At 45.9% G+C, this 461,373-nt stretch carries 445 protein-coding genes, 3 tRNA genes and 4 pseudogenes (2 of these 452 only partly in view); 389 read left to right on the forward strand and 63 right to left on the reverse strand.

What is annotated here, in order from left to right:
- The 12 genes from carB to AC3WU2_RS01795 all read left to right on the forward strand — a co-directional run.
- On the forward strand, window positions 1-1,905 hold the 3' portion of the coding sequence (carB, locus tag AC3WU2_RS01740; protein ID WP_492450734.1) for a carbamoyl-phosphate synthase large subunit. Its footprint begins 1,317 nt before the window's first position; 1,905 of the gene's 3,222 nt are visible here — the last part of the coding sequence; its start codon lies off the left edge, out of view; it ends in the stop codon at window positions 1,903-1,905.
- Between the two features lie 67 nt (window positions 1,906-1,972).
- Window positions 1,973-2,701 (forward strand): orotidine-5'-phosphate decarboxylase, encoded by a 729-nt coding sequence (gene pyrF / locus AC3WU2_RS01745; protein ID WP_492450735.1) that lies wholly within the window; start codon window positions 1,973-1,975, stop codon window positions 2,699-2,701.
- 2 nt (window positions 2,702-2,703) lie between these two features.
- A complete protein-coding gene (gene pyrE / locus AC3WU2_RS01750) occupies window positions 2,704-3,345 on the forward strand; it encodes an orotate phosphoribosyltransferase (RefSeq protein ID WP_492450738.1) in 642 nt (213 codons plus the stop codon).
- Window positions 3,346-3,603: 258 nt separating this feature from the next.
- On the forward strand, window positions 3,604-4,401 hold the full coding sequence (locus tag AC3WU2_RS01755; RefSeq protein WP_492450740.1) for an ABC transporter ATP-binding protein: 798 nt from the start codon (window positions 3,604-3,606) through the stop codon (window positions 4,399-4,401).
- Entirely contained in the window at window positions 4,367-5,449 is a 1,083-nt protein-coding gene (locus tag AC3WU2_RS01760; RefSeq protein ID WP_492450743.1) for an efflux RND transporter periplasmic adaptor subunit, read from the forward strand. Before AC3WU2_RS01755 ends, AC3WU2_RS01760 begins: the two co-directional genes overlap by 35 nt.
- Window positions 5,449-8,289, forward strand: coding sequence for an ABC transporter permease (locus AC3WU2_RS01765; protein WP_492450745.1), 2,841 nt, complete (start codon window positions 5,449-5,451; stop codon window positions 8,287-8,289). The genes AC3WU2_RS01760 and AC3WU2_RS01765 overlap by 1 nt, the downstream gene beginning before the upstream one ends.
- A 3-nt stretch (window positions 8,290-8,292) precedes the next feature.
- Window positions 8,293-9,177: an ABC transporter ATP-binding protein gene (locus AC3WU2_RS01770; protein WP_492450747.1), complete on the forward strand. Its 885-nt coding sequence runs from the start codon at window positions 8,293-8,295 to the stop codon at window positions 9,175-9,177.
- Window positions 9,178-9,183: 6 nt separating this feature from the next.
- On the forward strand, window positions 9,184-10,674 hold the full coding sequence (locus AC3WU2_RS01775; protein WP_492450750.1) for an ABC transporter substrate-binding protein: 1,491 nt from the start codon (window positions 9,184-9,186) through the stop codon (window positions 10,672-10,674).
- A gap of 108 nt (window positions 10,675-10,782) precedes the next feature.
- A complete protein-coding gene (locus AC3WU2_RS01780; protein WP_018756644.1) occupies window positions 10,783-10,947 on the forward strand; it encodes a hypothetical protein in 165 nt (54 codons plus the stop codon).
- Between the two features lie 87 nt (window positions 10,948-11,034).
- Window positions 11,035-11,111: transfer RNA gene (locus AC3WU2_RS01785), tRNA-Met, on the forward strand.
- Window positions 11,112-11,137: 26 nt separating this feature from the next.
- A tRNA-Ile gene (locus AC3WU2_RS01790) sits at window positions 11,138-11,214 on the forward strand.
- Between the two features lie 101 nt (window positions 11,215-11,315).
- A tRNA-Val gene (locus AC3WU2_RS01795) sits at window positions 11,316-11,388 on the forward strand.
- A 158-nt stretch (window positions 11,389-11,546) separates the two neighbouring features.
- Here AC3WU2_RS01795 and AC3WU2_RS01800 read toward each other — a convergent pair.
- On the reverse strand, window positions 11,547-11,948 hold the full coding sequence (locus AC3WU2_RS01800; RefSeq protein ID WP_379342717.1) for a PH domain-containing protein: 402 nt from the start codon (window positions 11,946-11,948) through the stop codon (window positions 11,547-11,549).
- Between the two features lie 392 nt (window positions 11,949-12,340).
- Between AC3WU2_RS01800 and AC3WU2_RS01805 the strand changes: the two genes are divergently transcribed.
- The 6 genes from AC3WU2_RS01805 to AC3WU2_RS01830 all read left to right on the forward strand — a co-directional run bounded on the left by AC3WU2_RS01805 (window position 12,341) and on the right by AC3WU2_RS01830 (window position 21,600).
- The gene (locus AC3WU2_RS01805) at window positions 12,341-14,092 is read left to right on the forward strand and encodes a sensor histidine kinase (RefSeq protein ID WP_492450754.1); all 1,752 of its coding nucleotides are present in this window, start codon (window positions 12,341-12,343) and stop codon (window positions 14,090-14,092) included.
- Window positions 14,085-15,770 (forward strand): response regulator transcription factor, encoded by a 1,686-nt coding sequence (locus AC3WU2_RS01810; RefSeq protein ID WP_492450757.1) that lies wholly within the window; start codon window positions 14,085-14,087, stop codon window positions 15,768-15,770. Before AC3WU2_RS01805 ends, AC3WU2_RS01810 begins: the two co-directional genes overlap by 8 nt.
- Before the next feature lie 84 nt (window positions 15,771-15,854).
- Window positions 15,855-17,537: an extracellular solute-binding protein gene (locus tag AC3WU2_RS01815; RefSeq protein ID WP_492450759.1), complete on the forward strand. Its 1,683-nt coding sequence runs from the start codon at window positions 15,855-15,857 to the stop codon at window positions 17,535-17,537.
- Between the two features lie 79 nt (window positions 17,538-17,616).
- Window positions 17,617-18,528 carry an ABC transporter permease gene (locus tag AC3WU2_RS01820; protein WP_492450762.1) on the forward strand — a complete coding sequence of 304 codons (912 nt, stop codon included), beginning with the start codon at window positions 17,617-17,619 and terminating at the stop codon, window positions 18,526-18,528.
- A gap of 12 nt (window positions 18,529-18,540) precedes the next feature.
- Window positions 18,541-19,425, forward strand: coding sequence for a carbohydrate ABC transporter permease (locus tag AC3WU2_RS01825; RefSeq protein WP_492450764.1), 885 nt, complete (start codon window positions 18,541-18,543; stop codon window positions 19,423-19,425).
- A 102-nt stretch (window positions 19,426-19,527) separates the two neighbouring features.
- Window positions 19,528-21,600 (forward strand): DUF5054 domain-containing protein, encoded by a 2,073-nt coding sequence (locus tag AC3WU2_RS01830; RefSeq protein WP_492450767.1) that lies wholly within the window; start codon window positions 19,528-19,530, stop codon window positions 21,598-21,600.
- A 289-nt stretch (window positions 21,601-21,889) separates the two neighbouring features.
- On the opposite strand, the gene yjcZ is transcribed toward AC3WU2_RS01830, so the two are convergent.
- Window positions 21,890-22,003 (reverse strand): sporulation protein YjcZ, encoded by a 114-nt coding sequence (gene yjcZ, locus AC3WU2_RS01835; protein ID WP_018756641.1) that lies wholly within the window; start codon window positions 22,001-22,003, stop codon window positions 21,890-21,892.
- A 209-nt stretch (window positions 22,004-22,212) separates the two neighbouring features.
- Here yjcZ and AC3WU2_RS01840 point away from each other — a divergent pair, with 209 nt between their 5' ends.
- The 4 genes from AC3WU2_RS01840 to AC3WU2_RS01855 all read left to right on the forward strand — a co-directional run bounded on the left by AC3WU2_RS01840 (window position 22,213) and on the right by AC3WU2_RS01855 (window position 25,078).
- Window positions 22,213-22,953, forward strand: a complete 741-nt coding sequence (locus AC3WU2_RS01840) for an MBL fold metallo-hydrolase (RefSeq protein WP_492450770.1) — start codon at window positions 22,213-22,215, stop codon at window positions 22,951-22,953.
- 461 nt (window positions 22,954-23,414) lie between these two features.
- The gene (locus tag AC3WU2_RS01845; RefSeq protein WP_492450773.1) at window positions 23,415-24,152 is read left to right on the forward strand and encodes an SDR family NAD(P)-dependent oxidoreductase; all 738 of its coding nucleotides are present in this window, start codon (window positions 23,415-23,417) and stop codon (window positions 24,150-24,152) included.
- Between the two features lie 64 nt (window positions 24,153-24,216).
- Window positions 24,217-24,774, forward strand: coding sequence for a phosphoesterase (locus AC3WU2_RS01850; RefSeq protein ID WP_492450776.1), 558 nt, complete (start codon window positions 24,217-24,219; stop codon window positions 24,772-24,774).
- A gap of 49 nt (window positions 24,775-24,823) precedes the next feature.
- The gene (locus AC3WU2_RS01855) at window positions 24,824-25,078 is read left to right on the forward strand and encodes a hypothetical protein (RefSeq protein WP_018756637.1); all 255 of its coding nucleotides are present in this window, start codon (window positions 24,824-24,826) and stop codon (window positions 25,076-25,078) included.
- Window positions 25,079-25,095: 17 nt separating this feature from the next.
- Here AC3WU2_RS01855 and AC3WU2_RS01860 read toward each other — a convergent pair whose 3' ends face one another.
- Together AC3WU2_RS01860 and AC3WU2_RS01865 are read right to left on the reverse strand one after the other, a co-directional pair.
- Entirely contained in the window at window positions 25,096-25,269 is a 174-nt protein-coding gene (locus AC3WU2_RS01860) for a hypothetical protein (RefSeq protein ID WP_018756636.1), read from the reverse strand.
- 145 nt (window positions 25,270-25,414) lie between these two features.
- Window positions 25,415-26,305, reverse strand: a complete 891-nt coding sequence (locus AC3WU2_RS01865; RefSeq protein WP_018756635.1) for a LysR family transcriptional regulator — start codon at window positions 26,303-26,305, stop codon at window positions 25,415-25,417.
- A 110-nt stretch (window positions 26,306-26,415) separates the two neighbouring features.
- Here AC3WU2_RS01865 and AC3WU2_RS01870 point away from each other — a divergent pair, with 110 nt between their 5' ends.
- Both AC3WU2_RS01870 and AC3WU2_RS01875 read left to right on the forward strand, forming a co-directional pair.
- On the forward strand, window positions 26,416-26,790 hold the full coding sequence (locus AC3WU2_RS01870) for a CidA/LrgA family protein (protein WP_018756634.1): 375 nt from the start codon (window positions 26,416-26,418) through the stop codon (window positions 26,788-26,790).
- Window positions 26,784-27,461: an LrgB family protein gene (locus AC3WU2_RS01875; RefSeq protein ID WP_492450780.1), complete on the forward strand. Its 678-nt coding sequence runs from the start codon at window positions 26,784-26,786 to the stop codon at window positions 27,459-27,461. The genes AC3WU2_RS01870 and AC3WU2_RS01875 overlap by 7 nt, the downstream gene beginning before the upstream one ends.
- A 110-nt stretch (window positions 27,462-27,571) precedes the next feature.
- Here the strand turns inward: AC3WU2_RS01875 and AC3WU2_RS01880 are convergent, their stop codons facing one another.
- Complete coding sequence (locus AC3WU2_RS01880) at window positions 27,572-27,916, reverse strand: hypothetical protein (RefSeq protein WP_492450782.1); 345 nt, start codon at window positions 27,914-27,916, stop codon at window positions 27,572-27,574.
- Between the two features lie 92 nt (window positions 27,917-28,008).
- A complete protein-coding gene (locus AC3WU2_RS01885) occupies window positions 28,009-28,347 on the reverse strand; it encodes a L,D-transpeptidase (RefSeq protein ID WP_492450784.1) in 339 nt (112 codons plus the stop codon).
- Window positions 28,348-28,525: 178 nt separating this feature from the next.
- On the opposite strand from AC3WU2_RS01885, the gene AC3WU2_RS01890 reads away from it, so the two are divergent.
- Window positions 28,526-28,630 carry a sporulation protein YjcZ gene (locus tag AC3WU2_RS01890; RefSeq protein ID WP_156826095.1) on the forward strand — a complete coding sequence of 35 codons (105 nt, stop codon included), beginning with the start codon at window positions 28,526-28,528 and terminating at the stop codon, window positions 28,628-28,630.
- Between the two features lie 88 nt (window positions 28,631-28,718).
- Here AC3WU2_RS01890 and AC3WU2_RS01895 read toward each other — a convergent pair whose 3' ends face one another.
- Together AC3WU2_RS01895 and AC3WU2_RS01900 are read right to left on the reverse strand one after the other, a co-directional pair.
- Window positions 28,719-29,165, reverse strand: coding sequence for a hypothetical protein (locus AC3WU2_RS01895; protein ID WP_018756630.1), 447 nt, complete (start codon window positions 29,163-29,165; stop codon window positions 28,719-28,721).
- Window positions 29,166-29,178: 13 nt separating this feature from the next.
- Entirely contained in the window at window positions 29,179-29,901 is a 723-nt protein-coding gene (locus tag AC3WU2_RS01900) for a uracil-DNA glycosylase (protein WP_492450787.1), read from the reverse strand.
- Between the two features lie 112 nt (window positions 29,902-30,013).
- Here AC3WU2_RS01900 and AC3WU2_RS01905 point away from each other — a divergent pair, with 112 nt between their 5' ends.
- From AC3WU2_RS01905 to AC3WU2_RS01930, 6 genes are all read left to right on the forward strand, one after another.
- On the forward strand, window positions 30,014-30,169 hold the full coding sequence (locus AC3WU2_RS01905; RefSeq protein ID WP_018756628.1) for a hypothetical protein: 156 nt from the start codon (window positions 30,014-30,016) through the stop codon (window positions 30,167-30,169).
- A gap of 254 nt (window positions 30,170-30,423) precedes the next feature.
- Window positions 30,424-30,867 (forward strand): GNAT family N-acetyltransferase, encoded by a 444-nt coding sequence (locus tag AC3WU2_RS01910; protein ID WP_492450789.1) that lies wholly within the window; start codon window positions 30,424-30,426, stop codon window positions 30,865-30,867.
- Window positions 30,868-30,921: 54 nt separating this feature from the next.
- Window positions 30,922-31,161, forward strand: coding sequence for a DUF3892 domain-containing protein (locus tag AC3WU2_RS01915; RefSeq protein WP_018756625.1), 240 nt, complete (start codon window positions 30,922-30,924; stop codon window positions 31,159-31,161).
- A gap of 178 nt (window positions 31,162-31,339) precedes the next feature.
- Window positions 31,340-31,552, forward strand: coding sequence for a hypothetical protein (locus AC3WU2_RS01920; protein WP_492450792.1), 213 nt, complete (start codon window positions 31,340-31,342; stop codon window positions 31,550-31,552).
- Between the two features lie 151 nt (window positions 31,553-31,703).
- Entirely contained in the window at window positions 31,704-32,261 is a 558-nt protein-coding gene (locus AC3WU2_RS01925) for a stalk domain-containing protein (RefSeq protein ID WP_026263887.1), read from the forward strand.
- A 104-nt stretch (window positions 32,262-32,365) separates the two neighbouring features.
- Window positions 32,366-32,683: a DUF1292 domain-containing protein gene (locus AC3WU2_RS01930; RefSeq protein ID WP_018756622.1), complete on the forward strand. Its 318-nt coding sequence runs from the start codon at window positions 32,366-32,368 to the stop codon at window positions 32,681-32,683.
- A gap of 156 nt (window positions 32,684-32,839) precedes the next feature.
- On the opposite strand, the gene AC3WU2_RS01935 is transcribed toward AC3WU2_RS01930, so the two are convergent.
- Window positions 32,840-33,259, reverse strand: coding sequence for a DUF1885 family protein (locus tag AC3WU2_RS01935; RefSeq protein WP_492450795.1), 420 nt, complete (start codon window positions 33,257-33,259; stop codon window positions 32,840-32,842).
- Window positions 33,260-33,482: 223 nt separating this feature from the next.
- On the opposite strand from AC3WU2_RS01935, the gene AC3WU2_RS01940 reads away from it, so the two are divergent.
- The 14 genes from AC3WU2_RS01940 (at window position 33,483) to AC3WU2_RS02005 (ending at window position 49,698) form a co-directional block, all read left to right on the forward strand.
- Complete coding sequence (locus AC3WU2_RS01940) at window positions 33,483-33,773, forward strand: DUF3055 domain-containing protein (protein WP_018756620.1); 291 nt, start codon at window positions 33,483-33,485, stop codon at window positions 33,771-33,773.
- Window positions 33,774-33,908: 135 nt separating this feature from the next.
- A complete protein-coding gene (thpR, locus tag AC3WU2_RS01945; RefSeq protein WP_492450797.1) occupies window positions 33,909-34,487 on the forward strand; it encodes an RNA 2',3'-cyclic phosphodiesterase in 579 nt (192 codons plus the stop codon).
- Between the two features lie 225 nt (window positions 34,488-34,712).
- Window positions 34,713-36,431 (forward strand): cache domain-containing sensor histidine kinase, encoded by a 1,719-nt coding sequence (locus AC3WU2_RS01950; protein WP_492450799.1) that lies wholly within the window; start codon window positions 34,713-34,715, stop codon window positions 36,429-36,431.
- Between the two features lie 112 nt (window positions 36,432-36,543).
- Window positions 36,544-37,881, forward strand: coding sequence for an ABC transporter substrate-binding protein (locus tag AC3WU2_RS01955; RefSeq protein WP_492450801.1), 1,338 nt, complete (start codon window positions 36,544-36,546; stop codon window positions 37,879-37,881).
- A gap of 109 nt (window positions 37,882-37,990) precedes the next feature.
- Complete coding sequence (locus AC3WU2_RS01960) at window positions 37,991-38,875, forward strand: carbohydrate ABC transporter permease (protein WP_492450803.1); 885 nt, start codon at window positions 37,991-37,993, stop codon at window positions 38,873-38,875.
- Between the two features lie 13 nt (window positions 38,876-38,888).
- Entirely contained in the window at window positions 38,889-39,716 is an 828-nt protein-coding gene (locus tag AC3WU2_RS01965; RefSeq protein ID WP_492450805.1) for a carbohydrate ABC transporter permease, read from the forward strand.
- 34 nt (window positions 39,717-39,750) lie between these two features.
- The gene (locus tag AC3WU2_RS01970; RefSeq protein WP_492450807.1) at window positions 39,751-40,935 is read left to right on the forward strand and encodes a response regulator transcription factor; all 1,185 of its coding nucleotides are present in this window, start codon (window positions 39,751-39,753) and stop codon (window positions 40,933-40,935) included.
- An 18-nt stretch (window positions 40,936-40,953) separates the two neighbouring features.
- Window positions 40,954-44,088, forward strand: coding sequence for a beta-galactosidase subunit alpha (gene ebgA, locus AC3WU2_RS01975; protein ID WP_492452151.1), 3,135 nt, complete (start codon window positions 40,954-40,956; stop codon window positions 44,086-44,088).
- A complete protein-coding gene (locus tag AC3WU2_RS01980) occupies window positions 44,081-44,863 on the forward strand; it encodes an SDR family NAD(P)-dependent oxidoreductase (protein ID WP_018756612.1) in 783 nt (260 codons plus the stop codon). Before ebgA ends, AC3WU2_RS01980 begins: the two co-directional genes overlap by 8 nt.
- 23 nt (window positions 44,864-44,886) lie before the next feature.
- The gene (gene gcvPA, locus AC3WU2_RS01985; RefSeq protein WP_018756611.1) at window positions 44,887-46,305 is read left to right on the forward strand and encodes an aminomethyl-transferring glycine dehydrogenase subunit GcvPA; all 1,419 of its coding nucleotides are present in this window, start codon (window positions 44,887-44,889) and stop codon (window positions 46,303-46,305) included.
- On the forward strand, window positions 46,302-47,864 hold the full coding sequence (gcvPB, locus tag AC3WU2_RS01990) for an aminomethyl-transferring glycine dehydrogenase subunit GcvPB (RefSeq protein WP_492450810.1): 1,563 nt from the start codon (window positions 46,302-46,304) through the stop codon (window positions 47,862-47,864). The genes gcvPA and gcvPB overlap by 4 nt, the downstream gene beginning before the upstream one ends.
- Window positions 47,865-48,027: 163 nt before the next feature.
- Window positions 48,028-48,894 (forward strand): SPFH domain-containing protein, encoded by an 867-nt coding sequence (locus AC3WU2_RS01995; protein ID WP_492450812.1) that lies wholly within the window; start codon window positions 48,028-48,030, stop codon window positions 48,892-48,894.
- A gap of 17 nt (window positions 48,895-48,911) precedes the next feature.
- Entirely contained in the window at window positions 48,912-49,106 is a 195-nt protein-coding gene (locus tag AC3WU2_RS02000; protein WP_018756608.1) for a type II toxin-antitoxin system antitoxin, read from the forward strand.
- Window positions 49,096-49,698 (forward strand): hypothetical protein, encoded by a 603-nt coding sequence (locus AC3WU2_RS02005; RefSeq protein ID WP_492450814.1) that lies wholly within the window; start codon window positions 49,096-49,098, stop codon window positions 49,696-49,698. The genes AC3WU2_RS02000 and AC3WU2_RS02005 overlap by 11 nt, the downstream gene beginning before the upstream one ends.
- A gap of 86 nt (window positions 49,699-49,784) precedes the next feature.
- Here AC3WU2_RS02005 and AC3WU2_RS02010 read toward each other — a convergent pair whose 3' ends face one another.
- A complete protein-coding gene (locus tag AC3WU2_RS02010) occupies window positions 49,785-51,260 on the reverse strand; it encodes an aminotransferase class I/II-fold pyridoxal phosphate-dependent enzyme (RefSeq protein WP_492450816.1) in 1,476 nt (491 codons plus the stop codon).
- Between the two features lie 206 nt (window positions 51,261-51,466).
- On the opposite strand from AC3WU2_RS02010, the gene AC3WU2_RS02015 reads away from it, so the two are divergent.
- Entirely contained in the window at window positions 51,467-52,732 is a 1,266-nt protein-coding gene (locus AC3WU2_RS02015; RefSeq protein ID WP_492452153.1) for an MFS transporter, read from the forward strand.
- Between the two features lie 71 nt (window positions 52,733-52,803).
- Here AC3WU2_RS02015 and AC3WU2_RS02020 read toward each other — a convergent pair whose 3' ends face one another.
- The 3 genes from AC3WU2_RS02020 to AC3WU2_RS02030 are packed head-to-tail and all read right to left on the reverse strand — an operon-like array spanning window position 52,804 to window position 55,278.
- Window positions 52,804-53,445 carry a DUF1054 domain-containing protein gene (locus tag AC3WU2_RS02020; RefSeq protein WP_492450818.1) on the reverse strand — a complete coding sequence of 214 codons (642 nt, stop codon included), beginning with the start codon at window positions 53,443-53,445 and terminating at the stop codon, window positions 52,804-52,806.
- A gap of 16 nt (window positions 53,446-53,461) precedes the next feature.
- A complete protein-coding gene (locus tag AC3WU2_RS02025; RefSeq protein WP_379342802.1) occupies window positions 53,462-54,109 on the reverse strand; it encodes a response regulator transcription factor in 648 nt (215 codons plus the stop codon).
- Window positions 54,106-55,278, reverse strand: coding sequence for a sensor histidine kinase (locus tag AC3WU2_RS02030; protein ID WP_492450821.1), 1,173 nt, complete (start codon window positions 55,276-55,278; stop codon window positions 54,106-54,108). Before AC3WU2_RS02030 ends, AC3WU2_RS02025 begins: the two co-directional genes overlap by 4 nt.
- 178 nt (window positions 55,279-55,456) lie before the next feature.
- On the opposite strand from AC3WU2_RS02030, the gene AC3WU2_RS02035 reads away from it, so the two are divergent.
- The 5 genes from AC3WU2_RS02035 to gnd all read left to right on the forward strand — a co-directional run bounded on the left by AC3WU2_RS02035 (window position 55,457) and on the right by gnd (window position 61,083).
- Entirely contained in the window at window positions 55,457-56,392 is a 936-nt protein-coding gene (locus AC3WU2_RS02035) for an ABC transporter ATP-binding protein (protein WP_492450823.1), read from the forward strand.
- Between the two features lie 16 nt (window positions 56,393-56,408).
- Complete coding sequence (locus tag AC3WU2_RS02040) at window positions 56,409-57,581, forward strand: ABC transporter permease (protein WP_492450825.1); 1,173 nt, start codon at window positions 56,409-56,411, stop codon at window positions 57,579-57,581.
- Window positions 57,574-58,734, forward strand: coding sequence for an ABC transporter permease (locus tag AC3WU2_RS02045; RefSeq protein WP_492450826.1), 1,161 nt, complete (start codon window positions 57,574-57,576; stop codon window positions 58,732-58,734). Before AC3WU2_RS02040 ends, AC3WU2_RS02045 begins: the two co-directional genes overlap by 8 nt.
- 192 nt (window positions 58,735-58,926) lie before the next feature.
- Complete coding sequence (locus AC3WU2_RS02050; protein ID WP_026263883.1) at window positions 58,927-59,523, forward strand: YkzI domain-containing protein; 597 nt, start codon at window positions 58,927-58,929, stop codon at window positions 59,521-59,523.
- Between the two features lie 150 nt (window positions 59,524-59,673).
- On the forward strand, window positions 59,674-61,083 hold the full coding sequence (gene gnd / locus AC3WU2_RS02055; RefSeq protein ID WP_018756597.1) for an NADP-dependent phosphogluconate dehydrogenase: 1,410 nt from the start codon (window positions 59,674-59,676) through the stop codon (window positions 61,081-61,083).
- On the opposite strand, the gene AC3WU2_RS02060 is transcribed toward gnd, so the two are convergent.
- Window positions 61,067-61,399 carry a hypothetical protein gene (locus tag AC3WU2_RS02060; RefSeq protein WP_379342816.1) on the reverse strand — a complete coding sequence of 111 codons (333 nt, stop codon included), beginning with the start codon at window positions 61,397-61,399 and terminating at the stop codon, window positions 61,067-61,069. The two genes, gnd and AC3WU2_RS02060, sit on opposite strands and share 17 nt — an antisense overlap.
- Window positions 61,400-61,659: 260 nt before the next feature.
- Here AC3WU2_RS02060 and AC3WU2_RS02065 point away from each other — a divergent pair, with 260 nt between their 5' ends.
- Window positions 61,660-62,172: a shikimate kinase gene (locus tag AC3WU2_RS02065; RefSeq protein WP_492450829.1), complete on the forward strand. Its 513-nt coding sequence runs from the start codon at window positions 61,660-61,662 to the stop codon at window positions 62,170-62,172.
- Between the two features lie 12 nt (window positions 62,173-62,184).
- Here AC3WU2_RS02065 and AC3WU2_RS02070 read toward each other — a convergent pair whose 3' ends face one another.
- Window positions 62,185-62,484, reverse strand: coding sequence for a rhodanese-like domain-containing protein (locus tag AC3WU2_RS02070; RefSeq protein WP_379342820.1), 300 nt, complete (start codon window positions 62,482-62,484; stop codon window positions 62,185-62,187).
- 73 nt (window positions 62,485-62,557) lie between these two features.
- Here AC3WU2_RS02070 and aroA point away from each other — a divergent pair, with 73 nt between their 5' ends.
- The 4 genes from aroA to ptsP all read left to right on the forward strand — a co-directional run bounded on the left by aroA (window position 62,558) and on the right by ptsP (window position 68,133).
- Window positions 62,558-63,847: a 3-phosphoshikimate 1-carboxyvinyltransferase gene (gene aroA / locus AC3WU2_RS02075; protein ID WP_492450831.1), complete on the forward strand. Its 1,290-nt coding sequence runs from the start codon at window positions 62,558-62,560 to the stop codon at window positions 63,845-63,847.
- Window positions 63,848-64,054: 207 nt separating this feature from the next.
- The gene (locus AC3WU2_RS02080; protein ID WP_492450833.1) at window positions 64,055-64,486 is read left to right on the forward strand and encodes a CoA-binding protein; all 432 of its coding nucleotides are present in this window, start codon (window positions 64,055-64,057) and stop codon (window positions 64,484-64,486) included.
- A gap of 39 nt (window positions 64,487-64,525) precedes the next feature.
- The gene (locus AC3WU2_RS02085; protein WP_492450835.1) at window positions 64,526-66,412 is read left to right on the forward strand and encodes a glucose PTS transporter subunit IIA; all 1,887 of its coding nucleotides are present in this window, start codon (window positions 64,526-64,528) and stop codon (window positions 66,410-66,412) included.
- Window positions 66,409-68,133: a phosphoenolpyruvate--protein phosphotransferase gene (gene ptsP / locus AC3WU2_RS02090; RefSeq protein ID WP_492450837.1), complete on the forward strand. Its 1,725-nt coding sequence runs from the start codon at window positions 66,409-66,411 to the stop codon at window positions 68,131-68,133. Before AC3WU2_RS02085 ends, ptsP begins: the two co-directional genes overlap by 4 nt.
- A gap of 106 nt (window positions 68,134-68,239) precedes the next feature.
- On the opposite strand, the gene AC3WU2_RS02095 is transcribed toward ptsP, so the two are convergent.
- On the reverse strand, window positions 68,240-68,764 hold the full coding sequence (locus AC3WU2_RS02095) for a type 1 glutamine amidotransferase domain-containing protein (RefSeq protein WP_492450839.1): 525 nt from the start codon (window positions 68,762-68,764) through the stop codon (window positions 68,240-68,242).
- Between the two features lie 277 nt (window positions 68,765-69,041).
- On the opposite strand from AC3WU2_RS02095, the gene AC3WU2_RS02100 reads away from it, so the two are divergent.
- The 3 genes from AC3WU2_RS02100 to AC3WU2_RS02110 all read left to right on the forward strand — a co-directional run bounded on the left by AC3WU2_RS02100 (window position 69,042) and on the right by AC3WU2_RS02110 (window position 71,293).
- Entirely contained in the window at window positions 69,042-69,452 is a 411-nt protein-coding gene (locus AC3WU2_RS02100) for a hypothetical protein (protein WP_492450841.1), read from the forward strand.
- 100 nt (window positions 69,453-69,552) lie between these two features.
- The gene (gene ccpA / locus AC3WU2_RS02105; protein WP_492450843.1) at window positions 69,553-70,563 is read left to right on the forward strand and encodes a catabolite control protein A; all 1,011 of its coding nucleotides are present in this window, start codon (window positions 69,553-69,555) and stop codon (window positions 70,561-70,563) included.
- A 28-nt stretch (window positions 70,564-70,591) separates the two neighbouring features.
- Window positions 70,592-71,293: a 5'-methylthioadenosine/adenosylhomocysteine nucleosidase gene (locus AC3WU2_RS02110; protein ID WP_492450845.1), complete on the forward strand. Its 702-nt coding sequence runs from the start codon at window positions 70,592-70,594 to the stop codon at window positions 71,291-71,293.
- A 26-nt stretch (window positions 71,294-71,319) separates the two neighbouring features.
- Here the strand turns inward: AC3WU2_RS02110 and AC3WU2_RS02115 are convergent, their stop codons facing one another.
- Window positions 71,320-72,498, reverse strand: a complete 1,179-nt coding sequence (locus AC3WU2_RS02115) for an acetoin utilization protein AcuC (RefSeq protein WP_492450847.1) — start codon at window positions 72,496-72,498, stop codon at window positions 71,320-71,322.
- A 37-nt stretch (window positions 72,499-72,535) separates the two neighbouring features.
- Window positions 72,536-73,168 (reverse strand): GNAT family N-acetyltransferase, encoded by a 633-nt coding sequence (locus AC3WU2_RS02120; protein ID WP_492450849.1) that lies wholly within the window; start codon window positions 73,166-73,168, stop codon window positions 72,536-72,538.
- 294 nt (window positions 73,169-73,462) lie between these two features.
- Here AC3WU2_RS02120 and acsA point away from each other — a divergent pair, with 294 nt between their 5' ends.
- The 4 genes from acsA to AC3WU2_RS02140 all read left to right on the forward strand — a co-directional run bounded on the left by acsA (window position 73,463) and on the right by AC3WU2_RS02140 (window position 78,847).
- Entirely contained in the window at window positions 73,463-75,187 is a 1,725-nt protein-coding gene (gene acsA / locus AC3WU2_RS02125) for an acetate--CoA ligase (RefSeq protein ID WP_492450850.1), read from the forward strand.
- Window positions 75,188-75,424: 237 nt separating this feature from the next.
- Complete coding sequence (locus tag AC3WU2_RS02130; protein ID WP_492450852.1) at window positions 75,425-76,828, forward strand: ABC transporter substrate-binding protein; 1,404 nt, start codon at window positions 75,425-75,427, stop codon at window positions 76,826-76,828.
- Between the two features lie 131 nt (window positions 76,829-76,959).
- Window positions 76,960-77,853 carry a carbohydrate ABC transporter permease gene (locus tag AC3WU2_RS02135; protein WP_026263881.1) on the forward strand — a complete coding sequence of 298 codons (894 nt, stop codon included), beginning with the start codon at window positions 76,960-76,962 and terminating at the stop codon, window positions 77,851-77,853.
- 145 nt (window positions 77,854-77,998) lie between these two features.
- Window positions 77,999-78,847 (forward strand): carbohydrate ABC transporter permease, encoded by an 849-nt coding sequence (locus AC3WU2_RS02140; protein ID WP_379342846.1) that lies wholly within the window; start codon window positions 77,999-78,001, stop codon window positions 78,845-78,847.
- 44 nt (window positions 78,848-78,891) lie between these two features.
- On the opposite strand, the gene AC3WU2_RS02145 is transcribed toward AC3WU2_RS02140, so the two are convergent.
- Window positions 78,892-79,758, reverse strand: coding sequence for a MerR family transcriptional regulator (locus tag AC3WU2_RS02145; RefSeq protein ID WP_492450855.1), 867 nt, complete (start codon window positions 79,756-79,758; stop codon window positions 78,892-78,894).
- Between the two features lie 101 nt (window positions 79,759-79,859).
- Between AC3WU2_RS02145 and AC3WU2_RS02150 the strand changes: the two genes are divergently transcribed.
- Window positions 79,860-80,510, forward strand: coding sequence for a GNAT family N-acetyltransferase (locus tag AC3WU2_RS02150; protein ID WP_492450857.1), 651 nt, complete (start codon window positions 79,860-79,862; stop codon window positions 80,508-80,510).
- 138 nt (window positions 80,511-80,648) lie between these two features.
- Window positions 80,649-81,521, forward strand: coding sequence for an alpha/beta hydrolase family protein (locus tag AC3WU2_RS02155; protein ID WP_492450859.1), 873 nt, complete (start codon window positions 80,649-80,651; stop codon window positions 81,519-81,521).
- Between the two features lie 56 nt (window positions 81,522-81,577).
- Here AC3WU2_RS02155 and AC3WU2_RS02160 read toward each other — a convergent pair whose 3' ends face one another.
- Window positions 81,578-82,879 (reverse strand): hemolysin family protein, encoded by a 1,302-nt coding sequence (locus AC3WU2_RS02160; RefSeq protein WP_492450862.1) that lies wholly within the window; start codon window positions 82,877-82,879, stop codon window positions 81,578-81,580.
- 255 nt (window positions 82,880-83,134) lie between these two features.
- On the opposite strand from AC3WU2_RS02160, the gene AC3WU2_RS02165 reads away from it, so the two are divergent.
- A complete protein-coding gene (locus AC3WU2_RS02165) occupies window positions 83,135-83,917 on the forward strand; it encodes a DUF1836 domain-containing protein (RefSeq protein WP_492450864.1) in 783 nt (260 codons plus the stop codon).
- A gap of 48 nt (window positions 83,918-83,965) precedes the next feature.
- On the opposite strand, the gene AC3WU2_RS02170 is transcribed toward AC3WU2_RS02165, so the two are convergent.
- Together AC3WU2_RS02170 and rpsD are read right to left on the reverse strand one after the other, a co-directional pair.
- Entirely contained in the window at window positions 83,966-87,112 is a 3,147-nt protein-coding gene (locus AC3WU2_RS02170) for a transglycosylase domain-containing protein (protein ID WP_492450867.1), read from the reverse strand.
- A 150-nt stretch (window positions 87,113-87,262) separates the two neighbouring features.
- Window positions 87,263-87,865 (reverse strand): 30S ribosomal protein S4, encoded by a 603-nt coding sequence (gene rpsD / locus AC3WU2_RS02175; RefSeq protein ID WP_018756571.1) that lies wholly within the window; start codon window positions 87,863-87,865, stop codon window positions 87,263-87,265.
- A 365-nt stretch (window positions 87,866-88,230) separates the two neighbouring features.
- Here rpsD and AC3WU2_RS02180 point away from each other — a divergent pair, with 365 nt between their 5' ends.
- The 5 genes from AC3WU2_RS02180 to AC3WU2_RS02200 all read left to right on the forward strand — a co-directional run bounded on the left by AC3WU2_RS02180 (window position 88,231) and on the right by AC3WU2_RS02200 (window position 93,045).
- Entirely contained in the window at window positions 88,231-90,195 is a 1,965-nt protein-coding gene (locus tag AC3WU2_RS02180) for a sensor domain-containing diguanylate cyclase (RefSeq protein ID WP_492450870.1), read from the forward strand.
- 126 nt (window positions 90,196-90,321) lie between these two features.
- Window positions 90,322-91,077, forward strand: a complete 756-nt coding sequence (locus tag AC3WU2_RS02185) for a hypothetical protein (protein WP_492450872.1) — start codon at window positions 90,322-90,324, stop codon at window positions 91,075-91,077.
- A 96-nt stretch (window positions 91,078-91,173) separates the two neighbouring features.
- Entirely contained in the window at window positions 91,174-92,289 is a 1,116-nt protein-coding gene (locus AC3WU2_RS02190) for an aminopeptidase (protein WP_492450874.1), read from the forward strand.
- 89 nt (window positions 92,290-92,378) lie between these two features.
- Entirely contained in the window at window positions 92,379-92,618 is a 240-nt protein-coding gene (locus AC3WU2_RS02195) for an HPr family phosphocarrier protein (RefSeq protein WP_314584242.1), read from the forward strand.
- Window positions 92,619-92,757: 139 nt separating this feature from the next.
- Window positions 92,758-93,045 carry an Fpa/YlaN family protein gene (locus AC3WU2_RS02200; protein WP_018756566.1) on the forward strand — a complete coding sequence of 96 codons (288 nt, stop codon included), beginning with the start codon at window positions 92,758-92,760 and terminating at the stop codon, window positions 93,043-93,045.
- 45 nt (window positions 93,046-93,090) lie between these two features.
- Here the strand turns inward: AC3WU2_RS02200 and cax are convergent, their stop codons facing one another.
- Window positions 93,091-94,152 (reverse strand): calcium/proton exchanger, encoded by a 1,062-nt coding sequence (gene cax, locus AC3WU2_RS02205; protein WP_492450878.1) that lies wholly within the window; start codon window positions 94,150-94,152, stop codon window positions 93,091-93,093.
- 144 nt (window positions 94,153-94,296) lie between these two features.
- Here cax and AC3WU2_RS02210 point away from each other — a divergent pair, with 144 nt between their 5' ends.
- Entirely contained in the window at window positions 94,297-94,686 is a 390-nt protein-coding gene (locus AC3WU2_RS02210) for an Asp23/Gls24 family envelope stress response protein (RefSeq protein WP_026263877.1), read from the forward strand.
- A gap of 129 nt (window positions 94,687-94,815) precedes the next feature.
- On the opposite strand, the gene ftsW is transcribed toward AC3WU2_RS02210, so the two are convergent.
- Both ftsW and AC3WU2_RS02220 read right to left on the reverse strand, forming a co-directional pair.
- Window positions 94,816-96,012 carry a putative lipid II flippase FtsW gene (gene ftsW, locus AC3WU2_RS02215; protein ID WP_018756563.1) on the reverse strand — a complete coding sequence of 399 codons (1,197 nt, stop codon included), beginning with the start codon at window positions 96,010-96,012 and terminating at the stop codon, window positions 94,816-94,818.
- A gap of 12 nt (window positions 96,013-96,024) precedes the next feature.
- Window positions 96,025-96,372, reverse strand: coding sequence for a YugN family protein (locus AC3WU2_RS02220; protein ID WP_018756562.1), 348 nt, complete (start codon window positions 96,370-96,372; stop codon window positions 96,025-96,027).
- A gap of 224 nt (window positions 96,373-96,596) precedes the next feature.
- Here AC3WU2_RS02220 and AC3WU2_RS02225 point away from each other — a divergent pair, with 224 nt between their 5' ends.
- The 9 genes from AC3WU2_RS02225 to AC3WU2_RS02265 all read left to right on the forward strand — a co-directional run bounded on the left by AC3WU2_RS02225 (window position 96,597) and on the right by AC3WU2_RS02265 (window position 105,434).
- Window positions 96,597-97,778, forward strand: coding sequence for an amidohydrolase (locus AC3WU2_RS02225; RefSeq protein ID WP_492450883.1), 1,182 nt, complete (start codon window positions 96,597-96,599; stop codon window positions 97,776-97,778).
- Between the two features lie 133 nt (window positions 97,779-97,911).
- Window positions 97,912-99,612 (forward strand): DNA repair helicase XPB, encoded by a 1,701-nt coding sequence (locus AC3WU2_RS02230; protein WP_492450885.1) that lies wholly within the window; start codon window positions 97,912-97,914, stop codon window positions 99,610-99,612.
- Window positions 99,609-101,609, forward strand: a complete 2,001-nt coding sequence (locus AC3WU2_RS02235; protein WP_492450887.1) for a helicase-associated domain-containing protein — start codon at window positions 99,609-99,611, stop codon at window positions 101,607-101,609. Before AC3WU2_RS02230 ends, AC3WU2_RS02235 begins: the two co-directional genes overlap by 4 nt.
- 76 nt (window positions 101,610-101,685) lie before the next feature.
- Window positions 101,686-102,129, forward strand: coding sequence for a YlbF/YmcA family competence regulator (locus AC3WU2_RS02240; protein WP_018756558.1), 444 nt, complete (start codon window positions 101,686-101,688; stop codon window positions 102,127-102,129).
- 24 nt (window positions 102,130-102,153) lie between these two features.
- Entirely contained in the window at window positions 102,154-102,417 is a 264-nt protein-coding gene (locus AC3WU2_RS02245) for a YlbG family protein (RefSeq protein ID WP_018756557.1), read from the forward strand.
- Window positions 102,418-102,530: 113 nt separating this feature from the next.
- Entirely contained in the window at window positions 102,531-102,968 is a 438-nt protein-coding gene (locus AC3WU2_RS02250; RefSeq protein ID WP_018756556.1) for a hypothetical protein, read from the forward strand.
- Between the two features lie 127 nt (window positions 102,969-103,095).
- Window positions 103,096-104,001 carry a selenium metabolism-associated LysR family transcriptional regulator gene (locus AC3WU2_RS02255; RefSeq protein WP_026263876.1) on the forward strand — a complete coding sequence of 302 codons (906 nt, stop codon included), beginning with the start codon at window positions 103,096-103,098 and terminating at the stop codon, window positions 103,999-104,001.
- A gap of 90 nt (window positions 104,002-104,091) precedes the next feature.
- Entirely contained in the window at window positions 104,092-104,940 is an 849-nt protein-coding gene (locus tag AC3WU2_RS02260; protein ID WP_492452156.1) for a PHP domain-containing protein, read from the forward strand.
- A 53-nt stretch (window positions 104,941-104,993) separates the two neighbouring features.
- The gene (locus AC3WU2_RS02265) at window positions 104,994-105,434 is read left to right on the forward strand and encodes a DUF2500 domain-containing protein (RefSeq protein ID WP_018756553.1); all 441 of its coding nucleotides are present in this window, start codon (window positions 104,994-104,996) and stop codon (window positions 105,432-105,434) included.
- Window positions 105,435-105,503: 69 nt separating this feature from the next.
- Here AC3WU2_RS02265 and AC3WU2_RS02270 read toward each other — a convergent pair whose 3' ends face one another.
- A complete protein-coding gene (locus AC3WU2_RS02270; RefSeq protein WP_492450893.1) occupies window positions 105,504-107,282 on the reverse strand; it encodes an Rqc2 family fibronectin-binding protein in 1,779 nt (592 codons plus the stop codon).
- 219 nt (window positions 107,283-107,501) lie between these two features.
- Here AC3WU2_RS02270 and AC3WU2_RS02275 point away from each other — a divergent pair, with 219 nt between their 5' ends.
- From AC3WU2_RS02275 to rsmB, 12 genes are all read left to right on the forward strand, one after another.
- Complete coding sequence (locus AC3WU2_RS02275; protein WP_492450895.1) at window positions 107,502-110,300, forward strand: calcium-translocating P-type ATPase, SERCA-type; 2,799 nt, start codon at window positions 107,502-107,504, stop codon at window positions 110,298-110,300.
- Window positions 110,301-110,370: 70 nt separating this feature from the next.
- A complete protein-coding gene (gene dapF / locus AC3WU2_RS02280) occupies window positions 110,371-111,207 on the forward strand; it encodes a diaminopimelate epimerase (RefSeq protein WP_492450897.1) in 837 nt (278 codons plus the stop codon).
- Between the two features lie 208 nt (window positions 111,208-111,415).
- On the forward strand, window positions 111,416-113,290 hold the full coding sequence (locus tag AC3WU2_RS02285) for a bifunctional homocysteine S-methyltransferase/methylenetetrahydrofolate reductase (RefSeq protein ID WP_492450899.1): 1,875 nt from the start codon (window positions 111,416-111,418) through the stop codon (window positions 113,288-113,290).
- Window positions 113,291-113,374: 84 nt separating this feature from the next.
- On the forward strand, window positions 113,375-114,259 hold the full coding sequence (locus AC3WU2_RS02290; RefSeq protein ID WP_492450901.1) for a YicC/YloC family endoribonuclease: 885 nt from the start codon (window positions 113,375-113,377) through the stop codon (window positions 114,257-114,259).
- Window positions 114,260-114,286: 27 nt separating this feature from the next.
- On the forward strand, window positions 114,287-114,547 hold the full coding sequence (gene remA / locus AC3WU2_RS02295) for an extracellular matrix/biofilm regulator RemA (RefSeq protein ID WP_005548256.1): 261 nt from the start codon (window positions 114,287-114,289) through the stop codon (window positions 114,545-114,547).
- A gap of 13 nt (window positions 114,548-114,560) precedes the next feature.
- The gene (gene gmk, locus AC3WU2_RS02300; RefSeq protein WP_492450903.1) at window positions 114,561-115,136 is read left to right on the forward strand and encodes a guanylate kinase; all 576 of its coding nucleotides are present in this window, start codon (window positions 114,561-114,563) and stop codon (window positions 115,134-115,136) included.
- 50 nt (window positions 115,137-115,186) lie between these two features.
- On the forward strand, window positions 115,187-115,396 hold the full coding sequence (gene rpoZ / locus AC3WU2_RS02305; protein ID WP_018756546.1) for a DNA-directed RNA polymerase subunit omega: 210 nt from the start codon (window positions 115,187-115,189) through the stop codon (window positions 115,394-115,396).
- 248 nt (window positions 115,397-115,644) lie between these two features.
- Window positions 115,645-116,880, forward strand: a complete 1,236-nt coding sequence (gene coaBC, locus AC3WU2_RS02310; RefSeq protein ID WP_492450906.1) for a bifunctional phosphopantothenoylcysteine decarboxylase/phosphopantothenate--cysteine ligase CoaBC — start codon at window positions 115,645-115,647, stop codon at window positions 116,878-116,880.
- Window positions 116,877-119,396 carry a primosomal protein N' gene (priA, locus tag AC3WU2_RS02315; protein WP_492450908.1) on the forward strand — a complete coding sequence of 840 codons (2,520 nt, stop codon included), beginning with the start codon at window positions 116,877-116,879 and terminating at the stop codon, window positions 119,394-119,396. Before coaBC ends, priA begins: the two co-directional genes overlap by 4 nt.
- A 39-nt stretch (window positions 119,397-119,435) precedes the next feature.
- Entirely contained in the window at window positions 119,436-119,918 is a 483-nt protein-coding gene (gene def, locus AC3WU2_RS02320) for a peptide deformylase (RefSeq protein WP_314584160.1), read from the forward strand.
- On the forward strand, window positions 119,919-120,848 hold the full coding sequence (gene fmt / locus AC3WU2_RS02325; RefSeq protein WP_492450910.1) for a methionyl-tRNA formyltransferase: 930 nt from the start codon (window positions 119,919-119,921) through the stop codon (window positions 120,846-120,848).
- Window positions 120,845-122,224, forward strand: a complete 1,380-nt coding sequence (gene rsmB / locus AC3WU2_RS02330; protein ID WP_492450912.1) for a 16S rRNA (cytosine(967)-C(5))-methyltransferase RsmB — start codon at window positions 120,845-120,847, stop codon at window positions 122,222-122,224. The genes fmt and rsmB overlap by 4 nt, the downstream gene beginning before the upstream one ends.
- Window positions 122,225-122,300: 76 nt before the next feature.
- Here rsmB and gerQ read toward each other — a convergent pair whose 3' ends face one another.
- Window positions 122,301-122,666: a spore coat protein GerQ gene (gene gerQ / locus AC3WU2_RS02335; RefSeq protein ID WP_314585022.1), complete on the reverse strand. Its 366-nt coding sequence runs from the start codon at window positions 122,664-122,666 to the stop codon at window positions 122,301-122,303.
- 238 nt (window positions 122,667-122,904) lie between these two features.
- On the reverse strand, window positions 122,905-123,336 hold the full coding sequence (locus AC3WU2_RS02340; protein ID WP_492452159.1) for a cell wall hydrolase: 432 nt from the start codon (window positions 123,334-123,336) through the stop codon (window positions 122,905-122,907).
- Between the two features lie 187 nt (window positions 123,337-123,523).
- Here AC3WU2_RS02340 and rlmN point away from each other — a divergent pair, with 187 nt between their 5' ends.
- The 7 genes from rlmN to spoVM all read left to right on the forward strand — a co-directional run bounded on the left by rlmN (window position 123,524) and on the right by spoVM (window position 129,634).
- Window positions 123,524-124,567 carry a dual-specificity RNA methyltransferase RlmN gene (gene rlmN, locus AC3WU2_RS02345; protein WP_492450914.1) on the forward strand — a complete coding sequence of 348 codons (1,044 nt, stop codon included), beginning with the start codon at window positions 123,524-123,526 and terminating at the stop codon, window positions 124,565-124,567.
- A gap of 13 nt (window positions 124,568-124,580) precedes the next feature.
- Complete coding sequence (locus AC3WU2_RS02350) at window positions 124,581-125,354, forward strand: Stp1/IreP family PP2C-type Ser/Thr phosphatase (RefSeq protein WP_492450916.1); 774 nt, start codon at window positions 124,581-124,583, stop codon at window positions 125,352-125,354.
- The gene (pknB, locus tag AC3WU2_RS02355) at window positions 125,351-127,516 is read left to right on the forward strand and encodes a Stk1 family PASTA domain-containing Ser/Thr kinase (RefSeq protein WP_492450918.1); all 2,166 of its coding nucleotides are present in this window, start codon (window positions 125,351-125,353) and stop codon (window positions 127,514-127,516) included. Before AC3WU2_RS02350 ends, pknB begins: the two co-directional genes overlap by 4 nt.
- A 53-nt stretch (window positions 127,517-127,569) precedes the next feature.
- Window positions 127,570-128,502, forward strand: a complete 933-nt coding sequence (rsgA, locus tag AC3WU2_RS02360) for a ribosome small subunit-dependent GTPase A (RefSeq protein WP_492450920.1) — start codon at window positions 127,570-127,572, stop codon at window positions 128,500-128,502.
- A 3-nt stretch (window positions 128,503-128,505) separates the two neighbouring features.
- Entirely contained in the window at window positions 128,506-129,168 is a 663-nt protein-coding gene (gene rpe, locus AC3WU2_RS02365) for a ribulose-phosphate 3-epimerase (protein WP_018756534.1), read from the forward strand.
- A gap of 12 nt (window positions 129,169-129,180) precedes the next feature.
- A complete protein-coding gene (locus AC3WU2_RS02370; RefSeq protein WP_018756533.1) occupies window positions 129,181-129,438 on the forward strand; it encodes a hypothetical protein in 258 nt (85 codons plus the stop codon).
- Window positions 129,439-129,553: 115 nt separating this feature from the next.
- Window positions 129,554-129,634 carry a stage V sporulation protein SpoVM gene (gene spoVM, locus AC3WU2_RS02375; protein WP_018751565.1) on the forward strand — a complete coding sequence of 27 codons (81 nt, stop codon included), beginning with the start codon at window positions 129,554-129,556 and terminating at the stop codon, window positions 129,632-129,634.
- 158 nt (window positions 129,635-129,792) lie between these two features.
- Here spoVM and rpmB read toward each other — a convergent pair whose 3' ends face one another.
- Window positions 129,793-129,981 carry a 50S ribosomal protein L28 gene (gene rpmB, locus AC3WU2_RS02380; RefSeq protein WP_018756532.1) on the reverse strand — a complete coding sequence of 63 codons (189 nt, stop codon included), beginning with the start codon at window positions 129,979-129,981 and terminating at the stop codon, window positions 129,793-129,795.
- A gap of 169 nt (window positions 129,982-130,150) precedes the next feature.
- Here rpmB and AC3WU2_RS02385 point away from each other — a divergent pair, with 169 nt between their 5' ends.
- From AC3WU2_RS02385 to AC3WU2_RS02415, 7 genes are all read left to right on the forward strand, one after another.
- Window positions 130,151-130,510 (forward strand): Asp23/Gls24 family envelope stress response protein, encoded by a 360-nt coding sequence (locus AC3WU2_RS02385; protein ID WP_314584144.1) that lies wholly within the window; start codon window positions 130,151-130,153, stop codon window positions 130,508-130,510.
- Window positions 130,511-130,525: 15 nt separating this feature from the next.
- Complete coding sequence (locus tag AC3WU2_RS02390) at window positions 130,526-132,268, forward strand: DAK2 domain-containing protein (protein ID WP_492450924.1); 1,743 nt, start codon at window positions 130,526-130,528, stop codon at window positions 132,266-132,268.
- Between the two features lie 58 nt (window positions 132,269-132,326).
- Window positions 132,327-133,202, forward strand: a complete 876-nt coding sequence (locus AC3WU2_RS02395) for a DegV family protein (protein WP_492450926.1) — start codon at window positions 132,327-132,329, stop codon at window positions 133,200-133,202.
- 2 nt (window positions 133,203-133,204) lie between these two features.
- Complete coding sequence (recG, locus tag AC3WU2_RS02400) at window positions 133,205-135,262, forward strand: ATP-dependent DNA helicase RecG (RefSeq protein WP_018756528.1); 2,058 nt, start codon at window positions 133,205-133,207, stop codon at window positions 135,260-135,262.
- Window positions 135,263-135,332: 70 nt separating this feature from the next.
- On the forward strand, window positions 135,333-135,620 hold the full coding sequence (locus AC3WU2_RS02405) for a stage VI sporulation protein F (protein WP_314584138.1): 288 nt from the start codon (window positions 135,333-135,335) through the stop codon (window positions 135,618-135,620).
- 163 nt (window positions 135,621-135,783) lie between these two features.
- Window positions 135,784-136,773, forward strand: coding sequence for an acrylyl-CoA reductase family protein (locus AC3WU2_RS02410; RefSeq protein ID WP_492450929.1), 990 nt, complete (start codon window positions 135,784-135,786; stop codon window positions 136,771-136,773).
- A 160-nt stretch (window positions 136,774-136,933) separates the two neighbouring features.
- Window positions 136,934-137,134: a hypothetical protein gene (locus tag AC3WU2_RS02415; RefSeq protein ID WP_492450931.1), complete on the forward strand. Its 201-nt coding sequence runs from the start codon at window positions 136,934-136,936 to the stop codon at window positions 137,132-137,134.
- 186 nt (window positions 137,135-137,320) lie between these two features.
- Here the strand turns inward: AC3WU2_RS02415 and nhaC are convergent, their stop codons facing one another.
- Window positions 137,321-138,697 carry a Na+/H+ antiporter NhaC gene (gene nhaC, locus AC3WU2_RS02420; RefSeq protein WP_492450933.1) on the reverse strand — a complete coding sequence of 459 codons (1,377 nt, stop codon included), beginning with the start codon at window positions 138,695-138,697 and terminating at the stop codon, window positions 137,321-137,323.
- Window positions 138,698-138,986: 289 nt separating this feature from the next.
- Between nhaC and AC3WU2_RS02425 the strand changes: the two genes are divergently transcribed.
- The gene (locus AC3WU2_RS02425; RefSeq protein WP_492450935.1) at window positions 138,987-140,255 is read left to right on the forward strand and encodes a DNA polymerase IV; all 1,269 of its coding nucleotides are present in this window, start codon (window positions 138,987-138,989) and stop codon (window positions 140,253-140,255) included.
- Window positions 140,252-140,734 (forward strand): YhjD family protein, encoded by a 483-nt coding sequence (locus tag AC3WU2_RS02430; protein WP_492450937.1) that lies wholly within the window; start codon window positions 140,252-140,254, stop codon window positions 140,732-140,734. Before AC3WU2_RS02425 ends, AC3WU2_RS02430 begins: the two co-directional genes overlap by 4 nt.
- Window positions 140,735-140,882: 148 nt before the next feature.
- Here AC3WU2_RS02430 and AC3WU2_RS02435 read toward each other — a convergent pair whose 3' ends face one another.
- The 6 genes from AC3WU2_RS02435 to AC3WU2_RS02460 form a co-directional block, all read right to left on the reverse strand.
- Entirely contained in the window at window positions 140,883-141,380 is a 498-nt protein-coding gene (locus AC3WU2_RS02435; RefSeq protein ID WP_018756520.1) for a hypothetical protein, read from the reverse strand.
- Window positions 141,381-141,598: 218 nt separating this feature from the next.
- The gene (locus tag AC3WU2_RS02440; protein ID WP_018756518.1) at window positions 141,599-141,835 is read right to left on the reverse strand and encodes a spore germination protein; all 237 of its coding nucleotides are present in this window, start codon (window positions 141,833-141,835) and stop codon (window positions 141,599-141,601) included.
- A gap of 96 nt (window positions 141,836-141,931) precedes the next feature.
- The gene (locus AC3WU2_RS02445; RefSeq protein ID WP_492450940.1) at window positions 141,932-142,297 is read right to left on the reverse strand and encodes a spore germination protein GerPE; all 366 of its coding nucleotides are present in this window, start codon (window positions 142,295-142,297) and stop codon (window positions 141,932-141,934) included.
- 4 nt (window positions 142,298-142,301) lie between these two features.
- Window positions 142,302-142,478, reverse strand: a complete 177-nt coding sequence (locus AC3WU2_RS02450) for a spore germination protein GerPD (protein ID WP_083927166.1) — start codon at window positions 142,476-142,478, stop codon at window positions 142,302-142,304.
- Window positions 142,459-143,091, reverse strand: coding sequence for a spore germination protein GerPC (gerPC, locus tag AC3WU2_RS02455; RefSeq protein ID WP_492450941.1), 633 nt, complete (start codon window positions 143,089-143,091; stop codon window positions 142,459-142,461). The genes AC3WU2_RS02450 and gerPC overlap by 20 nt, the downstream gene beginning before the upstream one ends.
- Window positions 143,092-143,116: 25 nt before the next feature.
- Window positions 143,117-143,314 carry a spore germination protein GerPB gene (locus tag AC3WU2_RS02460; protein ID WP_492450943.1) on the reverse strand — a complete coding sequence of 66 codons (198 nt, stop codon included), beginning with the start codon at window positions 143,312-143,314 and terminating at the stop codon, window positions 143,117-143,119.
- A 143-nt stretch (window positions 143,315-143,457) separates the two neighbouring features.
- On the opposite strand from AC3WU2_RS02460, the gene AC3WU2_RS02465 reads away from it, so the two are divergent.
- Window positions 143,458-143,901: an Hsp20/alpha crystallin family protein gene (locus tag AC3WU2_RS02465; protein ID WP_492450945.1), complete on the forward strand. Its 444-nt coding sequence runs from the start codon at window positions 143,458-143,460 to the stop codon at window positions 143,899-143,901.
- Between the two features lie 320 nt (window positions 143,902-144,221).
- Here AC3WU2_RS02465 and AC3WU2_RS02470 read toward each other — a convergent pair whose 3' ends face one another.
- The gene (locus AC3WU2_RS02470; RefSeq protein WP_018756514.1) at window positions 144,222-144,791 is read right to left on the reverse strand and encodes a helix-turn-helix domain-containing protein; all 570 of its coding nucleotides are present in this window, start codon (window positions 144,789-144,791) and stop codon (window positions 144,222-144,224) included.
- Between the two features lie 191 nt (window positions 144,792-144,982).
- On the opposite strand from AC3WU2_RS02470, the gene tdh reads away from it, so the two are divergent.
- From tdh to AC3WU2_RS02520, 10 genes and pseudogenes are all read left to right on the forward strand, one after another.
- Window positions 144,983-146,038, forward strand: coding sequence for an L-threonine 3-dehydrogenase (gene tdh / locus AC3WU2_RS02475; RefSeq protein ID WP_492450948.1), 1,056 nt, complete (start codon window positions 144,983-144,985; stop codon window positions 146,036-146,038).
- A gap of 39 nt (window positions 146,039-146,077) precedes the next feature.
- A complete protein-coding gene (locus tag AC3WU2_RS02480; RefSeq protein WP_492450951.1) occupies window positions 146,078-147,256 on the forward strand; it encodes a glycine C-acetyltransferase in 1,179 nt (392 codons plus the stop codon).
- A 91-nt stretch (window positions 147,257-147,347) separates the two neighbouring features.
- Window positions 147,348-148,106: an AAA family ATPase gene (locus tag AC3WU2_RS02485; RefSeq protein ID WP_492450953.1), complete on the forward strand. Its 759-nt coding sequence runs from the start codon at window positions 147,348-147,350 to the stop codon at window positions 148,104-148,106.
- A 57-nt stretch (window positions 148,107-148,163) separates the two neighbouring features.
- Entirely contained in the window at window positions 148,164-148,667 is a 504-nt protein-coding gene (locus AC3WU2_RS02490) for a GNAT family N-acetyltransferase (protein WP_492450955.1), read from the forward strand.
- 187 nt (window positions 148,668-148,854) lie between these two features.
- Window positions 148,855-148,986: a DUF4269 domain-containing protein gene (locus AC3WU2_RS02495; RefSeq protein WP_492450957.1), complete on the forward strand. Its 132-nt coding sequence runs from the start codon at window positions 148,855-148,857 to the stop codon at window positions 148,984-148,986.
- Between the two features lie 243 nt (window positions 148,987-149,229).
- On the forward strand, window positions 149,230-150,483 hold the full coding sequence (locus AC3WU2_RS02500; protein WP_492450959.1) for an MDR family MFS transporter: 1,254 nt from the start codon (window positions 149,230-149,232) through the stop codon (window positions 150,481-150,483).
- 346 nt (window positions 150,484-150,829) lie between these two features.
- Entirely contained in the window at window positions 150,830-151,522 is a 693-nt protein-coding gene (locus tag AC3WU2_RS02505; RefSeq protein WP_492450961.1) for an HAD family hydrolase, read from the forward strand.
- Window positions 151,523-151,675: 153 nt separating this feature from the next.
- A complete protein-coding gene (locus AC3WU2_RS02510) occupies window positions 151,676-152,161 on the forward strand; it encodes a DnaJ family domain-containing protein (protein ID WP_492450963.1) in 486 nt (161 codons plus the stop codon).
- Between the two features lie 391 nt (window positions 152,162-152,552).
- Window positions 152,553-153,713: pseudogene (locus AC3WU2_RS02515) on the forward strand (family 8 glycosyl hydrolase); the annotation flags it as partial.
- A gap of 42 nt (window positions 153,714-153,755) precedes the next feature.
- A complete protein-coding gene (locus AC3WU2_RS02520) occupies window positions 153,756-154,964 on the forward strand; it encodes a CBM96 family carbohydrate-binding protein (RefSeq protein WP_492452161.1) in 1,209 nt (402 codons plus the stop codon).
- A 71-nt stretch (window positions 154,965-155,035) separates the two neighbouring features.
- Here AC3WU2_RS02520 and AC3WU2_RS02525 read toward each other — a convergent pair whose 3' ends face one another.
- Genes AC3WU2_RS02525 through AC3WU2_RS02535 form a run of 3 tightly spaced genes read right to left on the reverse strand, consistent with a single transcriptional unit; the run spans window position 155,036 to window position 157,610 of the window.
- Entirely contained in the window at window positions 155,036-155,818 is a 783-nt protein-coding gene (locus tag AC3WU2_RS02525) for an ABC transporter permease (protein WP_492450965.1), read from the reverse strand.
- A gap of 5 nt (window positions 155,819-155,823) precedes the next feature.
- Window positions 155,824-156,630 (reverse strand): ABC transporter permease, encoded by an 807-nt coding sequence (locus AC3WU2_RS02530; RefSeq protein WP_492450968.1) that lies wholly within the window; start codon window positions 156,628-156,630, stop codon window positions 155,824-155,826.
- Window positions 156,627-157,610 carry an ABC transporter ATP-binding protein gene (locus AC3WU2_RS02535; RefSeq protein ID WP_492450970.1) on the reverse strand — a complete coding sequence of 328 codons (984 nt, stop codon included), beginning with the start codon at window positions 157,608-157,610 and terminating at the stop codon, window positions 156,627-156,629. Before AC3WU2_RS02535 ends, AC3WU2_RS02530 begins: the two co-directional genes overlap by 4 nt.
- Window positions 157,611-157,848: 238 nt before the next feature.
- On the opposite strand from AC3WU2_RS02535, the gene AC3WU2_RS02540 reads away from it, so the two are divergent.
- A complete protein-coding gene (locus tag AC3WU2_RS02540; protein WP_492450972.1) occupies window positions 157,849-158,661 on the forward strand; it encodes a class I SAM-dependent methyltransferase in 813 nt (270 codons plus the stop codon).
- Window positions 158,662-158,926: 265 nt separating this feature from the next.
- Here the strand turns inward: AC3WU2_RS02540 and AC3WU2_RS02545 are convergent, their stop codons facing one another.
- The gene (locus AC3WU2_RS02545; RefSeq protein ID WP_492450974.1) at window positions 158,927-159,682 is read right to left on the reverse strand and encodes a hypothetical protein; all 756 of its coding nucleotides are present in this window, start codon (window positions 159,680-159,682) and stop codon (window positions 158,927-158,929) included.
- Window positions 159,683-159,791: 109 nt separating this feature from the next.
- On the opposite strand from AC3WU2_RS02545, the gene AC3WU2_RS02550 reads away from it, so the two are divergent.
- The 17 genes from AC3WU2_RS02550 to AC3WU2_RS02630 all read left to right on the forward strand — a co-directional run bounded on the left by AC3WU2_RS02550 (window position 159,792) and on the right by AC3WU2_RS02630 (window position 173,255).
- Window positions 159,792-160,721 carry a GNAT family N-acetyltransferase gene (locus AC3WU2_RS02550; protein ID WP_492450976.1) on the forward strand — a complete coding sequence of 310 codons (930 nt, stop codon included), beginning with the start codon at window positions 159,792-159,794 and terminating at the stop codon, window positions 160,719-160,721.
- An 18-nt stretch (window positions 160,722-160,739) separates the two neighbouring features.
- The gene (locus tag AC3WU2_RS02555) at window positions 160,740-161,435 is read left to right on the forward strand and encodes an SDR family oxidoreductase (RefSeq protein WP_492450978.1); all 696 of its coding nucleotides are present in this window, start codon (window positions 160,740-160,742) and stop codon (window positions 161,433-161,435) included.
- Between the two features lie 31 nt (window positions 161,436-161,466).
- Window positions 161,467-161,904, forward strand: coding sequence for a GNAT family N-acetyltransferase (locus tag AC3WU2_RS02560; RefSeq protein ID WP_492450980.1), 438 nt, complete (start codon window positions 161,467-161,469; stop codon window positions 161,902-161,904).
- A gap of 24 nt (window positions 161,905-161,928) precedes the next feature.
- Window positions 161,929-163,269 carry a GNAT family N-acetyltransferase gene (locus AC3WU2_RS02565; protein WP_492450982.1) on the forward strand — a complete coding sequence of 447 codons (1,341 nt, stop codon included), beginning with the start codon at window positions 161,929-161,931 and terminating at the stop codon, window positions 163,267-163,269.
- Between the two features lie 165 nt (window positions 163,270-163,434).
- Window positions 163,435-163,974 carry a GNAT family N-acetyltransferase gene (locus AC3WU2_RS02570; protein WP_492450984.1) on the forward strand — a complete coding sequence of 180 codons (540 nt, stop codon included), beginning with the start codon at window positions 163,435-163,437 and terminating at the stop codon, window positions 163,972-163,974.
- Between the two features lie 182 nt (window positions 163,975-164,156).
- Entirely contained in the window at window positions 164,157-164,612 is a 456-nt protein-coding gene (locus tag AC3WU2_RS02575) for a GNAT family N-acetyltransferase (protein WP_492450986.1), read from the forward strand.
- Window positions 164,613-164,879: 267 nt separating this feature from the next.
- Window positions 164,880-165,776, forward strand: a complete 897-nt coding sequence (locus tag AC3WU2_RS02580; RefSeq protein ID WP_492450988.1) for an RCC1 domain-containing protein — start codon at window positions 164,880-164,882, stop codon at window positions 165,774-165,776.
- 100 nt (window positions 165,777-165,876) lie between these two features.
- A complete protein-coding gene (locus tag AC3WU2_RS02585) occupies window positions 165,877-166,377 on the forward strand; it encodes a DEAD/DEAH box helicase family protein (RefSeq protein ID WP_492450990.1) in 501 nt (166 codons plus the stop codon).
- A gap of 130 nt (window positions 166,378-166,507) precedes the next feature.
- Window positions 166,508-166,948, forward strand: a complete 441-nt coding sequence (locus tag AC3WU2_RS02590; RefSeq protein WP_492450992.1) for a hypothetical protein — start codon at window positions 166,508-166,510, stop codon at window positions 166,946-166,948.
- Window positions 166,949-167,142: 194 nt separating this feature from the next.
- Window positions 167,143-167,988, forward strand: a complete 846-nt coding sequence (locus tag AC3WU2_RS02595; protein ID WP_492452163.1) for a serine hydrolase domain-containing protein — start codon at window positions 167,143-167,145, stop codon at window positions 167,986-167,988.
- 256 nt (window positions 167,989-168,244) lie between these two features.
- Window positions 168,245-168,820: a GNAT family N-acetyltransferase gene (locus AC3WU2_RS02600; protein ID WP_492450994.1), complete on the forward strand. Its 576-nt coding sequence runs from the start codon at window positions 168,245-168,247 to the stop codon at window positions 168,818-168,820.
- 82 nt (window positions 168,821-168,902) lie between these two features.
- Window positions 168,903-169,931 (forward strand): serine hydrolase domain-containing protein, encoded by a 1,029-nt coding sequence (locus tag AC3WU2_RS02605; protein ID WP_492450996.1) that lies wholly within the window; start codon window positions 168,903-168,905, stop codon window positions 169,929-169,931.
- Between the two features lie 191 nt (window positions 169,932-170,122).
- Window positions 170,123-170,725: a hypothetical protein gene (locus AC3WU2_RS02610; protein WP_492450998.1), complete on the forward strand. Its 603-nt coding sequence runs from the start codon at window positions 170,123-170,125 to the stop codon at window positions 170,723-170,725.
- Between the two features lie 134 nt (window positions 170,726-170,859).
- Window positions 170,860-171,297: a hypothetical protein gene (locus tag AC3WU2_RS02615; RefSeq protein WP_492451000.1), complete on the forward strand. Its 438-nt coding sequence runs from the start codon at window positions 170,860-170,862 to the stop codon at window positions 171,295-171,297.
- Window positions 171,298-171,342: 45 nt separating this feature from the next.
- A complete protein-coding gene (locus tag AC3WU2_RS02620) occupies window positions 171,343-171,837 on the forward strand; it encodes a DinB family protein (RefSeq protein WP_492451002.1) in 495 nt (164 codons plus the stop codon).
- A 17-nt stretch (window positions 171,838-171,854) separates the two neighbouring features.
- Window positions 171,855-172,673: a GNAT family N-acetyltransferase gene (locus tag AC3WU2_RS02625; RefSeq protein WP_492451004.1), complete on the forward strand. Its 819-nt coding sequence runs from the start codon at window positions 171,855-171,857 to the stop codon at window positions 172,671-172,673.
- A gap of 60 nt (window positions 172,674-172,733) precedes the next feature.
- Window positions 172,734-173,255: a DUF3221 domain-containing protein gene (locus tag AC3WU2_RS02630; RefSeq protein ID WP_492451006.1), complete on the forward strand. Its 522-nt coding sequence runs from the start codon at window positions 172,734-172,736 to the stop codon at window positions 173,253-173,255.
- 34 nt (window positions 173,256-173,289) lie between these two features.
- Here AC3WU2_RS02630 and AC3WU2_RS02635 read toward each other — a convergent pair whose 3' ends face one another.
- Window positions 173,290-173,973 (reverse strand): CAP domain-containing protein, encoded by a 684-nt coding sequence (locus tag AC3WU2_RS02635; protein WP_492451008.1) that lies wholly within the window; start codon window positions 173,971-173,973, stop codon window positions 173,290-173,292.
- Between the two features lie 160 nt (window positions 173,974-174,133).
- Complete coding sequence (locus AC3WU2_RS02640; RefSeq protein ID WP_018756485.1) at window positions 174,134-174,511, reverse strand: YhjD family protein; 378 nt, start codon at window positions 174,509-174,511, stop codon at window positions 174,134-174,136.
- 187 nt (window positions 174,512-174,698) lie between these two features.
- Between AC3WU2_RS02640 and AC3WU2_RS02645 the strand changes: the two genes are divergently transcribed.
- On the forward strand, window positions 174,699-175,199 hold the full coding sequence (locus AC3WU2_RS02645) for a Crp/Fnr family transcriptional regulator (RefSeq protein WP_492451011.1): 501 nt from the start codon (window positions 174,699-174,701) through the stop codon (window positions 175,197-175,199).
- A gap of 83 nt (window positions 175,200-175,282) precedes the next feature.
- Here the strand turns inward: AC3WU2_RS02645 and hmpA are convergent, their stop codons facing one another.
- On the reverse strand, window positions 175,283-176,506 hold the full coding sequence (gene hmpA / locus AC3WU2_RS02650; protein WP_492451013.1) for an NO-inducible flavohemoprotein: 1,224 nt from the start codon (window positions 176,504-176,506) through the stop codon (window positions 175,283-175,285).
- A gap of 445 nt (window positions 176,507-176,951) precedes the next feature.
- Here hmpA and AC3WU2_RS02655 point away from each other — a divergent pair, with 445 nt between their 5' ends.
- Entirely contained in the window at window positions 176,952-177,590 is a 639-nt protein-coding gene (locus tag AC3WU2_RS02655) for a YitT family protein (RefSeq protein ID WP_018756482.1), read from the forward strand.
- Between the two features lie 133 nt (window positions 177,591-177,723).
- Here the strand turns inward: AC3WU2_RS02655 and AC3WU2_RS02660 are convergent, their stop codons facing one another.
- Window positions 177,724-179,334 (reverse strand): extracellular solute-binding protein, encoded by a 1,611-nt coding sequence (locus AC3WU2_RS02660; RefSeq protein ID WP_492451015.1) that lies wholly within the window; start codon window positions 179,332-179,334, stop codon window positions 177,724-177,726.
- A gap of 155 nt (window positions 179,335-179,489) precedes the next feature.
- Between AC3WU2_RS02660 and AC3WU2_RS02665 the strand changes: the two genes are divergently transcribed.
- From AC3WU2_RS02665 to AC3WU2_RS02715, 11 genes are all read left to right on the forward strand, one after another.
- The gene (locus AC3WU2_RS02665; RefSeq protein WP_492451017.1) at window positions 179,490-181,295 is read left to right on the forward strand and encodes a sensor histidine kinase; all 1,806 of its coding nucleotides are present in this window, start codon (window positions 179,490-179,492) and stop codon (window positions 181,293-181,295) included.
- Window positions 181,282-182,712: a response regulator transcription factor gene (locus AC3WU2_RS02670; protein WP_492451019.1), complete on the forward strand. Its 1,431-nt coding sequence runs from the start codon at window positions 181,282-181,284 to the stop codon at window positions 182,710-182,712. The genes AC3WU2_RS02665 and AC3WU2_RS02670 overlap by 14 nt, the downstream gene beginning before the upstream one ends.
- Window positions 182,713-182,962: 250 nt before the next feature.
- A complete protein-coding gene (locus tag AC3WU2_RS02675; RefSeq protein WP_492451021.1) occupies window positions 182,963-184,309 on the forward strand; it encodes an ABC transporter substrate-binding protein in 1,347 nt (448 codons plus the stop codon).
- 86 nt (window positions 184,310-184,395) lie between these two features.
- Window positions 184,396-187,317 (forward strand): extracellular solute-binding protein, encoded by a 2,922-nt coding sequence (locus AC3WU2_RS02680; RefSeq protein ID WP_492451023.1) that lies wholly within the window; start codon window positions 184,396-184,398, stop codon window positions 187,315-187,317.
- 17 nt (window positions 187,318-187,334) lie between these two features.
- Complete coding sequence (locus tag AC3WU2_RS02685) at window positions 187,335-188,315, forward strand: carbohydrate ABC transporter permease (RefSeq protein WP_018756470.1); 981 nt, start codon at window positions 187,335-187,337, stop codon at window positions 188,313-188,315.
- Between the two features lie 5 nt (window positions 188,316-188,320).
- Window positions 188,321-189,202 carry a carbohydrate ABC transporter permease gene (locus AC3WU2_RS02690; protein WP_018756469.1) on the forward strand — a complete coding sequence of 294 codons (882 nt, stop codon included), beginning with the start codon at window positions 188,321-188,323 and terminating at the stop codon, window positions 189,200-189,202.
- A 21-nt stretch (window positions 189,203-189,223) separates the two neighbouring features.
- On the forward strand, window positions 189,224-191,311 hold the full coding sequence (locus tag AC3WU2_RS02695; protein WP_492451026.1) for a YIP1 family protein: 2,088 nt from the start codon (window positions 189,224-189,226) through the stop codon (window positions 191,309-191,311).
- 12 nt (window positions 191,312-191,323) lie between these two features.
- Window positions 191,324-193,879 (forward strand): DUF5696 domain-containing protein, encoded by a 2,556-nt coding sequence (locus tag AC3WU2_RS02700; protein ID WP_492451028.1) that lies wholly within the window; start codon window positions 191,324-191,326, stop codon window positions 193,877-193,879.
- Window positions 193,876-194,763, forward strand: coding sequence for a carbohydrate ABC transporter permease (locus AC3WU2_RS02705; RefSeq protein WP_492451030.1), 888 nt, complete (start codon window positions 193,876-193,878; stop codon window positions 194,761-194,763). The genes AC3WU2_RS02700 and AC3WU2_RS02705 overlap by 4 nt, the downstream gene beginning before the upstream one ends.
- A gap of 41 nt (window positions 194,764-194,804) precedes the next feature.
- Window positions 194,805-195,752 carry a carbohydrate ABC transporter permease gene (locus AC3WU2_RS02710; RefSeq protein WP_492451032.1) on the forward strand — a complete coding sequence of 316 codons (948 nt, stop codon included), beginning with the start codon at window positions 194,805-194,807 and terminating at the stop codon, window positions 195,750-195,752.
- Between the two features lie 115 nt (window positions 195,753-195,867).
- Window positions 195,868-196,827: an NAD(P)/FAD-dependent oxidoreductase gene (locus AC3WU2_RS02715; RefSeq protein ID WP_492451034.1), complete on the forward strand. Its 960-nt coding sequence runs from the start codon at window positions 195,868-195,870 to the stop codon at window positions 196,825-196,827.
- 36 nt (window positions 196,828-196,863) lie between these two features.
- Here AC3WU2_RS02715 and AC3WU2_RS02720 read toward each other — a convergent pair whose 3' ends face one another.
- On the reverse strand, window positions 196,864-198,111 hold the full coding sequence (locus AC3WU2_RS02720) for an AraC family transcriptional regulator (protein WP_492451036.1): 1,248 nt from the start codon (window positions 198,109-198,111) through the stop codon (window positions 196,864-196,866).
- 152 nt (window positions 198,112-198,263) lie between these two features.
- Here AC3WU2_RS02720 and AC3WU2_RS02725 point away from each other — a divergent pair, with 152 nt between their 5' ends.
- The 29 genes and pseudogenes from AC3WU2_RS02725 to murG all read left to right on the forward strand — a co-directional run bounded on the left by AC3WU2_RS02725 (window position 198,264) and on the right by murG (window position 221,661).
- Window positions 198,264-199,667, forward strand: coding sequence for a glycoside-pentoside-hexuronide (GPH):cation symporter (locus tag AC3WU2_RS02725; protein ID WP_492451038.1), 1,404 nt, complete (start codon window positions 198,264-198,266; stop codon window positions 199,665-199,667).
- Window positions 199,668-199,824: 157 nt separating this feature from the next.
- Window positions 199,825-200,151: a hypothetical protein gene (locus AC3WU2_RS02730; protein WP_492451041.1), complete on the forward strand. Its 327-nt coding sequence runs from the start codon at window positions 199,825-199,827 to the stop codon at window positions 200,149-200,151.
- A 20-nt stretch (window positions 200,152-200,171) separates the two neighbouring features.
- Complete coding sequence (locus AC3WU2_RS02735) at window positions 200,172-201,077, forward strand: sugar phosphate isomerase/epimerase (RefSeq protein WP_492451043.1); 906 nt, start codon at window positions 200,172-200,174, stop codon at window positions 201,075-201,077.
- A gap of 12 nt (window positions 201,078-201,089) precedes the next feature.
- Window positions 201,090-201,584, forward strand: coding sequence for a GNAT family N-acetyltransferase (locus AC3WU2_RS02740; RefSeq protein ID WP_492451045.1), 495 nt, complete (start codon window positions 201,090-201,092; stop codon window positions 201,582-201,584).
- A 20-nt stretch (window positions 201,585-201,604) separates the two neighbouring features.
- The gene (locus AC3WU2_RS02745; protein ID WP_492451047.1) at window positions 201,605-202,531 is read left to right on the forward strand and encodes an aminoglycoside phosphotransferase family protein; all 927 of its coding nucleotides are present in this window, start codon (window positions 201,605-201,607) and stop codon (window positions 202,529-202,531) included.
- 36 nt (window positions 202,532-202,567) lie between these two features.
- Complete coding sequence (locus tag AC3WU2_RS02750) at window positions 202,568-203,548, forward strand: GNAT family N-acetyltransferase (protein WP_492451050.1); 981 nt, start codon at window positions 202,568-202,570, stop codon at window positions 203,546-203,548.
- 12 nt (window positions 203,549-203,560) lie between these two features.
- Window positions 203,561-203,759 (forward strand): annotated as a pseudogene (locus AC3WU2_RS02755) (hypothetical protein); the annotation flags it as partial.
- Between the two features lie 233 nt (window positions 203,760-203,992).
- Complete coding sequence (locus tag AC3WU2_RS02760) at window positions 203,993-204,577, forward strand: TetR/AcrR family transcriptional regulator (RefSeq protein WP_492451052.1); 585 nt, start codon at window positions 203,993-203,995, stop codon at window positions 204,575-204,577.
- Between the two features lie 118 nt (window positions 204,578-204,695).
- Window positions 204,696-205,280: a permease gene (locus AC3WU2_RS02765; RefSeq protein ID WP_492451055.1), complete on the forward strand. Its 585-nt coding sequence runs from the start codon at window positions 204,696-204,698 to the stop codon at window positions 205,278-205,280.
- Window positions 205,281-205,462: 182 nt separating this feature from the next.
- Window positions 205,463-205,660 carry a DUF4177 domain-containing protein gene (locus AC3WU2_RS02770; protein WP_040674937.1) on the forward strand — a complete coding sequence of 66 codons (198 nt, stop codon included), beginning with the start codon at window positions 205,463-205,465 and terminating at the stop codon, window positions 205,658-205,660.
- 143 nt (window positions 205,661-205,803) lie between these two features.
- Window positions 205,804-206,688: an SMP-30/gluconolactonase/LRE family protein gene (locus AC3WU2_RS02775; RefSeq protein ID WP_492451058.1), complete on the forward strand. Its 885-nt coding sequence runs from the start codon at window positions 205,804-205,806 to the stop codon at window positions 206,686-206,688.
- Between the two features lie 321 nt (window positions 206,689-207,009).
- Window positions 207,010-207,669 (forward strand): type A chloramphenicol O-acetyltransferase, encoded by a 660-nt coding sequence (gene catA, locus AC3WU2_RS02780; RefSeq protein WP_492451060.1) that lies wholly within the window; start codon window positions 207,010-207,012, stop codon window positions 207,667-207,669.
- 90 nt (window positions 207,670-207,759) lie between these two features.
- Window positions 207,760-208,581 (forward strand): VanW family protein, encoded by an 822-nt coding sequence (locus AC3WU2_RS02785; protein WP_492451063.1) that lies wholly within the window; start codon window positions 207,760-207,762, stop codon window positions 208,579-208,581.
- Between the two features lie 175 nt (window positions 208,582-208,756).
- Window positions 208,757-209,017: a hypothetical protein gene (locus AC3WU2_RS02790; protein WP_492451065.1), complete on the forward strand. Its 261-nt coding sequence runs from the start codon at window positions 208,757-208,759 to the stop codon at window positions 209,015-209,017.
- Between the two features lie 374 nt (window positions 209,018-209,391).
- Complete coding sequence (locus AC3WU2_RS02795) at window positions 209,392-209,742, forward strand: hypothetical protein (protein WP_492451068.1); 351 nt, start codon at window positions 209,392-209,394, stop codon at window positions 209,740-209,742.
- Window positions 209,743-210,158: 416 nt separating this feature from the next.
- Window positions 210,159-211,148: pseudogene (locus AC3WU2_RS02800) on the forward strand (serine hydrolase domain-containing protein).
- Window positions 211,149-211,228: 80 nt separating this feature from the next.
- A complete protein-coding gene (locus tag AC3WU2_RS02805) occupies window positions 211,229-213,307 on the forward strand; it encodes a class I SAM-dependent methyltransferase (protein ID WP_492451070.1) in 2,079 nt (692 codons plus the stop codon).
- 90 nt (window positions 213,308-213,397) lie between these two features.
- Complete coding sequence (thyX, locus tag AC3WU2_RS02810) at window positions 213,398-214,111, forward strand: FAD-dependent thymidylate synthase (protein WP_492452165.1); 714 nt, start codon at window positions 213,398-213,400, stop codon at window positions 214,109-214,111.
- Window positions 214,112-214,129: 18 nt separating this feature from the next.
- Entirely contained in the window at window positions 214,130-215,011 is an 882-nt protein-coding gene (locus tag AC3WU2_RS02815; RefSeq protein ID WP_492451073.1) for a class I SAM-dependent methyltransferase, read from the forward strand.
- Window positions 215,008-215,535 (forward strand): GNAT family N-acetyltransferase, encoded by a 528-nt coding sequence (locus AC3WU2_RS02820; RefSeq protein ID WP_492451075.1) that lies wholly within the window; start codon window positions 215,008-215,010, stop codon window positions 215,533-215,535. Before AC3WU2_RS02815 ends, AC3WU2_RS02820 begins: the two co-directional genes overlap by 4 nt.
- Before the next feature lie 145 nt (window positions 215,536-215,680).
- Window positions 215,681-216,265: a GNAT family N-acetyltransferase gene (locus tag AC3WU2_RS02825; protein WP_492451077.1), complete on the forward strand. Its 585-nt coding sequence runs from the start codon at window positions 215,681-215,683 to the stop codon at window positions 216,263-216,265.
- Window positions 216,258-216,713, forward strand: coding sequence for a GNAT family N-acetyltransferase (locus AC3WU2_RS02830; RefSeq protein ID WP_492451080.1), 456 nt, complete (start codon window positions 216,258-216,260; stop codon window positions 216,711-216,713). Before AC3WU2_RS02825 ends, AC3WU2_RS02830 begins: the two co-directional genes overlap by 8 nt.
- Window positions 216,710-217,096 carry a hypothetical protein gene (locus AC3WU2_RS02835; protein ID WP_492451082.1) on the forward strand — a complete coding sequence of 129 codons (387 nt, stop codon included), beginning with the start codon at window positions 216,710-216,712 and terminating at the stop codon, window positions 217,094-217,096. Before AC3WU2_RS02830 ends, AC3WU2_RS02835 begins: the two co-directional genes overlap by 4 nt.
- 20 nt (window positions 217,097-217,116) lie before the next feature.
- Window positions 217,117-217,524 (forward strand): prephenate dehydratase domain-containing protein, encoded by a 408-nt coding sequence (locus tag AC3WU2_RS02840; protein ID WP_492451084.1) that lies wholly within the window; start codon window positions 217,117-217,119, stop codon window positions 217,522-217,524.
- Entirely contained in the window at window positions 217,482-217,940 is a 459-nt protein-coding gene (locus AC3WU2_RS02845) for a prephenate dehydratase (RefSeq protein WP_492451086.1), read from the forward strand. Before AC3WU2_RS02840 ends, AC3WU2_RS02845 begins: the two co-directional genes overlap by 43 nt.
- Window positions 217,941-218,248: 308 nt before the next feature.
- Window positions 218,249-218,803: a hypothetical protein gene (locus AC3WU2_RS02850; protein ID WP_492451088.1), complete on the forward strand. Its 555-nt coding sequence runs from the start codon at window positions 218,249-218,251 to the stop codon at window positions 218,801-218,803.
- 68 nt (window positions 218,804-218,871) lie between these two features.
- Window positions 218,872-219,846: a S66 family peptidase gene (locus AC3WU2_RS02855; RefSeq protein ID WP_492451090.1), complete on the forward strand. Its 975-nt coding sequence runs from the start codon at window positions 218,872-218,874 to the stop codon at window positions 219,844-219,846.
- A gap of 74 nt (window positions 219,847-219,920) precedes the next feature.
- Window positions 219,921-220,427, forward strand: a complete 507-nt coding sequence (locus tag AC3WU2_RS02860; protein ID WP_492451092.1) for a DinB family protein — start codon at window positions 219,921-219,923, stop codon at window positions 220,425-220,427.
- Window positions 220,428-220,587: 160 nt separating this feature from the next.
- Complete coding sequence (gene murG / locus AC3WU2_RS02865) at window positions 220,588-221,661, forward strand: undecaprenyldiphospho-muramoylpentapeptide beta-N-acetylglucosaminyltransferase (RefSeq protein ID WP_492451094.1); 1,074 nt, start codon at window positions 220,588-220,590, stop codon at window positions 221,659-221,661.
- Between the two features lie 69 nt (window positions 221,662-221,730).
- On the opposite strand, the gene AC3WU2_RS02870 is transcribed toward murG, so the two are convergent.
- Window positions 221,731-221,982, reverse strand: coding sequence for a hypothetical protein (locus AC3WU2_RS02870; RefSeq protein WP_492451096.1), 252 nt, complete (start codon window positions 221,980-221,982; stop codon window positions 221,731-221,733).
- A gap of 108 nt (window positions 221,983-222,090) precedes the next feature.
- Between AC3WU2_RS02870 and AC3WU2_RS02875 the strand changes: the two genes are divergently transcribed.
- From AC3WU2_RS02875 to coaD, 6 genes are all read left to right on the forward strand, one after another.
- Window positions 222,091-222,933: an aminoglycoside phosphotransferase family protein gene (locus tag AC3WU2_RS02875; protein WP_492451099.1), complete on the forward strand. Its 843-nt coding sequence runs from the start codon at window positions 222,091-222,093 to the stop codon at window positions 222,931-222,933.
- Window positions 222,930-223,460, forward strand: a complete 531-nt coding sequence (locus tag AC3WU2_RS02880; protein WP_492451101.1) for an MmcQ/YjbR family DNA-binding protein — start codon at window positions 222,930-222,932, stop codon at window positions 223,458-223,460. The genes AC3WU2_RS02875 and AC3WU2_RS02880 overlap by 4 nt, the downstream gene beginning before the upstream one ends.
- Window positions 223,461-223,639: 179 nt before the next feature.
- Window positions 223,640-224,590 carry a 3'-5' exoribonuclease YhaM family protein gene (locus tag AC3WU2_RS02885; RefSeq protein ID WP_314586060.1) on the forward strand — a complete coding sequence of 317 codons (951 nt, stop codon included), beginning with the start codon at window positions 223,640-223,642 and terminating at the stop codon, window positions 224,588-224,590.
- Between the two features lie 95 nt (window positions 224,591-224,685).
- Window positions 224,686-224,919, forward strand: a complete 234-nt coding sequence (locus tag AC3WU2_RS02890; protein ID WP_018757756.1) for a hypothetical protein — start codon at window positions 224,686-224,688, stop codon at window positions 224,917-224,919.
- Window positions 224,920-225,283: 364 nt separating this feature from the next.
- Window positions 225,284-225,850: a 16S rRNA (guanine(966)-N(2))-methyltransferase RsmD gene (gene rsmD, locus AC3WU2_RS02895; protein WP_492451105.1), complete on the forward strand. Its 567-nt coding sequence runs from the start codon at window positions 225,284-225,286 to the stop codon at window positions 225,848-225,850.
- A complete protein-coding gene (gene coaD, locus AC3WU2_RS02900) occupies window positions 225,847-226,353 on the forward strand; it encodes a pantetheine-phosphate adenylyltransferase (protein WP_492451107.1) in 507 nt (168 codons plus the stop codon). The genes rsmD and coaD overlap by 4 nt, the downstream gene beginning before the upstream one ends.
- A 15-nt stretch (window positions 226,354-226,368) precedes the next feature.
- Here the strand turns inward: coaD and AC3WU2_RS02905 are convergent, their stop codons facing one another.
- The gene (locus tag AC3WU2_RS02905) at window positions 226,369-227,673 is read right to left on the reverse strand and encodes a nucleoside recognition domain-containing protein (protein ID WP_492451109.1); all 1,305 of its coding nucleotides are present in this window, start codon (window positions 227,671-227,673) and stop codon (window positions 226,369-226,371) included.
- Window positions 227,674-227,945: 272 nt separating this feature from the next.
- On the opposite strand from AC3WU2_RS02905, the gene AC3WU2_RS02910 reads away from it, so the two are divergent.
- Window positions 227,946-228,989, forward strand: coding sequence for a YlbL family protein (locus tag AC3WU2_RS02910; protein WP_492451111.1), 1,044 nt, complete (start codon window positions 227,946-227,948; stop codon window positions 228,987-228,989).
- 29 nt (window positions 228,990-229,018) lie between these two features.
- Here the strand turns inward: AC3WU2_RS02910 and AC3WU2_RS02915 are convergent, their stop codons facing one another.
- Entirely contained in the window at window positions 229,019-230,314 is a 1,296-nt protein-coding gene (locus AC3WU2_RS02915) for a nucleotidyltransferase (RefSeq protein ID WP_492451113.1), read from the reverse strand.
- A gap of 179 nt (window positions 230,315-230,493) precedes the next feature.
- Between AC3WU2_RS02915 and AC3WU2_RS02920 the strand changes: the two genes are divergently transcribed.
- The 19 genes and pseudogenes from AC3WU2_RS02920 to trmD all read left to right on the forward strand — a co-directional run bounded on the left by AC3WU2_RS02920 (window position 230,494) and on the right by trmD (window position 247,484).
- Window positions 230,494-231,006, forward strand: a complete 513-nt coding sequence (locus AC3WU2_RS02920) for a YceD family protein (RefSeq protein WP_492451115.1) — start codon at window positions 230,494-230,496, stop codon at window positions 231,004-231,006.
- Between the two features lie 65 nt (window positions 231,007-231,071).
- Entirely contained in the window at window positions 231,072-231,245 is a 174-nt protein-coding gene (gene rpmF / locus AC3WU2_RS02925; RefSeq protein ID WP_026263995.1) for a 50S ribosomal protein L32, read from the forward strand.
- A gap of 183 nt (window positions 231,246-231,428) precedes the next feature.
- Window positions 231,429-232,002 (forward strand): annotated as a pseudogene (fapR, locus tag AC3WU2_RS02930) (transcription factor FapR).
- Window positions 231,986-232,972 (forward strand): phosphate acyltransferase PlsX, encoded by a 987-nt coding sequence (plsX, locus tag AC3WU2_RS02935; RefSeq protein ID WP_492451117.1) that lies wholly within the window; start codon window positions 231,986-231,988, stop codon window positions 232,970-232,972. The pseudogene fapR and the gene plsX overlap by 17 nt, the downstream one beginning before the upstream one ends.
- Before the next feature lie 11 nt (window positions 232,973-232,983).
- On the forward strand, window positions 232,984-233,970 hold the full coding sequence (locus AC3WU2_RS02940) for a beta-ketoacyl-ACP synthase III (RefSeq protein ID WP_492451119.1): 987 nt from the start codon (window positions 232,984-232,986) through the stop codon (window positions 233,968-233,970).
- A gap of 45 nt (window positions 233,971-234,015) precedes the next feature.
- The gene (gene fabD, locus AC3WU2_RS02945; protein WP_492451121.1) at window positions 234,016-234,945 is read left to right on the forward strand and encodes an ACP S-malonyltransferase; all 930 of its coding nucleotides are present in this window, start codon (window positions 234,016-234,018) and stop codon (window positions 234,943-234,945) included.
- Window positions 234,946-235,008: 63 nt separating this feature from the next.
- Complete coding sequence (fabG, locus tag AC3WU2_RS02950; RefSeq protein WP_492451123.1) at window positions 235,009-235,758, forward strand: 3-oxoacyl-[acyl-carrier-protein] reductase; 750 nt, start codon at window positions 235,009-235,011, stop codon at window positions 235,756-235,758.
- A 106-nt stretch (window positions 235,759-235,864) separates the two neighbouring features.
- Window positions 235,865-236,098, forward strand: a complete 234-nt coding sequence (locus AC3WU2_RS02955; RefSeq protein WP_018757770.1) for an acyl carrier protein — start codon at window positions 235,865-235,867, stop codon at window positions 236,096-236,098.
- A 133-nt stretch (window positions 236,099-236,231) separates the two neighbouring features.
- Window positions 236,232-237,470 carry a beta-ketoacyl-ACP synthase II gene (gene fabF, locus AC3WU2_RS02960; RefSeq protein ID WP_492451126.1) on the forward strand — a complete coding sequence of 413 codons (1,239 nt, stop codon included), beginning with the start codon at window positions 236,232-236,234 and terminating at the stop codon, window positions 237,468-237,470.
- 12 nt (window positions 237,471-237,482) lie between these two features.
- Window positions 237,483-238,181 (forward strand): ribonuclease III, encoded by a 699-nt coding sequence (rnc, locus tag AC3WU2_RS02965; RefSeq protein WP_379343129.1) that lies wholly within the window; start codon window positions 237,483-237,485, stop codon window positions 238,179-238,181.
- 131 nt (window positions 238,182-238,312) lie between these two features.
- Window positions 238,313-241,882 (forward strand): chromosome segregation protein SMC, encoded by a 3,570-nt coding sequence (smc, locus tag AC3WU2_RS02970; protein WP_492451129.1) that lies wholly within the window; start codon window positions 238,313-238,315, stop codon window positions 241,880-241,882.
- A gap of 52 nt (window positions 241,883-241,934) precedes the next feature.
- A complete protein-coding gene (gene ftsY / locus AC3WU2_RS02975) occupies window positions 241,935-242,948 on the forward strand; it encodes a signal recognition particle-docking protein FtsY (RefSeq protein WP_492451132.1) in 1,014 nt (337 codons plus the stop codon).
- A 69-nt stretch (window positions 242,949-243,017) separates the two neighbouring features.
- Window positions 243,018-243,665 carry a PAQR family membrane homeostasis protein TrhA gene (trhA, locus tag AC3WU2_RS02980; RefSeq protein ID WP_018757775.1) on the forward strand — a complete coding sequence of 216 codons (648 nt, stop codon included), beginning with the start codon at window positions 243,018-243,020 and terminating at the stop codon, window positions 243,663-243,665.
- Between the two features lie 113 nt (window positions 243,666-243,778).
- Window positions 243,779-244,132 carry a YlxM family DNA-binding protein gene (gene ylxM / locus AC3WU2_RS02985; protein ID WP_026263997.1) on the forward strand — a complete coding sequence of 118 codons (354 nt, stop codon included), beginning with the start codon at window positions 243,779-243,781 and terminating at the stop codon, window positions 244,130-244,132.
- A gap of 26 nt (window positions 244,133-244,158) precedes the next feature.
- The gene (ffh, locus tag AC3WU2_RS02990; protein WP_018757777.1) at window positions 244,159-245,538 is read left to right on the forward strand and encodes a signal recognition particle protein; all 1,380 of its coding nucleotides are present in this window, start codon (window positions 244,159-244,161) and stop codon (window positions 245,536-245,538) included.
- Window positions 245,539-245,582: 44 nt separating this feature from the next.
- Window positions 245,583-245,855: a 30S ribosomal protein S16 gene (rpsP, locus tag AC3WU2_RS02995; RefSeq protein ID WP_018757778.1), complete on the forward strand. Its 273-nt coding sequence runs from the start codon at window positions 245,583-245,585 to the stop codon at window positions 245,853-245,855.
- Window positions 245,856-245,878: 23 nt separating this feature from the next.
- Window positions 245,879-246,109 carry a KH domain-containing protein gene (locus AC3WU2_RS03000; RefSeq protein WP_018757779.1) on the forward strand — a complete coding sequence of 77 codons (231 nt, stop codon included), beginning with the start codon at window positions 245,879-245,881 and terminating at the stop codon, window positions 246,107-246,109.
- A 117-nt stretch (window positions 246,110-246,226) separates the two neighbouring features.
- Window positions 246,227-246,745: a ribosome maturation factor RimM gene (gene rimM, locus AC3WU2_RS03005; protein ID WP_492451140.1), complete on the forward strand. Its 519-nt coding sequence runs from the start codon at window positions 246,227-246,229 to the stop codon at window positions 246,743-246,745.
- Between the two features lies 1 nt (window position 246,746).
- Window positions 246,747-247,484 carry a tRNA (guanosine(37)-N1)-methyltransferase TrmD gene (gene trmD / locus AC3WU2_RS03010; protein WP_492451142.1) on the forward strand — a complete coding sequence of 246 codons (738 nt, stop codon included), beginning with the start codon at window positions 246,747-246,749 and terminating at the stop codon, window positions 247,482-247,484.
- A 171-nt stretch (window positions 247,485-247,655) separates the two neighbouring features.
- On the opposite strand, the gene AC3WU2_RS03015 is transcribed toward trmD, so the two are convergent.
- From AC3WU2_RS03015 to AC3WU2_RS03030, 4 genes are all read right to left on the reverse strand, one after another.
- Window positions 247,656-249,539 carry an Ig-like domain-containing protein gene (locus AC3WU2_RS03015; protein WP_492451145.1) on the reverse strand — a complete coding sequence of 628 codons (1,884 nt, stop codon included), beginning with the start codon at window positions 249,537-249,539 and terminating at the stop codon, window positions 247,656-247,658.
- Between the two features lie 13 nt (window positions 249,540-249,552).
- A complete protein-coding gene (locus AC3WU2_RS03020; RefSeq protein WP_492451147.1) occupies window positions 249,553-251,667 on the reverse strand; it encodes a hypothetical protein in 2,115 nt (704 codons plus the stop codon).
- A gap of 35 nt (window positions 251,668-251,702) precedes the next feature.
- The gene (locus tag AC3WU2_RS03025) at window positions 251,703-252,086 is read right to left on the reverse strand and encodes a RidA family protein (RefSeq protein WP_492451149.1); all 384 of its coding nucleotides are present in this window, start codon (window positions 252,084-252,086) and stop codon (window positions 251,703-251,705) included.
- A 114-nt stretch (window positions 252,087-252,200) separates the two neighbouring features.
- Window positions 252,201-253,571 carry an extracellular solute-binding protein gene (locus tag AC3WU2_RS03030; protein ID WP_492451152.1) on the reverse strand — a complete coding sequence of 457 codons (1,371 nt, stop codon included), beginning with the start codon at window positions 253,569-253,571 and terminating at the stop codon, window positions 252,201-252,203.
- Between the two features lie 367 nt (window positions 253,572-253,938).
- Here AC3WU2_RS03030 and AC3WU2_RS03035 point away from each other — a divergent pair, with 367 nt between their 5' ends.
- From AC3WU2_RS03035 to AC3WU2_RS03155, 25 genes are all read left to right on the forward strand, one after another.
- A complete protein-coding gene (locus AC3WU2_RS03035) occupies window positions 253,939-255,066 on the forward strand; it encodes an ABC transporter ATP-binding protein (protein WP_492451154.1) in 1,128 nt (375 codons plus the stop codon).
- Window positions 255,066-258,065, forward strand: coding sequence for an extracellular solute-binding protein (locus tag AC3WU2_RS03040; protein WP_492451157.1), 3,000 nt, complete (start codon window positions 255,066-255,068; stop codon window positions 258,063-258,065). Before AC3WU2_RS03035 ends, AC3WU2_RS03040 begins: the two co-directional genes overlap by 1 nt.
- Window positions 258,062-259,060: a carbohydrate ABC transporter permease gene (locus AC3WU2_RS03045; protein ID WP_492451158.1), complete on the forward strand. Its 999-nt coding sequence runs from the start codon at window positions 258,062-258,064 to the stop codon at window positions 259,058-259,060. The genes AC3WU2_RS03040 and AC3WU2_RS03045 overlap by 4 nt, the downstream gene beginning before the upstream one ends.
- Entirely contained in the window at window positions 259,061-259,918 is an 858-nt protein-coding gene (locus tag AC3WU2_RS03050; RefSeq protein WP_492451161.1) for a carbohydrate ABC transporter permease, read from the forward strand. It abuts the gene before it with no gap.
- 18 nt (window positions 259,919-259,936) lie between these two features.
- Window positions 259,937-261,964, forward strand: a complete 2,028-nt coding sequence (locus AC3WU2_RS03055; protein WP_492451164.1) for a YIP1 family protein — start codon at window positions 259,937-259,939, stop codon at window positions 261,962-261,964.
- Window positions 261,957-264,230: a DUF5696 domain-containing protein gene (locus AC3WU2_RS03060; protein ID WP_492451166.1), complete on the forward strand. Its 2,274-nt coding sequence runs from the start codon at window positions 261,957-261,959 to the stop codon at window positions 264,228-264,230. The genes AC3WU2_RS03055 and AC3WU2_RS03060 overlap by 8 nt, the downstream gene beginning before the upstream one ends.
- A 1-nt stretch (window position 264,231) precedes the next feature.
- Complete coding sequence (locus tag AC3WU2_RS03065) at window positions 264,232-265,128, forward strand: carbohydrate ABC transporter permease (RefSeq protein ID WP_492451169.1); 897 nt, start codon at window positions 264,232-264,234, stop codon at window positions 265,126-265,128.
- On the forward strand, window positions 265,125-266,108 hold the full coding sequence (locus AC3WU2_RS03070) for a carbohydrate ABC transporter permease (protein ID WP_492451172.1): 984 nt from the start codon (window positions 265,125-265,127) through the stop codon (window positions 266,106-266,108). Before AC3WU2_RS03065 ends, AC3WU2_RS03070 begins: the two co-directional genes overlap by 4 nt.
- 33 nt (window positions 266,109-266,141) lie before the next feature.
- Complete coding sequence (locus tag AC3WU2_RS03075) at window positions 266,142-266,912, forward strand: IclR family transcriptional regulator (RefSeq protein ID WP_492451175.1); 771 nt, start codon at window positions 266,142-266,144, stop codon at window positions 266,910-266,912.
- Window positions 266,913-266,953: 41 nt separating this feature from the next.
- The gene (locus AC3WU2_RS03080) at window positions 266,954-268,408 is read left to right on the forward strand and encodes a M81 family metallopeptidase (protein WP_492451177.1); all 1,455 of its coding nucleotides are present in this window, start codon (window positions 266,954-266,956) and stop codon (window positions 268,406-268,408) included.
- A 28-nt stretch (window positions 268,409-268,436) separates the two neighbouring features.
- Window positions 268,437-269,750: an aspartate aminotransferase family protein gene (locus AC3WU2_RS03085; protein WP_492451179.1), complete on the forward strand. Its 1,314-nt coding sequence runs from the start codon at window positions 268,437-268,439 to the stop codon at window positions 269,748-269,750.
- A gap of 13 nt (window positions 269,751-269,763) precedes the next feature.
- On the forward strand, window positions 269,764-270,393 hold the full coding sequence (locus tag AC3WU2_RS03090) for a carbohydrate-binding family 9-like protein (protein WP_492451181.1): 630 nt from the start codon (window positions 269,764-269,766) through the stop codon (window positions 270,391-270,393).
- 102 nt (window positions 270,394-270,495) lie between these two features.
- Window positions 270,496-271,266 (forward strand): IclR family transcriptional regulator, encoded by a 771-nt coding sequence (locus AC3WU2_RS03095; protein WP_492451184.1) that lies wholly within the window; start codon window positions 270,496-270,498, stop codon window positions 271,264-271,266.
- 170 nt (window positions 271,267-271,436) lie between these two features.
- Window positions 271,437-273,704, forward strand: a complete 2,268-nt coding sequence (locus tag AC3WU2_RS03100) for an NHL repeat-containing protein (RefSeq protein ID WP_492451186.1) — start codon at window positions 271,437-271,439, stop codon at window positions 273,702-273,704.
- An 18-nt stretch (window positions 273,705-273,722) separates the two neighbouring features.
- Window positions 273,723-276,020, forward strand: coding sequence for an FAD-dependent oxidoreductase (locus AC3WU2_RS03105; RefSeq protein ID WP_492451188.1), 2,298 nt, complete (start codon window positions 273,723-273,725; stop codon window positions 276,018-276,020).
- A 22-nt stretch (window positions 276,021-276,042) separates the two neighbouring features.
- Window positions 276,043-276,795: an SDR family NAD(P)-dependent oxidoreductase gene (locus AC3WU2_RS03110; protein ID WP_492451190.1), complete on the forward strand. Its 753-nt coding sequence runs from the start codon at window positions 276,043-276,045 to the stop codon at window positions 276,793-276,795.
- Window positions 276,792-277,574 carry a creatininase family protein gene (locus AC3WU2_RS03115; RefSeq protein ID WP_492451192.1) on the forward strand — a complete coding sequence of 261 codons (783 nt, stop codon included), beginning with the start codon at window positions 276,792-276,794 and terminating at the stop codon, window positions 277,572-277,574. Before AC3WU2_RS03110 ends, AC3WU2_RS03115 begins: the two co-directional genes overlap by 4 nt.
- The gene (locus AC3WU2_RS03120; protein WP_492451194.1) at window positions 277,571-278,719 is read left to right on the forward strand and encodes a hypothetical protein; all 1,149 of its coding nucleotides are present in this window, start codon (window positions 277,571-277,573) and stop codon (window positions 278,717-278,719) included. The genes AC3WU2_RS03115 and AC3WU2_RS03120 overlap by 4 nt, the downstream gene beginning before the upstream one ends.
- Window positions 278,720-278,855: 136 nt before the next feature.
- Complete coding sequence (locus tag AC3WU2_RS03125; RefSeq protein ID WP_492452167.1) at window positions 278,856-279,719, forward strand: methyl-accepting chemotaxis protein; 864 nt, start codon at window positions 278,856-278,858, stop codon at window positions 279,717-279,719.
- Between the two features lie 268 nt (window positions 279,720-279,987).
- On the forward strand, window positions 279,988-280,260 hold the full coding sequence (locus AC3WU2_RS03130; protein WP_492451196.1) for a hypothetical protein: 273 nt from the start codon (window positions 279,988-279,990) through the stop codon (window positions 280,258-280,260).
- Window positions 280,226-280,480: a chemotaxis protein CheW gene (locus AC3WU2_RS03135; protein ID WP_492451198.1), complete on the forward strand. Its 255-nt coding sequence runs from the start codon at window positions 280,226-280,228 to the stop codon at window positions 280,478-280,480. The genes AC3WU2_RS03130 and AC3WU2_RS03135 overlap by 35 nt, the downstream gene beginning before the upstream one ends.
- Complete coding sequence (locus AC3WU2_RS03140; RefSeq protein WP_492452169.1) at window positions 280,377-280,649, forward strand: chemotaxis protein CheW; 273 nt, start codon at window positions 280,377-280,379, stop codon at window positions 280,647-280,649. Before AC3WU2_RS03135 ends, AC3WU2_RS03140 begins: the two co-directional genes overlap by 104 nt.
- A 39-nt stretch (window positions 280,650-280,688) precedes the next feature.
- A complete protein-coding gene (locus AC3WU2_RS03145) occupies window positions 280,689-283,241 on the forward strand; it encodes a chemotaxis protein CheW (RefSeq protein ID WP_492451200.1) in 2,553 nt (850 codons plus the stop codon).
- Between the two features lie 29 nt (window positions 283,242-283,270).
- Window positions 283,271-284,890 carry a methyl-accepting chemotaxis protein gene (locus tag AC3WU2_RS03150; protein WP_492451202.1) on the forward strand — a complete coding sequence of 540 codons (1,620 nt, stop codon included), beginning with the start codon at window positions 283,271-283,273 and terminating at the stop codon, window positions 284,888-284,890.
- A 282-nt stretch (window positions 284,891-285,172) separates the two neighbouring features.
- A complete protein-coding gene (locus AC3WU2_RS03155) occupies window positions 285,173-285,880 on the forward strand; it encodes a response regulator transcription factor (protein ID WP_314586100.1) in 708 nt (235 codons plus the stop codon).
- Window positions 285,881-285,906: 26 nt separating this feature from the next.
- Here the strand turns inward: AC3WU2_RS03155 and AC3WU2_RS03160 are convergent, their stop codons facing one another.
- A complete protein-coding gene (locus AC3WU2_RS03160; protein ID WP_492451205.1) occupies window positions 285,907-289,368 on the reverse strand; it encodes a response regulator in 3,462 nt (1,153 codons plus the stop codon).
- A 175-nt stretch (window positions 289,369-289,543) separates the two neighbouring features.
- Between AC3WU2_RS03160 and AC3WU2_RS03165 the strand changes: the two genes are divergently transcribed.
- The 4 genes from AC3WU2_RS03165 (at window position 289,544) to ylqF (ending at window position 291,943) form a co-directional block, all read left to right on the forward strand.
- The gene (locus AC3WU2_RS03165; protein WP_492451207.1) at window positions 289,544-289,834 is read left to right on the forward strand and encodes a hypothetical protein; all 291 of its coding nucleotides are present in this window, start codon (window positions 289,544-289,546) and stop codon (window positions 289,832-289,834) included.
- A gap of 135 nt (window positions 289,835-289,969) precedes the next feature.
- Window positions 289,970-290,311 (forward strand): 50S ribosomal protein L19, encoded by a 342-nt coding sequence (rplS, locus tag AC3WU2_RS03170; protein WP_018757812.1) that lies wholly within the window; start codon window positions 289,970-289,972, stop codon window positions 290,309-290,311.
- 97 nt (window positions 290,312-290,408) lie between these two features.
- Window positions 290,409-291,035 carry a signal peptidase I gene (lepB, locus tag AC3WU2_RS03175; protein ID WP_018757813.1) on the forward strand — a complete coding sequence of 209 codons (627 nt, stop codon included), beginning with the start codon at window positions 290,409-290,411 and terminating at the stop codon, window positions 291,033-291,035.
- A 32-nt stretch (window positions 291,036-291,067) separates the two neighbouring features.
- Window positions 291,068-291,943, forward strand: coding sequence for a ribosome biogenesis GTPase YlqF (gene ylqF / locus AC3WU2_RS03180; protein ID WP_018757814.1), 876 nt, complete (start codon window positions 291,068-291,070; stop codon window positions 291,941-291,943).
- 117 nt (window positions 291,944-292,060) lie between these two features.
- On the opposite strand, the gene AC3WU2_RS03185 is transcribed toward ylqF, so the two are convergent.
- Window positions 292,061-292,594: a hypothetical protein gene (locus AC3WU2_RS03185; protein ID WP_492451211.1), complete on the reverse strand. Its 534-nt coding sequence runs from the start codon at window positions 292,592-292,594 to the stop codon at window positions 292,061-292,063.
- 138 nt (window positions 292,595-292,732) lie between these two features.
- On the opposite strand from AC3WU2_RS03185, the gene AC3WU2_RS03190 reads away from it, so the two are divergent.
- The 7 genes from AC3WU2_RS03190 (at window position 292,733) to AC3WU2_RS03220 (ending at window position 299,014) form a co-directional block, all read left to right on the forward strand.
- A complete protein-coding gene (locus tag AC3WU2_RS03190) occupies window positions 292,733-293,338 on the forward strand; it encodes a TetR/AcrR family transcriptional regulator (RefSeq protein ID WP_492451213.1) in 606 nt (201 codons plus the stop codon).
- 156 nt (window positions 293,339-293,494) lie between these two features.
- Window positions 293,495-294,127 (forward strand): ribonuclease HII, encoded by a 633-nt coding sequence (gene rnhB, locus AC3WU2_RS03195; protein ID WP_492451215.1) that lies wholly within the window; start codon window positions 293,495-293,497, stop codon window positions 294,125-294,127.
- Between the two features lie 110 nt (window positions 294,128-294,237).
- Window positions 294,238-296,244, forward strand: a complete 2,007-nt coding sequence (locus AC3WU2_RS03200) for a TP0910 N-terminal domain-containing protein (protein ID WP_492451217.1) — start codon at window positions 294,238-294,240, stop codon at window positions 296,242-296,244.
- The gene (locus AC3WU2_RS03205) at window positions 296,241-296,558 is read left to right on the forward strand and encodes an EscU/YscU/HrcU family type III secretion system export apparatus switch protein (protein WP_492451219.1); all 318 of its coding nucleotides are present in this window, start codon (window positions 296,241-296,243) and stop codon (window positions 296,556-296,558) included. Before AC3WU2_RS03200 ends, AC3WU2_RS03205 begins: the two co-directional genes overlap by 4 nt.
- Window positions 296,555-296,911, forward strand: coding sequence for a YraN family protein (locus tag AC3WU2_RS03210; RefSeq protein WP_018757820.1), 357 nt, complete (start codon window positions 296,555-296,557; stop codon window positions 296,909-296,911). The genes AC3WU2_RS03205 and AC3WU2_RS03210 overlap by 4 nt, the downstream gene beginning before the upstream one ends.
- A 27-nt stretch (window positions 296,912-296,938) precedes the next feature.
- Window positions 296,939-297,604, forward strand: a complete 666-nt coding sequence (locus AC3WU2_RS03215) for a carboxylesterase family protein (protein WP_314586118.1) — start codon at window positions 296,939-296,941, stop codon at window positions 297,602-297,604.
- Between the two features lie 144 nt (window positions 297,605-297,748).
- On the forward strand, window positions 297,749-299,014 hold the full coding sequence (locus AC3WU2_RS03220) for a stalk domain-containing protein (RefSeq protein WP_492451222.1): 1,266 nt from the start codon (window positions 297,749-297,751) through the stop codon (window positions 299,012-299,014).
- Between the two features lie 88 nt (window positions 299,015-299,102).
- Here AC3WU2_RS03220 and AC3WU2_RS03225 read toward each other — a convergent pair whose 3' ends face one another.
- The 4 genes from AC3WU2_RS03225 to AC3WU2_RS03240 form a co-directional block, all read right to left on the reverse strand.
- Window positions 299,103-299,279 carry a YjfB family protein gene (locus tag AC3WU2_RS03225; RefSeq protein WP_492451224.1) on the reverse strand — a complete coding sequence of 59 codons (177 nt, stop codon included), beginning with the start codon at window positions 299,277-299,279 and terminating at the stop codon, window positions 299,103-299,105.
- A gap of 102 nt (window positions 299,280-299,381) precedes the next feature.
- On the reverse strand, window positions 299,382-300,953 hold the full coding sequence (locus AC3WU2_RS03230; RefSeq protein ID WP_492451226.1) for a YifB family Mg chelatase-like AAA ATPase: 1,572 nt from the start codon (window positions 300,951-300,953) through the stop codon (window positions 299,382-299,384).
- Between the two features lie 656 nt (window positions 300,954-301,609).
- Window positions 301,610-301,735 carry a hypothetical protein gene (locus tag AC3WU2_RS03235; protein WP_018757826.1) on the reverse strand — a complete coding sequence of 42 codons (126 nt, stop codon included), beginning with the start codon at window positions 301,733-301,735 and terminating at the stop codon, window positions 301,610-301,612.
- A 45-nt stretch (window positions 301,736-301,780) separates the two neighbouring features.
- Window positions 301,781-302,188 carry a hypothetical protein gene (locus tag AC3WU2_RS03240; protein ID WP_492451228.1) on the reverse strand — a complete coding sequence of 136 codons (408 nt, stop codon included), beginning with the start codon at window positions 302,186-302,188 and terminating at the stop codon, window positions 301,781-301,783.
- 1,237 nt (window positions 302,189-303,425) lie between these two features.
- Between AC3WU2_RS03240 and sucC the strand changes: the two genes are divergently transcribed.
- From sucC to AC3WU2_RS03865, 125 genes are all read left to right on the forward strand, one after another.
- Window positions 303,426-304,592, forward strand: coding sequence for an ADP-forming succinate--CoA ligase subunit beta (gene sucC / locus AC3WU2_RS03245; protein WP_018757829.1), 1,167 nt, complete (start codon window positions 303,426-303,428; stop codon window positions 304,590-304,592).
- A gap of 24 nt (window positions 304,593-304,616) precedes the next feature.
- Complete coding sequence (sucD, locus tag AC3WU2_RS03250; RefSeq protein WP_492451231.1) at window positions 304,617-305,546, forward strand: succinate--CoA ligase subunit alpha; 930 nt, start codon at window positions 304,617-304,619, stop codon at window positions 305,544-305,546.
- Window positions 305,547-305,699: 153 nt separating this feature from the next.
- Complete coding sequence (dprA, locus tag AC3WU2_RS03255; RefSeq protein ID WP_492451233.1) at window positions 305,700-306,797, forward strand: DNA-processing protein DprA; 1,098 nt, start codon at window positions 305,700-305,702, stop codon at window positions 306,795-306,797.
- A 52-nt stretch (window positions 306,798-306,849) separates the two neighbouring features.
- A complete protein-coding gene (topA, locus tag AC3WU2_RS03260) occupies window positions 306,850-308,949 on the forward strand; it encodes a type I DNA topoisomerase (RefSeq protein ID WP_492451235.1) in 2,100 nt (699 codons plus the stop codon).
- A gap of 349 nt (window positions 308,950-309,298) precedes the next feature.
- A complete protein-coding gene (gene trmFO, locus AC3WU2_RS03265; protein WP_492451237.1) occupies window positions 309,299-310,627 on the forward strand; it encodes an FADH(2)-oxidizing methylenetetrahydrofolate--tRNA-(uracil(54)-C(5))-methyltransferase TrmFO in 1,329 nt (442 codons plus the stop codon).
- A 159-nt stretch (window positions 310,628-310,786) separates the two neighbouring features.
- Complete coding sequence (gene hslV, locus AC3WU2_RS03270; protein ID WP_018757834.1) at window positions 310,787-311,329, forward strand: ATP-dependent protease subunit HslV; 543 nt, start codon at window positions 310,787-310,789, stop codon at window positions 311,327-311,329.
- A 23-nt stretch (window positions 311,330-311,352) separates the two neighbouring features.
- Window positions 311,353-312,753, forward strand: a complete 1,401-nt coding sequence (gene hslU, locus AC3WU2_RS03275; RefSeq protein ID WP_492451239.1) for an ATP-dependent protease ATPase subunit HslU — start codon at window positions 311,353-311,355, stop codon at window positions 312,751-312,753.
- A gap of 29 nt (window positions 312,754-312,782) precedes the next feature.
- Window positions 312,783-313,550 carry a GTP-sensing pleiotropic transcriptional regulator CodY gene (gene codY, locus AC3WU2_RS03280; protein ID WP_492451241.1) on the forward strand — a complete coding sequence of 256 codons (768 nt, stop codon included), beginning with the start codon at window positions 312,783-312,785 and terminating at the stop codon, window positions 313,548-313,550.
- Between the two features lie 250 nt (window positions 313,551-313,800).
- Complete coding sequence (gene flgB, locus AC3WU2_RS03285) at window positions 313,801-314,211, forward strand: flagellar basal body rod protein FlgB (protein WP_026264003.1); 411 nt, start codon at window positions 313,801-313,803, stop codon at window positions 314,209-314,211.
- Window positions 314,212-314,216: 5 nt separating this feature from the next.
- Window positions 314,217-314,669: a flagellar basal body rod protein FlgC gene (gene flgC, locus AC3WU2_RS03290; protein WP_026264004.1), complete on the forward strand. Its 453-nt coding sequence runs from the start codon at window positions 314,217-314,219 to the stop codon at window positions 314,667-314,669.
- A 29-nt stretch (window positions 314,670-314,698) separates the two neighbouring features.
- Entirely contained in the window at window positions 314,699-315,001 is a 303-nt protein-coding gene (gene fliE, locus AC3WU2_RS03295; protein ID WP_018757839.1) for a flagellar hook-basal body complex protein FliE, read from the forward strand.
- A gap of 42 nt (window positions 315,002-315,043) precedes the next feature.
- The gene (gene fliF, locus AC3WU2_RS03300) at window positions 315,044-316,630 is read left to right on the forward strand and encodes a flagellar basal-body MS-ring/collar protein FliF (RefSeq protein ID WP_492451244.1); all 1,587 of its coding nucleotides are present in this window, start codon (window positions 315,044-315,046) and stop codon (window positions 316,628-316,630) included.
- 5 nt (window positions 316,631-316,635) lie between these two features.
- Window positions 316,636-317,661: a flagellar motor switch protein FliG gene (gene fliG / locus AC3WU2_RS03305; protein WP_018757841.1), complete on the forward strand. Its 1,026-nt coding sequence runs from the start codon at window positions 316,636-316,638 to the stop codon at window positions 317,659-317,661.
- Window positions 317,654-318,493 (forward strand): FliH/SctL family protein, encoded by an 840-nt coding sequence (locus AC3WU2_RS03310; protein ID WP_492451247.1) that lies wholly within the window; start codon window positions 317,654-317,656, stop codon window positions 318,491-318,493. Before fliG ends, AC3WU2_RS03310 begins: the two co-directional genes overlap by 8 nt.
- Window positions 318,480-319,799, forward strand: a complete 1,320-nt coding sequence (gene fliI, locus AC3WU2_RS03315) for a flagellar protein export ATPase FliI (protein WP_492451249.1) — start codon at window positions 318,480-318,482, stop codon at window positions 319,797-319,799. The genes AC3WU2_RS03310 and fliI overlap by 14 nt, the downstream gene beginning before the upstream one ends.
- Window positions 319,800-319,844: 45 nt before the next feature.
- Window positions 319,845-320,291 carry a flagellar export protein FliJ gene (gene fliJ, locus AC3WU2_RS03320; RefSeq protein ID WP_018757844.1) on the forward strand — a complete coding sequence of 149 codons (447 nt, stop codon included), beginning with the start codon at window positions 319,845-319,847 and terminating at the stop codon, window positions 320,289-320,291.
- 60 nt (window positions 320,292-320,351) lie between these two features.
- The gene (locus AC3WU2_RS03325) at window positions 320,352-321,281 is read left to right on the forward strand and encodes a MotE family protein (RefSeq protein ID WP_492451252.1); all 930 of its coding nucleotides are present in this window, start codon (window positions 320,352-320,354) and stop codon (window positions 321,279-321,281) included.
- A 29-nt stretch (window positions 321,282-321,310) separates the two neighbouring features.
- On the forward strand, window positions 321,311-322,741 hold the full coding sequence (locus AC3WU2_RS03330; protein WP_492451255.1) for a flagellar hook-length control protein FliK: 1,431 nt from the start codon (window positions 321,311-321,313) through the stop codon (window positions 322,739-322,741).
- Between the two features lie 20 nt (window positions 322,742-322,761).
- On the forward strand, window positions 322,762-323,349 hold the full coding sequence (locus AC3WU2_RS03335) for a flagellar hook capping FlgD N-terminal domain-containing protein (RefSeq protein ID WP_492451257.1): 588 nt from the start codon (window positions 322,762-322,764) through the stop codon (window positions 323,347-323,349).
- The gene (locus AC3WU2_RS03340; protein WP_492451260.1) at window positions 323,346-323,726 is read left to right on the forward strand and encodes a TIGR02530 family flagellar biosynthesis protein; all 381 of its coding nucleotides are present in this window, start codon (window positions 323,346-323,348) and stop codon (window positions 323,724-323,726) included. Before AC3WU2_RS03335 ends, AC3WU2_RS03340 begins: the two co-directional genes overlap by 4 nt.
- A gap of 105 nt (window positions 323,727-323,831) precedes the next feature.
- Window positions 323,832-324,638: a flagellar hook-basal body complex protein gene (locus tag AC3WU2_RS03345; protein ID WP_425413955.1), complete on the forward strand. Its 807-nt coding sequence runs from the start codon at window positions 323,832-323,834 to the stop codon at window positions 324,636-324,638.
- Window positions 324,639-324,697: 59 nt separating this feature from the next.
- Window positions 324,698-324,922, forward strand: a complete 225-nt coding sequence (locus AC3WU2_RS03350) for a flagellar FlbD family protein (protein WP_018757850.1) — start codon at window positions 324,698-324,700, stop codon at window positions 324,920-324,922.
- Window positions 324,919-325,389, forward strand: a complete 471-nt coding sequence (locus tag AC3WU2_RS03355) for a flagellar basal body-associated FliL family protein (RefSeq protein ID WP_492451263.1) — start codon at window positions 324,919-324,921, stop codon at window positions 325,387-325,389. The genes AC3WU2_RS03350 and AC3WU2_RS03355 overlap by 4 nt, the downstream gene beginning before the upstream one ends.
- Window positions 325,390-325,433: 44 nt before the next feature.
- Window positions 325,434-326,432: a flagellar motor switch protein FliM gene (gene fliM, locus AC3WU2_RS03360; RefSeq protein ID WP_492451266.1), complete on the forward strand. Its 999-nt coding sequence runs from the start codon at window positions 325,434-325,436 to the stop codon at window positions 326,430-326,432.
- Complete coding sequence (gene fliY / locus AC3WU2_RS03365) at window positions 326,422-327,699, forward strand: flagellar motor switch phosphatase FliY (RefSeq protein WP_492451268.1); 1,278 nt, start codon at window positions 326,422-326,424, stop codon at window positions 327,697-327,699. The genes fliM and fliY overlap by 11 nt, the downstream gene beginning before the upstream one ends.
- A gap of 22 nt (window positions 327,700-327,721) precedes the next feature.
- On the forward strand, window positions 327,722-328,087 hold the full coding sequence (locus AC3WU2_RS03370; protein ID WP_492451270.1) for a response regulator: 366 nt from the start codon (window positions 327,722-327,724) through the stop codon (window positions 328,085-328,087).
- Between the two features lie 5 nt (window positions 328,088-328,092).
- Window positions 328,093-328,644 (forward strand): flagellar biosynthetic protein FliO, encoded by a 552-nt coding sequence (locus AC3WU2_RS03375; protein WP_492451272.1) that lies wholly within the window; start codon window positions 328,093-328,095, stop codon window positions 328,642-328,644.
- Window positions 328,641-329,399 (forward strand): flagellar type III secretion system pore protein FliP, encoded by a 759-nt coding sequence (fliP, locus tag AC3WU2_RS03380; RefSeq protein WP_018757856.1) that lies wholly within the window; start codon window positions 328,641-328,643, stop codon window positions 329,397-329,399. Before AC3WU2_RS03375 ends, fliP begins: the two co-directional genes overlap by 4 nt.
- Before the next feature lie 30 nt (window positions 329,400-329,429).
- A complete protein-coding gene (gene fliQ / locus AC3WU2_RS03385) occupies window positions 329,430-329,699 on the forward strand; it encodes a flagellar biosynthesis protein FliQ (RefSeq protein ID WP_018757857.1) in 270 nt (89 codons plus the stop codon).
- Between the two features lie 10 nt (window positions 329,700-329,709).
- Window positions 329,710-330,504 (forward strand): flagellar biosynthetic protein FliR, encoded by a 795-nt coding sequence (gene fliR / locus AC3WU2_RS03390; RefSeq protein ID WP_492451274.1) that lies wholly within the window; start codon window positions 329,710-329,712, stop codon window positions 330,502-330,504.
- 17 nt (window positions 330,505-330,521) lie between these two features.
- Complete coding sequence (gene flhB, locus AC3WU2_RS03395) at window positions 330,522-331,616, forward strand: flagellar biosynthesis protein FlhB (RefSeq protein WP_492451276.1); 1,095 nt, start codon at window positions 330,522-330,524, stop codon at window positions 331,614-331,616.
- Window positions 331,617-331,634: 18 nt separating this feature from the next.
- Window positions 331,635-333,668: a flagellar biosynthesis protein FlhA gene (gene flhA / locus AC3WU2_RS03400; RefSeq protein WP_018757860.1), complete on the forward strand. Its 2,034-nt coding sequence runs from the start codon at window positions 331,635-331,637 to the stop codon at window positions 333,666-333,668.
- The gene (gene flhF, locus AC3WU2_RS03405) at window positions 333,665-335,008 is read left to right on the forward strand and encodes a flagellar biosynthesis GTPase FlhF (protein ID WP_492451278.1); all 1,344 of its coding nucleotides are present in this window, start codon (window positions 333,665-333,667) and stop codon (window positions 335,006-335,008) included. The genes flhA and flhF overlap by 4 nt, the downstream gene beginning before the upstream one ends.
- Window positions 335,001-335,882, forward strand: a complete 882-nt coding sequence (locus AC3WU2_RS03410) for a MinD/ParA family protein (protein ID WP_492451280.1) — start codon at window positions 335,001-335,003, stop codon at window positions 335,880-335,882. The genes flhF and AC3WU2_RS03410 overlap by 8 nt, the downstream gene beginning before the upstream one ends.
- 24 nt (window positions 335,883-335,906) lie before the next feature.
- Window positions 335,907-337,241, forward strand: coding sequence for a protein-glutamate methylesterase/protein-glutamine glutaminase (locus tag AC3WU2_RS03415; RefSeq protein ID WP_492451282.1), 1,335 nt, complete (start codon window positions 335,907-335,909; stop codon window positions 337,239-337,241).
- A gap of 35 nt (window positions 337,242-337,276) precedes the next feature.
- Window positions 337,277-339,376, forward strand: coding sequence for a chemotaxis protein CheW (locus AC3WU2_RS03420; RefSeq protein ID WP_492451284.1), 2,100 nt, complete (start codon window positions 337,277-337,279; stop codon window positions 339,374-339,376).
- 28 nt (window positions 339,377-339,404) lie between these two features.
- A complete protein-coding gene (locus AC3WU2_RS03425; RefSeq protein WP_018757865.1) occupies window positions 339,405-339,866 on the forward strand; it encodes a chemotaxis protein CheW in 462 nt (153 codons plus the stop codon).
- A 3-nt stretch (window positions 339,867-339,869) separates the two neighbouring features.
- Window positions 339,870-340,490 (forward strand): chemotaxis protein CheC, encoded by a 621-nt coding sequence (locus tag AC3WU2_RS03430; protein ID WP_018757866.1) that lies wholly within the window; start codon window positions 339,870-339,872, stop codon window positions 340,488-340,490.
- A complete protein-coding gene (locus AC3WU2_RS03435; protein ID WP_018757867.1) occupies window positions 340,487-340,984 on the forward strand; it encodes a chemotaxis protein CheD in 498 nt (165 codons plus the stop codon). Before AC3WU2_RS03430 ends, AC3WU2_RS03435 begins: the two co-directional genes overlap by 4 nt.
- 2 nt (window positions 340,985-340,986) lie before the next feature.
- On the forward strand, window positions 340,987-341,403 hold the full coding sequence (locus tag AC3WU2_RS03440) for a hypothetical protein (protein WP_492451287.1): 417 nt from the start codon (window positions 340,987-340,989) through the stop codon (window positions 341,401-341,403).
- A 16-nt stretch (window positions 341,404-341,419) separates the two neighbouring features.
- A complete protein-coding gene (locus tag AC3WU2_RS03445; protein WP_492451289.1) occupies window positions 341,420-342,205 on the forward strand; it encodes a FliA/WhiG family RNA polymerase sigma factor in 786 nt (261 codons plus the stop codon).
- Window positions 342,206-342,233: 28 nt separating this feature from the next.
- Entirely contained in the window at window positions 342,234-343,640 is a 1,407-nt protein-coding gene (locus AC3WU2_RS03450; RefSeq protein ID WP_492451291.1) for a flagellar assembly protein A, read from the forward strand.
- 53 nt (window positions 343,641-343,693) lie between these two features.
- Entirely contained in the window at window positions 343,694-344,014 is a 321-nt protein-coding gene (locus tag AC3WU2_RS03455; protein ID WP_492451293.1) for a hypothetical protein, read from the forward strand.
- A 24-nt stretch (window positions 344,015-344,038) separates the two neighbouring features.
- Window positions 344,039-344,605: a hypothetical protein gene (locus AC3WU2_RS03460; protein ID WP_492451295.1), complete on the forward strand. Its 567-nt coding sequence runs from the start codon at window positions 344,039-344,041 to the stop codon at window positions 344,603-344,605.
- Entirely contained in the window at window positions 344,598-345,140 is a 543-nt protein-coding gene (locus AC3WU2_RS03465; protein ID WP_492451297.1) for a hypothetical protein, read from the forward strand. The genes AC3WU2_RS03460 and AC3WU2_RS03465 overlap by 8 nt, the downstream gene beginning before the upstream one ends.
- 182 nt (window positions 345,141-345,322) lie before the next feature.
- The gene (gene rpsB, locus AC3WU2_RS03470; RefSeq protein WP_018757874.1) at window positions 345,323-346,021 is read left to right on the forward strand and encodes a 30S ribosomal protein S2; all 699 of its coding nucleotides are present in this window, start codon (window positions 345,323-345,325) and stop codon (window positions 346,019-346,021) included.
- 121 nt (window positions 346,022-346,142) lie between these two features.
- Window positions 346,143-346,793 (forward strand): translation elongation factor Ts, encoded by a 651-nt coding sequence (gene tsf / locus AC3WU2_RS03475; RefSeq protein WP_492451299.1) that lies wholly within the window; start codon window positions 346,143-346,145, stop codon window positions 346,791-346,793.
- Between the two features lie 151 nt (window positions 346,794-346,944).
- Entirely contained in the window at window positions 346,945-347,673 is a 729-nt protein-coding gene (gene pyrH, locus AC3WU2_RS03480; RefSeq protein ID WP_018757876.1) for a UMP kinase, read from the forward strand.
- Window positions 347,673-348,227, forward strand: coding sequence for a ribosome recycling factor (gene frr / locus AC3WU2_RS03485; protein ID WP_018757877.1), 555 nt, complete (start codon window positions 347,673-347,675; stop codon window positions 348,225-348,227). The genes pyrH and frr overlap by 1 nt, the downstream gene beginning before the upstream one ends.
- Before the next feature lie 90 nt (window positions 348,228-348,317).
- Window positions 348,318-349,088, forward strand: coding sequence for an undecaprenyl pyrophosphate synthase (gene uppS / locus AC3WU2_RS03490; protein ID WP_492451302.1), 771 nt, complete (start codon window positions 348,318-348,320; stop codon window positions 349,086-349,088).
- A 20-nt stretch (window positions 349,089-349,108) separates the two neighbouring features.
- On the forward strand, window positions 349,109-349,903 hold the full coding sequence (locus AC3WU2_RS03495) for a phosphatidate cytidylyltransferase (protein WP_492451304.1): 795 nt from the start codon (window positions 349,109-349,111) through the stop codon (window positions 349,901-349,903).
- Window positions 349,904-349,918: 15 nt separating this feature from the next.
- Window positions 349,919-351,073 (forward strand): 1-deoxy-D-xylulose-5-phosphate reductoisomerase, encoded by a 1,155-nt coding sequence (locus AC3WU2_RS03500; protein ID WP_492451306.1) that lies wholly within the window; start codon window positions 349,919-349,921, stop codon window positions 351,071-351,073.
- A 105-nt stretch (window positions 351,074-351,178) separates the two neighbouring features.
- Window positions 351,179-352,453, forward strand: coding sequence for an RIP metalloprotease RseP (gene rseP, locus AC3WU2_RS03505; protein ID WP_492451308.1), 1,275 nt, complete (start codon window positions 351,179-351,181; stop codon window positions 352,451-352,453).
- A 75-nt stretch (window positions 352,454-352,528) separates the two neighbouring features.
- A complete protein-coding gene (gene proS / locus AC3WU2_RS03510; protein ID WP_492451310.1) occupies window positions 352,529-353,977 on the forward strand; it encodes a proline--tRNA ligase in 1,449 nt (482 codons plus the stop codon).
- Window positions 353,978-354,073: 96 nt separating this feature from the next.
- Entirely contained in the window at window positions 354,074-358,390 is a 4,317-nt protein-coding gene (locus AC3WU2_RS03515) for a PolC-type DNA polymerase III (protein ID WP_492451312.1), read from the forward strand.
- 195 nt (window positions 358,391-358,585) lie between these two features.
- Window positions 358,586-359,059: a ribosome maturation factor RimP gene (rimP, locus tag AC3WU2_RS03520; protein ID WP_492451314.1), complete on the forward strand. Its 474-nt coding sequence runs from the start codon at window positions 358,586-358,588 to the stop codon at window positions 359,057-359,059.
- A 51-nt stretch (window positions 359,060-359,110) separates the two neighbouring features.
- Entirely contained in the window at window positions 359,111-360,205 is a 1,095-nt protein-coding gene (gene nusA / locus AC3WU2_RS03525) for a transcription termination factor NusA (protein WP_018757885.1), read from the forward strand.
- 28 nt (window positions 360,206-360,233) lie between these two features.
- Window positions 360,234-360,548, forward strand: coding sequence for an RNase P modulator RnpM (gene rnpM, locus AC3WU2_RS03530; protein WP_018757886.1), 315 nt, complete (start codon window positions 360,234-360,236; stop codon window positions 360,546-360,548).
- Entirely contained in the window at window positions 360,541-360,864 is a 324-nt protein-coding gene (locus tag AC3WU2_RS03535; RefSeq protein ID WP_314586193.1) for a L7Ae/L30e/S12e/Gadd45 family ribosomal protein, read from the forward strand. The genes rnpM and AC3WU2_RS03535 overlap by 8 nt, the downstream gene beginning before the upstream one ends.
- A gap of 61 nt (window positions 360,865-360,925) precedes the next feature.
- Entirely contained in the window at window positions 360,926-363,523 is a 2,598-nt protein-coding gene (gene infB, locus AC3WU2_RS03540; protein ID WP_492452172.1) for a translation initiation factor IF-2, read from the forward strand.
- Between the two features lie 15 nt (window positions 363,524-363,538).
- A complete protein-coding gene (gene rbfA / locus AC3WU2_RS03545; protein ID WP_018757889.1) occupies window positions 363,539-363,886 on the forward strand; it encodes a 30S ribosome-binding factor RbfA in 348 nt (115 codons plus the stop codon).
- 4 nt (window positions 363,887-363,890) lie between these two features.
- The gene (locus AC3WU2_RS03550; protein WP_492452174.1) at window positions 363,891-364,886 is read left to right on the forward strand and encodes a DHH family phosphoesterase; all 996 of its coding nucleotides are present in this window, start codon (window positions 363,891-363,893) and stop codon (window positions 364,884-364,886) included.
- Window positions 364,883-365,797 (forward strand): tRNA pseudouridine(55) synthase TruB, encoded by a 915-nt coding sequence (truB, locus tag AC3WU2_RS03555; RefSeq protein WP_492451318.1) that lies wholly within the window; start codon window positions 364,883-364,885, stop codon window positions 365,795-365,797. Before AC3WU2_RS03550 ends, truB begins: the two co-directional genes overlap by 4 nt.
- Window positions 365,798-365,850: 53 nt before the next feature.
- Window positions 365,851-366,795 carry a bifunctional riboflavin kinase/FAD synthetase gene (locus tag AC3WU2_RS03560; RefSeq protein ID WP_492451320.1) on the forward strand — a complete coding sequence of 315 codons (945 nt, stop codon included), beginning with the start codon at window positions 365,851-365,853 and terminating at the stop codon, window positions 366,793-366,795.
- A gap of 140 nt (window positions 366,796-366,935) precedes the next feature.
- Window positions 366,936-367,205, forward strand: coding sequence for a 30S ribosomal protein S15 (gene rpsO / locus AC3WU2_RS03565; protein ID WP_018757893.1), 270 nt, complete (start codon window positions 366,936-366,938; stop codon window positions 367,203-367,205).
- Between the two features lie 136 nt (window positions 367,206-367,341).
- Window positions 367,342-369,444 carry a polyribonucleotide nucleotidyltransferase gene (gene pnp, locus AC3WU2_RS03570; protein WP_492451322.1) on the forward strand — a complete coding sequence of 701 codons (2,103 nt, stop codon included), beginning with the start codon at window positions 367,342-367,344 and terminating at the stop codon, window positions 369,442-369,444.
- A 119-nt stretch (window positions 369,445-369,563) separates the two neighbouring features.
- Window positions 369,564-370,556, forward strand: a complete 993-nt coding sequence (locus AC3WU2_RS03575; protein ID WP_492451324.1) for a polysaccharide deacetylase family protein — start codon at window positions 369,564-369,566, stop codon at window positions 370,554-370,556.
- Between the two features lie 258 nt (window positions 370,557-370,814).
- A complete protein-coding gene (locus AC3WU2_RS03580; RefSeq protein WP_492451326.1) occupies window positions 370,815-372,065 on the forward strand; it encodes a M16 family metallopeptidase in 1,251 nt (416 codons plus the stop codon).
- 6 nt (window positions 372,066-372,071) lie between these two features.
- Window positions 372,072-372,551: a dUTP diphosphatase gene (gene dut / locus AC3WU2_RS03585; RefSeq protein WP_492451328.1), complete on the forward strand. Its 480-nt coding sequence runs from the start codon at window positions 372,072-372,074 to the stop codon at window positions 372,549-372,551.
- A 183-nt stretch (window positions 372,552-372,734) separates the two neighbouring features.
- Window positions 372,735-373,634, forward strand: a complete 900-nt coding sequence (gene dpsA / locus AC3WU2_RS03590; RefSeq protein ID WP_492452176.1) for a dipicolinate synthase subunit DpsA — start codon at window positions 372,735-372,737, stop codon at window positions 373,632-373,634.
- Window positions 373,631-374,227: a dipicolinate synthase subunit B gene (locus AC3WU2_RS03595; protein WP_492451330.1), complete on the forward strand. Its 597-nt coding sequence runs from the start codon at window positions 373,631-373,633 to the stop codon at window positions 374,225-374,227. The genes dpsA and AC3WU2_RS03595 overlap by 4 nt, the downstream gene beginning before the upstream one ends.
- Window positions 374,228-374,292: 65 nt before the next feature.
- Entirely contained in the window at window positions 374,293-375,330 is a 1,038-nt protein-coding gene (locus AC3WU2_RS03600; RefSeq protein ID WP_018757900.1) for an aspartate-semialdehyde dehydrogenase, read from the forward strand.
- A gap of 51 nt (window positions 375,331-375,381) precedes the next feature.
- Window positions 375,382-376,599 carry an aspartate kinase gene (gene dapG, locus AC3WU2_RS03605; protein WP_314586208.1) on the forward strand — a complete coding sequence of 406 codons (1,218 nt, stop codon included), beginning with the start codon at window positions 375,382-375,384 and terminating at the stop codon, window positions 376,597-376,599.
- Between the two features lie 53 nt (window positions 376,600-376,652).
- Window positions 376,653-377,519 (forward strand): 4-hydroxy-tetrahydrodipicolinate synthase, encoded by an 867-nt coding sequence (gene dapA / locus AC3WU2_RS03610; protein WP_492451333.1) that lies wholly within the window; start codon window positions 376,653-376,655, stop codon window positions 377,517-377,519.
- 318 nt (window positions 377,520-377,837) lie between these two features.
- Window positions 377,838-379,514, forward strand: coding sequence for a ribonuclease J (locus AC3WU2_RS03615; RefSeq protein ID WP_314586211.1), 1,677 nt, complete (start codon window positions 377,838-377,840; stop codon window positions 379,512-379,514).
- 176 nt (window positions 379,515-379,690) lie between these two features.
- Window positions 379,691-380,461, forward strand: coding sequence for a ClpP family protease (locus tag AC3WU2_RS03620; protein ID WP_492451335.1), 771 nt, complete (start codon window positions 379,691-379,693; stop codon window positions 380,459-380,461).
- A 14-nt stretch (window positions 380,462-380,475) separates the two neighbouring features.
- Window positions 380,476-380,706: a YlzJ-like family protein gene (locus tag AC3WU2_RS03625; RefSeq protein ID WP_492452178.1), complete on the forward strand. Its 231-nt coding sequence runs from the start codon at window positions 380,476-380,478 to the stop codon at window positions 380,704-380,706.
- A 58-nt stretch (window positions 380,707-380,764) separates the two neighbouring features.
- A complete protein-coding gene (locus tag AC3WU2_RS03630; RefSeq protein WP_492451337.1) occupies window positions 380,765-383,464 on the forward strand; it encodes an FtsK/SpoIIIE family DNA translocase in 2,700 nt (899 codons plus the stop codon).
- 89 nt (window positions 383,465-383,553) lie between these two features.
- Window positions 383,554-384,309 carry a spore cortex-lytic enzyme gene (sleB, locus tag AC3WU2_RS03635; RefSeq protein ID WP_492451339.1) on the forward strand — a complete coding sequence of 252 codons (756 nt, stop codon included), beginning with the start codon at window positions 383,554-383,556 and terminating at the stop codon, window positions 384,307-384,309.
- A 121-nt stretch (window positions 384,310-384,430) separates the two neighbouring features.
- Complete coding sequence (gene yfmF / locus AC3WU2_RS03640) at window positions 384,431-385,711, forward strand: EF-P 5-aminopentanol modification-associated protein YfmF (RefSeq protein WP_492451341.1); 1,281 nt, start codon at window positions 384,431-384,433, stop codon at window positions 385,709-385,711.
- 3 nt (window positions 385,712-385,714) lie between these two features.
- The gene (yfmH, locus tag AC3WU2_RS03645) at window positions 385,715-387,004 is read left to right on the forward strand and encodes an EF-P 5-aminopentanol modification-associated protein YfmH (protein WP_492451343.1); all 1,290 of its coding nucleotides are present in this window, start codon (window positions 385,715-385,717) and stop codon (window positions 387,002-387,004) included.
- Between the two features lie 32 nt (window positions 387,005-387,036).
- Window positions 387,037-387,783 carry an elongation factor P 5-aminopentanone reductase gene (ymfI, locus tag AC3WU2_RS03650; protein WP_492451345.1) on the forward strand — a complete coding sequence of 249 codons (747 nt, stop codon included), beginning with the start codon at window positions 387,037-387,039 and terminating at the stop codon, window positions 387,781-387,783.
- A 70-nt stretch (window positions 387,784-387,853) separates the two neighbouring features.
- On the forward strand, window positions 387,854-388,102 hold the full coding sequence (locus tag AC3WU2_RS03655; protein ID WP_314586222.1) for a DUF3243 domain-containing protein: 249 nt from the start codon (window positions 387,854-387,856) through the stop codon (window positions 388,100-388,102).
- Between the two features lie 210 nt (window positions 388,103-388,312).
- The gene (locus tag AC3WU2_RS03660) at window positions 388,313-389,077 is read left to right on the forward strand and encodes a DUF3388 domain-containing protein (RefSeq protein WP_026264013.1); all 765 of its coding nucleotides are present in this window, start codon (window positions 388,313-388,315) and stop codon (window positions 389,075-389,077) included.
- A gap of 67 nt (window positions 389,078-389,144) precedes the next feature.
- Window positions 389,145-390,071 (forward strand): helix-turn-helix domain-containing protein, encoded by a 927-nt coding sequence (locus AC3WU2_RS03665; RefSeq protein ID WP_018757913.1) that lies wholly within the window; start codon window positions 389,145-389,147, stop codon window positions 390,069-390,071.
- Window positions 390,072-390,285: 214 nt separating this feature from the next.
- Window positions 390,286-390,777: a YajQ family cyclic di-GMP-binding protein gene (locus AC3WU2_RS03670; RefSeq protein WP_492451349.1), complete on the forward strand. Its 492-nt coding sequence runs from the start codon at window positions 390,286-390,288 to the stop codon at window positions 390,775-390,777.
- A 137-nt stretch (window positions 390,778-390,914) separates the two neighbouring features.
- Window positions 390,915-392,243, forward strand: coding sequence for a 30S ribosomal protein S12 methylthiotransferase RimO (rimO, locus tag AC3WU2_RS03675; protein ID WP_492451351.1), 1,329 nt, complete (start codon window positions 390,915-390,917; stop codon window positions 392,241-392,243).
- Window positions 392,240-392,830 (forward strand): CDP-diacylglycerol--glycerol-3-phosphate 3-phosphatidyltransferase, encoded by a 591-nt coding sequence (gene pgsA, locus AC3WU2_RS03680; RefSeq protein ID WP_018757916.1) that lies wholly within the window; start codon window positions 392,240-392,242, stop codon window positions 392,828-392,830. The genes rimO and pgsA overlap by 4 nt, the downstream gene beginning before the upstream one ends.
- A 58-nt stretch (window positions 392,831-392,888) precedes the next feature.
- A complete protein-coding gene (locus tag AC3WU2_RS03685; RefSeq protein WP_492451354.1) occupies window positions 392,889-394,136 on the forward strand; it encodes a competence/damage-inducible protein A in 1,248 nt (415 codons plus the stop codon).
- Between the two features lie 247 nt (window positions 394,137-394,383).
- On the forward strand, window positions 394,384-395,430 hold the full coding sequence (gene recA, locus AC3WU2_RS03690; protein ID WP_379343354.1) for a recombinase RecA: 1,047 nt from the start codon (window positions 394,384-394,386) through the stop codon (window positions 395,428-395,430).
- Between the two features lie 91 nt (window positions 395,431-395,521).
- The gene (locus AC3WU2_RS03695; RefSeq protein ID WP_492451356.1) at window positions 395,522-396,271 is read left to right on the forward strand and encodes a regulatory protein RecX; all 750 of its coding nucleotides are present in this window, start codon (window positions 395,522-395,524) and stop codon (window positions 396,269-396,271) included.
- Window positions 396,272-396,636: 365 nt separating this feature from the next.
- Window positions 396,637-398,178, forward strand: a complete 1,542-nt coding sequence (gene rny / locus AC3WU2_RS03700; protein ID WP_018757920.1) for a ribonuclease Y — start codon at window positions 396,637-396,639, stop codon at window positions 398,176-398,178.
- An 80-nt stretch (window positions 398,179-398,258) separates the two neighbouring features.
- Window positions 398,259-399,050 (forward strand): TIGR00282 family metallophosphoesterase, encoded by a 792-nt coding sequence (locus AC3WU2_RS03705; protein ID WP_492452180.1) that lies wholly within the window; start codon window positions 398,259-398,261, stop codon window positions 399,048-399,050.
- Window positions 399,051-399,167: 117 nt separating this feature from the next.
- Window positions 399,168-399,428, forward strand: a complete 261-nt coding sequence (locus AC3WU2_RS03710) for a stage V sporulation protein S (protein WP_006286829.1) — start codon at window positions 399,168-399,170, stop codon at window positions 399,426-399,428.
- Between the two features lie 108 nt (window positions 399,429-399,536).
- Window positions 399,537-400,481 carry a dipeptidase gene (locus tag AC3WU2_RS03715; protein ID WP_492451358.1) on the forward strand — a complete coding sequence of 315 codons (945 nt, stop codon included), beginning with the start codon at window positions 399,537-399,539 and terminating at the stop codon, window positions 400,479-400,481.
- 207 nt (window positions 400,482-400,688) lie between these two features.
- Window positions 400,689-402,422, forward strand: coding sequence for a 2-oxoacid:acceptor oxidoreductase subunit alpha (locus tag AC3WU2_RS03720; protein WP_018757923.1), 1,734 nt, complete (start codon window positions 400,689-400,691; stop codon window positions 402,420-402,422).
- A 2-nt stretch (window positions 402,423-402,424) separates the two neighbouring features.
- A complete protein-coding gene (locus AC3WU2_RS03725) occupies window positions 402,425-403,291 on the forward strand; it encodes a 2-oxoacid:ferredoxin oxidoreductase subunit beta (protein ID WP_379343362.1) in 867 nt (288 codons plus the stop codon).
- 122 nt (window positions 403,292-403,413) lie between these two features.
- On the forward strand, window positions 403,414-403,986 hold the full coding sequence (gene pduL, locus AC3WU2_RS03730) for a phosphate propanoyltransferase (protein ID WP_018757925.1): 573 nt from the start codon (window positions 403,414-403,416) through the stop codon (window positions 403,984-403,986).
- A 256-nt stretch (window positions 403,987-404,242) separates the two neighbouring features.
- On the forward strand, window positions 404,243-404,845 hold the full coding sequence (locus tag AC3WU2_RS03735) for an undecaprenyl-diphosphatase (RefSeq protein WP_492451361.1): 603 nt from the start codon (window positions 404,243-404,245) through the stop codon (window positions 404,843-404,845).
- Between the two features lie 27 nt (window positions 404,846-404,872).
- Window positions 404,873-405,550, forward strand: coding sequence for a response regulator transcription factor (locus tag AC3WU2_RS03740; protein WP_018757927.1), 678 nt, complete (start codon window positions 404,873-404,875; stop codon window positions 405,548-405,550).
- Complete coding sequence (locus AC3WU2_RS03745) at window positions 405,547-406,962, forward strand: HAMP domain-containing sensor histidine kinase (protein ID WP_492451363.1); 1,416 nt, start codon at window positions 405,547-405,549, stop codon at window positions 406,960-406,962. Before AC3WU2_RS03740 ends, AC3WU2_RS03745 begins: the two co-directional genes overlap by 4 nt.
- A gap of 154 nt (window positions 406,963-407,116) precedes the next feature.
- Window positions 407,117-408,673, forward strand: a complete 1,557-nt coding sequence (miaB, locus tag AC3WU2_RS03750) for a tRNA (N6-isopentenyl adenosine(37)-C2)-methylthiotransferase MiaB (protein ID WP_492451365.1) — start codon at window positions 407,117-407,119, stop codon at window positions 408,671-408,673.
- Between the two features lie 46 nt (window positions 408,674-408,719).
- On the forward strand, window positions 408,720-409,178 hold the full coding sequence (locus AC3WU2_RS03755) for a YlbF/YmcA family competence regulator (protein ID WP_018757930.1): 459 nt from the start codon (window positions 408,720-408,722) through the stop codon (window positions 409,176-409,178).
- Window positions 409,179-409,469: 291 nt separating this feature from the next.
- Complete coding sequence (locus AC3WU2_RS03760; RefSeq protein WP_492451368.1) at window positions 409,470-410,528, forward strand: ABC transporter ATP-binding protein; 1,059 nt, start codon at window positions 409,470-409,472, stop codon at window positions 410,526-410,528.
- Window positions 410,529-410,539: 11 nt separating this feature from the next.
- Window positions 410,540-412,258 carry a putative 2-aminoethylphosphonate ABC transporter permease subunit gene (locus tag AC3WU2_RS03765; RefSeq protein ID WP_492451370.1) on the forward strand — a complete coding sequence of 573 codons (1,719 nt, stop codon included), beginning with the start codon at window positions 410,540-410,542 and terminating at the stop codon, window positions 412,256-412,258.
- Between the two features lie 167 nt (window positions 412,259-412,425).
- The gene (locus AC3WU2_RS03770; RefSeq protein WP_492451372.1) at window positions 412,426-412,863 is read left to right on the forward strand and encodes an NfeD family protein; all 438 of its coding nucleotides are present in this window, start codon (window positions 412,426-412,428) and stop codon (window positions 412,861-412,863) included.
- A gap of 1 nt (window position 412,864) precedes the next feature.
- Window positions 412,865-413,797 carry an SPFH domain-containing protein gene (locus tag AC3WU2_RS03775; RefSeq protein ID WP_492451374.1) on the forward strand — a complete coding sequence of 311 codons (933 nt, stop codon included), beginning with the start codon at window positions 412,865-412,867 and terminating at the stop codon, window positions 413,795-413,797.
- Window positions 413,798-413,941: 144 nt separating this feature from the next.
- Window positions 413,942-414,712 carry an NUDIX domain-containing protein gene (locus AC3WU2_RS03780; RefSeq protein WP_492451376.1) on the forward strand — a complete coding sequence of 257 codons (771 nt, stop codon included), beginning with the start codon at window positions 413,942-413,944 and terminating at the stop codon, window positions 414,710-414,712.
- A gap of 21 nt (window positions 414,713-414,733) precedes the next feature.
- On the forward strand, window positions 414,734-415,267 hold the full coding sequence (locus tag AC3WU2_RS03785) for a cysteine hydrolase family protein (protein WP_492451378.1): 534 nt from the start codon (window positions 414,734-414,736) through the stop codon (window positions 415,265-415,267).
- Window positions 415,268-415,295: 28 nt separating this feature from the next.
- Window positions 415,296-416,747, forward strand: a complete 1,452-nt coding sequence (locus AC3WU2_RS03790; RefSeq protein WP_492451380.1) for a nicotinate phosphoribosyltransferase — start codon at window positions 415,296-415,298, stop codon at window positions 416,745-416,747.
- Between the two features lie 329 nt (window positions 416,748-417,076).
- The gene (locus AC3WU2_RS03795) at window positions 417,077-421,315 is read left to right on the forward strand and encodes a glycosyl hydrolase family 95 catalytic domain-containing protein (protein WP_492451382.1); all 4,239 of its coding nucleotides are present in this window, start codon (window positions 417,077-417,079) and stop codon (window positions 421,313-421,315) included.
- Window positions 421,316-421,451: 136 nt separating this feature from the next.
- Window positions 421,452-422,123, forward strand: a complete 672-nt coding sequence (locus AC3WU2_RS03800; RefSeq protein ID WP_492451384.1) for an Rcat domain-containing protein — start codon at window positions 421,452-421,454, stop codon at window positions 422,121-422,123.
- On the forward strand, window positions 422,120-422,620 hold the full coding sequence (locus tag AC3WU2_RS03805; RefSeq protein WP_492451386.1) for a GNAT family N-acetyltransferase: 501 nt from the start codon (window positions 422,120-422,122) through the stop codon (window positions 422,618-422,620). The genes AC3WU2_RS03800 and AC3WU2_RS03805 overlap by 4 nt, the downstream gene beginning before the upstream one ends.
- A 134-nt stretch (window positions 422,621-422,754) precedes the next feature.
- Complete coding sequence (locus AC3WU2_RS03810; RefSeq protein WP_492451388.1) at window positions 422,755-423,369, forward strand: copper resistance CopC family protein; 615 nt, start codon at window positions 422,755-422,757, stop codon at window positions 423,367-423,369.
- Window positions 423,370-423,566: 197 nt separating this feature from the next.
- The gene (locus tag AC3WU2_RS03815) at window positions 423,567-423,722 is read left to right on the forward strand and encodes a hypothetical protein (RefSeq protein WP_018757942.1); all 156 of its coding nucleotides are present in this window, start codon (window positions 423,567-423,569) and stop codon (window positions 423,720-423,722) included.
- Window positions 423,723-423,863: 141 nt separating this feature from the next.
- A complete protein-coding gene (gene abc-f / locus AC3WU2_RS03820; protein ID WP_492451390.1) occupies window positions 423,864-425,774 on the forward strand; it encodes a ribosomal protection-like ABC-F family protein in 1,911 nt (636 codons plus the stop codon).
- Between the two features lie 17 nt (window positions 425,775-425,791).
- Window positions 425,792-427,534: an ABC transporter ATP-binding protein gene (locus tag AC3WU2_RS03825; RefSeq protein WP_492451392.1), complete on the forward strand. Its 1,743-nt coding sequence runs from the start codon at window positions 425,792-425,794 to the stop codon at window positions 427,532-427,534.
- 12 nt (window positions 427,535-427,546) lie between these two features.
- Entirely contained in the window at window positions 427,547-429,616 is a 2,070-nt protein-coding gene (locus AC3WU2_RS03830) for an ABC transporter ATP-binding protein (protein ID WP_492451394.1), read from the forward strand.
- A gap of 164 nt (window positions 429,617-429,780) precedes the next feature.
- Window positions 429,781-430,560 (forward strand): MBL fold metallo-hydrolase, encoded by a 780-nt coding sequence (locus AC3WU2_RS03835; RefSeq protein ID WP_492451396.1) that lies wholly within the window; start codon window positions 429,781-429,783, stop codon window positions 430,558-430,560.
- 144 nt (window positions 430,561-430,704) lie between these two features.
- Window positions 430,705-432,186, forward strand: a complete 1,482-nt coding sequence (locus tag AC3WU2_RS03840) for an FTR1 family iron permease (RefSeq protein WP_492451398.1) — start codon at window positions 430,705-430,707, stop codon at window positions 432,184-432,186.
- Between the two features lie 20 nt (window positions 432,187-432,206).
- Complete coding sequence (locus AC3WU2_RS03845) at window positions 432,207-433,442, forward strand: EfeM/EfeO family lipoprotein (protein WP_492451401.1); 1,236 nt, start codon at window positions 432,207-432,209, stop codon at window positions 433,440-433,442.
- Window positions 433,443-433,454: 12 nt separating this feature from the next.
- Entirely contained in the window at window positions 433,455-434,732 is a 1,278-nt protein-coding gene (gene efeB, locus AC3WU2_RS03850; protein ID WP_492451403.1) for an iron uptake transporter deferrochelatase/peroxidase subunit, read from the forward strand.
- Window positions 434,733-435,083: 351 nt separating this feature from the next.
- The gene (gene abc-f, locus AC3WU2_RS03855; protein ID WP_492451406.1) at window positions 435,084-436,934 is read left to right on the forward strand and encodes a ribosomal protection-like ABC-F family protein; all 1,851 of its coding nucleotides are present in this window, start codon (window positions 435,084-435,086) and stop codon (window positions 436,932-436,934) included.
- Between the two features lie 96 nt (window positions 436,935-437,030).
- A complete protein-coding gene (locus AC3WU2_RS03860; protein ID WP_314586266.1) occupies window positions 437,031-437,213 on the forward strand; it encodes a hypothetical protein in 183 nt (60 codons plus the stop codon).
- Window positions 437,214-437,358: 145 nt separating this feature from the next.
- Window positions 437,359-437,805 carry a GNAT family N-acetyltransferase gene (locus AC3WU2_RS03865; RefSeq protein WP_379343417.1) on the forward strand — a complete coding sequence of 149 codons (447 nt, stop codon included), beginning with the start codon at window positions 437,359-437,361 and terminating at the stop codon, window positions 437,803-437,805.
- Between the two features lie 13 nt (window positions 437,806-437,818).
- Here AC3WU2_RS03865 and AC3WU2_RS03870 read toward each other — a convergent pair whose 3' ends face one another.
- The gene (locus tag AC3WU2_RS03870; RefSeq protein WP_492452182.1) at window positions 437,819-438,223 is read right to left on the reverse strand and encodes a thiol-disulfide oxidoreductase DCC family protein; all 405 of its coding nucleotides are present in this window, start codon (window positions 438,221-438,223) and stop codon (window positions 437,819-437,821) included.
- Between the two features lie 121 nt (window positions 438,224-438,344).
- On the opposite strand from AC3WU2_RS03870, the gene hisC reads away from it, so the two are divergent.
- Window positions 438,345-439,403, forward strand: coding sequence for a histidinol-phosphate transaminase (gene hisC / locus AC3WU2_RS03875; RefSeq protein WP_492451410.1), 1,059 nt, complete (start codon window positions 438,345-438,347; stop codon window positions 439,401-439,403).
- On the opposite strand, the gene AC3WU2_RS03880 is transcribed toward hisC, so the two are convergent.
- Both AC3WU2_RS03880 and AC3WU2_RS03885 read right to left on the reverse strand, forming a co-directional pair.
- Window positions 439,400-439,720, reverse strand: a complete 321-nt coding sequence (locus AC3WU2_RS03880) for a thioredoxin family protein (RefSeq protein ID WP_492451412.1) — start codon at window positions 439,718-439,720, stop codon at window positions 439,400-439,402. The genes hisC and AC3WU2_RS03880 overlap by 4 nt on opposite strands.
- The gene (locus tag AC3WU2_RS03885; protein WP_492451414.1) at window positions 439,692-440,093 is read right to left on the reverse strand and encodes a MerR family transcriptional regulator; all 402 of its coding nucleotides are present in this window, start codon (window positions 440,091-440,093) and stop codon (window positions 439,692-439,694) included. Before AC3WU2_RS03885 ends, AC3WU2_RS03880 begins: the two co-directional genes overlap by 29 nt.
- A gap of 198 nt (window positions 440,094-440,291) precedes the next feature.
- Between AC3WU2_RS03885 and AC3WU2_RS03890 the strand changes: the two genes are divergently transcribed.
- The 20 genes from AC3WU2_RS03890 (at window position 440,292) to AC3WU2_RS03985 (ending at window position 458,224) form a co-directional block, all read left to right on the forward strand.
- The gene (locus AC3WU2_RS03890) at window positions 440,292-440,597 is read left to right on the forward strand and encodes a hypothetical protein (protein WP_018757957.1); all 306 of its coding nucleotides are present in this window, start codon (window positions 440,292-440,294) and stop codon (window positions 440,595-440,597) included.
- A gap of 168 nt (window positions 440,598-440,765) precedes the next feature.
- Complete coding sequence (locus AC3WU2_RS03895) at window positions 440,766-442,217, forward strand: NAD-dependent malic enzyme (RefSeq protein WP_492451416.1); 1,452 nt, start codon at window positions 440,766-440,768, stop codon at window positions 442,215-442,217.
- Between the two features lie 22 nt (window positions 442,218-442,239).
- Window positions 442,240-442,872, forward strand: coding sequence for an SGNH/GDSL hydrolase family protein (locus tag AC3WU2_RS03900; protein WP_492451418.1), 633 nt, complete (start codon window positions 442,240-442,242; stop codon window positions 442,870-442,872).
- Window positions 442,873-442,976: 104 nt separating this feature from the next.
- On the forward strand, window positions 442,977-443,720 hold the full coding sequence (locus tag AC3WU2_RS03905) for an alpha/beta fold hydrolase (RefSeq protein WP_492451420.1): 744 nt from the start codon (window positions 442,977-442,979) through the stop codon (window positions 443,718-443,720).
- Between the two features lie 31 nt (window positions 443,721-443,751).
- Window positions 443,752-444,900, forward strand: coding sequence for an acyltransferase (locus tag AC3WU2_RS03910; RefSeq protein ID WP_492451422.1), 1,149 nt, complete (start codon window positions 443,752-443,754; stop codon window positions 444,898-444,900).
- A 149-nt stretch (window positions 444,901-445,049) separates the two neighbouring features.
- Window positions 445,050-445,595: a cob(I)yrinic acid a,c-diamide adenosyltransferase gene (gene cobO / locus AC3WU2_RS03915; protein WP_018757962.1), complete on the forward strand. Its 546-nt coding sequence runs from the start codon at window positions 445,050-445,052 to the stop codon at window positions 445,593-445,595.
- A gap of 149 nt (window positions 445,596-445,744) precedes the next feature.
- The gene (locus AC3WU2_RS03920; protein WP_492451425.1) at window positions 445,745-446,404 is read left to right on the forward strand and encodes a Yip1 family protein; all 660 of its coding nucleotides are present in this window, start codon (window positions 445,745-445,747) and stop codon (window positions 446,402-446,404) included.
- 1 nt (window position 446,405) lies between these two features.
- Window positions 446,406-448,028, forward strand: a complete 1,623-nt coding sequence (locus AC3WU2_RS03925; protein WP_492451427.1) for a sensor histidine kinase — start codon at window positions 446,406-446,408, stop codon at window positions 448,026-448,028.
- 17 nt (window positions 448,029-448,045) lie between these two features.
- Window positions 448,046-448,708 (forward strand): response regulator, encoded by a 663-nt coding sequence (locus AC3WU2_RS03930; RefSeq protein ID WP_492451430.1) that lies wholly within the window; start codon window positions 448,046-448,048, stop codon window positions 448,706-448,708.
- Between the two features lie 164 nt (window positions 448,709-448,872).
- Window positions 448,873-449,499 carry an FMN-dependent NADH-azoreductase gene (locus tag AC3WU2_RS03935; protein ID WP_492451432.1) on the forward strand — a complete coding sequence of 209 codons (627 nt, stop codon included), beginning with the start codon at window positions 448,873-448,875 and terminating at the stop codon, window positions 449,497-449,499.
- 33 nt (window positions 449,500-449,532) lie between these two features.
- On the forward strand, window positions 449,533-450,465 hold the full coding sequence (gene trxB / locus AC3WU2_RS03940) for a thioredoxin-disulfide reductase (RefSeq protein ID WP_314586290.1): 933 nt from the start codon (window positions 449,533-449,535) through the stop codon (window positions 450,463-450,465).
- Between the two features lie 70 nt (window positions 450,466-450,535).
- Window positions 450,536-450,772 carry a glutaredoxin family protein gene (locus AC3WU2_RS03945; protein ID WP_018757968.1) on the forward strand — a complete coding sequence of 79 codons (237 nt, stop codon included), beginning with the start codon at window positions 450,536-450,538 and terminating at the stop codon, window positions 450,770-450,772.
- A 155-nt stretch (window positions 450,773-450,927) separates the two neighbouring features.
- A complete protein-coding gene (locus AC3WU2_RS03950; RefSeq protein ID WP_492451435.1) occupies window positions 450,928-451,602 on the forward strand; it encodes an SOS response-associated peptidase in 675 nt (224 codons plus the stop codon).
- 22 nt (window positions 451,603-451,624) lie between these two features.
- Entirely contained in the window at window positions 451,625-453,028 is a 1,404-nt protein-coding gene (locus AC3WU2_RS03955; RefSeq protein WP_492451437.1) for a spore germination protein, read from the forward strand.
- Entirely contained in the window at window positions 453,021-454,154 is a 1,134-nt protein-coding gene (locus AC3WU2_RS03960) for a GerAB/ArcD/ProY family transporter (RefSeq protein ID WP_492451440.1), read from the forward strand. The genes AC3WU2_RS03955 and AC3WU2_RS03960 overlap by 8 nt, the downstream gene beginning before the upstream one ends.
- Window positions 454,151-455,272 (forward strand): Ger(x)C family spore germination protein, encoded by a 1,122-nt coding sequence (locus tag AC3WU2_RS03965; protein WP_492451442.1) that lies wholly within the window; start codon window positions 454,151-454,153, stop codon window positions 455,270-455,272. Before AC3WU2_RS03960 ends, AC3WU2_RS03965 begins: the two co-directional genes overlap by 4 nt.
- 121 nt (window positions 455,273-455,393) lie before the next feature.
- A complete protein-coding gene (locus AC3WU2_RS03970; RefSeq protein ID WP_492451444.1) occupies window positions 455,394-456,278 on the forward strand; it encodes a DUF72 domain-containing protein in 885 nt (294 codons plus the stop codon).
- A 91-nt stretch (window positions 456,279-456,369) separates the two neighbouring features.
- The gene (locus AC3WU2_RS03975) at window positions 456,370-456,768 is read left to right on the forward strand and encodes an acyl-CoA thioesterase (protein WP_492451446.1); all 399 of its coding nucleotides are present in this window, start codon (window positions 456,370-456,372) and stop codon (window positions 456,766-456,768) included.
- A gap of 43 nt (window positions 456,769-456,811) precedes the next feature.
- On the forward strand, window positions 456,812-457,267 hold the full coding sequence (locus AC3WU2_RS03980; RefSeq protein ID WP_492451448.1) for a GNAT family N-acetyltransferase: 456 nt from the start codon (window positions 456,812-456,814) through the stop codon (window positions 457,265-457,267).
- 129 nt (window positions 457,268-457,396) lie between these two features.
- Window positions 457,397-458,224 carry a serine/threonine-protein kinase gene (locus tag AC3WU2_RS03985; RefSeq protein ID WP_492451450.1) on the forward strand — a complete coding sequence of 276 codons (828 nt, stop codon included), beginning with the start codon at window positions 457,397-457,399 and terminating at the stop codon, window positions 458,222-458,224.
- Between the two features lie 3 nt (window positions 458,225-458,227).
- On the opposite strand, the gene AC3WU2_RS03990 is transcribed toward AC3WU2_RS03985, so the two are convergent.
- Window positions 458,228-459,127 carry a multicopper oxidase family protein gene (locus tag AC3WU2_RS03990; RefSeq protein ID WP_492451452.1) on the reverse strand — a complete coding sequence of 300 codons (900 nt, stop codon included), beginning with the start codon at window positions 459,125-459,127 and terminating at the stop codon, window positions 458,228-458,230.
- A 541-nt stretch (window positions 459,128-459,668) separates the two neighbouring features.
- Here AC3WU2_RS03990 and AC3WU2_RS03995 point away from each other — a divergent pair.
- A protein-coding gene (locus AC3WU2_RS03995) for a discoidin domain-containing protein (protein WP_492451454.1) crosses the window boundary here: on the forward strand, window positions 459,669-461,373 show its beginning. It continues 3,434 nt past the right edge of the window; 1,705 of the gene's 5,139 nt are visible here — the first part of the coding sequence; its start codon is at window positions 459,669-459,671; its stop codon lies off the right edge, out of view.

Below are 461,373 nucleotides of genomic sequence, written 5' to 3' on the forward strand. Positions count from 1 at the left end.
CGCAGAGGCTACACGCTGCAGCAAATCCAAGACTTAACAAAAATCGACTGGTGGTTCCTTGATAAAATCGAAGGTATTGTGAAGTTCGAAGCGTTGATCGCACAAGAGACGAACCTCAGCTACGAGACTTTGTATGAAGCGAAACGCAAAGGCTTAACAGACCGTTCGATCGCAGAGATCAGACGCAACGCGAACCCTGAGCTGTCGATGACGCAAGAAGCAGATGTACGCAGCTTCCGTCTTGAGCACAACTTGAAGCCTGTATACAAAATGGTTGATACGTGCGCAGCAGAGTTCGAAGCGACAACACCTTACTACTATTCAACGTATGAGACAGAGAACGAAGTGATCGAGACGCCAAAAGAGAAGATCGTCGTACTTGGATCAGGTCCAATCCGGATTGGTCAAGGGATTGAGTTTGACTACTCGACAGTACATGCGGTATGGGCGATCCAAAGTGCAGGTTACGAAGCTGTCATCATCAATAATAACCCAGAGACCGTATCGACAGACTTTAATACATCTGACCGACTCTACTTCGAGCCGTTGTTCTTCGAAGATGTGATGAACGTAATCGAGCAAGAGAAACCGATTGGCGTTATCGTACAATTCGGTGGCCAGACGGCAATCAACTTGGCAGCACCGCTATCGAAAGCTGGCGTGCGCATCCTAGGAACAAGCTTAGAGAGCATTGATGAGGCGGAAGACCGTAAGAAATTTGAAGCCCTTCTGTCCCGCTTAAATATTGCACAACCACAAGGCAGCACAGTTACTTCGGTAGACGAAGCTGTAACCATCGCGCAAGGTCTTGGTTACCCGGTACTCGTACGTCCATCTTACGTCCTTGGCGGCCGTGCGATGGAAATCGTATACTCCGATGAAGAATTGCTCGGCTATATGGAGCAAGCGGTGAAGATCAACCCAGACCATCCGGTCTTGATCGACCGCTATATGTTAGGTAAAGAAGTGGAAGTTGACGCCATCTGTGACGGCGAGACGGTATTGATTCCGGGGATTATGGAGCACATCGAACGCGCAGGGGTTCACTCCGGTGACTCGATTGCGGTGTATCCACCACAACATTTAGCGCCACACTTGAAACAACAAGTGATTGATATTACAATCAAGATTGCCAAAGAGCTGAAAACGATCGGATTGGTCAACATCCAGTTCGTCATCTTCAAAGATCAAGTGTATGTGATCGAGGTGAACCCGCGCTCATCCCGTACGGTACCGTTCCTAAGCAAAGTAACGAGCATCCCAATGGCGAATCTCGCAACGAAGGCGATTCTCGGAACGAAGCTTGCGGATCTTGGTTACGTCGATGGATTATGGCCGGAAGATGACTATGTATCGGTAAAAGTGCCGGTATTCTCCTTCGCGAAATTGCGCCGTGTTGAACCAACCCTTGGACCGGAAATGAAGTCGACAGGGGAAGTTATGGGCCGCGATGTGAATTATGCAAAAGCATTGTACAAAGGTCTTGTGGGATCTGGCATGCGTATCCCACCAACAGGTGCGATCATCGCAACGGTAGCGGATAAGGATAAAGATGAAGCGGTTGAGATTCTACGCGGCTTCTACAATATGGGCTACAAAATCATTGCAACAGGCGGAACGGCAGCAGCGCTTGAAAATGCTGGTATGATCGTAACGAACGTGAACAAGCTAAGCGAAGGCACACCGAACATCCTGGATATGATTCGTAATGGACAGGCGCACTTTGTTGTCAATACATTGACGAAAGGGAAGACCCCTGAACGTGATGGATTCCGGATTCGCCGCGAAGCGGTTGAGAACGGTGTGGTATGTATGACATCGCTAGATACGGTTAGCGCATTGCTAGAGATGCTCGAGTCAATCAATTTCTCAACTCGCAGCATGCCAGCATTCCACGGTCAATAAGATCAGCCTTGATCAGCAGTTCGAAGATGAATGATCGAAATAAAAACAAGGAGGAGAGCCGTAAACGATGAGTCATCGAGATGAAGTAGCAGGTCGCATTATGGTCGCGCTCGATTATCCGAAAGCGTCAGAGGCGCGTGAGCTATTACAACAATTACAGGGTATTCCTTGTTATATGAAGGTGGGCATGCAGCTCTATTATGCTGAAGGCCCTGCATTCGTGCGCGAGCTGAAGGAACTAGGCTACAAAGTATTCCTAGATTTGAAATTGCACGATATTCCGAACACGGTAAAGAGCGGTGCGAACAGTATTACGAAGCTTGGCGTGGACATGATTAATGTCCACGCAGCAGGCGGCGTAGAGATGATGGCTGCGGCTATGCAAGGTGTGAATGAAGCATTAGAAGAGAACCCTGCATTAGACAAGCCTATCGTCATCGCTGTGACACAGCTTACTAGTACAAGCCAAGACATGCTGAACAACGAGATAGGCATCGCGGGATCGGTCGCAGATTCCGTTGTTAGTTATGCCAAATTCACGAAGCAAGCGGGCCTTGACGGAGTCGTGGCTTCACCGCTAGAAGTGGAAATGATCAAGGAAGCTTGCGGCAGCGACTTCAAGACGATTACCCCTGGCATTCGTCCTGCGGGCAGTGCGCTTGGTGATCAGACGCGTGTCATGACACCGAAGCAAGCTTTTGAACAAGGGACAGATTTTGTTGTTATCGGTCGTCCGATTACGACCGCTGCGAACCCTAGAGAAGCGATTGAGAACATTATTGAGGAGCTGATTTGAACGTGATTACTTTGGAACAAATCCCTGCACAAATTGCGAAGCATCTATTAACAATTGAGGCGGTGGCTTTGCGGCCGAATCAGCCGTTCACGTGGACTTCAGGTATCAAATCGCCAATCTACTGCGACAATCGCTTGACGATGTCCTTCCCGGAAATCCGCGAGACGATTGCCGAAGGATTCGCAGCCATCATTCGTGCGAAGTATCCGGATGCAGAAGTCATTGCAGGAACTGCAACAGCTGGTATTCCGCATGCTGCATGGGTAGCACAGAAGTTGAACCTGCCGATGGCATACATTCGTGACAAAGCCAAAGGTCACGGCAAAGAGAACTTGATCGAAGGTGTGATCAAGCCAGGTCAGAAGGTTGTAGTGATCGAGGACTTGATCTCTACCGGCGGAAGTTCGCTCAAAGCAGCGGTTGCTGTGAAGGAAGCAGGTGCAACGCCGCTTGGCGTCCTCGCGATTTTCAGCTATCAATTAGATAAAGCGACAACAGCTTTTGAAGAAGCTGGGATTCCACTTCAGACATTGTCCAACTATACGGCACTCATGGATGTGGCGGTAGAGCTTGGCTATGTACAAGCGGAAGATCTAGCGACATTAAAAGCATGGCGTGAAGATCCGACTTCGTTCGGTAAATAAGATTCGACTTTTAAATGAAGAGCCAAATGACTATGTAGCTTATAGTTATTTTGGCTCTTTTTGTCGTTGTTACCGATCACGGACGTGCTCTGCGACGTTTTTTTCACTTTCTACTTTATGGAAAAAACATTAAACTTTTGTCTATAATTATGAAAATAAGTTAATTGATTTGTAACTTTTTGCTAGGTCATATCGTTTATAATTCAGGAGTAATCCATCCTTGGGTCAATAATAGTCAAAGGGGGAGCGGGCAATATTATGGCTTGGTTCCGAAAACGATCTGTAGACACACCGGACATAACAACGGACACCGCATCAGAATACATAGAAAATGTAGAAGAAATAGTAGAACGATCTGAGGAACCGCCTGCTAGATTGCTAGATACGGAGCCTATTCTCGTCGTGAATCAAGTGGAACGCTTTTTTCCTGTAGGGAATCAGCAATTGCATGTCCTGAAAGGCATCCAAATGGAGGTGCTACCAGGACAACTCGTCATGCTTAAAGGAAGATCGGGTTCGGGGAAAACAACGCTGTTGAACATTCTAGGAGGGCTTGACCAGCCTTCATCGGGCGAAGTTTTTTTCCGCGGAAACCCATTCCACAAGTGGGATGATGATAAACGTACACTAGCGCGTCGAATGGATATCGGCTTTATCTTTCAGGCGTTTGCACTCATGCCATTGTTATCTGCTTGGGAGAATGTTGAGCTGTCGCTTCGTATGGCAAATGTGCCGAAGAATGAATGGAAGAGCCGCGTCGAGCATTGTCTCGATCTTGTTGGGCTGTCCAGTCGTATGCATCACCGCCCATTTGAGCTATCAGGGGGAGAACAGCAGCGTGTTGCGATTGCGAAGGCGATTGCACACCGTCCGCGACTCTTACTCGCTGATGAGCCGACGGCGGAGCTAGACTCCCAGATGGGAGCACAGATTATGGCCGTATTTAGAAACATTATTCGAACTGAACAAGTGTCAATATGTATGACGACACACGATCCTACAATTTTGGAGGTTGCGGACCATGTCTATGAAATGGTTGACGGGAAATTCATCTAAATCAGGGAGGAGGCTTCGCCAGATTCTACTTGTATCTCTCTGTGGAGCAATGATGATGACGGCAGGCTGTTCTTTACTTCCGAAGGAAGATACAGAGGAAGTATTGCCGACCATTACACCGCCGAAAATCTCCCAAAAACCGGAGTATGAAGTAACCAAGGGGACGATTGAAACCAAGGTAACAGCAAGCGGTAGATTAATGTCTCAGCAAGAAGAGACGATGTTCTTCACAGCAGATGGCAAACGCATCAAGAATGTCCTAGTCAAGAACGGAGACAAAGTGACACAAGGTCAAGTACTCGTCGTTCTGGATATGGAGGATATGCAGAAGGATCTTCGGAAGAAGAAACTCGCGTTCCGTAAAGACGAGATCAATATGAAAGAAACGCTTCGTCAGAAAGATCAAATGGATCCGGTTGAATTCGAACAGGCTTCGATCGTATTCGAAGAGAGTCGCCAAGCGATTACGGATCTCGAGAATGAAATTGCAAAAGGGACGCTGGTCGCTCCATTTAGCGGAACGATCGTCTCATTGAACGCAGAGAAGGGTTCGTTGGTCAAGGCTTATGACCCGATTGCGATCATCGCAGATACGTCCCGTCTTGCTGTAGCAGCATCCGTTACGAAAGATGACTTGAAGCAAGTTGCTGTCGGTATGGAAGTGAACGTAGATATTAATACGGTTGGCAAGACGCTCAAAGGTAAAGTAAAGCAGTTGCCCCAAACGAAGGAAGATTCAGGCAATGGTGGACCAGGTGGAGGCCAGAAGCCAGAGAAGATGGAAGACTTCCTTCTCGTTCAGCTGGATAATATGCCAAAAGGGTTAACTCGAGGCACACCGCTGAGTATTGCTGTTATTACGCTGCGTCGAGATAATGTCGTGACCATTCCGCAATCTGCACTGCGTTCCATCGGTTCCCGGACGTATGTTCAAGTTGTAGATGAGAATGGGAAGCGGGAAGTCGACGTTGAAGTCGGACAACAGTCAACAACGGATGTGGAAATCGTGAAAGGCCTTACCCCAGGACAGAAAGTAGTGGGTCGCTAATGGGTATTCCACTGCTTCGATTCTTGTTCCGCAAAATGTGGAACACCCGTTGGATGACGCTAAGCACGCTGCTAGGTCTTGTTGTTGCGGTATCCTTCACGGTGAGTATTCCGATGTATGCGGACGGTTCGCTCAAGCGCGTTGTGGCGAAGTCACTCCAAGAGAAGAGCGACGGTCTGCCTGCCGGATCGCTATTGTTGAGATATCAAGCACCAGGCGGTACGAAGACGGATATCAATTCACTAAAGTCAGTTGATGATTTTATTCGCGATCAGGTTCCAATTGAGATTGGGTTCCCGCATCAAGTCTATGTCAGCAACAAAGGAATCCGGGCAACGGAAATATCACCTGTTGATCCAACGAAGGTAGATACGAGCCGTGTCCGTACAATGGGATTAGGATCGCTGACGGGTCTTCAAGACAAGACGGAAATTGCGCTAGGTAAGATGTATTCCGATTCGCATGATGGGGATACCGTTGAAGCGGTAATTCTCGATGAGGCGATGTACCGGAACGATCTGCATGTTGGCGATGTATTCGAATATCCCGTATATAGCGGTCTGGATCTCGTGCTGAAGGTGAAGATTGTCGGTACGGTGAAGGCCAAGGATGATACGGATGCTTACTGGTATCAAGGGCAAGAAAGCCTCATGAACACGTTCTTTATCAGTGACAAGGTATTTAATGATTATATTCTCAAAGAATCCAAAGTACCGTTAAATCAAGCAAGCTGGTACTATGCATTTGATCTGCGGGAAGTGAAGACGAGCCAGCTGACGCCCCTTGGCAATACGCTTGATCGTCTCAAAATTGAACTCTACCAACATCTGAAAGATACGAAGATGGAAATGTCCTTTGCCGATGTGCTGGATGAATTTAAGGTTCAAAGTCTGCAGCTTCAGACCTTGCTCTTCACGCTAGCGGCGCCAATGATCGCGATGGTCTTCTACTTCATTGCGATGAATGCAAGGCAGGCACTGGATAAGCAGCGCAGCGATATTGCGGTATTACGAAGCCGCGGGGCGGGCACAAGGCAGATTTCAATGATGTATCTTATTGAAGGGGTATTCCTCGGAATCATCGCGCTGATTATCGGGCCTTTCGTCGGATGGTTCATGGCTAAGAGTATCGGTTCTGCGAATGGATTCTTAACTTTCGTAGATCGGCAATCCATTCCTGTCGGACTGAACTCGCAGGCGATAATATACGGTGCAGTTGCCGTGTTGATCGCAATTATCGCGAGCGTTATCCCGGCGGTTGTATTTGCCAGAGCTTCGATTGTAAGTTATAAGCAGAAGCTGGCGCGGTCGGATCAGAAGCCTTTCTGGCAGCGTTGGTATCTTGATGTTGTCTTGTTGGGAATTTCAGGTTACGGCTATTACATGTTCAACCAAAGACAGCTATTAACCTTCCAAACCGGGATGACGACGGACCAATTACAAGTGAATCCGTTCCTGTTCTTCGTTCCGGCGTTATCGATTTTTGCATTTGGTTTGTTCTTCTTGCGTTTATTCCCATGGATCTTACGGTTCGTGACATGGATAGCGAAAAAAGTGCTCCCGGTACCGCTGTACTTGACGATCACACAGCTCTCCCGTTCAGCGACCTCGTATTACCCGCTCATGATCTTGTTGATTCTAACGCTCGGACTTGGGGTGTACAATGCATCTGCAGCACGAACGATCGATACGAACTCGACAGAACGTACTTTGTATAAATACGGTGCAGACGTGATTATACAAGCGGTGTGGGAAGGTTATTCGGAAGTGAATCCGGATGATCAGAAGAATGGCGGCGGTGGAAAAGGCGGTCAGCCTGGGCAAGGCCAGAAGCCAAGTAAGATCATTTATAATGAACCTCCATTCGAAGTATTCAAGCATTTGAAGGGAGTCCAGGCGGCGACTCGTGTGCTGGAGACCAAGGGCAGTGTAAGTGTGTCAGGGACATCGATCGGTAATGGGAATATTCTTGGAATCGACAATGTAGATTTCTCCAAAGTCGCATGGTTCCGCAACGACTTGTTCCCTGTTCATCCGTTCAATTATTTGAACCTGCTGGGCTCTTATGAGAACGCGGTGATTATTCCTGATAATGTAGCGAAAAAGTATCAGATCAAACCAGGCGATGTTGTCAACATCTCGCTTCAGAATCAGCCAATCGAATTTGTGGTTGTAGGCGTTCTGCCATATTGGCCGACGCAATATCCGAAGCAGACGCCGTTCTTCATTACGAATCTGGACTATATCTATGACCAAGTACCGCTCATTCCGTACAAAGTGTGGTTGAAAATGGAGCCGAAGGCACTCGTTGCACCGATCATCGATGAATTAGCGAAGAACAACATCGAGCTTGCGACGCTCGATGATGTGCGGACAGAACTTGTGAAGCAGAATAAGCATCCACAGCGCGGCGGCGTATTCGGAATTCTAAGTCTGGGGTTCCTCGTATCAGTCATTATTTCATTAATCGGGTATTTATTATTTTGGTTTTTCAACCTATCGGGACGCGTCGTTCAGTTTGGCGTACTGCGTGCGATGGGACTATCAAGGAAGCAGTTGACGGGGATGCTCCTCTTAGAGCAGATTTTCACAGCAGGACTGTCCATTGTGCTCGGGGTATTAATCGGTAAGTTATCCAGTATTCTGTTCTTGCCATTCCTGCAGACGACGGAAAATGTGAATATGCAGGTTCCTCCGTTCCGAATTGTATTCGAGAATAAGGATACGACGCAGTTGTACATTGTTGTAGGCGTTATGATGGTAACCGGGGCTGCACTCTTGTTCATGCATATCCGTCGATTACGCGTGCATCAAGCCGTCAAAATGGGAGAGGAGCGTTAAACGATGATTCATTGCGAAGGACTTGTCAAAATTTTTAAGACGGATGATCTGGAAGTCGTTGCGCTCCAAGGCTTGAATATATCCGTGAAGGAAGGCGAGATGATGGCGATCATCGGGAATAGTGGCAGCGGGAAATCGACGATGCTCAATATTCTCGGTGGGCTGGATCGCCCTTCAGCGGGCCAAGTTCGCGTCGGCGAGTGGGATTTGCTCAAGATTACAGATGATCAGCTCGTAGAGTATAAACGTAATACGGTCGGGTTCATCTGGCAGAATAATGCGCGGAACTTGCTCCCTTATCTAACAGCGATTGAGAATGTGGAGATGCCGATGATGCTCAGCGGGAAGGTAGACCGCGCCTATGCGAAGCAATTGCTTGAATGGGTCGGTCTGAAAGACCGGATGTATAACAAGCTGCATCAGCTCTCCGGGGGGGAACAGCAGCGTGTGGCGATTGCGATCTCGCTCTCGAATCGTCCACGGCTTCTGCTGGCCGATGAACCGACAGGTTCTGTGGATACGCAGACCTCGGATAGCATTATGGGGATTTTCCGGAGGTTGAATCAAGAGCTGGGCGTAACGATCGTTATCGTAACCCATGATTTATCGCTCGCTGAGAAAGTCGATCGTGTAGTAGCCATTCGGGATGGTCTGACAAGTACGGAGTTCATCAAACGGAATCCGAATTTGGATCAAGATGAAGAGGCACTGCTCAAGGGTCAAGGCGGACTTCAGGAGATTCATGAAGCGTACGTGGTTGTAGACCGGGTTGGACGTTTGCAGGTGCCTAAAGAGTACTTGCAAGCTCTGCAAATTAAAGATAAAGCATCAATGGAGTTCGATGGGGATCAGATTATTATTCGGTCACCCAAATCATTGGAGGGATAATTTAGGATGAAGACAAAGTGGAGTAAGAAGCTGTTAATGGTTACGTTAAGTTTGTCATTATTCGCTCCTGTTCTTGCGGCATGCAGCAAGGGTGAAAGCGAGGAAGCTGGACAAGAGAAAGTATTACGGATTGGTACGATCTATAGTTACGGAGGCGATGACTCCTATCTACGTCAGCAATATACAGATATCTATGAATATACGCATCCGAATGTGAAGATTGAATTCGTATCAGCGATTGACAATAGCAACTATCGTTATGAAGAGCCGAAGCCAGATCAGAAGCAACCGGATCCATACGAAGAAACGAAGAAGCTGCTCTCGGGTCCAAATGCTCCTGACGTGATGATTATGGACACGAATGTGTATAAGAAGCTCGTTCGTGAGAATATGTTGAAACAGCTGGATCCAATGATCCAACAAGATAAATTTGATACGACAGATATTGTTCCGACGGTTATGGAAGGCATTAAAGATTTGGGCGACAACAATATTTATGGTCTTGCGCCTACGTTTGGTTCATCGGCCTTATTCTATAATAAGAAATTCTTCACACAGAACAATATTGAGCCGCCTAAAGACGGCATGAGCTGGGACGATGTCTTTACGCTAGCACGCCGTTTGAAATCGGGTGAGGGTGCGAACAAGAAGTTCGGACTTCAAATGAATCGTTGGTCAGGAGATCCTTTCTATGATATGACAGGAACGTATCTCTCTGCCTTGCAGCTTCGTATGTATGATGATAAGGGCGACAAGATGACGGTTGATACACCAGCTTGGGAGAAAGCTTGGAGCACATTTGCGAAGCTGGTATCCGAGAAAGTCATTCCAACACAAAAAGACCTACAGGATGATTCGTCTAATGGTGGACGTTATAATCCGCTGCAAAGCGATAGCTTCTTGTCCGGTAAAACGGCGATGACGATTGCGGATTACAGCTATGTGAACGATATTTTGGATGCGAACAAAAATGCATCTAAAATTAAGAACTTCGAGAAAGTGGATTGGGATGTTGTAACCCTTCCAACGCATCCTGAAGCACCAGGCATTGGTGGTAACATTTATCTGAACAACTTGATGGGTATTAATGCCAAAGCTCAAAATGATAAAGATGCTTGGGATTTCATTAAGTTCTTGAATAGTGAAGAATGGGCGAAATTGAAATCACGCAGCAGCTACGAGATTGTATCCCGTAAGAAATATATTCAACCAAAGGATGGTTTGAACTATAACATTGCAGCTTTCTATACGTTGAAGCCTGTAACACCAAACAACCAAGAGATGGATTTGTATAATAAGTACCCTAACATTCTTCAAGTGGGAGAAAAAGGAAGAGAGATCTTCCAGACGGTACTTGATGGCAAGAAATCTTCTGCAGAGGGCTTGAAAGAGTGGCAAAAAGAAGGCGACAAGTTGCTGATCGAAATGAAGAAGAACCCGAGTAAGCCAGCTAACGGCATGAACGGTGGCACGACGGAAATCGTACCAGCAGGTTAAGTAAGAAGAGCCTTAAACTTCGTATGGAGTTTAAGGCTTTTTTTTCATGTTATGGGGTATTCTATAGGCATAAAGAAGACATCGTGATAAGACAGGAGCTGAGTCAATATGAAATGGATCTACTGGGGCAAGTTGTACAATACCAAATTTCAAGCGAGCTGCATCCTGAAGCGCATCGAGAATGACGCATGGATTTATGGCTATTCAGATCCGCAGGAAATCGAGATTTTTCGCTCGCGTAAGGGGCGTTACGGGGTACGATTTATCACCTAAGGTGATAATTGTTTAGAACGTTAAATTTTTCTTGACTTTACTCGTATATATAGTGTATATTTATTTTTGTCGCTATTGAATAAATGACGCGGGGTGGAGCAGCTCGGTAGCTCGTCGGGCTCATAACCCGAAGGCCGCAGGTTCAAATCCTGCCCCCGCAACCAAATTCTTATGATGATGAATTGATTAAGGGCCCTTAGCTCAGTTGGTTAGAGCGGTCGGCTCATAACCGATTGGTCGGGGGTTCGAGTCCCTCAGGGCCCACCATAGTAATCCTTGATCTATCATACATAAGTTTCAGAGATTTCTAGATTTTAGATTGACATCGCAATCAGAATTTGGTACTATAGTATTTGTCTTCATAACATGATCTGTTAGCTCAGCTGGGAGAGCACTATCTTGACAGGGTAGGGGTCAGTGGTTCGAGCCCACTACAGATCATACAAGATCAAACCTGAGAGTCCTTGATATAAGGGCTCTTTTGTTTTTATTAATATTTATTTGGATTGAACAGCCTGGTACAAGATAAACCCTTACGGAGTAAGGGTTTATTGCATTTCTGGAGTTTTTAATTCGTAGATAATTGCTTATAAGAACATCTAACGAATGAAGTCTTCTTGCGATATCGAACCTAGGATGCTGGCGGCTGTACGCACCGAGTTATTCTTTGTCAGTTCCGTTACGATAGTATCGATGTGATCGTAGACTTCTCGTGGAGCTTTAACCGATTCAAGTATTTTGATTGGTGTATCCACATCGGCAACATTGAGGTGAATCGAACCGCAACCGAATACACGCTGCCAGAATGGTAACACTAGACTCTTATCTAGTACTTTATAGAAATCCAATTCATCCTCTACCAATGAAATGAATCCTTTTCTTGTGACCAATCTTTTCTCGTACACAAAGTATTTTGTAAATGAAAGCGGCAAGCCGAAGATTGTGCGTTTTCTCCCTTCCCAAATTAACGATCCACGTGTTAGCGACTCTTTATTTGACATTTGAGTCTACCTCCTCTGAGAGAAAATTATAGAAAAATTTGAAGTCAATACCACCCTAATTGTAGCATGTTGACATGAATAACGGAACCCAGAAGCACAGCAAAAGTTCGTCGATCAAGCAATAGCGAAATTCTCTGAATGGTTTGGTGGTGGTATGGCACTCTTTTTTTATATATCACTAAAAGGAAAATAGACTTCTTCTGAAGAATATACAAGGTGATTTTACTTCCTTGGGTTTACCTCCTCTTATCGAATTGTGCTAATCATCTTTATATTTGCCTACCAAATTACCTTCTCTTACCGCTTCAAAACTCTCATCGTAGATATTCTCAGTCCGCAACATGACGACAATCCTACGTTATTTCTCATCTATATCATTTCGGGGGGAATGTATGAACGTATTCAAAGTGTTTCATGCGGGTATTTTTACGAAGCTGCTTCTATCGTTTCTCATCGTCATGATTCCTATATACGGCATCAGCATCTACATTATTCAATCAGCGGAGAACAACACCCGCGAGGAACTGTCACAATCCGTGGCTTCCAAGGTTCATTTTTATATAAGCTCTTTTGAAAATGAAATGGAGCGGATTATCCGGATCAACAAGGAGCTTATATTCAACGACGATTTCCAGAAAATTCGGACGATTGCCGCAGAATTGGACGATTACACAAGAATACAGACTATTCTCAACGTGAAAGAGAAGCTGAATCTGCTGAAAACATCAAGCTTATATGTTCAAAACGTAAAGGTGTATATCCCCTCGCTGGATAGGGGCATCTTTGCTAACAGCTACGACAATCACATTCCCGAAGATGAGTTGTATGCATTGAAAATGTCCGGCAGCTCAGGCTCGAAGATCACCTATTGGAAGAAGAGTCTTTTTCTGAGTGAGGTGTATCCCGATCCGTTCCAGAAGCTCCCTCTGACGATTGCGCTAGGAGTCGATTTATCTTCAGAGAAGCTTCGAGACACGCTTCGCCATATCATCGACATGAATGGAGCGGGCGCAGCATTGATTAACATAAAGCAGAAATGGTCATTTACGGACGGAAATAGCGATTTTAAATTGCCTGAACTAAGGAAGTTCCTCAATCATTCAGCGATACAAAGCGGGAAGAGCAATCAAGGCAGCCTAAGCATCAACGGCATGAACTATTTGATTACTTTCGAATATTCCAAGCTGCTAGACACATATTTGGCTGTCTATGTTCCGGAGGATACAGCACTTGGACCGCTGGACAAATACCGCAAACTGTTGTGGCTGCTATCCATCCTTTCAACCATTGTGATTGTTGTTTTTTCATATTGGATTTTCCAGTTAATTCATCGGCCGCTCAAACGTCTCGTCACTTCGTTCCGAAAAGTAGAGAAAGGGGACTTGCAGGTAGAAATTGACCATCATTACAGTGACGAGTTCAAATATTTGTACGGACAGTTCAATGCGATGGTTAGTCAATTGAATAAGCTGATCGGTGAAGTGTATGAGGAGCGTATCCGTTCTCAGGGAGCGGAGCTGAAGCAGCTGCAGTCGCAGATTAATCCGCATTTTCTGTATAACAGCTTTTTTATTTTGCAGGGACTCGTTCGAATGCATGATGTTCAAACGGCGGAGCGGCTTGTACAGCACCTCGGAGATTATTTTAGATTCATTACCCGGACTAGCGCCGAGACGGTTTCGCTCGAACAGGAAGTGAGCCACTCGAAGGCCTATACCGAAATTCAATCGCTGCGCTTTTCTAGGCAGATCACCGTGGAATGGGCGGAGCTTCCTAATCCGTTTCACAAGCTTCCGGTTCCGCGGCTCATTTTGCAGCCCATCATTGAAAATGCCTATGTACACGGACTGGAAGACAAAGTGGCGGATGGCATCCTGACGGTCCGGTTTGAGTCTGCAGACGAAGCTTTACGGATCAAAGTGGAGGACAATGGAGAGAACATTTCGGAAGAGGGGCTTGCTGAGCTGCAGCATGAGCTACGCTCTCACGTACTCGGAAAGGAATCTACCGGATTACTGAACGTGCACCGACGTCTAAAGTTAAGATATGGTGAATTGTATGGATTGACTGTCGACCGTGGGGCAGCGGGAGGCTTACTGGTTGTGCTGCATTTATCTACTAGGGGAGTTGATCAGGTTGAATAGATTGCTAATTGTTGACAATGAAGCTTTGATCGTCGAGACTATTGTCGATTTGTTTGATAGAAAGGCAATCCCTGAATTGGAGGTGCTAAGCGCCTACTCTTCGGCAGATGCTCTTCGCTGCATGCAAACGATCAAAATCGATATCGTACTGACGGATATTCGCATGCCGGGCATGAGCGGAATCGAGCTGCACCGGGAAATTGTAACATGCTGGCCGAGATGCAAAGTGATTTTTTTGACGGGATATAGCGATTTTGAATATATTCACGAAGCGATTCGCAACGGTAGCGTGGATTATTTGCTAAAAACAGAGGGTGACGAGGCCATCGTTCAAGCAGTACAAAAAGCAGTAACAGCTTTATCTGAAGCGGTCGCGGCAGAGGAGTTTATTACGAAATCTAAACAGCAGATGCAGCTGATTGCTCCTCGATTGCAGAAGGAGCTGCTGTGGGAGCTTGTTCAAGGGGATTTATTAACGTACGACGCTCTCAGCTTGAGCTTCCAGGAGGTTAACATCGAGCTCGAGCCGGCCAAGCCTGTCGTCGTTATGATCGGAAGGGTAGACAATTGGAATGAAGACGTTCGTTCCTTCGACAAATCTCTCTATCTATTTGCCATTCAGAATATCGCGAAGGAATATTTATCGGCTAAGGTACAGTTGATTTCGTTTGATTTTGAGAAAAAAACGAAGGTGCTTTGGCTGATTCAGCCCGCAGAACCAAAGGAAGCCTTAACTGTCGACAAGCTTATTGAGCTTCGTCAGCATTGTCTCGTATTTCTAAAGGGTGCAGCGGAAATGATCCAGGACGCATGCAGCGGCTTGCTAAAACTGAATCTATCTATCGCCATTGGAGCAACGTTCCAGGAATGGACTCAAATTGCTGAACAGTTTGATCACTTGCAGCAGCAGCTAAATCGAGGACTTGGGTTAGGGCAGCAGCTGCTTCTTCTGGAGCAATCTGTCCAAGCTGCTTCGGGCGCCCCATCGAACCACGAACGAAGAAAGCAGTTGAAAAAGCTTAACTTACTTCAGACGGTGCTCGAGAATGGGCAGAGAGACCAATTCATTGCAGAATATGCGGAGATTATGAAAGTGATAGCCGAAGGAATCGATGCGATGAATTCCATTAAAACCGAAGTCTATTATACGCTCGTATCGATTTTTTTATCATATATTAACCGCTGGGAAATTCAGAATGATATCGGAAGTAGAATCAATTTGGGGAAAATGACAGCACTCGACTGTCAACACAACTGGAAGGAAGTTGTCGATTATTTTTATCACCTAGCAGAGGTGCTGTTCGAACACAAGCTTTCCGGACAAGGCAATCAGGAACATGACGTAATTCGAAAGGTGCAGCGATATGTCCAGCAGAACTTGGCAGGAGACTTGACACTTAATCGAATCGGCGATGTCGTCGGCCATAACCCTTCTTATTTATCTCGGTTGTACAAGAAGGTCACGAATGAAGGCTTGTCGGACTACATTATGACGGCTCGACTGCACAAAGCGATGGAACTGCTGGAAGAAAACCGATTGAAAATTCATGAGATTTCGATTTCAGTCGGTTTTTTGTCTGAGCAATCGTTTTACCGTTTTTTCCGCAAAGCGCTTCAGAAAACGCCGCAGGAATATCGCGACAGTGTTGTCATGTCTAGAAATGCGACCCCAAAGTAAAGATAGGCGAATAGATTGCAACCGCGTTGCCCACTTATAATCAACTCGTAGAACAAAAATCTCAAAGTCGTAGGGGGTTATGAAATGGAAAGGAAGAAGTTAGGCACACTTTTAACCGCTTGCTTGGTAGGATTTTCGCTGATGGTGACGGCGTGCGGTGGAGATGAGAAAGTCAACGAAGCTTCGCAGCAGCCGGCAGATAGTCAAGCGACAACCGCTCCGGCAGATAACAAAAGCCCTGAAGTAAATTACGACCCGATCGGCAAATACGATCCGCCCATTGAGGTTCATTCGGTGCGTATGGCACTGCCGGCCGATCGCTTTGAGAATGGCGATACGAACGAAAACAATGTTTGGACAAGGGAATATGAGAGCGCTCTCGGCGTGAAGCTCGTGTATGACTGGTTGGGTGACCCAAGCGGCGACAGCAACAAATTGGACATTTCGATCGCATCCAATGACATCCCGGATGTATTCGGTGCAAATACGAAGCAGATGAACCAGTTGGTAGAAGGCGACCAAGTTCAGGACTTAACAGAGGTATGGGAAAAATATGCTTCACCTGCGCTGAAGGAGCTGGCAAATCAAGATGGCGGACTAGCGCTAAAGTCAGCAACGTTCAACGGCAAATTAATGGCGATTCCGAAGTTTGGCGGCAACATTACGAACGCTGATATTTTATGGATCCGTACCGATTGGCTGGATAAATTGAAATTGCAGCCGCCTAAGACGATGGACGAATTGCTGAAGATCTCTGAAGCGTTCATTAAGCAGGATCCAGACGGAAACAAAAAAGCCGACACCTTCGGCTTGGCCATCAGCAAAGAGCTTACAGGTTTAACGGGTTATTATAATGGATTCCATGCTTATCCGGGCATTTGGATTAAAGATGCTTCAGGGAAGCTGATGAACGGCAACATTGCTCCAGAAATGAAAACAGCGCTTGCGAAGCTGCAAGAACTGTATAAAGCAGGTTTTCTGGATAAGGAATTTGCTGTGAAAGACGGCGGGAAAGTGACTGAATCGATCTCGCAGAACAAAGTGGGTATTTATTATGGCGCCAACTGGTATTCCTACTGGCCGTTCAACGATGCTAGAAAGCAAAATCCAGGCATGGAATGGAAGCCGTACCCGATCGTGTCCGCAGACGATAAGCCCGCGATACCGGGTGTAGGATTCCCTGTCTATGAATATGAAGTGGCAAAGGTTGGTTACGAGCATCCGGAAGTCATTGTCAAAATGCTGAACTTATGGTTGGAGCGTGCCTATGGCAAGACAGCTGACTGGGAGAAATACGCGCTTTCAGCGAAAGGCACGGAGCTGTTCCAGTATCCGCTATTCCAGGTGTTCGCGCCCAATAAAGATGTTCCAGATAACTACCTCGCCGTGAAAGGGGCAGTGGAGTCCGGTGATGTGTCAAAGCTGAATCCGGAGCAGAAGGCTATCTATGATAAAGTCACGGCTTTCAAAAACGGTGACGACTCACAATGGGCAACCTACCGTCAGGCAGGTCCAACGGAATCCTCGTTCGAAGTGCTTGCCGGCTATAAGGATACATTACTGACGACGGCTTATCTGGGAGCTAATACACCGACGATGGTCGAAAGACAAGGTGTGCTGGACAAATTGCAAAACGAAACATTTACCAAAATCATTATGGGCGCTGCTTCCATCAACGAGTTCGATAAATTTGTTGAGCAATGGAAAAAGCTTGGCGGCGATCAAATTACAGCAGAAGTCAACGAATGGTACGCAAAGCAGCAATAACAAGCTGAATTTAGAAAGTGACAGGGGGGATCACACTCCCCTCTCTCTTTACTTCATGGGGATAAGAGGAGGTACCGATATGCGTAAAAGGTGGATCAGGGAGCTTCCGCTGCATGCAATGATCTTGCCTAGCTTCATTTTGGCTATCATTTTTAGCTATATCCCGATGGTTGGCATCGTCATTGCGTTCCAAAAATTTACTCGCATACGCGGCAACGGTCTAATGGGTTTTTTTAATTCAAAATGGGTCGGTTTCGACAATTTCACTTACATTTTTATGCTTCCGGATACGGTGCAGGCAATCAAAAACACAGTCATTATCGCCTCATTGAAAATATGTACTGGACTTATCGTGCCGATTATCATCGCACTACTTTTGAATGAGATTCGTAATGCATTAATCAAACGCGGGATTCAGACACTGATTTATTTACCGCATTTTTTGTCCTGGATTATTTTGGGCGGCATATTAATCGATATTTTGTCTCCCGAAACAGGCATTGTTAATCAACTGCTGGGATTTCTGGGCGTAGAGCCCATCTTTTTCTTAGGCAGCAACCACTGGTTCCGTCCTGTACTTATTATCTCGGATATATGGAAGGAATTCGGATTCAGTACCATCGTTTATTTAGCGGCTATTACGAGCGTAAGTCCGATATTATATGAGGCGGCTCTCATCGATGGCGCATCACGCTGGCAGCAGACGAGGCATATTACACTTCCGGTAATCCTCCCCATTGTTATTCTCATGTTGACGTTGAGTTTGGGGAACGTGCTTAATGCCGGCTTCGATCAAATTTTTACCCTTTACAATGCGACCGTATACGAGACAGGAGATGTATTGGACACACTTGTGTACCGGACCGGTGTCGTCAATGCGCAATACAGCGTCGCAACTGCAATTGGGCTGTTCAAATCCGTCGTATCTTTATTGTTAATCAGCATTTCGTATTGGCTCGCGTATCGTCTATCCAACTACCGTATATTTTAGGGGGACATTGCTATGTTTCATCGTCCGTCATTCACATATCGGCTGTTCAGTTTGTGCAACTATGTGTTTCTTATTTTTCTATCCTTATTATGTCTTGCTCCGATGGTGCATGTACTTGCCCTATCATTTAGCACCAGTACTGCCGCATCATCCGGGCTGGTTAAGCTGTGGCCGGTCAATTTTACACTCTCATCTTATTCGTTTATTTTGCAGAACTCTCAGTTCTTAAAGTCATTTGTCATTTCGATTGAAAGATCCGTTCTAGGTGTATCGATCAGTATGTTCCTGACGATATTGCTTGCTTACCCATTGTCTAAGGAAGTGAAAGATTTCCGCTTCCGAACGGCATATGCGTGGTTCTTCATCTTTACGATCTTGTTCGGCGGTGGGTTGATTCCGTGGTTTATGACGATTCAGATGATGGGCTTGATGAACTCGATCTGGGGGCTTGTGCTGCCGGGTGCGGTTCAAGTATTTAATGCGGTGCTGCTGCTTAATTTCTTCCGGGGCTTGCCCAAAGAGCTGGAGGAGTCCGCTTTCATCGATGGAGCATCCCATTGGACGACGCTGTGGCGTATTCTGGTACCGATCTCGATGCCTTCGCTCGCGACGATCGTACTGTTTACGTTTGTCGGACAATGGAACTCGTGGTTTGACGGATTGCTCATTATGAAGACGCCGGATAAATATCCGCTGGCTACGTATTTACAGACAATTATTATTAAACCTGACTTTGCCAAAATCAGCATGCTGCAGGCGAAGCATATGTCCGAGATTTCGGACCGAACGACGAAAGCAGCGCAAATCATCATCGGTTCATTGCCTATTTTGCTAGTCTATCCGTTCCTTCAAAAGTTTTTTGTTAAAGGCATTGTCGTAGGTAGTGTGAAGGAGTAGTATGTGGGTTAGATAGACAAACATGTCCGCTGCACAAGTGAATGACATAGCCGCACGATGTGTGTCGGACTGACAACATGAGGCATTGGAGGAGAAGCTAGAGTGAGTACAATTAAGAGAGTCCATGTCGTATTTAAAACCCATCTGGATATCGGTTATACGCACATGGCACAAGATGTTGTCGATCGTTATATGAACAGCTTCATACCACAGGCTCTGGATTTATCGGAGAAGCTCGCTCAAGAGGAAGGACCTGTCAAATTCGTGTGGACGACAGGCTCATGGCTAATCAAGCAATTTTTACAGACAGCATCAGAGACGATGCGGGCTCGTATGGAGGAAGGAATTCGCCAAGGCAGAATCGTATGGCACGGCTTGCCTTTCACGACACATACAGAGCTCATGGATGAACGCCTGTTCGAGTATGGGTTATCGTTATCTCAAGATTTGGATAAAACGTTTGGCCGTTCTACCATTGCTGCCAAAATGACGGACGTTCCTGGTCATACGATCGCGATGGTTCCGCTGTTAGCGAAAAGCGGTATTCAATATTTACATATCGGCGTCAACGATGTATCCAAAAATCCGAGTGTACCGAAAATGTTTGTATGGCGGGCAGCGGATGGTTCTGAAATTATAGTGAATTATGCCGATGCTTATGGTAAGCCTTTTCATCTGGAAGGTATGGAGGATGCGTTGTACTTTGCTCATACACATGATAATTTCGGTCCTCCTAAATTGGAAGAAGTGAAAGGGCTCTATGATCAGCTGCAGCGCGATTATCCGGGTGCTAGTATAATGGCGTCAACCATGGATGCCTATGCAGAAAAGCTGCAGACGGTGAAGCACCGTTTGCCGATGATCACCGAAGAAATCGGTGATTCATGGATCCATGGCGCCGCCTCTGACCCATGGAAAATCGCGCGTTACCGTGAGCTGCTGCGTCTGCGCGACAAGTGGCTGGATTCAGGTGCGCTTGATGTACAGAGCGAGGCATATGACCGATTCTGTGACAATATGATGCTTATTCCGGAGCATACTTGGGGAATGAATTCATCCGTGTATCTTGTTGATTTTACGAACTATTCGCCATCTGATCTAGCTGCCGCGAGGAAGCGGGACGTGATCGATGACGCGAAGTGGAAGAAATTCGATTACCTCCGTAACCAAGCAGTTCCAGATCGCCGCTTCAGCTCTTATGAGAGCTCGTGGCAAGAACAGCGTGACTACTTAAATCAGGCAATTGCTGCCTTACCTGAAGATTTGGCTGAAGAAGCGGTAACTGCGCTTGAACAACTAAGCCCTTCGATGGACGGTAAAGTGTTTGATCAATCTAAGTCTCTACAGATCGGTGAATACTACGAGCTTGGAGCTTTCCGGGTCGCCTTCGCTTCTGATGGATCGATCTGTTCCTTGACGGATAACAGCGGAAAAGTATGGGCCGATGAAGAGCATGAGCTGGGCAAATTCCGATATGAAACGTTCAGTAAAGAAAGCTATGATCGCTATTTCCAAGAATATGTGACCAATTTGCCTAGACATCACGGTTGGGCTGATAACGACTTAGGCAAGCCGGGGATCGAATATGTTGATCCTAAGCCAGTGCATAAGCTGTTTAAGGCGAGAGCCGACAAAATTATGCTGGATAGACAGCCGGAGTACGACGTAGTAAGTATCGATTTACAGCTACCGGACGACGTATGTGAGCATCATGGAGCTCCTCGGAAGCTGAATGTCCTATATAAATTCCAGCGCAGCGGTCCGCATATTGAAGTCGAACTGCAATGGCAGGAGAAACAAGCGTGCCGCTTGCCTGAGGCGAGCTGGTTTTCTTTCGCGCCACTCGTCGACAATCCGAATATGTGGGAAATGGATAAGCTGGGGCGCCGCATTTCGCCGCTGTCTGTCGTCAAGAACGGCAACAGGAATTTGCACGGGGTTCAAACAGGCTTGTACTATGGGGGGGCGGACGGTACGGCGTTCATCGAGACATTGGATGCGCCAATTGTTTGTCCGGGTGAAAGAAGAATTCTGGAATTCGACAACACCTTCGTTCCGTTGGACCGCGGTTTTCATTTTAATTTGCACAACAACGTGTGGGGAACGAACTTTGTCATGTGGTTCGAAGATAATATGAAATACCGATTCCGGCTTACGCTGCAATCGAATGAATGAGATTAAGCGGTTTGAAGGGATAGAGTAATGTAAGGCAGGGGCGAAAATTGGATTGTACAATTTTCGCCTTCTTTATGTGGAGACATGAAACGTGATACAATGACGATTTCAGCGGATATTCTCATTTAGCAGCGGGTCATAGGTAAATAAGCTGCCTCCAGCACCATGCCGGGAGCAGCTTATTACGTAAGGCTTTTATAATGGATACCAAGGGTTTGGACTAGCTCTCGATGTTTATCTCCATTGACGACAATAAACACTAAAAGTACTTAAGGGGCATTATTAGTTATTAAATACCGAATCCAAAGCCACCCATACAACTGCAGGCGACGATAACTAATAAGATGAACAATACAAGAATTGTACCAGTGTTTGTAAAAGCTCCACCAACTAAACCGGACATGTAAGCACCTCCCTAACTTTTAGTACTCGATATGTTATGAAGGCAGCTCTCTCTTGGTTTGGGTGATTGTTCCTAGTTATTCATAATTGATTGCAATATTTAATTTTTAGCACTAACCTTACTTTAACTGATTGTCGTAGAATTTGATGTCTGAGTTCGAATTACTTATAATCAGGTATCTAAATGTTGCTTGGGATGGAGGTATTGGTATGATTAATTATCAGTTACTTGATATTGAATTTGAGTTTAACGGACAAAAACAGGCTATCACCCCGGTTCTGCTACGGGATGAACACGATACCATTCTCGTCGACTGTGGTTATCCTAATTTTATATCTCGTCTTGAAGAAGCGGCTAACCGGAACGGCGTCAAGCTGGAGTCAATTACAAAATTGATTGTGACCCATCACGATATGGACCATTATGGATCACTTGCTTCTCTTAAGCAGCTGTATCCACATATTGAAATCATCGCGCATGATCTTGAAATACCGTATATTGAAGGAAGACAAAAGTCGTTGCGACTTGAACAGGCTGAATCAACGTATAATGATCTGCAGGCCGAAGAAAAACCAGGTGCTGAACAATTTATTCGCTTCTTACAGTCCTACGAGCCAGCTGCCGTTGACCGTTCGGTATCTCATGGAGACAAGTTTCCTTGGTGCGGCGGTATTGAGATCGTACATACCCCTGGCCATATGCCTGGGCATATTTCGTTATATTTGCCAGAGAGCAGAACTCTGATTGCGTCAGATGCCGTCGTGATTGAAGATGGCACATTCAACATCGCTAATCCTACCTATACCCTGAATCTAGAAGAGGCTGTCAATTCCGTTCAGCTGTTGCTTAACTACGACATTGAGCAGATTATCTGCTATCATGGAGGATTATTTCATGGGGATATCAAGCAAGCGCTCAGGAAGCTCATTCTTACATATAGTGCAGGATAGAGCAGTGTGTGTCGCTTGCGATATCGAAGGATACGCAGTCGATTGAGTTGATCACTGTCTTACTAAATAAAATCAGGCTGCCGAATGAATGAACCTTCATCGGTGGCTTTTTTACATTTCTGATGTCCAAGTAGTTGACATGGAGAAGAAGGTAAATGGCAGGAGTGAATCGAATTTATGAACATGTATGCTCCTGATCGAGGTATCTATCGAATGCATGGACGACGCCAGAGCTCGTAGAAAAAGCGTATATAGGGATGTTAGAGTTTCTTCAAAATACATAACTCTGTCTTGATATGGAAGCAACAGAATAGAATAATAATGGGTGAACGCGGTGCAGCATTTAAGCGACGATGAATTACTATAATGAGAAGATTTGGTCTTCCAACTAAATCATCATTCGTGAACGGTTGAACGTGAGCTCATATCATAGATATTTGTTAACTATTGGAGGAGATGCAATGCGTCGGAATCATTTCATTATTACAGGGACTTCAAGAGGAATTGGTGAACAGTTAGCCAAAATGCTGCTGGAGCAAGACCACAAGGTCCACGGCATATCCAGAGGGGATTCTAGCCTGACGGAGTTTCAGAATTATACACATATTCATTATGATTTAAGTGATACCTCGGGGATTGAGAACCTGATGGATACGGTGTTCAACCAAATCGATCTCCATCATGCGGATATGATTTGTCTCGTGAACAACGCAGCTATGGCAGAGCCGCTCAAGCCGATCGAGCAATGTACGCTAGGTGAGATCCATAAAAACCTCCAGATCAGTCTCGTCGCACCGATGCTGCTAACCTCTTGTTTTATCAATTTATCGGAGAACGTACGAATCCGGCGTAAAATCATCAATATATCATCCGGATCAGGCTCCTATCCCGCACCGGATATGAGTGTGTATTGCACGGCCAAGGCGGGCTTGAATATGTTCTCGCAATGTGTCGGCTTAGAGCAAGGCAGAAGCCAATTCCCTGTAGAAATTATTGCTGTAGACCCCGGCATGGTCGATACCGAGATGCAGATGCTCGCAAGGGAGAAGAACGCTCAAGAATTTGAGATGGCCAAGTATTTTAAACATGCACATCAAACAGGACAGTTACTCTCAACGGAAGCCCTGTGCAGGCACTTATTGAACATGATTGAGAAAACATTCGAACCCGGTAAGCTTGTAAAATATACGGATGCCTAAGAGGCGAGGCCGATTGTAGTCGTAAATTCAGATCGTTTCTCTTATTTTGACAGAAATCCAAAACATGTTAGACTCTATAGAGAAAGAAGGATTCGCGAAGGGACGTGACTTCATGCAGCAGGTTTTCTTTACATCCGACCATCATTTTGGTCATCGCGGCATTATTGATTTTGAATCGAGACCTTTTCAGAGCGTTGAGGAAATGGATCGGTATATGATAGAGCGTTGGAATGCTGTCGTGAAGCAAGAAGATAAAGTTTTTCATCTCGGAGACTTCTCCTTCTGGAATCGTGAGCGGACCCGAGACATTGTCAGTCAGCTGAACGGTTATAAGCATCTGATTCTAGGCAATCATGATCGAGGGCGTTCGCGTACGTGGTGGCTGGATGTAGGATTTAATGAAGTAAGTGAGCATCCGATGATATACCAGCAATTTTTCTTCCTCACGCATGAGCCGATGTATATGAACAGACATATGCCTTTTGTGAATGTGCACGGACATATCCATGGCCAGAAGTATGAGGGGAAGAGTTATTTCAACGTAAGTGTTGAACACTGGGACTATCAACCCATTTCATTCGAACAGATTCGAGATTCGGTAGTCGTTAGTGAAGAGCAGTAACACAGCACAGCATCCCAGAGTGTTTAATGAAGATAATGGAGGATTTGAAATGAAAGAACAGCATATCGGACATGCAGAGCCAGGAGATAAAGTGAAAATTACGGGCAACACGAACGACCATCCATTCGAGATGGGTCAAGAGGTATTGGTTACAAGCTGGTATGACTTTGAACCGGCGGATGGGGAGTTCGGGGTTGAGGTGTCAGAGCATAAGGAAACTGAGCACTGGTTCATACGACATGCGGATTATGTCATTGTAGAACGTGGCAGTCATCTCATTTTGGAAGACGATACTTGTGGTTAATAGCCAATGGTTAGAGGTCAATTGACCTCTCCTTCCGTTTCGGTGTTCATGATCGTGCTGTAAGGCTTGTTGTCATAAGCGTGATCAATATTTTGAATGAGTTGCTCGGTCTTCATGAGGGTTTTGTCCGCAAGGCCGAGATCATATAATACTTTTGGATCGGTTACTTGGTCTAGATCATCATGTTTCATCACGGTGCTCCTTGTCTCGTCAAATGATTGATTTAGGATGCCCGAACGAAGAGAATATGATGTATTATGTACCTCGAAAACTCTCGAAAAAAGAATAAAGAGCAGTCCCGCTGATAAATTTCATTGGGCCGCTCTTTTTTGCGTCTCAAGAAAGGATACCGAAATATTCTTTCGTAAAAGCAATCCATGCACGAGATGCCCGCGACAGGTATCCCACCCGACGCCAAGCCATCGATAGCTGCCAAGGTATGATTGGATTGATTAATGTAACCGCACGAACCTTCTCTGGGGAGAGCAGTCGGCAGATCGTATCCGGCAGCATGGCAATTCCGATATCCGCCCCCACCATTTCACCAATAAAATCCCAGTGCGAGCTCTCACTCACGATCTGTGGTTCGAATCCCACGGCACGGCATTCATGAATGATCCGTTCATGGAGCGCGAACTGGTGGCTAAATAGAATAAATCGATCTTGGGATAGTTCTTGCAGTTCAATATGCTTACGTTCTGCCAGCGGGTGCGATGGATGCATAATGACTTTCAAGCGATCCTCGACGATTGGAAATGAATCGAACATTTCATGATCGATCGGCCGCAGTACAGCCCCCACGTCAATATCGCCTTCTTCTATTCGTTCTTCGATGCGTTTGGCGCCATCCTCCACCATGTGAATCGTGATCCCAGGATAGGTGGCTTGAAATTGCTTGATTACCATTGGAAAATAACTCGAGCCTGCCATTGGCGGAATCCCAATGCGAATATTTCCTTTATTAAGGTAGGTCAAGTCATTAATTTCAGCCATCAGCTGGTCGAATAAATGCAGAATGGGTTCTGCATAGTTCATGATCGCGTCGCCCGCATCCGTTAATTTGATTTGTTTGCCCTCTCGAACGAAGATTTCCGTATTCAATTCTTGCTCCAGGTTAATGATGGACTTGCTGATTGTCGGCTGCGTGATATGTAAGGATTCTGCCGCTTTCGTGAAGCTGTTGCAGCGCACAATTTCTGTAATGTACTGTAAGTGCCGTATATCCATAGGGAAGACCTCTCTTCATAGCTAGATGGAATGAAAACCATAATATATATTCATTTTACCTATGGGAATGGAATCTGTATACTGAATACAGAGAGGGGATGGATTCATCCATGAGAACACTACTTAGAACCGTCATCCAAGTTCTATTTTTTATTATCGTAGCCAAAATATCGGATGCTTTTGCAGCATGGATTCATTCTCCTATACCAGGTACGATTATTGGGATCGCCGTATTATTCATTCTATTGAAATTCAAAGTGATTCGAATGGATTGGATCGAACAAGGGTCCAATTGGCTGCTTGCCGAGATGCTGTTATTCTTTATCCCTGCGGCCGTCGGGATTATTAATTACAAAAGCTTGGTAGTGGAGAGCGGGCTTCGTCTGACGATTACAATTTTTCTCAGTACATTAGCCGTGATGATCTGTACAGGACTTATCAGTCAACGGTTTGCAGCTAAGAAAGAAGGGAACAGCGAATGTTAGAAGCGATTTTCTGGTTATTCATTACGGTGGCAATTTACTTTGCTTCCAAACGTCTATATAAGGCTTTCCCAAAAGTATACTTAACGCCTGTCCTGATCGTGCCTATTATTGTGATCCTATTGATTCAATTTAGCGGCGTATCCTTCCAATCCTATAATGAAGGCGCAGGCTGGTTGTCCGAGATGGTTAAGCCGGCAACGATTGCTCTTGCGGTTATGCTCTACAAACATGTTGATGTACTGAAAAAGAATGTAATGGCGATTATCGTTAGTGTAGGTGCCGGGGCGATTATTGCCATTATTACTTCGGCGGGTATCGCGAAGATGTTAGGTCTCACCAAGGAAATTACGGATTCGGTTGCACCGCGTTCAACAACAACCCCGATAGCAGTCTCCGTATCGGATATGATCGGTGGGATTCCGACAGTGACTGCGGTGGCTACATTAGTTACGGGGCTGTTAGGTATGATTATTGGGCCGATGATCGTCAAATATTTTAGGATTCATAGCTCGGTCGCTCGAGGCGCTTTGTTCGGAACAAGTGCGCATGCCTGTGGAATTAGCAAGGCACTTGAATATGATGCTGTTGCGGGTTCTGTCGCGGGGATTTCGATGATGGCGACCGCCTTTATTACACTTGGCGTAGCTCCATTTATTATGACTTGGTTTTAAGAACGTGGTATGCAGCAGAACTGTTATTTCCATGCATTGATGCATAGCGGTAACAATTTTGGGCTTGTAAAAACGCCTCCCTGCACTGGGGAGGCGTTTTGTCTTGCATGTTACTTTTTCTTATGGTTGACTCGAACAACTTCGTTCTGTTGATTGGCATGGAATCCCGGCTGTTGACCATAGAATGGCCCACGGTGACCTTCATGTCCGCCGCCGTGATGACCCTCATGATGACCCCCGTGATGACCCCCGTGATGACCGTCGTGGAATCCATTGTGGAAGCCGTCATGGGATCCGCCAATAAAGATGGGGAAGAAGAATGGTGTATAGCTTGGATAGTAGGAGTAAGGGTAAGGATACGGCGATGGACAGTATGGATATTGATCGCAAGGATATGGATAAGGGTAGTACCCGGCGTAGTTAGGATCTTGATACGTCGTTGGAACATAGGTCATATTGATTCATCCTCCTGATTGTTGAGTATAGAATAACGTATGCTATTCTCAACACTCGGGACACTCGCCCGGAAAAGAAATGGGCGAATGTCCTAGGGTCGAATCGTGACAGGTGTGCCGATTGGAACCATTGAAGCCAGCTGCAAGACATCCTCATTATACATGCGAATACACCCATGCGAGACTTCATGGCCAATGGATGATGGATTATTCGTACCGTGAATGCCATAATGGGGCTTTGATAATCCCATCCAAAAGGCGCCGAACGGTCCTCCTGGATTTGGGACCTTGTTAATGATCTCGAATTCCCCGCTTGGCGTTTGGGTGACCATCTTCCCGACACCTACAGGAAATCCGCGTACCACGCGATCTCCATCTAATACATACAGCATTCGATCTGATAGATCAACGATAATGTGATATTGCGGCATTTGTGTACGCCCTCCTTTAACACAAGTCAATTTCTCTTGTAACAAGGTATGTCATTTCGAGTAGGAGGGATTAACCTATAAAAACAAATTCGATCTATATACTTGCCCATACATTCGAGCAGCAATCAACATACAATGTCCCGTAACTAATAATTCTTCTTCAGAGAGGGGGAGGAGCATGGGAGTAGTAGAAGAAAGAGGATTTGGTTTCTTTACTAGCACAGGTACGATTTTGGTGCTTTTCATTCTTTTGGTAATCGTAAGTTGTGCATGTCTATTCTGATTACTGGAAATAACCTCTCCTACAACAAAAGGTAGCCGAATTCGGCTACCTTTTTGTTATGATTGCGCTCTTGGATTTGAGCGATTTCTTATTCATTTCTAGACGAGTGTTGAATGCCGATCATGGATTTGACGATAAACTGACATTCATCTTTGCGGAAAACGGTACCGCCTTGAATCGTAACTTCATGCTCCGTATGATGGATGATGCGATTCTCATGACAGATGAGTCGATCTTTATGCCAAATGGACACGGGGGATTGAAAGTAGATCGCATTATCGAATTGAACGGTATCGTGCATGACAAAGCGAACATTACCTGAGCGATAAGCAGGATCTTGCGCAAGTTCAGATCGCGCTTCCACAGGTTCCAACAGCTCGACTTTCGCGATTTGTGCGATCGGAATTCGAATGCCTTCGGGAGCGAGGGTAATCATCTCTTCCTGTTCGTTCCACTCACTTAGGGTCCCTTGTGCGGTAAGCTGCATCCGTTGACCATAATAGACCATAACTTGTTTCCCTACTAAATTTTTCATCGTACTAGCTCCCTTATGACCGAATCTTCGAGTTATCCTCTTTAATAGTAGCAAAAATATCAAGATAATCAAGATTCCAATCGATTGGTGTTAGCCCTTGTTGTATAAGAAATTCATTCGTGCGAGAGAATGGACGACTACCGAAAAATCCTTTGCGCGCCGCAAGCGGACTCGGGTGTGCTGAAGTAATAATGCAGTGGCGCTCAGAGTTGATGGTTTCGGCCTTTTGAATCGCATGGTTGCCCCACAGAATGAAGACGAGTGGCTCTTTGCGCTGCTGAAGTGCATGCAATACGGCATCAGTGAACCGCTCCCAGCCTTGTCCTTGATGCGATGCAGGGAGTCCAGCACGAACCGTTAGTACGGTATTTAACAGCAAAATGCCTTGCGCCGCCCAATCCGTTAAGGTTCCATGATCAGGGATGGAGCAAGACAGGTCTGCTTGTAATTCTTTATAGATATTTCGAAGCGAAGGTGGGATCCGTACCCCAGGTCGAACGGAGAAACTCAGTCCATGCGCCTGCTCGGGCCCGTGATATGGATCTTGCCCCAGAATAACGACCTTGGTATTCGCGAAGGACGTTAATCGGAACGCTTCAAATAGGTATTCCCTTGGCGGGTAAATGGTCTCATGCTGATATTCTGCATCTAGCCACTCACTCAACTCCTGCATGTAAGGCTGCTCTAATTCTTCATGCAGCTGCTGATTCCAATCTTGCGGTAAAACAAAAGACATGGTGGAACTCCTTTCCAAAAAACGGGTAAAGCACGAGGTCGTCGGACTAATTCGCACCGATCATTCATAAAATTGTCATAAGTAGTGATTCTAGGTCAAGAGGAGGGTGCGAATGAACGAAGTTGGCGTATTTATCGGGTGGTTATTATGTTTCTCGATGTTAGTTATCGGAGTCATCTGGTTGCTCGCAATCTTCGTAAGTAGGGATAGCATGAAACATGATGAACAATTTGTCTGGCTAAGACGACTTACAGAGATTGATAAATAAGTGTCCTGCGCACGATCCTACTCTTCTTCCCACTTTCTCGAATAGGCTTTACGCGTTACCCACAAGGTGACCCATGTGATCAGAGCAATAATAATAATCGATCCAATAATTGCGGCTGTCATGGCGATGACCTCCCTTCGCATTCAATCATTCGAGCTTCATTCCACCCCAACTATACATCAAAAACATTCTTTTGTATAATCAGGAATGTTACAAATTTAAGGAAGTTCGATATCCAGGGTAGAGGTGAAGACATGGCAGCGCAAATTATTCAAGTCAAGACAGAAGAAGAACTCAATAAGTGTCTCTCCATCAGATTAGAAGTCTTTGTTCATGAGCAGCAGGTGCCTGAAGATTTGGAGATTGATGAATACGATACACTCGCTGGCAAGGCTTATCATGTATTGCTCGAGTATGAAGGACAAGCGGTGGCGACAGGCCGGTTAACCATCTATCAAGATCATATGGCGAAAATGCAGCGTATTGCGGTGAAGAAAGCGTATCGAGGATACGGATATGGTCGTGTATTGCTGTTAGCTCTCGAACAAATTGCCAAGGATTTGGGTCTGAGTGACGCAATTTTAGATGCGCAGTGTCAAGCAGAGATATTCTACGCGAAGCTCGGCTATGAAGTGATATCACAAGAACCGTTCTATGACGCCGGCATTCTACATGTTCGTATGAAAAAACCGCTATAAGGTTATACTATCCTCGAACACACGACGACTATAGATCGAGGAGCGGATGTAACCATGGAAGCGAATCAACGTGAGACAATTGTAGCTGTTCAGAAAAATGGAGACGGTGATATTCGTCAATTCAAAACTTCATCCGGGCGCGTTCTGGAGTACCAAGAAGCACTGCAAGCCGTTAAAAATGGAGAGATTGCTGGTGTTAACGCCTTTAAAGGGCGCGATGGTGAAATGTATATTCGTGGCGATGCCGATGGCGACCCATCGAATAACTTGGACAATTTGCCGACCTTCCAATAGAATTTTTTATAAAGTTTCGATAAATGGAAACGGAATATTTCGATTCTATAAGCAGCAAATAGACGATCTGTGTGGGATATTTCCCATGCAGATCGTTTTCTTTTTGAACCAGCCGGGGCGAACATGGAACGCTCCCTTTTCATATGATGGAGGAATGAAGAACTTTGTATGAAAAGAGATGATTCCGTTGGCCAAAGGGAAATCCGTCAAGAAGAAGAAAAAATCATCCGAGCGTGCGCAGTACACGATGCGCATTGTGACCTCGGACCGTTGTGAAGTCTGTAAGAAGCAGTGCGCAAGAGGGATTCGTTACATGGAACATATGCGTAAAGAAGGGTCAGTCGGCAAGGGGGTACCTTGCATTCTGACAAGAACATTAATTTCGAAATAATGCGAGCGGGAAATGGGGAAGCAAACCTTTTCTCTTCATTTCCCGGGCAACCGCAATAATCAACAATAAATTATTCTATTCTAGACCGCAACTCTGGCCTTTAATTGGAGTATATACAATCAACTGTCACAATATTGGAGGTCTATAATTGATGAAGGCTAGAAGAGTAATGGTTGTAGCACTTGCACTATCGCTGATGGGCGGTTCGGTTATTTTTGCAGATTCCATAACACAGAAGATTAAAATGGTGTTTAACGGAGAAGAAGTAAGCGATGGAGCTGTCATGATAGATGGAAAGACGTACCTTTCGGTGAGCCAAGCTGGCGAAGCACTTAAGGCGATCGTCGAGTGGGATGATAATGCGAAAAAGGTTACTGTGAATAAGCCGAATGTCCATATGCTCACGTTCTCAGGTAAAGATATTTTCGGAGTCGTGAAGCGCGGGGAATTCAAGTTCAATGTGCTATGTTCGGTAGATAATTTGAAGGTGGCAGCAGATGCGGTTAAGGTATCGATTATTGATCCTGCTGGCAAAGTGAAAGATATTCAGGAACTGGATCTGAAGGAACGCAAGGAATATTTCATGTTCCAAACACAAGAACTTACATACGACTTTAAGGCAGCAGGAAAGTATACGATTGCATTCTTTGTCAAGCCTTCGGGCGGGGACTATACACGCGTTGCTGAGAAAGAAATTACTGCGATCTAATCGCTTATTGATAGGGTAAAGAATTGAGAATTCGATGTTTGACCCTTGTCCAGGAACATGTTACGATACGAGGTGTACATAATAACTGAAAAGAGGGTTTACAGATGAGCGATCATAATCACGATCACGACAACTGCGGATGCGGTCACGACCACAGTCATGACCACGACCATGAAGAATTTGTACTAACATTAACGGATGAGAACGGTAAAGAAGTGGAAATGGTCCTCGTTGAAACTTTTAACTGTGACGATAGTGTATATGCTTTGTTGCTTGAGCGCAGCAATCCAGAAGCGGATGGCGTCATTCTTCGTATGGAAGAAGAGGACGAGGAAATGGTCCTTTATAATATTGAAGATGAAGCAGAATGGGATCGCGTTCAGAAAGCTTATGAAGAGCTTGTTGCAGCGAACGAAGGCTAATTCAAACAACAAAACCCGTCAAGCAGATGCTTGGCGGGTTTTTCCAAAATATAAGAAGTTATAAGTTTCACAGATAAACTGTTCTTATATTTCTCGCTTAAACGCTTTACGTCCTTTGGAAAGACGCCGAAGGCGTTTATGCTTGTACCGTTATCATTATTTGCGTGGATTGAAATAAAACGTTCTGCCGTTGAACATACGAAGCTGAGCTTTATTCGATCGCGCAATGTACTTGCAGAGTTCGTTGCCTTTCGCTTTGTCGCCATGCGTGGCTTCTTCGGGAAGAACGACCTGGATATAGTGGCGTTCTTGGTCATCTTCGACACGAGACCCTACACCGAATAGGATATATTTGTAGCGGGGAAGAGCGCCTTTCAAATAAAACCATTGCTTCTCTTCCCCTGGCCGCGTCTCAATCGTATACGGAAAGGCAGCTTCTGCATAATCCCAATCAAGCTGCTTGCCCGTTAGTGCCGTCTGTTCTTTGTAGTGAAGGAGTGATTGCTTCACGTCCTCCAGGGACATCTCCGTCACGGTAGATCCTTCAACGAATGTTATGTAAGCGCTTTGACTCATCGTTATACCACCTCAAGTCCTTATTGTCTCCCGGGTGATCCGGTTCCATCTTATCCCATTTATCACAACAACATCATAGCATTTCGAGGTTCTTCTTGACAATCATTTCTACATTCAGGGAAAAAGGGGATTGCATGCCAAGCCGAACTCATGATAGAATTATTTAAATAATCTGAATATTCTGTAATGTAACTTTCGGTTCAAACGAGAGGAGGAATCAAGGATGTTCGAACATCTCTATGATGAAGCAGAGCAAACCAACGTCAATTTCATTGGATGTATTTCAGAAAATGCGAGGTATGATTTCTCAATCATTTACACGAATCACTTCTTCGGGAAGCCTCTTGTCGTCTGTATGCAGACAGGTAGATCAGCCGTGATCGGTACCGAGGATCTTAACAATGTCGATTATATTCAGAAGATGTTCCATATTACGGATCGTAAGGTTGGCGAGGATTTAGCTGTGTTGCTGAGATCGCGAATTCCTGTCGTTGGCGTGTCTGATCAATATTAAGCGATTACAATGAGGCCGGGGCATTCTACGTTCAGCGTAGAATCGTCCCGGTTTTTTCAGTTTTCAGAGCTATAGCTTGAAATGGACGATAAAGTCGTACCTACTTGTGCACACTGATAAGGTGGAGGTGAAGGAATGACGAATATATCGGAACAGGAAGCAGGACGATTGTTCATCGCTGTAGGTCTTGGAGAAGCGGCAAATATGGAGCTGGAGCGCTGGCAAGCAGAGGCCGAACAGATTCTATCTTTTGCGAAATGGGTTCATCCCGAAGACTATCATATTACGGTACAATTTCTCGGCGATACAAGTCAGAAGGTGTTGGATCAGCTGATCCCAGCGCTGAAGGAAGCTGTTCGCGAAGTGGAGCCGTTCTCGCTGGAATTGAGCGGGACAGGCACCTTCGGAACTGCTAGCGCACCTCGTGTATTATGGGCGGGGGTTCGCGGGGACATCCCGGCGCTGGAGAATGTCGTGGCGTCCGTGCTCAAGGTGACAGAGCCGCTAGGGTTTATACCTGAAGATCGGCCTTATCGGCCTCATATTACGGTTGCGCGTAAATATACGGGACAAGCAGGGTTCGATATCGAGGGGACTCATATCCTCCAGCCGATGGAGGAGATCGCATGGAGTGTCGATCATCTCGTTGTTTACAAGACACATATGCATCAGAAGCCGATGTATGAGAAGCTGGTATTGATTCCGCTGGCGTAAACAATTGCATACGTATAGTAAGAATGTTCCGGTCATGACCCTTGTGGTCATGGCCTCTTTATTTTGCTCCAGCAGAGCCATTGACAGCTTGCCTGAGGATCATAGTACAATAGTAGCACCAATTTTAGATATGAAGATTCAAAATAATACGGATCGTTGTAAGCGCTTGCAATTTGTGATCTATTCATTGGATCATAGATTTCATTTTGAGAGGAGATCATTCGAATGGCATGGATGCAGCATGTTCGAAGCTTTATTTATTATCCAAGACGTAGTCTGCGGATGAAACTGTTCATATTCTTCGTGATGGTGGCGACGATTCCGCTGCTTATCTTGGGATACTTGTCTTTCTCCAAATCTTCCGAAGTGGTGGAATCCCAGATGGTACAGTACGGACAATCCACGATCACCCAGCTTCAGGCCCAAGTGGATGCCTATTCAGGACAGATGCAGGCAACAACACGGTTCATTTATTCGTACCTGCTGGATCCGATTAGTAACGTATTGGACGGAGAAGAGCCGACGTCTTATAGTCATTTTCTGGCACAGGAGAATTTCAATCGTCTCTTGGATTCCCACAAAACCCTAGATACGACAGGGATCTATGTGGTTACACCATCCGGTTATTATTATGGTTCGCCTCAAATTGATGTGGAACAGCTGATCAATCAGAAATGGTGGAAGGAGATCCCGGAAGACTATAAAGGCGCGTATTGGACGGGGATCCACGGGACAAGCCCGTACCTGGCTAGGAACCTCAATCTTCCGAAACAAGTGATCGGATTAGTCTTCCCGCTGCAAGGACAATATGGATCGCTGAAGAACAGCAAGATTGTCATCGAGATGGATGCATCAAAGCTGATGGATTCTTTTGACCTGATTGAACATAATCTACATTCCTTCCTGACCATAACCGATCGAAGCGGGCGCGTGATCTATCAGACGGCACAGGATCGGGAGAATCATAAGGATGATCTGGTCTGGAAGCAACAGCTGGAATCGAATCACTGGACGATTGAGGTGAGAACGCCGTTTGAGCCTGTTTTTCAAGAGACACTGACGATTCGGTATTTCACGATTGCACTGATTGGGTTTGCGCTGCTGCTCTCCTTGCTCGTATCCTATCTTTTCTCTGCACGCATTACACGGCGGATCATCTCACTCAAGAACAACATGCAGCTCGTCGGCATTGGCAAATTCCATTCCCGTATCGAACCGGAGACGGAAGATGAGTTAGGGCGTCTTGGCGGCAGCTTCAATAAGATGGTGGAGCAGATCCAGGAGTTAATTGAAGAAGTGAAGCAGAAGGAGCAGCTGAAGAAAGAGGCAGAGCTAAGGGCCTATCACTATCAGATCAACCCGCATCTGCTGCTTAATACGTTAAATATGATCCAATGGCAGGCGAAGATGAAGGGCGATGAGGATATTCGAGGGATGATCTATCATCTGACCAAAGTATTAGAAGGAAATCTCGTCATTACGGAGGAGCTCATATCTATTCAACGGGAAATGAATACAGTGGACAATTACTTGAAGATTCAAGAGGTTCGTTATGGACATGCTTTTAGCTTCACATTTGATTGTGATGAGGCGTTGTTCGATTGCTTGATCCCGCGAATGACGCTGCAGCCGCTGCTGGAGAACACTTTTTTTCATGGATTTGAAGATGGGCAAGGGAACATTACGCTTCAGATCTCACCGGATGGGGATGATCTCGTTCTTGTACTCGAAGACGATGGGCAAGGAATTGAAGAGGCACGGCTGAAGATGCTGTTGCGAGAGAATCAGCCACGCGCTCTCGGTAGTGGAGGGCTCGGATGTTTTAATGTGGATCAGAAGTTCAAGCTTCATTTTGGCCGCCAATATGGGATGTTGATTACTTCAGAAGAGTACAATGGAACGCGAATAACGATTCGATGGCCACGAATTGTAGCAACTTCGTGAACTTCAATCGAACAAATTGGCAGGTTATAGCTAACAAAATTCCGTGTTAAAGCGCTTACAGTCCTTATATAATGAGGACAAATAAACGACATCGCCTAAGGGGGAACGAGCTTTGAAACCAAAAAAACGAATATTTTCGACGCTTCTAAGCATGGTTCTATTGGTTAGTATCGCGTTGACTGGCTGTTCTGGCGGTTCTGGAGAGAAGAAAGCAGAAGAATCTGCTGCTGGCGGTGACGCGGGGGAGAAGACGAAAATTGTTGTATGGATTTGGGAAGATGCCAAGAATGTCATTGATCTCAACATGCCGGCATTCAAGGAGAAATACCCGAATATCGATGTGGATCTGCATATCCTTGCACAAGCGGATGTCTATCAGAACTTCCTGATCGCAGCGAGCTCCGCGGATAAGGTGCCGGATATCGTCAACCTGGAATCGCATCGATTGTCTCAAATGATCGAGACGGGCGGGCTGCTCGATATCAGCGATAAGGTCGCGCCTTACAAAGACAAGATGAATGCGTATAAATGGGCAGATGCGATGAAAGACGGCAAAGCTTATGCGATGCCTTGGGATAGTGGTCCCGTCGTGATGTTCTATCGTAATGATCTATTCAAGCAAGCGGGGTTGCCTTCCGATCCGAAGGAAGTTGCGGAACAGCTCAAGACGTGGGACGACTACAAGCGATTTGCGAAGCAGCTCAAAGAAAAGACGGGCGTCGCGATCATGGCGGATTCCAAGACCAAAACGGACGGGACAATTTTCCAAGAAATGCTCTGGCAGCATGATCAATGGTTCTTCGGCAAAGATGGCTCGGTTCAAGTGGATAGCCCCGAATTCATTAAGATTGGACAATATTTCGTCGACATGATGAACGCAGGCTATGTGAACGAGGTGGAGCCTTGGAGCGATGCATGGTACAGTTCCTTCCAACAGAACAAACAAGCGACGATTGTAGGCGCTTCGTGGTATGACGGATTGCTTCCAAGCTTGATTGATCCGAAAGGTGCAGGCAAATGGTCCGTTGCGCCAATGCCGAAATGGTCCGCGGATGACAAGTACAGCAGTGCAATCGACGGCGGATCGAACCTTGCAATTAACAAAAATTCGAAGCACCCAGAAGAAGCATGGAAGTTCATCGAATTTATGTTAGGTAACGATGCTTCGCAGCTCAAGATGATGGAAGGCGGCTTGTTCCCATCCCTTGAGACGACATATCAAGACCCTGTGTTCCAAGAAAAAGTACCTTACTTCAACGATCAGCCAGTACGCTCGCTCTATGTGGATGCGGTGAAGAATGCAACGCCGATTACCTATACGAAGGATTACCCGCTAGCGAATGAATTGATTCGCAATGCGTTCGCAGAGATTTTCCTCGATAAGAAATCCGTTGAAGAAGTATTCAAGAAGACGGCGGATCAGCTGAGACAGAAAACTGGGCGTAAATAAAGACACGTGCAAGGAACTTCATAAGTAACGGGATGGAAGCCTTCAGATTCAGACTTCATCAGTGCACGAGGGATGATGACGAAGGCTTCACATCTTGGGGGAGAGTCTCATGCAGAATTTGTATTGGAAGTGGCAATTCAAATCAGCACCTTATTGGTTTATTGCTCCGTTCGTCATTTGCTTCATCATTTTTGTATTCGTACCATTTTCGTATTCTGTGTATCTCAGCTTTACCGAATGGCATGGTCAGGAGACGAAGACCTTTGTCGGTCTTGCGAATTACGCCACTTTGCTGAAGAGCGGTGACTTCTGGCAGTCCATTGTGAATAGTGTTCTCATCTTCGTGCTCTATGTACCCATCATGTTGGCGCTTGCACTCATCTTCGCCGCATGTCTTAGTACCACGTGGATGAAGTGGACAGGATTTTTCAGAACGGTATTTTTCATTCCGAATATTACTTCCGTCGTCGCGATCTCCTTTGTGTTCTTGCTGATCTTTAACGCTGACCAAGGAATTCTCAATCAAATATTGATGTCGCTGGGACTTCTCGATGAGCCGATTCGGTTCTTGGAGACGCCATGGTGGGCACGGGTATCGGTTGCCATTCTGGTTATATTCCGATGGACGGGATACAACATGATCCTGCTGCTCGGCGGCATACAGAGCATTTCGAAGTCGCTATATGAAGCGGCCAAGGTCGACGGGGCGAACGGCATTCAATCCTTCTGGCATATTACGCTTCCGCTGATGCGGCGACTACTCGCTTTCTGTACGATTCTCTCGACACTGGGGACGTTCTCGCTCTTCACGGAGCCGTTCATCCTGACTGGCGGGGGGCCGAACATGGCGACCACGACGCCGGTGGTCCTGATCTACAACGAAAGCTTCAAGAACTTGAATATGGGGTATGCCTCGACGATCTCCATTTTCTTCTTCATTCTGATGATGATTCTCTCCTTGGTTCAGCTTAGACTGTTCCGGGAGCATGATTAGGGGGCGATGGATCATGAGAATTCAGACGAGAGCATTGTCCATCGTCATGTTGGTGGTATTCCTTGGGATTGCAGCAGCGTTTCTGTTCCCGTTCGCATGGATGATCAGTTCATCGTTCAAGGAAAAGAGTGAAATCTTCGCGAATCCGCCGATTTGGATTCCTGCGAAGCTGCATTTCGAGAACTTCACGCAATTGTTCACGGAGAAAAACTTTGGACGCGTCATTTTGAACAGCTTGTTCACTGCGATTACGGGTACCGTCGGCGGGTTGTTCTTCTGCTCGATGGCAGGATTCGCCTTCGCGAAATACAATTTCCGGGGTAAAGGATTGTTATTCGGTCTCGTACTCGCCTCGCTCATGATTCCAATGGAATCGAGCTTGGTACCGCTCTTCGTCATTTACCGCGATCTCGGAATGATTGATCAACTGTGGGGTGTGATTCTACCGCGGCTCACGAGCGCATTCGGTATTTTCTATATGCGGCAGTATTGCATGACGATTGAGAATGAATTGCTTGAAGCTTCCCGGATTGACGGATGCTCCGAGGCGCGGATTTACTTCCGTATTGTCGCTCCGATCTTGATACCTGCGTTCGCAAGTCTCGGGATTATCTTCTTCGTGGAAGAGTGGAACAACTTCTTGTGGCCGACCATCATTCTACGGTCTCAAGAGAACCTGACCCTCGCGGTCGCCATTCGTGCACTGCAATCGGGTGTTCGGACGCCGTATAACTTGATCATGTCAGGCTCGGTCATCAGCGTTGTGCCGATGCTGCTCGCGATTTTTATATTCCAGAAGCAGATTATCGCCGGACTGACAGAAGGCACGTTAAAAGGATAATGTACTGCACTTGCGGGTGAGGAGGCGTTGTCACTTGGCTATTCGGAACATGAAGGTACTCATCGTCGATGATGAATTAATCGTCCGCCAAGGACTTCGGGCTACAGTGGATTGGGGGCGGTACGGGATGGAAGTCGTCGCGGACGCACCCAATGGACTTAAAGGTTGGGAAGCTTTCTTACAATATAAGCCGGATGTCTTGATCACAGATATTGTGATGCCGAAGCTAAATGGGCTCGAACTCGCCAGAAGAGTGAAGCAAGCTGCGAGCGAGACCCAGATTCTCCTGCTGAGCTGTCACGAGGATTTCTCGTATGCGCAGCAGGGGTTTCGCATCGGCGCATCGGGTTACGTCCTCAAGACAGCGATGGATGAGGAAGAGCTCGGATATTATCTTAAGCAGTTCGAGCAGCAATTCCGGCAGCGCAGTCAAGAGAACCAGGAGCTATCGAACGAGGTCAAAGATCGCCAGGCACACATTTATTCGTGGCTTGGCGGCTTCACCTCTGATATTGATGAACACCTGCAAAGGTGGTTCCAAACCGATTGGGCATGGATGAAGGAAGGCTGTCGAATGTATCTGATTCGCACCGATTCTGAGCAGAAGCTGGATCAGATTGACTGGCTAGGGATGGAACAAGCTGTAGGGCAACCGAACGAACGGATCCCATGCGGGAAGGGGCGCTATCTATTCTTGTGTAGGGCAGAGGCTGATGAGTTGGTCATGTTCCGGCTCAAGTCCGCCAAAAGCTTGAACAAGAAGTTAACTTGGCAGGCTCAAGGCCCCATTCAATCACATGAAGAGTGGGTTCGCAGCATCATGCAGTTGTATCGCCAGGATGAGCTGTGGAGGAAATACGACGTATGGAATGATTCATGGCCAGAGCCCATTATGCACGCCGTTCAGTTGATTCTGGGGGATGAGAGTAACAGCATGTCTGTTGCTGAACTCGCGGATACGGTCGGCTTCAGTCGCAGTCATTTCAGCACCTTATTCAAGCGGGTTGTCGGCGAGAACATTATTGACTTCCAGAGCAAAATGAAGCTTCACAAAGCAGAGTATATGCTGCTCACTACACTGATGAGCGTGAGTGAGATATCAGATCATCTGGGTATGATCGATGCGAATTATTTTAGCAAATGGTTCAAACGTGTTACGGGGCTATCCCCGAGTCAATATCGATCCAGTAAAAAGAACGTCATAAATGAACTGACATAAGGAGGAAGACGCGCTGTGATGAATAACAACACGGTACAGCTGAATGATTGGGAGAACTTAGAGGTATTAGAACGAAATCGGATGAAGAGCCGCACATATTTCCACTCGTATGCCGATGAGACAACTGCATTATCGTATGAGCGGGGACAGTCCCCTTGGTACCAACAATTAAACGGGATGTGGAAGTTCTACTTCGCTGCAGCGCCGCAGCTAGCGCCTGAGTTCTACCGGGCGGATTACGATGTGTCCGGATGGGGCGCGATTGAAGTACCGGGACATTGGCAGCTGCAAGGCTACGGCAAACCGCATTATACGGATTTATTGTATCCGATCCCGGTTGATCCGCCGCGTGTGCCATCGGAAAATCCGACAGGGTGCTATCGCAGAGATTTCTATGTGCCCAAAGCTTGGGATGGCAGACAAATTGTCCTTCGGTTTGAAGGTGTAGATAGTGCTTTCCATCTGTGGGTGAACGGTGAAGAAGTGGGCTACAGCCAAGGCAGCCGGCTCCCATCCGAGTTTGATATAACCAAATATGTCCAATCAGGCCATAACCAACTATCGGTTAAGGTCTATCAGTGGTCCGATGGGACTTATGTTGAGGATCAGGACATGTGGTATATGAGCGGGATTTTCCGGGATGTGAGCCTTTGGGCGCGTTCTGAAGTGCAGGTTCGCGATTTTACGATTCGCACGGACGTGACGGAGGATCATGGGCAAGGGACACTGCATGTAGCAACGAATCTTGCGAACTTAACCGGTCAAGTTGCGTCGGGCTATCAACTCCGTTATGTGTTATGGGATACGCTGCAGCAAACCGAGGTGGGCACAGCCCGCGTAGAGCAAGTTGCGATTCCTGCTGGTGGAGAGACGGACATTCAGGTTCAGATCGAAGTGGCGAATCCATTGCTATGGTCTGCAGAGTCGCCGAATTTATATCATGTATTGATCTGCCTAGAAAATGAGCAAGGCGAATGCATCGAATGCATTCCTTATCGCGTCGGCTTCCGTACCATTGTGATCAAGAAAGGCAACTTCCTCGTGAACGGCGTTGCGATTCAGCTTAAAGGGGTAAACCGTCACGATCATCATCCGGAACTTGGCCGTTATACGCCGCGAGAGACGATGCTTCAAGACGTGCTCATGATGAAGCAGCATAACATTAATGCCGTTCGGACTTCCCATTATCCAAATGACCCTTATTTCTACGATCTGTGTGATGTGTATGGACTGTATGTCATGGATGAGGCCGACCTCGAAACGCATGGCTTCGAGCCGCTCGGTAACATTAGCAAGATCAGCGACGATCCAGCTTGGAGAGAGGTCTACGTTGAACGGATGGAACGCATGGTGGAGCGGGATAAGAACCATCCGAGCATCATCATGTGGTCGATGGGGAATGAGTCTGGCTACGGCTGCAACTTCGAAGCAATGGCAGCTTGGTGCAGAGCGAATGACCCGACACGCATCATTCATTACGAAGAAGATCGCGAAGGGAAGTCCGTCGACGTGATGAGTACGATGTACTCGACCTGCGAGAAGCTGTCCACTCTCTGCGAAGCAGATCTCGAGGTCGCAGAGGACATTCGCAAGCCTCGTATCATTTGTGAGTACGCGCATGCGATGGGCAATGGACCGGGCGGATTGAAGGAATATGACGACGTATTCCGCAAGTATAAAGGACTGCAAGGCGGATTCATCTGGGAGTGGATCGATCATGGGATTCAGCAGGTCAATGACAAAGGAGAAGTGTACTATGCCTACGGCGGCGATTTCGGCGATGATCCGAACAATTCGAACTTCTGTATCGACGGGTTAGTGTTCCCGGACCGTACGCCTTCGCCAGGGTTACTGGAATATAAGAAAATTATTGAGCCGGTCTATACCGAAATGGTGAATGTGGAGCAAGGGCAGCTCGTGATTGAGAACCGTTATGACTTTATTGGACTTGATCATTTGGAACTGAACTGGTCGATTCAGATCGAAGGCGAAGTACGTCAGAGCGGTTCGCAGTTATTGCCGAACGTACAACCGGGCGAGAAAGCGGTTATTACATTACCTTACGATGTGCAAGCCCTGACTTCACGCGTGGACACAACGGCGTATCTGACAATTGGCTATGCATTGCATGCCGACTGCGCATGGGCGAAGAAAGGCCATGAGTTTGCGACAGCGCAATTCGAATTGCCAGTGTTAACAGAGGCGGTTGCGGTAACGACCACCTATCACGAACCTATTCAAGTGGAACAGGCGGGTCAGCGTCTCGCCGTGAAGGGTTACAATTTCGAGCTTGGATTCGATCTCGTACGCGGAAAAATAACGTCTTGGCAGTATGAAGGACATGCGATGATCGAGGACGAAATGGGGCCGCTGCTCTCCTTCTGGCGCGCACCGATCGATAACGATATGTACGTGGTGCAGGATTGGCGCAAGGCTTATGTGCACAAGATGACGCACCGGATTGACCATGTGAAGTGGGAAGCGCTAAGCCCATCGTCGCTACGCATCGAAGTACAAGCACGTGTAGCGCCAATCGTAAGCGACTGGGGCTTCCACGTCACGTATGTCTACAGCGTATCCGGTGACGGACATGTGCAGGTAGACGTTCAAGGTTCACCAATCGGCACACCGCCGAAGATGCTTCCACGCATCGGACTTGAACTGCGCATACCAGGCGCGATGGATCAAGTCGCTTGGGAAGGCAGAGGACCTGGAGAGTCGTATGCGGACAGTAAGCAAGCGAATCTGTTCGGTACGTATAAATCGACGGTGGATGAACTATTCACAAATTATATTTACCCGCAAGACAACGGGAACCGTACCGATGTGGCATGGGCGTCGCTCACGAATAAGCGCGGCATCGGGTTATTCGCAGCAGGTTTGCCGCAGCTCCTCGAGTTCAGCGCGCACCGCTACACGAATGAAGATCTGGAGCAAGCGAAGCATACGACGGACCTCAAGCCGCGTGAGACCATTACGCTGCATCTCGATTACCGCCAGAATGGTCTAGGCAGTAACAGCTGCGGTCAGCCGCAATTGCCGCCGTATGAGCTTCGTCCAGAAGCGTTCCAATTCGGCATGATTCTAAAACCATATTCGAATCAAATGATTTCACCATCTACTTTGCGAAAGGGGTTCAACAACCATGAATAATACTGCTAATATTTTACGCCTGGATTCTAGAGTTGCTGTCGTCACAGGAGGAGCTTCCGGTATTGGATTCGCAACAGCGGAGATGCTCGCGGAGTTTGGTGCGAATGTCATGCTGCTGGATATTAATGAACAACTCGGTGAGCAAGCGGCGGCGACAATTCGTGAGAATGGAGGTCAAGCGAAGTTCTATCGCTGTAACGTGACTTCCGGTGCAGATTGCCAGCAAGTGGTTGAGCAGATCAAGAGCGACTTCGGACGTATCGATATTCTATTTAACAATGCAGGTGTTATTCGCCGGAAGACAGTGGTCGAACTGGAAGAGAAGGATTGGGATCTAGTGATGGACGTGTCGCTGAAAGGGGCATACCTTCTGTCCAAATATGCCATTCCGGTCATGGCTGCGGGTGGTGGCGGAAGTATCGTGAATACCGGTTCCGGTTGGGGACTGAAGGGCGGCGATCAAGCTGCGGCTTACTGCGCAGCCAAAGCGGGTGTCGTTAACCTGACGAAAGCCATGGCGATTGACCACGGTCCGCAAAATATCCGCGTGAACTGTGTATGTCCAGGCGATACGGATACGCCGCTCCTTCGCGATGAAGCAAAGCAGCTAGGCAAAGAGGAGAAATCATTCCTCGTATCTTCGGCATCCGGACGCCCACTAGAGCGTCTTGGCACACCGCGCGATATTGCAGGTACCGTATTATTCTTAGCAAGTGATCTGTCCAGTTGGGTAACAGGCAGTGTTGTTGTCGTTGATGGCGGCGGCTTAGCATAACAAATAACGAATGAGGTGATCGCATGGAAACGCGTAGAAAAGCAAGTGTACATCCCTATATTCCGAATATGATTCCTGAGGTACAGCGTCAGATGCTCGATGAGATCGGTGTCGAACGGATTGAGGACTTATACGATATTATTCCCGATGCCATCAAAATGGATCGCTTAATGGATATGCCTCCTGCATTATCCGAGTTCGAATTAAAGCGGGAGATCGATAAGCTGCTCCAGAAGAACAAGAGTGCGAATGAGACGATCAACTTCCTTGGTGCGGGATGCTGGCAGCATTTCATCCCTGCGGTATGTGATGAGATTAATCAGCGCTCGGAATTTGTAACGGCCTACGCAGGCGAGCCTTATGAAGATAAGGGCCGTTTCCAATCACTATTCGAATACCAGAGCTTGGTGGCAGAGCTCGTCGATATGGATGTTGTGAATGTACCAACGTTCGACTGGGCGCAAGCCGCATCGACATCGCTGCGCATGGCGTCTCGGATTACGGGACGCACGGAAGTCTTGCTTCCTGCGACCATCGATCGTGATAAGCTCATGATTATCGCGAATTATATTACACCGCAATTATCCTATCAGCTTGTTGATTTTAACGACCCGTCAGGTGAGCTGGATCTAGAAGACTTGAAGTCCAAAGTTAATGCGAATACGGCGGCGGTCTACTTCGAGAATCCGACATTCCTCGGTACGATTGAATCGCAAGGACAGCAAATTGCTGACATCGCTCATGCGGCTGGCGCGTTATGCGTCGTCGGTGTCGATCCGAGCTCGCTAGGCGTCTTGAAGCCGCCAAGTCAATACGGCGCAGATATTATCTGCGGTGATCTTCAGCCATTAGGGATGCATATGAACTATGGCGGCGGTCAGGCTGGATTTATTGCGACACGTGATGAAGAGAAATTCGTTATGGAATACCCGTCCCGTCTGTTCGGGATTGCGCCGACGATAGTAGAAGGCGAATATGGCTTCGGGGATGTTGCCTATGATCGTACGTCCTTTGCACATCGCGAGACGGGCAAAGAGTCCGTCGGTACACAGACGGCACTATGGGGGATTACTGCGGGGGTCTACCTTGCATTGCTCGGCCCTTACGGGATGCAAGAGCTCGGTCAGACAATCATGCAGAAATCGCAATATGCAGCAGAACTGCTCGCAGCGATTGATGGCGTAGAGATTCGCTTGCAATCAACCTTCTTCAAAGAGTTCGTCGTTGACTTCAACGGTACAGGCAAGACGGTTCGTGAGATTCATCGTCAATTGCTAGCTGATGGTATTCAAGGCGGTAAAGATCTATCCGAAGATTTCCCTGAACTCGGTCAATGTGCATTGTATTGCGTGACGGAAGTACATGCGAAGGAAGAATTAGAGACGCTTGCTGCAGCCATTCAGAGAGCATGCGTCGTGAAGGAAGAGGTGGAATCGGTATGAAACGGATCGTTAGAGACCATAAGGTGAGAAATTTCCATCAAGCGAAATGGGATGAGCCGATCATATTCGAGCTTCATAAGCCGGGTGAACGCGGTGTTGAGGTTCCGCAAGCAGAAGCGGCGATTGAATCTACCGTAGGTGATGGCATCTCTCGCATTCCGGATGGAATGAAACGCACGACGCCTCCAGCCCTTCCGGAGATTGGTCAGGCGAAAGTGCTTCGTCATTATCTTAGACTATCCCAAGAGACGATGGGCTCCGACTTCAATGTGGAGATTGGCCAAGGGACATGTACGATGAAATACATCCCGAGAGTGAATGAGATGATGATTCGGACGCCGAAAATCATGGATCTGCATCCGTTACAAGATGTAAGTAATTCGCAAGGGATTCTGGAAGTCTTCTACAAGCTGGATCTCGCGATGCGAGAAATTTCCGGGATGGACAAATTCACGTTCCAACCAAGCAGTGGAACACAAGCTTTGCTCGCTATGGCTTCGATCGTGCGCGCTTATCATAACTCCAGAGGCGAAGGCGAACAGCGTAACGAGATCATTACGACGATCTTCTCGCATCCGTCTCAAGCGGCAACAGCGGTCGTGAAAGGCTATAAGATCATTACATTGTATCCGGATGCGGATGGCTTCCCGAACATCGAGGAGCTGAAGAAAGTGATCTCGAGCCGCACAGCAGGCTTCGTCGTAGCGAATCCAGAGGATACAGGCATCTATAATCCACGGATCAAAGAGTTCACTGACCTTGTTCATGAAGCGGGCGGGATTTGCTATTACGATCAGGCGAATGCGAACGGACTGCTCGGCGTAACACGCGCTAAGGAAGCGGGCTTCGATATGTGCTTCTTCAATTTGCATAAGACGTTCGCTGCACCGCATATGTGCGGTGGGCCGGCGACGGGCGCGCTCGGTGTCGTGGATACACTCATTCCGTTCCTACCGGGGCCGATCGTGGAATACGATGGCACGAGCTATGATCTGAAGGAAGTCGGCGACTTAAGCATCGGTAAAGTCCGCAGCTTCCACGGGGTTGCACAGACGATTCTTCGCTCCTATGCATGGGTTCGCAGCCTAGGTGCCGAAGGCTTGCGTCAGGTGGCACATACAGCTGTGCTGAACAATAATTACTTGTATCACAAAATCCTTCAAATCCGCGGCGCATCAGCTCCATATGTGAAAGGGAACCGCTTAGAGCAGGTTCGTTATAGCTGGGAGCAAATGACGCAGGAGACAGGCGTAACGACAGAGGACGTAACCCGCCGGATGTGTGACTTCGGTCTTCACTACTGGACTAGTCATCATCCCTATGTCGTGCCACAGCCATTCACGCTGGAGCCTACCGAATCTTATTCGAAAGAGGATTTGGATGAATACATTAATGCCCTCCAACAGATCTCGGACGAAGCGTACAGCAATCCCGAGATTGTGAAGAACGCGCCAACGCGCAGTACGGTGCACCGTATCGAGGATTCGAGCTTTGATGACCCAGAGAAATGGTGTATTACGTGGAGAGCGTATTTGAAGAAGACGACGCCGAGCGAATAATGGCGCACGTATAAGTAAAATCCAGAGAAACTAGCTTCTACCATCTGATGGTCGAAGCTAGTTTTTTTGTGTTGTGACGACTATCGGATATAAATATTAATTTACAATATTAGTTAAAAGTGATATCATTAAGATATCTTAGAGATATTAAGGAGTGAGTTGTATGTTTCAGGAGAAGAATAGTCCTAGCGTGAATGGCTTTTGGGGATTACTGCTAGCGCTTGTGGCCATCGGGGCAGGTGTGTATGTTCTTATTGCGGGTGGCAGTGCTTCGAATGGTCTTTTGATTGCATTAGGGGTCGTGCTTGAAGTGATCGCCGTCATCTTGTTGACAGGGCTAACGATCGTGCAGCCGAATCAAGCGAATGTCATTACCTTTTTCGGTCAATATTTAGGTGTCATTCGTCAGAGTGGTTTCTATATGACGGTTCCTTTCTCATCTCACAAGAAAGTATCCTTGCGTGTTCGCAATTTTAATAGCGCTAAGTTAAAGGTTAACGATGTGGAAGGGAATCCGATTGAGATCGCAGCTGTTGTCGTATTTTCCGTGGTGGATTCGGCGAAAGCGCTGTTTGAAGTGGATGAATATGAGACGTTCGTCGAAATTCAGAGTGAGACGGCGTTACGTCATGTTGCGAGTAAATATCCTTATGACGGTGCGGATGGAGCAGGCTTCTCGCTGCGCAGCAACGCGGAAGAGATCGCGATGGAGCTCAGCACAGAACTTCAGAATCGTCTTGCCATTGCAGGGGTTAACGTGATTGAATCTCGACTAACGCACCTTGCCTATTCAACGGAAATCGCAAGTGCAATGCTGCAGCGCCAGCAGGCATCAGCAATCATTGCTGCACGTGAGAAAATCGTTGAGGGTGCTGTAACCATGGTTCAAATGGCAATTCAGCGCCTAGAGGCGGATGGCGCTGTGGAGCTGGATGAAGAGCGCAAAGCTGCGATGATTAACAATTTACTCGTCGCGGTAGTGTCGGATCGGTCTGCCCAGCCGGTGATCAATACGAGCTCACTGTACTAAAGGAGTAATCCGTTACCATGGCAGGTAAGAAGAAGAGTTTTCCTCTACGCCTTGATCCGACCATATACGAGGCTTTGGAGCGCTGGGCAGCGGATGAATTTCGAAGCGTAAATGGTCATATGGAATATTTGCTGCGTGAAGCACTAAGAGAGGCGGGACGTCTCCCCGTGGTGAAGCGGCACAGGAAGGAGGAGGATTCGGATGACGAGTAATTCGAAGAAGGACTTCGTTCGTAAGAAGTGGTGGGAGCCGAAGAGTACGGAGGTTCTCCGTCAATATGCGCATACCAATCATGGAACCTATCATGCCTCCTCCTTGAAAGGCTTCAACTACACACCGCAGCATGTGATGGTCAACGCCCGCAAAGGGGCAGGGGAGATGCAGGTGATCATTATCGAATCGGGGAATAATGCAGGTTCGTCCGATACGTTAGAAATCGTATACACCTATCGACCACGACGTAAGCTGGAATTCTCTTTGTCTTCAGCGAAGCGGATCGATTTCTGGCTGCAGCGATTACGGCCGACAACGATGCCTAATGCTGCACTGGCTAAGCTGTTTAAGGGTAGTTCAACCCACCCTAGCATACTCCGGTCTGTACTGAAGCACGAACAGCTTCACGACAGGCTCATTGAGCATCCCAGTGCGGAAATTCGACTGCGCATCGAAGACCATAACGCTAAGCTCACGTATCGTGAACGTATCAAGAAGCTTGATGAGCACAATATAGCTGCGAGTGTGGAGATGATGGAGCAGCTCATCGAAGCACTTCAGGATCAGAGTGTTATTTATGAATCGCGATAATTTGACATTCGGCATCATTTGCGCCATATAACGAAAGGACCACCCTTGAGTTCAATCTGAACTCAAGGGTGGTCCTTTTTTATTGATTAGAAAATCGCTTCTGTCTCGACAATAACTTTCACGTTCTTAATACTGCGGTCTTCTGGTCCTTTGACCGGTAACCCGACTTCGACATGATCCATGATGTAATTAATGTTCTCTTGCGAGATCACTTCACCTGGCAATAGAATCGGGATGCCTGGCGGATAGACGTAGATGAATTCCGCGATGATACGTCCTGCGGATTCCTTGAACGGAATCACTTCCGTATCTGCGTAGAACGCTTCACGCGGTGTCAAGGAGAGGTGCGGGATCTCAGGGATCTTCACGACCACTTCTTTCACTTCATTCATGTTGTAGAAGGCTTCTGACATTTCACGAAGCGCTCGGAGGAGCGTATCTACCGTTTCCTGTCTGTCCCCTGGTGTTACCAGACACAGAATGTTGTACATATCACTGAGCTCTACTTCGAGATTGTAATGCTCGCGCAGCCAGTTCTCCGCTTCATAGCCAGTCATGCCAAGATGGCGAACGTGGATCGTGACTTTCGTCGGATCGTAGTTATACGTCGCTTCGTCGCCTAGGATCTCATCGCCGAAGCAATAGAGGCCAGGTATCGAATTGATTACTGTACGGGCATACTGCGCGAGTCGAATAGCTTCTTCTGCAATGGCATGACCGTTAAGCGCTAGATTGCGACGGGATGTATCTAATGAAGCGAGCAGGATATAGGATGTCGATGTCGTCGTCAACATACTGATAATCGTTTGTACACGCTGCTGATTAATATAGCCGTTCTTCGTATTCACATTAAGCACCGAACTTTGCGTCATAGAGCCGCCCAGCTTGTGCACGCTTGTCGCTGCCATATCAGCGCCTGCTTGCATTGCAGACATTGGCAGATCCTCATGGAAATGAATGAGTACACCATGTGCCTCATCGACAAGAACAGGTACGTGGAAGGAATGCGCTAGATCAACGATTTCTTTCAAGTCGGCACAGATGCCGTAATACGTCGGGTTAATGACCAGAACAGCCTTGGCATCCGGGTGTTTCGTCAATGCCCGGCGAACGGACCGCGTCGTGATACCATGATCGATTCCGAGATTCTCGTCACGTGCCGGCGAGATAAAGACCGGACGCGCGCCAGAGAAGATGATGGCGGACATAATCGATTTGTGAACGTTACGTGGGACGATAATCTTATCGCCTGGCGAACAGACGGACATGATCATCGTCATGATCGCGCCGCTTGTTCCTTGGACAGAGAACAAGGTGTGGTCCGAACCGAAGGCGTCAGCAGCAAGCTTCTGTGCCTCTTCAATTACGCCAGTCGGCTGATGCAGGTCATCTAGGGGAGCAATATTAATCAAGTCTATAGAAAAGGCGTTATCGCCGATAAATTCACGGAATTCTTGATCAGAGCCGGCTCCTTTTTTATGGCCTGGGATGTGAAACTGAACGGGATTGCTCGCAGCATGCTGCCGAAGAGCAGTGAACAAAGGTGTACGTGAATGATCCATTCTTTCATCCCAACTTTCTCGAATTAATAAACAAACAAGGAGAAGTATAACAAAAACGTGGGGGAATGCAAGCAATTTATTAGTGGATATTTGGAAGATTTCATGGACAATGTGCAATTTTTCCATCATCTTGGGCCACACTAAAGAAATAGGTGTACCTGCGGACTTGAAAAGGACGACGAAGTTGAAGGAGGAGTTGGTTGGATATGGAAAGGGCGAAGATGAAGGGGAAGCTGCGGCACTTGTTCTCCCCATTTGTTATTGAATTGCTAATCATTCTATTTCTTGTGGAATTTGTGAAAGGAGCGCTGCTCGTCACGATCCTTCCCATTTATATGGGGACGGTCCTTGGACTCTCAGCCTTTGCGATTGGCTGGGCCTTCTCGCTACAATATATCGGTGATAACATATTCCGCAGTCCGCTAGGTTGGATTACAGAACGAGTAGGCTACCGAATCAGCATGCTAGTGGGATTGATCATCACCTTCATATCCGTGGGGCTCATCGCTTTTACCTCGAATTTATTTCTAATCGTATTTGCCTGTTTATTGCTCGGGATCGGGACGTCTCCGCTCTGGCCATGCGTTATTACAGGCACGACACAGGTAGCGGGAGAGAAGGCGCAGGGGACGGTGCTTAGCATTGTCTATTTCGCTTGGCTCAGTGGAACCGGAGCGGGACCTATTGTCATTAATTTTTTTGTTACTAAGTCGTATGCACCGGCTTTTCGAGTCTTGTTAATCTGTATGGCTGTCGTCACGATTGTTGCTCTTTTTTTGCCGGGAAGACAGCAAACAGAGGAGCTGCATGCGCAAGAGGGCATACCGAATTTGAAGTCCAACGCGAGGCTGTCTGTTCAGAATCTGTCTGGTAAAATACGAGAGACCTTGCAAGAGGTGCGGCGCAATCTGCACGTAAGCTGGCAATTTTTCGTCGCGCTTTTTCTGCAGACCTTCTCGATCGGCTTACTTACACCGGTGATTACTCTATATGCCCGAACGGTCATTGGCCTCACGCCAGGACAGTACAGTGTCCTGCTGATGATTGGCGGAGGGATTACCGTGCTGGCGCTTATTCCGATGGGAAGATGGGTGGATAAGATTGGGACGAAATGGTTCTTGCACATCGGATTTGGATTAACGGCCGTCACGTTGTTCTTCTTCGCGACTGCACGCTCGATGTTCCTTGTCTATATCTTGGTCTGTCTCATTGGCATTGGTTACGCACTGATCGTTCCCGCGTGGAATGCTTATATTGCTTCCGTAATTCCGAAGTCTGAGCGAGGGGCCGTCTGGGGATTTTTCCTTACGATTGAAGGATCAGGGATGGTTGTTGGTCCGATTATATCGGGTAGACTGTGGGATATTCTTGGTACGCATGCGCCGTTCTACGGCAGCAGTTTGGTGTTAGCCGTATTATTCGGGATTCATTGGTATATGACTTCGAGACCACGTGCAAAAGTGACGGCTTGATGACAAAAATAAAAGGCAGTACGGTGTCCGATAGAGGTCACTGTACTGCCTTTTCATATTCACTGCGAAGATTAGAATGCGAGTCGATATAGCGGCAATAACTGCTCAAAGGTATGCTCAATGGTCGAGAGCAGTTTCTCTCCGTCGGTAAGCAGCGGATTATCGCGATCAATACGTAGGCCGCAGAGTACTTCTGATTTCTGAATGTGCTGCAACTTGTGAATGATGGTCTCGAAAGCCTCCTCATTCATGTCTGCATGCGATGTTCCCTCTGGCTTCATATGATCGAGAGACCAGAAGAAGTTCGACGGGACTGCTGCACGTACGTCTTGCAGATGCTCGGATAGATGCTTTGCGAACACCTTCTTATTATCACTCTCATAGATGACAGCAAAAATAATGAAGAGATGTGACTCGAACATGCCGACTTGAAAATGCGGATGAGCTTTGTAGCCGCGTTTGTTATTCGCCCATGCGACCCATGTATCATTAGGCGGGTTGATGGTGCGTCTTGCATGCTTCGCGACGTGGGGAAACATCTCTTCTCCACAGAGTGCCGTAAGATGGGGTGCAAGTTGGTTGCCAAGCTCCGTGAGTTTCGGACGGACTCGCTCGATTAAAGCGCTCATACGCGCTTCTAGCCCAGGAATAGCGAAGACATCGAAGTCCGCTGCAACAAAATTCGTATTTATAGCTTGTGTATTGGTTGTCATGATGAGGTTAGGCCTCCTATGTAAGGTAAAAGATTGCAATTTGCGTTCGATCTCTTAATGATAATTTGCTAAGGATGTCGGAAATATAATTTTTCACCGTACCTTCGCTAAGGAAGAGCGTCTGCGCAATTTCTTTATTGGATTTACCCGCAGCGATGAGTTCCACGATCTGTTGCTCAGCTTTCGATAACTGGTGCTGAGCAAGCTTCGCGCTGCGATCCAATGAAGCTGGGTTCGGTCTAGGTTCACTGACGAGGGTCGCGAGCTTCCTCGCAATATCCGGATGAATGAGCAAGTCGCCGCGATGTACAGTTCGAATGCCTTCCATAATCCGTTCTGGAGGTATGTTCTTGAGCAGATACCCGCCCGCACCGTTGCGAATAGCCTCCACAATATAATCATCATCATCGAATGTCGTTAAGATGAGGACGGCAATATGAGGCGCATGTGCCTTGATTAGCTTCGTTCCTTGCACACCATCGCATTCGGGCATCCGAATATCCATTAGCACGAGTTCGACTTCGGGATGCGACTGAATGAAGGCGAGTGCCTCATTTCCATTCGCGCATGTACCCACGACCTCAATATCCTGCTGTAAATCAAGGATCATCTTCAAGCTCTCACGGATGAATGCATCGTCATCCACGAGGAGGATTCGAATCATAGTGTTGCTCCTTCCGATAAGGTACTTTCTTTAGGATAATGCGGCAGGCGCGTGATGATGCTGAATTGATCGTCACAAATCCAATGGAGCTGTCCACCGATTAGATGAACACGTTCTTCCATGCCCCGCATGCCTATGCCTTTCCGTATTTGCTCCGAATCTGGCACGCCCCCATTATTGCTGATCCGCATTTGGATCTGATCTGGTTCGTAACATAGTAGAATGTGAACCTCGGTTGCTCCCCCATGGCGAAGCGCATTCGTGATGGCTTCTTGCGCATTGCGGTAGAGTACATATTCGATGCTAGGATATAGCGCGTAAGGCAGACCTTCCACGTGGTATTCCATGGCAATTCCGAAGGTTTCACGGGTCGATTGAATCAAGTGATCCAGCGAATATTGCTGGGAATCTTGAATAGGCGGCGCAATGCGTCGTACGGTCCGGCGAAGCGTCTCCATGGAATCGCTCATTTGATCGCGAACCTGTTCGAGCATGGCGATCGCTTGATCGGGCTTCGTCTTGTAGATCTGTAGAATGGCTTCCGTCATCATCTTCTGCCGTATAAGTCGATGTCCAAGATCGTCATGGATGTCTTTCGAGATCCGATTCCGTTCCTCGAGCTGAGCGAATTGCTCCACCTGCTTCGCGTATTGGACAAGTCGTGTTCGGGCATCGCTGAGCTCCAGATGGCTTAAGCTTAGTTGATCGTACAGCGTTTCCGCCTCATTCTTCTGAACCGAAGTCATGCGAATGCCGATCAGCAGCAGGGCGGTAAGCAGGAATGTCACATTGGCGACGAACACCATCATGCTAGGCTGATGGATTAGTGTGATGTTATACCCAATGAGCAGGAGAAGACAACCAGCGATCTGGTGATTCAGATCTTTCCATGGTGTCGATTGCTCGAACAACGCGACTAACGGAGATAACAGCATTAAGAACGTGATGCCTTGGTAGTGAAGACTGATATAGGTGCAGAGCGCCGTTTCTGCTGCGAATAGGATAAAGGCAAATGGTTGCAGCTTTAGTAATCGCACACGAGCTAGCAGCAACGTCATGAGGGTGAATGCGACATACACAGCGGGGGATCCGATATCTCCCCACCAGATCGTTCCGATGGCCGGAATGACTAGGAGGAGATGGCGCATCCAGGATAAAATGGCAAACATATTGGCACACCCTTCGTCCAAAATCATGAAAATAGTATACCACACCAAGCCATCATGGTCATGAGATGACTTTAGTCACCTCAACTTCATGACGAATCGGACGTGTGTGACCGAGAAATATCTCCTACAATGAGTACATACCACATAACGGAGATGGAACGGAAGGGGATATAAGGCGATGAGTTTTGTTGAATTGAAACAAGTGTTGAAACGTTATGATACGAAGGTGACGGTGAACCATTTAAGCCTCAAAATCGAGAAGGGTGAAGTATTCGGCTTATTAGGACCGAACGGTGCGGGCAAGAGTACGACGATCCATATGCTGACTGGCCTCTTGCCTTATGATCAAGGTGAAATTCTTATCGATGGACGATCAGTCCACAAGCATACGATAGATATCAAAAAGAAGATCGGACTTGTGCCGCAAGACTTAGCGATTTATGAGACCTTAACGGCACGCGAGAACGTGACATTCTTTGGTCGATTGTACGGTCTTAGCGGCAAGCTGCTGCGTGAGCGGGTAGACGAAGCACTCGATTTCGTCGGGCTGAAAGATCGTGCGGGAGATAAGCCGGGGGCCTACTCGGGCGGGATGAAGCGCAGATTGAATATCGCTTGTGCCATCATGCATCATCCAGAGCTTATCATTATGGATGAACCGACTGTAGGGATTGATCCACAGTCTCGTAATCACATCATGGAGTCGATTCGGAAGCTCAATGCCATGGGATCGACGATTATATACACGAGTCATTATATGGAAGAGGTTGAAGCGATCAGTACTCGGGTCGGGATTATGGACCACGGCAAACTGATTGCATGCGGTACGAAGGAAGAACTGCTTGAACAACTTGGACGTGATGAGAAAATGTTTATTACCGTGGATACATTGCGAGATTCCGTTCTCGTTGAACTTCGCCAGCACCCGCATATTCTGAGTGTTGAGGTTCTGGGGAATGAGCTAGAGATGATGCTGAAGCCAACGGATACGGTATTTCAAGATATTCTATTCATTCTGTCAAATCATCAGATTAAGCCGATATCTTTCAAACGTGAAGAACCGAATTTGGAGACGCTGTTCTTATCATTAACAGGACGTACCTTGCGTGACTAGGGGGGGGGAGGATTATATGCGTAACATACTACATGTCATGAAACTAGAATTGCTTCAAATTTCACGGATGCGAAGCGTTCTTCTTATCTTGTTCGTCTTACCTCTCTTATTGATCTTCGTATTAGGATCGGCGCTGTCGAGTCAATTCTCTGCGGATGAATACACGCCTGAGCAAGTGAAACTTGCGGTATATAACCAAGATACAGGCATGATGAAGTCGATCTTACAGCAATTCTTACAATCAACGAAGACGCAAGAGATTCTAGAAGTAACGAATGTGGATTCCGAGATGGAATTGAAGAATCGTATTCAAGCACGTGAAGTGGATGGCGGACTTATCATTCCAGCTACATTCTCCACAGAGATCATGGGTGGCCATACAGCAGGGTGGACGTACGTCGCAGGACCGAGCAAGAGCAAGAATGATATGGCACGTATGATGCTGCAGACTTTTACAGATCAGACGACGCAATCGCAAGCTGCAGCCATAGTCCTTGGCGTGAACGGAACACCGACCAATAGTTCTAGCCAGAAGGCAGAGTCGATAAATGCGGTGAAGATCGGCAAGCTGCAGGATAATCTCTACGAAGCGAGCTCCTTCCAGTATTATTCTTGCACAATGCTCATTATGTTCTTGTTGTTCGGGGGGATGTCATCAGCGATTAGCTTGCTGCGGGAGCGGGAGAACAAGACGCTCCAACGGATGATTGCCGCGCCAGTAGCTGTCTCTCACGTGATCTTGGGCAAATTACTCGGCGCAACGATCCTGTCGATCATGCAAGGTGCTATTATTATTGGATTCACGGGGCTCGTATATGGCGTAGACTGGGGAGTTCACCTCTTAGGGGTTGGTCTGACGGTTTTATTCACGGTTATTGCATCGATTAGTCTAGCCGCGGCTTTAGCAGGCATTCTGAAGAGCAGTAAAGCAGTGGAATCGATATATTCAACCATTGTATTCGTAATGACCTTTCTAAGCGGCGGCATGGTTGTATTCGTAGGTGGAGAGCTAGAGAGTGCAGGGAAGTTCACCTTGAATTATTGGGCAAATGGGAGTGTTTTTCGATTCATGATGGGTGTGGATGTGAATACGGCGTGGCATTTATTATTCGTATTGATGGGCATCGCCGGTGTACTGCTTCTTCTGGCAGTACGATTCGCAAGAAAGGTAGGGAGCATTTATGAATAATAGCCTAATCATAGCTGGATTCTTCATTCGTCGTATGCTCGGCAGTCGAAAAGCATTACTCAGTCGGATTATCATCCCCGTTGCTGTCATCTCTGCCATCATTGGAATTACCGCATCTATGGGTGCTGAGAATATCCGAGTTATCTACTACAATGCGGATCAAGGTCAGCTCGGGAAGCATGTGGTGACTGGATTGCAAGGCAAACAGAGCTTCACGGTCGAACCGGTTGACAGCATGGAAGAGGTGAAGCGTCAGATCATTGCGCATCAAGCGAGTGGGGCTCTCGTGATTCCACGGGATTTCTCAGCAGTCTTATGGGAAGGCAAGCTGCCTGACGTAGAGCTATTCGAACTAACGCAGACCAAGTCAACCGTCATGCTTCGCCAATATAGCGATGCTGAGATCTCTCGCGTGCAGCAGGCTATCATTCAGACGAGAGCAGCAGATGCTGCGATAGGGCAAGATCATCAAGCGTTGCTCGAACGCCTGCTAACACAGCAAGAACAGTCTGCGATTAAGACGAACATAGATCCAGGGCACTATAATTTGAATCCTTACTTTAATACGATTATCGGGCTCATGCTCATGTTCCTCTTAATGATGAGCAGCGGCGGCATCCATATTATTATGGAAGACCGGGTAAATCGAACGATGCAGCGGGTATATAGTGCTCCGGTTCGCGCTTGGGAGATAACATTAGGGAATTTCCTTGGGAATGCAGCGCTCGGTACGATTCAGATTAGTGTCACCTTGCTCTTCACGCGTTATGTGATCGGGTATGATTACAATGGCATTCCTTTATTGGCGCTGTTCCTTGTACTCGAATGTTTCTTGCTCGCAGCGATAGGAATGACTAGTGCGATAGCTGGAACAGTTCGAGATACGAAGAGTTTGGGGCAAGTGAACAATATTCTAGTAACACCTACATGCATGCTTGGGGGCTGCTTCTGGCCGATCGCGATTATGCCGGATTTCATGCAGAAGATTGCTAATTTCGTTCCTCAAAAATGGGCGATTGACGCGGCTATGAAGCTTGCTGATGGGGAGCATCTCATGGCTGTAGCCTCGAATCTAGGGATTCTGCTGCTGTTCGCGGTTCTGCTGCTATCGATCGGAGCATCGATTCTTAGACCGGCCCAGAAAGCATTATAGTTATCAGACGAGAAAGTCCCTTTGGGGGCTTTTTCTTCGTTTTATGAAGAATCAGGCTTGAAAATAGTCAATAAACCAAGTTACCGAAACATAAAATAACGTATAAGATATTGTAAAACCATAAGTTGTCAACATTTTCTAATGGAGACTAGGCTTGCTGGAGGATTCAATCACATGAAGGGAGGAATTGCCATGAACAAGAGCTACGAAGTGGAATATTGCAACTTGGAGCTACGGTTCGATCGAAGAACAATCCAGAATTTGATTCGCGATTTGATTCATGAAGGCTACTCCTTATATTGGAGTGAGAATGAATCATTATTTATCATTTCCGTGCGTACAGGGCGTAAATTGGTCAAACTACGGTTCCAGCGGATTCAGAATCGCTACAAAATTGTAGGCAACTACACGATTAAAGATGAGAAGCTGTCAGAGTTTATGGAGCGCCTGATCGGAGACACTCGCGGGCATGCGGTTGTGAAGCGGTTTAAAGATCGACAAATTTTGATCGAGAGTATTTTGTTTGGGGAGTTAATTCTGCTCGTCGAAGTATCGGGTGTGGATCACCGGATTATTTTCCAGAAGCGGCCGCTCGTCACCACTGAGGAAATGATTCGTGCATTCCAATCGACACGCGCGGAAGAACGAATCGGCGTATTGCGTATGGAGCTTGATTATGAGCTATCAAATTTGTATGAAGCGTTGGAGCGGGAAGATGATGAATGTGTACAGCAGTGCAAAGAAAAATTGCTTGTCCTGCGCAGTGAAATGCTGCAACTTGAATGCTAGTAGGGGTTGTATGCTATCCAGACACCTCACGGCTGTTGGGGTGTTTTTGGTGTGAGGATGGAGTTAGGGGTTCACTTCTGCATATAAAAAGAGTAAAATAGGTATATTGAGAAAATCTACATATACAAAAGGTAAAGGGTGGAAAACCAAATGTCGAAACAGCAAATCGGGGTAATTGGTTTGGCGGTTATGGGGAAAAACCTCGCGCTAAACATTGAGAGCAGAGGATTCACGGTCTCCGTGTACAATCGTTCGAGAGAGAAAACAGACGATCTTGTACAAGAGGCGCAAGGCAAGAACTTATTCGGTACCTATTCCGTTGAAGAGTTTGTACAATCGCTAGAAACTCCTCGTAAGATTCTGATCATGGTACAAGCAGGTAAAGCAACCGATGCTACGATCGAACAACTTCTTCCACATTTGGATCAAGGGGACATCATCATTGATGGAGGAAATGCTTACTTCCCTGACACCGTTCGTCGCAGCAAAGAATTAGAAGATAAAGGTTTCCGATTCATTGGTACAGGCGTATCCGGTGGTGAGGAAGGCGCGTTGAAAGGTCCTTCGATTATGCCAGGCGGACAAGAAAGTGCTTATCAATTGGTAGAGCCAATTCTTACAGCGATCTCCGCGAAAGTAAATGGCGACCCTTGCTGTACGTATATCGGACCAGACGGTGCTGGACACTATGTGAAAATGGTGCACAACGGCATCGAGTATGGTGATATGCAATTGATCTGTGAAGCATATGATCTTCTCAAGAACGTTCTTCACGTTAGCGCTGAAGAATTGCATGAAATCTTTACAGAGTGGAACAAAGGTGAACTTGATAGCTATCTGATCGAGATTACGGCAGATATCTTCTCCAAATATGATCCAGAAACGAAAAAGCCTATGGTAGATGTGATTCTTGACTCTGCAGGCCAAAAAGGTACAGGGAAATGGACAAGCCAAAGCGCGCTTGATCTCGGCGTTCCGCTCTCCATGATTACGGAATCCGTATTCTCCCGTTTCTTGTCTGCAATGAAAGAAGAACGCGTTCAAGCTTCCAAAGTGCTTAACGGTCCGAAAGTATCGGCATTCGACGGCGATCGCGCTGCGTTTATCGAATCTGTTCGCAAAGCATTGTTCACAAGTAAAATCGTATCGTATGCACAAGGCTTCGCTCAAATGCGTGCGGCTTCTGATGAATACGGCTGGGATTTGAAATACGGCAACATCGCGATGATCTTCCGCGGCGGATGCATTATTCGTTCCCGTTTCCTACAGAACATCAAAGATGCGTACGATCGCGATGCAAATCTTCCGAACTTGCTTCTTGATTCTTACTTCAAGGATATCGTTGAGAACTACCAGGATGCATGGAGACAAGTCGTATCGGCAGCTGTAGCAAACGGCGTTCCGGTACCAGGCATGTCCAGCGCACTAGCATACTACGACAGTTATCGTACAGAAAGACTTCCAGCGAACCTGTTGCAAGCACAACGCGACTACTTTGGTGCGCACACGTTCAAACGTGTTGATATGGAAGGTACTTTCCACTTCAACTGGATGGATTAATCTCGGACCGGCTCTCTCGATCTTGAGGATACAGTCCGTGTACGGCTTCCATTAAGAGCTGGCGGAGTCGGTTGATTTCCTGATCATGTCCTGTGCGGCGATGAATGAGCAGTGTGGCAGCTTCAGCGAAATATTGGAAATTCTCTAAAAGGCGTGGTTGTGATAGATCCAATAATCGTGGGTCTTTATCAGCCACCCTTTTTTTAATGAACTCCAGCACATAAATAATGTCATCCTTGCATAATGAGTGATTAGGATCAAAGATTCGATCTAGTCGTTGCGTTACGTTGTGTTTGTTCGATGTCTCCAACTGCATGGGAAGGCTCACTCCTATCTCAAAATTAGGAAAAAAAAGGCTATTAACATCTTTACGATTAAAAACCCTTTTTTATACGTTTAGAATTTAATAATTTCCGGGGGTCCCCGTAAAGTACCTGAATTACCTCTAAGACAAAGCACCATTTTGTAAGGTTATTATACATTCTTTTCTGGGTTTCAAATGTAATCTTTCCGTAAGTGTGGTATGATATGGGAAGTTTCGCTCACAGAAGATTCGGCGTTAGAGGTGAAAAACTGTTGGAAAATATCAAAAAACGCAATCTTATTCTTATCGGCTTTATGGGTACTGGGAAGTCATCGGTAGGGAAAATGCTAGCTGAAATGATGAACTATAAGTTCGTTGATACGGATTCATATATCGAATCGAAGGCAGGAAGTTCAATACCTGAATTATTTGCTTCACGTGGTGAGGATATCTTTCGTCAATTGGAACAAGAGGCGATTCAGGAAATATTGCATAGCGACGGTCTTGTTGTATCGACAGGTGGCGGCTCCGTACTACGTGAAGAGAATCGGGCTGCGATGCTTGCCGGTGGACAAGTCATTGCGCTAACGGCCGATGCAGACAGCATTATTGCTCGCGTGTCGCAGGATCCGAATCGACCGTTATTGCAAGGAAGTGTGGAAGAACGTGTACATACGCTGTTAGAACAGCGCAAGGATGCGTATCGATTTGCAGATTTGACGATAGATACAACAGATTTGTCTGTGGATACGATCGTGGGGATCATTCTCGCCCATCATCGATAAGGTATTCGAAGCTTAGAGCTGGCTCCAAGCAAGCATGCCGCCTTCCATATTCTTGAGCCCTTCAAGGCCAAGTTCAGTGAGATACTCGCAAGCTCTCTCGCTTCGGTATCCACTGCGGCAGATCATAATAATTTCTCCCGTCTGCTTAATTTCATCGATGCGATCAGGTATTTGACCGAGTGGGATGTGCACTGCACCAGCAATCATGCCTTGAGCGACCTCTTCGGGCTCACGCACATCTATCAGATTTAATGATTCACCGCGTTCAAGTCTTGCTTTTACTTCCTCGGGTTGAATTTGTACAATGTTCATTAGGTAGTCCCCCATTACTTTTCATGAAATCTGAACCTTATTTTAACATACATTATTGAAGGAGTGAATCAAGGTGGATGTGATTGTAACCCCAACTTCGAGGCTTGAAGGAGAGATTCAAGCCCTATCTTCCAAAAACTATACGACGCGTTATTTGCTCGTTGCAGCACTTGCGAACGGGACGAGTACAATTCATTTCCCAGCTCATAGTGAAGACAGTGATGCGATGCGTCGTTGTATTCGTGATTTAGGCGCTGTCATTGAGGAGGATGAGACCAAGATTGTTATAACGGGCTTTGGTAATCGTCCTGCGAATGTGAGTGAACTGAATGTTGGCAATGCTGGCGCTGTATTGCGCTTCTTGATGGCTATTGCTGCATTATGTCCAGAAGTGACATTTGTCAATACGTACCCGGATTCACTTGGCAAACGCCCGCATAATGATCTTATTGATTCGCTGCAGCAAATGGGTGTTGAAGTCGATCACCAAGAGGGCAAACTTCCGATTACGATTCGCGGTGGAAATCCGAAAGGCGGTAAAATTACCGTATCCGGGAATGTTAGCTCGCAATTCCTAAGCGCATTGTTGTTCCTGACACCGATGTTGGAAGAAGACAGTGAAATCGAAGTCTTGCATGATCTGAAATCAAAGGTTGTTGTAGGTCAGACTTTAGAAGTGTTGGAACAAGCTGGTATTGTCATTCATGCGAGCGATGATTTGATGCATTACAAAGTGCCTGGCCGTCAGCAATATCTAGCGAAGGAATATATCGTACAAGGGGATTATCCAGGATCTGCCGCCGTACTTGCTGCTGCAGCTGTGACGAATTCCAATGTAAAAATTCATCGTTTGACAGAGAATAGTAAACAGGGAGAGCGTGCGATTGTGGATGTCCTCCGCATGATGGAAGTGCCGCTTACCCATGAGAATGGAATTGTTCATGTGCAGGGGAATCAGCAGTTAAAAGCACTTGAGTTCGACGGGGATGCCGCAACAGATGCGGTGCTTGCGATGGTCGCAGCTGCCGTATTCGCCGAAGGTACATCAAGGTTCTATAACGTAGAGAATCTACGCTATAAGGAATGTGATCGAATCACCGATTATTTGAATGAGCTTCGCAAAGCGGGAGCGAATGTTGAAGAGCGCCAATCAGAGATCATCGTTCATGGCAGACCTGAAGGTGTTGAAGGCGGCGTTGAGATTAATGCGCATTATGACCATCGCGTCATTATGGCATTGTCGGTCGTTGGATTGCGTGCCAAGGCACCACTTCGGATCAAGGATGCCCATCACGTGGCGAAATCGTATCCTATTTTCTTCGATCATATGCAATCCATCGGCGCACAAATCGAGTGGGTTTAAATGGTAGTTCAAAAAGTCATCTTTTGATCACGAAGTTTTTCATGGGGTAAACTCGGCATCGAATCTGGCGTTCACCCTTGAAGTCCGGTACTCATTTAGGTTTTGCCTAAACTCCGTTCCTCCTTCTTCGGATTCTCGCAACCTTCTCGGTGCTGAAAAGCCGACTTTTTGAACAAATAATTATAATTACCGGAGGTGCTTGGAATAATGGCGTATCAGAACCCGTCTCAAGAAGAAATTCGTGAAATACTCCGCAGTTCGAATGTCATAGCCGTTGTCGGATTATCAGAGAAGCCTGATCGAACTTCCTACATGGTAGCTGAAGCCATGCAGCGCAGAGGTTACCGGATCATTCCGGTGAACCCTGTCGTGGCAGGCACGAAGATCTTAGGTGAACTCTGTTATTCATCTTTGAAGGATATCCCGGAACAGGTGGATATCGTAAACGTATTCCGTAGGAGCGAATTCTGTGAACCAGTTGCTGAAGAAGCTGTAGCAATCGGTGCAAAGACGCTCTGGCTCCAACAAGGGATTATCAATATTAACGCAGCGAATATTGCTGCAGGGGGCGGCCTGAAGGTCATTATGGACGTCTGTATTAAAGTCGCTGACTCGGTGTTGTTACCCGGCGGCAAATAATAACGGAATCGGGACCGTAGCTTGAAGGGGGGTTAGCGCATGAATGGGCTCGGAGCGTTGCAGCAGTTCGGGCGAGCGATTATGCTTCCTACCGTTGTGCTACCTGTTGCAGCCTTGATGTTGTTTCTCGGCAGCATGCCTTGGGAACCGATCGGCCTTGGGTCGATCGGTCATGTCCTGAACGTTGCTGGGAATACAATTTTCATGTATTTGCCTTATATTTTTGCAGTGGGTGTCGCTCTTGGACTCGGGAATAACGATGGTACCGCGGCGCTAGCGGCACTGCTCGGGATTTTCATCGAACAGCAAGTGACATCGTATTTTGGTGCTACAGAATCCCAGCCGAGTATTCTCGTTGGTATTCTGGTAGGGATACTTGCAGGCTACATAACGAATCGATACAAAACCGTTCAGCTCCCGGAGTATATTCAATTTTTCGGGGGGCCGCGGTTTGTTCTGCTTGTGATGAGCTTTGTGATGCTGGTATTCGCCTCGGTGATGGTCCTCATCTCAGAACCTTTGCAGCAAGGGGTTATTGCGCTAGGCAATTTCCTGTTGTCCTTAGGCGGCTTTGGCGTGTTTTTATTTGGTGTACTGCAGCGTGTGCTTGTCGTTGTTGGCCTGCATCATATCTTGAATAATATTTTCTTCTTTCATGTGGGTACTTTCGAGACAGCAGGCGGTCAAATGGTGTATGGGGATTTGCCGCGTTTCTTTGCCGGGGACCCGACAGCAGGTCAATTTATGACGGGACTCTACCCGCTGACGATGTTCGCCATCCCAGCCATCGCATTTGCGATCATTCAAGAGGCGCGTGAAGATCTCAAACCGAAGGTGCAGAAAATGTTCTTGATGTCTGCCTTTGTCTGCTTCTTAACAGGGATTACGGAGCCAATTGAATTCGCATTTCTATTCGTTGCACCGTATTTATTCGTTGTTCATGCGATCATCTCTGGATTAACGATGTGGATATGCAGTTATTTGAATATACATCTTGGGGTTTCATTCTCAGCTGGAGCGATTGATTTTGTTATTAATAGCCATTTAGGGACAAATCAGTGGCTTCTGATCCCGATCGGGATCGCGCTTGGTTTAATCTACTATAATCTGTTCCGCTTCGCTATCTATAAGTATCGGATTCCGACACCGGGCCGTGAAGAGGGCTCTGAAGTGGATGACTGGGCAGGGAGTCTTCCGTATCGTGCGCCGCTTATTCTCCAAGCACTCGGTGGCAAGGACAATATTATACGGATGGAAGCTTGCGTGACGCGGCTTAGGTTATCGGTTGTGAATGATCGATTGATCGATCGAAGGGCGCTGAGACTTCTAGGCTCTGCAGGTATGATCCGCTTAGGCGGAGGGGCCGTACAAGTCGTATTTGGTACCTATTCGGACGTGATTCGAGCTGAGATAATGAAGGTCGTCAATAGAGACCTGAATCAAGTGCTCTTCCATGCACCGATGCAAGGCAAGATGATCCCGCTGGATGAAGTGCCGGATCAGATTTTTGCGAAGAAGCTTGTAGGGAATGGGGTTGCCTTTATTCCGGATAAGGGTGAAATGGTCGCGCCGCTTGCCGGTGAGATTATGACGATCTACCCGACGCAGCACGCGATTGGTATTGTCACATCAGAAGGGTTGAACGTATTGATCCATCTTGGGATTGATACTTCAAGTTTGAATGGATATGGCATGACGGTGCTCGTGAAAGAAGGGGACCAGGTGGAAGCCGGTCAACCGTTGATGAAGTTCGATTTGGATTATGTGAAGCAGCATGCGACATCGATTGTGACACCGATGGTGATTACGAACTCGGAGATTGTACAGTCTTGGAGCTTTGCACCGTATAAAGCTGTGAAGAAGGGTCAAGCATCTGTGATGTCGGTTGTATTAAATGATAGGAATGTTGGAGGGAATGCAGAATGATACAGGGTATCGGCGCTTCATCAGGAATCGCAATTGGAAAAGCCTTTGTACTCCCGACATGGGAATGGGATTTGCCTGATCAGCGGATAGATTCCATCGATTTAGCGAAAGAATTTGAGAGACTGTATGAAGGGGTTCGTACCTCCAAGAATGAGATCGAGTTTTTGAAAAATGAGTTCCGGGAAGTGGTGGGACCGGATCAGTCGTCTATATTTGACGCACATATCGCAATTCTTGAGGATCCCGTGTTTATGAGTGAAATTCAAGCGATTATCGAACGTCAATACAAGGCGGCGGAAGTGGCGGTAAAGGAAGCGATCGATCATTTTGTCAAAATGTTTGATTTACTTGATGACGAGTATATGAAGGAACGTGCGTTAGACATTAAGGATGTTGGCAATCGTCTCTTAAAGCATTTATTAGGCGCACCTGAGATTACGCTGCCCTCGGATACAAACCCGTATCTGCTCGTAGCGAAGGAATTGTCGCCTTCACAGCTCGCGAATTTGAATCAGAATTACGTGCTCGGTATTGCGACATTACAAGGCGGACGCACATCCCATTCCGCGATTATGGCGCGTGCACTCGGGATTCCATTTGTCCTCGGATTAGAAGGCAAGCTTGATGATCCGATTCAGACAGGTGATATGCTCGTGGTGGATGGCGGTGAAGGTACGGTCTACGTTAATCCGGATGAAGAAATCCTTCAGCGGTATACACAGATTCGCGATGAGCAGATGGAGAAGAAGAACAGGCTGCGTCAGCTTGCTTCGGTACCGGCAGTGACGCTTGATGGTATTGAAATGCGTCTTGCTGCGAATATCAGCTCACTGAAAGAACTGAACGTCGCGCTGTCGAACGGAGCTTCGGGGGTAGGGCTGTTCCGAACCGAGTTCCTGTATATGGACAGGCAGCATTTTCCGGAAGAAGAAGAGCAATTCGATGTGTACCGCGAGGTGGCTGAGAAGGTATCGCCGAATACGGTCGTGATCCGGACGCTGGATATTGGCGGAGATAAACATTTAGATTATTTCGCGCTGCCGGAGGAGGACAATCCATTCCTTGGTTATCGAGCGATTCGTATTTGTCTAGACCGGAAGGGATTATTCAAGACCCAGCTACGTGCGATTCTGCGGGCGAGTCATTTCGGGAATGTGAAAATCATGTATCCAATGATTTCTTCGTTGGATGAGGTTCGTGAAGCGAATGCTGTGCTGGAGGAAGCTAAGCGTGAGCTGGATGAGGAAGGAATTCCGTATAATTCGCATATTCAGATTGGCATAATGGTGGAGGTTCCTGCAGCAGTCATGATCGCTGATCTCCTTGCAGAAGAGGTGGATTTCTTCTCGATTGGGACGAATGATCTAGTGCAATATGTGCTGGCAGTCGACCGGATGAATGAAAAGATTGCCCATATGTACAATCCGTTCCATCCGTCCATTCTGCGGATGCTGAAGATGACCGTCGATGCAGCGAAAGCCAAAGGGATCATGGTCAGTGTGTGCGGTGAATTGGCAGGAGACGAACGCGCCTTAGCGCTATGGGTAGCTCTAGGTGTTCACGATCTGAGCATGTCGGCTCATTCGATTCTGCACTTGAAGAGTCGTGTGCTTGAAATGTGCGAGAAGGAATGCGTGGAATTAAAGGATCGCTTATTCTCGTGTCGTACGAATCGTGAGATTGAGCAGTTGCTAAATGAATTTACGCGGAATAAATCGTAAGGCTGCGTCTGAAGCTTTATGAGGCACGCGTGTATAAGGTTCACCTGTTAATAGGAGAAAAGAGGCTGTCGAGTAATCGACGGCCTCTTTTTTGTGAGCTTGAGTTTTACTCTCCTGCGAGCAAATCACAGAAAGCTTTACCATATGGCGGCAAATCTGGCGGACGACGCGCAGAGACGATATGTCCGTCTACAACAACAGCTTCATCCACCCAAGTGGAGCCTGCGTTCTCCATATCATCACGAATCCCTGGAGTAGAGGTGACGGTGCGTCCTTGCAGGAGTTTGGCCGAGATTAGCACCCAGCCCGCGTGACAGATTTGACCGATCGGTTTGCCAGCTGCATCCATCTCACGAACGAGAGAAATGACTTTCTCATAACGACGCAGCTTGTCCGGCGCCCATCCACCAGGAACGAGTATGCCGTCATAATCGGCGCTATTCACCTCGTCAAAAGCAAATTCCGCTTCTGCAGGCACGCCGTATTTACCAATATATTTTTTACCTTTTTCAGGCCCAACCAAATGAACGATCGCCCCTTCTTCACGAACCCGATAGATCGGATACCATAGCTCCAAATCCTCAAATTCTTCGTCGACCAGTGCGATAACTTTTTTTCCTGATAACCGCATGTTTTACCTCCTAATTACGCTGTAGTACGAGTCTTTTAACCATTTGTCATGCATATGTATTTAACAGTATAACAAAGCGTGTGATAAATATCATGGCGTTTTTCCAGAATAACCATCTAATTTCCGTAAAAGTCATTAATTACATCTAGTCAAATCCGAACGAATCTGCGAATATAGTCGATAATAGTCTTTATTTTTTGCGAACAATTCGAAGCAATTTATAACTTACTATAATGGGGTGGTCAATGTGCACAAGCAATGTGAATGTGGACATGTTATGAATTTGTTACTAAGAACGGTCATTTTTGCAAAACAGACAGAGATTCAGAGTGTACCCGTCTTTACGTGTTCGAGTTGCGCGAAGAGTGAAGTCTATGTGGATGTGAAGGAAGATCTTACGGATCTTATTGCCAAGTACGGCAAGACTTCGACAGGGAAGCAGACGTTATTATTTCAAAAATTTAATGAGCTTGTAAACGTATTCTTCGAAATGTTCTCGAAAGGAAGCAGGTACGTCAATATCGCGGAGTTTGAGCGTATGCGTGAAGAACGTGTCAATCAGCTGCTCGACGTGTATTTGCTGGCAAAGACGATGAACGATGAAGAATGGATGGAAGATATTCAGAAAAGATTGAAACAACTCAAAAAATTTACTGCAAACCCTTACCGAATGAACATGAATTCATGATTAAAAGCGTGGTCACGTTGCGCAAAGTATGAATATGTCGTATCATTACATTAATATGTAGGATATGAACGAAAAATATTAATGTTTGGAGAGAAGGAACGTGACTGTAACTATTTATGATGTAGCAAGAGAAGCAGGCGTATCGATGGCAACGGTATCTCGGGTTGTGAATAATAACCCAAACGTTAAACCACAGACACGTAAGAAAGTATATGAGGCAATTGAACGCTTAGGATATCGTCCGAACGCGGTAGCAAGAGGTCTTGCGAGCAAGAAGACGACAACCGTTGGCGTAGTCATCCCAGATATTTCGAATTCGATTTTTGCTGAGATTGCGCGTGGTATCGAAGATATCGCGAACATGTATCACTATAATATTATTTTGTGTAATGCAGATAAGAAGAAGGAAAAGGAAATTCGCGTTATTAACACGCTTCTAGAGAAACAAGTCGATGGCTTGTTATTCATGGGTGGAGCCATTACAGAGGAGCACATTCAAGCGTTCCAGACAGCGGCTGTGCCGATTGTTCTTTGTGCAACGAAGGACGAGCAGGGTACCATTCCATCCGTTGATATTGATCATGAAGGTGCAGCATTTGATGCTGTGAACACATTGATTCGTCACGGACATCGTGAGATTGCCATGATTAGCGGTACGTTGCAAGATCCAGCGAATGGATTTGCCCGGTTCCAAGGGTATAAGCGCGCGCTCGAGAATGCTGGAATTACGTATCAAGAGGATCTGGTTCGCATCGGGAACTATCGTTACGAGTCCGGTGTTGAAGCGATGAAATATTTCCTTGGATTGCGTACCAAACCGACAGCGATTTTTGCTGCGACAGACGAAATGGCCATTGGTGCTATACATAGCATTCAAGACTCAGGACTTAAAGTCCCTGACGATTTCTCTGTTATCAGCGTTGACAATATTCGGATGGCTTCGATGGTTCGTCCTTTGTTAACGACGGTTGCACAGCCGATGTATGATATTGGTGCGGTTGCGATGCGCTTGTTAACGAAGTTGATGAAGAAGGAGAATGTCGATAATGCGAACGTTATTTTACCGCATGAGACGATTCTTCGCTTGTCCGTATCACATGTGAACAAATAAGAATCGATATAGAACGGGGAACAGAACGATGTCGTATCACAAAATCGGCCTGATTGGCGCGATGAACGAAGAAATTGAACTACTGCTTGGGGACTTGCAGCAGAGTAAGCGTTCGGAACGTGCAGGCATTACATTTTATGAAGGTGTCTTTCATGGAAAAGAGGTCGTTCTCTGTAAGTCCGGCGTTGGTAAAGTCAATGCTGCAGTAACGACGCAAATTTTAATTGATACCTTTGGCGTGGATAGTATTTTGTTTACAGGGGTTGCGGGTGCGCTGCACCCGGATCTGAATATCGGAGATATTGTTGTATCGACCGTATGCAAGCAGCATGATATGGACGTTCGAGCACTTGGTTTTGAGCGAGGCGTTATTCCGTATCAAGAGCGTTCGACATTCGAAGCTGCGCCTGATTTGATCGAGAAGGCAAGAGAGGCATGTGGGCGGTTGTTCCAAGGACGGTATCGTCTAGGGGCGGTATTATCCGGGGATCAATTCGTGGCAAGCCGAGAGCTTGTGCAAGAGCTGTATGAGACCATGGACGGCGCTTGTACGGAGATGGAAGGCGCCGCCGTGGCTCAAGTGTGCGATATGCACCGCATTCCGTTCGTCGTCATTCGCTCGATGTCAGATCGGGCTGATGGTTCAGCCCATGTGAATTTCGCTGAATTTACGATTCAAGCTGCGAAGCATTCGTATCAGATCATTGATGATATTCTAAGTCATCTGTAAGGATGGATAAGCGTGCATATGTCGATTTATGGGATATATTGCAGCGCGATCTCATTTGTCTTACGATTTTGAATTGAAATTTCCGAACGCCTCGGCATCGGTTCCCATTTGGTTTGGTCATCTAACCAGGTTGTTGGAATCGGGACCGGGGCTTTTTGTTGCCATCGTGCCACCCAACTCTCTGGTAGGGGCATCAAGGGATCCTGCTGTAATTGGGATAGGAGAGGATGGTCGGTCATTTCTAACCATAAGAGACTCCATGCCCGCGGGACAACGCGCCAAATGTCGTAACCACCGCCACCGAATGCTGTCCAGCGTCCGTCGCAGTATTGATGCGCCAATTGATGGATGATTGCAGGCATTTCCTGATAAATTCGCATGCTGCAGTGTTGATGCGAGAGGGGGTCATAGGCATGCGCATCGCATCCATGTTGGCTGACAATGATGTCAGGCTTGAACATAGCGGTTACACGCGAAATAGACTCCCGGAAGCAATCGAGCCAAGACTCATCTTCGGTATAGGGTTCCAGCGGAATATTGAAGCACGTTCCATAACCATCGGACTCACCGCGTTCCGTAACAAAGCCTGTTCCAGGGAATAAATATTTGCCAGTCTCATGAATTGAGTATGTACAGACATTCGGATCGGTATAGAATGACCATTGCACCCCGTCCCCATGATGTACATCCGTATCGATATAGAGGACACGCGCATTATAATGTTCACGCAGATAAGCAATGGCAACCGAAGCATCATTATAGACACAGAAGCCTGAACCACGGTTCGATAGAGCATGATGGAGACCGCCTCCCAGATGCAGTGTATGCCTGCTTTTACCGGACATGACGTGGTCAACCGCTGTAATCGATCCTCCGACGATGGTTGAGGTTACTTCATGCATTAGCGGGAAAAAGGGTGTATCTTCGCTTGTGAACCCGAAGAGGTTAGCTTGCGCAAGCCACATCGGCTCGGGATTGGGACTGCTTAATCCTTTGACGGAATGAAGATATGCGGGTTGATGAATCGTGAGCAGCTCGTCCTCCGTTGCGGATCGCGGTACGATAATATGCTCCGGCGAGAGCGCTTTGATTTCGGTCAGCAGGTCGTAGGTGAGTTCCAGTCGTTGCTGGTTAAACGGATGATCATCATTGAAACGATACTTTAATTCATCTTCATGATGGATGAACATAGCATTGATTAACATGCGATTGTGGTACCTCCTACCTTTGCCCACTAGCGAATTAGTACATAAATCGTTGTTGAAACCGTACACGATCGAACTGCTGCTCGGAGAGAAGTGGTACGTCTTTGCCGATACGGACCATAAGACAGTTGGCAGGATGGGAACAGATTTCTGGATCGTCAGTCGCATACCAGATCATGCCGACAGATTCCATCAATTTCTCCATCATTTTGCGGTAATCCCATACACTGAGTTTGCTGCCTTCCAGATCCCAGTGCCAATAATACTCGGTTGTGAACACAATATAATTTTCCATCTGATCTTCTTCAAATGCGGTCTGAATCATCTTTTTGCCTAGTCCATAAGAGCGGTAATCATTCGCGACTTCAACGGCGCCAAGCTCGACTAAATCCTGCATGTTCCCCTGAGACCAGCGCTCCATCTCATCAGCATAATGGAACGTGACATAGCCCACAATGGTATTCTCATGCCGTGCGATAATGATGCGTCCTTCCGGTAAATCCGCAATTTCGATCAGTGCTTCGTGTTGATCCTTCGGCCTTCGGAAGGCGTCAAGATCCGGGTGCATATCCAGCGCTCGCAGCACTTCAGGGCGAATGGGGCCTTCAATAATAAGCACCAGCTCTTGATGCTGCTGAATATGTGCATGATAGATCTTCCGATGTTCCACGGATTCAACTCCTTTCCTCATCTCCTCTCACTTATATCATGGAAACGAATCTTTGAAAAGGAATAGGCGAATGAACAGAGGTATGCTATAATGAGATTTGCCATAAATTATACAAATTTATCTTCTTGACATCACGAACTGCATACGTTGTAACATCGTTCATCTCTCAAGTTAGCAGCCTTTGGTACTCAGAGTATAGCGCATCTCATATTTTATGAGACTTGTAAGCGCTGTCGCTAACATTGCAGAGAAACTATATTTATTCTTACTGAGATATTATGGGAGGATGAAACAATGGGAAACGTGCAAGGTGAAATTATCGAGGCTGTAGCATCAACATCGAACATGGGCAAGTATGAAGACATGTACAGTCAATTTAAGTGGGAAGAGATCGAGAAGAACTTCTCCTGGTACACGACAGGACAAGTAAATATGGCATATGAGGCAATCGACCGTCACGTCGAGCAAGGTCTCGGTGACAAAGTTGCGCTCTATTATAGCGATGCAACGCGCGATGAGCAGTATACATTCGCAGATATGAGAGCCAAATCGAATCAGTTCGCGAATGTGCTTCGCAAGCATGGCATTCAGCGTGGGGAACGCGTGTTTATCTTCATGCCGCGTACGCCTGAACTGTATTTCAGCTTGCTCGGTTCGCTCAAAGTTGGCGCTGTGGTAGGGCCGCTGTTCGAAGCCTTTATGGAGACGGCAGTCAAAGATCGTCTCGAAGATAGCGGCGCGGTAGCTGTTGTGACGACGCCAGCACTTCTGGGACGCGTTCCAAGAGAGCAGTTACCTGATCTGAAGCATGTGATTCTGGTAGGATCAGATGTTCATGCAGGGGAAGGCGAAATTGATTTCTATGCTGAAATGGCAGAGGCTTCGGAGGAGGCAGAGATCGAATGGCTAGGACGTGAAGACGGCCTGATTATTCACTATACCTCTGGTTCTACGGGTAGACCGAAGGGTGTATTCCATGTTCAGAATGCGATGATGCAGCATTATTTCACGGGTAAAGTCGTGCTTGATCTCCAAGCCGATGATATATATTGGTGTACCGCTGACCCAGGCTGGGTAACGGGAACATCTTACGGGATTTTTGCACCATGGTTGAATGGCGCGACGAATGTCATTCGTGGTGGCCGCTTCAGTCCACAGGATTGGTACAATACGATTCAGAAATATAAAATTACGGTTTGGTACAGTGCGCCGACGGCGTTCCGGATGTTAATGGGTGCAGGCGATGACATCATTTCGCAATTTGATTTATCGAGCTTGCGTCACGTCTTATCCGTAGGCGAGCCGCTTAACCCCGAGGTTGTTCGTTGGGGCATGAAAGTGTATAACCAACGGATTCATGATACGTGGTGGATGACCGAGACCGGTGGACAGCTTATCTGTAACTATCCAGGGATGACGATCAAGCCGGGTTCGATGGGACGTCCAATTCCAGGTGTGGGCGCTGCGATTATTGATGATAGCGGGAATGTGCTTCCTCCGTATCGTATGGGGAATTTGGCGATCAAGACGCCATGGCCATCGATGATGCGTCAGATCTGGAATAACCCAGCGAAATATTCGGAGTATTTCCGGCTTGAGGGCTGGTATGTCTCAGGGGATTCGGCCTATATGGATGAGGACGGATACTTCTGGTTCCAAGGCCGCGTCGACGACGTGATTAATACGTCAGGGGAACGTGTGGGACCGTTCGAAGTGGAGAGCAAGCTGGTCGAGCATCCTGCGGTCGCTGAGGCTGGGGTTATCGGCAAGCCGGATCCAATGCGTGGAGAGGTGATTAAGGCGTTCATCTCGCTTCGTGAAGGCTTCGAACCATCGGAAGAGCTGAAGGCGGATATCGCGAAATTTGTCAAAGAAGGTCTTTCGGCGCATGCAGCACCGCGTGAGATCGAATTTAAGGATAAATTGCCGAAGACGCGCTCAGGTAAAATTATGCGTAGGGTATTGAAAGCTTGGGAGTTGAACTTGCCGACAGGCGACCTATCCACGATCGAAGATTAAGCAGATCTCAACTTGTCAATGCAACGAATGACTTAATTAGAAATTTATGTATTGACAAATTTATGAAATAAGATATATATTTTTTATAACAAAATATTTACAACCATAACATGTTACCTCATGAAGGGCATTCGTTATGAAGCAGGTAAGTCAGAGATGCTTCTATACGTATGCCCTTTTTTGTGTCGGTTTGATTGTATTATTTTGTAATTACTAGCAAAAGAGAGGGGTTTTCGAGTGCAAAAGAAATGGGGCAAATCAATTACGTTACTTCTCATCACGGCACTATTACTCATGCTAGCAGCAGGATGCGGCGCGAAGAAGGAAGAGACCAAAACGGAGCCGACGACAACGACTGAGACCAAGACGGAGACCAAGACAGAACCGACTACCGAAACGAAAACAGAACCAACAACGGAGGCAGCTGGCCCTGAATTAGAGGGCGACTTCGAACTTCAGTATTTCGTCGGAGGATATGGTGATGGATTCTGGAAGGAGACCATCGCGGAATTCGCGAAGAAATATCCGAAGCTGAAAATTAAAGAATCTGCTGGACCGAAAATTAACGATCAAATGAAGCCGCGCTGGATTCAAGGAAGTCCACCGGACTTCGTATATATCGATGGTGCTGGAGCTAATGCGACGCAAATGGTGAAAGACGATCAATTGCTAGACCTAACCGATTGGTTAGAGACAGCGAAGAATGAGGACGGCAAATTGATCAAAGATCTCTTGATCATGCAGCCGGTGAAATATGATGGAAAAATCGCACCAATTCCATTTGTATTCGGAACATGGGGCATTTTCTACGATAAAGCGGAGTTCAAGAAAAATGGCTGGAATGAGCCGAAGAACTGGGAAGAGTTCCTAGCGGTATCTAAGCAAATTCAAGATTCCAAGAAGATGTATCCATTCATTCACACTGGCAAATATCCATACTACATCAACGGCGGTCTTGTCGACACAGCCATCCTCGTTAATAACAACTATGACACTTCGATCTTCGATAAAATGCAAGCGCTTGAAGCAGGCGTCTTCAAATCCGATGCTGTTAAAAAAGCACTTGAGCAAGTGAAGCAAATGGTTGACGCGAAATTCATTGACCCAGCTTCTGCAGCCATCAACCACACAGATTCCCAGTCGTTATTCTTGCAGCACAAAGATGCGTTCATCCCGAACGGACTATGGGTAGAGAATGAAATGAAAAAAGACGTACCTCCAGGCTTCGAATTTGGTTTCGTACCATCGGTTACACAACCAGCTGGCGGCAAATTTGTAGCGATTCCGTACACATCTACGATCGGTGTTGCGAAGAAAGCGAAGAACCCAGAGGCAGCGAAAGCGTTCATGCAGTTCATTCTGACAGAGAAAAACGCAGTGCGTTGGGCTGAAATTACAGGCGCATTGGATAACATTAAAGCTGATTTGAGCCAGTCTGATAAAGTTAGCAGCTTGTCCAAACAGGCTAGCGGCTATTATAACTCTCCTGATACCATCGTTGCTCCATACATCGAGTTGAACGCAGACGTGGATAAAGTGAAACAGGATTCTACACAAGCTCTTGCAAACGGCAAAATCACTCCAGAAGAGTGGATGAACCGGATGGAAGCTGCAGCGGAGAAATCCCGCGGTAAGAAGTAATATCCATCAAACGTCATGAGGGCAGCCCCCTCATGGCGTTTATTAACTAAGAGTAGACCTATGGGGTGATAACCGTGAATCAAGCTCCATCGATTGGCCAAGCCGTGGGAAAGCCCGCAGCAGGTAAAGGGATGAATTGGAAAACAAAGCGTAAGCTGTTTATCTTCGTATTCACAGTACCTACACTATTGTTCTTCTGTTTATTTATGATCTATCCGATTATTCAAGGCTTATATGTCAGCTTCTTTGACTGGTCTGGTGGTTCGGAGACCAAAGATTTCATTGGATTTGATAATTATAAGGAAATGCTGAATGACCCGATCATAGGACATGCAATCTATAACGATTACTTTCTCGTCTTCTGGAAGGTGATTGGTATCGTTGGCTTAGGGACTTTTTTTGCGGTAGCGGTAACAAGATTGCGCTTGAAGGGTGCGGGATTTTTCCGTCAAGTATTCTTTATTCCGAATATCTTATCGGTCGTCGTCATCGGTGTTCTGTGGAATTATATTTATAACCCGAGTATCGGATTTCTGAACTCATTCCTGTCTTTATTTACAGAGAATAAGGTTGAGATTTCTTATCTTGGGGATGAAGCGTATGCGATGTGGTCTTTACTGCCGCCAGCGATCTGGGCAGGAGTAGGGTTTGTTATGGTTCTGCTGGTCGCATCCATTCTGAACATTCCCGCTGAGTTATACGAGGCGGCGAACTTGGATGGTGCTTCCCAATGGCAACAATTCACGCGGATTACGATGCCGCTAACGTGGGAACAGATCAAAGTGTCCATTCTGTGGGTGGTCATGACGACATTGAACGGTTCTTTCGTTATTGTCTGGATTATGACAGAAGGCGGTCCGGATAATGCGACTCAAGTTATGGGTTCCTATTTGTATCAGATGGGCTTCAGACAGTTCCATATGGGCTATGCATCGGCAATTGGCGCACTAATCTTGATACTTTCGCTGATTACGACACTGGCTCTGCAGCGCATTATGCGCCGCGACACGCATGAGATGAGTTAAATGATTGGAGATAATGCTTACGAAGTGAGTTTTCGCTCCGCGAAAACTCGGCTTATGCTTACGATGTGATTTTCCCTCTGGGAAAATCTTAGTCTATGCTTACGATGTAAGTTTTCGCTCCGCGAAAACTTTTAGGAGGACGCCTATGCACAAAAAAACGCTCGGTTCTTCAATCCTTAGCGCAATCATCTATGTGATCATGATTCTATGGGCGCTCTGCGTATTGTATCCTTTGGTATGGTCTGTATTTGGCTCGCTCAAAGATAATCAGCAGTTCCTGCTCAAGATGCCTTGGAGCCTGCCGGAATGGCCCTTGCTATGGGAGAACTTCGCGAATGTATGGACCAATTACAATGTTGGAACATACTTCATGAACTCGCTTATTGTTACGATTGTGAGTACGGTGCTAGCTTTGCTGTTATCGTCGACCACGGCTTATGTTATTGCACGTTTCCGATTCAAGGGGAGTCAGGCGCTTTATAATCTGTATCTCGCGTCGATGATGATTCCGTTGATTCTAGGGTTAATCCCTTTATTTTTCCTCTTAACCGATCTTCATCTAAGCAATACGTTATTCGGACTGATTCTGGTCTACACAGCGATGAACGTATCTTTCGGGGTATTCGTACTCGTAGGTTTCTTCAAGACGCTGCCTAAAGAGTTAGATGAATCCGCTTCAATTGACGGATCATCAGACTATGGGGTATTCTTCCGAATCATGTTGCCATTAGCGAGACCAGGCTTAATCTCTGTAGGAATTATGAACGTGCTGAACATCTGGAATGAATACGTGATGGGTACGGTCCTCGTGAACGATCCATCGAAGTACACGCTGCCGATCGGCATTGCTGTAATGCAGGCGGAGATGCAGTACCGGACCGAATGGGGCCCGTTGTTCGCAGGCTTGCTCTTATCGATCATTCCAGTTTTAGTTGTTTATTTCATATTCCAGCGACAAATTACGAGTGGTATGGTAGCAGGTGCGGTCAAGTAATCTCTGTCATGGATCTCGTACTACAACAGAAAAAGACGTTCAAATCATTTTTGATTTGAACGTCTTTTTTGTGTGTTGGTCATAGATTTGGTCGATATCTGTATGGAAATTTTGGTGATATAGTCATTTTCATCCGATGTTGTTGACTCATCGATAATGCTTTGTTCATAAGAATATCCGATTAATGAGAGATTATTTTGCTCCGCATAGGTGATGATTTTTGAATAGGTTCGGACTAACGCGTCCCAACCGCCTTTGTTGTATGCTGTCAAATAATGACCTTCAGGTTTGATAAAGATATGCGGATAATCGGATTCCTGATCTAGCTGGGTGTAGACATATTCATAATTAAATATTTCACCTTGAACAATATCATCGAATCGAGACATACTGCTGATCGATATCCCATCGTAGAGATCGTGCGCTCTACAGTTTTCCATATATGTATATAGGATGCGCTGGACGTCTTTTTCCTCTTTTAAATAGAGGGATTCACTCAAAGCCAAATATTCTTCTGCCCGTGGAATGATTTCAATGGAATCAATATAAGAATCTTTATTTTCAACGAGGGACGAGATTTTTTTGGTTAATAACTGATCTATTCTTTCGAGAACTCGCATCTGATCATTTACTTTGGATTTCTGCTCTACTAACAGGGAGATCAATTCATCAGGAGACCGGTTTTCCATATAGGCTTTAATATCTTTGACGGATATATCAAGTTCACGCAGGGCAAGAATGACAAGCAATAATTCACTTTGCTCGTAAGCATAATAGCGGTATTCATGTTTGTCCTTGAACTGAGGCTTGAACAACCCAATGTCATCGTAATACATCAGTGTCCGTTTGTTGATATGATGAAGTTTGGCAAATTCACCTGTGGTGAAATGATTTTTTGGAAGTTGGTCCATAAATCCCTCTCTTGACTATACAGTTACTGTATACCTTATTGTAGGGTCAGGTAGAAGTCATGTCAAATGACAGTAGATTGTAAGGTAGGGAGAGGAAAAAAATGATTGAATATCGATCCATGCGCGAGCAAGACATACCATCTTTAATGGGATTGTGCAGTACGGTATGGGAGTTTGAGAGGGACTGCTCAGATGACAAGATTCTGCAGCATATAGAGGGAGCTTTTCTGTACCTAGCGATGGCTTCTGGTAGTTTCTGGGCGGTAGCGGTACGAAACGGAGAGCCTGTCGGAGTTATTATCGGTCGTCATAAGAGTAAATATCAGCTCTACTCAAATTTGAAATATGGAAAAATGCTAATACCTGCAACTCTAAAGTTATTATTATCAACTGAAGGCCGTGCGTTCATTCGCTCTATCTTGACGGCAGACAGACTTCAGCAACGCATGTTAAAAAATGTACGATCGAACAATTATGACGGGGAGCTTGTCTTGCTCGTAACACATCCGGATGTACAGGGGAGGGGAGTTGGCAAGCAGCTGTTGCATTCGTTCATTTCGTATATGAAGAAGAATCGAGCTTCGAATTTTTATTTGTTCACGAATACAAAATGCAATTATCCCTTCTATGACCGACAAGGTTTTCATTGTGTAGAGAAACAACACGTTGAGATTCAACCAGGTATCGCTCAAACCAATTTTATGTATGAACTTCAACAATTGCCAGACGATGAGATGTGGCAGGATGCTTAAACGTGTTGTATATATTTTACTAGCTATTGTTGGATGTTGCTTCTTGGCCATTGGTGTATGTATCTATCAGAATAACTATCAAATGATTGAAAAAAAGTCACGATCAATACCTCAGCAGGTGTACTAACAGGAACTCTCGTGACACCCAAAGACTTCGAAGGGAAATTAGGGCTTGTTGTATTTGTTCATGGGGATGGTCCTCAGAATGATTCTTATGATGGTGGTTACAGACCATTATGGGAAAAGCTTGCAATGTCAGGATACGCTTCGTTGTCTTGGAACAAACCTGGGATTAATGGATCGAGCGGAAATTGGTTGCATCAGAGTATGGAAGATCGCAAACAAGAAGTGATCGAGGCGATTGCGTGGGCCCGTCAATTCCCTGAAATTGATGCGAGTAAGATTGGGTTATGGGGAGCGAGTCAGGCAGGGTGGGTGATCCCCAAAGTCTTACGGGACGACCGAGGGATTGCCTTCAATATTCTTGTTGCGCCCGCGATTAATTGGGTCTCACAGGGAAGATACAATACAAGCGCAGTCATGAAAGCTGAAGGCTACTCAGATCATGAAATTGCTACCAAAGAGCAGCAAAGTGATAAAATACTGGCGCTGCTCGATAGACATGCGCCTTATGAGGATTATCTGGCGGTGGTTGATACGGAAGACCCTATGAGCAGGGATCGCTGGGGATTTGCTCAAAAAAATTATCAATCGGATGCGATGAATGACTTGAAGTATAATCAGAGACCATTATTGCTAATCCTCGGAGGTCAGGATCAAAATGTCGATGTGAATAATACAAGGGAGGTCTATAAGCAGGTTATTGATCCAAAATGGTTATCCATCCGATATTACCCGAATACAGGCCATTCCATGATCAAAGAAAGCATTGCCTCGTCCGCCATATTAACGAATCTAACGGCTGTATTTTTTCCGAGGCAGCTCATGGTAGATGGCTACTTGGAAGATATCACCACATTCCTTCAATCCGTTAATCCAAAATCACCGTAACAGAGAAAGCCCTCTCATCTTCATCTCGAAGGTAAGAGGGCTTTTCGTATGATACTTTATTCAGATGCTTCCGCGTCTATTTTTTTCACTTCGACCCTGCGAATCCGGTGTTTATCGGCTTTCTTGATCGTAAATAGGAAGTCTCCATAACGCCATTCTCCGCCGCGGGATAAATCGGGATGCTGCTCGAAGAGCCATCCGCTAATCGTATCGACATGCTCACTCTCGAAATGCGTGTTCAGGATGTCATTGACTTGGGAGAGTGGAACCATCCCATCTAGGATATAATGGTCATCATTAATCTTCTCGACAGGCGCTTGTTCATCCGCATCGAATTCGTCACGAATCTCACCGACAATTTCCTCTAAAATATCCTCGATCGTTATCATACCGGAAGTACCGCCGTATTCGTCAATGAGTACCGCGATATGTGTACGTTCTTGCTGCATACGTTTGAGCAAGGTTTTGATCGGGATCGCTTCGGATACCGTCAGTACGTTATGAATTAATGGCTTGATGTTCGTACCGTCGCAGAGATCTTTATTTACAATGAACTGCTTCGTGTGAATCATCCCGATAATATGGTCTTTGCTCCCAGAGATGACCGGAAAACGTGTATACTGTTCGCGTTGTATAATCTTAAGATTCTCTTCCATCGACTGATCTGCATCGAGACAGATCATATCGGTCCGAGGAACCATAATCTCACGGGCTAATAGATTGTCAAAGGCAAAGATTTTGCTAACGTAGCCGTATTCCGTTGTATTAATTTTGCCGCTCTCGTAGCTCTCATTCAAAATAATCTGAAGCTCTTGTTCGGAATGGGCTTCATCATGCTCCTTCGCGGGTGCCAGTCCGAATAGACGGACGATAGCGTTCGCAGATCCATTGAACAACCAGATGAGCGGGTACATGATTTTATAGAAGTAAATAATCGGACGGGCTGTCAACAAACTGATCGTCTCCGCTTTACGAATAGCAAATGTTTTGGGTGCCAATTCACCGAGTACAACGTGCAGGTAAGTCACCAAAAGAAATGCGATAATAAAAGATATAATGGACGCTGCACGATCTGCAATTCCTAGTTGTTCGAATAGGGGATGCAGTAGTTGCTCGACCGTTGGCTCTCCTAACCACCCGAGGCCAAGAGCGGTAATGGTAATACCGAGCTGACAGGCGGATAAGTAACCATCAAGATTGGAAGTCACAATTTTGACAGCCATTGCATTTTTACGGCCTTCTAACACCAGTTGATCGACTCGGCTGGGCCGCAACTTAATCATTGCAAACTCGGTAGCAACGAAGAAAGCTGTTGCGATGATTAGTAATGCGACAAGAAATAGATTGAGAATAGGCATTAGATTCTCTAAAGTCTCCTTATGGCTTTATTTTATTTAATATGAGTTCTTATGAACTTATACTATGAACTAATTATAGGAGTAATATTCAATAATATCAAAGTCGATTTCGAATGCATTTCATCGTTATCCGTTCATTTTGGGGGTTTACATCCAGGGAATAGCATCGAATCGCTTATTTATGCTCGCTTTGACAATCAGAAGCGAAAGTCTTAAGATAAGTTCAAATGAACTTATTGCGAAAAGGGGATCTCCATGGAGATTTTTACGATAACACGATACCAAATGTCGGAGTTGCTCAGCGGTATAGCCTATACAGGTTCCAAATCACCGTTAGTGATCTTGCAGCAAGCTTGGGCCAAGACACATGCTGCTGAGAAGACGAGTGGCAAGATGCTCGGCGCCTTCGTTGAAACCTCGTTGCCGCCTATTTTTGAGAAATTAATCAAGATGACTGCACGCAGCACAGGATTTTCACTAAATGAAATTATCGCGTTAGGCAATCAGATTGAATACTCTCACTATTCGATTACGTCCGTACAGAATTGGGTGAAGCGAGATTTTAAAGACCTTATCAGTGTACCAGACCATGGAAAAAAGTATTCCATCGATCAAGCGGCACTTATTTTTATGATTGATGATCTAAAGGCTACGCTTGATTTTGATTCTATCCGTAAACTGCTTACGATTGTATTCGGCCAAGCGGAAGCAGGGAACACGCGTCGTCCTGTAAGCCCTTTGCAGATCTATACGGCATATACATCGATTTTTGAGCAATTGGATAAAAATAATGACCAGGTTTTGGATTTATCCGGACATGAGAGCGGGAAGAGGAATCAAGATCATATTTTGGAAAATTTAATCAAGCAAAAGGCAGATGAATATGCTGCGGGACTGAATGAAATTTCGGAGAAGGAGAGGGAAGCGATAAGTAACTTGGTATTCATCACGATGTTGTCTGTCCAGACTTCTTATTTTCAATCGATGGCCAAACGATTCTTTAACGCAACCTTATTCCTTCAGCATATGACACCGTAATACACGAAAAAACGCCCAGCGCACGATTTGTGCACTAGGCGTTTTTATTTATTCTTTGTAGTACGCTGCAGATGAAGGTGAGGATTCCCCCGCATCATTGACTGCAGTTACACGGTAATAGCCAGTAAGGCCAGTACCGATGTATTCAAAATGCGACTCTGGCGAAGAAGCGAGAAGGGTGAAGTTCCCATCTTTCTTATCGCTGTAGTAAATTCGATATTCTTTGACAGAGGATTTGGAATTGTTCTGCCAAGTTAATTCAAGGCCCATATTCGATGACTTCGCTTTTAGTTTACTAGGCTTGGACGGTGGTCCTGACTGCTCATTATCCTGTGGATTCGTGGTCTCGCCACTCGTATTCCCTGTTGGATCGGTTGTGCTTGGGTCCGTTCCAACGGATGATCCAGGATCTGTCGTCCCTGGATCTGGTGTGACCGGAATGCCTGGAAGGTTCGAACTGCCTCCATTGGCAGATACGATGGAGCTTGGTGCAGATTCTTTGCCTGCAACATCAACAGCCGTCACATAATAACTATATCCATTACTGCCGGATACGAAGTTCGAGAATCGAGTAGGTTGCCCTGTTAACACCGGTGTAGAAGTCACTTGATATCCGCCGCCGTTCATCGAACGGTATAGGCGATAGCCAACAACGTCTGCTTCACTATTCGGAGTAAAGGTGATAATCGCTTTCCCACCGGAATTCTGAAGCTGCACATTTTGCGGTGCTCCTGGTGCATGCCCGTCGTCTGATCTCGGATCTGTTTTGGATGGCGCATCAAGATCCGCATCCTGCGGCAGATAGGATTGAATGGATTTCCGGCTGCTGCTCGGCATTCTAGGCAATGCTTTTTGTATTTCCTCGATCAAGTCTTGAATGGACTTCTCTCGCTTGACGACAACCTTTTCTTGCACCATATCTGCAGGGGTCGCGTCTTGCGCGATATAATTGACGCCGTTATATGAAATGATCTTCATACTCGTAATGGCGTCATCTCGCTTAGTCGGGATGAATTTCTTGTTAAAGATATCGGTCACAAGCCGATTCGCTTGTCGCGTTAGATCCGTAGGAAGCTTACCACTGTAGCCTGACACGGTCATAGATACAATACCTTCTGGCTTCTCGAATGCTTTGGTCTGGAATAATTCCGGTCTGATATCAGTAACTTGATTCATAATCGTCGCCCAGATTTTACGAGCGCGCATTTTCCCGTCACCTGTCAACGTATTGATCTGCTGCTCATAACCCGCCCAGACGCCGAGTGTAATATCAGGTGAGAAGCCCATGAACCACACATCGCCATAATTTTGTGTCGTACCCGTCTTACCGGCAATTGGAATTTTACCATACTTCTTAAATTCTCCAGTCAATCGACCTGCTGTTCCTGAAGGTCCAGCAATGACCGTACGGAGCATATCCTGCATAATATATGCCGTCTGCTCGGAGTATACGGTTTGAGGGTTATTCTGATGCTGATAGATGATAGTTCCTCTGGTATCCACAATCTTCTGAATGATATAGGCATCGTTCAGAACGCCTTTGTTCGGGATCGTTCCGTAAGCATTCGTGAGCTCCTCAACAGAAACCCCGTACTTCAGACCCCCGATAACGCCTGTTTGCGCATAGTAATCTTCCGGTTGAATGGAAGTAATCCCGAGCTTCTTCACGAAAGCCCATGCGTTCTCGATCCCGACTTTATCCAGGAATATCTTCAAGGCTGGTAAGTTGAGTGATTGGTTTAATGCTTGCCTTGCCGTAACTAAGCCTTTGTAGCGATTATTCGCATTTTTCGGGATATGGAAGCCTTTTGTTCCGTCTTTGAGCACGATCGGTGCATCGTCAAGGATGGTAGCAGGTTGGACTGAACCATCTTCGATCGCTGGCAGATAGGCTCCAATTGTCTTCATCGCAGAACCAGGCTGACGAAGCATTTGTGTCGCATAGTTCATTTGTTCAACATAGTAGTCACGACCTTCGATCATCCCGAGGATTGCGCCTGATTTGTGATCGAGCATGACAGCTGCTGTTTGCTCCATGCCTTTTGTTTTGCTGTCCGGAGAGAAATTCTTCGGATCGCTAGCAATCTTACGCATTGCATCATAGATCTTCTTGTCGATCGTTAGATATATTTTGTAACCGCTGCGCAGCATTTGCTCACGTGCATCTTGCATAAGCTCCGCATTTTCTTTCTTACGCAAATCCGCAACCGTCAATGATGGGTTCTGTTGGAGCACCAAGGCCTCCGAAGCAGAACGTTCCGCTTCCATCATGAGGTAAGGGTATGTATTATAAGCTTTTTGATTCGGCTTCGCGAGTGAGGCCTTAATATCGAAGCTGAGGGCCTCGTCATATTGTTGTTTTGTAATTTTTGATTCTTCAAGCATACGACGCAGTACGAGCTTTTGGCGTTCGACGGCGCGTTTGAACCCCTTCTCGTTAAATGCGCCTTTCCCATTAAATGCAGAGTACGCACTTGGCAATTGTGGCAACCCTGCAATATATGCGGCTTGCGCGATATTGATCTTATTGATCTCGAGATTGAATATGCCCTTGGCAGCGGCTTTGACACCGAACAGATTGTATCCTGTAGAGCCATTACCGAACGGGACTTTGTTCAGATAAGCCGTTAGGATTTCATCCTTGGTCAAGAATCGTTCTAGCCGGATTGCGAGGAAAATCTCTTTGATTTTCCGATTGTTCGTACGGTCTAGATTCAGAAATACACGTCTGGCGAGTTGTTGCGTAAGTGTACTTCCGCCGGTCTGAACATCTTCATTCAATACTTTCTGCTTCACGGCCCGGAACACGCCGTTGATGTCGATTCCAATATGATGATAGAAATTATTGTCTTCAATGGCTAGTACCGCATCGATTAGTGGCTGTGGAATATCCTTCAGCGCGATTAATCGTCGGTCTTCGTCGGTTCGCAGTTGTCCCACTAACGTCCCGTCGTTAAAATATACGAATCCTGTCTCAGAATTCTCGTGTATCTTCTCATCAATGAGTGCGGCAGATCGAACAGGGTCTTCTTTGACAATGGAAGCAACATAGCCGACAACGGCACTGCCTCCGAATAACCCTATCGTAAATCCGACAAATAACAACCATTTCGTAATGCTCCAAGCGATTCGTCCACCGGATCTTTTCTTGGCAGCAGGTTTATCGGATTGTGTCTGCAAATTTTCTTCGTCCATGCATTGGCCTCCTTTTAACAGCACTATTATAGCATAAGTGGGGTACCTTTTGGAAAAGAGATCTGTGAGTGGAGAGGGGCAACGACGTAAAAAAGAAGAAAAAAACCCTCGATCCGAGGACCAAGGGTTTTCGAAATGCAATAATCGATCTTAACGGCTGTAGAACTCGACGATTTGTTTCTCATCGATTTCTTGAGGCAACTCAGCACGCTCTGGCAAACGGATGAATTTACCTTCCATAGCGTTGTCGTTGTACTCAAGGTAACCAGCAAGGTGGTTACGGTTTTCAAGAGCTTCTTTGATCGAAGAAAGACTACGGCTTCTTTCACGAAGGCTGATTACATCGCCAGTGCTAACAAGGTAAGAAGCGATATCTACTTTTTTACCGTTAACTGTGATGTGACCATGGGAAACCAACTGACGAGCGCCTGCACGGGAGTTTGCAAAACCAAGACGATATACGAGGTTGTCCAAACGGCTCTCAAGCAAAGTCATGAAGTTTTCACCGGAAATACCTTGCATTTTGGAAGCTTTGTCGAACAAGTTACGGAATTGTTTTTCGTTCAAACCGTACATGTGACGAAGTTTTTGTTTCTCTTGAAGTTGCATACCGTAGTTACTGATTTTTTTGCGTTGTCCACTTGGACCGTGTTGTCCTGGAGGGAAAGGACGTTTCAATTCTTTACCAGTACCGCTCAAGGAAATTCCAAGACGACGGCTTAATTTAAATTTAGGACCTGTGTAACGTGACATGTATAAAAGACTCCTTTAATGTTAAATTTAGTGGGGTCCTTTTGCGCCGAATTTTGTTTAACGTTGTACGAGTTCATCTCGCATTCAACTTCTGACATGAATAGTTCAGCCGCTGTCCTGTCAGCAACAAATTTCGTGAGGGTGACACAATCGTTACGCCCGATGCATTCATCAATAAATATTATATGAAATCTTAGACGAATGTCAAGTTATCCGGTACGTTAGAAAAATTTATAGTTCGAAATACCTAAAAATATATGAAGAACTGCTAGAATACTAGTGCAAAATATATGAAAAAACGTTATGATGAGAATAGGTTTTTCGTTGCAAGGATTTGATGACACAAAGCGGGTGGTGGGAAGCGTATGATTCATAATCTACGAAATGCTCAAGTAGAGCTCAAACAACATCATACAGTCCAATGGCCTACTTCACCCTCAAGTACTTACGATGATAATGAGCTATGGCTGCAACAACAAGATATTGCTAGCAGTGATTATCCATACATCGAACCGCTTATTATAGCAAGCTTTCAGGAATGGCTGAGTGTAATCTCAGATTTTCAAAAGCTTCATCTTGGTGTGTTAGCCGTATTCGACTATCAGGGGAAGATGATTGCTTCTAATCGAAGTGATAGCCCGGAAGAACCTGCTGCAGCATGGAACGAGCAGGTTGTACAAGCTGTCATTACAATGAAGGAACCTACGGTTGCTGTCTATACGCAGGCAACGATCGCTGTGCCTATTCTAAGTCGTAAGGGGCAGGAAGTGTTTGCCGTTGTAGCATACCAGCTGCCCGGCCATGTGTACGAGTCCAGTATGCTGGATTTGCTCTCCATGGCTGTTTTGACGTTACGTAATCATTTTTACCGTCGATTTGAGCATATATTTATCAGTGATTTGATGCAGCTGCAGAATTATTCAGATCGAGAAGCACGCAAGAAGACTGTGTTTTTTAATGTTGTCCAACGGATCCATGGAAAGTTTGACGTCGATTCTGTGCTCAGTGAAGTCATCGAGAGTATTTCGTTTCTATATCCATCAGCAAGTATGGAATTATATATCTCCTCAGATCATCGCAGTGCGAACGAACATGTAAAGCCGCTTATCCTTCATAACTTTACCGATGATTTGTGTGTGCGTGCATTTATGGAAGGTCGTATGATTCAAGAAACATCCTCGCAAGAATCAGAGAATGAACAGGTTAACATTGCCGTGCCGCTGAGTGGTAAGCAAGGGGTATACGGTGTGTTGTTCATTAGTCTTGAGATGCATCTGCTTGAGGATCTTGATTTCCAATTGATTACGATGCTAGCAGACACAGCCGGTACGGCCTTTGAAAATGCTAAGTTGTATGAACAATCGAATATGCTCATTCGCGAGCTGCGACTTATCAATGAATTAACGAAGCAGCTGAATCAGAGTCTGCGCTTAAGCGAAGTATTTGATTTTGCATTGAACGAGTTGTTGCATATTTTCAAGGCAGAATATTGCTCCATTCTTCAGTTAGATGGGGAGAAAAGCTTTTTCAAAGTCATGTCTAGCAATGTCGATGAGATCTCTAAGCAAATATACTCCACGGATTACGGGTTCAGCGGACTCGTATATGCAACGAAAGAACCGCTCATCCTTCTTGATTATAAAATGTTCAGCAAGGTTCGTTCTGAATTCATGGAGGAGACGGATTCACGTTCATTGATGGCTGTTCCGCTTGTCATTAATAATGAAGTAAATGGTGCAATCCTTCTATCCCATCGTGATGCGAACTACTTCTCTTATGACAACTTCAAGTTGTTTCAAGTACTTTCCACTCATATTGGTCTTGCAATCGCGAATGCCTCGCTGCATGCGAAGGTTCAACGGATGGCGAATCATGATAATTTAACAGGACTCTATGCTAGGCACTACTTGGATGACCGTGTTCACCAGAAGCAGAAGATTGATTTCTGCGGCTCTCTAATCGTCGTAGATATCGATTACTTTAAGCAGATTAATGATACGTACGGTCACCAGATTGGCGATAAAATATTACGCCAGGTCTGTGAGATTATTCGCTCATCGATTCGAGATTCGGATATTGCAGCGAGGTGGGGAGGAGAAGAGCTCGCGATCTATCTTCCACAGCTCTCGAAATCTCAAGCGTCGCGTGTGGCAGAGCGTATCCGGAGCCGTGTTGAGATCGAGACGAATCCAGGCGTAACGGTATCCTGCGGCATATCAGAGTGGAACTGGGATGACGATAAGATCAGTGTGGAGCAGCTCTTTTATAAGGCAGACATGGCACTGTATAAGTCGAAGAATAATGGACGTAATCGAATTACAATGGATTAATGCCAAGTACCCTTTCATTTAGAATGGGTACTTTTTTGTTGCGTGCAAAGTCCCAGAGCGCATAACTTCAAGGGTTCAGGAAAAGATATAAGGCGACTACGGGCTTATGGAAGGGAGCGTAAAGAAGTGTCTAGAAGTTGGGTGTGGGATCGATGGTTACGAGGGCTAGCTTATTTTTTTTCTGCGTGTTTACTGGTGAGTACGACGGGATGTTTTTCCATTGAGTCCAAGAAGGATCCGAATGAATTGTATCAAATGGCACTATCTGGTCTATCTGGTACTGATAATTTTACGTTTCGTGGTAAATCCGTTATCTATGGGGGCAATCAAGCCCTTATTCGAGAACCCATTATGTATCAAGGAAAGGTAACGGCACATCAGCTGCAAGGATTCCAGATGTCGATGGCGAACAAGCAAGAGACTTCTTTTGCAGATCGCTGGAATCCGCTGAAGCAGCTTGAAGAGATTAAGAATCTCTCGAAATCGATGGAGATTGATCCCTATGCATCGAATCGAACGCACATCGTTATGCGGATGACTTTGGCACCTGAAGCAGGAAAGAAGCTATTGATCCAGAATTTAAATGATGAAATGCGTAAATTAGAAGAACGGAAAATTCAAGTTCAGAACGTTCATTCTTTATCATTGCGTGATCGTTCAAATCTTCAATCAGAGCTCGGTCAAATTATATCTAATGGTAACAATAAATTACATAAAATGACAAAAGATATGCGAGTTAATTCGTCTTATACACTATGGATTAATCGTTCAACACTTCTCCCAGCAAAGCTTTACTCCAAGTCAAAAACGAACTATCACGAGGATGGCGTGAAACGCGAAGAGGTTGTAGTAACCGAATCCCAATTTGATGGCTACCAATGAATTTACGTTTAGATTTGACCATGGTACAATAACTGCATGCAATAAATCTATACATAATACCTGCTGTAAGGTGATATTAAGGGGAGGTTTACGAAGATGAGAGATGTGAGAATGGAGAAGTTAGCTCAGAACTTGGTGGGCTATTCTGTTGATGTACAACCAGGTGAGAATGTACTGATTGAAATGATCGGTACGGAGCGCGACTTATTAAAATGCATCATCGAAGAAGTAGCAAAACGTGGTGGACATCCATTCGTTGAGCTAACGGATCGTACAGTGCTTCGCGCTATGCTGATGAACACCAATGAAGAACATCTGAAAACATGGATGGAGTACGACCTTGCTCGGATGCAGAAGATGGATTGCTATATCGGCATTCGTGCGGGAGAGAACGTGAATGATCTTTCGGATGTACCGGAGAACAATTTGAAACTCTACAACTCCATTTACAGCCATCCGATTCATTCCGAGGAGCGCGTGAAAAGAACGAAATGGGTCGTATTACGTTATCCGAATGCAGCCATGGCACAACTTGCGAATACGAGCACAGAGGCTTTCGAGGATTTCTATTTCAATGTATGTAACCTCGACTATGCGAAGATGGATCGTGCGCAAGATGCACTTCAAGCACTGATGATGAAGACGGATAAAGTTCGTATCGTATCGCCAGGAACTGATTTGACTTTCTCCATCAAAGATATCGGTGCTGAGAAATGCTCGGGTCAGAAGAATATTCCAGATGGTGAAGTGTACACAGCGCCAGTTCGTGATTCCGTTAACGGAACGCTTCAATACAATACACCGACGGTGTACAACGGAATTTCTTTCGAGAATGTATTCTTCCGCTTCGAGAACGGGAAGATCGTTGAAGCGAAGTCGAATGACACAGCGAAGTTAAATTCGATTCTCGATACGGATGAAGGCTCGCGCTACATTGGTGAATTCGCAATTGGATTCAATCCATATATCTTGACGCCAATGAAAGATATTCTATTCGATGAGAAGATCGCAGGCAGCTTGCACTTCACGCCGGGTCAAGCGTATGACGTAGCAGATAACGGCAACCGTTCCGCGGTTCACTGGGATCTGGTGTTAATTCAGCGTCCAGAGTATGGCGGCGGTGAGATCTATTTTGACGACGTTCTGATCCGTAAAGATGGAATTTTCGTGATTCCTGAGTTGGAACCGCTCAATCCAGAGAACTTGAAATAACAGCTTGTAAATTTAGTGGTTGCGTTTACACAGAGGATCAATGTATCATGAAATTGTATAAAAATTCGTACTAGACGGAGGTCGTTCCCATGTCTAACAACAACACAGCTATCGTAGAGATTTCTCAAACAGCAAGTAAATTCCGTTCATCGATCGTACTACAAGCAGAGCACAAGTATATCGACGTCAAAAGTATTCTCGGCCTTTTCACAACACTTGTGAATAGTCATGCCTACGAACTTCACGTCCACGGTCCGGATGAAGAAGAAGCAAGAGCAGCAATGAAAGAAGTATTCGAGAAACACGGTTTGCAAGTAGCCGTTGTCTAATTGTGACATGTTCATGAAGAAAGCGTGCCTTCCGTAATGAGGGGCGCTTTTTTTCTATATTTTCTTGTGTAATAGCTCATAATCGCTTAATATTAGGATTAGCAGTATATTGATTTTCGGGCATAGAGGGGGGAGTTACATGTCTTCATCAGATTTCATGGAACAATTGAATCTAAAAGCTTTGTCTCTGCTTCAGGGAGATGCAGATAAAATCGAGAAACTTATTGAAGTTCAGATGGAGAATCTGGCAACCCGCAAGTGTCCTCTATATGAGGAAGTGCTTGATACGCAAATGTATGGATTCTCGCGTGAGGTTGATTTTGCCGTTCGTGCTGGCCTGATTGAGGAAGCAGTAGGTAAAGAGATTCTCAGCAAGCTTGAGCGGAACTTAGCGGTCTTATATGAGGCGTTAAATGTAAAAGGGTAGCTTCCATCATGGAGAGCTACCTTTTTTTTATTTATAGCGTATGACCTAGACGAGGAAGAAGGCAACGCCAAGGATGATATAGACCAGTAAGAGCAGGAAACCTTCGTACCAGTTGGTCTTTCCGTCCTGCGTGATGGATTTGGCAATAATAACAGATACGCCAATCGCGACGAGCTCAATCGTGGTGAAGACGAAATCCATCGGGTTTCCGAAGAGGAAGCTGACGAATACGAGGACAGGAGCAACGAATAGCGCGATCTGAAGGCTGCTGCCGACAGCAATCTCGACCGATGTGCCGATCTTGTTCTTAAGCGCCATCATGACAGCTGCACTATGTTCTGCCGCATTACCAACGATCGCAATGACGAATGCACCAAGGAAGAGCTCTGTGAAGCCGAATTTGGCCGAAAATTCATGTAAGGTTCCAACAAGCCATTCACTCACTAACGCTACCATGACAGTCGCTATAACAAGGAATAGAATCGAATTGGATTTGGACCAAGCGGGTTCTTCATGGTGATCGGGTTCCATCTCCTCTTGATCAGACAAGACATTCTTATGCGTGACCATAGAGAAGTATAACCAGAATATGTATGCTACAATCAGCACGCCTGCGACGATTAAGCTGAGCGTATTCGTCTCTGAAGGAGTGATCACCTTGGTGCCGGCGAACATCGCTGGTATGAACAAGGCCGCAACTGCCATGAGCATGAGGGTTCCGTTATGTCCAGCTAGCGATACATTGAATTTCTGCTCTTTGTATTTGAGTCCGCCAGCAAAAAGACTAAGTCCTAGGACGAGCAGCAGGTTCCCGATGATGGCCCCAGTCAAGCTGGCTTTCACCATATCGAACAAGCCTTCTTTGATTAGGAAAATGGCGATGATAAGTTCTGCTGCATTCCCGAAGGTCGCATTCAGAAATCCACCAAGCCGCTGTCCTGCATAATGAGCAACACTCTCAGTAGCTTTACCGAGGAATCCCGCGACGAAGATAATTGAAATCGCCGAGATAATAAATTGAGTGGTTGCATTCATCCCGGTATAATGAGCAAGCCCGCTCAATATAAATGTGATGATCAGCGCACCATAAAATAACTTCTGTTTCAAACTTTCCACACCTCGATAATTTTTTCTCTAACTATAAACCAATTTTTTCTTGAAGTAAATGTCTCGAGGTGCACTTATTTGCTTTCGATCATCAAAGGCATTAAACTATTGTTATTATGGCTATTGAAAGGAGAGGACAAGTCCATGACAGAAGAACTAGCACAATCTGGCGTTATTCGAATTTCTGATGATGTTGTATCTACAATTGCGGGGCTTGCAGCTTTGGAGACCCCAGGTATTAGTGCGATGTCGGGTGGGATCTCGGAAGGCTGGGCGAAGCGATTAACGGGGAAGAATGCTCAGAAAGGTGTCATCGTAGAAGTAGGTCAGCTGGAAGCAGCGATTGATCTGCGTGTTATCGTGGTGTATGGCTCCATGATCCACCAAGTATGCCGTGATCTTCAACAGAACGTGCGCGAAGCGGTAGAGAATATGACCGGCCTTCATGTCGTAGAAGTGAATGTGAAGGTGGAAGGGGTTACGTTCCAAGAGGAAGAGCAGCAATTGAAGGAAGAGACTCAGAAGCTGAAATGATTCAGTCCACGAGACACATATGAAGACGACTACGGATAGTAGTGATGACGACATAACCTGAAAAGACTCCGAAGAGATACGACCTCTCGGAGTCTTTATTGTTGTTAGAGTGACTTTTTGAACAACCTCTTAAAGCGTTATGCGGCGGTTCTTCGTGACTTTGGTTGTCGTATCCGAAGGTCGATTGGCTTCTCGGGAGATGCTGAGCAAAATTCCGATACTGCCGAGCATCATGAAGAGGGAGGACCCCCCATAGCTGATTAATGGCAGCGTAACGCCAGTGATCGGTATGGTCTGAGTTACCCCACCGATGTTAATGAAAGTCTGAACAGCGAATAGCCCCATAATGCCGACACCTACAAGTGTTCCGTAGCGATCTGGACAACGTAAGGAGACAATCAAGCCCCGCCAGATAAAGTAAAGGTAGAAGAGTAGAAATATCGCACTACCGATAAACCCCAGTTCTTCGCCAATGACAGCAAAAATAAAATCATTGTACGGATACGGAAGATAATGCAGCTTCTGAATACTCTGTCCAAAGCCTGCTCCCGTTAATCCACCATGCCCTAATGCCTTGAGTGAATTAATCAAGTGAAAGCCTGTCCCTTGTGGATCTTGCCAAGGGTCAAGGAAGGAGGTAAGCCGCCCTACGCGATACCCACCACCCGAGCCTCCGTTAATGAGGAAGTTGATACCCAAGACGATACTGGCTCCAACGACAAGGACAGCTATACAGGCGAATATATGCTTCAAATTCGCTCCGCCTGCAATAATGATGATGCCCGAACAAGCGATCAGGATCATACAGGAGCCTAAATCCGGCTGCAACATGATGAGTCCAGCAACAAAGCCGACGATCAGCATGACGGGAAAAAAGCCTTTTTTGAAATCGCGGAACGTCTCACCCTTCTTCGAGATGAGCGCCGCGAGATATAAGATGGTCGTTATCTTGGCAAGTTCTGTCGGCTGTATACCGAGCGAACCGATCCCAAACCAACTACGAGCCCCGTTAAGGCTCTTCCCGACGTAGGGTACAAGTGCGAGTAATATAATGGTCAGTATGAAGAACGGAATAAACAGCTTCTTATATTTCTCATATCGTATATTCATGGCAATCATCATTGCGATAAACCCAAGACCTGCCCACATCATTTGCTTCTTGACAAAGTATAAGGAATCGTAATTGAAGTTCTTATTGATGACTGCAATGCTGGAGCTGGCACTAAAGACCATAACGAGTCCGAAACCAACAAGCAGAACTGTGAGAATTAATAACTGAAAATCCGGCGTACCCCGTCGTTTTGTTTGAGATTCTTTATCTCTCATCTGCCCGTCCGATTAAGCTTCGAGGTTACGTTTAAGCTGCTCGATTTTCTGTTCGGCCGCACTGACGAACGACGCTGGGATTGGTGTTTCATAGTCTAGACCATGCGGGAAGGTTGTTATGCCCATATACACCGCTTCAATGGCAAGAATCGCATCCGGGTTCTCGAGTTTGCCTTCGATTGCGCGTGTATTGATACGTAAGTAATATTCTTTATTATTTTTTTTATCTTCCATCTTGTAATCGTATGTAGCGCGTGTGTATTCCCATTGCCAACGAACAAATCCTAATTTTTCTGCTGTTTCATCTAAATAGGCCAAGTCGCTTTTGAGACCGATTAAGCCTGTATTTTCAAATATCATCGTTATATATCCTCCTTAAATTGACTAAGCCTCCATATTCAATATTCATGATAGTATGTTTCCTAATGATACGCAAGCCTTCCCTCCCGAGAGTTGGGTGAAAATGGTTATGAACTTTTTGTGAAATTTAGGTGGACAATCTGTTCGGAATTGAGGAAAATGATAGAAATAAACATGAAAATCATGGGATAGTAGTTAACAAATCAAGGGGAGGGGAAACTTGCATGGAGATGAAATTTCGTGAAGATGTATTATTGAATATCTTTTCATCTATGGTGGAGTGGCGTAGATATTTGCATAAGAACCCTGAACTTTCCTATAAAGAAGCCAAAACAGCACAATTCGTTGCAGATCGATTGCGAACATGGGGAATTGAGGTAAAGACTGGGGTAGGCGGACATGGGGTTGTCGGAACGCTTCGAGGGGATTTCCCGGGAAAGACCATAGCGCTGCGGGCAGATATGGATGCTCTACCGATTCAAGACGAGAAGACTTGTGACTATGCTTCGACGGTACCGGGCGTAATGCATGCTTGCGGTCATGACGGACATACGTCCACACTACTCGGGATTGCGAATTACTACAGCCAGCATCGGGACATGATCCGTGGTGAGCTTCGATTTATTTTCCAACCTGCTGAAGAGACTTGCCCCGGCGGTGCGATCCAAATGATCGATGCAGGTGTTCTTGAGGGTGTCGATATCATTTATGGCGTACATCTCTGGACTCCGATTTCTGTCGGTAAGACGGCGAGTGTTGCAGGTCCCCTCTGGGCGGCAGCGGATGAATTCTTCATTGATATTGAAGGGCGAGGCGGGCATGGCGGTGTCCCACATGTGACCGTTGACAGTGTGCTCGTAGGAGCGGCCCTGATCATGAACCTTCAGACAATCGTAAGCCGTTCTGTGGACCCGCTGGATTCGGCTGTTGTTACGGTGGGATCGATGCAAGCGGGAACGATGCAGAATATAATCGCAGAACGATGTTCGATCATGGGGACGGCTAGAACCTTCAATCAAGAAACACGCAGTTTGATCAAACGTCGGATTGAGACGATTGTTGAGCAGACCTGTGCGATGTACGGTGCAGATGTCCATCTGAACTACTTAATGGGCTATCCAACGTTAGTGAATGATGCGGCAGAGACAGCGCGGTACCAACGCATTGCGACGCATTTGTTCGGCGAAGAACAGACAATTGAAGCGCCGAAAATGATGCCTGCTGAAGATTTTGCTTATTATTTGCAGCGCGTCCCAGGATGCTTCATTCTGGTCGGTGCGGGGAACGCGGAGAAGGGCATGCATTATCCGCATCACCATCCGCGATTTGATTTTGATGAGCAGGCGATGTATACGGCGGCCAAATTGTTAATACACCTCGCAGCAGATGCGATGATGAATGAATGAATGCTTAATTGGAAAAAATATTGACGAATATGAGATAATGAATGGGATACGGCTTGCGCTGCAAGCCGTTTTTCATTCGTTGAGGTTGTCATGGAGCAATGACGACATGTTGTTCGGAAGGAGGGCTCGATTAATGCTAGATCAGACAAATCGACCGTGTATTGTCCAATCGGATTTAACCGTGCTCTTAGAGACGGAGCATCCATCATCGCAGGAAGCGAAAGAACTGTTATTCCATGTTGCAGAGCTGCTCAAGAGCCCTGCGAATATTCATACATATCGAATTACTACACTTTCTTTATGGAATGCCGCTTCAGCAGGCATGACATCCGAAGCCGTGATTCATGAACTAAGGCGGTTCGCCAAATGGGATGTCCCAGCGAAAGTACAGCAGCAAATTAAGCTCTGGATGGGGAGATACGGCAGCTTAAAGCTTGAATTGCAGAGCGAAGAATTACAGCTCTGTGCGATGAATGAGACAATCATCGATGAATTTATAGAGGAGCGCAGTATTCAGTCTTATATCGATACGCGGTTAGATGCCAAGACGGTTCTGCTCAAGGGGCATGCCCGCGGCCTAATGAAGCAAGAATTGACGCGTCTCGGCTATCCCGTCCTAGATGCGATAGGGTTCCATGAAGGCAAGTCGCTGCCATTTGGATTCAATAGGGGTCAAGACTCGAGCCGTCCTTTTGTGCTGCGTCCCTACCAGGAACAAGCGGTACAGGCTTTTAAGGGAGAAGATGGTGGAGGATATGGAGGCAGTGGTGTTGTTGTGCTTCCTTGCGGGGCTGGTAAGACGGTCGTAGGGATGGCGGTCATGGAGCAATTCCAATGCGAGACGCTTATACTAACGACGAATGTAACGTCTGTGCGGCAGTGGAAAGCGGAGATCATGAGCAAGACGTCGCTCACGGAAGATGATATTGGCGAGTATTCGGGCTCCTGTAAAGTAGTCAAGCCTGTAACGATTGCGACCTATCAAATCTTGACACATCGGAAGCAGAAAGCAGATCCATTTGTACATATGCAATTGTTCCAAGAACGGGATTGGGGGCTTATTGTCTACGATGAAGTGCATTTGCTCCCAGCGCCAGTATTTCGAGCAACAGCTGAAATTCAAGCAACACGTAGACTTGGATTGACAGCTACCTTGGTACGTGAGGATGGATGCGAGAAGGACGTATTCTCACTCATTGGCCCGAAGCGATATGAGCTGCCATGGAAGGAGCTGGAGCAGCAAGGGTGGATCGCGACGGTGAACTGCTGTGAGATCCGCGTACCACTCTATGCGCCGAATCTGGAATTATACTGGCGAGCGGATGCGAAGAGTAAATTCCGAATTGCAGGAGAGAATCCTGCCAAGATGGATGTCATCCGCAGTCTGCTCGAGCAGCATGAAGGGAAACCAACATTGATCATTGGTCAATACTTGGATCAACTCGCGGTTATTGCAGCAGAGCTTCAGGCACCAATTATGATAGGCACGACGCCGCAAGCAAAGCGTCAGGAGCTCTACGATGGGTTTAAGCGTGGAGAGATTCCGCTGCTCGTCGTGTCTAAGATTGCGAACTTCGCTGTCGATTTGCCTGATGCTGCCGTCGCGATTCAAGTGTCTGGAAGCTACGGATCAAGACAGGAAGAGGCGCAGCGCTTAGGACGTATTCTGCGGCCCAAAGCAGGAGACAATACCGCTTATTTCTATACCGTTGTATCGCGTGATACCAAGGAGCAAGATTTCGCGCTTAAGCGGCAATTGTTCCTTGTTGAGCAAGGGTATCGATATGACATTCGGAATATATCCAACGTGACGAAGGAGGCGGCAGCAACTTGAATACGCAGGAGATTGCGTCCAAATTATCGGAAACAGATCAGCATACGTACCGACAAGCGTTGGAGGCTGCTCATAATCATGCCGCTTTGTCATTGTTATTAGATCAGCTCACACATGTCGGCCTTGAGACGCTGGATTTTGTTATGAGGCATTTTGGCATTCAGTCATTCGAACTGCCTCAGCTTCTGAAGCACGGAGGGGCGAGTATGAGTGGCGCCACTTTACGCGTTGGTATCTATGAACTACGACAGCGTGGGCTGGTATATGCGGTTCGTAAGGCATGGGGAGATCAATTGTTTTTTATTCCTACGGATTTATACGCTCCGTTGCAGCATCTTCGAATGCCACTGCAGCTGCAGGCTGCTTCAATCGAAACATCTGATCTCACCGTTACCCATGAAGCAGGAAGAGGGCTTGAATACGAGTTATTTTACTTGCTTGCTACGATTGCGAAGATCGGTGCTCCTCTAACGGCAAAAGGTACAATACATAAGAAGCATATACAGAAAATGCTGTCTTCACTCCAGATTACAGTTCGTGATCTGGTTCCGCTTCACTTGCAGTACCCTAATCTAGACACGTTACCCTCATCGATCGCATTGGTGCTTGATTTTGGATTTCGATTCGGACTTCTACACAAAACGCCGGAGGCTTACGAGCTTAATCATAATATGTTATATCCTTGGCTGTCGCAGAATCGGATAACGATGCAGCAGCGGTTTTGGCAGATCTGGCTTACCGTTCAACCTTTTCCAGAACGATGGATTCAACAATGCATGTATGCCATTGCGAGTGCGCCGCACGAACAGGGGGTCTGGTACACGGTAAGATCAATATCCTCGTGGCTTGTTATGCATCGAATAGACGTGAAAAGCCCCGAACGCACCTCTGAACAGGATATTGAAGATCTGATCCAAGTGTGGCTGTCCGTCCTCTGCGCATTCGGTTGGGTAGAGCTCGGTACGACATTGGATGGAGAACGGTTCTTTCGCTATACCATAAATTCAGGTCTGGAATTAACTCCTACTGATGTTGCAGAGGAACGGGAAGAACAGAGCACACAGATGAAAGGGTTCTATGTCCAGCCTGATCTGGAGATTATTGTTCCACCGGATGTCCCTTTCCTTACCCGATGGGAACTAGAATGCTGTGCGGATTTGATACGTTCGGACCAAGTTGCTGTATATCGGCTAACGAAAGATAGTTATATGCGTGCTGTTGATCAAGGCCGTACTTTACAGGATATGATTGAATTCCTAGGACAAAAGTCCTTATCTGGTATCCCGGAATCCGTCAAAGCTACATTAGATCACTGGCGTCAGCAGTATGGCAGAGTCTATTTATCAGAAGTTGTGCTGCTGCGATGTGTTGATACCGAAGTGGTTGAACGAATCCGAGGTATGGCACAGATCTTGCCACAGATTACACCGATTGGCGCCTACGATTTTATTGTTCCAAGAGATCAAGTCGATACACTTCGGTCAGTGCTTGATAAAGCTGGGGTTACGCCAAGAAGGCAGATGGAATCAACGGTTAGCGGTGAGACAAAGATTGGATTCGCTCGATATGATGCAAGTGTGAATGCTTCTGCAGAAGTATCTGCGGGTAATAAGGACGCTGAAGGGTTCCAGACATCAAGCCAAGGATTTATCTACACACAGCAGACGGTTCAATATTATGAATTAGACATATCTCTGCCTACACGGGAAGATCTCTTCCCGGAAATTGCCCGAATTTCTCCGATGTGGCTGCAACAATTACGTGCATATCACACGTCAACGATGACAGAGATCATCGAACGTGCTATAGCATGGCAGACGCACATCAAACTTGGCAATAAGACAGGATCGATTATCGTGCTGCCGCTTCAAGTTAGGTCTTCCGGGGGGGCGTGGAATCTCAAGGGTTTTATCGTCGGACAAGCAGATAGCGGCGTCCAGGAGGTCTCTAGTGATGCATGGGATCAAATTCAACTCATTCTACCAACAATAAACTAAATTTAAGGTTCATTGCAGACTATTTCATGGTATGATAGAGAAGAGCGATAAATTTAATAGAAAGAAGTTGAAATTCATGAGCGTATCTGAGATCAATACGATTGACATGGCCTCTCTGCTATGTAACGCCTATGAATTAGGCGATATGATTAATGGTTCTGCCGACGTGGCTGAATATATATATTGGAAGCAGAAGGTTGAGCAGAACGAGGAAGTGAAGCTTCTTCTACGGGAGTTCGATAAGAAGAAGGAGCTTTTTGAAGAAACCCAAAGATTTGGTCGTTTCCATCCGAATTATCATGAAGCGAAAGACGCTGTAAAGGCTGTCGAAGCAAAGATGGATGCGATTGAGGAAGTAAGACGCTTTAAGGAATTGGAACAACGCTTAGATGATATGCTCTATAATATCTCGAAGCTTATTGCCCATTCTGTCTCTGAGACCATTAAAGTGCCAAGTAATGATCCAAATCCAAAAGGCGGCGGATGCGGCAGTGGTGGCAGCTGCGGTTGTGGCGGATGATCGGGAGAAGAGGGGTTAGCGAACATGTTTGCGGAACGCACTGGTTATATTATCTGGGTTAGCGATGTAAAAGCAGCAAGGAATTTAGAGAAGTATGGAACGGTTCATTATATTTCACGTCGAATGCACTATGTTGTGATGTACGTTAATTCGGAACGTGCGGAAGAAACGGTCAAGAATATTCGCAGGCTTGCTTTTGTGAAGAGGATTGAAAGGTCCTACCGGAATGAAATAAAGACCGAATATAGTAGTAATGGTCCGGATAAGGCGAAATTCTATAACCTCTAGTCTCATAGGCATACACTTGTAAATAGGGCTTGAGAAAAATAGTGCATTCATGTAATATAGTGGGTATAAATGCTTAGATATAAAGACCTATCTAACCTGGAGAGTGATGCCCAATGAGAGATAAGGTGATGGAACGATACAGCACATACGAGCCTTTCTATGTCACCTTGGGTGATAAGAAAGTGGCCGATGTGGTCATAACGAATCATGCCAAATTTCGCTGGGCAGAGCGGGTTGAGCATGAGAAGACAGGTTATGATGATATTGCAATGTTTTTATGGGAATGCCTTAAACAAAATCGGATCCAGCCGTACTATCGGAATGAAGAAGATGTCTATCTAATTGATGATGATCTTGTTGTCGTAGCAGAATTTCCGATTCTTGAGAATGAGATTGATATCGCGGGTAATCCACTTCATAAGATGATTATTGTTACTTTCCTTGGCCGAATGTCGGAGACCATGGAGCTTCGAGATTTGAAAACGTATTATTCTTGGTTGCGGCATTCACGCCGAATGACATTGATTAAGAATAGTCGCAAAAGAAAGTAATAAGAGTTATTTAAGCATGCCGCTTGATGCGGTGTGCTTTTTTTTGTACAGGAATAGGAAAGTTATCGCTCCTGATCTGGTATAATGATGGTAATTCGTCTACGAATGATGTGAACTCGGGAGGGTGATTGCATTGAATTTTCATCAACTACATATCTTTTATACCGTTTCCGAGAAAGGCAGCTTCTCTGCTGCCGCGCAAGCCTTACATATGACGCAGCCAGCCGTGACCATGCAAGTGCAATCGCTGGAAGAGTATTTCGGTACGAAGCTGTTCAATCGTTCTACGAAGCGGATCGAGCTATCCGAAGCGGGCCGCGCACTGTTGCCATTTGCTCGTAGAAGTATCGAGTTGATTCGGGACACCGATATGGCGATGTCCAAGTTCACGCATATGCTTCAAGGGCGACTTCAGCTCGGTGCAAGCTTAACGATCGGCGAATATGTACTGCCTCGTATGTTAGGGCCATTTGGTCAGCAATATCCGAATATTGCGATTAGTATGAAAGTCATGAATACAGCGCAAATTCTAGAAGAGATTGCGAACCATCAATTAAATTTTGGATTGATTGAAGCGCCTGTACAGCACCCTGACATGCATATCGAAGCGGTGATGAAGGATGAATTAAAGCTGATTGTTCCTGCAAATCATCCGCTTGCTGAAGCTTCTGTGGTCTCGCTCGAGGATGTGCTTAAGTATCCTTTTATTGTGCGGGAGCAAGGATCTGGCACAAGGCAAGTCATGGAAGAGCAATTTGCGCGTAAGAATATAGATATACAGTCTGTTCGCGCCGTCATGGAGCTTGGCAGCACAGGCGCCATTAAGTCCGCGGTCGAAGCGGGTCTCGGTATTGCTATCATCTCGCCTTCTTCCGTGAAGCATGAGGTGACACTGGGGCTCGTGAAGATTGTCGACATTGAGGATTGTTCCTTTGAGCGCCAATTCTATTCCATTTATTTGAAATCAGCCTTGCTCCCGATATCGGCTGTGACGTTCTTATCGTTTCTTCAGGAGCAGCAATTGGACAAATAGTTCGTTAGACCTAGTGACTTCTCGAACTTCGTCTTGATCATCAAAAGATAATTTATTGAACTACCTCGAAAGGGAGTTGACACCGTGAATATGCAGCAAGGATACGTAGACTTACATACACATACAACCGCTTCCGACGGGATGCAGCCGCCAGCTGAGAACGTTCGTCTGGCCAGAGCAGTAGGACTTACCGCCGTAGCGATTACAGATCATGATACGGTTGCGGGGATTGAGGAGGCGATACGCGAAGGGGAACGCATTGGAATGACAGTGGTTCCTGGTGTAGAGATCAGCACTGTATTTGAAGGAAAAGATATTCATATTCTTGGCTATTACATCAATGATCACGATCCGATTTTCTTGGGACGACTTGCAGAGCTTCGCGCGACGAGAGATCGCCGTAATGACATGATGATCGCGAAGCTGCAGCAGCTTGGGATCAATATTACGATGGAGGAAGTCATCGCGAATCTTGGGAGGCCGCTCGCACCGGATGAGACGGTTGGTCGTCCCCACATCGCGGATACACTGGTTCTCAAGGGATATGTGAAGGATATGACTGAAGCATTTGATCGTTACCTAGGGTCCAGTGGTGCTGCCTATGTAAGCCCACCGAGAATCACGCCATCGACAGCTGCAGACTGGATCCGTGAAGCCGGGGGAACGCCGGTCATTGCACATCCGGGACTCTATGGACATGATGAACTCGTTGAGCAGATTATTCGAGAAGCGCGAATGGCGGGGATTGAGGTCTATCATTCGGATCATGGGGAGGCAGAAGAGAAGCGGTACCTCCAATTGGCGGAGAAGTATCATTTGATTGTAACCGCAGGTTCCGATTTCCATGGCGCCAGACAAGGCGTCGTGTTTCATGGTGAGTTAGGTGGACGCAGAATCTCTGTTGAAGTATTGGCAGCACTCGAGCAAGCAAGAAGCTAAGCGCACTATATTGAAGTTGGTTCGATGCTTGAGAATGGAAAGGTGGGATTTATATGGGATTTGATGGTTTTAACGCGATGATGGGCGGATTTGGAATGTTCGAGACATTCATATCACTCATTTTTGGCGCTGTTGCAGTCATCATCATCTTTTCGCTTGCAAAAGGGGTATCACAATGGAGCAGTAACAATAAGCAGCCGGTCTTAGACGTAGCCTCTCAAATTGTCAGCAAACGTACCCATGTAAGTCATCGTCATGATACGAATGACGGTCATTTCCATAACGCGACCAGTACAACTTATTACATTACCTTCGAAGTAGAGAGCGGCGATCGAATGGAATTCAAAGTGGACGGCCGTGAGTTCGGGCATTTGGCAGAAGGGGATCATGGCACCCTCAAGTATCAAGGTACACGGTATTTGGGGTACGAGCGCCTGCCCCGGCATGTATCAGGCCGCGAATCGTCCGCGGGTAAGCGCAGAAGTATGTCGTGATTTTTTATATCGAAAAAGAAGCTTCCACAACCTCGAAAAAAGTGCGTGGGAGCTTCTTTTTATGCTTATTTAGCTATTTTTCAATACATAAGACAGCTGCTTTAACTTATCCTCATCGGGTGTAATGAATAGCGTCTTCTGGTGATCATAAATAACGAACCCAGGCTTTGCGCCGCTTGGCTTCCGTACATGCCTTATTAATGTATAATCGACAGGCACCATGCTGGAAGACTTCGCTTGACTGTAGTGCGCTGCGAGCATCGCTGCTTCTTCCAAGGTCGAATCGCCGAATTCGCTGCTCCGAATGACGACATGGGAGCCTGGAATGTCTTTGGTATGCAGCCATGTGTCTCCCGGCCCTGCAAGCCGATTGGTCACATATTCGTTCTGGATATTATTCTTGCCGACATAGATTGCTATGCCTTCTGAAGAAGTGTAGCACTGTACAGTTGGTTTATCGTTCTTTTTCTTCTTGCCTTTTTTCTTCGAACGATCCCTCAAGTACCCTTGTTCGGTTAATTCCTCTCGAATCTCATCGATATCACGTAAGGAAGCATGCTCAAGCTGCTGCAGTAAGAGCTCCATATATTTAATTTCGTTCGCCGCTATTTTGAGCTGCTCTTCAATGACTGCAAGGCTGTTCTTAAATTTGTTATACCGTTTGAGGTAGCGCTGTGCATTCTCGGAAGGGCCGAGCAGCGGATCCAGTGGAATGCGAATGACTTCTTGATTTTCGTCGTAATAATTGACGACTTCAATTTCTTTCATTCCTTTCTCCACGGCATGGAGGGAAGCAAATAACAATTCCCCTTGAACACGATATTGGTCGGCGTCCTTGGCTTCTTCTATCGACTCATGCAGTTTATCAATCTTCTTGATGTTCTTGTTCTTCTCATTCTGTAGGAAACGAATGAGATCGCTGACGCGTTGCTTGACGGTATCACGTTCAGCTTTGTCCCCATAGAAAGCTTCCATACAAGCGCTAATCGATGGGAATGACCGATGCTGATCGCTGATCGATGTCAGCGGAATGGCGGAGAAGAACATCTTGCCTTTCGCATCTACGGCTATGCAGGGACTGAAATGCATCTCGCGAACATCGTTCATAATCGCCGAGAAAGCTTGCCATAGTGCATCGAGTTCTATGCCCTCGCCCGCCTGTGAAGCGCGATGTTCCATCTCGCGGCCAATGAGTGGACTAATCCCACTGAATTGTTCGACGAGACGCGAAGCGTAGGATGATGTCCCTTTTCGCTCTACAGATGCTTCCAGCTCGTCGACCACAGGGTCAAGAGTCATAACCGATTTGAATTCCGCTTCCTTGACCTCTAACGGATGCAGCTTATGCTGTTGCGGCGGCTCCGTGTACCCGAATCCTGGCATAACAATCCGATAGCTGCTGATCGCAGGCGTGACATGATGGATGCCGTCAAGCATTGTACCTGTCGTAGGATCGACCAAGATAATGTTGCTGTGACGACCCATTAATTCAATAATGATCTTCTTCGTCGACTCATCGCCAAGCTCATTCCGTTGCCGAATCGTGATATGCAGAATGCGCTCGAATGCAACTTGTTCCACAGATTCGATGATCCCACTCTCACAATACTTGCGCATAAGCATACAGAACATCGGCGCTTCTTGCGGATTAAGAAATTGCTGATCGCTAAATTGCACACGAGGGTATGTAGGATTGGCGGATAAGAGCAGTTTGAAATTTTCGCCCTGCGCACGAATTTGCAGGACTAAGTCACGTTCCGTTGGTTGATAAATTTTATTAATACGCCCACCGATGCATCGGGATAATTCCGAGGCAATGGCACGTGTAACGATACCGTCTAATGCCATAATACATTCTCCATTCTATTCCTTTGTTTCATTCTCAAGGAAGTCAATCGTACCTCTCTATGATGCCATACTTTGCGGAAAAACTTAATAGGAAGTGGGATAATTTCTGGCTTGTCTGAATACATTTACCACAGTAGAGGGTTGTTCAAAGGACTGGAAAAGCAGTTACGCATGCTGTGAGAGTCCTTGGATTATGGCGCGGAAGGGGAATTAAGGGACATGGAACAGAAAATGTGGCACCAGATGAATACAGAGGAGCTGCAACAAGCATTAAGTGTGGATGGAAGCAGTGGTCTGTCCTCGGTTGAGGCGAACAAACGCCTGGAGATTCATGGGCCGAATGAGTTGTCGGAAGGGGAGAAAGTCTCGCCGATTGCGCTCTTCTTGAACCAGTTCAAAGATTTCATGGTGCTCGTGCTAATGGGAGCCACACTGATTTCTGGCTTGCTCGGCGAATATTTGGACGCGATCACGATTGTGGCGATCATTGTCATTAACGGGATTCTTGGGTTTGTCCAAGAATTTCGAGCGGAGCGTTCCTTGCGTGCGCTCAAGAAGCTATCCGCACCGGCAGCGCATGTGCTTCGTGATAACGAAGTCATACAGATTCCTGCAGATCAACTGGTGCCAGGCGATGTGGTTCTGCTTGAGAGTGGAGACCGGATTCCAGCGGATATTCGCTGGACGGAGACGAATAGCTGCGATGTGGAAGAGTCTGCATTAACTGGGGAATCCGTGCCAGTCAATAAACATGCTTCTCCGATTGATGAAGCGAGTATTCCGCTTGGAGATCAGCGAAACTTCGGATTCATGGGAACGATGGTCACACGGGGTACAGGCCGAGGGATCGTAGTACGTACTGGAATGAACACCGAAATGGGTAAAATTGCCGATCTGATTCAGCAAACCGAGAGCATGGAGACGCCGCTTCAACATCGGCTGGAGCAGCTTGGTAAAATATTGATTGTCGTTGCTTTAGGTCTAACGGTGATGGTCGTGATTGCGGGCATTATGCATGGTCAGCCGGCCTACGGCATGTTCCTTGCAGGGGTTAGCTTGGCGGTTGCTGCGATTCCAGAAGGACTGCCAGCGATCGTGACGATCGCCCTGGCACTTGGCGTACAACGTATGATTAAGCGCAAAGCGATTGTCCGTAAGCTTCCATCTGTAGAGACCTTAGGTTGTGCCTCCGTCATTTGTTCGGATAAGACGGGTACGCTCACCCAGAATAAAATGACCGTCACGCATATGTGGCTTGGAGGCCGCTTGCTGCAAGTGTCTGGTGAAGGGTATGAACCGATTGGTCATATCCTAGAGGATAATAAGGCAGTCGATCTCAAAAATGATCAGGCTTTACGCCGATTAATGCAGATCGCGGCGCTCTGTAATAATGCGTCCCTCGCAGAGGCTTATCGTTCGGAGAAACAGAAGAAAAAGGTGAAGGAAGAATCCACATCAACGTGGGAAATCAAAGGCGATCCAACGGAAGGTGCTCTGGTCGTCCTTGCTTCGAAGGCGGGCGTGACCCAGCAATCCTTATACGGAATGTATGAGCGGGTCTGTGAATTCCCATTCGATTCGGAACGAAAACGGATGTCTGTGCAGCTCAAACATCAAGGAGGGCAGTTGATTTATGCGAAAGGCGCACCGGATATGCTGCTCGAACAATGCGCTTATATTTTATGGGATGGTAAAGTCGTGCCGTTCACTGGAACCCTTCGGCAGAAGGTGCTCGCAGCGAATGAAGGCATGGCGAAGTCAGCGCTCCGTGTACTCGGGATGGCTTACCGTGAAGTCAGGTCTTATGAAGAAGTTGCAAATGAAAATGATGCGGAGTGCAACTTGATTTTCGTCGGATTAACAGGGATGATTGACCCGCCGAGGAAAGAAGTTCGTGATGCGATTTCCAAATGCCGCCGAGCAGGCATTAAGACGGTCATGATTACGGGTGACCATCAGACGACAGCGGAGGCCATCGCGAATCAACTGGGTATTATTCAGCGCGGCGGCTTGCTTCTAACAGGGCAGCAATTAGCGAATATGTCTGATGATGATTTGGATCAGAAGGTGGATGATACCTACGTATACGCTCGGGTATCACCTGAACATAAGCTTCGTATCGTGAAGTCATTGCAGCGGAAAGGCCATGTTGTCGCGATGACGGGCGACGGCGTGAACGATGCGCCTGCGATCAAGGCGGCCGATATCGGAATTGCCATGGGGATCACAGGAACCGACGTATCGAAAGAAGCATCAGCGCTCATTCTTAGTGATGACAACTTCTCGACAATTGTGGCTGCCATTGAGGAAGGCCGAGGTATCTATGAGAATATTCGTAAGTTCATCCGCTACTTACTCGCATCGAATGTCGGGGAGATCTTAACGATGTTCATCGCCATGATGCTCGGGTTCCCGCTGCCACTCGTGCCGATTCAGATTCTTTGGGTCAATCTCGTGACGGATGGACTGCCAGCGATGGCACTGGGTGTGGATCAGGCAGAGAAGGATTTGATGGAGCAGAAACCGCGTGGTGCGAAAGAGAATATTTTTGCCAGAAGATTAGGGTGGAAAATTATTAGTCGCGGGATCTTGATCGGCGTATTCACACTTCTTGCGTTCTGGTTGACGCTGCGAGTGGATCCGAACAGCGCGGCGCAGCTCGTCAAAGCGCAATCCGTTGCCTTCGCAACGCTCGTCATGGCACAGCTTATCCATGTATTTGACTGCCGCAGTTCACGCTCCATCTTCCACCGTAATATTTTGCAGAATCGTTATCTGGTGTTGGCTGTGTTATCATCGATTGTTCTCCTGCTCGCTGTGCTCTATATCGAACCTCTGCAGCCCGTATTCAAGACAATGCCGCTGGATCTGAGAGACTGGGCCATTACCCTTGTTGCCGCTGGCGTGCCGACGTTCGTCATGGGGATTGGCAGTGTATTAACGGGCGGTAAGCCGCGGAAGACAACGCCAACACAGAAACGCAGTCCGCTCATAAAAAGTACAAACATTCGTGCATAAAGTGAATCCACTTCGGCGCAGCCTCTAAGATATGCTTATGGAAATGGTTGAAGTAGAGGAGTGCTATAGAATGAAATTCACGAAAATGCATGGGCTTGGGAATGATTTTATTGTCGTTGCTGGGGAGCAGGAGCTTCCTAGCAACGCATCAGAACTTGCGATAGAGACGTGTAATCGATTTTTCGGGATCGGGGCAGATGGACTTGTATACATACTGCCTTCTGAACGGGCGGATTTCCGGATGCGAATTATGAACTCTGACGGTACTGAAGCAGAGCAATGCGGCAATGCTATTCGTTGTGTTGCAAAATACGTATATGACCGCGGTCTGACAGATCAGCATGGAATTACAATAGAAACGTTAGGCGCTGGCGTTCAGCCGCTGCAGCTTGAAGTGGATCCCGTAACGAATACCGTCTCTCGTGTTCGTGTAGACATGGGTGCGCCGATTCTTGACGGCAAGCTCGTGCCGACGACGATTGATGCGAAGCAAGTGGTGAATGAGCCGATTGAGGTCAATGGTCAGACATTTCATTTTACAGCGGTATCCATGGGCAATCCGCATTGTGTCATCTACGTAGATGATGCCGTGAACTTCGATCTAGAGTCATGGGGGCCGAAGCTTGAGGTGCATTCGTTCTTCCCGCGGAAGATTAATGTAGAGTTCGCGACCGTGAAATCGAAGGAATATGTGGATATGCGTGTATGGGAACGCGGTGCGGGACCTACGCTTGCTTGTGGGACAGGTGCTTGTGCGACGCTCGTCTCTTCGGTGCTGAATGGATTAACGGACCGGACAGCTGTTATTTCGCTCAAAGGCGGCGACTTGCATATTGAATGGAATGAGACAGACAATCATGTGTATATGACGGGACCTGCGGCGATGGTGTTCGACGGAATGTTATAATTCAAACCGATGAACGTTGAAAGATGACGTCCAAAATGCTCCGAAAGGAGCATTTTTTTGTTTATTGAATGGTTGATTTTGGGGGTCCTCATAAAGTACTTGAATCAGCTTCGAAGTCAAGGCCGCCCTGTGTGGGGTCATTTTGTGCTTATTTTTTCATATGAATTATGATACAGTAGGTTTACTTAAACTTAATGGGGTGGGGTTCATGAAGATTGATTTACGTCAAGCATTACAGCAGCAAATTCTCGTAGGTGACGGAGCGATGGGGACCTATTTGTACAACATGGGTTTTCCTGTGGGCATTTCCTATGAGGAGTTGAATCTGCTCCACCCGGACGTTATCGAGAATGTTCATCGGGAGTATGTTCAAGCGGGAGCGCAGCTCGTAGAGACGAATACCTTCTCTGCGAATGCTGATAAATTATCCAAATACGGCCTCGAAGGCAAAGTGGAAGAAATTAACCGTGCCGGCGTTCGTATCGCGCGTCAAGCTGCGGGGGAATCGGCTTATGTCGTAGGCGCTGTCGGCCCGATTCGTGCCGGTCGCCGTAAAAATATTGTAGTAGATTATTTACAAGATTGCTTCGAAGAGCAGTTTCGTGCGCTGCTCGCAGAAGGTGTCGATGGGATTCTATTAGAAACTTTCTATGATGTGGAAGAAATGAAGATTGCGCTCGAGAAGCTGCGAGAATTAAGTGATCTGCCGGTCATTTGCCAATTTGCTGTGGAAGCCGGCGGTACGACGATGGACGGGTTCTCGTTAGAAGAAGCTTTCAAGATTATTGAAGCTGCAGGTGCGGATGTTATCGGATTTAACTGCCATACAGGTCCTAGAGGAATTCTTCATTCCGTTGAAAAAATTCAAGGATTCTACCATTTGCCGATCTCCGTGTTCCCGAACGCGGGTATTCCTGACTATGTTGATGGAAAATATATGTATATGACTTCTCCGGAGTATTTCGGTGAATGCGCCATCAAGTTCGCGAATATGGGCGTACAGCTTATCGGTGGATGTTGCGGAACAACACCGGCGCATGTCGAAGCGATTGCAAAGGCGCTTGTTGGATTCGTACCGAACGCGGAAGGAAATGTACAAGTGAAGGGTCCGTCCAGCACGGGCGTGTCTGCGGCCAAACAAGTTGTTGTAGAACCTCCTGCGGGTACAACGGGGAATCCTAGCATTGTGGATCTTGTCAAGCAGCGTCATACGGTCATCGTTGAACTAGATCCTCCGCGTGATCTGGACATCACGAAATTCATGAAGGGTGCAGCGGCCTTGAAGGATGTGAGGGTCGATGCGTTGACGTTAGCTGACAATTCTCTTGCAGTTACACGTATGAGTAATATGGCCCTCGGCAATAAAGTTAAGGTAGAGACGGGATTGCGCCCGCTCATTCATATTGCATGCCGTGACCGTAATTTGATTGGAACACAGTCGCATCTGATGGGCTTCGATGCATTAGATATTGATCATGTACTCGCCGTCACAGGGGATCCCGCACGATTTGGCGATTTACCGGGATCTAGCTCGGTCTATGATTTAACTTCTTTTGAGATTATTCGTATGATCAAACAATTAAATGAAGGCGTTGCTTTCTCTGGGAAACCGCTGAAACAGAAAGCGAATTTTATCATAGGCGCAGCGTTTAATCCGAATGTAAAATACTTGGATAAAGCTGTACAACGCCTTGAGAAGAAGATTGAAGCTGGCGCGGATTATATTATGACACAGCCTGTCTATGATCCAGCATTAATTGAACGAATCTATGAATCCACGAAGCATCTGGATATTCCGATATTCATTGGTATTATGCCGCTTGCAAGCGGACGCAATGCCGAATATCTTCATAATGAAGTGCCAGGAATTCAGTTATCTGATGAGGTTCTCAAACGGATGGCTGGCCTGGAAGGGGAAGAGGGAAGAAAAGTAGGTATCGAGATTGCGAAGGAATTGCTCGATACTGCGATGCCGCGGTTTAATGGAATCTACTTCATGACACCGTTCATGTTCTATGAAATGAGTGTTACGTTGACGTCGTATGTCTGGGAAAAAGCCTCAGTGCTCCAATCCACTATGTAGAGGAAACTCAAAAGCAGACTTTTTGAACGCATACTTGTAACGATTATTAGAATCAATTATTATAGTGTAATGGATGTGGTCCCAATGGTTTTCAGTATGACAGGATTTGGTCATTCCGCGAGACATTTTGGCGGCTATAGAGTGCAGATCGAGATTAAATCCGTTAATCACCGCTACTGTGAGACGGTTATCCGTCTTCCGCGGGAATGGACATGCTACGAAGATGTACTGAAACGTATCGTCCAGCACCGTCTTGGACGTGGACGAATTGATATTTTTATCAACAAAGAGAAGGAAGAAGATGCTCTCAATGCACCGCATATCAATTGGTCTGCAGCACATTCTTATGTGCAAGCAGCTAGTGCGCTTCGAGAGCGATTCGGATTCACGGATACGTTAACATTGAATCAACTGATGCAGATGCCTGATGTTCTCGTTGCGCGTGAGGATTCGACGCTTGTGAACGAAGAAGTCGAGGAGCATTTGGTAGCTGGCTTACAAGAAGCACTGAACGGATTATGTGAGATGCGTGCTAGAGAGGGGCACCATCTCGCAGAAGATACAGGATCTAGATTGACCACTTTAGAGGCGATTCATCAAGAACTTGTCCACCTCGCCCCGACCGTCGTCTCCGAATACCGAACGAAATTAAGACAGCGGCTAGCGGATTTGCAGGATGCCACCTTCAAATTCGATGAGCATAAATTCGGTATGGAATTAGCCCTGTTCGCAGAACGTTGCAATATTGATGAAGAATTGACTCGGCTCAAGAGCCATTTCGGGCAATGCCGTACTTTGTTACAGATGCATGAGCCGATAGGACGTAAGCTGGATTTTCTAATTCAAGAAATGAATCGTGAAGTGAATACGATTGGATCGAAAGCGAATCACCTTGCGCTTGTAAATCGTGTGGTTGACATGAAAGCCGAACTGGAGAAAATTCGTGAACAGGTCGCGAATATGGAATAATGCATTTATTATAGGGGGAAACCAGAAATGGCTATCAAACTGATTAACATCGGTTTCGGGAATATCGTATCCGCGAATCGAATTATCTCGATCGTAAGCCCAGAGTCCGCGCCAATTAAGCGGATTATTCAAGAAGCGCGCGATCGGCATATGCTGATTGACGCAACCTATGGTCGCCGTACGCGTGCGGTTATTATTACAGATAGCGATCACGTTATTCTATCTGCAGTACAACCTGAAACTGTAGCGCATCGCCTCTCGACCAAGGATGATGACAACGACGAATGAGATGGAGAATACTATGAGTAAAGGTTTATTAATTGTGTTATCCGGCCCTTCTGGTGTAGGTAAAGGTACGGTATGTACCGCCCTGCGCAAAAAGATGCCTAATCTAATCTATTCCGTGTCTGCAACGACGCGTCAGCCGCGTATGGGTGAAGAAGAAGGTGTGAACTACTTCTATAAGTCCCGCGAGCAATTTCTGGATATGATTGAGCATAACCAACTGCTCGAGTATGCTGAATATGTGGGGAACTATTATGGAACACCGCGCGATTTCGTCGAGCAGACAATCAATGAAGGCAAAGATATTATCCTTGAGATTGAAGTTCAAGGTGCTTTGCAAGCGAAAAAATCTTTCCCGCAAGGAGTCTTCATCTTCTTATTGCCGCCTTCCTTGGATGAGTTGAAGGATCGTATCAAAGGTCGTGGCACTGAGAATGATACCGTGATTGATCATCGGATGTCTGTAGCAGAAGAAGAGATCAATATGATTGAGTATTATGATTATGCCGTTGTCAACGACGAGATCGAACATGCATGCAGACGGATTGATTCGATTATTACCGCTGAGCATTGTAAGATCCCGAAAGAATAATAGCGCCAAGGCTTTATTGGATTTTTATTAGAAAAGAATGAGGTGTTCAAATGCTATACCCTTCGATCGATGAAATGATGAACAAAGTGGACAGCAAATACTCGCTAGTCGTTGCAGCTTCACGTCGGGCTAGACAATTAAGAGACGGATCCAAGTCTGATCTTCGCAATCCGAAATCCCACAAATTCGTAGGAACAGCGCTTGAAGAGATCTACGGTGATTTTGTTCAAATTGAGCGGAACGCTGAACCTAGAGATTAATCACGAATTATAAAGATAAGGCTCGTTCTTCCTCGACAACCGAAAGGTTGTTATTTTTTTACCACAATAGAATTTATGAAATTCTCTAAATGGAAACGTAAAATTCTATTTGGCGATAAAAACTACCTCTAAACGCGGTCGCTCATCTTTGAAGGACTTCGATAAAGGTTTTTCTCACTAAAACAGAATTTATGAAGTTTCGTTGGATTGAGATGCCAAATTCTATTTATTGATAAGGGGGGATACCCATGTTGAACGGAAAGAAGATTATTCTAGGGATTAGCGGAGGTATCGCAGCGTATAAGGCAATTACGCTATGCAGCAGACTCGTGCAGCATGGTGCGAACGTCCATGTCATCTTGACGGAGTCTGCCAAACATTTCGTGACGGAATTGACATTGCAGGCGTTATCACGCAACCCGGTATACACGGATACGTTCGATGAGCGCGATCCGTCCGTCGTATCTCATATTCATCTCGCTGACGAGGCAGATTTAGTCGTAGTCGCACCCGCAACAGCCAATACATTGGCTAAAATGACGTATGGCCTGGCAGATGACATGTTAACGAATGTATTGCTTGCAACGACAGCTCCTGTGGTTGTTGCCCCTGCAATGAATGTACACATGTATCAGCATCCTGCAACGGTTCATAACATGAAAGTGCTCGAAGAACGCGGGGTGTTGTTTATTGAGCCGGGGACAGGTCAACTTGCTTGCGGGTACGTCGGACAAGGAAGACTCGCTGAACCCGAGGATATATTCCACTTCATCGAGCGCTTCTTCGCGGATCAGCATCGTGCGGCGACGCAGCAGGATGAGCCATTGCTGTTAGCAGGTCGCACAGTGATCGTAACAGCAGGGGGGACGGTTGAACGGATTGACCCTGTTCGTTACATTACGAATGATTCCTCCGGCAAAATGGGATACGCGATTGCGCGTGCAGCACGGGATTTGGGTGCGCATGTGCAGTTGATCGCAGCAAGTACGGATGGGCCTCCGCCGGAAGGTGTCGAGGTCATTCGGGCGATGTCAGCACAAGACATGTACGATCGTGTGATGGAACGGATGGATGAAGCGGATATTATTATCAAAGCGGCAGCAGTCGCGGATTATCGTCCTGCGAAAATGGAATCCAGCAAGATGAAGAAGACCAATGAACGGTTGACGCTGGAGCTTGAGCGTACGCAAGATATTTTGCAGGAAATTGGGAGACGTAAGACGCAACAGTTCGTCGTTGGATTCGCGGCAGAGACGAATGATGTGGAGCGCTATGCGCTTGATAAATTATCGCGGAAAAACTGTGACCTTATGGTCGCAAACGATGTGACTGCGGAAGGCGCCGGATTTGGTGTGGATACGAATATTGTTCATATCTATGACCGTCAGGGTCTTGTTGAAGCACTACCGCAAATGTCCAAAGATCAAGTTGCGCATCGTCTACTCCGCATCGTCTCTGAACGGTTGGCGGGTGGACGCGGTTGACACGTTATGCAAGAGTGATTGTCGATGTGCCGAGTAAGCAGACCAATCGGCCATTTGATTATATGATTCCGGATACGATGGAGCCTTGGATTGAAGTCGGCAGCCGGGTCGGGGTGCCATTCGGACCAAGAACTGTGCAAGGTTTTGTGGTGGGGTTCACATCGGATGAGTCATTAGAAGTGAATAAAAGTCGCATGAAATATATTCAGGAGCTCTTGGATCTCGTTCCTCCTTTATCCCCCGATTTGATCGAGCTGGGCGCTTGGATGAGTGCAAAGTATGTATGCCACGATATTGCCGCACTGCAATCGATGATACCAACCGCGCTGAAAGGCAAGGTTGAGCGCGTGCTGCATGTCTCGGAGACATATCAGGATGATGAATTGCTGTGGCTTCCAGAGGAACGCAGTGTGCTTGAGACCGTTGAGCGTTTAGGGCCGATGAAGCTTGAACAGGTGACCTCGATGTTCCCCGCGCATGAGAACTTGATCAAACGCCTGCTAAAGCAAGGGTACTTAATCGAGACGCAATCCATCAAAGACCGTGTCGCGAAGAAGAAAGTGAAGACGGTGCTCTTAAAGATCGAGGAAGAAGAAGCGGAAGCGATACTCGCTTCGTTCCCAACCAAGGCCCGTCGGCAGAAGGAAGCTTTAGAGTTCCTCATGCAGACCTGGCAGCCGATGCTCATGACGGATTTGCTCACAGAGCTGCATACGACGAGTTCAACGATTAAAGGGCTTGAAGATAAAGGTTATGTGGAAATCCGGGAGATGGAAGTGTTCCGTGATCCTTATGCGGATCGTCGGTTCAAGAAATCGGAGCCGATGCGTTTCACCGAAGAACAGCAGCACGTATATGATAGGATAGAGGCATCGCTAGACACACGCGAACATGATTTGTTCTTGCTGCACGGTGTTACTGGAAGCGGGAAGACGGAGGTCTACTTGCAGTCGATTCAGCATTGTATCGCCCAGGGCCGTGAAGCCATCGTACTCGTCCCGGAAATCTCCCTTACGCCGCAGATGGTGGAACGATTTAAGAGCCGATTTGGCGCGTTAGTCGCCGTGCTGCATAGCAGACTCTCTCATGGTGAGCGGTATGATGAATGGCGCAAAATTCGCGAGCGCAAGGTGAAGGTTGCGATTGGTGCGCGTTCAGCGATATTCGCGCCATTCGAACAAATTGGACTTGTGATTATCGATGAGGAACATGAGACTTCGTATAAGCAAGAAGAGAGTCCGAAGTATCATGCTCGAGATGTGGCAGTAAAACGAGCTGCGCAGCAAGGGGCTGTCGTCATCTTGGGTTCGGCTACGCCTTCGCTGGAGAGCTATCGTGCTGCCGTTGAAGGGCAGCCTTTGCCGGGCTTCGATGATCAAGCTCCGATGCGGCTGCTGTCTATGCCGACGCGGGTTGGCGGGAGAGATCTTCCGACGGTTCATATCGTAGATCTGCGTGAAGAGCTTAAGAACGGCAATCGGTCGATGTTCAGTCGTCCGCTATATCAAGCGATTGAAGACCGCCTCAAGAAGCAGGAGCAGATGGTCCTGCTTCTTAATCGGCGCGGGTATTCGACTTTTGTCATGTGCCGGACTTGCGGATACGTGGCTCAATGTCCGGAGTGCGATATCGCCTTGACCTATCATCAGAAGTCGGATCACTTACGCTGCCACTATTGCGGTCATGCCGAGAAAGCGCCCAAGACATGTCCTTCTTGCGAGAGTGAGCATATTCGCTATTTCGGCACCGGTACGCAGCGCGTCGAGGAAGAGCTCTCCAAGCTGTTCCCAGGTATTCGAGTCATTCGGATGGATGTGGATACGACGACGGAGAAAGGCTCCCATGAAAAGCTGCTCGGTCAGTTCCGAGATCGTCAGGCCGATGTTCTCTTAGGCACACAGATGGTTGCCAAAGGACTTGACTTTCCTTATGTGACACTGGTCGGTGTCATCACAGCAGATTCGGCGCTGAACATTCCGGATTTCCGTGCAGCGGAACGTACCTTTCAGCTGTTAACACAGGTAGCAGGCCGCGCAGGCCGTCATCACCTGCCTGGGGAAGTATTCATTCAGACGTATACGCCTGAGCACTATTCTATTCAACATGCATCGGAGCATCATTTTGAGGCGTTTGCTCGGGATGAATTGGAGCATCGCTGGAAGCGGGCCTATCCGCCTTATTGCAATCTGATTCTGATTACGTTCTCGCATGAACAGCTTCCTTTGCTGGTTCGAATGAGTGAGAATTTCGCGACACGCGTGAGGGAACAAGCGATTGCACACGGATGGAGTCAGGCGCTGGATAGTCCTTCGGAAGATGCATTCGAATTGCTCGGGCCCGTTGCATCGCCGATGCCGAGGATCAAGAATAGATACCGATTTCAATGTATGTTAAAATATCGGGGGAACGTTGATGCCGTGCAGCTTGTACGCGCGATTTCCGCGGAGTTCGATGAACATGTCAGAGGACAACAACTGCTTATCAGTGTGGATGTCGATCCCCAAATGTTAATGTAACGACTAGATAGAGAAAAGTGAATGAAGGAGGGTGCTGTGATGGCCGTTCGAGTTATTGTGCAAGAGCCAGATCCGGTGCTGCATAAACGTGCAAAAGAAGTAACGGAGATTACGCCTAAAATTATTAAATTGATCGATGACATGGCAGAGACGATGTATGATGCGGATGGGGTTGGCTTAGCTGCGCCGCAAGTGGGCATCCTTAAGCGTGTTATTGTGGTTGATTGTGGTGATGAGCATGGGTTGATTGAAATGATTAACCCTGAGATACTTTCCAAAGAAGGCGAGCAATTCGGTTCAGAGGGGTGCCTAAGCATCGTTGGAATCAATGGTGATGTTCGTCGTGCAATGACGGTTACGGTGAAGGGATTGAATCGTCATGGCGAAGAAATTATTATTACAGGCTCGGAGCTGCTGGCACGCGCTTTTCAGCACGAGGTTGATCATTTGAATGGGATATTGTTCACAGAGCTTGCCGAGAAACTCTACGACACTACCGAACGGAAAGGCAAGGAGAATTAAATGAAAATTGTATTTATGGGGACGCCGGAGTTCGCCGTTCCAGCACTTCAAATGTTATTAAGCGAAGGATATAACGTAGCGGCAGTCGTCTCACAGCCGGATCGGCCAAAGGGTAGAAAACGGTTATTAACACCGACCCCTGTGAAGGAAGTAGCGATTGAGAACGGTATTCCTGTGCTCCAGCCGATGAAACTTCGTAGTCCTGAATCGGTCGATGAGCTTGCCAAGTTGCAACCTGATTTGATCGTAACGGCTGCGTATGGACAAATTCTACCCAAAGCGGTTTTGGATCTTCCGCGATTAGGCTGCATTAATGTACACGGTTCGCTTCTGCCCGAATACCGCGGTGGAGCGCCAATCCAACGTTCGATTATGAATGGGGAGACAGTTACCGGTGTTACGATTATGTATATGGCGGAAGGTTTGGATACGGGGGATATGATCTCGCGCGTCGAGGTGCCGATTACCGACGAGGATACGGCGGGCACGATGTTCGAGAAGCTCAGTATTGCTGGAGCGAATCTGCTTCGAGAGACGCTGCCTGAATTGATTGCTGGACGCATCGAAGCCGTTAAGCAGGATGATTCACTCGCTACGTATTCGCCGAATTTGACGCGTGAAGATGAGCGAATTGATTGGTCACGCAGCTCGAGAGACATTTTCAACCAAGTTCGCGGTCTTGTTCCGTGGTCGGGTGGGTTCGCGCTCTGGCAGGATGAAGTGTTCAAGGTATGGTCATGCCGTGTGTCAGCGAGCGCTACGGATGCTGTGCCGGGCACAGTCCTTGCCTGCGATCCGAATGGCATTGAAGTGAAGACAGGAGACGGTTCGATCATTCTGACGCAAGTTCAGCCTGCTGGTAAGAAAGCAATGGATGCTGCGGAATTTGTGCGCGGCGGGAAAATGACGAAGGGAACGATACTAACGTGAGTGGGGCGGCGAAAAGAAAGGTATCTGCTCGTGAAGTTGCACTTGATGTCTTGACCCGTGTGGAGCAGGAGGGCGCTTATAGCAATCTGCTCTTGAACCAATCGCTCCAGAAATTGCAGCTAGAGCGTACGGAGGCTGGATTTGCTACGGAATTGGTCTATGGGACAATTCAACGACTGAATACCATTGACTATTTCTTAAGCTCATTCGTTAGCAAAGGACTTGCGAAGCTGCAGCCTTGGGTACGAAATTTGCTGCGCCTAAGCTTCTATCAGATCTATTACCTCGATCGGATTCCACCGCATGCGGCCGTGAATGAAGCGGTGAACATTGCTAAACGCAAAGGTCATCAAGGGATCTCAGGCATGGTGAACGGCGTGTTACGGAATGTGCTGCGTAATAAGGAATCGCTTAGCATTCCTGAATCGTTGGATCGTGTTGCCCGTATCGCGCTCTCCTATTCGCATCCGGAATGGATGGTAGAACGTTGGATCCAACAGTATGGTGAAGAAGCTGCCATTGCGATGTGTGCTTCGAACAATGAAGCACCACATGTAAGTGTTCGAGTGAATTGTGTGAAGACGGATCGGGATTCCATGCTCGAAGCGATGACGTCAGCAGGCATGGATGCACGGCCGTCCGAGATATCGCCTGCAGGCATTGTGGTTGATAGCGGCGGCAATATGGCTTTGACGGATTGGTACAAAGATGGACTCTTCTCGGTGCAAGATGAGAGCTCGATGCTTGTTGCCGAAGCGCTGAATCCTGAAGCTGGAATGGAAATATTGGATTGCTGTGCGGCCCCAGGCGGCAAAACGGCGCATATTGCAGAGCTGATGAATGATACGGGCCATGTCTTGGCGAATGATGTACATCCACACAAGCAGAAGCTGATTGCGGAACAAGCCTTCAGATTGAAGCTAGGGTCGATTGAGACGAGAGTGAGCGATGCGTTATCTTTGGCTAAGCAGCTGAAGCCTGCGTCCTTCGACCGCATTCTGCTCGATGCTCCTTGTTCAGGACTTGGCGTAATTCGGCGTAAACCAGACTTGAAATGGGCAAAGAAGCCGGAAGAAGTGGAACAGATTGCAGCGCTGCAATCGCAGCTGCTCGATGAAGTTCAATCTCTTCTTCGTCCAGGCGGAATTCTCGTCTATAGCACCTGTACGACTGAACCGGAAGAGAATGTTCGTATGGCGGAGGCTTTCCTTGACCGGCACCCGGACTTCACTTGGGCTGGAGAAGAATCGGCGAGTCCGGCTTGGCTCGATATTTGCGAGAAGACTGGGGAGCCTGCGAATCTAATTCAGATTCTACCGCATCAGTTCCATTCGGACGGATTTTTTATCGCAAGATTCATGAAACGCAAATCCTAATCCATCAAAGAACCTCCTATTCCACAGGTTTGTGGGAGCGGGAGGTTCTTTTGTAAATATATAAACTGCTCGTGAATTAGCGAGTCGGGTTGCCAATCACGCCCGGATACGTATAGTTGAGAGGTTCGTCAAAAGTTATATAATCGAGGTTCACCATCAGCATGAGAATGCGTTGTCCTGTTGTCGGATCGCTGATGATAATGTGATCGCGCCCTGCTGCTTCGATGACGCCGCGGAAAATTTTGGCGTTCCATTCGCAGTTATTTTCATATGTCATGTAGAATGTACCGGTTTTGCCGAGGTTCATACGAAGGATATTCTCTACATAAGATTGCTCGTATTGAGGTGGAGCTACTGTCGTCCCTGATGGTGTAATCACGGCACCGGTTGTGGCAGTCATAGGCCCGACGGGCGTACCAGGTGCTGCCCCTTGCGCTTGCATTCCTTGCATTCCTTGCATTCCTTGCATTCCTTGCATTCCTTGCATTCCTTGCATTCCTTGCATTCCAGGGTTCATTGGAGCGGCAGCGGGATAACCGGGCATGGTGCTTTGCGGCATGGGGATTCCTGCTGGTGCTGGAGCGGGAGCTGGCATCATATATCCATAATTTCCTACTGATCCTCGATAAACATAATTCATTGCGTTCTATTCCTCCTCAAATAATATCTCTTGTTAGGTGTTAACGTGAACGATAGACTTTTGGGCAGACTTCTCCCTCAGGGATATAGAAGCAATGCAATTTGAATCTGCCGCTTAGTTCTTGGTTGTACCATGTCGGTGGACAGTCCCCTGATGGACGGAAGTACCATAAGGCATTGCTTGCCGGCCATATTTGTTCGCCGTTAACTGCTCTTTGGGCGAGTCGGATGTCTCTATCGCGTGCCTTTTGATAGAAGTATCCTTTCTGGACAGCTTCGAATCCGCCAGGACTTTGGTAGACCATATCGTTGATACTGCGAATATTCAAGAAATCAAGGCAGTCAGCTAAAATTCGGTTAATTCCAACATTGCCGACCATCAACATGCCTTGTTCACCTTCACCTTCTGCCTCTGCTCGCAGGAGTCGTGCTAGTACTTTTATATCTTCGGAATTTGCTTTGACGACAGCCATATCACTATTCACCTCTTCCGTCTCTGACGTGGTCATTCACCCATACCTATCATATTGAGCGAGGGGGTAAGAGGTGATTACTTTCTTGGAAAAATTCCTCCCTCTTTAGCCAGGGGGTTATTTATGTTAAAATAGGACGAATGAGATAAACTAAGTAGAAAATGGACTGAATAGGTTGTGAGAAAAATTGGATAAACCATTTATTTATGATTTTACACTTGAAGAACTGCAAACATGGGCCAAGGAGAACGGGGAACCTGTATTTCGAGCGGCTCAAATCTTCGATTGGATTTATGTGAAACGCGTAGATAACTTTGAACAAATGAGTAATTTGTCCAAAGAACTCCGGCATAAACTGGAAGAGCAGTTTCAATTTGTAACCTTAAAAGAAATTACGAAGTTTGAATCCAAGGACGGTACGGTGAAGTTCCTCTTCGGCCTACACGATGAACATGCGATTGAGACGGTTGTGATGAAGCACAACTACGGGAATAGCGTGTGTGTCACGACGCAAGTGGGCTGCCGTGTCGGTTGTACGTTCTGTGCTTCAACCCTAGGTGGATTGAAACGAGATTTAACTGCAGGCGAGATTGTTGCGCAAGTCGTTCAAGCTCAGAAAATTCTCGATACCCGCGATGAACGCGTAAGCAGTATCGTGATTATGGGAACAGGCGAACCTTTCGAGAACTATGAGGAGACCATGAAGTTCTTACGTATTATGATTCATGAGAAAGGTCTTAATATTGGGCAGCGTCACATCACTGTCTCGACAAGTGGCATTGTACCGAATATTTATAAATTTGCGGACGAGAATACACAGATTAATCTAGCGATTTCCATCCATGCTCCTAATGATGCACTTCGCTCGAAGCTCATGCCGGTGAATCGCAGATTCCCATTCACTGATGTTATGGATTCACTTCGTTACTATTTGGCGAAGACGGGACGCAGAATTACGTTCGAATATGCCCTCATTGGCGGTGTGAACGATCGTCCTGAACATGCGGAAGAGCTTGCTGATGTGATCAAGGACATGCTCTGCCATGTGAATTTGATTCCTGTTAACCACGTGCCTGAGCGCAACTACGTAAGAACACCGCGTAATGATATTTTTGAATTCCAACGGATTCTAGAGCGTAAAGGAATTAATGCGACCATTCGTCGCGAACAAGGACATGATATCGCAGCGGCTTGCGGACAATTGCGGGCGAAGCATTTGGAAGCCAAATAGCGAGGTGAGAGCCATGAATATGGTACAGCGTTCCGATGTTGGGCGCGTTCGAACAGTCAATGAGGATCTATCTTGGGTACAAGCTCTGGATAGCGGGGTAACACTCGCAATTGTTGCAGATGGAATGGGTGGTCATCAAGCGGGGGACACCGCGAGCAGGCTAGCCGTTGAGACGGTCTCGCAGCAATTGCTGTCGCTCCGTTCGGGGCTTTCTGCTGAAGAATTAGGAGATGCGCTAGCTGCAGCGATTCTGCGAGCGAACCGCGTGATTTACGAACTCGCTTCGCAAGACAGGAAGTATCATAATATGGGGACGACGATCGTGGCTGTCCTTCTCGATGGTCTGAAGGGCATGATCGGTCACATTGGAGATAGTCGCGTCTACAAAATAAATGAAGATGTGATCGAACAGCTGACAGAAGATCATTCTCTCGTGAACGAGTTGGTGAAGAAGGGTCAGATTAGCAGCGAAGAAGCGCAGCATCATCCGATGAAAAATGTTGTGACTCGTGCATTAGGAACGGACCCCCATGTGTCCGTAGAGTTAATCCCTGTCGCACTTACTGAGCATGATACGCTTATGCTGTGCAGCGATGGGTTAAGCAATCGCGTTACGGAAGATGAAATGAAGCGTACCGTCAATACGGAACAAGACTCTCTTGCTGCGAGAGCGGATCAACTGCTTCAATTAGCCCTGCAAGCGGGCGGCGAAGATAATATTACAGTTGTTCTATTGGAACAGACATCAAGAATTAACGACAGCGCAGTAAGGGGGTGGGCGGAATGATTGGTCATGAACTAGGCGGACGATACGAGATACTAACACGAGTAGGCGGCGGCGGTATGGCGCTTGTCTATAAAGCCCAGGACCTATTATTAGGACGTAACGTAGCCGTTAAAATTTTGCGTCAAGAGTTCGTCCATGATGAGGAGTTTATTCGTCGGTTTCGTCGGGAGGCCCAGTCAGCGGCAGCCTTATCACATCCGAATGTTGTAAGTATCTATGATGTAGGTCAAGAAGAAGACATTCATTATATTGTGATGGAATACGTCGAAGGTCAGAATTTAAATGAGTATATTAAAGAGAAGGCGCCGCTCCAGGCCGAAGAAGCGATACATATTGCGATGCAAATCTGTGATGCTTTGGATCATGCGCACCATAACGAGATTATTCACCGTGACATCAAGCCGCATAACATTCTTATTGGCAAAAATGGCCGTGTGAAGGTGACGGATTTTGGGATAGCTCGTGCTGTGACCTCGTCTACGATTACACATGCAGGTTCGGTGCTAGGGTCTGTGCATTACTTCTCGCCAGAACATGCAAAGGGCGTTGCTACAGGGGCGAAGTCGGACTTATATTCGCTTGGGATTGTGCTCTATCAGATGCTCACTGCGCGTCTGCCATTCCTTGGTGAGAGCCCGATCAGTGTTGCGCTTAAGCATCTGCAAGATGAATTCGAGGAGCCGCGCGTGGTCAATCCTCTGATTCCGCAGAGTGTAGAGAACATTATACTGAAATCGATGCGCAAGAATCCACAGGAACGCTATCAATCGGCCAAAGAAATGATGGCAGATCTGGATACAAGCCTATCAGCGGATCGTCGGTTCGAGAAGAAGATTGGCTTCGAAGACGATGCATTTATCGATGAGCAGAAGACACGTGTTATTCCTGCCATTAAGCCGGATCGTATTGCGCCGAAGAAAGCTGCAGCTCCGATTGCTCGTGAAGTGAAAGAAGAGACAGAAGAGCAGGAGAACGAACGTACAGAGCCCAAGAAGAAGTGGGTGAAGCCAGCCGTTTGGGTAGGAGCGACTGTCGTGTTTCTTGCGATTATGCTCGGGGTCGTGCTGTACGTGCAGAAGCTTGTCTATGTCCCGGAGGTAACGCTGCCGAACCTCGTGAATCTTACGGAGGAAGAGGCAAGGAAGCAGTTGTCGGATCTGAAGATTGACATCGAAGAGCCGGTCAACCGCGTGAATAAGGAAGGCTTCGCGAAAGGGATCGTATTCGAGCAGAGTAAGCCGGAAGGCACGAAGGTGAAGGAAGGCTCTACGATCTCGATTTCGGTCAGCGAAGGGGTTCCAACATTCAAGATGCCGGGGTTGACCAATAAATCGTATACGGAAGCACGTCAGATGCTAATCGATCTGAAGGTGCCGGAGAGCCAGATTACGAAAGTGGAAGAAAATAATGATAATGTGGCAGCGGGCCTTGTGTTCGCGCAAACGCCTGAAGCTGGTACGGATAGTGACCTCACGCAGGTGCAAGTACGCCTAACGGTTAGTAAGGGCAGTGCGGCGCTCCCGATGCCGAATTTGATTGGCAAAACAGAAGAGGAAGCGAAGGCGCTAATCCAATCGAGTGGGTTTAAGCTTGCAGCGGAATCAGGCGGCGTGAAGCGCGAGCCGAGCTACTTCCCGAAAGGCGAAGTATTCAAGCAATGGCCGTATGAACCGAAAGAGAAGGTCGAGCCAAATTCAGAGGTCATGATCTACGTGAGCTCAGGTTATCCGCCGGAAGCGATTGAATACACATTCAATCTGCCGGTTGCACCAGTTGAAGAGGGCAAGAAGAGCTCCATTCGGATTGTCTATTCCGATGCTCGCGGAGAAAATATTGAATGGGGTCCTGCTCAGACCATTTCACATGTTCAGACGTTTGCCATCGATCTCGTGCTTGCCCCGAATAAAGATGGTGTCGTTAATGTCTATCGGAACAAAGAGTTCCTTGATTCGTATCCTGTCTCTTACTTTGATGCGAAGAATGGAACGGTTCAGATTCCGCAAATCGATGTCCCTGCAACCACGGACCCTGTTACGGATGGAACGACGACCAACGAATGGACCGACAGCAGCTTCGATACGGGGAACAATGGAAACGGTAATGGCAATGGCAACGGCCATGGTAATGGGAAAGATAAGAAAGACAAACATAATGATGACTAAGCCACACAATCGAAGCGGAGGGATGCTGCCATTCGAAGAATAGGAGCGAGAATATGCCTCAAGGATTAATTGTTAAGGCATTAAGCGGTTATTACTACATTGAAGCGTCAGGTGAGCTCATTCAATGCCGGGCGCGCGGGATTTTCAAGAAAAGAGGCGAGTCGCCGCTTGTTGGCGATTACGTTGAATATACGCTTACGGAGAACGGGGAGGGGATGGTCGATGCGATCTCCCCTCGCTCTTCGGAGCTGATCCGTCCGCCGATCTCCAATGTGGAGCAAGCGATTCTTGTCTTCTCGGTTCAAGAACCGGAACTTAATCTACAGTTGCTCGACAAATTCCTTGTTCATATTGAACATGCTGGACTGGATGTTGTGATCTGCTTCACCAAGGAAGACTTGCTCGATGAGTCTTCATCGGAGAAGGATGTTGAGGTTAGCGTGTCTTCCATTGCGGAACGAGAGTTAACGCGGATTGAGGATGCTGAGGCGCTGTACAAACAGATTGGCTATACTGTCATTCGAACAAGTTCTGTGACGGGACTTGGTAAGGAAGAGCTTATGGCGCAGCTGACGGGAAAAATCAGTGTCTTTGCTGGTCAATCCGGGGTGGGTAAATCTTCGATGCTTAACGCACTCTTGCCAGGGCTTGCACTGGAGACGAATCAGATCAGTATGAGGCTTGGCCGCGGTAAGCATACGACAAGACATGTGGAATTGATTCCTCTGCCTGCTGGGGGATTCGTAGCGGATACGCCGGGATTCAGTCAGCTCGACTTCTTAGAGCTTGGTGTTGAGGCATTAGGTGACTGCTTCCGGGAGTTCCGGGACTATGCGGCAGGGTGTAAATTCCGAGGTTGTACGCATCTGCATGAGCCGGGCTGTAAAGTGCTTGCTGCTAAAGAAGCGGGTGAGATTTCGGCGAGCAGGTATGCGCATTACGAGCTGTTCTACAATGAAATGAAAGAAAAGAAACGGAGGTACTAAACGATGAAACATAAAATTGCTCCGTCCATTTTGTCTGCGGATTTTGCCAAGCTTGGGGATGAAATTAAAGAAGTTGAGCGCGGTGGAGCCGACTGGATCCATGTGGACGTGATGGATGGTCATTTCGTGCCGAATATTACGATTGGTCCGTTAATTGTGGATGCCATTCGTCCGCATACAACGCTACCACTTGACGTTCATCTGATGATTGAGAAACCTGAACAATATATTCCTGTATTCGCTAAGGCAGGTGCGGATTGGATTACGGTTCATGCTGAGGCATGTACGCATCTCCACCGTGTCATCCACTTGATCAAAGAGCAGGGGGTTAAGGCTGGCGTCGCTCTGAATCCAGCAACGCCGTTATCGGCGATTGAGGAAGTGCTTGAAGATCTGGATATGGTCTTAATTATGACGGTGAATCCGGGATTTGGCGGTCAGAGCTTCATTGAGAGCACGTTGTCCAAAATCACTAGACTGCGCAACATGTTAGATGCTCGTGGATTACAGCATGTGCATATCGAGGTGGATGGTGGAGTTAACGAAGAGACCGTTGCGCGTGTCGTTCAAGCAGGTGCAGACGTGCTCGTTGCAGGCAGCGCTGTATTTGGGCAACAAGATCGCAAAGCAGCAATGGAACGCATTCGAGATCGCATGACATCGTAAGGAGTGACTTTCGTGACAGCACTGTGGTTAATTGTAGCCAGTCTATTATCGGGCATATTGCTCGGGACTTATACGTTAATGGCGTCGCCTGCGAACTTAATCTGTTCCTTGCTGGCGCTTGTGATTACGATTTATTTCTTCCGTAAATATGAACGCCTTGCGATTCGGATTTGGTATGTCGTTCTATCGATCATATTCTTCCTCCTCTTTATTGTCGTGATCACGATGATTCAATTTGTGAAGACGAATCCGATACCTGCATCGATTTAGGATTTGGGCTTATCCTTATCATTCTCTATGGAATAGGGCATGCCGTTCCCGCATATGATGGATACATAAGTGTGCGGGAGTGGGGGTTCTTTAGAAAATGTTGGGAGGGTGGAGTATGAAATTTTATACATTCAAGTTACCGAAGTTCTTGGGAGGCTTTGTAAAGGCGATTCTGAATACGTTCCATAAGAACTAGCGCGTAGTAACGCGCTAATCTGCGGTATCGTCTTCTTCATCCTGTGGTGGAGTCAAGACTTTGTATAGGCTAGCTGGAATTATGATACTTATAAAAGTTTTTTACATTTAAAAAAGCACCTGCGAGCAGGTGCTTTTTGCTTATGAGTTTATCAGTTATTATACGCGAGCTACTTTACCGGATTTCAATGCGCGTGTGCTAACATAAACACGTTTTGGCTTGCCATCTACCAAAATACGAACTTTTTGAACGTTAACGCCCCAAGTGCGTTTGTTTTTGTTGTTTGCGTGGGAAACGTGGTTTCCTGTTTTTGGCGATTTGCCAGTTACGAAACATTTGCGAGACATTGAGTACACCTCCTTGTTCGAGACACCTGCATAAAACAATACTTATATATAATAGCATAGGCAAATTTGCTTCGTCAACTCACCTAAAAAACTTTATTTATTTATCTTATCTATTATAGTACAATGTTGATTAGTCCATAATACACAAAAAGGAGTGGAGAAAAGAGAGATGACTATTCAACTCACCATGGAAAGTGGAAAAGTGTACATATCTGATGATGTCGTAGCGATCATTGCAGGTTCTGCTGCTCTGGATTGTTATGGGCTGATAGGAATGGCTTCGCGCAAACAATTGAAGGATGGCATTGCTGAACTGCTCGGCCGTGAGAACTTGGCTCGTGGTGTTGAGATTCGTAAGGTGAATGACCAGGTTCAAATAGATTTATACATTATTGTCAGCTATGGTACGAAAATATCCGAAGTTGCTCATAATATTCAAGTTAAAGTGAAGTATGTACTGAATGAAATCGTCGGAATTCATGTTGATGTGGTGAATGTGTTTGTGCAGGGCGTACGTGTAATAAGTTAGGAAGGGGAATACACCTTGAGGAAGTTTTCATTGGATGGGGCAGATTTTACAAGCATGGTCTTACGGGGTGCAAATCAATTGCATCAGTATTCCGATCATGTGAATTCATTAAATGTGTTTCCTGTCCCAGACGGAGATACAGGAACGAATATGAATTTAACGATGGCGGCGGGCGTGAATGCACTACGGGAGAAGAGCTCTCCGTCGCTTGGGAAGAGCGCTGAGGTGCTGTCCAAAGGACTACTGATGGGCGCACGTGGGAATTCGGGAGTTATTCTCTCCCAATTATTCCGTGGATTTAGCAAATCCGTCGTAGGGCTAGATTCCGTCAATTCAAATCAATTTGCTGCTGCACTGCAGAGTGGTGTGGATACTGCTTACAAAGCAGTCGTCAAACCCGTAGAAGGGACCATCTTGACCGTTGCGAAAGAGGCTGCCAAGCACGCAGTGCAAATTGCTCGCCGTACGACAGATATCTCGGAACTGATGCGGGAAGTGCTCCTGAAGGCGAATGAGGCTTTGGCGAACACGCCAAACCAACTGCCGGTGCTGAAGCAAGTCGGTGTCGTGGATTCGGGGGGACAAGGACTCGTCTACATCTACGAAGGGTTCTTGCAAGCTATTGAGGCTGGCGAAGCTTCTCATACGGACGTGCCAGCGCATCCTGCAACTACAGCTTCCACTGTAGATTCAGTGAAGCATACGGTGTCTGCACAATCGCAATTATCAACGGAAGATATTGAATTTTTGTACGATATGGAGTTTTTCATTCAGTTAAATTTAGGAAAACCGCAAAAGAAATTCGACGAGCACCGATTCAGGAAAGCGCTTGCGAAGAATGGGGACTCGATCATCGTGATCGCGGATCAAGAGATTGTGAAGGTTCACGTACATTCCAAAGCGCCAGGCGATGTCCTGAGTGAATCGCTGCAATATGGTGAATTGATCAAGATTAATATTCTGAATATGCGTGAGCAGCACCGTGATCTACTAGCCGATGGCGGTGATGTTACGCCGATGCCGGAACTGTATCCTGCTATTGATAGAGAAGAAGCGGGAACTGTAGAGACGGTTGTTGAACCTCCAGCAGATGAGCTTGCTGCTTATGGGATGATTTCTGTCTCGATGGGACAAGGGATTTCGGATATCTTCACAAGTCTTGGCGTAGATGTCGTTCTCTCAGGTGGGCAGACGATGAACCCGAGTACAGAAGATTTCGTCAAGGCGATTGAGTCAATCTCTGCGCAGCATATCTTGATTCTTCCGAACAACTCGAACATTATTCTTGCGGCACAGCAAGCCAAGGAACTCGTAACGGACCGTGAAGTGACGGTATTGCCTTCGAAGACAATTCCGCAAGGTCTTGCAGCAGCATTTGCTTTCCAAGAAGACGAATCCGTCGAAGTGAATATTGAAGCGATGGGGCAGGCCATTTCGCATGTGCAGTCAGGTCAAGTGACGTATTCGATCCGTGATACGAGCCTAGATGGCCTTGAGATCAAAGCGGGTCACTATATCGGGATTCATAATTCCAAAATTGTCGCGACAACCGATTCCATTGTGGAGACTTGTCAGGACTTGCTTCGCCAAATGATCGGCAGCGGCGACGAGATCGTCACGATCTTGGTCGGAGACGATGCAGAAGAAGAGACAACGGGGCAGTTAACGTCATGGATGGCAGAGCAATTCCCAGATGCGGAAGTGGAGATTCATCCAGGCGGACAGCCAATCTATCATTATCTGTTCTCCGTAGAGTAAATCTTCGATAATAACTCGCATTGCGTATACCTAAGCCTTGAATAAGGAGGAATTGGATATGGGTCAAGTGCGTATTGTAACAGATAGCACCGGGGATATCCCTCGTGAGATAAGAGAGCAGTATGATATCCGAATGGTTCCACTGAAAGTGCATTTTGGTGATGAGATGTACATGGATGCGGTAACGATCGAGCCGGCACAATTCTATGATAAGCTTACGAAATCGGAGAAGCTCCCGACGACGTCGCAGCCTTCTCCGCTTGATTTCACTGAGGTCTACAAACAATTGTTAGCGGAGCCAGATACCGAAATTATATCGATTCATTTATCTGCGGCTTTAAGCGGTACGTATCAGTCGGCTGTTCTCGCGAAATCGATGGTTGAAGAAGAGGATACCTCCAATGAGGGGCGCGTATCCATAGTGAATTCCAGATCGGCTTCCTACGGGTTCGGGCAGATGGTCGTGCTGGCCGCACGGCTTGCAGAGCAAGGGAAGTCGAAGGATGAAATTCTAGCGATGATCGCGAGATTTCAGCAGGAACGTAAATTGTACTTTCTTCTCGATACACTCGATTTCTTGCAGAAGGGCGGCCGTATCGGGAAAGCCTCGGCTGTACTCGGAACGTTACTGAACATTAAGCCGATCCTATCGATTGATGAGGAAGGCGAAGTGCATGCTGTCGATAAGGTGCGTGGTCAGAAGAAAGCGATGGCACGCGTTGTCGACATGTTCAAGAAGGATTTTGAGGGCAGACAAATACATATTGCTGCGGGGTATGCGACAGAGCGCGGTGCGTTAGAAGAATTAATTGGTCTTATGCGTGAGCAATTCGATGTAGCTTCTGTGGAATATACAACGATAGGCTCGGTCATCGGAACCCATACGGGTCCAGGTGTAATCGCACTCTTCGTGACCCCGGTGAATGAGGGTTAGCCATGGAACAGATGGACTTAAGACAAATTTCATTACGTAAAGTAAGTGGCGTGAGTGCTCCGAAGGAACTAGAGCTTCACGCCTTTGGCATTTTATCGGTAGCGGATCTGCTCGAATATTATCCCTATCGCTATGAGGACTATCGGCTAAGAGATTTAACCGAGGTGAAGGATGGCGAGAAGGTCACGGTAGAAGGGAAGATCGCGAGCCCTCCCGTCGTATCGCGATTCGGACGGAATAAGTCCCGGATGACTTGTAAGGTGATGATTGGCGATTTTCTCGTGACAGCCACGTGGTTCAACCGTCACTTCCTTCAAGAGCAGATCATTGCCGGACGAGAAATCGTGTTAACGGGAAAATGGGAGCAGAAGCGGATGCAAATTACGGTCGCGGACTCGGAGTTCCCAGACCGAGGGAGCGGGCGAAAAGGCACGCTGCAGCCGGTCTATACCGTCCACGGCAAGATTACGCAGACCTGGATGCGCAAGACGATGGTACAAGCCTTAACACAGTTCGGTGCGATGATTGAAGAGGTCCTTCCGTACGCTTTGGTGGAGCAGTATCATTTTATGCCTCGCAAACAAGCGATTGCACTTATCCATCATCCGCAGAATACGGAAGAAGGGCAGCAGGCCCGCAATCGGATGGTCTATGAGGAATTGTTCATGTTCCAGCTGAAGCTGCAAGCGTTCCGGACGTTGACGCGTGAACGTATGGACGGCATTGCGCATCAAGTGGAGAATCGCACGGTACGAGAGTTTGTGCGCAGCTTGCCTTTCGAGCTAACCGATGCACAGAAGCAGGTCGTCACCGAAATATTAAGTGATTTACGCTCTCCTAGCTGTATGAATCGACTGCTGCAAGGGGATGTAGGTTCCGGGAAGACGGTTGTTGCTGCAATTGCATTGTTCGCTACGGTACGGGCTGGGTATCAAGGCGCGCTGATGGTACCGACAGAGATTCTCGCCGAGCAGCATTTGCGATCACTGCAGAAGCTCTTCGAGCCTCACGGTATTCAAGTCGGTCTGCTCACAGGCAGTGTAACGGGGCGCAAACGTAAGGATCTGCTCGCATCGCTGCAGATGGGTATGATCGATATTGTGGTTGGTACGCATGCGTTGATCCAAGAGGATGTATTCTTCAGACAGCTTGGTCTTGTCGTGACGGATGAGCAGCATCGGTTCGGAGTGAATCAGCGGAGTATTCTGCGGCGCAAAGGGATGAACCCGGATGTGCTGACGATGACAGCGACTCCTATTCCACGGACACTCGCCATTTCTGCCTTTGGTGATATGGATGTCTCCACGATTTCGGAACGCCCCAAAGGGAGGAAGCCGATTCAGACGTTCTGGGTGAAGCACAGCATGCTGGAGCGCGTACTTGGCTTCATTCGCAAAGAGGTGGATCAAGGTCGCCAGGCCTATATGATTTGTCCGTTAATCGAAGAGTCGGAGAAGATTGATGTCCAGAATGCGATTGATCTGCATGTACAGATTCAGCAAGCGCTGCCTCATTATCGTGTAGGTCTTCTTCATGGTCGGATGAGTGCGCAGGAGAAAGAAGAAGTCATGCAGCAATTCAGTCGAAATGAAGTGCAGGTACTTATCTCGACGACGGTTATCGAGGTTGGGGTGGATGTGCCGAATTCCACATTGATGATCATAATGGATGCGGATCGATTTGGGTTATCGCAGCTTCATCAGCTTCGTGGTCGCGTTGGTCGGGGAGAACACCAATCCTATTGTATTCTGATCGCAGATCCTAAGTCCGAAGTGGGTCAGCAGCGGATGCAGGTCATGACGGAGACGGATGATGGCTTCGAGGTATCTCGGCGGGATTTGGAGCTGCGTGGTCCGGGGGATTTCTTCGGTACGAAACAGAGTGGTCTTCCGGAGTTCCGTCTTGCGGATATGGTAGCGGATTTTGCTGTTCTGGAACAAGCGCGTGATGACGCAGGGAGACTCGTCAATGATGCGGCGTTCTGGACATCTGCGCAATATGTTGGGCTTCGCAAGTTCCTGCAGCGTGAACAAATTTTCCAAGGGGATCTGTTAGATTAGTTCAATTGACAAGCTGCCTGCGCATATACTGGGAATATTGCATAAGTCGTTTCTCAGGAGGTGTCTACGGGTGAGTTATGTCAAATATGGGATTAGTCCGGATTTCGTGGAGCGGGTCAAGACCAAGACGAAGAATCCGCAAGTGAAAGACAAATTGAAAAAAATGCTGGATGGCGTGAACAAACACGATCTGCAGGATCGAACGAAGGTGCGCCGTCTCGTCAAATCGGCTGGGGTCATTCTGAATGAGAAGATTTCGGGAACGCAGGAAGATCAGATTGTTGCGTTCGTCTTGGCGCAGAAGATTGATCCGAATAATACGTTTCATCTCATTAAGCTGTGGGGGATGTTTCGTTAAGGTTGTGATGCCTGGTTCTCAGGGAAATGCCCGTTCTTCGATTTTAGAAGGCGGGCTTTTTGCTCCATATAAGTAGGAAGTCATTTTTATGTGATTTGGGCAACATATGCTACAATAGGAAGCGCAGGGTACATGAACTACGTACATACGGGAGGGATTTGACGTGACAAGATTTCAAGCTTTCGTGGTAGATAAACAAGATGAGGAAGTCATTACGCAAGTCAAGACGTTAACGATGGAAGATCTGCCTGCTGGGGATGTAACCATACGTGCTGCATATTCCAGTGTGAATTATAAAGACGGCCTGGCGACACTGCTGAATGGCGGTATTGTGAACCAATATCCGTTCATCCCGGGCATTGATGTTGCAGGGACGGTTATTGAGTCGAAGGACGAGCGGTTTGAAGAAGGAGATTTCGTGCTAGTCACAGGTTATGGGTTAGGCGTGTCTCATTTTGGCGGGTATAGCGAATATATTCGAGTACCAGGGGATTGGATCGTTCATCTCCCGGAAGGCATAACGCTCAAAGAATCGATGGCGCTTGGTACAGCTGGGTTTACTGCGGCATTATCTATACATAAGTTGGAACAACACGGTCTGAGGCCGGACCAGGGAGAAGTATTAGTCACGGGTGCATCTGGCGGCGTAGGGAGTCTGGCGGTGGCTATGCTATCCAAGATCGGCTATCACGTGGTGGCAAGTTCGGGCAAGACGGAGGAGCATGATTTCCTACGTAAATTAGGGGCGAAGGAGATTCTCTCACGGGAAGATGTATCACCTGAGCAGATTAGACCGCTCAGCAAAGCACGTTGGGCAGCTGTTATTGATCCTGTGGGTGGGAATACGCTTGCACATGCACTTAGTACCACCAAGTACGGTGGGGCTATTGCGGTGAGTGGAATGATCGGTGGTGCGGGATTCCCGGGCAATGTGTATCCATTTATTTTGCGCGGCGTACATCTCATTGGGATCGATTCCGTCTATTGTCCGATGGACGAGCGAATTGCGATTTGGAAGCGGTTAGGTTCGGATCTGAAGCCGGATTTGCTGCTCGAGGAGATTGGGCGTGTGACGACACTTGCGCATTTGTCACATGAACTGAAGATAATCCTGCAAGGGAAGCAACGCGGGCGGTTGATCGTAGCGTTGTAACGTGACAGGAATCGACATAATTTGGTAGACGGTCGATACTTGTTCTGATACAATAGGGGTAATTGGAAAATATTACGTTTGCGAAGAACGCAAGCTGAGGAGATAACTCCCGGTTTGTGTTCTTTTTTTGTTGTCATCAGCATAGGGAGGTGGATTCGTTATGAGAGTAAGACTGTCATCGTACTTGGACTGTGGCTTGAAACATCGAAATACGGACCTATTGGGAAGTCGAGCATGTGAGGAAACGGGGGCAGTACAGGGGGCTGGAGCTTGGGTTGGGATACGTAAAGTTGAAGGCGTTATTCATCAGCCTTGGTTCAAGAAATTGCAAGAACATCGTCAAGGGGGGGATATTACGTAAAAATAGAGATGAAAATAGCAGTAAAGCCAGGTGTAGGGGTAAAAAGGATGTCAGCTCAATCCGATAAGGTAAGAGCGGGGATCCTTTTTTTACAAGTTTGTAGAATGAAATCAAATTAGAAGAAAAGGGAGCGCTGCGGCGCTCCCTTTTTGCGTTGACCGATGAGATGTGATTCATCTTGGGTGGTTATTCGTTGCTTCCGAGCGAGTTCTTCTGTAACGGCTTGATGATGGCATAGGCGAAGGTGAATAAAGGACTGGCCCATAGGAATATCGCATAAGGCAAGTATTCGACGACCGGAACGCCCAGCGTCGATGCGAAGAAGGCGCCGCTGACTCCCCAAGGAATTAAAGGATTCACGAGAGTTCCACAGTCCTCAAGCGTCCGGGAGAGCGTTCTCGCCGGAATTTGGCGCCGCGCATATTCGTCCTTGAACATTTGACCAGGTAGAAGGATCGATAGATATTGCTCCCCCGTCATGCCGTTCACCGCAATGGAGGATGCGCCTGTCATAAGCACGATGCTGCTCTTCCGCTTCAGCGGCGCGATTACGGTGCGGAAGAAGGCTTCAATGACGCCGCAATGCTGCAGCAATCCGCCTAGAGATAAGGCGATCAAGATCAGAGAGACGGACCACATCATCGATTGCAAGCCGCCGCGATTGACTATCGAAGCGACGGTCTCGTTCGTAATGCTGCTCTTGTAGCCGCTCTGCATGACTTGGAACCACATGTCGATTGCACTCTGATGCTGCACGAACGCGGTGATCAAGAGGCCTGTGACGATCCCTACGATTAGCGTAGGCAAGATGGGTACACGTCTAACGGAGCAGATCAGAACAGCTAATGGCGATAATAATGTTAGCCAATGGATGTTGAAGCCCTCATGCAGCGCAAGCTTAATCTGTTCCATCGAGCTTAGAGCAACCGTGCCTGTTCGCGCCCCGAATAAAAAGAAGATCGTCGTCAGGACAAGTGCTGGAACGGTGGTATAGAGCATATTGCGAATATGTGTGAATAGCGTCGTACCTGCTACAGCGGGCGCGAAATTCGTCGTATCGGACAGCGGTGACATTTTATCGCCAAAGCAAGCCCCGCAAATGATGGCCCCTGCAGCTAATGTCGGTGAGACGCCTGTCGTCGTGGCGATCCCCATGAAGGCTACCCCAACCGTACTGACGGTTGTGAACGAACTGCCTGTGAACAAAGAGATCATGATGGTCACATAAAGCGCGCTCACGGCAAAATAATTCGGCTGAATATAATCCATGCCGTAGTAGAGAATGGTCGGCACGGTACCGCTCATCATCCAGACGGCGATAAGAATCCCGATGAGGGATAGGATCAGAATGGGCATGATCGCAGTCTGAATGCCGCGGATGATCGCCGATTCGATGCTTGTCCAAGGGATACCGAACATCCACAAGAGGGCGGCGGTTCCGACGGTCGTCGCGAGAAGCGGGAGATGCGGCTCTGCTTTTAAGAGGAAAATGGAGATGAATAGCAGGGAGAGAATAAAGACTATGAGCAGCATGCTCTTGGAGAAACTGAGTTGTTTATTCACGATGTTGGGCTCCTTAAATACTTTTTAGCTTTTATGCGTTAAAGTATAAAGGATGTGCATGGATAACGTCAATGTTATGAACATACAGAACAGGATGATTTTAGTGGGAAGGGGGTTTCAGTTGGATATCCTCGGCCAGTTTTATCATCCTGTGCAAGTCAGGTTAAATCTAGGCACCGATTTCCATAAAATTCACTTGCATATCGAACATGTGTTTGGTATATAATAAATACGAATGTTTGTTCGTTATATGTAAATGAGTTAGGAATATGACTTGGAGGGTGTTAAATTGAGTCAACCAAGCGAAAGGGTCATCTTTTTAGCGGACTGTCAGAGTTTTTATGCGAGCGTAGAGAAAGCAGATCATCCAGAATATAAGAACAAACCGGTAGCTGTGGCAGGAGACCCTGCGCGAAGGTCGGGTATCATTCTGGCGGCCTGCCCTATTGCGAAGAGCTTCGGTGTCACGACAGCGGAACGGCTCGGGGAGGCGCTCAGGAAATGTCCGGATCTTGTTATTATGCGCCCTCGTATGCAGCATTATATCGATATATCCTTGAAGATAACGGAGATATACGAAAAATTTACGGATCTTGTGGAAGTGTTCAGCATTGACGAACAGTTCTTAGATATTACGGCAAGTCAGTCCCTTCTGGGGGATCCCATCACCATCGCGAGGGCCATTCAAGACCAAGTAATGCATGAGACAGGAATACGCATACGCGTAGGGATCAGCTCGAATAAGATACTGGCGAAGATTGCAACCGACATATGGGCGAAGAAAAATAAGAATGGGATCTTCATTCTGTCGCCATCCGATCTTGAGCGTACACTATGGCAGGAGCCGGTCCATAAGATGTATGGCGTTGGCTCCCGAATGACCGCACACTTCACGAAGCTCGGCATGATGACGATCGGGGATATTGCACGAACGCCGTTGCCAGAGCTTAAGGATAAGTTCCGCGCACGGTTCGGCAAGCAGTCGGATATTCATGCCGAGGTGATGTGGCGAACGGCGAACGGTCTGGATAACAGCCCCGTGTCGCCAGGCACCTTCCATGCAGCGCCCAAATCGGTCGGTCATATGATGACCTTGCCGCGGGACTATGCGGATGCTTCGGAAGTCGATACGATTCTGCTCGAGCTGACGGAAGAGGTCTGCCGCGACTGTCGGCAGAAGGGTTATATGGGATCGGTCGTGACGGTCAGCTGTATGTGCAGCCCTTATGAGACGCCAACGGGCTTCTCGCGTCAGATGAAGATGGCCGATCCGACGAACAATACGAACAAAGTGTTCGAGACGGTGAAGACACTCTTCTATAAGTATTGGGATCAGATGCCCGTGCGGCGTGCCGGTGTTATGCTGAGTGCACTAACGGATGACGATGCATATCAGTTGACGTTGTTCGAGGATCAAGAACGGATGCGGGCGCTCGATCGAGCGACGGATCGTATTAAGGAGCGATATGGCAGTGCTGCAATCATGCGGGCATCGTCTGCCACGAAGGCGGGTCAAGCGTCGGAGCGGTCAATGAAAATTGGGGGGCATTATAAATGAGTAAGAAGCTGGAAAATAACGGTCTATGGGAGTCCAGTCGCATGATGCTGCCACAGCATCGGGAGGCCTTGCTAAATAGACATCATGAAATTCTGAGTCTTCGTTCAAGCCATCCAAAGAAGGAAGATATTGAATTAATACGCGATTATATTCTGCTCCCCATTATGTATACGCTGGTAACCAAAAAGATCTCCGAAGTAAAACTCTCTTCTGAGACGCTAAAGTCGCTATATGCCAAAGCAGCACAAATCCTTGCGGCTAATATTTACAAAGATTTGTCCAAGGTGAAACAAGAAATGATGGAAAAAGAAATTCGTGTCTTTAATGAAGAAAAGCATGAAGATATATTGGAGTTGCATTATGCCTATCGTGATTATGAGGATCGTTTGATTATAACAAAAGAATACATGAAGGCGGAAATAAGCAAGAGATTAGCTCGATACACGGACAGTCTTATAATAAACTTAAGTAAAATGTAATAATAAAAAATGAATGAGTTATTTACATGACCTACTACAACTGTTACAGGTATCAATGGAATTAAAAAAAAGATGACCCCTGTTCAATACGCAATACAGAGATCATCTTCTTCAATCTGCCTAGACTTTTTTTGAATGACACGGGAGATTACTCATAATTAGTTACAATATATCTTCCTTTGTCCTCTTGCCATTTCAGGGTATAGATCTTGTTCTCCGGTGTTGTAATTTTAAATTCTTCTTTACTGCCTTCCACTTTCACGGCATCGAATGTCGTATCGATTATGGAAGGATTGAAGAATGGAACCGCAGCGCCGTCCTCTCCTTTGTTCAAGACCACGTTGTCGTCTACCGTCTGGTCTGTAACATAATGGGCCATGATTTTATCGACGAGCGGTGCATCGAAGTATCCAAGCAGCAGTTCTTTCGCTTTATCTCGTCCGCCTGTTGCCGGATCTAAGATCGGCGTGCCGTCTGCTGCGGTTTTTTTGTGGAATAATATTTTGACTTTATCTACCGCAACACTAGCATCGTTATAGGCAATCTGCTTGTCCATCGGATCGGCTTCTTTGGCCGGTGTAGAGCAGGCTACAACGGATAGAATAAGAATGACTAGAATGAATACGGTCGTGAATTTGTTACGCATTTGAATTCTCCTTTTATTCTGTAATCATCACCATAGTCTAATCCGTTTTCTACCAAATTCCAACATGTAAAAAATTCCAATAGTGACGATCATCGTCCATGCGCGTAATACAGGTAGGAATTTAAAAAAGATGAACCCTGTTCAATACAGAGATCATCTTCTTCAATCTGTCTAGACTTATTGGATTCTATTTTCTTTTATAATGGGGCATATGTGAATTATACGATTCCCTTATTACCAAATGTCGATTGATTCGAATCGTTCACATCAGAATCCCACGTATTTGTAGCGCTGACAGCATTGTTGTTCGTCATGAAATCGCCTGTATTAAACGACCCTGAGCCGGCATAGGATTTGCTGGTACTTTCTGGTGATAATTGTATTGCATCGCCAATATGCACAATTCCAGATGATCCTACGCTTATGATTTTTATATTTCCAACTATGGAAGGCATACGTAATACCACCTCTATTGGCAAGCAAGATAATGCATCTTATGCCGTCATTCGCCTAAGTGACACATTTCTTATAGGCAAGATGAATATCTAAAGTTATTTCCTCAGTACCTGTCGTATCTGTTTGAACCTCGATTCACTTTCAATTAAGCAGTTTGAACCAATTTGAATAATGGAAGAAGTATCCACTCCTTTTATTTCTATCCCCCTTACTTTTATGAATTTCGATTCGTTAACAATATTCATCTGTACAGGGGTCAGTGCTGTCGGTTCTGGAATTTCTTTTGAGAAAATTGGATACTCGTTAAAATCCCCTTCTGTTCCAAGATAATTAGATATCTCTTTTTGAAAGACGAGAGCTTTTGAATCAGGTGTCAGCCTTTGTGCATCTCCTACAATTAGAATGGCACTCGCCGAAATGCTTTCAACCAGTAGCCACGGAACGAATGAAATTCTGGTCATTTTATCATCTTGATGGTAACGGAGCCGCTGGAGTGGGGACTAACGACTCTGGGGGAGTATCCGTAATAGATGAACATTTAATCACTTCAGTATCGCCGACCATCAATACAGAAGACGTGGACACACTCGTCACACGGATTGAAATTACATTAATTTCTTTATTAATGACTGTCATTTGCATGATGCTGAGCTCCCTTCGGATCAGTTTGAATCGTTGTAATATGCTGTTCAATCGCCATTTGAATGTCTCTTTTCACATGATCCAATATATATTGTCTAGCAATTGACGCATCCTTAGCTGTTTCTTTATCCATTTGGTTGATATAATGATGAATTCTGTCATGTACTTGTTTTTTTAAATCACTTACCATGAGTTGTCGATACTCTTGATCCACATGTACTTGGTGTGTTTTCGTAAAGGAATCAATTGTATCCGGAACTTGATTTTTTAGATACTGGTCCATCGTTTTCGATGTGGAATCATAAAGGTCGGATTGTTTATCCTTAGAACTTTGCACCCAATTCAAACCGTTTTTTTCCATTTCATCCATTGATTTTACTCCATCCGGAGTTACCCCGATTACTAGTGTCCCGCTTAAATTTTCTACTTTTAGCATATCAAATCGATACTCGATTTTATCTATTGAAATTTGCTTTTGATTTCTGGTCTCTGTCAATTCTTTTTTTAATTGTTCGAGGTTTGTTTCCAATTTGTTTATCTGATCCGTTTGCCAGTTGATATAAGTATGAAGTTGACGAAAATAATCGCTCCAATTATTTGAAGCTTGATTCATGGCTGTTCCTCCTAAAAAATATTTACTAATAACCTGGAGGTGGCAAAGGGACTAAAGGTTCTTCAGATTGACTCTCCGCGGCTGGAGGAGAACCACTTGTGTTGTACGAATTTGATAGTGGATTCATAACACCCGTACTGCCAATCTGCAATATGGAAGAATTTGATATCGAACTCACAGTTAAGTTTTGAATTGTAATACTCTGGTGGACTACAAGATTCATACGATACCACCTTCATTCCACGGTTTATTCCGGATTATACAACATATGCGGCAAATGCCTATTTGTTACTGCAACAATGGATGAACACCTAAAGACTCAACTTACATACAATATAGAAAATATCGGTTAGAGAGGTGACAAGGGTGAGAAAAACACCGAGAGATACGTTTGATTGGAAAAATTTTGATGAGTTTTTTGGTGGAAAATTACCTTCCATGGAAATGGAAAATGGAGTTCCTTCGCAAAATTGGGTTGAAAATTATGTACAAGGTATATTGAAAAATATCCCGACAACAGCTAAAAAAAACAACTTGTTAAAACACGATATATTTCAAACCCATAATTTTGTATTTATCAAAGTCGCCATTCCCCCAAATGTTAATATTAGGGATTTACAGTTATCCGTAAGTCCTAACCAGATCATGATTGAGGGACTTCCGGAAAATCAGCATCATGTCATTAAACTCCCAGAAATCGTAAAGTTTCGAGAAAGCAGAGCTAAATTCAAAGACGGCATCTTGCAAATCAAGGTAAGAAAAAATATTGATGACCAGAAATTTCATGATGTGTATATTAGTTATGAATAAAAGGTACCATTTGAGCTCGATAAGACGCTTTATACCCAAAATGAAAGCCAGTCTTCAATTGGTCAATATACCATCAAATGAAGTTCTGGCTTTTTGTCCTAAACAATATATAAGAAATCAGGTGTTGGGAGATAGGACAAGACTTAATAGTATTGCTCCCTTGTGCGGAGATCAGCATGAGGCTCGGTCGATATATTGATCAGTTCGTGAAAGTTTAATGGAGCGGGGAGAGCGTGAGGATTCGTATTCAGACTGTATGCGATAGAAAAAGGAGCGACCTTGTTATAAAGGTTGCTCCTTTCTTGTATGTATATCTCACGCTATCTTCTATTCGACGATGGATAGTGAATCAGCGTCGTATAACGAATCGCCTTATCGGTATCGTTATAATACGTATGCGGCTGGTCCGCAGCGAATCGAATGGCCAGGCTTGGCTTCAAGGTATACGTCTCGCCCCCAACTTCAACGCGCAGTTCGCCTTCCATCACCATAATGAACTCCTCAACGCCCTCATAGTGAGCTTCGGACGTATGCGAGTTGCCAGGTTCAATGACGACATTGTAGACTTCAAATCCACGGTCTTGCTCAAAAGGGAAGATCGGATAGGCACGGTATGCGCCGTCTTCTTCCACGAGTGGTGTCGTATCCTCCATTTTCACCAGGGTGACCTGGGGCGTGGAGTCCTCCATCAAGGTGGCGAAGGAGATGCGAAGGCCGTTGACAATTTTCCATAGAATCGAAATCGTTGGGTTGGTCTCCCCGCGTTCAATCTGCCCGAGCATTCCCTTGCTGACCCCGCTTAATTCAGCGACGGCATCCAGGCTAAGCTTTCGTGATTTGCGTATATCTTGCAAGTTCTTACCGATTTTCTGGTGAATTTGTTCCTGCATGGTTGTCTCCTCTCAGCTTCTTCACACGAACTTTAAAAAAATCATCCAAATACATGCAAAATAATAGTGCAAAATAACGCACAAATGTGTAATATATTATACATAGGAAGATTGAAGTTGATGAATATAGGATGAATCGGTGAAGCCGTATTTACTCTATTTTATGAGAAAAGATGGAGAGGGGCAATCAAATGTTGAGCGGAAATATGATGGGGTTAGTAAAAGATGAGCGAAAGCCCGGTACCGTGTATAAAGAAGTACCTATTCCTACCTGTGGCCCCCATGATGTACTTGTTCGTGTTAAGACATCGTCCATCTGTGGGACAGACGTCCACATTTACAAATGGGATGAATGGGCATCGAAAACGGTTGTAACGCCGAACGTATTCGGGCATGAATTCGCTGGGATCGTGGAGGCGGTCGGGGAAGAAGTCACGAATGTAAAAATCGGAGATTACGTATCGGGTGAGGGGCATGTGGTATGCGGTCTCTGTAAGGCATGTCGTACCGGAAATGCGCATGTATGTAAGCATACGAAGAGTTTCGGGATTACGATTCCAGGCTGCTTCGCGGAATACGCGATCGTACGTGCAAGCAACATTATTCATAATGATCCGAAGCTGCCCTATGAGATTGCATGTCTGCAAGATCCATTGGGTAATGCCGTACAGACGGTCCTTAGTGGAGATATCGTAGGGAAGAGTGTGGCGATTATCGGCGTAGGGCCGATTGGGCTCATGGCGGTTGCGGTTGCCAAAGCGTGCGGCAGTGGTACGATTATTGCTGTAGATATTAATCCGTACCGCTTGGATATGGCCAAGACGATGGGTGCGGATGTGATTGTTAATAGCAGTGAAGCATCATCAATTGAGGCGATTATGGAAGCGACGCACGGCGAAGGAGTCGAGGTGATTCTGGAGATGTCAGGTCATCCGCAGGCGATTCGGGATGCTCTGAAAGCGGCTTCACCTGCGGCACGTGTGTCTCTGTTAGGAATTCCTACGAGAGAAGTGTCCATTGATTTGGCAGAGGATATTATATTTAAGGGGCTGCAGGTGCATGGCATCACAGGCCGTCGGATGTATGATACATGGTATCAGGTCAAAGGCTTGCTGGAGTGCGGACGCATTGATTTGAAGCCGCTTATCACACATTACTTTACACTCGACCAATATGAAGAGGCATTTGAATTGATGATGTCTGGCAAATGCGGGAAAATTGTATTCAAGCATGATCCTGAATTGTAAGACGCTGCATATTTGAATATAAATGAGGAGGTACTTCAGATGAACGGATTTGAAGTGATTGCACAGCAGTTGCAGAGCTTGAACGAAGCGGGGCGCTATCGTCCATTGACGGTGTGGGAGGATGGATCGGACGCATGGATGACATTACAGGGCGGCAAGCGCGTGCTGCAGATGTCTTCCAACAATTATTTGGGACTTACACATCATCCGAAATTAATGCAAGCTGCTATTGCGGCGACGGAGAAGTATGGGGTAGGCGCAGGCTCGGTTCGCACGATCACGGGCACGCTCGCGATTCATGATGAATTGGAGCAGAAGCTCGCGGCTTTCAAAGGAACGGAAGCAGCGCTGGTCTTCCAATCCGGATTTACGACGAACCAAGGGGTATTAGGAACGATTCTTGGTGCAGATGATGTCGTCATTAGCGATGAACTCAATCATGCGAGCATTATTGATGGTATTCGTTTGACGAAGGCAAGTCGCCGTATCTTTGCCCATAAAGATATGAACCAGCTGGAAGCGGTATTGAAAGAATGCGGATCCTTCCGTCAAAAGGTTGTTGTGACCGACGGCGTATTCAGTATGGATGGGGATATTGCGCCATTGCCTGCGATTGTAGAACTAGCGGAGCGTTATGGTGCGCTTGTCTATGTGGATGATGCACATGCGAGCGGTGTATTAGGGAAGCATGGCAAAGGCTCGACCGATCACTTCGGTCTGAACGGGCGCGTACATTTCCAAATCGGAACTTTGTCGAAGGCGATTGGCGCTGTAGGAGGTTACGTTGCGACGGCGCAAGTCGCGAAGGATTATATGATCAATAGTGCGCGTGCCTTCCTGTTCAGTACGGCACTGCCGCCGTCTGTCGCAGCCAGCTGTATTGCGGCGATCGAGGTGCTGCAAGGCGAGCCTGAGCTAACCGAGCGCTTGTGGCTAAATGCGAATGGATTCCGTACGAAGCTGCAGCAGCTTGGATTTGATACGGGAGATAGCGAGACCCCGATTATCCCGATCATCGTCGGGGAATCCGCGCGGGCGCTTGCCTTCTCGAAGCGATTGCTGGAGGAGGGCGTATGTGCGCAGGGTATCGTCTATCCAACGGTGGCGATGGACAAAGGCCGCGTGCGACTGATCGTAACGGCGCAGCATACCGAAGAAGACCTGAAGTTTGCAGCCGATGTGTTGGAGCGTGTTGGGCGCGAGTTCGGATTGATTTAATAGGTATGCCAAAGACCAAGTGCAGCAGCGCTTGGTCTTTTTTATTTTCCATGTGTGATATGATAGAGGGAACAAGAGGGAGGGGGAGCCGATGCGTAGTTCTGCGCGAGACGCTTATCTCAGAGATATTGTATTTCATCGACAAGGTGTGCCATCCATGGATCATTATCCATTCAACCTGCCTGTGCTGAAGGGACTGGAGGGGCTCCCTTTTCATCCGAAGGTCACGTATATTGTCGGTGAGAACGGCATGGGCAAATCCACCTTAATGGAGGCGATTGCGGTTGCGCTCGGCTTTAATCCCGAAGGGGGGACGCTGAACTTCACGTTCTCTACCCGTGCAACCCATTCGAATTTGTATGAATATATCCGCCCCGTACGTGGGATGCGTAGGCCGCGTGACGGTTTCTTTTTCCGAGCAGAGAGTTATTATAATCTGGCGACGAACATCGACGAGTTGGATGAACAAAAAGCTTCAGCTCCTCCCATAAAGGATTCATATGGCGGAAAATCACTGCACGAGCAATCGCACGGTGAATCGTTCTTCGCGACGTTTATTCATCGTTTTGGCGGGTACGGATTATATATCTTAGATGAGCCAGAGGCAGCGTTGTCGCCGCTTCGACAGATGTCGATGTTGTCCCGCATGCATGAGCTGGTGCAAGCCAACTCTCAATTTATCATTGCAACGCACTCCCCGATTCTCATGGCGTATCCAGATAGCGTGATCTACAATTTGACGCCGAATGGGATTGAGCGGACAACGCTGGAAGAGACGGAGCATTTTATCATTATGAAGCAGTTCATGAATAACAGAGAGCGGATGCTGGATGAACTGTTTCGCGACTGAGGTGGTTGATAATATTTATTAGAGAGATTTGGATGCCGAGGGGCGGTGAACTAAGAAATGGTCACGCATAGAGATCTTCTGGACAAAGATGTTGTGCGCATATGTACCTTTCCACAAAATGCGGTTGAATCGTTCTACGCAAGTCCTAAGTTTCGTTATCCTTGGACCCCTGATCAAGTGATGAAAGTCGTAGAACAACGCCGAAGCCCAACGGTTGTCGTAGATTCTGAGGATAAGACGATCGCTTATTCGAACTTATATGATTTTGATCTGGAAGAAGGCTGCTGTTGGCTTGGAAATGTGCTCGTCTCACCTGCCTATCGGGGAAAAGCTGTCGCATCCTTTTTAGTTGAAGTCATGATGAAGAGAGCTAGGGATGAACATGGTTGTACGAGAATGAAGCTCTACTGCCACAATACGAATACAAAAGCATTACTTCTGTATAGCAAGCTAGGCTTTAGACCCTGTGGTTCTAAAATCGTCTTGAATCATGAGGGACAGCGCATTGTAGCGATTGAAATGGAGAAAAATCTGATAGAAAGTCCTGTCGCGTCCTCGTAAAGAGGGCGTTTTCTATGGACTTGGGGGAATTGTATGACGGATCATCTTTCTTTTAACTTTACGACTCTAGCGTATTTGGCTCAGGGGAATTCAAGACAGCGGGAAGTCTATCGGGTTTTAACCGAGCTCAGAATATGCACTACGCTGCAAGCCTAAGCGGGAGATCCGGGAACTCAAGCAAAATGGCTTGAAGACAGAGCCTGCTTTTGCGAAATGGTTGAACCTTGACGGAGATCCCTATGTGGCTTTGTTAGCGATGTATGATTGGAGCGATGAGAAGCTGCGGCAGTTGGTGGCGTCACGTAAGCAGATTAGCTAAATAAGCAGGGTAGATTTCATGAAACAATCTATACAATACGAACAAAGACGCTCTCACATAAGAGCGTCTTTTTATGGTTTCGAACAAACGTTCGTTTTGTGGAGCAGTTTAATTAAAAATAGGTTACCTCGATTTCCATATTATTAGTATAACTTGGGAAAAATTATAAGTCTATATTTAATTTTTTTGGTGCCTTATTATAGGAATACCTGGCCGGGGAAAATGTGGAGAAGAGGCGATTGATTGAAGTTGCATGTATGGGATGTTAATTTGAAAATTCGCCTAATCGGCGAGGCTCTGTTCAATTTGTTGTATTGGATGTACTTTCCTTTCATTACGGTCTACTTTAGCGAAGCGTTAGGTAATCAGACGGCAGGGATGTTGATGACGATTCCGCCGCTCATTGGTATACTTGGTAGCATGGTTGGAGGGAGTCTAGCTGATCGATTGGGACGTCGTCCCACGATGTTGGCAGGTGCTTCCCTTAAAGCAGTTATGTTCGCATTGTTTGCGCTGTCCAGTTCCAGTTCGCATTGGGTTAATTATTTCGCATTTATTGGCGTTGGATTAGGTGGTGCCCTCTATGGACCTGCCAGCGACGCGATGGTAGCGGATCTTATTCCCGATAAGGACCGACGGCAGGTGTTCGCTACGTTTACGACAGCTAATAATATTGGTGCTGTATTAGGACCCGCATTAGGGGCATATTTTTTCTTTCATTATCGAAGTGAGCTGCTATGGACCTGTACAATGGTTATGCTGCTCTACGCTATTGCAATCTTTCTAAGAATTCGCGAGAGTAAGCCGGATACCACCCAGAAGGTTCCATCCAATGCAATTTTAACTTCGATCCAAGAACAATGGAAAGGCTATGGCATCATCTTTCGGGATAAAATATTTGTCCTTTATATTCTGGCAGGCGTCTTCTCCGTTATCACAATCATGCAATTGGATCTGTATCTAGCGGTATATATCACCCAAGAAGTCCCATCGCAATCCCTATTCCATTGGCATGATTGGTCGCTCCGGCTTACGAGTACTGAAGTATTGGGATGGATTCTGGGGTTAAATGGGCTGCTGTTCGTTCTATTTGTCTTACCCGCTACAAAGTGGTTAAATCGCTTAAGAGATCGCGACGTGTTCATTCTGTCATCAGCTCTAGCTGGGGTGGGGATGTTCGCCATTGGATTGACAACGAACATTTGGTTATTGTTCCTCATCACAATTGTGTTTACATTTGGAGAAATCATACGCTCTCCGGTGACCAATAACTTTGTAAGCCAGTATGCCCCTGTGAACGCTAGAGGGCAATATATGGGGGCAGCTAGATTGCAATACACGATTGGAAGATTCGCAGCACCCTTGACCGTTTTTTTATCGGCATGGGTGCCTCCAATGGGCGTGTTTACCTTCATCCTTGTCTGTGCACTCATGAGTATCGTTCTTTATATTAGGCTTTTTAAGATCTATCCGTATAAAGATCCTGCATCCAGATAGGAATGAAGGTAATCGGAACATACCATTCCAGCCAAATGTACGGGCCAAGTGTTTGCAGCGCTTGGTCTTTATTAGCTACAATAACATAGAGAAAAAGATGGATCATAGTAGAAAATGAACGAATCCACAAGTGCTGAGGTATTGGAGGAACGCATATGGCATGGGGTTTAGAGATAACCCGAGAGATGAAAAGGTTACCAGGTGGACGGTATTTTTAGCGGTTATGAAGGAGATATGAGCGGAAACAGGATTCGCAATCCTTTGTTAAAATCGAAGATTATGACTGGGAGAGCTACATAGAAAGCTAGAAGAGGTTCAACAAGTAACAAGAGTGGAGGAAGAAATCATGTACAAAGCCATTATATTTGATTTGGATAATACCCTCTTAAATTATTCATTAAGCGAGCTGGATTCGATGAAAAGAACCGTTCGCGATCACCAATTATTAGCCGATGGAGAGATGGAATGGGGGGCGTTTTGGGCGACCTATACCAAGCATAACTTTAGGCATTGGATGGACTTCGTCAATAAAACCGGCACGCATCAATCGATCGAAGATGTCCTGATTAGTTCTTTCCGAGACACCTTGAACATGAATCCATCTCAGCATGAGATGTTATCGTATACGTATTGGAATCATTTTTGCAATACCTGTTATTTTGAAGGCGGGGCGGAAGAAGTGCTGCACTCCTTGAAGTCCCAATATAAGCTGGGGATTATCTCGAATGGTATTGGTGATGCACAGCGAAAAAGGCTAACCGTAGGGAACGTCCGTGACATGTTCGAGTCAGTCATTGTGTCAGATGAAGTTGGCGTAAGGAAGCCAAGAAAGGAAATTTTTGAGCTTTCGCTGAATGAGCTCGAATTATTCAATCACGAAGTATTGTTCATTGGCGACTCGTTGTCAGATGACTATCATGGGGCGAAAAATGCAGGGATCGACTTCTGCTTCTACAATCGCGACGATATTCAGATGACGAGTGCATATCAGCCGAAGTATGTTGTTAACGAATTGCAGGAGCTGCTGAAGGTTATTTAATGCATATGAATGGCTAGTTTCAATTGTCATTGGATTGCCATATAATCTCTTGGGCCCAATCTCACTGAAGATCCATCGCACCGTATAATAGATACCATATACCATAATGTGGAATTAGTGTGCGAGTCTGATTTTTATAGGGAGTGTGAATTCATGTTCTGGAAAAGGTGGAAGTCGCATCAAGAACCCTCGACAACGCCAGTGATCCAAGAGGGGAATAAGCAGAGCCCATCGAGTGAATCGAACACCGAGTCGATTGCGAATGAAGAGGTTCGTGAGGAGCTTGGATACATGTCCGTGACAGAGCTAGCGATTCGAGATTATGAGCGAAAAGGTGGATTTCAAGATTTACCAGGTAAGAACAAACCGCTCGAAGTTTCCCAGGGTGATGTCCTGCATTCGGTCCTTAAGACGGCGCATGTGCTGCCTGCGTGGCTGGAATTGCAGCATGAAATTCGTGATGAAATACGGTTGCTTCTGGAGCAACAAGATGAGCAAACGCTGATGAATATGAACGAGCGAGTGGATAAGATTAACCAAAAGATCGGCAAATATAATCAACTCGTCCCGAGCAGTCTATTCCAGAAGCGGAAAGTGTCAGCGGATTCGCTACATGAGCAATATGAACATTGGATGTGAGCATATCGCGTACGATAATATGTGCGAGGGGCAGAAGGAATTCTGCCTCTTTTTGTCGATAGGGATCGCCGTAATTGTTGCAGATTGTCGAATAGCAATTCCCTAAAATTTACAAAAAAATTGCTATGAAAATCTAAAAATGTGTGATAACGTAGTAGCGAATAGATGTCTATTTTTACCTCAAAAGTTAAAGCGCTTTAACTTTTGAGCAAACACAATGAAGGTGAGACTAGCCGCTGATTTCGTTTTTTATGCTAAAAAATGAAGGAGAGTTGTGATGGACACGACAAGAACGTTGTACAGGAAACCGAGGGCATTGCTTTTAAGTTTGCTTTGCTTTGCGATGGTGGCTGCCTCGCTTATCGTCCCGGCTGGACAGCCAAAGGTGCATGCGGCAGGTGAAATGAAACCGTTCCCACAACAGCTGAGTTATCCCGGGATTATAAAGCCGAATCATGTGAGCCAAGCTTCGATGAATGCTTCCGTAGCTGCGTATTATGATTATTGGAAAGGTAAACATCTTAAGAATAACCTGTCCTCGCTCCCTGGCGGGTATTACGTGAAGGGTGAAATTACAGGAGACGATGATGGCTTCACTGCCCTGGGGTCATCGGAGGGCCAAGGGTATGGGATGGTCATTACCGCCCTAATGGCGGGCTATGACTCGAATGCGCAGACGATCTATAACGGGCTCTTCAAAACGGCAAGAGCATTCAAAAGTAAACACAATTCCAATCTGATGGGCTGGATTGTCGCAGATGATATTAATGCGCAAGGATTTTACCCTTCGGCGACGGACGGGGATATGGATATTGCTTATTCGCTCCTATTGGCGGATCGTCAGTGGGGCTCGAATGGGTCTGTGAATTATTTGGCTGAAGCTAAAAAGATGATTAATAATGGGATCAAAGCCAGTTACGTGACGACGAATAACCGATTGAACTTAGGGGATTGGGATGCGAAAAATGCGCTGAACACGCGTCCATCTGACTGGATGCTGTCGCATCTGCGGGCATTCTATGATTTTACGGGCGATCAGACGTGGTTGAATGTCATCGATAACCTGTACAGCGTCTATACGCAGTTCAGCAATACGTACTCCCCGAATACGGGGCTGATCTCGGATTTCGTCGTGAAAAATCCGCCGGAGCCGGCGCCCGAAAATTATCTAGAAGAGTTCAAAGAGACGAACCAGTACTTCTGGAATGCATCACGGGTGCCGCTTCGCATCGTCATGGACTATGCCCTGTACGGGGATACGCGCGGTAAGACCATTGCTGATAAGATTGCAACGTGGATCAAAGGCAAGACATCCGGCAAACCTGCGAATGTGAAAGATGGGTATCAAATGAATGGTACGGCGATCGGCAGCTATGCATCGGCTGTCTTCGTCTCACCATTCATCGCGGCAGGGACGACGAATACAAGTCATCAGGCTTGGGTCAATGCTGGATGGGACTGGATGAAGAACAAGAAAGAAAGCTACTACAGCGATTCGTATAACCTGTTGACGATGCTGTTCCTGACAGGCAACTGGTGGAAACCGACACCAGGAGGTGTTGCGGATACGCAGCCGCCGACTGCGCCGACGAATCTGAGTGCGACGGCAACATCGAGCAGCCAGATTAACCTGACATGGTCTGCCTCCACGGATAATGTCGGCGTTACGGGATACCGCATTCTAAGAGGCGGTACACAAGTAGGCACATCGACCGGGACGTCTTACAGTGACACGGGATTAAATGCGAATACACCGTATAGTTATGTGGTGCAAGCGTTGGATGCAGCGGGGAATGTGTCTCCGAACAGCAATACGGCGACGGCCACGACGCAAGCTGGGACGCCGGGGAATGGAACGAACTTGGCTCTGGGTAAAGCGGGAACAGCCAGCACTGTCGAGGGAGCTGGATTTGAAGCTTCCAAAGCGTTCGACGGTAATGCAACGACGCGTTGGGCGAGTCTGGAGGGAGTTGATCCGCAGTGGATCTATGTCGATCTAGGCTCCGCGCAATCGATCAATAAGATTCGGTTGAATTGGGAAGCGGCATATGCTTCGACCTATAAAGTTCAAGTCTCAACAGACAGCGGAACGCCAACAAATTGGACGGACGTCTATTCGACGACATCCGGTAAAGCGGGCGTTCAGGAAATTACCTTCTCAGCACGTAATGCCAAGTATGTTCGCGTATACGGCACGTCGCGCGGGACGGCTTATGGGTATTCCCTCTATGAGTTCGAAGTCTATGGACCGGAGTCGACTAGCTTAGACCCAGGCGTTCCGCAGTTGCAGATCCCTGTCACGTTGTCGGTGACCCAAGATACCTATTCGCGTGGCGGCGCCTACAGCAATGACAATTACGGCACGGAGACCTCCTTGACGGTGAAGAAGAGAACGACGAATCAAGACGTGAATCGCGAAGCGTACTTGAAGTTCGATACCTCATCGTTAACGGGGACGGTAAATTCGGCCATTCTGAAGGTATATCTCGTCAATTTCCATAGCAATACGACGTCGCAAGTTCTTCAAGTGCAGGGGATCAACAGTGATACATGGGATGAATTGACGCTGAATGCAAGCAATCAGTCGACGGAAGCGGGTACGCTGCTTGGTTCTGAGACGTTGAGTACAGCGGGCGCTTACGTGAGCTTTGACGTCACGGCGTTCGTGAAGGGTCAGACGGATGGTGTCGTCAGCTTCCGGCTTGTCGGAGCGGATGAGGATACGGGGGCGAATTATGCTTCCAAAGAGCATACGAATGCTGCTTATCAGCCTGTGTTGTTGATAAATGGTGGCGGGCAATAGTTGATAAGTAAAAACACTCCCCATAGCTTTGGCTAAGGGGAGTGTTTGGCATGATGAAGTAATTCAACCCCTCAAGACCCCGTCGAACGATAATGCCGAACTCCGATCCGCCAGACGAGCAGGCACGGAATCAGGAACAGAATCCCTACGAGCGGGATCAGTGCATAGAACGGACTGTCACTGCCTTCACGGCCGACAATGTAGGTGAGCGGCAAGTAATTGAAGCAGGCGAAAGGGATGACGAAGGTGAAGAAGCGCTTGACCCATGTCTGATAAATGCTTAGCGGATATTGCGTCATTTCACGCCCGCCGTCGGTGAAGATGTTGGCGATCTCCAGACCCTGCACGGTCCAGAAGCTGATCGATGCCGCGAGAATGAATATCCCGGTGAAGATGAACACCCCGCTAACACACATCAATACGAGGGTTAGGGTCTTGAGCAGTGTCCAATCGATCTCGATATGTGTCGCAGCCCAGATGAGCATAACAATGCTAAGTACGAGTCGTCCGATGCGAGCGAACTCGAAGCGCGTTCCGAGAACCTGTACGACGGTATTGCGCGGACGGACGAGTAATCGGTCGAAATTACCGCTCACGACAAGACTGGAGAACGTATCGAATCCCCGCGCGAAGCATTCCGTAACCGAGAATGCCACATATGTTACTGCGAAGCAAAGAGTCACCTCGTAGAAGCTCCACCCTTGAATTTGCCCGAACCGTTCGAACAAGAAGTACAACGCCGCGAACGAGGTGAAGGGAGTCAAGCACTGTCCTAGCATCAGGAGCAAGAACGAGGTACGATATTGCATTTGTGATTTGAGCTCGAGCCCCATATATTTGAAGAAAAGTCTCATATCGATTAACCTCCCTGCACAACAACGCGCTTCAGCGCTCTGTCCATGGTGAATTTGCCGAATAGGATGAGGGCTGCTAACCAGAGGCACTGTGCGAGGATTCCGGTTAAGGCCTCAGCCTTCGATATATTTCCTGTGAATACACGGAACGGAAAATCAGCGGTCCAATGAAAAGGCAGTATGTACACAATTTTCTGCATCCAATCAGGCATTAGCGGTACAGGAATAATCAGCCCTGCGAAAAATTCCCCGAATATACTAAACAACAAGAGCGAACCGGCAGGAGACATCGTCACGAAGACGGAAATATAGATGAGCATCGAGAGCGCGACGATCATGAGTAGTCCAATCAAGAGCGTAGCGAGAAACAGCAGGCCGGAGACGATATCCGGGGGCAATTGAAGCCGATAGGGTTCAGGTAGAAAGGCGACGACGATAAGAATGGGGAAGCATCTGAGCAATGCGCTGGACAGTCGTTGTGCCAGCAGTTTGGCGTACCAGAGTCCGTAAATCTCACTAGGTCTGCATAGCTCATAGGCAATATTGCCGCTCGTGATCAGTTGGAATAACTCGTTATCTCGAAGCCATAGAACAATTAATGCGAGAAAAGCTTGTTTGAGCCACGTATACGTAATGACTTGGGAGAGCGTCATTGACGGGGCTTCACTGGCATGGGCATAGAAGGCTTGAAAGATCATGATGAATATAAAACCGAAGAAAAATTGCGTGCCGACACCAGCAAGAGCTGCTGCACGGTATTGTAGACCGTTGCTAATTCGTAAACGGAATACGGAGAGATAGGGCTTCATCATAGCTCATACTCCTTGTACATCTGTACGATGATATCCTCAATTGGCTGGGTATCGATGGTGACATCTAGCAGTTCGACTTGTGAGGATAGACGAGTAATAGCGTCTGAGATCAGAATTTGTTCCGTATCTACACTAAGGATTGCACGATCAGGGGTCCATGAGAGGAGCGATGCACCGGGAATATCGAGGGGGTTCGCATTTTCGCGATATTCTGCCGTGATGGTCCTTCGTGTCCCGAATTGACCGCGAAGACCTTGGACGCTGCCGTCATAGAGGAGCGTTCCTTTGCCGATGAGCAGGATGCGATCTGCAAGGGCTTCGATATCATTCATATCATGTGTGGTGAGAATGACGGTGACGCCTTTTTCTTTATTGATGGTCTTGATAAAATGACGCACGGCGATCTTCGAGACGGCATCGAGGCCGATCGTTGGTTCGTCGAGGAACAAAATGCTCGGACTGTGCAGGAGTGAAGCGGCAATCTCGCAACGCATACGCTGTCCAAGACTGAGCTGACGCACCGGGGTGTGAATGATGCCGCCAAGATCCAGCGTATCGACGAGCAGTGTAAGATTGTCGCGATATTCTGCCTGCGGAATATTGTAGATGTCGCGCAGCAGCTCGAACGAATCCATGACAGGGACATCCCACCACAACTGCGAGCGTTGTCCGAAAACGACGCCAATGTTCTTGACATATGGCACGCGGTCTAGCCATGGGGTATACCCATGAATTGTGCAGGTTCCACTGTCTGGTACGAGAATCCCGCTCATAATTTTGATGGTGGTCGATTTGCCGGCGCCGTTAGGCCCGATATAACCGACGATTTCACCGGGAGCAATAGAAAATGAGATGTCACGCAGCGCTTCCACGTTCGTGTATTCTCGGTGGAATAGCGATTTAACCGCATGCTTGATACCTGATGGGCGCTTCGCCACCAGGAACGATTTACTGATTCCGTTTAATGTGATCACTTCCATAACCCTCCATTCTTGGTCAAGTGACAGGAAGAAGATATTATCATTTCCAGATGCAGGATGTCAATCATAAATTTATAAGCAGAAATTCGGCTTAACACCGGGCTTTTCACTCATGAAAGGAGAATGAAGATGGAATGTCAGATTCGAGCGGTATTTTTTGAAATTAGTAAAATTTAGGTTGTCGTGAGGCGGCGCTGAAGATATAATAGATAAAATTTCCAAATAAGGAGGACTTGCGATGAACGAAATTATTCGGTATTATTCGGCTTTTGACGAGTGGGGAAGATTGGATCGTGAGCCCCTCGAATATTTGGTGAATTGGCATTATATCCAGAAGTATCTTCCGCAGACCGGTACAATATTGGATAACGGAGCAGGCCCGGGCAAATATGCCATGGCAATCGCACGGCAGGGCTATCAAGTGACATTAACGGATTTGACGCCGCGGGTTGTAGAGCAAGCTGAAGCAAAGGCGAGGGAATTCGAACTTCATGATCAATTCGAAGGATTTCATGTGCGGGACGCGAGACATCTGGAGGATATCCCGTCAGAATATTATGATGCAGTGCTTATGCTCGGCCCTTTATATCATTTGCAGACGGATGCAGACCGAATAGCTGCGATGAAGGAGTTATATCGTGTAACCAAACCTGGTGGTGTGGTATTCATCGCCTTGATGACACGAATTCGCAAGCTGCAGACGGCGTTATTGTACCCAGACATGTGGAAGCCGCTCGACCATATGGATTCGATCAAGTCTTTTATGGAGACAGGGATTTTTAACCACCAAGATGAGGGGCGCTTCACAGGTGCATATTTCTATCCCTTGGAAGAGATTAAGCCGTTCATGGAATCTAGCGGGTTCGAGACGATCGAGCTGATAGGGTCATCCAGCATTGGCGGACGGTTCACCGAGGAGAACTGGAACGATTGGCGCAGCCGTGGGGAAGAGGAGTTTAATCAGATGATGGAGCTTCTCTATCAATACGCCACAGACCCATCTATCCTTGGCATCTCATCGCATTTGCTCTATATTGGCCGGAAGAGATAGCCTTTCTTGAATTTGTATAAAAAAATGATCGATTCAAAGAGAAAAATCGGGCATATGGCGTAATGGATGAGTAATAGGATATAGGAAAGTATAGGGCGGCTTCTTCTCGTTGTGAACGGGAAGGGGCCGTTTTTTGCTAACGGTATGATGTGTAGAGTTGATTATATTTATTTTTTCCTTATGAGCGTGTGTTGAATAGGTTTAGAATAGAAGTATCTCTAGGCAAAAGAAAAAGAGAGCATGCACGCGCATACTCTCTTGATTTCTATGATGTGGTTTTCTGAATTTTCGCAGGATTGTTGATTTTGTAAGGTACAGGGTGTTTGGTTAGCTTCTTGGCAACGATTTTGGCATCAAACGTAATCGTGTCCCCAACTTCCAGCTCGAATTTCTTCAGTGTTGCACTATGACTTGACCAGGCAACGCCGACTTCGAGCGGAGGGTCGATAATGGCTACGGCTTCGTAAATGACCACTTCATCTTCCGTATCAGAGAAGTTATTCGGCACCGTGGTGAATTCTTGGACGGTAGCGGTCATTTTCACTTTCTCTTCCGGTAGTTCTAGCTTAGGTGCCTTACCCTTTTTAGCCTTGGTCTTGGTTGCAGCTACCTCGACTTGAGGTGCTTCGACTGCTTCTGCTTTGGGCTCTACCTGTGCAACCGGTTCTTGCGACTGCTGTTCTGGTTCGGCTTGCTCGGCGACTGTCTCTAGTTCAGGTTCATTGGATTTATCCGTCGCTGCTGTGACTCTCGACCCGAAGGTGGAAGCCTGCATCTCCTTCAGATAGGAGGGGTGAATGCAGTGCAACTGCTCTGGGCCTAGTTGAATGACGGCAGTCAAGTCATCGACGTAACCGATAATGTCACAAGGTTGATTCATGCCGCTTCCTTTGTAGTAGAAGGTTTTGGTTTTCACGGCTTTGTCGGATAAAAGGCCCCATTCTTTGCATTTGTCCATTTGTTCGATTTCGTTCTCGAAGGCTGTATATGTAGTGGGCTTAATGATAAATGTCATTTCCATTCGTTTTCTCCGCCTTTCTGGTTTTAACGGTTCTATTTTACCATGATTTCATAGAATTTCATCATTCGAATGGCTCGAACGGTGAGATATTAAGGGAGGAATACATACCATGGTGTCTGAAAATATCAAAATATATACATTATCGAGCGATTATTCCATTCAGAGTGCAGACCCTGAGGAATGGGGGATTTTTTGCTCCGTATATTATAACATGGCGTATAATGGCTTTTTTAGAGAGGAGACGTATGTCGCTTCAGGAAGTCCTGCCTATTGGATTTGTAAAGGGGATACCAGAATAGGCGGTGTACGGATGGGTCCGAATCGGATTTACTATTTGTTCTTCATCCCGCCGTTCCATGATGCACCTCAAGTGATGAAGGGGCTTAAGCAGCTATTGCTTGCATGGTCGGATCGAAGTCAACCGATAAAAGCTTTCGAAGTGCTCCCGGATCAAGTGGATTTGTTCGCACGTGCAGGATTCTGGCCTGATACGTTCCGATGCCGCTGGATGCAGCGACCGACGGAGCATTTTGACGTAGTGTGGGGAGAAGAATTGCGGATTGATACGTTGCAGCGGGAAGAAAAGAGCGACGGGTCTTACCGCTATGTGAATGAACAAGAGATTACGGCGTGCGAGTACGCGAGCTTTGTAAGGGGGCTTGACGCGACACGGAGAGGACAACTGGCGAAGGAAGATCATACGCCGTCCGTAGACCCGAATTATACGAATGAAGTATTGATGAACGCCTCGACGCTCGTCTATGACAAGCAGACGAATGAACTAGTTGCGAATTGTCGTATCGGGTTGCAGGGAGATTATGCTGCCGTGTATTCAATTGGTGTGCTTCCAGCGTATCGGGGGCGTGGACTTGCCAGCTTGATGCTCCAGCGGGCGCTATCGGAATTGAAAGGTTCGTACCCTCTGCTGCGGTTATATGTGATGCAGGGAAATGATGCAGAGTCGGTGTACTTGAATCTGGGATTTGTGCCAGGTCCGCTGGAAGTACAGACAATGGTGATCCCGCCGTTATCGGAATAGGGAATAGGAGATGAAGTTATGAATATAGCCAAAAGAGTCGTTATTACGGGTGTGACACAAGGATTAGGTCGGGCCATGGTCGATCGGTTCGATGAGCTCGGGTGGATCGTCCATGGTTGTGGGCGTTCGGTAAATAAAGTAGAGGAACTTCGAACGGAGTTCGCGAATCATAATTTTGAAGCGGTTGATGTTGGGAATGCGCAAGCGGTATCGCGCTGGGCGGATCAGGTGCTAAATGCGTTCGGTGCACCAGATCTGCTGATCAATAATGCGTCCATCGTGAACAGGAATGCACCGATCTGGTCGATTTCGGACGAAGAATTCGCGGATGTGATACGTATTAATGTGAACGGTACTGTGAATGTTATTCGATCCTTCGTGCCTGCGATGATTGATGCGCAGCGGGGAATGATCGTTAATATGAGCTCCGGCTGGGGGAGAGAAGGCGAAGCCGAGCTTGCGCCATATTGTGCATCCAAGTTCGCTATTGAAGGGCTGACACAGTCGATGGCTTTGGAATTGCCTGAATCGATAGGCGTTGTCGCCTTAGATCCCGGCGGCGGTATTCAGACGCCCATGCTAGCGGCTTGCGGGCCGCAATATATGTCCGGTTCTCCAACACCGGAGGCGTGGTCTCGTGCTGCAGTTCCCTATATATTGCGACTTTCGACGAAGGATAATGGCAAATCACTTACATGTCCACGTGTGGGATGAAATATACACATGCAATGAGAGGAAGATACAGATGGAATTAACGATTACGAATGCGTCGAACATGAACGATAAGGCTTATGTACGAGACAAAATGTTCGAATTTAACATGATGCATTTCCCGGACGATCTGAAGGGGAGGTACCAAGAGGTGAACCTGTTCCTGAAGGATGACGCAGGTCAAATCTATGGCGGGATCATCGCCGAGATTTGCTGGAACTGGATGGAGATCCAATACCTGTTTGTCGATGACGCCTGTCGTGGAGCGGGGTATGGGAAGAAGCTGCTCGCGGAGGCTGAGAAGCTGGCGAGAGAGAAACGGTGCGAATTTATGAAGCTGGATTCGTTAAGCTTTCAGGCGTTAGATTTTTACAGGAAGCTGGGCTTTGAAGTCTATGGGGTGATTGAGAACGCGGGAAGGCATACGCATTATTATTTGAAGAAGGATTTGGACGCATTCGGCGATCAATAATGTCTTCGAGATGAGGTGAAATCGATGTTTATAGCAGAGGGGCAACTTTCCATACGGAGAATGCGGGATCACGAGGAAGATTATGCGCTCATGTTCAAATGGTTGAATGATGAGAAATTGCTGCGCTATATCGAAGGGCCCAGTAAGCGGTATACGATGGAGCAGATTATTGCCAAATACGCTTCGCGGGCGAGAGGTGAGCATGACGTTACGCCTTGGATCATGGAATGGGACAATACAGCGATTGGGTATGTGCAATTCTATCCGCTACAAGAGGATGAAATAGAATTATACGAGGCGAAATCAGACCAGCCTCAATACGGCGTAGATCTATACATCGGCGAGACCGACTATTGGGATTCGGGGATTGGGACGACGGTATTAAAATCGGTTGTTCGGTATTTATTGACGGAGCAGGGTGCTGCTGACGTTTATATCGATCCTCAGACATGGAATACAAGGGCCATTCGAAGCTATGAGAAATGCGGGTTCAAAAAGGTTAAAGTGCTCACTGCACATGAATTGTTCGATGGCGAGTATCGAGATAACCAGATTATGCGTGTATCGCTGGATGAACTGAATATGCAAGTCTACTTGGATAACATCGTTACGTTGTTTCGGGACGAGCTACAGGACAATCTGGCGGGTATTTATTTGCATGGATCGCTGGCGATGGGATGCTTCAATCCGTCACGAAGCGATGTCGATTGTTTTGTGGTAGTCAGAGAGAAATTGACATTGGAAAATAACAAGCGAATCGCCCAATTGGCGCTATCTGTGCACGATGGGCTACCGAATACACGTGGATTCGAGTTCAGTATCCTATTGGAAGATTACCTGAAATCCTTCGTCTATCCGACGCCTGTCGAATTTCATTACTCGGACTATCACCGGGAGCGCTATCTGACAGATGAGAACTATCTGTGCGGAGGTTACGAAGATAAGGATGTGGCTGCACAGCTGATGGTTACCTACCATCGAGGGATTACATTGTACGGTACTCCTTTACGTGAGTTGTATGAGCCGATCGATCGTTCAGTGTACCTCGCCTCCATCCTGCATGATGTCGAAGAAGCAGCGCAAGATATTATCAATAACCCGCCAGCGTATCTAACGCCGATGTACGTAACATTGAATTTGTGCAGGGTACTCTATTATATCCGGGAAGACGTCATTGCATCGAAGCGTGAAGGTGGAGCGTGGGGCGTACAAGTACTACCTCAGCTTTATCAAGCTTTGGTTCAGCAATGCCTTGACGAATATAACGGGAAAATCGATCGAAGTGATGTGGAGCTATCGGAGTTGAGTGAGTTTATTCGTTATATGTTAGGTGAGATTCAGGTAGGAAACAGTTCTGCTTGTTGATTATGATGGTATGGTGTAGGAGCAGAACCAAGATGAGGTTTGTATGGTGAAATGTGTAATGTTGGAGAGGGTTCGCTGATATAGTGTAAATTGTGTGTAATGCGAAGTTCGTAAAAAAGACGTTATACGACAGAACGAAGTGATTATTTTCAAAGGAGCTAATTTATGAAGATTAAGGTGCAACTAACCAGTAAAAACGAAGCATATATAATAAAAAACTTATACCCTCTCTATTTATACGATTTATCAGAACATTATGTCAGATTTCCAAATATTCATGGAATTTACGAAGATAGTGATGACTTTAGAAAATTGAGTGATCAATATGAGGTTCAGAATATTTGGTGGGAAAAACCAGATTGTTTACACCCCTATTTAATTTTAGTAGAAGATAAACCAGCGGGGTTTATTCTCATTGCTACACCCCCACATTGTGCAGAGGGAATTGATTATTTTGTTAATGAATTCTTTTTACTCCGCCCTTATAGAGGTCAAGGTATAGCAGAACAGGCAGCTATTAAAGTGTTTGAACAATTTAAAGGGAGATGGGAATTGTTTACCAACCCATCTGAAAGAAACATTATAGGGCAAAGATTTTGGCGGAAGACCGTTTCTAATTATAGTAAAAAGAATTATGCTGAATTGTATGGAGATACTTTTGACGGACATAAACTGATTTTTCGATTTGATAATACAGAGAAGTAAGTTTTTGAGAGTATCTCAAAGTTCCGTCGTATAACACTGTTTTCCTACGGCGTCGCGTACGCTCCTTGGTCTGCCCGAGGCATTTCGAGGTAGAGAAGCCACTTAGCCTTTCGGGCTCAGGAACACAAGAACGTTATATGAAAGAACGGCAAACCATGCATCAAATGAGGGTGAATACTACGATGCTTATTGAAAGAGTTACTTATCCCGAACAGTACAATTTGAATTTGTTGTTAGACGATAGCATATCTGAGGGATATAAAATGGTTCAGAAATTACATGATGAATACACGGATGGAAGTAACAGGTTTAATAGATTCGGAGAATCTTTATTTGTAGCAATAATTGATGAGGAAGTCATTGGGATAGGTGGTTTGAATATTGATCCTTATCTAGATCTTATTGATGTAGGTCGAGTGAGACACTTATATGTTTTACCGAGGCACAGAAGTAGTGGCGTAGGAAAGAAACTCTTAGGGATGATCATTGAGGAAGCAAAGAAGTATTTTCGGACATTAACTTTATATACTGAGAATCCAGTTGCTGATAAGTTGTACAGAAATATTGGGTTCTCAAGAGCAGAAGGAATACAAAAAGCAAGTCACGTATTGAACTTGGAAGGAAAAGAAGGGATGTAAATGAAAGCGTCGGTATACCAAAGAAGGCCGATCCTTCATATAACAATGTGTTTACGCATCGAGGGACAAGCCCCTCGGTCCCGGAAGTAACGACGAAGAAGCGATTGCCGGGACACACCTGCACCACCTAACCGCATCGCGACCGGACCTAAAGGTCTTTAGGTGGTGAGGCGTCGTGAACACGGAAACGTTAGCTGAAAGCCCCTAAGAGCATAAGACAGAACCAACGTATTTCCAAAATAGGTCTTGTTTTTAAGGAGGTAAAACATGGATTGCACTTCACCGATTGAAGCGGCGTTAAAGGTGAAACGGTGGCCTAAAGATACCATAGCGGCGGGTCGTCGTCATACCGTTGGTCTTAAATCGGACGGAACGGTGACGGCTGTGGGTGATAATAAATATGGCCAATGTGATGTAAGCGGCTGGCGCGATATTGTGGCAGTTGCGGCTGGTAATGTTCATATGGCGACGAATACGGGTAATGCTCATACAATCGGTCTTACATCTTACGGCACGGTGGTGGCTGTGGGTTGGAATAAACATGACCAATGCGATGTAAACGACTGGCGCGATATTGTAGCGGTTGCGGCGGGTTGGCGTCGTACCATCGGGCTTAAATCGGATGGCACGGTGGTTGCTGTGGGTCGAAATAATGAAGGCCAATGCAATGTTAGCGGCTGGCGTGATATTGTGGCGGTTGCGGCGGGTGACTGGCATACCGTCGGGCTAAAGTCGAACGGAACAGTGGCGGCAGCGGGTAATAATCGGTATGGCCAATGCAATGTAAGCAGTTGGCGCGACATAGTGGCGACAGCGGCGGGTTACCTACATACCGCCGGGCTTAAATCGGACGGAACGGTGGCGGCTGTTGGTTGGAATAAGCATGACCAATGCGATGTAAGCGGCTGGCGCGATATTGTAGCGATAGCGGCAGGTAGTTATCATACCATCGGCCTTAAATCGGACGGAACGGTGGCGGCTGTTGGTTGGAATGAGCATGGCCAATGCAATGTAAGTGGCTGGCGCGATATTGTGGCGGTAGCGGCGGGTTGCGCTCACACTCTCGGCCTTAAATCGGACGGAACGGTGGTTGCTGTGGGTGATAATAGATATGGCCAATGCGATGTAATCAGCTGGCGCGGCATCCAACTACCCGGCAATTAGTTTTAAATCAATTTGAAGGTACGTGAATGCGGGAGCGTTATCTGAAACAACATGAATCACTATTAAAACCATTAATTATTCCGATTGGAGACTAACATCAATGACTGAGAGAAAACCAATATTCTTAATTACAGGTGCAAGTGGATCAGGAAAAACTACTATTATCCCCGAACTTCTTAAACAGTGTGCTGAATACATAACACTGGATTTGGACGCAATATACGGCCCATTAAATGAATGGACGTTAATTAAAAATGTTTGGATCCATTTTGCCAAACAAATAAGCTTGAATGGTCGGACTACAATTTTATGTGGGACTTTTATGCCTGGAGAGTACGATGAAATGGACTTGAAAGATTACTTTAAACCTTACTTTATTGGTTTATATTGTGATGATAGAACGAGAGAGTTAAGGTTGCAAGCAAGAGGTTGGTCTGACGAGCTCATAAATGACCATAAAGAATTTAACGACTGGATATTGAATAATGCAGCAACGGCTTTTAATCCTAGTATGCCATTAATTAATACAAGTTCAATTTCTCCTTCCGAGGTAACGGAAAAAATCAAGGGTATAGTTAACCAAGTGGAGGGATACGCATAGGAGTCCTCGTTAAAAAGTAACGATTAATCAAAAAAGTCTAAGCATAATCTATCTGTCCCAGGAAGAAATCGGATTAGAGAACTCAATATATCCCGATACACAGATGAATCTCTATGGAGACAGTAAGTCTTTGATTACTCTTGCGGGCTTATTTAATTTAGTCCAAAGAGAAAAGAGCATGATCGTTTACCTTTTCAGAAATGCTGAAGAAGGATCTGATTTTGCTTTCTTTCATGGTACAAGCAACCCATTAAGTTTTAGTGACTTTGCAGATATTAGAAAAAGAATATATAAAGCAAATATTGTAGGCAATTATGACTTAAAGACATCACAAGAAAGAAAAGATGATCGTATGCATGAGGCATGGAAGTTTAAAAACATTTATTCAATTCGATCTAGCGGGCAGTTGATTTCAATGAGTACAAATTCATTAGGGCTTCGACTAGCAGAATTGGTCTGTAAGGAACTAAGTGATACTGATGAAGGACATACACATTTTGACGAATGGTCTACTCAGGGAAGCATTGAATTGATAATAAGAAACAAAGACACGGATATGATATTTCGATGAAGAGGGTACTTCCGAGATTTCAAGAAGCAGAATCAGGTAGACACAGCCATTCCTCTTAGATAAGAGCTATCTAAGGGGAATGGCCGTCGGGAATGCGGTAACGTTATCTGAAAGGCCCACAATAAATAAACAGAAAGGGGGATATCATCATTATTAACTTATATGAACTCGAAAGAGCGATAAAGAAAGATAAAATTGAAAGTTGTGTTGTATACGAAGAGAACTCAACTTTATTTGAATATTTTAGAAATCGAAAAACGAAAGATAAACAACTCAAAGTAAATTCAATTACAAAGAGTGTTCTATCTGCATTGTATGGAATTGCAATTCAACAGGGGTATATTGAGAATGAGGACGTTCCAATTTCAAATTATTTCAGCGAAATCGATGATACAAAAAAAGGAATTACAATTAGACATCTTTTGACGATGTCCTCGGGTTTGAGATGGTCTGGAAATGAAGCTATGATTCCAACAAAGAATTGGGTGAAATTCATTCTTGAACAACCTGTTGAATCAGAACCAGGAAAGCAAATGAATTATAGTTGTGGTAATTCACATTTACTTAGCGCTATATTGCAGAAGGCAACAAAAATGAACACAGTGGATTTTGCAAAAAAGAACTTATTTTTACCTTTAGGTATTCACGATTTCAATTGGTATCAGGATGCTCAAGGGATTGCAATAGGTGGATTTGGTTTGAGAATGAAGATAGAAGATATGTTGAAATTTGGGGTGTTGTATTCACGAAATGGAGAATGGAATTCGAAACAACTGATTCCTGCTGGATGGATTGAAAAATCAACAAATAATAATTCTGTTACAGAATCCTTGTATGGATATCATTGGTGGATAATGAATAGTAAGAATGTAGACTGTGAAGAAGATAAGACATACTATGCTATGGGTATGGGAGGCATGAGAGGGCAATATATATTTGTTAATCAAGAAAGACGATTAGTTACTGTATTTACAAGTATCTTATCCGATAATACCGCAGGTCCAATACAATATTTCGAAAACTATATTTTAAATAAATAAGGGACAGATCAGTTTTTCAAAGAAGGCGTGCCCATCAGAATACAACGTATCTACGCTGCGGGCTACGCCCTTGCTTCGCCCTTGCTTCGCCCTTGCTTCGCGAGAAGTGGGAGGACGAGAAGCTGAATCAGAGAACAACCCTGCGAGAGTCCGTTGGACCCAGTCGCTATGCTCCTTTAAGTCTCTCGGGTTCGTAGATGAACGTTAGGTGAAACCATCAATAACAATTCTGAAAATTATTGAAAGAGGAGAAAAAATGAAAGAAATAAACTATACCAATTACTTTTGGCAGGATGACGAAATTAGATTGAGAGCTATTCAAGCAGAAGACTGGGAAGGACATTATTATAATCGTTTTGATACACCAGCTCGTCGGTTATTGGAGTGTGCTGTTGAATTACCGCCCACAATCGATGAGGCAAAGAAATTTACTGAGAAATATTCTGACTTTTCATCTGGAAATGGACGAATAATGTTTACCATTGAGAACTTAAACGGTGATAACATTGGAGGAGTAAACCTAAATAGTATAGATGAGAGGAACGGAACATTTAGTATAGGAATACAAATTGATCGAGATTATCGAGGTAAAGGATATGGAACTAGAGCCTTAAGACTTCTCCTAAGATATGCCTTCTTTGAACGTAGACTAAACAAATTTAATGATTGTGTACTTGAAGGAAATGAAGCTTCTGCAAGAATGATGAAAAAGCTTGGCTGTATCCAAGAAGGTGTCCGTCGTCAAGTAATTTACACAAATGGACAATATTACAATCTCATTCTCTTTGGGTTGACAAAGGATGAATTTGTAGAGAACGAAATAACTCAATAAAGCTTTGGTGCTACCCCTAAGTCGGCATCAGGAATACAAGAACGTTAGGTGAAACCACCAGAAGCAAAGGAAGTGCAATAATATGAATCTCTTTCAATCAACTGAAAATATAATAAAGAAACATAATGAAATACTACCATTTTCAGGGACGATTTTAGTCCAACAACAAGGAAAGGCCTTAGAGCAAGGATATGGATATGCAAATCGTTCCGAACGAATACAAAATAGTTCTTATACAAGATTTGGAATAGCATCTGGCAGTAAAATATTCACTTCGGTTGCTATATGTCAGCTTGTTCAAGATGGGGTATTGTCTTTTGATTCATATTTAAAAGATTGTTTAGAAATTTCTTTTCCTAATTTCGATTCCGAAATTACAATACATCATTTATTAACACATAGTTCAGGAATACCAGATTATTTTGATGAGGAGTTCATGAATGATTTTGAAGAACTCTGGAATGACTTACCCATGTATTCCATTCAATCACCCAAAGATTTTCTGCCTATGTTTCAAAATGGCCAAATGAAATTTTCTCCAGGAGAAAGATTCTCATACAATAATGCAGGTTTTATTCTACTAGGTTTAGTTGTGGAGCAGAGAACTGGGATGGAATTTACAGAATACGTTGAGAAGAATATATTTCAGCGCTGTGGGATGACAAATTCAGGTTATTATAGAATGGATCAGCTACCTGAACGAACAGCTATCGGGTATATAGATAATGATGATAATACTTGGAAGAGTAATATTTATTCAGTTCCAATCAAAGGTGGACCTGATGGGGGAGCATTTACGACAGTTCATGATTTAGGTAGGTTTTGGGATGCATTGATTAATCATCAATTGTTGTCTCAAGAATACACTAATATTTTGTTGACTCCACATATAAAGAACAACGATCAGACGTATTATGGATACGGTGTTTGGATAATGATGCTTGATAACACCATTTTTAAATACTATGTAATGGGTAGTGACCCGGGAGTAATTATGCAATCATCAGTGTATCCAACAAGCAATATACATGCACATATTATCGGTAATATTAATAAGGGTGCTGGTATGATAGCAAGTAAAATTGATGAAGTAATCTATAAAGAATCATGAAAGTATCTCAAGGTGACAACACGAGTTTCACGTATCGGCTGCGCCTCGGTTAGAAGATGCATATACAGAAGAGGCAAACTCACCAACACAGACTCCCACCTAAGATAAGAGCTATTTAAGGTGGGGGTCTGTTGTGAATGCGGAAACGTTATAGGGAATCAGCACAATACATATTCATGGGGGATTAACCAGTGAAGATAGTTAGTCAAGTTCAAGAAGATGAAGTAATTGCAGAGTTTTTATTCGCAGAGATTAACTCAGAAAGATTTAAGGAAGGAATATTAAATGCACTTAGAGACCATGATTTGAATTTACTAATTAAACCCAATTTGAATGATCAAGCCGAGAACCAAATTAGACGAGATATTCTGGGTCAGACAAGGGGGTTTGGTCGCAATACGGATTTGTTTGAGAATTTCCCTACAGAAGTTAAATGGTATAAAGCGTTTTTTCAGAAGCAAGATCTAAACGAAGTAATGTACATCAACTATAGTTATTGGAATGAATTATCAAGTTATACTAGACTTCCTATGCAGGCATCGAAGAATATCATGAATCAAATTGAAGTCTTTGGAGTTAGTAACCAGGGATTTCTAGATATCAACTTAGCGCTCAGGAAAGGAAAAGTATTTCCAAGACTAATATTTGTGTCGATGAATCAGGACTCGCGAGTAGTCGTATTAGAAGGTCACGCGCGGTTGACGGCTTATTATATAGATAGCGATTATATACCAGATGAACTTGAAGTAATTATCGGGTTCTCTGATAAGTTTAGCGTATGGGACTTATATTAAGAGCGTTTTGTAGGTTGTTCATAGAAGGTGCTGACATTCTATAAACACTGCATTCAAGCATCGGAGCCTTATGGTGGTAGGACGTCGTGAACACATTAACGTTATGCAAAACCACTTTCTACAAGGAGGTCTGGATGAAAAAACTTATTATATCCTCAATACTATTATTTTTTGTCATGAATCAATCAGTATGGGCCAGTTGGGCATTCCAATTTGTAGTTTATTCAGGTAATACTTATATAGTGACAAGTGAGATTATTAGTCCTAACCAAATTGAAAAGAAGATAGGTCAAGTAAGTCATTATTCAGATAAAGAAGGAACATATAGTGGGAATTTTTCAAATACGTATCCAAAGGGTACTAAATATTATTCAGTAATAGGAGTCTATAAAAACAAAGAAATTGCTATAAAGACTGAAGATAACATTTATATAAAGGCAATTTATCAAGGACCTTACGTTTCTAAGAGCTTGATTTATGATTTGTATTTTTGGATGAAAACGTTGTTTGTAATATGTGGATTAATAATAATATTTTTCATTTACAAGAAAATAAGGTACAGATCTTTGTAAGTGAAATTGGCATAATAATCAATCAAGATTGGAGACTATATAAAGATGAAAGACGAAGACATAAAAATTATTCAACTTTATAATGATGCACCAAAGGTACTCATGGAAGTATTAAACGGCTTAGGTGAGAGAGAACTAGATTTATCCAGAGGAGAAGGAAAGTGGACCATACGAGAAATAGTGCATCACATAGTAGAATGTGATCTAAACTATTTTCAAATTAATCGATATGCACTTGCTAACACTGGCGAAAAGTATATTTTTAATGAATTCGACGCGGACGTATGGAATCAAACGATGAATCATAGCCAGAGAGCCATAAAGAACGAGGTACAATTGTTCAGTATACTTCGGGGATACATTTCGTATTTGTGCGAGGTCATACCTGATTCTTTGGATCGAATCTTAGTACATCAAAATGGAAAAGCAACAGTAAGGGATGCATTAAATCATGATATCAATCATTCATATCACCACATTGAGCAAATAAAAGAGACAAGAAGGGTTCATAACATACAACGAACCGATTTGGAGTTTTGAAGAGAGGAATAATAAAGATGATAGAACTAAAAACGAATGAGTACGATAAGATAACTCCTCTTATAGCTCATAAAGAACATGAGTTCATTTTTGTATTTGTTCAATCTGTTATTGATCGTAATCAACCAGGAAGGATTTTTGTTAATAATATGGACCATCCAACTGCTGGGTTGGTGGCTAGCCGTGGCGGGAAGTATTATCTATTTGGAGACGAACAAGATCTATCGTTCAATCGATCCTTGCTTGATTTCTTAGCTAATCCCGATAATCACGCTCATTTTTATGATTTATATTTCTCTTCAGATTCTTGGATCTCGACGATTAAAGCCCCATTACATGATAATGTGGTTGAGTTAAAAAGATCTCATTATATTTTAAGTGACACGGCAATCGTACCTGATGCACATCATGTCCAGTCTGGAGCGTCTCAATTAACAAGAATGAATACACAGTTATATGATAAATATGTACAGGAAATGGATCATTCGTATTCTTTGCTTTGGGATTCTGCGGAGATGTATCTTGAAAGAGCAATTGGCTACTGTTTTCTGAATGAATCAGGTTTTGTAAGTGCATGTAACACCTTTTATTTGGGTAGAGGATATATTAAACCAGACATCATTACACTTTCAGAGTATAGGAATCAAGGTCTAGCTTTTACACTGTGTCAGGAATTTATTATACAAAGTAGGCAGCGTAAGTTAATTCCTTATTGGGATTGTGATTCTGGCAATGATGCATCTAATCAATTAGCTAATAAATTAGGATTTAATAAAGTTGGAGAAGTACCAATTTTAGGTGGCATGAAGATAAGCAAGTTATTGCTAATTATTTAGTAAAGTATAACTACCAGATCTAGGTTGTGCAGTTGATTGGATGATGGCAGGGAGGACGATATGAAACGAAGGTCTATGGCATTATTGTTCGTGCTATTTTTTCTTTTATCGGGTTGCGTCCATCCAGACAAGAGCAGTGACAAGGAATCCCCAGATGTTGTTTATAAATATATAGGATATGTCGTCAAACATAAGCCAGATCAGCTTCTAGTCACAGCTTTCTCGTCCAATGCATCATCTCAGAGCGAAGCGATTTGGGTGAGAACGAAAAAACAATATGAACTGGGAACGAAAGTTGCAGTTGAATTTAACGGCGAAATTGAAACTTCATATCCAGGTCAAGCTGCTGCGAAGAGCATTGAAATGATAAAGGCAGATTCACCGCAAGGCGCTGATATCACAGCAGAAGATATCGTTGCAAGAGCATTGAATCACTTTAAAGACAGTTCTGTTCCTATCGTAAAAGCAGTTGAATATCTCTCCAATGAGAAGTTGTGGCGCGTGACTCTATTTGATGATGCGCGGTCCAATCATTCAGAACATGTCCTTGTCTTTACGCAAGATGGTGAACTGAATAAATAAAAAAACATGCTGCCTACTCAGGCAGCATGTTCTGTCATCCGGTGAATTCTTGGACCCATGCATTGTTGTAAAATCCGACCCCGAGTTTGGTGAAGTTACTGCTTAAAATATTCGCTCTATGGCCTTCGCTATTCATCCAGTCGTTCATAACTTGATCTGGTGTCGTCTGGCCTTTGGCAATATTTTCGCCAGCAGCATTATACGTGATCCCGAATTTTTTCATCATATCGAATGGAGATCCGTAGGTTGGTGAATTGTGGTCGAAGTAATTGTTCTGAATCATGTCCTGCGCTTTGACGAGCGCCATTTTGGATAAATTCGCATCCATCGTAAGGGCATTTAACCCGGCGTTGGCGCGTTGTTGATTCACAAGGTTTAGGACCTCTTGATCAAACTGTTGGGAAGATGATGGTGTTTGGTTATTCGGACTTTTGCTAGGATTCTGAACTGGGCTTGGAGCAGGACTTGGAGCTGGGTTCTGTGTTGGATTCTGTACTGGATTTGGCGTCACAGGTTGATTACCCTGAGCCGGGTATTGCGATGGCGCTTGGCCTCCGACAATCCATTGCAGCGGTGCGCCTGGTGCTTGTTGGATTCTAACCGGTTTTCGAGCGCCTGGTGTAGCTGTTGATGAAGCTTGGGTCTTAAGTGTTTTAGGGATTTTCGTATGGGAATGTGTCTCTATACGTGTCCCCGGTGCTACTTGCTTTGTTGACATTCCTCCATTGGGGGATGTACATCCTGCTACCAGTAATATTGCGGTTAAGGCAATATATTTCTTCATGTGTCAACACCTCGATGCATTAGTATGGTGATGTTCATCATGATTATATTTTCCCGGCAAGGATGAAATTATCCTGAGCGTTGTATAATCCCCATCACATCTCCATATCCAAATCCACATTCATGTATTCGCTCAAATAACGCTCAATCTCAGCTTTAATCAAGCTCCATAACATGGAGAACGTATGGTGGTATCCCCGGCATACATAGAGGACTTCGACGCCGGATTTGGTACGTTTCTCTTCGTAGACCTTCAGTCCGTGGGCACGGAGCTGCTTCCGTATACGGACCAGATCATCATGCACTTGGCGCTGTACTTGCTGTAAATTGCGAACATAGATGGTCGGCATCTTGAGCGGTGCCATACCAAGGGTCTGCATATCTCGTTCCAATACATCCAGTACGATCGGGAGGAGAATATACTGCTTAACGAGTGTGAAATCAACCTCGGTCTGGAGGGGGACAGATTTCATCGCGAACACTTCCTATGCTTAGAATGTTTAATTCATATTTCGAACACTTGTTCTTATTATATTCATAATAGCGAACAAATATTCGTATGACAACAACAATTTTTGGTATCTGCGTGGAAGTTGTTTGCTGGTTGGCTTGTCATTAGTTATCATAGGGAGAATGATAATGAAGGCGGGAGAGAGCTGCATGATCGTACATAAAGGAGATATCTTGTTCCGGCAGGGTGACTCAGGGGAATATTTATATCATATTAAGCGTGGCATATTCAAAGTAACAAGGGTTCATCCGAATGGGAATCTGGTGTTATTTAACATCTTGTATCCGGGAGAAATTGTTCCGCACCATTCGTTGATTACGCCGAAGGATTTCCATGGTACGGCAACAGCAATTACGACCAGTGAGGTGGAGTTGATCCCAGCCGAGGCGTGGTATAAGGAGCTGGAAGATAACCCGGACAAAGCCTTATCCATCGCCAAAATGCTGCAGGAAAAATTGCGCTTCATGCAGCAGCGCATTGATCATCTGACGATTGGTTCTCCGGGAGAACGTCTGAAGCTACTGGAAGAATGGATGTCCAGCTATGCACGGAACGAGACGTTGACGGATTTGTTGACGCAAGAGGAGATTGGACAGCTCATTGGCGTTCGTCGAGAGACGATTAATCGCTTATTACGCAATCAGAGTTGAGAACACTCACACATACAACGCAAAAAAAGGAGGCCTCATTGTCCGAATAGACAAGTGGCCTCCTTTTGCATTCAATGAAGACGTTATGCTTCTAAGCTGCCAGCTGGGCCGAAGAACTCGTAGTGAATACGATCCGTGCTCACACCTAGTTGTTTCAACGCAAGATTGATGGCTTTCATGAATGGCGTTGGTCCGCAGAAGTAGAATTCAGCTGTATTCACCGTCGCTGCAGGTAGTACCGACTTCAGCCACTCAAGATCAATGAAGCCTTGATGATCATAGCGATCGCCAGCGATCGGTGATTCATAACAGACATAAGACGTCAGCGGTACATGCTGCTCCGTTAGTGCCGCCACATGGCCTTGCATCGCATGCAATTCGCTATTCACGGCGGCATGAATGTATGTTACAGGACGCTCAGGCTGCTGCGCTACAATCGTATTCAACATACTTACCAGCGGTGTTAATCCAACACCGCCACTGATGAGTACGACAGGTGCTTCGCTGCCCGCAGTCGGATCGAGTGTGAAATCGCCGGCTGGGGCACTGATTTCAAGTGCATCCCCAAAGTGAACATGGTTATGCAGGTAGCTCGAGACAATGCCAGCAGGCTGTGAATCGCTGCCTGCTTCTCGTTTAACCGTAATTCGATAGTAATCCTGTCCCGGCGCATCCGATAGGCTATAATGACGCAGATGCGTGTTCACACTCCCCGGTACATTCGTACGAACAGTAATGTATTGTCCCGGTAAGAAGGATGCGATGGCCTGACTATCCGCAGGTCTCAAGTAGAACGACGAAATGACGCTGCTCTCTTGCACTTTGCGTGTAACGATGAACTTTCGGAATCCTTCCCAGCCGCCGGGCTGTCCCGCTGCCTGTGCATACATTTCGGCTTCGACGCCAATGAAGGCATCGGCGATCACGCCATAAGCTTCCGCCCAAGCGCCGATAATCTCATCCGTTGCCGCATCGCCGAGCACGTCTTTGATGGCGATCAAGAGATGTTCGCCGACAATCGGATAATGCTCAGGTTTGATACCGAGTGCGCGGTGTTTGTGTCCAATTTGCTTGACGACGGGAATGATCTGCTCAAGCCGATCAATGTTGGCTGCAGCCGCATAGACCGCATTGGCGAGTGCGCCGGATTGCTTCCCTTGACGTTGATTCGCATGATTGAAAATATTTAGCAGTTCAGGATGATTGGTAAATAGCAGTTCATAGAAACGCGAGGTAATCGCTGTCCCATGGACTTCGAGGACAGGAACGGTCGATTTAATAATGGCAATCGTAGATGGATTTAACATGGTGATAACCTCTTTTCGTGATAAATGTCACTGATTGCTCTAAGTATAGTTCGCTCCTGCCCCCAGAAATGTGATTTGGCGCACACGAAAATAGAACGTCTTGTGAACAAATATAGTTCAGAATTATCTGACAATTCAACCTTTCCTGGATGAAGGGATCTGTGGTATAATGATGACAGATGAGCTTTAAAATCTAAATAAGAAAGGATCAGGATACCATGTGTCCCCGAAGGACGAATTCCCAAAGGACAGTCTGGAAACGTTATGATCTCTCCTACACTTAGCGTCATAGTTGGAAGTTTACAAGTCGACAAGTTCGAATGACCAACCAACTATGAAAGAAGCGTGTAACGTATGATGGTGCGAAGGACGAAGCCTCAGGCGAGCTCCCTCATCGTTGGTTGGAAAGCTAAACCCAAACCAATGATGTTAAGAGGGAACGACAATGAGGAGAAAAGAAGAACGGATTCAACAGTTGCAACAAGTCGCTATGATGTTAGTCGGTACGTTTTTAATGGCATTTTGTTATTATCACATTAATTTTCAGAACAATTTGGCGGAAGGTGGATTTGTAGGTCTAGCGCTGCTCGGGAAGTATGCATTTGACTGGTCACCTGCGGTTACGATGATTGTGCTCGATATTCCGATACTCATCGTCGCCATGTTCGTGAAAGGGCGCAAGTTCTTACTGAATACAGTAATTGCGGCAGTTTCCCTTTCGGTGTTTTATGACATTTTTGAGCAGTTTTCACCGTTAGTGATTGACCTGAAGGAGTATATGCTCGTAGCTGCGGTACTTGCCGGGGTTATGACCGGGTTCGGAGCCGGGATCGTCATTCGATTCGGCGGAGCAACAGGCGGGGATGATATTCTCGCGTTATTCTTAAGTAAATGGTCAGGTTTTACGGTCGGAACCATGTTCTTTATATTGGATGCTGTAGTGCTATTATTATCACTTGTATACTTACCGATTGCAGAGACCATGTATACGATTCTCGCTGTGAGTATCGCAGGCAAGATGATTACGTGGATCGCCACGTACGGATTCTCGAAGAATTCCGTATCTGTCGCTGCAAGGAACTAACGTACATGACAACCACCCCGGATCTCTCCGATGAGAGATTTGCAGGGTGGTTTTTTTGTATTAATTTTCCGGGGCCCCCCGCAAAGTACCTGAATCAACTTCGAAGCGAGGTCTCCACTTTGTGGGGATGTTCTTAAGAATCAGGATGGAGCAGCTTATCATTCACTTCCTTAATCGCTTGCTGTAAGCCCATTTGATTGTAGGTTTTGACGTTCTCTCGCCACAGCTTGATCGGATCGTCCTTACTAAGCACGACTTCCGTCAAATCCTCCAGCGGATTGATCGCAGCACTGATGATGTCCTTGTGAGGCGTGGAGAGCGAGATGATTGGATATTTGAAAGGGGTTGCCCGTGCGTTATTGAGCAGCCATCGCATTTCCTCCAGACAAGCGAGAATATTGCGTTCCCCATAATTGATTTTGTTCATTTCGTCGAGGCGGTAGGTTCGTTCCAATCCCCAAGAAGCGAGGGAATGCAGGGTGTTCGTTGAAGGATACAGCTTCTGAATGCTGACTGGTTGTCCTGATGCTTCGCGAGGGCGTGTAATGACGATCTGATTGCTGCTTTCCACGTAATCTTTGCCCTCAATGCCGTACTGCATTAATTTTTTTCCTTCGGGTGAGAGGAGGTAGTCATAGAGCTGCAAGATGCGATCCATCTTCTCATCACTCATTTTTGCGCTGAAGTAACTTTCAGTCCAGTAGGTTGGTGCGACATAGAAATATCGATTTCCGTCCTCCGCGGGCCACAAATGCAAGATTTTCACCGCATCATAGAAATCTTGGTTCGGATGATATTTGTTCCACAGCGCAACCACCTTGCTCATGCTCTCAGGCGTCCCCTTATACGCCAATGCACCAGCCTTCCCCTGCGTAAATTTGTTCAACGCATCATCTTCCTTCATGAGGAAGAAATTCGGATCCAGCCCGCCGCTCTCGTACAATTGACGGAACTGCGATGCAACCTGCTCCATTTTCTGCGAGGCATAGTAAGGGATCCATTGGTTGTTTTCCTGCACCCATTGATTGGCTGCAAATTGCGGGAATGTCGGACTGAACACCCAAGAGAGATAGTTAATGCTTGCTGCTGTTAGACCGACAGTATCTTGCAGACCATTGCCATCGGGATCCTCTTTGGTGAACGATTCAAGTAGAGTGGAGAACTCTTCGAAATTTTGCGGGTCAATGCGATGCAACTGATCCATCCAGTCTTTACGGACAAATACGACACGTTCCATCATCCATAGATCGTTGGTCGGATAAGCAATGCGCGGCAGCATATACAATTTCTTCTCTCGACGGAGTGCGAGCGTATCGGGGATTTGTGCAACTTTATAGACGTTTGGGTATTTGGATAAGTCACTCGGCAGCGGTCGAATAAGCTTTTGTTTGATCCAGTCTGCGTAAATGCCAGGTGAATTGATAACGAGGGAATGGGCGAATAAGTCGGGGAAATGACCTGAAGCGGCCCATATCTTGAATTTCTCCTCATAGTCTGTCTGACTCACTTGAATGGGTTTGAAGGTAATATTGAAGTCATGTTCGAGCTTCTGCAGCACGGCATCCTTCTTCTCGAAGTCTCTGCTAATGTCCCAGAAGGAGATAGAAATGGTGAGGTGGTTGCCGATATCAGACGTTGGTTCTGGCGATGCCGCCTCGTCGACGTCTGTCTTCTCGCATCCGGCGGCTATCATGATGAATAGGGTTGTGAATAGTAGTATGACGTAAGCTTTGATACGGACCATTCCATCACTCCCTGCATACATTCTATTAAAAAAAATAGTAATGGAAAAGTTTGCTAGAGTAAAGAGTTTCGATGAGCAAATGGCAATATTTATGATAAGATATCCATAATTGATGCTGCCATTCGCATTCGTGTAACGCTTGGGGGGGACAAGCAGTGGCTTTTTATCGTAAACTATCGATTCGCTCGCAGCTGCTGTTCATCGGACTACTGATTACAGCTGTGTTGTTATTCATTATTATGATGACGTACGTTCAAATGTCTAGCATTATCAGCAATTATAACGAACAATACACAAAAGATATGAGCGCGCAGATCAAGGAGACGGTGCACGCGAACAGGGATGTCATTGATCGTCTCATGACCAATATTGCGTACAACCCAGATGTGCAGAATTTCCTAATTGAACAGAATAACGTGCAAGTGTATGGATATTCCAAGCGTATGAATAGTCTGCTCATTAACACGACCACGCTGAAGGAAGGCATTCTGGATATTGTGATTCACGGCGAGAATGGGCGTTGGTACGACCTATTCGGGGGGGAGAGATGGACGGCGCCTTTCACCGATAAAATTTCTCCGCAGGATTCGATTCATTATTTCGGATTGCAGCATTTTGAAGGTGCCTATCAGGTGGAGAATAGCCTGCTCGTTGGGATGAAGATCAAATCCTTCCAATCGGGGGATCGATTTACATCGGTGATCGGAACGCTGTTCTTCGTGATTGATCCGAAGGCATTAATCGGCGCCTCTGGTTCGATCTCGAAGCAATATGCGATGCAATCGTATTTGGTAGATCGGGATAATAAAATCTTCTCGAGTAGTAATGATCCAGATGAGGTTGGCAGCGTACTTAATGCGATGATTACGAGTGATGCCCCGTCTGGGAAATCGAGGAATGTGGAATTGAACGGGACCAGATATATCGTGCAAACGGAAGATTTGCCGGAAATCAACAGCGCAATCATCAGCATTATGCCCGAAGACGAGCTTATGCGCGATATTTCCAAAGTACGCAAATTAGAACTGATCATTTTTGTCATTGGTGCCGTTATGATGTTCATCTTGTTCAGGTTGATCATCAGTAATATTCTGCTCCCACTCAAGAAGTTAATGGTTTTCATTAATAACATCAAACGCGGGGATCTGGATACATTGAAAAATCGCGTTCATCTGCAGGGTTACGCCGAAATAACGGTGATGTCGAACGGGCTTAACAATATGCTGGATGAAGTGGATACGTTAACGCGACAGCTCCTGGAGACGAATGCGATGCTCTATGAAGCGGAGCTGGAGAAGAAGAAATCCGAGTTATCGTTCTTACGCAGTCAGATTAATCCACATTTTCTATATAACACGCTCGAAATGGTCAAAGGGATGGCCGCTGTCAAAGGTGCCCATGAAATTCGAGAAATCGCCAAATCACTCGGGCAGATTTTCAGATACAGCATTAAAGGGGGAGACACGGTGTCCCTCAAGACAGAGATGGGGATCGTCGAGTCTTACATTCAGATCCAACAAATTCGATTCGGTGATCGGTTCCAGGTACACTATGCGATTGCAGACGAGACGCTGATGTGTCAAATTCCGAAGATGATTCTCCAGCCGCTGGTTGAGAATGCCGTATTTCATGGTCTGGAATTGAAGGAAGATCAAGGGATGTTGACGGTTAGAAGCCTCATGAACGAGCGGCAGGAATTAGTCATTACCGTTGAAGATAATGGGCTCGGCATTGCCCCCGGGCGGCTGCACCAGGTTCAGAATGCGTTGAATCAATATGAGAATATCGAGCGAGATCCGGAAGAACCGCAGATTTCCAGCATCGGTCTTGCCAATGTCAATAATCGCATTAAGCTGACTTATGGCCATCCATATGGATTGTCGATCCATAGCACGTATGGGGAAGGAACACGGATTCAATTGCTGATGCCAACGAGGGGGAGAGAACATGGACAGATATAGCGTGTTCATCGTCGATGACGAGAGCTGGGTCGTTGAGAGTTTGAAGGTAAGCGTGGATTGGAAGCAGTACGGTTTTGAGGTGGTCGGAGAGGCTTACAACGGACTGGAGGCGCTGCAACTCATGCGGGATCTGAAGCCGGATGTCGTCTTTACCGATATTCGCATGCCGGGGATGAGCGGGCTTGAATTAATCAAGAAGGGATCTGAGCTCCCCGTCCTTCCCAAGTTCGTCGTTGTGAGTGGTTACGCAGAATTTGCTTATGCACAGCGGGCATTGAATTATGGCGCGACAGCATACTGCCTCAAGCCCTATGATGATGAGGAAATTGCAAATCTGCTGAAAAAGCTGAGTAAGACATTAAATATCGAGCATGACCGTTCCGAGACGCAGCTGATCCAGCTTCTTGCCGACAACAACGAAGACAGCGCGGAGAAAATTAAGCAGGCGTTCGAGAGCCGAGGACTTCACATGGATATGGGACAAGCAGCGGGTCTCATGGTATGTACCTGTGAAGGAGATCCATTCGTCAGCTTGGATGCCATTCGGATTCGTGTTGGCAAATCAAAAATGTTATATATCATGGCTTATGATCAGCTCGAGGTTATCATGACGGAGCTTGAGACACAGATGCCGGCAGGCGTTAAAGGGATCGGCGTTAGCGGGAAAATCGATGCTTATCCAATGATAAGCAAGGAGCTCGAGCATGCGACACTTCTCTCAAATCAATATTTCATGACAGCTCGAGCGGGCGTGTATCGGTGGAGTCCGGCATCACGAGGCGTGCTGAAAGAGACGTTCAAAAAAATCGGCGCGGCCATAACGAATCAAGATTTCACAGCGCTAGGACAGCTCTCGGATGAGGTCAGCGGGTTGTTACAACAAGAAGGGTATACGATCAAAGATGCGCTTCGTTTGTACAATGTGACGTTGTCCTTTCTCTACATCTTAGACGAGGATCAGCAGGAACAAATGGTCATGAGTTATGAGCAGTTGATGGATACGTTCGAGAATGTCTCCGAGATGAATGCGTACTTAAGATCATTATCGATGAAGCTTAGCCGCAGACAACCTGAATATGAGACGAGAGAGACAACGAATGAGACCTTCGTGTCGATCTTGCAATATGTCCATGAGAACTACCAGAGCACAATTACAATTCAGAGCCTCACGCAGAAATATTACATCAATCCGAATTACTTAAGTCAATTGTTCAAAAAAGAAGTCGGTGAGACGTTCACCTCCTATATGACGAGGCTGCGGATTAACAATGCATGCAATCTACTGGAGCAGACGAATTTGCGGGTGACTGCTATTGCGGAAAAAGTAGGGTATCAGGACTATTTTTATTTTACGCGGATGTTCAAGAAAATCACTGGCCACACCCCTACACAATTTAGAGAACAAATGGCAAGATGATCAAGGCTATAGAGCCTTCTGTCGCGATTCGGTATGTACAAATCTTAGGATAACTATGGACGGATATTAGATTTCGTAACAGGGAAAGTTGTTTTCCCTGTTTTTTTGTGGCTTCCTATGTAGGAAAACAACGAGAATAAGTGAATACAACATTGTCGCAAATTGTTCTATAGTAAATACAAACAAATTGTAAGCGATTACAAAGTGTTAAGCTTTTGTAAATCTAACATCAAAACGAGGGGGAAATGAATTGAACAAATTTAAAGCATGGACCATGATACTCATTTTGACGATGGTGATCTCGATTGTCGGGTGTTCGAGCGGTAACAACGCTACGGAGAAGCCCGCTGAAGGGGCGAAACAGACAGAAGCTGCAGCAGGTACAACGGAACCGACGACAACGACAACCGAACCCGCGAAAGAAGAGCCTAAAGAAGAGGAAAGCATGGATTTCGGCGGCAAACCGCTTCGTATCGGCCAATGGTGGGGGATGGACGCCTACTTGAATGATGAAGAGAAGGAAAGACAGAAGAAGGTTGAAGAGAAATACAATACGAAAATTGAGTATGTGACGGTTGAAGATACAAATGCGCGTCTGATCACATCTTCCGTAGCAGGCGAACCATTCGCTGATATCGTCATGATTCCGCTTCGCGAAGCGTTCCCGAAATTGGTTATTGAAGGATACGTGCAAGCGATCGACGACAAGATTGACCTGAATAACCCGGCGTTCGGGAAAAACCCAGTAACACTATCGAATGGTAAATACCAAGGCAAGCAATATGGCGTAACGCTGCCGTACACTGAAAGCCACGGTTTGTATTATGACAAAACGATGTTGACGAAGATGGGTCTGCCAGATCCTTACGAATTGCAAGAAAAAGGCGAATGGACGTGGGATAAGTTCCTCGACATTTTGAAAAAGGTCAAAGCGAACGGCAAGAAGCCGCTCTACGTGGATAGCCCGCAGCTCTTGGCATTCTCATTGATCGCAACGAACGAAGGTCAAATCGAAGATGATGCAACGAACAAAATTACGATGGATGAGCCGAATGCGATGGAAGCCATCCAATTCTTCAGTGATCTGTACAATGTCCATAAAGTCGTAGACTCCGAACAGAAATTCGGCAGCGGTGAAGAAGCCTTCGTTAACGGTTACCGCTGGGATAACCTCGGTTATGTCAAAGACAAACCGAACGATATCGGCTATGTGTTCTTCCCGAAAGGTCCGAAAGCTACGGCCTATGTAACCCCATATGACAAGATGAACCTATGGTATGTTCCATCCGGCGTGAAGAATGCCAAGGCCGTTCTAGCAGCATGGAGCGAACTCTATGAATTCGATGTCGAGAAGGGCAAACAAATTCAGCTGCAAAAAGAAGAACCAAACATGAAGAACAAAGAATCCCTCGATACGATGAAGAAAATGTTCGACAGCACGTACAAGGTCATCAACTATAAAGCTTACGTCGGTCTCTCGGATGTGGTAGAGGAAGCATTTAAGAACATCGCTAGCGGTAAAGAATCTCCTGCACAAGCGATTCAGCGGGTTAAACCGATGGCGCAAGCCGCGATGGATGTAACGACGAAGAAGTAAACATTTCTTGTAAATGATGTAATCGAGTACCCCGAAGCAGACCGCTGCTAGGGGTACTTCCATTACATAGGAGGGGAGCCTTATTGATGCGGAAGAATAAATATCGAATCGCGATCATTGCCCTGCTCACTGCGATATGCATCGCTTCTCCGCAGCCGTTACAGCTTGCGCCGGTGAATTATGCACAGGGAAATTCAGCCGAAGTCGAGTCAGAGATCAAGCTAGGATCTACGAGTAAAGATGGCTATGACCAATATATTGCGAAGTACGCGCAAACACCTAGACCAGAACGGGAGCTGATCGTTAGAGGCGAATCGTACTCGAAAGCTGAGGGTATGAGCCTATCAGTCGTGGATGGGATCGATGGCGCAACGGGAAAAGTGATCCAAACCGGTGAATCGGGGACTGTCTCGTGGGACATCGATGTGCCGGAGGAAGGTCTATATCAAGTAGCGGTTCGTTATCAAGCAATGGAAGGCAAAGGCTCGGATATGGATCGGGAGTTTATGATTGACGGTAAGCATCCGTTTGCAGAGAGTAAGAATCTCGTATTCCGCAGGCTATGGAAGGATGCGGGCGAGACGGTTCGGGATGAGAACGATAACGACTTGTACACTGCACAGGTCGAAGTGCCCGCTTGGCAAGAAGTGCTCATCGACAGCTCGGATGGGCGGTATGGAGAACCGTATTCATTTTATTTTTCCAGAGGAAAACACGTCATATCACTCGTCTCCGCGAAAGAGCCGATGATGATTGATTATATAAAGCTGCGCCAGCCGGATAAAGTGCCATCTTATCAAGAAGTAGCAGACAGCTACAAACAGAAAGGATTTCAGGAAGCGAAGGACGCGATGATCAAAATCCAAGGCGAGAAGGCAGGGCTCAAATCAAGCTCGATGTTGGTTCCGATGATGGATCGCAGCCCGGCCAACGAACCGTACAGCATGTCCAAAATTCGCTTAAATACGATTGGTTCCTTCAACTGGTCGGAAGCGGGGCAATGGATATCCTGGGACGTGAAAGCACCCTCAGATGGATTGTATAAGATCGGCGTGAAATATAACCAAAGCATGCAGCGCGGTGTGACGTCCTATCGGAAGCTGCTTGTTGACGGCAAGGTGCCTTTCGCTGAAGTGGAGAATATGGCTTTTAATTTCTCGACGAATTGGGAAATGCAAGAGATCGGGGATGGCAAGTCGCCTTACTTGTTCTATCTGACGAAAGGCAAGCATCAAATCCGGATGGATGTCACGCTGGGAGAGATGGCGGTCTACCTGCGAACGATTGAATCTAGCGTTCTCGAATTGAACACCTTATATCGCCGCATTGTCATGATTACAGGCACCGTTCCAGATGAATATCGCGATTATCAGTTGGATAAGAAGCTGCCCGAGATGATTGACTCGTTCCGCAGACAAGCGAATATCATCCGTACGATTTCACAGCAAATTGAGAAATCAACAGGCGGCGGTAGTGATCGTACGGCAACCCTGAATCGGATCGTGGTGCAGCTGCGGGATATGGCGGAGAATCCAGGCACTATCGCTCAAAGGCTAGAGACGTTCAAATCGAACATTAGCTCACTCGGTTCATGGATCTATTCGATTAACTTTATGCCGCTATCCATCGATTATTTGGTCGTGGCCTCGCCGAATCAAGAAATGCCTAGTCCGAGCGCGACCATGTGGCAGAACATCAAGCATCAAGTCGGGACGTTCTCGTTATCTTTCTTTACCGATTACAATGAGCTCGGGTCAACGCATGGCCAAGAAGGCAAGAAAATCAAAGTATGGATCACCTTAGGTCTTGATCAAGCGAAAGTATTGAAACGAATGATCGAAGAAACCTTTACGCCGGATACAGGCATTGGTGTGGATCTTCAAGTGGTAACGGAATCGGTATTGCTGCAGGCGATGCTCGCGGGACGTGGACCGGATGTGGCCTTCCAGGTATCGAATGAGAAGCCGCTCAACTACGCGCTGCGTGGCGGCGTTGAAGATTTATCGAAGTACCCAGGATTCAACGAAGTGAAGAAGGAGTATAGCGATAGCTCCTTTGTTCCATTCGAATTCAATGGCGGTGTCTATGCGCTGCCGATGGATGAATATTTCCCGGTGCTCTTCTACCGCAAAGATATATTGGATGAGCTGAATATGAAGGTACCGCAGACATGGGATGATGTCTATGCGATGGTGCCAGAGCTGCAGAAGCACAATCTGATCTTCGGATTCCCGATTCAAGTACTCGTTAAGACGGGATCGAACGTTCAGGAGAGCGGAAGCTTGCCGCTGAATCCGACGTTCGGGATGATGCTGTATCAAGAAGGCGGTAGCCTATATTCCGAAGATAAAAAGACCAGTGCGCTAGATTCCGAAATTGCGATGAAATCATTTATGCAGTGGACGGAGCTCTATACGACATACAAATTGCCGTTGTCAACGGATTTCACGAACCGGTTCCGCAGCGGTGAAATGCCGATTGGTATTGCCGATTATCCGAAGGTCAATCTCGTGAATGTTATCGCGCCGGAATTAAAAGGGCTGTGGGATTTCACGCTGACGCCAGGTACAGCAATGCCAGACGGTACGATTCGCCGTGATGTTCCTTCAGCCGGTAACGGTACGGTCATGTTGAAGAGCAGTAAACACAAGCAAGAAGCATGGCAATTCATGAAATGGTGGGCGAGCTCGAATACGCAGGCATGGTACGGCAAGCAGATGGAAGCAATGTTCGGCATCGGGGGACGTCTTCAGACCGGGAACAAAGTCGCTGTGGCGCAGCTTCCATGGCAAGTGAAGGACTATAAGACACTCATGGAACAATGGAAGTGGACGAGAGGCGTTCCTGAAGTACCCGGCGGCTATTTCACAGGTCGACATCTGGACAATGCCTTCCGTAGTGTCGTGATCTCCAATGATGATCCGCGTGAAGCGCTCGACAATTATACACGCTTAATTAACGACGAAATGAAGAAAAAACAACGAGAGTTTGGGTTGTCGAACGACTAGAAAGAGAGGTGATCGAGGTGCCTAATCCGGTTGAACTAAACACTAGCTTACCTGAACCCGGCCGCGTTGTTCCGTCGCCTGTTCCTCGGAGGCAACCTGGCAAATACGCTGAGCTCTGGAAAACGATGAAGCAGCAGAAGCAAGGGTATGTGCTGCTCGCGCCTTATTTTATCTTATTCTTCATTTTTACTGCTTTCCCCGTCGTGATGGCATTTGCCCTGAGCTTCACCTATTACAACGTGCTCGAGTCACCGAAATGGGTGGGCTGGGAGAACTATGCGACGCTGTTCCTGAAAGACGAGATCTTCCTCGTGGCACTGAAAAATACGTTGTTATTCGCGCTCATAACAGGGCCGATTAGTTATATTGCTTGCTTCATGCTGGCCTGGCTGATTAATGAATTATCGCCGAAAATTCGCGCCCTCGTAACGCTTCTGTTCTATGCACCCTCGATTTCGGGGAATGTGTATTTGATCTGGCAGGTCGCTTTTTCCGGTGATTCCTTCGGGTATGTAAATGCCTTCTTGATGAAGTGGGGCTTCATTCTCGAACCGATTCAATGGCTGCAAGATCCGAAATACATGCTCGTCATCATTATGATCGTTCAGCTCTGGCTCAGTCTGGGTACAGCCTTCCTCGCGTTCATCGCGGGTTTGCAGAGTATGGACCGGACCTTAATTGAAGCGGGTGCGATCGATGGGGTGAAGAACCGTTGGCAAGAGCTGTGGTACATCACCTTGCCATCCATGCGGCCGCAATTGCTGTTCGGCGCCGTGATGCAAATCTCGAGCTCCTTCGCAGTGGCGGAGGTGGCGACGAGCATGGTTGGGTTCCCCAGCCCGCAGTATGCCGCGCATACGATCGTCACGCATTTGAACGACTACGGTACGATTCGGTTCGAGATGGGATATGCTTGTGCGATTGCGACGATCTTGTTCGTGATTATGTTAGGCTCGAACATGATTATTCAGAGGCTGCTCAGGAAGGTGGGTGAATAGATGCCATGCAACTCCAAATTCGGTTACGGAGAGAGAAGAAAGTGAACCGTTCAATGCCAGTCGATATCGCAATTTTTGTTCTATTGGCTGCAGCAGGCGCGTTCATGGCGGTTCCATTCGTCTTCATGATTAGTACGGCGCTCAAGCCGCTCGATGAGATGTTCCTATTCCCGCCAACCTTTATCGTGCGTACCCCGACATTGGATAACTTCTACGATTTGTTCCTGATCTTCGCGAACTCGTGGGTGCCGCTATCCAGGTACATCTTCAACACCTTTTTCGTGGCCTTTCTAGGGACGGCAGGTCATGTCATTCTTGCTTCGATGGCAGCGTATCCGCTTGCCAAGATGAATATTCCAGGCAAGAACTTCTTGTTCGGGCTCGTTGTCCTATCACTGATGTTCGCATCGCAGGTTACGTCGATTCCAACATACCTGACGATGACATGGATCGGTTTACTGAATACGTATTGGTCACTGATCTTCCCGGCATTCGCGACGTCGCTTGGACTCTTCCTGATGAAGCAGTTCATGGAACAGATACCAGATTCCCTGCTCGAAGCCGCGAAGATTGATGGTGCGAGCGAATATCGTATCTTTTGGAAAATCGTCATGCCGATCGTGCGGCCTGCATGGCTCACGCTCATTATTTTCTCATTTAAGGGATTATGGGGGACGGGTTCAGGGAGTCAAGGCGCTTCGTACATCTACAGCGAGCAGCTCAAGACGATGGACTATGCATTTAGTCAGATTTTATCCGGTGGCTTCGTCCGTTCCGGTCCGATGGCAGCCGCTGCCCTTATCATGATGATCGTGCCCGTGGCGATATTTATTTTCACGCAGAGCAATGTCATTCAGACGATGTCGACATCGGGGATGAAAGATTAACGATAGAAGGGAGGAGCGCGCGTGGCGATCAGAAAGATAACGGTCTGGCTGCTCATCATCATGTTACTCGCGGGGAGTACGCCAGCAGAAGCGGCCGTGCCAGATCACGGTTATAACTATTCGTACTGGAGAGAAGCGGAGCCAGCGCCTTATCCATATATAAACGAATTTGAAGTGTACGGCTCGGGTCTAGGGATTGGGGATTTTAATGATCCCCAAGATGTGTATGTAAGTAAACGAAATCATATTTATATTGCCGATACGAGCAACAACCGGATTGTGCACCTGGATGAGTCAGGGAAGTTGGTCGGTGTGATATCCTCGTTCGATCATTCAGGCAAGCAAGATACATTCAATAAGCCGAATGGCGTGTTCGTAGATCCAGACAATAACTTGTATGTTGCCGATACGCAGAATAGCCGTGTGGTTCAGCTAACAGACGAAGGGAAATTGCTCAAAATTTTCGGTCCTCCGGTATCGAGTATTATTCCGAAGGAGTTCCAATACTTTCCGCTGAAGCTGTCGGTGGATAAGACAAACCGCCTTTACGTTGTGGCACAAGGGGCTTTTGAAGGGATCATGGAATTCGATATCGAGGGGAATTTCCGCGGCTATGTAGGGACGAACAAGGTGCGATTCAGCCCTATTGATCTCTTCTGGAAACGATTCTCCACGAAGGAACAGAGCGGTCAGATGCAATTATTCCTTCCTGTGGAATTCTCCAACTTGGATCTTGATGATCGCGGCTTCATCTATGCGGTCTCGTCGGAGGCGAATGCGCCAGAGCCGATCAAACGGATTAATCCAGGCGGTGAGGATATCTTACGCCGTGAGGGGTACTTCGATCCGGTCGGGGATGTGTCCGCGATTCAAGTAGATGCAGCCAAGCAGACGACGGTTCAGAATGCAGGCAGCTCGGTCTTCGTCGACGTGATCTATGATGAGAGCGGGATGTATAGCGCGCTGGATTCGAAGCGTAACCGCATATTTACGTATAACAATGACGGGAACATGCTATATCAGTTCGGCGGTACGGGAACGAACGTTGATCATTTTCAGAAGCCGACAGCGATGGATATGTTAGGGGATCGGATGGTCGTGCTCGATGGGGGGACGAACCGCCTCGTCGTATTCAGTCCAACCCGCTACGGATCGTTAATTCGTGAAGGCGTGAAGCAGCACTACAACGGTAAGGAAGATCAAGCTGCGAAGAGCTGGGAAGAAGTGCTCAAGCTGAATGCGAACTTCGACATTGCCTATATCGGGATCGGGAAGGCGCTCTTGAAGAAGGGTGATAACAAGCAGGCCATGGAATACTTCGAGAACGGCAATAATCGCAAGTATTATTCTCAGGCCTTGAAACGATATCGTACCGAATATATGTGGGACAATTTCGGGACGATCATGACGATGCTCTTCATGATTGTGGCAGCGATCGTTGCCGGACGACTGTATATGCGTAGGAAGCTGGCGACGACCGCGCATTATATCGATACAGGTGTGATTAAGATGCCATTTCGTACGATGGTGCGTCCATTCAGCAGCTTCTGGGAATTGAAATATGAACATAAAGGCAAGGTCTGGATTGCATTAGGGATTCTTGTCTTGGTCGTCATTACGATGATCCTGAAGCGGCAGTATTCCGGGTTTATCGTTAATTTCAATAAGTTAGATGAGTTGAATAGTGTCGATGAATTGAAATTTATTGTGCTCCCGTTCCTATTGTTCTGTATCTCCAATTGGTCGCTCACTACCTTGATGGACGGAGAAGGCAAATTCAAAGATATTGTGATGGCTGTCGGGTATGCGACACTGCCGCTTGTCATCATCTTCCTGCCGCAAGTGATCTTCAGCAATGTCATCACGATCGATGAGACGCCGTTCTATTATCTGCTCGATTCGATTGCGTACCTATGGTTCGGGTGGTTATTGTTCATAGGGACGATGACGGTACATCAATATTCCATTGGCAAAACAATACTGACGTTAATTCTGACCGTACTGGTGATGGCGTTTATCGTCTTCTTGGGTCTCCTCTGTTTCAGCTTAGTGCAGCAGATGATTACCTTCATTGAGGCGTTATACCGCGAAATCATCGTTCGGTTGTAAGGGGGGATCGGTGTGAGACGTAAAACAGTAGGCTGGTTGCTAACGGGCTTGGTTAGTGCCATCATCATCGGGTATCTTGGGATACGGATGATGAACAATGGAGATGACACCAAGCGAACGGCTGCGAATGCGACGAACAACGTGGCCAGCACAGAGAAGTCTGCCGAACCTGCCCGATTTGGCGACAGTGTTAGTGGCCCTAGTTTGGTGGCGGAGACGCAGGCGCTTCAGCTGTATATGGACCCTGCGACAACGGAGATTTCGGTGAAGGATAAGCGCAGTGGGCATACCTGGTACTCGAATCCGCTCGATCGTGAGTCGGATAAGAAAGCAGAAGGCATCAATCGCGATAACTTATCGTCGCAATTCTCCATTGCCTATAACAATGATAAAGGTCAGAACTTCTACGTGAATAATTTCGCTGAAGCGATCAAACGCAAACAGTTCGAAATATTTAAGACGGAGAAGGGGGTAAAAGTCGTCTATCAGCTCGGCAACTTCCAAAAAGGGATGGAAGCCATTCCGCAGATCATTAGCAAGCAACGGATGGACGAGATGATCTTGAATAAAATTCCCGATGAAGGAAAGAAGTTCGAAATTGAGAAACGGTTCAAATTCGATGAAGCGAAGCAAGTCTATACGCGCAAAGAGATGCCGGAGTACGTCGTCAAAGATGTCGTCGCAATTCTAGATTCCGTAGGCTATACGGCCGAAGAAGCGGTGAAGGACAATTCGCAGAACCAAGCAGGGGGACAGAAGTCCACGGCGGCAGCCAGATTCACTGTGCCGATCGAATATTATCTGGACGATGCGAACTTCATGGTGCAAGTTCCTGTACGTGAAATGAAGGATACGAAGGAATTCCCGATTGATTCGATCCAAGTGCTAGAGATGTTCGGTGCTGCAGGTGTAAATCAGTCCGGCTATATGTTCGTTCCAGATGGATCGGGCGCACTGATTCATTTGAACAATGGGAAGACATCCGTTCCACCATATGACATGCCGATGTATGGCAAGGACCTGACGCTAAGAGAGAAGGATGTCGTGAAGGAGTTTAAGCAAACATCAAGGATGCCTGTATTCGGGATGAATCAAGGTGATCAAGCCTTCTTCTGTATCATCGAAGAGGGAGATGCTATTGCCTCCGTGAATGCGGACGTCAGCGGTCGTGTGAATACGTACAACCGCGTCAGTGCGAAGTTCCTGCTGAAGCCAATGGAGTCGTTCACGTATCGTGCAGGCAGCGTGAAGAAGGATAGTCCCATGTTCCCAGCGCTGTATCAAGGGGATATTAAGCTGCGCTATGCCTTCCTGACGAAGGAGTCGGCGAGTTATGTCGGCATGGCGAAGTACTATCAAGATTATCTAGTGAAGAGTAAGAAGCTATCCAAGCTGGAAGCTGCTGCAGAGACGCCATTTGTTCTGGATCTGGTCGGCTCCATTTCGGTCCGGGACACGTTCCTCGGGATTCCGTATCAATCGGTGAAATCGTTAACTAGCTTCGAACAGGCGAAGTCGGTGCTCGCGATGCTGAAGCAAAGAGGCGTGAGTCAGATCAAGCTTCGTTATTCCGGTTGGTTCAATCGAGGAATGAATCATGATTATCCGGATGATGTTGATATTGATTCAGCACTGGGCGGAGTTTCAGGGTTGCAAGATTTAATCCGTTATGCGCATGAACAGAAGATCGACCTCTATCCAGATGTATCTTTCTTACGGGTGTATACAACCGGACATGGTTTCAAGCCCAAGCGGGACGGAGCGAGCTTCTTGTTCCGGGAAGGGATTGCACAATACAAGACAGATCTGGTAATGGGAAGTCGCGGCGATCTGGATTACTATCTCCTGTCGCCGAAGAAGCTGCCGGACCTTGTCGGGAATTTCCTGAAGGACTACGAACCTCTGCAAGTGGGCGGTCTGTCGCTGCGTGATCTGGGGGATGTAATGAGTTCCGATGTCACTTCAGGGCGAACGATCGACCGTCAGCAGAGTGCTGCGATCATCGCGGATAGTGTGAAATTAATTCAGGAACGGGTTGGCCATACAATGGTTAGCGGCGGGAATGCCAACGTCTTGCCTTATGTGAAGACGATTGTCGATGCGCCGCTGAAGAGTAGCAAGCTCAACATTGCGGATGAAGAAATCCCGTTCTATCAACTCGTACTGCATGGCTATATGGATTACGCGGGGACACCGATCAATATGAGTCCGGACCAGAGCTATAAGTCGAACGTGCTGAAGACGCTCGAGACCGGCTCCAATGTGTACTATCAGTGGTTCTATGAGAAGCCTTCCGCTGTGCGAAATACGATGTTTAATGATTTATATTCGGCGAGTTATACGAATTGGCTGGATGAGGCCATACAGTATTACCGGGAGACGAACGAAGTGATGCGAGGACTGCGCACGCAGGCGATCGTCAATCATGAGAAGCTCGCTGATCATGTGTACCGCACGACGTATGAGAACGGGACATCAATAACGGTGAATTATAATCAGACGGACGTGCTGGTGAACGGTACCACTATAGCGGCTGAAGGTTACTTGGTAGGGGGTGCAGGGCGATGAGAAAAGGGTTAACGATGTCACAGAAAAAATCATGGATTGGCGTGATGTTCGTTGTTCCATGGTTCCTCGGATTTGTGTTCTTGTTCGCGATTCCATTGTACGAATCGCTCGTGTACAGCTTCAATAATCTTACGGTAGCGCTCAGCGGCTTCGATACGAAGTTTGCGGGCTTGAAGTTCTATCAGGAGATCTTCTACAAGCATCCAACCTTCAATCGGATATTGATGGATTCGATCGTCAGTCTGCTCGTCAATATCCCTTCGATTGTTATCTTTAGTCTATTCGCTGCCTCCCTGCTGAATCAGAAATTCCGCGGTAGGGTGCTGGCTCGGGCAATTTTCTTCCTTCCGGTACTGCTTGCAACGAATTTGCTCTCCATCGAGCAGAGCAGCGATCTGGCGAGCGTGGCGCAGACCGTGACCGGCGGCGTCGATGGAACGGGGCTTACGAGCTCTGAGCTAGAGACCTTGATGCTGCAATCGGGCTTCGGCAACGAATTAACTTCTTATATTACAGGTTCGGTGAATCGGATTTATGAAATTATTAGCCACTCCGGTGTGCAAATTCTTGTTTTCCTAGCAGGTCTCCAATCCGTATCTCCATCGCTGTATGAAGCAGCCAAGATCGAAGGGGCAACGGGCTATGAAGCCTTCTGGAAAATTACATTTCCAATGGTAAGTCCGCTGATTCTGACGAACATTGTCTATACGGTGATTGACTCGTATAACTACAACAAGCTGAGTGTGTTGATTAACGAGACGGCCTTCAAGGCGCTTAACTTCAGTCTGAGTGCAGCGATGTCGTGGGTGTATTTTATCGTAACATCCATTATCCTGCTTATCTTGGTCCGTGCGGTGTCAACCAAAGTGTTCTATCACGACTAATGCGGAAAAATTAAGGGGGGATTGTTCTGAAACAAGTGGTTATGAACAAGAGGGCAGCGTATGTCCGGTTAGCTCGTGAGAAACAGCCGCTCCTTAAAATGCAGAACTGGGCTTGGATCCTCGTTAGGGCGATACTCATCATAGGACTTTGCTTCGTCATCATATATCCGCTGTTCTTCAAGATTTCGATTGCCTTCAAGGACCGGGTAGATATGTTAGATCCAACCGTCCTATGGCTTCCGAAGCATTTCACGCTTGATAATTTCAAGTTCGCGGCGAGTACGCTGCATTATGCGGATACGTTCTTTAATTCGCTCCTGATCTCATTGATGACAACAGTTCTGCAAGTGATCTCCTGCTCGCTGGCTGCTTTTGGCTTTGCGAGGCTGAAATTCAAGGGAAGCGGGGTTCTCTTCGCACTGGCTGTATTCACGATTGTGGTGCCATCCCAGACCTTAATGATACCGACCTACTTGAACTATCGATTCTTCGATTTTGGCGGTCTGATCGGATTATTCACGGGCGGCAATGGCGTTAACCTGCTGGATAGCTACTGGCCCTTCATTCTGCAGTCGGCGATGGGAATGGGCATTAAGAGCGGACTATTCATCTTCATTTTCCGGCAATTTTTCCGTGGCATACCGAAGGAGCTGGAAGAGGCCGCTTATATGGATGGCTGCGGTATACTCCAGACGTTCTATCGGGTTATGCTGCCGAACGCCGTTCCGGCGATTGTCACCGTCTCCTTGTTCTCCTTCGTCTGGATGTGGAATGACAACTATTATGTCTCCTTACTTTTGACCCGGATCAAGGTTTTGTCCACGATGCTGCCAACGATGTGGACGGCGACACAGTTCGAAGACGGATTGTATGCGTATATGATTAAGAATACAGGCGAGCTGCTATTCATTGCGCCGATTATCGTGCTCTACGTGATTCTCCAGCGTTATTTCGTCGAGAGCGTCGAACGTACGGGGATCGTCGGGTAGCGACGATCTCAGGTGGCGGATCTTCTTAATACGTATAACCAGGGAGAGAGTAGTGTATTACTAGATAGCATATACGTCTTAGAAGCCGTAAAGGAATCAAGGAGATTAAGCAATCGTGAAGGATACCAATGTGTTAATGGATGTCGTTATTGTTGGTGGGGGACCTGCTGGTCTTAGTGCTGCACTCTTGTTAGGTCGATCTTGTCGCCTAGTCGTTGTTATCGATGAGGGCAAAGCAAGGAATAGCGTGGCTTATGAATCGCATGGATATCTGACGAGAGATGGCGTGAAACCATCTGATTTTAAAGAAATAGCTATCGCGCAAATGAAGGCGTACACGAACGTGCACATCGAACAAGATGTTGTTGAGCAAGTACAGCAAGAGCAAGGTATATTTCGCACCTTAACAAGAAGTGGGCACACATTCAGCTCCAAAAAAATCATTTTTGCGACAGGAATGAAAGATCATCTCCCACCTATCCCGGGTCTTACAGAAGTCTACGGCACTTCCGTGTTCCCCTGCCCATATTGCGATGGATGGGAACGCAGAAATGAACCTTTAGCCGTAATGGGTAACGATGAACGACTCTTTCACTTCGTCAAGACGATATATAGCTGGAGTAAAGATTTGATCGTGCTCACAAATGGTCCCTCAATCATCACAGGGGAAGAGAGAAGAGAGATGGAAGCGCATCGTATTAAAATGATAGAAACGGAAATCCTTGCAATGAAATCCAATGAAGGAAAGCTGGATGAGATCGTGTTCATTGACGGTCAGTCGATTCCCTGCAAGGGGGGATTTCTTCTCGATACAGGAGCCAAGCAAGCTACGCTCATCCCATCGACAATGGGCATTCCCATGAATGAAACGGGCGGTTACGTGACAACGAGCGATTACGGTCATACCGCGATCGAAGGTGTCTACATTATTGGGGATGCGAAGAATTCATTTACGGGTGTCATTGGTGCCGCTAGAGAAGGATATTACATCGGAGAATTGATGAATAAAGATTTGATTGAAGAAGAATGGGATGCTCATCGTACACATGCTAATCGCCACCCTGGTCTCTCGTAAGAGATTCAGGGTGGTATTTCTTTTTGAAGGACGCTGTTACGTAGAGGGCAGGTTCTTCGTGTTCCGATATTGCTTCGGAGTCAAGTCTGTATATTTCTTGAAGATCTTGGAGAAATAGCTCTGATCGTAGAAATTAAGCCGCGCGCAGATATCCGATAAGGAGAATTCACTGAAAGCCAGCAGCACTTTGGCTTCTTCGACGCGTTTGCGTTGGATATATTCACTTAACGATATGCCAACTTCTCGTTTGAATAACTGGGATAGGTAGCTCGAGTGCAAGTCGGTTAATTCAGAGAGTCTCTGCAGGGAGATTTCTTCATGCAAATGGTTGAAAATATAATGTTGGCATATGGTAACCGCCTTGGTGTAGCTCTGTTCTTTGCAGGCCTTCACGCGGTCCGTCAATTCTAGGAAGGCATCGAGCTCCACATTTTTGAGCTGCTTCATTTCCGTCAATTCTTCAATATGCTGAATGTATATGTCGCTGAGGGTAAACGCAACCTCCGAGTGAAGCCCCCCGTCAATCGCTGCTCGTGTGGCTAACGCAATGCCGATGATGGAGAGGTTTTTTCTGCTTCGTAGATGGCTTTTCTTCGATAGAACTCCGAACTGTTCTTCAGGCAGCACTGATACGCACTTGAATAGCGCTTCACGATTGCCGTCGCGAACACTGTTAAACAAATTGCGTTCCACTGCGGGATCATGATGGTAATGATTGTTCTGTCTGCGATTCGAGACATAGAGATCGATATTGTCAATCGTATCATCCGCAAGCTCAAGTTCATGATTCAGCTGGAGCACCTCAACGACATCGAGCTTCTTTCGATAGATCAAGTAATAAAGCATCATACTCGCATGCAGCAGCTGCATCTTGTTCAAGACAGGCGCAAGCTCGAAATACTGTGCGATCGCCTGCTTATGCATGTGGGGAAGCTGATAATCATTCACCAGCTTGTCCAGCATTTCCTTGTGCATCTCCTGGTAGAGGGAAGGGCCTACGATAATCGTACCGAGATGCTGCTCTTCGAGTTCAATTCGTACGGCGAAGAAGTTCCCAAGAAAGCTTGTCGTTCGTAGGATCGGGAACTGCATAGGATGCTGGGGATCAGCGAGTTGGCTGTAAAGCTCTAATTTATGCTGGGCAAATGGATCGTCACTAGAAGGGTAAGAATATTCAAATTCTACGTCACCCGACGCATTGATATAGACGGTGGATATTTTATTATTCTCGAACATCAGCTTGCAGATGTATTCCATATCTTCGATTTGTAGTCTCGGCTCCATGCTGTATGCACCCCTTACAATTAATGAATCACAAGGAAATTTGAAGGAAATACAAATAATGTTGATAATATACCATAAATGCGCGATGGATTGCATTATGATGATTTCACAACAAAAATGTAAGCGCTTTATTTAATGAAGGGGGAAAATCCATGTCGGTGAAGCAAGTGGGTTGGGGAGAGCGAATCAGCTATGGGATTTCGGATACGGCATCGAATTTGATTTTTCAGATGATCTCGATTTATTTGATGTATTTCTACACAGATGTCTATGGATTGAGTGCGGGGGCGGTCGCCACCTTGTTCTTGGTTACGCGGGTGCTTGATGCGTTCGCCGATCCGGTTATGGGTATCATTATTGACAAGACGAACAGCAAGTGGGGGAAAAGTCGGCCTTACTTCTTGTGGCTTGGGATTCCGTTTGCCGTCATTGCGATGCTGACATTCTTGACGCCTGACTTCGGCGATACGGGAAAATTGGTCTATGCATACATTACGTATACGCTGTTAGGCCTCGTCTACTCCGGGATTAACATTCCGATCACCTCGATCCTTCCCAGCTTAACGAGCAATCCGCAAGAACGCACGGAGCTGGCATCGGTCCGGATGTTCCTTGCTCTGGTAGGGATGATGGTCGTATCGATTGGTACACTTCCCATTGTGAATGCGCTTGGTGGCGGTAATCAGCAGAAGGGATTCTTCTATACAATGGTTCTGTTCGGGATAGTCGGTGGGATATTCTTCTTGATCACGTTCTTAAATGTAAGGGAGCGGGTAACGACCGGGCACGATAACCCGCTGCCTCTACGTGAGTCAGCTCATGCGATTCGAGGTAATTGGCCGTGGGTTGTGCTGCTCATCTCCGGGTTCCTGCAGATGGGGATTAATGCGATGCAGACACAGTCCGCGATTTATTTCTGGACGTATAATATGAAGAAACCGGAAATGGTCTCACTCGTTATGGGCATTAATATGTTGGCACTGGTTACGCTCGTATTATCCTCCTTCGTGGCGAAGCGGATCGGCAAGCGTAATACGTCGATTCTCGGCTCCAGCTTGATGATTATCGGGTTTACCGTGGCACTGATCGGTAGTTATAGTCTATCCGAGTCGATGCTGCTTGCGGGTCTTGTGATCAACGCGCTTGCAATCGGTTTCAGCATGAGTATGGGCTTCGCGATGATTGCGGATACCATAGATTATGGGGAATGGAAATCAGGCGTACGTGCGCAAGGTCTGTTGTCCGCGGCGACGAGCTTTGGCGCTAAGGTCGGGATGGGGGTCGGCGGCGCCTTGTCGGCAGCGCTCTTGTCTTGGGCGAATTATGTTCCAAATGCGGCACAGCAAGCAGAGTCGGCACTCAATGCAATTCGGATCAATTATTTGTGGGCCCCACTGATCTCCTCAGTAGTAGGGATTGGCTTGATGCTCTGTTACCAGCTAGATAAGAAGCTAGGAATCGTGACGGAGGATTTGGAGCGAAGAAGAGGCGTGAATCCTACAGATCGTGGAGACGGTAAGGGGAATCCACACAGTGGGACGCCAGTAAGCAGCTAATCTGCATATAAGAAGCGACTGTATCACGGAGATATTCTCCACGATACAGTCGCTTTTTTCAATTAAAGTCTATTTGTATTAAATTGGTTATATCGGTAAAATGTTCATAGTGATAGCTTGATAGGAAGGAGAGAATATCTAGACGGAGGTGTTGCTGATGAGAACATTAATAAGAGGTATGCTAGAGTTTCTTAGGATGACCGTGTTGTTGCTGCTCTTTATGGGGATTATCGGAGAAATGGAAAATTCGGTGATCAGGATGATCATAGGTCGTGAGGGATATGATGGTTTTCGATTTGGCGGGAATTTTATGTTCCTCATCGGAGACTTGCTGTTATTTATGGTATTTTATCGGAATTACTTGCAATTCAGGGGTTGGTATACCGAGGAAGCAGAGCGTCTACCGAAGCGGGTCACTCGCATGATGCTAGGGTTTGGGTTCGCATGTATCTTATTACCGATAACGATTGCGCTGTTACTATAGAGGGATGAGAGGGATAAATTGTGAACCGGTTCATGATTGGTCAATATGGTAGTTATGATGAGGCAAAATATGAGCGGGATTTCCGAGCGGGGTTCTGGGGTGTGGAGGCCTGTCTGTTCGAGGATGATCAGGATCTGGAGAAGTTGGCTCGACAAGCAGAGGAGCGAAAGTTTAACGTAGGAATCCATTTTCCGCTGCGGGCAGGGCGTTCCAAGCTGAGAGATGCGTTGTTCTTGGCGCAAGATGATATGGTACGGGCGGATGCATACAAGCTTGTGCAAGAAGAGCTTGAAGCGGTGATGCGAGTGAAGCCGGCATATATTTTGTTCCATTATCCGAAGCCTGTTATCCTAGATGACTGCGTGAATTGGTCGACGTGGCGGTTCAGTGATCCAGCAGAGTTCGTGATGCAGAGCCAATTTTCTTTGGAGGAATTGGTGGATAAGAGCGAGGTGCTATTTCAGTGGATGACGGAGCGCGGTGAAGCATATCATTTCACCCCTGTACTCGAATTTGATGCACTCTGCCCTTATTTATATGAATCAGATTACTTAGAGACCTTATTACAGCGCTATCCGACAATTCGAGTATGCCTCGATACAGGCCGGCTGTTCCTCCAGCAGCAAGTTGATCCGAACTTCGATGCTCGCCAGGTGATCCGGAAGTATGCGAAATATGCGGATATCATTCATTTGTGGACGCTTCAGTATCAGGACGCACAAATTCTGCATTATCATTACCCCGTGTTCCCTGAGCAGAAATTAGAAGAAGGATGGGCGCCGATTGCCGATTATTTACGCATTATTCGTGAAGAACAGCCGCATGTGAAAATTCAATTCGAGCATCAGTTGAATCTGATCTCGGAGGAAGATTTGTCGAGATGTTATGCATGGGTGGATGAGATGTTGAGCGGGGCGCATAACTGAGGTGCGAAATAGATGATAGAAACGAATAGATGTAGATTAACAGAGATAGAACAGCATGATTTGGAAGAAGTGGCGCAGCTCTATGTGAATCCTCAAGTTCGGCTGTATCTTGGCGGTGCAATTGATGAAGAGCATATGCTCCAAATGAAGTTGCTAGAAGTGATGATGAGAGTCGAGCAAGGCGCACATTACTTTGTTATTCGGACGATTGATCATCAAGAGTTTATGGGCTTGGTCTCATTAGACCCTTATCACGATGGAATACATACAGAAATCTCGTATGAGTTGTTACCGCAGTGGTGGGGAGCGGGATATGCTACGGAAGTGATCGAACGCGTAATAGATTATGGTCTGTACACACTGGAATTATCGAACTTGGTAGCAGAGACTCAGACAGCGAACAAAGCTTCATGTAAGCTATTGGAGCGGGTGGGTATGACCTTGCAGTATCAATTACATCGTTTTGGTGCTGAACAAGTAGTCTATCGGATAGATCGAGATCGTTAAACAACATGGGAGGCAGTATCATGCAGCATCAACAAGATCAAATCAAGAACATCGCATCGCACATTCCGGCTCTTCAAGGATATCGGGAAGCCGTATACATTGACAAAGGCTATTCGCCTGACCAGAAATTCATGATGCGTCGTGCGAATGGGGACCAAGTGCTGTTGAAGGTGTTCCCGCTTCAGGACTATGCATGGAAGGAGAAGGAATATCAGACGCTACTGCACATGGCAGCCTATGAGGTTCGATGCTCTAGACCGATTGCGATCGGCCAAATCCCAGAGTTAGGCTTAAGTTATTTGATTATATCTTACATCGAGGGTGAAGATGGGGAAGTAGTTGTTCCTAAGCTCCCGGAAGAAGTGCAAGTTCAGATCGGTTATCAAGCCGGGCAAGAATTGTTGAAGATTACGCAGATGCCAGCCCCTTCCTCCATATCAAGCTGGTATGAACGCAAGCTGAAAAAGCATAGACGATATGTGGAGCAATACCGAAGCTGCGGCTATAGGCTGCGCAATGGTGATAAAGTGATGGCATTTATTGACGAACATATCCATCTTATGGTCGACCGTCCGAACCGGTTCCAGCATGATGACTACCATCTGGGTAATCTCATCCTGCGAGATCAGCAGCTGCAGGGTGTCATTGATTTTAGCGCGTTCGACTGGGGCGACCCGGTTCATGAATTTGTGAAGATCGGCATCTTTTGCAGCGAGACGAGTGTTCCTTTTTCGATCGGTCAGATTCGAGGTTACCATGATGGGAAAGAACCAGATGAGCTGTTCTGGAAGCTGTATGCATTATATCTTGCGATGACCCTCATTGCCTCGGTGGTGTGGGTGTTGAAGGTGAAGCCCGAAGAGCTGGACATGATGATGGATAAGATAAATCGAGTGCTAGATGACCATCACGATTTTGACGTTTTTAAACCCAATTGGTATGTGTAGGAACGTATAAGTCAAATCGAAGAGGAGCGTTGTGACATGTCTTACCCGATTCGCGTTCGACCTACAGCATTGATACTAGATAATGATTCGATTTTGTTAGTTGAATATAAAGATGAAGAAGGAGTTCATTATAACCTGCCGGGAGGCGGTGTGGAACCTGGAGAATCGGTTACGGAGGGTGTACGTCGAGAGTTAATGGAAGAGACGATGCTCGAAGCGAATGTCGGGCCGATCGCCTTTGTCTATGAGTATGCGCCGTATTTGAACGTGCAAGATTCTGGCTCCGATATCCATACGCTGTACCTGGTGTTTGAATGTACTCCGATCGAAGGATCACGCCCGAGATTTCCAGACCGCCCTGACGGAGATCAATCTGGGGTCCGATGGATTCCGCTCGCAGAGCTGGACGGCATTATTTTATACCCAAATATCAAAGCGCATATCAAGCAATTCGCAGCCGAACGAAGAACGATTGAGCTGATCGAAGATCATCAATTGGAGCCCTATCCACGGCAAGTCGAGCTTAGAGAGCTTCAGTCGGTAGAGGATCACGCACTTTATGAGATGGTTCGAGAGATTGGCGAAGGTCAGAATGGATTTGTGAACAGTCTATATTCCAATGAGATCGGAGAGTTTCAAGCCAAACTTCGTCGAAACTTTGAATGCGCCCAGGGCTTGAACTTGCAGGAAGGCTACGTGCCGCAGACGATCTATTGGCTCTATGTCCAGGGTAAGCCTGTTGGATACGGGAAGTTAAGGCATCATCTCAATGATCGATTACTTGAGCACGGGGGACATATTGGGTATGTCATTCGACCGTCTGCTAGAGGCAATGGTTACGGGAATATTTTATTGCGAGAGATTCTAGATGAGGCTCGTGAGAAAGGCATTCCTGAAGTATTGCTCACTTGCGACGCTTCGAATACAGCATCCCGTAAGGTAATTGAAGCGAATCAAGGGATGCTGGCCGAGATGACAGAAGACGCCTGCAAGTATTGGATTCAGTTATTCTCGTAATGCACACTCCATATCCAGAAGGCTTTTCAGAACATGATCTCGGGCCGTACTAGCTTCGTCATTGCACACCGTTTTCCATCCATTCGCGAGTCAGACCTGATCCTTTACATGAAGGACGGAGAGTGGAAAGCATGAAGAATTATTGGCTAGGGGTGGCTGCTATGCGCGATATATTATAGTCGGTTTGCTGCTGTGTAAGTTCGTATCGTGATTGAAAAAATGTCTATACAGTGTCACGTGAAAGCGCCCGGTCTATGAACAGATCGGGTGTTTTCGTGTTGTTTATTCTGTTGTTGAAGAAGTACATATCATAATAGCAGCAAGCTGGGATTAAGGAAAATAATGGTTGAAAAAACTAATAGTATTAGTTATTATAAAACAAATGGTATTAGTTTTCGCCTTGCAAGTGATATGAACCATCAAACATAGAACGGAGTATACCCAATGTCCCCAAGAATCGGAGCAGATTTGAACACAATCGTACAGACGGCCGTTGAAATTGCTGATCAAGATGGGTTTTATGAAGTCACATTGACTCGAGTGGCCCAAAAGTTAAACATTCGCCCGCCTTCCTTGTATAACCATATCGATGGTTTGCAGGAGTTGCGGAAGCAGATGGCGATTTACGGTTTACATGAGCTGTATGCCGCATTATTAGAAGTGAATGCTAGTGTTAAAGAGCTGGATCAAGGGCTGCACGCGATCGGCGAGGCTTATGTCGATTTTGCTCGCAGGCATCCGGGTCTATATGAAGCCACGTTCCAAGCTCCTGATCCGAGTGACCCTGAGGTTGAACGGGCGGGTACAGATATTGTGATGTTTGCAGTTCATTTCTTAAGAAGCTATGGGTTGGAAGGAGATGAAGTGATTCACGCGACACGCGGGTTACGCAGCATCCTGCACGGATTTTCCTCCCTAGAACAAAAGGGAGGGTTCCGAATGGATCTTGAACGAAATGAAAGTCTGCATGTGATTATTAATACGTTTATCGCTGGAATTCGTAAATTGGGTACAAATTGTAATGAATAAACGTTAATAAAGGGAGCGAGGAGAATGAACTTTATTTTGTTTATGATTCTTTTTGTGGCAGGCTGCGGATATTTGGATGCTCGTGCACGGCGGTTCCATGAAAAGGGAGGGAAGTAACATGTTCGCAGGTCATTTTGGTCTTGCTGCTGCCGTGAAAGCGAAGGCGCCACGGTTACCGTTATGGGCGTTAATGCTAAGTACGCAATTATTAGACGTGGTCTTTGTACCATTTCTTCTAACAGGGAAGGAAACGATTGTACCGATATCTGGGGAGACAGGGTATGGCGCAAATATGATTCATGCAGATTATACGCATTCACTAATCGGAGCATTGTTTATAGCAATGATAGCTGGATGGGGTGCATGGCGGCTGTGGGGCAGACGAGGCGGAGTTATCATTGGATCGGTGGTATTTAGTCATTGGTTTCTCGATCTTCTCGTACATCGTTCGGATCTTCCCATACTCCCTGGGAATTTCGGCAATCTTCCATTGCTTGGCTTCGGGTTATGGCAATATCCTGTTATTAGTATCACACTCGAGTGTATCTTACTCATTAGCGGTATTATTCTATACTATCGATCATTCTCCAGATTAAACGAGAATCGTCAAGGTCAGCGTTGGGTAATTGCATCGACCTTATTCATGAGCTTATTGTTCGTTTTGGCCATTGGTACAGACGTACTCAATCTTTCTTTAGATTGAACCAAGTGAAAACACTTCAAGGCGGATAATCGAAGGATACAAGGATGCCGTGGAATGGATCGTTCATTTCACGGCACTTTTTTGTAGCTGGGCGCGATGAATGAATGGTGGTACAATGAAAGCTGATCTGGGCAAAAATAGGAGACGAATCTATTATTTTCGAGTTGAAAGGGTTGAGTATCGTGTTCGAAAAATGGGAGTACCGAACATTGAAGTTCAAAACGGGCGGATTTATGGGTGGTAAAATTGATGAAGAAGAGTTTCAAGAGGAATTGAATCGGCATGGTGAAGAGGGATGGGAGCTCGTCTCTTGCTTCGATACAAGCCAGTCTTCAGGCAGTTCTAGGGATATCGTTGTCGTATTTAAGCGTAGAAAATAGGTTTTTATCCATGAACAATAGGAGACATGAAATTTAGAGAATCAAGTTAAGCTGGTTTCTGAATCATGTCGTTATACATATTTGAAAGGGTTTACATACGACTGGGCGAATATAATCTTCATGAAAGTTAGGAGGCGTAACAGGTGAGCGATGCCTATGAAGTTGAGTTGGTGTTGGATACGCAATCAGATTTAGGCGAAGGTCCTGTATGGGATTATGAACGCGGGTTATTGTACTGGGTGGATGGCCTGCAAGGGCTTGTTCATATCTATGATCCAAAGGAACATACCAATCGATCCATTTCGCTCGATCAATACGTTGGCGCGATAGTGCTTCGTAAGTCAGGTGGGGCAGTGGTTGCTGCACACCATGGGTTCTATACATTAGATCTGGAGACGGGTGCGCTGGAAGTGATCCATGACCCCGAGGCACACATCCCGACGAATCGATTCAATGATGGCAAATGCGATCCGGCAGGACGCTTCTGGGCAGGTTCCATGGATGTCGATGAAATACTAGACAATGGTACCCTGTATTGTCTACATCCAGATCTCCTTGTAGAACCGAAATTGACACCGCTTCGAATCTCAAATGGGATGGATTGGAGCCTAGATCGGACTAAGATGTATTTCATTGATACGCCGACGCGTGTCGTCATGGTTTACGATTATGATGAGGCTACAGGTGCAATCAATGGCGGGGTTCCGGTCATTCACATCCCTGCAGAAGTAGGTTATCCAGACGGAATGACGTTGGATGCTGAAGGGATGATATGGGTTGCACATTGGCAAGGGCATCGCGTGACACGTTGGAACCCGCATACCGGTGAACTGCTCGATACGATCCATGTTCCTGCGCCGCTCGTCACGTCCGTTGCATTTGGCGGCGAAGCGATGGATGAGCTGTACATTACCACTGCGCGAGGCGGGCTTAGGGAAGAGGCGTTGGCAAAATATCCGTTATCCGGGGGATTATTCCGGGTGAAGACATCGGTCAGAGGATTAGCACCGTATCGATTTGAAGGATAGGACTTGATCAAGTTGATTTCTGTAGATTACAGATTTCAACTTGTTTTTTGTTTGTAATTATATGGATGTACAGGTAACATATGATCATGACGGGAAGTAGATGCAAGTGAAAGAGGGTGTATGATCATGGAGGTTTCTGCTCTGGTACACCTCATGTTTGTCCTTTTTATTTTACTTTTTTTCGTAAGCCTATTTCGATTCGTTCGACGAATTGTAATTCATACCAAAAAATGAATATGAGGAATGTGATAAGGATATGGTTATTGCAGTCGATTTGACCTCCTAGAATGAAAAAGTCATCATTTTAGGAGGGGTTAAACAATGATTTTCAATCCGATTGATATGGATAATTGGCCTAGAAAACCTTATTTTGATCATTATTTGAATCAGGTTCGATGTACCTACAGTGTGACAGCTAACATTGATATTACAAGACTGCGGTTAGAAGTGAAGAGTAAGGGGATGAAGATGTACCCCGTGCTTAATCACATGTTAACTACAGTGGTAAATCAACATCGAGAATTTCGTACTTGTTTTGATTTGGATGGAAGATTAGGGTTTTGGGACCGTATGTCACCTAGTTTTACGATTTTCCACGATGATGATCAGACGTTCTCTTCGATTTGGACGTTGTATAGCGAGGATTTTGATGTGTTTTACAATCGATATCTCGATGATATGAGCAGATATGGAAATGTCAAAGGATTCATGACGAAACCGAATGTGCCACCGAATACCTTTTCGATTTCAAGCATTCCTTGGGTCAGTTTTACAGGATTTAATCTGAACATATACAACGAGGCAACGTATTTACTGCCCATTTTCACAATAGGCAAATTTTTTGAACAAGATGGCAAAGTACTGTTGCCTTTGTCGGGACAATTCCACCATGCGGTTTGCGATGGTTATCACGCTGGTGTATTGTACAATGAACTTCAATTACGAGCAGATACGTGTGAGCATTGGTTGCTTCTTCGTTAAATCAAGTGAACGGGCAGGTTGTCGCAGCAACGGCCCGTTTTTCATGAATTTATAGAACAACAGCATCTCTTCATTGATTGGAGGATTACTATGAAACCTAAAGTGAGATCTACGACTAGATTGCGGTTAGGACGATTGTATTTTCAATGCAAAAGATATGTGGAATGGTATTTCGGAAATACGAAGTTCGCCAAGCAGGTTCTTGTCCAAGAATTTGACTATCCAATAATGAAGCATAAGACGCCGCTATTGCGACAGTTAAAAGATGTGGATATGTGGCTGCAATATAACAAGATTACGAATTTGAAGCTGGCGATCCAACAAGTAAACCGAATCGTGATTTATCCTGGGGAGACTTTTTCGTATTGGAAGACGATTGGCAACCCCACGCGTAGAAAAGGATACGTTGAAGGCATGGTATTATTCTACGGGAGCTTCAAACCAGGAGTTGGCGGGGGGCTGTGTCAGCTATCGAACCTGATCTATTGGATAACCTTACATACGCCGTTAGAGATAACGGAGAGGCATCGGCACAGTTATGATGTTTTTCCTGATTCGAATCGAACGCAGCCATTTGGGAGCGGGGCGACCTGCGCCTATAACTATTTGGACCTGCGAATATATAATCCAACCAATCAGCCCTACCAGTTATGTATTCATATGGACGATGAATATTTATATGGGGAGTGGCGATCGACCTCTGCTCCGATGCATTCCTATGAGGTATATGAGAAAGAACACCGGATTACCCAGGAGTACTGGGGAGGGTATGCAAGATACAACTCTATTTATAGGAAAAAATATAATCTGGCTGGTGAGTTATTGGCAGATCAATACATTACGGAAAATCATGCACTTATGATGTATCAACCTTTCCTAACGGCGAAGATTGAGGATCCATTGAAATGTTGAGGAAAGTATTCAAGGCTCTAGGGATATTCTCTGTCGGGATCATCGGGATATTCTTCGTTATTCAATTTCTAGTTATGGTGATTGTGCTTATGGGTGGGTTTCATCCAAATTGATCGATCAATAGAACTATCGAAGGACGTGACGTATCATGCCCTATTTTGAGAGAACAAGAAGAATGTCCGTTATATGTATCGTTGCGGGGATACTGCTACTCATTGTGTCGATGATCTTGTTTATTGCAAATAACCTTATGGAACTGTTGCGGGATGGTTTTACGAATCATTTGGCGGGAATCTTTGTATCACTCACGATATTTCTAATCTCTATCTTTACGCTCATCACAGGCATAGCCTTACGACACATCGTATTGGATGCCAAAGAAGATATGATGCTGATCGAGAAACGGATTCGAGAGGAAGCAAGTTCGAGGAGATGAGTGTTTCTCAGACACCATGAAGTGATCCGACAGGACATGGAATTAGCAATTTCGGTGATGCTTCCCCTTTGTGCGTATGGAGATTACCTTGCTTATATACGTATATTTTTTCGTTTCGGTAGGCAGCTTTTCCTGCTTAATTCCATTCATCGCGTCTTAAGTAAATTAATTGTGCTTTATTGCGATTAATAGAAGTAATGATTATAAATCCATCACTGCCATTTACTGAAATTGAACAGAGTAATTTTTGTTATTTTTAAACTATAGTCTAAGGTAGCATAAGGTGTGATATCAATAAACACATAGTGTTTATAACGATCTGCCTGCCTTATTTTTTATTAAATATGATGGAATTGCTAAAGGGGCGTATAACTATGAGTTCAACTATAGCGGTACTTATCTTTACACCCTTAATCATCTTTGTCTTACAGCTTACAATAAAATTTATAACTGAATACAAGATTAAGCGCTTTGTTGATCAAGATTTTATGAATAGAAAATTTAAAGTTTCTTATTTAATGTATCTTGGTGTAAGTTTATTTTTAGTTATTGGGATAGGTGTAATATCTGTTAATAATGATTTGTCTGGAATTATTATGGGAGCCATGTGTTTTCTGTTTTTCTTGTATTCGCTTTATCGACTTCAGAATCTTTATGTTGTTATTCAAGAAGGGAACGTTGTTTATAGAAATGGGAAGAAACAAGTGATTTTTTTCTTTAAATAGTATTAAAGAAGTAAAAATAAGTCAGGGATCAATTGATATTAATAGAAATCGTAAAGAAATCATTCAGATCCCGATTTATATTAATAAGCTTAGTTTATTAGTAGCTATGCTCCGAAAGTATAGGCCATAGTATGTAATAAGACGAAGATTTTTATCTATTCTAAAAAGTCAGTTGGATTGTAGTGACCTAGATGCTAGCGGGAACTATCTATGGAAATCGACTCACTTTTCGGAGTAGGTCCAATCAAGTTACCGGAGGGACATCCATAGTAGCAGGAACTACAGCAGTCGCGGCTGCCTACTCGGATTCTGTTGCGACACTTGCTACTACGAACTTGGCGAAGTCTTCTTCGTATATGTTTAGTAGTGAGCTTTAAACTAATCGTATGTGTAATGAAGCGAAGGAGTTGATAGGAATGCATTTAGAATCACAACTTCATGATTACTTTTCCTCGAAGGCATCGAACTTAGAATTTAGTGAATCGGTATTCATTGCTAGTAAAGGTAGGATCATCATCAATGCAGGGTATGGGCTAGCGAATCGAGAACATGGCGTTCCGAATACACCGAATACGAAATTTAGGATTGGCTCCATTACGAAACAGTTCACGGCAATGTGTGTCCTCATGCTAGAACACCAGGGTAAGCTAAGTCTTGAAGATCCTCTTTCTACATATATACCATCGTTCCCGCATGCATCGTAAATCACCTTGCATCACTTGCTAACTCACACTTCAGGGGTTCCTAATATAACCCAAATCTCTAACTTCCAAGAATTCATGAAGCATCCCGCTCCTCCTGACAAAATTATAGAAATGTTGAAGGATCTACCTTTAGATTTTATGCCAGGGAGTCAGTTCTTGTATAATAATTCTGGGTATATCATACTGGCCCATTTGATCCAAGAGATTTCAGAGCAGACTTATGGTGAGTTTTTGAGGAAAAGTATTTTTGCACCGCTAGGTATGGAAGACACTGGGTGTGACAACCATCATGAAATAATCCTCCATCGGGCATCTGGTTATGAATACAGGGATGGGCTCATTAATGCGGAATATATTGACATGACGCTTCCTACAGGTGGAGGCAACCTCTATTCAACATCTGAAGACCTGTATAAATGGGATCAGGCACTATACGAGGAGTCACTCGCCCCTCAGAACGTTATAACTCGCATGTTTACGCCCTATTGGTCCAATTATGGTTATGGTTGGTTTATTGACACTGGAAGTGAGTCTAGCAGAAGGGTGTACCATGGTGGTGGCATTGTAGGTTTTAAGAGTGAAATTAGTCGGTTTATTGACGACAAATTGACAATGATATTCCTTAACAATCTGGCGACAACCGATGTAGGTCAGATTAGTGCTGACGTTAGGAGATTTCTGACGAATAAAGAGTTTATTTGAGCGATTGTCAACGAGGGGTAAAGGATTATCACGATTTCGTAGAATTACAACAGGAAAGCATTTAGGAGGATCACATCACGATGTTGAAATCACTTCAGGCGATCATGGATTATCGTCAAGGAAATAAAGAAAATTATCAGATTGGTTCGCATTGGCTGCATTATTTAGTGTCGGCCGAGGAGCGAGTCGTCAATATGGAGCGAATTCAATCCTTACAAGAGCTTGTTCATGCAAACCCGGTATTGGATTACGTAGAGAGAAGTTTGCGGCTGCTGGATTCGATGTCGCTCTCCTTTTGGATAAGGGAAATATTGGAAGATGTTCTGTGCTGGGCAGAGGTGGCAAAAGGCGGTACGCTTCGTGATCGCATCCAGTGGCGAGAACGAGGGATCAATTGTTATGTACATAATAGTGGGTCAGCGGAGCTGTATCTGGACCATGCGGAAGATCGGTTAAGCGCGCGAACATCAGTCATTCATCGGTTGATTGAAGCGCACGGTCTTATAGGACAGCAAATTCGTGGTGAGGTCCCTGCCACAGAAAGCGTTATTTTATCGGACATGGTTACAGAGCAGTGGATCACTTCATTAGAGCTTGAGAGCCTCTTGATTGCACTGAATTATTGCGTAATTGGAGCGGTATCTCTTGAGCTATGGCAGTCTGTTCAATCTGAAGTAGAAGAGCGAATCCAATATATTGCGCGCCATACGACGTTTCCTAACGAGTCGACCAAGGAGCGTATTCGCAGGTTGCGTGCTTCTTCGATTCGACGCGGTGAAGATTTTAATACGGATTATGATATGCTCGAGCGTATGTATTCACTGGGAGAACGATTAGTGCCGCTGGATTCGGTCACGATGTGGTATGTTGAGGCAGCATTGCAGCATTTTTCATTAGAGCAGTTTTTGAAGATCATAACGATCATCTTGCAGCAAAAGTCTCAGAACGATCCGTTGAAGCACATCAGCTTCGAGCATGTTATGAATACGATGTATTACGACTATAAAGGCACGAAGAAAATCAACGTCTACAAACAGCGGATTATCGAAAAATATTTAAGCGAGTTAACCTGGGACGTGATCGAATCTGGAGCTATGGCACAGCTTAATCCTCATTTGACGTATCGTGTAGAACGGATCAGCCACATCCTAGATACGGTATTCTTCCAATTCGAGTTCTCTCCTGCCGCTGAGAAGTTGATTGATTTCTGCGTTGAAGCGGAGAAATCTCCCTTGTATGAGCAGGCCGTATTGATGTTATTTGATTTGTTCGACCTGCGTAGAGACGCCTATGATCGGTTCCATAACGAAGAAGAATACCTTGCTGATATGAACCAAACCGCAGACTACAAGAAGATTATTCTCGACTATATTGTAGGTGCAAATGTTCTAGATATCGGACCAGGCGGGGGTGTACTGCTGGATCTCATCGAGGAGCGAATGCCCGATATCACACCGATAGGGATCGATATTTCGACGAACGTCGTTGAAGCATTGAACCGCAAGAAGCAATTAGAAGGCCGACGTTGGGAAGTTATGCAAGGAGATGCACTGAACTTGAAGGATTATGTTCAGGCAGGCGGCGTGGACACCGTTATTTTCTCATCCATCCTTCATGAGCTGTATTCTTATATCCCATATCAAGGGCGGAAGTTTAACCTGGATACCATTGCTGCTGCGCTAAAGAGTGCATTCGATGTGCTGGCTACTGGAGGTCGCATTATTATTCGAGATGGGATTATGACACATCCGGTGGAGCAGCAGCGTAAGATTAGATTCCTACAACCAGACGGGATTCAGTGGCTTGAACGGTATTGCAAAGATTTTGCCGGAAGGTCCATTACAGTGGAGAAGTTAAGCGACAACGAAGTGGTGATGGCAGTGAATGATACGATGGAATTCCTCTATACCTATACATGGGGTGAAGAAGCCTATATTCACGAGGTCCAAGAGCAGTTTGGCTATTTCACGCTGCCTGATTACATGGAATTCATTCATGCTACCTTAGGGGCTGAGGCGAACATCCTTACGAGTCAAGCCTATCTTCAAGCAGGGTATAGCGAAGCACTTCAGGATAAAATTCAGATGATGGATCTAGCGGGACGAGAAGTGCCTTTACCGGATAGTACTTGTTTTATTGTGATTGAGAGGCAAACATAAGAGGAATGAACTGGGATTTTGTTGATACATTGTCATAGCAATTATTTGGGAAATTCAGTAAAATGATAGAATCTGAATTAGGGGGGCTGCATCTTGTCATTAATCGAAGTGTTAGATAAAGGCTATGTAAGGCTTGTAAACCATATGGGATCCGATTTATCGGTCGTGAATGCGGCACGTGTATCGTATGCCAAGGAATCCAATGAACTAAATGATAAGGACATTAGACTCATTAAATTCCTAGCACGAGAAGGTCATACATCGCCATTCAGGCATGTGATTTTGCAATACGAGATTTATGCGCCCTTAATGGTTGCTAGACAGTGGTGGAAATATGTGATTGGTTCGGCACATGCGGAAGGTACGGGAGATAGTCTTGAAGCATGGAATGAATCAAGTCGTAGATATATTACAGAGGAGCCGACCTTCTATATTCCAGGTTCAGATCAATGGCGCAGCAAACCAGAGAATTCCAAACAAGGAAGCGGCGAGGTATTAAGTAGTGAGATCGGTACGATGCTTACTCAAGAATTACTAGAATACATCGAACTTGGTGTTCAAAAATATGAATCGGCCATTGAGAATGGTGTGTGTGCGGAACAAGCTAGGTTGTTTCTACCCTCCTATGGCATGTATGTGAGATGGTACTGGACGGCTTCACTACAATCGGTATGTCACTTCTTGAACCAGAGACTTGAACATGATGCGCAACAAGAGATTCAAGATTATGCCAAAGCCATTCTAGAATTAAGTAAGCCATTGTATCCTGTATCCATTCTTGAGTTGATTGAGAAATCCGAATAGGAAAGTAGAGGCTAGTTCATGTCAGAATATTATTGGGATCAGCAAATCGAATATTTACAGAACACGCGATGGCTCTATTACAATGATGACTATTTGAATTTTCTTGTGAGAGATGTATGGAAGATCGATAGCCCCGTGAATCTCGTGGATTTCGGTTGTGGGTTCGGTTATCTTGGGCTGAAGCTGCTCCCTTTATTACCGAAAGGCTCGAGTTACACGGGATTGGAAAAAGGCACGGAATTGATTCAACGAGCTAGAGAGATTTTTGCTGACCTCCCTTTTCCAGTGGAATTCATCCCATGTGACATAGAGACGATACATATGGAGTCGAGGTATGATATTGCCCTGAGCCATGCTTTTCTATTACATATGACGGATTCGAAGAAAATCCTTCAGAAGATGATCAATAGCGTACGTGATCAAGGTCGTGTCATCTGTTTTGAACCCCATTGGATCGCGAACGCATCGAATTATGCGTTAGATGGTGTCGATCAATCTAACGTGATGCGACTTGGTGAGCTTCAGAAATTGTATGAACTAGATGCGAGGCGAACCGGGAAAAACGGTAATATCGGTATGCTGCTGCCTATCTTGTTCAGTCAGTTGGGGCTAAAAGACGTGGATTGCAGGGTAAGCGATAGAGTAAATTTCCTTGATCAAAATATGGACGGAGTGAAGAAGGACGCGTTGTATCGTTCTCTTCGAGATGAAGGCCTAGGGCAAATCCCAGGTGACATGGAGGAAACAATCCAACATTTGATCAAGCGGGGGTTATCTCACGTAGAAGCGAGAGAACAGGTTGAGGCTGAGCGGCGATTCGCCGCGGCTTTTTCAGAACAATCCTGGTTAACTTATGCACCTAATATGAAAATAACATTCGGAACGAGGTATTGTAATTGATTAATTATCAGGTGTTGAACGAAGATCACGTTCATCAACTCAAAGAAATCGATCGCTCGGAAGAGATCAATCTGACCTATGAGATGCAAGAAGGGCAATTAACGGAGATTCCAGCAGGTCATGAATGCCCGAATTGGGATTCAGATGTCCTAGATGAGATTCAGGAACGATTTGTGTACGAGATTCGCCATGGCGGGATGGCACTCGGAGCATTCGATGAAGACGTGTTAGTCGGGTTCGGTGTACTAGCGCATCAATTCCGAGGAGACTTGAAGGATCAGCTCCAGATCGATTTGATGTATGTATCAAGGAACTATCGAAGACAAGGGATTGGTACGCGTATTTTGAACGAATTAAGTGATGAAGCGAGAAGACGAGGTGCGAAGGCGCTGTATATTTCTTCAACAGAGACAGAATCAGCGGTATCCTTCTATAGTAGTCAAGGCGGCCAACTCACTGAAACCGTGGACCCAGAGCTGTTTAGTAAAGAGCCATTGGATATCCATATGACGAAGAAACTATAACGTAGAATCAACTCGTGGTTGATTATGATAGAGAGCTGTTCCTAGCCTTGGTCGCTGGGTGCAGCTTTTTATCTATCCTAATTCAGGATAGATAAAAACCGTCTTATTTGGTAAGATGTGTAATAAAATGCAGGGGGTGCTCCTGATGAAACCACCGATTCTACTTGATTTCCCGAGTCAATTTGAGACTGAACGTCTATTGATTCGACTGCCTTTACCTGGTGATGGGCGAGTGGTCTATGAAGCCATCACAGCATCTATCGAAGATTTGAAGCCTTGGCTTGCTTTTGCTCACAACGAACAGTCGGAAGACCGTTCAGAGGCGATTATACGCGAAGGGCATGCGAAATTTTTGCAGCGAGAAGATCTGAGGTTGCTTATTTTTCATAAAGATACACTTGAATTCATCGGTTCTTCTGGATTGCACAATGTGAACTGGAACATACCCAAGTTCGAGATTGGTTACTGGATCGATTCTCGTCATGCAGGCAAAGGCTATATGACCGAAGCGGTGCAAGGGATTGCATCATTCGCATTTGAGACGTTGAAGGCGCGACGCGTCGAAATTCGATGTGATCGATTGAATGTGAGAAGCCGAGCGGTCGCGGAGAGGGCGGCTTTCGAGCTCGAGGGGATTTTACGGAATAATAACCTCTCTCAAGATGGTCAAGAGCTAAGAGATATGCTTATATTTTCCAAAATACAGATTGGGGAGAAGACGAATGACTGACATGCAGATAGAGAATGTGCAAATGACAACAGAGTCCGAGGAAGCAGATTACAAGTTCGTCTGTGATCAGTTGTATAACTACAATGTGCGTGCTACGAACGGGTTACTGAAGAAACCGGGGCAGGATATTAATTTATTTTTGAAGGATAGTACCGGGGCTGTTGTGGGCGGATTGTTCTGTGAGACGTGGTCCTATGGACTGTATCTTGATGTGTTCTGGATTGATGAGAAGTATCGGCATCAGGGTTATGGGGAGCAGATAATACAGGAAGCGGAGCGAAGAGGGAAAGAGCTTGGCTGTGTGTTTGCGCATACATGCACATTCACCTATCAAACGCCGGACTTTTATCAGAAAATGGGATATGAGGTTTTTGGCGTGAACGATGAATACCCGGATGGGATTAAGCAGTTCTTTTTGAAGAAGAAACTGACAAGGGATCTTCCATGATGAAATCACCCGGAGGTTCTATTTATCCTTATCCCTATAAGGGCGGTGAGATTCATTGTCTGAAGTATGGGAGCAAATATACGGATGAGGCAGCCTTATTCGAGTTGATGAAACAGGAAGAAGCGTTCATTCTACAGATGAATCGTAAGCTGAAAATTTGGGTTGATCTGTACCATACTTCCTTTACGGCGGAGGTTCTGCAAGAGCTTGTGATGCATCTGAAGAATTTGGAGGATCGTATTGTGAAAATCTCATTTGTAGGTTTATCCGGGTTCAATCGGTGGAAGCTGAAGCGACAAATGAAGCGATCTGGCATTCAACTGCAAATATCTTTCTATGCAGATCCGGAGGAAGCGAAAACTTGGTTAGTGGTTGAGAATTGAGGAAAAGGAAGGAATAATCGATGAAAGTTGCTTATCTTGGACCGCAAGGTACCTTTTCGGAAGAGGCGGCTAACCGGTATTTTGGCGGAGAGAATGCACAGTTTGTTCGATGTGACTCCATTCCAGAAGTAATTGAAGCCGTTGGAGAACATCGGGTCGATAAAGGTATTGCACCCTTGGAAAATATGATGGAAGGCACGATCAACATGACAATCGATAGCCTGCTCTCTTACAAGGATGTGCATATTGAAGGAGAATACTTGTTACCTGTTTCTCTGCATCTTCTCGCGAATGAATATACTGAACGATCCTCTATTCAAGAAGTGTGGTCCATACCGCCGATTTTCACACAAAGTCGTCAATATATTCGAAATTTAGGAGCGAAATGCGTCAATTACGATACTCCGCCTCAGCGGCTTTGCAGGTGAAGCGAAGTGGTCGGAAGGATGTTGCGGCGATTGGACCAGCGCTGCTGGCTGATTTGCATGGTCTCCAAATTTTAGAATCGAATATTGAAGATCACCCCGATAACGAGACACGGTTTATCGTTGTAAGCAGAGAGGAGATAACCGGGCTGCAGCGCAAGAAGACGATGTTCGTCATTACACCAAACGAAGAGTATCCCGGCGTCCTTTCGGCTATTTTGAACATATTAAGTGCACTTTCTATAAATCTATCTTGGATTGAATCGCGACCTACAGCAAGGAAGTTGGGTACATATCGGTTTATATTGGAGTCGGATAGCGATTGCAGTTTCGAGACGCTGAACAAAGCGATCACGATATTAACCACACTTGGTCATGAGATAAGAGTGCTAGGGAGATATGATTCGAGGCAATCGTGAGAACCTACAGGAGGTCTGAAAATGAGGATTTTCGATTAACAGGTTCTCGGGTAAAGGAGCGTACTAAAAAAGGAGTGAGCCGATGGAAATCATTACGATCATTTTATTCTTAGGATTTTTCTTCGTGATTGGGTATTTACGGGCGATCTGGCAGGAGTTAAGAGTCATCAGATCCAAACAAGAATAGGTGAGGAGCATGTCTTGAGGGATATGCATTTAAAAAGTATCTGCTCCATGTGCAGCAGGCTATTATACTATTTTATTGCGGCTTAGTAGAAATATAAGATAAGTATTATTGGGGGATATACATGTCGAACTTCAGTACGGACAAATCAGTACATAACGTGATGGAACAATCTTATGATCGTCCACTTGGCGTAAGTCTATTAGCGGTCATTCTCATGATTGGGGGAATTACAACCCTCGTTATGCAGATCATGGCGTGGAATACATTAAACGATGCCTCGACGATGTTTGGTGTATCGAGTCACTTTCTTCAAGGCGCCATTGCGTTCTTAGGTCTTCTCGGTTGTGCTGCAGCCGTGGGGCTGTGGATCGGTAAATCATGGGGGTGGTGGCTGGCGCTGTTGTATTTCGCTTATGCAGTAACACGGAACATGACCGTCATTCTCTCCATCTCCAATCTAGCGGATCAATTTAATGTATCGGGGCAAGAGACCGGAAGCTATTATCTGAAGTTTGGCGTTCGAATGCTATGGAATGGCTGCCTGATGTATTATTTGTGTCGTGGAGAGATGGTTCTATCCTATTTACAAACGGAGCGGACGAACAAATGGAAGGCGTTAGGTATTGTATTTGTGATTAGTATTGTCCCTTTTGTTGTGGTAGCCTTTACTTCATAGCGAAGGTTATTCATCATACATAAACATATATTCATTGTCAGTACAAAGCGACAAGACAGGAGAAGCCTATGAGAGCACGTAAATTACAACCAGGAGATGAGATTCGTGTTATTTCTCCTTCTCGAAGTATGGCGATGATCGCAGAGGATCAACGGGAGCTGGGGAAGCAGAGACTTGAAGCATTAGGTTTTACCGTTACATTCGGACAACATTATCTGGAAGTCGATGATTTTGTGTCATCTTCGATCAAGGCAAGGATTGAAGATTTGCATCAAGCTTTCCTCGACCCGAAGGTAGCGGGTATTCTAACAACGATTGGTGGCTATAACACTAACCAGCTGCTCAGTGACATCGATTTCTCGATTATCCAATCGAACCCGAAACGGCTGTGCGGATATTCAGATATTACGGCGCTAGGCAATGCGATTTATGCGAAGACAGGATTAATCACCTATTCCGGACCACATTTCTCGACGTTCGGGATGCTGCATGGATTGGAGTACACGACAGATTATTTTCGGAAAATGATGTTGGAGGACGAGACGATCTCGATCCTTCATTCAGATACTTGGAGTGACGACGCATGGTATCTTGATCAAGAGAAACGGCATTTTATACCGAATGAAGGTCCATATGTGATTCAAGCGGGAGAGGCCGAAGGAACGATAATCGGTGGAAATCTATGCACATTGAATCTACTGCAAGGCACAGCCTATATGCCGAGCTTAGCAAATTCAATTCTATTCATCGAAGACGATCTGGAATCTTCACCACAGACCTTCGATCGGGATCTGCAATCTCTCATTCATCAGTCGGGATTTGAAGGGGTGCAGGCCATTGTTATCGGAAGATTCCAGCAGGCCTCCAGAATGACGCAAGATTTATTGCGCCAGATCATAACATCTAAAAAAGCATTGTCGCATCTTCCGGTTATTGCAGACGTGAACTTCGGGCATACCACGCCGCAGATCACGTTCCCGATTGGCGGGCGTGCGCGCATTCATGCGAGTCATGGGAAGGTAGAACTGATCATTTCAGAGTGAGCAGACCCTTCTGTACCGATATTATTAAGTGAACGTTGACCGATGATCCTGATCGAAATGAGGCGATTCCCATATTGAACGACGCATGGAGCGAATTCAAAACGATCTCGAAGCACCGCATGGTCCATCATTATTTACCGAAGCTCGAGATCAGTCTACGCGCACTAAATCAGGATATGATCTGGCATAAAGAATCGCAGCAAATGAACAGCATTGGCGGTATCGTGCTGCATATCACGGAGCATGTCACGAGAAATACAACAAGGTTAGTACAACCAGATGCAGTGTTTACCAAAGGGATCGAGAATTCATTTCCCGATCTGAATATGACCCAAGATCAGCTGATCCATCACCTAACGGAGGTATTTACAGCCTTTGAAAAAGCAATCAACACAGTGGATATAATCGATATGTATTCTATATATCATCTCGTTGAGCATACAGGATATCATCTGGGCCAAATTGTTGATCGTGCACAGCGGATAACAGGCGTACAGTTCCAATTCGTCCAGAATGGTATCCATGAATCCGCATTGATGCAAGCTATTGAACGAGAATACAATGATAAGAAGGCAGAATAGCAATGGACAGATTTACTGAACTGCTATCTTCCTTCGAAGTTATTAGCGGCACATCTCTCAGCGAATACGCATACTTCGATTACAGCTGATGAAGTCGATCAGTCCCTGCAAGAGAGTTATACGAAGCGGTTATATTAATGACATCTGGGGTGATCGCGAGATGACACAACATAAGCGGATACTATTCACAGGCGGCGGATCTGCCGGACATGTGACCGTGAACTTGGCCTTGATTCCAAAGCTGCAAGCACAGGGCTGGGATATTCAATATATGGGTTCTAAGCAAGGCATTGAATCACAACTGATTCATAACCTTCCGAATGTGAAGTATCATGGCATTTCGACAGGCAAGCTACGCCGCTATATGGCACTTGAGAATTTCAAAGATCCTTTCCGTGTCATTCAGGGGGTCTATGAGGCTTATCGTCTTATTCGCAACATGAGGCCAGATATCGTATTCTCCAAGGGCGGATTCGTCTCCGTTCCGGTCGTACTTGGCGCTTGGCTCAATAAAGTCCCAGTTATTATTCATGAGTCAGATATGACACCGGGTCTTGCGAACAAAATTGCGCTTCCATTTGCGAATAAGATTTGTCTTACGTTTCCAGAGACTCTAGATCATATACGGAGTGCTAAAGCAATTCATGTTGGGGCGGTCATCCGCGATGAGATTCTACAGGGAAATGCGGAGCGAGGCCGGACACGAGTTCTTTTTGACAAGAAATTGCCTGTCCTGCTGATTATGGGTGGAAGTCTAGGTGCGCGTAAAATTAATGAAGCCGTGCGTAAGAATATCCGTAAACTAACGAAGATATTTCAAATCGTGCATATCTGTGGAAAAGGTCAAGTGGACGCCGCAGCGGAGCATCCGAGATACTTGCAGTTCGAATATATGCATGAAGACCTTGCAGACGTACTTGCCATGACGGATATTGTCATTACCAGAGCAGGCTCTAACTCCATCTTCGAATTTCTAGCACTTGGTAAGCCAATGCTGCTCATTCCACTGCCGCGGACCTCGAGTAGGGGTGATCAGATTCTAAATGCAGAGTCGTTCAAGCGTGCGGGTTATGGCGAGCTACTTATGGAAGAAGATCTGACAGACGCTAATTTTTTGACCAAAGTGATGACGCTGTATGATCGAAGGGAAGTGATTGCAGGAAATATGCGAGCATACAAGAGAAATGAAGCTGTGAATCGCGTGTTGGAGCTGATCGGGCAATTCTCGAAATAATGTCCGTTTACTAAATAACAAGTCCTCCTCGATGATCGCATTGAGGAGGACTTTGTGTTGAGTGGACTACTAGAAGAAGAATCTTCGTCTCTCACTGATAAGTACTATCGCAAGCAAGTCAAAGAGTACGAGAGGAATAATGAATGGGAAGAAGGAGATGTGTACCTTTTTGTCACGATCGCGTTGATCCATTTGGAGGTAGACTTTATTACCGCTAACTTTCACAATTTTACCTTGATATGTCATCCCTTGTTTTGTTGTGACTTGAACGTATCTATTCATATATTGTAAGCTTTTTTGATAATTACTCGACATATTCATATGGGTGCCCCTTTCATAAACTGATGATACTCTAGTATATGAAGGTATTGCAGGAAGGGTGTGGGTCGTCCCTGAAAATATATATTCTTGAAAAAGAGGCAACAGAACATGCAGATAGAAGAAATCATGCTCGAACTACGAGAACAAGGGGTTATTGCCCCTCATATCAATACTTGGAAAGCGCTTAGCGGAGGGACGGTGAGTACGGTCTATGCGCTAATCTCAGACGGTGAACCTACGCTTGTGGTCAAAATCAATGACCCGAAGACAGTCCGGTTTGAGTCTTCTTATCTAAGAGCCCACGAAGGCAATCCGCTATTCGCCCGGGTGGTCTATATTGATGCAGATTATCGATATTTTGTCTATACCTATCAACCCGGTGAGACGGAATATCCGAGGGATCGGAAAGCTGAAACTCTTCAGACATTAGTCAGTGAGGTGATCAATCGATCAATACCTATGGTAGACTCGAGCGATTTTGGTTATGCGGATGAGCCTTCGGCATCATGGAAGGAATTCTTAATTCTTCGATATCAATGGGCACAAGTGACAATTGATACACGTTTATCCAACGCTGACCATAAGCTCGCTCAGCAGCTTATTCACTCGACCCAAGATCAAGCATTACAATATTTGCTGCACGGTGACTGTGGGGTACATAATTTTCTGTTCCAGCAGGGTCAGTTGACGGGTGTGATTGATCCCATTCCAACGATAGGTGAACCTTTGTATGACCTAATCTATGCCTACTGTTCCTCACCGAATCAATTGGATACAGAAACCATTCAGCAAGCAGTAGGTCGGATGGAACCGAAGTTTACCATCGGTCGAGATCTGTCTCGTGAGGTATTAATCGGGCTGTATTACCGAATCGCGACTTGCATCTTACACCACCCACAAGATTTCGAGACATATATGGAGGCGTGGGAATATTGGAAGAAACGAAGATGAATAAGTCACAAAGTGTTGCCACGTATGATAAAATGGAGCAACAAATACTTGATATGGCAGATCATTTCACGCAAGGCTGCCTAAGGTTGGATACTAACATGAAAGTAGGAGGAGGTGCATCGTTTATGGGATATGATAATCAGCAGCTTACATCGGAACATGCGGTCCAAACGCTCCAGCACGTCCGGAGCATTTGCAGCGTTTTTCCATCGGTAGAGGAGCATATCGATGGGTTCGGGCACACCTCCCTTCGTGTGAAGGACAAGCCTTTCATCATTATGGGGGAAGATAAGGAAGGTGTTTCGCTTTCGATTCGGACAAGTCAATCGACACAAGAGATTTTACTCAGTCAAGTGGACAGCCTGTTTTTCAAAACACCCTACATTGGTCAGCATGGATGGGTGACGCAGCAGATAGAGCCTCCCACGGATTGGGATGAAATTGAAGATTTGATTCGAGAAGCTTATTTGCGGACGGCACCGAAGAAGTTGGCTGCACTGGTGCAGGACCCTGCAAGGGACCGATAGACAAGAAAGAAGCCCAGGATAACCTGAGCTTCTTTCTCGTAGCAATCTATATAAATGTTGTTGGGGGGCGTTCCTTATGGTGTTGCTCTCTTGCTATGTTCTTAGTATAGAAGTGAAAGATGAATAGAAGATGAGATGAACCTTAAAATAAGATAAAAAAAGAGGAGTTTTGCATCAAAATGATTAAAAATATGGTCGTTGGCGATGAAATTATTAATTATTTTCTATTAAAAGAAGCCGAAGTGAAACAGACACGCACCACCCCAGCGAAGGATTATTTCGATATGGTTCTCTCCGACCAGAGCGGCGATATTCCAGCGAAATTTTGGGATGCGACGCAGACGGATAAAGAAACGTTCTTCCCTAGGCAGCTGGTAAAAGTGAAGGGTATCGTACAGAGCTATAATGACCGATTACAATTTAAGATTGAGAAAATAAGACTTGTGAATGAAGAAGATGGCGTCCAGTTGACAGATTTTATTCGGGCAGCACCAGTTCCTGCAGAACAACTAGTAGAGACGATCAAGCGCGTGACGGCAAGTATTGAGCATGATACGGTCCGCCGTATCGTTGAATTCTGCGTGGCGAAGACCGAAGATAAGCTTCCACACTATCCGGCTGCCAAATCGAATCATCATGCCTATTTCGGGGGACTTGTCTATCATATGAATCGAATGCTGGAGTTAGGCGAATTTATATGTAAGCAAAGACCCTACTTACGCCCAGATCTCGTCAAAGCGGGAATTATTCTTCACGATATTGCTAAGCCCGAAGAGATGATCGCCGAGCTCGGGATTGTCTCGGATTATAGCGTATCTGGGAAATTGCTAGGACATCTCGCCATTGCCTACGGGTGGATTACCGAAGCGGCAATTCACTTGCACATCCCATTAACCGATGAGATTGTTATCGCACTCCAACATTTGGTCTTATCGCATCATAATCTAGGAGAATGGGGAAGCCCGGTACAGCCGCAGCTGCCTGAAGCCGTTGCCCTTCATTATATCGATCAGCTGGATGCGAAGCTCCAAGCGGTAGAAGACGTACTCGCTACGACACCAGAGACAGAACCTTGGACCAAACCGATTCGGGTCATTGAGAACAAGCCGATTTATCGCATGAATTGGTAGGAAAGAAGGCCAATCCACCCTATCAACTCGCCGTTACGGCTCCTATCCTATCTTCATATGATGCCACTATAGGAAATAGAAAGGAGTGGTTGAGGATGGAGGCTTATTATGGTTGTCTTCGGTGCGTGAACAGACGTGTACGTTTATTGACATCGGATGGGATCTGGCATGAAGGTACGATTGAGAAAGTGGATCGAAACCATGTCCACCTAAGAACCGAGCGGAGAAAAGATGCGTGTACATCAGGATTTGGCTTTGGTGGCTTTGGCTTCGGGGATGAGATTCTAACGCTAAGCTTATTTACATTACTTGCGATTGCACTGATTTGAGTCGGTGGGAAGCTCTCCTTCATTAAAGGGGAGTTTTCTTATTTTGGAATAGAAAAAAGCCTTCGTGAACCTATGCTCACAAAGGCTTTTTTCTGGAGCCCTCTTGCGAGAGCTCCATCATGGGAGAGGAGAAACCGGACGAAGAGCTTATGGGGAAACGTAAGTCTTCTCCGCGGTTGTCTACGACATTCGATGATGTCGATAACTTAAGGATTGCCCGTCTGAGCAGATTTATACATCGCTTTTCGAAAAAAGAAAATTCGTGGCATTCCGACACGGGTTTAGGTTTATTTTTCAACATAGCGGAAAATGTGGTACGATGAAAAAAGTCAGTGGAGGAAATTTAGAATGGGTGAGAATTACAATGAGAGTGATTTCAGGATCGGCAAGAGGCCGTTCATTAAAAGCAGTACCTGGTATGGGGACAAGGCCGACGACAGATAAAGTAAAAGAAGCGATATTCAGTATGATCGGTCCGTATTTTGATGGCGAGTATGTTCTCGATCTGTTCGCGGGAACAGGCGGACTTGGCATTGAAGCGCTTAGCCGAGGTGCGGAACGTGCCATTTTCGTGGATATGGATCCGAAGAGCATCGAGGTGATTAAGCAGAATCTAAAGACCGTGAAGCTGGAGAGTCAAGCGGAAGTCTATCGCAATGATGCGATGCGGGCAATCAAAGCGCTCGAGAAGCGGGCGAAAGGATTTGATCTGATTTTCCTCGACCCACCTTATAAAATGACGAACGTCGACGAGATGATGCTTGATTTGGCACAGCGGGGTCTGGTGCAGGAGGATGCAACCGTGATGGTAGAACATGACGCCAGCCATACATATCCAGAACAAATTGGCGATTTTAGGCAGATTCGAGTAGCGAATTACGGTGAGACGACCGTCACGATCTATCGGTATAAGAAGGAGGAACAAGCATGAGTGAACAAAGCCCAAGAGCGCCGAGAGTCGCTGTTTATCCAGGCAGCTTCGATCCTATCACCCAAGGGCATATGGATATTATTGAACGAGCAGCGAAGCAGTTCGATACGTTAATTGTAGGTGTGCTGAATAATCTAAGCAAAAATCCGTTATTTACTGTGCAAGAACGAATGGATATGATTCGAGAAGCGACACACCATTTGCCGAATGTTGAAGTGGATAGCTTCCGGGATTTGACGGTGAACTTCGTGAAATCGCGTCAAGCGGATGTCATCGTACGTGGTATTCGTTCCGTAACGGATTTTGAATATGAACTACAAATGGCGTCTACGAACAATAAGCTGGATTCATCGATTGAGACGATCTTTATGATGACCAACCCGAAGTATTCGTATCTCAGCTCCAGCATTGTCAAAGAGATTGCTCGCTTCCAGGGTTCAGTGAATGATCTGGTCAGCCCTGAAGTTGAACAAGCGCTTCGATCGAAGTATCGCGATATTTAAGCTGTCGATGATCTTTTAGGGTGAAGTTCGATGTCGAATGAATGTCATCAATCCTGAGAGCAACATAATGATACCGAGAATACTGACGAATAGAATAGGAAGTACATACCATGCGTTAAAATCATTCATCAGCTTGAACCATTCAAGCGGATGACCCTTGTCTTGCGCACCCCAGACGGGAAGGAAACTCGGGGCAATTCGTCCTAAGAGCAGCTGCAATGGATTCCAACATGCCAAAGTGATAAGTACAGCTACGATGCAATGTAGTAATCGCGATAAGATAAAGTAGATGTAGCTCATATCCGTGGATTGCGTCTTACTGCGGATTTGCAAGTGTGCGCTGATACCGCTCCAGGCGAGAATGCCGCTAAGAATGGCCATTTGCATTAAGTTGGAGGTCAAGTCTGCTGTACTTATCCCATAGGCGCCGAGATGCAGCTCCAAAAACCCTTGGACCCAATAGGGAGCGATGTTCATCGGGAATAGGAGCTGTACGATTTGCGCGATGATGGAGAAAATCATCATGTATCCGCCGACCATCATGAGGGTCTGTACCGCAGAAGTCACCGCATCGCCGAGCAGTCTTCCGAAAGTACGTCCATCGGCCTGATGTGCTTGCTCCATGGCTTCGAGAATCTGCTGCCAACGCCGCTTAGGCGCTTGGCTATTTGGGGATGCTAAGTCGGAAGCGTTCGAATCACCCTCATGTTCTCGCGTCGTAAATGGGGCTGTAAATACATCGGATACCTCTGAAGAAGTCCCTGATTTTTCAGCCGGATGTATGCTTCTTGGCGAAATGCCATAGAGAATAAATCCGGTTAAGAGTGCGGAGGCCCAGTGAAATATAGCGAGAGCTATACCCGCATGAGGCTGCTGGAGAAATCCTACGCCAATGACGACGATGATGAGAATTGGATTGCTTACATGCGATAGGGCTAGGAGCCGATTAGCCTCATGCTTCTGTAGAACTTGCATCTTGCGGAGCTTGGCTGTCGCTTCTGCGCCTGCAGGAAAACCAGCTGTCCAACCAAGCGCTAGTGCCCATCCACCGACGCCGGGAATCCCGAAAATTCTTCGCATCACGGGGTCAAGCAGAACTCCAAGTCCATGGGCGAAGCCGTAGGCCATCATGATTTCGGATATAACCAGAAAAGGAAGCAGTGCAGGAAAGATGAGCTTCCACCACACGGAGAGTCCTTGGAGCGATGCTTTGAAAGCTTGATCAGGGTAGAGCACGATGCAGAATACCAGGAGAATTGCCCCAAAACTGAAGAGCAGCGTCATCCAGGGACTTGTACGAATATTTTGACCATACAACATAAGTTCCACCTCTCCACGCATAAACAAGAATAGTACATGTCTACGCGAAGAGACGAGCATTTAGACTAGAAGAAAGCGTTCAAAAAATCAGCTTTTCAGCACCGAGTAGGTTGCGAGAAACTGAAGAAGGAGGAACGGAGTTTAGGCAAAACCTAAATGAGTACCGGACTTCGAAGTTGAACGCAAGATGCGATGTCGAGTTCGCTCCAAGAAATACTTCGTGATCAAAAGATGACTAGGAAGAGTGATGGGAATAGAAAGGAAGATAGTAAATGGATTCGAATCGACGAGCAACGAGAAGCAGTAGTGTAAAGTTTGTCACGTATTTTTTTGCACTGATTGTAGCGGTGTATGTACTGGTCTTCATGCCGACACCTTATGTGATTTATGAACCAGGAAGTGCAGATGAGATTAAACCACTGGTGACGGTGAAGAATGGCGACCCGGAGGAGAACGGGACGTTCATGCTCACGACCGTTCTCCGCAAAAAAGCGAATGTCGCGTTAATGCTGGCGAGCGTCTTCGATAAGAATGAGCAGCTGTCCAAGGAAAATCTGGGCGGCAGAACGCAGCAAGAATATACAACAGAACAATTATTCAATATGAGCAATTCTCAGACCAATGCCATGGCGGCAGCTTATCTGCATGCCAAAATACCGTTTGATGTCATCATGGATAAATTAGTTATTATCTATAATAATCCGCAGCTCGAGACGAAAAATGACTTCCAGACAGGAGACCAGCTATTAAGCCTTGATGGAAAGAAGTTCAAGCAGTATGATGAGCTCATTACCCTCCTTCAATCTAAAAAAGTTGGCGATGTCCTTAAGGGGAAAGTCCTTCGGAACAACAAAGAAACGGATGTAACGGTTGAATTGATTGAATTGAAGGACGCGAAGGGAAATTCTCGTCCTGGGATGGGTGTGAATTTCGGAATAGAACAGAAAGTCGTGCCGCGGGGCAGCGACAAGGAGATTCAATTCAAAGTTGAGAATATTGGCGGTCCATCTGCCGGGCTGATGTTCACCTTGGAGCTTGTGAACCAATTGACACCCGGTGATTTGAGTAAAGGTTACCGGATAGCGGGGACAGGTACAGTGAGTCCCGATGGTACTGTAGGTCCAATTGGCGGGATTCCGCATAAAATTGTTGCTGCTGATCGCGAACACGCGGATATTTTCTTCGCACCTGCTAAAAATTATGATGAGGCCAAGAAAAAATACGATACGATCAAGACGAATATGAAGCTCGTCAAAGTCGATACGGTCGATGATGCGCTGAGTTATTTGAAGGCGTTGCCTGATAAAACGAAATAATGGTTTAGGAAAAATCGAACCACCCACGCTTATCTGGGATAGCGGATGGGTGGTTCGTAATAATCACGGAAGAGCATACGCGCAGCATTCACTTGGTCTCGGAAAGCCGTGGCATAAATGCTCGTCGCTCGAATATCCAATGCCAAGAAGGGGTGCTCCATCTTCTCCGTATCCGGTACATTTGTAATGATGGGCAGCTTGGCACTCTTCTTCATTCGTTTGAGTAAGGCTTGTCCTTGCGTGGAGAAGCCGAGGACACGGATGTAGGATAATCCATCACGCAGTTGGTCCGGCGCAAGCTGGGTCTTGCTATGATTCAAGAGCAAGTGCGTTAAGGTACGCTGCAGCTTCGCTCGCGTATAGCGTTTGGTCTTGAGCTGATCGAGCAGAGCTTCGACGGTGAGCGATGGCAGGGCGGGCAGCGCTTGTAGGATGCGCTGCTCGAGCCCTTCGGTCACCTCATGATGCGCTGCGAGTGCTGCAGCGTCCTGCTGCAGCAAGGTGTGGAACAAGGGAGCGGCGAATGCCTCCCATGTGACCGGGCCGCGCCCGGCAAGCCACTCACGCTGCAGAATATACAGCGTACTTGGCGGCACGTAGGGCGCGAGCGGCGCGAGGTCGCCGCCGCCTTCCGCGAGCAGGCGGCGCAGGGCCGTCGCGCTCGCGATATGCGCATCTGTGATGCGCGGTTCGTGGTAGCCCGCTGCGCGGCGTGCTACCGTCAAGGGCTTGATCGGGCTCTGCAGGCGCAGCAGAGCCATGAGATAGTGCAGCCCTAACGAATTGTTGGGCTGCTTCAAGATCGCGGCGAGCGCCTCCGCATCGCAGTCGTCTGCGAGGGCGCCCGTGCCACCGCCCGCGAGCGCAGCTGCGGCGCTTCTCCCGGCCGCTGCCGCGAACGCGGCCGGGTAGCTCGCGCCTTGGCGCAGCTCGGCTCGCAGCGCGTCGCCGAGCCCCGCGGGCTCGCGATGCAGCAGCTGCGCGAGCTGCATGAGCAGCGCCAGCTCGCCATGCTCGCTGCCGAAGCATAGGGCGTCGCAGACGCCCGTCGCGTCCAGCAGGCCGACCGCGCCGAAGGCAAACCACTCGGCGGGCTGCACCGCATACGCCGCCGGCAGCTCGATGACGACATCGACGCCCATGGCGAGGGCCATTTCGGCCCGCGCCCATTTGTCGACAATGGCTGGTTCGCCTCGCTGCAAATAATGTCCGCTCATGACGGCGATGACCGCGTCAGCCTCAGCTTTCCATTTGGATTGCTCCAAATGATAGAGATGGCCGTTATGCATCGGATTATATTCTACGATGATGCCGACAGTTTTCACCTGTTTTCATCCTTTCGAATCCGTGATATATTTTCATGAAGAAACCTGATGAGATAGCAGAAATTCACGCTTCTAGCAGGCGATAGATTCTTTTGGACAAGCTTTTATCTCACTATAACATGTTGACAAATCCCTAGTAAAATCGATATAATAATTTTTGTCTGTTTGGAGTGATGTATATGAACTTTAATATTCGTGAGCTCATGTCAAAAGATACGACAATAACCTTTGATCAATCCATCGATATGAACCGTGTCATCGAAGGGCGACCTGATATTACATATATCAGCCCGGTGAAGGTTGAACTTATGGTAAGGCCTGAGATGGGCGGCGTGATTGATGTACGAGGGGAGTTAAACGCAGAGCTGAAGCTTCAGTGTTCACGTTGCCTGACTCCGTTCGCGAAGAGCTACGTCATTCCGTTTCATGAGCGGTTCAAGCTAGCGGAATCTCCTGAGGAAGCCGAAGAGGATGAGAATTTCGAATTCGTCTCTGAGGAGAGGGTCGATCTCGTACCGTATATGGAGGAAGAAATGTATATGAATCTTCCGTATGCTCCGTTATGTGATGAAGATTGCCAAGGCTTGTGTCCAACTTGCGGGGTTAATCGTAATGAGAAGCCCTGCGGTTGTTCGAATGAGAAGATTGATCCGCGGCTCGCTGCGCTCAAAGATTTCTTTAACAAAGATTAATCTAAGAGCGCACATCAGCTATCGGAAGAAACAGCAGTGTAATTTTGGTAAGGAGGTGGGAACACATGGCAGTACCTCAAAGAAGAACGTCCAAAACACGTCGTGACAAACGTCGTACTCACTTTAAATTGGCGGTACCTGGAATGGTAAAATGTGAACAATGCGGAGAGTTGAAACTTGCTCACCACGTTTGCAAAGTTTGCGGAACTTACAAAGCAAGAGAAATCATCAAGCAATAACATAAGTTTCGAGGTAATAGTGCTTCATCTCACGATGAAGTGCTATTTTTTTTGCGCAAAAGCTTTCTTTTTCAGCGCCGATTCACTATACTATAACCTAGTACCTGGTTCTAATGAGAATGGAATCAGTATGAAAGGCGGTAGGTACCTATCGAACGATTACCGAAAAGACAGCGGCAGCAGATGCTAGTGAAGATCATCGAAGAGAATCCGTTCGTGACGGATCAAGAGCTGACCCGCCAGCTGAAAGTTAGCATACAGACGATTCGCTTAGATCGGATGGAACTAGCCATCCCGGAGCTTCGGGAACGCCTCAAGATGATGGCAGAACGCTCCTACGACCAAGTTCGCTCCTTGCCCCTGCATGAAGTCATTGGGGATATTGTTGACCTGCAGCTCGACCGCAGCGGCATCTCGATCTTCGAGATTCGCCCAGAACATGTCTTCTCGCGGACGAAGATTGCACGTGGACATCATATATTCGCGCAAGCCAACTCTCTGGCGGTAGCCGTCATTAACGAAGAGATCGCGTTGACTGCATCCGCAGATATCCGATTTATCCGCTCCGTGCATCTGGAAGAGAAATGTATCGCTAAGGCGTACGTTCGCTCGATTTCCGGTCAGAAGGGCAAAGCTAAGGTTGAAGTGTTCTCCTACGTAGGTGAAGAAATGGTGTTTCAAGGAAACTTTATCATATATCGAACCAAGAATGAGTCGAACATCGAAGGAGGGAACGAGGAATGAAGATCGCCATTGATGCGATGGGTGGGGATCATGCTCCTGCTTCGAATGTAGAAGGCGCAGTAGCGGCAGCTCAGACGTGGAATGATATCGATGTCATACTCGTTGGAGACGCAGCGATTATTGAACCGCTCCTTAAGGAAAGACCGAGTAATCTACATATACATCATTGTACTGAAATAATTGGACCTGAGGATGAACCTGTAAAGGCGGTTCGCCGCAAGAAGGACTCATCTATGGTTGTCGCTGGACGTCTTGTGAAAGAAGGACAGGCCGATGCCATGATTTCCGCAGGGAACACGGGCGCGCTCATGACGACCGGATTACTGGTTGTTGGGCGTATGGATGGAATCGAACGTCCAGCACTTGCGCCGATGCTGCCAACGATGGATGAAGTCGGCGTGTTAGCGCTGGATTTAGGTGCGAACATGGATGCGAAGCCGGAACATTTGGTACAATATGCGGTGATGGCGAGCATTTATCGGACGAAGGTTCATGGAATGACGAAGCCGCGTGTAGGTCTCTTGAACGTTGGAACGGAAGCCATGAAGGGGAATGAGCTTACCAAGGCGACTTATCCACTTCTCGAAGAGGCACCGATTCAATTTGTCGGCAATGTCGAGTCTCGCGATGTTTTGGAGCGTAATTGCGATGTGCTTGTCTGCGATGGATTTGTAGGGAATATTTTGCTGAAGACAATGGAGGGTACGGCAGGTACACTCATGTCTGTACTGAAGAAAGAATTCACGAAGAATCTATGGACGAAGCTCGCGGCAGCGATTATGATGCCAGGACTTAAAGGACTTAAGAAAACGATGGATTACAAAGAACACGGCGGAGCGCCGCTGCTCGGTCTGAACGGATTAGTGATTAAGGCGCACGGATCTTCGGATGCGAATGCGGTGAAGAATGCCGTTCGTCAGGCAAGAATCGCGATTCAGAGTCAATTAATTCAGACGATTTCAATGGAAATCAGCAGGAAGTGAGTGTTGTAGAAATGAATTTACATCCAGTTGGGATTTTGGGAACAGGCAAGTATGTACCGGAACGTATTCTCACGAATGCAGATTTAGAGAAAATGGTAGAAACGAATGACGAATGGATTGTTACGCGCACAGGAATGAAAGAACGACGTATTGCGGCGGATGATCAAGCAACCTCGGATCTTGCTTACCACGCGGCGCTCGCAGCGATGGAGAAGGCTGGTGTAACAGCAGACGAAATTGATCTCATTATTGTCTCGACGATTACGCCGGATACGATGTTCCCGTCAACTGCTTGCATTCTTCAAGATAAGCTCGGTGCGAAGAAGGCGGCAGCTTTTGACTTGTCGGCAGCTTGCTCCGGTTTTATTTATGGTCTAGCGACAGCGAACAATTTCATTGCAACAGGCATGTACAAGAAGGCGCTTGTAATCGGTGCGGAATGTCTATCTCGGATTACAGACTATACAGACCGTAATACATGCATTCTGTTCGGAGACGGGGCAGGTGCAGTTGTACTTGGTGTTGTTCCTGAAGGACGTGGCTTCAAATCGTTCGAACTTGGTGCGGACGGTTCAGGCGGCGAACTGCTTAAGCTTAGCGGCGGCGGATCGCGCATGCCAGCATCGATGGAATCGATCGAAGGAAAGAGCCATTACATCCACATGGCTGGAAGTGAAGTGTTCAAATTCGCTGTTCGTACGATGGGGAATGCAGCGGAAGAAGCGCTCGCGAAAGCGAAGCTTACCAAAGAAGATATTGATCTCTTGATCCCACATCAAGCCAATATCCGTATTATTCAAGCATCCGTGAACCGTCTGAATTTGCCGGAAGAGAAATGTATGATCAATCTGCCGAAGTATGCAAATACGTCTGCAGCATCGATTCCTCTTGCCCTTGCGGAGGCTGATGAAGAAGGCCGGATTAAAGAGGGCGATTGCATCGTTCTTGTTGGTTTTGGTGGCGGGTTAACTTGGGGCGCATCCGTTATCGTTTGGTAATCATTCATACTTTTTTCTTGATTGATCTATGGAAGGAGCATTACTTTGTCTAAAATTGCATTTGTATTTCCAGGTCAAGGCGCACAAGCGGTTGGCATGGGAAAAGACGCATATGATTCCGTTGAAGCAGCACGCAGCGTGTATGATCGCGCAGACGAAGTCCTGGGTTTCCCATTGACGGAGCTTGTTTTTGAAGGACCCGATGCAGAGCTTAAGAAAACTGTAAATACACAGCCGGCACTGCTCACAACGAGTGTGGCTTATTATGAAGCGTTGAAATCGAAGGGCATTACACCGGATTTCGTAGCTGGGCATAGCTTAGGGGAGTACAGTGCGCTTGTTGTTGCGGGCGTATTATCTTTTGATGATGCCGTGGCCATTGTGCGTGCTCGCGGACAATATATGGAAGAAGCTGTGCCGAATGGTCAAGGCGCGATGGCTGCTGTTCTTGGGCTCGAACGTGATGCGCTTGCCGCACTTTGTGTTTCGGTGTCCGCCGACACGGGTGTTGTTGAGCTAGCGAATGTGAACTGCCCAGGGCAGATCGTCGTATCCGGCAGCAAAGAAGGCGTAGATGGTATCGTTGCTCGCGGCAAAGAAGCTGGAGCGAAGCGTGTGCTTCCGCTCGAGGTAAGTGGTCCGTTCCATTCCTCGCTGATGAAGCCAGCAGCTGCGAAGCTAGGCGATACTCTCGCAAGCGTTGTGATGAAGGATGCAACCGTGCCTGTTATTGCAAACGTGACTGCACAGTCTGTGACTCAAGCGGAAGAGATCCGCAAGTTGCTTGTAGAGCAGGTCTATTCTCCTGTGCTATGGGAAGATAGCGTGCGCTATTTGATCGATCAGGGTGTGGACACATTTATTGAGATTGGTTCTGGCTCGGTTCTTGCAGGCCTGATCAAGAAGATCGACAAGAGTGTTCGTATTGTGTCTGTCAACAATCTAGAGGTTCTTGAAGGAGATCTTCTGGCTTAAGTGATGGCATATTCGACTAAGGAAAGCAAGAGTTGTGAATGATGTATAGGAGGTGTTCGTACGTTGACGAATGCATTAGATGGAAAAGTGGCCGTAGTAACAGGTGCATCCCGTGGGATTGGCCGCGCGATTGCGATGGAATTGGCGCAAGCCGGGGCTGACGTCGTCGTGAACTATGCCGGGAGCCAGGGCGCTGCTGAAGAGGTTGTTGAAGCGATCACGGCGCTTGGCCGCAAAGCGATTGCTGTACAAGCCAACGTCGGGAAGAACGATGAGGCTGAAGCGTTGGTGAAACAAGCGCTTGAGGTGTTTGGCCATGTCGATATATTGGTGAATAATGCCGGTATTACGCGAGACAATTTAATTATGCGGATGAAAGAAGACGAATTCGACGCGGTCATTGAGACCAACTTGAAAGGCGTATTCAATTGCGTGAAGGCTGTGACACGTCCAATGATGAAGCAGCGTTCCGGCCGCATAATTAACATTTCTTCCGTTGTTGGTGTGCTGGGTAATCCAGGTCAAGCGAACTATGTGGCTGCCAAAGCAGGCGTCATTGGGCTTACTAAAGCTTCTGCACGCGAACTCGCGTCTCGTGGCATTACAGTCAACTGTGTTGCGCCAGGATTTATCGAGACAGATATGACAGACAAGCTGTCCGAAGAACTGCGCACGCAAATGCTGGGGCAGATCCCTCTCACACGTCTTGGACAACCGGAAGAGATCGCGAAGGCGGTTCGCTTCTTAGCGTCCGATGATGCAGCATATATGACAGGCCAGACCCTCCATGTTGACGGCGGCATGTACATGTAGTTAAATGGTACAGCTGGCATTTTGCACCACATGGGAATTTTACTGGTCTATTGTATGGTAATTTAGTTAAGATTCTCGTATAATACCAAATGAGGAGGTGAACCGGATGTCCGAAGTATTGGATCGCGTAAAACGAATCGTTATCGATCGTTTAGGCGTTGACGAGGCAGAAGTGACACTTGAAGCATCTTTTAAAGATGACCTTGGCGCTGATTCTCTCGATGTCGTTGAATTAGTGATGGAATTGGAAGATGAGTTCGATTTGGAAATCTCTGATGAAGATGCAGAGAAAATCACTACTGTTGGTGAAGTTGTGAAGTACATACAATCTCATACCTAAATCGATTGAGTCCCGTTGGTTCAACGGGACTTCTCCACATTATTCATTCTACACGCATAACTAAAGGTTCCACAGAATTATTGTCATTATGATAAATGCAAATGTTGCAGTCTATATATAGAGGTGATTGTGTTTGAAGCAAAGAGTTGTTATTACAGGAATGAGTGTTGTTACATCCTTAGGTTCGGATTTGAATACATTCTGGAATAACCTGATGGAAGGGAAATCCGGCGTATCCAACATCGAGGCTTTTGATGTAAGTGAATACCCGACACGAATTGCAGCATCCATTAAAGACTTCAATCCGGATGAGTACATGGATAAGAAAGAAGCTCGCCGTATGGATCGCTTCGTACAATTCGCTGTTGCAGCCAGCCTGAAAGCTGTTGCCGATGCGAAATTAAATATCCAAGAAGATACAGACCCAGAGCGTGTTGGCGTGATGGTCGGCTCCGGAATCGGTGGCCTAGGAACTTGGGAAGATGAGCACAATAAGCTGCTTGAAAAAGGTCCGAAACGGGTTAGCCCCTTCTTCATTCCGATGATGATCGCAAATATGGGGTCAGGACAAGTCTCCATGATTCTTGGCGCAAAAGGTCCGAATAGCACGACAGTAACGGCTTGTGCGACAGGGACACATTCAATTGGTGATTCATTCCGTACCATTCAACGTGGTGACGCTGATGTAATGGTCTGTGGTGGTGCAGAAGCGACGATTCGTCCAACAGGTATGGCTGGGTTCTGCGCAATGCGTGCGATGTCAACACGTAATGAAGAGCCAGAGAAAGCAAGCCGTCCATTCGATACAGATCGTGACGGATTCGTTATGGGAGAAGGCGCAGGTGTTCTTGTTCTTGAATCTCTCGAGCACGCACAGAAGCGCGGAGCACATATCTATGCAGAGGTAATCGGCTATGGTATGAGCGGTGATGCGCATCATATGACAGAGCCGGATCCGACGGGTGCTGCTCGATGTATGACCAAAGCGATCCAAGATGCTGGCATTACGCCAGAAGTCGTTGATTATATTAATGCGCATGGCACATCGACTCCGGTCGGTGATAAATCAGAGACGACAGCAATTAAGCTCGCTCTAGGCGATCATGCTTATAAAGTTGCCGTAAGTTCAACCAAGTCAATGACAGGTCACTTGCTCGGCGCTGCAGGCGGCGTTGAAGCGGTAATCTGCGGTCTATCTTTAGAACATGGCGTTATTGCACCAACCATCAATTTGGACAATCAAGATCCTGAGTGTGATCTCGATTATGTACCGAATGTACCGCGTAAAGCGGATTTACATGTGGTGATGTCGAATTCCTTCGGCTTTGGCGGTCATAACGCGACCATTGTGCTGAAGAAATACGAAGCGTAAGGAGCCATCCTTTTGAGTGCGGACTTAAGGCATTTACAACAAAGTTTAAATATCCATTTCAAAAATCGGCAGCTGCTGAAGCAGGCGTTTACACATGCATCATATGTCAATGAACATCGTTTCGGTCAGCATCAGGATAATGAGCGCCTCGAGTTTCTCGGGGATGCCGTGTTGGAATTAACCGTATCGGAGTTTTTATTTGAGGCCCATCCGAACAGACCCGAAGGGGAGCTTACGAAGCTGCGTGCAGCGATCGTATGTGAGCCTTCACTCGTGAAATTTGCGGAAGCCTTGCAGTTCGGGCAATATGTCCTGCTAGGCAAAGGGGAAGAGCTAACAGGTGGACGGATGCGTCCAGCACTGCTCGCAGATGTATTCGAGTCATTTATTGGCGCGTTATATCTCGATCAAGGTCTGGAAGTCGTACGATCCTTTCTGACGAAATATGTGTTCTCCCAAGTGTCGCAAGAGGGCAAGATGCAGATTAATGATTTTAAGACGCGTCTTCAAGAGTTTACGCAGCAGCACAATATGGGGCTGCTCGAGTATCGGATCGTCGAAGAACGAGGCCCGGCGCATGAACGAGAGTTTGTCTCGGAAGTGCATATGGGGGAAGAATGTTTGGGCCGCGGAACAGGGCGTTCGAAGAAAGAAGCAGAGCAGCAGGCTGCTGCTCAGGCGCTCGAACGCATTGTTATTCCGAAGTCGTAGGAGTCATAGGTAGGAGCAAGAGCAAAAGAGCAGCGAGGCGTAAGCCTTTTACGGGTCCACGTTCGCTCCTTTTGCTCTTCTTTGTGAACAAACAAGTGTACAACCTTTTCAAATGAGGTGAATGATGAACGATGTTCTTGAAACGGATTGAACTGCAAGGGTTTAAATCTTTCGCAGACAAAACTGAACTCGAGTTCGTCCAAGGGATTACAGCGGTCGTCGGGCCTAATGGGAGCGGTAAGAGTAACATTTCAGACGGGATCCGGTGGGTGCTGGGCGAACAGAGCGCGAAGAGCCTCCGCGGTGGGAAGATGGAAGATATTATTTTCGCAGGCAGTGATGCGCGGAAGGCCGTGAACTACGGGGAAGTATCTTTGACGCTCGACAATACAGATCAAGCGCTGCCGCTCGATTTTAATGAGGTGACGGTTACCCGTCGCGTTCATCGCAGCGGCGAGAGCGAATATTTGATCAACAAGCAAGCATGTAGATTGAAAGATATTACGGAGTTGTTCATGGATACAGGGATCGGGAAGGAAGCATACTCGATTATTGGACAAGGACGTATTGAGGAGATATTAAGTACGCGGTCAGAGGATCGCCGTGGGATTTTTGAGGAAGCGTCAGGAATTGTAAAGTATAAATCGCGCAAACGTGAAGCCCAGCGCAAACTTGATGAGACGGAGCAGAACTTGCTGCGTATTCATGACTTAGTGAGCGAGCTTGAGGATCAGATTGAACCTTTACGGGAACAATCGACGAAGGCGATTCAATACAAGGAACTTCGGAGTCAATTGAAGTCCAAAGAAATTTCGATGTATGTCTATCAAATTGAACAGATTCATCAATCTTGGCAGGAAGCGAATGCGAAGATGACGAAGCTGCAGCAGGAACAGCTAGAGCTCTCGACGGTCGTGAGTCAGCATGATGCAGGACTGGAGAAGCACCGCGTTGAAATGCGCAAGCTAGAGGAAGAACTTGAAGGTCTTCAACAGGCGCTGCTCTCATATAGTGAAGAGTTCGAGAAATGCGAAGGCTATGGCGAGGTCTTGAAAGAGCGCCACAAAAACTTGAAACACAATGAAGGGCAGCTGACCCAGTCACTGGAAATGCATGAGCGTCGGATGCAGGAGAAGGAGATTGAGGAGAATACCTGTAAGGTGAAGCTCGATGAAATCGAAGCACAGCAGGCAGATCTTAAAGCAAGACTCACGGAGGAAGAATCGCGTCTCATTGGCGTTACGGGCGGGGCGAGCATTGATACCGAGGAGAGCTTAAAAGGTCAACTCCTTGATGTGATGAATCAGATGGCCCAGCTTCGGAACGAAATTCGCTACATCGATCAGCAGAGTGAGACACTTGGACGTCGTATGGAACGTATGGGTGATGAGGAAGCGAAGCTGAAAGAGCAGAAGATACAGTACGATGAATCTATGCGCGCCATTGAACAGAAGCTAGTGGAGACGGCTGAGCTCGTTGAATCACTACGTAATCAATTCATGTCAGAGAGCGATCGTCTGCGTGAGGTACAGCATTTATTGGATGAGGCGCAGTCGACGGCTCGCCGATGGGAGCAGAAGCTGGATGCCCTTGTATCGCGCCGTGACACGATGAAGGAGCTTCAGGACGATTATGACGGGTTCATGATCGGGGTAAGAGAAGTGCTGAAGGCTTCCCGCAATGGATCTTTGCATGGGGTTCATGGCGCTATTGCAGAGCTAATCACCGTCCCTGAGAAGGTGGAGACTGCCATGGAGACCGCACTTGGGGCATCGATGCAGCACATCGTCATGGAGAATGAAGCATTGGCTCGGGAAGCAATTAGCTTTTTGAAACGCCGTCAATTGGGACGGGCTACGTTCTTGCCGCTCAATGTCATTCGGCCGCGCACATTATCGGACAGTGATCGCAAGCTACTGAGTAGTGCCGAGGGCTTCGTCGGAATCGGGGTCGATCTGGTACAGTTCGACCGCAAATATAGCGATATGATCGGGAGTCTTCTTGGGAACGTCGTGATCTCAGAGACCCTCGAACAGGCGAATAAGATTGCGGCGAAATGCCAATATCGATTCCGCGTCGTTACCCTAGAAGGGGATGTTGTGAATGCCGGCGGTTCCATGACCGGGGGTAGTGTGCACAAGAAGAACACAAGCCTCTTGAGTCGAAATCGTCAGATTGAACAATTAGAAACAGATATTAAGCAGACCGAAGCACAGCTTACGAAGTTGCAGGCGGGCGTCAAGGATATGAAACAAGAGAGCAATGCTTTGCAGCAGAGACTGGAGAAACTGCGTGAACAGCGCGACAGCAAGAGAATGGAAGAGCAGCGTCTTCAGGCCGAGCAGAAGCAGCTTGAGCATGAATCACGTCATGTGAATGAGCAGCTTTCGCTGATTACGCAAGAAGGCGATGGCTATGCGAAGGAATCGAATGAATTCGTGAGCGGGCGCGAGGTTGCTGTTCGTAAGCTCGAAGATTATCAAGTCGATGAAGCGCGCATCCAACAGGAGATTCAAGCAGCAGAGTCGATGCGGAAGATGAACGAATCGGCGAAGGAAGAATTGCAATCCCAACTAACAGATCTAAAGGTTCAAGCCGGGAAGTGGGATCAGGAGAAATTTTCCTTGCAAGAGCAGTTAAGACGTGTTCGTGAAGAGAAAGCGACGTATGTTCGTGATCTGGCAGGGGCGAAGAAATCTCTCGAGCAGATCCAGAAGGATTATGAAGTCTATGATCGTGAACGCGTGAAGCAAGTTGAAGATTTGAACCACTACAAGATCCAGAAGGAAAAGACTGCTGAGCAGATCGATTTCAAACGCGCAGATCGCGCGGAATGGGTCCGGAAGCTAGAGCTTGAAGAGAGTGAAACCAAGGAGCAGCGTACAGCCCTTCGAAACGTAGAAGAGCAACTGCGTCATACGGAGATTCAAGTGAATCGTCTGGATGTGGAGCTCGATAATATTCTTAAGAAGTTGAGTGAGGAATATGAGCTTAGCTTTGAGCTGGCGAAACATCGGTATCCGGTACCTGAGGATGTGCTCGGAACTCAGCAAGAGGTTCGCGATCTGAAACGTCAGATTTCGGCGCTGGGAGATGTCAATCTCGGTGCGATCGAGGAATTCGAGCGTGTGAATGAGCGGTTTACGTTCTTGAATGAGCAGAAGGATGATTTGATCGAAGCGAAGACAACACTCTACGAGGTTATCCGTGAGATGGATGATGAAATGGGCAGACGGTTCCGAGCAACCTTCGATGCGATTCGCAAGGAATTCGTTATCGTGTTCTCGAAGTTATTCGGCGGCGGTCGTGCAGATCTTGTCTTGATCGATCCAGACCGCATCTTGGACACAGGGATCGATATCGTGGCACAGCCTCCTGGGAAGAAGCTTCAGAACTTGCAGCTGCTATCAGGTGGTGAGCGGGCATTAACGGCAATGGCCTTATTGTTCGCGATCTTGCAGGTCAAGCCTGTTCCATTCTGCGTGCTCGATGAGGTTGAAGCGGCACTCGACGAAGCGAATGTAACGCGATTTGCACAATATTTACGTGAGTTCTCAGAACAGACACAATTTATTGTTGTAACCCATCGAAAAGGAACGATGGAAGAGGCAGATGTGTTATATGGTGTTACAATGGAAGAAGGCGGCGTATCGAAGCTTGTATCGGTTAAATTGGAAGATGACGATGCAGTCATCGCTTAGTTGAATCTAACCGCCTAAGTAGCAACTTGTTAATTTCGTATGGAGGGGTACCATGAGCTTTTTTAAAAAGTTAAAAGAGAGCATTTCTAAGAAAACCGAAGCGGTTACCAACGTGTTCAAGGACGGCTTAAGCAAGACGCGTACAGCGCTTGTGGAGAAAGTACAGGACCTCATTACACGGCGCAAGAAAATCGACGAGGAATTCTATGAAGAGCTAGAAGAAATTCTTATTGGTGCGGATGTAGGCGTGAATACGGTTATGAAATTAATTGATGACCTGCGTCGCGAAGTACGTCAACGTAAAATTGAAGATGCTGCGGAATTGCAGCCTGTTCTCTCGGAGAAACTGATTGGGCTTCTACGCAGCGATGAGAATGTTAGTATCAAGATGAATCCGGACGGGATTACTGTTATTTTGTTCGTGGGTGTTAATGGTGTAGGGAAAACGACGACAATCGGTAAGCTTGCGCATCGCTTCAAGCAGCAAGGCAAGAAAGTGCTTCTCGCAGCAGGCGATACATTCCGTGCCGGTGCGATTGAACAGCTTGAGGTATGGGGGGAGCGCGTGGGCGTGGATGTGATCAAGCAGCAATCCGGTGCTGACCCTGCGGCGGTCATGTTCGATGCGGTTCAAGCCGCGAAACAGCGTAATGTTGACGTATTGCTCTGTGATACGGCGGGTCGTCTGCAGAACAAATCCAACCTCATGGATGAATTGAATAAAATTTACCGTGTTATTCAGCGTGAAATTCCTGGTGCGCCGCACGAAGTTTTGATGGTACTCGATGCGACAACAGGTCAGAATGCGCTTAGCCAAGCGAAGCTGTTCGGTGAGAAGAGCGGCGTGACAGGTCTTGTTCTGACGAAGCTCGATGGAACAGCCAAAGGTGGGATCGTGATTGCGATCCGTCAAGAACTGAATCTGCCTGTGAAATATATTGGTCTCGGAGAGAAGATGGACGATCTGCAAGAATTCGATTCAGAGCAATTCGTCCATGCACTGTTCGCTGGTCTAATTCAAGAGGCGGAAGCAGCCGAAGGTACGGAAGAAGAGCAGCAGGGTTAAGTATCTCACTGTCACTACTCACCCATTTGGCGTATATTGAATCAAACAAATTTAGAAAGGAAGTGCAGTATGGCAGATACTTACACGTATTCCAGACGGGAAGAAGTAGCGAATGCCATTACGCACGGGATCGGTGCATTTCTAAGTATTGCGGCTTTAGCGCTATTAATCGCTTTCTCAAGCCTCTTTGGTACCGCGTGGCATGTCGTGAGCTTTACGATCTACGGCATCACGATGATGCTGCTCTATGCTTCGTCGACACTCGTGCATAGTTTTCCGGAGGGTAAGGTCAAGGATCTGTTCGAGATTTTCGATCATGCCTCGATTTACTTGTTCATTGCAGGAACCTATACACCGTTTTTGTTCGTCATTGTACGAGGAAGCTTAGGCTGGACGTTGTTCGGGATTATATGGGGCATTGCGATTTCAGGTGTGGTATTTAAGGCCTTCTTTACGAAGAAGTTCCTGTTCCTTTCTACGTTGTTCTATATCGCGATGGGCTGGTTGATTGTTCTCGCTTGGAATCCTTTGGTCGAGACACTGCCTACCGGAGGGATTGTCCTTCTGATCGTTGGTGGGATCTTGTATACACTAGGAACGATCTTCTATGTATGGCGCGGCTTTCCGTATCACCATGCGATCTGGCATTTATTCGTACTCGCAGGATCTGCGGCGCATTTCTTCGCGATTTTGCTCTATGTTTTGCCGATTAGATAATTTTCTGAAGATGTTAAGGTTTATGCCTTGACATCTTCTTTTATTTTGGGTAAGATAAGTCATGTTGAATTGCTGTAAAGGACTTTTCCTTGACGGAGGGAGTGGCTGAAGGCGTGAAAGAGGAGAATATGCTCGACAAGACGAATCGGGTGAATCTACTGTTTGCCTTTTATGAGCCGCTGCTAACGGAGAAACAGCAGACATTCCTGAAATGTTATTTTCATGATGATTTCTCACTTGGAGAGATCGCTGCGGAATTTAGTATAAGCCGGCAGGCTGTATATGAGCACATCAAACGGGCGGAACAAGTTCTCGAGAATTACGAAGTGAAGCTTGGACTTGTGCGCAAATACGAAATGCGTCATACTTATATGGAACAATTAAGCGAAGTACTTAAATATATACCTCAGGAACATCAAGAACAGGCGAGACTAACACTTGAGAATTTACAGAACATGGACGCATGATAAATCAAGGACGGAGGTGACGGAGATTGGCATTTGAAGGATTAACGAATCGGCTTTCCAGCGTATTTAGTAAGCTGCGCGGCAAAGGGAAAGTAAGCGAAGAAGATGTGAACGAAGCGATGCGCGAAGTTCGACTCGCACTTCTGGAAGCGGACGTGAACTTTAAGGTCGTGAAGGACTTTATCGCGAAAGTCAAAGAGCGTGCCCTAGGTCAAGAAGTAGAGAAGAGCTTCACGCCAGGCATGGTCATTATCGACATCGTTAACAAAGAGTTAACGGATCTTATGGGCGGAACGAATGCGAAGCTCGCGAAGTCGAACAAACCGCCGACCGTCATTATGATGGCAGGTCTGCAAGGGGCCGGTAAGACGACGACCAGCGGTAAGTTGGCGAAGTTGCTCCTGAAGCAGAACCACAAGCCGCTATTGGTGGCAGGCGATATTTATCGTCCCGCAGCGATCAAGCAGTTGCAGGTGCTCGGCGAACAGATTAAGGTTCCTGTCTTCACGCTTGGAGATCAGACAAGCCCGGTTGAGATTGCGCGTCAAGCTCTCCAACATGCGAAGGACAATGGACATGATTATCTGATTATCGATACGGCGGGTCGCTTGCATATCGATGAGCAGCTGATGGAAGAGTTGAAGCAGATTCATGCCACAGTGAAGCCGGACGAAGTCTTGCTCGTCGTCGATGCGATGACAGGTCAAGATGCGGTTAACGTCGCAGATAGCTTTAATAAGCAGCTTGAACTTACGGGTGTCGTCCTGACGAAGCTCGATGGTGATACACGCGGTGGTGCGGCGATTTCGGTTAAGGCTGTAACAGGCTGCCCGATCAAGTTTGCGGCACTGGGTGAGAAGATTGATGCACTCGAGCCATTCCATCCGGAACGTATGGCTTCCCGTATTCTCGGCATGGGGGATATGTTATCTCTGATCGAGAAAGCTCAATCCAACATTGATGCAGAGAAAGCGAAAGAAATGGAACGGAAAATGCGCGATGCATCTTTTACGTTCGATGATTTCTTGGAGCAAATGCAGCAAGTGAAGAAGATGGGTCCTCTGGATCAGATTCTTGATATGATTCCAGGTATGGGCAAAGTGAAACAAATGAAAGACATCAAAGTTGACGAGAAGCAAATGGGCCGTATCGAAGCGATTGTGCATTCGATGACCGCAAGAGAGCGGAATGAGCCAGATTTGATCAATCATAGCCGTCGTAAGCGGATTGCAGCAGGCAGTGGGTCGACATTAACCGATGTCAACCGATTGATTAAGCAATTCGATGATATGCGTCGTATGATGAAGCAGTTCTCCGATATGATGGGCGGCGGCGGTAAAGGCGCCAAAATGATGAAGAACTTAAAGAAGCAAGCCGGAAAAGGCGGTATGAGACCATTTCGTTAATGGTTCAATATAGACTTGTTAATTAATTGAGGGAGGTGAATTTCGTGGCAGTTCGTATTCGTCTAAAACGCATGGGTGCTCATAAAGCTCCTTCTTATCGTGTTGTTGTTTCTGACTCTCGTTCTCCTCGTGATGGTCGTTTTATCGAGGAAATCGGTTTCTACAACCCAGTTGCTCAACCAGCAGTTGTGAACATCGATGAAGAAAAAGCACTAAAATGGCTTCAAACGGGCGCTCAAGCTTCCGATACTGTTCGCAACTTGCTTAGCAAGGCGGGCGTAATGACTAAGTTCCATGAGCTTAAGCAATCGAAATAAGCTGTTGATTCGGAGGGAATCGTATGGAAGATTTAGTAAAAGTTATTGCTAAGGCTTTAGTCGACCATCCGGAGGATGTTCACGTTGAAGTTGTGGAGAAAGAGCATGTCATTGTCTATGAATTAACCGTTAATCCTGACGATGTTGGGAAGGTAATTGGTAAACAAGGACGGATCGCCAAAGCACTTCGTACGGTTGTAACATCTGCAGCAGTGAAAGTCAGTAAACGGGTAACCGTTGACATCGTATCTTAAGTGATCAGAGAAGGGGTTGGGATGAATATCCCAGCCTCTTTTTCATATCGAACGATGAGGTTGCACATGATAAGAGCAGCCTTTTACATAGATCAAGATATATTCTAGGAGGTTCTTATGTCGGAACAATTATATACTGTAGGTAAAATTGTCAATACACATGGGATTCGTGGCGAACTTAAAATCGTGCCACAGACCGACTTTCCCGATGAGCGTTTTCAACCGAAAAGCAAGCTGTTCTTCCAACACCCAGAGACGCTGCAAGCAATCCCAGTCGTTGTAGAAAGCTCCAGGTTGCAGAAGAATGTATATGTATTGAAATTCGAGGGATACGGCAATATCAACGATGTCGAGAAGTACAAAGGATGGCTGCTGAAAATTGCAGATTCTGAGCGTAGAGCCTTGGATGAAGATGAATACTATTATAGCGATATCATCGGATGTCAGGTCGTGACAGACGAAGGTGAAGAACTTGGCGTGATTCATGAAATTCTGAGTCCTGGTGCGAATGATGTGTGGGTTGTGAAACGGAATAAAGGCGATGATGTTCTGCTGCCGGTTATTGACGATGTCATTCTGGATATCAATGTTCAGGAGAAGATCATTAAGGTTCACGTGATGGAAGGGTTAATATAGTATGCGAATGGATGTCCTTACCTTATTCCCGGAGATGTTCGAAGGGGTTTTCAATAGCAGTATTTTAGGAAAAGCCCAGGAGAAAGGAATCGTGCAGCTTCGCGCACACAACTTCCGCGAACACGCCAACAATAAACATAATACGGTCGATGACTACCCTTACGGGGGCGGTGGCGGGATGGTTCTCAAGGCTGAGCCGATTTTCTCGGCGGTAGAGTCCTTGATCGAAGAAGATGCCCCGAAACCGCGTGTCATTCTAATGTGCCCGCAAGGGGAACGCTATACACAGGCGAAGGCCGAAGAGCTAGCCAAGGAAGAGCATCTCATCTTTATTTGCGGACATTACGAAGGCTATGACGAGCGGATACGTGAATATCTGGTGACTGATGAGCTGTCTGTCGGAGATTATGTTTTAACCGGCGGTGAACTGCCGGCGATGACGATTATCGATAGCGTGGCGCGGCTGCTCCCAGGTGTCCTAGGAAATGAGACGTCAGCCGTTACAGATTCCTTCAGCACAGGGCTTCTGGAATATCCGCATTATACGCGGCCTGCCGATTTTCGCGGTATGAAGGTACCGGATATTTTGTTATCCGGTCATCATGCGAATGTGGAAGCGTGGCGTAAGCAGCAATCGTTGCGCCGGACGTTAGAACGGCGGCCTGATCTGCTAGAGCATGTGGAGTTAAATAAGAAAGAAAAGAAATGGCTACAAGACATATTGAATGAACAGGCTTAGCGCGAGAATCAAATATTATTCGATGATACACCTTTCAGCTTCTAGTCTGGAAGGTGTTTTTTTGCAGCTTTGAAAAAGAAGAATGTCGCAGAATTGACGATTATCAGTCAATTCTGTGACATTCGTAGGTACATATCACGATTTTGCTGCCGTTATTCGCTCTTCAAGAATTTAGTTGCCTTTTGGTACCGTTACCGTTGCACTGACCGATGAACTCAGTCCCGCATGATCAAATACCGTATACGTTACCGTATATACACGGCCAGTTCCGCGACCTGATCGTTCTGCGCGCAGCTTAAACGAAGTGTCAGGCGTTCCGTACGCAGCATCTTGAATATCGTTGCTCGTATTTCCATCACCCAAGCTATTATCGTTCTCATTGCTCGTGATCGAGGTCAGCTCGAAAGATGAGATACCTGAAATACGATCACTAATCGTTAATGTAGCTTCAATAGGCACCATTTTATGATTTGGTGGCGACAATACTGTTTTGTCTAAGGTTAATGCTATCGTTGGAGGGGTTTTATCGATTTTGAGCTGAATTGATTGCGGTTTCTCAACATTACCAGCGTTATCTATATCACGGTATTCCACAACATGGACACCTTCCTCAGCAATGGTGAACGGAGCACTGTATACCAACCAATCACCGTTATTGATGCGATATTCCGTTTTTTTCACGTCTATCACATCGCTGTAAGTTGACATTGTTACAGTGACGTCCGAAGTATACCATCCATTGCTTCCATTTGGGGATGGCGGGTCCAGGGCAACCGTCGTCATGGGCCCTGACGTGATCATCAAATCGATCGTCGATGTCGCCGTATCTCCAGCTGGATCGGTGACGATAACCTGGAATTGATCTCTGCCCGTATAGTCTTGATTCGGTGTATACGTCCAATTGCCATCGGCGCTGACGTTAACCGCACCGTGAGCAGGAGCGGCGCCTAAAGAATAGGTTAATGGATCTCCGTCCGGATCTGTTCCCACAACGATGCCGCTGACCGGTGTATTCACCAAAGTGGTATATGTTGCATTGGTTACTGTTGGTGGCTCATTCTCACGGAACAGCAAGCCTTGGATATACGATTCTCTCAGATCCTCAGCATCATAACGCAGTTCAAACCAACTATTTACATGCTGATATAACACATCAATTTCTGCTGCATTCATATGGTCTAAATTCGGGATATTGCTGCCGTTCGCTCGACCCTGAGCAATTAATGGTTGAAGGTAACGATGATAGAAGTTATCATCATCAGAATCGCCATTAAGCCAGGTTGTGTCCAGCTGAGAAGCTGTCTCGTTAAATTTGTTCCAAGCTTTACGAATGATATTTTTCTGGATAGCTATTCGCTGTTCTTCAGTCGGTGCTTGGAAGTCGAGTGTGTTGAATCTTCCGACTTGGTGCACATGTCCTCCCCAAGTGGGAGAGAAGCCGGAGGGGGCCCAACGAATCATGCTGAACATCCAGTCTTCGCCGTTCAGCGGTACAGCATCATAATAGGTCTCCCATGGAATCATAACGACAGTGCCCCATCCCGTAGGGATTTCTTCATTCGTTACGGTGACATTTCCTTTGAGAGGACGATTATTGCGATTCTCCGTCTGCCATTCGTAATACTCGATCGGGCTATCATTCGTAGGTACAATCATCTGATGGTAGGGGACACCGTCTAGCCCAGTCTGCAAGAAGAGCTCAATGGAACTGTTCTTCAATTCGCCGTTTGTTTCCCTTTCAGACTCGTTAGATTGGAAGAAAATACAAATTCCATCCTCATTGTACACGATATAGAATCCGGTATCGCGAGTACCGCCGGGCGCTATCGGATTTTCCACCCAATATTGGACAAACCGGTTTTCTTTATAATCTGGATTGTTGAAGAAACTACTATTATACCAGTCCGATGGTGTAGCCAAATGTTCAGTCGTATATTTCACTTGGTATGCTAGTCGATTCACATCCTGCGCCGCGGCCACATTTGGCAAGCCTGAGATGACGGGTAACAACATGAGCATCAGCATTAGCAACCATCGCAACGTTTTATTCGCCAAGGCTATCTCCTCCTTATTCCGCATGGGCTAGGTTGAGCAACTTCATGATGTGCTGGATCATTTCGGATCGAATGAGATCCGAATTGGTCGAGCGTTCATCGGTCTTTTCCAGCCAAGTCAAGGCCTTAGATGCTGCTGCGATGCGAGCCGCATTGCCTGAAGCAAGCGCATCTTGTGCGACCAGCTTGAGTTTGGTCGCATAACGGATATCGTCGATGCCTTCGCGGAATCCTTCCCATGCCATTGTGTCGATCACATCTGTTTTCGTCGGATATACGAAGTTGAATCCGCGGAACGTAGCATCAATGTACTCACTCCATGCGCTGACGATATCGCTCTCGAAATACCAGATATAGTTGTAGGTTGCATCGTAATTCGCTTTATACAGCCACATGCCGTGACGCTGACGCATCAAATCCGGGTTCTCCGGTCCTGAATGCGGATGAGCGTAGTTCGTTATTAGCTTATCGCTGCCCAACGCATGCCAAGCATCTGCTTTCTCACGAGTTGGCTCCCCAGCCCAGTCAATGAATTCCTCCGTTGTCGGCAACTCCAGGTGGGTTGCATTCCCTGTCGCGAACACTTTCGCACCCACATCCTCCTTGATGTAATCCCAGAGAGGCTGCTGCCACAGCAATCGATTCCATTCTGCTTCATCCCACCCGTCAAAGTAGATGTTTGTATGGCCGACTGCAGCGGAGACGGCATCAAACGTCTGTCGTATGTAATCCTTCGCAGGTTCAAGCGTTGCCAAATATGCGTTGTACTTGCTCTCCATCGAAGTTCTATTCGCATCCGTCGGATTCGCTTCATAGGCTTTCTTCGCAATTAAATAACTGTTCCATATGCTATAGTATTCATTCGACGTGAACGCAGGCCCTGCGCCAAAGAACGGATTCAAGTGCACTCCGGCTTGCTTCATCAGTTCTATTTGACGAAGGAAGTTCTGTGGACGATCGACGTCATATGGTGAATGTGGCGGCAGGTTCACAACATTATGCTCCACCAAGTTGCGATAGTGGTTCAGCAGCGTCTGCTCTGCAAGCTGTGTATTTCCTCCGTTTCCTTTTAATTCATTCTTCATCGTGGAGCCATGCATCATCATGACGTAGAAATCCTTGTTCAGGTCATAATAGGTTTTCGGATCCGGCAGCTCGAAAGGCAGCACGTGGATCTTGAGCGTCATTTGCCCAGCAGGGGCTCCGTTTGCCGTTATACCAATCGTTCCTGTGTATACTCCTTCTGGCGTACCGCTAGGCACTTTCGTCGTAACCCACATCTGTTTTGACTGGCCTTGCTTCAGAGCGATCGGCAGCAATACCGGGCTATCCTCAACCGGTTGTGTCCATCGATTGACAAATTGAGGAGGGCTCCCAGATATATTTACATATTGCGACCCTATCGGATAATCGACACGTAGGAAATTTTTCTTCTGCCCATCGTCCAGCTTGATTAGATTCTCATCGTGCAGTAGAAGTTCGGGTACTAGCACGTCCTTGGTGTCGTCAAAGAAATAACTCTGCCAAGCGGTTCCGCCTTGATACCATGTCTTCACTACGTGCATGTCTATAGCGCTTGCTGGGATTGTGCTGCCGCTACTCCCTTGAAGGTCATAGACTGTAAAGGTAACAGAGCTTACATCGCTTAATGGAGCGAGTACGAACGAAGCCGCTTCGAATTCACCTTGCGCGGAGACAATCTTAAGCTGATCGCTTACTTTACCGTCCGCAGGGAGGTTATCAGGGAGACGCATTTCCGGACTAAGCGCCTTTACCGAATACACGATAAAGGGGGAGTTAGCCCAGAGTTCAGCAGAACCGCTGGGATTCGTATCCTTCACCAGCTTTAAAGCGTATTTCAATGCTTTATCCGTTGTTAGGCCCTGCGCATAGGATATCTCAGAAGTTTCCAACAAGGCATTTGCTTGATCGCGCACGCTTTCTAGAAATTGCTTCAATGGCACACGGCTTGTCGTTGTGATCAACGAATTGAGTTTGTTGATTTGCGCGGAAAGTTCGCTTCTCGACCCATTTTCACTAGATGCTTGAACCGAATGCGGTAATCCCGTCCATACCATTAGCAGCAAACAGACCGTGATAGCAGCCACGAAAAGGCGCTTTCGCATCATCTATTCCCTCCCATAAACCATATTTTTCGTCACGGTTAATTGTCCTTTTTCAGCATGGCAATCACATCAATCTCAACGAGTAGGTTGAAATTCAATTCACAATATATGAGAGTACGAGCAGGAAAGGGCTGAGGGAGCAGTCTAGCGTAGATTTGATTAAATGGTTCATAATGTTTGCGGTCGGTTAAGAAGACATTGACTTTAACGATATCCTCCAAATTCAAGCCTGATTGAATTAGGATTCGTTCAATGTTACGAATCGTCGCGATGGTTTGGCCTTCAAGATCATCCGACACAATTTCACCCGTTTCTGGATCCAAGCCGGCTTGACCTGATACAAACAGCAATGTATCGGATTGTGAAGTGTTTGAAAAAGGGGGGGAATCTGTTCCGTATTTCGGTATTTTTTCGTTCACCACGCATGTTCCTCTCCAATGATAAATCGATAAATAGCGTTGAGCTCTAAAAGAGAAAGAAAGGCCGTTGATCGTTGCTCAACAGCCTCTCTTGATGCTTCTATTTGTCGTAGGAACTTACCACCCTAGAGCCTTGCGGGCCGTAGCTGCATTAGTATTATATTTTTCAACGAATGGGATAATCTCATTAAAGTCTCCGCCTTTTGTTAGCTTGGTTTGAATTCTTCCCATAACACCATTCATTAAGTAACTGAACTCCGTAATCGCAGGGTCTCTTGAGAATACAGGCATATTTCCGTTCATCTTGATGGCTTCAACGTTTTTACCTTTCCACATCTCGACTTGATCATAATAGCTGTCTAATGCCGGAGTTCTTACAAATGCGCCGGAACCATTTTCGATCATGGTCTTCTGCGCTTCTTCACTGAACAAGAAACTGATATACATAAAGGCCTCTTCTTTATGCTTGGATCCTTTCGGAATGGCAATCGCTCCAGCTTGATGAACAGTAGCTTGCGTAACCTTTCCTTTCGGCATTGGAAGAACATCCCACTCGAATTTAGCGTTCTCTTTCAAGCCTGGCAAGTACCAGTCCGCTCCTATCATAAATAAGAAATTGCCCTTATAGAAGGCTCCATCCTGATCAAAGCCTAATGATTTGGCTTCTTCTGCCGTAGGCTGGATATGCCACTTGGTTGTTAACTCTTGTACCCACTTCAAATCGGCTAATACACCAGGCGAGTTTGCTACACTTTGCGTCATATCCTCATTCATGAGACGATAGTTGGCAGCATTGCCATTCGCTATCGGCATAATTTGAGATAAGTCGCCACTTAAGCCGATTCCGCCCCATTCGTTCGCGCTTGGGTTCGTTGCTTTCTTAGCCATTTCGAGGAATTGATCGTAAGTCCAATCGTTTGAAGGCATCTCTTGCCCGGATTTCTTTAGCAAATCTTTGTTCACAACGACCCACATCGGGATATCGGAGTATGGGATCGTGTATTGCTTGCCGCCTGTTTGAAACGCTTCCAAAAATCCTGGAACCGTAGCTGCGTTCTTAATTCGCTCATCCTTCTCTACATAAGGTTTCAAGTCTTCCAATAGGTCGCCGCTCATCCATTCAACTAAGCCGTTGTCCAGGAATACGAGATCAGATTCTTCACCAGCGACAATGTTTTTAATGATTCCTCCGTTAATCTTCGTAATCGGCTCAATGGTGATCCATGGATACATCTTGTGGAATTTGTCAAACAAAGCTTGGTTAGGACCTACAAACCAAGTGTGCAGCTTCAAGGTCACGGGGTCTTTCTTCTCGGGTTCAGGCGTAGGTGTAGGAGCAGGGTCTGGCTGCTTTTCACCCGTTTGAGCAGGTGGATCCTTTGGCGTATCCGTTGCGGAATTGCCTCCGCCGGAACATGCTGTTAAGACGAGAAAAAAAGTAAGTATGACCAGTAATGAACTCCGCAGCTTGCTATGACGTGATTTCATTCGAATTCCCCCTAAGTTATGAAATAGATTCAAGTACATGCAAAGCACTGGATTCTGTTTCCCTCTGGGATGTCGGAACATCATGGACGAAAGCTAAGGCCTGTAATCCTCCTCCTTCTGCGTCATTGCGGTCTCGAATGCGGCAACTATATTATTCATAAGGTGGGATAACATGGAAGTAGTTCTTGAGACGATTTTATCATGTTAGTTTTTCATGTCAACAAACTTTTTTCACGTATGCTAAAAATTATTTTGTTAAATTCATGTACATGAAATTATTTTATATTTACGATGGTTATTTTATTTGCTATGATGATCCTAAATATGGAAAATGTTAATATTTCTCAGTTCATGGGGGTATCGATCTATGGGGAACGTAGAGTTCAACCACGTGTACAAATACTATAAAGGTGAAAGTAATCCTTCTGTTCATGATTTTCACTTAACCGTTGAAGATGGGGAATTTCTCGTTATGGTTGGTCCTTCCGGATGCGGTAAGTCAACTACGCTGCGAATGTTGGCAGGCTTGGAGGACGTATCGAAAGGAGACATTTATATAGATGGAAAATTCATGAATTATATATCTCCTAAAGATCGCGATATTGCCATGGTATTTCAGAATTATGCGTTATATCCGAACCTGACCGTCTACGAAAATATGGCTTTGGGATTGCAGCTGCATAAGGTTGCAAAGCACGATATTGAATTGCGGGTGAATCGGGCGGCAAGGATGCTTGAAATATCGCCATATTTAACCAAAAAGCCGAATCAATTGTCTGGTGGCCAGAAGCAGAGAGTTGCACTAGGACGTGCGCTTGTCAGAGAACCGAAAGTATTTTTGATGGATGAGCCGCTCTCGAATTTGGATGCCAAGCTTAGAACGCAGACTCGAATGGAAATCAGCAAGCTGCATAAGCAGTTGAACACCACGATGGTGTATGTGACGCATGATCAGACAGAAGCGATGACAATGGGTACGAGAATTGTCGTCATGAAGGACGGAAACATTGAGCAAGTAGCCCCACCACAGCGATTGTATGACTCCCCAGACAACCTCTTTGTAGCTGGATTTATCGGCACCCCTCAGATGAACTTTCTTCAAGGAACGATTGCAACCCACGACGGCGAATATTTCTTCGAAAATAAAAGATTGAAGTTGAAAATACATGACTCCTACATACCGCATATCAAGGCAGCCAACAGCAAAATACGAGAGGTGATTCTGGGGATTCGGCCGGAATACGTTGCTTGCGAAGGCTGGGCTCTTGATGCCTACCCGGAATGGCAAACAACAGCAATTATCGACATGCTTGAGCCGATGGGCTCTAATACATTCTTATATGCAACGATAGGAAAAGAAACGATAATATCCCGTGCGGAACCTCATACTCCGATTCAATCAGGTGAAACTGTAAAGCTGGCGATCCGCATGGATAAGGCCCATCTGTTTGATCGTGAAAGCGGGGTATCTTTGGCGGTGCGGGGGGGTCGTTGATGACGAAACTAAGAAGAAGCAGATGGCTTATCACATTAGGTATATTTCTAAGTTGTATTGTTCTCTTTTTTGTATGGCGATCATTGTCAGAGAAAACCGAGGTATTTCCGGCAATCAAGATGGAAGCGCTTTATAACATATTAAGTACTTCAGAGAGCAAGCAAATGTCCTATATTCAATGGCAAACCAGCGATGAATATCACAAGTTCAAGCCGATACCTGAACACCAAGCCGAAATCGTCGTGCGGGCAAAGGATTTTTCAGCTTCAGCGGAACAATCCAATATCAAAGCTCGCCATGATCCGGATAAAAATGCAATCGTAGTAGATTGGAACGACCAGAGAGGTTGGCTGGAGTGGCAATTCAATGCTCCTGAGGACGGCTTGTATGATCTGACCATAGATTACATGCCGATCAAGGGCAGCTTCTCGCCAATCATTCGCGGAATTCAGATCGATGGGAAATATCCATATACAGAGGCGGAGCGAATTACACTGGATCGACAGTGGCATGACAGTCAATATCCGTACGAACGCAATGCAATCGGCAATGAAATTCGCCCTGTTCAAGCGGAGGTATTGGCATGGAGCTCAACTCGAGTCTCAGATTATTCAGTTTCTGCGGAACCATTGCGATGGGCTCTCAAGAAGGGAACTCATACGATCCGCATGGTCGGTGTCAAGGAACCTGTATCGATCTATTCACTGACTTTGTCAGCGCCACAACTCATACCGAGTTATACCGAATATGCAGCTCAGAACGATACTAGTGGAGCACAGGAAGATTGGTTTCAAATTATAGAGGCGGAGCAGTTCAAACAGAAATCATCCGTCAGCATTCGAACCCTTAGCGTTTCCGAGCCGTTCGTTCAACCGGACCCGAAAGGACGATTAGTCTATAACGCGATTGGCGGAGATACATGGAAAGACGCGGGCGATACACTCGAGTGGGAGATAACCGTTCCGCAAGCGGCACGCTATGCCATCGATACGAAATATTTTCAAGGCTACAATGGACATTCCAGTGTTTATCGTACGATAAAAATAGATGGCAAAGTACCTTTTCAAGAGATGCTGCATTATAAGTTCGAACCGAATACCGAGTTGAATATCAAACCTCTGTCAGATGCGGCCGGTAATGCCTATCAATTTTATTTAACAGAAGGGACCCATCGACTAAGCATGACGGCAGATACCTCGCTCATTCGTCCCGCGATTCTGGCTTTGTATGCATTGAATGAAAGAATGACAGACATCGAATGGGATATTCGCACGGTGTCAGGCAATTACGGCTTCGGTTCGGCGCAGAATATGGATTCCAGCCGCGTCTGGGAGATGGACAGATATGACCCGGAGATGGAATCCAAGCTGCAGTCGCTGCTCTCTGACATGCGGACAGTTCGCGATTATATGAATTTCTTGAATGAAGCGGTAACCGATTCGACAACAGCGCTTAGTGCATCCATGAACCAGCTTGAAGAATTAATAGCTGATGTGAACAATATACCAAATAACATAACCGTTTTTTCGGACATGAAATCTAGTATCAATACTTGGATCAAACCGATTGAGAGACAAAAGATTCAACTGGATTATCTAGTCGTCCGCAGCCCTAAGGCAGCCCCGGGATTACGACTACCAAATGCATGGGATAAGACAGCTTATACAATGACGAACTTCTTCCGCACATTCATGCAACGATACGACACCAACGAACCTCAAGACGACGAAGCTCTAACGATATGGGTACAGCGGGGTCGCGACTACTACGATTTGCTCCAATTCATGATCGAGCAGGACTTTACACCTAAGACTGGAATCAAAGTGAACCTTAATCTGATGCCTGACCAGAAGGTGCTGCTGATGAGTAGTAGCGCAGGTACGCAACCGGATATTGCGCTCGGCGTAGGGATGGAGACACCGATAGATTTTGCTATGCGCGGAGCAGCGCAGGATCTGTCCCAATTTCCCGGCTTTGAAGATGTGAAGTCCAGGTTTAACCCTGGTGTTATGCGCTCCTACACATTTGATGGGGGAACTTATGGATTGCCCGAAACGCAGAATATGAACATGATGTTTTATCGGACGGATCTTTTTGAGGAGCTTGGACTTCAGCCGCCGGATACGTGGGATGATGTACTGACCCTATTGCCGACCCTGCAGGAGCACGGGATGACGTTTATGTATCCGAAGCTGCCGCTTATTAACAGGCCGTTTATGCCGCAAAAGCCTGATTTTATCACAGCATTTAACCAGCAAGGTGTAGAGTTGTATACTTCGGACGGTTTAAAGCCCGATCTTGCGTCATCCGCCAGTTTAACCGCGTTCAAGCAATGGACCGATTGGTATACGAAGTACAACCTGCCAAGAGAAGTGCCGGTGTTCTTTAATCACTTTCGCGCTGGAGACATACCAATTGGAGTCGACGATATCAGTACCTATATTCAGCTGACTGTGGCGGCGCCTGAGCTTGCGGGTCACTGGAAGATGCTGCCGATCCCGGGAGTAAAGCAGCCAGACGGCACGGTCTCACGCTGGACTTCGCTCGGAACGACCTCGGCATTCATGATGAAGCAAAGCGATAAGCAAGAAGAGGCGTGGAAGTTCCTAGCGTGGTGGACATCGGATGAGACGCAAAGCCGATATGCGAGTGACATCGAATCATTCGCCGGTATCGAATATCGGTGGCAAACGGCTAATCTTGCTGCGATGCAATCGGTGACTTGGCCGGTAGAAGACCTGTCGATGTTGAATGAGCAGCTGGCATGGGCCAAGAACATGCCGTTTGTACCAGGGTATTATTTATTACCGCGTGAAATGGACTTTGCGTGGAACGAGGTTGTACTTAACGGCAAGCCTCCTAAAGAAGCATTGGAAAAAGCGCAGAAATCCTTAGATAGAGAGATGACTCGTAAACAGCTTGAATTCGGCACGACACATAAAGATGATCTGTCCATTACCCCATACGATCAGCCGTATAGAAGGGAGAGTAGGCCATGAATACAGCACCATTAGCACCATTGCCTCAAGATGGTGTATCCGAAATGGATAGAGTGAAGCGAACATCACCGCGATATAACCAACGCATCAGACAGTTTGCGAAGGAATGCTGGCAGAGCCGCATGTCGTATTTGTTTCTGGCGCCCTTCATGCTTTGTTTCTTGTGTTTTATCCTGATTCCGGTGTTCATTGCTGTATTTCTCAGCTTCACGAGCTTTAACGGCATTGAATTTCCGCGATTTATCGGCTTCAACAATTTTATAAACCTTCTGACACAAGATACGACATTTATGAAATATACGCTGCCTAATACGTTAAAGTTCGCGGTGATCGTCGGGCCTGGCGGCTATATTCTTTCCTTCCTATTTGCGTGGTTGATCCATCAGCTGCCAAGCCGAATACGCGATGTGTTTACACTGGCTCTGTATGCTCCCTCCATGGTCGGGGGTGTTGCTCTATCGGTCATATGGATTGCCACCTTCAGTGGTGATCAGGTTGGGTATCTGAACAATTTTCTAATGAAAATCGGGTTTATTGATACGCCGCATCTTTGGCTGCAGGATCCTAAGTATTTAATGTGGGTCATGATCATCGTCTCGCTGTGGACCAGTATGGGAGTAGGCTTCTTGGCCATGCTCGGAGGCTTGCAAACCGTCAATACAGAGTTGTATGAAGCGGGCAGAATTGATGGCATTAAGAGCAGTCTGCAGGAGGTTTATTATATTACGATTCCATCGATGAAACCTCAGATGCTGTTCAGCGCAGTGATGGCGATCGTTGGTACGTTGAAGGCAGGCGCCATATCCACCCAGCTAACAGGTCAAACGATTACGCCGCAATATGGAGGCCATTTGATCACGAATCATATTGATGATTATGCATTTCTACGATACGAATGGGGTTATGCCTCAGCTTTGTCTGTTGTTCTGCTGATTCTGAGCTATGGATTGATGAAGCTTAGCTATGCCTTATTTAGAACGAAGGAGGACGAATAGGTGATACGCAAGATTCGCAAGCAAATGACCTTATCCCGTGTAGTTCTTATCGTCTTCTTAAGCTGCATCGCTGTATTCATGCTGCTACCGATCATATTCTTGTTCAACAATGCGTTTAAGCCATTAAATGAACTGTTCTTGTTCCCGCCGACGATTTTCGTACAGCATCCGACGCTGCGTAATTTCGAACAATTGCTGCTGCATACCGCAGCAGGAGTCGTTCCGTTTTCTCGGTATTTGTTCAATAGCCTGCTCATTTCCGGTATTACGCTCGCAGCGGTTGTGTTGGTCAGCACGATGGCCGGCTATGTGCTGTCGAAGCATCGGTTTCATTTTAAAAGACTGATCATGGCACTTATTATGATTTCGCTCATGTTTGTACCAGAAACAGTCATGATTCCGCGCTACCTGATGATGAGCGGTTTGAAACTCACTGACACTTACTTTGCGCACATTCTACCTTTCATCGCCGCTCCTGTAGCCGTGTTCCTCATGAAGCAGTTCATAGATCAGATTCCGGATGCCTTAGTGGAATCCGCCAAGCTGGACGGGGCAACGGAAATGACGGTGTTCACACGAATTATTATTCCTCTTACGGCTCCTGCAGTAGCAACGGTATGTATTATTACGTTTCAAGCCGTCTTCTTGGACACCGAAACATCAATGAATTACATCACGAACGAGACGATGAAGACGATGGCCTATTATGTGACAGCCTTTACTACGAATGTCCCGGGCGTTGCAGCTGTTAGTATATCCGCGGCTGTAGGTCTTCTCATGTTTGTGCCGAACCTGATCCTCTTCCTGTTGTTTCAACGGAAAATGATCCAAACTATGCTGCATTCAGGCGTGAAATAAGATGGGGAGGGTGGCAAAATGAAACTTAATATAAAAATCATGTTGTCTTTATGCTTGATGTGCTTGCTCTCCCCGATGATTGCAGCTGCACAAATCCCATATGATACCTTTTTCATCGATGTTCAAACAGGTCAAGCGATCATGACGCAGCCCTTGTATACGCCTGATAGAGTAATTGATGGTAACAGCATAGGAATGCAGCTTTCTGGACCATCGGATATTTTTATTGCAAGCAATGATTACGTGTATATCGCGGATACAGGCAATAATCGCATCATAGAGCTTGATCCAACCGGCAAATATATCCGCAGCATCGGTGATCAGGATGGCTTAGGCAAATTGAATCAGCCTGAAGGGGTGTTTGTAGCTGACGATGGCACGATATACGCGGCAAATACGGGAGACCAAACGATCGTGAAGTACCATGCAGACGGGAAGGCAGCGCAAGTATTCGCGAAACCTGAATCACATCTGCTGTTTAAAGAGTATCATTTTCTTCCTACCAAGCTGGTCGTCGATCAACGCGGCGTCATGTATATCGTGGTGAAGGATACGTACCAAGGTCTGTTTCGCATGAATGCCAAGGGAGAGTTTACGGGGTTCTTCGGAGCGAATAAGACTACGCTTTCCTGGATGGATCGATTTAAGCGCATGATCCTCTCAAAGGAACAATTAGACAAAGAGGCGGCGAATCGTCCGAATCCAATCGTGAATGCTACGGCTACTTCGGATCACTTTATTCTGACAACCACGGTAGGTAAAGACGATGGACAGATCAAGAAGCTGAATGCCGGCGGTGCTGATGCGTTCAAGAACAAAGACTTGTGGGAAGATCAATTAGTCGATGTCGCCATCGATCATGACGGGTTCATGTACGGTATGGACCGTGAGTTCGGTATGATCAGTATTCATGAACCGAACGGGACTACGCTAGTTAACTTCAGTCAAGGCAATAAAAATGCGCGTCAGCTTGGCGTTACAAGCTTTCCAACCAGTATAGCCGTCAACAGCAGCAAGCAGCTATGGGTAGCAGATGCTGCATTAAATATGATTCAAGTTTTCAGCCGCACTAGCTTTGGCGATACGTTCCTAACGGCAACGAAGCTGTACTATGAAGGTGATTACGTAGCCAGCAAGCCTTACTGGGAAGAAGTGATTCGAGAGAACGGAATGCTGAATATTGCATATAACGGCTTAGGCAAAGCTGCTCTGCAGAGTGGCGATCATGCTGAAGCGATTGCCAACTTTAAGAAATCCCAGGATGCTCAAGGCTATTCCGATGCTTTCTGGAATGTCCGTTATGATTGGCTGCAGAGACATTTTATACTTGCACTGGCGCTTGTCATTATTCTGGTGTTGGCTCTACGCTATGCCATTCGCAAATGGCGTCAATATGCTCGTTCTCGAACATGGCCGAATCTATTGCAGCGATACGGCACAGAGGTGAAGGATGCTTTCTACTTGATCGTACACCCTTATGAAGGCTTCTATCGGCTTAAGGAACGCAATATTTCCTGGCTCGTCGTGATACTCATTTTATTGATGGGAGCAGGTGTACATATCCTTTCACTGTTCGCATCCGGCTATGTCGTCAACCCATTCGATCTATCCAGGATCAATATTAAGCTCTCAATTGGAATCATGATTGTTCCGTGGGCTACATGGGTCGTCGCTAACTATCTTGTAAGCACAATTAAGGGTGGGGAAGGCCGGTTTCGAGAAGTATTCCAAGCAAGTACGTATGCGCTCGTACCCTATATCGTCATGACAATTCCGATCATTGTTCTTACGAATATCATTGTTTCTGAGGAAATGATTGTGGTTGATCTGATGAAGCAAGTGATGTGGATATGGATGATCGTGCTGTTCTTTATTATGACGCAGGTTATCCATAACTTCGACTTTATGGAGACGTTGAAGATCGTTCTGATTACGTTGTTTACAGTAGCCGTGATTTGGATCTTCTTCACGATCATGGCGGGGCTAACAATAAACTTGCTTGACTTTATCAAGCAGCTGTACCGGGAGGTGACCTTCAGTGGCTAATGTGGCTAAACGATTATGGCCGAACAGCATAACGCTGAGGTTCTTGATAGGGCTCACGGCGGCCATCCTCATGATCGCGATGATTGTAATCATTGCGAAATGGGATCGGTTACCTAAGCTTGCGGAAATGAGTATTGCGGCTCCGACGCCTATGTCATTGAAGGTTCTGCAAGCCGAAGCGTGGATACCACACGATGTTCAAGCAAATGGCTTTGCGAAGGCAGCGGATAATGAACGGTACACATTGTTGGTAGATCCGAAGACGAGTCAAATTGCTGTGCTTAACAAGGCGAACGGTTTTTTGTGGAGAAGCAATCCAGCTCAGGAGAGCATAGCAAAAGAAACGGTCAAGGGCACATTGCTTGAGAATCTTCAATCTCCATTTGTGATGGAATATGTATCCGAGGGGGATACAAGAAAGATTTTAACGAATGCGCTCGACACAAAGTTGAAGGCTAGCTATATCCGAATGGCAGCCGGCATTCAGGTTACCTATTCCTATGAAAAAGAAGGGCTATCGTTCGTGATTCAGTATCAATTAACGGATCATGGTCTCGAAGTGGCGGTGCCTGACGAAGGGATCAAGGAAGCGGGCGAATTCAAAATGTATTCCCTAGATATTCTCCCATTCTTCGGAGCTGTATCGGGAACGGAAGCGGGTGGATATCTGTTCGTACCGGATGGTCCAGGAGGACTCATTCATTATGATTATGAACGCCCAGAGGTCGTTAAAGGTTATGAATTCGCCATTTACGGTGATGATCCATCGAACCTGAAAGATCGCAACATGTTATCGGTGAAGCGGGAGGCGATCAGCTACCCCGTATACGGCTTAGTTCGCGGCGATCAAGCCTTTACGGCGATTGTCGAGGAAGGAAAGTTTACAACGACAATTAAAGCCCTTCCGTCCGGTATTGTAGGTTCCTACCACTCGCTGAGTGCCAACTTCAAGTATCGGAACGAGTTCGGACGGAGGGTCAGCGGGTTAACGAGCGAAGTCGTGAACACCATCCAAAAGGAACGGATGAAGTCGGATCATCGTGTGTTATTCCGTTTTCTGTCCGGCAAGGATGCGAATTATGTGGGTATGGCGAAGACATACCGTAGATATATGCTGGAGAACGGCTTGCTTGGCGAAGCTATGCAGGCGACGAATGAAGTTCCGCTCCAGCTAGCCATTGTCGGTGGGGGAACCACAGCAAGATTCGGTGGATACGGTTACGAATCAGCGACGACATTCGAGCAGGCTGGCATGATGATTGATGAGCTTATGCAGCAGGGCATTTCCAACATCAACGTGATGTATGAGGGCTGGCAAGACAGCGGGCGCATGTATTCGGATCAACGTCTGCCCATTGTATCGGAATTAGGCGGGTCTCAAGCCGCAAAGAACTTTATCAAGAAGATGAATGAGAACGGGATTCACGTGCTGTTCGAAGACTTCATCGGGTGGAAGGATGAGGACTATTCCAGTTTCACGATGAAGTCGGACGGCGTCCGCAGCCTGGATACGACGGTACTTCAAGAAAAGTTCGGCATGGCAGGGAATGAAAGCATATTTGGTAGCATGAAAACACGGTTCATCGTGAACCCGATTCTGGCGATCCGTAAGCAAAAGGAAGTTATCGATGCGCTGAAGGATATTGGCGTTAATGGAATACTCTACGCTGACGGACCGGGCAATCTTGTCTATAGTGACTATCAGACGACAGCGCCGCTGACTAGAGCCGACACAGCTTATTATTATGAAGAACTGCTGAAATACACAAAGAATCAGCTTGGCTCGGTGAGCGTTCATCGAGGCCATGATTACGCGCTAAGTCATTCCGATTATGTTGAGGATATTACTTCCTCTCCAAGCTATGATTTTATGGTTGATGAGACGGTGCCATTCTACCCGATGGTTATTCACGGCTCGGTTCCGTATTCGACTTCTCCCGCGAATTTGCGAGAGTCCTATGAGGATGACTTTCTAAGAGCCATTGAATATGGTGCCATTCCATCTTTCAAATTAACGTATTTGCCAAGCAGGGTGCTGAAAGGTACGGATTATGGATATGTATACAGCAGCGAGTTTGCCGTATGGAAGGAACGGCTTGTTGATGAATACAACCAGTTCAATCAACTGGCTTCGGTTTACAATCAGCCTATGATTAATCATGAAAAGTTATCTGATCACGTCTATAGGACGACATACGAGGGTGGAACACAGGTCACGGTGGACTACAATACGAAACAATTCAAAGTGACCAAAGGGGGGGAGTAAGATGAACTCAATCAAGGAGCGCCGGAGAAGCTATTTACAATTCCGCTGGAAAGAGTATGGCGTCGGATACTTGTTTATGCTCCCTTGGCTCATCGGATTTGTCTTATTCGTCGCTTTCCCGATCGGTTCGTCGTTGTATAACAGCTTCAACAAAATATTGATTACGAGCGATGGCTTTCAATACAAGTGGGTCGGCTTGGAAAATTATAGACAAATGCTGGTCGTAAATAACGCATATCCGATCATATTGATCAGTTATTTTCAAGAAATGATCGCGATCATCCCGCTCATCCTCATATTTTCATTTTTCGTCGCGTTAATGCTGAATCAGAAGTTTCCCGGCCGCGGGCTTATGCGCGCTGTATTCTTTCTTCCGGTGATATTTGCAACTGGACAGGTGCTGATGGAGCTGTTCGTGCAAGGCGCCGGAGAGCTGCCATTTATGAAGGAATACAATATTAATGCGTTTGTGGAACAATTCTTCTATGGCGGACTTGCGACAACGATCATTAATGTACTTAGCAAAGCGGTTATCATTCTATGGTATTCCGGCGTACAAATCCTGATCTTTATTGCTGGTTTTCAGACGATTCCAAAGTCATTATATGAAGCGATTCGTGTAGACGGGGCTTCGCCGTGGGAAAGCTTCTGGAAGATTACGTTTCCAGGCATGGTTCCTTTTATCGGGCTCAACGCCATCTTTACCATTGTTGACTTGTTTACATTTCCGTTCAACCCTGTCATGGAAATCGTCGGACGAAATATGTTTGAGCCGAGTACAGGCTACGGGTATGCGAGCGCAATGGCATGGCTGTATTTCGCCATCTTATTGCTGTTGCTGGGAATTGTGCTAGGTGTTACCTACAGGTCAACCAAAGGAAACGGGGGATTACGATGAAGCTAGCTGAGAGCTACCGGCAGATGCGATTGGAAGTATCACAATTCCTAACGAGCAGGCAGACACAAAAGGCGAAGAAGCTCGTCCTAGGTCAACATGTGAATGACGGCATACTTGCCAAATTCATCATTATCGCATTGCTGACCGTCATCGCCTTCTTGTATTTGAAGCCCCTTATTTATATGGTCTCGACCAGCATGAAGAGTGTTTCTGACCTGATAGATCCAACCGTAGGCGTTATCCCGCGTACGATACACACTAAAAATTATATAGACGGCTGGATCGGGCTTCGTTATCCTGAAGCATTCATGAATACGCTGGTCATCGCTTTCGTCGGATCAATCTTGCAGGTGTTTTCCTGCGCGATTACCGGCTATGCGTTGGCGAGATTAAAGTTCCCAGGCAAAAATCTATTTTTCTTTCTCATTCTGGTCACTTTCCTCGTTCCGCCGCAAATTACGCTAGTTCCGCTGTATATGGTATACAGCAAGCTAGGCCTGCTGAATTCGCCACTTGTATTTCTCATCCCTGCACTTTTTGGTCAGGGAATGCGCGGCGCTTTATTTATTATCATCTTCCGCCAATTCTTCTTATCCCAGCCAAAGGCGTTGGAAGAGGCGGCCAAGATGGATGGCGCTTCAGTGTTTCGATTGTTCTTTCGAATAATGCTGCCGCTTGCGAGCTCGGCGTGTCTCGTTGTATTCCTGTTTTCATTCATATGGTATTGGAACATGTATTACGAGCCGTCGATGTTCCTAAGCAAAGACTTTATTCCGCTATCATTGCGATTAAGCTCATTTGAAACTGAGTTAATGGGGAACTGGGCCATTAACTACAGCACGGCTGTTGGAAAAGACCCGATATCAGAAGGGCCCAAGATGGCGGCGGCATTCTTAATCATCGTACCGCCATTGGTCGTGTATCTGATTGCACAACGATGGTTCACAGAAGGAATTGAACGTACAGGAATGGTTGATTAGTTGGTAAATACAGAATGAAGGGCAGGAATGGTTATGGTTGCACAATCTCCAAAGGTAAAATCAGCAGACCGTGTATTAGATATCCTCGAATTATTTACAGGACAGAAGGATTCATACAATCTGACCGAGATATCGAAAGAATTGAATATGCCTCCCAGCAGCACCTACTTGATCCTGCAAAATATGCTGAACCGCGGATATCTAGAGACCGATCGACACGGAAAGCAGTTTCGCATTGGCTACAAGCTGTTCACGATTCGCTCAGGCTATATGCGGAGTACGAGTCTAACAGGAGAGTTCAGCCAAATTGCGCAAAAGATCGTGGATGATCTTAACGAAACGGTCAGCTTAGCGATTAAAGCAGGCGATCAGCTTCTATACATCGGAGAAAAAGCAAGCACGCAAGCGCTGCGTTTTAATCCGAATGTCGGTACGACGTTGCCGCTGCATGCGACAGCATCAGGTAAAATTATGCTGTCAGATCTGACAATGGAAGAGCTCCGCATATTGTATCCGTCCGATCAATTGGAACAGACGACGGAGAAGACGATATCCAGCTTCGAAGACTTGATTACTGAGCTCGAAAAGGTGAAACGAGCAGGATTCGGCTATAACATGGGTGAGACGGTGGATGGCGTCCATTGTGTAGCTGGCGCCGTCTTGGATGCTGAAGATCGCATTGCGGCTTCAATCAGCATATCGATTCCAGCTCTGCGCATTACAGAAGAGGTATGGGAGAGAGTCCACAGCTGGATTACACGCTCTTGCGAGGAGTTAAGCTATAAAGTTTACCGCCAGCAATGATTTCTTGCTTCGATGTCATTTCGTTGATAGGAGGATCTGTTATGAACATTGCGGTGGTTGGACTGGTCCATGAAACCAATACGTTTGCTCCCGGCAGGACGGACTTGCATGCATTTCAATCCGAATGGGTACAGGGTAATGATGCATTCCTGTCACGTTATACAGGTACACGAACATCCATGGGGGGCGTGATCGACGTAGCCTCAGCATATGGATTGGAATTGACAGCCGGATTCTATACATCGGCGACGCCAAGCGGAATGATAACATCAGATACGGCTGAAGTATTAATGCAGCGAGTGGTAGATTCAGTAGATGAAACTGCTGACGGCCTCCTCGTGATCCTTCACGGTGCCATGGTCGCAGAAGGAATCTCGGACTTGGAAGGAGAACTTCTCCGCCTTATTCGAACGAAGGTAGGCAAGACGCATCCCATTGCGTGTACGCTGGACCTCCACGCTAATATTAGTGTGGATATGGTTGAACTGTCAGATGTCCTCGTAGGTTATGATACGTACCCGCATGTCGATGTGTATGAACGCGCTGCAGAAGCTGTCCAACTTCTTGTTCGTATGATCCGAGGGGAGATTACACCTATACGTGCGTGTTCTCGTCCGAATATGCTTGTCGTTCCACAGATGATGATGACGGAAGAACCGGGTCCCATGCAAGAAATCATGGAGCGGGCATTCGCGATCGAACGAGCGCATTCCGTGCTTAATGTAACGATTGCCGGAGGCTTCCCGTATAGTGATGTGCCGGATGCAGGTGTCTCTGTCGTCGTGACAACAGATGGAGATCAGGAGCTAGCGGATCGTTATGCTGAGCAATTAAGCCGGATGTTCTGGGATCGAAGAGAGCGATTTAGGTTTGAAGCTCTTGATCCGCAAGCAGCTGCTGCAATGGCATTCTCTAAGCCGGCAGGACCAGTCATTCTTGTAGAAGGCTCAGACAATGTAGGTGGCGGTGCTCCCGCTGACGCTACGCATGTCCTTGCCCAGTTGATCAATCCACCGAAGAAGAGCCTGATTGTCATCCGCGATGAAGCTGCTGTTCGAGCTGCCCATCGTCTAGGTATAGGCGGACAATTTCACGAACGCATCGGCGGTAAGAGCGATGCGCTTCATGGGCTGCCTGTCGAGGTATCCGGCAGAGTTCGGCTCTTAGGTGATGGAGAGTATACCCATATCGGTGAGTATATGACGGGTCAGCGGGCATCGATGGGAAAGACTGCTGTCATTGAAGCAGATAAGCTGACCGTGGTATTAACAGAGCGCAGAACGCCGCCATGGGATCCGGGGCACTTAAGCTCCATCGGGATTCGCGCACAAGACTATCATGTGATCGTGGTGAAAGCGGCGATCGCCTGGAAGACCGCCTTTGGCTCCATATGCAAGTCAATCATTCCCGTAGATTCGCCAGGCTGCTGCGGTTCAGATTTATTTGCTCTGACATACAACCATCTAAGCCGGCCCGTATTTCCTTTCGATCTATAACGGTAATTCAAAAAGGAGTCATGCCACAATGTCAACTTTCAAAGCATCAATCGATAAATATGCTCAAGCACAATCTTATGTAGCCGGGGGAGTGGCCAGTTCGCTTCGGGCATCCATGAAGCCGGTTCCGATCTATGCGGAATCTGCACAAGGAGCTAGGCTCCGTGATATCGATGGCAATGAATACATCGACTATATGTTGGCTTACGGGCCGCTCATCTTAGGGCATGCGCATGAAAGCTTGACTACCGCCATTACTGCAGCTATGAGCAATGGCTTTACTTACGGATTGCAGCATGATGGAGAGATAGAGGTTGCTAAACAATTAATCGATATCCTTCCATGTGCAGACAAAGTAGCCTTCAGCGGCTCAGGAACAGAAGCAGTCATGCTGGCGCTTCGATTGGCGCGCGCATACACGGGTAAATGTAAAATCGTACGTTTCCACGGCCACTATCATGGTTGGTCTGACTCTATTTATACTTCATTCCCCGGCGCAGGCATTGTACAAACCGGAGATAAGCTCGGGTCAGGATCTGTTCTCCCAGGAACGATGGGGCAGAGTTACAATAGCTTGGAAGATATGATCTTGCTACCATGGAACGACCCAGATGCGCTGGAAACAACGCTGCGGTCGCATGCCGGTGAGATTGCCGCAGTGATCTCTGAGCCGATCATGTGCAATTCGGGCTGTTTGATGCCGAAGCCAGGCTACCTGGAGTATATGCGCCAATTAACTGAAGAGCTGGGCATCGTACTTATCCTTGATGAGGTCATTACAGGCTTCCGTCTCGGTTTAGGAGGAGCTCATGGGAAGTTCGGCATCAAGCCAGATCTAATTACGATCGGCAAAGCTTTGGGCGGAGGCATTGCGATCAGTGCTGTTGCGGGAAAAGCACAGGTTATGAAGCTGATCGATGACGGAAAAGTAACTCATCTCGGAACATTGAACGGGAACTGCATCGCGACTTCAGCAGCCCTTGCGACCATTCAGGAACTGGCTAAGGATCATGGCGTGGCCTTTGAGATAATGGAAGAGCTATTCGTTACATTGGCGGATGGTTTACGCAGCAGCCTAGCGAAGCACGGTATGAAAGGGATCGTCAACCAAGTAGGACCTGTACTACATATGATGTTCATAGATGCAGATACAGTCAATGATTTTGATACGTTTAACACGAGAGATGCAGGGATGTATGCCCGATTTGCAGAACTTATGCTTGGCGAAGGTGTGCTGCTGCGAATGAACGGATTATGGTACATCTCAACTGCGCACACACAAGCCGATATCAACCATACTCTTCAAGTTGTTGACCGTGTTCTGAGTCAATTGAATGAATAAGCGGAGGTAACGAATGCAAGAGGAGATTTATCATTATTCGTGCAAAAAAGTAGAGCTTCGTCTTGATCAACAGCGTATGATCTCTTGGGATGAGATAGAGGAAGTGGTGCTTGTCGAGACGGCGTCCGGCGGGTCTGCCCGGATGTCAACAACAGCGAAGGCATGCTGGACGGAGGCGTATGTTTGTTTTTTATTCCGCTGTCAGGATGATCATATCGTTGCAAATTATACGAATCGCGACGATCCGATATATAATGAAGATGTCGTTGAGATCTTTATTGATGAGGCAGGCGATGGAAGACGATATATCGAGCTTGAGCTTAGCCCAAAGCTGGTTGTATTTGACGCGGTCATTGAGAATGATCTAGCTGGACATATCAAGCTGGACATTGCCTGGAATCTTGATGACTTGATTACAAGCGTGTATCGGTTGGAGGATTCGAAGTATCCTTATGAATATGAAATCATGATCCCGCATCATGCATTCTCGAACTCTATCGCAACTGGGAAGCAGTGGAGAGTAAATCTATATCGTATCGATGAGCAGAAGGATGGAGCTAAAGAGTACTTGGCGTGGTCACCTACGAAAGCAATCGATTTTCACAAACCGGAATACTTTGGATATATGAATTTCATAGAATGAGCGACCGTGTATATACCCATTTCCATATAGCGGAAGTATGTATTTACTGATAAACTATGGATGACATATGAAGTAACTAATGTGAAAGAGGAAGGATTCCATATGGAACAATCATCACCAAGAGTTAAATCTGCTGACCGTGTGCTGGATATTTTTGAATTATTTACGGAAGAGAAGGATTCCTTTACGCTTACTGAAATTGCAAAGTCGTTAAATATGCCCTCCAGCAGTACCTATCAAATATTGCAAAATATGCTGAGTCGAGGTTATCTGGAGACAGACAGTTCAGGAAAGAACTTTCAACTGGGCAATAAAATTTTTGAGATTCGAGTGAAGCATCGCCTCAATACGGATTTAACGAAGGAATTCTACAGATCAGCAACCAAGATAGCTGAAATATTGAATGAGACTGTGTTCCTGAGTATTCGCAGTGGAGACAATAATGTGTACATTGCGGAGAAACAAATTGCGCAGCCAATGCGCTTCAATAACAACTTAGGTTCCGTGCTGCCCCTACATGCATCTGCTTCTGGGAAGATATTATTATCGCGTATGTCAGACGAAGAAATTGACTCATTATACCTTAATGAGCAATTGTTGACCTACACAAGCAAGACGGTTTCGAGTGTCACAGCGTTGAAGGCTGAGCTTATTAAAGTACGTGAGGAGAATATCGCCTACAATTATGGGGAGTCGATTGAGGGCGTTCATTGCATTGCCGGACCCATTATCGATATGGAAGGTCATGTGGTTGCTTCGGTCAGTGTGTCGATTCCGGAAATTCGCATTACCGATTTGTTATGGGAGAATGCCCATCTTTGTATTTCAAAGGCCTGTAATGAAATAAGTAATCGGATGTATTTGCAAAACTAAGTTATCATCTAAAAACGATCGTGATCAGTCCTGGCTGAGAGCGGTCGTTTTTTGTGAGAGATTTATTTTCACAGATAAGAAAAAGTTAAGCATATATGAAAAAATCAATTGACTATATATAACAGTAAAGATAGAATTTTCTTAAAGATAGCTATATTGGAGGGGAATAGATGACTTCTAATCTGCTTGCTGCGATTACAGAGCATGTTACGCGTTTTGTACAGCTGCCTAATGAAAAAGGACATAACGCGGTATGGGACTTTGTACGTTCTCCCGATGATCGTTTCTATGTTAGTGTGTGCGGAGAGAATGAAAAGCCGTTAACGGCCTTGCTGTACGAGTATTACCCAATAACCGGCGAGCTTAGACTGATTGTCGATGTTGAGAAGGCTTGGATCGTAGATGCAGAGCAGATGCCCCCGAGTAAGATCCATACAAGCATTGATTTTCTTCCTGATGGGAGATTAATCATGGCGACACATAATACAGCCCCCGCGCCAGGGCATAAGCAGTGGATGTTCGAGCAATATTACGAGCATCCATGGGAAGGTTATCCCGGTTCTATTCTCATGATCGTAAATCCCGATACGAATGAAGTGGAGATCAAAGGGATTCCTGTTCCTAGAGAGAGCATTTATGGCGGCATGCTGGGCAATGATCCACGATTCTATTATTTTATGGGCTATATGAGAGGTCATCTGTACCGATTGGATCTGCATACGAATGAAGTGAAGGATTACGGTAAAGTATCCGAATTCTCCTCCTGTCGCTTGCTGAAGGATGATAAAGGACGCTTTTATGGAAGCTCTTACACAGGGGGGATATGGAGGTTCGACCCTGAAACGGAGACGGTGACCGATCTGAAAGTCAACTTTCATTCTCCGCATGGCCATAGACATCGAAGACAATTTATATTTGGCCTTCATTCACCCCGCGGCAGTATGTTTATGGTTGATAATATGGATGGAGAAATGATAGAGATTCACACAGAAACGCTAGAGGTAACACGACATGGCCATATCCACTTGCCGGAGCAGATCCCGGTGGAACCGTATGGTATCGGAGGATTGGCTGCAGATGATCAGTTTGTCCTTTATTACGGATTAAAGACGAATGACGGCTATAGCCCGATTCGCTTGGTCAGATGGGACATTCTGAATGGTGGAAAGCCAGAGAATCTAGGATTAATTACGCCAAACGGCAAGGATTCACAGTACATTTGCGAAATGATCTTTGATCGAGAAGGCTGGCTTCATATGGTGGATGTATGTGGTGAATTTTCACCTTATATTCTCGCTGTTGATATGAATAAGCTGCTGCCGCCTGGACCAGATGCGCCATCCGCCCCGCTTAGACCCTATTATGAACCAAGCTACAATGGTGTCGGTGTACCCGCTTATATGCATATTGTCGCAAAGAAGACTCGAACGCTGCCGTTGCATCAGCATATGGATTGGCGGGATACAGCAGTCAGCCATGTGCATGCTTGGAGCGGCAAGGTGTACTGTGTTAGCGGGCAAGACCAGGTACTTCTGTCTGAATCCGACTATGCTGACGGTAACCCTCCGCACATAACTACTGTTTATAGCAGCGGAGCGCCGATATCCTGTATCGACGTGAATCATTGGTCGATCGCTGTCCTGACAAGCGATCGTCATATCTTGATCGTCGATCTTCTATCAGGAAGCTGTACGAATTACATTCAGCTGCCAGCGGAAATCGAGCTTGTTAAGCTGCTGATTCTCCTCGAGTCAGGGGAAATCCTAGCTAGCAGTCAGGATAAAGCACTTCATCTTATTGAATTCATGGATACCAGCGGCGACTGTCATCTTCGAACGTTGAAAAATATTGCGCTGCAAACGGAAGATTCATACGTTATCCCACTGAATGAACACAGCCTGCTGCTATCTGGATGCAATGATGACATTTTGCTCTATGATCTGGATACGATGTGCACTGAGCAGCTAGAGGTGAAGTCTTCATCGATAAGGGGAAGATCGTTAAAGGCGATGATTACAGGCGGAGCAGTATTAGCGGATGGAACGGTTGTGGCAGGTACATACGACGGTATGCTGTTCACGTTGTCACCGGATTTAAGAAGGCGGTGCTCCTACGGCAGACTCTACTCCAGCGGACAGCTCCGAAACTTCATCAAGTTGAATGATCATGAAGTTGTTGGCGTGTATGGGGGTATTCGAGATGCAGGACATATCTTTCATTATGAGCGTGATAGCGGCTTTGTTGATCTAGGAAGACCTCGCGTCGTGAAAGATAACAATGAGCTGTCTACAATTAATGCGGAGTGGGCGAACATTCATTTTATATCCTGCATCGCATATTCTCCTGACGATGATTCTCTGCACATTGCTTCAGGCGAAGCATATGGAAGCGTAGTGCGATTTACTGGAGTTCGGGTTCAGGGAGCAAGTCCTAATTGAACTTAGGAGTTGAGTAGGGTGAACACACATGAGATGATTCGATCCGCTTATCGCAGGGTTGAGGAGACCTATGATATCGTCGTTTGCGGCGGCGGTCTTGCTGGATTATGCGCGGCTGTTGCTGCCGCACGACAGGGCGCAAAGGTATGCCTTGTTCAGGATCGTCCTGTATTTGGTGGTAACAGTTCTTCAGAAATTCGTGTGCCGCCGCAAGGGGCTGCAAGCTCGCATGCCTATGCGAAGGAAACAGGCATTATCTCCGAACTGCTCATTGAGGAGCGAGCGCGTAACCATGAGGACCCGACAGGCGATAATGGCTGGATCAACAGTGTCTGGGATTTGGTACAGTACGAGATGGTTATGGCAACGTCGAATTTGAGCTTTCGGCTGAACACCGCGGTAAAAGGTGTGTTAATGAAAGATGAAGTAACAATAGAGGCGGTTGTCGCACAGGTCAATCATGCGGAGACTGAACTCGTCTTACGAGCCAATACGTTCATCGACTGTACGGGCGACGGCATTGTTGCGGCATTTGCCAGCTGTGAGTGGCGTATGGGCACGGAAGGTCGAGATGAATACAATGAGCCGCACGCTCCTTTACAGGCAAGCAGCGCGGTTATGGGCAATTCCATTCATTTCAAAGCAAAGGATATGGGACGTCCTGTTCCATTCACAGCGCCTGATTGGGCGGTAAAGTATGAGGATCCCGATTTCTTCTACAAGCATGGGCGTTGGCCGGGGGATACGAAGAGCGGCTATTGGTGGATCGAATTATCGGTCCCTTGGCACACGATTTATGACAATGAAAAGCTTCGGCATGAACTGACAAGACATGTAATGGGAATATGGGATTGGATCAAGAATGGTGACAGTGAGTTCAGAGATATATCGGCGAACTATGCGCTTGATTGGATCGGGCAAGTACCAGGGAAGCGCGAGAGTCGACGCATTGTCGGCGAATACTGGATGACGGAGCATGATCCGCTGCAGAAAACGGTGTTTCCTGATGAGATTGCCTATGGCGGCTGGTTCATCGATCTGCATGAACCAGGCGGATTGCTGGCTCTAGTTAGCGAGAGAACAACTTCCGAAGGTCACGACAGCAGCTACGGAGCTACGACCTATGTTGGCCCATACGGTATTCCGCTTCGCATATTGATTGCGAAGGGAATGAACAATGTCATGATGGCCGGACGGAATGTCAGCGTGACGCACGCTGCTCTAGGTACGGTGCGGGTTCAAGGCACAACAGCTCTCATGGGGCAGGCTGCGGGAACGGCTGCCGCAATCGCGATTCAGACTGGCATGTCTGTAAGAAAGGTGCCAGAGCTTGCTGCACGCGAAGTTCAACAGGCCTTGCTGCGTGACGGGTGCTTTCTATTAAATACGTATAACGAGGATCCAGACGATCTCGCGAGATTGGCTTCCGTATATGCGAGCAGCGAGGCTAAGCTGTCGGGCGCAGAGCCTTCACTTCAAGTTGAGTCGAGAATCAATGAAGCGTTAGCCAGTCGGCGAGGACAATGGATCGCTGTCGGCGCTGAATGCATTGACATGCTATCGTTATGCTTGAGCAACTTATCTGACACGGTGCAGACGGTCGATGCTCGCTTATATGCGGTCGAGCATATATGGGATTATCGCACTGAGCCGGGGGAAGCGCTTGCGATTGCGACACTGGCAGTCGATCCCGGCAATAAGCAATGGATCGATTGGAAGACGGACCTAGATGTATCACGGCTGAAAGGTCAATACATTCGATTGGATCTGCTGGCTAATCCACTCGTTTGCTGGCACGCTGCCGACAAGGTCGTTCCTGGTCATGTCAGCGCTTATGATCTTCTGAACGGATTTATGCGCAAGTACGGCAACGGACTGACCATGAGCTTCCGCATCTTCCCGGAACAAGCCTGCTATAGCGCCAATCAGGTGTTAAGCGGTGTTACTCGGCCTTATCGCAGCACCAATCAATGGCGCTCGGATCCGGCGAAGTCTCTGCCGCAGTGGGTCGAGCTTTCCTGGTCCGAACCCGTTCAAGCGAGAAGCATTGAGTTGACTTTCCCAGGATATATTCTTCGCGATTATCGCTCCTATCCAGCCTTCTACCGCGATCCGAAGTGTCCACGAGATGTGAGTGCGGAAGCATTTATTCAAGGTCAATGGTTAGAGATCGGCAGTCTGGCTGGCAATTATCAGCGCAAAGCCACGATTCGACTGGAACAGCCTGTTCAGACGGATCGCGTACGAATAACGGTGCTCGCAACGAATGGCGATGCATCTGCATCATTATATGAGATCCGTGTCTATAATACATAACCTATGAGAAAAGGTGAGATCGATGAATGTGCTGGATAACAAGGTCATATTGATCACAGGAGGCTTAGGAACTTTAGGACGATCTGCGATTAAGATGTTTTTGGATAGAGGCGCTATCGTGTACGCGTGCGATCGCATCCCGATGGATGCTTATCCTGCCATACAGCAGCTACTGTATCAATATGGAGAGCAGAAATTCCGCTTCATGCAAGCGGATGTATGCGAAGAAAGCGACATGATCTCTATTATAGATGAGATTGAAAGCGCCTACGGGAGATTGGACGGCACGTATCATACGGTTCATACGAATGTATGGAAGCCCGTATTGGAGCTTACGTTGGCGGAATGGGAAGCTACAATTCGCGGAACGCTGACAAGCACATTTGTCGTGAACAAATATACGCTGCCATTAATGATCAAGTCAGGCGGCGGCTCGATCGTCAACACTTCATCCATCCTCGGACAAATACCTTCAAAAGGCTGCCTAGCGTATGGCGCTGGCAAAGCAGGCATTAACCAATTTACCAAAGTACTCGCGCTTGACTATGCCCAATATGGAATCCGGGCTAACGTACTCGTTCCCGGTGATTTCGGATCGATAGAGAGCTTGGCGGTTCAGTCGGAGCAAGCTAAGGCAGTGATGAAGGACAATGCGATGCTCGGACGCAGTGCAAACTCAGATGAAATCAATGAAATGGCCTGCTTCTTGTTGTCAGATGCTTCTTCCTATACGACAGGAGCATTATTTACGGTAGATGGAGGATTCCATCTATGAAGAACTATTTGATGCATTTATGCACCCGCGAAGAAATTGCAGAGCGCGCGGGTCAAGGCTGCGCAGCAGTTGTTCCGCTAGCGGCAACAGAGCAGCATGGACCGCATCTCCCCGTGTACACGGACAGCCTAATCTGTGAACATATCATTCATCGCGCAGGTGAACAGGCTGCTCTTGAAGTGCCTATCCTAATCACGCCGGTTCTGCCAATTGGCTGCTCACAGCATCACTTGTCATTTGGCGGTACCATCTCGTTCTCATCCACTACCTATCTACGAGTATTGAAGGATATCGGTGAGAGCTTAGTGCTGGACGGCTTCAGCAAGATCATCTTCGTGAACGCGCATGGCGGCAATGATCCGATCATGACGCAGACGGTCAATGATCTTGCGGTAGCGCATCCCATCTGGACGGCATCCGCTTCCTATTGGAGCGTTGCAGGCGAAGCGCTGCGCGCAATCAATGCGCATGAAGTTGGGATGGTACCTGGGCATGCGGGCGGATTCGAAACGGCAGCGATTCTAGCCATTCGACCGGAGTTGGTTAGAGCGGATCGAATCGGAGATGAGCATATAAGTCGTGAATGGATCAACTCAGGACCTCCAGGCGCCTTTATCGGTAGGCATGGTGAGCTGACAGGCTATGACGGCTACACGGATTCCGCACATACTGCTACAGCGGAAAGAGGCAGACTCTATCTGGACACGATTATTGCCAGCTTATCGAATTGGCTGATTCATACAGTTCAAGCAATGAATAAAGGGGAGCAGGGCAGATGACCAAGATTAGCTCAGAGAGTAATCCGAATCACAAGCGAATTGCTGCTATCGTAACGGAATACCGCTATAATTCGCATGCCGACGTCATTTTAGGCCGATTGCTGGGCGACTTTGCTTATCAACCGCAGATTGAGGTCGTATCGATCTACACCGATCAAGTACCTGTGAACGATATGAGCAGAGAAGCGGCCGCCAGATTGGGCATTCCAATCTATCCGACGATTCGGGAAGCGATTCGTAATCAGAAGGGAACAGGCCCGATCGATGGAGTCGTCATTATCGGTGAACATGGAGCCTATCCATACAATGAGAAGGGGCAGATGATGTATCCGAGACGGCGCATGCTCGAAGAAACGCTCGCCGCGTTAGAGGAGCTTCAATTGGTCGTGCCCATATTTTCAGATAAGCATCTATCCTATGAGTATCAGGATGCTGTTTGGATGTACACACAATTGAAAAGTCGGGGGATACCGTTTATGGGGGGCTCATCCATACCATTTTCGGAAACGGTTCCTCCGCTAAATCCTCACAAGCTCCTATCCGCAGCCGAAATATTGGTCGTCAGTCATTCACCTTTAGTTGAAGCCTATGGATTTCATGCTCTAGAAGTTCTGCAATCGCTTGCTGAGCAAAGAGAATGCGGAGAATGCGGCGTACATTCCGTACAATTCATGCAGGGACCTGAAGTGTGGGATTGCATGGATCGCAAGGAATGGCCGGAGGATTTATTGCTGCAGGCGCTTGACACTTACCCGGATCTTCCTAACGTTCACCCGCGCGAACTTGATTCCAATCCTATGCTCATGGTTGTCCAATATGCAGATGGCTTAAAGGGCTATGTGGTTCAGTTTAATAAGCTTGTTGAACAATGGGCAGCGTGCTTCCGCACGAAGCAAGGTGAAACGGCTGCTGTTCTCTTCAATAGCGGGTTAGATCGTCCCTTTGTTCATTTCGAACATTTGACCAAGAACATTGAGCACTTGATCATGTCAGGTGTGCCGCCGTTTCCGATGGAACGTACACTGATGACGACTGCACTGACCTGCGCGGTGGTTGATGCTGCCTATTACGGACCGAGTTATCAGTCGGAGAAGATTGATATTGTATATAAACCGATGGTCAAATGTATACGGAATACGCCTTAACTCATTTGATAAATCATTGAAAAGATATGATATGTAAATTAACTTTACATTATTATCATGTATTACTATAATAATCAAAATGCTAAATGATCATTTTTTAAGCATCGAATCTAGTGAGGATAGGACTGAGGTAATGATGGAGAACGTTGTAACGGACAGAAAAAATGACACCGAATTAATAGAAGCATTCGCGAAAGTAGCGCCATACTTGAACAAAATAATGCATGACGATATTTCCGTTAGTGTATACAACACAGAGAAACTGATGATCTCTGTTCCAGCGAAGACGTTCTCACTGAATCTCAAGCCTGAAGAGCCGCTGCTGGAAGGAGATATTCTAACAGAAGCCATTCGCAATGATAAAGAAATATCCGGCATCGTTCTGAAGGAATTGTTCGGTGTTCCATTTGCTTCGCGAGTTATCCCTATACATAATCAGCACGGTGAAGTCATCGGTGGCGTCGGTGTTGGCTCTAGCTTAGAGAAGGCGAATGCGCTCTTTCATGTTGCTGAAGATTTGTCAGCTACCGTGGAAGAAACCGCTGCTTCTTTCTCCTCAATCACGAACTCTGTTATGGAGTTGGCTAACCGGCTAGTGGATGTTTCTAACCATATGAAAGATGTAAGCTCTGGTGCACAACAGATCGGGAACATATCGATTGTTGTTAAGGAAGTCTCAGACCAGAGCCATCTATTGGGTTTGAACGCAGCGATAGAAGCTGCCCGCGCAGGTGATACGGGACGTGGTTTCGGGGTTGTCGCGGACGAAATCCGCAAATTAGCGACCTATTCGAAGCAGAATGCGTTCCAGATTGATGACATTACGAAGAATATGCAGATAGCGATTCGCAATTTAGAGCAAGCGTTTCAAGGAATTAACGATTATATCAACCATCAAGTCACTTCTATTCAAGAATTGTCTGCAACAGTACAGCAGATCAATCAGAATGCCCAGCAGCTGTCGGTGATGGCTGAGAAGAATCTTACAATTGAAAAGTAATCTATATCATCATCGTTATATACAGCAGCTTATTTGCTCTTTATTCCTAGGGAGTTGATAGCTGATAGGTCCTAACGCATAAATCGTATGTCCCATGAGGCATCTTCCAATTTTTTATCTGGAAGGTGCTTTTTTACATATATGCCCTAATTCGTTTAAGTGAGTTAGCATTCTATGAAAATATTAAACAGTAATCTAATACTTAACTTATAATCGTCTAATTCGAATCTAGTATGATGAAGGAAATTATTGGGATGGAGTGAGTAGTATGAAAGCGATGGTGTTACAGTTCTGCCAAAAGAGCATACCCGTATTTCCATATCATGCGAATGCAGATATTCAAGCTTTGAGACGGAAAGTGAACGAGTTGAAATATGATTTTATGTTCCGTAAACGTTGGCGCCGAATTATGTCCATAGACCTAGGTAGTGAGGTTGCCATTTTCCAATATAATGACGGAACGAAGTTATATTTGGAAGTTGCAAAAGGTGTCCGAGGTGATGTGAATGGCAATTCAGCAGACATCCAATCAATACGTTGAGATTGGGCTTGGGAATGATCGGTTTGCGCTTCCGATTCAGGAGATCCACGAGATTATTAAAATGCAACCCATCATCGAAATACCGAACACCCCAACTTCACTGCTCGGCGTCATTAATCTTCGGGGGAAATGTTATACCGATTGTCAATATCCACAGTTACTTAGGTATGCCAAAAGTACCAGATACGAAAATGAATCGGATCATCATCGTGAACTATGAACAATCTATGGTCGGCATTGTGGTTGATCAAGTCATACAGGTCACTTCTTACTCCCAAATCGAGCCACTTCCCTATGGAGAACAACACCATGATGGACGGCATGCAAATCATGTGGCCAATGTGCAAGGTGAATTAATTAATATTATTAGCATGGATCAAATATTGTAAATAAAATGTAAGGAAATTATGTTGTCGAGGAGTTAAGTGATGTCAATACCTTCTCATTTAAGTGAATATATGAGTGTTTTTATGGATGAATTGGATGAACAAATTCAAATCATGGAAGAACAGTTGCTGAAATTGGAAGCGCAGGGCGTTGAGGTCACAGTTATTCAGACTTTATTTCGAGCTGCGCATACCTTAAAGGGATCTTCGGCAGCGATGGGATTTGATGCTCTGAAAAATTTGACGCATGGGATGGAAAATGTTTTCGATCTCATTCGTAATCGTCAATTGGTCGTGGATTCTGCGCTGACAGGCGTCTTATTTCATGCGACAGACTATTTGAAATTATTACGGCACTCGCTGCTCGAAAGGCAGCAAGATACGGTCGATATTGATCCTCTACTCGTCTTGCTAGAGCAAATTACCCAGCAGAATTCGACCGAGAGTAAGCTAGCTTACGATCCAGCGGTTATGGCAGGAGATCAAGGATCATCTGGGCTTGTAGTTGAGCTGAATCGATTTCAGCGAAATGTGGCAATTCAAGCGTTGCATAATCAACATGAAGTTTATTCCATCTACTGCCGAGTTCGCTCGGATGCGGTAATGAAATCGGTCAGAGCACTGCTCGTGTATCAAGCGCTGCAAGAGAGTAGTGAAGTGATTGCTGCCTTCCCGCCCGTTACGGACATCGAAGACGAGAGTAAATTCCTCGGCGAATTTATTCTCGTCGTTGTAACGAAAGAGTCTCATCAGTTGCTCGAGGAGCGGTTAAGCGAAATCTCTCAGATTGAAGTTATACATATAGAATCGATTCACCCCAACAACTTGGATCAATACTTGAATGAAGAAGATATATCTCGCAATCTCTCATCGGACGAACAGATAGGGAAGTCAGATGCATTAGGAACTGGTGATCAACCACAAGTACGTCGAAGCCAGACCGTTCGCGTCGATGTAGATCGATTAGAGCAGCTTCTCAATCTTGTTGGGGAATTGATTATTGATAATACAAGGTTACATGAGGTCACTTCCCGGATGATGCAGAAGCAGCATCGGGAGGATACCGATTTAGCAACGTTAAGCGGTATTGCCAATCATTTTGGTCTGATCATTGGCGACCTGCAAGAAGGCATGATGAAGACACGAATGCTTCCGATTGAACATTTATTCAATCGGTTTCCGCGTATGGTACGTGATATGGCACAAGCCACGAGCAAAGAAATTGAATTTGTTATGGAAGGCAAAGAGACAGAGCTCGATCGGAAGCTAATTGAAGAGATTAGTGACCCACTCATACATATTTTGCGTAATGCGGCCGATCATGGCATTGAGTCCCCAGAAGAACGCTTACGCTGCGGTAAACCGCGAGTAGGAAAGCTAATATTGAAAGCAGCGCATCAGGATAATCAGATCATGATTTCCGTTGCCGATGACGGTAAAGGGATTGACCCGATCAAAGTCAAAAAGTCCGCGATACGAAAAGGGATCATTACGGAGCATGAGGCGGAACGGATGACGGAGAATGAACTGCAGCATTTGATATTCAGATCAGGTTTATCAACGGCAGAGCAAGTAACTGATTTATCTGGGCGCGGCGTAGGGATGGATATTGTACGCGCACACATTGAGAAGCTCAACGGTCTGATCGATATCCATTCGACTGTCGGAACGGGGACAAGCATTACGATCCGTCTTCCTCTTACCTTAGCCATTATCCGGGCGCTTATGGTGGAGTTGGATGGACGCATGTATGCAATCCCCTTGATGAACGTTGTGGAGATCATTGCGCTTCAACCGAATGAGATTAAGATCGCACATGGTCGGGAGGTTTGCTACATTCGAGGGAATGTCTATCCTTTCATTCGACTGGATCAGAAGCTTCAAGTTGCTAGCAGAACTCAAGTCAGAACGCAAGCGCGACGTACGACCGTCATCATCGTCTCCTTCGGAGATAAGCAAGTATGCATAGCGGTAGACCGGACACTCGGAAACCGTGAAATTGTTATGAAATCATTAGGAACATATGTGGGCGAGGTCCCTTATATTTCGGGTTCGACGATTACCGGGGACGGAGGTATTGCACTTGTACTGGATGTTCATGCGCTAGTGAACGAGGAAGGCAGCAAGATCATGATGACGACGAGCGCACAGACGTTAGGCATGAAAAATAGAGCAGCAGAGGTGACGATCTTCCGGCTTGCTGAACATCACTTTGGTATTTCGGTTCATGATGTTCGAGAAATTATTCAAGTGCCTGACATTGAAAACATTCTGCACCCGTCTCCTTTTGTTCAGGGGATGTTCTCACTGCGGGGGGAGTATTTGCCGCTGTATGATCTTCACCGGTTCTTAGGACTGCAGCGCCATGAATTTTCGAGTAAAGCACGCATTATTGTGATGGATTCGAGCCAAGGTACAGTAGGAATTCTGATCGATCAAGTGATGGAAGTGTCCACACTAGATGAAGAAACACGTGTGGAAGATATCCAGGGACCAAGAAATTCACCCTCAGGGATCGTAGGCGTATACAGCAATAAAGGGCAATTAGTTACGCGATTACATCTCGATGAAATGATTACAGAAACAATGAGCTAGTCTTAATTTGATCGAAGGGGTCACAGATCATGAAATTAAAAATTAGTGCCAAATTAATAATTGTGTCCGTCATCTTACTCACGGTACCAACATTCTTTACCGGACTAACCGCTTACAATAATGCGAAACATCATCTTGATGAAGTCGGCATGGTCAACCTGAAGAATAACGCGCATATGGTGTCTGAATTGATCGATGTGTTGAACGTCGGCGTGGAGGGTGGTCTCATTTCGCTGGAGGAAGCCCAAGAGCAAGTGAAGACGAGAATATTAGGACCAAAACAAGAGAATGGTACGCGACCAATTACGAACAAATTCGATCTCGGTGAATCGGGTTATCTCTTTATTCTTGATGAGAAGGGTACCGCGATCGGACACCCGAGCATGGAAGGGAAAAATATGTGGGATTCCGCTGATCGCAATGGAGACTTCTTCGTTCGCGAGCAGGTGAATAAAGCACAAGCAGGCGGCGGATATACCTATTTTGACTATAACTTACCGAACTCCGAGGAGATCGAACAGAAAATCGTCTATTCTGAAAAAGCGCCGCACTGGGGATGGATTATCTCCTCCGGTTCTTACATGTCCAGCTTCAATAGCGGAGCATCGAGTATTGCGACGAATCTAATCATCGCCTTCGCTATTACGATTGTTGTTGGCGTCATTATTATTTTCTATCTATCAAGACACATCTCAAGACCACTGAATATGATCGCACAACGATTGGATATGATCGCAAAAGGAAATTTATCGATGAAACCGCTGCGATTTAAAATGCGGACGAAAGATGAGGTCGAGCATTTGACAGCATCGACGAACACGATGGTTGAGCAGCTGCGCGATCTTGTTGGACGTATTATTATGTCATCGCAGAATGTTGCCGCAGCATCTCAAGAAATATCGGCCACTACAGAGGAGATCGCAGCGGGCGGTGTGCAGCAATCATCGACGGTTAATGCGGTTACGGAGTTGTTCCGAGAGCATACGATGGCGATAAATGTTGTGGCTCAAAATGCAGAGATGGCTGCTGAACTTTCGGATTCAACACAAGATAAAGCGGAGAAAGGCGGACGAGACGTACAAGATTCGGTTTATGCGATGAACAGCCTCTCCGACCAAATGACACGCTTGCAGAATGATTCGGAGCAAATCGGGGAAATCATTGAAGTCATTGATGAAATCGCTGAACAGACGAACTTGCTCGCATTGAATGCTGCTATAGAAGCTGCGAGAGCAGGAGAGCAAGGTAGAGGATTCTCGGTCGTTGCGGATGAAGTTCGGAAGTTGGCGGAACGAAGCAGTGAAGCGACGAAACGAATCGCAGGAATCATCAAAGATATGCAGCACAATATGGGACAAAGTGTCCACGCCGTGAATGGCGCCGTTTCATTGACGGAACAAACGGGACAGACCTTTAATGCCATTCTAGATCAAGTGGTAGGTATGGCTAGACAGGTGACAGAAATTGCGGCAGCAAGCGAAGAGCAAGCTGCGCAATCGCAAGAAATGATGAACTCCATTGAGAGCATTGCTGTTGTTAGTCATGAATCTGCAGCTGCAGCCGAACAGACAGCCAGCTCCAGTCAAGAGCTAGCACGGTTAGCAGAAGAATTGAATGATATGGTAGCAAGCTTTAAATTAACGGAATAAGCGGTGGTAAGTGCCATTAACCTTGAGCATGAATTTTGATTCATGCCCGGGGTTATTTTTTTCGATTTTATAGGAATAAGTAAGCGCTTTATATCGCGCCAGTGTTATGAAGTGGTTAATACGCTTCCTAACAGTTTCCTAACAAAATCCTTATCATAGACGCTGTTGTCGAAATATAGTATATTGGGGGTACAATTTAATAAGAATTTAAAACAATTATGAGGTACGTGTTAAGAATAATACGCAAATTTGTAAAAAATTGTCATTAAGGGTGATCTTCTTATGGATAAAGTACTTATTATCGAGGACGATAATATGATTGGTGAGATGCTAACGATGTACTTATCGGAAGAGGGCTACGCCGTAAAAAGAGTGGATACGGGATTAGATGGCATGCTCGAATTAGAGTTGTTCCGACCGGACGTCATTCTATTGGATTTAGTTCTTCCGGACATCAATGGAATTGAATTATGCAGTAAATTGCGTGAAGTATCACTCGCGCCAATCATTGTCGTATCGCTTAAGATGGAGGTCGCTGATCGAATTAATGCTTTACAAGCAGGTGCGGATGATTTCCTAAGTAAGCCGTTCAGTATGCGAGAACTCACGGCAAGGATTAATGCGAATATTCGGCGCATGCATTTGCTCGAACAGTCGATGGCGGATCGTGGTGACTTGAGGAATATGACGGATAATGTAGAGAGTTTAATATCTTTGGATCCGGAACGAAGATCTTTATATGTGAATCATCGTTATATTGAGACAACGTTCTCAGAATTCGAAATTATGAAGCTATTCTGTGCCAATCAAGGAAAGGTATATACGAGGGAGGAGTTGATTAATGCACTGCGAGGGTTCGATTCTTTCGTGACAGATCGAGCAATTGATGTACATATTGCGAATCTTAGGAAGAAGATTGAAGGTAATCCGAAAGAACCTAGATTTATTAAAACGGTATGGGGGGTAGGTTATAAATTTAACGTTGAATAAGAACACGAACAACACTGTATGATGATCTACAGTGTTGTTCGTGCAATAAATAGTTCGATCGCATGCAAAATGCGTGTTAATTGATAGGTTAAATCTTGCAACATTTGATCAAGTGCAGTATCGTCCTTGGGTTTATCATCCTTCAACCACCGTTCAACCTGGTTCGCTGCTTCATATAATTGCTGTGCAGATAGATTCCCCGCGGTACCCTTCAACGTATGAATCATGCGCCTTGCTGTGTCATGATCTTTCTGTTCAATCATATCCATGAAATGATCTATAAAGAGTTTGTATTCCTGATGGAAGGTGGCTAGCATTCGGTTTAATATATGCACCTTGCCATTTAATCGATGAATCGCTTGTTCGACCATAATCCCATGATCCTCAAGAATTTGATACGGATGATTGCGATCAAGGATGACATCTTCTTCCTTCCTAGCTTCTGATCCGAGTCGTAAACCTGAACCAAGCCATTTGTCTAATGTCTGGAACATCTGATCGACATCGATCGGCTTCTGAATCATGTCGTTCATCCCTGCTTCAAAATATTGCTCACGATCCTTCTGAATCATATTAGCAGACATCGCGATGATCGGCAGTTGCTGATAAACGGGGTTACTACGTATTCGTTTGGTTGCTTCCAATCCATCCATCTCCGGCATATGGATATCCATCAGGATGAGATCCCATTCTAATGGTTCGAGCAGCATCAACACCTGACGTCCATTCTCCGCTACGCCAACGGAATATCCACGGCTTTCTAGTAACTCCACCGCAATTTGTTGGTTAATCTCATGATCTTCGGCTAGTAAAATACGATAAGGCCGACTCGAACCAGCAGCGCTCTCCTTATAGGCAGTGATCTCGTTGATTTCATATCTGGTATTGTCAAATAAGCTGCTGAGAATGTGATGAAGCTTGAAAATCTGAACCGGCTTCAACAGAACGGCATCGGGGCGAAGCTGATCCGGCAGCGAGAAGACGGCTTCTCTTCCTGGCGTAGTGGTCATGAGGAGTGTGAGAACGCCTAGGCAGCGCGCTAGCTTTTGCATTCGAACCCATGTCTCTTCACCGTACATGTCCGCAGCATCCATATCAAGAATAACAATGTCTGCATGATGATCTTGCATTTCAAGCCAATTCGTCGCTTCCTTCCATGAGAGACAGGAATACACTTTGTGACCCAAAGTATGAAGCATCGATTGCATATGACTGTTCAGCGCCGTCTTATCTGATACGAACAGCACTTCCTGCCTTACGATGGCGTCGACTGGGGGTAGCAGTGCAACATTCGCATCCTGTGTAAGACGTAGGGGGATGGTGAAGGAGAAGGTGCTGCCTACCCTAAACTCACTGTGCAGTTGTAAATCTCCTTGCATGATATCTACTAATTTTTTGGAAATCACAAGCCCAAGTCCCGTCCCGCCGTATTTGCGGCTTGTCGAGTTATCTGCCTGAGAGAAAGGTTCAAATAAGCAGCGCTGTTGCTCTTCAGAAATGCCAATCCCGGTATCGATAATCGAAAATTTAATCTCGAGCGACTCTGCTTTGCGTCTCATGTTCTCAGCCCGTATACAGACCATCCCATAATTCGTAAATTTAATCGCATTGCTGATCAGATTTAGCAGGACTTGTTCGAGTCGCAGGGGGTCTCCTAGTACATAAGCTGGCCAATCATTTGGTAAATCCATGAGGATGACCAGATCTTTTTTGGCTTGGAGCATACTGCTCGTCTCCGAGAGCTTGTCGAACAACCCATAGAGATTGATTTTCGTCTCTTCGATTTCAATTTTTCCAGCCTCAATCTTGGAGAAGTCCAATATCTCATTAATGATGCGAAGCAAGGTCTGGGAAGAAGCCAATATTTTGCGCAAATAATCCTGTTGGATCGGTGTCATTCCCGTCTTCTGAATCAATTGCGTCAAGCCAATGATCCCATTTAGGGGCGTCCGAAGTTCATGGCTCATCATCGCGAGGAACGCACTTTTGGCTTGATTCGCCGCCTCAGCGGCCTTCTTAGCATCCATCAATTCCACTTGATCCCGCTTTTGCTCTGATATGTCTCGGCAAATACGAATATAACCGATAATATTCCCGTTATGATCTAGCATTTTATTGACATTCACGGAGATCGGAATGCGTGTGCCATTCTTATGTACGTAGAGGGATTCTGTATCATAGGATGTCTGATGATTTTCTTCGAATACCGCTTGAAATACCGTTGTATCAGGCGAAATGATTCTTCCAAGTTGAGCAGACAGTGTTGCGGCTGTCCGTGCGATCGTATCTTGATCCTGCAGCAGCATAATGCTTTCCTTGTTGACGACTTCCTTGGATGTGTAGCCTAGCATTTTCTCAGCGGTCTTGCTGAAATAAGTAATTCGGAACTTAGAGTCAACAACGATGATGGCATAATCATTCTGATTAATAATCGCTTCACCGGTTATGAATTTCTGCGTAATGTTCGTAAGAAAAGGAAATCTCTGCAAATAATAAGCGAGCAGTAAATAGGTAACGATAACGGTAGCTAGAATACATAGTGTGAAATAGAAAAATAATGACTGTGAATAATTGTTCAATTCTTGTAACGATAGGTCCTTTGGCGTACTGACTGCAACCGACCACTTCGTTAGCGGAATTGGCGCATAGCTGATAAACTCCTCTTGCTTCAATGTCTGAATAGATTCTACGCCGGTTTGCTGCTCCATCATCTTCGTAAGAATGGCTTGAAGCCCGGGACTCGCATCTGGAAATTTGCGATCCAGCGTATATGTAAAACCAGGATAATAGATGATTTCTCTGTTAGCATCAACCAGAAAATGATACCCGACATTGCCTTTATGGTAGGGCTTCATAATCTCCGGGAACGTATCGAGTAGAATGTCGACGGCAACGTAACCAATGGTCGTTCCTTGATCTTGAATGCGATGGGCGACACTTACGACCCATCTGCCTGTAAATGCATCGAGATAAGGCTGGCTGTATGTTGTCTCATCGGATGCCGAGGCCTCGGCATACCATCCACGAGAGTTAATCTCGAAGCTCGGGCGAGATATTAGCCCGCCGCTCCCCACAAAGAAGTTCCCTTTCTCGCTGGCAATCCATACGAGCGATAATCGGTCGTCGATGGCAGCAGTTGCATTCAAGGAGATCATGACGTCTCGATAATCCGGATTCTGGGTGACTTCTAAGTGGGATTTCGCCGTCTTTAGCAGTCGGATCGTCGAAGGATCTGTTGTCATATGTTCCACAGTAGCGCCGAATTTCTCGAATAATGCGTTGACTTTCTCGGCAATAGATGCGCTCTCAGCTGTGAGTGAATTCTGGACATCTTGAATAATGATTTCTTTTGTCTGATAGTAGATAATAATTCCTGTAAATGAGGAAATGGCCATAATGCAGACGAGGATAATGATCGATAATTTTAACGATACGCGGTCGAATTTCAAGATGCCTCTTCGCAAGGAAGGGCGTGATTTGCTTCTCATAGTCATCCTACCTTTGCTGGACAGTCGAAGTATTGGCTAATTATAGCATTAGAGGAAGCGGGCGCCTATCCCTTTAGAAGGATGTCTGCAATTTTTGGACGATTCACTTTGTGTTTCTGGATCTACAGCACTATACTAGAATCAATTGGATCAAGTAAGGAGAGGCGGGGGCAATTTGCGACAGAATGTAGTGAGCCGTATATTGCTAGGATTCGGATTTGTAGTTATTGGAATTTCACTGCTCATGGGGTTTTTCCTCGCGATTGCGAGCGGGCATAATGGGTTTGCACTTGCTGCGGTGATGGTATTAATCAAATGGTGGGCTTATGGTGCCATGATCGGGCTGGCATTTATCGGACTCTCCGAAATCGTCAAGCTGCTGCAAGCGATTCATGACAAACTAGAGAGGTCGGATCGTTCTGTCGTACAGGCAGTAGAGCATGATGAATGGGATAATGGAAGCTAAAGAAATCACTTGTGTTCGATTGCTAAACATGATATAATATCATTTGTGTTAATTCGGTGGTCCTCTACGGGCGATGAGGTGGAGCAGCAGCTCCCTGAGGCGTATGAACACCTGAGTGGAAGGAGGGAGTCATAGATGAATATCGTACAAGCGATTACTCAAGAACAACTTCGTAAAGACTTGCCAAGCTTTCGTCCTGGAGACACTTTAAAAGTACACGTTAAAGTTATCGAGGGAACCCGTGAGCGTATCCAGCTTTTCGAAGGTGTTGTGATTAAACGTCGTGGAGGCGGAATCAGTGAGACTTTTACAGTTCGTAAAATTTCTTACGGTGTAGGTGTGGAAAGAACTTTCCCGCTTCATTCCCCAAAAATCGATAAACTCGAAGTGGCTCGCCGTGGTAAAGTGCGTCGTGCGAAGCTTTATTATCTTCGTGAACTACGCGGTAAAGCAGCGAGAATTAAAGAGATTCGTTAATGTAAGACCAAGGGGCTTGTTACTACAAGCTCCTTTCGCATGTATAGCGGTATGAATACGCTTTGAAATAGGGAATGTAATATAAGGAGGGAAAGCGATGACGAATCAAACGGATTCTCATGAGACAGAACCAAATGAACCACAAGAACAGCCTGGCACAAGCAAACTGAAAAGTGAAGCAGTGGAATGGGCAAAGGCCATTGCTATTGCTGTCGTCTTAGTCGTAGTCATACGTTGGTTCGTATTTGCTCCCTTCATGGTAGACGGGCCATCGATGCAGCCGAATTTTCATACAGGTGAGCGAGTCATTGTGAATAAGTTCTTATACGATTTCCGTGCGCCAAAGCCGGGTGAAGTCGTTGTATTTCATGTTCCGCAAGAGAAGCGTGATTACATTAAACGTGTCGTTGCTGTTGCAGGTGATACGGTGAAGGTTCAAGGCGATGATGTCTATGTCAACGGCAAGAAAATTAGCGAGCCGTATATCCAAGGCGTCTTGGATGAGTACCATAGCAAAGGGGAACAATACAACAATCTGCGTGATTTCCCTAATGCTGACGTGACAGAAGAGAAGGTCCCAGAAGGCCATATCTTCGCCATGGGTGATAACCGCCGTAATAGTACGGATAGCCGAATGATTGGATATATTGATTTAAAAGAAGTGGTAGGGCGTGCAGAAGTTGTATTCTGGCCGTACAAGGATATTACAATAGTAAATCACTAGACGTGAATTTTGAGTAAGGGTGGTGAGAGACGGTGACGATACAATGGTTCCCTGGACATATGACGAGAGCACGTCGTGAGATCCAGGAAAAACTGAAATTGATCGATGTAGTGATAGAACTGCTCGATGCTCGTCTACCGCTGTCAAGCCGCAATCCGATGATTGATGAGATTTTGCAAGGGAAGCCAAGAATGATCGTGCTGAATAAAGCTGATCTGGCGGACCCGGCGGTGACAGAGAAATGGGTAACATATTTCAAAAATGAAGGCATTACAGCATTTCCGATCGATGCGTCGAACGGGACTCGCGTACAGGACATTCCTGCACAAGCGAAGGTGCTATTTCATGATAAAATTCAGAAACAACTCAATCGAGGCATGAAGCCGCGTGCGATTCGCGGATTGATCGTCGGAATACCAAATGTAGGAAAATCGACATTAATCAATAGACTTGCAGGCCGCAACATTGCAGCCACCGGAGATCGCCCAGGCGTCACGAAGGGACAGCAGTGGATTAAGATCGGAACGGAAATGGAACTGCTGGATACACCGGGAATTCTATGGCCGAAGTTCGAGGATCAGGAAGTTGGCTATCGACTAGCCGTTACGGGTGCGATCAAAGAGCAAGTCATTAATATTGAAGACGTTGCCTTTTTCGCGATAAAATACATGACGCAATACTATTGGGATACGTTACAAGAGCGATTCGAACTAACGAAGAAACCCGAAGATCTGGATGTTCCTGACGAAATCGTTCAGGTGATGGAAGAGATCGGACGTAAACGTGGTTGTATTATGAGCGGTGGCCGCGTTGATCTCGAGAAAGCATCTGGTGTCATTCTACGCGAACTACGCGCGGGCAAAATGGGGCGTTTCTCGTTGGAAGTCCCGTTGTCGTTTATGCTGTAAACCTATATGGATTGATAAAAATAAAACCGTGCAATTTGTGAAGTTCTCCCTATTGGATAGGAATCACAAAGAGCACGGTTTTTTTGTGTTTTATGGTTTTATGGTTTTATTTTGTTATTACATCGTTTCTTTGGAGCCCCGTGGGAACAAGGTGTAGCTGAAACTGACCAGGAAATCGATGCCCAGAATGAGTGACCAACCGCGTACGACATTGAATAGCGCTTCCGTACGGGTCTTATCGTCAACAACGAGGATAATGCCATAGAGTATAGCACAGCCAATCAACCATGCAAGGAGATGAAGCAGCCAGCCGATACGCTCATGGGCTGGACCCGTTTTCGGTTTTTTCACAGGTGCAGGACCATTCGCGAATCGGTATGCGAACCGCTCGTCAGCCCAGCGAATCATCCGGTGGCCATAGGCAATCGAGACGCCAATGTATACGGCTGCGATGCCGTGGACGAAGGTGGCGACAGCACCTGATCGTAAATCTAACAATGTCGCGATTAGCAGGGCAAGGTCGACGACGGGTGTCATAAGCAACAGCCCTGCTCCTAGTTTTTTGCGGTTCAAGATGTAGCGGCAGAAGAGTCCCGCAATGACAAATACCCAGAATCCAATTTCACAGCCAAAAATGAATGCAGTAATCATGATTGGTCTCCTTTACACAGTAACGGTTGCCTTGTAAGAAAGGAACGCGTCCGAATTCTTTTTAATACAAATGTATTATTTACTCGTCGTTATTTTAGCACGATTGTATTAAAAAAACAATGGTGATACAATGAATACATGCCTAAAATCGTAAATCATGATAAACGTCGGGAACAACTCGCAGAAGCAGCTTGGCGTGTCATACGCCGTGAAGGTTTGGAAGGAGTAACTGTGCGCAGTGTTGCGGATGAAGCGGGGATGTCCCTCGGTTCACTTCGGCATTATTTCGTGACACAGTCCGAGCTGCTCGCATTTTCGATGCGGATGGTCTCTGATCGCGTCAATCAACGTATTGCTAAGTTACCGTATAACGGCGATCCTCGCCACGATATCGAATTGGTCATTGGGGAGATCATGCCGCTGGATGAAGAACGGCTTGCTGAATCGGAGGTCTGGATTTCGTTTACCGGACGAGCGATGGTCGATCCTACCTTCCGAGTGCTTAGTCTGGAGGTGCATGAATCACTATATGACGGATTTCGTCGGATGATTAATGTACTCATACAGTTGAATTTAACGGATGAAGGAATCGATGCTGAGCTAGAGACACGTCGATTGCATGCCCTAGTGGATGGTCTTGTCATTCACAGCATTACGAATGCAGAGCGACATGATCCGGATGAAATGTGGCGCGTCGTGAAGCTTCATTTAGACCAGCTCATCGTGAACGAATATAAACCATAGTCTCGTAAAATGGAGTGCCTTAAATAGAAGATCACCGCTATAGGACGGTACAGGTCATCTTCTTAGGGCGCTCTTTCTGTGTTAAAATAGAGAAACGTGGATGGGTACATAGCACGTGGGTTATTAAGGTTGAGAGAGTTAAGAGGTGTAGTTCGTATGGAAGAAGTGGATATGCTAGAATTTGAGCGTGAATATGCAGCGCAGAACTATAAGAGGATTGCTGGAATTGATGAAGTCGGACGAGGGTGCATGTTCGGAGATGTCGTTGCAGCGGCGGTGATCTTAGAAGAAGGTCTTGAAATTGAAGGGATCAATGATTCGAAGAAGTTAACTGAGAAGAAACGAGAGCGCCTCTATGATGTGATCATCGAGCAAGCAGTTGCCTATGCCATCGTAAGGATTGATGCGGAGACGGTGGATCGAATCAATATTAAACAAGCAGCAAGACTTGCGATGAAGCAAGCGGTAGAGCAGCTATCTGTAGCGCCGGATTTCCTGTTAGTCGATGCGGAAAAGGTAGATTGTGACCTCCCTCAGCTCGCGCTTGTGAAAGGGGACGCACGAAGTCAGTCGATCGCGGCGGCTTCGATTTTGGCAAAAGTAACACGTGATCGTCTTTGTGTGGAGGAATGGGATGCAATGTATCCCGAGTATGGAATTGCGATCCATAAAGGATATGGGACGAAGCTTCATCGGGAGAAAATTGCGACACTTGGACCGACACCGATGCATCGTAAGTCGTTCATTCGGAATATTTTGGCTGAATTAGAACAGCCTGTTTTGTTCTAAATGGTCTCTTTCGTATCGTCATGATCGGGAGCGATTCGACCGATAAATAGAATAGAGATGACTCTCGAATGCCGTCGCTTAAGATGAGAGGGACGAGGAGGGATATAGGAATGAATATCGGACAAATGGTTCGCGGTCTGCTCGGGGATGTGAAACCGGGGGATGCGAAACAAGTTGAATTAAAGCCGGGTCAAGTCGTTCGTGGCGTCGTGACAGAAGTGTCAGAGGATGGTCAAGAAGCGGTAATGAATATAAACGGTACGCAGGTGAAGGCCAAATTGGAAACACCTCTAGCACCGGGACAGACAACCATGCTGCAGGTGCAGCCAGAGACCGAGAATGGGCTAGTCGTACTTAAGCCTTTGCAATCCTCACCAGGTGTGCCGATCGCTGAGCAATCGATTGGGGATGTACTTAAGTCCGTTGGCTTACCGGATCAGAAGTGGGCACGCGAGCTCGTACAGTTGATGCAGCAAAATGGTGTGCCCATCACGAAGGAAACGGCGGAGCAGATGCGTGCTGTTATGGCGCAGATTCCGCAAGGAATCTCGCAGGAAGATTGGATGCAGGCTTCTTCGCTCGCATTCAAACGTGGTCTCCCGCTGACGCAAGAGACGGTGAAGGCGCTGCATCAAGTGTTGTTCGGCAAGCCGCTTACGCAACTGCTTGCCACGCTCCAACTCCAGCTCGCGGACGCGCTGGAGCAGCAGCCCGCCGCGCCGCAGGCACCGCGCGGCCAAGGGGAAGCCCCGCCGCCTGTGGCAGGCGGGGCCCCTGCCCCCGCGCAAGCGCCAGCTTCGCTTGGCGGCGCGCGTGCGAGCACAGCACCGCTGCTGCTGACGCAGGCAGCAGCGGTGCTGCAAGAGCTTGCCGCGGCTGCGCAGCCCGCGGGGGCGCCTAGCGCGGCCGGCACAGCCGCCGCGCCGGCGCAAGCGCAAGCTGCGCCAGGTGCGAATGCCCCGAGCGCAGCAGCGCAGGGTTTGGGTGCGCCAGCTTCGCAAGGCGCACCGGGCGGAGCCGCAGCGAGCGAAGCTGCTGCGGCCATGCGGGCCCAGGCAGCCCCGGCTGAGCCGGGGGCTGCGCGGACCGCGCCAGCCGCGGCGCATAGCGGAGCAGCGCCTCTGCCGGCATCACCGCAAGGGCCGCAATCCGCCATGCGTGTAGCACCGCAGCATTCGTCGGCATTGGCCACTCCTGCAGCATCGTTGCAAGGCGCTGCTTTGCAAGAGCACCAGAACGTTACAGCGAATTCAGCTTCAGCCGTGTCTGTATCAACCGAAGGAGATGCTCTTCCACAGAAGACCATGCAAGAACCATGGATTGGTCGTGTGCTGAAACTGCTTGGCGTAGAGCATGAGCAGACAACGTGGAAGTCGTTGGAGGCATCAACGTTACCCCAAGGAACAGCGACGAAGGGACATGACCCCGCTGTACCTATCCAAAATGCTAATCTGGGATCGGGTACACAGCAAGCACAGGAGCTCGCGAAATTGGTAAGGTCGGCAGCTGAGCTTCCGTTGAATGTTGTGCCATTACCACATGCTTCGGGGACAGCACAGACGTCGCCCGAAAATCTCAAACTGGTCCTTTTACAACTTATACAATCCGAGGATGTGCCGCCTGCGATGAAGGATACAGCGCAGCAGCTCATTAACCAAATTACAGGTCAGCAATTAATGTTATCGAATGATCGGAGTGCTCCCTTTGCTCACGTGAGTCTATTTATACCACTTAAGAATACCGAAGGCGAAGAGACGGCAACGGTACATATCCAGACGCGCAAAGGTAAACGAGGCGATCTGGATGCGGGGAATTGTCACCTCTGGTTTGATTTGAACTTACGGGCCTTAGGCCGAACGATTGCTGATGTGAATGTCGTCGATCATATCGTGTCGCTGAAGCTGCTCAATGATCAAGAGTGGCTCGGTCCTATGGTCCAAGAGCGACGTTCAGAAATGGAGACTGCGCTCTCGCAAATCGGATATCAATTAATTTCGTTGCAGACGGCTCCTGTTCCAGTACAGCAAGAACCATCGAAATCGGCTGCTGTACTGGGAGATCATCCGGCTGCGGCCTATACGCCAACAGCCTATAAAGGAGTGGATCTTCTCGTATGAACCGGGTGAACCCGAAGCAAGAATCTTTGCCCGAAGGTGTCCACTTCAAGAAAGCCGTTGCGCTGAAGTATGAGCCAGGTCTTGCAGAAGCGCCTAAGATCATTGCCAAGGGACGAGGCCATCTCGCCCAAGCCATTCTTGATAAAGCCAAAGAAAGTGGCGTCGCCATTCAAGAAGATCCGTCGCTTGTCGAGGTGCTCTCGAAGCTAGATGTTGATCAACAAATTCCTGCGGAACTGTACCAGCTTGTTGCAGAAATTCTCAGCTTCGTCTATCGAACAGATCAAAATGCAGATCGTAGGCAAGAGTTATGAATCGTAGAGCACTCGGTGCAGAAGCAGAGAAATTAGCAGAACAGTATCTTCGCGCACAAGGATATCTTTTCATGGCTCGGAATTGGCGATGTCGCAGCGGGGAGATTGACCTTATTTTTCGAGATGAAGGGGTTATCGTATTCGTCGAGGTACGAAGCCGTTCGAATACATCGCGTTATGGGACGGCGATAGAATCCATTGATGCTCGGAAGCAGCGGCAGGTGCGTGGGACGGCAGAGGTATTTCTCTACCAACAGCGATTATCAGCGAATGCAGTTCGGTTCGATGTCATTACCGTTCATTTTCAAGGAGATAACGATCCAGAATTGAAGCATTGGCATGAAGCTTTCTAAAGGATTCGAGGAGAGAAGGGATATGAGATGAAACAAACAGTGGCTGCACTACATAAGGAAATCGTTAAGACACTAGAACTTCAATATGTTGTCTACTTGCCGACTGACTTTAATCCAAATGCTGAGAAGAAATGGCCAATGATTTATTTCCTGCACGGCATCAATCAACGCGGTTCAGATATAGAACTGGTCAAGAAATACGGGATACCGAACAATCTGGAGGCAGGCGAAGAGCTTCCGTTTATTGTGGTCTGTCCTCAGTGCCCGGCAGGTTCGTTCTGGCCGCTAGAGAATGATGCATTGATGGCTCTGCTCGCTGAGATTGTAGAACAATATCCTGTAGATCAAGACCGGATTTATTTGACAGGTTATAGTATGGGCGGCTATGGCTCATGGGATTTGGCATTGAACTATCCCGATACGTTTGCGGCTGTTGCGCCAGTCTGCGGCGGTCTTGTACCAGGACGTAACCCTGAATCATTGAAGTCATTACCGATATGGACGTTTCACGGAGATCAAGACAGCGTGGTTCCGATTCAGGAATCCAAAATGATCGTACATGCACTCGAATCCATGGGTTCCTCGGTGAAATTTACGATCTATCCGGGTGTGGACCATGACTCTTGGACAGAGACCTATCGGAATCCCGAACTGTATGCGTGGTTCTTGCAGCATGTTCGGACTTCGCAATAATGTAATTTGAAGAAGAGTCATCCTATCACAGTTCTTTGAGATCTGGACGAGATGACTCTTTATCATTTGTGCTTACGAGAGAACGATAGAGTTCCATTTAGCAGTAAAATAATGTAAAATATATAAGAGAGAGGGGAGATTTCATTGTTCAATCGCAAGTCTATTCGTCGTGCAATTCTATTATCTCTAAGTCTATCAATGTTATTCGTAGGATTACCTGCAACACATGTAAGTGCAGCATCCGCCGAGACGTACATTCTGCTTGATGGTTACGAGCTGCCATTCTCGGCTGCGCCTACGGTAATTCAGGGCAGTACGATGGTGCCATTTCGCAGTATTGCTGAAGCTTTGAACATTTCAGTGGAATGGAATGCGAAGGCGCAGACGATTACGGCTAGAAGTCAAGGCGTGTCTGAAGCAACGACAGTGATTCTAACTCTGAATAAGAAGCAAGCCGTCGTGAACGGGAGCGCAGTGAGCATACCGATAGCTCCGGTTCAGTTGAAAGGTACAGTGATGGTGCCACTTAGCTTCTTCAGCAAACAATTTGGAGCAGAAGTCGCTTGGGATGCGGGGGCTAAGCAAGTTTTGATTACATCTCCGCAGCAATCCTTATATCGATTGGGTTTCTATGCGATCTCATCCTTTGCGGAACGTTCTTATGTGAATGAATTTGATGGTGTTGCCTTCGGTTGGGCACGAATTCAAGAAGATGGCACCGTGACCACTTCCGGCAAAGACTTCTATTGGCCCAAAGCTTCCGGAGATGTGAGTCCAGAATCGATCGTGACAAACGCAGTATCGGCAGGTGTGAAGCCAAGTCTGATGGTATTCGCTGGAGACCGAGGCGGTGAACTTACGAAAATGATTGAAGATGAACAGCTTCGTGAGAAAGCGATCACGGATATTGTAACGTTGGCTCAGGACAAAGGCTTTGGTGGCATTACATTGGACTTCGAAGGCTTAGGATTGACAGGAGATCGCGAGCAAGCCAAGCAGAGCTATACGAAATTCGTGAAGCAGCTTGCTGAGCAAGCGGGTCCAGCAAATCTTAAGCTCAGTTTAGCACTGCATCCTTTGAATAGCTCGTATAAGGGCTATGATTATAAGGCGCTGGGGAAAATTGCAGATCAACTGATTATTATGGCCTATGCGTATGAAGGGGAGAAGGGGCCAGAGCCGCTGAAGCGCGTCGATGAGGCGATCAAGCTTGCATTACAGGAGACTTCGAAGGACAAGCTGTTGCTCGGTATCTCAATGGGCAGTGAAAACGATCAATCGATTTCTAGCAAGATCGGCTTAGCTAAGCGTTATGATCTTAAAGGAATCGCCATCTGGCGAATTGGTCTAATCGGTGATACCGCGCTCGCGAAAATGAATCAGAGTACCGTGCGCGAAAGCGGGCAGTAATTGTTATAGCGATGCGAAAAGGCAGCACACGAGTGCTGCCTTTTCTTTTTGCTCATATAAGAATGCTCTATTCTTATATTTCTGAATCCTACACCTTCAGATCCAGATTGCCGCCTAAATTCGGTTGAACGCTTTGCTCCATCATTTTAACGATGTTCTGGCCATTCTGGGTCGCTTGATCATTGGACATCTTAAGCAATCTGATACTAACAGCCTGAGATAAACTGTTCTGTTTCATCACTGTGGATAAGGTAGAGATGTTCATCGTTGTTTGCCTCCTCAAAATCACGTTACCTATCTAATATCGGTATGATCAGCGATTCGTGTGAATGCTATCGAAATATGCTAATAATAATAAGAGCGGTATTCAAATAGACGCTGTACCCTCAATATTTCGATCCAAATTGCGATATTGAATCGCCTCTGCGATATGTGCCACATCGATTTGTCCTTTACCATCCAGATCGGCTATAGTTCGAGCGAGCTTCAGGATACGATCATTGGCCCTTAGACTAAGCCCTAGCGCTTCATAGGTGTGCTCTAGCAGTTGATCCGCTTCACGCGTCGGTTTCGTATATTTTCGAAAATAAGACCCGCTCAGTTCACTATTCCACGCAATCGGTAGATTTCGATATCGATGTAATTGAACCGCTTGGGCAGCTAGAACTTGCTCGAGCATTTGAGCGGAAGACATCGGATTCTCATCCTGTCGATGATTTAGCACCCGTGGTACTTCGACCTGTAGATCTATTCTGTCCAGTAGAGGTCCTGAGATGCGGGAACGGTAGGCAGTTATTTTGTTCAGGCTGCATGTGCAGCGTTGTCTTGAAGTCTCAGCTCCCCAGTATCCACAAGGACACGGATTCATTGAAGCGGCTAGCAGGAGATGCGAAGGATACTTATAGACCGCCCTTGTTCGACTTATAGTTACCGCTCGCTCTTCAAGCGGTTGACGCAGCACCTCGAGTACATTTCGTGTAAATTCCGGCAGTTCATCGAGGAAGAGCACGCCTTTATGAGCGAGACTGACTTCGCCTGGTTTCGGGATCGATCCACCACCAATCAGGCCGCCTGGCGAGATCGTGTGATGAGGCGCGCGAAAAGGTCTTTTCCGAATGAGTCCGCCGTGGTCATCACTTAGTTTTCCAGCGACACTATAGATTTTGGTCACCTCCAGGGCCTCATTCTCAAGAAGAGGCGGGAGAATCGTAGGGAGCCTGCGAATCAACATCGTTTTTCCCGTACCTGGAGGTCCAACTAATAGAATGTTGTGCATCCCGGCTGCTGCAATGATAAGGGCTCGCTTAATCTGATGATGACCGATGACATCCGCATAATCTTCGAGAATCGCATTATTCGTATTGGCAACGAGCGTAGGAGTGGGATGACTGGCAGGGTGATAGAGAAGATTCGTAAGATCCAAGGTAACTGCTGATTGAGGATCTTGATAGAGCTCTCTCAGATGATGAATGGCGTAGATGTCCATATCCTCTATCATGGATGCTTCCAATTTATTATCGGCAGCAATGATCACTTGACGAATGCCGCAGCGCTTCGCGTGTTCGATCATCGAGAGTACGCCGGGGACTGGCCTGACCTCGCCGTTCAGCGATAATTCTCCAATCATAAGAAATTGATCAACCGAATCGATTCGAAGCTGCTCGCTTGTCGTCAGAATGCCCAGTGCAATCGCTAGATCAAAGGCAGAGCCTTCCTTACGTAGATCTGCAGGCGCTAGATTGACTGTTATGCGCGCTAATGGGAACGTGAAGCCGCAATTCTTGATAGCTGCTCTTACGCGATCAATCGATTCACGTATGGCTGAATCGGGTAGTCCGACGATCGACATATGGGGTATGCCGTTGCTAATATCCACTTCAACATGAATGATTCTTCCGTCTACACCGTAAACACAGGCACTGTTAATTTTTCCGTACATTACACAAAAACACCCTTTCCACGCGAAATTCGCGGAAAAAGGTGCTTCCTTATTTCCAAAATTGGACTGTAATTTATAAATGGATTCAACTTATTCTAATCAAAACCTATAAAAACTGTCAATCCACTATATTAATTGAGTTTATGGATAGAAGACGGGATAAAAGTAAAATATTGGCGAAAGACTCTAGCGATGTGTTACAATATTTCCTATATCATGGTTCCCGATCTTCAGTGAGTATAAAGAGAGGTGACTGATTACATGTATAATCAACGATTAACATGCTGGGGAATGGGATCATTCATTCTTGTCATTCTGCTAACTTTAATATTCATGTTTTTGAATCCATATGATGGTGCTGTTTCCGTCTCGACCAAGTGGATCTGCGTAACGTTGTTATTACTGCCAGCCTTATCTGGTATTTTATTTTGGTTAAGCAAACAACGTATTTTATTGATGATTTCATTAATTTGGGTTTTTCCCTATTCCCTCTATCTAGGTCTTGCTTCAATACCAAGCCTATGGAATCTGTTTTTAGTCTCTTTCTTGATTAATCTGTATGTTCTGGTGCGAATTAGCAAGAAAACGAGTGCGCCGAATATAAAGAAAACGAACCTTAATCGCCATTAAGGTTCGTTTTTTTATTTAATCTGTTGTTACTCTTTAGGAGATTCAAAGTCATACAATGGCCCAATACAACTCGTAGAAACAAAATCAACAATTGGAGTAAAAGCAGCAAGTATCAGCATAGTCAGAGATGCGAATAATGTTTGTTTTTTCATTCAATCACCTCCTTCCTATAGTTCAACTTATAGAGAAGAGTAGTTCTAGGTGTTGTGACTTCTTCTTTCATTTTCTTCTTTGTTGCGTTGCAGCGACATGACAATTAATATGAAGAAACAAAGCAGAGAAGATGTGATACTAATATAGAAATTCATATCCAGGTCTTCACCATAGAAGTTAGGAAACGTCAATGAAATGAACAATAAGATCGCGATGGAAGTGACGATATATCGCACAGGGGATTTAAAATTAATCTTCTGCCCAAAAAGGTTATCGAAATCGAAAGTCATCGCATCACCAAGCTTATGAACGATATAAGAGATCACACAAATGATTATAAAGGTAGCAAGTTGGATTAAATAGGCACTATATGTATAAGGTGTTGCATCTTCTGGTGCAATTGCTTTTGTAAAGAGCAATCCATAGATGATAAGCAACTGAATCGATAGCACGAAAATATATCCCGTTACACTGATCCATATGGAGTAGGTTTTATTTTGTTTAAACACGAATCTCATAATGAGTACAACGGACGGTATCAATATCCATAATGAGTATTTTTGATAATCAAGATAGATAATGAAATGCGAGACGATGGCAAGGACAGCAGTAGATGCTACTATTTTTATGACCGTACTTCTATTCTTAAGGGGTAGGTTAAAAATGCAGACAATAAATATGAATATCGATGCAAAATCAACCATGGAAAAAATATAAGGCAATATTATTGCCGCCATAGCTTGTTCAGTCCTTCTTTAGTTAGTGGGATAAGTGTCATTGATTGTATTAAAAAGGCCATTGATAGAGTTGATGATTTGAAATAATAAAGATTAATCATAACGCATAGCAGGGCAATGATTTTTAGGGTTAATTTACTATGCATTGTGGATTTCAATTTTAGAATAGGTGCTAGAATAGCAAGGATAACGAATGAAAGATATGAAATTTGGTTCATATATTCGGAGTAATCAAACATAGGCAACACGATCAACAAAATACTGGAGACGATATAACATGCCGTGCTGTCATTCAGATGCCAAAGGCTCCCACTCAACATGCGAAGAATCATAAAACCAAAATAAAATACTAAAAATGATTCGACATGATGTAGGAGGAGTGACATGATGAAGCCAGTTAAAAGGACAGATGCGTTCGTAAAGAAAACATGAAGTTGAAATATCGTTTTTTTTAATGAAATCGGGTTATATTTACTATGTTCGTAAACATATGTTCCCCATTTGATTGCGAGTTTCTCGAGCATCGTCAACGTCTTCCTTTTGTCATAAATTTCATAATAAACTGTCGGATGATGTTGTATGTTGGATGATAATGTAATAATAGCACAAATGTGCGAAAGTGTCGTCGTTGCATATTTCATATGATAAAATTCCATTTTATTTCCTATGATGAGCGTTTATTCTACGAAATATTTCTTTCCTTCCAAAATTCATTCCACAAATCATGTCAATATTCGAGTTTTAAAAAGATCCATAATTATCCAATTAATCTCAAAAAGTGATGATTCTTATATCAAAGAAATGTATATTGTTCATAGAAAACTAAGGTAAGCGTTTTAAAAAAGTGTTACAATGGATTCGGCTTGTATAATCTACCATTTCGTAGATTGTGAGAGCGAGAGTGTCCGTGAAGGTTCAGTTTAGTTCGCAAAAGTTTAAGGAGGATTCTAGAATGAATATCCATGAGTATCAAGGAAAAGAAGTCCTGAGACAGTATGGAGTTGCCGTTCCCCAAGGGAAGGTTGCGTTTTCTGTAGATGAAGCAGTTGAAGCGGCGGAGTCATTAGGTACCCCTGTTGTCGTGGTAAAAGCACAGATTCATGCTGGTGGCCGCGGTAAAGCGGGCGGTGTTAAAGTAGCTAAAAATCTGGATGAAGTGCGGACATATGCTGAGCAAATTCTTGGTAAAGTTCTCGTTACCCATCAGACAGGTCCAGAAGGTAAAGAAGTTAAGCGCTTGCTGATCGAGCAAGGCTGCGATATTAAGAAAGAATATTACGTTGGCGTTGTTGTAGATCGCGGAACAGGTCGCGTTGTTATGATGGTATCCGAAGAAGGCGGCATGGAGATTGAAGAAGTTGCTGCTCATTCGCCAGAGAAAATTATTAAAGAAGTCATCGATCCAGCAATTGGATTGCAAGCATTCCAAGCTCGTAAATTGGCGTATGCCATTAACATTCCTACTGAGCTTGTGAACAAAGCGGCTCAATTCATGATGGCTCTATACACCGCATTTGTCGAAAAGGACTGTTCGATTGCCGAGATCAATCCGCTTGTCGTGACTGGCGATGGCCAGGTTATGGCGCTCGATGCGAAGCTCAACTTTGATTCGAACGCATTGTACCGTCACAAAGACATTCAAGCGCTTCGCGATTTGGATGAAGAAGATCAGAAGGAAATTGAAGCGTCGAAATTCGACCTTAGCTACATTGCCTTAGATGGCAACATTGGATGTATGGTTAACGGTGCCGGACTTGCGATGGCGACAATGGACATTATCAAATATTATGGCGGCGACCCTGCGAACTTCCTTGATGTAGGGGGCGGTGCGACCAAAGAGAAGGTTACTGAAGCCTTCAAAATCATCCTTTCCGATGAGAATGTGAAAGGAATTTTCGTTAATATTTTCGGCGGCATTATGCGCTGTGATGTCATCGCTGATGGCGTCGTTGCGGCAGCGAAGGAAATTGGCCTCGATCGTCCACTTGTCGTGCGTCTTGAAGGTACGAACGTTGAGATCGGCAAACGCATTTTGAATGAATCCGGTTTGAACATTGTATCCGCGGATTCGATGGCGGATGGCGCTCAGAAAATCGTGAAGCTCGTTGAAGCTGTTTAATATAGAAGAGGATGTGAATAACCCATGAGTATTTTGATCAATAAGAATACAAAAGTCATTACACAGAACATGACAGGTAAAACAGGGATGTTCCATACCAAAGGCGGCTTGGAATACGGTACTCAAATGGTAGGCGGCGTTGCTTCAGGCAAAGGCGGCATGAACGTCGATTTCGAACTTGAGAACGGTTCTGTAGTGACATTGCCAATGTTCAATACTGTCGTTGAAGCGGTTGCTGCAACAGACGCGACAGCAAGCGTGATCTACGTTCCGCCAGCGTTTGCTGCGGATGCGATCATGGAAGCAGTAGATGCAGAGCTGGAGCTCGTTATCTGTATTACGGAAGGAATTCCTGTTCTTGATATGGTCAAAGTGAAGCGTTACATGGAAGGCAAGAAGACGATCCTGATCGGACCGAACTGCCCAGGCGTGATTACGCCGGACGAGTGCAAAATCGGTATCATGCCTGGATATATTCATACGAAAGGCCATGTTGGCGTCGTATCCCGTAGCGGAACACTGACTTATGAAGCGGTTCATCAATTGACGACGCGCGGTATCGGTCAATCTTCGGCTGTCGGTATCGGCGGCGACCCTGTGAAAGGTTCGGAGTTCATCGATATTCTTCGATTGTTCAACGAAGATCCAGACACGCAAGCTGTTATTATGATCGGTGAGATCGGCGGAACAGCAGAAGAGGAAGCAGCGGAATGGATTCAAGAGAACATGACGAAGCCAGTCGTTGGCTTTATCGGCGGGGCTACAGCACCAGAAGGTAAACGTATGGGTCATGCGGGTGCGATTATTTCCGGTGGTAAAGGAACAGCTGCGGAGAAAATTGCGAAGCTTGAATCTTGCGGTATTCGTGTTGCACCAACACCTTCCGAAATGGGATCGACACTTGTGGCTGTACTTGAAGAACGTGGCATGCTCGATAAGTGCCTAACAAAATAAGGTCTAATTAAATAAGTTATACCTGAGTGAGGTAAGCAACCTTTCTACATCCGTCTTCGCGGTGTGTGGAGGGGTTGCTTTTTTTGTCTTCGCAAGTCATGGGCTTGCAAAGGTATATTATTTTATGCACAATGAGGAAGGAGTTTGGGATAGATGATAGAAGATCGCCTCATATTAATAGGATTGCACCAGTTAGAGGGCATTGGGTCAAGGACGATTTATACTTTGCATGAAAATTTGCAATCGCTCCGTGAATTGTTTACTTTAGATAAGATGGATCTCGTTGCAATGGGAATTCCATTAGAACGAGCTATTTATATGAAGGAACACGTTACACCGCAGAGAATCGAACAAGTTGTAGACCGTTATAATCAGCGTCACATTGACATCGTTACGATTTTGGATCCTGAATACCCTGAACTGCTCCGGGAGACGCCAGCACCCCCTTGGGTACTATATACGATGGGCAATCTAGCACTACTAAAGGAACCTTCGATTGGTATGGTGGGTACACGCGTTCCAACGGCCTACGGGAAGAAAGTTGCGGATTTGCTGGCTATTGATTTGTGCGACGCAGGATTTACCATCGTCAGTGGTCTAGCAAGAGGGATCGATAGCTGTTGTCATCGTGGTGCGCTGCAGGCCAAAGGCAATACGATAGCCGTACTTGGGACTGGAATTCATACGATATATCCACCTGAGAATCGCTCTTTGCATGAGGAGATTATTGCAAATGGACTGGTTGTATCAGAGTACCCGATAGGGAAAAAGTCACACCCAGGGCTATTTCCGCTACGTAATCGCATTATTGCGGGCCTAAGTTTGGGTACGCTTGTTGTGGAGGCAGATGTGAAGAGTGGCTCGCTAATAACTGCGGATGCTGCGCTTGAGGCTTCACGGGAAGTATTCGCCGTTCCGGGTCCTATAACATCGCCGAAAAGCCAAGGAACGCTGAACTTATTACGTCAAGGTGCGAAGATTGTTGTCACCGCTAATGATATTACAGAAGAGTTTCCCTTCGTGCAGACGAGTGCTCGATCTACGATTATTTTTGAACCTTATTCGATGCCGGCATTGACAACACAGGAGGAAACCATATATCGTTTAATCGAACCGGAACCGATTACTTTTGACACACTTCTGGAAAAAAGTGAAAGTAATTTTGGACATTTGCATTCAGTTCTGTTATCTTTACTAATAAAAAAGGTAATAAGTCAACTACCGGGTTCCGTGTATATAGCGAATTCATAACAGAAATACAAATAATGTAAAGTTTGGATGAGATGGAGAGGAGGATGAGCCTATGGCGGATTCACTAGTCATTGTGGAATCACCTGCAAAAGCAAAAACAATTGGTAAATATCTAGGCAGTAAGTATATCGTGAAAGCGTCTATGGGGCATGTCCGGGATTTGCCGAAAAGTCAAATCGGGGTTGAAGTTGAAAATGATTTCAATCCAAAATATATAACCATTCGTGGTAAAGGCTCTGTTCTGAAGGAACTGAAGGATGCGCGCAAAAAAGTAAAGAAAGTCTACCTCGCAGCTGACCCGGATCGCGAAGGGGAAGCGATTGCATGGCATTTAGCGAATGTTCTAGATATAGAAGAAGGTGAGAGCTGCCGCGTAGTATTCAACGAGATTACGAAGCAAGCGGTCAAGGACGCATTCAAGACGCCTCGTCAAATCAATATGGATTTGGTGAACGCACAGCAAGCACGCCGTATCCTAGACCGACTCGTTGGTTATAAGATCAGCCCCTTATTATGGAAGAAAGTCAAAAAAGGATTATCCGCTGGCCGGGTACAGTCCGTTGCCGTCAAGATCATTATTGATCGTGAAAATGAGATTGATGCGTTCATTCCTGAGGAATATTGGACGATTCAAGCGAAGCTCGTAATTGGCAAAAATGAATTTGATGCGAAATTCCATTCATTAGATGGCGTGAAGCATGAATTGCATAATGAAGCGGAAATGAAAGAGATTCTGGATGCGATAGCGAAGCAGAAATTTACGGTATCGGAAGTGAAAGAGCGGGAGAGACAACGTCATCCTTCGCCACCGTTCATTACGAGTTCATTGCAGCAAGAAGCAGCACGTAAGCTTAACTTCCGTGCAGCAAAAACGATGTCCGTCGCACAGCAGCTGTACGAAGGTGTTGATTTGGGTAAAGAAGGCACCGTGGGTTTAATTACTTATATGCGTACGGATTCCACTCGAATTTCCGTTATCGCACAAGAAGAAGCAAAAGCTCTTATTGTGGATAAATACGGAAGCGATTTCGCGCCGGAGACACCAAGACAATATACGAAGAAATCGTCTGCAAATGCACAAGATGCGCATGAAGCGATTCGTCCTACATCAGCACTTCGTGAGCCGGATGAGATTAAATCGTTTATGAGCCGCGATCAGTACCGTCTATATAAATTGATCTGGGAACGCTTTGTAGCAAGCCAAATGACATCGGCGATTCTCGATACGATGACGGTGGACATCACAGCAGGGCGTACAACATTCCGTGCTGTTGGATCCAAGGTGCGCTTCAAAGGCTTCATGCAGGTTTATGTGGAAGGTAACGATGACGGTTCAACGGATGGCGAAGATAAGCTGCTTCCTGCGCTAGCACAAGGCGACGCCTTAACGAAGAAGGATATCGAACCGAAGCAGCATTTTACACAGCCGCCGCCACGTTATACGGAGGCTCGATTGGTCAAGACGCTGGAGGAACTCGGCATCGGAAGACCAAGTACTTATGCTCCAACGCTAGAAACGATACAGAAACGCGGTTACGTCGCTGTGGAGGAGAAGAAATTCGTTCCGACAGAGCTTGGCGAACTTGTCATTGAGCAAATGGAGCAGTTCTTCCCGGAAATTCTCGATGTTGAATTTACGGCCCATATGGAAGAAGATCTCGACCATGTTGAAGATGGTGAGGGCGAATGGGTAGCAGTACTTGCGGAGTTCTACAAGTCATTCGAGAAACGCCTTGAAGTTGCCGAAGAGGAAATGAAAGAAATCGAAATCGTTGATGAAGTCTCCGATGAGATTTGCGAGAAGTGCGGTAAACATTTTGTATACAAAATGGGGCGCTTCGGTAAATTCCTGGCATGCTCAGGCTTCCCGGACTGCCGTAACACGAAGCCGATCGTGAAGGAAACGGGCGTTGCGTGTCCGACATGCCATGAAGGCCAGATCGTAGAGCGACGCAGTAAAAAAGGCCGTGTATTCTACGGCTGTACAAGATACCCAGAGTGCGACTTCGTATCTTGGGATAAACCAATCTCCAAACCTTGTCCAAACTGCGGCAAGTTGATGATTGAGAAGCGTACGAAGCAAGGGATCAAACATCAATGTACATCTTGCGACTTCAGCGAAGAGGTGCAAGAGCAAGAGGATCAAGATTAAATTGAGAATCATCTCTTTTCAATAGAATTAGATGATAACAACCGTATACGTAAAGCGTGCCGCACAGTCCCTTATTTAAGGGACTGTTTCGGCGAAAGCGCTCATTTCGCCATTCCGACCTAAACCCTACTTAGCGTCACTAGCTCGCCCATTTCCGGGTGTCCAGAGGGCGTAGCCCTCGGGGTCCCCCTTAAAGCTTTCTGGAAGAAAGCTCTCATCGTAAGCATTCGCCGGTAAGGGGGATTTAGGGGGATGGAAAGATATTTTATAAGCATTAAATAAAGAATATTAAATAAATTGTATAAGGGGGAGTGGGGGAAGCCCCCACAGCCTCAAGGAGGAACCAACATTGTCAGAACAACAAAGAGTCACCGTCATCGGAGCAGGATTAGCAGGCAGTGAAGCAGCATGGCAGATCGCAAGTCAAGGTGTGCCGGTTACGTTATATGAAATGCGCCCAGTACAGAAAACACCAGCGCATCACACCGATAAATTTGCAGAACTCGTATGCAGTAATTCTCTTCGTGCGAATGGATTAAGTAATGCGGTAGGTGTCATTAAAGAAGAAATGCGCATGTTGAACTCACTTATTATTGGCGCAGCTGATCGTAATGCCGTACCAGCTGGTGGAGCGTTAGCTGTTGATCGTGACGGTTTTGGGGATGAAATCACAAATACGCTTCGTGAGCACCCGCTTATTGAAGTGCGCAACGAAGAAGTGCAAGAGATTCCTCAGGACGGGATTACTGTCATTGCAACAGGTCCACTGACATCACCGAGCCTCTCTGCGCAAATAAAAAATTTGCTGGGTGAAGAATACTTCTACTTCTATGATGCGGCAGCTCCGATCATCGAGAAAGATTCGATTGATATGAACAAGGTATACCTCGCTTCTCGTTATGACAAAGGTGAAGCTGCTTATCTCAATTGCCCAATGACGGAAGAGGAATTCAACGTCTTCTACGATGCACTCATTTCTGCAGAGACAGCAGCGCTCAAAGAGTTCGAGAAAGAGATATATTTTGAAGGTTGTATGCCAATTGAAGTCATGATGAAGCGCGGGAAGCAGACGGCATTGTTCGGTCCGATGAAGCCCGTAGGTCTAGTCAACCCGCACACCGGACAACTCCCTTTCGCAGTCGTTCAGCTTCGTCAAGATAACGCGGCAGGCACACTGTATAACATGGTTGGCTTCCAGACGCATTTGAAGTGGGGCGAACAGAAGCGGGTGTTCTCGCTTATTCCTGGTCTAGAGAATGCAGAATTTGTTCGATATGGTGTAATGCACCGGAATACGTTCGTTAACTCGCCTAAATTGCTCAGACCGACCTATCAGTTCAAAGGACGAGATAATCTCTTTTTCGCAGGGCAAATGACAGGCGTAGAGGGCTATGTGGAGTCTGCGGCTTCGGGTCTGATTGCAGGGCTCAATGCAGCGCGATTTGCGAAGCAGCAGGAATGCCTTGTTTTCCCACATGAATCCACGCTCGGAAGTATGGCGCATTATATTACGAATGCGGATCCTGCGCATTTCCAACCGATGAATGCGAATTTCGGACTTGTTCCTCCACTGGAGAAACGTATTCGTAATAAGAAGGAAAAAAATGAAATGATCGCGACGAGAGCACTTGATACTGTCCGTAATTTTGCACAAGAGCACCAACTCATTTATACTTAATATATTGAGATTGATGACACTTAAAGAAGCAGCTGCTCATAGCTGTTTCTTTGTTTAGGAAAAGGCTTTTGGTGGTATTGGGGTTCACACAAAGTACCTGTATCGACTTCGAAGCCAAATCCTCACGTTGTGGGGTTATTTTAGGAGGGGGATTGCCTCATGGAAATGGCATTTCACGCGACAACGATATGTGCAGTTCGACATCAAGGTAAAGGCGCTATTGCAGGGGACGGACAAGTGACGTTCGGAAATAGCATGGTTATGAAGCAGCATGCGAAGAAAGTTCGTCGTTTATATCGAGGGCAGGTTGTAGCAGGATTTGCGGGTTCAGTCGCAGATGCCATTACGCTATTTGAGAAGTTCGAAGGCAAACTGGAAGAACATCATGGGAATCTGCAACGTTCCGCTGTCGAACTTGCCAAAGAATGGCGCTCAGATCGCGTTCTTCGGAAACTTGAGGCCATGATGATCGTAATGGATCATAGTGGATTGTTATTAATCTCGGGGAATGGTGAGATTATCGAACCAGATGATGGCATCCTGGCGATTGGTTCAGGGGGTTCCTTTGCTCTCTCAGCAGCTCGGGCATTGCAACGCCATGCGCCAGAGATGGAAGCGAAAGAGATGGCCAAGGCATCACTTCAAATTGCTTCTGAGATCTGCGTATATACCAACGGGAATATTATCGTCGAAGAAATTTGAGAAATTGTGATGGAGGGATGTAGATGAGTAATCAATCGCTAACACCGCGTCAGATCGTTGCGGAGCTAGATAAGTATATCGTCGGCCAGAAGAATGCGAAGAAATCGGTTGCTGTAGCACTGCGTAATCGTTATCGCCGCAGCTTACTCGATGAATCAGTTCGTGATGAGATTGTTCCGAAGAATATTTTGATGATTGGTCCTACAGGGGTTGGTAAGACGGAAATCGCTCGCAGACTCGCGAAGCTAGTTCAAGCTCCATTCGTCAAAGTAGAAGCGACGAAATTTACGGAAGTGGGCTATGTAGGCCGCGATGTGGAATCGATGGTTCGCGACTTGATCGAGACCTCCATTCGTATGGTGAAATCAGAACGAATGGAACAAGTGAAGGACAAGGCGGAAGAAATGGCTAATGAACGAATTGTTCAAATCCTCGCTCCTTCAGCAGTGAAGAACAAGAATCAGAAGAATCCATTCGAAATGCTGTTTGGCAATAATGGCGGGAATACACAACAGGAAGAGGCAGAGCCGCAAGATTCGAATCTTACAGAGCGCCGTCGTCAGGTGCGATTTAATCTACTTGCTGGGAAGCTGGAGAATGATACAATCGAGATTGACATCGAAGATGCTGCACCGAATATGATGGATATGTTCGCTGGCCAAGGGAATGAGCAGATGGGCATGAACATGCAGGAAATGTTCGGGAACTTGATGCCCAAACGAACAAAACGCCGGAAGTTAACGATTAAAGAAGCACGGAAAGTGCTGATACAGGAAGAATCTGGGAAATTGGTTGATATGGACGATGTTACGCAAGAGTCCATCAGACGCGCTGAGCAATCCGGCATTATCTTTATAGATGAGATTGATAAAGTTGCTAGTTCGGGCAGAGGATCGGGTCCTGATGTATCTAGAGAGGGCGTACAACGTGATATACTCCCGATCGTTGAAGGTTCGACGATCATGACCAAATACGGTCCTGTGAAGACGGACTATATTTTATTTATTGCTGCTGGAGCGTTCCATATTGCGAAGCCATCGGATCTGATCCCAGAGCTTCAAGGTCGATTCCCGATTCGGGTTGAGCTTAATAGCCTGTCCTTAGATGATTTTGTATCAATCTTAACAGAGCCGAAAAATGCATTAACGAAGCAATACGCAGATCTTCTTCGCACAGAAGATATTGAGATTGAATTCTCGACGGAAGCCATTCGCGAGATTGCACACATTGCTGCAACCGTTAATCAGAATACAGAGAATATTGGTGCACGCAGATTGCATACGATCCTAGAGAAATTATTAGAGGATTTGTCATTCGAGGCGCCAGAATTGACTCTAGACAAGATGACGATTACCCCAGAGTATGTCCGTGAGAAATTAGGGGATATCGCGCAGAATCGTGATCTCAGTCAATATATTCTGTGATCCTTAAGTTGAACTAGGAGGTTACGAAGGTGACACTACTCGCCAACACACGTGCTTTGAACAAACTGCTGCAGCGTGCAGATGGCAAGGCTGTCAATTTCCGTGAAATGTCGGAGATCCTGCGAGATGCCATTCAGGCCAATATCTATGTCGTGAGCCAAAAAGGCAAAGTATTAGGATATGGGGTCATGGATGACACGGAGTTACAAGCTCTGGAGCAGACAGCGAATGAAGTTCGTTTCCCCAAGGAAATGAATCAATTTCTTCTTTCTTTTGGTGAAACGGCATGGAACACCGATGCAGGAACACAGAATCAAGAAATATTAAATCGAATTTCGGCATTTTTCTCCCATTCGATTGTCACAGTCGTACCGATTATTGGTCGTGGGGAAAGAATTGGTACTATTGTACTAACGAGTCCTAAAGCCCTATTGAAGGATGATGATCTTATTTTGGCGGAATATGGTTCTGCTATTGTAGGAATGGAAATCAGTCGAGACCGTGCAGATGAGCACGAAGTGGAGAGTCGCAATAAGTCTTCAGTTCTATCTGCGGTCAACTCTCTTACCTATAGTGAGTTGGATGCGGTCGAACATATCGTCCATGAATTAACAGGTAGTGAAGGACTGCTCGTAGCATCCAAAGTTGCGGACCGCGCAGGAATTACCCGCTCTGTTATCGTCAATGCGCTGCGCAAACTCGAAGGTGCTGGCGTCATTGAGACTCGCTCGCTCGGGATGAAAGGAACGTATATTAAAATTGTAAATGATCAATTTATAAGCCATATTACCCGTTAAATTGTTAAGTGTTTTTAAAGCTCTATATAGAATGACAAGAGTCCTATCTTTCGATGAAAGATAGGGCTTTTTGCTTATTGTGAAAAAAGGTAAACTCAAAGAATATAATGATATACTGGCAGTATACAAATTTCTGCATATTTTTTATTACACGACAAATAATGACTAAAATATTGTCGAAATAAGGAGGATATTCAGGATTTTTGTAGAATTTTATTATTGCTAATTTAAAATGAAAGTGGGGAAAATTGTGAATTTGCTTAGTGGCGCAAGCTATGAACGCTTACAAGGCGCGATCGACACCTCGAATTTACGTCAGAAAGTCATTGCGAACAACATTGCCAATGCAGACACGCCGAATTTCAAGAGATCTGACGTCTCCTTCGAAAGTATGTTGGAACAGGAAATGGATCGGAATTCATCTTCACTGATCGGCAATCGTACAGATTCCCGGCATTTCTATATCGGGCCCAAATCAGGTTCGATGGTATCACCTCAAGTGACTACAGATGAGACTACGGTGTATAACAATAATCTCAACAATGTAGACATGGATAAAGAAATGTCACAGCTAGCCCAGAACCAATTGAAGTATAATGCCCTCATTCAACAACTAAATCACGATATTAAAATGAAACGCGTCGTACTCGAAGGGAGATAATGCGCTTGAACATTAGTAATAGTTTTAATATTAGTGCTTCTGCATTGACCGCTCAGCGTCTGCGAATGGATGTTGTCAGTTCCAACATTGCGAATGCAGAGACAACGCGTGGCAGGTATGTTGATGGGAAATTCGAACCTTATCGTCGGAAGATGGTTGTGATGCAGCCATACCAAGAGAAAAGTTTCGCGAATGCACTTCAAACTGAGCTCGGAGAGCCAGATCTCGGAAGGGGTGTGAAGATTACTCAAATCAAAGAAGATCAGGCGCCATTCAAGCAAGTCTATAATCCAACGCATCCTGATGCAGATTCAAATGGTTATGTAAGCATGCCTAACGTTGATGTGCTGAAGGAAATGGTGGATATGATTTCTGCGACAAGGGCATATGAGTCGAATGTAACGGCACTAAATGCTTCGAAGTCGATGTTTATGAAAGCACTTGAGATTGGTAAATAACAATACACCTATCGAACGGGGGGGAAATGATGATACAGAATACCTTGTTGGCAGGCGTAACGCCGAAGCTGACAACGAACATCGCTCAGAATACAGCAACACCAGCAGAAGTCACCAAACAATTTAGTGATTTTTTAGGTGATGCGTTGAATCAAGTGGATGCACAAGAGAAGAATGTACAAAAAATGAGCGATAAGTTTATTTTAGGCCAAGTGAATGTTGATCAATTGATGATCGCATCCGAACAGGCGACGCTAAGTCTTCAGCTGACGACACAAATTCGCAATAAAGTGATCGAAGCTTATCAAGATATCATGCGTACGCAAATCTAATTAGAGATACATATTTAGCAAAGTTTCGGATGGGGTGACGGTGTGAACGAGAAGTTCGTCCAGTATCGAGATAAAGTGACTCAATTCTGGGGTCAATTCGGGAAAAAGCAAAAAGTATTGTTTTTATCAGTAATCGGCATTCTGCTCGTCGTCATTGTCCTGTTGTCGTATCAATTCTCGAAGGTTGAGTACGAGACAGCTTTTAGAGATTTGAATGAAGTCGATGCTGCAGCAGTGATGCAGAATTTGGATGCGAGCGGTGTTCCTTATAAACTAAGTGCTGATGGCAAGTCGATTTCGGTTCCAAGCGCATCAGCTTCCAAAGTAAGAGTTGATATAGCATCGCAAGGCATCGTGAAGAACGGATCGTTAGGCTTCGGTGCTTTTACGGATAGCTCGTCAACGTTTGGTTCAACTGATCGTGAATTCGATGTGAAATATAAAAATGCACTTAATGGCGAAATTCAGCAATTATTGAATCGGATGCAGGGTGTTAGTGATTCAAAAGTGGTTGTGAATTTACCACGTGAAAGCGTCTTTGCAGGTATGGAAGAGCAAGAAGCTGCTTCAGCCTCTGTGAATCTTAAATTCAAACCTGGGTATCGACCTAGCCAAGAAACAGTAGATTCCTACTTCAATCTCATTAAGACTGCGATTCCGAATCTAGCACTAGATAACATTACGGTGACAAGTGATGAAGGCGAGTTAATGTCTTCCTTGAAGAACGGTAATGCATCGATGTCAAGTGCGATCGAAGAGCAGATGCAAATTCGTAAGAAATTCGAGAACGATGTTCGTTCAAGTGTTAAACAATTTTTAGGACGCTGGTATTCTCCAGATAAAATTGAAGTACTCGTTGGCGCATCCATTAATTTCGATAAGAAAAACTCGGAACAGAAACTTGTCGAACCTGTGAATAAAGACGAGATCAAAGGGATAGAAATTAGTGTTCAAGAATCTCAGAAAACCTACAGCGGTAAAGACAGTCAGGCTGGTGGTGTTGCTGGGACAGGAGCGCAAGAAATTCCAGGATACCCTGGCAGTGACAATAGCGGCCAGTCCAATTCGGAAGAAAGCTCCAAAACGACCAACTATGATGTGAATCGTATCACGAACCAAATTCAATCTAGTCCGTTCTCAGTCAAAGATTTGAGTGTCAATGTTGCGATTGAACCACCAAATGGTGATCTTGCTTCATTTACGCCAGAGAAAAAGAAAGAAATCGAGACGGTGCTTGTCAATTTTGTTCGCTCAAAGCTCGCAGATTCAGGTCTTGATTATTCAGACGAAGTACTAGCCAAAAAAGTTTCAGTTGTTGCACAAAATTTTGGTTCAACAGCCGCAGCATCGGAAAAAGCTACCTTAACCAACACATTATGGATTGGTGGAGGGGTACTTGCACTAGCATTGCTCGCTGGGATCGGATTTATGGTGTATCGACGTAAGAAGAAGCAACAGGAAGCATTCGAAGATATTCCACTTGAACCAGCGTTGGAATTCCCTTCAATTGATTTTGAGAATGTAACGAACGAAAATCAAGTTCGCAAACAATTAGAAACCCTTGCCAAGAAAAAACCAGATGAGTTTGTTAACTTGTTACGTTCTTGGTTAGCAGATGAATCGAGGTGACATAGGTGGCAAGAAATCAGAATCAAGGCTATCAAGTGTTAACAGGACGTCAGAAGGCGGCGATTCTGCTCATTTCTCTCGGTCCGGAAGTATCGGCGCAAATATTTAAACATTTAAGAGAAGATGAAATCGAACAACTTACACTAGAGATTGCGAACATGCGCAAAGTGGACAACACGGAAAAGGAATCCATTCTAGCGGAATTCCATCAGATTTGTCTCGCTCAAGAATATATTACGCAAGGTGGTATTACCTATGCGAAGGAGATTCTAGAGAAAGCGCTTGGGTCGCAGAAAGCGATTGAAGTTATTAATCGATTGACGGCAACCTTGCAAGTTCGTCCGTTTGACTTTGCTCGTAAGGCAGATCCGGCACAAATCTTGAACTTCCTTCAAAATGAGAACGCTCAGACGATTGCGCTTGTATTATCATATTTGCAATTCGAACAAGCTGCTGTAATTCTCTCCTCATTGCCGCAGGAGAAGCAAGCTGAAGTTGCAAGACGCGTTGCGATTATGGACAGCACATCACCTGAAGTAATTAGTCAGGTTGAACGTGTCCTTGAACAGAAATTATCTTCGACGGTTACGCAGGATTATACAAATGCAGGCGGTATCGAGTCGATCGTACAAATCCTTAACGGGGTTGACCGTGGTACGGAGAGAACGATTTTGGATTCCTTGGAAATTCAAGATCCAGAGCTTGCTGAAGAAATTAAGAAACGGATGTTCGTCTTTGAAGATATTGTTAATGTGGATAATCGTGCGATTCAACGTATTATTCGCGATATTGAGAATTCCGACTTGCAGCTTGCGCTTAAAGTGGCGAGCGAAGAAGTACGTGATGTTATTTTCCGGAATATGTCCAAACGGATGGCAGATACATTCAAGGAAGAAATGGAATTTATGGGACCTGTGCGATTGCGTGATGTTGAGGAAGCTCAGACCCGCATCGTAGCAACGATTCGTCGTCTGGAAGAAGCCGGTGAGATTATTATTGCTCGCGGCGGAGGAGATGATATCATTGTCTAATTTGATTAAATCGTCTCAATATGTCGCGGTGAAAGATCCCAAATATATTGAGAAGGTTCAATATATGACAGGTCTCTCAGCGGAGATGAATATCGCAGATGAGAGCGAAGTTCACGCGAAGAGAGAAGCGGAATACGCGAGGATTCGCAAACAAATTATGGATGAAGCAGCTGTCGTTGCTGAAGAAGAAGTGCGACATGCATCGGAGGAAGGCGAGCGCATAGTAGAGGCTGCGAGAGCAGAAGCCGATCAGTGGTGGCAAGAGCGTCGGCAAGAAGACGAGCAGCTCATTGAAATGTCGAAGCTGGATGGTTTTGAGCGAGGATATCAGGAAGGCATCGAGCAGGCACAAGAGGCTACACGCCAACAAGTGGAGCAAATGCTGGCAGAAGCTAAAGCGATTCTAGAGCAAGCATATCTGGCCAAAGATCAAATCATTCAAGAGGCTGAACCGTTTCTTGTAAACCTAAGCTGCTCGATCGCAGAGAAAATCGTAGATAAGCATCTATCGATGGAGCAAGAGTACGCCGTTGAATTGATTCGTAAGCAGTTAACACGGAAGAGAGAACAAGGGATGATCACGCTTTGCGTAGCGCCAGAGCATTTGGCATTCGTTCAAGCGGCGCGAGAGGAAATGATTCTCTCAATTGATTCCCAAGCGGAACTTCAAATCCTCCCGGATTCTTCAGTAACGGATTGGGGTTGTGTGATTCGTTCTTCTTACGGAAGTATTGATGCACGAATTGATACACAGCTTGCTGAGATTAAGAAACATCTGCTGCAAATTGCACTGCATCAAGATGATCGCTCCCAGGAGGATGATCATGCTTAATGCAGACAGATACATAGAACATTTGAAACATATTGATCCCATTCGCGTGAATGGGAAGGTAACACAGGTTATCGGGCTAACTGTTGAATCGGAAGGACCGGATGCGAGCATCGGTGAAGTCTGTTACATCTACCCTACAAAGGCAGCACAGCCACTAAAAGCTGAAGTTGTAGGATTCCGTGATAATAAAGTAATTCTTATGCCTCTGGGTGAACTTCACTCCATTGGACCAGGATGTGACGTGGTTGGTACAGGGAAACCGCTAACGGTTCAAGTTGGATCTGAACTGCTCGGGAAGGTTCTCGATGGTCTTGGACAACCGCTTGACCAATCACATCTGCCAAGTCGTATGGCACATTATTCGACACACAATGTTCCGTCGAATCCGCTTAAGCGACCGCGTGTTGCTGAACCTATTGGAACGGGAGTACGTGCAATAGATGGATTGCTTACGATGGGAAAAGGTCAGCGTGTCGGTATTTTTGCTGGGTCAGGGGTAGGTAAGAGCACATTGCTCGGGATGGTGGCACGGAATACATCAGCAGATGTGAATGTTATCGCATTGATCGGTGAGCGGGGCAGAGAGGTACTTGATTTTATTGAACGTGACCTTGGACCCGAAGGGCTTGCTCGTTCTGTTGTCATTGTAGCGACGTCGGATCAACCTGCATTAATTCGAATCAAAGGTGCGTTGATTGCAACGACAATAGCCGAATATTTCCGTGATCGTGGATTAAATGTCATGCTGATGATGGACTCCGTGACGCGCTATGCGATGGCGATGCGTGAGGTTGGTCTTGCGATTGGTGAGCCACCAGCAACGCGCGGATATACACCATCGGTTTTTGCGAGTCTTCCAAAATTGCTAGAACGTGCGGGAACGGGGCCTACAGGATCGATAACAGCGTTCTACACGGTACTCGTTGACGGTGATGATATGAATGAACCAATCGCTGATGCGGTTCGGGGTATTTTGGACGGTCACATCGTGTTGAATCGTTCCATAGCACATAAAGGTCACTTCCCAGCGATCGATGTGATGGCGAGTATTAGTCGGGTGATGAAGGATATTGTCGATTCCGAACATACGAGTGCAGCGGAGAATTTGAAACGTCTACTATCTGTATATAAAGAATCGGAAGATTTAATCAATATTGGTGCCTATCAGCGAGGTTCAAATGCTCAAATCGATATGTCGCTCGAATATATTGATGCTATTTGGAATTTTACGAAGCAGAAAGTCGATGAAAAAGTAACTTATCAGGATGCGCATGAACAATTAATCATGCAATTCGGAGCTAATTGATCGATGCGCGTAGTTTCGATGAAATTGAGGTAAGGAGTGCTGAAAATGGCAGTACGGTTTCATTACCCTTTTCAAAAAGTGGTTGATCTAAAGGGAAGTGAAAAGACGCAAGCAGAATGGGTGCTCTCTGCATCGATTGGCAAGCTGCAACAGGTTACGTCTGTACTTCATCAATTGGAAGCTGAGAAAGAGAGTGCACTAGATTCGATACAAGAAGCGACAATAGCGTGTTGTGTGTCGAGTTTACAATCGATGCAATCCTATCTTAGTAGGATCGAACAATCGATTCGAAATCAATTGAAGGATGTTCAAGTGGCGAAGACCGATGTCGAACGTAATCAATTGCATTTGACAGACAAAATGAAGGATGAGCAAGTGTGGCAACAAGCGAGAGAAAGAGCCAAAGAACGGTATCGTTATGAAATGCAGCTTCGCGAGCAAAATGAGCTTGATGAAATGGCGACCGTGCGCTTTTCCTTATCGGCTCGTTAACGCTTGAACGATCTCATTATGGGTTCTTAGAGATCGTTGATTCAAGAAGGAGAGATCGGTTTGAAAGAAGCGGATATCGAGAAAAGTTCATACAGTGGATTTGAGCGGTTTTTGTTTTTTGTGACACCTATCATTTTTACAATTGTGTTGTTATTCGTATTGCTCGCATTGTTCAATTTCCCGGTCCGTAATACGATTCTTGAAGTTGCGCAGAAAATCCCGATTGTTAATCAGTGGGTGCCTGAGCCGTCTTCTGGGACGACCCAAGTGGGTACCGATGCGAAGGCGAAGAATAACAATCTAGAGAAAAAAGTTGAAGAATTAAATCAGTTAATAGCTGCAAAAGACGTAGAACTGAAGAAATCGACATCATTAATTGATCAAAAGGATCAAGAAATTCTGACCCTTAAAGAGAACGTTCAGCAGACGAAACAAGACTTTGAAGAGAAAAAACAGACAGATCAAGAATATCAAGCTCAAATTACGGGGCTTGCTAATATGTATGCCAAGATGCAGCCATCCAAAGCGGCGCCAGTAATGGAAAGCTTGACATTGGACGAGCAGGTGCTGGTGCTTCAAGCGATGAAGCCGAATGATCGTGTGAGAATTTTGGAGAAAATGACGCCGAAAGCCGCAGCCGATGCATCGATTCTATTGAAAGATGCGCAGTCAACAGAGAACTTGGCAATTGCAGCTGTGCAAGCCCGGTTAAACAAGCTTAAGAATGATGAGAAAAATAAGGCCAAAGATAAGCTGGACAATACGCAGTTGATCCAGACGTTCCGCAACATGACGCCTAAAAGTGCAGCTTCTCTCATTCTAGAAACGGCGAAGATTAGTGAGGAGAAGGCGTTGCTCATCCTCAAATCAATCGATGATTCGACTAGATCTCAAATCTTAACGGCCATGACAGATAATAACGCAAAAGATAATAAAGATACTGCAGCAATCGCTGCTAAGCTATTATCCAAAATCATGCCAGCCAAGTAAGTGTTCGTGCTTGAAAGGAGGTGAAAAAGATGGAAATGATGATTCAATCTACATCAGCTTCGATCAGTGCGAAATCTTCGAATGCTTCGGCGACTAAGAATGTGGCTGGCACGGATAAGTCGGGTAATACCTTCGGGCAAGTGCTGGGTCAATCTATGAACGGTCAAGAAGCAGCAAGTGGAACAGGCAATACTGCAACGGTAAATGTACAAACCTTGATTAAAAGTGCATTAGCAACGGATTCTACAGGAGAAATCAGTACAGATCAGTTGATTGAAGCGCTAATCGCTTCACTGCAGGAAGCAGACGGGAATATTGAGAACAATCCTGATCTATTGGGCCAATTGCAAGATTGGATTAAGATGGCAGATGAGTTTTTGGCAGCACTTGTCAGCCCTCAAGTGAGCGTGCAGGAACCAGCGAATAAACTCGCAGAATCCGACTTGGCTTCAGACCCTGGAACATTGCGTTTTGCGGTTCAAGATAGGCTGATGCAGCTTGCAACCCTTGTTAAGGAAGTGGGGACAGCAGAGTTACATCAACCACCTGTGATGAACAAGTCGATGGGCGCTGAATTCATGCAAACCTTGCAATCGATGTTAGGTGATATGACAGAGCAATCGGGCACACAAGTGACGAAGCAATCCAATGCAGCGGGTCAAGCTGCACAGTTGATCCAAACATTGCAAGCGATTCTGAACAAAGGGAACGCGGTAAATTCGGATTCAAATGGTGTCAGAACGACGGATCTTAACGCTGATCGTGCCGTGCAACCGACACCGCTTGTGGGAAATGCTGTGAAAGTAACTAACGAGAATAATTCGTCGTTACAACAGAATACGTCCAATCAGTCGCAATCAGCTTTGTCAGATGATCAGCCATGGCTGAATCTAGATAACGATAAGGATGTATCACCAATCGTTACTGCCGGTCAAATGGCACTTCGCGCGCATGATACGACGGTTCTTCGACCAGCAGCGCCTGTGATACAAGCACAGAACTTTGCACCTGAGATGAGCCAGTTCATAAAGCAGTTGGATATTGTGAAGTTGAATGGAATATCAGAAGCGAAGATTATTCTATTCCCTGAGCATCTCGGTCAAGTAGATATTCGAATTTCGGTTCAGAACGGCCATATTGTTGCGCAATTTATGACGGAACATGCAGCAGCCAAGGACATGTTAGATATGCAAATGGCTCAACTCCGTACAGCACTGCAATCCCAAGGTCTGCAAGTTGAGAAGCTCGAAGTCACGCAGAACCAGAACCTGCATTCCCAAATGTTCCATGATGGACGTCAATCGAATCGTGGACAAGGGCAGGGAGATCAGCAGACGAAGAATCAGGCAGCAGGGCAAGAGGATGGGTCAATCAGTCAATTGCAATCGAATATACAAGAGGAACAAAACATCCGCCTGAATGGGTTAAGTCGAGGCAGTTCCTTCCATGCAACGGTGTAGAAAGAGAGTAGGTGAAAGCAATGGCAAATAATCCGGTCTCAACTTCAAATATGTGGCCGAACTATAGCCCAACGAATGTGGCTGCAGCAGCGAAGAAGGAACAGAAATCGCTCGGGAAGGATGATTTCTTCAAAATCTTGATTACGCAAATGACGAATCAAGATCCGACACAGCCGCTTAACGACCGTGAGATGATCGCTCAGATGGCGCAGTTCTCCTCGGTCGAGCAATTAATGAACATTAATAAACTGCTTACATCGATGCAGCAATCCCTAGGCTCTTCATCAGGTTTGATCGGTAAGCAGATCAGTTGGAAGACTGAAGGGGATAAGCCGGAGACCAAATCAGGTATTGTAGAATCGATTATTATCCGTGATGGGATCCAATACGCCAAAGTTGGGACCGATGAAATTGTTCTTAGCAAGGTTGAGAAGATTGAGAACCCTGCTGACAAGGTGCCTCCTAAGGATGAATTGAAGCCTGATCAACCTAAACCTGAACAACCTATAGCTGAACAACCGAAACCTGATGAACCGGTGAAGGATGAGAACAGCAAAAATCCTGAGGCGGATAAACCTTCGAATCTACCAGAGGCTAGCGGATCATGACGGATCGTATGACCGTAGGCCAGCTATACACGGGTAAGATTTCTCCTGCTGGAGTAAGGCCAAAGCCAGAGCGTCTATCGAACGCAAATGATACAAGCTTTGAAGAGATACTGCAAAGTAACTTTGTAAGGTTCAGTCAGCATGCGGAAATGCGCTTACGTCAAAGAGGTATTCAAATGGGCCCGGAGCAGCTATCAAAGCTAGAGACAGCTATTGATAAGGCAGCAGCGAAGGGTGCGAAAGAATCTCTCGTGCTTTTGCCAGATACAGCATTGATCGTGAACATTAAGAATCGCATGGTTGTGACCGCAATGGATCAATCATCGATGAAAGAGCATGTGTTCACACAAATTGATAGTGCAATAGTTCTTACATAAAAAGGGCTGGACCTGATAAGGAGGCCTAAGATTGCGGATCGACCGAAGCAATCTCTGTATGACAAACGATTAGAATGAGGAGGATATCTATTCATGCTAAGATCGATGTATTCTGGTGTTTCAGGTATGCGCGGCTTTCAGACAAAGCTTGATGTCATCGGCAACAACATTGCGAACGTGAATACGGTTGGATTCAAAGCTGGCCGTGTTATGTTTAAAGATATTATGAGCCAGACGGTTGGAGGCGCTACAGCTCCAAATGGTACTGCTCAAGGCGGGATTAACCCGAAGCAAATCGGACTTGGTGTTACTGTAGGTTCGATTGATACGATTCATCTCGGTGGTAGTGCAATGACCACGAACCAACCATTGGATTTGCGGATTGATGGCGATGGATTCTTTGCAGTTCAATTGGAAGGTCAGACGACGCCATTCTTGACTCGCGCAGGGAATTTCCATATCGATGCCGATCGCAACATTGTAACAGGTGATGGGATGAGAGTCGTAGCTTCCGGCGGAGATATCATTGATTCCTTGGATGATACGGTGACAGGACTTACGGTTGCCCAAGATGGAACACTGATGCTAGCAAAGAATGATGGAACAATCGAACAAGGCCCGAAAATTGGGATTGTTAAAGTGGTCAACCCTGAAGGTTTAGAGAAGATCGGTGGCAACTTGTATCGGATGACGGGGAATGCGAATCCCGATGGCGCGCTCGAAGTCGTCGATGCGAACAGCACTGAATTTGGAACGGGAGCCGTTATTTCGGGTCAATTAGAAATGTCTAACGTTGAATTGACTGGCGAGTTTACGGAAATGATCGTTGCACAGCGCGGTTTCCAAGCTAACTCTCGTATTATTACAACTTCTGACGAAGTTCTACAAGAAGTTGTAAACTTAAAACGATAAGATCGGATGATTAAGTAACGGAGGGGATGTTCCCCTCCACATCTCATAGGAGGGTAGCCATGATCTCACTTACGCGGCTCAACGGTTCCCAGGTATGGATTAATGCTTTACTTATAGAGAGTGTCGAAGAATCACCCGATACATATGTTACGCTCGTTACAGGTAAGAAAATCATCGTACTGGAGAAGTCAGTTGATATCATTCGTTTGATGAAAGATTACCTAAGCAGTATTGGCGTGCAAGGCGCGACCATCAAGTTTCAGCAAACGGAGGGACAATCATGAAAAGAATGTTGCCATGGCTTATTACCGTCCTACTTGCCATTACATTAATTATTGTTGCAGCATTTCTCTTGTATAATTACTGGTCTAACGATTCCAAAGGTTCGAAAGTGGACAGCGCAATAAGTCAAGTGGAAACGAAACAATTGACAGCGGACCAAATCGTTGAGGTCTCTTCTCAGATTACGGATATCAAGACAAACTTGGCTGATGCAGGCTATGTCGTGATGATGGGCTTCTCTTTCCAACTTGATAGTAAGAAGACGAAAGAGGAATTCGATAAAATCAAAGATATCAATATTAAACCGATTATCATTAAAACACTAGCGGATATGCAGCCGACGGAACTGAATGGTGCGAAAGGCAAAGATCAACTCTGTGCGAAGCTGACGAATCTGATCAATAATGCAATGCCTAGTGGGAAATTGATGAATGTGGCAATTACTGATTTTATAATGACGTCCATTTAATTGGAGCAATGGCATAGAATGATTCCTTTAAGGGGGTGAAACGATTGGTTGATGTATTGTCACAAAATGAGATCGATGCCTTGCTTGCGGCACTATCTTCTGGCGAGATGGATGCAGAGGAACTGAAAAAAGAAGAATCGCAGAAGAAAATTAGATCTTACGATTTTAAGAGAGCAGTTCGTTTCTCCAAGGATCACATTCGAAGTTTGACGCGAATACACGAGAACTTTGCTCGGTATCTGACGACGTATTTTTCAGCGCAATTACGTACTTTTGTGCAAATCAGCGTCGTGCAGGTCGAACAATTGCCGTATGACGAATTTATCCGATCAATTCCAAAAATGACGATATTAAACATTTTTGAAGCGGAGCCGCTAGAAGGTCGAATGGTTCTTGAGGTTCACCCTAACGTAGCTTTTGCGATGGTTGATCGTTTACTCGGCGGCACCGGCGTGGCTCCTTCCAAAATAACTGCCTTGACAGAGATCGAGACAATGGTCATGGAACGGATTTTCAGCAGAGCATTTGATAGTCTTCAAGAAGCTTGGAAGACGGTCATCGATATTGCACCGCGACTCGAAGCACTTGAGACAAACCCGCAATTTATGCAAATTGTTTCACCGAATGAGACGATTGCGTTAATCTCGTTAAGCACCAAAATTGGTGATACGACAGGGATGATCAATCTATGTATCCCACACGTTGTTATTGAACCGATTATGCCTAGATTGTCGGTACATCATTGGTTCGTCTCTCAGAAGAAATCGAGAGTTCCTGAAGAAGTCGAGGTACTTCGACAACGGGTGAATAAAGCGAAATTGCCACTGATTGCTGAGTTGGGTAATTCACAAATCTCCATACGCGAATTTTTAAGTTTATCGGTGGGTGATGTAATAACGTTAGAGAAAAAAGTTGAAGATGGCCTATCGATCCGCGTCGGAGAGAAATTGAAATTTCTCGGCAGTCCTGGTGTTGTTAAAGATCGCGTGGCGATTCAAATTGATGAAATTGTGAGCGAAGGGGTTGAGGAATTTGACGAGTAAAGACTATTTATCTCAAGAGGAAATTGATGCTCTATTGAATCAATCCTCAGCATCTTTTACAGATGAGGGTTCGAAGTCTGAATTATCCATCAATGATTATTTAACCGCACTGGAACAAGATGCTCTTGGAGAAATTGGTAATATTACGTTTGGGAGTGCAGCAACTGCGCTGTCTACACTTCTTGGGAAAAAAGTCGACATTACGACCCCTCAAGTGTCCATCATTTCACGTGAAAATTTCAGCAGTGAATTCCCTAAACCGCATGTCGCAGTACATGTGACATATGTAGATGGGTTTGAAGGCATTAATTCATTGGTGATTCATACGAGAGACGCACAGGTCATTGCGAATTTGATGCTTGGTGGAGACGGGCAGATTACTGAGGATGAAGAACTGAATGAGATTCATATTAGTGCTGTACAAGAAGCCATGAATCAAATGATGGGATCATCAGCAACGTCGATGTCGACGATCTTTAATCGGTTTGTAAATATCTCTCCTCCTGGTATTGATATTCTCAATATTGAGAGTGGTAGAGGACTACAGAAGCTACCTACAGATGATTATCTGGTTAAAGTTTCGTTCCGCTTAATTATCGGGGATTTGATTGATTCGACGATCATGCAGCTTCTTTCTATTTCTTTTGCCAAAGAGTTAGTTGCATCGCTATTGGGTGAAGCCGCTGAACCAGAAGTATCAGCACCGATTGTGAATGAGCCTGTGGTCGCAAGTGAGCCAGCTTCACCAATGTTTGTGAATCCGAATGCAGGCTTCAGTGCCGTCGATCCTACGATGCCTTATGCGGAACAACCACATGCGCAACAATCGATGATGGCTCAGCAGCAAATGCATGGGCAGCCGATGTATGCACAACCTCAAGGTTATCAACAACCTGGTTATGGTGGGCCGATGGGTCAACCTACGATGATTGGTAATAGCGCGAATCGAAATGTGCAGCAAGTTCAATTTGCTAGTTTTCAGAATACTCCTTATTTACAGACAGAGGAAACTAATCTAAATTTATTATTAGACATTCCGCTGAAAGTGACTGTAGAATTAGGTAGAACCCAGAAGCAAATTAAGGAAATTCTCGAATTATCACAAGGATCGATTATTGAATTGGACAAGCTCGCAGGGGAACCTGTCGATATATTGGTGAACAACAAGCTAATTGCCAAAGGTGAAGTTGTCGTAATCGATGAGAATTTTGGGGTTCGTGTCACAGATATCGTAAGTCAATGGGATCGTATTCAAAAACTACAATAAGCTCTAGGGAGGATTTTATAACATGTCAAACCGTATTTTAGTCGTAGATGATGCAGCTTTTATGAGAATGATGATTCGTGACATTCTGACGAAGAATGGGTATGAAGTCGTAGGTGAAGCACAAGATGGTGCACAAGCGATTGAGAAGTTTAAAGAATTCAAACCAGATTTGGTAACGATGGATATTACGATGCCTGAAATGGACGGAATCTCTGCATTGAAAGAAATCAAGAAATTAGATGATTCCGCAAAAGTAATCATGTGCTCCGCGATGGGACAACAAGCGATGGTTATCGATGCGATTCAAGCAGGAGCTAAAGACTTTATCGTTAAACCATTCCAAGCTGACCGGGTTATCGAAGCGATTAAGAAGACGTTAGGATCCTAAATCGAATGATTTCGTTCCTAGCAGAAGATCCAAACACAAACAATAATATGAGCTACTCTGGTGCGGTGATGAATATCATCTGGGTGCTCATCGTTCTCGTAATCATTATCTTTCTTATCGTGTTTGTCATTCGATTCCTAGGACAGAAAAATCGCAACTGGAGCCGAAACCAAGCGATTCGTACGCTTGGGGCGATCGGACTTGCGCAGAACAAATCGATGCAAGTGGTAGAGATCGGGGATTCGATCTACATTATCGGTGTTGGCGAAGATATACGTCTCATCGATAAAGTGTCGGATCCTGATGAGGTTGCGGTTATCCTAGCTTCCTTTGAGCAGAATCAATCGAAACAAGGGCAAGAAATCGCGCCCTTTATCTCGAACTTGATGAAGAAACTTCGTAAATCGGAGGATTCGGCGCCTATATCGCAGGAGGAACTGAATACCTCCTTTCATGAAGTGTTCCAGAGCAAGTTAAACCGAGTGACAAGCCGGAAGCAGAAGGTAGAGGAATTGCTTCAGGACGAAAATAATTCAGATCGGTTGATGGACAAATGAACAAAAAAGTATTGGTATGCTTAACCGTTGTATTGTTCTTGGCATCGCTGATGGTTGTACAATCTGCATTCGCGGCAGACCCTATTCCCAATATACATTTTCAAATTGGCGATGGTGGTGAAAAGCCCGGTACGAGCTCGTTGTCTTTATTGCTGATTATCACGATCTTAAGTGTGGCACCTGCGATATTGCTTCTTATGACGAGCTTTACACGCATTGTGATCGTACTCGGGTTCGTACGAACCTCCCTTGGGACTCAGCAGATGCCTCCCAATCAAGTATTAATAGGTTTAGCGTTATTCATGACACTATTCGTGATGTCTCCTACAATATCTGAAGTGAACAAAGTTGCCTTGCAACCCTATCTAAATGCCCAAATCTCTCAGACGCAGGCACTAGAAAAGGCCGCAATTCCGATGAAGAAGTTCATGTTCAAGCAGACAAGGGAGAAGGATTTATTGCTTTTTATGAAATACACAAAGACGGAGAAGCCGAAGAGCTATGAAGACATTCCAATTTCAGTACTTGTACCTGCGTTCGCAATAAGTGAGCTGAAGACTGCGATGCAGATGGGTTTTATGATTTTCATTCCGTTTCTTGTTATTGATATGGTCGTGGCGAGTACGCTTATGGCCATGGGGATGATGATGCTTCCACCGGTCATGATCTCATTACCTTTCAAAATATTACTGTTTATACTGGTCGATGGTTGGTATCTTGTTGTGAAGTCATTGTTAACAAGCTTTGGCACATAACGGATCAGGACAGATAGAAGGAGGACGCAAGTGACCACGGATTTTATTATCGGGCTTGCTGGTCAAGCAGTATATACTGTCTTGAAGGTTAGTGCGCCAATGCTTGTGCTGGGATTGCTCGTTGGACTTATCATTAGTATTTTTCAGGCGACGACGCAGATTCAAGAGCAGACACTCGCTTTTGTTCCTAAAATCGTTGCGGTAATGCTGGCCCTTCTCATTTTTGGACCATGGCTCTTAACAACCATGATTGATTTCACGACCAATATTCTTGACAATTTAAATCAATTTATCGGGTAGGCGTGAGCGAATGGATTTTATACAAGAGGCTCTCCCTGTTTTTTTGCTAATTTTTTGTCGGATTTCAGCATTTTTTGTAACTGCTCCTGTCTTTTCATCTCGAAATGTGCCGAATCAGTTTAAGATTGGTTTATCATTTTTCGTAGCATTGATTATTTACTTAAGTTATGGCTTAAGCCAGAGGGTACCCTTCGATACCCATTACATATTGCTTGTTATGAGAGAAGTGCTTGTTGGATTACTCATTGGTTATTGTGCGGTTTTGTTCATGTCAGTTATTAATACAGCAGCGAGCTTTATAGATATGCAGATCGGGTTCGCGATGGCGAATGTGATTGATCCGTTATCCGGCCAATCTTCTCCCATTATGGGGGGCTTCAAATATGCCGTTGCTATTCTAATATTCCTGATCATGAACGGCCATCATTATATGCTCGATGCGATGTTCAAGAGCTATGAATGGGTGCCATTATCAAATGACGTGTTCCAGCGAATATATGATGGGAGTGTCTCAACATTCCTTGTCACGACATTTACGAATACTTTCCTGCTCGCATTCCAGCTTGCAGCCCCGATCGTGGTTGCCTTGTTCTTAACGGATGTAGGACTTGGATTTCTTGCGCGGACAGCTCCGCAATTTAACGTATTCGTCATCGGGATTCCGCTCAAAATTATTGTGGGCTTAGCGATTCTTCTACTCGTGATCCCAGGTCTTGCTTATTTATTTCAACAGCTTTTTGGTACGATGTTCGATTCCATAGAACAGTTAATTCAATTGATGGGCCATTCAGGTGCTGCAACGTGAAAAGAGGAGGGGTAACGGTGAACTTGCGGTATCAACTGGACCTTCAACTTTTTTCACAGGAAAAAACGGAGAAAGCAACACCGAAAAAACGGCAGGAATCTAGACAAAAAGGTCAAGTCGCGAAAAGTCCGGATCTGTCAGGGGCTTCTGTCTTGTTAGGCGCATTTATGTGTCTGCTCATGCTTGGTGGATTCTTCAAAGAACGATTAATGAATCTCTTTACAGAGCCGCTGCTGCATCATATGAATATTTCGTTCACCCAGGAGACCATATTGCAATTTTTTGGGCAAATGGCTTTGAAAATATTAATTTTCATGGCGCCCATATTCATTATGGCCATTGTTCTTGGACTCTTAGCGAATTATTTGCAAGTGGGGTTCTTATTTACGGGAGATCCGATTAAGGTGAAGCTGAGTAAGATCAATCCGATCAATGGGTTCAAGAACATTTTCTCGATGCGATCGCTCGTCGAATTTATGAAGTCGATTATTAAGCTAACAGTGATTGCCCTTCTCGTGTATACATCCATTATCGGACAGAAAGCAGAAATTTTGCAGCTCTCGCATCAATCGATTGAACACATTTTCACTTTTGCTGCGAAAGTTACACTAGGTCTTGGGATTAAGATTGCCGCCGTATTGCTTGTACTCGCAGGTCTTGATTATCTGTACCAACGATATGAACATGAGAAGAGTCTTCGCATGTCCAAGCAAGATATTAAAGATGAATATAAAAAAATGGAAGGGGATCCGTTGATAAAAGGAAAGATTCGTGAACGTCAACGCCGCATGGCCTTATCGCGTATGATGCAGGAAGTGCCCAAAGCGGATGTGATTATTACGAATCCAACGCACTTTGCTGTCGCCATTAAATATGACGCCACAATGATGCAAGCGCCACAAATTATCGCAAAGGGGCAAGATTACGTCGCTCTAAAAATTAAGGAATTAGCCAAAGAACACAACATCGTTACGATGGAGAACAAACCGCTTGCGCGTGCTCTATATGCGCGGACGGAGATCGGAGATTCCATCCCTGCAGATCTGTTCCAAGCGGTAGCAGAAGTATTGGCATATGTCTACAAGTTAAAAGGCAGAGTCAAATCTCGGTAAAAAGGGAGGTAGCGAATCATGAAAATAAGAGATATTACTGTTCTCGCAGGCATTATTGGTATCGTGCTTATGATGGTCCTGCCCATCCCTTCATGGCTGTTGGACGTATTATTGATCATTAACATCTCGACGGCGTTAATGATTCTTCTTATAGCGATGAATTCGAAGGAAGCATTACAGTTCTCGATTTTCCCAGCTTTATTGCTCATCACGACGTTATTCCGATTAGCGCTTAATATCTCGACAACGAAGTTGATCTTGACGCATGGTGAAGCTGGACATGTTGTCGCGACCTTCGGCCAATGGGTTGCGCAAGGTGAAATTGCGGTTGGTTTTGTTGTTTTCCTCATCTTGGTTGTCGTTCAATTTATTGTTATTACGAAGGGTTCTGAACGGGTAGCTGAGGTAGCGGCACGTTTTACCCTCGATGCGATGCCAGGGAAGCAGATGAGTATTGATGCGGATTTGAACGCAGGACTCATCAACGAACAGCAAGCAAAGGAACGGCGCTCTAAGATTGAGAAGGAAGCAGATTTCTACGGTGCAATGGACGGGGCGAGTAAATTCGTCAAAGGGGATGCCATTGCATCGATTATCATTCTAATCATCAACTTAATCGGCGGATTTATTATCGGTATGGCTGTTCATGGTATGCCTTTTGGTGAAGCCCTTAGCCGATATACAATTCTATCGATTGGGGATGGCTTAGTGAGCCAGATCCCAGCATTGCTGATCTCGACAGCAGCAGGTCTGATCGTGACGCGTGCAGCTTCGGATGGTAACTTGGCACAAGATCTTAGTGCACAGGTGTTTGCTTATCCGAAGCTAATCTATATTGTCGTCGGTACGATTACGATCCTTGGATTGTTTACACCGATCGGCCCATGGGCTACGCTGCCATTCGGAGCTCTATTATTGTTCGCTGCGCGGAAGATGCAGAAGACGATGGATAAGAAGCAAGCGGAAGAAGAGCTTCAGGTGGAAGAGCAGCAGATTGAAGAAGTCCGGAGTCCTGAAAGTGTGATTAACTTATTGCAGGTTGATCCGATTGAATTCGAATTTGGGTATGGTCTGATTCCGTTAGCAGATACGCAACAGGGTGGAGACTTACTCGATCGTATCATTATGATCAGGCGTCAATGTGCTTTAGAACTAGGACTTGTGGTCCCTGTTATCCGAATCCGCGACAATATTCAACTAAAACCGAACGAATACGTCATAAAAATTAAAGGAAATACAGTGGCTGGTGGTGAATTATTAATTAATCATTACTTGGCCATGAGTCCTGGGTATGATGATGACTCAATAACAGGGATTGACACAACGGAACCGGCTTTTGGCCTACCTGCGTTATGGATCGATGAGCCTACGAAGGAACGTGCCGAATTGGCGGGTTATACCGTGGTTGATCCACCTTCCGTCGTTGCGACGCATCTTACGGAGATTATTAAGAAGCACGCACATGAGTTGCTAGGTAGACAAGAGACGAAAGCCCTAGTAGACAACGTCAAGGAATCTTATCCGGTTCTTGTCGACGAGCTGATCCCGAACATACTCACAGTTGGTGAAGTACAGAAGGTACTGGCGAAGTTACTTCGTGAGAAAATTTCGATTAGAGACCTTGTGACCATCTTTGAGACGCTTGCTGACTATGGGGCGTATTCTAAAGATCCTGAAGTATTAACGGAATACGTGCGACAATCCCTTTCTAGACAAATTACACAGCAATTTACATCACAAGGCGAGACACTACGAGTTATCACAGTGGGTCCTGCATTAGAGAAGAAAATTGCCGAGAGTGTACAGTCTTCTGACCAAGGCAGCTATTTGGCGTTAGATCCGAATTCAACGCAAGTTGTGTTCCAGAAGATAACGGAACAAGTACAGCGGTTAATCCAATCAGGTCATCAACCGGTCGTATTGACATCACCAACGATTCGAATGTATTTGCGTCAAGTGATCGAACGAATGATGCAGGATATTCCCGTATTATCTTATAGTGAATTAGAACCGAATGTCGAAATTCAAAGTGTAGGGGTGGTGAACTTATGAGAGTAAAACGTTATATCGTAGAGACCATGCCGACAGCGATGCAGCAAATTCGGGCAGAGCTAGGAAATGATGCCGTCATTTTAAGTACGAAAGACCTATATATCGGCGGATTCCTCGGGATGTTCCGTAAGAAGCGTATCGAGGTGGTTGCAGCAGTCGATAAGGCTCCAGTACCATCTGCGAAATCTACGGATACTCGCCAAGTTCACGGCCTAACGACACAGCAAAAAGCAGTGGATGAAGGAGCAGTTGCTACGTTGATTGCTGCTGCATCCCCTGCATCGAATAAGCACGTGGCATCGGCCTATCGATCAGCTCAGAATCAGGAGATCGGATCAACCGTCGCATCAGAGCAAGCAATTGCGCCTCCAGCACGAATGGTCATTCAGACTGAACCACCTCAGGCGCCTGATCGGAGCCATATCATCAGAAGTGTAAAGCCAAATCAGGTACAACCGGATCGCGAAGAATTGATCTTTGATGAATTGCGTCAGGTGAAAGAATCGATCGTGAAGTTATCGAAGCAGTCTATGGGTATTAATGAAGATGAAATTTATGAATCGGTTATTGCATCACTTCGAGAGCAAGAGATTGCACCCCATGTGATAGATTCGTGGCTAGATCAGTATAAGCAAATACTTGCCCTCGAGGCTCAGGAAGGCTCAGCTGAACATTTTGCGGATTTTGTGCGAGAGCTGCTCAGACAGAATATTGCTTCCGTTGCACCGGAAGGCATACAGAGTCATACACGTGTCATCTATGTCGCTGGTCCTACAGGCGTAGGGAAGACAACAACCGTAGCGAAGCTTGCAGCGGATCAATTATTCCGTCATGGGCGGAAGGTTGGATTTATTACTTCAGATACATATCGGATTGCCGCAGTTGAGCAGTTACGTACGTATGCGACAATTCTCAATATTCCATTAGAAGTTGTGAACTCGCCAGCTGATCTCATGCGAGCTATGAAGTCGCTTGAGCATTGTGATTTGATTTTTATGGATACGGCTGGCCGTAATTTCCGCAATGAACTTCTTGTCTCTGAGCTGAATAGTTTGTTGAAGCCATTAGATTCAAGCGAGACGTACCTGGTACTCAGCATGACCTCGAAATATCGGGACATGTCGAAGATTATAGAGCATTTTCAGAAATATCAATTGGATAAGGTGATCTTCACGAAGCTAGATGAGACAGGTACCCATGGTTCAATTCTCAACGTTATCCATGACTATCATTTGAAATTGTCTTATATAACCGATGGGCAGAATGTGCCTGAAGATATTCGACTGCTTCAACCCGAGCGGCTCATTCAACTTATTTTAGGAGAAGAAGTGAATGTATGATCAGGCACAAGCGTTAAGGAATCTTGTCAATCGTCACAATAAAATGCAAGACTCCCACCACGATACACGAATTGTTACGGTAACGAGTGGTAAAGGCGGCGTGGGGAAGTCGAACTTTACGTTGAACTTTGCGCTTGCATTACAATCGCTCGGACAGAAAGTGCTTGTGTTTGATGCTGATCTCGGCATGGCGAATATCGATGTCTTAATGGGTGTGAATTCGAGGGTTAACCTATACCATCTATTAAAAAGAGAGAAGACGATCTGGGAGGTTATTCTCAAAGGGCCCAATGATCTTCATTTTATTGCGGGGGGATCGGGGTTCCAAGAACTACTTACACTTCCAGAGGAAGAATTGTTGTATTTCACGGAACAGGTTCATTCCATCTCTGGAGAATATGACATCATTCTGTTCGATACAGGGGCAGGGTTATCTAAAGAAACATTGAATTTCATTCTTTCTGCCGAAGAGACCATTGTTGTAACAACACCAGAACCAACATCGATTACCGATGCTTATGCGTTGATTAAAATCGTACATCGAATGAATAACAAGGTAGCTTTTCGTTTAGTTGTTAATCGGGTGTCGGACCTTCAGGAAGGCATCCAGACATCGAATAAAATTAATTTAGTGTCAGAACAGTTTCTAGATTTGAAAATCCCTACCCTAGGGTATGTGATGGATGATCCGAATGTCTCAAATGCGGTGAAGAAGCAAGTACCTTTTACGATTGCATTCCCGCAGAGTACATCTAGTCGAAGTATTGAACAGTTAGCTCAAGCTTACCTAAATAAATCAAGTCAACCGCAACGAATGCCTTCGGAAAGTGGAGTAAAAGGATTTCTATCTAGAATGCTGAAATTTATGAAATAATCCTTTTCAAAGGAAGTGAGGCAGATGCAAGTCTTCAAAGTATTGGTTATTGATGATTCCGCATTTATGCGTAAATATATTTCCGATATGGTTACATCGGATACACAATTCGAAGTTGTGGACACGGCGAAGAACGGGCAAGAAGCTGTTGAGAAGGTTAAATCATTAAATCCAGATGTCATCACGATGGACATTGAAATGCCGATCATGAACGGCTTGGAAGCGCTAAAGGTCATAATGGAAGATCATCCGACCCCAGCCATCATGTTGTCCAGTTTTACGGAGAAAGGTGCAAGAGAAACAATTCTCGCGTTGGAGATAGGGGCATTTGACTTTATTCAGAAGCCATCGGGGACGATCTCTTGTGATATTCATGTTGTTTCGGAGCATCTGCACCAGAGGTTGCGCGCAGCTATTAGCTCCAATATGAAAAAGTGGCCTATCAAAATAGCACCATTTCCCGAGTCTCAGCCAACCGTGCCTGCTGCTCCAATGGTACCGGTCATCTCTGTAACACCAGCACCTGCGGATACACCAACGGTTCCAATAAAGCCGGCATCTATCGATTATGTTCGGAAACCTGTCATTCAGGAACGTTCAGAATTACAATATCGAACGCCTGGAATACTGCCTAAGAAGCAGGAACCTATAAAGCCGAAGAAGCCAAATTCGGACCGTCAATTACATACGGCAGAAGTGATTCGTGAGACGGCTGCTACCCTAACACCTGTTCCTTCAATTGAAGTTCCTGAGCCGAAAGTTAGACAACCAAGGCAAACAAGCTTCAATCAATTGGTCGCGGTAGGCTCTTCGACAGGAGGACCTCGGGCGCTTAAGGAGCTTCTAACTGGGATTCCAGAAGATTTTCCAGCGCCAATTGTGATTGTGCAGCATATGCCAGCGAATTTCACGAAGTCACTAGCGCAGCGGCTGAATTCCTTTTGTCAAATTCGTGTTGTCGAGGCAGAGAATGGTGATCGTCTTGAACCAGGCACGGCATATATCGCGCCTGGCGGCTGGCATATGACCATCAGACGCGAAATCAAAGGGACGTATGTTGCTGAGCTTAACAAGCAGGATCTTAGAAATGGACATCGTCCATCCGTAGATATCTTGTTCGAATCATTGATTCCGTTAAAAGAACTAGAGAAGCATGTCGTATTACTCACGGGTATGGGCAGTGATGGCGCTCGAGCGATGAATGCACTCACGGAACATGGGGTTCAGTCAACTTTTGCTGAGAATGAAGAATCTTGTGTTGTCTATGGGATGCCGAGATCTGCGATCGAGCTAGGCTGTGTTAAACATATTTTGCCGATTCAAGAAATGGCTCCAAAATTGCTGCAAGTCGTCAAGTAAAATGGAATTGTGATTTCACTGAGGGGGTGCTTGTAATGGAAATGAATCAATATTTATCAATGTTTATTGACGAGTCAACCGATCATTTGCAATCGTTGAACGACAATATGATGCAGCTTGAGAACAACCCAGATGATATCAGCATCGTACAAGTCATATTCCGTTCTGCACACACATTAAAAGGCATGTCCGCGACGATGGGATTTAGCGACCTTGCGTCACTAACGCATCAAATGGAGAACGTGCTCGATTTGGTGCGTAACAACGAGCTGAAGATGAATGAATTTATCTTCGATACGCTATTCAAAAGTTTAGATGCACTCGAGACGATGGTACAAGATATTACGCAAGGCGGCGAAGGAAAAGCGGATGTATCTCACATCGTCGCAGCACTACAATCGATCGTACGCGGAGATTATGGACAAGCAGGGGCTTCGAATGAGGCACAAATCTCAGGGGCTCAGAATACGACGACAGAATTCCGCCTTGATGAATATCAATATGCAGTATTAGAGCAATCGATCAATACGGGACTTCCCGTGTTCTATCTGGATGTCGTGATTCGGGAAGATTGTGTTCTGAAGGGTGTTAGAGCCTACATGGTGTTTAATGCCCTTGAAGAGAATGGTGAAGTCGTTAAGTCGAACCCATCTGTTCAAGATATCGAGCAAGAAAAATTTGATCGCAGCTTCTCTGTTTATTACATATCTAAGATCGATAAAGAATCGCTTTACCAGTTAATTTCGAGTATCTCCGAGATTGAACGAGTGCATATCCTTCCTGTTGATGAAGAGTCATTGATTCAAATCAGCCAGGAAGATGAGCAAGTCAACGAAGCAACTTCACAAATTCTTCAAGCTGTTAAGGAAACAGCAGCAACAGCGGCTCCAGTGGTGCAAGCAGCTAAGGAAGCAACGTCTGTCCGTCCATCGGCGCCATCCAAACCGACAGCTTCAACAGGAACCTCTACATCTTCGCATGGTGGATCAAGAACGATACGTGTAGATATCGATCGTCTTGATGTATTAATGAATCTATTTAGCGAATTATTAATCGATCGTGTCCGACTTGAGCAGCTTGCCAGCGATCTCAAGAGCCAAGACTTGACGGAGACAGTCGAGCATATGGCGCGTGTAAGCGGTGATCTTCAGAACATCGTTCTGAAACTGCGCATGGTTCCGATTGATACGGTATTCAACCGCTTCCCGCGGATGATTCGCGACTTGGCGAAATCGCTCGACAAGAAGGTTGATCTCGTAATCACGGGAGCGGATACCGAGTTAGACCGCACAGTGATTGAAGAGATCGGGGATCCACTTGTTCACTTGCTGCGTAATGCAGTAGATCACGGAATTGAGTCGATTGCAGAGCGTTTAGAAGCTGGTAAGTCTGATACCGGCACACTTGAGCTTCGTGCATTCCACAGTGGTAATAGCGTCTTTATTGAGATTCAAGATGACGGCAAAGGGATTAATCGTGAGAAAGTATTGAAAACGGCGATTAAGAATGGCGTTGTTCGTGCGGATGAAGCGAATGCGATGACGGATGAGCAAGTCTATCAATTGCTATTCGCACCTGGATTCAGTACAGCGGATAAAGTATCGGACATTTCTGGTCGTGGTGTAGGACTCGATGTTGTTAAATCGAAAATTCTCTCACTAGGCGGCAATGTAACGGTTGACTCTAATTGGGGCTCGGGTTCGAAGTTTTCTGTTCAATTACCTCTAACCCTATCTATTATCGCTGCGATGCTCGTTCGTGTGGGCGAAGAGAAATACGCTCTACCATTGTCTTCAATCGTGGAGACGATGATCGTCGAACATAAAAATATTAGACACGTTCATGGATCAACAATGATTGATTATCGTGAATCTGTCATTCCAATTGTATCATTAGCAGATGTATTCGATTGTCCGAAGTCGAGTGAAGTAGAAAAAGATACTTCCGATGTGATTGTGATTCGTAAAGGCGAGCGTCTTGCGGCATTCATGGTCGATGATTTCATTGGTCAGAGTGAGATTGTCATCAAGACGTTAGGCAAATATTTAACGAATATCTACGGCATTTCTGGAGCTACAATTCTCGGAGACGGCCAAGTTGCACTTATCATTGATCCAAATGCACTAGTGAAATAGAGGGAAATAGATAAAGGAGGTTCTACCCATGGGAGAAGATATTAAAGTTATCGTATTTGCACTCGGTACAGAAGAATATGGTGTCGAAGTGGATAGCGTCAAGACAATTGAGCGTTTGACTCCTATTACACGCGTTCCCAAGACATATCACTTCGTAAAAGGGGTTATCAATTTACGCGGTGTCGTTGTTCCTGTGATTGATTTACGAGGTCGCTTCGGTCTGCCTGAGACAGCTCATACGGAACATACACGTATCATCATCGTCAATGTGAATGACATGGAAGTCGGCTTTATCGTAGACACAGCAAATGATGTAATCGATCTAAACACAGATCTGATTGAATCCCCTCCTGAAGTGGTTGGCGGAATCAAAGCAAAATATTTGCGCGGTGTAGCTAAGATCGGCAACGATCGACTGTTGATCATGTTGAATCTACCTGAAGTGCTTAACAAACAAGAGATTATTCAACTTGAAGATATGGGAGAATAAGTAGTGGACATTTTTCGGAATTTAGCAGAAATCAATGTTGATGTTCTGAGAGAAGTCGGAAATATTGGTGCGGGCCATGCAGCGACTGCGTTATCTCGGTTGGTTGATAAACCAATTGACATGGCGGTTCCAGCTGTACGAATGCTGCCTTTTGATGAGATTGCGGAACAGGTAGGTGGCCCTGAGCAGCTTGTTATCGCGACGTTCCTCCGTGTGGAGGGCGATGCTCCAGGTAATCTATTTTTCATTTTGAAGCCGCATGCCTCCAAAAAATTACTCCGTTCCTTGTCCGGAATTGAAGTCATTTCGGATGATGACTATACGGAAATGGAAATATCCGCACTGTCCGAGATTGGCAATATTCTAGCGGGTTCCTATCTATCATCATTAGCAGATTTTACGGGGTTGTATATGACCCCAACCGTGCCAGCTCTAGCAATAGATATGGCGGGTGCAATTTTAAGTTTTGGATTGATGCAATTCGGTCAAATGGGCGATGGCGCACTTCTAATAGACACGACCTTCTTAGAGGGAGACGAGGAAGTGGAAGGACAGTTTTTTCTTATTCCTGACCCATCGTCTTTTGCGAAAATATTTCGTGCATTGGGAGTACCTTACGAATGATAGAAGACTTGCAAATCGTGAAAGTAGGGATGGCGGATTTGAACGTCGTCCATGGAAGTGGCATTATTCGAACGACAGGGCTTGGCTCTTGTGTGGGATTAACATTATACGATTCGATTGCGCATATCGCCGGATTGGCCCATGTCATGCTTCCCTCATCAGATACAGCGCGTGAAGGTCAATTGAATCTGATGAAATATGCGGATACGGCGATCCCTGTATTGCTGGAGAAGATGGAGAAGCTTGGGGGGCAGCGTAGACGGATGGTGGCGAAGATGGCTGGAGGTGCCCAAATGTTCGCTTTTAACTCCATGTCGGATACGATGCGGATTGGACCGCGGAATGTTGAGAACTGCAAAGAAATGTTGATGAAGCTATCGCTTCCTCTTCTTGCAGAAGATACGGGTGGAAATTTCGGTAGAACGATTGAAATGAATTGTCAGACAGGAATATTACATATTCGAAGTGTTCAAATGGGTGTGAAGGAAATATGAAGATGTCAGGGAATATTCGTTGGAATCTTGGGTTTGGCATTGCAGGGTTTGCGTTTACATTTTTGCTATCCGTTCAGAACAACTTGTTAACGACAAGTCTTGTACGTAGTGTTTATGCTTTTCTGATCTGGTTTGTTATTACTTTTATCTTAAGAGCCATTCTTTTTCAACTTCTTGCCAGCAAAGAGGTTGTGGAATCATCCACTGTTCAAGGTTCGGATGATTTGGTTGGTGGACAGCTTGATCTAGTCATCCCAGATGAGACTGAAGAGCTGCACGATTTGCTAAGACCAACACCGAAAGAACAAAAAGCCGTTCAGGAAGGATTCGTGCCTTTGAATCCCCCTAAGATTGTGAAGGTAAGTGATCAAGATCCTGAACAAATGGCAAAGGTAGTTCGTCACCTGACAGAAGATTAAGGAGGGCGAAATGTAAATGTTAGAAAATAAAATCTCTCATTTATCGAACTATGACCTCTGGGAAAGCTGGAGAGAGGGTGGACAGATTGAAGCAAAGAAACAATTGATAGAGCAGTATCTATCGATCGTTGATTATGTTTCGAATCGTCTTGCCATCGGCTTACCTAAGAATGTGAGTAAAGATGATCTTGCTAGTAATGGCGTTGTAGGACTAATTGATGCCATTGAGAAGTTCGATTACAAACGGGGATTACAGTTCGAGACCTACGCCTCATGGCGTGTTCGCGGGGCGATACTCGACGGACTGCGTCAAGGAGACTGGGTGCCTCGTTCCGTTCGTGAGAAGTCGAAGAAGATTGAAGAGGCCTATCAAAACCTGGAGCAGCGTTATTTACGTTCTGTAACAGATGCTGAGATGAGCGAGTACCTGGAAGTGTCCGAAAAAGATTTTCAACAGATGCTGCAGGACGTTGCGGTTACAAGTGTCTGCTCGCTAGAAGATCCGATCCGAGACGAAGAATCCGAGACACGACTATCTCTGCTCATTGATGAGAAGGCGAAAAATCCGGACTACAAAGTAAATGAGTTTTTCTTGAAAGAATCCTTGGTCAAAGGCATTGAGAAATTAACGGAGAAAGAGCGAACGGTTGTCTCGCTTTTCTATTATGAGGATCTATCTCTAAGTGAAATTGCGGAAGTTATGTCGCTCTCACCCTCACGAATCTCTCAATTGCATTCTAAGGCGATATTGAGGTTGCGCGGTTCACTGGATAAGTATAAAAGTCAACTTCTATATAACTAGGTGATGGATAGAGGAGGGTGTAACGTTTATGGCAAAGGAAGTCCGATTGAACGAATTCATGGACATTTCTTTATCAGAGAACAAAATCGAGGCCTATTTGCAGATCAATGAACATTTTGACAATAGCACTTTTACTTCAGATCAACTTGAGGCATATCTGAGAGAGAAACGCATCCATCATGGCATTCAAAAGAATATTTTGCAACAGATCGCCCAGACACCTAGAGCATTCCAGAACAATTATACGGTTATTGCCATGGGAACATTACCAACAACAGGGACAGACGGATATATCAACTATTCCACAAAACTTATCAAACAAGAAAAGAAACCGATGGAACTTGAAGACGGCTCCGTTGACTATCGGGAAGTTATTCAGCTGAATAACGTTCAGAAAGGTCAGCTTATCGCAGAGCGCGTATTGCCTACAGAGGGAACACCCGGAATGACCGTAACAGGCGAGGAAATTCCACCGAAAAAGGGCAAGGAGGTTCGATTCAAAATCGGAAAGAATGTCGTCGTCGATGCAGAACAGAAAGCGATGTATGCTGCGATCGATGGACTGATTGCAAAGACCGATAAGGATAAAGTGAATGTATTTCCAGTCTACGAAGTGAATGGGGATGTGGATTATAATATCGGTAATATCGATTTCATCGGAACCGTTGTTATCCGAGGAAATGTATTAAGTGGTTTTCGTGTAAGAGCTTCAGGTGATATACGCATCAGCGGTGGTGTTGAGGGCGCAGACTTAGAAGCTGAGGGTTCGATCGAAATCACGGGTGGTATTATCGCAGGTAATAAGGGTTCGGTACGTGCACGTATGAATGTGAAGAGTTCGTTCATACAAGACGGAAATGTTTTCGCAGGTAATGATGTCGTTGTATCGCAGAGTATCATGCACTCCACGATACGTGCAGGAAAAAATGTGATCTGTGCAGGAACGAAAGGGCTAATTGTAGGAGGCTTGATTCAAGCGGGAGAACGTGTTGCTGCACGAACCATTGGTAACACGACGTCCACGGCTACGGTGATTGAGGTGGGGGTATTGCCTGAATTGCGTAATGAGCTGCTTGAACTTCGCGGTCAGCTGCGTGCATTAATTGAAAGCTTAGATAAGACAGATAAAGCGCTCTCGCTGCTAGATCAGCTTGCTTCATCAGGGCAATTGTCTGCTGATCGTCTTGCGATGCGTGTCAAATTAACGTCAACGAAGAAACAAAACATTCAAGAACAGTCCGAGATTCGTGAACGGATTCTTGAAATTGAGAAGAAACTTGAAGATACGAACACGGCACGTGTAGATGCGATGAAGACCATCTATGGCGGTACTAAGATCGTTATTGGACGTTATACACGGTTCATGAAAGATCCTGTTGAGCGAATTAGCTTTCGACTTGCGGAAGGCGATGTGTCGATGAGTCCTTACGTATAGTAAGGAAAGGCTGATGACGTCTTCTATGAATTCTGAGAATCGGAGGGTTTGCTATGGTTAGACCTATCGAAATGCAAATGTCAATTCCAAGATCGCAGGATGCATCTTCAGTACATCATCAGACGTTACATAAACCGTTCGTTGATCAGACGTTGCTTGCAGAACAAGCGACCCGACAGACAGAACAGCTTCGATCCAAGAACACACAGGTAGATGAGACTGTACAATTACCTCTACATGAAGAAGAACGACGTCACAAGCAGTCATCAGAACGTAATAAGCATAAGCGCAAGCCGTTAGAAGGGAGCTCAGAACAAGACACTGAGGTCCCTATTCATCCTTATAAAGGACACCGCATTGATCTAACTCTATAATTTGATGGAATAAAGGTGATTTGATTGAATCTTGACCCCCTGTGGTACATTGTCATCATTGGTGCTGCGGCTATTTTTTATGCATTTATGATCCCAAGACAGCGCAAAGAGCAAACCGGCAATCAGAGTGTGATCGTACGGGAAGTGGAAGAGACACTGGAACATTTCATGGACGAGATTGATCAAGATAATAAAGAACTCGTTCAACTGGTCACGCAGATGAAACAAGACTTCGTCCTTCAGCAGAATGTGCTAGGACATCGTATTGAACAGCTGGAGCATCGTTGTCAGCAGCTCGAACTGCAGCAGGTGCAGCATACGATGGTGAATGAACACGTAGCCGTCGCAGTAGAGCCGCAAGTCGTCGTGGATCCCACCGTGCCAAGCGCCGTTCCCGTTGTGGAAACGCAGCGTGATCCCGAACCCGAACTTTCTATGGAAGATGCGTCGATTAAAGGACGCTATGCTGAAATATTTACACTGTACGAAGATGGGAAGTCCATGGATATGATTTCGAAGAAAACGGGGCTCCCTCGCGGTGAAATCCAACTCATCCTTCAGCTGTCGAAGCAGGAGGCGAGTCGTGATTAATAAACGTAATTTTTTACTAGGATTGGGGAGTGGTCTGATTCTTGGAAGTGTACTCCTTCAGCTCATGCTCGCTGCAAATCCTGAACAGCCAAAGAATACCCGAAGCGACCTAAGCTCATATACAGTTGAACAGCTTGAAGGAGCAGCTGATAAACTGAATATGCGTCTTGTGAGTGCTGGTTCGAAAGTATATACAGAGAATCAGTTGAATGACTTATTTAAAACGAAGGAAGCGGAATGGCGTGCCTCGTTACCATCGATAGAGCAAAAACAAACAAAAGATAATGCCGTATCCGCATCCTCTAATGAGGAGAAAACGGAAGCGCCTAAAAAGACGCTCAAGATTGTCACGGGTATGACACTCATTAAAGTCAGTGATAAACTTGAGGAGTTAGGCATCATCACATCATCTGAGAAATTTGTTGAATACGGGAAGAAGCATCAGATTAACAGCAAAATCCGTACAGGATCTTACGAATTGTCTGCCGATCAGTCGTTTGCTCAAATCGCTAAGATCATTACGACGAAACCTTAGTCGAAAAAACGAGTTTTTCCGTATATCATGCTTGCATCGAAATATGACTTATGATATAGTAAATGACGGTGTTAAAAACACACGCTATTTAATTTCGATAAGGGTGCTTCTATTGTAGGAGTCTTGTCGAAAGATGAGATTAGCGGCGGACAAAATAAAACCATATTAGGAGGTGTGTGAAGATGGCAGTAATCTCCATGAAACAGCTACTAGAAGCTGGGGTACACTTCGGTCACCAGACTCGTCGTTGGAACCCGAAAATGGATCGTTATATCTTCACTGAAAGAAACGGAATTTACATCATCGATTTGCAAAAAACGGTGAAAAAGGTTGAGGAAGCTTACAACTTCGTTAAATCGGTTGCTGAAGAAGGCGGCACGATCCTATTCGTAGGAACGAAGAAACAAGCTCAAGATTCTGTTAAAGAAGAAGCTGAACGTTGTGGCAACTTCTTTATCAACCAACGTTGGTTGGGTGGAACGTTAACTAACTTCCAAACAATCCAAAAACGTATCGATCGTTTGAAAACGTTGGAAAGATGGGAAGAGGACGGCACTTTCGAAGTTCTTCCGAAGAAAGAAGTTATCTTGCTTCGCAAAGAGAAAGATCGTCTTGAAAAATTCCTAGGCGGAATCAAGAACATGAAAGGTTTGCCAAGCGCGTTGTTCGTTATCGATCCACGTAAAGAGCGTATTGCAGTAGCAGAAGCTCGTAAATTGGGTATCCCAATCGTTGGTATCGTTGATACGAACTGTGATCCAGACGAGATCGACTACGTTATCCCTGGTAACGATGATGCGATCCGTGCAGTTAAATTGTTGACTGCGAAAATGGCTGATGCGATGATCGAAGCAAACCAAGGCGAAGACACACAAGCTTAATTAAATGATAATTAAATGAAAAGGGTGGTTGGTAGGTGTGAAACCTCTCGCCGCCCTTTTTTTGAGAAAACAAATTGATCGTCAAATGAAATGACGAATTTAACTTTGGAGGGAATATACAATGGCAGTTACGGCTAGCATGGTAAAAGAACTTCGTGAAAAAACAGGCGCAGGTATGCTTGATTGTAAAAAAGCGCTTGACGAGTCTAACGGAGATGTAACAAAAGCAATTGAAATTTTGCGTGAAAAAGGTTTGGCTGCTGCAGCAAACAAATCCGGACGTATTGCAACTGAAGGCGTATGTGAAGCTTACATCCATGCAGGTGGTCGTATTGGTGTTCTTGTGGAAATCAACTGTGAAACTGACTTCGTTGGTAAAACAGATCAATTTAAAGAACTTGCTCGTGATATCGCAATGCACATCGCGGCTATGAGCCCTCGTTATGTTCGTCGTGAAGAAGTTCCTATGGAAGATCTTGAGAAAGAAAAAGAAATCCTTCGTGCACAAGCACTTAACGAAGGTAAACCAGAGAAAATCGTTGAAAAAATGGTTGAAGGCCGTATCAACAAATACTATGAAGAGTTCTGCTTGATGGAGCAATCTTTCGTTAAAGATCCAGACAAAACAATCGAAACATTGTTGAAAGAAAAAATCAGCACAATCGGTGAGAACATCTCCGTTCGTCGTTTCGTTCGTTACGAGCTTGGCGAAGGTATGGAGAAAAAAGTGGATAACTTCGTAGAAGAAGTTATGGCTCAAGCAAAAATGTAAGCTAACGCTTACTTATCTATACAATTTAATCATTCATAGTTAAAAGGTTGGAACACGCTGTGTTCCTTCTTTTTTAACTACATAGAACGAAAGCTTGTGTTTTGAACTGCAATAGGGATGGACGAATCATCCGAAAGTGGAGGGTAAATCATTGAAACAACCAGTATATAAACGAGTCGTCTTAAAAGTAAGTGGTGAGTCTCTTTCCGGCCAAAATGGCTTTGGTATCGAGTCTGATGTTATTAATTCCATTGCTGAACAAGTAAAGGAAGTCGTTGAACTTGGCGTTGAAGTTGCAATTGTATGCGGCGGAGGCAACATTTGGCGCGGAATCGCAGGCAGCGAAAAAGGAATTGACCGTGCAACAGCTGACTACATGGGTATGCTTGCTACAGTAATGAATTCCCTTGCCTTGCAAGACGCGCTAGAGCAAATTGATGTCCCAACACGCGTTCAGACTTCTATTGCAATGCAGCAAATTGCCGAGCCTTATATCCGTAGACGTGCGATTCGCCACTTGGAGAAAGGCAGAGTTGTTATTTTCGCAGCAGGTACGGGAAATCCATTCTTCTCGACAGATACAACTGCAGCACTTCGTGCGGCTGAGATTGAAGCAGATGTCATTCTAATGGCGAAGAATAAAGTAGACGGTGTCTACACGGCAGATCCATTCAAGGATGAGACTGCAGAGAAGTTCGATCAATTGACTTATCTAGAAGTGTTAAATCGTAATCTTGGCGTGATGGACTCAACAGCTTCTTCATTGTGCATGGATAACAATATTCCACTTGTCGTCTTTGCAATTACGGAGAAGGGCAATATCAAACGTGTTGTACAAGGTGAGAAGATCGGAACGATTGTAAAAGGGAGTGTAGACTAATGCCACAATCAATCAAAAAAAATGCAGAAGAACGTATGGGGAAAGCAATTGAATCCTTGAAACGCGATCTTGCAACGTTGCGTGCGGGTCGTGCGTCGTCATCGATGCTGGATCGTATCCAAGTTGAATATTACGGTGCTCCAACCCCAGTGAATCAGCTTGCTAACGTGAATACACCAGATTCTCGTACCCTTATGATTCAGCCTTGGGATAAAACCTCATTAGGCGCAATTGAGAAAGCAATCTTAAAGTCAGACTTGGGATTGACACCAGCGAATGACGGAACTCAAATTCGTCTATCGATTCCTATGTTGACAGAAGAGCGTCGTGTGGAGCTCGTGAAATCGACGAAGAAGTTCGGAGAGGACGCGAAAGTAGCCATTCGTAATATCCGTCGTGATGCGAATGATGAAATTAAAAAACTCGAGAAATCAGACATTTCGGAAGATGAATCTCGTCGCCACCAAGAAGACGTTCAGAAAACAACGGATAAATACATTGGTGAAGTTGATAAAGTAACCGCATCAAAAGAGAAAGAAATCATGGAAGTATAATGTAAGGCCTGCTGCCCCTCCGAACGGTGGGGTTTGTTGTCTTTTTTCTACTTGTGTGTAGTTCTCATCATCTAGGTTGGAGGAAATGGAATGATTAAGCGATTCCAGAAATGGTTGGATGAGAGACCCAAGGGTCAAACGTCATTCAATTTATCAAAAGATAATATTCCTGAGCATATCGCGATAATTATGGACGGGAACGGCCGCTGGGCCAAAAATCGTGGGTTACCGCGGATTGCCGGGCATCACAATGGGATGAAAGCCGTGAAGAAGGTCACGATTGCCGCAGATGAGCTTGGCGTTAAATGTCTTACGATGTATGCTTTTTCAACGGAAAATTGGAAGCGGCCTAAAGACGAAGTCGACTTCCTCATGAAGCTGCCTGAGGAGTTCCTATCCATTGAACTAGGGGAGCTGATTGAGAAGAATGTTCAGGTTCGAATGATGGGTCATAAAGAAGATTTGCCAACGCATACGCTCAAAGCTATCGAAGAAGCAGAACGTCAAACGAAGACCAATACGGGACTTATTCTAAATTTTGCATTGAACTATGGTGGTCGTAGAGAGATTGTGGAGAGTGTTCGCGAGATCGGGCAACGTGTGTTAAATGGTGAATTACGCCCTGAAGATATTATGGAGTCTGATATCGAACAGCACTTATTATCGAATCATTTACCGAATCCAGATCTTCTCATTCGGACGAGCGGGGAACTCCGTTTAAGTAATTTTATGCTGTGGCAGTTGGCTTATAGCGAATTCTGGTTCACAGATGTATATTGGCCTGCGTTTACAGAAGAACATTTGTATGAAGCAATCGCTGAATACCAACGGAGAACACGCAGATATGGCGGTCTAGTATAACTTCGTAGGAGTGGATATCATTGAAGCAACGCATCATTACCGGGATAATTGCAGGGTCAGCATTTCTTGCCTGCACTGTGATCGGTGGACCTTGGTACCAAGGACTTCTAATCGTGTTATCCTTAATCGGCTATTATGAATTTGCCCGAATGAACCATTTTCATTGGTGGAACATCACCTCCCTGCTCGGTTTCGCAGGTGTCATTTATTTCGTATTCCCATGGGAAGGGTTTGACGTCAGTGTCGAACCGATGTGGATGTGGCTTCTCATGTTTCTTTTCTTAACAATAACCGTATTATCCAAGAATCGAATTGATATTGATCGAATCGCTGTGATGTTTCTTGGCGCAGTATACGTAGGCGTCGGATTCCAAGCAATGATTACAACACGGTATACACCAGATGAACATGGATTGTTCTGGACATTCTTATTGTTTGGTTGCATCTGGGCCTCCGATTCAGGGGCTTATTTTACAGGACGTGCATTCGGGAGAACCAAGCTGTGGCCTTCTATTAGCCCGAATAAGACGATTGAAGGCGCCTTTGGCGGTGTTGTCATCTCCGTTGTCATTGCACTGTTATTTGCTTGGTACGCACCGGATTTGCTTCCGATTGGTAAAGCTGTTGGGATCGGAATTGTTGCCGCTGTCGTTGGTCAATTAGGCGACTTGATCCAATCGGCATATAAACGCGTTCACGGCATTAAAGATAGCGGGAATTTTCTACCGGGGCATGGCGGCGTATTGGATCGCTGTGACAGCTGGTTGATTGTGTTTCCGTTCGTGCAACTGCTGATGCTGTTGCCGCACGCATAAGGGAGAGGGACGATCGTGAGAAAAATAGCAATATTGGGTTCGACAGGTTCAATTGGTACGCAAACATTGGACGTCATTTCCCATTACCCCGATCAATTTAAAGTTGAAGGATTGGCAGCAGGGACGAATGCTGCTTTATTTATAGAGCAAATCCATCGATTTAAACCACGTAAAGTATCGATTGCGACCAAAGAGCTTGCGGATCAACTGAAGCAGCAGATTCCCGCCGATATCGAAGTGTATTACGGGGATGAAGGACTTATAGAAGTTGCTTCACGAACGGATGCTGATTTTGTCGTTACGGCATTAGTAGGGAGTCAGGGACTGCCCTCGACTTTAGCTGCGATTCGAGCTGGGAAGAACATTGGTCTGGCGAATAAAGAAACACTAGTTACCGCAGGACACATCGTAACCTCCATGGTTCGTGAATATGGCGTGACGATGCTGCCTATTGATAGTGAACACTCGGCGATTTTTCAATGCTTGAACGGAGAATCGATGGAGAGTATCAAGAAAATTACGATTACGGCATCCGGCGGCTCCTTCCGCGATCGCACTCGGGAACAGCTTCAAGGCGTGACCGTTGATGAAGCGCTGAATCATCCGAATTGGTCGATGGGAGCGAAGATAACCATTGATTCAGCGACGATGGTGAACAAGGGACTCGAAGTGATTGAGGCGCACTGGCTGTTCGATTTACCTTACGAGCAGATTGATGTGCTCATTCATCCGGAGAGTATTATTCACTCCTTTGTTGAATTTAACGACAGTAGTATCATCGCGCAGATGGGCAACCCCGACATGCGTGTCCCGATTCAATACGCACTTACATATCCTGAACGGATCGCTTCACCGGCTGCTTCGCTTGATTTAGCTCGGATCGGGAAGCTGCATTTCCGTGAGATGGATTATGACCGTTATCCTTGTTTAAGAATGGCGTTTGAGTGTGGTAAAATAGGGGGTACAGCACCAACGGTTTTCAATGCGGCGAATGAAGTGGCTGTTGCACGATTTTTACGGGGTGAAATTTCGTTTCTTCACATTGAAGATATCATCGCATCTGCCCTTGACAAGCACCAGCAGATTTCTATGCCTACGTTAGAACAAATTCAAGAGACAGATCGATTGACACGACAATTGGCATTGAACATCCCTTTTGGGTTATCCTAGGAATATACGCTTAAAAAAACTTATGCCAAAGCATTCTCGTGAAGCGAAATAGAGAATATTGATAATTTATATGGACATAAGTGAGTGAAGGGAGGATGCTGTCAGTTGGAAATGGTTCAGATCATTTTTTTAACGGTATTAGTCTTTTTCGTCCTCGTGACGATTCATGAGTGGGGGCATTTCTATTTTGCGAAACGTGCCGGTATTCTCGTTCGTGAATTTGCAATTGGATTTGGACCAAAGCTGTTCTCCTTTAAGAAGAATGAGACACGGTATACGTTGCGACTTCTTCCGTTGGGAGGATTCGTACGGATGGCAGGTGAGGATCCTGAGCTGGTTCAGATTCAGTCAGGTCAGACCATAGCTGTGCGATTGAATCAAGATCAAGTAACAAACCTTTATCTAGACCAATTGGATCAACGTAAAAATGTGGTGCGTGGTACGGTTGAGGAAATCGATCTTGAAGAGCACCTATTCGTGAAGTTGGATGTGGATGGTGATATCCAGACACTTGCGGTTCATCCACAGGCCATGATGGTGACCAAAGGTCAGGAAACCCAGATTGCACCTTATAATCGCCAATTTGGAAGTAAAACAGTAGGTCAGCGTGCAATGGCTATATTTGCCGGACCTTTAATGAACTTCTTCCTTGCCTTTGTTTTGTTCGCGGCGTATATTATGATGGCTGGTGTGCCAGAAGAGAATCCGAAGCATCTCACAATTGGACAAATTACGGAGGGTAAACCCGCGGATCGTGCAGGACTTAAACCGGGGGATATTATCGAGACGATTAATGGTGTAGACATCGGTGCTGATTCTACCAAGATGATTGAGATGATTGGTAAATCGACGGATAAAGTCATGCATTGGAAGATCACGCGTGACGGTGCAACGAAAAATATTGACGTAACGCCAGAACTCATCGAAGGGCAGGAAGGCGGCAAGGTCGGAATCGTACCTGTTACTCCAATGCGTTCTGCATCATTTGTGGAAACGATTAAGTATTCGGGTATTGCCATGAAGAATACAACCATTCGCATATTCGATGGATTCCGAATGCTGATCTTTGGTCAGTTCAAATTGGATGATCTAGGTGGACCTGTTCGTACTTTCGAAGTTACGGGTCAAATTGCGAAACAAGGGATTGATCAATTAACGTCATGGGCTGGAATACTCAGCTTGTATCTCGGGATCTTTAACTTGCTCCCAATTCCGGCACTCGATGGTAGTAGACTTGTATTTATCGGTGTTGAGGCAATCCGAGGCCGCAAGGTTGATCCGAATCGAGAGAGCATGGTGCATATCATTGGATTCGCCATGTTAATGTTGTTGATGCTGGCTGTCACGTATAATGATATTTTACGGCTAGTGAAAGGATAATCGACATCTTTTGTCGAATTGAACAATAATAATCATAATGAGCTATAGCATTTCATGGGAGGCATTTAGATTCGTATGTCGAAAGAGAAGCAGTTCGTAACAGAAATTACACCACAGCAAGAGGATTTCTCGCGCTGGTATATTGATGTCATCAAGAAAGCTGATTTAATGGATTACTCTCCAGTTCGTGGATGTATTGTATTCAAACCAGATGGCTTCGAAATTTGGGAACACATGCAGGACGAGTTGAATCGCCGTTTCAAGGAAACAGGTCATCGTAATGCATACTTCCCAATGTTCATTCCGGAGAGCTTCTTCCAGAAGGAGAAGGAGCACGTTGAGGGCTTCAATCCGGAGCTTCCTTGGGTAACCGAAGCAGGTGGCGAGAAACTAGAAGAGCGTCTTGCGATACGTCCTACTTCAGAGACCATGATCGGACATATGTATTCGAAATGGATTCAATCCTACCGTGATTTGCCGGTATTAATTAACCAATGGGCGAACGTTGTTCGTTGGGAGAAACGTACGTTGCCATTCCTTCGTACGAGTGAGTTCTTATGGCAAGAAGGCCATACGGCACATGAGACAGAGGAAGAAGCTCGTCAAGAGACAATGCAAATGCTTGAAATCTATCGTGATTTCGTTGAGAATTATTTAGCAATCCCGGTTATTATGGGAGCGAAGACGCCTTCTGAGCGTTTCGCCGGTGCTGTCGATACGTATTCGATCGAGGCAATGATGAAAGACGGACGTGCTGTACAAGCAGGAACATCCCATTATCTTGGCACGAAATTTGCTGTTGCATTTGATATTAAATACCTCAGCAGAGAGAACAATCTGGAGTATGTCCATACTACTTCATGGGGTGTGAGTACACGTCTCATCGGATCAATGATCATGGTTCACGGTGACGATCGCGGTCTTGCATTGCCACCGAAGGTTGCACCAACGCAAGTGATCATGGTTCCTATCGGCCCACCGAAGACGCGTGAGCAAGTGATTGGACGTACCGACGAGCTATTCCAAGAACTGAAGAAAGCAGGCGTACGCGTTCGTGTCGATGATCGTTCGGATGTGAGTCCTGGCTGGAAATTCAATGAATATGAGATGCGCGGTGTGCCGCTTCGTCTTGAACTTGGGCCTCGTGACATGGAGAACGGTGTAGCTGTTCTTGTATCGCGTATTACAGGGGAGAAACGTGTCGTGCAGCAAGATAACCTTGTTGCTGAAGTGAAAGGCATGCTTGAAGATATTCACCAAGAAATGTTCAATCGTGCGAAGCAGTTCCGTGAAGATCACTTCAAATCGGTGGATACACTTGATGAATTGAAAGCTTCGATGGAAGACCAGCGTGGATTCTATCTTGCAGGATGGTGTGGATCGGCTGCATGTGAGTCGCAGGTCAAAGAAGAGACAGGTGCGACAAGCCGTAATATTCCGTTTGAACCGCAAGAGCAGAAAACTACATGCCTATGCTGTGGAGAGAAAGCGGAACATACTGTCGTATTCGCTCGCGCTTACTAATATTATTTAATTAAGTTGAAAAGCTTCTTACGAAGATCTCGATGATTCGTCGATACCTCTTTTGCAGAAGCTTTTCGATTTTGTAGGGGGAACATCATGGGAAATTTGGGGGAGAAAAGAAAACGGTTCGAGGTACTTCTCAATCAAGCTGAAATTCCTGGCAGCATGATCGATGCTTATTTTACAGAGGGTTACATCGATCGTGTGGAGACGAGCCGTACGAATCGAGAATGGATCATATATATTCGTCGTGAGTCGATCTTACCTTCACCCGCTTATCGTACCTTTGGTGTGCAAGTGCGTGAACGAATGTCTCACATTGCCAAGATCAAACTCATTCTTGAATATTCGGATGCGGTGACGACAGGCGAGATCGTCGAAGAATATTGGGGACTATTCCTGGAGTGGGTTCAACGAGAAGTCGCTTCAGTTCAAGGGTTTATGAGCAAAGCAAATATACAGGCTGAACAATCGAATGTGCTCGTTACTTTAAATGATACAACCTCACTGGAATTAGCGCGTAAACGTAGTATTGACGATGCAATCGCACGATTCTATGAGCAATATTTCAATCGCACAGTACGTGTTAAGCTCCAGGCTGGGGAATTCAATGCGGAAGTGTATGAAGAATTCCAACAGAAGCTGGTTGTTCAGGAACGTGAAGTTATTCAGCAGATGATGACAAGCATTGAACAAGAGGTCGAGAGCGATAGCGGTAGTGCTGAAGATTTGAAGTTACAAGTGGGTTATGAGATCAAAGAACAACCTGTTCCGTTGGAACAAATTCAAGATGAAGAGAAGAAGGTTACGATTCAAGGTGCAATTTTCGGGCTTGAAGTGAAGGAACTTCGTAATGGTAGTACGCTATTCACGTATTACTTGACAGATTTCACGGATTCCTTGCAAATGAAGATGTTTGCGAAGAACAAAGAAGATGTCAAGATCATGAACTTACTCGCGAATGGCAAATGGGTGCGTGCACGAGGGAAAGTGGAATATGACCGCTTTATGCAGATTCCTGAGCTGGTCATGATCCCTTCTGACCTTATGGAGGTTAAAGCTCCACCGGATCGGATGGACAATGCGAAGGAAAAACGTGTTGAATTCCATTTGCATTCCACGATGAGTACGATGGATGCGGTCACTTCGATCGATCAATATATCAAGACGGCTGCCAAATGGGGGCATAAAGCTATCGCAGTTACAGACCATGCGAATGTGCAGTGTTATCCAGAGGCGGATAAAGCAGCGAAGAAAAATGGCATTAAGATGATTTATGGCTTAGAAGCGAATGTCGTCAACGATGGCGTTGATATTGTTCTGGAGCCACAGCCGATTGAACTGAAGAATGCGACATATATTGTGTTTGACGTCGAGACCACGGGACTATCGGTAACGAATAATAAGATTATTGAGCTTGCCGGGGTTAAGATGTGTGAAGGACGAGAGGTTGACCGGTTCGCCAAGTTTATCAATCCGCATGAGAAGATCCCATACAATATTACACAGCTCACGAACATTACCGATGAGATGGTGAAGGATGCACCGGAACTCGATCCAGTCGTTCGAGAATTTGTAGAATTCGTAGGTGACTCGATTCTGGTTGCCCATAATGCACGGTTTGATATGGGTTTCTTACAGCACGCGCTAAGACAGCTCGAAATCCCTCCAATAACGAATCCGGTTATTGATACACTTGAGTTAGCAAGATTGATTCACCCAACGTTGAAAAATCACCGACTAAACACATTAGCGGCTAAATATAAAGTTTCTCTAGAAAATCATCACCGAGCGATTGATGACTCCATTGCATTGGGCGGTATTCTATTTGGACTCTTACAAGATGCTGCCGAGCAGAAGAACATTACGATGCTGGATCGGCTGAACGATTACGTCGGTAAAGATTTATCCAACGTGCGCCCATTCCATTGCGGAATCTATGCGGTAAATGACGTTGGCAAGAAGAATTTATACAAATTGGTCTCCTTATCTCATACGGAAAATTTCAAACGTGTCGCATGCATTCCGCGTAGTAAACTTACAGCACACCGTGAAGGGCTAATCGTCATCTCGGGATGCGAGAAGGGCGAATTGTTCGAGACGGTACTCAATAAGACAATTGAAGAGGCGGAAGAGATCGCTGAATTCTATGATATTCTTGAGATTCAACCGCTCACGATGTACATGCATCTCGTTGAAAAAGGATTGGTCGGCAGTCCGGCTCATATTGAACAGGCCATTCAGACGATCTGTAGGATAGGCATGAAGCTGGACAAGCCGGTTATTGCGACAGGGAATGTGCATTATTTGAATCCTCGGGACAAAATTTATCGGGATATCGCTATTCATGGGATTACCGGATTCAGCCCGCTCAAAGATATTCGTAAGCCGGATGCACATTTGCGAACGACGGACGAGATGCTGGAGGAATTCGCATTTTTAGGGAAAGAAAAAGCTTATGAAGTGGTCGTGACGAATACCAACGCGTTAGCAGATCGGTTCGAAGAAATTAAATTGTTCCCGGACAAATTGTTCACGCCGAATATCGACGGTGCGGATGAAGAGATTCGCAGCACATGTTATCAGACTGCTAGAGACCTGTATGGCGATGAATTGAATGATATTATTATACAGCGGCTTGAAAAAGAACTTATTCCGATTATCAAATTTGGATTCTCTGCGAACTACTTGATCTCTGCGCGGCTTGTGAAGAAATCGAACCAAGACGGTTATCTGGTCGGTTCACGGGGTTCCGTTGGATCTTCCATCGTTGCGACGTTCTTAGGAATATCAGAGGTTAATCCATTACCGCCGCATTATCTATGCCGAAACTCAAACTGTAAGCATAGTGAATGGTTCACAGACGGTAGTGTACCGAGCGGATTTGATCTGCCGGACAAAAACTGTCCAGATTGCGGTCAGCCGATGAAAGGTGAGGGACAAGATATCCCGTTTGAGACCTTCCTCGGCTTTAAAGGCGATAAAGTTCCCGATATTGATTTGAACTTCTCTGGGGATTATCAGCCAGTTGCCCATAATTTCACGAAAGAAATGTTTGGTGAGAAATGCGTATTCCGGGCGGGTACAATCGGTACGGTTGCGGAAAAGACGGCGTTCGGATTTGCGAAGAAGTATGAAGAAGATCAACATAAGAAGTGGCGCGGTGCTGAGCTGAATCGACTAGCTTCGGGATGTACTGGCGTGAAGCGAAGTACCGGACAGCATCCCGGCGGGATTGTGGTTGTACCGGATTATATCGATGTTGAAGATGTAACGCCGGTTCAATTCCCGGCAGATGACGTTAATGCAGATTGGAAAACCACCCATTTCGATTACCATGCGTTCGAAGCGAACTTGCTGAAACTCGATATTCTGGGGCACGATGATCCGACGATGATGCGGATGCTCCAAGACTTAACGGGTGTTGACCCAACATCCATTCCAATGAATGATCCGAAGGTTATGAGCTTATTCAATTCTACGGATGCAATCGGTGTAAGACCGGATGAGATTCGTACCCCGGTTGCGACGTATGGTATTCCTGAGATGGGGACGAAATTCGTTCGCCAGATGTTAATTGAAGCGAAACCATCTACCTTTGCCGATTTGCTGCAAATTTCGGGACTATCTCACGGAACGGGCGTATGGCTTGGGAATGCACAAGATCTGATTAAAAGTGGAATTTGTACGATCAAGACGGTTATCGGTTGTCGTGACGAGATTATGTTGTTCTTAATTTATAAAGCGGGTATGGATGCGGGGCTTGCTTTCAAAATTACGGAGAACGTTCGTAAAGGGAAAGGACTTTCCGATGAATGGATTCAAGAGATGAAGAATTGCAAAGTTCCGCAGTGGTACATTGATTCTTGCCTCAAAATCCAATACATGTTCCCGAAAGCCCATGCGGCAGCATATGTTATATCGGCCGTTCGCTGTGCTTATTACAAGATTTACCATCCGATTTCATTCTATGCAACGTATTTCTCTGTACGTGGTGCAGATTTTGATCTGGATGTATTATGTCAAGGGTATGATGCAATCCAGAAGATGATCGTGGAGATTGAAGCGAAAGGTTTCCAAGCGACACCAAAGGAGAAGAACAGCTTATCCATTCTAGAGATGTCGCTGGAAATGACCGCGCGTGGATTTACGTTCAAACCAATTGATCTTTATCGTTCGGATGCAACGAAATTTATCGTGGATGGAAATAGCTTGATTCCTCCGTTTGCAGCGATCCAAGGGATTGGGGAGAATGCGGCTCGCAGTATTGCTGCGGCAAAAGATCAAGGCGAATACCTATCGATTGAAGACTTCCAAATGCGTTCTAAGGCAAGTAAGACCATTGTTGAGGTTCTGGGACAAATGGGCTGCTTCCGAGGGCTGCCAGAGAGCAACCAATTGTCGTTATTCTAGAGATTGCTTCGGTTCTCGACTGCTGACGCTACTTGTCATTGCGTTATGCGTATGTTATAATTTTTTGGTAATGATGATGATATAACTGTCGCGAAGAAGAGTGGGGAAACCCACTCTTTACCTTTTGGTATATAGCTTTTCAGATAGTGAGTCTTAAATCGTAAGGTTACAGGGAAGAAACAAGGGGGTAACATCTTGAGTACACCGAAGATTAAATCGGTTGTGGAAGAAATGATTCAGCCATATTTGGATGAAAATGGGTTCGAACTCGTTGATGTCGAATATGTGAAGGAAGGGAGCAGCTACTTTTTGCGCGTGTTCGTGGATAAGGAAGGCGGGATCGATATTGAAGATTGCGGCCTTATTAGCGAATTTTTAAGCAATCAGCTAGATGCGAATGATCCAATTCCAGAAGCATACTTCTTAGAGGTTTCATCGCCAGGCGCTGAACGACCGCTCAAAAAGCCAGAGGATGTTCACAAAGCAATAAACAAAAATGTGTATGTGACTACATATGAGCAGATTGACGGCATGAAGGAATTTGAAGGTATATTACTTTCCTTTGATGGAGAAGAAATGGTCATTGAAGCGATCACGAAAGGGAGAAAGTCGAAGAAGACGATTCCTTACGCGAAGGTTGCTAGTGCAAGATTAAGTATTCTGTTCTAACCAATTGATGATGAATAAGGGTGAAGGATTGAAAGGGGGAGCTATTCCGCAATGAGTATGGATTTTATTGAAGCGCTTCATGAAATTGAGCGCGAAAAAGGGATAAGCAAGGATATTTTGTTTGAGGCAATCGAGGCCGCTTTAATTTCAAGTTATAAACGTAACTTTAACACGGCACAAAATGTTCGCGTTGACATGAACCGCCATAATGGCGTGATCAAAGTATACGCGAGAAAGACCGTTGTGGAAGAGATTCTTGATCCTCGGATGGAGATTTCCCTCTATGCGGCACGTGAGATTAACCCGAACTTCCAAATGGGGGATATCGCAGAGATCGAAGTAACACCACGTGATTTTGGACGTATCGCTGCACAGACTGCCAAGCAGGTTGTGACACAACGCATCCGTGAAGCAGAACGCGGCTTGATCTATAATGCGTATATTGAGAAGGAAGAAGATATCGTTACAGGTATCGTTCAACGTCAAGATTTACGTAATGTCTATATTGACTTAGGTAAAATTGAAGCGGCTTTGCCGTTAAATGAGTTGATGCCTAATGAAAAGTTCAAGCAAGGGGATCGCGTCAAAGCGTACATCACGAAGGTTGAGAATACAACAAAGGGACCACAAATTTTGCTCTCCCGTACACATCCGGGTCTGCTCAAGCGTTTGTTCGAGCTCGAAGTGCCTGAGATTTTTGATGGTGTTGTTGAGATTCGTTCCGTGGCTCGTGAAGCAGGCTTCCGTTCCAAGATCGCAGTATATTCGCGCAATGAGGAAGTTGATCCAGTAGGATCCTGCGTAGGGCCGAAAGGGGTCCGTGTTCAGACGATCGTGAACGAGCTGAAAGGCGAGAAGATCGATATCGTCTGCTGGTCCGACCGCGTTGACGAATATGTAGCGAACTCACTTAGTCCATCCAAAGTCTTAGAGGTTCAAGTATTCGAACAAGAGAAAATGGCGCGTGTCATCGTACCGGATTATCAATTGTCCCTTGCGATTGGTATTAAAGGTCAGAACGCTCGTCTTGCAGCGAAGCTTACGGGCTGGAAGATCGATATTAAGAGCGAGACACAAGCGGAAGAAGAATACGGACGCGAGAGAACAGGCGAGACGATGCATCAGGATTCCGTATCGATCGACTAATTGATTACGCGACGGGGGAGGGGATCGTATGAGACCTAGAAAAGTACCGCTGCGAAAATGTGTTGCTTGTCAGCAAATGATGCCCAAAAAAGAACTGATTCGTGTGGTGAAAACGCCGCAAGATGAAGTGTTAATTGATTTGACTGGCAAAAAAGCAGGACGCGGCGCTTATTTATGTGGTAAGCTGTCCTGTTTCAAGCTGGCTCATAAGAGCAAGGCGCTAGATCGTGCATTGAAGCATCAGGTACAGCCTGAAATATACAACCAACTGGAGCAGGACTTTATACGCGTTGAAGATGAATTCATTGCGAATAAAGAGCGGGCGGAGGATGAAGATGAGTAAAGTAAAGTCCCACTTGGGACTTGCAATGCGTGCAGGGAAGTTGATCACGGGTGATGAAATCGTGCTCAAGGCTGTCCGTGCGGGTCAAGCTCATCTCGTTATTGTCGCAGGCGACGCTTCAGAGAACACCAAGAAGAAATTTCGCGACAAATGTCATACGTACAACGTGCCGCTTGCGATCGGTTTCGATCGGGGAACTTTGGGAGAATGTATCGGTAAAGCCGAACGCGTCGTTCTAGCAGTGACAGACCCAGGTTTTTATCGAATGATCAGTAAGGAAATGTTGATATTGTCGGAGGTGGAGTATATTGAGTAAACAAGACAACAAAGATAATAAAGATAAACTAAGAGTATATGAGTACGCGAAGTCTTTAAATATGAGCAGTAAAGAAATTATTACGATCATGAAACGGCTCGATATTCCTGTGAACAACCATATGAGCGTGATGGAGAACGATACCGTGGGCCGTGTGGAACAATTCTTCCGGGATATTAAGGCGAATGCAGCAGCGAAACGTTCGAGCACTGACAAAGGTCAAGTAAGTGCGCCATCGAATCCGCCTGCTTCAGGATCGCAAGTGAATACTGCGAGTACACCAGCGTCTAAGGCAAACGAAGTAGCGACTATCTCTGCGAAACCGAGCCAAGTGAAGCCACAAGGTCAGCGGGATGGAGGAACAGTTACTCAATCCAAACCAGTTGGCCAACAGCAACAGCCGAACCGTCAACGTGATGGGCAGTCAACTAACCCATCGCGTGATGGACGTGATCAAAATAAACCTCGCCAACCTGAGAAGCAGGGGAATTTTCAAACGAATAACAATTCAAAAAATCAGGATCAGCGCAGAACAATGGGGAACCCTAACGGAACAAGCAATGGAAAAGCAAACTCCGGGCAACGACCAGGCCAAGGTAGACCAACATTCCAAGGAAATAGTAATAATTCACAAGCTACGAGACCACAAAATCATGGGAATCAGGCACAAGCTCCCAATAAATTCAATGGAAACTCTGGCAAACAAGTGGATGAGGGAGAGGAATTCGTGTCAGTAACTAAACCAGCAACAGCACCAAAGAAAACGAAGCCTAATCAAAAACGCTTCGATGATAACAAAGTCAGCAGCTTCAAAGGAAATCAAGGTGGCTATAACAACCGTGGAGGAAGAAACCAACGCGGCAGAGGCCAACAACCTGTTCAAGAAAAACGTGAGAAGATCGATAATACACCGAAGAAAATTATTGTGCGAGGCAATATGACGGTTGGGGAAACCGCTAAATTGCTTCACAAGGATGCTTCTGAAGTCATCAAAAAATTAATTTTCTTGGGTGTTATGGCTACCATTAACCAAGAGCTTGATCTGGATACGATTCAATTGCTTGCTACAGAGTTCAAGGTCGAAGTTGAGATCAAGATCCCTGTTGAGGAAGACCGTTTTGAAGATGTAGAAGAAGTAGATGATGAAGCCGATTTGAAAACACGTCCTCCTGTCGTTACGATCATGGGTCACGTTGACCATGGTAAAACAACATTGCTTGATGCAATTCGTTCGACGAATGTAACAAGCGGTGAAGCGGGCGGAATCACGCAGCATATCGGTGCGTACCAAGTTGAAATTAACGGCAAGAAGATTACGTTCCTCGATACACCAGGTCACGAAGCGTTTACAACGATGCGTGCACGTGGTGCTGAAGTAACGGACATTACAATTATCGTAGTAGCAGCGGATGACGGTGTTATGCCACAGACGGTTGAGGCTATCAACCATGCGAAGGCAGCAAATGTACCGATTATCGTAGCGGTGAACAAAATTGACAAACCAGGTGCGAACCCGGATAAAGTGAAGCAAGAACTTACAGAATATGAATTGGTTCCAGAAGAGTGGGGCGGCGACACGATCTTCGTTAACTTATCTGCGAAACAACGTACGAACTTGGAAGGTCTGCTCGAGATGATTCTTCTCGTTGCGGAAGTGAATGAATACAAAGCGAACCCAGATAAGCGTGCTCGTGGTACGGTTATCGAGGCTGAGCTTGATAAAGGTCGCGGTCCAGTAGCTCGTATCCTTGTTCAACATGGTACACTACGCGTTGGGGATGCATTCGTTGCAGGTAACTGCTTCGGTCGTGTCCGTGCAATGGTGAATGACAAAGGTCGTCGCCTGAAAGAAGCAGGTCCATCAACTCCAGTTGAGATTACGGGTCTGACAGAAGTTCCACTTGCGGGCGATCCGTTCATGGGCTTTGAAGATGAGCGCAAAGCACGTGCTATTGCTGACCGTCGTGCAATTACACATCGTCAATCCGAACTTAATGCGAATACACGTGTTACGTTAGATGATCTGTTCAAGCACATCAAAGACGGCGAGATCAAAGACCTCAACGTGATTATCAAAGGGGACGTTCAAGGTTCGGTTGAAGCATTGAAAGGTTCCTTGGCGAAGATCGAAGTTGAAGGCGTTCGTGTTAAGATCATCCACAGTGGTGTAGGTGCGCTTACTGAATCCGATATTATTCTGGCAGCCGCTTCGAATGCCATTGTCATTGGGTTTAACGTTCGTCCTGATAACCAAGCTAAGCTTACTGCAGAGCAAGAGAAAGTTGATGTTCGTCTGCACCGTGTTATCTATAGCGTGATTGAAGAGATCGAACAAGCGATGAAAGGGATGCTTGATCCTGAATATCGTGAGAACGTGGTTGGTCATGCAGAAGCACGTAATATTTTCAAAATCAACAAAATGTCGATCGCAGGTTGTATGGTTACATCCGGTAAGATCATTCGTTCGGCAGAAGTTCGCGTCATTCGCGAAGGTATCGTAATATTCGAAGGCAAAATCGATTCCTTGAAACGCTTCAAAGATGATGCCAAAGAAGTAGCACAAGGCTACGAGTGCGGTATTACCATTGAACGCTTCAATGACATTAAAGAGGGAGATATTATCGAAGCCTTTGTCATGGAAACGGTAGAGCGTAAGTAGAGAGGTGACACACCCATGGCTAAAATTCGTGTAGGACGTGTTGGCGAGCAACTGAAAAAGGAACTCAGCCAAATGATCCAATCGGAGTTAAAAGACCCCCGGATCGGTTTCGTGACCGTGACTGGGGTTGAAGTTACAAATGATTTATCGCAAGCTACAGTATACCTGAGTGTACTTGGTGACGATGAACAAAAATCAAATACGTTAAAAGCGTTGGCGAAAGCTAATGGATATCTTCGATCTGAATTAGGGAAAAGAGTCCGCCTTCGTCACACCCCGGTGTTAATCTTTAAATTCGATTCCTCGATTGAGTACGGTAGTCGAATTGAAAAGATCCTCGGTGAAATTCAAGATGGAGAGTAAAATGATGAAGTTGAATTCTAACGATTCGTTGTATGCAGAAGAGCTTCAAGCTGCATACAACTTCATCAATCATCATGACGATTTTCTGGTAGTATCACATGTCCAACCGGACGGTGATGCTGCCAGTTCAACCGTCGCGATCGGTTGGTTATTGTCACACCTGGGTAAGAAATTCACGATGATCAATGAAGGGGCTATTCCAAGCCGATTAGACTTCTTGTGGTCCGCGAATGAAATACATAATTATACACTTGCACCACCAAACCGTACTTTTAGCACGGTTATTTGTGTAGATTGCGCAGATTTCTCAAGAACCGGTAAAGTACAGCAGCTCTTTACAGAAGATCGATTCCTCTTAAATATTGACCATCATCCGACCAATGACAGCTTTGGTACGGTGAATTTGATCAAGGCAGATGCTGCAGCAACAGCAGAAATCCTATTCGATCTCATGAATCAATTCGGTATTGTGTGGGATGCCCAGATTGCTACGGCATTGTATACCGGGATTCTAACGGATACAGGTGGGTTCCGCTATGCGAATACAACACCTCGTGTTATGGAGATTGTATCTCTGCTTTTAACGTATGGTGTGAATGGACATCAGCTTGCCGATCATTTGCTAGAGAAGATGTCAATGGCACAAATGCTCCTTTTAACGAAAGCGTTATCCAGATTGACTTTTACCGATGCTAATCGTGTGGGTTATATTTATGTGACACCAGAAGATATGTCGGAGACGGGTGCTGTTAATGAGGATCTAGAAGGTTTGGTGAATTACCCGCGTAACATTGAAGGCGTGGATGTTGGGATTATGTTCAAGCAAGTAAGCAATGTAGCAGTCAAAGTTAGCCTTCGTTCGAATGAGCATGTGAACGTAGCTGAAATCGCTCAATCTTTTGGCGGTGGCGGTCATGTCCGTGCGGCAGGATGCAGAATCGAAGGGAATTTGAATGATGTGATAAATCAAGTTGTAGAACGAGTGAGGCAGCAATTATGATAGATCTTGATGGAATTTTACCCGTATTGAAGCCGGCAGGCTGGACATCGCATGATGTCGTTGCAAAGGTGCGTGGGCTGATTCGTATGAAGCGAATTGGCCACACGGGCACCTTAGATCCTGCGGTGACAGGTGTATTGCCGTTGTGCTTAGGACGAGCTACGCGATTAGTTGAGTATCTTCAAGAACTTCCTAAGGAGTATGAAGCCGTTCTCCGCCTTGGGATCGCGACAGACACTGAAGACTTGACGGGAGAAGTTATCGAACGTCTGGATCCGGTTGAAGTAACAGTGGAGCAGGTCCAAGAAGTCATTCAATCGTTCGTCGGTACGATTGAGCAGGTTCCGCCGATGTATTCAGCAGTAAAGGTGGACGGGAAGCGATTATACGAGCTTGCTCGTGAAGGTAAAGTCGTGGAGCGTAAATCGAGAGAGGTCACGATCTACAAGATTGAGGTGCTGCAGATTCGGCTTCAAGGATCTGAGCCAGAAGTTCACTTCCGCGTCCTATGTTCCAAAGGTACTTATATTCGCACGCTATGTGTCGATATAGGGAAAGCATTAGGTGTACCGGCAACAATGGCTTCGCTTGTGCGAACGATGTCTGCCAATATGACGAGAGAACATGGTCTTACGCTCGAACAAATTGCGGAATACAAACAGCAAGGTAGTCTGCAAGAGCATCTCATTCCGATGGATGTATCGGTATCCCATTTACCCGCGCACACCATTGCTGCGGATAAAGCATATCAAGCTGTTCAAGGTCAGAAAATATCCGGCATAGCGGTATCTCCAGTCGTGGGTGTACCTGGATGTATTCGTTTGTACTCGCCAGAAGGACAATTTTATGGTATCTTCGAGAGAAAGCCAGATGAGACATTCATAAGACCGGTCAAAGTGTTCTTACCGTAAATGGCTTGCATTGTAGCAAATTCTGATGATGAGAATTGCAGGTGTTGATTAACGTGAAAAAAATTACAATATCTTATCCGCTCACACCAGAGCAAATGGAACAATTCCGTAGACCGCAAGCGATGGCCCTTGGTTATTTCGATGGCGTTCATCTTGGACATCAACAGGTGATTGGTGGAGCCGTTGCTTATGCTAGAGCACATGGCATTCCTGCTTCGGTCATGACATTCCACCCAAAGCCGCGTGAAGTATTGCGTAAAGAAAAGCACAGTAACTATATCACGCCGCTCAGTGAGAAGCTTGAAGTTATGGCACGCCTAGGTGTAGATCAGCTATTTGTTGTGCGTTTTGATGAGGCCTTTTCTCATATATCTCCGACAACTTTTGTTGAAGAATTCCTTACTGCACTTGAAGTCAAACATGCTGTGGTAGGATTTGACTATGCTTTTGGCTATAAGGGCGAGGGAAATCCAGAAATGTTACGGGAGCTTGGCAAAGGTCAGATGACTGTCGATGTGATTCAGCCTTGGTTGCTATCGGGTCTGAAGGTGAGCAGTACATTAATTCGCAAGCACTTAAGTGAGGGCGAAGTGGAGGAAGCTAATAGACTCCTTGGTCGACCTTATACCGTTCATGGAACCGTGATTGCAGGTGAAGGTCGGGGCAACACGATTGGATATCCGACGGCCAATGTTGACCCAACCGATGCGTACTTAATTCCATGCAATGGGGTATATGCTATTCAGGTCTATCTTGCTGAGAAGAAGTATGATGGTGTCATGAATATCGGAGTCAAGCCAACCTTCCATAAAGATGGGATGAAGCAGACGCTTGAAGCGCATTTGTTCGATTTCAACGAGGATATCTATGGGGAACAAGTTCGTATTGAATTTATCGAATATATTCGCCCGGAGCAGCGCTTTAGCTCGGTCCAAGAATTAATCGCACAGATTCATCGTGACGCAGATACAGCGAGAGCGATTCTAGCTTCAAAGTAGACATTTACATTCCTATATCGAGTGTGATATACTGAATAACGTTGTTGTCTAATCGGACAACATCATTAACCTTAGCTTGGTTATACGTCTCACCATCGTTGACGAGGCTAATGGCGATTATATTGAAGGAGGTGAATAGGATGGCTTTAACTCAAGAACGCAAAACGCAACTGATTGAGGAACACAAAAAACATGCAACTGATACAGGTAGCCCTGAGGTGCAAGTTGCTGTCCTAACAGAAAACATTAAGAACTTGACAGACCACTTGCGTACGCATAAGAAAGATCACCACTCACGTCGCGGTCTTTTGAAAATGGTAGGTCAACGTCGTAAACTTCTTGCTTATTTGAAAAACAAGGATGTTAGACGTTACAGTGCTTTAATCGAAAAGCTAGGACTTCGTCGCTAATATACGACAAACTGCAGCCTGGTTGTTCACCGCATGCGCTTCGATGCCGTGCGGGTGCAACCGGGTTGCTTTTTATAAAAAAGGAAATAATAATAGTAATACATACAAAATGATGAAAGAAATAAGGAGGGGTTTCATGTTAAAACGTGTTGAATTGCAGTTGGGCGGAAGATCGTTGATTCTTGAAACGGGTGTCCTGGCCAAGCAAGCAAATGCTGCGGTTAAAGTACAATACGGTGACACTGTCGTTCTATGTACAGTCACAGCTTCGTCCGAACCTAAAGATTTGGACTTTTTTCCGTTAACGGTCAATTATGAAGAGCGTCTGTATGCGGTTGGTAAAATTCCAGGCGGATTCATTAAACGTGAAGGAAGACCAAGTGAAAAAGCAATTCTATCCAGTCGTCTAACGGATCGACCGATTCGTCCGTTATTCCCAGAAGGATTCCGTAATGATGTACAAATCGTAAATCTCGTAATGAGTGTGGATCAAGATTGCTCTCCTGAGATTGCTGCGATGATTGGTACATCTGCTTCGCTCAGTATTTCTGATGTTCCATTTAACGGACCGATTGGTGGCGTTATTGTTGGTCGTGTTGACGGTCAGTTCATCATTAACCCAACGGTAGCCGAAGAAGAGAAGAGTGATCTTCATGTCGTGGTAGCAGGCACGAAGGATGCGATCATGATGGTTGAGGCGGAAGCGAATGAAGTAGCGGAAGAAGTTATGCTTGAAGCCATCATGTTCGGACATGATGAAATCAAGAAAATCGTTGCTGTAATTAATGATTTCGTCGCGCAAGCTGGTAAAGAGAAAATGGCAGTAAAATTGCATACGGTCAATGAGACTGTCAATGCAGAAGTTCGTGCATTTGCCCAAGAACGCCTTGTGGAAGCCGTTAAAATTGCGGAGAAACATGCGCGTCAAGATGCGATTGATGCGATTAGTGCTGAGGCAATCGCACATTTTGAAGGACAATATATTGAACAGGACGAGCTTATGGATGATGTGAAGGAAATTCTTCATGACATCGTTAAAGAAGAAGTTCGTCGTTTGATTACACATGATAAAGTAAGACCAGACGGTCGTAAATTGGAAGAAATCCGTCCAATTTCTTGTGATATTAATATTCTTCCACGTACACATGGAACAGGATTGTTCACACGTGGACAGACACAGGCATTAAGCGTATGTACACTTGGTGCATTGGGCGATGTTCAAATTTTGGATGGTATCGGTTTAGAAGAGACCAAACGATTCATGCATCATTACAACTTCCCACCATTCAGCGTTGGGGAAGCAAGACCTCTTCGTCCTCCAGGCCGTCGTGAGATTGGACATGGTGCCCTAGGAGAGCGTGCGTTGTCCAAAGTTATTCCTTCTGAGGCTGAATTCCCATACACGATTCGTCTTGTATCGGAAGTTATCGAATCCAATGGTTCGACTTCGCAAGCGAGTATTTGTGCGAGTACACTTGCAATGATGGATGCTGGGGTTCCGATCAAAGCACCAGTAGCTGGTATTGCAATGGGTCTCATTAAAGATGGGGAGCATGTATCCATTCTTTCTGATATTCAAGGTATGGAAGACCACCTCGGCGATATGGACTTTAAAGTTGCAGGAACAGCTCAAGGCGTAACTGCGATTCAAATGGACATCAAAATTGATGGAATTGATCGTCAAATTCTTGCGGATGCGTTAAAACAAGCAAGAGAAGGACGTATGCATATCTTATCTAAAATGTTAGAGGTTATTGGTCAACCGAAAGAAAGCTTGTCGCCATATGCACCGAAAATTATGACCATGCATATCAATCCAGATAAGATTCGTGATGTAATTGGTGCGGGTGGTAAGATCATCAATAAGATCATTGAAGAGACTGGCGTAAAAATTGATATTGAGCAAGACGGTCGCGTATTTATCGCTTCTTCCAATGCCGAGATGAATGAGAAAGCTCGTTCGATCATTGAAGGTATTGTAAGAGAAGTGGTTGTCGGCGAAATCTATCTAGGAACGGTCAAACGGATTGAGAAGTTCGGTGCATTCGTAGAGATTCTTCCTGGCAAAGATGGCCTTGTGCACATTTCACAACTTTCCACAGAGCGCGTTGCGAAAGTTGAGGATGTCATTGCAATTGGTGACACAATTACTGTTAAAGTCACTGAAATTGATCAACAAGGTCGTGTCAACTTGTCCCGTAAAGCTATTTTAACGGCAGAAGCTGCAGAACAAGCTTAAACAAATTTTTATAACAACGAAGAGACAGAGATGATCTGTTTCTTTTTTTGTCTAATTGGACATATTCCCCCTTGCTAACTCATAGATTAGGACAAATTAGTCGAGGGGACGAATTGTCGATGATGCGCAAGAAACTATTTATGATCATAAGCAGCTTCATCATTTTTCTGCTACTTGCAGAATGGACGGGGTATCGGGAGACGATCGCCGTATGGAGAGGCACGCAGCCTACGACGAACGCTTTTGAATGGTTCAAAACCGACGCTTCTGATGCACTCATGAAACGGATATTGCAAGAAGCCGATCAACGTCGCGTACCACCAATAGAGCCTCGAATTGATCGAGTATGGAAGCTGATTCCCGGATATAATGGGATTGAAGTAGATGTCGAGAAGACCTATCAATTAAATCATGCATCCACCGAAGGCGATCCAATTAAGTTTGTATACAAGGAATTGACGCCAACGAAGAGTTTGGATGACTTGCCAGCAAATCCGATGTATCGGGGTAACCCGGAGAAACCGATGGTATCGTTAATGATTAACGTTGCTTGGGGCGATGAGTTTATTGGGCCAATGCTAGATACATTAGATGCTGAACAGGTGAAAGCGACTTTTTTCTTCGATGGGAAGTGGCTCGATTCGCATGTCGATATGGCGAAGGAGATTCAGCGGCGCGGACATCAACTCGAGAATCATGCTTATTCGCATAAGGATATGAGTAAGTTAAATGAATATGAAGCGACGCAAGAAATTGCGAAGACGCAGAAGCTGCTTAAGGAAAAGCTTGGCGTCGAGAATAAATGGTTTGCACCGCCATCCGGTGATTTTGATGCGGAGACGGTACGCATTGCGCACAGTCTCAAATTAAAAACCGTGTTATGGACACTGGATACGGTTGATTGGAAGAAGCCAACATCGAGTTCCGTGGTCGAGAAGATTAGTCGAAAGGTTGAAGCGGGTTCACTCATCCTAATGCATCCGACAGCATCGTCGAGTGGCGCTCTTAAAGGGATGATACGTGTCATTAAAGAGCGAGGATACACGCTAGGTACGATCGATGAGATGGTATCGACCACCAGAGTGAAGAATGCGAAGGTTGAGGGACCGTAATATTTTTGGTACGATTAGAGGAGTCAGTTTTGTTCGGCAAAATTAGAAATACCAAAACATAAATGCCCGGGTTCACGTGAGATGAATTCTCTCCAGCCGCTCTTGTCCGCCCTTTTCTTATGATTGGATGAGAGGGGTGAAAAGGGCTCCCAAAGGGCGGACGTAAACTCTTCCGAGACTTCATTCTCCCGCTTTAGGGGCTATTTATATTTTGAAATTATTCTAAGATTTTGTGACAAAACTTTGAGGAGGATATACATGATCAAAACAACACTAAGCAACGGCCTCCGCGTCGTTATGGAGCAAATTCCGACCTTCCGTTCAGTCTCCTTCGGCATCTGGGTTCGAACAGGTTCCCGGAACGAGCAAGTGGCGAACAACGGGATTTCGCATTTTATAGAACATATGCTCTTCAAAGGGACAGATCGGTACACCGCGAAGGAAATTGCAGAGACATTCGATGCCATTGGCGGCAATGTTAATGCATTTACATCGAAGGAATATACGTGCTATTATGCTAAAGTTCTCGATGAACATTTGCCGATCGCGGTGGATGTCCTCGCAGACATGTTCTTCGCTTCGAAATTTGATACGGAGGACATGGACAAAGAGAAGAACGTGATTCTTGAAGAAATTGCGATGTATGATGATACGCCTGATGATATGGTTCATGATTCCGTATCGCGTGCTGCTCTAGGAGATCATCCATTATCCTACTCGATATTGGGGACAGAAGAGCGGCTTAGAGCCATGACTTCTGATGACCTTCGTCAATATATGCAGGAGCATTATACGATCGAGAATACCGTAATCAGTGTTGCGGGCAACATTAACGATCAGACTCTCGCGCTCCTAGAGAAGCATTTCGGTCACTTTACTGTCCATGGGATGGAGCAGCAGCTCGAAGCGCCGAATTTTGACGGACAAGTGATCTATCATAAGAAGAAAACAGAACAGAACCATATTTGTCTCTCCATGCCAGGTTGCTCCAGTTCGGATCCGCGATTATACGGAATGGTTATTCTGAATAATGCGATTGGTGGCGGAATGAGCTCACGACTATTCCAAGAAATTCGGGAGAAGCGGGGATTAGCTTACTCGGTTTATTCCTATCACAGCTCCTATGTGGATACAGGTTTGTTCACGATTTATGCAGGTACAGCACCGAAGCAGACGAAGGAAGTCTTGGATTTAACGATGGAAGTCATGAACGAAGTTGTAGCTCAAGGGCTGACGGAATCGGAATTCTCCAAAGGCAAGGAACAGTTGAAAGGAAGTCTGATTCTTAGTCTAGAGAGTACGTCAAGTCGAATGAATCGTCTAGGCAAAAACGAATTGATGTTAGGACGTCATTTTACACTGGATGAAATGATTGAACGAATTGAAGCGGTTACGTTCCAAGATATCGAGTCGCTGCTTCACCAGATGGTCGCTGTGCCGTTTGCCGTTGCGATGGTAGGTAATTCGGATAAGGCGTTGAACCAAATCAATCGTCAATTAAAGAAGTAATCGAATATGCTTGATGATGTTACGGAGGGAAAAAAATTGATTTATGATGTAGAAATTAAACAGCTCCCAGGAAATGAAGATGTATCCTTACCCACGAAGATGTCGGAGCTTGCAGCGGGATTTGACTTATATGCAGCCGTGACAGTGCCTCTTGTGATCGCACCAGGGCAGCGTGTGCTTGTGCCTACAGGCTTTGCTATGGCAATGCCGGCACAGCTCGAAGCGCAGATTCGTCCACGTAGCGGCTTAGCTTACAAACATGGCATTACATGCCTGAATTCGCCAGGTACAATTGATGCTGATTATCGGGGAGAAGTGAAGGTTCTCTTGGTCAACCTAGGTCAAGAACCATTCACGATTGAACGGCATGAACGAATTGCTCAAATGGTGATTCAGGAAGTTCCGCAAGTCCGTCTACTGAAGGTTGAGTCTTTATCCGATACCGTTCGCGGAGCGGGTGGATTTGGTCATACAGGTACGAAATAAGACAAGATGCCGATTTCTCTAATACAGAGAGATCGGCTTTTTTAGTGTTCGGGATCCCTCGCAGAGTACTTTAATCACATCGAAGTCAAAGCACGATTTGTCGCGTTATTTAATGTGCACCCTTTCTAGGCACAGGCATACTATATTTTATATATCAGTGGTGTCTAAGGAGTGAACAGCAAAATGCTTACAGGCGTTCAAGTTGTCTTAATTGGCGGTGATGCGCGGCAATTAGAAATCATCCGCCAGCTGGCAGAGCTCGACGCTTCCGTCACAATCGTTGGTTTTGATCAATTACAAAACTCATTTCACGGTGTGGTAAGGTCAGGGCTTAACGACTCATTATTCGAGACGACAGATGCGCTTATACTGCCTGCTGTTGGTACAGATGATCGAGGAATAATTAATGCGATATTTACTTCGGAAGAGCTGAAGCTTACGGAAAAACAAGTTGCGCTGCTGCCAAAATCAAGCTGTGTCTATACAGGGATGGCGAAGCCTTACTTGCGAGAATTATGTGCGAAACATCAGATTAAGCTCGTAGAGTTATTTGATCGTGATGATGTTGCCATTTATAATTCTATCCCAACAGCTGAAGGTGCCCTGATGATGGCGATCCAGAACACGGATATTACGATTCATGGTTCGCAGTGCATCGTCTTAGGACTAGGGAGAACAGGGTTAACGATGGCGAGGTCGTTACAGGCTCTAGGGGCAAAAGTAAAGATGGGAGTTCGCAGGAGCGAGCACTTTGCGAGAGCATTCGAGCTTGGCTTTGAGCCCTTCTATATCAAGGATCTAGCGACTCAGGTCGCCAACATTGACTTGCTTTTTAATACGATTCCGACTATGATAGTCACAGCACAAATTATTGCGAATATTCCCAATCGGGCGGTCATTATTGACCTTGCTTCAAGCCCTGGCGGCACGGATTTTCGCTTCGCAGAGAAGCGCGGTGTCAAGGCATTGTTAGCACCCGGTTTACCCGGTATTGTAGCCCCTAAGACAGCTGGACGTATTATGGCAGGCATTCTGAATCAGTTGATTACGGAACAGGTGCAAGAACGGGGGAATCAAGCATGAATTGGCATGGGAAAACGGTAGGCTATGCTTTAAGTGGATCACATTGTACATTTGCGGAAGTGATGCCGCAAATTCAGAGATTTATAGACTTGGGTGCGAAGGTCGTTCCAATTGTAACGAATACAATTATGACGACAGACACCCGTTTTGGCACATCGGAAAATTGGCAAAAACAGTTGAAAGATATTACGGGTAATGATATTATTTCTACAATTGTTGAGGCTGAACCGCTTGGACCATCGAAGCTGCTGGATGTTGTTGTTATTGCCCCATGTACGGGGAATACAACGAGTAAACTAGCAAATGCGCAGACGGACAGTGCTGTGTTGATGGCAGCTAAGGCTCAAATGCGGAATCAGAAGCCGGTTGTACTTGCAATTTCAACGAATGATGGACTCGGACTGAATGCAGCGAATATCGCGAAGCTTATCAATGCGAAGAGCATCTATTTTGTGCCGTTCGGTCAAGATAATCCACAGCAGAAGCCTAATTCTCTCGTTGCTAGAATGGATTTGATTGTAGAGGCTTGTGAAGCCGCGATCGAGGGTCGACAGCTGCAACCAATGATTATTGAACGCTTTAACTATGTATAAGTTAGCAGATACGGTTTATCAGACCGTAATAAGTTAATAGATATTGCTAAGGGGAGAGCTGCCAGATGTCGAATCAGAAATTATTTAACGTTGCTGTCGTAGGCGCAACAGGAGCTGTAGGGGAACAAATTATTGGACTGCTTGAGAAGAGAAATTTCCCCATTAATCAATTGAAATTGTTATCTTCTGCTCGTTCAGCAGGAACGAAGGTTACATTTAAAGGGCAAGAAATTGTTGTGGAAGAAGCGAAGCCTGAGAGTTTTGAAGGCGTAGAAATTGCTCTATTCAGCGCAGGTGGTGATGTAAGTAAGGCGCTTGCACCAGCAGCAGTAGAACGTGGCGCAATCTGTATTGATAATACCAATGCATTCCGTATGGACCCAGATACTCCGCTTGTTGTACCTGAAGTTAATATCGATGCTATTAATGAACATAAAGGAATTATTGCGAATCCGAACTGTTCTACCATTCAAATGGTTGCAGCACTGAAGCCATTACAAGATCGTTATGGGATTTCGCGCATTATCGTGTCGACATATCAAGCGGTATCCGGAGCGGGTGCACGCGCTATTGATGAGATGGTTCGTCAATCGAGCGAGGTTCTTGCTGGACGTGAGGTTGAACCTCAGATCCTGCCAGTCGGCGCTTTGCCAGTGAAGCATCAGATCGCATTTAATGTCATTCCGCAAATTGATAAATTCCAAGACAATGGATATACATTGGAAGAAATGAAGATGGTTCGTGAGACGAAGAAGATCATGGACGACGAGTCCATTGAAGTAACGGCAACTTGTGTACGGGTTCCAGTCGTATACGGCCATTCTGAATCGGTTTACGTTGAGCTTAAGAATGAGTATGAATTGGAAGACGTAAGAAAACTAATGGAGAATGCGCCTGGCATTACACTCGTGGATGACCCTGCGAATCAACAATATCCGTTAGCAACCGAAGCAGCAGGTAAACCGGACGTGTTCGTTGGCCGTTTGCGCCGTGATCTTGGCCATACACGTGGATTAAATATGTGGATTGTCTCTGACAACCTGATGAAGGGTGCGGCGTGGAATGCGGTTCAAATCGCAGAATTTATCGCCATCGAACAATAATCCACATATACTGTGTTATCAACTGTCTTGAATGGATTTGGGGGAATTGCAATGCGCATCTTAGTACAAAAATTCGGAGGCACTTCCTTATCATCGTCTCTAGCAAGGGAACATGTTATTCGTCATATACGTCGTGAACTGGCACAGGGCTATCACCTAGTTGTCGTTGTATCGGCGATGGGTAGAAAAGGGGATCCGTATGCAACGGATACCCTTTTAGACTGGATACATCAAAATGGAAACATGCTGCCAGCACGGGAGAAGGATCTTCTCATGAGCTGCGGAGAGATTATCTCTGCAGCAACGTTGTGCAGCATACTTAATGAGCAAGAGATTCCTGCTGTTGCATTAACAGGATCTCAAGCTGGATTTGTGACGGATTCTCAATTTGGGAATGCTCGCATCCTAGAAGTGCGTCCGAACCGGGTGCTCGAACTGCTGAAGGAGAACAAGGTTGTCATTGTGACAGGCTTCCAGGGGCAGACGGAATCAGGTGATTTCACAACGCTTGGACGCGGAGGCAGTGATACATCAGCCACAGCATTAGGAGCCGCACTGCATGCAGAAATCGTCGATATTTATACCGATGTGAATGGCATTCTAACGGCTGATCCACGTCTTGTGGAAGATGCAAAGCCGCTAACTATCGTTAGTTATGCCGAGATTTGTAATATGGCGCATCATGGGGCTAAAGTTATTCATCCGCGTGCTGTTGAAATTGCTATGCAAGCACAAGTTCCTGTTCGCGTACGTTCGACGTTCTCTGAAGAAGAGGGAACCCTTGTTACGCATCCGGACAGCTTCAACGATCATTCGCATGGAATCGTGGATCGTTTCGTGACAGGCATTGCTTATGTGGCGAATGTCACACAAATTACAGTGGAGTCGCACGGAGGACCGATCGACCTTCAACTTCAAGTGTTTAAAGCGATGGCGCAGCACCATATTAGTGTAGATTTCATTAACGTAACGCCTTCAGGTGCAGTTTATACGGTATTTGATGATGCATCAGAACGTGCGATCTCTGTATTATATGAGATGGGCTTTGAACCAAAGACTTTATCAGGCTGTGCGAAAGTATCTGTCATTGGCGGCGGCATGAATGGTGTTCCGGGCATTATGGCACATATTGTCGAGGCTCTCACGGAACAAGAAATTCAAATTCTGCAATCTGCCGACTCCAATACAACGATTTGGGTACTTGTCCGAAATGAAGATATGGTTCGAGCATTAAGAGCATTACACACGAAATTCGAACTGCACTTATAGTACGCCTCTTATTGAAAAGTAGTTAACCATATTGGAAATAAGGAGGGGACAACGTGGACTTCGGCAGACTTATTACGGCGATGGTAACCCCGTTCGACGAGCAGCAGGAAATCGATTGGGGCCAGACCGCTAAATTAATCGATTATTTGATTGAAGAACAACGCAGTGACAGTCTCGTGGTGTGTGGTACAACGGGAGAATCTCCAACGTTATCCGACGAGGAGAAGCTTGCGTTATTTCGATTTGCTGTGAAGCAATCGAATGGGCGCGCCAAGATTATTGCGGGTACGGGCAGCAATGATACGCGTCATTCTGTGCATCTTACGAAACTTGCTGAAGAGGAGGGAGTTGACGGCATTCTTGCCGTGACGCCTTACTACAACAAGCCTAGTCAAGAAGGATTGTTCCAGCATTTCAAAGCTATGGCGGAAGCGACCAAGTTACCGGTACTTCTCTATAACATTCCAGGACGCAGTGTAATTAATCTTAGTGTCGAGACGACGCTAAGGCTTGCACAAATCCCGAACATCGTCGGTACCAAGGATTGTGCGAGCCTTGAACAATTAACAGTCATTGCTACGGCAGCGCCAGCCCATTTCAAGGTCTATTCCGGCGATGATTCGATGACGCTGGCGACGTTAGCTATCGGTGGGTACGGTATTGTGAGTGTCTCCAGCCATATTATCGGTTCAACGATGAAATCGATGATCGAGGCTTATTTGCAAGGGGATGTCAAGCATGCGGCTGAACTTCATCAGCAGAGTTTCCCGATGTTCAAGGGTCTTTTTGAATGCCCGAATCCTGTTGCTGTGAAATATGCGTTAGGACTTCGTGGGCTTTCTGTTGGCGGCGTTCGTTTACCGCTCGTAGCACCTTCCGAAGCGGAGGCTTTATTTATTCAAAATTTACTGAATAATTAATATCATAAAGTGCACAACCAAGCCGATGCGAGCCTTTTCGCATCGGTTTTTCTATTTCGGGGAGAATAGGGTGAAGAATGTGTGACTTGTGTTTTCCTAAATTAATCATGTATAATGATAAAAAGTGACTGGGTGCGGTATTTTTTAGAAAACGCTTATATCGTCCATTATGGGCAACGGAATCGTTTTCTTTAGAAAGTTTTACTTTTGGATTTTGTCCGGATAAGAGAATATGTTATCGGATGATCTTCGGATGATTATGAAAGTTGTTCCGAAGGGTTAATTTCCTGCGGATAATTATAGGAGGGTTAGATTCACTTGTCGAAAAAGAACAACACGGATAAAATAACGATTTTTGCGCTTGGGGGCGTTGGTGAAATTGGCAAGAACATGTACGTCGTACAATATGGTAATGATATTGTTGTCGTAGATGCCGGCTTAAAGTTCCCTGAGGAAGATATGCTCGGAATTGACATTGTTATTCCAGATATCTCTTACTTAACAGAGAACCGCGATAAAGTACGCGGGATTCTTGTAACTCACGGTCATGAAGACCACATTGGTGGATTGCCGTATGTATTGAAGCATTTAAATGTACCGATTTACGGTACCAAACTCACACTTGGTCTAATTGAGAGCAAACTAAAAGAAGCGAATCTGTTAGGTGAAACGAAGCGAATCCTGATCAATGCAGATTCTATCGTTCAAATGGGCAGCATTCAAGCAAGCTTCTTCCGTACGAATCATAGTATTCCAGATTCAGTCGGCGTATGCCTTGAGACACCGGAAGGCACAGTAGTACATACAGGTGACTTCAAATTTGATCATACCCCAGTCAATGGTCAATATGCAGATTTACATCGTATGGCAGAAATCGGTCAGAAGGGTGTTATTGCCCTCTTATCGGATAGTACAAATGCAGAACGTCCAGGATTCACGCCTTCGGAGAGCAATGTAGGGAAGAACCTGGAGGACATTTTCCGCAAAGCACAGCAGCGTGTCGTCGTTGCGACATTTGCATCGAATATTCATCGTGTACAACAAGTTATTGATGCCGCTGTTGCAACGAACCGGAAGTTAACGGTTATTGGTCGCAGTATGGTCAATGTCGTCACGATTGCTTCGGAATTAGGCTACTTGCATATCCCAGATGGTATGTTGATTGAGCCGGAAGAAGTGAACAAAATGGCAGCCGATCGTGTTGTTATTTTATCAACAGGCAGTCAAGGCGAGCCGATGTCAGCTCTAACGCGGATGGCGCGGAATACGCATCGTAAGATTGATATTTTGCCAGGCGATACAGTAATCATCGCAGCAACGCCAATTCCAGGTAACGAGAAATATGTTGGACGAACTGTAGACGAATTGTTCCGACTTGGCGCTCACGTTATCTATGGCGGATCGACTACAGGTGTTCACGTATCAGGTCACGGTAGCCAAGAAGAATTGAAACTGATGTTGAATTTGATTAAGCCGAAATACTTCATTCCAATTCACGGTGAATATCGTATGCTTCGCCAACATGCATTGCTCGGGGAGCAAGTAGGAATCGAGAGCGAGAATATCTTCATCGTTGATATTGGTGAGACCATTGAAATTCAAGGCGGTACTGCTCGTAAAGCGGGTAAAGTACCATCAGGCAATGTTCTTATTGACGGATTAGGTGTAGGTGACGTTGGTAATATCGTATTGAGAGATCGTAAGTTACTCTCGCAGGATGGTATCCTCGTCGTTGTTGTTACGCTAAGCAAGCAAGACGGAACAATCCTATCCGGACCAGATATTATCTCTAGAGGATTTGTCTATGTGCGTGAATCCGAAGGGCTTTTGGATGAAGCGAACCGTATTGTAACGAATACACTTCATAAATTGATGAATGAGAATGTTAACGAATGGGCGTCATTGAAGACGAATGTCAAAGATGCGCTTGGTCGTTTCCTATATGAGCAAACACGTCGTAGACCGATGATTTTGCCGATCATCATGGAAGTATAATATTAGCATGTTCGAGAAGAGCCGCGATTGCGGCTCTTTTTTATTTAGGAATGTATGCTTTCACCACAAATAGTTCTTTCTTTTCTAGACGTATTCGTCACATCTTTTGTATTGAATGATGGATACTGCACCATACTATGGGATGCGATCACAGTCTAGGAAGGATGATGCAGATCATGACTTATATGAACGACTCAGGGTTTTCAAATGCGCAGGAGCCGGGACAACCCGCAGAAGCACCAAACACGAATAATCAAGCCCCCCCAGCTGTACAGACGATTAACCAATTGGGTCAAATGACAACACCAAGTGCGGAAGACAATATCTTTTGCATGTCGATTATCGGCCAGATTGAAGGCCACTTGGTCCTACCGCCGCAGAATAAAACGACGAAGTATGAACATGTGATCCCACAAATCGTCGCTGCAGAACAAAGTCGATCCATTGAAGGGGTCTTAATCGTCTTAAATACCGTTGGCGGGGACGTGGAGGCAGGGCTTGCCATTGCGGAGATGATCGCATCCCTATCAAAGCCGACAGTAACCGTCGTCTTAGGCGGAGGGCATAGTATTGGCGTTCCGATCGCCGTCTCCTCCAACTATTCCATTATTGCAGAGTCGGCAACAATGACGATTCATCCTATTCGCTTAAATGGGCTTGTTATTGGTGTTCCGCAGACCTTTGAGTACTTGGACAAAATGCAAGAACGGGTGGTTCGGTTCGTCACCTCACATTCAAGAATCAAAGAAGAGAAATTCAAGGAATTAATGTTCAAGACGGGAGAACTCAATCGCGATATTGGGACCTCTGTTGTCGGGCCTGATGCAGTGAAGTATGGACTGATTGATGCGATTGGCGGCGTTGGTGAAGCGATTCAGAAATTGAATCAATTGATTGAAGCGAAACGTCAAGCCATGTCCAGTGAGGGGAGATCGCCGATACAATGACCATATATACCAACATGCCAATTGAGCTCGTTCTAAGTGGCGTGGACCAACCTCGACAAGCCGATATGGAGATTGAAATCGATGGGGTTCTCATGCAAGTTGCGCCACTAAATACAACTTCAGGGACCATTGTTCGCCTGCTAAGATGCCCTCTTCAAGCATATCTAAATCCAGCCTATGCCCCCGGTCAACTCATCCAGTATCATCCAGCAATTCCTCCAAGAACTAATTGGGACACGCGATAGGAACAGGATAGGAACATCCCCAGATATATGCTATAATGAAATTCTGGGGGTGACCGGTTTGGCGCGAAGAAAAAAGAAGAAAAACTTGTTCAGTTCGAGCCTAAAATACGAAATTTACGGCATCATTTGGATAACGCTTTCGGTCATTGCATTAGCAGGGGAAGCAACGGTCGGCCGCTCATTGACAAAGATGTTTGGACTCGTGCTTGGTAAGTTTTATTTTGTTCTCCCCCTCGTTGGGGTGTACGTTGGACTATATGTGATGGTCAAACGGAAATGGCCGCTTGGATGGTCTGCTAGAAGATCGGGTCTGCTTATTATTGTAATTGCGATGGCGCTAATGAGCACCATTTGGACCATTGATCATAAGCTTACGCCAACCGTTGATGTGACCGCAAGCCGAATTATAGCTCAAATACATAGTGATATAAAGACGGAATTGTTAAGTCCGGGACTTACACAGAATGGGTCGATTTATCAGAAGCAAATTAGCGGAGGATATGTCGGCGCTTTTAGTTATGCGGTGCTCTTCTGGTTATTCGGTGCACTTGGTGCCAAATTATTAATGATCGTACTGTTCGGAATCGGGATCATGTTAACAGCGAACATGTCTTACGTTGATTTGTTGAAGCTCATTCGAAGTCGAGTCATGCGGTTTCAGGAATTAATCCGGATGAAGATCAGAACGGCGAGACGGACCAAGAAAAAGTCAGTCAAGTCAGCGATGCAGCTTCGCTCGAAGAAAGCGCCTCTGCATGATTTAAATGATGATGACGAAGAAGATGATTACGAATATGAAGATTCTAACAGCAGTGAGAAGTCATCAGAACCATTGAAGCGTCGTACGATGCCGCTATTCTTTCAATTGTTCGGCGGTAAGACGGGTCCAGCTGGATCACGTCACGAAGATGATTTGGATGACGATGAATTTATGGATCGCGGAATTCTTGTATCGTCTCCGTCTAAGGTTGTGCGGTTAGATGAGGTAGAGGAGAAACATGAGGAAGCCTATTGGAATGAGTCAACGGAGGCAAAATCGGAAGCTCCTTCGCCACAAGCTCCCATTTTCCGTGATTTTCAAGAAACATCGATTCCAATAACGGAAGATGAAGGAGATCAAGAGCATTTTGCGGAACAATCCGTGACGACGTCACAAGCTCAACTACATACAACAGATCACACGATGGATGAAGAAGAATCATCTGATACGTTCGATCAAGGATTACGCTCTGATACGACAAACGCGGGCTCTACGGCCAGCATTGTAACGTCCGACAATCCAGACTCACCAGATATGGGCTCTGCAGTACCCGCAGTTGTTACACCACCTCCTAAGCCGTATCAGCTGCCATCGTTCCGATTGCTCAGTAAACCTCATGGAAGCGGGAAGAATGGGGACCAACCTGACTTTATGCAGACGGCAAGAAAGCTTGAGGCAACGCTCGAGAGCTTCGGTGTACGGGCCAAGGTGTTAGAGGTGGTACGTGGACCGGCTGTAACCCGTTATGAGATTCAACCTGATATTGGTGTGAAAGTAAGCCGAATCGTAAGTCTAACTGATGATATCGCTTTGGCGCTCGCTGCCAAAGATATTCGGATGGAGGCGCCGATCCCAGGGAAATCTGCGATTGGTATCGAAGTACCGAATTCGGAAGTATCCATTGTGACAATGCGCGAGGTCATGGAAACACAGATTTTCTCGGATGCGGCCTCTAAATTATCGATAGCATTTGGACGTGATATTTCTGGACAGACCATTATCGGTAACCTGGCCCGAATGCCGCATCTTCTCGTTGCAGGTGCGACAGGTTCAGGGAAGTCGGTATGTATTAACGGGATTATTACGAGTATTCTCTATAAAGCGAAGCCAGATGAAGTGAAATTTCTAATGATTGACCCTAAGATGGTCGAATTGAATGTCTACAATGGCATTCCGCATCTTCTTGCTCCGGTCGTAACAGATCCGAAACGCGCTTCACTCTCACTCAAGAAGATCGTTGTTGAGATGGAGAAACGTTACGAGTTATTTTCCAAGTCAGGTACACGGAATATTGAAGGTTATAATAAGCTGATGGATAGCAACCCAGCTGCCGTATTGCCATTTATTGTAGTCATTGTGGACGAGCTTGCAGATTTGATGATGGTTGCGGCTAATGATGTAGAAGATGCCATTTGTCGACTAGCACAAATGGCACGTGCTGCGGGGATTCACCTAATTATTGCAACACAACGTCCATCTGTCGATGTCATTACAGGTGTGATTAAAGCGAATATTCCATCACGTATCGCCTTTGGTGTATCTTCACAAGTGGATTCACGAACCATCTTGGACATGGTAGGTGCCGAGAAGCTGTTAGGCCGAGGAGACATGCTTTTCTTGCCGATGGGATCTTCTAAGCCTGTTCGTGTGCAAGGGGCATTTTTATCCGATGAGGAAGTTGAAGCTGTTGTTGAATACTGCCGTGATCAAGGTCAGGCTGAATACAATGAAGAGCTTGTCCCTGAAGTCGAGGAATCGAATGATCAGCCGGATGAGATGTTAGATGAACTCTACGATCAAGCCGTACAGATCATACTTGAAGCGAAGCAAGCTTCCGTATCTCTCTTGCAGCGCCGGATGCGAATTGGGTATACTCGGGCAGCGAGATTAATCGACTCGATGGAGGCCAGAGGTGTCGTTGGACCGTATGAAGGCAGTAAGCCAAGAGAGGTTCTCCTCACGATGGAAGTATGGGAGCAAAATCGAATAAGTTCGTAAATCGATAAAGTGAATAATCAAACGCTACTTTTCTCATAATAAGTTTACCATTCCTGTACAACTCACATGAGAAAGGTAGAGCTTATTCGATGAAAAGACGCATTGTTTGGATTACAGCAGGGATCTTGCTGCTACTATTCGGTACATATCACTTAAAAGCCTCGTTACTAACGACGAAGGAGACCTTCAGCAGTGCAATCCTTAAGGTTGGATCAACAGGCGCCGATGTGAACGAATTGCAAGGACGACTCAAGTTTCTCGGATTTTATTACGGTAAGATTGATGGGCAATTTGGCAGTACGACATTGAAGTCCGTCAAATGGTTTCAATCTGAATTCGGTATGCCGGTAGATGGCGTTGTTGGCGGTAAGACCAAGGTCAAGCTATGGAACGCAACGAAGAGTTGGGCCCCATCAGCCGCAGACAACACACAATCCGGTGCAAAGCCGCCGAAGAAAGATTCAACCACGTCGAATAATAATCTAGGTTTCTCGAGCAACGATCTCAAAATAATGGCGAATGCCGTTTTTGGAGAATCTCGGGGGGAGCCTTATGAAGGACAAGTTGCTGTTGCTGCGGTTATTCTCAATCGCGTGAAGTCACCAAGTTTCCCGAACACCCCCTCCGGTGTCATTTTCCAACCTGGCGCATTCACCGCGGTTGCAGACGGCCAAATCTGGCTTGAGCCGAATGAAAAAGCGCGCAAAGCCGTTCAGGATGCCATTAATGGTTGGGATCCAAGCGGTGGATGCCTGTATTACTTCAATCCGGAGACAGCAACCTCCAAATGGATCTGGACACGTCCTCAGGTGAAGACGATTGGGAAACATATATTCTGTATGTAATGGCGAATGAAGAAGTAACCTTGCACCCGTAAGGTTGCTTCTTTATTTTCGATTGGTATAGAATGGAATTGATTTGAATAGATTGACTTTAAAAATAGGGTTGATGAAAAGGAGACATGCTTTGATCATGACAAGTTTTGAGCAGGGTCGCGTGCACCAAATGCGCATTCATGTACTTCCCACCAAACGATTTAAGACATTCGCGATTTCACTTTATATTGGTGTTCCCCTCGAGGAATCTTCGGTAACGAAGGTAGCTCTTACCCCATTTGTGATGCGTAGAGGTACTGAGTCGTATCCAGAGACACTCCAATTCCGCGAGCATCTGGATGATATGTACGGCGCTGGATTTGGGTTCGATGTATTTAAGCGTGGAGATTATCAGATTGTTCAATTTCGGATGGATGTCATTAATGATGCCTTTGTGTCCGCTGAAGATTCGCTGTTGCAGCAATCCTTTGCGTTTCTTGGCGAGGTTTTGACGAAACCGGCACTCAAGCAGCCTGAATACCGCAACCGCTATATTGACGCTGAGAAGGAGACGCTTCGCAAACGGCTTGAAGCCATCGTGAACGATAAAATCCGCTATGCTGCTGAACGTTGTATCGAAGAAATGTGCAAGAACGAGCCCTATCGATTGCATCCGTTAGGAGAGCGTAAAGCCATCGATGGCATCTCTTCTGAAGGACTGTTTGAGCATTATAAACATTGGCTGCAATCCGCGAGTATGGACCTTTATGTTGTTGGAGATACATCCTTAGACGAGGTTCAGCGGCTCGTAGAGCAGCATTTCCAGCTTCAACGTACAAATGAAACCACCTATCATATGACACCGTCTGCACGCGTTTCTCGTGATGTACAGACGATTGTAGAGAAGCTAGATGTTGGACAAGGGAAATTGAATATGGGTCTTCGAACTTCAATTACGTACAGTGATGATCAGTACGCAGCAGCGCTGATGTATAATGGCATTTTGGGCGGATACCCACATTCGAAGCTGTTCGTTAATGTTCGGGAAAAAGAAAGCCTTGCTTATTATGCTTCATCTCGATTTGATGGGCACAAAGGAATTTGTACGCTTCAATCGGGAATCGAGATTGAGAATTACGAGAAAGCCGTTGATATCATTAAGAAGCAGCTCGATAGCATGCAGGCTGGCAATATTAGTGATCTAGAGCTGTCGCAGACCAAAGCGATGATCTCGAACCACGTTAGAGAGCTTGGAGATTCCGCCTTCGAGATGATCGGCTATGATTTTAATCGTCAACTGTCCGGCAAGAGTCGCACAGCAGCGGAATTGTTGAAGCAAGTGGAGCAAGTTACCATCGAGGATATTAAGCGCGCGGCGCAGACATTCCAATTAGATACGATCTACTATCTACGCGATCGGAAGGGGGAATAATCGATGCAAACGATTCAACACCCAGAACTTCAAGAAACATTGTACTATGAGAAAATGCCGAACGGTCTCGACGTCTATGTTCTGCCTAAGGAAGGATTTCAGAAGACGTATGCCACCTTTTCGACACGTTATGGTTCCATCGATAATCACTTCCGTGTTGTAGGTGGAGAAGATCACCAAGTCCCGGATGGCGTGGCTCATTTTCTAGAACACAAAATGTTCGAAGAGCCGACAGGGGATATTTTCGCGACGTTTGCCACCCAAGGGGCTTCAGCTAATGCGTTTACGAGTTTCGATCGTACCGTATATCTTTTCTCCGCGACAGAGCAGATTGAGGCGAATATTGAGACCCTCGTGAACTTCGTGCAGAATCCTTATTTTACAGATGAGAATGTTGAGAAGGAAAAAGGGATTATCGGGCAAGAAATTAAAATGTATCAGGATAACCCGGATTGGCGTGTGTACTTTGGTGTGATTGAGGCGATGTATGGCGTCCATCCAGTCCATATTGATATTGCAGGCACCGTTGAATCCATTAGCACGATTACCAAAGAAACGTTGTATACCTGCTACAACACCTTCTACCATCCATCAAATATGCTGCTATTCGTCGTTGGTGGTGTAGATGCTGAGAAAGTGATGTCCCTGATTCGTGAGAATCAAGCCAAGAAGAACTATGGTGAGCAGGGGGAGATCAATCGATTGTTCGCGGATGAGCCTACAGCCGTTTATCAACAGCGTAAGACCTCTCAATTGCCAGTATCACTGCCGAAGTGCCTTTTTGGGCTGAAGGAGAAGAAGATTCTTGAATTAGGTGAAGAGCAATTGCGTCGCGACCTAATTACGAAATTAATGTTAGATATTATGCTCGGCTCCAGCACACCGTTGTATCAGAAACTCTATGACGATGATCTGATCTCAGACGGATTTGGTTTTGAGTTCAATACAGGGAAAAATTATGCCTTCTCGATTATTGGAGGGGATACGCGGGATCCTGATCAGTTAATTGAGCGTATTCGAACCGCTGTGGAAGAAATGAAGAAGACGGGATTTGATGAGGCTCACTTCGAGCGGGCGCGCAAGAAGAAAGTCGGCAATTACTTAAGAATGCTGAATTCGCCCGAATCGATCGCTAATGAATTTACGAATTATAAGTTCCGTGAGAGTGATTTATTCGCTGTTCTGCCAGTGTATGAATCCATTACACTCGATGAGGTGAATGCAAGACTTCGGGAACATTTTGATTGGGAACAGCTTGCGATTTCGATTGTTGAGAGTCCGGCGCAGGCTTAAGCTTAAATTTGGGATGAGAGTGAGAATTGGGAATGAAATCATTAGGGGAAACGAACGTACTCATTACCGGGGGAAGCCGCGGGATTGGCGCAGCGATAGCGGAGCGATTTGCGTCAGTGGGAATGAATGTCGTTATTCATTACTTACAAGCGCATGAGCAAGCGAATGAAGTCGCAAGGAACTGTATGAAGTATGGCGTGAAAGTCTTGACCGTGACGGCAGATTTGCGTTCCAAAGAGCAGCTTCAGCGTATGATTGAGAAGTTGGATAGTCACGGGCTGATGCCGGATATTCTCGTTAACAATGCGGGCATTGCGCATTATGGATTATTGTCTGATGTGACAGAAGAGCAGTGGGATGAGATGATGTCCATTAATCTTAAAGGGATGTTCCTCTGCACACAGCTCTGTATGCCACATATGATCGTGCAAAAATATGGGCGAATTATCAATGTATCCTCCATCTGGGGGTTGTCTGGAGCTTCTTGTGAAGTGGTCTATTCCACGACCAAAGGTGGCATGAACGCTTTTACCAAAGCGCTCGCCAAAGAACTTGCACCGTCCGGAGTTACCGTTAATGCGGTCGCGCCAGGAGCCATTGATACAATGATGCTGAACAATCTAGACGATGAAGAGAAGTTGATGCTGGAAGACGAGATTCCGGTCGGTCGGCTAGGACAGCCGGAAGAAATCGCATCGCTTGTCTATTTTCTAGCATTGCCGGAGTCAAGTTATATCACCGGGCAAGTCATCAGTCCAAATGGCGGATGGCATACGTAAATCAAGGAATATTTATCAGTCGAATTGCGCACATTAACATCTGTATTATGATGAATAAGGGGTGAAACAGATGTCAGTGCTCGGCAATTACGATAATTGGAAAAAATTCCTTGGAGATCGCGTTTCTCAAGCGAAGGCTGTCGGATTAGGTGAAGACACGATTGCGAAGCTCGCTTATGAAATCGGTGATTTCCTGGATGAGAAAGTGGATCCGAAAAATGGTCCTGAACGCGCTTTGAAAGAATTATGGGCTGTTGGATCTGAAGATGATCGTAAAACTATCGCACGTCTAATGGTGAAACTTGTCGAAAAAGGTTAATAGCGGATATAGGCCAAAAGTAAGAAAGTCCCCACTCGTGGGGACTTTCTTATAATGTTTTAGTGGGTTACGCTTGCCTTTCCATCTGATTTTATATATGATTAAATTTGATTGTGAAAAATCGCGGTAATCATACAAAATTTGATAATTACTAACATTTTGACGATCCAATAATCTATGATATGACTTAGTATGGGGAGTGTGTCGGGCGTGGAATACCAACAATGGTACATGGAGTACAAAATACATAAAAATAGGCCTGGCCTCCTAGGAGATATCGCGTCATTACTCGGTATGCTCGAGGTCAATATATTAACGATTAATGGTGTGGAAGGAAAAACTCGCGGGATGCTCCTTCAGACCAATGATAACGAGAAAATTAACTTAATGGGCCAAATGCTCAAAAAAGTTGACAATATCACCGTCACAGCACTTCGTACACCGAAGTTGGTTGATATTCTTGCTGTTCGTCATGGCAGGTATATTGAAAGAGATTCGGATGATCATAAGACGTTCCGTTTCACCCGGGACGAGCTCGGTTTATTGGTAGATTTCCTAGGTGAGATCTTTAAACGAGAAGGTCACCAAGTTATTGGATTGCGGGGTATGCCTCGCGTGGGGAAGACAGAATCCATTATTGCAGGCAGCGTATGTGCGATGAAGCATTGGACTTTCGTATCGTCTACGTTGCTCCGTCAGACCGTCCGCAGTCAATTATCCGAGGAAGAAATGAACCCGAACAATGTATTCATTATCGATGGGATTGTGAGTACGATTCGCTCGAATGAGAAGCATTACCATTTACTTGAGAACATTATGAAGATGCCTAGCACCAAAGTCATCGAACATCCTGATATATTCATGCGTGAGACATCGTACGGTCCGCAAGATTTCGACTATATTATTGAACTGCGGAATACACCGGAAGAAGAAATTACGTATGAGACATTTACAGTCAATTATAATGATTTTTAATTACTTATAGACTAAAGCATTCATCCATACATGATGATAATAACATTTCAATTGCGGAGGTGAGGATGTGTCGAATTTAGGAGACCTATTAAGAAACGCACGACTCGAGAAAGGGATGTCGCTAGATGACATTCAAGAGTTGACCAAAATTCGGAAGCGTTACTTAGAGGCCATTGAAGACGGTGATTACAAAGTATTGCCAGGCAGCTTTTATGTCCGTGCTTTTGTCAAAACATATGCCGAAACCCTTGGCCTCGATTCTGATGAGATAGTCCAATTATACAAAAGTGATATCCCAGAGCCTGTATCTGAGTCGGCATCTGTGGAGCCTATTATACAGAAGCGTCGTCGTTCAGAGCGTCAGCGTCAAGATCGCGCTGGCAAATGGATTTCAGCGGTGCTCATGTGGTTGTTCTTAATTTTAATCGCTGTGGTCATTTATTTCTTCTATATCCACAAGGCGAGCCCGAATACAGATAAAGTAGATACCGGCACGCAGATCACAAATGAGAAGAAACCACCAACCAAAGAAGAGAACAAGGGAACCGGAACTGAGACAAACCCTCAGACAACAACGCCGGAGACGACACCTGATGTTACCCCAGAGGTACCTGAGAACGTCGCACCGACAATCGTGCCTAGCGGCAAAATTGGGAAAGCGAACCGGATTAAAGTTCAGACGACATCGACTGAGCCGATTAAAGTCGAGATTACAGCGTCCGGTGCGAACAGCTGGTTGAATGTGTACAAAAAAGTATACAAAGGCGAGGAGTTATTCAACGCTAATCTGTTGGATGGCACAACACAAACCTTCGAGCTTGGTGAAGGCTTGTATATTCGTCTGGGCAATGCAAACCACATGGAGATTAAAGTCGGTGGTGTACCGATTGACGACGGAAATGTTGCTAGAGCAGAACGTTTTGTATTGCAGCCGGAAGTGAAAGCGCCGGATACGACAACAACAACTGATACATCTACGACAACCGGTGAATAGGTAGCGGATGACATAAAATGCGTGATCAAAAAGTCGGCATTTCAGCACCGAGAAGGTTGCGAGAACCTGAAGAAGGAGGAACGGAGTTTAGGCAAAACCTAAATGAGTACCGGACTTCGAAGGTGAACGCAAGATTCGATGTCGATTATGCTTCTTGAATGACTTCGTGATCAAATGATGGCTTTTTGAACAACCTCTTAAAGGGAGTGATTCGATGAGTTCAGAGAATTCATTAGATATTGTATCGAAGTTCGATATGCAAGAAATGAGCAATGCATTGAATCAAGCCGAGAAGGAAATTGCAACGCGGTTTGATTTCAAAGGCAGCAAGAGCAGCCTGAAGCTCGAGAAAGAAGAGCTTGTCATCATTTCCGATGATGACTTTAAGCTTGAGAATGTTATCGACATTCTGAAGTCGAAAATGACAAAGCGCGGGCTAGCACTAAAAAACCTTGAATACGGCAAGATTGAGCCAGCATCTGCAGGCACAGTTAAACAGAAAATTAAGTTGAAATCAGGAATTGATCAAGATAATGCAAAGAAAATTAATATCTTAATCCGAGATTCCAAACTGAAAGTGAAGAGTCAAATTCAAGGAGATCAAGTTCGAGTTACAGGTAAGAGCAAGGATGATCTGCAAGCGGTTATGCAAATGTTGCGTAAGGCCGATCTGCCGATTGATTTGCAATTCACAAACTTCAAATAATTGTAAATGAACAACCTCGATCATGGGATACGTCCCTTGCCGAGGTTGTTACAATTTTGACACCGAATTGGGGTTGTATTATACTAAGTTAGATATAAACAGACTTATTGCGCATAGGTATGGGGGATGCATAACAAATGACTGAGAAGATTAAGATCGTAACCCTAGGCTGTGAGAAGAATCTCGTGGATTCCGAGATTATGTCAGGTCTTATTCATGAACGGGGCTATTCGTTGGTCGAAGATAAAGAGGATGCGACCGTTATTATTGTGAATACATGCGGGTTTATTGATGCAGCCAAGGAAGAATCGGTGAATACGATTTTAGATTTGGCAGAGCTCAAAGAGACGGCGAATTTGAAGGCACTCATCGTATCGGGCTGCCTAACGCAACGATACAAAGAGCAATTAATGGATGAAATGCCTGAGATTGACGGGATCGTAGGAACCGGAGATTTTGATAAAATCAATGATATTGTGGATGAGGCGCTTCGTGGAAGTAAGCCAATTCTTGTCGGAAATCCGGTGTTTAACTATGAGCAGAAGCTCCCGCGCAAAGTGTCGACACCTCGGTTTACAACATATGTGAAAATCGCGGAAGGATGCGACAATGCTTGTACTTTCTGCAGTATTCCAATCATGCGCGGTAAATTCCGCAGTCGTTCGATGGAATCGATTATTGCTGAAGTGGAAGAGCTAGCAGCACAAGGCGTCAAAGAAGTCAGCTTGATTGCGCAAGACTCGACGAACTATGGAACGGATTTGTATGATCAATTTATGCTACCAACTTTGATGAACCGGATTAGTGAAGTACCGGGGATTGAGTGGGTTCGACTACACTATGCTTATCCAGGCTTCTTCACGGATGAGCTCATTGACGCGATTGCAGACAACCCTAAAATTTGCAAATATATAGATATGCCATTGCAGCATAGTGAAGACGCTGTGCTCAAGCGGATGCGGAGACCAGGAAGACAGCGTGATACGAGAGAATTGGTCGCGAAGATCCGTGCACGCATTCCAAATGTATCGCTTCGTACATCGTTGATCGTTGGTTTCCCGGGGGAAACGGATCAAGATTTCGAGAATCTATGTGAGTTTGTTAAAGATATTAAATTCGATCGCCTAGGTGTATTCACGTATTCGAGTGAAGAAGGGACACCAGCGACTCGCCTACCGGATCATCTCGATGAAGAGGTGAAGGAGTTCCGTGCGAATACGCTGATGGAGATCCAACGTCAAATTTCGAATGAAGTCAGCGGTAAGCATATCGGACAAGTTCTTGATGTCCTTGTAGAACGCTACGAAGGCCGTAATGATGTCTATGTAGGCCGTTCACAATACGATGCACCAGAAATCGACGGTGAAGTGTTCATTACAGATTGTAAAGTCGGCATAGGTGAAATCGCCAAAGTTCGTATTACACATGCTTATGAGTTTGACTTGTCTGGGGAGGGTGTCTCTTGAATCTCGCCAATCGTATTACCTTAATTCGTATTTTTCTCGTACCGATCATGATGTTTTTCTTGCTGGTGAAGACGGATTATTTCCCGGCTATTCATGTCGAGAGTTTTCAGATTACCTATAACCAGATCATCGCTGCCTTGATTTTCATTATTGCGGCGAGTACAGACGGTCTGGACGGCTATATTGCCCGCAGCAGGAAGATGGTTACAAACTTAGGCAAACTTCTTGATCCGCTAGCGGACAAGCTGCTCGTTGCTGCCGTTCTTATCTCTCTTGTTGATATGGGAAAATGCGATGCATGGATTGCGATTGTCATTATTAGCCGGGAATTCGCTGTAACAGGCCTACGCCAGATTGCGCTCCTTGAAGGGGCGGTCGTTGCTGCGAGTAAATGGGGGAAAATTAAGACCGCAGCACAGATTACTGCGATTATTTTGATGCTGCTTAACAATTTTCCATTTGAGTTCATCGGTTTCCGATTTGATGAGGTTATGCTATGGGTTGCAGCGCTTGTAACGGTGTACTCGGGCGTTGATTATTTTGTGAAAAATAAAAATGTACTTCATTTTACAGATAAAAAACAATAGGCGACGCCTATTGTTTTTTGCTCATTATATAAGCATAGGCTTGAAGGGGGAACGGTTTATGAAAGCAGAAATTATTGCCGTTGGTACTGAATTGCTGTTAGGTCAAATTGTGAATACGAATGCACAGTATTTGTCACAGGAATTGGCGGCAGTTGGGATTGATACATACTATCAGACGGTTGTTGGCGATAACCTTGGGCGATTGCAGCGTGCGATTGAAATTGCGCGTGAACGAGCAGATCTCGTGTTATTCACTGGAGGAATTGGTCCTACCCAGGATGATCTGACGAAGGATGCCCTTGCGGGTCTTCTTGGTCGAACATTATCTATCCATCAGCCTTCTATGGATGTGATAGAGCAGTTCTTTAGCAGTCGAGGCGCTCACATGGTGGAGAGCAATCGGAGACAAGCCCTTACCATTGATGGGAGCACACCTCTTGCCAATGCAACGGGTCTTGCGGTCGGGAATGCGCTGAAGCATGACGGTACGTTCTACATTCTTCTTCCTGGTCCGCCGAAGGAAATGAAGCCGATGTTCGAGCATGAGGCGAAACGTTGGCTGCTTGAGCACGCTTTAACGAGTGAACAGCCGCTATATTCCCGGATGCTGAAATTCGCCGGAATTGGCGAATCATCGCTGGAAGCACAATTGCTCGATTTGATCGAAAGGCAACAGGATACGACGATTGCGCCTTATGCGAAAGAAGGCGAAGTGACGATCCGTGTATCCACCAAAGCTGCATCTGCTGACGAGGCGAATGCGAAGCTGCAGGAAGTGGAGTCTGAGATCCGAAACCGACTGTCCGATCATCTCTATGCTACGCAGGATGTGCCGATTGAGAAGATCATCGTTGAGCGTATGCAAACCTTGGGGCTTACACTCGGCGCAGCTGAGAGCTGCACGGGCGGTCTGTTATCAGAGATGATTACCGCGATTCCAGGGAGCTCGCAGATGTTCAACGGGGGTGTCGTCTGTTACTCCAATGCACTGAAGCAGCTGTTGTTGAACGTGCCGGTGACATTGCTGGAAGGCCCCGATGCGCCGGGGGCAGTTAGCAGTGAAGTTGCAGAGATGCTAGCGGATCAAGTCCGTCAATTGACGAATTCTGATTTTGGTATCGGAATTACGGGTGTAGCGGGACCAGGAATGTCAGAGCGGAAGCCTGCAGGACTTGTCTATGTCGCCATAGCACAGAAGGGCAAACCAACGGAGGTTATGAAGTTACAGCTCCATGGCGGCCGGGAGATTATTCGTCTGCGTTCTGTGAAGACCGTGTTGTACCATTTATGGCGAAGACTCGGGTAAGTCATGATGAAAAAAATGGAATATTCCTGTGGAAATTCTTGATATTTACATGCACACCTTGTATAATAAGAACAATGTTAACGGAAGAACCGTAGCGAAGTGTAACTTTGCTGCGGTTTTTCGCGCTATTTTCCGAATCGTCCACCCCTGCGTGACGAAAAAAACGAATGTATGTTCGAAAAAATGCTTGGCAAAGGAACAAAAACAAGTTATCATAATACTATAAATGAAAAAGGAAGTGAGTTCATTGTCAGATCGTCGCGCTGCGTTAGAAATGGCTTTACGGAATATTGAGAAACAATTTGGTAAAGGTTCGATCATGAAACTCGGTGAATCCACACACATGCAAGTGGAGGTTGTACCGAGCGGATCTTTAGCATTAGATATTGCACTTGGAATCGGTGGGTTTCCACGCGGAAGAGTTATTGAAGTTTATGGACCGGAATCATCAGGTAAGACGACGGTCGCATTGCACGCCATTGCTGAAGTTCAGAAGCAAGGTGGACAAGCTGCCTTTATCGATGCCGAGCATGCTCTTGATCCGTTGTATGCGAGCAAGCTAGGTGTTAATATTGATGAATTGCTCTTGTCTCAGCCGGATACAGGGGAGCAAGCGCTTGAAATCGCAGAAGCCCTCGTACGAAGTGGTGCAGTCGATATTATCGTTATTGACTCCGTCGCTGCACTTGTACCGAAAGCAGAGATCGAAGGCGATATGGGTGACTCACACGTCGGTCTACAAGCACGTTTGATGTCCCAAGCACTTCGTAAATTGTCTGGTGCGATCAGCAAATCGAAGACGATTGCGATCTTCATCAACCAGCTGCGTGAGAAAGTTGGCGTAATGTTCGGTAATCCAGAGACAACACCAGGTGGACGTGCTTTGAAGTTCTACTCCACGGTTCGTCTGGATGTAAGACGTGTCGAGACAATAAAGCAAGGCAATGACATGGTCGGTAACCGTACACGGATTAAGGTCGTGAAGAATAAAGTCGCACCTCCGTTCAAACAAGCGGATATCGATATTATGTACGGCGAAGGAATTTCTCGTGAAGGAAGTATTATCGATATTGGAACGGAACTAGATATCGTGAATAAAAGCGGTGCATGGTACTCCTATGAGAATGAGCGTTTAGGTCAAGGTCGTGAGAATGCGAAGCAATATCTCAAGGAGAATGTTGAGATTTCCAAAGTGATTGAGAATAAGATCCGTGAAGCAAGTCAGCTCTCGACTACGGTTCCGATTACATCGAACGATGATGAAGAGGAAGAGGAAGATTTCGAGCTAGAATAAGTATTTGCCCCCTTCCTGAAGGGGGCATCTTTTATAGAGAGCGATAAATGAACAATCCAAGTGAATTAGTGAGGAAGGGAGGAGATGAAAAATGCCCCACGGTAAAGAAAAAGAGGAGCAGGTGAAGGAACAGAAGTGGTCGCCAGCACCTGGTATTGAGCTAATAATAACGGCTGTAGAGCTCGTGCCCAGGCAGAAGCGTCGATATCAAATTTTTGTGAATGAGGAACAAGCTTTCACGGTCCATGAAGATGTTATGGTGAAGTATCGACTGCTCAAAGGTTCAACCATCGATCATGAAGAACTCCTTCCTATCATGGTGGCAGACGAGCTGCAGCAAGCCTATGTGCAGTCCATTCGATATTTAGGACGCAAACCACGTACAAGCAATGAAATACAGCAGCAGTTAACACAGAAGGGTTTTGATGTGGAGTTGATCGAACGGGTCATTCTGCGCCTCATGGACGAGCGTTTAATTGATGATAATCTTTATGCGAAGCAATGGACGGATCAGCGGGTTCGCAATCATAAGAAAGGAAGACTTATGATTAAGCATGAGCTGCAGCAGAAGGGAATCGATAAATCCGATATTGCACAAGCTATGGAGGAACTGAACACCGAGGATGAGCAAGAGAGTGCTTATCGCGTGGGACTTCGTAAATGGCAAAGTACAAAAGGGGAGCGCTATGAGCGCAAAAGAAAAGTTGTTGCATTTCTCATGCGTCGTGGATTCCCATCCCATGTGGTAAGGAATGCTGTTCAGCGGATCATGGAGCAGCAAGAGGATGACGAAAGTAATGGCTATGATGAAGAAACGTTTGAGGAAGATTTTTATGATTAATGCGGTTTAACTGGATGCAATTGTATGAATTTTGGTTGGAATATCGTGCTATTTTTATGAATTGCTCACATAAGTACAAGGATTCATGTCAATTGCTTGACAACTTCTTTTTACAAATACTAAAATGAAAATGTATTATACGAATTCTGAATCAATTTTTCCTTCCAAAAAGTTGATTCAAACTGATTAATTTCGCCAATCATTGACTCGCTTATCTTGTTCCTAGGGAAGAAGATAAGGTATGTGTAGCGTAAGAGGTTTACTCGCTATACAGTTGAAACCGATGAATATGTAAGTGAAACGGATTGAAAACCGAATAAGCCCAGGCATTGTCTTGGAGAAACAACGAGGAGGTGAAATAGATCATGAACCCTATTCTCGCAATCGTTCTCGTTGTAGCCGCTTTGGTCATTGGTTTTGGGGTTGGATATTTTATTCGGAAATCTCTTGCTGAAGCTAAAATTTCAAGCGCTGAACACGCTGCTGAGCAGATAATTGAGAATGCGAAGAAAGAAGCAGAAGCGCTTAAGAAAGAGACAGTGTTGGAAGCTAAAGACGAAGTCTTTAAAGTCCGCGCTGAAGCTGATAAAGACATTCGTGAACGCAGAAATGAAATTCAACGTCTAGAACGTCGAGTGCTGCAAAAAGAAGAGTCGCTGGATAAAAAATTAGAATCACTAGAACGCAAAGAAGAGCAAGTGGCAAGCAAAGAGAAACGAATCGATGAAACGCAAGAGCAGATTAATGTGATCTATAAAAATCAAATGGCTGAACTTGAGCGCATTTCCAACCTTACGATGGAAGATGCACGTCAAATCATCCTTACGAATGTTGAACAAGAAGTTCGCCATGAGTCAGCACAAATGATTAAAGAAATTGAGCAACAAGCCAAAGAGGAAGCAGATAAGAAGGCACGTGAGATTATTACCCTTGCGGTTCAACGTTGTGCAGCAGATCATGTTGCAGAGACGACGGTATCTGTTGTCACCTTGCCTAACGAAGAGATGAAAGGCCGTATTATCGGTCGTGAAGGCCGTAATATTCGTGCACTTGAGACGCTGACAGGTATAGACTTGATTATCGACGATACGCCAGAAGCAGTCATTCTGTCAGGATTCGATCCAATTCGCCGCGAGATCGCTCGTACATCGCTTGAGAAGTTGGTTGCCGATGGTCGTATCCATCCAGCTCGCATCGAAGAGATGGTCGAGAAATCGCGTAAAGAAGTCGACGAGCGTATCCGTGAATACGGTGAGCAGGCGACATTCGAGGTTGGCGTACATGGATTGCATCCAGATCTGATTAAGATCCTAGGCCGTCTGAAATTCCGGACGAGCTATGGCCAGAATGTGCTCAAGCACTCGATGGAAGTGGCTTATCTCACGGGTTTGATGGCAGGAGAACTCGGCGAAGATATCACGTTGGCGAAACGTGCTGGATTGCTGCATGATATTGGTAAAGCGCTAGATCATGAAGTGGAAGGATCTCATGTTGAAATTGGCGTGGAGTTAGCGAAGAAATACAAAGAACATCCTGTGGTAATTAACAGTATCGCATCCCACCATGGCGATTGCGAAGCAACATCGGTTATCGCGATGTTAGTCGGTGCCGCAGATGCGTTGTCGGCTGCTCGTCCAGGTGCGCGTAGAGAGACGCTTGAGACCTACATCAAACGACTTGAGAAGCTCGAAGAGATTTCCGAATCGTTCGAAGGTGTTGAGAAGTCCTATGCGATCCAGGCAGGCCGTGAAGTCCGTGTCATGGTTGCACCGGATAAGATTGACGATACAGAAGCATTCCGCTTAGCACGTGATATTACGAAGACAATCGAGAGCGAACTCGATTATCCGGGACATATTAAAGTTACGGTTATTCGCGAGACACGCGCGGTTGAATACGCTAAATAATGACCATAATGAAAAGTGGCTGATTTACTTAGGCCACTTTTCGTTTTCTTTTATGGCTAGGTAATGAGGAGGAGAATGACATTAAAGTATTATTCATTGGAGACATCGTTGGGAATACAGGTAGAAAAGCATTAAAATATATGCTCCCGCAGCTGAAAGATAAATATAATCCACATATTATTATTGCCAATGGTGAGAATGCTGCTGGCGGTAAAGGCATTACAGGCGCAATCGCAAGAGAATTTTATGATATGGGCATTCATGGTCTTACGATGGGAAACCATACGTGGGATAACAAGGAAATTTTCGAATTTATAGATGATGATAAGCGTATCATTCGACCAGCTAATTATCCCGAAGGTACACCAGGTAGAGGCTGGATGACGGTGAAGGCGAACGGCAAAGAGCTAACCGTGATCAATATGCAGGGCAGAACCTTTTTGCCGCCGATTGATTGTCCTTTTAAGAAAGCCGATGAGATTCTAGATCAGGTGAAGAAGAACTCATGTGTCTTTTTTGATTTTCATGCTGAGACGACATCGGAGAAAATTGCAATGGGATGGTATCTTGATGGACGCGTGTCCGTCATGGTCGGGACACATACTCATGTACAGACGAATGATGATATGATTCTTCCTGAGGGAACGGCATACATTACTGATGTGGGCATGGTTGGGTCGAAGGAGGGTGTCCTCGGCGTGAATCGCGAGGCGGTACTTCACAAGTTCAAAACACAGCTCCCTGTCCGATTTACTGTCGATGAAGGCAAATGGATGTTCCATGCGGTTTACGTTGAAATTGATGAATCTACGGGGCGTGCGACACGGATAGAGAAGATTCGTCGATACGAAGACGAGTGGGTTATGAACTAACGGCTAACCCTGCATGATTGAAGGAACTTCTTTGTGGAAAAAGGAGGAATTTATTCCGCATCTCACGAATATGAGTAATAGTGGAATCCATTCATCATTCCCGAGGAGGTACTTATCATGGAAGTATTAAAAGTTTCAGCAAAATCCAATCCAAACTCCGTAGCAGGTGCACTGGCAGGCGTCCTACGTGAGCGTGGAGCGGCCGAATTGCAAGCGATTGGTGCTGGTGCATTGAATCAAGCGATTAAAGCTGTAGCGATTGCCAGAGGATTTGTAGCGCCTAGCGGAGTGGACTTGATTTGTATTCCTGCATTTACCGACATTGTGATTGATGGTGAAGATCGGACGGCAATTAAGTTGATTGTCGAGCCAAGATAAATATAACATCATGAATGGAGCCTGTTTACGTCGTAGACAGGTTTTTTTGCGTTTTATACCGATTGCCAAGTTGTACACATGGAATAGAGTGAGAGGGGATGCGTCCTGATGAGAAGATACCAGATCGTGGATATGCATTGTGATGTCATTAGCAAGATGCTTCAGAACCCGGCCATTTCATTTACTGATGATGAGTCGCTCGATGTGAGTCTCGAACGTCTCCAGCAGGGACAAGTCAAGGCGCAATGTTTTGCTATCTATTTGTCAGAACATCTCGGAAAACCTCGATTCGAGCATATTTTACATAGTATCGATGTGTTTCAGCGTCGTATCTTAAATCATCGCGAGATGAGATGGATTCGATGCCAGAATGATTGGAATCAACTGGAACAAACGGATCAAATAGGAGCGTTGTTATCATTAGAAGGCGTCGATGGATTGGAAGGCAATCTGACGTATGTAGATTTATGCTTCCAATTGGGTGTTCGCTTAGTGGGGTTTACATGGAATTACGCGAATTGGGCAGCTGATGGCATCTTGGAACCGCGAAATGGAGGCTTTACGCTGAAGGGAAGGAAGCTTATTGAGCGCTGCGATGAGCTTGGCCTGATCATGGACGTATCCCATTTGTCGGAAGCTGGATTTTGGGAGCTGCATGCGCGCACCGCGAGTAAGTATATTGCCTCTCATTCCAATGCCAGAGCGGTATGCAGCCATCCGAGGAACCTGACAGACGAGCAAATAAAGAACATGGTCGCAAGGGGAGGACGGATCGGGATGAATTTCTTTCCGCCATTTGTACGAGCAAATGCACCTGCAGTGATCCATGACCTCCTGAAGCATATTGAGCATATCTGTAGTTTAGGAGGAAGTAAGACGATTATGCTCGGATCAGACTTCGACGGCATCGATCGATTTATTACCAATTTAGAACATTCAGGAAAATATGAAAATCTGCGGAATGCCTTGCTGCAGCGCTATCCAGAGGATTTGGTAAATGGATTCCTCTATAAAAACGCTTCCATTTTTCTGAGCGGTGCTTTGCCAAAGTGAAAGAAAGACTGATTCTATCATCTATTATTGATATGATTTCAATCGAAAAGTGCTATCTAAGTTTCCGCCGAAAACGCTTGCTTTTTACTAGTTCTAGCCATAAAATTTAGTTGACTCATTGAAAAGAAAAAATTTTCTATGTCACATTTTAGGGAATTTTGGCACTTATCATTCTAACGCGAGTCACAACTAAAGGAGTGGGCGAGCTTGATTAGTCAATTGTCTTGGAAAATCGGGGGACAACAAGGGGAAGGCGTAGAGAGTACAGACCGTATTTTCTCCACAGCATTAAATCGACTAGGATATTACTTATATGGATACCGTCATTTTTCTTCCCGGATTAAAGGTGGACACACGAACAATAAGATTAGAATCAGTACGAAACCGATTCGTGCAATTTCGGATGATCTGGATATACTCGTTGCTTTTGACCAAGAAAGTATTGACTTAAATGCACATGAATTGAGACCTGGCGGCGTCGTTGTTGCAGATGCGAAATTCAATCCAACGCTTCCTGAAGGTATTAACGCAAAATTATTCCCAGTACCGATCACTGCGATTGCAGATGAACTAGGTACATCCCTAATGAAGAATATGGTTGCTTCTGGTGCGTCCTGGGCATTGCTCGGGCTTCCGTTAGAAGTATTTAATAAAGCAGTAGAAGAAGAGTTCGGCCGTAAAGGTGCTGCAGTGGTCGAGAAGAACGTCGAGGCGGTACGTCGCGGATCTGAGTTCGTATTAGAGCTTGCAGGTGGCCCGCTTGAAGAATTCAAGCTTCAACCAGCTGACGGCGAACAGAAACTGTTCATGATCGGTAACGATGCGATGGCACTCGGTGCCCTAGCAGCAGGATGCCGCTTCATGCCAGCCTACCCAATCACACCTGCTTCCGAAGTGATGGAATATCTCATTAAGAAGCTTCCAAAATTCGGCGGTACGGTGATTCAGACAGAAGATGAGATCGCAGCGATTACGATGGCGATTGGCGCTAACTTCGCAGGAGCACGTTCGATGACTGCATCTGCAGGTCCTGGACTTTCCTTGATGATGGAAGCGATTGGCCTTGCAGGAATGACGGAGACGCCTGTCGTTATCATCGATACACAACGTGGAGGTCCAAGTACAGGTCTTCCGACGAAGCAAGAGCAAAGTGATATTAATGCAATGATCTATGGTACACACGGTGAAATTCCAAAGATCGTTCTTGCTCCAAGCTCCATCGAAGAGTGCTTCTACGATATGATCGAAGCATTCAACTTGGCTGAGAAATACCAATGCCCAGTTATCGTAATTACAGACTTGCAGCTTTCACTAGGTAAACAGTCCTGTGATGAGCTTGACTATAACAAAATTGTGATTGACCGGGGTAACCTGGTTCGAAATGCACCTGAACTTGAACCGAATCAATTGTTCAAGCGTTATGAGTTCACAGAAGACGGTATTTCACCTCGTATCTTGCCAGGTGAGAAATACGGTATTCACCACGTAACAGGCGTAGAACATGATGAGACAGGACGCCCATCAGAGAGTGCAGTTAATCGTAAGAAGATGATGGATAAGCGTCTTGGTAAAATGGACAATATTAAAGTAACGAACCCAATTCATGTGGATGCACCACACGAAGAGCCAGACTTGCTGATCGTAAGTATGAGCTCAACGGGCGGCACAGTAGATGAAGCAAGAGTAAGACTGGAAGAGCAAGGTCTGACAACGAACCATATTACTGTTCGCTTGTTATACCCGTTCCCTACAGAACAATTCGCTCCGTATGCTGAGAAGGCGAAGAAAATCATCGTTCTAGAGAATAATGCTACAGCACAACTTGCTTCGCAAATTAAATTGAATGTTGGTCATGCGGACAAAATCGAAAGTGTCTTGAAATACGACGGTAATCCATTCCTGCCTTCGATTGTCTACAATGCATGTAAGGAGTTGGTGTAACGATGGCAACTTTTAAAGAGTTTCGAAATAGTGTTAAACCGAACTGGTGCCCAGGCTGCGGCGACTTCTCAATCCAAGCAGCTATTCAAAGAGCAGCAGCGAATGTCGGTCTTGAACCAGAGAACTTAGCGGTTGTCTCCGGTATCGGATGTTCCGGACGAATTTCAGGATATATTAACGCTTATGGACTTCACGGGATCCATGGACGTGCGCTTCCAATTGCGCAAGGCGTGAAGATGGCAAATCGTGAACTTACCGTTATTGCTTCTGGCGGTGATGGTGACGGATTTGCGATTGGTATGGGTCACACGGTTCACGCGATTCGTCGTAACATTAACATCACTTACATCGTTATGGATAATCAAATCTATGGTTTGACGAAAGGCCAGACTTCTCCACGAAGTGCGGAAGGGTTCAAGACGAAGAGTACACCGGATGGTTCGATCGAATCTACCTTGTCACCGCTTGAAATTGCTCTCTCTGCAGGAGCTACATTCGTCGCTCAATCCTTCTCTAGCGATTTGAAGCAATTGACGACATTGATCGAAGAAGGGATGAAGCATGAAGGCTTCTCGTTAATTAACGTATTCAGCCCATGCGTAACCTTCAATAAAATCAATACGTATGATTGGTTCAAAGAGAATATCGTCAACCTTGAGAGCATTCCGGATTATGATCCTTCGAATCGTATCCAAGCGATGACGAAATTGATGGAGACTGGCGGTATGTTAACCGGATTGATCTATCAAGACAAATCAAGAAAATCTTACGAAGACATGGTTGTTGGATTCCATCAAGAAGGTATTGCAAACCAAGATATCCAAATTTCGGAAGCGGATTTCAGCAAACTTGTGGCAGAATTCAAATAATTCTATGAAAGACGTACGGATTGTGCCGTACGTCTTTTGATTTTTTTAGACAAGGGTGTATAATAGGTATGCTTCTGAAATAGGGTAACAACTTAGAGAGAAAACTAAAGAGGTGGAAAAACATGAAAAAAGAAGTACCTGTCGGTGTATCAGCACGTCATATTCACTTATCCCAAGAGCATATCGAGCAATTGTTCGGTAAGGGCTATCAATTAACAGAATTCAAACCATTATCTCAACCAGGTCAGTTCGCAGCGAACGAGACGGTTGAAGTCGTTGGTCCGAAAGGCGCCTTCGGTAAGGTCCGTATTCTAGGTCCTGCTCGGAAAGCAACACAATTAGAAATTTCTCGTACAGATGCCTTCGCAATTGGTATTAAAGCGCCTGTACGTGAGTCTGGTGACACAGAAGGAACGCCAGGTATGGTTATTAAAGGACCAGCTGGTGAAGTTGAGACAAGCGACGGTGTCATCGTTGCAGCGCGTCACATCCATTTCCATACATCGGATGCTGAGAAATGGGGCATTCAAGATAAGCAGCAGTTAAAAGTTCGTCTTGGTGGAGAACGTGGTCTTGTTCTTGAGCATGTCATTGCACGTGTATCGGATCAATTCGCATTAGACATGCACATTGATACGGATGAAGCGAATGCAGCAGGTGCCAAAACAGGTGATACTGCAGAAATTATTGATTAATATAGATGACCAGTATGAAGAGAGTGCGAAGGCACTCTCTTTTTTTCCACATAAGAAAGTATAAGTTTTCACAAATGTAGCGAAAACTTCTTCTGATTGGCGATAAAAACAACCGTTGAACGCGGTCGCACTTCTTCGAGAATACTTCGATAGAAGTTTTTCTCATGTATAGATAAACTGGATAATAAAATTATGCTTTCTCATCTCATTTTCATCTTTCTCTTTTACAATAGTTTAACAGAAAGGATGGAATGAAATGATTGCAAATATTGATTATCAAGTGTTTCAATGGTTAAATGATTTTGCAGGGAAAGAAACTTTTCTAAATGTAGTGATGCGATTTTTTGCCGAGCGAGCAGAATATATCATGATTATAGGCATTATTCTGTATTGGTTCACGCGAACCAATACCAATCGAATGATGGCCATTCAATCATTGATCGCAACGGCTGTTGGATTCGGGACTAGTGCGCTAATCGCAAATTTCTTTTATCGGGATCGTCCATTTGTTGCGCATGTAGTCAATCAATTGATCCCGCATGCTGCGAATGCATCGTTCCCAAGTGATCATGCGACGGCTGCTTTTGCCATTGCGATGACTTTCTATATTGTTCGCAGGAGAGAAGGGAAAGTGTGGCTTCTGTTCGCAGCGTTAATCGCGATTTCCCGCGTATGGACAGGTGTACATTATCCGACAGATATTATTGCGGGTGCATGTCTGGGGATGGTAACGGCGTGGGGTGTACATAAGGTATGCCATAACTGGAAATTCGCCAATCAACAGTTACAAGCGTGCATCACACTTTATGAGAAAGTGGAGAATAAGATCCTCCCGAAGAAGCATAGTCGGGAAATGTAATAAACACAGCAGAGAGGAATGGGGTCGATGAGAAAGGTACTCGTGGTCGAAGATGAACGTCATTTGGCGCGATTTATCGAGTTGGAGCTCAAGCATGAGTCCTTCGACGTCCATATTAGTTACGATGGTAGAACGGGGTTAGAGCAAGCGTTGAGCAAGGACTGGGACGTCATATTACTCGATGTGATGCTCCCAGGACTGAATGGTATGGAGGTATGCCGTCAAATACGGCAGGTGAAATCAACGCCGATCATTATGATTACTGCAAGGGATGGTATTACGGATCGGGTAAGTGGTCTGGATCTCGGTGCGGATGATTATATTCCTAAGCCATTCGCGATTGAAGAATTGTTAGCAAGGATTCGTTCTCTTATACGACGCGTTGAAGATCTTAGAGGGACGTCAAGTACCGTTCTAACATTCCATAACCTCAAGGTGGATCTGGATGCGCATGAGGTTCAGATTGAAGGACAACAGCTTGAACTTACCAAGAGAGAATACGATTTGCTCGTGATTTTTATGCAGAATATTAACCGCGTTCTGACGCGAGAAGTGTTGCTCGATTCGGTATGGGGATACGACTCGGAAGTGGAGACTAACGTTGTTGATGTCTATGTGCGATATTTGCGTATAAAATTAAAAAGTATGGGTGAAGAGAATATTATTCATACGGTCCGAGGAACAGGATATGTGATGCGCTCATGAGTGAACGGAGACAGTGGAGACAGTATCTCTCTAAATTACCTCTTCGATGGAAACTAACTGTATGGTCAGCCGGTGTGCTGTTTATTTTGTTCATCATTTACGCTGCGGTTCATTATTTTGTGATGAATCAATGGCTTGTACGCCAGTCAGAGCAGAGTATCCGTAAAGATATGAGTCAGCTCCGGATGTATTTGGAGGAGAAGCGGGTATCGACGCCAGCAGATTTTCTGGCCAGCCGCCGGTTTATGGAGAAATTAAGCGAGACGGATCAGCTGATTCGAATCGTGAATGAACAGGGAAAATCAATTGTCGTCGTATCCGATGGCGTGAATGAGAATTGGATCATTCCGCAGATGGTTGATGCTCCGGAGCTCAAATATGTCACCCAGGGCGATGATCATTTCATCATCTTTCGCAGTCCGATTATTACGAGTCAGTTCCGAGGAACGATAGAAATCATCAACAGTCTGGAAGCATTCGATGCACTAGGCAGGCAAATCCTGATTACTACATTGATCGGCGTTATTGTCGCCATATTAATGAGCATTTTAGGCGGGTGGATCCTCTCGCGTCAATTATTAAAGCCCGTACAATCCATGGCGAAGACGATGCGCAGAATTAAACGGAATGGCATGCAGGAGCGGGTTGCGACGACGGAGTCGAAGGACGAAATTTCGGATTTATCTATGGTGTTCAATGCGATGATGGATGATCTAGAAGCTTCCTTCCTGCAGCAAAAACAGTTTGTCGAGGACGCATCCCATGAATTGAAGACACCTATCGCAATCCTTGAAGGGCATCTATCCCTTTTAAATCGATGGGGGAAGGAAGATCCCGAAATATTGAATGAATCTCTACATGTGTCTCTGCAAGAGGTGGTGCGTCTGAAAGGGATCGTGCAGGAATTGATCGATTTAACAAGAGCCGATGCCGTGAAGGATCAAGCGGCGGAGCCGATCGAAATCATGGAGCTCATTCAGAACGTTGCCAATCGAGTCTCCGTTATTCATCATGAGTTTCGATTCGTGCAGGATCTCAGCAATTTGCACCATATTGAGATTAAGATCGCTCCATTTCATTTTGAACAGATTTTGCTAATTTTGTTGGATAATGCGATGAAATATTCAGAGCGAATCAAGGAAATACACATTATTGGACAAGTCCAATACAACCGGGTAAAGATTCAAGTGATAGACCAAGGGATTGGGATCCCGGAAGAGGATATCCCGCATGTCTTCGACCGCTTCTATCGCGTGGATAAAGCAAGATCGAGAGAGAGCGGCGGCGTAGGTCTCGGACTATCGATTGCTAGACGCCTCGTTAATGCGTATCATGGTGAAATTACAATAGAGCCAGGGATAGAGCGGGGCGTATGTGTGACTGTGCAATTTCCGATCGTGACGAATAGTTAGGGAGGATTCCTCTCTTGAAAATAGCATGAAGATAAACCCAATCACCTGTTTCGGTTGCGATGCAGGTGATTTTTCTATACTTGCATGATATAATTAAAAATTGGATTCATGAGATGACAATGATGATTTCAGTATAGAGGGAAGTGGATCGAATTTGACTGAGCAGAATAACAAATCCAAAGACTATGCGAAATATTTTGACTTTACGACAGCCAAAGTGGTTAAACAAGAAGAGGGTAAAACCACGTACCGCATCAACGGACGTGAAATATCGATTAATTCTGCACCGAATCATAGTGAAGAGAAACGAAGAGGTAAAGAAGATATTCAAGTTCACTATGATGCGGGAATTCCAGATGAACTGAAGGACCTCGGTAAAGGCAAACATTATATTATCTATACATTCGGCTGCCAGATGAATGAACATGATACCGAGACGATGAAAGGTATGCTCGAAGAAATGGGCTACCAGAGTACAGAAGATCGTAAGCTCGCAGATGTTATTCTACTGAATACATGTGCGATTCGCGAAAATGCAGAAGATAAAGTATTCGGAGAATTAGGTCATCTGAAGCACTTGAAGACGGAGAAACCGGGATTGTTACTTGGTGTATGCGGTTGCATGTCGCAAGAAGAATCGGTCGTACATCGGATTATGTCGAAGCACGGCTTCGTCGATATGATCTTCGGAACCCATAACATACATCGCTTGCCTTACCTAATCCAAGATGCATTATTTAGCAAGGAAATGGTCGTCGAGGTATGGTCCAAGGAAGGCGACATCATCGAGAACTTACCGAAGAAGCGGGAAGGAATGCGTGCATGGGTTAACATCATGTATGGCTGTGACAAGTTCTGTACATATTGTATCGTGCCTTTCACTCGCGGAAAAGAACGCAGTCGCAGGCCTGAGGATGTCATCGCGGAGGTACGAGATCTCGCAAGACAGGGTTTTAAAGAGATTACCCTTCTTGGACAGAATGTTAACGCGTATGGCAAAGATTTTACAGATATCCAATATACCTTTGCGAACTTGATGGATGATATGAACAAAATTGATATTCCTCGCATCCGATTCATGACATCCCATCCACGCGATTTTGACGACCATCTGATTGAAGTATTAGCGAAGCGTGGCAACTTGGTTGAGCATATTCACCTTCCGGTGCAATCCGGCAGCACCCAAATGCTCAAGATCATGAGCCGCAAATATACGAGAGAGCAATACTTGGAATTGGTTTGCAAGATCAAACAAGCGATACCGGACGTAGTTCTTACCACAGATATCATTGTTGGGTTCCCTGGTGAGACGGATGAGCAGTTCGAAGACACGCTTTCGCTTGTAAAGGAAGTCGGATATGATTCGGCCTATACCTTCATTTATTCTCCACGCGTAGGAACACCTGCAGCCTCGATGGAGGACAATGTGCCAATGGACGTGAAAAAGGAGCGATTGCAGCGCTTAAATGACTCGATTAAGCAGTCTAGTCGTCAGATTCATGACCAAATGGTCGGGCAGGTTGTAGAAGTGTTAGTGGAGGGGGAGAGTAAGAACAACGCCAATATGTTATCGGGACGTACACGTACGAATAAATTGATTCATTTTGAAGGATCGAAAGACCTGATCGAGACCTTCGTACATGTAAAAGTTACCGATTCGTTCACATGGTTTATGAAAGGAGAACTTGTCACCGAGCAAGTCCCTATGTAAAATAGTCTCATGTCCAGATTTATTGGGAAAGAATGGAGAGATAACGATGAGCCATGATCATCACGATCATTCGCATGAAGAGAATCAGATTCCTAAATTTGAAGTACGAGATCTCATCGTACGTGACGATATTATGTCGAAGGCCAAGGAGCTTGCAGACTTGATCTACACCTCCGAAGAAGTGAAGATGTATCAACAAGCAGAGAAGACGATCAATACTAACGATCGAATCCAGCTGTTGATTGCTTCCATGAAGAAGAAGCAGAAAGAAATTGTCGCATTCGAGAAATTCCAGAATAATTCGATGGTCAGCAAGATCGAGAAGGAAATCGATGATCTTCAAGAAGAACTCGATAATATCCCAATCGTAGCAGAGTTCCAACAGAGCCAGAGCGATTTGAATTACTTACTGCAAATGATTATGACCGCAATTCGTGATACCGTATCGGAGAAGCTGGTTGTTGAAGAAGGTAAAGACGTACCCGCATCCAAATGCGGAGATTAAACAAGAAGAGCTGCTTCCTACGCTACAAGCGTAAGTTGCAGCTCTTTTTTTAACCACATCAGAAAGTATAAGTTTTCGCAAATGTAGCGAAAACTTCTTTTTGATTGGCGATAAAAACAACCGCTGAATGCGGTCACTCATCTTCGAGAATACATCGATAGAAGTTTTTCTCATTAATCCTCATTTTCCAAGTGTTTGCATCTACAAAATCTTTATAAATCATTGACATGATGTTAACAATTGTTGCCTATAGTTAACTTGCTAACATATTTGAGTTATGGAGGATACACGATGCAACCTTATTTACAACTAGCGCAAATCCATAAAAAATTTGGATCATTTACTTCGCTTAAAGGCATTGATTTGCATATTGAAAATCATGAATTTGTGTGTTTGCTCGGACCGAGTGGATGTGGAAAGACGACCTTGCTGCGGATCATCGCAGGACTCGAGACCGCAACGGGAGGTTCGATTACGCTCGCGGGAAAAAATATTACAAGAATGCCAGCAGGGCAACGGAATTTCGCGATGATGTTCCAATCGTATGCGCTATTCCCGAATCTCACCGCTTATGAGAATATCGCGTATGGCTTGTACACGAAAAAGCTATCGAGAGCGGATATCAAGAAGCGGGTGGAAGAGGTTCTGGATCTCGTAAATCTGACTGCGCTGGCAGGTCATTATCCGGGCCAATGCTCCGGCGGTCAGCAGCAGCGGATTGCTCTTGCCCGTGCACTTGCGATGGCACCCGATGTACTGCTGCTTGATGAGCCATTGTCAGCACTGGATGCGAAAGTTCGTGACAAGCTGCGCCGTGAGATTCGTAACCTTCATGAGAAGTGTGGTATGACGACCATTATGGTAACGCACGATCAAGAAGAAGCGCTTACGATGGCGGACAAGATTGTTGTCATGAACAATGCGGAGATTGTACAGATTGGGACACCACAGGAAGTCTATGAACAACCGAATAGTCCTTTTGTTGCTGATTTTATTGGCGCAATCAATTTCATGAAGGACGATTCGACGCGTGAGCTTCATCCACAAGATCAATTGGCTTCAGCGATTCGTCCGGAGCATATTCATCTTGGAGCATTTGCAGATGATGCAGGTGGAGCATTGCAGTATGGCAAAATACAAAATATCGAATTTCGCGGCTCCTTCTATCGTGTCACTTTGCAATGGATGGACGATGAGCGTCTCGCAAACCCGCGCTTCGTGATGATCGATATCTCTACCGAACAGTCTAAAGGGCTTCAGCTCACGAAAGAGCAGATCATTCCTTTTAGTCTTCCTAAAGAACGGATCATTACATTTGAGACAGAGAAACCGATACTGGTGCGTGCGTAGGGGGATTATACGTGAAGTGGAATGAGATTTTACAACGACTGCTATTACTTCTTATTGTGATTCTACTCGGAATCAGTATTCTGCTTCCGCTCGGCAGTTTATTTGAGAAAGCATTCATGAATGAACAAGGGCAATGGATCGGGGTATCCAATTTGCTCAATTATATGAAATCACCTGCATTACTTCAATCGCTAGGACATACGATGTATGTCTCGATAATTAGTACAATCATCTCGGTTGGCTTAGCATTTGTGTATGCTTATGGCATTGTGCGCACACCGATGAGAGGAAAGACATTTTTCCGATATACTGCGATGCTGCCGTTATTTGCTCCTTCGATGTTCTTCGGGCTTGCGCTGACCTTTATGTTCGGGAATCAAGGGTTTATCACGACAGGATTTTTCGGGCATATGCCATTTGGTATCGATATTCATCTCTATGGGCCTGTAGGGATCATTATCTCGGAAGTGGTGTATACGTTCCCGCAAGCCTTTTTGATTCTAGTGGTTGCATTATCGATGTCAGATTATCGGTTATATGAAGCCGCAGAGATGCTCGGTGCGAATCCGATGCGGAAGTTTCGGACGGTCACGCTTCCAGGGACCAAATACGGACTTATCAGTGCCTTCTTCGTCTGTTTCACGCTAGCATTTACCGACTTCGGGGCGCCAAAAATTGTCGGAGGACAATTCAACGTGCTCGCCACTGATATGTATAAGTATGTCATTGGACAGCAGAACATGACGATGGGGGCTACCGTCGGACTAGTTCTCATCGTTCCTGCATGCCTCGCGTTTCTTGTAGATCGCTACTTAGATCGTAAACAGAAAAATGCGGTCAGTGCCAAGGCTGCCCCATATCAATTGGTGCCTCGCGTATGGCGCGACCGGCTTTATACGATTTATTGCGCGATCATATCCGGTGCGATTCTCGTCTTATTACTAACGGTAATATTCGGCGCTTTTGCGAAGCTATGGCCATATAATTTATCGCTCACCTTAGACCACTTTGACTTTACAAAGGTTGCAGGGGGAACCGGTTGGGAGCCTTTCTGGAACAGTATCAGAGTGGCGGCATTGACGGCGGTCATCGGAACATTTGTGACTTATTTGACGGCTTATGCGATTGAGAAGATCAATCATTGGAAGTTTGTGCGCCAGATCAGTTATTTTCTAGCGATCCTTCCATTAGCTCTACCTGGGTTGGTGCTGGGTCTTGCTTACATCTTCTTCTTCAATGATCGATCGAATCCAATGCACGGCTTGTATGGCTCCATCTGGATTCTTGTTCTCGTGAACATTGTCCATTTCTTCTCCGTTTCCTTCATAACAGCAACAACGGCATTGAAGAAGCTGGATTCCGAGTTCGAGAAGGCATCGGATTCGATGGGTGTTCCGTTCTATCGCACCTTGTTCCGCGTGACGATTCCGATTACGCTTCCTGCAATGATGGAGATGGGGATCTACTTCTTCATCAACTCTATGGTGACAATCTCGGCAGTTGTCTTCCTATACGCGCCGGATTTGAAGCTAGCTTCGGTGATGATCGTGAATATGGATGATGCGGGAGATATCGCGCCTGCATCAGCGATGTCCATCTTACTTGTTGCAACGAGTGTGTTGGTCCGCATCCTGTATGAATGGGCAACATCGGCTATGCGCAAGCGTGCTGCGAAGTGGCAATCTAGAACGAATGACGCGCAGCAAGATAGCGGTGCATTGAAGCTCTAATTTTTATAACTAGGATCAATTTTTGGGAAAAGGCATTCTGACCGGGGACGGTTTGAATGTCTTTTTTGTGATCAATGCAAAAACTTCAAAGTAAATTGAGCATTCCATGATATTTTCCGCTGAAGCGACGTATATATGGAAGAATGACAGAAGGGAGTGGACAGGAGATGGATGTGTGGGTTGTCTGGTTAATCATTGCAGCTGTTCTGCTAATCGCTGAAATGATGTCTTTCACTTTTTACATGTTATGGCTCGCGATCGGCGCGCTGGCTGGATTGATTGTAGCGCTGGCAGTACCGGATTCATCGCTTCTATTTCAAGTGATCATCGCTGCTGTAGTCGCTGTTCTGCTTACGATCTTCACGAAGCCTCTGACACACAAACTTCGCAAATCTCGTGGGTTCCAGGATGCTGTGGATCAATTGGTTGGGAAGAAAGGGATTGTGACGGAGCCGATTGAGCTTGGTCAAATGGGGATTGTGAAAGTAGAAAATGAATATTGGAGTGCAACGGCGAATAAAACCCTTATTCGTGATGCAGAAGTCCGGGTGCTGCACCGTCGTAGTACGATTCTAGAAGTAGAACCTTGGGGAGGCGATGTCTAGTATGGAATGGATAATTACGATTGTAATTCTATTGGTTGTCGTTGTCTTTATCGCACTTACGGTGAAGATTGTGCCGCAGCAGCGTGTTGGGGTCGTGGAACGGCTGGGTAAATTCAATCGACTGTTAACGCCTGGAATTAATATTCTTATTCCGATTATTGATCATGTTCGTACGTATCATGACTTGCGTATCCAACAAGCGAATGTTCCGCCACAGACGGTGATTACGAAGGATAATGTACAGGTACAGATTGATACGATTATTTTCTATCAGGTAGTCGGACCTGAGCATGCAACGTACGGTATTTCTGATTATGTCTATGGGGTTCGAAATATTTCAACAGCAACGATGCGTCAAATTATTGGGAAGCTGGAGCTAGACGAGACGTTGTCAGGCCGGGAGAAAATATCGACCGAAATCCGCATTGCGCTCGATGAAGCTACGGAGAAGTGGGGCGTGCGAATTGAGCGTGTTGAGGTCATTGATATTAAGCCGCCGCTTGATATCCAGGAATCGATGGATAAGCAGATGAAGGCAGAGCGGAATAAACGTGCTATTGTGCTTGAAGCCGAGGCGGCGAAGCAGGATATGATATTACGCGCTGAAGGGGATAAACAGAGTAAGATTTTGAAGGCAGAGGGAGACAAAGAGGCGCGTATTCGCGAAGCGGAGGGCATGCGGCAGGCGCAAGAGCTTGAAGCACATGGTCGCGCCAAGGCGATCCAAGCCGTCGCGGAGGCTGAGAAGACACGGATTGAGCTCATTGCTTCGGCAGGGTTGAATGAGAATATTCTCGCTTATCGCTCGTTTGAAGCTCTTACAGATATTTCGAACGGCGCTGCGAATAAAATATTTATCCCGGCAAGTGCAGTTGAGACGCTGGGCAGTATCGGCGCGATCGGTGAGATGTTCAAAGCGAAGAAATCCGTATAGAAGCTGGAAATCGAAGAAAGATAAGCTAAGCGATTATGCGAGGCTTATTTTTTTTGTGATACAATAGAACGAATGATTGACATTTATGTTTAATATGTCATAATAATAATATCAAAAATACAATAATAAATCGGGGCGAGATCGATGGATTCGACAGAGAACCAGACATATAATGTGGGGAAATATCGGACACCAGACGGTGCTCCGGCAGATATCGTGATTTTTACGATTACACAAACAGAGAAGCAGACGGCGAAGAAGTCGCTACCATATCGTGAATTGATGGTGTTGCTTATTCGGCGCAAGCGATGGCCGTTCGCTGGGAGCTGGGCTCTACCCGGCGGTTTTGGCAAAGAATCCGAGACGTTATTTGATACAGCGCGTCGTGAACTGATGGAAGAGACAGGTGTAGCGGATGTCCATTTAGATTATTTGAACGTCTACAGCAAGCCCGGGCGTGACCCAAGAGGATGGATGATCTCACATGCCTTCTTCGCACTTGTGAACGAGAAGTGGCTGGAGAAGCGCAAAGCCCAAGACGACGCCGAAGATGTGAAATTATTCACGGTAACGGAAGCGCTGCACGAGTTAGAGTTAGCTTTTGACCACCGTGAGATTATAGCAGATGCTTATCGCAATATTCAACAACAGATGCTTGTAACGACGATTGCCAAGGAATTTTTACCGGAATTGTTCACGCTAAGCGAGCTGTACCAGGTGATTCAGACCGTTGTTCCGGAATTCAAAGAGACGAATTTTATTCGGAAAATCACTTCGACCCAAAGTCGTAAAGGAATCATTCAAGTGGCTTGTGATGAATCGGGTGAGAAGCTGTATTCCAATCAATACTCACAACGGCCTGCACAGTTGTATCGATTTACAGATTATGTACCGGAAGTGTCGATCTATACATAATGCCAAGAGGAGTGATGAACTATGAGAGCACTGATTGTCATTGATTATACGATTGATTTCGTGAATGGAAGGCTACCTGTAGGCGAGCCCGGAATAGAGATTGAACCTCGGATTCTAGCCCTAACCGAAGAATTCGTAGATCAAGGGGATTTCGTCGTGATGGCCGTGGATTTGCATGAAGAGCAGGATGTGAACCATCCCGAATTCAAGCTATTTCCACCCCATAATATTCGCGGTACTGAAGGTCGCAATTTATATGGTGGTCTACAGGGATTGTACCAATCGCGTCAAGACCAAATTTATTGGATGGATAAAACGCGTTATAGTGCGTTTTGCGGTACGGATCTCGAGATTCAACTACGTGCGAGAGGGATTGAAGAGCTCCATTTGATTGGCGTATGTACAGATATTTGCGTCTTGCATACAGCTGTAGATGCATACAACAAAGGATTTCGTATTATCGTCCATCAAGATGCCGTCGCGAGTTTTAATGCGCAAGGCCATCAATGGGCGCTAGGACATTTCGCCAACACTTTAGGAGCACAGGTCGTATAAGCATCGTGCACATGAGGAGATGAACAGAATGAACGCTGAAGCGATGGCTTTGCATACTGATAAATACCAGATCAATATGATGTATGCCCACTGGGTGAACGGGACACATAACCAAATGGCTGTGTTCGACGCTTACTTCCGCAAGCTCCCCTTCGGGAATGGCTTTGCCGTATTTGCGGGGCTTGAACGAATTGTTGATTACATTAAGCAACTTCATTTCAATGAAGAGGCGATTCAATACTTGGCGGAGCAGGAAGAACAGTATGATCCGCGTTTTTTGGATGAACTTCGACAACTGCGGTTTACAGGCAACTTGCACGCAGTCAAAGAAGGGACGCTCGTATTCCCGAATGAGCCTTTGATCCGAGTCGAAGCTCGGTTGTTCGAAGCGCAATTAATCGAGACGGCGATGCTGAATTTCATGAATTTCCAGACATTGATTGCGACGAAGGCAGCACGAATTCGACAGGTTGTTGGCAAGGATATTTTGCTTGAATTCGGTACTAGAAGAGCACAAGAAGCCGACGCAGCCGTATGGGGTGCGCGAGCAGCATTTATCGGCGGATTCGATGCAACGTCGAACATGCTCGCAGGGCAGCAATTTGGTATTCCTACGAAAGGGACGCATGCACACGCTTGGGTTCAGAGCTTCGACACCGAAGAGGAGGCGTTCGAGAAATTCGCGAAGGCACTGCCGAATCAGGTCAGCCTGCTCGTGGATACGTATGATACGTTGAAAAGCGGTGTCCCGCATGCCATTGAGCTCGGAAAGAAATTAGCTGAAAAAGGAAAACGTCTGCAATCCATTCGACTTGATAGTGGCGATATTGCCTACCTATCCATTCATGCGCGTGAAATGCTTGATGAAGCGGGATTAACGGATGTATTGATCGTCGCATCGAATGATCTCGATGAGAACACGATCTCGGATCTGAAGGCACAAGGTGCGCAAGTCGACATCTGGGGGGTTGGTACACAGCTGATTACAGCAGCTGACCAGCCAGCACTCGGCGGTGTATACAAAATCGTTGCCTTAGAGCGCAACGGTGAATATCATCCAACGATCAAAATTTCTGGGAATCCGGAAAAAGTTACGACACCGGGCAAAAAAGATGTCTATCGCATCATTGATCCGAATCGAGGCAAAGCACTCGCAGACTATATCTGCTTAAGCGAGGAAGATGAAGTGAAGCAAGGGAATCGAATTAAGTTGTTCGATCCGCTGCATCCCTATCTACATCGGCATGTTCAGGACTATGAGACACAGGTCATGCTAACGCCGATCTTCGTAGCAGGCGAGTTAGTATATGAGCTGCCAACCCTGGAGGAGATTCGTACGTATCACAAAGAACAGCTACAACTATTCTGGCCACAGTATTTGCGGAAAATGAATCCGCACGTCTATCATGTGGACCTAAGTCTTGCAGCATGGGATATGAAGCGTAAACTGCTCGAGGAACATATGCAGGAACTGAACTAAATAGGTACCGATGAAATACCACCAACTCGTGATTGCAACGGGAAGGTGGTATTTTTCTTTTTGTCCATTGGGACGGGGGGAATTAGCGCCATTTCGCAGTTGTAATGGTACAATTTTGACCGGTTTGTGTAAGGTTTTGACCTAATAAAATCAAGCATTCATTATGCTTGTATAACCAGATATTTTTCAACTATTATAGGAAAATAATCTATTTTTTACGGACATGATCTCTCTTATAATGGCTTCATTATACAGGAGGGGAGTGCGATCGAATTAGCTCTGAAAGCGTTGTCACGAGCAGGTTTGAGCTGAGAAAAGGAGGTAACGGAATGAAAAAAGCTTCATTTGTTCTTCTGAGTTGGCTTCTTGTCATTGTCTCCATCCCTTGGGGAATCAAGTCCGTAAACGCAGCAGAGGGGGTACAAGATGTGAATGCTTCAATTGATTGGTCATCTTATTTAGCGAGAAGTGATATGAAGTGGGATATACTCCCGTCGAGTTGGAAGGAGGGCGTGTTTCTCGGAAATGGTCTCCTTGGCACGATGTTCTGGCAGCAAGCTGGGAAGACGCTGAATTTCGAAGTGAGTCGAACCGATGTATTTGATCACCGTAAAAGCTACGACATCCTATATGGTGATTTATACTCGGAAGCGCGTCTGCCTAACGGGCATTTTGAGCTTGGTTATGTTGGCGGGAATCCTCGAGGGAATATGCGACTATGTTTATGGAATGCAGAGGCAAGTGGCACGATTACAACAGATCAAGGGAGCCTGACAATCAACAGCTTCACCCACGCCTCAGAAAACGTCATTGTGCTGGATGTGACGACAACAGGGAATGAGCGCAATTTCTCTTGGGTGTGGAAGCCAGACCCTTCCAAATCGACCCGAACGAACAATCCGCCTGCGGATTTAATCGCTTATCCGGCACAGACCCTAGAGACCATAGGGGATGTTCAAGTAAGTGTCCAATCGATGCCAGAGGACGTGAAGTATCATACGGAGGGATTAGGAGAAGGACAATATGCGACGGCTTGGAAATACAAGCAAATCGATGCCAATCGTCAAATCATTTATATTAGCGAAGGATTCTCTTATCCGGGGACGACTGCGAAGCAAGAGGCTGTCGATGCAGTCAATCAAGCGGCTGATCAAGGTATAGACAAATTGCGTGACTCCCATCAGTCTTGGTGGCATGACTTTTATCCAAAGAGCTTTATCTCCATACCTGATGCCAAGAAAGAGAGCTTCTATTGGATTCAGCTATACAAATTAGCTTCCGCGACACGTGCCGATAAGCCAATGATCGATTTGATGGGACCTTGGTTCGCACCAACCACTTGGCCGGGCATATGGTGGAATCTCAATACGCAGCTTACTTATGCGCCTTTGTATGCGTCGAATCATCTTGAATTGGCCGGGCCTTTGGTGGATGCATTGTATGATAACCGAAGTATGTTAGCAGCGAATACGGGCCCTTATCATGCGGATTCTTACGCAATTGGTCGAATGAGCAGTTTGACCATGAAAAGTCCAGTACTTACGGAAGCGGGAAATCTGACTTGGGCGTTGTTTAATATTTGGTCGCAGTATCGAATGACGATGGATGAAGCTTTGTTAAGAGATCAATTGTTCCCGTTGATGAAAGGAAATCTTAATTACTTCATACATATTCTTGGGGTTAAACAATCAGATGGCAAATACCATCTTCCAGGGACGGCATCACCGGAATATACCGACAGTGTAGCAGATTCCAACTATACGTTGTCATTATTGAAATGGCTATGCCGGGCCATCCTTGAAGCGAACGACCGATTGCAGGCAAATGACCCGTCGGCTGAGAAAGCACAGGAAATCTTGTCGAATTTAGTGCCATATCCGATTGATGCGAAGAACGGTTTTATGATCGGAAAAGGGGTCAACTTAACCTCCTCCCACCGGCATTGGTCGCATTTAATGATGATTTACCCGCTGCTCGAGTATACCTATGACAATGCTTCCGATGGTTCGTTAATTGATCAATCCGTTGATTATTGGCTCGGCAAATCGGCATCATTCCGCGGCTATTCCTATCTTGCGGGAGCTGCGTTCAAATCGATGAAGGGTGAAGGTGATGCAGAGTTATCCTATTTGGATACGTTCGTGAATACACAAGTTCATCCGAATACGATGTACACGGAATCAAGTCCTGTCATTGAGACACCGATTTTCTTTAATCGCGTATTGCAAGAGATGCTGCTGCAATCCTACAATGGTGTGCTGCGAGTTTTCCCAAGTGTACCAAACACATGGAAGGATTCGCAATTTCATCAGATGCTTGCTGATGGTGGTTTTCAAATCTCTGCCAAACGGCAGAACGGGGCTACGCAGTTTGTCCGAATCCAGAGCTTGGCTGGTGAGCCAATGAAGGTGAGAACAGGTTTGACGGGGGCTGTGAAAGCACATGGGAATCGAAATTTTCATGTTACGGATCTCGGGAATGGTGTAGTAGAAGTGGATTTGAAAAAAGGGGAGTGGGTCATCCTCTATACCGGAAATGAACTTCCTGATTTGATTCTCTCGCCAGTCTCGGTACCAGACAAGATCAATGCCTGGGGTATAGCCATGCCTCCGCTAAGTACGGTCACGGTTAAAGCAGCACCATCCGTATTAAGTCCAGGTGAGTCAACAACGATTCATGTGGAAGCAAGATCGGCGAGCGGTGCTATACTGCCAACTCATAATGCTCAGACCCATATAACGTTATCTGACAATACTGTTGCGTCTTTGAATCAGGACACGATGGAGCTCACAGCGCTCAAGAGCGGCGATGTGTCCATCCATGCATCGCTCACCATGGATGGTGTTACCAAAACAGAGAGTTATACGGTGAAAGTTACACCTAGCCGCCCAGAACTGCAGCGGATCCGTGTAGGGTCATCCGTGCCCAGTATTGACGCAGCTGTAGGATCAACGGTAAATCTTAAGCTTGAAGGTGAGATGAGTGATAAGCGTTTGATCGATTTCACACAGGATCCTAGATTTGTAGCTGTGGATTACAATACCACGGCTGGCTTCGCAACCATTGATGATCGTACGGGAGTTCTAACCATGAAGGAATCACCAGGATCAGCGAAGGAAATCTCTGTAACGGCTCAGGTCACTTTGCGTGATGCGGTAACCTATTCGATCGATTTTGAAGATGGGACGGATGAGTCCGGGTTTGGTGATACGGTATGGGATACAGCAAATAAAGGCTTAACGCTCTCGAACGATATGTCTTGGACAGGGAATCAGAGTGCGGAGTATATCGGCCAAGGGACGCGGAAGAAAATATTCGAGACAAGTCAGAATGGGATTATTACAATGATGTTCTATGATGATGCAACGATTCAGGCCTCGTCGATGCAGCTCGTTGGTTCCATCTCGAACGGAACCGATGCGAGCCGCGCCATGATCGGTGTGTATAATAACAATGCATTCTATAATTATCGTTTCGGATCAACTTGGTCCAATTCATCCATTCCACGATCTACAGGTTGGCATGAATTCAAATGGGATTATAGCTCCAATACAGACATCAAATTGTACATTGATGGCTCATGGATTGCGACGAATACGACGCTACCGAAGCAATTTAATACGATCGTGTTCGGTTCTTTCTGGGGTGGGACGGAGTTCAACCGGAATTTTATCGATGATATTAAAGTAATCAAAGCACAAGATACGATTGCTGCGATACCACGAACCATCACGATCGCAAAAGTGGATCAAGCTGCTCTTACATCCGCAATATGGAATGCGCGAGATAAGCTTAACGCTGCAACCGAAGGAACACAGAACGGCCAATATCCTATAGGCTCCAAAGCACTTCTACAGCAGGCAATCGATCGGGCTCAGATCGTCGCAGACAATCCTTCGGCATCGGAAGAACTAGTCGCACAGGCGATGAAGGATTTGGACGCAGCCGTTCAGTCCTTTGACAACGCCGTGAACTCGGAGGTGAAGGTTACATTAACAGGGCCAACAACTGTTCAGTCGAACCGAAATTTTCAGGTAAGGATAGGCATGGAGAATATTAAGAATGCAATTCTTGCCCAAGACTACACTTTGAGCTACGATAATGAACTCTATGAATTTGTTCAGGCTAAATCGTTAGTTGCAGGGGTGAATCTGATCTCGATAGATTCCAAAAAGCCGGGTCAAATCCGATTCATACTTGTAAGTGAAGGAGCAGATCATTCCGTCATTGGTGATGTAGATGCCATTGAAGTCGAATTTAGAGCGAAACAACGAACAGAGACTGCTTCTGGAACAATGAATTTGATTTCTAGTAGGTTAGCGGATGCCAATGGACGTGAATATGAAGCCGAGGATTCGTCTATCGTGATCCAGGTTGTTGCTGGAATTCCAGAAGACGTGAATGGGGACGGCAAAGTGAGTATTGGTGATCTTGCGATGATTGCAGTTCATTACGGCAAGTCGATAAGTAGCCCAGACTGGGAGCAGGTCAGACGCGCTGACATCGACAACAATCATTTGATTGACCTGAATGATCTTGTCCTTGTTGCTAGGAAAATTATGAATTAGTAGGTTTGAAGAAGGGTGTTCCTGTAGATTAGGGCACCTTTTTCTATTTCATACTATTTTTATATAGACCAATATTTCCCATTGGGATAAAATTGAAAGAGTATAACATTTTCTGTATGTAGAAAGGATCGTTCTTTTGAATTGTTATTATCATCCTGAATTTGAGGCATCGGTTCAATGCCATTTATGTCATCTTCATCTCTGTGAAAACTGCCATGATGCTGAATATCCCGGTCACTGTTATTCCTGTGCATTACAATATCGTAATGGATCTATTCGTTTTAAAGGTGATATACGTCATGTAAATCGAGCAGGAACCATTCGCAAAATAATTGGTTGGTATGAAATGATTGGCGGGATCGTAGGGATACTTATAACATTTGGACTTTTGCTACGTTTAAGCGAGTTGAATAATCTAGTGGTTACGATTATTTCCTTGATCTTTGTTGCGCTATACCTTATGTCTTGTCTAGCTGGCTTTCTGCTCTTACAAGATAAGAAAAGCGGTTATTCTTTATCTATAATCGTCCAGGCTTTTCAATTTCCTCAGTTTGTATTTCAAGGGGTTGCATATACTTTTATCGCCGGATCTCAGTTCACAGTCCAATGGATGCAGGGGATAGATACCGTGTTTAAGACCAAGATTGGTTTATTCAGTGAGTTTAATTTCTATATTCAATTTGATAGTAATGTTACTCTCATAGGAATTAACTTCGTGCCTATCGTAATCATTTATATTCTCATTAAGCAATTGAAGCTGCGAACCACAAAGGTAAGAAGAGAATTAACTTCTGAGGTGACGTTATGAATCAAATGTTGAGCCTCGATGTCAGCAAGGCCACAATCGACGAGAGTGATGTCATCTTTGACTTATGGATCGGTTCCGCCAAATGGCTCAAATCCAAAGGCATAGATCAATGGGACCCTAATCATTTCGAAGTCAGTCAAGTGCGAGATTGCTTCGAGAAAGGATACGAGATGTTTCTAGCAAGGAGGAATGGTGAGGTCGTAGGCACCTGCCTCATCTGCTGGTCGGACGCCATTTGGAAGGAACTTGATCATGACGACGCAGGTTATATCCATCGATTTGCCGTTAGCAGACGCCATGCAGGCTTAGGGATTGGAAGGCAGCTGCTGCAATGGGCAGAGGATTACATCAAGGATCAAGGTAAACATACGATTCGGCTCGATTGCATGTCGGACAACCCACGATTGAACCAATATTATCAAGCATGCGGTTATGCGTATGTAAGAGATTTCCGTTGGGATAATGGTTGGCGCGCGAATTTATATGAGAAAAAATGATGAAGAAGAGCAAGTTGAAAGGTTAATTCCTATCCATGCTGCGTAAGTCAATAGCCCCTTCGAGTCATTTGAATCATCAGAACAGTCTGTTATAATGTTCGGGGTTCGAAATTTAGCTTGAAGGAGTAACGAAAATGAAAAAATCAATGATATTTTGCATAGCACTCATCTTTACCCTGATTTTACCGACGACGATCTTCGCACATACGGGATTGAAAGATTCGTCCCCTAGCAGCAAAGAAGTCGTAACGACCGAATTAAAAGAAATTACGCTCAACTTCAAAACAACAATTGGTGAATTGAGTTCATTTGATATTCTTGATGCATCCAAGCAAAAAGTCGATTCGTTAAAAGTAACGGTGCAAGATAAATCGATGGTTGGAACCTTGCCAGAAGCGCTGCCGAATGGCGAATATACCGTGAATTGGAAAATTCTCGGCGAAGATGGACATGTCGTCAAGCACTCCTATTCGTTCACCGTGAAGATGCCAGAAGTGAAGCAAGAGGATAAGACAGCGAAGCCAGATGATACGAAGCAAGAAGCTAAGCAACCCGAGCAAGTTACTCCCGACAAGGGGTCTAACCCACAGGACGATACTACTTCCGTCACCGAACCGGTGAAGGACGATACGAAAGTTGCGGATGAATCATCATCATCTAATATACTACTGCCTGTAGGAATTGGTGCAGTTGTCGTCCTAGTATTGCTCGTAGTCTATCTCATGAGCAGAAGGAATAGAAGAAAATAATAATCACTCGAACTAAGACATATTCGTCTCTAACGGATGTGTCTTTTTCTTTTTTGCTTGCTTAGAGTAATTAGCGTCTTAGGGAATAGTAGTCACCCAAAACCTAAATTCTCGTTTAATAATTGAAAATGTGCTTGCAAAACTCAAATATGGTGTGTTATGGTAATACTACTTTAAGAAAAGGAGGTGTAGGCAGGATGAATATCAATCTAATGGATCAGAACATGAAGAAGAACGTAATGATGGTACAAACAGCTGGCTTCGCATACGTTGGAGCTATCCACGCTACAGGTCTGTCCATTTTTGCACATAGCGAGTTTACTCACGCGGAACGATTCCTGCCTAAACCTTAGCGGACGAAATAGCTAAAGGGCTGTAGGGACTCCTCCCTACGGCCCTTTTTTTTGTTGCCTCGGAGGCGGAATCGTGATGTGAGTACCACCATTACGAGAGCGAACATGACGTTCGTATATGCCCAGGAGGAAAAGATTGACATGATTAGTTGCAATCACATTGAGAAATATTACGGCGCGACACAGGTGCTGTCTAATATAACGTTTGAATTTAATGATGGAGAGAAAGTAGGACTTGTCGGACAGAACGGGGCTGGTAAATCAACGCTGCTGCAGCTGCTGGCCGGCACAGATACACCTGATCGTGGAACGATTGCGATACCCCGCGGAACGAAGATCGGATACTTAACGCAAATACAAGTGGAAAACCAAGTTAGCACGGTATATGACGTACTCCTTGAGAGCTTCCGGGAAGCAATACAATTGCAGTCCAAATTACATGAGCTTGAAGCTGAGATGAGTGAACAGGTAATAGCGAGCGATGAGCGAAAAATGGAATTGTTGCTTCGGCGATATGCTGAAATACAAGAGGCATTCGAGCGAGCGGGTGGTTATGAAATCGAGACGCGCATCTCGCAGGTCGCAAATGGCATTGGAGTCAAGTCGGAGAGCTTTGATCGGAAATTTATTGATCTCTCAGGCGGAGAGAAGACGAAGGTCGCGCTTGCGAAGCTCCTTATTGAACGTCCCGAGTTCCTGCTGCTCGATGAACCGACGAACCATTTGGATCTCGATGCGGTTGAATGGTTGGAACAATACATCATAGCCTATGTAGGTACTTGCCTGATTGCGTCGCATGATCGCTATTTTCTGGATCGGGTCGTGACCAAAATTATTGAGATTGAAGACGGAGAAGCAACGACATATTTGACGAACTACTCCGATTATCATAAAGAAAAGCAGCAAAATCTTCTGCAGCAGTTCGCTGATTACAAAGACCAGCAGAAGCGAATTAAGCAAATGAAAGATGCGATTAAACGCTACATCGAGTGGGGCAATAACGGTGGCAATGAGAAGTTCTTCAAGCGCGCAGCCTCGATTCAGAAGGCATTAGATCGAATGGACAAAATTAAACGTCCTGTGCTGGAGCGAAAAAAAGTTGATTTTCAGCCGAATGAAACAGATCGCTCGGGCAAAGATGTGCTCAGTCTGAAAGACGTATCGAAGGGATATGATCAGCGGCCGTTATTCCACAATGTCTCGCTTGACCTCGCTTATCGAGATCGTATCGCGATCATTGGCGGCAATGGCGCTGGCAAGAGTACGATGTTGAAGCTCATTCTGGGTCTTGAACAACCCGACCAGGGTGAGATCCGGCTTGGCTCCCGCGTGGATATCGGATATCTCGCACAAGACGAACCACCGGAACAGAACGTCACGGTGCTCGAGTACTTCCGTTATGAGTTGGGGCTTGAAGAGGGAGAGGCTCGAGGGATGTTAGCTAAGTATTTATTTTATGGCGCATCCGTCTTCAAATCTGTCATGAATCTATCCGGTGGGGAATGGACGCGGCTGAAGCTTGCATTAATCATGCAGCGAACGCCGAATTTCTTGGTGCTCGATGAGCCGACGAACCATTTGGATATCGCTTCGAGAGAAGCTTTGGAAGAGATGCTCGAAGAGTTCCGTGGAACGGTACTCTCGATCTCGCATGATCGTTATTTCGTGAATCGAATTGCTGAACATGTATGGGCGCTACGGAATCAGAAGGTGGCGTGCTACACGGGTAATTTTGATGCATATAAGGAGCAATTAGAGAAGGAGAAGGCTGTACATGTACAGCCCGAAACAAGACGGGTGAATGCTCCCATCCAAGAACGTAACGCCACGTCCGATACAGAGAACAGGAAGACAGAACGGCGTAAAGTTCAACTCGAACAACAAATTGCGCTAAAGGAGAAAGACCGATGTAACCTGGAATTGGCTTTACAGAACGAGGAATATCGAACAGATGCTGCGGAACTTTCGCGTCTCTATGAGACGCATACTGCAGTGGAACAAGAACTAAGCGAACTATACGAGGCTTGGCTTGAACTTGAAGAGTTGAATTGAAAGGTAGGGAAATAAGCATGTTTTCGATTTTGTTTAAACTAGGTTGGTTCTTCAAAATGTATCGAAAAAGGTACATTGTAGGGATCATACTGCTGATCGTGGTAGGTCTGTTCGAGATGGTCCCGCCAAAACTTATGGGTCAGGCGATCGACCAGATTCAGCAGGGCACATTAACTTCGGAGAAATTAACAGAATTTCTGCTCCTATTCTTAGGTCTGATGGTCGTGATCTACGTGATGGGATATTCATGGATGTATCAAATATTCGGTGGATCCTTCCTGATTGAGCGGATTTTACGCACACGCTTTATGAAGCATTTGCTGAAGATGACACCTACATTTTTCGAGAAGAACCGTACAGGTGATTTGATGGCCCGCGCGACGAATGATTTAGGGGCTGTATCGACGACGGTCGGCTTTGGTATCTTGACGATTGTTGACTCTAGCTTCTTTATGTTGACGATTCTATTCACGATGGGGATTATGATCAGTTGGAAGCTTACCTTGGCAGCCATCTTGCCGCTCCCGCTCATTGCCGTTGCGATGAGCATCTATGGGAAGAAGATTCATGAACGCTTCACCATTGCGCAAGATGCGTTCGGCACATTGAATGATCAGGTGCTTGAGGCGATTTCGGGTGTACGCGTTATTCGCGCCTATGTTCAAGAGAAGGCGGATGAGCGTCGGTTCGCGAACCTGACGGACGATGTATTCCGCAAAAATGTGGACGTAGCTCGCATTGATGCCTTGTTCGAACCAACGATCAAAATTCTCGTCGGAATGAGTTATATGATTGGCCTCGCCTATGGTGCCTATCTTGTGTTCCATCAAGAGATTACGCTGGGTGAGCTCGTCTCCTTCAACGTTTACCTTGGGATGATGATCTGGCCGATGTTCGCGATTGGGGAATTGATCAACGTGATGCAGCGCGGTGAAGCATCGCTCGATCGTGTGAATGAGACATTGTCCTACACACCTGATGTTGAGAATGCAGAACGTACGGCGACAGTAGGGGTACCTCGTACGATTGAATTTAACCAAGTGACATTCAAATATCCGATGTCGGAGACAGATAATCTGAAGGATATGTCCTTTACATTAGAACGCGGTCAGACGCTCGGGATCGTCGGGAAGACGGGAAGCGGGAAGACGACGCTCATGAAGCAATTGCTTCGTGAATACCCGATTGGGCAAGGGGAGATCAAGGTATCTGGAACTCGCCTGGACGACATATCGCTTGAAGAAATTAATCAATGGGTTGCTTACGTGCCGCAGGAACAAATTCTATTCTCTAGAACGGTGCGTGAAAATATTAAATACGGTCGTCGTGATGCATCTGAAGAGGATGTGAAGAAAGCACTCGAATCCGCATCCTTCTTACAGGATATGAATACGTTAGCCGATGGGCTAGAGACGATTGTTGGTGAGAAAGGGGTCTCACTCTCTGGTGGACAGAAGCAGCGGGTATCGATCGCGCGTGCATTGATTGCAGATGCTGAGATCTTAATGTTGGATGATGCGATGTCAGCGGTAGACGCGAAGACCGAATCGAGAATTATTCAGAATATCCGCCGTGAACGTGCAGGTCGTACGACATTAATTACGACACACCGTCTCTCTGCGGTACAGCATGCGGATATTATTATTGTATTAGATAATGGGGAAATCGTGGAACGAGGCACCCATGAAGAACTGCTTGCTGCGGGCGGATGGTATAGAGAACAATTTGAACGCCAGCAAGTAGAAGCTAACTTATCGTAAGGTGGTGAGACCATGAACGTCATGAAGAAATTATATCAATATGCACTCATTTATAAGAAATCATTTATCCTTGCGCTTCTCATGCTCGCTGTTGCGGTTGCGGCAGAATTGACAGGACCTTTCATCGCGAAGACGATGATCGACAATCATATTCTCGGCATTGAGAGGCCATGGATCGAAGTAAACGCGTCGAGTAAGGATGCGGTGCAATACCAAGGACATTACTACAAACGTTCTGATCATTTGGAATCGGGGGACGCGAAAGGTCAGGAAGTTCGTGTGCTCCAGGTTGGCAGACAATTCGTCTTTGTTCATGAAGCGGTTCAGGCGACAGGCGAACGTACTTTTGCTGACGGCCAGCTTCAGATTAAATCTGGGAATGGCGAGTTGACTACGTATGCAGCGACGAAGATCTCCGTGAATGAACTGATAGGCTTTTACAAGCCGGAGATGAAAGGGATCTTTATGCTCATGGGCGGTTACTTGGCCTTGTTAGTGGTCGCTTGTATATTCGAATACGGACGGATTTACTACCTTCAGACTTCTGCGAACCGCGTTATTCAGAAGATGCGGATGGACGTCTATAATCAGATCCACCGCTTGCCTATTAATTATTTTGATACATTACCTGCGGGCAAAGTGGTATCGAGGGTCACGAATGATACCGAAGCAGTCAAAGATCTATTCGTGAATGTACTTGCGAACTTCTTCTCAGGAACCGTCTATATTACAGGTATTTTCGTAGCGTTATTCTTGTTGGATGTGCGACTTGCCTTCGTATGTCTAATCATCGTTCCGATTCTGATCTTATGGATCTATGTATATCGTCGATTCGCAACGCAATATAACCGTATTATTCGTTCAAAGCTGAGTGATATTAATGGATTGATCAACGAATCGATCCAAGGAATGACGGTAATCCGAGCGTTCCGTCGTCAGAAGGATACGGAGCAAGAATTCGAAGAGATGAACGAACAGCACTACCATTATCGTACGAAAATGTTGAACTTGAACGCTCTGACATCGCACAACTTGGTCAATGTATTGCGCAGCTTGGCGTTAGCCGTCGTCATCTGGTATTTCGGAAGCAGATCCTTTGATATCGGCGGGGCTATCTCCTTCGGAGTCATCTATGCATTCGTGGACTATCTCGGACGGATGTTCCAGCCGATCGTAGGTATGGTGAACCAGCTCGCACAGCTGGAGCAAGCCTTAGTATCTGCTGAGCGCGTGTTCGAGCTGATGGATCAACCAGGGACCGATGTGGCTGAGGGCACCTTGGATCGTTATCAAGGAAACGTAAAGTTCGACGATGTCTCCTTTGCTTACAAAGAAGAGGAATATGTCTTGAAGAATATTTCATTCGAAGCGAAGCAAGGGCAGACGGTAGCACTTGTCGGGCACACAGGCTCAGGCAAAAGCTCCATTCTCAATGTCTTGTTCCGGTTCTATGATGTGCAGAAAGGTGCAATCACCGTTGATGGCATCAATGTGCAGGACATTCCGAAGCAGCTGCTTCGTCAACATATGGGTATCGTGCTACAGGATCCATTCCTCTTTACAGGCACCATTGCAAGCAATGTAAGTCTGGATGATCCCTCAATCACTCGGGAGCAGGTTGAGAAGGCGCTTCGTGATGTTGGTGCGGAACGTATTCTTGCGAACTTGCCGAAGGGCTTCGATGAGCCGGTCATTGAGAAAGGAAGTACGTTGTCCGCAGGCCAGCGCCAACTTGTTTCCTTTGCACGTGCATTAGCATTCAATCCTGCGATTCTTATTCTGGATGAGGCTACAGCGAACATTGATACGGAGACGGAAGCGATCATTCAATCCGCACTCGATGTCGTTAAAAAGGGGCGTACAACGTTCATCATTGCCCATCGATTATCGACCATTCGCAGCGCGGATCAAATCTTGGTCATGCACCGTGGGGAGATTGTAGAGAAGGGTAACCACGAGGAGCTTATGCAGCATAAAGGTCGTTACTATCAGATGTATCAATTGCAGCAAGGGAGCAGTGCGAGCGGTCAAGAGCCTGCCGCACCGTCAGTACCATCGGCGAAACCTTCTTATGTAGGTTGATTTCATCCATTTGGGTCAAAAGCGTTCTGAGGAGGAGAGCTCCTTGGAGCGCTTTTCTGCTGTATAGAGACAGGCTTTGGATTGATCCGATGTGAAATCACATGCTAGACTAGAATAGACAAGGATGAGTAGATACGAGTTATTGCTTGAAAGGATGAATGCGAATGGACGAACTCATCTTCCTCGGTACAGGTGATTCGATGGGGGTTCCCCGTGTGTATTGTGACTGTGAAATATGTCAGGAGGCGCGTACGACAGGTGTCAATCGACGATATCGATCTTCGGTGATGCTGCGAACGCGTGAAGGTGATTTACTCATTGATTGTGGCCCAGATTGGGTTGCACAGATGGAGCATTTAGGAGAACGCTTCATCAAGATGGCCTTGATTACGCATGCGCATTTTGACCATATCGCAGGTATGCCAGAGTGGGCGGATGCTTGCAGATGGACAGGGGAGAAGGGAGATGTCTATGGTCCGCCAGAGGTATTGGATACGATCTGTGATCAGTTCCCTTGGCTTCCGAGACAGCTGCAATTTCACCCGATTACAGCGGAAGGTATCCTGTTTGGGGGATGGACGATCGAACCGCATTTGATGTGTCATGGGAAGAACGGTACGTCCTATGCGTATCGTCTTACGAAGGGGAATATGAGGGTAGGGTATTGTTCGGATGCCATCAACCTTGATCCGGATCAGAAGCGATTCCTCATCAACCTAGATATCCTGATCTTAGGAACGAATTTCTATTACGAAGAAGCGGATTTTCACACGCGATCCGTCTATGATATGGTCGAGGCGATGGAACTACTTCAAGAAATTCAGCCTCGACGTGTGTATTTTACGCACATGGGTCATGGGGTAGATTTGCAAGCGAATTATGAGCTTCCGAATCAGGTTACACTAGCAAGAACAGGTATGCAGATTCAACTTGACCAGTATTAAATTGCATCATTTCTATTTAAGAATCATTCTAGTAAAAAATGGTTGACAGAAAAAAATAGCAGCTGTACACTAAACTCCGATAATGATTCTCATTGTCGGTTTATTTTTGTTGATAATATAGAGATAAAGGCAGGCGAAAGGTATATGAAAAGAACGCTGAAGCCCGTCCTATCGATCCTCTTCATCGTCATGCTCGTGATGAGTCCTTTGACGGCTATGGCTGCAACGAAAGGTCAAGATCAACTCGCGCAAGCGAATAAGGTGTTAGACCAAGCGGTATCCGAAGTCGAGAAAGGCGATCTAGAGGCAGCGAAGGCGAGTTTTGAAGAGTTCCGCAAGACATGGCTTGAGATCGAAACCAACATTAAGCCAGATTCAGCAAAGGCTTATACGGATATTGAATCTGCAATGGGCCAATTCGATTATGCGGCCATTAAGAGCAAGAAGGAAGATTTAGCCAAGGCACTCACAGACCTTCAGGCCGTGAACAACAAATATATATCGAACGGTTATACATCTGGAGCGGGATTTAAACAAGAGGATATTACATTATCTGATTTTATCGTGATTCTGCAGAAGACCAAAGAGGCTGTAGATCAATCCAATTCAGATGCTGCGTTAACTGAGATTAAGAAAGCAAGACAATCCTGGTTAAGTGTGGAAGGGGCTGTAGTCGCACAATCAGGTACAGTATATAGTGATTCCGAACGTGATCTTGTCGTGATTCAAGCGATGCTAGAACAAGGCGATCTGGAAGGTGCAGGCAAGACGATTGCAAGTATGATTACATACTTAACACCTCTAGCATCGAAGACAGAATATACGATGATGGATGCCGCGATGATTCCGATCCGTGAAGGACTAGAGGCGCTGCTTGTCGTAGGAGCATTGCTTGCCTTCGTGAAGCGTAGTCCGGGGCCGGAGAGTAAGAAAGGAAAGACATGGATTTGGACGGGGATTGCTGCAGGTTTATTATTTAGTTTGATCCTCGCAATTATTGTGAAATTCGTATTCTCATCCGGTGCATTTGGTGAGAACAATTTCATGATCAATGGCTGGACGGGGATTATCGCGGCAGTCATGCTGCTTTATATGAGTTACTGGCTGCATCGGCAGTCGAGTATTAAGGATTGGCAGCAATATATTCAGAATAAGAGCCGTACCGCAATGGAGACGGGACAGATGATCTCCTTAGGCCTACTTTCATTCTTAGCCATTTTCCGTGAGGGAACCGAGACGGTGTTGTTCCTCATCGGGATGGTGAACCAGATATCCATGCAGAATTTGATTTTTGGGATTTTGATTGGTTTTGGCGTATTAGCGATTGTTGCATATCTAATGCTGACCATTGGGGTTAAGCTCCCAATCCGGCCGTTCTTTATCGTATCTAGTATTATTGTATTCTATCTGTGTCTCAAATTTACAGGTATGGGCATTCATAGTCTACAGCTGGCGAGTGCGATCCCATCGACCGAGGCGCCTTTCCCAAGCATTCATTTCATAGCACTCTACCCATCTTGGCAAAGTGCGATTCCGCAGCTCATCATTGTTGCAATTGCAATCATTGTAATTATCTATCAACGTGTTCAGACGAAGAAAAAAATGATAAAACCAATATCAGGTTAATAGAGAGAGGGTCATAAAGAATGAAAAATACAAAATTAAAACTTGCATCCTTCTTGGTATGCATCTCATTATTCGCAGCGGCATTGACGGCTTGTGGTACGAAAGAGGATGCTGCGAGTGTGAAAGCATCAACTACTGAAACGACGCAAACCGGTGAAAATGCGAGCCAGACTGCAGCATCGACGGTAGATCCACAGACTGGAACTGACAGCATGATCGCGACTTCAGGCGAGTTGAAGTCAGCGTTGGAAGCGAAGGATGCTGCAAAGGTTCAAGAGCTGACGAAGAAAATCGATGAAGAATGGCTCTCCTTCGAGAATGACGTGAAGACCAAATTGCCTGATCAATATGTGAATGTAGAGAAATATTTAAACACATTAATTGCTGGCGGTAAACAATCGGCACTCGAATACGATGTATTAACGACATTAAATGATTCTCTCCTACCTGCCTTGCAGCAGCTTAGCGATACGCTGAAGTCCGGTGAGGGTGCGGTCAATAAAGATTCCCTGGAACAGTCAGCTGAAATTCAAGCTGCGACGAAGGAATACGCGAAATATGTGCAAGAGCAGGGCGATGCTTTGGTTACTGGACTTGAAGCACTGCTCAAAGAGATTAAAGGCGGCGACTTGAAGAAAGCTCAAGATCAATACGTAAAATCTCGTCTTCCTTATGAGCGGATTGAGCCAGTGATCGAGCTATTTGCAGAGTTGGACGGTACGATGGATGCGCGTGTGGATGATTTTGCGAATGAAGAAGATGAGAACTTTACAGGTTACCACCGTATTGAACATTTATTATTCGTGAAGAAAGAGACGAAGGGCGCGGTGAAGTTCGCAGAACGCCTTCTTGACGACGGTAAGAAAATGCGTGAAGAGATTGCAGCCATGCAGATTGATCCAACATTGTTCGTTACAGGTGTAGGTGAATTGATGGAAGAAGCGCAGTCCAAAAAAATTACAGGTGAGGAAGAACGGTGGAGTCAAGCGACGCTTCCAGTTCTGAGAGCGAATGTAGATGGAGCACAGAAAATTTTCGAACTCTTACGTGTAGAACTGAAGAAGAAAGATGCTTCATTAGAAGAAAAAATTGATAAGAACCTGAAAACTGTGCTGAAACAGATCGATGATTTCACACCGAACGGCGTATATACACCTTATGATAAATTAAGCCAGACACAGCAAATGGACCTCAAGAATAAACTAGAAGCTTTGGCAGTACCCATGGTCAAACTTCCTGGAACTTTAGGACAATAAGGGGATAGATACATGTCTAAACAACTTAGTCGACGCAAATTTCTAGGCATGGCGGTTACTGGCGCAGCAGGTCTTGTCATTGGGAATATGATCGATCTGCCTAGCCGTGTACAAGGCGTGGTGGATCCGACGCCAGAACCCCCATCGAACGCAACAGCAACAAACCCGAAAACAGCTCCCGATAAGGAGCCGTTTTTTGGCGTTCACCAAGCTGGAATCGTAACTCCGGGACAGCAGTTTCTTAATATTACAGCATTTGACCTGATCTCGGAGGATCGGAATGATGTCAAGGATTTACTTAAAACATGGACGAAAATGATCGCACGGATGACAGCTGGAAAGCCGCCGAGTGATGAAACTCAAAATGCGAAGTTTCCACCGCTGGATACAGGGGAAGAAGTTGGACTCAGCCCAGCTAAATTGACCATTACGATAGGATTTGGCGCGAGCTTATTCGATAAGCTCGGTTTATCCAGTAAAAAACCAAAAGGATTCGGGCAAATGCCGATCTTCCATCTCGATGCGCTCAAAGAGCCATTAACGCATGGCGATATGGTTGTTCAAGCTTGTGCAGACGACCCTGTGGTCTGCTTCCATGCGATACGTAATCTATCGATTGCTTCGAGTGGGATCGCGCATATGCGCTGGCAGCATACAGGTCAGTTCGGCACGAAGCCCGAAGGTACCCCTCGGAATCTATTCGGATTCAAGGATGGTACGAATAATCCTCGCCTGAACGATGATGCATTTATGAACAATAACGTATGGCTTAACGGCAAAGATGCGCCAGCTTGGCTCGCTGGAGGGACTTACATGGTAGTCCGCCGGATTCAGATGCGTATCGAGACTTGGGATCAATTGTCTTACAAGACGCAGGAAGATACAATTGGACGGCAGAAGATTACCGGTGCCCCGATGGACGGCATTAATGAGCATGATGAGCCTAACTTTAAGAACGATACGAATGGTAAGGTTACACCGCTTGATTCCCATATTCGTCTGTCGAATCCGCGCAATGGGGAACAATCCGAACGCGAGCGCATTCTCCGCCGTGGGTACAACTTCATGGATGGGCTAGATGAGGTGGGACGAATGAATGCAGGACTCATGTTCATCTGCTTTAACCGAAATTTTCAGACACAATTCGAATCGATCCAGAATCGGTTAACGAATGCGAAGCAATTGGATCAGCTGATGAAATATACCCAGACGGTGGGTGGCGGTTATTTCGTCGTTCCGCCAGGTGTGAAGAATGCGAATTCTTTCATTGGCGAAGGCTTATTCAGCTAGGAATTGCTTGAGATTGTTCACTGAACATGCTATGATGTCTTCATCTTATGAATTTACGGAGGTACACACAGTCCAATGAAGTAATTACACGTTATTTTCGTCGCTAACTTGAATAAAGGTATTCAAGCGGCCTCTGCCGAGGGTAGAGTGAACGAGATACGTGTGTCTATTTACGGGGACTGATTTAATGTATACGAGTGAAGTGTTGCTGCACCTCATGGAGGTAGAGTAGGCGGCTTCTCTTATTCGTGTACTCATCTTGTCTTACCCCATACACATTTCGTTTGCGATATCCACGGTCAGATGCGGCCGTGGATTTTTTTGTTGTTCATGACGATTGGAGGAATGTGTATGAAATCTACACTTTTAAAAGTAAATCAAGCATCCAAAGAATATAATGGGAAAGTCATTTTTGAACAGGTCAACCTAGAAATCGTAGAAGGGGAGCATGTCGCGCTGTTCGGCAAGAATGGTGTCGGCAAAACAACGTTGTTGCAAGCCTTGCTGGGTAGGTTGGAGTTGGATGGAGGAACCATACAACGTATGCTCCCTGTTACAGCATGGGGTACGTTAGATCAGCAATTGGAGATCGATTCGAATGTCCTGACACGCGACTTCGTTCAGCAAGGGATGACGGAGTGGTACGCAGCTAAAATAACGATGGAAAATTTACAATCTGCTCTACAGCATGGATCCGATGACCATCAGCATGAAGATATATTCGTGATGTATGAAGCAGCGTATACGAGTTTTGAATCCTTGGGCGGTTATGAATTTGAAGTTCACATCGACACATGTATGCAGCGTGTGGGATTACATATAGCCGTATGGAATCAACCCTACACCGATTTAAGCGGGGGTCAGAAGACCAAAGCCCAGCTAGCGCGCATTCTGGTCGCCAATCCTCGATTCCTGCTGCTTGACGAACCGACGAATCATCTTGATAGCGAAACGCTAGAATGGCTTGAGGAATGGGTCTCCTCGTATAAAGGAACGATTCTCATGGTCTCGCATGACCGTACATTTCTGGATCGGACAGCATCCGCGATTTTGGAGCTTACGCCGAAGGGCTGTACAAGATATGCAGGTGGGTATTCGGACTACCGTCGTCAGAAAGATATTGAATTGCAGACCCAAGCGGCACTCTACAAGAAACAGGAGCAAGAGAAGGAAGCTCTGCTCGAATGTATCAGGCGCTATCAGCAATGGTTCAATACCGCTGAACGTCGAGCTGGAACGCAAACCGAGGTAGCCATTACGAAATCATATTACAAAGCGCGAGCAATGAAGAATATTACGCGCTACCATGCGAAGGAGAAGGAACTGGAACGCCTTGAACAGAATCGCGTTGAGAAACCGAAAGACGATTCGAAAATCCATGTCCAGTTCGAAGCGGATTCACTCGTATCGAATACATTGATTCGTATGGAGGAGGTTGCTTTTGCTTATCCAGATTCGGAATTGATCTTTACGAATTTGAAGCTGCAAGTCGAGCGAGCAGATCGGATTGCGGTGATGGGAGCCAATGGTGCAGGAAAATCCACATTGTTAAAAGTAATGATCGGCGAACTCTCGCCTACCGAAGGATACGTGAAGCATCATCCTCAGCTTAAGATTGGCTATTTCTCGCAAGAGCTCGAGAATCTAGAAGAAGAGATGACGATCTTAGACAGCTTACTGGTGCTTCCGAATATGACGCAAACCTATGCCAGAACTATATTAGGCTGCTTCTTATTCTCGAGGGATGACGTATTTAAGCAGATTAAAGACCTTAGCATGGGCGAACGGTGCAGGGTTGCGTTCATCAAATTATATTTTAGTGATGCGCATATGCTGGTACTGGATGAGCCGACCAATTATTTGGATATTGCGACGCAGGAGAAGATCGAAGAAGCATTCCGAGAGTATCCGGGCGCGATTGTCATCGTATCTCATGATCGATATCTAATTGGACAATTGGCGAATCGAATCTGTCGGCTCGAAGCGGGTGAGGTCCAATTGTTCGATGGAACGTACGAAGAGTTTATTGCTCATCGGAATACGCGAGCGCATGGCGGGTTGAATCGTGAAGACCAAGATCGCCTTCAGCGATTGGAGCTCGCACTAACCCAGAAGTTGATGGATCCATCGGAGAGCGAGTCCAAGGATTATATTGGCGAGATTCGGAAGCTTAAAGCAGAGATCGAAAGGTTAAAATCGTAAATATCGCAATCAGAGATATATAATGTGAATATTATCACAAATTATTGGAGTTCCTTATGATATAGTGGTGTCATAAACGAAAGGGAGTTGACGAATATGAAAAACGCGAACTTCACGGATGAAATGACACAAAACTATATGAGATTTTGCTATATGTGCGATGATGCATCGAAATGTACAACAGAAGAGCAGTGCAGAGCTTGCTGGGCAGGTATGGCTGCGGAAGAAGAGCAAGAAAGCTGTGAGACAACCAAATACATGAAGCTTCAATACGCATAAGTAAGTTGGCAACGACTAATTAATAGTTTTACACATTGAACCTCTAACTCATCCTTGAACCAAGGGTGGGTTAGAGGTTTTGTGGTTTCATGGAGATTCTGGAAGTGTTATGATAGTACAATACCGAACAAGATGAAGAATTGAAATGGAAGTGAAAAAGGCTATGATTCAACCGATTGTTACAGAAGATTTACCAGAACTCCAAGCACTCTATGAAGAATTAATTGGTGAAGGAAGCAATTTGGCGCAGGTGGAAGCTGTTTACCAGAAGATGCGTGGAAATGAGGCATACCATTTGCTTGGCTATAAAGTGGACGGCGTATTAGCCGGATCGGTCATGGGCATTCTATGCCATGATCTTGTAGGGTCCTGCAAACCGTTCATGGTCGTGGAGAATGTCATTGTTTCCTCCCGATTCCAAGGACATGGCGTAGGTAAGAAATTGATGCTTGCGATCGAAAAAATAGCAAATGCAAATGAATGCGGATATATCATGTTCGTATCGAGTGCATACCGTAAAGAAGCGCATCAATTCTATGCATCTTTAGGATACGCATTGGACGCTGTTCAAGGTTTCCGGAAGATGCTGTAGGTCAATCAATCGACTAATCCAGGAAACGTGATCGTATTTCTGGTGAAGGTAGCATGCAGCTTTCACGTGTACCGAACCAACGGTATCGATTTTTGGCTATGATGTCATATGCGTGATCCCTTACTAGACGAGGCACCCATCGAAGGATGCGAGCCATTCGCCACAAGCCGTGAAAATGCCATATGATCTGCAATGCTGCGTCAGATTTCGTATACAGCCGTCCTTGGTCGATCACGACGACACTGTTCAATTCATTGGTATAAGAATGTTCGCGGAGTAGCTGTGCACCCGTCTCGCTCTGAAGAGAGACGAAGGAGAAGTATGCTTCTCGATCTCTACGAATAATAAATTGAACACTGTTATTGCAGAAATTGCATACACCGTCAAATAGAATTACTGCCTTTGAATTAGGGGTCATCATCAACGCTCCTTACATGCAGGGCTATGGCTTGGCACAGACGTTTATCACAGCATACCATGACACAAGCACCTTCGCTACCTTGGGCAAGAAGTTACAATATCCATGGGAGGATCATGAAATGAGTAAATATTGGAATCAGGTGACGGCATCTTTAACACCGTATGTGCCAGGGGAGCAGCCCAAGGATAAGACGTATATTAAATTAAATACGAACGAGAATCCTTATCCACCGTCACCGCTTGTCTTGAATGCCATACAAGAGGCGGCAAATGATGACTTGCGGTTATATCCCGATCCAACCAGTGATGCACTGATTCGAACGATTGCAGACTATTATGCTGTATCGCCTAATCAAGTATTCGTAGGCAATGGATCGGATGAGATCCTTGGATTCGCATTTGCAGCATTCTTCAGTCCGGAACGCGCCATCCGGTTCGCTGATATTACATACAGCTTCTATCAGGTCTATGCCAAGCTATATGGACTTACCGTAGATCGAATTCCGCTGGATGCAGATTTCAACCTGCCGCTTGAGCGATTCTATGGCAGTGACGGCGGTATTGTCATCGCGAATCCGAATGCACCCACGTCGACGTTTGTTCCTGTGGAGCATTTACGTTCTGTTCTCGAGCATAATCCTGATCAAGTCGTCATGATTGATGAAGCATATATTGATTTTGGCGGGGAATCTGCGGTGAAACTTGTCGATGAGTTTCCTAATGTTCTAGTCATTCAGACTTGCTCGAAATCACGTTCTCTAGCAGGTCTACGCGTAGGGTATGCAATAGGACACCCTGAATTAATTGAAGGGTTGAACCGAATTAAGAATTCGTTCAATTCCTATACCCTTGATCGACTAGCTCTTGCTGGGGCTGAAGCATCTTTTACAGATCAGGAATATTTCGCAGCGATGAATGCGAAGGTCATTGCGACAAGAACATGGACGGTTAATAAACTGAGAGATCTTGGGTTCCTTGTGCCAGAATCCCTAGCGAATTTCGTATTCATTACACATCCTGATCATATGGCTAGCAGCTTATTCCAGTTGTTAAGAGAACGAGGAATTTTGGTGCGTTATTTTAACCAGCCTCGTATTGATCAATACTTGCGGGTGAGTATAGGAACAGATGAGGAAATGCAAGCATTGATCAACACGCTGGAAGAGATGATGAATTAGCTAATATGCTGCTTCATCTTTTCAAGATAGACAGATTTGGGCCGTAGTCCTACGAGCTTATCTTGCGGGACACCATCCTTGAAGATCATGACGGTAGGAAGAGACATAATATGATATTGTGAACTGGATTCCGGAGATTCATCGACATTGATCTTGATAATCGATACGTTCGATCCGAGTTCTTGATCGAGTTCATCCAAGATTGGGAGAAGGGCTTTACATGGCGGGCACCATGGAGCGCCAAATTCGACGAGCGTCACACCGCTAGGTGTAAGGATTTGATTCAGGTTATCTTGATTTAATGTCATTATGGACATGGGATTCACACTCCAATAGGTTAGGATTTTCGTCTGTGACCGCTTCAATGCGATCCAGAAGATTTGCTCTGATCTGACTCAACAGTTGAATTTGATCTTCGATCTCTGCAAGCTTTTGGCGATAGATGGGGACAATTTGACTGCAGAAGGACTCTTTGTTCATCATGACACAGTGCAAGAAGCCGGCGATCTGTTCTGTTGTAAAGCCAAGGCTTAGATAGAACTTAATCGTATTTACTTTCTCGATCATAAGCGGATTATAGGTCCGGTACCCATTCTCTTGACGATCTGCAGCGATCAGCCCCTGCTGCTCGTAGTAGCGTAAGGATCGAATGCTGACTCCCGTGTTTTTTGCTAATTCACCGATTTGCAATGGTCAGGGCTCCTTTCTTCGATGATTGTTGTACGGGATGATAACTTGATTATAAACCCTAACATTAATGTCAGGGTCAATAGGTAACATACCGGTTCATTTCCTTCAATTTCAAAGTAAAATGTGATCAAGATCACATGGTGATATGTTCGGTTGTGGTTATAATACATCATAGATAAGGATAGGGGTGAACTACATATGGAATGCATCGTGCATTTTGAACTTGTTCGCAAAGATAAAGTGAGTCCGCTTCGGGGGATTGTTGATGTGGAGCCAGGGCAGAAGCCGTCGATCCATGATCTGGTTCAGATGTTCAAAGATATCGATTTGGAAGTAACTGTAGAAGATCCGGAAAGTTATAGTTTTCGTTCGATTGTCCCACATGATCCCTACACGATCCGGGTGAAGAAATTCGATATGGGCGAGAAGACCGATGACTACGTTGAAGATACTGAATTGAAATCCGTCATTGCGAACTTTATACCGAAGAGCAGACCTCTATAAAGTGGTTATTTGCTTTTAATATGCGTGAAGTGAAATGCCTCCTTAGGGAGGCATTTTGTTTGATGAAATCTTACGAATTTACCCTTGTATAATTTAACAATTCACGTTATGTTATTGATCGGAGCATGTCTATGATTTCAAGTCGTATACCGGTGGAGGAAATGATCAATGTCCAGTTCAAACAGTGGGAGTACAACAATTATTTTACGTCTCGAAATGGATAAGGAACTTGTTACGTTCGGAAAAGTAGCAACGCTGATTACAGAAGCGGGAGGGGATATCGTTGCGATTGACGTTGTGAAATCAACCAAGAAGACAACAACAAGGGATATCACCATTCAAATTGGGGATGACGCTCAGCAAAACGCTATTGAAAAAGGGTTGAAAAGACTACGAGGCACACGCATCATTAATATATCTGATCAAATCTTCCTGATGCATTTGGGAGGTAAGATTGAGACGCTTCCGAAAATGCCAATTAAGAACCGTGCGGATCTATCCCGCGTGTATACACCAGGTGTTGCAAGAGTTTGTATGGCGATTCATGAAGATCCTTTGAAAGCGCATTCTCTTACGATCAAACGCAACACGGTTGCTGTTGTATCAGACGGTTCCGCGGTTCTAGGACTTGGTAATATTGGGCCTGAAGCAGCCATGCCTGTCATGGAAGGGAAAGCCATGTTATTCAAGCAAATGGCGAATGTGGATGCGTTCCCGATCTGTCTGAATACACAGGATACAGAAGAGATTATTCAAATCGTGAAGGCCATCGCGCCATCGTTCGGTGGAATCAATCTCGAGGATATCGCATCGCCGCGCTGCTTCGAAATTGAACAACGATTGATTGAGGAATTGGACATCCCTGTATTTCATGATGATCAGCACGGCACGGCTGTCGTCCTCCTGGCAGGTCTAATCAATGCGCTGAAAATTGCCGGTAAGAGGTTAGAAGAGTGTAAAATTGTTGTCTGTGGCATTGGTGCAGCCGGTATTGCTTGTACGAAAATATTACTCGCTGCGGGTGCCGTGAACGTAATTGGTGTTGACAAGACGGGTGCAATTGTACGAGGGGATTATGAGGAAAATAGTGTGTTTGGTGCATATGCGGCCATAACGAACCCAAATCTTGTTCAAGGGCAGCTTTGTGAAGTCATTCAAGGCGCAGACGTCTTTATCGGGGTATCTGGACCGAATGTTCTGAAGCTTGAAGATGTGAAGAACATGGCAGCGGATCCAATCGTGTTCGCGATGGCGAATCCAACGCCTGAGATATCTCCAGAAATTGCAGAGCCTTATGTTCGCGTCATGGCTACGGGAAGATCTGATTATCCGAACCAAATCAATAACGTGCTCTGTTTCCCTGGCATGTTCCGGGGTGTGCTCGATTGTAGAGCTTCTCGTGTGACGGAGAGTATGAAGCTGGCAGCTGCCTATGCGATTGCTTCTGTCGTTACGGATGAAGAACTGAATGAACAATATATCATTCCAAGCGTATTCAATTCCGAGGTTGCTGCGAAAGTTCGTGATGCGGTAAGCCATGCTGCCTATGAGGCAGGCGTAGCACGCCGTCATCGCCATGAGACATTCGCAGAGGATCCGGGGTATGCGGACTTGGTCTAAACCTATAGAGGAGATTCTAGTGATGACTTTGATTCAAGCAGGAGAAGTGGTACTTTTTCAAGGGGATAGTGTGACTGATTGCGGGCGCGATTATCGTAACCCGAAAGATTTGGGAAATGGGTACGCGAACATGGTAGTTGGGATGTTCAACGCACTTTACCCGAATCAACGAGTTCAGTTCTATAATCGTGGGATTAGCGGCAATCGTGTTGTCGACCTGCAATCCCGTTGGCAGGAGGATTGTATCGATCTCAAGCCGAACTGGGTATCGATCCTAATCGGGATCAATGATGTATGGAGACGATATGATTCTAATGATCCGACATCAGTTGAGCGATTCAAGGATGGCTACCGTGATCTTTTGCGTCAAACGAAAGAGCGTCTCGGTGCGAAGTTAATCATCTGTGAGCCTTTTGTATTACCGGTTCCTGAGGATCGCAGAACATGGCGCGAAGATTTGGATCCGAAGATTCAAGCTGTTCGTGATCTAGCAGCAGAATTTGAAGCGATATATATTCCACTCGATGGCATATTCGCCCAACATTCTACGCAGACGCCTCCATCGTATTGGGCAGAAGATGGAGTTCATCCATCGGTAGCGGGTAACGGATTGATTGCTAGAGCATGGCTGCAAGCGGTACAAGCCATTTCATAACGGTATACTGATTAAGAAGAACGCTGTCCTGCCGCTGAAAGATGCACAGGCAGCGTTCTTTTGTTATGATAATTGGAAGGGCTTTATAGGAGGAGGATGATGGAATGCAAAAAAGAACGAAGAAGATCATACTCGCCTTGTCCGTTGTGTTCTTATTTCTGCTCGGAACGGCAGCTTGGTATCTCTGGCCGTATAAGCCTGCTCCATCGGCTGTTCAAGCAATGCAAGGGAATAATACCATTAAAGTCACAACTGATTCTTATGGAATAACCATTGAACCTGCTCACGAACCCATCCAACAAGTCGGGATTGTTTTCTATCCAAGTGCAAAGGTAGAGGCCGAGAGCTACGCGCCGCTGGCAAGAGATTTTGCAACACTCGGGTACCGGACGATCATCGTTAGATTGCCACTAAATCTTGCTCAATTGGGGGGGAATCGTGCGAATCTTCTAATGAATCGTTTCCCTGATCAGCCCTTTGTCATTGGCGGTCATTCCATGGGAGGTACATACGCAGCACGGTATACCGCGTCGAAACCAAGTAACGTGAAGGGCTTATTCTTCCTAGGGGCCTATTCGGATCAACCACAAACCTTGCCTGTACTCTCGATCCTTGCTTCTCATGATCAAGTATTAGATCTAGATACTTATAACCGTTATCGTTCCAATCTCCCGAGGACAACTCAGACCCTGACGGTCGAGGGTGGAAATCATGCGCAATTCGGGGATTATGGTCCTCAAAAAGGGGATGGACTAGCTACTATCACACCGGAAGAACAACGTACGCAAGTGGTGCAAGCGGTCGTGAAGTGGGTTGCCAATATTGGTCCGTCGAAGGTTCAACCGTAATACGTTATCAGTTATTTGGTAAGGAGTCCATATGAATCGAAAACCGAAGATATTAGAGATTCAATCGTTGCGTGGTCTGGCCTTTCTTGCTGTTGTCATGCAGCATGCTGTCGCCCACTATGCAGCGGTTCCTGAGATGCAGCTCGAGGATGGCGTGATGATGGCTATTCTCCTCGTGCTCGCTAAATTTGCAGTGCCTGTGTTCGTATTCATTACGGGCCTTGTCTTGTTCTACAATGATAAAGACGATTTTAACTATGGAGATTTTATCAAGAAACGCTTTAGCGATATTATTCTACCCTATTTGATATGGTCTGCGATCTATTATGTTTCCACATATGGGTGGAATGATCTGTGGCTGTTCCTGCAAATGGGCTTCACGGGTAAAGCTAGCTATCATCTCTGGTACGTCGTGATGATCATGCAGTTCTATCTGTTGTTCCCCTTATGGCGAATCGCGATTCGCTGGCTTCACGCGAAGCTGACGGGTTGGCGAGGAGTCGCTGCTCTGATGTTGGCAGGCGTATTATATATTGTTCTTATGGGACATGTGTCTGATTTAGGGCAGTGGACGAAGCTGCATCCGATCCCCGTAATTACAGATCTTTTCAACAAATATGCAGATCGGAACGCATTATATTATTATTTTTATTTCGTGATGGGCGCGGCAGCTGGGCTGCATTTTGAACAATGGAAACGAATCATTGAGAGGTATAAATTCATCTATTGGACCGTATTCATCGGATTGTTCGGATATTATGTCTATATCTCGGTTGGGGCTTTTCAGACATCGCAAGGGATCAAATTCAATTTCTATCAAGTATTTTTGCTCCGACCGCTTATGGCTGTATTTTTAATGAGTTCCATTCTTGCGGTGTATCATCTCGCCATCATTTGCACACGTCAATCTACTGCTCACATCAATCGGCTATTGACTTGGATCGGGATGTATTCCTATGGGGCTTATCTGGCCCATGCAGCCACGCTTCGACTAGGCTATATCGTGGATCGTTACCTATTGCTGGAACTAACCGTCACGGCACGAATGTTGATTGTGATGGGGATTGCAGCAGGGACTTCCGTGTTATTAACCGTCATTCTAAGTCGAATCCCTTATGGAAAGTGGATCGTTGGCATACAGGTACGAAACCCGAAGTCGAAGCAGAGAGTAGAGGCATAATTCGAACGGAGTCTATGACAGTCAGCAATAAGATGGACAATATTTCTAACCAAATGGTACGATGAATGAGAATTGAATACGTGATGAATCAAGGTGCTGTGCCTTCAAGGTGCAGCTGGCTTAGATGAACGATTAAGGAGGAGATGCGCATGCCTCGGAAAATAGAACGGGGATTTACGCTTGTTTATACTGGGGATGGAAAAGGAAAGACGACAGCAGCCGTTGGACTATGTGTTCGTGCAGTAGGTCGTGGCTACAAAGCCCTAATTCTTCAATTTATTAAAAGCCCACAGCGCTCCTACGGGGAGCAAATCGCGCTCGAGAAGCTCGGTGTTGAAGTACGGCAATTGGGTATTGGATTTACTTGGACGAAGACGCCGGAAGAGCACCGCGAAGCGTTCAAGACAGCTCTGGCTGCGGCGAAAGAAGCGATTCAATCTGGCTTGTATGATGTTGTGGTTCTCGATGAACTGAACAATGCGCTTGCCATTACCAGCTTTCCAATTGATGATGTACTGCCACTTGACGAAGTGCTCGACATGATCCAGAACCGTCCTGCTGGGATGCATGTTGTCATTACCGGTCGCTCTGCACGTCCAGAGATCATTGCGATTGCCGATTTGGTCAGCGAGATGCAGCCGGTCAAACATTATTATGAAGAAGGCGTCCCCGCTGTAATAGGTATTGAATTCTAATGATGTGATTGTCACTTAAACACTCCGAGTCCATTTGGATTCGGAGTGTTGTTGTCTATCATGTTATTCTGGGCATGATTATGGTAAATTAATAAGGATTCATCATCATTCTAGCTGAATCAATACATAAGCTACAGGGGGATTATGAAGTGACGAATGAAAGGCTAAATCCTTGGCTTCATATTTGGACACGGCCAAGACAAGTCATCCGTGACATTCTAAGTGGCAAGGACTCCAGAAGAAATATCCTAATACTCGCAGGCGTTAGCGGCATTCTACGCGCCTTAGATCAAGCGACAACCCGAAGCTTGGGCGATCATATGGGAACGGCGACGATTATTCTCATGAGTCTTATTTTTGGATTCATTGGTGGATTAATTAGTCTGTACCTCATTAGCTGGATTATGTCATTCACTGGCAAGTGGATTGGTGGGCAAGCTTCTTTTCATGAGGTGCTCACGGCAACGGCTTGGTCGAACGTTATCCTCATCTGGGTGGGTGTGCTCTGGATTCCAGAACTGCTGATCTTCGGGCACGAGATGTTCACGACAGTGACGCCAATGATGGATGCGAATCCAAATTTGAAGCTGCTGCTGATTGTTTTTACTTCTATTGAAATTATCTTGTCGTTCTGGGCTGTTGTTGTCTATATTCTAACACTCAGTGAGGTTCAGAAATTTTCGGGCTGGATGGCACTTCTGAATGTAATCTTGGCACTTGTTATTGCATTTGTTGTCATCTTAGTCCTTACACTTGTTATCGGTTTGATGCTTAGCGTCTTCTCCTTCGGGTTCGGGTTTGGTGGTTAAGATGAGCAAAGAATTCAAAGTGCATGAGCTGCTCGTCATTAAATCCATTGCAGAGACGATTAATCAGACCAATGATCTGGAAATTCTATTAAATTCGGTCCTTCGTAAACTGGTTGAATTAACGGATATGCATGCGGGATGGATTTTTCTCGCTGAAGATTGCTCGGATTATTATTCTTGCCCTGCAGACTTTCAGCTGCCCGAAGCGCTTGAGGCCGATGATCGTAAGCTATTAACGACGGGGTCATGCTGGTGTCTTGATGGGTATTGGAATGGGAAACTGAAAGCAGCCGTAAATACGATTTATTGTCAACGGCTTGATCAGGCGGTTGCTTACAAATATGGCGATACCGAAGGGATTACGCATCATGCAACCATTCCTTTGACGGCGGGGAACCGGCGATTCGGGATCTTGAATGTTGCGGCAGCAGGTAAAGAGCATTTTAGCCAAGAAGAATTAACGTTAATGGAATCTATTGCTTTTCAGGTAGGAACCGCTGTAGAGCGCACGTTATTATATCAGTCGCAGCAGAAGAGAGCTGACTTGTATTCGAAGCTAGGGGAATTGGCCCGCGACCTGGGTAAGCTGCTCATTACCGAGCAAATCCCGGATCTTGTAACACGTTGGATCGGCGAGCAGCTAGGCTGTGACTATGCGGCCTTCTTCATGGAGGAGAATGGAGGGCTCTCCAGACGGACCTCATGGCAGGATGGAAAAGTCCACCATCGACGGAAGCTCTATACGATCAAGCAAGCGGGCGAAGCAGGACTTGCCTTCCTCTCTGGAGAGACGCAGCAATGGAGACGCAAACCAAAGGAACAACATAAGGACCATGCGATATCGAAAGACATTCATACGGCGATAGCCGTACCGCTGCAGTTCCGAGATAAGCCGATAGGGGTTATTTTCGCTGGCTCACAATGTCGAAGCTTCGATGAGGTCGATGTGGAGCTGCTCGAAGCGCTCTCAGGTCATATTACCTTAGCATTCGAGAATGCCAGACTCCATCAACAACAGCTTGATCTGCTGAAGTGGGAGGAGCGGAACCGACTTGCGCGCGATCTGCATGATTCGGTATCACAAATGTTGTTCTCGCTCCAATTTACGGCTCGCGGGATGGAGGCCATGCTCGAGAATCCGCCAGAGATGGTGAAACGTGCGGTGAAAGATATGCAGGATCTAACGCAGAGTGCGCTGACCGAAATGCGCTCATTAATCTTACAATTACGTCCGGTAGGCCTAGAACAAGGACTCTTAACAGGATTATACCGATACGGCAAGGCACAAGGCCTCGTTGTGATCAATTGTGTCGAAGGGATGCTCGATCTCTCGAGCCGCGTTGAAGAAGCGCTGTTCCGCATTGGGCAAGAAGCGCTCAATAACACCCGGAAGTATGCTGGACACCCTCAGGTTCAGATTAATTTGAAACAACAGCAGCAGCTCGTTTGTATGGAAATTTCGGATCAAGGGGATGGATTCTCGCCGCTGAAGATCGATGGAACCAGTACGCTCGGGATGCGGACGATGCGCGAACGTGCTGAATCGCTCGGAGGTACATTAGTAGTAGATAGCCGCAAAGGCGAAGGAACGACGATTCGAGTATTGATACCGAATCATAAGTGAAGGGGGAGTCGGACCGAATGAGCATCAAAGTGCTTATTGTAGATGATCATGCGATCGTCATACGCGGGCTTCAGTATTATCTGATGACGCAACCAGATATAGAAGTAGTAGGTGAAGCAACGAGCGGACAATCGGCGATTGAGCAGATCGAGACGCTGCAACCGGATGTCGTCCTTATGGATCTTCTTATGCCAGGAATGACAGGAATTGAGGCGACACAGCAAATTCGGGTCAAACATCCGAATATTAAGGTTATTGTACTGACATCTTTCTCAGATCATGACCATGTGCTGCCTGCCATCCAAGCAGGAGCGAACGGTTATCTACTGAAAGACATCCAGCCGGATGAGCTGGCTCAAGCGATTCGTGGCGTATATCAGGGACAGGCGCAGCTGCATCCGCGCGTAACGGAACAATTGATGTCCCATCTTGTGGAGAAACCGGCCGCACCAGTTCAAGAGGATGAATTGGATGGCAACTTGGATGTTCTTACCCCACGGGAGAAGGAAGTATTAGAATGGATTGCGCTCGGTAAGAGCAACAAGGAGATCGCTGCCGCGTTTCATATCACCGAGAAAACCGTGAAGACCCACGTGAGCAATATTCTGAGCAAGCTGGGGTTGACGGCACGTACGCAGGCTGCGATTATCGCCATCAAGCACGGTTTGACAGGCCAATAGCATAAGACCATCTACGACCAAAGTCGTAGAACTGCCCAACATTTTGTTGGGCTTTTTTTGTAGTCCAAGTTCATCCGATGTGCTGAGGGAAGATTGTCATTCTGATGTTATCATAAGTACATAAGGTAACAAGACATCAACAACATATACCGGAGGTTACATCGATGAGTAAGGTATTATTCGTAAAAGCAAATGATCGTGCAGCAGAACAAGCGGTGAGTGTGCAAATGTACAATGCATTCTTATCGAGCTATAAAGAAGCAAATCCATCGCATGAAATTATGGAACTAGATCTATTCTCAGAGAATTTGCCATATTACAACGCAACAATCATGAATGGGATGTTCAAAACAGCAAAAGGCTTCGAGACAACACCTGAAGAGCAAATTGGCGCAGCTACTGTGAACAAATACTTGGATCAATTCCTAGCAGCAGATAAAGTCGTATTCGCATTCCCACTATGGAATATGTCCGTTCCAGCCGTACTTCACACGTACATTGACTACTTGAACCAAGCAGGCAAAACATTCCGCTATACAGCACAAGGTCCTGTAGGACTTGTAGGTGATAAGAAAGTTGCGCTTCTAAATGCGAGCGGCGGCGTATATTCGGAAGGACCACGTATGCATGAAGAAATGGCGCTTAAGTTCATGGAATATAACATGAATTTGTTCGGCGTGACGAACATTGAGAAACTTGTGATCGAAGGACATAATCAATTCCCAGATCGCAGTGCAGCGATTGTAGCAGAAGGTCTAGAAGCAGCAGCGAAATTAGCGGCAAGATTCTAATCCAAATTCGAGGATAACAGGGGGAATGTATTCATGACAACGTATAAATCTATTGTAATCGGAACGGGTCCATCGGGACTCACAGCAGCTATCTATTTGGCTCGTGCGAATTTGAATCCGCTCGTGATCGAAGGACCGGAACCAGGCGGGCAATTGACGACGACGACGGAAGTGGAGAACTTCCCTGGTTTTCCTGAGGGTATCCAAGGCCCTGAATTGATGGACAATATGCGTAAGCAAGCGGAGCGCTTCGGTGCTGAGTTCCGTACAGGCTGGGTGACGAATGTGGATACATCCGTACGTCCATTCACGTTAACGGTGGAAGGAATCGGACAAATTTCCGCAGAGACACTCATTATTTCAACAGGGGCTTCAGCGAAATATCTTGGCATTCCTGGGGAAAAAGAAAACGTTGGCCGCGGTGTGAGCACCTGTGCGACTTGCGATGGATTCTTCTTCCGCAATAAGAAGATTATCGTCGTGGGTGGCGGGGACTCTGCCATGGAAGAGGCGAACTTCTTGACGCGTTTTGCCTCGGAAGTTGAAGTTGTGAATCGTCGTGATGAGCTACGTGCCTCGAAGATTATGCAGGATCGTGCACGTCAGAACCCGAAAATCCGTTGGTCACTTAACCGTACACCGCTTGAAGTGGTTGCTGGGGATCAAGGTGTTACAGGACTGAAAGTTCGTAACAATGAGACAGGTCAAGAGGAAATTATTGAAACGGAAGGTCTATTCGTGACGATCGGTCATACGCCGAATACGAAATTCCTAGGTGGGCAAGTTACTACGGATGACCATGGCTATATTGTCGTGAAGCCGGGTACTACCGAGACGAATATCCCAGGGATCTTCGCTTGTGGCGATGTCCAAGATACGAAGTATCGTCAAGCGATCACAGCTGCAGGCAGCGGATGTATGGCTGCCCTAGAATGCGAACGTTTCTTAGAAGCCCACGAAGCTTAAATGAAGTTCAAAAATCACCTTTAGTCGATTTTTGAATACCTATTATAATCAAAAAGGAGTGTATTTGAACATGGCAGATAACAACGTCATTGTCTACTCGCGTAACTATTGTCCACACTGTGTACAGGTGAAGAAATACCTGGAGGAGAACAATGTTGCTTTCGAAGAACGCAACGTGGACACGAACGAAGCATACATGGAAGAACTGTTCAACCTTGGTATGCGTGCCGTGCCGGTAACGGTTGTTGGTGAGGAGAAAATCCTCGGCTTTAACACCACGCAATTGAAGCAAGTTCTAAGTATTTAATCGCTAGCGATTGAACTGCAATTGATTTTAACATCATCCAAACTCCATTTACCGCTTGTGCGTCAAGGGATTTCCCAGCGCATAAGCGGTCTTTTTTTTGTGGAATAATTTAGGGCTAATTGGTAAAAATATGCTTCAAAAGGATGGTGTGGCCCATGTGCAGAAGATTTTCGTTAAGCGCCGATTTGAATGAAGTACAGGAATATTTTAAGATCGATACCGTATTAACTTACTACCGTAAACGGTACAATATTGCGCCTACACAGGATATGGCCATCATAATGCAGGAGGGGAACGAACGCAGACTAGATCAAAGTCGTTGGGGTCTATTTCCTTTCTGGGGAAAGGACGCGATCAATGCAGATATCGACGCCGTTCATCGGAACCCCGCTTATCCGAAAATGATCGATCGTCGAAGATGCATCATCCCGTGCAACGGATTTTACTATTGGAGAACAGTTGGTAAAAGAAGCTACCCGATACGGGTCGTCATGAAGAATCGTGGAATTTTCGGCGTTGCTGGGCTGTATGAGAACTGGCGGGATACACGAGGTGTAGAGGTCAGAACCTGCACATTGTTGATGACAAATGCGAATACGACGGTACGTGAATTCGATTCCCGCATGCCAGCAATTCTGGATGAAGAGGGAATGGAAGCTTGGCTGGATCCTAACTTGCGCGGTGTCAATAATCTTAGATCCTATCTCAGACCGCATGAGGATGCACGCATGGATATGTATCCCGTATCTCCACTGCTGGCGAATGATGCGTTCGATACGATGGAATGTATTCAGCAGATGGATATGAAGATGGCTTGGGTGAAGGAATAGGAAGCGAAAGGGAGGGGGTGACATGCACGATCTTTCGGAGCAGAATCCGTCGGTAATGCCTCTGCTTGACTATACGAAACGGATGTTTGAAGACAGCGAAGACATTGTTCATCGGACCTTTCCTGAGATTAGCTTGGAGATCATCTATTCCAGTGTACTCATCGATAATAGCGCTATGTATCGTGAGGTTATTGTGCCACTCAGCAACATTAAAGAGAGTGAAGTCATTGACCTCATGAAGCGCGAACAATTTGTCGCATTGGTATCGGGCGAAGATATCGTGGCGAAGATTCTCGATGGACATGTCGCGATTTTCTATCAGCAGCTAGCGTATGTCATCAGCGAATATGGGCCGGAATACCGAAGCATCAGTGTATCTCCGTCCGAAATGGTGGTTGCCGGGCCGAACGATGCTTTCGTGGAGTCGCTAAATACGAACATATCTTTAATTCGAAGAAGGTTGAAGAATCCGACCTTGAAGTTCAAGTCTTATGTGATCGGTTCACAGGCGAAATCCAAGATGGTTATTGCTTATTTGGAAGATCATGTGAACCAGGATTGGCTCTCGGAGCTGGATCAACGCATTGAAGAGATTCAGACCGACAGCATTCAGGATACGCACATTCTCGTGCAATACATCGAAGACGATCAAATATCGATGTTCCCGCAATTCCATATAACCCAACGCCCAGATGTCGTGATCTCGAAGCTACTGGAAGGCAAAATCGTTGGTTTGCTCGAAGGTAGTCCGAATGCGTTCAGCGCGCCAAGCCAGTTCTTTGATTTCCTGGAGTCGCCGGATGATTACGGCCAGAGGTGGGTCTACGCGATAATTATCCGGTTTTTCCGCTATTTGGCGGTGATCGTCACGCTCTTAGGAACGGCGTTATATGTCGCGATTACGACATACCACTATGAGATGGTTCCGCAGGAACTACTCGTCAGCTTATCGGAATCCAGGAGTAAAGTGCCGTTTCCTCCAGTGATTGAAGCGTTGATCCTGGAATTGACGATCGAATTTCTACGTGAAGCTGGCATTAGGCTGCCAATCCGCATCGGTCAGACACTTGGCATCGTAGGCGGTATAGTCCTCGGAGAGGCATCCGTCGCGGCAGGATTCACGAGCAATATTTTGGTTATCACCATAGCAGGATCAACACTCGCTTCCCTGGTACTGCCGAATTACACGATGTCAATTGCATTCCGTTCCTTCCGATTTCTCTTTATCATGCTTGCTGCATTGTTTGGCAATTTCGGGATATTCGTCAGCGTCATATTCCTGGTCAATCATCTTGCTGGCTTAACGAGTCTAAATACGCCCTATCTCTATCCGCTAGCTCCTGCCTATCCGAAGACTTGGAAATACACTTTCATGCGTCCCCCTTATCAAAAAAATAAAAAACGAGGTCGATTCTCGCGTGAATAAACGTCGAACGCAAGAAAAGGTCCATCCCATACATATCTCGATCTTGGTCTATAACATCCAATCGGGAATCGTTGTGTTCTACCTCCCCAATTACGCAGCCGCAGGATATGGAACGAATGGGTGGATCAGTATCCTATTCATGTCAGCGATCGTGATGCTGAATATCTTTGTGATCTCTTGGTTGTACCGGGCAGGCCATGGCGCTTCCGTGTTCGATATCGTTGAATCACGCGTTTCTCGTGGATTTGCCATCCCGTTCTACATGATTGTCGTTGTGCTCTGGTGCGCAATCGCAGCGATCGTATTGAAGGAGTTCGTGTTGTTGATTCAAGATAATATACTGCACATGACACCCAATTATATCCTGGTAGGGATCATGTTTCTTCTGGCTTTGCAATTGGTGACCAAAGGAATTTATAACATCGTTAAAGCCTCGACTATCTTTTTTGGTCTTACTGTATGGGTCATCGTTTTTTTGTTATTCAGCATTCAAGAAATCGATCTCGTTCGGTACACGCCATTTATATTTCAGGGCGGGCGCTATACGCTGAAATACAGTTTCCAAATCTATAGCGCCTTTATTGGATTTGAGCTATGCATGATGCTGTTTCCTTTTGTATCATCCGCATCACGGCAGAGCGCTGAGAACCTGGAAACCCAGCCTATAACGAAATTGTTCAAAGCGATGTATTTAGGAAATCTCTATACGACTGCGATCTATTTAACGCTTACCATTGTTTCGTTCGGGTTCTACAATGCACAGGAACTAGCTAATATCACTACGCCGACGGTTTATCTGTTCTCTTATTTTCAATTGCCATTCGTTGAGCGGATTGATCTTCTCTTATTCAGTCTCTATTTGCCGAAGCTTATTCTTACTGTCGTGATGTATTTATGGGGGGCGCTTCAATGCATGGAACGAATCTATTCGAAGCGCAATTCGAAGCTTTTAGCGACATGGATTGTCATCTTCTCTTTTGTAATCTCGCTGGTTCCAATTTTGGGAAGGACATTGATGCGGTGGATGGATATCTTGTTTATCATTGAAATCTGTTTGAGTTTTGGCATTCCGATCCTGTTAGTGCTGTTGCTTCGTCTGAGAAAACCGAGGGTACAGCAGCCATGAAGCGGGTTCGTTGGGTACTTGTCGTCTTGGTACTATCGTTCTGTGCAGGGTGCAACAAAGATCAACATATTATAGGTCAAGTAGGATTCGTGAATTCGGTTGCGATTGATCAGGCGGCCGAAGGAGGGGATATGTTCCGTGTGAGCGTGTCTATTCCGCGAAGATCGGAGACCGATCGCAATAAAACATTATCTGCAGCGGCTCACAATTTCCAGGAAGCGATGATTAATTTGACGCGGCAGACTGATTTTTATGTGGGGAGCGGGCAAATAAGAAGCATTCTGTTCGGCGAGAAATTAGCAAAGAAAAATATAGAATTAGTCGTAAAAAGCTTTTTTAATAATGCATCGATCGGTGCAAGAGTTAAATTGCTCATCGTGAAAGGGCGAGCAGAAGATATCTTTACCAATCGTGTCACGAAGGATCCGATCGCCAGAGAATATATCTCCAGAGCGATGGAACGGCTTATTCAAAATTATGGCGTGCAGGAGGTCAATATACACACCTTCATGCGAGATTTCTATGATGATGGCGTGGATCCATTTGTACCGATGATTAAGATCGAGAAGGATGAAATTGTACAGGATGGGCTTGCGATTTTTCGGTACGGTCAAATGAAGTATCATTTAGAGCCGGTGTTATCCCAGTATCTATTTATACTGAGCGGTGGGTTCTCGGGCGCATCGCTACAACTAAATCTGGAAAATCCGAGTGGAAATCAGAAGCAAGGAAACTCGAAAATGAACATATCGCTCGAGCATATCAGGAATCTCCGTAAAATTAGAGTTCAGACGCAAGATCCCCGGCATATGCGAGCAACGATTAAGCTTCAGATTTATGGAGAAATCAATGATTATGTGCCGAATGTGGATCTGAACATCGGGTCCGAGCAGATCAAACTGGAGAAAAGGCTGAAGAAACAATTCGAGACCGAAGTCCAAGCGATGTTGAAGTTATTGCAGCGGTTGGAGCTTGATCCGATCGGCATCGGCCAGTATGTTCGGAATCAAATGAGTTATACGGCATGGAAGGCGTTAGATTGGCGCAAAGCCTATTCCCAAATGGATATAACATGTGAAGCGGATATTCGGATTAAGCATGTGCCACGTATCTATTAATGAGTCTGCTGTTATCACAGCGGACTTTTTTTGCCGGATCAGCTACTGCGGGTGCGGGGTTGAAGGTCTTATCTGATCAATGGTACATTGGATGCAATAGACATAATGGAGACGATGGATCATGCGACGTGAAGAGATAGAACAACGAATACAAATCGGACTTGCAGGCTGGGGAGACCATGACGATATCTATCCAAGCGGCACCAAATCGGGAGACAAGCTGAAGATTTACAGCAGCCGATTTCCCATCGTGGAGCTGGATAGCTCCTTTTATGCTATCCCTTCTCCAGACAGGATGCTGAAATGGATCGAACAGACGCCCGATACTTTTGGATTCATCGTGAAAGCCTATCAAGGCATGACGGGACATACGCGCGGCAAAATTCCTTTCTCAGATCCAAAAACAATGTTCCAAGTATTCCGGGAATCAGCGGAGGAGCTCCTGCGAGCGGGAAAGCTTAGGGCGGTACTATTTCAGTATCCACCTTGGTTCGGCTGCGAGCGGAAGCATGTGGATATTCTGCGCAGAACGCGTGAATGGATGGACGGGCTGCCGATTGCGCTTGAATTTCGGCATCAGAGCTGGTTCCAAGGAGAGACGCGGGACAAGACCCTTCAATTTATGCGTGATGAAGGATGGATTCATTCCATATGCGATGAACCTCAGGTCGGTGAAGGGTCGGTTCCGATGGTATTAGATCCAACGAGTGAGGACTGTACGATCGTTCGTTTCCATGGACGGAACGCTTCTGGCTGGCATTCCAGTGGTCAGCCCAATTGGCGCGAGGTCAGATATTTGTACCGCTATAACGCGCAGGAACTGTCGGAATGGAAAGGGAACATCATCAAATTACTCGAATCGACGAAAACCTGTTGGATTATCTTTAACAACAATTCTGGCGGGGACGCGGCCGATAACGCTCTGCAGCTGATGGAGGCCTTGGGGATGGATTTGCCGGAAATGCCTGGTCCGCTACCGTACCAATTGTCTCTTTTTGAGGATTAAGGAACGCTTTATTTTTTTCTCGCAGGGTCTATTGAATGTTTCATTTCCATCGGGTATGATACGTTAGACTGATTCGCTGTGGAGGGAACTTATGGAATCACTGCTGGATATTACCGTTCGTTCATCTGATATTGATCTGAATGGTCATCTTAATCATGTGAGATATGTTGAATTCATGGAACGGGGACGAAAAGCTTGGTACGAGTTGATTCACTTTCCACTGGAATCGTTTCATTCGCAAGGAATCATGACCTCAATCGTGAATATCAATATGAACTTCCGGCGTGAATGTCACGAGCACGATGCAATACAGGTCGTGACCAAGCCCGTCAAGGTAGGAAGATCCAGCTATGTCTTTGATCAGACGATCATCAACAGCGATCAATTGGTCTGTGCAGACGCACGCGTCACTTGTGTCATCATGGATCTGGCGACTCGGCAGAGCACATCCGTGCCGGACAAGCTGCGTTCACATTTTCCAAGCGAATAGAAGTTATCAATTGGGGTAAGAAGAGAACTGGAGGACGTTATTTATGATGCAAGAATTACAACTTAGCAACCAAGCCGTGGCTGAGGAAATATTAGCGCTTCAATTGCCAGCATACCGCGTAGAAGCGGAAATCATCGGATCGGATGCGATACCGGCACTGCGGGATACGGTTGAATCCATCATGTTGTGTGGGGAAACCTTCTATGGATGGCGTGAAGACGGAGAATTGGCAGGTGCGATTGCATATAAAATAGAGGATGGAGCACTCGACATCCATCGGTTAATCGTACATCCGAATCATTTCCGTAAAGGGATCGGAAGAAGATTATTGCAATATATTCTGCAAGAACATGCGCAATTCAAGAAGTTCATCGTTGCAACAGGTTCCAAGAATGTTCCAGCGATCCAGCTTTATCTTTCGGAAGGATTTGTTGAAGTTGGAGGCTTCGAGCCTGTTCCGGGTCTGCCGATTACGAATTTGGAGAAGGTCATTGCTTAGTAACACAGTAAGCGAAAAATGGTTGAAAGTCTTAGCAGCTATGGACATGTGATATGTTCGTGGCTGCTATTTTTTGCCTAGGATAAATGTATGGAGCTGGCCAGCAAAAATCGCATGGGAGGGAAAGCAATGAACGTAAAGGATTGTCCATTATTGACGGTAGAGAAAATCGAGAGGGATCTTGTCACTTATTTATCAAGTATCGGGAACATTTTCACCGTATTTGACCAGCAAGATTCTGGTTGCATTTCCTACGGTGTTCAGGCTGCTGAGCAGAATTGGTTCGTCAAATATTCGGAGAGTCGAGAAGCCATTGGATACATGAAAAATGCGGAAGCCATTCACCAGGAACTGGCCCATCCCCAGATGCCGAAGTTGTTGAATTCGTTCATGACAGACCTGGGATTTGCGCTTGTCTATGAATGGGTCGACGGTGAAGTGCTCGGTACACCTGCATTTCCAGGAAAAGAAGGACGGAATCAGCCAGAATCCTCACATTTTCGGTTCAGACAGCTGCCGCTGTCGAAAGTGATCGCAGCACTAAATACGGTCTATGATGTGCATGCTTATTTGGAGCGAAAAGGGTATGTAGCCGTTGATTTTTATGATGGAGGCATGATTTATGATTTTGATCGGGATGAACTACACCTCTGCGACTTTGATTACTATACGAAAGGGCCTTTCGTGCTCGAGCTGGATCGGTTGTATGGCTCAAGTCGTTTCATGGCGCCAGAGGAATTTGTACGAGGGAGTCAGATCGACCACTTAACGAATGTGTACACCATGGGAGCTGCAGCGTTTGTGTTCCTAGCGGATGAAGGTGGGCGCGAGCTTCGCGATTGGAGAGCATCCGAGGCTCTATACCACGTAGCTCGCAAGGCAGCATCACCAGAGCGGTCCGAACGTTATGGCAGTGTTCATGCATTCTATCGTGCATGGTTGGAAGCGCAGAATTAGATCCTAATACCCACCATATACAATCGTCGTAAACATTCCCCCAGCAGGTTTCGTGAAGTTATTCGCCATATGATGAGGGATGTGGCAATGAAAGGGCCATATTCCCGGATTATTCGCTTGAAACATAATGTCGTAGGTCTCGCCTGGTGCTACGTTAATCGTATTCTTGATCCGTTGGTGCTCCCAGCCGATGGGATTGCCATCCGATGCGATAACATCGAATTGATGCCCATGCAGATGGATGGGGTGCGCATTCATACCGAGATTGCCAAGGCGAATGCGAACGCGATCCCCGAGTCTCACCGGGAGTGGTTCGGTATGCGGGAAGCTGCGTCCGTTCATCGTGAAGAAGTTGAACGAGTCCGTGTATGGATTGATATCGTACACCCCAGGGTTTAGTTCGAATTTCGGCATCCCGCTCAAGTGGAACTCATGCAGCATGATGAAATAATCTCGGTCTACGGCGAGACCATGACCTGGTGGGTCCAGAATAATAAAAGCACCACCCATCCCACCCATTTCTTGAGGAATCGCATTGTAATGGGAGTGATACATATGGGTACCGGGCGGATTCTGGACGGTGAATTTATAGGTGAAAGAGTAATACGGCGGTATTAGTGGAGAAGGTTCAATGCAAGGCACGCCATCCATCATATTCGGGATATCCAGACCATGCCAATGAACGCTCGTACCCTCACTTAACAGATTAGAGACACGAATTTGTACTTCATCTCCCGGGTAGACAAGGATCGTAGGTCCAGGAATCGACCCATTATAGCCAAGTCCATGCAGACGAATTCCAGGCAATATCTCAAGCTCTACAGGTTCTGCAATCAATTCGAAATGCTTGACGCCATCCCGAATCTCGAAGGGTAGATTCGGCACTTGGGGCGTAATAACCATATGTATCTTCCTCCATCAAAGATTGTTCCACTTTATACACAAAGACTCCATTCCACTATATGCAGATGCAAGGGTTACCAATCCTTCTGAACAAGCATTTCTAACTTTTAGATACATGATGTATCTATTTTGCAAGAATAAATCAAGAAAACAATTTAAAAAGTCAAAATTTTGTCTAGGAAAAAACGGTTTCGTCCACTATCATAGTAATAAGAGATACAAAATGTATCCTTGAATTGTGACAGATGCCTGAGTAATCGAAAGGAGGGAATGAAGTCGCGCAGGGTGCGCCTGTGTTGTTGCTCAGCATGATTAACACAACAGCCGAATGACGATAACAGTGAAACTTAATATCGATGTCTATTCCTTCTAATGCCCCCCGAAACCGCTTACACTACATTTTTGATTGATGTACGCATACTCTCGAGCATTTCCCTTCATTCAGCCTATAGTTATGGATTGCACCCAATGATCTCATCGCATACCGAAGAAGATTCTGGCATGGAACCTGATTGATCTGCTAAAGGAGGCAAAATGTATCTTGAGAAATCTTAAATTTCTACTATTAACCACGTTTACGGTGATGATCGCCTTTACCATGTTCCTAATGAGCCAAGAGACGTCGCATGCAGCCGCTATCGGCGACATAATGAAGTTCGAGAAAACCGATGACATGACCTTTACGATTACGAGCGGGAATGACAAAGTAAGAGCGATCTTCTATCGCGATGATATGGTTCGGATTTGGCTAGGTGTGAATGGAAGCTTTACCGATGCGCCAGGCAAGAACGGCGGTACGCCGCTGGAACCGATTGTAATTAAGAATGACTTTGGTCCGACAAATGTGACATGGTCCGATGAAGGCGCTTACTACAAGATGAATAGCGGTAAGTTTGTCCTGCGCGCATACAAGAGTCCGCTGAAATTCGCGATGTATAAGTCAGACAATGTGACCTTGGTATGGGAAGAGCAAGCAAGCCTGAACTATACAGGAACTTCCACCACGCAGAAGCTTTCTAGAGGAGCAGATGAATATTTCTATGGTGGCGGGATGCAGAATGGCTACTTCTCGCACCGGGATAAGACAATCAAGATTGGTAATAACTTCGGCGGATGGGGCGATGGGACAGTATCCAATCCATCTCCATTCTACTTAAGCACCAATGGATATGGCATGCTGCGGAATACGTTCCGTGAAGGTTCCTACGATTTTGGAAGTCCGCTAAGTTTGACACATAATGAGAATCGGTTCGATGCGTATTACTTCTATGGGGAGACCATGCGGGATATTCTGAATGGTTATACGGATCTAACAGGGAAGCCGGCGCTGATTCCAAGATGGGGGATGGGACTCGGCGATGCCGATTGTTATAACAAGGCACCGGATACGACGCTTGATGTGCTCAAAGTTGCTAAGGCTTATCGCGATAACGACATGCCAGGCGCGTGGATTCTCCCGAATGATGGTTATGGCTGCGGTTACGTCAATTTGACGGAGACGGTACAGAAGCTGCATGAGCTAGGCTTCTATACAGGGCTCTGGACACAACAGGGTGTCGATCAGATAGCCACTGAAGTTGGTGTTCATGGGACGCGTCTGAACAAATTGGACGTCGCATGGGTAGGTTCAGGCCATGATTTTGCGTTAAATGGCTCGAAGCAAGCTTACCAAGGCACCGAGAACAATTCGAATGATCGCGGTTATGTATGGTCCGTTGCCGGTTGGGCTGGTACACAGCGGTATTCCACCGTCTGGTCAGGCGACCAGGCTGGCGATTGGGAGTTCATCCGATTCCACATCCCTTCGATGATTGGTGCTGGCTTATCCGGTATGGCTTACTCGACAGGGGATATTGATGGCATCTTCGGCGGCAGTGCGAAGACACAGGTGCGCGATTTGCAATGGAAAGTATTCACGCCGATCCTGATGAATATGTCAGGCTGGGCTGCGAAGGACAAACAGCCTTGGGTATGGGGCGAACCGTACACGAGCTATAATCGCGACTACTTGAAATTACGTCAACGTCTCACGCCGTACTTCTATACGTATTTACACGAATCGTACGTTTCGGGTGCTCCGCTGATGCGCGGTATGGTGTACGAGTTCCCGAATGATCCGAATACGAAGAATACACTGACGCAATATCAATTTATGTCAGGCGAGAACTTCCTTGTCGCTCCGGTGTACACCGATACAACGACACGTAACGGCATTTATTTGCCGAAAGGAAAATGGATTGACTATT

The organism is Paenibacillus sp. EB106-05-06-XG162 (assembly GCF_058791655.1).

What these genes read in the sequence shown, in the direction of transcription:
- pyrF (WP_492450735.1), top strand. Translation starts at nt 1,973, where the DNA reads ATGAGTCATCGAGATGAAGTAGCAGGTCGCATTATGGTCGCGCTCGAT.
- AC3WU2_RS01755 (WP_492450740.1), top strand. Translation starts at nt 3,604, where the DNA reads ATGGCTTGGTTCCGAAAACGATCTGTAGACACACCGGACATAACAACG.
- AC3WU2_RS01760 (WP_492450743.1), top strand. Translation starts at nt 4,367, where the DNA reads ATGTCTATGAAATGGTTGACGGGAAATTCATCTAAATCAGGGAGGAGG.
- AC3WU2_RS01765 (WP_492450745.1), top strand. Translation starts at nt 5,449, where the DNA reads ATGGGTATTCCACTGCTTCGATTCTTGTTCCGCAAAATGTGGAACACC.
- AC3WU2_RS01770 (WP_492450747.1), top strand. Translation starts at nt 8,293, where the DNA reads ATGATTCATTGCGAAGGACTTGTCAAAATTTTTAAGACGGATGATCTG.
- AC3WU2_RS01775 (WP_492450750.1), top strand. Translation starts at nt 9,184, where the DNA reads ATGAAGACAAAGTGGAGTAAGAAGCTGTTAATGGTTACGTTAAGTTTG.
- AC3WU2_RS01780 (WP_018756644.1), top strand. Translation starts at nt 10,783, where the DNA reads ATGAAATGGATCTACTGGGGCAAGTTGTACAATACCAAATTTCAAGCG.
- AC3WU2_RS01800 (WP_379342717.1), bottom strand. Translation starts at nt 11,948, where the DNA reads ATGTCAAATAAAGAGTCGCTAACACGTGGATCGTTAATTTGGGAAGGG.
- AC3WU2_RS01805 (WP_492450754.1), top strand. Translation starts at nt 12,341, where the DNA reads ATGAACGTATTCAAAGTGTTTCATGCGGGTATTTTTACGAAGCTGCTT.
- AC3WU2_RS01815 (WP_492450759.1), top strand. Translation starts at nt 15,855, where the DNA reads ATGGAAAGGAAGAAGTTAGGCACACTTTTAACCGCTTGCTTGGTAGGA.
- AC3WU2_RS01820 (WP_492450762.1), top strand. Translation starts at nt 17,617, where the DNA reads ATGCGTAAAAGGTGGATCAGGGAGCTTCCGCTGCATGCAATGATCTTG.
- AC3WU2_RS01825 (WP_492450764.1), top strand. Translation starts at nt 18,541, where the DNA reads ATGTTTCATCGTCCGTCATTCACATATCGGCTGTTCAGTTTGTGCAAC.
- yjcZ (WP_018756641.1), bottom strand. Translation starts at nt 22,003, where the DNA reads ATGTCCGGTTTAGTTGGTGGAGCTTTTACAAACACTGGTACAATTCTT.
- AC3WU2_RS01840 (WP_492450770.1), top strand. Translation starts at nt 22,213, where the DNA reads ATGATTAATTATCAGTTACTTGATATTGAATTTGAGTTTAACGGACAA.
- AC3WU2_RS01845 (WP_492450773.1), top strand. Translation starts at nt 23,415, where the DNA reads ATGCGTCGGAATCATTTCATTATTACAGGGACTTCAAGAGGAATTGGT.
- AC3WU2_RS01850 (WP_492450776.1), top strand. Translation starts at nt 24,217, where the DNA reads ATGTTAGACTCTATAGAGAAAGAAGGATTCGCGAAGGGACGTGACTTC.
- AC3WU2_RS01855 (WP_018756637.1), top strand. Translation starts at nt 24,824, where the DNA reads ATGAAAGAACAGCATATCGGACATGCAGAGCCAGGAGATAAAGTGAAA.
- AC3WU2_RS01860 (WP_018756636.1), bottom strand. Translation starts at nt 25,269, where the DNA reads ATGAAACATGATGATCTAGACCAAGTAACCGATCCAAAAGTATTATAT.
- AC3WU2_RS01865 (WP_018756635.1), bottom strand. Translation starts at nt 26,305, where the DNA reads ATGGATATACGGCACTTACAGTACATTACAGAAATTGTGCGCTGCAAC.
- AC3WU2_RS01870 (WP_018756634.1), top strand. Translation starts at nt 26,416, where the DNA reads ATGAGAACACTACTTAGAACCGTCATCCAAGTTCTATTTTTTATTATC.
- AC3WU2_RS01875 (WP_492450780.1), top strand. Translation starts at nt 26,784, where the DNA reads ATGTTAGAAGCGATTTTCTGGTTATTCATTACGGTGGCAATTTACTTT.
- AC3WU2_RS01880 (WP_492450782.1), bottom strand. Translation starts at nt 27,916, where the DNA reads ATGACCTATGTTCCAACGACGTATCAAGATCCTAACTACGCCGGGTAC.
- AC3WU2_RS01885 (WP_492450784.1), bottom strand. Translation starts at nt 28,347, where the DNA reads ATGCCGCAATATCACATTATCGTTGATCTATCAGATCGAATGCTGTAT.
- AC3WU2_RS01890 (WP_156826095.1), top strand. Translation starts at nt 28,526, where the DNA reads ATGGGAGTAGTAGAAGAAAGAGGATTTGGTTTCTTTACTAGCACAGGT.
- AC3WU2_RS01895 (WP_018756630.1), bottom strand. Translation starts at nt 29,165, where the DNA reads ATGAAAAATTTAGTAGGGAAACAAGTTATGGTCTATTATGGTCAACGG.
- AC3WU2_RS01900 (WP_492450787.1), bottom strand. Translation starts at nt 29,901, where the DNA reads ATGTCTTTTGTTTTACCGCAAGATTGGAATCAGCAGCTGCATGAAGAA.
- AC3WU2_RS01905 (WP_018756628.1), top strand. Translation starts at nt 30,014, where the DNA reads ATGAACGAAGTTGGCGTATTTATCGGGTGGTTATTATGTTTCTCGATG.
- AC3WU2_RS01910 (WP_492450789.1), top strand. Translation starts at nt 30,424, where the DNA reads ATGGCAGCGCAAATTATTCAAGTCAAGACAGAAGAAGAACTCAATAAG.
- AC3WU2_RS01915 (WP_018756625.1), top strand. Translation starts at nt 30,922, where the DNA reads ATGGAAGCGAATCAACGTGAGACAATTGTAGCTGTTCAGAAAAATGGA.
- AC3WU2_RS01920 (WP_492450792.1), top strand. Translation starts at nt 31,340, where the DNA reads ATGATTCCGTTGGCCAAAGGGAAATCCGTCAAGAAGAAGAAAAAATCA.
- AC3WU2_RS01925 (WP_026263887.1), top strand. Translation starts at nt 31,704, where the DNA reads ATGAAGGCTAGAAGAGTAATGGTTGTAGCACTTGCACTATCGCTGATG.
- AC3WU2_RS01930 (WP_018756622.1), top strand. Translation starts at nt 32,366, where the DNA reads ATGAGCGATCATAATCACGATCACGACAACTGCGGATGCGGTCACGAC.
- AC3WU2_RS01935 (WP_492450795.1), bottom strand. Translation starts at nt 33,259, where the DNA reads ATGAGTCAAAGCGCTTACATAACATTCGTTGAAGGATCTACCGTGACG.
- AC3WU2_RS01940 (WP_018756620.1), top strand. Translation starts at nt 33,483, where the DNA reads ATGTTCGAACATCTCTATGATGAAGCAGAGCAAACCAACGTCAATTTC.
- thpR (WP_492450797.1), top strand. Translation starts at nt 33,909, where the DNA reads ATGACGAATATATCGGAACAGGAAGCAGGACGATTGTTCATCGCTGTA.
- AC3WU2_RS01950 (WP_492450799.1), top strand. Translation starts at nt 34,713, where the DNA reads ATGGCATGGATGCAGCATGTTCGAAGCTTTATTTATTATCCAAGACGT.
- AC3WU2_RS01960 (WP_492450803.1), top strand. Translation starts at nt 37,991, where the DNA reads ATGCAGAATTTGTATTGGAAGTGGCAATTCAAATCAGCACCTTATTGG.
- AC3WU2_RS01965 (WP_492450805.1), top strand. Translation starts at nt 38,889, where the DNA reads ATGAGAATTCAGACGAGAGCATTGTCCATCGTCATGTTGGTGGTATTC.
- ebgA (WP_492452151.1), top strand. Translation starts at nt 40,954, where the DNA reads ATGAATAACAACACGGTACAGCTGAATGATTGGGAGAACTTAGAGGTA.
- AC3WU2_RS01980 (WP_018756612.1), top strand. Translation starts at nt 44,081, where the DNA reads ATGAATAATACTGCTAATATTTTACGCCTGGATTCTAGAGTTGCTGTC.
- gcvPA (WP_018756611.1), top strand. Translation starts at nt 44,887, where the DNA reads ATGGAAACGCGTAGAAAAGCAAGTGTACATCCCTATATTCCGAATATG.
- gcvPB (WP_492450810.1), top strand. Translation starts at nt 46,302, where the DNA reads ATGAAACGGATCGTTAGAGACCATAAGGTGAGAAATTTCCATCAAGCG.
- AC3WU2_RS01995 (WP_492450812.1), top strand. Translation starts at nt 48,028, where the DNA reads ATGTTTCAGGAGAAGAATAGTCCTAGCGTGAATGGCTTTTGGGGATTA.
- AC3WU2_RS02000 (WP_018756608.1), top strand. Translation starts at nt 48,912, where the DNA reads ATGGCAGGTAAGAAGAAGAGTTTTCCTCTACGCCTTGATCCGACCATA.
- AC3WU2_RS02005 (WP_492450814.1), top strand. Translation starts at nt 49,096, where the DNA reads ATGACGAGTAATTCGAAGAAGGACTTCGTTCGTAAGAAGTGGTGGGAG.
- AC3WU2_RS02010 (WP_492450816.1), bottom strand. Translation starts at nt 51,260, where the DNA reads ATGGATCATTCACGTACACCTTTGTTCACTGCTCTTCGGCAGCATGCT.
- AC3WU2_RS02015 (WP_492452153.1), top strand. Translation starts at nt 51,467, where the DNA reads ATGGAAAGGGCGAAGATGAAGGGGAAGCTGCGGCACTTGTTCTCCCCA.
- AC3WU2_RS02020 (WP_492450818.1), bottom strand. Translation starts at nt 53,445, where the DNA reads ATGACAACCAATACACAAGCTATAAATACGAATTTTGTTGCAGCGGAC.
- AC3WU2_RS02025 (WP_379342802.1), bottom strand. Translation starts at nt 54,109, where the DNA reads ATGATTCGAATCCTCCTCGTGGATGACGATGCATTCATCCGTGAGAGC.
- AC3WU2_RS02030 (WP_492450821.1), bottom strand. Translation starts at nt 55,278, where the DNA reads ATGTTTGCCATTTTATCCTGGATGCGCCATCTCCTCCTAGTCATTCCG.
- AC3WU2_RS02035 (WP_492450823.1), top strand. Translation starts at nt 55,457, where the DNA reads ATGAGTTTTGTTGAATTGAAACAAGTGTTGAAACGTTATGATACGAAG.
- AC3WU2_RS02040 (WP_492450825.1), top strand. Translation starts at nt 56,409, where the DNA reads ATGCGTAACATACTACATGTCATGAAACTAGAATTGCTTCAAATTTCA.
- AC3WU2_RS02045 (WP_492450826.1), top strand. Translation starts at nt 57,574, where the DNA reads ATGAATAATAGCCTAATCATAGCTGGATTCTTCATTCGTCGTATGCTC.
- AC3WU2_RS02050 (WP_026263883.1), top strand. Translation starts at nt 58,927, where the DNA reads ATGAACAAGAGCTACGAAGTGGAATATTGCAACTTGGAGCTACGGTTC.
- gnd (WP_018756597.1), top strand. Translation starts at nt 59,674, where the DNA reads ATGTCGAAACAGCAAATCGGGGTAATTGGTTTGGCGGTTATGGGGAAA.
- AC3WU2_RS02060 (WP_379342816.1), bottom strand. Translation starts at nt 61,399, where the DNA reads ATGCAGTTGGAGACATCGAACAAACACAACGTAACGCAACGACTAGAT.
- AC3WU2_RS02070 (WP_379342820.1), bottom strand. Translation starts at nt 62,484, where the DNA reads ATGAACATTGTACAAATTCAACCCGAGGAAGTAAAAGCAAGACTTGAA.
- AC3WU2_RS02080 (WP_492450833.1), top strand. Translation starts at nt 64,055, where the DNA reads ATGGCGTATCAGAACCCGTCTCAAGAAGAAATTCGTGAAATACTCCGC.
- AC3WU2_RS02085 (WP_492450835.1), top strand. Translation starts at nt 64,526, where the DNA reads ATGAATGGGCTCGGAGCGTTGCAGCAGTTCGGGCGAGCGATTATGCTT.
- ptsP (WP_492450837.1), top strand. Translation starts at nt 66,409, where the DNA reads ATGATACAGGGTATCGGCGCTTCATCAGGAATCGCAATTGGAAAAGCC.
- AC3WU2_RS02095 (WP_492450839.1), bottom strand. Translation starts at nt 68,764, where the DNA reads ATGCGGTTATCAGGAAAAAAAGTTATCGCACTGGTCGACGAAGAATTT.
- AC3WU2_RS02100 (WP_492450841.1), top strand. Translation starts at nt 69,042, where the DNA reads ATGAATTTGTTACTAAGAACGGTCATTTTTGCAAAACAGACAGAGATT.
- AC3WU2_RS02110 (WP_492450845.1), top strand. Translation starts at nt 70,592, where the DNA reads ATGTCGTATCACAAAATCGGCCTGATTGGCGCGATGAACGAAGAAATT.
- AC3WU2_RS02115 (WP_492450847.1), bottom strand. Translation starts at nt 72,498, where the DNA reads ATGTTAATCAATGCTATGTTCATCCATCATGAAGATGAATTAAAGTAT.
- acsA (WP_492450850.1), top strand. Translation starts at nt 73,463, where the DNA reads ATGGGAAACGTGCAAGGTGAAATTATCGAGGCTGTAGCATCAACATCG.
- AC3WU2_RS02135 (WP_026263881.1), top strand. Translation starts at nt 76,960, where the DNA reads ATGAATTGGAAAACAAAGCGTAAGCTGTTTATCTTCGTATTCACAGTA.
- AC3WU2_RS02140 (WP_379342846.1), top strand. Translation starts at nt 77,999, where the DNA reads ATGCACAAAAAAACGCTCGGTTCTTCAATCCTTAGCGCAATCATCTAT.
- AC3WU2_RS02145 (WP_492450855.1), bottom strand. Translation starts at nt 79,758, where the DNA reads ATGGACCAACTTCCAAAAAATCATTTCACCACAGGTGAATTTGCCAAA.
- AC3WU2_RS02150 (WP_492450857.1), top strand. Translation starts at nt 79,860, where the DNA reads ATGATTGAATATCGATCCATGCGCGAGCAAGACATACCATCTTTAATG.
- AC3WU2_RS02160 (WP_492450862.1), bottom strand. Translation starts at nt 82,879, where the DNA reads ATGCCTATTCTCAATCTATTTCTTGTCGCATTACTAATCATCGCAACA.
- AC3WU2_RS02165 (WP_492450864.1), top strand. Translation starts at nt 83,135, where the DNA reads ATGGAGATTTTTACGATAACACGATACCAAATGTCGGAGTTGCTCAGC.
- AC3WU2_RS02170 (WP_492450867.1), bottom strand. Translation starts at nt 87,112, where the DNA reads ATGGACGAAGAAAATTTGCAGACACAATCCGATAAACCTGCTGCCAAG.
- rpsD (WP_018756571.1), bottom strand. Translation starts at nt 87,865, where the DNA reads ATGTCACGTTACACAGGTCCTAAATTTAAATTAAGCCGTCGTCTTGGA.
- AC3WU2_RS02180 (WP_492450870.1), top strand. Translation starts at nt 88,231, where the DNA reads ATGATTCATAATCTACGAAATGCTCAAGTAGAGCTCAAACAACATCAT.
- AC3WU2_RS02190 (WP_492450874.1), top strand. Translation starts at nt 91,174, where the DNA reads ATGAGAGATGTGAGAATGGAGAAGTTAGCTCAGAACTTGGTGGGCTAT.
- AC3WU2_RS02195 (WP_314584242.1), top strand. Translation starts at nt 92,379, where the DNA reads ATGTCTAACAACAACACAGCTATCGTAGAGATTTCTCAAACAGCAAGT.
- AC3WU2_RS02200 (WP_018756566.1), top strand. Translation starts at nt 92,758, where the DNA reads ATGTCTTCATCAGATTTCATGGAACAATTGAATCTAAAAGCTTTGTCT.
- AC3WU2_RS02210 (WP_026263877.1), top strand. Translation starts at nt 94,297, where the DNA reads ATGACAGAAGAACTAGCACAATCTGGCGTTATTCGAATTTCTGATGAT.
- ftsW (WP_018756563.1), bottom strand. Translation starts at nt 96,012, where the DNA reads ATGAGAGATAAAGAATCTCAAACAAAACGACGGGGTACGCCGGATTTT.
- AC3WU2_RS02220 (WP_018756562.1), bottom strand. Translation starts at nt 96,372, where the DNA reads ATGATATTTGAAAATACAGGCTTAATCGGTCTCAAAAGCGACTTGGCC.
- AC3WU2_RS02225 (WP_492450883.1), top strand. Translation starts at nt 96,597, where the DNA reads ATGGAGATGAAATTTCGTGAAGATGTATTATTGAATATCTTTTCATCT.
- AC3WU2_RS02230 (WP_492450885.1), top strand. Translation starts at nt 97,912, where the DNA reads ATGCTAGATCAGACAAATCGACCGTGTATTGTCCAATCGGATTTAACC.
- AC3WU2_RS02240 (WP_018756558.1), top strand. Translation starts at nt 101,686, where the DNA reads ATGAGCGTATCTGAGATCAATACGATTGACATGGCCTCTCTGCTATGT.
- AC3WU2_RS02245 (WP_018756557.1), top strand. Translation starts at nt 102,154, where the DNA reads ATGTTTGCGGAACGCACTGGTTATATTATCTGGGTTAGCGATGTAAAA.
- AC3WU2_RS02250 (WP_018756556.1), top strand. Translation starts at nt 102,531, where the DNA reads ATGAGAGATAAGGTGATGGAACGATACAGCACATACGAGCCTTTCTAT.
- AC3WU2_RS02260 (WP_492452156.1), top strand. Translation starts at nt 104,092, where the DNA reads ATGCAGCAAGGATACGTAGACTTACATACACATACAACCGCTTCCGAC.
- AC3WU2_RS02265 (WP_018756553.1), top strand. Translation starts at nt 104,994, where the DNA reads ATGGGATTTGATGGTTTTAACGCGATGATGGGCGGATTTGGAATGTTC.
- AC3WU2_RS02270 (WP_492450893.1), bottom strand. Translation starts at nt 107,282, where the DNA reads ATGGCATTAGACGGTATCGTTACACGTGCCATTGCCTCGGAATTATCC.
- AC3WU2_RS02275 (WP_492450895.1), top strand. Translation starts at nt 107,502, where the DNA reads ATGGAACAGAAAATGTGGCACCAGATGAATACAGAGGAGCTGCAACAA.
- dapF (WP_492450897.1), top strand. Translation starts at nt 110,371, where the DNA reads ATGAAATTCACGAAAATGCATGGGCTTGGGAATGATTTTATTGTCGTT.
- AC3WU2_RS02285 (WP_492450899.1), top strand. Translation starts at nt 111,416, where the DNA reads ATGAAGATTGATTTACGTCAAGCATTACAGCAGCAAATTCTCGTAGGT.
- AC3WU2_RS02290 (WP_492450901.1), top strand. Translation starts at nt 113,375, where the DNA reads ATGGTTTTCAGTATGACAGGATTTGGTCATTCCGCGAGACATTTTGGC.
- remA (WP_005548256.1), top strand. Translation starts at nt 114,287, where the DNA reads ATGGCTATCAAACTGATTAACATCGGTTTCGGGAATATCGTATCCGCG.
- gmk (WP_492450903.1), top strand. Translation starts at nt 114,561, where the DNA reads ATGAGTAAAGGTTTATTAATTGTGTTATCCGGCCCTTCTGGTGTAGGT.
- rpoZ (WP_018756546.1), top strand. Translation starts at nt 115,187, where the DNA reads ATGCTATACCCTTCGATCGATGAAATGATGAACAAAGTGGACAGCAAA.
- coaBC (WP_492450906.1), top strand. Translation starts at nt 115,645, where the DNA reads ATGTTGAACGGAAAGAAGATTATTCTAGGGATTAGCGGAGGTATCGCA.
- def (WP_314584160.1), top strand. Translation starts at nt 119,436, where the DNA reads ATGGCCGTTCGAGTTATTGTGCAAGAGCCAGATCCGGTGCTGCATAAA.
- fmt (WP_492450910.1), top strand. Translation starts at nt 119,919, where the DNA reads ATGAAAATTGTATTTATGGGGACGCCGGAGTTCGCCGTTCCAGCACTT.
- gerQ (WP_314585022.1), bottom strand. Translation starts at nt 122,666, where the DNA reads ATGCAAGCGCAAGGGGCAGCACCTGGTACGCCCGTCGGGCCTATGACT.
- AC3WU2_RS02340 (WP_492452159.1), bottom strand. Translation starts at nt 123,336, where the DNA reads ATGGCTGTCGTCAAAGCAAATTCCGAAGATATAAAAGTACTAGCACGA.
- AC3WU2_RS02350 (WP_492450916.1), top strand. Translation starts at nt 124,581, where the DNA reads ATGAATATGGTACAGCGTTCCGATGTTGGGCGCGTTCGAACAGTCAAT.
- pknB (WP_492450918.1), top strand. Translation starts at nt 125,351, where the DNA reads ATGATTGGTCATGAACTAGGCGGACGATACGAGATACTAACACGAGTA.
- rsgA (WP_492450920.1), top strand. Translation starts at nt 127,570, where the DNA reads ATGCCTCAAGGATTAATTGTTAAGGCATTAAGCGGTTATTACTACATT.
- rpe (WP_018756534.1), top strand. Translation starts at nt 128,506, where the DNA reads ATGAAACATAAAATTGCTCCGTCCATTTTGTCTGCGGATTTTGCCAAG.
- spoVM (WP_018751565.1), top strand. Translation starts at nt 129,554, where the DNA reads ATGAAATTTTATACATTCAAGTTACCGAAGTTCTTGGGAGGCTTTGTA.
- rpmB (WP_018756532.1), bottom strand. Translation starts at nt 129,981, where the DNA reads ATGTCTCGCAAATGTTTCGTAACTGGCAAATCGCCAAAAACAGGAAAC.
- AC3WU2_RS02385 (WP_314584144.1), top strand. Translation starts at nt 130,151, where the DNA reads ATGACTATTCAACTCACCATGGAAAGTGGAAAAGTGTACATATCTGAT.
- AC3WU2_RS02395 (WP_492450926.1), top strand. Translation starts at nt 132,327, where the DNA reads ATGGGTCAAGTGCGTATTGTAACAGATAGCACCGGGGATATCCCTCGT.
- recG (WP_018756528.1), top strand. Translation starts at nt 133,205, where the DNA reads ATGGAACAGATGGACTTAAGACAAATTTCATTACGTAAAGTAAGTGGC.
- AC3WU2_RS02415 (WP_492450931.1), top strand. Translation starts at nt 136,934, where the DNA reads ATGAGAGTAAGACTGTCATCGTACTTGGACTGTGGCTTGAAACATCGA.
- AC3WU2_RS02430 (WP_492450937.1), top strand. Translation starts at nt 140,252, where the DNA reads ATGAGTAAGAAGCTGGAAAATAACGGTCTATGGGAGTCCAGTCGCATG.
- AC3WU2_RS02435 (WP_018756520.1), bottom strand. Translation starts at nt 141,380, where the DNA reads ATGCGTAACAAATTCACGACCGTATTCATTCTAGTCATTCTTATTCTA.
- AC3WU2_RS02440 (WP_018756518.1), bottom strand. Translation starts at nt 141,835, where the DNA reads ATGCCTTCCATAGTTGGAAATATAAAAATCATAAGCGTAGGATCATCT.
- AC3WU2_RS02445 (WP_492450940.1), bottom strand. Translation starts at nt 142,297, where the DNA reads ATGACCAGAATTTCATTCGTTCCGTGGCTACTGGTTGAAAGCATTTCG.
- AC3WU2_RS02450 (WP_083927166.1), bottom strand. Translation starts at nt 142,478, where the DNA reads ATGCAAATGACAGTCATTAATAAAGAAATTAATGTAATTTCAATCCGT.
- gerPC (WP_492450941.1), bottom strand. Translation starts at nt 143,091, where the DNA reads ATGAATCAAGCTTCAAATAATTGGAGCGATTATTTTCGTCAACTTCAT.
- AC3WU2_RS02460 (WP_492450943.1), bottom strand. Translation starts at nt 143,314, where the DNA reads ATGAATCTTGTAGTCCACCAGAGTATTACAATTCAAAACTTAACTGTG.
- AC3WU2_RS02470 (WP_018756514.1), bottom strand. Translation starts at nt 144,791, where the DNA reads ATGCAGGAACAAATTCACCAGAAAATCGGTAAGAACTTGCAAGATATA.
- tdh (WP_492450948.1), top strand. Translation starts at nt 144,983, where the DNA reads ATGTTGAGCGGAAATATGATGGGGTTAGTAAAAGATGAGCGAAAGCCC.
- AC3WU2_RS02480 (WP_492450951.1), top strand. Translation starts at nt 146,078, where the DNA reads ATGAACGGATTTGAAGTGATTGCACAGCAGTTGCAGAGCTTGAACGAA.
- AC3WU2_RS02485 (WP_492450953.1), top strand. Translation starts at nt 147,348, where the DNA reads ATGCGTAGTTCTGCGCGAGACGCTTATCTCAGAGATATTGTATTTCAT.
- AC3WU2_RS02490 (WP_492450955.1), top strand. Translation starts at nt 148,164, where the DNA reads ATGGTCACGCATAGAGATCTTCTGGACAAAGATGTTGTGCGCATATGT.
- AC3WU2_RS02505 (WP_492450961.1), top strand. Translation starts at nt 150,830, where the DNA reads ATGTACAAAGCCATTATATTTGATTTGGATAATACCCTCTTAAATTAT.
- AC3WU2_RS02510 (WP_492450963.1), top strand. Translation starts at nt 151,676, where the DNA reads ATGTTCTGGAAAAGGTGGAAGTCGCATCAAGAACCCTCGACAACGCCA.
- AC3WU2_RS02525 (WP_492450965.1), bottom strand. Translation starts at nt 155,818, where the DNA reads ATGAGACTTTTCTTCAAATATATGGGGCTCGAGCTCAAATCACAAATG.
- AC3WU2_RS02530 (WP_492450968.1), bottom strand. Translation starts at nt 156,630, where the DNA reads ATGATGAAGCCCTATCTCTCCGTATTCCGTTTACGAATTAGCAACGGT.
- AC3WU2_RS02535 (WP_492450970.1), bottom strand. Translation starts at nt 157,610, where the DNA reads ATGGAAGTGATCACATTAAACGGAATCAGTAAATCGTTCCTGGTGGCG.
- AC3WU2_RS02540 (WP_492450972.1), top strand. Translation starts at nt 157,849, where the DNA reads ATGAACGAAATTATTCGGTATTATTCGGCTTTTGACGAGTGGGGAAGA.
- AC3WU2_RS02545 (WP_492450974.1), bottom strand. Translation starts at nt 159,682, where the DNA reads ATGGAAATGACATTTATCATTAAGCCCACTACATATACAGCCTTCGAG.
- AC3WU2_RS02550 (WP_492450976.1), top strand. Translation starts at nt 159,792, where the DNA reads ATGGTGTCTGAAAATATCAAAATATATACATTATCGAGCGATTATTCC.
- AC3WU2_RS02555 (WP_492450978.1), top strand. Translation starts at nt 160,740, where the DNA reads ATGAATATAGCCAAAAGAGTCGTTATTACGGGTGTGACACAAGGATTA.
- AC3WU2_RS02560 (WP_492450980.1), top strand. Translation starts at nt 161,467, where the DNA reads ATGGAATTAACGATTACGAATGCGTCGAACATGAACGATAAGGCTTAT.
- AC3WU2_RS02565 (WP_492450982.1), top strand. Translation starts at nt 161,929, where the DNA reads ATGTTTATAGCAGAGGGGCAACTTTCCATACGGAGAATGCGGGATCAC.
- AC3WU2_RS02570 (WP_492450984.1), top strand. Translation starts at nt 163,435, where the DNA reads ATGAAGATTAAGGTGCAACTAACCAGTAAAAACGAAGCATATATAATA.
- AC3WU2_RS02575 (WP_492450986.1), top strand. Translation starts at nt 164,157, where the DNA reads ATGCTTATTGAAAGAGTTACTTATCCCGAACAGTACAATTTGAATTTG.
- AC3WU2_RS02580 (WP_492450988.1), top strand. Translation starts at nt 164,880, where the DNA reads ATGGATTGCACTTCACCGATTGAAGCGGCGTTAAAGGTGAAACGGTGG.
- AC3WU2_RS02585 (WP_492450990.1), top strand. Translation starts at nt 165,877, where the DNA reads ATGACTGAGAGAAAACCAATATTCTTAATTACAGGTGCAAGTGGATCA.
- AC3WU2_RS02600 (WP_492450994.1), top strand. Translation starts at nt 168,245, where the DNA reads ATGAAAGAAATAAACTATACCAATTACTTTTGGCAGGATGACGAAATT.
- AC3WU2_RS02605 (WP_492450996.1), top strand. Translation starts at nt 168,903, where the DNA reads ATGAATCTCTTTCAATCAACTGAAAATATAATAAAGAAACATAATGAA.
- AC3WU2_RS02615 (WP_492451000.1), top strand. Translation starts at nt 170,860, where the DNA reads ATGAAAAAACTTATTATATCCTCAATACTATTATTTTTTGTCATGAAT.
- AC3WU2_RS02620 (WP_492451002.1), top strand. Translation starts at nt 171,343, where the DNA reads ATGAAAGACGAAGACATAAAAATTATTCAACTTTATAATGATGCACCA.
- AC3WU2_RS02625 (WP_492451004.1), top strand. Translation starts at nt 171,855, where the DNA reads ATGATAGAACTAAAAACGAATGAGTACGATAAGATAACTCCTCTTATA.
- AC3WU2_RS02630 (WP_492451006.1), top strand. Translation starts at nt 172,734, where the DNA reads ATGAAACGAAGGTCTATGGCATTATTGTTCGTGCTATTTTTTCTTTTA.
- AC3WU2_RS02635 (WP_492451008.1), bottom strand. Translation starts at nt 173,973, where the DNA reads ATGTCAACAAAGCAAGTAGCACCGGGGACACGTATAGAGACACATTCC.
- AC3WU2_RS02640 (WP_018756485.1), bottom strand. Translation starts at nt 174,511, where the DNA reads ATGAAATCTGTCCCCCTCCAGACCGAGGTTGATTTCACACTCGTTAAG.
- AC3WU2_RS02645 (WP_492451011.1), top strand. Translation starts at nt 174,699, where the DNA reads ATGATCGTACATAAAGGAGATATCTTGTTCCGGCAGGGTGACTCAGGG.
- hmpA (WP_492451013.1), bottom strand. Translation starts at nt 176,506, where the DNA reads ATGTTAAATCCATCTACGATTGCCATTATTAAATCGACCGTTCCTGTC.
- AC3WU2_RS02655 (WP_018756482.1), top strand. Translation starts at nt 176,952, where the DNA reads ATGAGGAGAAAAGAAGAACGGATTCAACAGTTGCAACAAGTCGCTATG.
- AC3WU2_RS02660 (WP_492451015.1), bottom strand. Translation starts at nt 179,334, where the DNA reads ATGGTCCGTATCAAAGCTTACGTCATACTACTATTCACAACCCTATTC.
- AC3WU2_RS02670 (WP_492451019.1), top strand. Translation starts at nt 181,282, where the DNA reads ATGGACAGATATAGCGTGTTCATCGTCGATGACGAGAGCTGGGTCGTT.
- AC3WU2_RS02680 (WP_492451023.1), top strand. Translation starts at nt 184,396, where the DNA reads ATGCGGAAGAATAAATATCGAATCGCGATCATTGCCCTGCTCACTGCG.
- AC3WU2_RS02690 (WP_018756469.1), top strand. Translation starts at nt 188,321, where the DNA reads ATGCAACTCCAAATTCGGTTACGGAGAGAGAAGAAAGTGAACCGTTCA.
- AC3WU2_RS02705 (WP_492451030.1), top strand. Translation starts at nt 193,876, where the DNA reads ATGAGAAAAGGGTTAACGATGTCACAGAAAAAATCATGGATTGGCGTG.
- AC3WU2_RS02710 (WP_492451032.1), top strand. Translation starts at nt 194,805, where the DNA reads ATGAACAAGAGGGCAGCGTATGTCCGGTTAGCTCGTGAGAAACAGCCG.
- AC3WU2_RS02720 (WP_492451036.1), bottom strand. Translation starts at nt 198,111, where the DNA reads ATGGAGCCGAGACTACAAATCGAAGATATGGAATACATCTGCAAGCTG.
- AC3WU2_RS02725 (WP_492451038.1), top strand. Translation starts at nt 198,264, where the DNA reads ATGTCGGTGAAGCAAGTGGGTTGGGGAGAGCGAATCAGCTATGGGATT.
- AC3WU2_RS02730 (WP_492451041.1), top strand. Translation starts at nt 199,825, where the DNA reads ATGAGAACATTAATAAGAGGTATGCTAGAGTTTCTTAGGATGACCGTG.
- AC3WU2_RS02740 (WP_492451045.1), top strand. Translation starts at nt 201,090, where the DNA reads ATGATAGAAACGAATAGATGTAGATTAACAGAGATAGAACAGCATGAT.
- AC3WU2_RS02745 (WP_492451047.1), top strand. Translation starts at nt 201,605, where the DNA reads ATGCAGCATCAACAAGATCAAATCAAGAACATCGCATCGCACATTCCG.
- AC3WU2_RS02750 (WP_492451050.1), top strand. Translation starts at nt 202,568, where the DNA reads ATGTCTTACCCGATTCGCGTTCGACCTACAGCATTGATACTAGATAAT.
- AC3WU2_RS02760 (WP_492451052.1), top strand. Translation starts at nt 203,993, where the DNA reads ATGTCCCCAAGAATCGGAGCAGATTTGAACACAATCGTACAGACGGCC.
- AC3WU2_RS02765 (WP_492451055.1), top strand. Translation starts at nt 204,696, where the DNA reads ATGTTCGCAGGTCATTTTGGTCTTGCTGCTGCCGTGAAAGCGAAGGCG.
- catA (WP_492451060.1), top strand. Translation starts at nt 207,010, where the DNA reads ATGATTTTCAATCCGATTGATATGGATAATTGGCCTAGAAAACCTTAT.
- AC3WU2_RS02785 (WP_492451063.1), top strand. Translation starts at nt 207,760, where the DNA reads ATGAAACCTAAAGTGAGATCTACGACTAGATTGCGGTTAGGACGATTG.
- AC3WU2_RS02790 (WP_492451065.1), top strand. Translation starts at nt 208,757, where the DNA reads ATGTCCGTTATATGTATCGTTGCGGGGATACTGCTACTCATTGTGTCG.
- AC3WU2_RS02795 (WP_492451068.1), top strand. Translation starts at nt 209,392, where the DNA reads ATGAGTTCAACTATAGCGGTACTTATCTTTACACCCTTAATCATCTTT.
- AC3WU2_RS02805 (WP_492451070.1), top strand. Translation starts at nt 211,229, where the DNA reads ATGTTGAAATCACTTCAGGCGATCATGGATTATCGTCAAGGAAATAAA.
- AC3WU2_RS02815 (WP_492451073.1), top strand. Translation starts at nt 214,130, where the DNA reads ATGTCAGAATATTATTGGGATCAGCAAATCGAATATTTACAGAACACG.
- AC3WU2_RS02825 (WP_492451077.1), top strand. Translation starts at nt 215,681, where the DNA reads ATGAAACCACCGATTCTACTTGATTTCCCGAGTCAATTTGAGACTGAA.
- AC3WU2_RS02830 (WP_492451080.1), top strand. Translation starts at nt 216,258, where the DNA reads ATGACTGACATGCAGATAGAGAATGTGCAAATGACAACAGAGTCCGAG.
- AC3WU2_RS02835 (WP_492451082.1), top strand. Translation starts at nt 216,710, where the DNA reads ATGATGAAATCACCCGGAGGTTCTATTTATCCTTATCCCTATAAGGGC.
- AC3WU2_RS02840 (WP_492451084.1), top strand. Translation starts at nt 217,117, where the DNA reads ATGAAAGTTGCTTATCTTGGACCGCAAGGTACCTTTTCGGAAGAGGCG.
- AC3WU2_RS02845 (WP_492451086.1), top strand. Translation starts at nt 217,482, where the DNA reads ATGCGTCAATTACGATACTCCGCCTCAGCGGCTTTGCAGGTGAAGCGA.
- AC3WU2_RS02850 (WP_492451088.1), top strand. Translation starts at nt 218,249, where the DNA reads ATGTCGAACTTCAGTACGGACAAATCAGTACATAACGTGATGGAACAA.
- AC3WU2_RS02855 (WP_492451090.1), top strand. Translation starts at nt 218,872, where the DNA reads ATGAGAGCACGTAAATTACAACCAGGAGATGAGATTCGTGTTATTTCT.
- murG (WP_492451094.1), top strand. Translation starts at nt 220,588, where the DNA reads ATGACACAACATAAGCGGATACTATTCACAGGCGGCGGATCTGCCGGA.
- AC3WU2_RS02870 (WP_492451096.1), bottom strand. Translation starts at nt 221,982, where the DNA reads ATGAATATGTCGAGTAATTATCAAAAAAGCTTACAATATATGAATAGA.
- AC3WU2_RS02875 (WP_492451099.1), top strand. Translation starts at nt 222,091, where the DNA reads ATGCAGATAGAAGAAATCATGCTCGAACTACGAGAACAAGGGGTTATT.
- AC3WU2_RS02880 (WP_492451101.1), top strand. Translation starts at nt 222,930, where the DNA reads ATGAATAAGTCACAAAGTGTTGCCACGTATGATAAAATGGAGCAACAA.
- AC3WU2_RS02885 (WP_314586060.1), top strand. Translation starts at nt 223,640, where the DNA reads ATGATTAAAAATATGGTCGTTGGCGATGAAATTATTAATTATTTTCTA.
- AC3WU2_RS02890 (WP_018757756.1), top strand. Translation starts at nt 224,686, where the DNA reads ATGGAGGCTTATTATGGTTGTCTTCGGTGCGTGAACAGACGTGTACGT.
- rsmD (WP_492451105.1), top strand. Translation starts at nt 225,284, where the DNA reads ATGAGAGTGATTTCAGGATCGGCAAGAGGCCGTTCATTAAAAGCAGTA.
- coaD (WP_492451107.1), top strand. Translation starts at nt 225,847, where the DNA reads ATGAGTGAACAAAGCCCAAGAGCGCCGAGAGTCGCTGTTTATCCAGGC.
- AC3WU2_RS02905 (WP_492451109.1), bottom strand. Translation starts at nt 227,673, where the DNA reads ATGTTGTATGGTCAAAATATTCGTACAAGTCCCTGGATGACGCTGCTC.
- AC3WU2_RS02910 (WP_492451111.1), top strand. Translation starts at nt 227,946, where the DNA reads ATGGATTCGAATCGACGAGCAACGAGAAGCAGTAGTGTAAAGTTTGTC.
- AC3WU2_RS02920 (WP_492451115.1), top strand. Translation starts at nt 230,494, where the DNA reads ATGAACTTTAATATTCGTGAGCTCATGTCAAAAGATACGACAATAACC.
- rpmF (WP_026263995.1), top strand. Translation starts at nt 231,072, where the DNA reads ATGGCAGTACCTCAAAGAAGAACGTCCAAAACACGTCGTGACAAACGT.
- plsX (WP_492451117.1), top strand. Translation starts at nt 231,986, where the DNA reads ATGAAGATCGCCATTGATGCGATGGGTGGGGATCATGCTCCTGCTTCG.
- AC3WU2_RS02940 (WP_492451119.1), top strand. Translation starts at nt 232,984, where the DNA reads ATGAATTTACATCCAGTTGGGATTTTGGGAACAGGCAAGTATGTACCG.
- AC3WU2_RS02955 (WP_018757770.1), top strand. Translation starts at nt 235,865, where the DNA reads ATGTCCGAAGTATTGGATCGCGTAAAACGAATCGTTATCGATCGTTTA.
- smc (WP_492451129.1), top strand. Translation starts at nt 238,313, where the DNA reads ATGTTCTTGAAACGGATTGAACTGCAAGGGTTTAAATCTTTCGCAGAC.
- ftsY (WP_492451132.1), top strand. Translation starts at nt 241,935, where the DNA reads ATGAGCTTTTTTAAAAAGTTAAAAGAGAGCATTTCTAAGAAAACCGAA.
- trhA (WP_018757775.1), top strand. Translation starts at nt 243,018, where the DNA reads ATGGCAGATACTTACACGTATTCCAGACGGGAAGAAGTAGCGAATGCC.
- AC3WU2_RS03000 (WP_018757779.1), top strand. Translation starts at nt 245,879, where the DNA reads ATGGAAGATTTAGTAAAAGTTATTGCTAAGGCTTTAGTCGACCATCCG.
- rimM (WP_492451140.1), top strand. Translation starts at nt 246,227, where the DNA reads ATGTCGGAACAATTATATACTGTAGGTAAAATTGTCAATACACATGGG.
- trmD (WP_492451142.1), top strand. Translation starts at nt 246,747, where the DNA reads ATGCGAATGGATGTCCTTACCTTATTCCCGGAGATGTTCGAAGGGGTT.
- AC3WU2_RS03020 (WP_492451147.1), bottom strand. Translation starts at nt 251,667, where the DNA reads ATGATGCGAAAGCGCCTTTTCGTGGCTGCTATCACGGTCTGTTTGCTG.
- AC3WU2_RS03030 (WP_492451152.1), bottom strand. Translation starts at nt 253,571, where the DNA reads ATGAAATCACGTCATAGCAAGCTGCGGAGTTCATTACTGGTCATACTT.
- AC3WU2_RS03035 (WP_492451154.1), top strand. Translation starts at nt 253,939, where the DNA reads ATGGGGAACGTAGAGTTCAACCACGTGTACAAATACTATAAAGGTGAA.
- AC3WU2_RS03040 (WP_492451157.1), top strand. Translation starts at nt 255,066, where the DNA reads ATGACGAAACTAAGAAGAAGCAGATGGCTTATCACATTAGGTATATTT.
- AC3WU2_RS03045 (WP_492451158.1), top strand. Translation starts at nt 258,062, where the DNA reads ATGAATACAGCACCATTAGCACCATTGCCTCAAGATGGTGTATCCGAA.
- AC3WU2_RS03055 (WP_492451164.1), top strand. Translation starts at nt 259,937, where the DNA reads ATGAAACTTAATATAAAAATCATGTTGTCTTTATGCTTGATGTGCTTG.
- AC3WU2_RS03065 (WP_492451169.1), top strand. Translation starts at nt 264,232, where the DNA reads ATGAACTCAATCAAGGAGCGCCGGAGAAGCTATTTACAATTCCGCTGG.
- AC3WU2_RS03070 (WP_492451172.1), top strand. Translation starts at nt 265,125, where the DNA reads ATGAAGCTAGCTGAGAGCTACCGGCAGATGCGATTGGAAGTATCACAA.
- AC3WU2_RS03075 (WP_492451175.1), top strand. Translation starts at nt 266,142, where the DNA reads ATGGTTGCACAATCTCCAAAGGTAAAATCAGCAGACCGTGTATTAGAT.
- AC3WU2_RS03080 (WP_492451177.1), top strand. Translation starts at nt 266,954, where the DNA reads ATGAACATTGCGGTGGTTGGACTGGTCCATGAAACCAATACGTTTGCT.
- AC3WU2_RS03085 (WP_492451179.1), top strand. Translation starts at nt 268,437, where the DNA reads ATGTCAACTTTCAAAGCATCAATCGATAAATATGCTCAAGCACAATCT.
- AC3WU2_RS03090 (WP_492451181.1), top strand. Translation starts at nt 269,764, where the DNA reads ATGCAAGAGGAGATTTATCATTATTCGTGCAAAAAAGTAGAGCTTCGT.
- AC3WU2_RS03095 (WP_492451184.1), top strand. Translation starts at nt 270,496, where the DNA reads ATGGAACAATCATCACCAAGAGTTAAATCTGCTGACCGTGTGCTGGAT.
- AC3WU2_RS03100 (WP_492451186.1), top strand. Translation starts at nt 271,437, where the DNA reads ATGACTTCTAATCTGCTTGCTGCGATTACAGAGCATGTTACGCGTTTT.
- AC3WU2_RS03110 (WP_492451190.1), top strand. Translation starts at nt 276,043, where the DNA reads ATGAATGTGCTGGATAACAAGGTCATATTGATCACAGGAGGCTTAGGA.
- AC3WU2_RS03115 (WP_492451192.1), top strand. Translation starts at nt 276,792, where the DNA reads ATGAAGAACTATTTGATGCATTTATGCACCCGCGAAGAAATTGCAGAG.
- AC3WU2_RS03120 (WP_492451194.1), top strand. Translation starts at nt 277,571, where the DNA reads ATGACCAAGATTAGCTCAGAGAGTAATCCGAATCACAAGCGAATTGCT.
- AC3WU2_RS03125 (WP_492452167.1), top strand. Translation starts at nt 278,856, where the DNA reads ATGGAGAACGTTGTAACGGACAGAAAAAATGACACCGAATTAATAGAA.
- AC3WU2_RS03130 (WP_492451196.1), top strand. Translation starts at nt 279,988, where the DNA reads ATGAAAGCGATGGTGTTACAGTTCTGCCAAAAGAGCATACCCGTATTT.
- AC3WU2_RS03135 (WP_492451198.1), top strand. Translation starts at nt 280,226, where the DNA reads ATGGCAATTCAGCAGACATCCAATCAATACGTTGAGATTGGGCTTGGG.
- AC3WU2_RS03145 (WP_492451200.1), top strand. Translation starts at nt 280,689, where the DNA reads ATGTCAATACCTTCTCATTTAAGTGAATATATGAGTGTTTTTATGGAT.
- AC3WU2_RS03150 (WP_492451202.1), top strand. Translation starts at nt 283,271, where the DNA reads ATGAAATTAAAAATTAGTGCCAAATTAATAATTGTGTCCGTCATCTTA.
- AC3WU2_RS03155 (WP_314586100.1), top strand. Translation starts at nt 285,173, where the DNA reads ATGGATAAAGTACTTATTATCGAGGACGATAATATGATTGGTGAGATG.
- AC3WU2_RS03160 (WP_492451205.1), bottom strand. Translation starts at nt 289,368, where the DNA reads ATGAGAAGCAAATCACGCCCTTCCTTGCGAAGAGGCATCTTGAAATTC.
- rplS (WP_018757812.1), top strand. Translation starts at nt 289,970, where the DNA reads ATGAATATCGTACAAGCGATTACTCAAGAACAACTTCGTAAAGACTTG.
- lepB (WP_018757813.1), top strand. Translation starts at nt 290,409, where the DNA reads ATGACGAATCAAACGGATTCTCATGAGACAGAACCAAATGAACCACAA.
- AC3WU2_RS03185 (WP_492451211.1), bottom strand. Translation starts at nt 292,594, where the DNA reads ATGATTACTGCATTCATTTTTGGCTGTGAAATTGGATTCTGGGTATTT.
- AC3WU2_RS03190 (WP_492451213.1), top strand. Translation starts at nt 292,733, where the DNA reads ATGCCTAAAATCGTAAATCATGATAAACGTCGGGAACAACTCGCAGAA.
- rnhB (WP_492451215.1), top strand. Translation starts at nt 293,495, where the DNA reads ATGGAAGAAGTGGATATGCTAGAATTTGAGCGTGAATATGCAGCGCAG.
- AC3WU2_RS03200 (WP_492451217.1), top strand. Translation starts at nt 294,238, where the DNA reads ATGAATATCGGACAAATGGTTCGCGGTCTGCTCGGGGATGTGAAACCG.
- AC3WU2_RS03205 (WP_492451219.1), top strand. Translation starts at nt 296,241, where the DNA reads ATGAACCGGGTGAACCCGAAGCAAGAATCTTTGCCCGAAGGTGTCCAC.
- AC3WU2_RS03210 (WP_018757820.1), top strand. Translation starts at nt 296,555, where the DNA reads ATGAATCGTAGAGCACTCGGTGCAGAAGCAGAGAAATTAGCAGAACAG.
- AC3WU2_RS03215 (WP_314586118.1), top strand. Translation starts at nt 296,939, where the DNA reads ATGAAACAAACAGTGGCTGCACTACATAAGGAAATCGTTAAGACACTA.
- AC3WU2_RS03225 (WP_492451224.1), bottom strand. Translation starts at nt 299,279, where the DNA reads ATGAACATCTCTACCTTATCCACAGTGATGAAACAGAACAGTTTATCT.
- AC3WU2_RS03230 (WP_492451226.1), bottom strand. Translation starts at nt 300,953, where the DNA reads ATGTACGGAAAAATTAACAGTGCCTGTGTTTACGGTGTAGACGGAAGA.
- AC3WU2_RS03235 (WP_018757826.1), bottom strand. Translation starts at nt 301,735, where the DNA reads ATGAAAAAACAAACATTATTCGCATCTCTGACTATGCTGATACTTGCT.
- sucC (WP_018757829.1), top strand. Translation starts at nt 303,426, where the DNA reads ATGAATATCCATGAGTATCAAGGAAAAGAAGTCCTGAGACAGTATGGA.
- sucD (WP_492451231.1), top strand. Translation starts at nt 304,617, where the DNA reads ATGAGTATTTTGATCAATAAGAATACAAAAGTCATTACACAGAACATG.
- dprA (WP_492451233.1), top strand. Translation starts at nt 305,700, where the DNA reads ATGATAGAAGATCGCCTCATATTAATAGGATTGCACCAGTTAGAGGGC.
- topA (WP_492451235.1), top strand. Translation starts at nt 306,850, where the DNA reads ATGGCGGATTCACTAGTCATTGTGGAATCACCTGCAAAAGCAAAAACA.
- hslV (WP_018757834.1), top strand. Translation starts at nt 310,787, where the DNA reads ATGGAAATGGCATTTCACGCGACAACGATATGTGCAGTTCGACATCAA.
- hslU (WP_492451239.1), top strand. Translation starts at nt 311,353, where the DNA reads ATGAGTAATCAATCGCTAACACCGCGTCAGATCGTTGCGGAGCTAGAT.
- fliE (WP_018757839.1), top strand. Translation starts at nt 314,699, where the DNA reads ATGATACAGAATACCTTGTTGGCAGGCGTAACGCCGAAGCTGACAACG.
- fliI (WP_492451249.1), top strand. Translation starts at nt 318,480, where the DNA reads ATGATCATGCTTAATGCAGACAGATACATAGAACATTTGAAACATATT.
- fliJ (WP_018757844.1), top strand. Translation starts at nt 319,845, where the DNA reads ATGGCAGTACGGTTTCATTACCCTTTTCAAAAAGTGGTTGATCTAAAG.
- AC3WU2_RS03330 (WP_492451255.1), top strand. Translation starts at nt 321,311, where the DNA reads ATGGAAATGATGATTCAATCTACATCAGCTTCGATCAGTGCGAAATCT.
- AC3WU2_RS03335 (WP_492451257.1), top strand. Translation starts at nt 322,762, where the DNA reads ATGGCAAATAATCCGGTCTCAACTTCAAATATGTGGCCGAACTATAGC.
- AC3WU2_RS03340 (WP_492451260.1), top strand. Translation starts at nt 323,346, where the DNA reads ATGACGGATCGTATGACCGTAGGCCAGCTATACACGGGTAAGATTTCT.
- AC3WU2_RS03345 (WP_425413955.1), top strand. Translation starts at nt 323,832, where the DNA reads ATGTATTCTGGTGTTTCAGGTATGCGCGGCTTTCAGACAAAGCTTGAT.
- AC3WU2_RS03350 (WP_018757850.1), top strand. Translation starts at nt 324,698, where the DNA reads ATGATCTCACTTACGCGGCTCAACGGTTCCCAGGTATGGATTAATGCT.
- AC3WU2_RS03355 (WP_492451263.1), top strand. Translation starts at nt 324,919, where the DNA reads ATGAAAAGAATGTTGCCATGGCTTATTACCGTCCTACTTGCCATTACA.
- AC3WU2_RS03370 (WP_492451270.1), top strand. Translation starts at nt 327,722, where the DNA reads ATGTCAAACCGTATTTTAGTCGTAGATGATGCAGCTTTTATGAGAATG.
- AC3WU2_RS03375 (WP_492451272.1), top strand. Translation starts at nt 328,093, where the DNA reads ATGATTTCGTTCCTAGCAGAAGATCCAAACACAAACAATAATATGAGC.
- fliP (WP_018757856.1), top strand. Translation starts at nt 328,641, where the DNA reads ATGAACAAAAAAGTATTGGTATGCTTAACCGTTGTATTGTTCTTGGCA.
- fliR (WP_492451274.1), top strand. Translation starts at nt 329,710, where the DNA reads ATGGATTTTATACAAGAGGCTCTCCCTGTTTTTTTGCTAATTTTTTGT.
- flhA (WP_018757860.1), top strand. Translation starts at nt 331,635, where the DNA reads ATGAAAATAAGAGATATTACTGTTCTCGCAGGCATTATTGGTATCGTG.
- flhF (WP_492451278.1), top strand. Translation starts at nt 333,665, where the DNA reads ATGAGAGTAAAACGTTATATCGTAGAGACCATGCCGACAGCGATGCAG.
- AC3WU2_RS03410 (WP_492451280.1), top strand. Translation starts at nt 335,001, where the DNA reads ATGTATGATCAGGCACAAGCGTTAAGGAATCTTGTCAATCGTCACAAT.
- AC3WU2_RS03415 (WP_492451282.1), top strand. Translation starts at nt 335,907, where the DNA reads ATGCAAGTCTTCAAAGTATTGGTTATTGATGATTCCGCATTTATGCGT.
- AC3WU2_RS03420 (WP_492451284.1), top strand. Translation starts at nt 337,277, where the DNA reads ATGGAAATGAATCAATATTTATCAATGTTTATTGACGAGTCAACCGAT.
- AC3WU2_RS03425 (WP_018757865.1), top strand. Translation starts at nt 339,405, where the DNA reads ATGGGAGAAGATATTAAAGTTATCGTATTTGCACTCGGTACAGAAGAA.
- AC3WU2_RS03435 (WP_018757867.1), top strand. Translation starts at nt 340,487, where the DNA reads ATGATAGAAGACTTGCAAATCGTGAAAGTAGGGATGGCGGATTTGAAC.
- AC3WU2_RS03440 (WP_492451287.1), top strand. Translation starts at nt 340,987, where the DNA reads ATGTCAGGGAATATTCGTTGGAATCTTGGGTTTGGCATTGCAGGGTTT.
- AC3WU2_RS03445 (WP_492451289.1), top strand. Translation starts at nt 341,420, where the DNA reads ATGTTAGAAAATAAAATCTCTCATTTATCGAACTATGACCTCTGGGAA.
- AC3WU2_RS03450 (WP_492451291.1), top strand. Translation starts at nt 342,234, where the DNA reads ATGGCAAAGGAAGTCCGATTGAACGAATTCATGGACATTTCTTTATCA.
- AC3WU2_RS03455 (WP_492451293.1), top strand. Translation starts at nt 343,694, where the DNA reads ATGGTTAGACCTATCGAAATGCAAATGTCAATTCCAAGATCGCAGGAT.
- rpsB (WP_018757874.1), top strand. Translation starts at nt 345,323, where the DNA reads ATGGCAGTAATCTCCATGAAACAGCTACTAGAAGCTGGGGTACACTTC.
- tsf (WP_492451299.1), top strand. Translation starts at nt 346,143, where the DNA reads ATGGCAGTTACGGCTAGCATGGTAAAAGAACTTCGTGAAAAAACAGGC.
- frr (WP_018757877.1), top strand. Translation starts at nt 347,673, where the DNA reads ATGCCACAATCAATCAAAAAAAATGCAGAAGAACGTATGGGGAAAGCA.
- uppS (WP_492451302.1), top strand. Translation starts at nt 348,318, where the DNA reads ATGATTAAGCGATTCCAGAAATGGTTGGATGAGAGACCCAAGGGTCAA.
- proS (WP_492451310.1), top strand. Translation starts at nt 352,529, where the DNA reads ATGTCGAAAGAGAAGCAGTTCGTAACAGAAATTACACCACAGCAAGAG.
- AC3WU2_RS03515 (WP_492451312.1), top strand. Translation starts at nt 354,074, where the DNA reads ATGGGAAATTTGGGGGAGAAAAGAAAACGGTTCGAGGTACTTCTCAAT.
- nusA (WP_018757885.1), top strand. Translation starts at nt 359,111, where the DNA reads ATGAGTATGGATTTTATTGAAGCGCTTCATGAAATTGAGCGCGAAAAA.
- rnpM (WP_018757886.1), top strand. Translation starts at nt 360,234, where the DNA reads ATGAGACCTAGAAAAGTACCGCTGCGAAAATGTGTTGCTTGTCAGCAA.
- AC3WU2_RS03535 (WP_314586193.1), top strand. Translation starts at nt 360,541, where the DNA reads ATGAGTAAAGTAAAGTCCCACTTGGGACTTGCAATGCGTGCAGGGAAG.
- infB (WP_492452172.1), top strand. Translation starts at nt 360,926, where the DNA reads ATGAGCAGTAAAGAAATTATTACGATCATGAAACGGCTCGATATTCCT.
- rbfA (WP_018757889.1), top strand. Translation starts at nt 363,539, where the DNA reads ATGGCTAAAATTCGTGTAGGACGTGTTGGCGAGCAACTGAAAAAGGAA.
- AC3WU2_RS03550 (WP_492452174.1), top strand. Translation starts at nt 363,891, where the DNA reads ATGAAGTTGAATTCTAACGATTCGTTGTATGCAGAAGAGCTTCAAGCT.
- truB (WP_492451318.1), top strand. Translation starts at nt 364,883, where the DNA reads ATGATAGATCTTGATGGAATTTTACCCGTATTGAAGCCGGCAGGCTGG.
- rpsO (WP_018757893.1), top strand. Translation starts at nt 366,936, where the DNA reads ATGGCTTTAACTCAAGAACGCAAAACGCAACTGATTGAGGAACACAAA.
- pnp (WP_492451322.1), top strand. Translation starts at nt 367,342, where the DNA reads ATGTTAAAACGTGTTGAATTGCAGTTGGGCGGAAGATCGTTGATTCTT.
- AC3WU2_RS03575 (WP_492451324.1), top strand. Translation starts at nt 369,564, where the DNA reads ATGATGCGCAAGAAACTATTTATGATCATAAGCAGCTTCATCATTTTT.
- AC3WU2_RS03580 (WP_492451326.1), top strand. Translation starts at nt 370,815, where the DNA reads ATGATCAAAACAACACTAAGCAACGGCCTCCGCGTCGTTATGGAGCAA.
- dut (WP_492451328.1), top strand. Translation starts at nt 372,072, where the DNA reads ATGCTTGATGATGTTACGGAGGGAAAAAAATTGATTTATGATGTAGAA.
- dpsA (WP_492452176.1), top strand. Translation starts at nt 372,735, where the DNA reads ATGCTTACAGGCGTTCAAGTTGTCTTAATTGGCGGTGATGCGCGGCAA.
- AC3WU2_RS03595 (WP_492451330.1), top strand. Translation starts at nt 373,631, where the DNA reads ATGAATTGGCATGGGAAAACGGTAGGCTATGCTTTAAGTGGATCACAT.
- AC3WU2_RS03600 (WP_018757900.1), top strand. Translation starts at nt 374,293, where the DNA reads ATGTCGAATCAGAAATTATTTAACGTTGCTGTCGTAGGCGCAACAGGA.
- dapG (WP_314586208.1), top strand. Translation starts at nt 375,382, where the DNA reads ATGCGCATCTTAGTACAAAAATTCGGAGGCACTTCCTTATCATCGTCT.
- AC3WU2_RS03620 (WP_492451335.1), top strand. Translation starts at nt 379,691, where the DNA reads ATGACTTATATGAACGACTCAGGGTTTTCAAATGCGCAGGAGCCGGGA.
- AC3WU2_RS03625 (WP_492452178.1), top strand. Translation starts at nt 380,476, where the DNA reads ATGCCAATTGAGCTCGTTCTAAGTGGCGTGGACCAACCTCGACAAGCC.
- sleB (WP_492451339.1), top strand. Translation starts at nt 383,554, where the DNA reads ATGAAAAGACGCATTGTTTGGATTACAGCAGGGATCTTGCTGCTACTA.
- yfmH (WP_492451343.1), top strand. Translation starts at nt 385,715, where the DNA reads ATGCAAACGATTCAACACCCAGAACTTCAAGAAACATTGTACTATGAG.
- ymfI (WP_492451345.1), top strand. Translation starts at nt 387,037, where the DNA reads ATGAAATCATTAGGGGAAACGAACGTACTCATTACCGGGGGAAGCCGC.
- AC3WU2_RS03655 (WP_314586222.1), top strand. Translation starts at nt 387,854, where the DNA reads ATGTCAGTGCTCGGCAATTACGATAATTGGAAAAAATTCCTTGGAGAT.
- AC3WU2_RS03670 (WP_492451349.1), top strand. Translation starts at nt 390,286, where the DNA reads ATGAGTTCAGAGAATTCATTAGATATTGTATCGAAGTTCGATATGCAA.
- rimO (WP_492451351.1), top strand. Translation starts at nt 390,915, where the DNA reads ATGACTGAGAAGATTAAGATCGTAACCCTAGGCTGTGAGAAGAATCTC.
- AC3WU2_RS03685 (WP_492451354.1), top strand. Translation starts at nt 392,889, where the DNA reads ATGAAAGCAGAAATTATTGCCGTTGGTACTGAATTGCTGTTAGGTCAA.
- AC3WU2_RS03695 (WP_492451356.1), top strand. Translation starts at nt 395,522, where the DNA reads ATGCCCCACGGTAAAGAAAAAGAGGAGCAGGTGAAGGAACAGAAGTGG.
- rny (WP_018757920.1), top strand. Translation starts at nt 396,637, where the DNA reads ATGAACCCTATTCTCGCAATCGTTCTCGTTGTAGCCGCTTTGGTCATT.
- AC3WU2_RS03710 (WP_006286829.1), top strand. Translation starts at nt 399,168, where the DNA reads ATGGAAGTATTAAAAGTTTCAGCAAAATCCAATCCAAACTCCGTAGCA.
- AC3WU2_RS03715 (WP_492451358.1), top strand. Translation starts at nt 399,537, where the DNA reads ATGAGAAGATACCAGATCGTGGATATGCATTGTGATGTCATTAGCAAG.
- AC3WU2_RS03725 (WP_379343362.1), top strand. Translation starts at nt 402,425, where the DNA reads ATGGCAACTTTTAAAGAGTTTCGAAATAGTGTTAAACCGAACTGGTGC.
- pduL (WP_018757925.1), top strand. Translation starts at nt 403,414, where the DNA reads ATGAAAAAAGAAGTACCTGTCGGTGTATCAGCACGTCATATTCACTTA.
- AC3WU2_RS03735 (WP_492451361.1), top strand. Translation starts at nt 404,243, where the DNA reads ATGATTGCAAATATTGATTATCAAGTGTTTCAATGGTTAAATGATTTT.
- AC3WU2_RS03740 (WP_018757927.1), top strand. Translation starts at nt 404,873, where the DNA reads ATGAGAAAGGTACTCGTGGTCGAAGATGAACGTCATTTGGCGCGATTT.
- AC3WU2_RS03745 (WP_492451363.1), top strand. Translation starts at nt 405,547, where the DNA reads ATGAGTGAACGGAGACAGTGGAGACAGTATCTCTCTAAATTACCTCTT.
- AC3WU2_RS03755 (WP_018757930.1), top strand. Translation starts at nt 408,720, where the DNA reads ATGAGCCATGATCATCACGATCATTCGCATGAAGAGAATCAGATTCCT.
- AC3WU2_RS03760 (WP_492451368.1), top strand. Translation starts at nt 409,470, where the DNA reads ATGCAACCTTATTTACAACTAGCGCAAATCCATAAAAAATTTGGATCA.
- AC3WU2_RS03770 (WP_492451372.1), top strand. Translation starts at nt 412,426, where the DNA reads ATGGATGTGTGGGTTGTCTGGTTAATCATTGCAGCTGTTCTGCTAATC.
- AC3WU2_RS03775 (WP_492451374.1), top strand. Translation starts at nt 412,865, where the DNA reads ATGGAATGGATAATTACGATTGTAATTCTATTGGTTGTCGTTGTCTTT.
- AC3WU2_RS03780 (WP_492451376.1), top strand. Translation starts at nt 413,942, where the DNA reads ATGGATTCGACAGAGAACCAGACATATAATGTGGGGAAATATCGGACA.
- AC3WU2_RS03785 (WP_492451378.1), top strand. Translation starts at nt 414,734, where the DNA reads ATGAGAGCACTGATTGTCATTGATTATACGATTGATTTCGTGAATGGA.
- AC3WU2_RS03790 (WP_492451380.1), top strand. Translation starts at nt 415,296, where the DNA reads ATGAACGCTGAAGCGATGGCTTTGCATACTGATAAATACCAGATCAAT.
- AC3WU2_RS03795 (WP_492451382.1), top strand. Translation starts at nt 417,077, where the DNA reads ATGAAAAAAGCTTCATTTGTTCTTCTGAGTTGGCTTCTTGTCATTGTC.
- AC3WU2_RS03805 (WP_492451386.1), top strand. Translation starts at nt 422,120, where the DNA reads ATGAATCAAATGTTGAGCCTCGATGTCAGCAAGGCCACAATCGACGAG.
- AC3WU2_RS03810 (WP_492451388.1), top strand. Translation starts at nt 422,755, where the DNA reads ATGAAAAAATCAATGATATTTTGCATAGCACTCATCTTTACCCTGATT.
- AC3WU2_RS03815 (WP_018757942.1), top strand. Translation starts at nt 423,567, where the DNA reads ATGAATATCAATCTAATGGATCAGAACATGAAGAAGAACGTAATGATG.
- abc-f (WP_492451390.1), top strand. Translation starts at nt 423,864, where the DNA reads ATGATTAGTTGCAATCACATTGAGAAATATTACGGCGCGACACAGGTG.
- AC3WU2_RS03825 (WP_492451392.1), top strand. Translation starts at nt 425,792, where the DNA reads ATGTTTTCGATTTTGTTTAAACTAGGTTGGTTCTTCAAAATGTATCGA.
- AC3WU2_RS03830 (WP_492451394.1), top strand. Translation starts at nt 427,547, where the DNA reads ATGAACGTCATGAAGAAATTATATCAATATGCACTCATTTATAAGAAA.
- AC3WU2_RS03835 (WP_492451396.1), top strand. Translation starts at nt 429,781, where the DNA reads ATGGACGAACTCATCTTCCTCGGTACAGGTGATTCGATGGGGGTTCCC.
- AC3WU2_RS03840 (WP_492451398.1), top strand. Translation starts at nt 430,705, where the DNA reads ATGAAAAGAACGCTGAAGCCCGTCCTATCGATCCTCTTCATCGTCATG.
- AC3WU2_RS03845 (WP_492451401.1), top strand. Translation starts at nt 432,207, where the DNA reads ATGAAAAATACAAAATTAAAACTTGCATCCTTCTTGGTATGCATCTCA.
- efeB (WP_492451403.1), top strand. Translation starts at nt 433,455, where the DNA reads ATGTCTAAACAACTTAGTCGACGCAAATTTCTAGGCATGGCGGTTACT.
- abc-f (WP_492451406.1), top strand. Translation starts at nt 435,084, where the DNA reads ATGAAATCTACACTTTTAAAAGTAAATCAAGCATCCAAAGAATATAAT.
- AC3WU2_RS03860 (WP_314586266.1), top strand. Translation starts at nt 437,031, where the DNA reads ATGAAAAACGCGAACTTCACGGATGAAATGACACAAAACTATATGAGA.
- AC3WU2_RS03865 (WP_379343417.1), top strand. Translation starts at nt 437,359, where the DNA reads ATGGAAGTGAAAAAGGCTATGATTCAACCGATTGTTACAGAAGATTTA.
- AC3WU2_RS03870 (WP_492452182.1), bottom strand. Translation starts at nt 438,223, where the DNA reads ATGACCCCTAATTCAAAGGCAGTAATTCTATTTGACGGTGTATGCAAT.
- hisC (WP_492451410.1), top strand. Translation starts at nt 438,345, where the DNA reads ATGAGTAAATATTGGAATCAGGTGACGGCATCTTTAACACCGTATGTG.
- AC3WU2_RS03880 (WP_492451412.1), bottom strand. Translation starts at nt 439,720, where the DNA reads ATGTCCATAATGACATTAAATCAAGATAACCTGAATCAAATCCTTACA.
- AC3WU2_RS03890 (WP_018757957.1), top strand. Translation starts at nt 440,292, where the DNA reads ATGGAATGCATCGTGCATTTTGAACTTGTTCGCAAAGATAAAGTGAGT.
- AC3WU2_RS03895 (WP_492451416.1), top strand. Translation starts at nt 440,766, where the DNA reads ATGTCCAGTTCAAACAGTGGGAGTACAACAATTATTTTACGTCTCGAA.
- AC3WU2_RS03900 (WP_492451418.1), top strand. Translation starts at nt 442,240, where the DNA reads ATGACTTTGATTCAAGCAGGAGAAGTGGTACTTTTTCAAGGGGATAGT.
- AC3WU2_RS03905 (WP_492451420.1), top strand. Translation starts at nt 442,977, where the DNA reads ATGCAAAAAAGAACGAAGAAGATCATACTCGCCTTGTCCGTTGTGTTC.
- AC3WU2_RS03910 (WP_492451422.1), top strand. Translation starts at nt 443,752, where the DNA reads ATGAATCGAAAACCGAAGATATTAGAGATTCAATCGTTGCGTGGTCTG.
- cobO (WP_018757962.1), top strand. Translation starts at nt 445,050, where the DNA reads ATGCCTCGGAAAATAGAACGGGGATTTACGCTTGTTTATACTGGGGAT.
- AC3WU2_RS03925 (WP_492451427.1), top strand. Translation starts at nt 446,406, where the DNA reads ATGAGCAAAGAATTCAAAGTGCATGAGCTGCTCGTCATTAAATCCATT.
- AC3WU2_RS03930 (WP_492451430.1), top strand. Translation starts at nt 448,046, where the DNA reads ATGAGCATCAAAGTGCTTATTGTAGATGATCATGCGATCGTCATACGC.
- AC3WU2_RS03935 (WP_492451432.1), top strand. Translation starts at nt 448,873, where the DNA reads ATGAGTAAGGTATTATTCGTAAAAGCAAATGATCGTGCAGCAGAACAA.
- trxB (WP_314586290.1), top strand. Translation starts at nt 449,533, where the DNA reads ATGACAACGTATAAATCTATTGTAATCGGAACGGGTCCATCGGGACTC.
- AC3WU2_RS03945 (WP_018757968.1), top strand. Translation starts at nt 450,536, where the DNA reads ATGGCAGATAACAACGTCATTGTCTACTCGCGTAACTATTGTCCACAC.
- AC3WU2_RS03950 (WP_492451435.1), top strand. Translation starts at nt 450,928, where the DNA reads ATGTGCAGAAGATTTTCGTTAAGCGCCGATTTGAATGAAGTACAGGAA.
- AC3WU2_RS03955 (WP_492451437.1), top strand. Translation starts at nt 451,625, where the DNA reads ATGCACGATCTTTCGGAGCAGAATCCGTCGGTAATGCCTCTGCTTGAC.
- AC3WU2_RS03965 (WP_492451442.1), top strand. Translation starts at nt 454,151, where the DNA reads ATGAAGCGGGTTCGTTGGGTACTTGTCGTCTTGGTACTATCGTTCTGT.
- AC3WU2_RS03970 (WP_492451444.1), top strand. Translation starts at nt 455,394, where the DNA reads ATGCGACGTGAAGAGATAGAACAACGAATACAAATCGGACTTGCAGGC.
- AC3WU2_RS03975 (WP_492451446.1), top strand. Translation starts at nt 456,370, where the DNA reads ATGGAATCACTGCTGGATATTACCGTTCGTTCATCTGATATTGATCTG.
- AC3WU2_RS03980 (WP_492451448.1), top strand. Translation starts at nt 456,812, where the DNA reads ATGATGCAAGAATTACAACTTAGCAACCAAGCCGTGGCTGAGGAAATA.
- AC3WU2_RS03985 (WP_492451450.1), top strand. Translation starts at nt 457,397, where the DNA reads ATGAACGTAAAGGATTGTCCATTATTGACGGTAGAGAAAATCGAGAGG.
- AC3WU2_RS03990 (WP_492451452.1), bottom strand. Translation starts at nt 459,127, where the DNA reads ATGGTTATTACGCCCCAAGTGCCGAATCTACCCTTCGAGATTCGGGAT.